Annotated in this window: 276 protein-coding genes, 3 tRNA genes, 1 other RNA gene and 1 pseudogene (1 of these 281 cut by a window edge); 133 read left to right on the top strand and 148 right to left on the bottom strand. The window is 39.1% G+C overall.

Features of this window, described 5'->3' with window-relative positions:
• Positions 1–327 precede the first annotated feature (327 nt).
• A complete protein-coding gene (locus IV512_RS14575) occupies positions 328–738 on the bottom strand; it encodes a response regulator (protein ID WP_209404616.1) in 411 nt (136 codons plus the stop codon).
• A 97-nt stretch (positions 739–835) separates the two neighbouring features.
• Positions 836–2,632, bottom strand: coding sequence for a sensor histidine kinase (locus IV512_RS14570; RefSeq protein ID WP_209404614.1), 1,797 nt, complete (start codon positions 2,630–2,632; stop codon positions 836–838).
• Positions 2,633–3,027: 395 nt separating this feature from the next.
• Between IV512_RS14570 and IV512_RS14565 the strand changes: the two genes are divergently transcribed.
• The 3 genes from IV512_RS14565 to IV512_RS14555 all read left to right on the top strand — a co-directional run bounded on the left by IV512_RS14565 (position 3,028) and on the right by IV512_RS14555 (position 5,284).
• The gene (locus tag IV512_RS14565) at positions 3,028–3,480 is read left to right on the top strand and encodes a DUF1569 domain-containing protein (protein ID WP_209404612.1); all 453 of its coding nucleotides are present in this window, start codon (positions 3,028–3,030) and stop codon (positions 3,478–3,480) included.
• Between the two features lie 186 nt (positions 3,481–3,666).
• On the top strand, positions 3,667–4,392 hold the full coding sequence (locus tag IV512_RS14560; protein ID WP_209404610.1) for an MIP/aquaporin family protein: 726 nt from the start codon (positions 3,667–3,669) through the stop codon (positions 4,390–4,392).
• A 10-nt stretch (positions 4,393–4,402) separates the two neighbouring features.
• Complete coding sequence (locus IV512_RS14555) at positions 4,403–5,284, top strand: alpha/beta hydrolase (RefSeq protein ID WP_209404608.1); 882 nt, start codon at positions 4,403–4,405, stop codon at positions 5,282–5,284.
• A gap of 25 nt (positions 5,285–5,309) precedes the next feature.
• Here IV512_RS14555 and IV512_RS14550 read toward each other — a convergent pair whose 3' ends face one another.
• Positions 5,310–6,587: a mandelate racemase/muconate lactonizing enzyme family protein gene (locus IV512_RS14550; protein ID WP_209404606.1), complete on the bottom strand. Its 1,278-nt coding sequence runs from the start codon at positions 6,585–6,587 to the stop codon at positions 5,310–5,312.
• Between the two features lie 85 nt (positions 6,588–6,672).
• Complete coding sequence (locus tag IV512_RS14545; protein WP_209404605.1) at positions 6,673–7,626, bottom strand: RraA family protein; 954 nt, start codon at positions 7,624–7,626, stop codon at positions 6,673–6,675.
• Positions 7,627–7,776: 150 nt separating this feature from the next.
• Between IV512_RS14545 and IV512_RS14540 the strand changes: the two genes are divergently transcribed.
• From IV512_RS14540 to IV512_RS14530, 3 genes are all read left to right on the top strand, one after another.
• A complete protein-coding gene (locus IV512_RS14540) occupies positions 7,777–8,424 on the top strand; it encodes an SGNH/GDSL hydrolase family protein (RefSeq protein WP_209404603.1) in 648 nt (215 codons plus the stop codon).
• Positions 8,425–8,487: 63 nt separating this feature from the next.
• Positions 8,488–10,104: a family 20 glycosylhydrolase gene (locus IV512_RS14535; RefSeq protein ID WP_209404601.1), complete on the top strand. Its 1,617-nt coding sequence runs from the start codon at positions 8,488–8,490 to the stop codon at positions 10,102–10,104.
• A 19-nt stretch (positions 10,105–10,123) separates the two neighbouring features.
• Positions 10,124–11,050 carry a carbon-nitrogen hydrolase family protein gene (locus IV512_RS14530; RefSeq protein WP_209404600.1) on the top strand — a complete coding sequence of 309 codons (927 nt, stop codon included), beginning with the start codon at positions 10,124–10,126 and terminating at the stop codon, positions 11,048–11,050.
• A 48-nt stretch (positions 11,051–11,098) separates the two neighbouring features.
• Here IV512_RS14530 and IV512_RS14525 read toward each other — a convergent pair whose 3' ends face one another.
• Genes IV512_RS14525 through ruvX form a run of 3 tightly spaced genes read right to left on the bottom strand, consistent with a single transcriptional unit; the run spans position 11,099 to position 12,579 of the window.
• Entirely contained in the window at positions 11,099–11,518 is a 420-nt protein-coding gene (locus IV512_RS14525; RefSeq protein ID WP_100869204.1) for a DUF5606 domain-containing protein, read from the bottom strand.
• 60 nt (positions 11,519–11,578) lie between these two features.
• Complete coding sequence (def, locus tag IV512_RS14520) at positions 11,579–12,169, bottom strand: peptide deformylase (protein WP_209404599.1); 591 nt, start codon at positions 12,167–12,169, stop codon at positions 11,579–11,581.
• The gene (ruvX, locus tag IV512_RS14515) at positions 12,166–12,579 is read right to left on the bottom strand and encodes a Holliday junction resolvase RuvX (RefSeq protein WP_209404597.1); all 414 of its coding nucleotides are present in this window, start codon (positions 12,577–12,579) and stop codon (positions 12,166–12,168) included. Before ruvX ends, def begins: the two co-directional genes overlap by 4 nt.
• 201 nt (positions 12,580–12,780) lie before the next feature.
• Between ruvX and IV512_RS14510 the strand changes: the two genes are divergently transcribed.
• Positions 12,781–13,596 (top strand): 2,3,4,5-tetrahydropyridine-2,6-dicarboxylate N-succinyltransferase, encoded by an 816-nt coding sequence (locus IV512_RS14510; protein ID WP_100869207.1) that lies wholly within the window; start codon positions 12,781–12,783, stop codon positions 13,594–13,596.
• 145 nt (positions 13,597–13,741) lie between these two features.
• The gene (locus tag IV512_RS14505; RefSeq protein WP_209404595.1) at positions 13,742–14,536 is read left to right on the top strand and encodes a glycosyltransferase family 2 protein; all 795 of its coding nucleotides are present in this window, start codon (positions 13,742–13,744) and stop codon (positions 14,534–14,536) included.
• Here the strand turns inward: IV512_RS14505 and IV512_RS14500 are convergent.
• Entirely contained in the window at positions 14,518–15,330 is an 813-nt protein-coding gene (locus IV512_RS14500) for a glycosyltransferase family 2 protein (protein WP_209404593.1), read from the bottom strand. The genes IV512_RS14505 and IV512_RS14500 overlap by 19 nt on opposite strands.
• A gap of 79 nt (positions 15,331–15,409) precedes the next feature.
• Here IV512_RS14500 and IV512_RS14495 point away from each other — a divergent pair, with 79 nt between their 5' ends.
• The 14 genes from IV512_RS14495 to IV512_RS14430 all read left to right on the top strand — a co-directional run bounded on the left by IV512_RS14495 (position 15,410) and on the right by IV512_RS14430 (position 39,691).
• Positions 15,410–16,453, top strand: coding sequence for a glycosyltransferase family 52 (locus IV512_RS14495; RefSeq protein ID WP_209404591.1), 1,044 nt, complete (start codon positions 15,410–15,412; stop codon positions 16,451–16,453).
• Between the two features lie 11 nt (positions 16,454–16,464).
• Positions 16,465–17,637 carry an acylneuraminate cytidylyltransferase gene (locus IV512_RS14490; RefSeq protein WP_209404589.1) on the top strand — a complete coding sequence of 391 codons (1,173 nt, stop codon included), beginning with the start codon at positions 16,465–16,467 and terminating at the stop codon, positions 17,635–17,637.
• Positions 17,627–18,496, top strand: a complete 870-nt coding sequence (locus tag IV512_RS14485; RefSeq protein WP_209404587.1) for an N-acetylneuraminate synthase family protein — start codon at positions 17,627–17,629, stop codon at positions 18,494–18,496. Before IV512_RS14490 ends, IV512_RS14485 begins: the two co-directional genes overlap by 11 nt.
• On the top strand, positions 18,496–19,068 hold the full coding sequence (locus IV512_RS14480; protein ID WP_209404585.1) for an L-threonylcarbamoyladenylate synthase: 573 nt from the start codon (positions 18,496–18,498) through the stop codon (positions 19,066–19,068). The genes IV512_RS14485 and IV512_RS14480 overlap by 1 nt, the downstream gene beginning before the upstream one ends.
• 67 nt (positions 19,069–19,135) lie before the next feature.
• Positions 19,136–20,548, top strand: a complete 1,413-nt coding sequence (locus tag IV512_RS14475) for an HD domain-containing protein (protein ID WP_209404583.1) — start codon at positions 19,136–19,138, stop codon at positions 20,546–20,548.
• Between the two features lie 343 nt (positions 20,549–20,891).
• Positions 20,892–25,943, top strand: a complete 5,052-nt coding sequence (locus IV512_RS14470) for an Ig-like domain-containing protein (protein ID WP_209404581.1) — start codon at positions 20,892–20,894, stop codon at positions 25,941–25,943.
• A 35-nt stretch (positions 25,944–25,978) separates the two neighbouring features.
• Positions 25,979–26,914 (top strand): type IX secretion system membrane protein PorP/SprF, encoded by a 936-nt coding sequence (locus IV512_RS14465; protein WP_209404579.1) that lies wholly within the window; start codon positions 25,979–25,981, stop codon positions 26,912–26,914.
• Positions 26,915–26,923: 9 nt separating this feature from the next.
• Positions 26,924–28,867 carry an OmpA family protein gene (locus IV512_RS14460; protein WP_209404577.1) on the top strand — a complete coding sequence of 648 codons (1,944 nt, stop codon included), beginning with the start codon at positions 26,924–26,926 and terminating at the stop codon, positions 28,865–28,867.
• Positions 28,868–29,118: 251 nt separating this feature from the next.
• Positions 29,119–34,053 carry a gliding motility-associated C-terminal domain-containing protein gene (locus IV512_RS14455; protein WP_209404575.1) on the top strand — a complete coding sequence of 1,645 codons (4,935 nt, stop codon included), beginning with the start codon at positions 29,119–29,121 and terminating at the stop codon, positions 34,051–34,053.
• 11 nt (positions 34,054–34,064) lie between these two features.
• Positions 34,065–35,003: a type IX secretion system membrane protein PorP/SprF gene (locus IV512_RS14450; protein WP_209404573.1), complete on the top strand. Its 939-nt coding sequence runs from the start codon at positions 34,065–34,067 to the stop codon at positions 35,001–35,003.
• 2 nt (positions 35,004–35,005) lie between these two features.
• On the top strand, positions 35,006–36,934 hold the full coding sequence (locus IV512_RS14445) for an OmpA family protein (protein ID WP_209404571.1): 1,929 nt from the start codon (positions 35,006–35,008) through the stop codon (positions 36,932–36,934).
• Positions 36,935–37,014: 80 nt separating this feature from the next.
• Complete coding sequence (locus IV512_RS14440) at positions 37,015–38,052, top strand: heme A synthase (RefSeq protein WP_209404569.1); 1,038 nt, start codon at positions 37,015–37,017, stop codon at positions 38,050–38,052.
• Positions 38,053–38,080: 28 nt separating this feature from the next.
• Positions 38,081–38,575, top strand: a complete 495-nt coding sequence (locus IV512_RS14435; protein ID WP_209404567.1) for a hypothetical protein — start codon at positions 38,081–38,083, stop codon at positions 38,573–38,575.
• A gap of 57 nt (positions 38,576–38,632) precedes the next feature.
• Positions 38,633–39,691 carry a nucleoid-associated protein gene (locus IV512_RS14430; RefSeq protein ID WP_209404565.1) on the top strand — a complete coding sequence of 353 codons (1,059 nt, stop codon included), beginning with the start codon at positions 38,633–38,635 and terminating at the stop codon, positions 39,689–39,691.
• Between the two features lie 19 nt (positions 39,692–39,710).
• Here IV512_RS14430 and IV512_RS14425 read toward each other — a convergent pair whose 3' ends face one another.
• A complete protein-coding gene (locus IV512_RS14425) occupies positions 39,711–40,796 on the bottom strand; it encodes a hypothetical protein (protein WP_100869223.1) in 1,086 nt (361 codons plus the stop codon).
• Between the two features lie 174 nt (positions 40,797–40,970).
• On the opposite strand from IV512_RS14425, the gene IV512_RS14420 reads away from it, so the two are divergent.
• The 5 genes from IV512_RS14420 to uvrB all read left to right on the top strand — a co-directional run bounded on the left by IV512_RS14420 (position 40,971) and on the right by uvrB (position 61,000).
• Complete coding sequence (locus tag IV512_RS14420; protein WP_209404563.1) at positions 40,971–53,693, top strand: T9SS type B sorting domain-containing protein; 12,723 nt, start codon at positions 40,971–40,973, stop codon at positions 53,691–53,693.
• Positions 53,694–53,817: 124 nt separating this feature from the next.
• Entirely contained in the window at positions 53,818–54,720 is a 903-nt protein-coding gene (locus IV512_RS14415; RefSeq protein ID WP_209404561.1) for an ABC transporter ATP-binding protein, read from the top strand.
• A 6-nt stretch (positions 54,721–54,726) separates the two neighbouring features.
• Positions 54,727–55,560, top strand: a complete 834-nt coding sequence (locus IV512_RS14410; protein WP_209404559.1) for an ABC transporter permease — start codon at positions 54,727–54,729, stop codon at positions 55,558–55,560.
• A 166-nt stretch (positions 55,561–55,726) separates the two neighbouring features.
• Positions 55,727–58,951 (top strand): BspA family leucine-rich repeat surface protein, encoded by a 3,225-nt coding sequence (locus tag IV512_RS14405; protein ID WP_209404557.1) that lies wholly within the window; start codon positions 55,727–55,729, stop codon positions 58,949–58,951.
• A gap of 60 nt (positions 58,952–59,011) precedes the next feature.
• The gene (uvrB, locus tag IV512_RS14400) at positions 59,012–61,000 is read left to right on the top strand and encodes an excinuclease ABC subunit UvrB (RefSeq protein ID WP_209404555.1); all 1,989 of its coding nucleotides are present in this window, start codon (positions 59,012–59,014) and stop codon (positions 60,998–61,000) included.
• Between the two features lie 559 nt (positions 61,001–61,559).
• Here the strand turns inward: uvrB and IV512_RS14395 are convergent.
• Both IV512_RS14395 and IV512_RS14390 read right to left on the bottom strand, forming a co-directional pair.
• Positions 61,560–61,985 carry an Hsp20/alpha crystallin family protein gene (locus IV512_RS14395; RefSeq protein ID WP_100869230.1) on the bottom strand — a complete coding sequence of 142 codons (426 nt, stop codon included), beginning with the start codon at positions 61,983–61,985 and terminating at the stop codon, positions 61,560–61,562.
• Positions 61,986–62,163: 178 nt separating this feature from the next.
• Positions 62,164–62,565: a TerB family tellurite resistance protein gene (locus IV512_RS14390; protein ID WP_209404553.1), complete on the bottom strand. Its 402-nt coding sequence runs from the start codon at positions 62,563–62,565 to the stop codon at positions 62,164–62,166.
• Positions 62,566–62,694: 129 nt separating this feature from the next.
• Between IV512_RS14390 and IV512_RS14385 the strand changes: the two genes are divergently transcribed.
• Positions 62,695–63,078: a DUF1456 family protein gene (locus IV512_RS14385; RefSeq protein WP_209404551.1), complete on the top strand. Its 384-nt coding sequence runs from the start codon at positions 62,695–62,697 to the stop codon at positions 63,076–63,078.
• A 44-nt stretch (positions 63,079–63,122) separates the two neighbouring features.
• On the opposite strand, the gene IV512_RS14380 is transcribed toward IV512_RS14385, so the two are convergent.
• The gene (locus IV512_RS14380) at positions 63,123–63,458 is read right to left on the bottom strand and encodes a hypothetical protein (protein WP_209404549.1); all 336 of its coding nucleotides are present in this window, start codon (positions 63,456–63,458) and stop codon (positions 63,123–63,125) included.
• 152 nt (positions 63,459–63,610) lie between these two features.
• Complete coding sequence (locus tag IV512_RS14375; RefSeq protein WP_209404547.1) at positions 63,611–64,072, bottom strand: Lrp/AsnC family transcriptional regulator; 462 nt, start codon at positions 64,070–64,072, stop codon at positions 63,611–63,613.
• A 554-nt stretch (positions 64,073–64,626) separates the two neighbouring features.
• On the opposite strand from IV512_RS14375, the gene IV512_RS14370 reads away from it, so the two are divergent.
• From IV512_RS14370 to IV512_RS14355, 4 genes are all read left to right on the top strand, one after another.
• Positions 64,627–67,572, top strand: coding sequence for a TonB-dependent receptor domain-containing protein (locus tag IV512_RS14370; RefSeq protein WP_209404544.1), 2,946 nt, complete (start codon positions 64,627–64,629; stop codon positions 67,570–67,572).
• Positions 67,573–67,604: 32 nt separating this feature from the next.
• Entirely contained in the window at positions 67,605–68,102 is a 498-nt protein-coding gene (locus IV512_RS14365; RefSeq protein ID WP_209404543.1) for a hypothetical protein, read from the top strand.
• Between the two features lie 36 nt (positions 68,103–68,138).
• On the top strand, positions 68,139–69,326 hold the full coding sequence (locus tag IV512_RS14360) for a histidinol-phosphate transaminase (protein WP_209404541.1): 1,188 nt from the start codon (positions 68,139–68,141) through the stop codon (positions 69,324–69,326).
• 124 nt (positions 69,327–69,450) lie between these two features.
• Positions 69,451–70,605, top strand: coding sequence for a permease (locus tag IV512_RS14355; protein WP_209404540.1), 1,155 nt, complete (start codon positions 69,451–69,453; stop codon positions 70,603–70,605).
• Positions 70,606–70,682: 77 nt separating this feature from the next.
• Here the strand turns inward: IV512_RS14355 and IV512_RS14350 are convergent, their stop codons facing one another.
• The 3 genes from IV512_RS14350 to IV512_RS14340 form a co-directional block, all read right to left on the bottom strand.
• Positions 70,683–71,021: a hypothetical protein gene (locus IV512_RS14350; RefSeq protein WP_100869237.1), complete on the bottom strand. Its 339-nt coding sequence runs from the start codon at positions 71,019–71,021 to the stop codon at positions 70,683–70,685.
• Positions 71,022–71,281: 260 nt separating this feature from the next.
• A complete protein-coding gene (sucC, locus tag IV512_RS14345) occupies positions 71,282–72,475 on the bottom strand; it encodes an ADP-forming succinate--CoA ligase subunit beta (protein WP_209404538.1) in 1,194 nt (397 codons plus the stop codon).
• A 681-nt stretch (positions 72,476–73,156) separates the two neighbouring features.
• A complete protein-coding gene (locus IV512_RS14340) occupies positions 73,157–73,795 on the bottom strand; it encodes an LON peptidase substrate-binding domain-containing protein (RefSeq protein ID WP_209404536.1) in 639 nt (212 codons plus the stop codon).
• A gap of 169 nt (positions 73,796–73,964) precedes the next feature.
• Between IV512_RS14340 and lysA the strand changes: the two genes are divergently transcribed.
• Positions 73,965–75,206 carry a diaminopimelate decarboxylase gene (lysA, locus tag IV512_RS14335; RefSeq protein WP_209404534.1) on the top strand — a complete coding sequence of 414 codons (1,242 nt, stop codon included), beginning with the start codon at positions 73,965–73,967 and terminating at the stop codon, positions 75,204–75,206.
• A gap of 64 nt (positions 75,207–75,270) precedes the next feature.
• Positions 75,271–75,810, top strand: coding sequence for a thioredoxin family protein (locus IV512_RS14330; protein ID WP_371743301.1), 540 nt, complete (start codon positions 75,271–75,273; stop codon positions 75,808–75,810).
• 5 nt (positions 75,811–75,815) lie between these two features.
• Here IV512_RS14330 and IV512_RS14325 read toward each other — a convergent pair whose 3' ends face one another.
• The 11 genes from IV512_RS14325 to IV512_RS14275 form a co-directional block, all read right to left on the bottom strand.
• A complete protein-coding gene (locus IV512_RS14325; RefSeq protein WP_209404532.1) occupies positions 75,816–76,244 on the bottom strand; it encodes a hypothetical protein in 429 nt (142 codons plus the stop codon).
• Between the two features lie 52 nt (positions 76,245–76,296).
• A complete protein-coding gene (guaB, locus tag IV512_RS14320) occupies positions 76,297–77,769 on the bottom strand; it encodes an IMP dehydrogenase (protein ID WP_209404530.1) in 1,473 nt (490 codons plus the stop codon).
• Between the two features lie 162 nt (positions 77,770–77,931).
• Positions 77,932–78,390 carry a heme-binding domain-containing protein gene (locus IV512_RS14315; RefSeq protein WP_209404528.1) on the bottom strand — a complete coding sequence of 153 codons (459 nt, stop codon included), beginning with the start codon at positions 78,388–78,390 and terminating at the stop codon, positions 77,932–77,934.
• Between the two features lie 109 nt (positions 78,391–78,499).
• Entirely contained in the window at positions 78,500–80,971 is a 2,472-nt protein-coding gene (locus IV512_RS14310) for a TonB-dependent receptor domain-containing protein (RefSeq protein ID WP_209404632.1), read from the bottom strand.
• Positions 80,952–82,319, bottom strand: a complete 1,368-nt coding sequence (locus IV512_RS14305; protein WP_209404526.1) for an HTTM domain-containing protein — start codon at positions 82,317–82,319, stop codon at positions 80,952–80,954. The genes IV512_RS14310 and IV512_RS14305 overlap by 20 nt, the downstream gene beginning before the upstream one ends.
• A 3-nt stretch (positions 82,320–82,322) precedes the next feature.
• Entirely contained in the window at positions 82,323–83,456 is a 1,134-nt protein-coding gene (locus tag IV512_RS14300; protein WP_209404524.1) for an imelysin family protein, read from the bottom strand.
• A 116-nt stretch (positions 83,457–83,572) separates the two neighbouring features.
• Complete coding sequence (locus IV512_RS14295) at positions 83,573–84,877, bottom strand: DUF4856 domain-containing protein (RefSeq protein ID WP_245224829.1); 1,305 nt, start codon at positions 84,875–84,877, stop codon at positions 83,573–83,575.
• A 283-nt stretch (positions 84,878–85,160) separates the two neighbouring features.
• On the bottom strand, positions 85,161–85,409 hold the full coding sequence (locus tag IV512_RS14290) for a hypothetical protein (RefSeq protein WP_209404522.1): 249 nt from the start codon (positions 85,407–85,409) through the stop codon (positions 85,161–85,163).
• Positions 85,410–85,602: 193 nt separating this feature from the next.
• Positions 85,603–86,766 (bottom strand): PepSY domain-containing protein, encoded by a 1,164-nt coding sequence (locus IV512_RS14285; protein WP_209404519.1) that lies wholly within the window; start codon positions 86,764–86,766, stop codon positions 85,603–85,605.
• A gap of 75 nt (positions 86,767–86,841) precedes the next feature.
• Positions 86,842–89,274 carry a TonB-dependent receptor gene (locus IV512_RS14280; protein WP_209404517.1) on the bottom strand — a complete coding sequence of 811 codons (2,433 nt, stop codon included), beginning with the start codon at positions 89,272–89,274 and terminating at the stop codon, positions 86,842–86,844.
• A gap of 34 nt (positions 89,275–89,308) precedes the next feature.
• Positions 89,309–89,647, bottom strand: coding sequence for a hypothetical protein (locus IV512_RS14275; RefSeq protein WP_209404516.1), 339 nt, complete (start codon positions 89,645–89,647; stop codon positions 89,309–89,311).
• 211 nt (positions 89,648–89,858) lie between these two features.
• Here IV512_RS14275 and IV512_RS14270 point away from each other — a divergent pair, with 211 nt between their 5' ends.
• Entirely contained in the window at positions 89,859–90,215 is a 357-nt protein-coding gene (locus IV512_RS14270; protein ID WP_209404514.1) for a hypothetical protein, read from the top strand.
• Between the two features lie 19 nt (positions 90,216–90,234).
• Here IV512_RS14270 and IV512_RS14265 read toward each other — a convergent pair whose 3' ends face one another.
• Together IV512_RS14265 and IV512_RS14260 are read right to left on the bottom strand one after the other, a co-directional pair.
• Positions 90,235–91,101 carry a hydroxymethylglutaryl-CoA lyase gene (locus IV512_RS14265; RefSeq protein ID WP_209404512.1) on the bottom strand — a complete coding sequence of 289 codons (867 nt, stop codon included), beginning with the start codon at positions 91,099–91,101 and terminating at the stop codon, positions 90,235–90,237.
• 27 nt (positions 91,102–91,128) lie between these two features.
• Positions 91,129–91,755: a LysE family translocator gene (locus IV512_RS14260; protein ID WP_209404510.1), complete on the bottom strand. Its 627-nt coding sequence runs from the start codon at positions 91,753–91,755 to the stop codon at positions 91,129–91,131.
• 74 nt (positions 91,756–91,829) lie between these two features.
• Here IV512_RS14260 and IV512_RS14255 point away from each other — a divergent pair, with 74 nt between their 5' ends.
• Positions 91,830–92,243 carry a Dabb family protein gene (locus tag IV512_RS14255; RefSeq protein WP_209404508.1) on the top strand — a complete coding sequence of 138 codons (414 nt, stop codon included), beginning with the start codon at positions 91,830–91,832 and terminating at the stop codon, positions 92,241–92,243.
• Between the two features lie 32 nt (positions 92,244–92,275).
• Here the strand turns inward: IV512_RS14255 and IV512_RS14250 are convergent, their stop codons facing one another.
• The 3 genes from IV512_RS14250 to IV512_RS14240 form a co-directional block, all read right to left on the bottom strand.
• Complete coding sequence (locus IV512_RS14250) at positions 92,276–93,313, bottom strand: quinone-dependent dihydroorotate dehydrogenase (RefSeq protein WP_209404506.1); 1,038 nt, start codon at positions 93,311–93,313, stop codon at positions 92,276–92,278.
• Between the two features lie 97 nt (positions 93,314–93,410).
• Positions 93,411–93,848, bottom strand: a complete 438-nt coding sequence (locus IV512_RS14245; protein WP_209404504.1) for a hypothetical protein — start codon at positions 93,846–93,848, stop codon at positions 93,411–93,413.
• A gap of 137 nt (positions 93,849–93,985) precedes the next feature.
• Entirely contained in the window at positions 93,986–96,856 is a 2,871-nt protein-coding gene (locus tag IV512_RS14240; RefSeq protein ID WP_209404502.1) for a TonB-dependent receptor domain-containing protein, read from the bottom strand.
• A 142-nt stretch (positions 96,857–96,998) separates the two neighbouring features.
• On the opposite strand from IV512_RS14240, the gene pepT reads away from it, so the two are divergent.
• Positions 96,999–98,237, top strand: a complete 1,239-nt coding sequence (gene pepT / locus IV512_RS14235) for a peptidase T (RefSeq protein ID WP_209404500.1) — start codon at positions 96,999–97,001, stop codon at positions 98,235–98,237.
• Between the two features lie 27 nt (positions 98,238–98,264).
• Positions 98,265–98,864: a YdeI family protein gene (locus IV512_RS14230; RefSeq protein WP_209404498.1), complete on the top strand. Its 600-nt coding sequence runs from the start codon at positions 98,265–98,267 to the stop codon at positions 98,862–98,864.
• 46 nt (positions 98,865–98,910) lie between these two features.
• Here the strand turns inward: IV512_RS14230 and IV512_RS14225 are convergent, their stop codons facing one another.
• The 4 genes from IV512_RS14225 to nusB all read right to left on the bottom strand — a co-directional run bounded on the left by IV512_RS14225 (position 98,911) and on the right by nusB (position 102,230).
• Positions 98,911–100,260: a Gfo/Idh/MocA family protein gene (locus IV512_RS14225; protein ID WP_209404496.1), complete on the bottom strand. Its 1,350-nt coding sequence runs from the start codon at positions 100,258–100,260 to the stop codon at positions 98,911–98,913.
• Between the two features lie 110 nt (positions 100,261–100,370).
• On the bottom strand, positions 100,371–100,658 hold the full coding sequence (gene yajC, locus IV512_RS14220; RefSeq protein ID WP_100869255.1) for a preprotein translocase subunit YajC: 288 nt from the start codon (positions 100,656–100,658) through the stop codon (positions 100,371–100,373).
• A 22-nt stretch (positions 100,659–100,680) separates the two neighbouring features.
• Positions 100,681–101,154, bottom strand: coding sequence for a DUF1573 domain-containing protein (locus IV512_RS14215; protein WP_100869256.1), 474 nt, complete (start codon positions 101,152–101,154; stop codon positions 100,681–100,683).
• Between the two features lie 128 nt (positions 101,155–101,282).
• On the bottom strand, positions 101,283–102,230 hold the full coding sequence (gene nusB, locus IV512_RS14210) for a transcription antitermination factor NusB (RefSeq protein ID WP_209404494.1): 948 nt from the start codon (positions 102,228–102,230) through the stop codon (positions 101,283–101,285).
• A 321-nt stretch (positions 102,231–102,551) separates the two neighbouring features.
• Here nusB and IV512_RS14205 point away from each other — a divergent pair, with 321 nt between their 5' ends.
• The 3 genes from IV512_RS14205 to IV512_RS14195 all read left to right on the top strand — a co-directional run bounded on the left by IV512_RS14205 (position 102,552) and on the right by IV512_RS14195 (position 107,426).
• Positions 102,552–104,306 (top strand): ABC transporter ATP-binding protein, encoded by a 1,755-nt coding sequence (locus IV512_RS14205; protein ID WP_209404492.1) that lies wholly within the window; start codon positions 102,552–102,554, stop codon positions 104,304–104,306.
• A gap of 72 nt (positions 104,307–104,378) precedes the next feature.
• A complete protein-coding gene (locus tag IV512_RS14200) occupies positions 104,379–104,768 on the top strand; it encodes a PUR family DNA/RNA-binding protein (RefSeq protein ID WP_209404490.1) in 390 nt (129 codons plus the stop codon).
• Between the two features lie 135 nt (positions 104,769–104,903).
• Complete coding sequence (locus tag IV512_RS14195; RefSeq protein ID WP_209404488.1) at positions 104,904–107,426, top strand: M14 family zinc carboxypeptidase; 2,523 nt, start codon at positions 104,904–104,906, stop codon at positions 107,424–107,426.
• 3 nt (positions 107,427–107,429) lie between these two features.
• Here the strand turns inward: IV512_RS14195 and IV512_RS14190 are convergent, their stop codons facing one another.
• Genes IV512_RS14190 through IV512_RS14180 form a run of 3 tightly spaced genes read right to left on the bottom strand, consistent with a single transcriptional unit; the run spans position 107,430 to position 109,731 of the window.
• A complete protein-coding gene (locus IV512_RS14190; protein ID WP_209404486.1) occupies positions 107,430–108,470 on the bottom strand; it encodes a lysophospholipid acyltransferase family protein in 1,041 nt (346 codons plus the stop codon).
• Positions 108,467–109,387: a bile acid:sodium symporter family protein gene (locus IV512_RS14185; protein WP_209404484.1), complete on the bottom strand. Its 921-nt coding sequence runs from the start codon at positions 109,385–109,387 to the stop codon at positions 108,467–108,469. The genes IV512_RS14190 and IV512_RS14185 overlap by 4 nt, the downstream gene beginning before the upstream one ends.
• Positions 109,388–109,392: 5 nt before the next feature.
• Positions 109,393–109,731: a tRNA-binding protein gene (locus tag IV512_RS14180; protein ID WP_209404482.1), complete on the bottom strand. Its 339-nt coding sequence runs from the start codon at positions 109,729–109,731 to the stop codon at positions 109,393–109,395.
• Between the two features lie 104 nt (positions 109,732–109,835).
• Between IV512_RS14180 and IV512_RS14175 the strand changes: the two genes are divergently transcribed.
• Positions 109,836–110,396: a thioredoxin family protein gene (locus IV512_RS14175; protein WP_209404480.1), complete on the top strand. Its 561-nt coding sequence runs from the start codon at positions 109,836–109,838 to the stop codon at positions 110,394–110,396.
• A gap of 6 nt (positions 110,397–110,402) precedes the next feature.
• On the opposite strand, the gene IV512_RS14170 is transcribed toward IV512_RS14175, so the two are convergent.
• The gene (locus tag IV512_RS14170; protein ID WP_209404478.1) at positions 110,403–110,933 is read right to left on the bottom strand and encodes a YfiT family bacillithiol transferase; all 531 of its coding nucleotides are present in this window, start codon (positions 110,931–110,933) and stop codon (positions 110,403–110,405) included.
• A gap of 126 nt (positions 110,934–111,059) precedes the next feature.
• Here IV512_RS14170 and IV512_RS14165 point away from each other — a divergent pair, with 126 nt between their 5' ends.
• From IV512_RS14165 to IV512_RS14145, 5 genes are all read left to right on the top strand, one after another.
• Complete coding sequence (locus IV512_RS14165; RefSeq protein WP_209404476.1) at positions 111,060–111,698, top strand: peroxiredoxin; 639 nt, start codon at positions 111,060–111,062, stop codon at positions 111,696–111,698.
• A 372-nt stretch (positions 111,699–112,070) separates the two neighbouring features.
• Positions 112,071–114,008: a vanadium-dependent haloperoxidase gene (locus IV512_RS14160; protein ID WP_209404474.1), complete on the top strand. Its 1,938-nt coding sequence runs from the start codon at positions 112,071–112,073 to the stop codon at positions 114,006–114,008.
• 159 nt (positions 114,009–114,167) lie between these two features.
• Entirely contained in the window at positions 114,168–115,010 is an 843-nt protein-coding gene (locus IV512_RS14155; protein WP_209404472.1) for a hypothetical protein, read from the top strand.
• A gap of 10 nt (positions 115,011–115,020) precedes the next feature.
• On the top strand, positions 115,021–115,401 hold the full coding sequence (locus tag IV512_RS14150; protein WP_209404470.1) for a hypothetical protein: 381 nt from the start codon (positions 115,021–115,023) through the stop codon (positions 115,399–115,401).
• Positions 115,402–115,531: 130 nt separating this feature from the next.
• Positions 115,532–115,726, top strand: a complete 195-nt coding sequence (locus IV512_RS14145) for a cold-shock protein (protein ID WP_013994176.1) — start codon at positions 115,532–115,534, stop codon at positions 115,724–115,726.
• Between the two features lie 448 nt (positions 115,727–116,174).
• Here the strand turns inward: IV512_RS14145 and IV512_RS14140 are convergent, their stop codons facing one another.
• The 3 genes from IV512_RS14140 to IV512_RS14130 all read right to left on the bottom strand — a co-directional run bounded on the left by IV512_RS14140 (position 116,175) and on the right by IV512_RS14130 (position 119,468).
• Complete coding sequence (locus IV512_RS14140) at positions 116,175–117,107, bottom strand: peptidylprolyl isomerase (RefSeq protein WP_209404468.1); 933 nt, start codon at positions 117,105–117,107, stop codon at positions 116,175–116,177.
• A gap of 82 nt (positions 117,108–117,189) precedes the next feature.
• Positions 117,190–118,587, bottom strand: coding sequence for a M20/M25/M40 family metallo-hydrolase (locus IV512_RS14135; RefSeq protein WP_209404467.1), 1,398 nt, complete (start codon positions 118,585–118,587; stop codon positions 117,190–117,192).
• A complete protein-coding gene (locus IV512_RS14130; protein ID WP_209404465.1) occupies positions 118,587–119,468 on the bottom strand; it encodes a PPK2 family polyphosphate kinase in 882 nt (293 codons plus the stop codon). Before IV512_RS14130 ends, IV512_RS14135 begins: the two co-directional genes overlap by 1 nt.
• Positions 119,469–119,665: 197 nt before the next feature.
• On the opposite strand from IV512_RS14130, the gene IV512_RS14125 reads away from it, so the two are divergent.
• On the top strand, positions 119,666–120,364 hold the full coding sequence (locus tag IV512_RS14125; protein WP_209404463.1) for a hypothetical protein: 699 nt from the start codon (positions 119,666–119,668) through the stop codon (positions 120,362–120,364).
• A gap of 3 nt (positions 120,365–120,367) precedes the next feature.
• On the opposite strand, the gene IV512_RS14120 is transcribed toward IV512_RS14125, so the two are convergent.
• From IV512_RS14120 to IV512_RS14075, 10 genes are all read right to left on the bottom strand, one after another.
• Positions 120,368–121,531 (bottom strand): sigma-54 dependent transcriptional regulator, encoded by a 1,164-nt coding sequence (locus tag IV512_RS14120; protein WP_209404461.1) that lies wholly within the window; start codon positions 121,529–121,531, stop codon positions 120,368–120,370.
• Between the two features lie 125 nt (positions 121,532–121,656).
• Positions 121,657–122,538: a DUF6268 family outer membrane beta-barrel protein gene (locus tag IV512_RS14115; protein ID WP_209404459.1), complete on the bottom strand. Its 882-nt coding sequence runs from the start codon at positions 122,536–122,538 to the stop codon at positions 121,657–121,659.
• On the bottom strand, positions 122,535–123,467 hold the full coding sequence (locus IV512_RS14110) for a mechanosensitive ion channel family protein (RefSeq protein WP_209404457.1): 933 nt from the start codon (positions 123,465–123,467) through the stop codon (positions 122,535–122,537). Before IV512_RS14110 ends, IV512_RS14115 begins: the two co-directional genes overlap by 4 nt.
• 2 nt (positions 123,468–123,469) lie before the next feature.
• Positions 123,470–124,810, bottom strand: coding sequence for an ABC transporter permease (locus tag IV512_RS14105; protein WP_209404455.1), 1,341 nt, complete (start codon positions 124,808–124,810; stop codon positions 123,470–123,472).
• A complete protein-coding gene (locus IV512_RS14100) occupies positions 124,803–125,738 on the bottom strand; it encodes an ABC transporter ATP-binding protein (RefSeq protein WP_209404453.1) in 936 nt (311 codons plus the stop codon). Before IV512_RS14100 ends, IV512_RS14105 begins: the two co-directional genes overlap by 8 nt.
• 227 nt (positions 125,739–125,965) lie before the next feature.
• A complete protein-coding gene (gene dnaJ, locus IV512_RS14095) occupies positions 125,966–127,090 on the bottom strand; it encodes a molecular chaperone DnaJ (RefSeq protein ID WP_100869278.1) in 1,125 nt (374 codons plus the stop codon).
• A gap of 9 nt (positions 127,091–127,099) precedes the next feature.
• Complete coding sequence (locus tag IV512_RS14090; protein WP_209404451.1) at positions 127,100–127,651, bottom strand: nucleotide exchange factor GrpE; 552 nt, start codon at positions 127,649–127,651, stop codon at positions 127,100–127,102.
• 181 nt (positions 127,652–127,832) lie between these two features.
• Positions 127,833–128,795, bottom strand: coding sequence for a TIGR01777 family oxidoreductase (locus IV512_RS14085; protein ID WP_209404449.1), 963 nt, complete (start codon positions 128,793–128,795; stop codon positions 127,833–127,835).
• Positions 128,796–128,919: 124 nt separating this feature from the next.
• Positions 128,920–129,582 (bottom strand): tRNA (5-methylaminomethyl-2-thiouridine)(34)-methyltransferase MnmD, encoded by a 663-nt coding sequence (gene mnmD, locus IV512_RS14080; protein WP_209404447.1) that lies wholly within the window; start codon positions 129,580–129,582, stop codon positions 128,920–128,922.
• An 18-nt stretch (positions 129,583–129,600) separates the two neighbouring features.
• Positions 129,601–130,104 carry a DUF4920 domain-containing protein gene (locus tag IV512_RS14075; protein WP_209404445.1) on the bottom strand — a complete coding sequence of 168 codons (504 nt, stop codon included), beginning with the start codon at positions 130,102–130,104 and terminating at the stop codon, positions 129,601–129,603.
• Positions 130,105–130,209: 105 nt separating this feature from the next.
• Between IV512_RS14075 and IV512_RS14070 the strand changes: the two genes are divergently transcribed.
• Positions 130,210–131,274 (top strand): branched-chain amino acid aminotransferase, encoded by a 1,065-nt coding sequence (locus tag IV512_RS14070; protein ID WP_209404443.1) that lies wholly within the window; start codon positions 130,210–130,212, stop codon positions 131,272–131,274.
• Between the two features lie 94 nt (positions 131,275–131,368).
• On the opposite strand, the gene IV512_RS14065 is transcribed toward IV512_RS14070, so the two are convergent.
• Positions 131,369–131,758, bottom strand: coding sequence for a nucleoside triphosphate pyrophosphohydrolase family protein (locus IV512_RS14065; protein WP_209404441.1), 390 nt, complete (start codon positions 131,756–131,758; stop codon positions 131,369–131,371).
• A gap of 378 nt (positions 131,759–132,136) precedes the next feature.
• Here IV512_RS14065 and IV512_RS14060 point away from each other — a divergent pair, with 378 nt between their 5' ends.
• From IV512_RS14060 to IV512_RS14040, 5 genes are all read left to right on the top strand, one after another.
• Positions 132,137–132,316 carry a hypothetical protein gene (locus tag IV512_RS14060; protein ID WP_209404439.1) on the top strand — a complete coding sequence of 60 codons (180 nt, stop codon included), beginning with the start codon at positions 132,137–132,139 and terminating at the stop codon, positions 132,314–132,316.
• A gap of 135 nt (positions 132,317–132,451) precedes the next feature.
• A complete protein-coding gene (gene crcB / locus IV512_RS14055; RefSeq protein WP_209404437.1) occupies positions 132,452–132,823 on the top strand; it encodes a fluoride efflux transporter CrcB in 372 nt (123 codons plus the stop codon).
• Between the two features lie 291 nt (positions 132,824–133,114).
• Complete coding sequence (locus IV512_RS14050) at positions 133,115–133,453, top strand: P-II family nitrogen regulator (RefSeq protein ID WP_209404435.1); 339 nt, start codon at positions 133,115–133,117, stop codon at positions 133,451–133,453.
• Between the two features lie 26 nt (positions 133,454–133,479).
• Positions 133,480–134,718: an ammonium transporter gene (locus tag IV512_RS14045; RefSeq protein WP_209404433.1), complete on the top strand. Its 1,239-nt coding sequence runs from the start codon at positions 133,480–133,482 to the stop codon at positions 134,716–134,718.
• 160 nt (positions 134,719–134,878) lie between these two features.
• Complete coding sequence (locus tag IV512_RS14040) at positions 134,879–135,958, top strand: porin (protein ID WP_209404431.1); 1,080 nt, start codon at positions 134,879–134,881, stop codon at positions 135,956–135,958.
• A 76-nt stretch (positions 135,959–136,034) separates the two neighbouring features.
• On the opposite strand, the gene IV512_RS14035 is transcribed toward IV512_RS14040, so the two are convergent.
• Entirely contained in the window at positions 136,035–136,679 is a 645-nt protein-coding gene (locus tag IV512_RS14035) for a DUF1684 domain-containing protein (protein WP_209404429.1), read from the bottom strand.
• Positions 136,680–136,902: 223 nt separating this feature from the next.
• On the opposite strand from IV512_RS14035, the gene IV512_RS14030 reads away from it, so the two are divergent.
• Positions 136,903–138,102 (top strand): MFS transporter, encoded by a 1,200-nt coding sequence (locus IV512_RS14030; RefSeq protein ID WP_209404427.1) that lies wholly within the window; start codon positions 136,903–136,905, stop codon positions 138,100–138,102.
• A gap of 18 nt (positions 138,103–138,120) precedes the next feature.
• On the opposite strand, the gene IV512_RS14025 is transcribed toward IV512_RS14030, so the two are convergent.
• Genes IV512_RS14025 through IV512_RS14015 form a run of 3 tightly spaced genes read right to left on the bottom strand, consistent with a single transcriptional unit; the run spans position 138,121 to position 140,893 of the window.
• Positions 138,121–139,533, bottom strand: a complete 1,413-nt coding sequence (locus tag IV512_RS14025) for an alpha/beta hydrolase (protein ID WP_209404425.1) — start codon at positions 139,531–139,533, stop codon at positions 138,121–138,123.
• A gap of 35 nt (positions 139,534–139,568) precedes the next feature.
• Complete coding sequence (locus IV512_RS14020; protein WP_209404423.1) at positions 139,569–140,393, bottom strand: mechanosensitive ion channel family protein; 825 nt, start codon at positions 140,391–140,393, stop codon at positions 139,569–139,571.
• 29 nt (positions 140,394–140,422) lie between these two features.
• The gene (locus IV512_RS14015) at positions 140,423–140,893 is read right to left on the bottom strand and encodes an Lrp/AsnC family transcriptional regulator (protein ID WP_209404421.1); all 471 of its coding nucleotides are present in this window, start codon (positions 140,891–140,893) and stop codon (positions 140,423–140,425) included.
• A gap of 115 nt (positions 140,894–141,008) precedes the next feature.
• Between IV512_RS14015 and IV512_RS14010 the strand changes: the two genes are divergently transcribed.
• The 3 genes from IV512_RS14010 to IV512_RS14000 all read left to right on the top strand — a co-directional run bounded on the left by IV512_RS14010 (position 141,009) and on the right by IV512_RS14000 (position 143,168).
• Entirely contained in the window at positions 141,009–141,410 is a 402-nt protein-coding gene (locus tag IV512_RS14010; protein ID WP_209404419.1) for a hypothetical protein, read from the top strand.
• Between the two features lie 99 nt (positions 141,411–141,509).
• On the top strand, positions 141,510–142,361 hold the full coding sequence (gene purU / locus IV512_RS14005; RefSeq protein WP_209404417.1) for a formyltetrahydrofolate deformylase: 852 nt from the start codon (positions 141,510–141,512) through the stop codon (positions 142,359–142,361).
• 99 nt (positions 142,362–142,460) lie between these two features.
• Complete coding sequence (locus IV512_RS14000) at positions 142,461–143,168, top strand: DUF4197 domain-containing protein (protein ID WP_209404415.1); 708 nt, start codon at positions 142,461–142,463, stop codon at positions 143,166–143,168.
• 201 nt (positions 143,169–143,369) lie between these two features.
• Here the strand turns inward: IV512_RS14000 and IV512_RS13995 are convergent, their stop codons facing one another.
• On the bottom strand, positions 143,370–144,155 hold the full coding sequence (locus IV512_RS13995; protein ID WP_209404413.1) for an alpha/beta fold hydrolase: 786 nt from the start codon (positions 144,153–144,155) through the stop codon (positions 143,370–143,372).
• Positions 144,156–144,522: 367 nt separating this feature from the next.
• Between IV512_RS13995 and IV512_RS13990 the strand changes: the two genes are divergently transcribed.
• Complete coding sequence (locus IV512_RS13990) at positions 144,523–144,720, top strand: hypothetical protein (protein WP_100869297.1); 198 nt, start codon at positions 144,523–144,525, stop codon at positions 144,718–144,720.
• 3 nt (positions 144,721–144,723) lie between these two features.
• Here IV512_RS13990 and pyrF read toward each other — a convergent pair whose 3' ends face one another.
• The 7 genes from pyrF to IV512_RS13955 all read right to left on the bottom strand — a co-directional run bounded on the left by pyrF (position 144,724) and on the right by IV512_RS13955 (position 152,238).
• Positions 144,724–145,545, bottom strand: coding sequence for an orotidine-5'-phosphate decarboxylase (gene pyrF / locus IV512_RS13985; protein WP_209404411.1), 822 nt, complete (start codon positions 145,543–145,545; stop codon positions 144,724–144,726).
• A gap of 41 nt (positions 145,546–145,586) precedes the next feature.
• A complete protein-coding gene (gene prfA, locus IV512_RS13980; RefSeq protein WP_209404409.1) occupies positions 145,587–146,663 on the bottom strand; it encodes a peptide chain release factor 1 in 1,077 nt (358 codons plus the stop codon).
• A 131-nt stretch (positions 146,664–146,794) separates the two neighbouring features.
• Positions 146,795–147,724: an FAD:protein FMN transferase gene (locus IV512_RS13975; RefSeq protein WP_209404407.1), complete on the bottom strand. Its 930-nt coding sequence runs from the start codon at positions 147,722–147,724 to the stop codon at positions 146,795–146,797.
• Between the two features lie 62 nt (positions 147,725–147,786).
• Positions 147,787–148,221, bottom strand: a complete 435-nt coding sequence (locus IV512_RS13970; protein ID WP_209404405.1) for a thioredoxin family protein — start codon at positions 148,219–148,221, stop codon at positions 147,787–147,789.
• A 29-nt stretch (positions 148,222–148,250) separates the two neighbouring features.
• Positions 148,251–148,697 (bottom strand): ubiquinol-cytochrome c reductase iron-sulfur subunit, encoded by a 447-nt coding sequence (locus IV512_RS13965; protein WP_209404403.1) that lies wholly within the window; start codon positions 148,695–148,697, stop codon positions 148,251–148,253.
• Between the two features lie 55 nt (positions 148,698–148,752).
• On the bottom strand, positions 148,753–149,934 hold the full coding sequence (locus IV512_RS13960; RefSeq protein ID WP_209404401.1) for an AIR synthase related protein: 1,182 nt from the start codon (positions 149,932–149,934) through the stop codon (positions 148,753–148,755).
• Positions 149,935–150,051: 117 nt separating this feature from the next.
• Positions 150,052–152,238 carry a glutamine synthetase III gene (locus tag IV512_RS13955; RefSeq protein ID WP_209404399.1) on the bottom strand — a complete coding sequence of 729 codons (2,187 nt, stop codon included), beginning with the start codon at positions 152,236–152,238 and terminating at the stop codon, positions 150,052–150,054.
• 215 nt (positions 152,239–152,453) lie between these two features.
• On the opposite strand from IV512_RS13955, the gene IV512_RS13950 reads away from it, so the two are divergent.
• Positions 152,454–153,470, top strand: coding sequence for a glutamine synthetase beta-grasp domain-containing protein (locus IV512_RS13950; protein WP_209404397.1), 1,017 nt, complete (start codon positions 152,454–152,456; stop codon positions 153,468–153,470).
• Between the two features lie 49 nt (positions 153,471–153,519).
• Here IV512_RS13950 and IV512_RS13945 read toward each other — a convergent pair whose 3' ends face one another.
• Both IV512_RS13945 and IV512_RS13940 read right to left on the bottom strand, forming a co-directional pair.
• Positions 153,520–153,753: a hypothetical protein gene (locus tag IV512_RS13945; protein WP_209404395.1), complete on the bottom strand. Its 234-nt coding sequence runs from the start codon at positions 153,751–153,753 to the stop codon at positions 153,520–153,522.
• 174 nt (positions 153,754–153,927) lie between these two features.
• Positions 153,928–154,869 carry a calcium/sodium antiporter gene (locus tag IV512_RS13940; RefSeq protein WP_209404393.1) on the bottom strand — a complete coding sequence of 314 codons (942 nt, stop codon included), beginning with the start codon at positions 154,867–154,869 and terminating at the stop codon, positions 153,928–153,930.
• A gap of 584 nt (positions 154,870–155,453) precedes the next feature.
• On the opposite strand from IV512_RS13940, the gene IV512_RS13935 reads away from it, so the two are divergent.
• A complete protein-coding gene (locus IV512_RS13935) occupies positions 155,454–155,606 on the top strand; it encodes an SsrA-binding protein (RefSeq protein ID WP_209404391.1) in 153 nt (50 codons plus the stop codon).
• Between the two features lie 27 nt (positions 155,607–155,633).
• Here IV512_RS13935 and IV512_RS13930 read toward each other — a convergent pair whose 3' ends face one another.
• Entirely contained in the window at positions 155,634–156,146 is a 513-nt protein-coding gene (locus IV512_RS13930) for an adenine phosphoribosyltransferase (RefSeq protein WP_209404389.1), read from the bottom strand.
• 61 nt (positions 156,147–156,207) lie between these two features.
• On the opposite strand from IV512_RS13930, the gene IV512_RS13925 reads away from it, so the two are divergent.
• Positions 156,208–156,281, top strand: a tRNA-Arg gene (locus IV512_RS13925).
• A 242-nt stretch (positions 156,282–156,523) separates the two neighbouring features.
• Here the strand turns inward: IV512_RS13925 and IV512_RS13920 are convergent.
• The 9 genes from IV512_RS13920 to IV512_RS13880 form a co-directional block, all read right to left on the bottom strand.
• Positions 156,524–158,455, bottom strand: coding sequence for a glycoside hydrolase family 97 protein (locus tag IV512_RS13920; protein WP_209404387.1), 1,932 nt, complete (start codon positions 158,453–158,455; stop codon positions 156,524–156,526).
• Positions 158,456–158,460: 5 nt separating this feature from the next.
• Entirely contained in the window at positions 158,461–160,050 is a 1,590-nt protein-coding gene (locus IV512_RS13915; protein WP_245224825.1) for a sulfatase, read from the bottom strand.
• Positions 160,051–160,206: 156 nt separating this feature from the next.
• Positions 160,207–161,754, bottom strand: a complete 1,548-nt coding sequence (locus IV512_RS13910; RefSeq protein WP_209404383.1) for a sialate O-acetylesterase — start codon at positions 161,752–161,754, stop codon at positions 160,207–160,209.
• Between the two features lie 24 nt (positions 161,755–161,778).
• Positions 161,779–163,314 carry a glycoside hydrolase gene (locus IV512_RS13905; protein WP_209404381.1) on the bottom strand — a complete coding sequence of 512 codons (1,536 nt, stop codon included), beginning with the start codon at positions 163,312–163,314 and terminating at the stop codon, positions 161,779–161,781.
• A 26-nt stretch (positions 163,315–163,340) separates the two neighbouring features.
• Positions 163,341–164,933: an arylsulfatase gene (locus IV512_RS13900; protein WP_209404379.1), complete on the bottom strand. Its 1,593-nt coding sequence runs from the start codon at positions 164,931–164,933 to the stop codon at positions 163,341–163,343.
• A 20-nt stretch (positions 164,934–164,953) separates the two neighbouring features.
• On the bottom strand, positions 164,954–166,366 hold the full coding sequence (locus IV512_RS13895; protein WP_245224823.1) for an arylsulfatase: 1,413 nt from the start codon (positions 166,364–166,366) through the stop codon (positions 164,954–164,956).
• A gap of 106 nt (positions 166,367–166,472) precedes the next feature.
• Complete coding sequence (locus IV512_RS13890; protein WP_209404375.1) at positions 166,473–167,948, bottom strand: arylsulfatase; 1,476 nt, start codon at positions 167,946–167,948, stop codon at positions 166,473–166,475.
• A gap of 61 nt (positions 167,949–168,009) precedes the next feature.
• The gene (locus IV512_RS13885; RefSeq protein ID WP_209404373.1) at positions 168,010–169,572 is read right to left on the bottom strand and encodes a RagB/SusD family nutrient uptake outer membrane protein; all 1,563 of its coding nucleotides are present in this window, start codon (positions 169,570–169,572) and stop codon (positions 168,010–168,012) included.
• A gap of 13 nt (positions 169,573–169,585) precedes the next feature.
• Positions 169,586–172,633: a TonB-dependent receptor gene (locus IV512_RS13880; RefSeq protein ID WP_209404371.1), complete on the bottom strand. Its 3,048-nt coding sequence runs from the start codon at positions 172,631–172,633 to the stop codon at positions 169,586–169,588.
• A 256-nt stretch (positions 172,634–172,889) separates the two neighbouring features.
• Between IV512_RS13880 and IV512_RS13875 the strand changes: the two genes are divergently transcribed.
• The 3 genes from IV512_RS13875 (at position 172,890) to IV512_RS13865 (ending at position 180,039) form a co-directional block, all read left to right on the top strand.
• Complete coding sequence (locus IV512_RS13875) at positions 172,890–177,002, top strand: ATP-binding protein (protein ID WP_209404369.1); 4,113 nt, start codon at positions 172,890–172,892, stop codon at positions 177,000–177,002.
• A 15-nt stretch (positions 177,003–177,017) separates the two neighbouring features.
• Positions 177,018–178,451 carry a sulfatase gene (locus IV512_RS13870; protein WP_209404367.1) on the top strand — a complete coding sequence of 478 codons (1,434 nt, stop codon included), beginning with the start codon at positions 177,018–177,020 and terminating at the stop codon, positions 178,449–178,451.
• Between the two features lie 82 nt (positions 178,452–178,533).
• Positions 178,534–180,039, top strand: a complete 1,506-nt coding sequence (locus tag IV512_RS13865) for a sulfatase (RefSeq protein WP_209404365.1) — start codon at positions 178,534–178,536, stop codon at positions 180,037–180,039.
• Here IV512_RS13865 and IV512_RS13860 read toward each other — a convergent pair.
• Together IV512_RS13860 and IV512_RS13855 are read right to left on the bottom strand one after the other, a co-directional pair.
• Positions 180,026–181,120, bottom strand: coding sequence for a putative glycoside hydrolase (locus IV512_RS13860; RefSeq protein WP_209404363.1), 1,095 nt, complete (start codon positions 181,118–181,120; stop codon positions 180,026–180,028). The genes IV512_RS13865 and IV512_RS13860 overlap by 14 nt on opposite strands.
• Complete coding sequence (locus IV512_RS13855) at positions 181,107–182,183, bottom strand: carbohydrate-binding family 9-like protein (protein ID WP_209404361.1); 1,077 nt, start codon at positions 182,181–182,183, stop codon at positions 181,107–181,109. The genes IV512_RS13860 and IV512_RS13855 overlap by 14 nt, the downstream gene beginning before the upstream one ends.
• Before the next feature lie 200 nt (positions 182,184–182,383).
• On the opposite strand from IV512_RS13855, the gene IV512_RS13850 reads away from it, so the two are divergent.
• Together IV512_RS13850 and IV512_RS13845 are read left to right on the top strand one after the other, a co-directional pair.
• The gene (locus IV512_RS13850; RefSeq protein ID WP_209404359.1) at positions 182,384–182,941 is read left to right on the top strand and encodes a YeeE/YedE family protein; all 558 of its coding nucleotides are present in this window, start codon (positions 182,384–182,386) and stop codon (positions 182,939–182,941) included.
• Positions 182,942–182,943: 2 nt separating this feature from the next.
• Positions 182,944–183,357 (top strand): DUF6691 family protein, encoded by a 414-nt coding sequence (locus IV512_RS13845; protein WP_209404357.1) that lies wholly within the window; start codon positions 182,944–182,946, stop codon positions 183,355–183,357.
• Between the two features lie 24 nt (positions 183,358–183,381).
• On the opposite strand, the gene IV512_RS13840 is transcribed toward IV512_RS13845, so the two are convergent.
• From IV512_RS13840 to IV512_RS13820, 5 genes are all read right to left on the bottom strand, one after another.
• Positions 183,382–183,657 (bottom strand): ATP-dependent Clp protease adaptor ClpS, encoded by a 276-nt coding sequence (locus IV512_RS13840; protein WP_209404355.1) that lies wholly within the window; start codon positions 183,655–183,657, stop codon positions 183,382–183,384.
• A gap of 31 nt (positions 183,658–183,688) precedes the next feature.
• Complete coding sequence (prmA, locus tag IV512_RS13835; protein ID WP_209404353.1) at positions 183,689–184,525, bottom strand: 50S ribosomal protein L11 methyltransferase; 837 nt, start codon at positions 184,523–184,525, stop codon at positions 183,689–183,691.
• Between the two features lie 72 nt (positions 184,526–184,597).
• On the bottom strand, positions 184,598–185,347 hold the full coding sequence (gene tpiA, locus IV512_RS13830) for a triose-phosphate isomerase (RefSeq protein WP_209404351.1): 750 nt from the start codon (positions 185,345–185,347) through the stop codon (positions 184,598–184,600).
• A 64-nt stretch (positions 185,348–185,411) separates the two neighbouring features.
• A complete protein-coding gene (locus IV512_RS13825; RefSeq protein ID WP_209404349.1) occupies positions 185,412–186,506 on the bottom strand; it encodes a BT_3928 family protein in 1,095 nt (364 codons plus the stop codon).
• A gap of 1 nt (position 186,507) precedes the next feature.
• Positions 186,508–187,056 (bottom strand): DUF1599 domain-containing protein, encoded by a 549-nt coding sequence (locus tag IV512_RS13820; RefSeq protein ID WP_209404347.1) that lies wholly within the window; start codon positions 187,054–187,056, stop codon positions 186,508–186,510.
• A 106-nt stretch (positions 187,057–187,162) separates the two neighbouring features.
• On the opposite strand from IV512_RS13820, the gene folP reads away from it, so the two are divergent.
• Both folP and cdaA read left to right on the top strand, forming a co-directional pair.
• Positions 187,163–187,999: a dihydropteroate synthase gene (gene folP, locus IV512_RS13815; protein ID WP_209404345.1), complete on the top strand. Its 837-nt coding sequence runs from the start codon at positions 187,163–187,165 to the stop codon at positions 187,997–187,999.
• A gap of 20 nt (positions 188,000–188,019) precedes the next feature.
• On the top strand, positions 188,020–188,808 hold the full coding sequence (gene cdaA / locus IV512_RS13810) for a diadenylate cyclase CdaA (protein ID WP_209404343.1): 789 nt from the start codon (positions 188,020–188,022) through the stop codon (positions 188,806–188,808).
• Here cdaA and IV512_RS13805 read toward each other — a convergent pair.
• Both IV512_RS13805 and truA read right to left on the bottom strand, forming a co-directional pair.
• Positions 188,805–190,571: an ABC transporter ATP-binding protein gene (locus tag IV512_RS13805; protein WP_209404341.1), complete on the bottom strand. Its 1,767-nt coding sequence runs from the start codon at positions 190,569–190,571 to the stop codon at positions 188,805–188,807. The genes cdaA and IV512_RS13805 overlap by 4 nt on opposite strands.
• Positions 190,564–191,316: a tRNA pseudouridine(38-40) synthase TruA gene (gene truA, locus IV512_RS13800; protein ID WP_209404339.1), complete on the bottom strand. Its 753-nt coding sequence runs from the start codon at positions 191,314–191,316 to the stop codon at positions 190,564–190,566. The genes IV512_RS13805 and truA overlap by 8 nt, the downstream gene beginning before the upstream one ends.
• Positions 191,317–191,411: 95 nt before the next feature.
• Between truA and IV512_RS13795 the strand changes: the two genes are divergently transcribed.
• Positions 191,412–191,906, top strand: coding sequence for a metallophosphoesterase (locus tag IV512_RS13795; RefSeq protein WP_209404337.1), 495 nt, complete (start codon positions 191,412–191,414; stop codon positions 191,904–191,906).
• A gap of 9 nt (positions 191,907–191,915) precedes the next feature.
• Here the strand turns inward: IV512_RS13795 and IV512_RS19975 are convergent, their stop codons facing one another.
• From IV512_RS19975 to IV512_RS13785, 3 genes are all read right to left on the bottom strand, one after another.
• Positions 191,916–192,047 (bottom strand): hypothetical protein, encoded by a 132-nt coding sequence (locus tag IV512_RS19975; RefSeq protein WP_256439312.1) that lies wholly within the window; start codon positions 192,045–192,047, stop codon positions 191,916–191,918.
• 19 nt (positions 192,048–192,066) lie between these two features.
• Positions 192,067–192,885: an SDR family oxidoreductase gene (locus IV512_RS13790; RefSeq protein ID WP_209404335.1), complete on the bottom strand. Its 819-nt coding sequence runs from the start codon at positions 192,883–192,885 to the stop codon at positions 192,067–192,069.
• Between the two features lie 180 nt (positions 192,886–193,065).
• A complete protein-coding gene (locus IV512_RS13785) occupies positions 193,066–193,476 on the bottom strand; it encodes a DUF4293 domain-containing protein (protein ID WP_209404333.1) in 411 nt (136 codons plus the stop codon).
• 193 nt (positions 193,477–193,669) lie between these two features.
• Between IV512_RS13785 and rho the strand changes: the two genes are divergently transcribed.
• From rho to IV512_RS13755, 6 genes are all read left to right on the top strand, one after another.
• Complete coding sequence (gene rho / locus IV512_RS13780) at positions 193,670–195,304, top strand: transcription termination factor Rho (RefSeq protein ID WP_209404331.1); 1,635 nt, start codon at positions 193,670–193,672, stop codon at positions 195,302–195,304.
• A 231-nt stretch (positions 195,305–195,535) separates the two neighbouring features.
• On the top strand, positions 195,536–196,276 hold the full coding sequence (locus IV512_RS13775) for a hypothetical protein (RefSeq protein ID WP_209404328.1): 741 nt from the start codon (positions 195,536–195,538) through the stop codon (positions 196,274–196,276).
• Between the two features lie 1,207 nt (positions 196,277–197,483).
• Positions 197,484–197,795 (top strand): hypothetical protein, encoded by a 312-nt coding sequence (locus IV512_RS13770; protein ID WP_209404326.1) that lies wholly within the window; start codon positions 197,484–197,486, stop codon positions 197,793–197,795.
• A gap of 244 nt (positions 197,796–198,039) precedes the next feature.
• Entirely contained in the window at positions 198,040–198,840 is an 801-nt protein-coding gene (gene proC, locus IV512_RS13765; RefSeq protein WP_209404324.1) for a pyrroline-5-carboxylate reductase, read from the top strand.
• A 6-nt stretch (positions 198,841–198,846) separates the two neighbouring features.
• Complete coding sequence (proB, locus tag IV512_RS13760; protein WP_209404322.1) at positions 198,847–199,629, top strand: glutamate 5-kinase; 783 nt, start codon at positions 198,847–198,849, stop codon at positions 199,627–199,629.
• Positions 199,630–199,646: 17 nt separating this feature from the next.
• Positions 199,647–200,846: a glutamate-5-semialdehyde dehydrogenase gene (locus tag IV512_RS13755; RefSeq protein ID WP_209404320.1), complete on the top strand. Its 1,200-nt coding sequence runs from the start codon at positions 199,647–199,649 to the stop codon at positions 200,844–200,846.
• Positions 200,847–201,024: 178 nt separating this feature from the next.
• Here the strand turns inward: IV512_RS13755 and rpsT are convergent, their stop codons facing one another.
• The 4 genes from rpsT to proS form a co-directional block, all read right to left on the bottom strand.
• Positions 201,025–201,276: a 30S ribosomal protein S20 gene (rpsT, locus tag IV512_RS13750; RefSeq protein ID WP_100869334.1), complete on the bottom strand. Its 252-nt coding sequence runs from the start codon at positions 201,274–201,276 to the stop codon at positions 201,025–201,027.
• Between the two features lie 60 nt (positions 201,277–201,336).
• Positions 201,337–201,408 (bottom strand) — tRNA-Glu (locus tag IV512_RS13745).
• A gap of 70 nt (positions 201,409–201,478) precedes the next feature.
• Positions 201,479–201,550 (bottom strand) — tRNA-Glu (locus IV512_RS13740).
• A 70-nt stretch (positions 201,551–201,620) separates the two neighbouring features.
• Entirely contained in the window at positions 201,621–203,096 is a 1,476-nt protein-coding gene (gene proS, locus IV512_RS13735) for a proline--tRNA ligase (protein WP_209404318.1), read from the bottom strand.
• Between the two features lie 95 nt (positions 203,097–203,191).
• Here proS and IV512_RS13730 point away from each other — a divergent pair, with 95 nt between their 5' ends.
• Both IV512_RS13730 and IV512_RS13725 read left to right on the top strand, forming a co-directional pair.
• Positions 203,192–204,391, top strand: coding sequence for a hypothetical protein (locus IV512_RS13730; RefSeq protein ID WP_209404316.1), 1,200 nt, complete (start codon positions 203,192–203,194; stop codon positions 204,389–204,391).
• 51 nt (positions 204,392–204,442) lie between these two features.
• Complete coding sequence (locus tag IV512_RS13725) at positions 204,443–205,957, top strand: OmpP1/FadL family transporter (protein ID WP_209404314.1); 1,515 nt, start codon at positions 204,443–204,445, stop codon at positions 205,955–205,957.
• Positions 205,958–206,000: 43 nt separating this feature from the next.
• Here the strand turns inward: IV512_RS13725 and IV512_RS13720 are convergent, their stop codons facing one another.
• Positions 206,001–207,422 (bottom strand): T9SS type B sorting domain-containing protein, encoded by a 1,422-nt coding sequence (locus tag IV512_RS13720; protein ID WP_209404312.1) that lies wholly within the window; start codon positions 207,420–207,422, stop codon positions 206,001–206,003.
• 163 nt (positions 207,423–207,585) lie between these two features.
• A complete protein-coding gene (locus IV512_RS13715) occupies positions 207,586–209,403 on the bottom strand; it encodes a T9SS type B sorting domain-containing protein (protein WP_245224822.1) in 1,818 nt (605 codons plus the stop codon).
• Positions 209,404–209,599: 196 nt separating this feature from the next.
• On the opposite strand from IV512_RS13715, the gene folE reads away from it, so the two are divergent.
• From folE to IV512_RS13680, 7 genes are all read left to right on the top strand, one after another.
• On the top strand, positions 209,600–210,280 hold the full coding sequence (gene folE / locus IV512_RS13710) for a GTP cyclohydrolase I FolE (protein WP_209404310.1): 681 nt from the start codon (positions 209,600–209,602) through the stop codon (positions 210,278–210,280).
• A gap of 16 nt (positions 210,281–210,296) precedes the next feature.
• Positions 210,297–211,778: a cysteine--tRNA ligase gene (cysS, locus tag IV512_RS13705; protein WP_209404308.1), complete on the top strand. Its 1,482-nt coding sequence runs from the start codon at positions 210,297–210,299 to the stop codon at positions 211,776–211,778.
• Positions 211,779–211,828: 50 nt separating this feature from the next.
• Entirely contained in the window at positions 211,829–212,050 is a 222-nt protein-coding gene (gene yidD / locus IV512_RS13700; RefSeq protein WP_100869343.1) for a membrane protein insertion efficiency factor YidD, read from the top strand.
• Positions 212,051–212,177: 127 nt separating this feature from the next.
• Entirely contained in the window at positions 212,178–213,134 is a 957-nt protein-coding gene (lgt, locus tag IV512_RS13695; protein WP_209404306.1) for a prolipoprotein diacylglyceryl transferase, read from the top strand.
• A gap of 47 nt (positions 213,135–213,181) precedes the next feature.
• Complete coding sequence (locus tag IV512_RS13690; RefSeq protein WP_209404304.1) at positions 213,182–213,670, top strand: DUF192 domain-containing protein; 489 nt, start codon at positions 213,182–213,184, stop codon at positions 213,668–213,670.
• Between the two features lie 4 nt (positions 213,671–213,674).
• Positions 213,675–214,196 carry a GNAT family N-acetyltransferase gene (locus tag IV512_RS13685; protein ID WP_209404302.1) on the top strand — a complete coding sequence of 174 codons (522 nt, stop codon included), beginning with the start codon at positions 213,675–213,677 and terminating at the stop codon, positions 214,194–214,196.
• A complete protein-coding gene (locus IV512_RS13680) occupies positions 214,193–215,428 on the top strand; it encodes an ATP-binding cassette domain-containing protein (protein ID WP_209404300.1) in 1,236 nt (411 codons plus the stop codon). The genes IV512_RS13685 and IV512_RS13680 overlap by 4 nt, the downstream gene beginning before the upstream one ends.
• Before the next feature lie 83 nt (positions 215,429–215,511).
• Here the strand turns inward: IV512_RS13680 and secDF are convergent, their stop codons facing one another.
• The 3 genes from secDF to IV512_RS13665 form a co-directional block, all read right to left on the bottom strand.
• A complete protein-coding gene (gene secDF / locus IV512_RS13675; protein ID WP_209404298.1) occupies positions 215,512–218,487 on the bottom strand; it encodes a protein translocase subunit SecDF in 2,976 nt (991 codons plus the stop codon).
• Positions 218,488–218,596: 109 nt separating this feature from the next.
• On the bottom strand, positions 218,597–219,214 hold the full coding sequence (locus tag IV512_RS13670; protein WP_209404296.1) for a hypothetical protein: 618 nt from the start codon (positions 219,212–219,214) through the stop codon (positions 218,597–218,599).
• A gap of 139 nt (positions 219,215–219,353) precedes the next feature.
• Positions 219,354–220,280 (bottom strand): malate dehydrogenase, encoded by a 927-nt coding sequence (locus tag IV512_RS13665; protein WP_209404294.1) that lies wholly within the window; start codon positions 220,278–220,280, stop codon positions 219,354–219,356.
• A gap of 320 nt (positions 220,281–220,600) precedes the next feature.
• On the opposite strand from IV512_RS13665, the gene IV512_RS13660 reads away from it, so the two are divergent.
• Positions 220,601–220,975 carry a hypothetical protein gene (locus IV512_RS13660; RefSeq protein ID WP_209404292.1) on the top strand — a complete coding sequence of 125 codons (375 nt, stop codon included), beginning with the start codon at positions 220,601–220,603 and terminating at the stop codon, positions 220,973–220,975.
• A 76-nt stretch (positions 220,976–221,051) separates the two neighbouring features.
• On the opposite strand, the gene gyrB is transcribed toward IV512_RS13660, so the two are convergent.
• Positions 221,052–223,007, bottom strand: a complete 1,956-nt coding sequence (gene gyrB / locus IV512_RS13655; RefSeq protein ID WP_209404290.1) for a DNA topoisomerase (ATP-hydrolyzing) subunit B — start codon at positions 223,005–223,007, stop codon at positions 221,052–221,054.
• A 264-nt stretch (positions 223,008–223,271) separates the two neighbouring features.
• Complete coding sequence (gene asnB, locus IV512_RS13650; protein ID WP_209404289.1) at positions 223,272–224,942, bottom strand: asparagine synthase B; 1,671 nt, start codon at positions 224,940–224,942, stop codon at positions 223,272–223,274.
• 240 nt (positions 224,943–225,182) lie between these two features.
• Between asnB and IV512_RS13645 the strand changes: the two genes are divergently transcribed.
• Entirely contained in the window at positions 225,183–225,731 is a 549-nt protein-coding gene (locus IV512_RS13645; RefSeq protein WP_209404287.1) for a DUF2911 domain-containing protein, read from the top strand.
• Between the two features lie 139 nt (positions 225,732–225,870).
• On the opposite strand, the pseudogene IV512_RS13635 reads toward IV512_RS13645, so the two are convergent.
• From IV512_RS13635 to IV512_RS13620, 4 genes and pseudogenes are all read right to left on the bottom strand, one after another.
• Positions 225,871–226,404 (bottom strand): annotated as a pseudogene (locus IV512_RS13635) (amidohydrolase family protein).
• Between the two features lie 101 nt (positions 226,405–226,505).
• Positions 226,506–226,730, bottom strand: a complete 225-nt coding sequence (locus IV512_RS13630; RefSeq protein WP_209404281.1) for a hypothetical protein — start codon at positions 226,728–226,730, stop codon at positions 226,506–226,508.
• A gap of 252 nt (positions 226,731–226,982) precedes the next feature.
• Positions 226,983–227,369, bottom strand: a complete 387-nt coding sequence (locus IV512_RS13625) for a hypothetical protein (RefSeq protein WP_209404279.1) — start codon at positions 227,367–227,369, stop codon at positions 226,983–226,985.
• Between the two features lie 95 nt (positions 227,370–227,464).
• Complete coding sequence (locus IV512_RS13620) at positions 227,465–228,229, bottom strand: NYN domain-containing protein (RefSeq protein WP_209404278.1); 765 nt, start codon at positions 228,227–228,229, stop codon at positions 227,465–227,467.
• A gap of 159 nt (positions 228,230–228,388) precedes the next feature.
• Between IV512_RS13620 and IV512_RS13615 the strand changes: the two genes are divergently transcribed.
• The 3 genes from IV512_RS13615 to IV512_RS13605 all read left to right on the top strand — a co-directional run bounded on the left by IV512_RS13615 (position 228,389) and on the right by IV512_RS13605 (position 230,117).
• Positions 228,389–229,033, top strand: coding sequence for a DUF2975 domain-containing protein (locus IV512_RS13615; protein WP_209404276.1), 645 nt, complete (start codon positions 228,389–228,391; stop codon positions 229,031–229,033).
• 9 nt (positions 229,034–229,042) lie between these two features.
• A complete protein-coding gene (locus IV512_RS13610) occupies positions 229,043–229,249 on the top strand; it encodes a helix-turn-helix transcriptional regulator (RefSeq protein WP_209404274.1) in 207 nt (68 codons plus the stop codon).
• Positions 229,250–229,325: 76 nt separating this feature from the next.
• Positions 229,326–230,117, top strand: a complete 792-nt coding sequence (locus tag IV512_RS13605; protein ID WP_209404272.1) for an NIPSNAP family protein — start codon at positions 229,326–229,328, stop codon at positions 230,115–230,117.
• Here the strand turns inward: IV512_RS13605 and IV512_RS13600 are convergent.
• The 4 genes from IV512_RS13600 to IV512_RS13585 all read right to left on the bottom strand — a co-directional run bounded on the left by IV512_RS13600 (position 230,114) and on the right by IV512_RS13585 (position 237,784).
• On the bottom strand, positions 230,114–231,247 hold the full coding sequence (locus IV512_RS13600; protein WP_209404270.1) for an OmpA family protein: 1,134 nt from the start codon (positions 231,245–231,247) through the stop codon (positions 230,114–230,116). The two genes, IV512_RS13605 and IV512_RS13600, sit on opposite strands and share 4 nt — an antisense overlap.
• A gap of 70 nt (positions 231,248–231,317) precedes the next feature.
• Positions 231,318–232,787, bottom strand: a complete 1,470-nt coding sequence (locus tag IV512_RS13595) for a hypothetical protein (RefSeq protein ID WP_209404269.1) — start codon at positions 232,785–232,787, stop codon at positions 231,318–231,320.
• A 130-nt stretch (positions 232,788–232,917) separates the two neighbouring features.
• On the bottom strand, positions 232,918–234,750 hold the full coding sequence (locus IV512_RS13590) for a TonB-dependent receptor (protein WP_371743300.1): 1,833 nt from the start codon (positions 234,748–234,750) through the stop codon (positions 232,918–232,920).
• 10 nt (positions 234,751–234,760) lie between these two features.
• Positions 234,761–237,784, bottom strand: coding sequence for a tetratricopeptide repeat protein (locus IV512_RS13585; RefSeq protein WP_209404267.1), 3,024 nt, complete (start codon positions 237,782–237,784; stop codon positions 234,761–234,763).
• 237 nt (positions 237,785–238,021) lie between these two features.
• Here IV512_RS13585 and IV512_RS13580 point away from each other — a divergent pair, with 237 nt between their 5' ends.
• The 4 genes from IV512_RS13580 (at position 238,022) to ppgK (ending at position 241,857) form a co-directional block, all read left to right on the top strand.
• A complete protein-coding gene (locus tag IV512_RS13580) occupies positions 238,022–238,705 on the top strand; it encodes a cell division ATP-binding protein FtsE (protein ID WP_100869363.1) in 684 nt (227 codons plus the stop codon).
• 18 nt (positions 238,706–238,723) lie between these two features.
• Positions 238,724–239,539, top strand: a complete 816-nt coding sequence (locus tag IV512_RS20070) for an NUDIX domain-containing protein (protein ID WP_209404265.1) — start codon at positions 238,724–238,726, stop codon at positions 239,537–239,539.
• A 1-nt stretch (position 239,540) separates the two neighbouring features.
• Entirely contained in the window at positions 239,541–241,022 is a 1,482-nt protein-coding gene (locus tag IV512_RS13570; RefSeq protein WP_209404263.1) for a sulfatase, read from the top strand.
• 76 nt (positions 241,023–241,098) lie between these two features.
• Positions 241,099–241,857 carry a polyphosphate--glucose phosphotransferase gene (gene ppgK, locus IV512_RS13565; RefSeq protein ID WP_209404261.1) on the top strand — a complete coding sequence of 253 codons (759 nt, stop codon included), beginning with the start codon at positions 241,099–241,101 and terminating at the stop codon, positions 241,855–241,857.
• 2 nt (positions 241,858–241,859) lie between these two features.
• Here ppgK and IV512_RS13560 read toward each other — a convergent pair whose 3' ends face one another.
• From IV512_RS13560 to IV512_RS13545, 4 genes are all read right to left on the bottom strand, one after another.
• Positions 241,860–242,765 (bottom strand): hypothetical protein, encoded by a 906-nt coding sequence (locus tag IV512_RS13560; RefSeq protein ID WP_209404259.1) that lies wholly within the window; start codon positions 242,763–242,765, stop codon positions 241,860–241,862.
• Positions 242,766–242,806: 41 nt separating this feature from the next.
• Complete coding sequence (locus IV512_RS13555; RefSeq protein WP_209404257.1) at positions 242,807–243,595, bottom strand: SDR family oxidoreductase; 789 nt, start codon at positions 243,593–243,595, stop codon at positions 242,807–242,809.
• 195 nt (positions 243,596–243,790) lie between these two features.
• Positions 243,791–245,590: a translational GTPase TypA gene (gene typA / locus IV512_RS13550; protein WP_209404255.1), complete on the bottom strand. Its 1,800-nt coding sequence runs from the start codon at positions 245,588–245,590 to the stop codon at positions 243,791–243,793.
• Between the two features lie 112 nt (positions 245,591–245,702).
• Complete coding sequence (locus IV512_RS13545) at positions 245,703–246,245, bottom strand: hypothetical protein (protein ID WP_209404253.1); 543 nt, start codon at positions 246,243–246,245, stop codon at positions 245,703–245,705.
• Between the two features lie 112 nt (positions 246,246–246,357).
• On the opposite strand from IV512_RS13545, the gene kdsA reads away from it, so the two are divergent.
• From kdsA to IV512_RS13525, 5 genes are all read left to right on the top strand, one after another.
• Entirely contained in the window at positions 246,358–247,185 is an 828-nt protein-coding gene (kdsA, locus tag IV512_RS13540) for a 3-deoxy-8-phosphooctulonate synthase (protein ID WP_209404251.1), read from the top strand.
• A 134-nt stretch (positions 247,186–247,319) separates the two neighbouring features.
• Entirely contained in the window at positions 247,320–249,644 is a 2,325-nt protein-coding gene (locus IV512_RS13535) for a TonB-dependent siderophore receptor (RefSeq protein ID WP_209404249.1), read from the top strand.
• Between the two features lie 73 nt (positions 249,645–249,717).
• Positions 249,718–250,050: a DUF3325 family protein gene (locus IV512_RS20065; protein WP_371743299.1), complete on the top strand. Its 333-nt coding sequence runs from the start codon at positions 249,718–249,720 to the stop codon at positions 250,048–250,050.
• Positions 250,050–250,352: a hypothetical protein gene (locus tag IV512_RS13530; RefSeq protein WP_209404247.1), complete on the top strand. Its 303-nt coding sequence runs from the start codon at positions 250,050–250,052 to the stop codon at positions 250,350–250,352. The genes IV512_RS20065 and IV512_RS13530 overlap by 1 nt, the downstream gene beginning before the upstream one ends.
• Entirely contained in the window at positions 250,349–251,908 is a 1,560-nt protein-coding gene (locus IV512_RS13525) for a PepSY domain-containing protein (protein WP_209404231.1), read from the top strand. The genes IV512_RS13530 and IV512_RS13525 overlap by 4 nt, the downstream gene beginning before the upstream one ends.
• 30 nt (positions 251,909–251,938) lie before the next feature.
• Here the strand turns inward: IV512_RS13525 and IV512_RS13520 are convergent, their stop codons facing one another.
• Positions 251,939–252,367 carry a hypothetical protein gene (locus IV512_RS13520; RefSeq protein WP_209404229.1) on the bottom strand — a complete coding sequence of 143 codons (429 nt, stop codon included), beginning with the start codon at positions 252,365–252,367 and terminating at the stop codon, positions 251,939–251,941.
• A gap of 176 nt (positions 252,368–252,543) precedes the next feature.
• Here IV512_RS13520 and IV512_RS13515 point away from each other — a divergent pair, with 176 nt between their 5' ends.
• Together IV512_RS13515 and IV512_RS13510 are read left to right on the top strand one after the other, a co-directional pair.
• The gene (locus tag IV512_RS13515) at positions 252,544–253,773 is read left to right on the top strand and encodes a mechanosensitive ion channel (protein ID WP_209404227.1); all 1,230 of its coding nucleotides are present in this window, start codon (positions 252,544–252,546) and stop codon (positions 253,771–253,773) included.
• A 121-nt stretch (positions 253,774–253,894) separates the two neighbouring features.
• Complete coding sequence (locus IV512_RS13510) at positions 253,895–255,499, top strand: sulfatase (protein ID WP_209404225.1); 1,605 nt, start codon at positions 253,895–253,897, stop codon at positions 255,497–255,499.
• 54 nt (positions 255,500–255,553) lie between these two features.
• On the opposite strand, the gene IV512_RS13505 is transcribed toward IV512_RS13510, so the two are convergent.
• The 3 genes from IV512_RS13505 to IV512_RS13495 form a co-directional block, all read right to left on the bottom strand.
• Positions 255,554–255,955 carry a DUF1801 domain-containing protein gene (locus IV512_RS13505; RefSeq protein WP_371743298.1) on the bottom strand — a complete coding sequence of 134 codons (402 nt, stop codon included), beginning with the start codon at positions 255,953–255,955 and terminating at the stop codon, positions 255,554–255,556.
• A 180-nt stretch (positions 255,956–256,135) separates the two neighbouring features.
• Complete coding sequence (locus IV512_RS13500) at positions 256,136–257,071, bottom strand: nuclear transport factor 2 family protein (protein ID WP_209404223.1); 936 nt, start codon at positions 257,069–257,071, stop codon at positions 256,136–256,138.
• Positions 257,072–257,107: 36 nt separating this feature from the next.
• Complete coding sequence (locus IV512_RS13495; RefSeq protein WP_209404221.1) at positions 257,108–257,599, bottom strand: ester cyclase; 492 nt, start codon at positions 257,597–257,599, stop codon at positions 257,108–257,110.
• Positions 257,600–257,852: 253 nt separating this feature from the next.
• On the opposite strand from IV512_RS13495, the gene IV512_RS13490 reads away from it, so the two are divergent.
• The 4 genes from IV512_RS13490 to IV512_RS13475 all read left to right on the top strand — a co-directional run bounded on the left by IV512_RS13490 (position 257,853) and on the right by IV512_RS13475 (position 262,767).
• The gene (locus tag IV512_RS13490; protein WP_209404219.1) at positions 257,853–259,814 is read left to right on the top strand and encodes a sensor histidine kinase; all 1,962 of its coding nucleotides are present in this window, start codon (positions 257,853–257,855) and stop codon (positions 259,812–259,814) included.
• Between the two features lie 2 nt (positions 259,815–259,816).
• Positions 259,817–260,551, top strand: a complete 735-nt coding sequence (locus tag IV512_RS13485) for a LytTR family DNA-binding domain-containing protein (RefSeq protein WP_209404217.1) — start codon at positions 259,817–259,819, stop codon at positions 260,549–260,551.
• A 94-nt stretch (positions 260,552–260,645) separates the two neighbouring features.
• A complete protein-coding gene (locus tag IV512_RS13480) occupies positions 260,646–261,566 on the top strand; it encodes a phospholipase A (protein WP_209404215.1) in 921 nt (306 codons plus the stop codon).
• Between the two features lie 79 nt (positions 261,567–261,645).
• Entirely contained in the window at positions 261,646–262,767 is a 1,122-nt protein-coding gene (locus tag IV512_RS13475; protein ID WP_209404213.1) for an Sb-PDE family phosphodiesterase, read from the top strand.
• A 4-nt stretch (positions 262,768–262,771) separates the two neighbouring features.
• Here the strand turns inward: IV512_RS13475 and IV512_RS13470 are convergent, their stop codons facing one another.
• The gene (locus IV512_RS13470) at positions 262,772–263,038 is read right to left on the bottom strand and encodes a hypothetical protein (protein ID WP_209404212.1); all 267 of its coding nucleotides are present in this window, start codon (positions 263,036–263,038) and stop codon (positions 262,772–262,774) included.
• Between the two features lie 273 nt (positions 263,039–263,311).
• Here IV512_RS13470 and IV512_RS13465 point away from each other — a divergent pair, with 273 nt between their 5' ends.
• Positions 263,312–264,703: a sulfatase gene (locus IV512_RS13465; protein WP_209404210.1), complete on the top strand. Its 1,392-nt coding sequence runs from the start codon at positions 263,312–263,314 to the stop codon at positions 264,701–264,703.
• A 710-nt stretch (positions 264,704–265,413) separates the two neighbouring features.
• Here IV512_RS13465 and IV512_RS13460 read toward each other — a convergent pair.
• Positions 265,414–266,619 carry an NAD(P)-dependent oxidoreductase gene (locus IV512_RS13460; protein ID WP_209404208.1) on the bottom strand — a complete coding sequence of 402 codons (1,206 nt, stop codon included), beginning with the start codon at positions 266,617–266,619 and terminating at the stop codon, positions 265,414–265,416.
• A gap of 323 nt (positions 266,620–266,942) precedes the next feature.
• On the opposite strand from IV512_RS13460, the gene ssrA reads away from it, so the two are divergent.
• Positions 266,943–267,342: a transfer-messenger RNA gene (ssrA, locus tag IV512_RS13455) on the top strand.
• A gap of 402 nt (positions 267,343–267,744) precedes the next feature.
• Here the strand turns inward: ssrA and IV512_RS13450 are convergent.
• The 11 genes from IV512_RS13450 to IV512_RS20060 form a co-directional block, all read right to left on the bottom strand.
• Positions 267,745–270,816, bottom strand: coding sequence for a type I restriction endonuclease subunit R (locus IV512_RS13450; protein ID WP_209404206.1), 3,072 nt, complete (start codon positions 270,814–270,816; stop codon positions 267,745–267,747).
• Entirely contained in the window at positions 270,809–273,118 is a 2,310-nt protein-coding gene (locus IV512_RS13445; protein ID WP_209404204.1) for a DUF262 domain-containing protein, read from the bottom strand. Before IV512_RS13445 ends, IV512_RS13450 begins: the two co-directional genes overlap by 8 nt.
• 3 nt (positions 273,119–273,121) lie before the next feature.
• On the bottom strand, positions 273,122–274,930 hold the full coding sequence (locus IV512_RS13440) for a DUF262 domain-containing protein (RefSeq protein WP_209404202.1): 1,809 nt from the start codon (positions 274,928–274,930) through the stop codon (positions 273,122–273,124).
• Positions 274,931–274,932: 2 nt separating this feature from the next.
• On the bottom strand, positions 274,933–276,300 hold the full coding sequence (locus tag IV512_RS13435; RefSeq protein ID WP_209404200.1) for a restriction endonuclease subunit S: 1,368 nt from the start codon (positions 276,298–276,300) through the stop codon (positions 274,933–274,935).
• Entirely contained in the window at positions 276,300–278,705 is a 2,406-nt protein-coding gene (locus IV512_RS13430) for a class I SAM-dependent DNA methyltransferase (RefSeq protein ID WP_209404198.1), read from the bottom strand. Before IV512_RS13430 ends, IV512_RS13435 begins: the two co-directional genes overlap by 1 nt.
• Positions 278,706–278,729: 24 nt before the next feature.
• Complete coding sequence (locus tag IV512_RS13425; protein WP_209404196.1) at positions 278,730–279,287, bottom strand: hypothetical protein; 558 nt, start codon at positions 279,285–279,287, stop codon at positions 278,730–278,732.
• Between the two features lie 164 nt (positions 279,288–279,451).
• Positions 279,452–279,808, bottom strand: a complete 357-nt coding sequence (locus tag IV512_RS13420) for a hypothetical protein (RefSeq protein WP_209404194.1) — start codon at positions 279,806–279,808, stop codon at positions 279,452–279,454.
• Entirely contained in the window at positions 279,805–280,728 is a 924-nt protein-coding gene (locus IV512_RS13415; protein WP_209404192.1) for a hypothetical protein, read from the bottom strand. The genes IV512_RS13420 and IV512_RS13415 overlap by 4 nt, the downstream gene beginning before the upstream one ends.
• 1 nt (position 280,729) lies before the next feature.
• A complete protein-coding gene (locus IV512_RS13410; protein ID WP_209404191.1) occupies positions 280,730–281,995 on the bottom strand; it encodes a beta-carotene 15,15'-monooxygenase in 1,266 nt (421 codons plus the stop codon).
• 3 nt (positions 281,996–281,998) lie between these two features.
• Positions 281,999–282,442 carry a hypothetical protein gene (locus IV512_RS13405; RefSeq protein ID WP_245224820.1) on the bottom strand — a complete coding sequence of 148 codons (444 nt, stop codon included), beginning with the start codon at positions 282,440–282,442 and terminating at the stop codon, positions 281,999–282,001.
• A complete protein-coding gene (locus tag IV512_RS20060) occupies positions 282,420–282,794 on the bottom strand; it encodes a DUF6804 family protein (RefSeq protein WP_371743297.1) in 375 nt (124 codons plus the stop codon). The genes IV512_RS13405 and IV512_RS20060 overlap by 23 nt, the downstream gene beginning before the upstream one ends.
• A 118-nt stretch (positions 282,795–282,912) precedes the next feature.
• Between IV512_RS20060 and IV512_RS13400 the strand changes: the two genes are divergently transcribed.
• Positions 282,913–283,722, top strand: coding sequence for an endonuclease/exonuclease/phosphatase family protein (locus IV512_RS13400; protein WP_209404189.1), 810 nt, complete (start codon positions 282,913–282,915; stop codon positions 283,720–283,722).
• A 35-nt stretch (positions 283,723–283,757) separates the two neighbouring features.
• On the opposite strand, the gene IV512_RS13395 is transcribed toward IV512_RS13400, so the two are convergent.
• The gene (locus IV512_RS13395; protein ID WP_209404187.1) at positions 283,758–283,913 is read right to left on the bottom strand and encodes a hypothetical protein; all 156 of its coding nucleotides are present in this window, start codon (positions 283,911–283,913) and stop codon (positions 283,758–283,760) included.
• A gap of 352 nt (positions 283,914–284,265) precedes the next feature.
• Here IV512_RS13395 and IV512_RS13390 point away from each other — a divergent pair, with 352 nt between their 5' ends.
• The 5 genes from IV512_RS13390 (at position 284,266) to IV512_RS13370 (ending at position 293,293) form a co-directional block, all read left to right on the top strand.
• Positions 284,266–285,033, top strand: a complete 768-nt coding sequence (locus IV512_RS13390; protein WP_209404185.1) for a hypothetical protein — start codon at positions 284,266–284,268, stop codon at positions 285,031–285,033.
• Between the two features lie 333 nt (positions 285,034–285,366).
• A complete protein-coding gene (locus IV512_RS13385; RefSeq protein WP_209404183.1) occupies positions 285,367–285,729 on the top strand; it encodes a hypothetical protein in 363 nt (120 codons plus the stop codon).
• 4 nt (positions 285,730–285,733) lie between these two features.
• On the top strand, positions 285,734–287,371 hold the full coding sequence (locus tag IV512_RS13380) for an FAD-binding protein (protein ID WP_209404181.1): 1,638 nt from the start codon (positions 285,734–285,736) through the stop codon (positions 287,369–287,371).
• A 351-nt stretch (positions 287,372–287,722) separates the two neighbouring features.
• On the top strand, positions 287,723–292,642 hold the full coding sequence (locus tag IV512_RS13375) for a hypothetical protein (RefSeq protein ID WP_209404179.1): 4,920 nt from the start codon (positions 287,723–287,725) through the stop codon (positions 292,640–292,642).
• A gap of 42 nt (positions 292,643–292,684) precedes the next feature.
• Positions 292,685–293,293, top strand: a complete 609-nt coding sequence (locus IV512_RS13370; protein WP_209404177.1) for a matrixin family metalloprotease — start codon at positions 292,685–292,687, stop codon at positions 293,291–293,293.
• 218 nt (positions 293,294–293,511) lie between these two features.
• Here IV512_RS13370 and IV512_RS13365 read toward each other — a convergent pair whose 3' ends face one another.
• Genes IV512_RS13365 through IV512_RS13350 form a run of 4 tightly spaced genes read right to left on the bottom strand, consistent with a single transcriptional unit; the run spans position 293,512 to position 300,096 of the window.
• The gene (locus IV512_RS13365; RefSeq protein WP_209404175.1) at positions 293,512–295,368 is read right to left on the bottom strand and encodes a hypothetical protein; all 1,857 of its coding nucleotides are present in this window, start codon (positions 295,366–295,368) and stop codon (positions 293,512–293,514) included.
• Positions 295,369–295,378: 10 nt separating this feature from the next.
• On the bottom strand, positions 295,379–298,255 hold the full coding sequence (locus IV512_RS13360) for a S8 family serine peptidase (protein ID WP_209404173.1): 2,877 nt from the start codon (positions 298,253–298,255) through the stop codon (positions 295,379–295,381).
• Positions 298,256–298,279: 24 nt separating this feature from the next.
• The gene (locus IV512_RS13355) at positions 298,280–299,299 is read right to left on the bottom strand and encodes a peptidoglycan-binding protein (RefSeq protein WP_209404171.1); all 1,020 of its coding nucleotides are present in this window, start codon (positions 299,297–299,299) and stop codon (positions 298,280–298,282) included.
• A 41-nt stretch (positions 299,300–299,340) separates the two neighbouring features.
• Complete coding sequence (locus IV512_RS13350; RefSeq protein WP_209404169.1) at positions 299,341–300,096, bottom strand: serine protease; 756 nt, start codon at positions 300,094–300,096, stop codon at positions 299,341–299,343.
• 658 nt (positions 300,097–300,754) lie between these two features.
• On the opposite strand from IV512_RS13350, the gene IV512_RS13345 reads away from it, so the two are divergent.
• Together IV512_RS13345 and IV512_RS13340 are read left to right on the top strand one after the other, a co-directional pair.
• Complete coding sequence (locus tag IV512_RS13345; RefSeq protein ID WP_209404167.1) at positions 300,755–302,146, top strand: glycosyltransferase family 39 protein; 1,392 nt, start codon at positions 300,755–300,757, stop codon at positions 302,144–302,146.
• Between the two features lie 66 nt (positions 302,147–302,212).
• Positions 302,213–302,650: a BLUF domain-containing protein gene (locus IV512_RS13340; protein WP_209404165.1), complete on the top strand. Its 438-nt coding sequence runs from the start codon at positions 302,213–302,215 to the stop codon at positions 302,648–302,650.
• Positions 302,651–302,869: 219 nt separating this feature from the next.
• On the opposite strand, the gene IV512_RS13335 is transcribed toward IV512_RS13340, so the two are convergent.
• Positions 302,870–303,331, bottom strand: a complete 462-nt coding sequence (locus tag IV512_RS13335) for an L-rhamnose mutarotase (RefSeq protein ID WP_209404163.1) — start codon at positions 303,329–303,331, stop codon at positions 302,870–302,872.
• Positions 303,332–303,663: 332 nt separating this feature from the next.
• On the opposite strand from IV512_RS13335, the gene IV512_RS13330 reads away from it, so the two are divergent.
• The 4 genes from IV512_RS13330 (at position 303,664) to IV512_RS13315 (ending at position 310,155) form a co-directional block, all read left to right on the top strand.
• Positions 303,664–304,362, top strand: a complete 699-nt coding sequence (locus tag IV512_RS13330) for a DUF2064 domain-containing protein (RefSeq protein ID WP_209404161.1) — start codon at positions 303,664–303,666, stop codon at positions 304,360–304,362.
• A gap of 81 nt (positions 304,363–304,443) precedes the next feature.
• The gene (locus tag IV512_RS13325; protein WP_209404159.1) at positions 304,444–307,662 is read left to right on the top strand and encodes a SusC/RagA family TonB-linked outer membrane protein; all 3,219 of its coding nucleotides are present in this window, start codon (positions 304,444–304,446) and stop codon (positions 307,660–307,662) included.
• Positions 307,663–307,672: 10 nt separating this feature from the next.
• Positions 307,673–309,121 carry a SusD/RagB family nutrient-binding outer membrane lipoprotein gene (locus IV512_RS13320; RefSeq protein ID WP_209404157.1) on the top strand — a complete coding sequence of 483 codons (1,449 nt, stop codon included), beginning with the start codon at positions 307,673–307,675 and terminating at the stop codon, positions 309,119–309,121.
• Between the two features lie 32 nt (positions 309,122–309,153).
• Entirely contained in the window at positions 309,154–310,155 is a 1,002-nt protein-coding gene (locus IV512_RS13315) for a nucleoside hydrolase (protein ID WP_209404155.1), read from the top strand.
• Positions 310,156–310,238: 83 nt separating this feature from the next.
• On the opposite strand, the gene IV512_RS13310 is transcribed toward IV512_RS13315, so the two are convergent.
• The 4 genes from IV512_RS13310 to IV512_RS13295 all read right to left on the bottom strand — a co-directional run bounded on the left by IV512_RS13310 (position 310,239) and on the right by IV512_RS13295 (position 316,596).
• Positions 310,239–311,693, bottom strand: a complete 1,455-nt coding sequence (locus IV512_RS13310; protein WP_209404153.1) for a TolC family protein — start codon at positions 311,691–311,693, stop codon at positions 310,239–310,241.
• Positions 311,683–314,928: an efflux RND transporter permease subunit gene (locus IV512_RS13305; RefSeq protein ID WP_209404151.1), complete on the bottom strand. Its 3,246-nt coding sequence runs from the start codon at positions 314,926–314,928 to the stop codon at positions 311,683–311,685. The genes IV512_RS13310 and IV512_RS13305 overlap by 11 nt, the downstream gene beginning before the upstream one ends.
• A 23-nt stretch (positions 314,929–314,951) precedes the next feature.
• Complete coding sequence (locus IV512_RS13300) at positions 314,952–316,034, bottom strand: efflux RND transporter periplasmic adaptor subunit (protein WP_209404149.1); 1,083 nt, start codon at positions 316,032–316,034, stop codon at positions 314,952–314,954.
• Between the two features lie 136 nt (positions 316,035–316,170).
• A complete protein-coding gene (locus IV512_RS13295; protein ID WP_209404147.1) occupies positions 316,171–316,596 on the bottom strand; it encodes a hypothetical protein in 426 nt (141 codons plus the stop codon).
• A 295-nt stretch (positions 316,597–316,891) separates the two neighbouring features.
• Between IV512_RS13295 and IV512_RS13290 the strand changes: the two genes are divergently transcribed.
• The 3 genes from IV512_RS13290 to IV512_RS13280 are packed head-to-tail and all read left to right on the top strand — an operon-like array spanning position 316,892 to position 322,644.
• Positions 316,892–318,292, top strand: a complete 1,401-nt coding sequence (locus IV512_RS13290) for an efflux transporter outer membrane subunit (RefSeq protein ID WP_209404145.1) — start codon at positions 316,892–316,894, stop codon at positions 318,290–318,292.
• A 15-nt stretch (positions 318,293–318,307) separates the two neighbouring features.
• Entirely contained in the window at positions 318,308–319,501 is a 1,194-nt protein-coding gene (locus IV512_RS13285) for an efflux RND transporter periplasmic adaptor subunit (RefSeq protein ID WP_209404143.1), read from the top strand.
• 14 nt (positions 319,502–319,515) lie between these two features.
• Positions 319,516–322,644, top strand: a complete 3,129-nt coding sequence (locus tag IV512_RS13280; protein WP_209404141.1) for an efflux RND transporter permease subunit — start codon at positions 319,516–319,518, stop codon at positions 322,642–322,644.
• A gap of 72 nt (positions 322,645–322,716) precedes the next feature.
• Here the strand turns inward: IV512_RS13280 and IV512_RS13275 are convergent, their stop codons facing one another.
• The 3 genes from IV512_RS13275 to IV512_RS13265 form a co-directional block, all read right to left on the bottom strand.
• Entirely contained in the window at positions 322,717–323,409 is a 693-nt protein-coding gene (locus IV512_RS13275; RefSeq protein WP_209404139.1) for a head GIN domain-containing protein, read from the bottom strand.
• A gap of 52 nt (positions 323,410–323,461) precedes the next feature.
• A complete protein-coding gene (locus IV512_RS13270) occupies positions 323,462–323,665 on the bottom strand; it encodes a hypothetical protein (protein WP_209404137.1) in 204 nt (67 codons plus the stop codon).
• Positions 323,666–323,788: 123 nt separating this feature from the next.
• Positions 323,789–325,072 carry a DUF2254 domain-containing protein gene (locus IV512_RS13265; protein WP_209404135.1) on the bottom strand — a complete coding sequence of 428 codons (1,284 nt, stop codon included), beginning with the start codon at positions 325,070–325,072 and terminating at the stop codon, positions 323,789–323,791.
• 283 nt (positions 325,073–325,355) lie between these two features.
• On the opposite strand from IV512_RS13265, the gene IV512_RS13260 reads away from it, so the two are divergent.
• Positions 325,356–325,790: a hemerythrin domain-containing protein gene (locus tag IV512_RS13260; RefSeq protein WP_209404133.1), complete on the top strand. Its 435-nt coding sequence runs from the start codon at positions 325,356–325,358 to the stop codon at positions 325,788–325,790.
• An 18-nt stretch (positions 325,791–325,808) separates the two neighbouring features.
• Positions 325,809–326,900 carry a DNA topoisomerase IB gene (locus tag IV512_RS13255; protein WP_209404131.1) on the top strand — a complete coding sequence of 364 codons (1,092 nt, stop codon included), beginning with the start codon at positions 325,809–325,811 and terminating at the stop codon, positions 326,898–326,900.
• Here IV512_RS13255 and IV512_RS13250 read toward each other — a convergent pair whose 3' ends face one another.
• The gene (locus tag IV512_RS13250) at positions 326,901–327,113 is read right to left on the bottom strand and encodes a DUF2945 domain-containing protein (RefSeq protein WP_209404129.1); all 213 of its coding nucleotides are present in this window, start codon (positions 327,111–327,113) and stop codon (positions 326,901–326,903) included.
• A 234-nt stretch (positions 327,114–327,347) separates the two neighbouring features.
• Here IV512_RS13250 and IV512_RS13245 point away from each other — a divergent pair, with 234 nt between their 5' ends.
• The 4 genes from IV512_RS13245 (at position 327,348) to IV512_RS13230 (ending at position 328,903) form a co-directional block, all read left to right on the top strand.
• Positions 327,348–327,794 (top strand): PA2169 family four-helix-bundle protein, encoded by a 447-nt coding sequence (locus tag IV512_RS13245; protein ID WP_209404127.1) that lies wholly within the window; start codon positions 327,348–327,350, stop codon positions 327,792–327,794.
• A gap of 293 nt (positions 327,795–328,087) precedes the next feature.
• Positions 328,088–328,249 (top strand): DUF1328 domain-containing protein, encoded by a 162-nt coding sequence (locus IV512_RS13240; RefSeq protein WP_100869410.1) that lies wholly within the window; start codon positions 328,088–328,090, stop codon positions 328,247–328,249.
• A 46-nt stretch (positions 328,250–328,295) separates the two neighbouring features.
• Positions 328,296–328,487, top strand: a complete 192-nt coding sequence (locus tag IV512_RS13235) for a hypothetical protein (RefSeq protein WP_209404125.1) — start codon at positions 328,296–328,298, stop codon at positions 328,485–328,487.
• A gap of 95 nt (positions 328,488–328,582) precedes the next feature.
• The gene (locus IV512_RS13230) at positions 328,583–328,903 is read left to right on the top strand and encodes a hypothetical protein (protein WP_209404123.1); all 321 of its coding nucleotides are present in this window, start codon (positions 328,583–328,585) and stop codon (positions 328,901–328,903) included.
• A gap of 84 nt (positions 328,904–328,987) precedes the next feature.
• Here IV512_RS13230 and IV512_RS13225 read toward each other — a convergent pair whose 3' ends face one another.
• Positions 328,988–329,227 (bottom strand): Rho termination factor N-terminal domain-containing protein, encoded by a 240-nt coding sequence (locus IV512_RS13225; RefSeq protein ID WP_209404122.1) that lies wholly within the window; start codon positions 329,225–329,227, stop codon positions 328,988–328,990.
• Between the two features lie 92 nt (positions 329,228–329,319).
• Positions 329,320–330,060, bottom strand: coding sequence for an SDR family oxidoreductase (locus IV512_RS13220; protein ID WP_209404120.1), 741 nt, complete (start codon positions 330,058–330,060; stop codon positions 329,320–329,322).
• Between the two features lie 269 nt (positions 330,061–330,329).
• Here IV512_RS13220 and IV512_RS13215 point away from each other — a divergent pair, with 269 nt between their 5' ends.
• The 4 genes from IV512_RS13215 to IV512_RS13200 all read left to right on the top strand — a co-directional run bounded on the left by IV512_RS13215 (position 330,330) and on the right by IV512_RS13200 (position 335,196).
• Positions 330,330–330,881 carry an AraC family transcriptional regulator gene (locus IV512_RS13215; protein WP_209404118.1) on the top strand — a complete coding sequence of 184 codons (552 nt, stop codon included), beginning with the start codon at positions 330,330–330,332 and terminating at the stop codon, positions 330,879–330,881.
• A gap of 12 nt (positions 330,882–330,893) precedes the next feature.
• Positions 330,894–331,340 (top strand): response regulator, encoded by a 447-nt coding sequence (locus IV512_RS13210; RefSeq protein ID WP_209404116.1) that lies wholly within the window; start codon positions 330,894–330,896, stop codon positions 331,338–331,340.
• A gap of 9 nt (positions 331,341–331,349) precedes the next feature.
• Positions 331,350–333,956 carry an ATP-binding protein gene (locus IV512_RS13205; RefSeq protein ID WP_209404114.1) on the top strand — a complete coding sequence of 869 codons (2,607 nt, stop codon included), beginning with the start codon at positions 331,350–331,352 and terminating at the stop codon, positions 333,954–333,956.
• A 208-nt stretch (positions 333,957–334,164) separates the two neighbouring features.
• Entirely contained in the window at positions 334,165–335,196 is a 1,032-nt protein-coding gene (locus IV512_RS13200) for a helix-turn-helix domain-containing protein (protein ID WP_209404112.1), read from the top strand.
• Between the two features lie 81 nt (positions 335,197–335,277).
• Here IV512_RS13200 and IV512_RS13195 read toward each other — a convergent pair whose 3' ends face one another.
• Together IV512_RS13195 and IV512_RS13190 are read right to left on the bottom strand one after the other, a co-directional pair.
• The gene (locus IV512_RS13195; protein ID WP_209404110.1) at positions 335,278–336,372 is read right to left on the bottom strand and encodes a DUF748 domain-containing protein; all 1,095 of its coding nucleotides are present in this window, start codon (positions 336,370–336,372) and stop codon (positions 335,278–335,280) included.
• 26 nt (positions 336,373–336,398) lie between these two features.
• Positions 336,399–337,970: a hypothetical protein gene (locus tag IV512_RS13190; protein WP_209404108.1), complete on the bottom strand. Its 1,572-nt coding sequence runs from the start codon at positions 337,968–337,970 to the stop codon at positions 336,399–336,401.
• A 212-nt stretch (positions 337,971–338,182) separates the two neighbouring features.
• On the opposite strand from IV512_RS13190, the gene IV512_RS13185 reads away from it, so the two are divergent.
• Positions 338,183–338,519: the 5' portion of a hypothetical protein gene (locus tag IV512_RS13185; RefSeq protein WP_209404106.1), read on the top strand. 248 nt of this gene lie beyond the right edge of the window; the window shows 337 of its 585 coding nt (coding positions 1–337); the start codon lies at positions 338,183–338,185; its stop codon lies off the right edge, out of view.

Here is a 338,519-nt window from a genome sequence, read left to right as displayed (position 1 = left end):
AGCATTTAGGGCGCAGTTCAGAGGTGTGAAAAATGTAGAATTCTTCCTATTTAGACTAACAACAATTTTTGCATAAACACAACAATTGTTCCTGATCCGGTAAAATGATAAAGCTACGTGGTATATCGAGATAAATCACTAATAACAAGCAATCTCTGTTCTGGGTATTCAAAACAAATCTAAGCCTTGATATTAATGTTCATTATATTTTGAAGATAAACAAACGACGAACCAAAACTGGTTCTGTCGTTTGCTATACAATTTCCTGATAATTACATCAAAAACTTCAAAAAAGTATTTTGTGTTTAAAGTAAGTTTTTTCTATAACTACCAATGGTTTTCATAAACTTCATTAAGTATTTCTACCAACTTATCTTCCGATACCGGTTTTACAACATACCCCGTAAGTTCGTCAAATTCCTGGGCACGCACTTTATCCCTTTCCCTTTCAGAAGAGGTTACCAAGTAAATATGTACTTTGTCGTTTATCTTATCTTTCAATTCTTTGAATTCCCGTAAGAATCCCCAGCCATCTAAGAATGGCATATTTACGTCCAATAGAATAACCCCTGGCAATTCGGTTTGTTCACTTACGCAGTTGCTTACATAATCGAACGCCTTTTCACCATCAGTGAACGATTTTACGGTTAAATTTTCTGAAATACCATCTATCAGGCGTTCTGTCAAGTAGAGATAAATTTCATCATCGTCTACAAGTAGAATACTAGCTTTTTTCATGTCAGTTGATGTTAGTTGCTAATTACTTCTCTTAAGGTTAAAAACTTGATTGTTAACTAAAAATGTTTAATAATATTACATAATCTTCAGTATTAAGTTAAAAATTTATCTTGAATTTTGTTCCTTTTCCTTCAATACTTTTTGCACTAATGGTGGCTCCTACCTCCTCTAATTGGGTTTTGACCATAAAAAGCCCCATACCCTTACCTGAAATATTTCGATGGAATTTTTTGTACAACTTGAAAAGGTCATCGCCATAGCGTTCCATATTAATTCCCAGACCATTGTCTTCAACATATAGAATTTTTCGATTATTTTCAACTTCACTTCTAAAAACCAAATACGATTCAATTTCAGTATTTCTATATTTTATGGCATTGGAAATTAAATGGCGAATAACACTTTGCAAATGATATTTAGATGAGTTAACCGTTTTCCATTCCTGCAACTCATAAACTATTTTAAAATTACTGAGACCGGTCATTAATTCGGGAAAGTCACCGCGTAGACCTTGAATAAGGGCATATACGTTAATCTCTTGTAATTCAGTATCTTCGTAGTCAACTGCCGTCACGTATTCTTTAATATCTTCTGTAAGACGGCCGATACTATCTGAAAGAATATGAAGCTTGGGCAGAAGCGTTTTAATGTTCTCTTCATTCTCTTCTTTTTTGATGACATCTATTATTAATGACATACTTGTAACCGGTGCCCTTAAATTATGGGATATTAAATAACTAAACTGCTCTAACTGCTCATTTTTAACTCTTAACCGCTGGTTCGTTTTTTTGACTACATCATTTATTGTTTTCAAGCTTTCTTGATTAATCAATAAGGCTTTATTTTTTTCTTCTATTCTGTTGAATAGGTCTCTTTTTTTAGATTGATATTTATTAAAACCATAGGAGATGCCCGACAGAGCAAGTATGGAAAACAGATGCAACACTATAAAGTTTTGATATAGGGGCCATAAGCCAGCACTTATCGCTTCAGGCGGCATTTCTCGAACTACGGCCCATTCGGTTGCCTGGATTATTTTCTTTGGGGCCAAGTAAGCAGCACTTTTATTGAGTTCTCCATTGGTCATAAGTACTTTATGAAGGCTCCAAACCCTACCATCTTCAAAAAAGGTGGTGTCTTTTCTTGAGCGTAGCCCCCTCTCATTCAATTTTTTTAAATTACTATCAAGTGTATCTCCGCTCTTATTCACTTCGAACATCATTGTTTTATCGCCGATACTTGATGCAATAATGTTATGTTCCGAGTCAATAACATATGTATTGCCATCAGGTCTTGTACTTGTGAGTATACCAAGTACATCTTGCATACGAAAATTAATGACGATTAAACCAGTTCTTTGATTTAAAGAATCATATATAGGCCCAACGGTTCGAAGAACAGGTTTATGGGGTTTCTCAATAATGCCATCTTCTCGATTCAAATTTATACGAGATAGGTAAATTTCACCCTTTTTCAAGTTCAATCCTTGTTTGACATATTCGCTGTCAACCTTGTTTTGCAAAGGAGCCAACTCCATTTTTTGACCTAAATTACTTTGATACCTCAGCAATTCTTTTCCTTCCAAATCAATAATTCGAAACTGATCGTAGAAACCAATATTTTTAATGACTTCAATATATGGATGCAGGAAACTCGAGTGCTTATTCTTAGGATCAAATGAAGGCGGATAGACTATAGAAGACCAATAATTAGTATTATGAATCAGATAATGACAAACATCACTTAAGAGATAGGTTTTATTTCTGGAAATAGAGTCTTCTCTTTTTTTTATGGTGGCAATTCTTTCTTCTTTATGCCCCATCAACATTAGTAGGGAAATAACTAATAATGGTATATAAAGTAATAGAAAAATATTGAAATACTTCTTCCACATAAAGTTTTGAACTGCTAAAAGACTACAGTACTATATTGAGAATTTGGGGAGGGGCAGCAAGTAATCAATAATAGAATACTTTTTCTAAAGTACATTTTTTCTCACGATAAAATGTTAATATAAATAAAAATTATAGTGGTATCGAGCACACCTATTAAATAAAATAGTTTATAAGTTAAAACACAGAGTTCAGATGGCATAAAAGCGGTTTTTTCACCTAGAAACCTTTGGTTGCACCCGTATAGCACATCATTCGAATACCACTAGGTAGTAGAAACAAATACTTAAAAAAGTAAAAGAAGACTGGTTATAAATACGCTGTCAACTTGTTCAAATCGATAACAACGACTATTTTTATTATGTCTGATTACTAACTCTTTGGTCAACTTTGTACTATGAAAAACGTATTTAATCTTCAGGTTTCAGAAGAGCTCATTTCAAGAGTGAATTCATTAACCCCAAAAACCCAAAATTTATGGGGCAAAATGAATGTGGCCCAAATGTTGGCCCATTGCAATGTTACTTATGATTTAGTTTATACGGATAAATACCCAAAGCCAAAAGGTTTTAAAAAGTTCATGATAAAGCTGTTTGCCAAAAGAATTGTTACCGGACCAAAACCTTACAAAAAAAATATGCGCACCGCACCTGTTTTTTTAGTAGTAGACGAACGCGATTTTGAAAAGGAAAAAGAATTATTGATCGACCATATTAAAAAAACACAGAAATTAGGTGCAGCGCATTTTGACAATAAAGAATCGCATGCTTTCGGCCCTCTCTCAACCCAAGAGTGGAATGTTTTGTTCTACAAACACCTTGACCACCATTTGCAGCAGTTCGGGGTTTAATTACAGTACTTTAATAGATAATCACAATTTGTGAAAATAAATTTTTACAAATTTCAGGTCGTGTATAACAATTTTCACAGGTTTCTCACCGCTTTTTGAGTTCGGCCTCCAAGTTTTCATTTTATGATTTTCAAGCCACACTAATCTAATTTTCCTATCTTTTATCTCTCAAAACCAACTTAAATCATGACCATTTACATTTTTGAATTTATTGGCACCTGCATGCTCATTCTCTTAGGCAACGGAATTGTAGCTAATCTTGTGCTAAAAGGCACCAAAGGCTCAGATTCCGGTTGGGTCGGTATTTCTATTGCATGGGGTATAGCCGTGTTTGTCGGTGTTTTTGTAAGTGCCGATGTTAGTGGAGCGCATCTCAACCCTGCGGTTACCCTAGGTTTGGCCACAGCAGGTAAATTTGATTGGTCATTGGTTCCAGGCTATATTATAGCTCAAATACTTGGTGCGATGATGGGCAACCTATTGGTATGGCTCAATTATAAAAAGCAATATGATGCCACTGATGATCAAGGTGCTATTCTAGCTACATTTTCAACATCACCCGCTATTCGTAGTCCGTTATGGAATTTAGTTACCGAAATTATAGGCACATTTGCTCTGGTATTTGGAGTTTTTTATATCGCTGGAGGAGCTATTTCAGATGAACCTGTATCTCTAGGGTCTTTAGATGCTTTACCGGTTGCTTTATTGGTCATGGGAATTGGTTTTGGCCTCGGCGGACCAACTGGATATGCCATAAACCCTGCACGAGATCTCGGCCCCCGGCTAATGCACGCTATTTTACCTTTGAAAGGTAAGGGAAGCAGTGATTGGTCTTACGCATGGGTACCAATCGTTGGGCCAATAATCGGAGGTTTCTTGGCAGCACTTGTATACCTACTCATCGGAGTTTAAATTATAACCAATGAAACATTTTATCACACTAATCGCGATTATGACTATAATCACCCCTATTCTTTCACAAGAAATTATCAATATTCCTCATGAAAAGGCAGAAGGTGTAACTTGGGCTACAAAAGAACGCCAATTTCATTCTGAAGTATGGGACACTCAAGTGGTTACCAATGTGTCAAAACCGACTATGCGGGTGTTTAAACCTGAAAACCCAAACGGTACAGCTATCATTATTGCCCCGGGTGGTGGGCTCTACGGTCTTAGTATTGAAAGTGAAGGCAATATGGTGGCCAAATGGTTGAACAATAAAGGTATTACCGCCTTTGTTCTAAAATATAGGCTTGTACCGACAGGTGAAGATGGCACTAAAGAAATAAGTGACGAAGGTGTAAACAACCCTGCTAGAATTGGGGAACGCATTAAACCTATTCTACCTATATCAATTGCAGATGGCCTATCAGCCGTGGCCTATGTACGAGAAAATGCCCAAATGTATGGTGTTGACGTTTCTAAAATAGGTTTTATGGGCTTTTCGGCCGGAGGGGCGGTAACCATGGGCGTTGCCTATTACGCAAATACCATAGACAAACCCGATTTTATCGTGCCCGTTTATCCGTGGACGACGGCATTCCCTGTACAAGATGCTCCAACCGATGCTCCCAAGATGTTGATTGTATGTGCTACTGACGATCCGCTAGGCTTGGCCAAGGGTAGTATTGCACTCTACAATTCATGGCTAAACAAAGGTTACCGTCCTGCATTACACATGTATTCTCAAGGGGGTCACGGATTTGGCATGAAAACCCAGGGGTTACCTTCTGACGATTGGATACAACGCTTCTACGACTGGGCCGTGGTTGAGAATATCGTTTCGACTTCTAAAAAGGACTGATTTTAATTCCTAAAAAATTAAAAGATTATTTGAAAAAAGGTACATTTTTGTCCGCATATTTTTTCATGCCCTCTTCGTTAATTTCTACTCCAATACCTGGTTTCTCCGATAGTTTTATAAAACCATCTTCTACCATTTCTCCGTCATAGGTAACGATTTCTTTATACATGGGATCTTTATGAAAATAAATCTGCCACTCAAGTATCATAAAATTGGGCACCGAGGCACAAACATGACATGAGGCCATTGCTCCTAGAAAAGACGCTACCATATGAGGAGCAAAAGGCACATAATAGAGATTGGCCAAATTAGCGATTCGTTGTGCTTCACCTAGCCCCCCGGCCTTTTGCAGGTCAGGCATGATAATATCGACTGCACCTGTTTCCAAAAGTGGCCTAAACCCATGGGCGAGGTAGTGATTTTCTCCAGCGCATATAGGCGTGCTAGTCGACTCCGTTATTTTTTTGTATGCATCAGTATTTTCAGCAGGTATAGGTTCTTCGAGCCACATCATATTTAAAGGCTCAAGCATCTTTGCGACCTTTTCACCTGTAATTGCATCGTATTTACCATGCATGTCTGCACATATATCGATGTTTGGCCCAACAGCCTCACGAGTAGCTGCCATTTGGTCGTACATACGCTGAATTTCCGCAGGGCCCGCCGTCCAATTATATTTATCATATTTATTAGGATCATTGGCCTGATCCAAATCAAACTTCACCGCCGTAAAGCCCATATCCACGGCTTCTTTGGCACTCGCTGCAAAATCTTCGGGTTTGGGAAGCCTGTTTTGATACAGTGCCGTATCCATATAAACCCTAATCTTGTCCCTGAATTTTCCTCCTAAAAGTTGATATACTGGGAGGTTCAGGGCTTTTCCCGCTAAATCCCACAGGGCAGTCTCGACAGCGGTCAAAACCGCAACGAACATTCCCGATTGTGCACCTTCAAAAAAACCGCTTCTTCGTATGTCTTCAAAAAGTCGATGAACGTTCAACGGGCTCTTTCCTTTTATTCGCTCTCCAAAACTTTTGACCAAATGATAAGTACCAGGGGTCGCGTCAACCCCCTCACCATGACCCACAATATCTTGGTTACTATAAATTTTTACGAAAAGACTATGGCCACCTCGTATGAACCCACATTTGATATCCGTTATCTTTAGATCGGATGGTGCCGACATTTTTGGGGTTCGCTCAATGGCATCTATATATTCTTTTCCATAATTGACCAACGGCAAAGTGGTCAAGGCTGTGGTGGCAACGGCTTTAGATAGAAAGTCTCTTCTTGAATTTTTCATAATCGGACAGTTTAATTGGATGATTCACAATTACTACGTAATCAAACCGAAGAAACCCTAAAAAATAACCGATATTTTTACTTAACTACCAAGTTCTGGTCTTTAACAGCTCTTGAATCTGTTCCTTGGGTACGGGAAGTTCATCAATATGAGCGTTCAACCATTGAGAGAAATCTTTTTCGATTTCATCTGACCAACGGTTATCAATTTCACCGGGGGTATACTTTTGCTCTCTAAGTCTTTGGTGACCGAACATATCGCGAAGCCGAACCACTTCTGAAATTTTGACCACTTTTTCTGCTAAATGGGGCGGAATGAAAATAACACCTCCATCTCGGCCCAAAACTACATCACCCGGAATTACGGTAGCCATACCTATTCGTGTAGGCGTGTTTATGCCTATCAAAGTGGTGTTCAAATCATCATCGGGATTGTTGAGATGGTGAGAAGGGTGATAGGTTCGAAAAAAGGAGGTAAAACCGCCGATTTCTTTAAGACCGTTTATATCACGTATGGCCCCGTCATAGACGATTCCGTTACCTGTTTTCGCATAAATGGAATTTCCCAAATTATCTCCTATGGTGGGTCCATCTACATGTGCACCGAACTGATCTACTACATAAACATCTCCTTTTTGAAGCAAATCAATGGTCCAAGCATTTTGAGATTTTATTCGCCCGTCTTGATTATGCCCTCGATCATCTATAACACGATGTATATCGGGCCTACCTGGCATAAATACAGCTGTAACCGCTCTACCTACAAGCACACTATCAGGGTTAATGGTCTGCCAATCTTCTGCATACTGATACTTAAAATTTTCACCTTTGAGTACTGCCCAAGCTTCTTCTATGGTAACACCTTTCATTCGCTTTAAGATATCGTCCGAAACCTTCGGCCTACCATCTTCGAAACGCTCCCCTTTCCATTCCGGAGTTAAAAAAATAAGTTCTTCTTTACTTATCTGTTGTGCGGTCACGGCAAACACAGATCCTAGAAAAACTGTAAGACAAACGAGTGATTTGAAATAGGGTCTCATAAGAAATAATTTAAGCTGGTTCATATTGATATGGTTGAGCCATTCATTAACGATTCATAGTGAACTTATTACGTATCCCACGGTCGACACCCTAAGAATACTTTGAACAGAGGTAAATAAAAACTAACTTGTAACACTCAAATATACCCTATGAAATACCTTCTTTTTACACTATTATTGCTCATATCTTCTGTTGCCCTAGCTCAAGATGCACAACGATATAAAAATCAAGTCGAGAAAATTGAAATGAAGTATGATTCTATATGGAACCCCGCGAAGGAGACTATTGTTTTTACAGGAAGTTCAAGTGTTCGTATGTGGAAAGACCTTCAAGAGCGTTTCCCCAACCATCAAATCATCAATTCCGGTTTTGGAGGTTCGCAGGCATCTGATCTCCTGTATTTTTCCGATAATCTTATTTTGAAATACAAGCCGAAAAAAGTCTTTATCTACGAAGGTGATAATGATATATCGGCCAATAAACGCCCCAACGAAATCATAAGTACCACACAACAGATAATTAGCCTTATCAAAGAACGTGACCCGTCGACCGAAATAGTTATTATATCGGCCAAACCAAGCATTTCTAGATGGAAATTAAAAGGAAAATACAAAAGACTCAATAGAAAATTCAGAAGGCTAGCCAAAAAAGATGACCTTTTGAACTATGCAGATGTGTGGACACCTATGATGAACGGAAGAAAGTTGCAACAAGATATTTTTATTGAAGACGGCCTTCATATGAATGCAAAAGGCTACGAAATCTGGTTTCAGGTGATGAGAGAATTCATAGAGTAGTAAACCTCTTCAAGTAAGGTTGACCAAAACAAACCCATTATAAATCAAATATTGCAAACCAAAATGAAATCAAACCTAATCAAGAGTCTAATTATATGTTGCGGATTTGTAGCATTTCTATCTTGCGAACCTGAAAAAAAGAAACGGGTTCTGAATCTACCAAAATCAGATTTGGCCATGGAAAATATGATTCCCATGCCTAAAAAAGTAGTTGCCACAGAAAATGCTTTCGCCTTAGATGAGTTTACCGCTATTTACACTTCTGAAAATGCCGACGGGTTTACCGAAGTGGGTGAATTTCTTTCAAAAAAGATAAAAGGCAAAACAGATTTGGATATTCCCGTAAATGTAGAAGAGATTCCGGGCAGAGAGGGTATCATATATATTAACCAATCAGATAGTTTAGAACTAAATGCGCCTGAAGCCTACCAATTATATATCACGGCCGATTCCGTAATTTTGAATTCCAATACGGCCGAAGGTGCTTTTAGGGGTGTTCAAACTTTACGACAGATTATACCCGAAGTAAGTCTTGATACCATTGCCGATTACAAAGTGTGGCCTATACCCACCGGCAAAATTGTAGACAACCCTGTTTTTGAATACCGTGGCAGTATGCTCGATGTGGCACGCCACTTTTTTAGCGTTGAAGATGTAAAAAAGTATATAGACCTTTTAGCTTACTATAAATATAATGTACTTCATCTTCATTTGACCGATGACCAAGGGTGGCGAATTGAAATTAAATCTTGGCCTAAACTTACTGAAATTGGCGGAAGCACTGAGGTCGGTGGCGAATCCGGTGGGTTTTTTACCCAAGAAGAATACACCGATATCGTAAATTATGCGGCAGAACGCTTCATTACGGTAATACCTGAATTTGATATGCCCGGCCACACTAACGCAGCTTCCGTAGCCTACCCCTTTCTAAACGGTAACGGCAAGAAAGTCGAACTGTATGAAGGCACCCATGTGGGTTTTAGCACCTTCGACACCCGAAAAGATACGGTCTACGCATTTATCGACGACGTGGTAAGAGAAATTTCAGCTATAACCCCAGGCCCTTATTTTCACATTGGTGGCGACGAAAGCCATGTTACAAAAAAGAAAGATTATATCTATTTTGTAGAGAAGGTCGAGAAAATCGTTCAAAAATATGGTAAGACCATGATCGGGTGGGATGAGATAGTAACCGCCGATGTTGATTCAAAGTCAATTGCACAATTTTGGTCAAGTAAAGAAAATGCCGATTTGGCGGTTGAAAAAGGAATGAAAATAATCATGTCTCCTGCCAAAAAAGCCTATTTAGATATGCAATATGACTCCCTATCAAAACACGGACTTCATTGGGCTGCTTTTATTCCTACAGACTCTGCATATATTTGGACACCAGAGCAGTACGAAGGCATACCGGTAGAAAACATTCTAGGTATCGAGGCCCCTTTATGGTCTGAAACCGTAAGTAATATTGATGAAGTAGAGTACCTGGCTTTTCCTCGGGCCATCGGTTATTCTGAACTAAGTTGGTCGACCCCTGAGAATCGTGATTGGGAAAGCTACAAGGTACGTTTGGCAAATCAAGCACCTTTCTTGGATAGAATGGATGTAAAATACTACCCATCACCACTTATCGAGTGGAAGAAAAGTAAATACACTTATAAAGAAATTAAAAAAGACTAAGGTATAATTCTTAAGACTAATGAAGGTAAAAGTCGGCTTGGTGCAAGAGAGTCCCGTATTTTTTGACAAGGATAAAACCTTGGATAAAACGGAAGCTTTAGTGCGCCAATACGCCAACGAGGGCTGCCAATTGTTAATGTTTCCGGAATCATTTATTCCGGGCTACCCAAGAGGTTTTGACTTCGGCACTAAAATCGGAAGACGTACGCAACAAGGTCGTGAACTGTATGCGAAATATTATGACAATAGTATTGATGTAGAAGGCCCAGAAATAAAACGCCTGGAAAAACTGGCAAAAACTAATACTGTTTATCTCGTAATTGGTATTACCGAAAAACAAAAGACCAACAATAGTCTCTATTGTTCGATGGTCTATATCTCGCCTACCGATGGGCTGCTGGGCGTACACAGAAAAATAAAACCTACAGGGTCTGAACGTCTTATTTGGGCAGAGGCCGATGGAGAATCTTTAGTCACCTACCAAACTAAAATAGGCAGGTTGGGCGGTCTTATTTGCTGGGAGAACTATATGCCCTTGGCCAGAATGGCCATGTATCAAAAAGGTGTGGAAATATATTTGGCTCCCACAGCGGATTCACGTGATGGGTGGACGGCGACACTGCGTCATATAGCCCTCGAAGGGCGTTGCTTTGTTTTGGGCTGCAACCAATATTTTACTAAAGATATGTACCCTGAAGAATATAAAAAACTTGTGGTTGATGCGTCTGAAGCACTATGCCGTGGTGGAAGTATTATCGTTAATCCATTGGGAGAAGTAATTGCGGGGCCTCTATTCGACAAAGCTGGACTACTTACCGCAGAACTGAATCTTAACGAGCTGACCGAAAGTAAGTTTGATTTTGATGTAATCGGTCATTATTCGCGAAACGATATATTCAAATATCAAGCTATAAACCAGCCTGATACGAGGGCTGAAAAGAACTGAAAACAATTGATCAAAAAAAGAAAAGCCCTCTACCGAGGGCTTTTCTTTTTACTCTTCTTCAGAAGCTCCTTCTTTTTTCTCAGAAAAATCGGTTATTCCGTTCTCGAGCAATATATTATACCATTGAATCACTTTCTTGATATCACTGGCATACACTCTATCTTCATCGTAGTTCGGTAGTATTTCAAAGAAATACTCTTCTAACTTAATCTTTTCTTCTTTATGCCCAATGGAAGTTTTGCCCCCTTTTTCCTTCACCTGTATCTTTAGAAAAACTTCACGAAGTGGTAGTTCTTCATCTAAAGTATAAATAGCAATTTCAGAAAGCACACTAACGTTACTGCGCATACTTACTGTAATGCGTTTCTTGTCTAATAAAGATTCGGCAACAAAACCGTTTCGTGTCTGTGTTACCAATTTATAAAGGCCTGGCTTGCCCCCAATAGATAAAACTTTGTCTAAACTCATATAGAAATTTCCGTTTTAGGAGCGCAAATATTATACTTTTCGGTGGATTACGATAAAAATTTAACGTCCTTTTTTCATGTTAGGAAAACGCATTCGATAATCGACGTTTATCTTTCCTTTAGAAATATTGTTCAGCCGCCCTTTAATCATTCGCTTCTTTAAAGGCGAAAGTTTATCGGTAAAGAGTATGCCCTCAATATGATCATATTCATGCTGAATTACCCTTGCCAAAAGTCCATTATAGGTCTCGGTATGCTCTTTGAAATTTTCGTCGAAATAAGTAATGGTCAATGTATCTTTACGTTTCACATCTTCCCTAACATCGGGTATACTAAGACATCCTTCGTTAAATGCCCATTCTTCACCCCTTTCTTCAGTAATATATGCATTAATAAAAGTCTTCTTAAAACCGTTCAATTGCTTTTGCTCCTCAGGCGAAAGCTCCTCATCATTGGCAAAAGGTGTAGTATCGACCAAAAATAAACGTACAGGCAAACCGATTTGGGGAGCAGCCAAACCGACTCCGCTGGCATTATACATAGTTTCCCACATATTGTCTAGCAAATCGTTAAGCTTTGGGTAATTTTCAGGTATTTCTTTAGCTACTTTACGAAGCACTGGGTCACCATATGCTACAATAGGTAAAATCATTTAATCTTGTTTAAATAGTCTTGTAAAATAATAGTGGCACTAATCTCGTCGACCAAGCCTTTATCTCTGCGCTTTTTTTTCTTCACCCCCCCTGCTATCATGCTCTGCATGGCCAATTTTGAAGTAAACCGCTCATCTTGCCGCTCTATGGGTATTTCGGGATGTAACTTCTGAAGCTTTTCGATAAAGGGAACGATTAGGGCTTCCGATTGTGAGGGAGTGTTGTTCATTTGCTTCGGCTCGCCAATGATGAACTTTTCAACATTCTCAGCAACTACGTAATCCTTCAGAAAATCGAACAATTTTGAAGTTGATACCGTCGTCAAACCAGAAGCGATCAATTGTAATTCATCGGTAACGGCAATTCCTGTTCTTTTCTGTCCAAAATCCAATGCCAACAACCTACCCACGCCAAAATTTTTGGCAAAAATAACTTTTAAAATGTTATAAGCGTAAAATTGAGGCTTGAAATCCTAAATGACCAATTATATTTGCATCGCCTTATGGCCTACAAAAGTAAATATTCAGTTGGGGCTAACTAGAAGAAATATTTCAGATTTTACATTAATCTGATAGCCGAAACAACTATAAACTTAAAATAAACGTGCACTATGACCGAATTAAGAAAGACCATCGAAAATGCTTGGGACAACAGAGAGCTTTTAAAAGAACAAGATACTCAATCTGCCATTCGTCAAGTTATCAACTTGTTAGACCTTGGTGAACTTCGCTGCGCAGAACCTACTGAGAATGGTTGGCAGATAAACGAATGGGTCAAGAAAGGAGTAGTACTTTATTTTCCCATTCAAAAAATGGAAACACTTGAAGCAGGTATTTTCGAATATCACGATAAAATTCCATTGAAAAAAGGATACAAAGAAAAAGGAATCAGAGTGGTACCGCACGCCGTGGCGAGACATGGAGCTTATATATCATCAGGAACTATTTTAATGCCAAGCTACGTAAACATTGGCGCATACGTCGATGAAGGTACCATGGTCGATACTTGGGCAACGGTTGGTAGTTGTGCGCAAATAGGCAAAAATGTACACCTCAGTGGTGGTGTTGGTATCGGAGGGGTATTAGAGCCTTTACAGGCATCTCCGGTTATCATCGAAGACAATGCGTTTATCGGTTCACGATGTATTGTTGTTGAAGGTGTAAAGGTAGAGAAAGAAGCAGTACTCGGTGCGAATGTGGTCCTTACCGCCTCAACGAAAATTATAGATGTTACAGGTGACAGCCCAGTTGAAATGAAAGGTAGGGTTCCTGCTCGCTCAGTTGTTATACCGGGTAGTTATACAAAAAAGTTTGCGGCAGGAGATTTTCAAGTGCCTTGCGCTTTGATCATCGGAACCAGAAAAGAGAGTACTAACAAGAAAACATCATTGAACGATGCCCTACGTGAATACGACGTTGCAGTCTAAAATGTAAGATTTTTTTGATTAAATATAATTTTTTTGTTTTTTAATTGTTATAGTTGAGTAGTATCTTATTTAAGTATGGAAACGCAACCTTTTCTAAACTTTTTAATCTACATATTAGAAGACCACCCAAACCTAAAGCTTAACGATGCCGAAAGAAAGACAAAAAGTATCAGCATTAATCATAACCCACAATGAAATTGGGTATATTGAGAAGTGTATTGAATCAGTAGAGTTTGCCGACGAAATTATTGTTGTAGATTCTTATAGTACCGATGGTACATTCGAATTTTTGAAGGCGCACCCTAAGGTGAAGGTCATTCAACATCCATTCTCGAACTTCACACTTCAAAAATCTTTTACGCTGAAACAAGCAACAAATGATTGGGTATTATTTTTAGATGCAGATGAAGTGGTATCTGAAAAATTGAAGGCTGAAATTACCGAAACGGTCAATAGTGGTACCGACATTTCAGCTTTTTGGTTTTACAGAAAGTTCATGTTTGCCAACAAACCATTAAACTTTAGTGGTTGGCAGACCGATAAAAATTATAGATTGTTCAGAAAAAGTAAGGCAAATTTTTCTGACAAAAAAATAGTACACGAAACCCTTGATGTTATTGGTAAGTCAAGTATTCTAAAAGAAAAACTGACCCATTACTGCTATAAAAGTTTTGAAGATTATAAGTCAAAAATGCTTAAATACGGCAGATTGAAGGCGAAAGAAGATTTTTATCGAGAAAATCGATATAACCTATTATCATTGGTATTTAAACCTCTATGGAAGTTTTTCAACCACTACATCATACGTTTGGGCATATTAGATGGTAAAAAGGGAGTGGTTATTTGTTACCTCAATGCTTTAGGTGACCTTGAAAGATATAGAGAATTGAAAAAACTAGAAAAAAAGAACGAGTTAGCCTACTATTTGGTTATGCCGTGATACGTCCAAACACTTTTATTCTGTTTGACCTCTTTTCTTATCACCTGATTTTTGGCAATCGCTTCGGGCGTTCTATAACCGCGTTCATGATCTAAATGGACACATACCGCACTGTAGCGTAATTGCTTTGATTTAACACCATAGTTAAATAGACGTTCACCAAATTCACGGTCTTCTCCCCCGTACTGCATTCGTTCATCAAAGCCGTTTATATTATATATATCTTTTTTCCAACCTGAAGAATTATGACCGTTCCAGCTCGCATTTGTTGGGGTAAATGTATTAAACAGGGTTGAGATAAAACCTCGGGCTGTAAGCTTGTTGTTCTTAAAAGTTTTTGGTATTCCTTTTTCCTTTAACCATTGAATATTAAAGCAGTTCTGCTTCTCAATGTCTTCCAAAGTAATTATGTTCGAAATGTTCATGGGTAGCATATAATATCCACCAGAAATAAAATAACCAGGTTCTTTATTAATATAATGCACCTGCACAAAATCTTCTCGAGGTATACAGTCACCGTCGGTCATGATAATATATTCTGTACTGCAAGCTTGAACACCTTTGTTCAGTATGCGACATTTTTGAAAGCCGTCATCTTCTTGCCATACATGCTTAATATCATACGATACCTTGTTACGATATTTTTCAATCAATGCTTTGGTTTCTTCCCCTGAACCATCATCAGCAACGATAAGTTCAAAATCTTTATAGGTTTGACAGTTGAAACCCCAAAGAACTTTCTCAAGCCAATCTGGTTTATTGTAAGTACTGACTATGACACTTACCGTGCTCATTAATGATTGATTTAATTTTAACTACTTTTGCAAATGTAGTTTTTTGCGTTCCATCTCCAATACTATTTCATCGAATTATATGAAGCGAACCTATGTAGGCTCCACTATTTATCACATTTATCTGTCGCTTTTGCACATACTGAAAGATGGGTCGAGCAATCAAAATAATAGGGGCGAAAACCTTCTTTTTCTTGTACAAAGCACTCCATTTATAGAGACCCTGATACCCAACCTAAAAGAGAATTTTTTCAGGGATGTGCATATAATTTCTGAGCGCAAGAAACACATCATAGACCTTGGTAAATTCAACTATTCTTTTCGTAGAAAATCTAAGTTACCTCCATATTTAGAGACAAGACATCCTGTTCTAAAAACAGAACATTCGTTCATCTCAAGCTCGAATATTTACTTATGTGACACCGATTCATCTAAAAGTTATTTTCTTTATGAATTCGGTCAAAAAGGTATAAATATGATTGAGGATGGTGCACGAACGTACAGTCAGCGCCATACGCCATTTGAACAATTTTATAAAAACTATCTCACAAAAACGCCAATCGGCGGAGGTTTTGACAAGCAAATCATTACAATTCATGCTCAGTTTCCGAACAGATTACCAAGACCATTGCAAAAAAAAGCAGTTGAGCTTAATATTAAAAAAGAGGTTTCTAAGTTAGATTTCAAAACAAAAGAAGAATTGTTCAATATTTTTTTACCGGATGATACATTCGTCTTGGCAAAAGAAAACAATGCTCTTATTTTAACTCAACCTATTTCAGAAGACAAGGTCATCAATAGTGAAGTAGAAAAAATAGAAATCTATAGAGATATTATCTCAAAAGTACCTCAAAACCTGAACATAGTTTTGAAAACCCACCCTAGAGAAATTACTAAATATAAAGACTATTTTGAAGATGTAACTATTTTACCTGCTCTTTTTCCTATCGAGATACTTGGTCTCAAAGAAGGGTTTTACTTCGAGCAAGGTTACACCTTGTTCTCTACAGCTCTTTCAAATCTTGAAATCGTAAATGAGCGTTTTTTCATGGGTAAAGATTATTTGGATAAATTTACGGTCAAAGCCACCCGAGACCTTATACAAAATATGATAATAGACAGCTAGAAAAAGAAAAAATGTCAAATAAATCAGTAGGATTCATTCCTCTTAGAAAAAACTCAAAAGGTATTCCGGGTAAGAACAAGAAAAAGTTGCTAGGCAGACCTCTTTTCACCTGGGTACTCACAGAAGCTATATTTTCAAAACTCGATGAAGTTTTCGTCTTTACCGACGATAATGATATAATTGATTATATAGCCCAAAATTTTGCATGGTCAAAAAAAGTAAAGACTTTAAAACGTTCACAACAAAATGCATCGGACACTTCTACGACCGAATCTGCCATATTAGAATTCTGTGAACTTATCGACACAGATTTTGATATTTTTTGTCTTCTGCAGGCCACTTCACCTCTTACAAAAAGGAAAGATATAGATGCCGCCTTAGACAAACTGGAAAATGAAAAACTTGATGCCGTTTTGAGTGTTGTAAATACTCATCGATTTATCTGGTCGAAAGATGGTAAACCTTTAAATTACGATTTTGAAAATCGTCCAAGAAGACAAGATTTCGAAGGTCTATTAATAGAAAACGGAGCAGTTTATTGTACTACCAAAAAAGCATTACTTGCGTCTAAAAACCGATTAAGTGGTGATATTGGTGTTGTAGAGATGAATGAAGATACATTGGTCGAAATAGACTCTGAAACTGACTGGTTGGTAATCGAACAACTACTGATCTCAAAATCAAAATCAAACAAGAGTAACAAGAGAATAGATCATTTGGTGCTCGATGTTGATGGGGTATTTACTGATGGTCGGGTCACTTTCAATAGTGAGGGCGAGTTTTCTAAAGTTTTTGATATGCGAGACGGTATGGGTCTAGAAATATTAAGACAGCATGGGGTAAATATAATCGTTATGACATCTGAAAACTCGACCGTGGTGGCTCAACGCATGAAGAAATTAAAAATAGAAGATATTTTTCTTGGTATTAAAGACAAATACTCCCTCATCGAAAAGTTATGTGCCGAAAGAAAAATAACCCCACAAGAAATCGCATACATTGGTGACGATATCAACGATTTGAGCAATATGCTAAGAGCAGGTTGGTCTTTGTGCCCAGCCAATGCTACAAAACCGATTAAGTTTCATGCGGATATAGTACTGAAAAATAATTCCGCAGAGGGTGCCATTAGAGAGGCATCCGAATTTATTATCAACTACAATCTAAGATTTAATGACTTATAAAGAACCCTACGTTATTGCAGAAATTGGTTGCAACCATAAAGGTGATATGCAGACTGCAAAGGAACTTATCAATATGGCCAAAATTTTCGGCAATGCGAATGCTGTTAAATTTCAAAAGCGCAACAATAAAGAATTGCTGACTGAGGAGCAATATAAGGCCCCTCACCCCAACCCTATTAATTCATATGGGAGCACCTATGGTGCACATCGAGAATTTTTAGAGTTTGATGTAGCCCAACACCAAGAATTGAAAAACTATTGTGAAGAAGTAGGCATAACCTACTCTACTTCGGTTTGGGAAACAACCTCTGCAAAAGAAATAGCTGGCTTAAACCCAGATTTCATTAAAATTCCCTCAGCTTGTAATAATAATTATGACATGTTAGGTTGGCTCTGTGATTTTTATCAAGGTGAGATTCATATTTCTACAGGTATGACCACAAAAGATGAAATCGAAAACATTGTGCGTTTTTTTGGTGAAAGGGGTAGAAGCAAAGACTTGGTTGTGTACAACTGTACCTCTGGCTACCCCGTACCATTTAATGATGTTTGTCTCTTAGACATTTTAAAACTGCAAGAGAAATATGGTGAAAAAGTAAAGAGTATTGGTTTCTCGGGCCATCACTTGGGTATTGCTGTTGATGTGGCAGCATACACTTTGGGCGCCCATGTCATAGAACGACATTTTACATTAGACCGAACATGGAAAGGTACAGATCATGCTGCATCTTTAGAACCTATGGGTTTGAGAAAACTCTGTCGTGATCTTAAAGCAACTCATGAAGCACTCACTTACAAACAGAAAGATATTTTAGATATTGAGCGTGTGCAGCGAGAAAAATTGAAATATCAAAAATAATGGCTGTCGATTTCAAGAATGATTTGAACAACTGCATTAAGGTGCTTCAAAACGGCGGACTCATACTTTACCCGACCGATACGGTCTGGGGCATTGGCTGTGACGCCACCAATGAAGAAGCGGTAAAAAAAGTATATCATCTAAAAAATAGAATAGATAGCAAAGCCCTAATATGTTTGGTAGCTAACGATGCTATGCTCGAAAAGCATGTAGATAAAGTTCCTGAGCTTGCCTATGATCTGATTGACCTTTCTACAAAACCTACGACAATTATATATGAGTCTCCCAAAGGGGTTGCCAAGAATTTAGTTGCTGCCGATAATACCTTAGCTATTAGAGTGGCATCTGACAAATTTTGCCAGTACCTTATCAATAAATTCAAAAGACCTATCGTTTCCACTTCTGCAAACCTTTCGGGCTCACCAACACCTAAAAGTTTTTCTGAAATTTCCAATGAGGTTTTAAAAGGTGTTGACTATGTGGTAAATTTGCAGCCCGAACATGAAAATGCGGTACCATCGGCAATCATAAAATTGGGCAATGATGGAACTGTAAAAATTATTCGTAAGTAAAAAAATCAGTTCAAAAGACTAATTAGGGTCTTAATTACGCCTCTGACTAAAGAAAAAACCACATTTTGTGAATCATAAAGAAGCTTTAGAAAACCCTATTTTTAAAATTATTTCTGCAGCCGCCGAAGAATTGGGTGTGTCGTGCTATGTAATCGGTGGCTTTGTGAGAGACCATCTCTTAAAACGTGGAACCTCAAAAGACATTGATGTTGTTGCCGTGGGCAGCGGAATTGAATTGGCTCAAAAAGTAGCTTCATTATTGGATACTAAACCCCAGGTTTCGGTCTTCAAAAACTTTGGTACTGCTATGCTGAAACATAAGGGTATCGAACTTGAGTTTGTTGGTGCACGAAAGGAGAGTTATCATAGAGATAGTAGAAAACCCATTGTAGAAAATGGTAGCTTACAAGATGATCAGAATCGACGTGATTTTACAATTAATGCCCTTGCCCTATCTTTGAACAAAACAAGTTTTGGAACTCTTTTAGACCCTTTCAACGGTATTGATGATTTAGAAAATAAAATCATTAGAACTCCACTCGAACCGGGAATTACCTATTCAGATGATCCGCTCAGAATGATGCGTGCCGTTCGCTTTGCCACCCAATTAGACTTTACTATCGAATTAAAATCGCTGCAAGCGATAACGGCCCACAAAGACCGAATTAAAATCATATCAAAAGAGCGTATTGTTGATGAGCTACACAAAATTATGGTCAGTGCTAAACCTTCAAAAGGTTTAGCACTTTTACATAAAACCGAGCTTCTCTCCTATATTTTACCAGAGCTTACCGCCCTTCAGGGTATCGAAGAAATTGAAGGTCAACGACATAAAGACAATTTTTGGCATACGCTAGAGGTGGTCGATAATATTTCATCAGAAACAGATAACTTATGGCTACGCTGGGCCGCCTTGCTACATGATATTGGCAAAGCTCCTACAAAAAAATTTCACAAGCGAATCGGGTGGACTTTTCACGGTCACGAATTTGTAGGGTCAAAAATGGTCTATAAATTATTTAAGCGCCTTAGAATGCCGCTGAACGAGAAGATGAAATATGTTCAGAAAATGGTCTTAATGAGTTCAAGACCACAGGTACTTTCCGAAGATTTTGTTACAGATTCCGCAGTTCGCCGTTTAGTATATGAAGCGGGTGACCACGTCGACGACTTAATGACTCTTTGTGAGGCGGATATTACCACCAAAAATTCTAAGAAACAGAAAAAATATAAGAGTAACTTCTTGTTGGTACGTCAAAAAATAAAAGAAGTAGAGGAACGTGACCATATTAGAAATTTTCAACCTCCTGTAAGTGGTGAGGAAATTATGAAAACTTTCAACCTGAAACCCTCACGTGAAATAGGCATCATCAAAGACGCCATTAAAGAGGCTATTCTTGAGGGTGAGATTCCCAATGATTACAATGCTGCCAAAAATTTCATGTTAGATAAAGCAAAGGAGTTAGGCCTCATCCCCTAAGTTTAAGTATAACAAAGTACTTATAAAATTCTTACATAGCTCAGATAAAAAAGAGTAACTGAAGTTTTTTTTTGTTAGGTAAGGTAAAGTGGGCGAGTTGTCTTTCAACAGGTAATAAATTATCGAAAACTTTATAGGAGTCTAATTTAGAGACACCTGAAAACCCCTATATTAACTAGACCTAATCGACAAACCACATCTTTCATTAGTTTTACATCAGCTTTTACTTTTCTTCTCAACAAAAGTTCGATTCGAAAAACACCAATATCTATTTTTGATTTATCACCATATCAGGTAATCAATTCTTACTTTTTTTGTAATATTATAAAACAATTTTTTCCCTATGAGAAATAGCTTTAAAAGTAATATGGTCTTAAAATATGCTTTTAAATTCAGGAGATATACCTCTAAATTTTACCGTACCATTTATACTGAACTTAGAAAACACAGTACTTTGAAACACAGTTTAGAAATTTCAAACCCTAAACAAAATCTAACTTTATCTTTGTTGATTGGCTTCTTCTTCTTTATTCAAGGTTTGCAGGCTCAAAACTTTGAAGATATAGCGATAACAGGGGTTATAAGTGGTAATAATACTGATAATGCTTTGTTTAGTGCTACTTCTCCAACTATACCTTCTTTAACATTTGTGAGGGCTCAAAGACTTTCAGGCAATCAAGCAGGCTTTTTTACTCAAAGTGGTGATAATATTGTTTATCGTCATACTAATGATGGTATAGGTCCCCAAAATATACCTGACAACTTCAGTCTAATCCGGTTGAGTTTTTTAGAGGCCGATGGTACGACATTAATACCTGTAAATGATTTTCGATTTGTTATCAATGATATTGATGGCCCCGATAATGAAGGTTTGGCAACAAATTGCGAATCTGGAGTAAGATTTACCGCCACAGAAGTAACTACCAATTTAATAGTGGATGACACGCCACCCGATTTAAGTGCAATAGGTACTGTACAAGAAAGTAATGGCCCTGAAAGCAATGTCATGTTCGAATACAATGATGTTAATTTTGTTGAATATATTAATTACGCAGATGACGGTTTTCTGAAAGTATTTGATTTGAACCAAAACGACTTTGCAATTACCACACCAGGGTTTTCGGTGTGCAGCAAAGATTCAGATGGTGACGGTATCGGTGATGATGTTGATATCGACGACGACGACGACGGCATACTTGATGTAGTAGAATCGAATGGTAACGACCCAAATGGTGATGCCGATGGCGACGGTCTACCCAATTATTTAGATACACAAGACAATAGTGGTGATGGAATACCACAATACGATTCCAATGCCGATGGATCTACAACCGATTATACCGATATAAATTCTGACGGAGTACCTGATATTTATGAAGCCAGTCAAGATGATGATGATCTGCCCAATCATTTAGATTTAGATTCTGATGGAGATGGCATACCTGACAATATCGAAGCTCAGAATGCCACTGGTTATATCGCTCCTTTTGGAATGGATTCCGATCTTGACGGATTGGATGACGCCTATGAGTTCTCTGGTGGCATAAACCCAATCAATACCGATGGTTTACAGGCCAATGCAGATTCTGTTCCTGATTTTATAGATTTAGATAGTGATAACGACGGGGTACCCGACACAGTTGAAGCCTATGATACTGATGGTGATAATGTAGCCGATACGATACCCGCGAACTCAGACACCGATAAAGATGGTATTGATGATAATTTCGATTTGAATGCTAATGGATATACCGATCGGCCCGACGCGGCAACTAATAACGGTCAAACCGCTAGTTCTTTTCCAGATGATGATAATCCAGGCGGCAATCGTGATTGGAGAGATGCTAGAGATACCGATAATGATGGTATTCAAGACCATGAAGACCCAGACGATGATAACGATGGTATTCTTGATTTAGCCGAGCACAACGGCAACGACCCTTTTGGAGATGAAGATGGTGATGGAACTCAAAATTATATCGATAACAAGCAAGATTTTGGTAGTATGGGAGACGGCTCTATTACCGATTATACCGACTCTAACAATGATGGTATTCCTGATGCATATGATTTCGATGATGACGGAATTCCGAATCATTTAGATCTTGATAGTGATAATGATGGTATTCCAGACAACATTGAAGCCCAATCGACATCGGGCTATATTGCACCCAATAACGATGCTGCCTCAAATGGTGGTGTTGATTCCGCTTACAGCGGAGGACTCACTGCAGTAAATACCGACAATGCTGATAATCCTGATTATTTAGACTTGGATTCGGATAATGATGGTGAAACCGACACTACGGAAGCTGGACTATCATTAAATGGAGTTGTAGGTATAAACGGTTTAGATAGTAATAGTGAAACTGTTGATGATTTTTCAGATATAAACGGAAATTTTGACAATACTCAAGAAGATAACTTTCCAGATGCTGATTCAGATGTAGGCGCTGGCGGTGATGTTGATTATAGAGATTTAACCGTGCCGACCATTAATAACCTTTCTACTAATGACAATACCCCAAGTTTAACCGGAACCCATGATTCCGATGCCGTACTTACAGTTATGGTAAATGGTACAAGTTATACCGAAGGGGATGGAAATCTGACCGATAACGGTGATGGAACTTGGGTTCTCAATGTACCGGCTACACTTGGTGAAGGAACTTACGATATTACTGCTTCCTCCAATTTAGGGCCTCTAAACAAGACTGATACCACTACTAATGAACTAGTTATAGATACGACTGCCCCGCTTATCGCAATAGATACGATTGCGGGCGACGACATCATCAACGCACTTGAGGACGATAGTCCCGTTGCCATATCGGGAACCACCGATGCCGAGGACGGACAGATAGTTTCCGTGGTGCTCAACGGTAACACCTATACCGCCACGGTGGCAAGCGGCACCTGGAGCCTTGACGTTCCCCCCGCCGATGCACAGGCACTGGACGACAACGAGACCGTCACCGCGGATGTCAGCGATGCCAGCGGCAACCCCGCCGTACAGGCGACTAGGGATATCGAACATGACGACGTACCTCCTGCCCTGACCATCGATACGATAGCGGGCGACGATATCATCAACGCACTTGAGGACGACAGTCCCGTCACCATATCGGGTACCACCGATGCCGAGGACGGACAGATAGTTTCCGTAGTGCTCAACGGCAACACCTATACCGCCACAGTGGCCACAGGTGCGTGGAGCCTGAACGTTCCGCCGGCCGATGCACAGGCACTGGACGACAACGAGACCGTGACCGCCGATGTCAGCGATGCCAGCGGCAACCCCGCCGTACAGGCGACAAGAAATATCGAACATGACGACGTACCTCCTGCCCTGACCATCGATACGATTGCGGGCGACGATATCATCAACGCACTTGAGGACGACAGCCCCGTTGCCATATCGGGAACCACCGATGCCGAGGACGGACAGATAGTTTCCGTGGTGCTCAACGGCAACACCTATACCGCCACGGTGGCCACAGGCGCGTGGAGCCTGAACGTTCCGCCCGCAGATGCACAGGCACTGGACGACAACGAGACCGTGACCGCCGATGTCAGCGATACCAGCGGCAACCCCGCCGTACAGGCGACTAGGGATATCGAACATGACACGACTCCTCCAATAATCGTAATAGATACACCTATAGAAAATGATGGCTTGATTAATGCCGATGAAGATGGAGATGTAACTATAAGCGGTACGACCGATGCCGAGGACGGACAAGTAGTTACCGTAACCCTATCCGATGGCACAAATAGTATTATCACTACGGCAACGGTAATGGGTAATACATGGACCGCCTCCGATGCTGATATCTCGACCTTGACCAACGGACCCATCACAGTGGATGCTGATGTATCGGACACAGCCGGAAACCCGGCCAATGACCAACAGACCGTAATCTTAGACAATGCTGCGCCAAATGCACCCCAAATTGTAGATTTATCAGATGATTCAGCAGATGATACAGATAACATTACAGCTGACAATACATTAATATTCACCGGAACTGCGGAACCGGACAGTGAGGTGGAGCTTTTCCTTAACGGAACAAGTATAGGTACTATTACTACGGACAATCTGGGTAATTGGAGTTTTGACCATACGAGTACAGTTTTACCTGATGGAGACTATACACTAACGGCAATAACAACAGACGCTGCAGGTAATATCTCACCAACATCCGCAGACTTTGACTTTACCGTTGATACCGAAGAACCAACAGTAGATAGTTTTTCAACGGATGATATTACACCGATTCTAACGGGTCAAAGTGCTCCGAACACCATAGTGAATATCGAAATTGATATCGATGCCGATGGAACGCCAGACGCCACATATGTTGCAACATCAGATGCTTCCGGAAATTGGAATTTAGATATCGAAACGGCTACCCCTGAATCAGGAAGCTTACCAACATTCTCAGACGGTTCTGTACTTGATGTTACCGTCATTGATGTTGCTGGAAATTCAGGTACTGGTACCATAGACATTTCAGTAGACAGCGACAACGATGGCCTGACCGACAATGAAGAAACTGCCTTGGGCACAGACCCCAATAATTCTGATACCGATGGCGATGGAAGAAGTGATGGCCAAGAGGCCAATATTGACAATACCGACCCATTAGATGATTGTAGTTCCATAGATGGCACCCCTCTCACTACAAGCGATTGTGATAGCGACGGACTTACAAATCAAGAAGAAGCTGATTTAGGAACCGATCCTAACAATGCTGATTCCGATGATGATGGATTAAATGATGGAGAGGAAGTAGGTATCGGTACCGATCCCAATAACCCTGACAGTGATGGAGATAATATTACCGATGGTCAAGAAGTGCTGGATGCCACGGATCCGTTGGACGACTGCGATTCTGTCGATGGTACTCCATTAAGCGATAGTGACTGTGATGCCGATGGATTGACCTACAGTGAAGAATTGGCCTTAGGTACTGATCCTGACAATGCCGATACCGATGGGGATCGTATTTCCGATAGCCAAGAGATATCGGATAACACCAACCCGTTAGACGGGTGTAACTCAAAAGGGGGCACACCTCCCGACGGTTTACCCTGCGATATTGAAATTGAGACCGATTTGGTTAGTCCAGAAATCAATGATGGTATCTTTCAAATTACCAATATCGAATCTTTCCCGAACAATACGGTTCGTATATATAACCGATGGGGAGTGTTGGTCTTCGATACAAATGGCTATGACAATGGCAACAATTCATTCAGAGGGCTTTCAACAGGCCGAGCAACAATTAATGTGAATGAAGAGCTTCCTGTCGGGGTGTATTTCTATACTATAGACTACATGATCGACGGAGATGCCAAAGTTAAAAATGGATACCTTTACATTAACAGATAAAAACGAACCCTACTTATATACCCAATAAATATATCATGAAAAAATTCCTATTAACCTTTCTTCTAGTTGCTTCATTCTCGGGCGTAGTGGCACAGCAAGATGCTCAGTACACACAGTACATGTATAACACCATGGCCGTTAATCCCGCTTATGCTGGCTCTAGGGGAGTATTTAGCATCGCAGGCTTACATCGATCTCAATGGATCGGATTGGATGGAGCCCCCAAGACCCAGACCTTAAATTTTCATACACCCGTCTCCGAACGGGTAGGAATCGGATTGTCTATAGTTAACGATGAAATAGGTAACGGAACCAATCAAGAAACCTATTTTGATGGAGTTTTCTCATACACCATACCCCTATCAAGAACCGCCAAACTATCTTTTGGAGTAAAGGCCAGTGCTCATCTTTTGAATGTTGATTTTAATAAATTGGCGAACTATAATAACGAGGCATCTTCAATCGGCTTAAGCAATATAGACCGAAAGTTTTCACCAAATTTCGGAGCAGGAGTCTATTACCATACCGATGATTTTTACCTTGGCCTCTCGGTTCCCAATTTTTTGAAAACTAGACATTTCGACGATTCTTCATCGAGCACCTCATTTTTAGCCGAAGAACGCATGAATTTTTACTTGATTACAGGTTATGTTTTCGATATCCACCCGAGGTGGAAATTCAAACCAGCAGCCCTTTTAAAAGCAGTTAGTGGTGCGCCGTTACAAGCCGATATTTCCGCAAACTTTCTATACAACGATAAGTTTACCCTAGGTGCCGCTTACAGATGGGACGCAGCGGTAAGCGCCCTCTTTGGGTTTCAATTGAGTGACCAGTTCATGGTAGGTTTGGCCTATGACCGTGAAGTAACCGAATTGGGAGGTACTAGATTTAACGATGGATCTTTCGAAATTATGTTGCGATATGAATTCTTGACTCGATATAAGCGAGTGCTTACACCTAGGTTTTTCTAAAAAAATGTCATGATAAAAAAAACAACAATACTTCTCGGCATAACCTTAATTACCTCTTTGACAGCATACTCTCAGTCCAAAAAAGTAGAAAAGGCTGAAAGCGAATTTGATAAATACGCATATCAAAGTGCTATTGAAAGCTATGAAGACCTAGTGGCCGATGGTTTTAATGATGAGGAAATCTTTAAAAACTTAGGTAATGCAAATTACTTGAACGCACAATATGAAGAAGCTTCATCATGGTACAGCAAACTCTTCATGATAGAAAATGCCGAAATAGAAACAGAATACATGTATCGATATGCTCAATCTTTAAAGTCAACCGGGGAGTATACCGCTGCAGATACGTGGATGAAAAAATTTGACTCGGCCCAAGGAGATGATGTGCGGGCTAAAAAATTTGCGAACCAACAAGACTACTTAAATAAAATCGAAAACTTATCAGGGCGGTATGATATACAGAATATATCTATTAACTCTCCCGAATCTGATTTCGCCCCTTCCCTATTCGGAAAAAATCTTGTTTTTTCTACGGCAAGGGATACGGGTACAACTTCTAGAAATATTCATGAGTGGACAAATCGTTCTTTCCTTAATCTGTATAGAGCTGGTATAAATGACAATGGCACTTTTTCATCGGCTTCAAAACTACCAAAGACGATGAATAAGAAAACTCATGAATCGTCAACCAGCTTTACCAAAGATGGCTCCGTTGTCTATTTCACAAGAAATAATTCTCAGAATGGTAAATTCGCTAGAGATGAAAAAGGGGTCAGTCGATTAAAAATTTATCGTGCCGATATTGACGGAGAGGAATGGACAAATATTCAAGAACTTCCATTTAATAGCGACTCCTATTCTACAGCCCACCCTTCTTTGAGCGCTGATGAAACCAAACTTTATTTTGCGTCTGACATGGAGGGCAGCATCGGAGCATCGGATATTTTCGTTGTAGACATTAATGGTGATGGCACCTATGGTTCACCTAAAAATATGGGAGATATAATTAATACGGAGGCTAGAGAAACCTTCCCCTTTATATCACAGAATAATGTGCTCTATTTTGCTTCCGACGGACATCCTGGTTTAGGAGGTCTCGATATTTTTGCAGTTCAAGTAGAGAACGATGAAACATCCGAAGTACTGAATATTGGTAAACCTGTGAACAGCGAACAAGATGATTTCTCCTTTATTATTAATGAAAATTCAGGTATTGGTTTTTTCGCATCGAACCGCGCAGGTGGTCAAGGTGGTGATGATATCTACTCCCTGCAAGAAAATGTTCCTCTTGATTTTAGTTGCAGCACCGTTGTAAGTGGCACAATTAAAGGAGAAGATGGTTTTAATGCACTAAGTGATGCAAGGGTTTCCATTATGAATAGCAAAAATGAAGTCGTTGCTACAACCACTTCTGATGAAAATGGTAATTTTACATTAGATGGAAATTGCGAAGATGGAGAATACAAACTAATTGCCTCAAAATCAGATTACGACGATGTAGAAAAAATGTTCGCTACGGTAAATTCTGGCGATATAAACGATATAAAGATTGTACTCAAAAAATCCATAAAACAAGCTCCGAAGGGCACCAATTTGATTGTTTTCTTAAATTTAAGACCTATCTATTTTGATTTGGACAAAGATATTATCAGACCCGATGCCTCTGATACTATGCAGAAGGTGATAGATTATATGAAGCAATTTGCAACTGTAAAAGTTCAGGTACAGTCACATACTGATTCTAAAGCTAGCACCGCCTACAATAAAAACCTATCGGAAAGGCGAGCTAAGAATACGGTTACCTATCTTGTCGCGAACGGAATTGAAGAATCGCGCATTACAGGAAAAGGATTTGGAGAATCGCAACTAACTAACGATTGTAAATCGAGAGAATCATGCCCTGATGAAAGACATCAAGAAAATCGAAGATCCGAGTTTATTGTCATCGAGTAAAGAACAGAGAAACCGCCTAAAGGCGGTTTTTTTGTTTCCCTACATGGCCTAATAAACTTTCATTTAGTCCATATTATGCTATCTCAAAATTTAACCAATCTACATCTTATTAGGCATATACATCGACTTTTAAGACCTATACAACATATACTTTGCTATACTGTACACGCCCGCTAAATTTACATTACAACGTTGTAAGTATCTATCTGACCTAACCGTTTTATAGAAGGCTTTTAAAAATACATTCCCTATTGGCGAATTGTTTTAGAATTTTTATCGGGGCATTACTGCTTCTGCTAGGCCATTTTGGTTTGGCCCAACAAACTACCCACTGGACCTCTGTTTCGCCATCGGTATGGCAATCCATTACCGACGATGGACTAGTACGGGTAGAATGTAGGGTAACCAGTGGTGTATCAATACTTGGCAACGAGACCATGGGCTGTACCGACGCCTCTACCTATAGCAACCCAGCAGTGTTTGGAAGTCCGTCATTAGAAATCGAAGCCAGTTCGACCACCGACGGCACCCTAGAATTTGTATTCTTTGACGCCGTTACCGGTAATCCCGTACATATCGTAAACCCCGTTCTACATGCCGATAAAGTAGGCACTTTTGAACTGCTCACCATTATACCCCTCTTTGGCGATGCGGCCACGGCCAATTTCAATTTGACCAATGGCACTTGGACAGAGTTAAGCTCTAACGGACCAATTTTTCAATCCACATTAAATCAATTTAATATTGATGATGAAACTTTATTAATTGGAGGTGGTGGAGAATGTGGCAATGGTACCAATACCGGCTCAGGAGGCGGTAGCATGCAACTCAACAATATACTGCAGTCGATAAATATGGATGTAGAGCTAACAGGCGGCTTACTCGGTCTAGCTACGGCTTCAGATGATGTTGAATTCGTTCTTACCAACCTTATTATTGCCGACCCAAAGATTGAGGTGACCAAAACAGCTGTCGAAAACTTCACTGACCCAGTGAGTGTGGGCAATACCATTGATTACGTTATTGAAATCAGTAACACTGGAAATGTAACTATCGATAATATCGCACTATCGGATACCTTCACTGATGCCAACACCAATAATCTATCTCTTACAAGTGACCCCGCATTCTCAAACTCATCATTAGGTTCATCCGAGGGAACACTTTTACTAGGGGAAACAGCAACATATCTCGCAAATTTTGCTTTGAACAGTACTGCTGTGGAGGCCGGGGGAGTTATAAATCAAGTGCAAGCCCTCGGAGACAGTCCGTTTGGTGTTGATGATGTCTTTGACCTATCTGACGATGGCGTCGATACGGATGGAAATATAGAAAATGATCCAACAGAGAGTTTTTTTCCTGTTACCAATGATGACTCTGCCGATGTATGCGAAGTAGGCTCAGTTGATATCTATGTATTAGGTAATGATAACTTCGGAGGTAATGGGCCAGATTCAGGAACTATTTTCGTGGTTACTAATGCAAGTTCAGGTACGGCGACCATAAATGATAATGGTACACCCAATACTCCTACCGATGATTATATTACCTATGCTTCGGCTGCTGGTTTTACAGGCTCCGATAGTTTTACTTATGGAATAAGAGATACCAAGGGATATACCCAACATGCAACAGTAGTTATAACCGAACAACCGAATTCGGATGCAGGTACCGATGGAACGCTCACCATCTGTGAGGGGGAAACAGTGACCGAAGCACAACTGTTCGCGCAACTCGGGGGCACTCCCGATCCGGGCGGAACATGGTCCCCGGCGATGGCAGGGGCGGGAACCTATACCTATACCGTAGCGGCAACAACGCCGTGTACGGTAGACGACACGTCCGAGGTCATAGTCACCCAACAGGATCTGCCCGATGCAGGTACCGATGGGACATTGACCATTTGTGAAGGCCAGACCGTGACCGAAGCACAGCTGTTCGCTCAACTCGGGGGAACTCCCGATACGGGCGGAACATGGTCCCCGACAATGTCAGGTGCGGGAACCTATACCTATACCGTAGCGGCAACGGCACCTTGTACGGTCGAAGACACGTCCGAGGTAACGGTCACCCGACAGGACCTGCCCGATGCAGGTACCGATGGAACGCTCACAATCTGTGAGGGCGAGACCGTGACCGAAGCACAGCTGTTCGCTCAACTCGGGGGCACTCCCGATCCCGGTGGAACATGGTCCCCGGCGATGGCAGGGGCGGGAACCTATACCTACACCGTAACTGTATCATCACCGTGTACGGTAGACGACACGTCCGAGGTAACGGTCACCCGACAGGACCTGCCCGATGCCGGTACCGATGGGACATTGATTATCTGTGAGGGCCAGACCGTGACCGAAGCACAACTTTTCAGTCAACTTGGGGGCACTCCCGATTCCGGAGGAACATGGTCCCCGGCAATGGCGGGCGCGGGAACCTATACCTATACCGTAACTGCATCATCACCATGTATGGTAGACGACACGTCCGAGGTCATAGTCACCCGACAGGACCTGCCCGATGCCGGTACCGATGGGACATTGATTATCTGTGAGGGCCAGACCGTGACCGAAGCACAACTTTTCAGTCAACTCGGGGGCACTCCCGATCCCGGTGGAACATGGTCCCCGGCAATGGCAGGCGCGGGAACCTATACCTACACCGTAGCGGCAACGGCACCGTGTACGGTCGACGACACATCCGAGGTCATAGTTACCCGACAGGACCTGCCCGATGCAGGTACCGATGGGACGCTCACAATCTGTGAAGGCCAAACCATAACCGAAGCACAACTTTTTAGTCAACTTGGGGGCACTCCCGATTCCGGTGGAACATGGTCCCCGGCAATGGCGGGCGCGGGAACCTATACCTATACCGTAACGGCAACGGCACCTTGTACCGTAGACGACACGTCCGAGGTCATAGTTACCCGACAGGACCTGCCCGATGCAGGTACCGATGGGACCTTGATTATTTGTGAGGGGGAAACGGTGACCGAAGCACAACTTTTCAGTCAACTCGGGGGAACTCCCGATCCGGGCGGAACGTGGTCCCCGGCGATGGCGGGCGCCGGAACCTATACCTATACCGTAGCGGCAACGGCACCTTGTACGGTCGACGATACATCCGAGGTCATAGTTACCCGACAGGATTTGCCCGATGCCGGTACCGATGGGACATTGATTATCTGTGAGGGGGAAACAGTGACCGAAGCACAACTGTTCGCGCAACTCGGGGGCTCTCCCGATACGGGCGGAACATGGTCACCGGCGATGGCAGGGGCGGGAACCTATACCTATACCGTAACGGCAACATCGCCATGTACCGTTGACGACACGTCCGAGGTCATAGTCACCCGACAGGACCTGCCCGATGCAGGTACCGATGGGACATTGACCATCTGTGAAGGCCAAACAGTCAACGAAGCACAACTGTTCGCGCAACTCGGGGGCACTCCCGATACGGGCGGAACATGGTCCCCGGCAATGTCAGGTGCGGGAACCTATACCTATACCGTAACGGCAACGGCACCATGTACCGTTGACGACACGTCCGAGGTCATAGTCACCCGACAGGACCTGCCCGATGCAGGTACCGATGGGACATTGATTATCTGTGAAGGCGAGACCGTGACCGAAGCACAGCTTTTCAGTCAACTCGGGGGAACTCCGGATTCCGGTGGAACATGGTCCCCGGCAATGGCAGGTGCCGGAACCTATACCTATACCGTAACTGCATCATCACCATGTACGGTAGACGACACGTCCGAGGTCATAGTCACTCGACAGGACCTGCCCGATGCAGGTACCGATGGGACATTGACCATTTGTGAAGGCCAAACAGTCACCGAAGCACAGCTTTTCAGTCAACTCGGGGGAACTCCCGATACGGGCGGAACATGGTCCCCGACAATGGCAGGGGCGGGAACCTATACCTATACCGTAACGGCATCGGCACCTTGTACCGTAGACGACACGTCCGAGGTCATAGTCACCCGACAGGACCTGCCCGATGCAGGTACCGATGGAACGCTCACAATCTGTGAGGGCGAGACCGTGACCGAAGCACAGCTTTTCAGTCAACTCGGGGGAACTCCCGATACGGGCGGAACATGGTCCCCGGCAATGGCAGGCGCGGGAACCTATACCTATACTATTATAAGTAGTTCTTGTGAAGACGTATTTGCCACCGTGACGGTTACAGAAGAGATCCAACCCAATGCTGGAATGGATGCAACTATAACGATTTGCCCAAATTCTACAGTAACCGAAACACAACTTTTTTCTCTCTTGAATACCAATGACACTCGTGGCATTTGGAGCCCAAACCCTGATGGGGCGGGTGCCGGAATTTATTCATATAGTGTTGCCGGTAATATCTGTAACGGTCCTGATGTGGCAAGGGTTACCGTACTTATATCAAACTTAGATTCTGATGGTGACACTATTCTAGACTGCAATGAAAATGTGGATAGAACGGATCCTTTTAATGATTGTGAGTCGGTTGATGGCAAGCCAATAGCCACGAGCGACTGTGATGAAGATGAACTTACAGAAGAAGAGGAGAACTTATTGGGTACAGACCCTAGGAATCCAGATACCGATGGCGATGGAGTAATTGATGGGTATGAAATTAATGATATTACCGACCCCTTAGACCCTTGTGATTTTCTGTTGGTGAGTCAGACTTTAGAGCCCACGGATGAATGGAAGATGATGGATTGTGATATGGATGGCTTGACCAATGAACAGGAAATCGAAAGGAAAACCGACTTGACCAATCCCGATACTGATGGCGATACCATCAACGACGGACAGGAAGTTAACGATAACACCGACCCGCTTGACGCTTGTGATTCTATTGGTGGAACCGCTCCATCCAATATTTCATGCGAGTTGTTCGTTGAACTAGACCTAGTCAAACCAGGAGATATTCTCAATGGCTCGTTCGAAATCATTAACATAGACCGGTTCCCGGATAATACTGTCGAAATATATAATCGTTGGGGTATTCTAGTGTGGGAGACGACCGGTTACGACAACGAAAACAATGCCTTTGATGGCCTATCGAAAGGCAGAATTACCATTATGGAAAATCAAAAATTACCCTCAGGTGTTTATTTCTATGAGATAAAATATGTATCGGACGGGATGGATAAAGTCAAAAGTGGATACCTATACGTGATGCGCTAAATAAAGCAAAAATGAACAAAACAATTTTTTCGACCTTATTTCTGCTTATGACCATATCATTTGGTTTTGGTCAACAAGACGCGCAATTCACACAATACATGTACAATACACTGACTGTGAACCCTGCCTATGCAGGCTCACGAGAAGTTTTAGGCGTTTCTGTTCTTCACAGATCACAATGGGTCGGACTAGATGGTGCGCCCAGTACACAAACATTTAATATTCAGGGGCCATACAATGACAAAATAGGCCTGGGCTTTTCAATAGTTCACGATGAAATAGGTAATAATACCAATCAAAATACGTATTTCGATATTGCTTTTTCCTATACTGTACCCACATCGGAAAAATACAAACTTTCCTTCGGTTTGATGGCCGGCGGCCATTTGTTAAATGTCGATTTTAATAAATTGAGAAATTACAGCGCCAGTCTTACACCCTCTGTTGAAGACGAATTATACAAACGGTTTTCACCCAATATCGGTGCAGGAATATATTTTCACTCCGATAAGTTCTATATGGGCTTATCAGTTCCCGACTTTTTAGAATCCGAGCATTTTCAGAACCCAGATGATGAGGGTACCGCGATAGCTTCCGAGCGAATGAATATTTATCTGATTTCCGGATATGTTTTCGACCTCAGCCCTTCATTAAAATTTAAACCTGCATACCTCATAAAGGCTATTGCCGGAGCGCCAATTCAGGTAGATTTATCAGCCAATTTTTTAATCAATGAAAAAGTCACCTTGGGGGCGGCTTATCGTTTAGATGCGGCGATAAGCGCCTTGTTCGGTTTTCAAATGGGAAAAAGCTTTATGCTTGGCCTGGCCTATGATCGTGAAATATCTTCTTTGGGCGGTGAACAGTTCAACGGTGGTTCTTTTGAGGTTTTTCTAAGATATGAGTTTATCAAAAACGGTAAAATCGACCTAACCCCTAGATTCTTTTAGAAATGAGTTCTAAGTCAACATATCAACTTCTTCTACTTCTTTTTATTTCTTGGGGCTCTATAGGTTATTCCCAAAGAAAAAAGGAAATTTTAGAGTCGGATAATTTTGACCATTATGCCCACATGCAAGATATTGAATCGTATCCGTCATTACTTAAAAAAGGTTATGACGAGATTACGATTTATAAAAAATTAGGCAATGTCAACTATCACAATGCCAAATATGATGTGGCCACATTCTGGTATGAAAAACTTTTGGAAAATGATGAAGTATCTGTCTCTCCCGATTACCTATATCGTTATGCCCTCTCCCTTAAGTCTATAAAGAGATATGATGAATCTGACAAGTGGATGGAAACTTTCCGAAAAATTAAAGGAAATGATACGAGAGCTAATCTGTATGCCAAAAACTTAGATTATTTAAAGGAAATACAAATACCTAAGGAACAGTATACCATAGAGAACGTGCGAAACCTTAATTCTGAAGAATCTGATTTTGCGCCTTCCTATTTTCTAAACAACTTGGTCTTTACCACTTCACGTGACCTTGAATTACAGAAATACAATAAATTGCCCTATCTAAACCTCTACCAAGCCACTCTATCTTCAGAAGGTAAGCCCATAGAGCAAACCGCTTTTTCAGAAAACCTTAATACCATGGCCAATGAGTCTTCGACCGCGTTCTCAAAAGATGGCAAGACCGTTTATTTTACAAGAAATAATTTCTCTAAAAAATCTTTCAAACGAGATAAAAATGGGGTCAGCAGATTAAAAATCTACAGATCGTATCGAACAGGTGACTTTTGGGGCGAACCCTTCGACATTCCTTTTAATGGTACCGATTACTCCGTGGCCCACCCCTCATTGAACAGCGAGGGCACAAAGCTATATTTTGCTTCTGATATGCCTGGAGGCAAAGGTGCTTCAGATATTTATGTGGTAGATGTTCTATCGGACGGTAGCTTTGGAGAACCTCAAAATTTGGGTTCCCCTATCAATACAGAGGGTAAAGAAACATTTCCGTTTATAACCGAATCAGGCACCCTTTATTTTGCCTCTAACGGCCACCCAGGTCTTGGCGGTTTGGATATTTTTAAAGTAAATCTAACAGATGAGAAAAAGGTTCAGAATTTGGGTAGCCCTATCAACAGTCCTCAAGATGATTTTTCATTGGTCTTGAATCCATCCGAAGAAACAGGTTTTTTTGCATCTAACAGAAAGGGTGGGCAGGGCAATGATGACATCTACAGCCTTAAGCGAAGTGACACTGAATGCTTTACATTTATAGAGGGTAATGCCTTCGATAAAGATTCTGAAGCTCCTTTGGCCGAAACATTGATTGAAGCATTCGATAGCGAAGGTCAAAAGTTAGGAGAAACACTAACCGCATCAGACGGTTCTTATACCATACGGATACCATGTCAAGAAAAGCAATATGAACTTTCAGGTACTAAAGACGGTTATGAAGAAGGAAGTTTGTACATGTTGACGAACAGCGATAAAAAGCAGATTACGGGTACACGTTTAGAACTAGAACAATCGACCAAGGTGGCCGATGTTGGCTCCGATTTAGTTAAAATTCTCAAATTGACCCCCATCTATTTTGACTTGAACAGCTCTTACCTACGTAAAGATGCCTATGCCGAATTAGACAAGGTCGTAGACTACATGAGCAGAAGACCAGACATAAAATTGGCGGTAGGTTCACATACCGATAGCCGCGAAGGAGATGAATATAATCTATGGCTATCAGATCGAAGGGCCAAAAGAACAGTGGCATACATCATCTCAAAAGGTATAGATGCTTCTCGTATCTCTGGTCAAGGTTATGGTGAAACACAACTCTTAAATAGATGCGCCAATAAAATTTGGTGCTCTGAAAGCGAGCATCAACTGAACAGGCGCTCTGAATTTATTGTCATAGAAAAATAAATCATGACTTTGGTCAAGAAATGGCTTTACCCCTGCTAAAATAATTCAAGTAGCCGTATTTTTGCATAGACGAATTAACTATGCAAAAACACTTTAGAAAAGTCGCCAAGATATCTTTAGTTTTGGTATACCTAGTCATTATTGCCGGTGCGGTCGTTAGAATGACCGGAAGTGGAATGGGCTGCCCAGACTGGCCCAAATGCTTTGGACACTACATACCTCCTACCGATGTCTCTGAATTGCAATGGGCACCCGACACCGAAATAGAGAAAGGACAGATTATTATAGTAGACGAAAAACTTTTGGTTGCTACAAAAGATTTTAATACCGTTAAGACATTCAATCATCGAAATTGGGAAGCATACACAAAACACGACTATGCAAAATTCAACGTAGCCCACACTTGGATAGAATATATAAATCGTCTTTTTGGAGCATTGGCCGGTCTAGCTACATTGGCCTTGGCATTGCTCTCGATACCATTGTATAAAAAGAACAAAAAGGTGACCTTTTTATCTTGGTTGGTGGTATTCGCAATGGGTTTTCAGGCATGGTTAGGGGCTACTGTGGTCTATTCGGTTCTTGAGCCCGTAAAAATTACGGTGCATATGGTAATGGCCCTTGTTATTGTGGCTATGCTACTTTATATTCTTCATGCGGCCAAAAACGATTCAAATAGTTACCCTAAATCACACATTAATATTTTACCCTTGGTGACAATAACATTGTTCGTCACCTTGGTTCAAATCGTTTTGGGCACCCAAGTGCGACAATTTGTAGACGACCGCATTGACATTGTTGGTGAGGCAGCTAAAAATCTTTGGTTGACCGGTGTAGATTGGGAGTTTTACCTGCATCGTACCTTTTCTATTATAGTTGTTTTACTGAACGTTTTTCTGGCACAGCGCATCTACCGTCATCAACTTAATTTTAAAAAAATTAACTGGGTATTGTTATTGCTAACCCTTGAAGTTTTTACGGGTATCGCCATGTATTATCTTGATTTCCCTTTCGCTTCGCAGCCACTTCATTTGGTCTTGGCATCACTATTATTTGGTGTTCAGTTTTATTTGGTCTTAGAGGCCATAAGTTCTAGAAAACGATTTAAATCTTTGTAACTTTGCCTCCGCTCAAAAAGCAACGACAATGATTTATAAGATACGTATCATATTAGATGCCCAAGAGGATATATTCCGTGATATTGAAATCGAGGCCAATAATTCTATGGAAGAATTTCACAATTCAATAGCCCAATCTTTTGGTTTTTTAGGAAATGAAATGGCTTCTTTTTATACCTGTGATGAAGAATGGAACCAAGATGAGGAAATTGCTCTTTTCGATATGAGTGAAAATGGTTCTGATGTGCGTTTGATGAACGAAACTTTTTTAGAAGATGTATTGACGAGAGATAACCCTAAGCTAATTTATGTCTATGATTTCTTGAGCATGTGGACATTTTTTGTCGAACTTGCCGATATCGTTGAAAACGAACCGGGTGTATCTTATCCTAATCTTTTGTTCAGTTTTGGCGAATTGCCAGAAACACCACCCGAAAAGAATTTTGAATCAAAGCCCAAGTACGACTTTGACGATACTTTTGAAAACTACGACGACCTCGATTTTGATGAGAACTGGAACTAGTTTTATAATCCGTTCCAGTGAAATTCTAACATAACAAATTAATTACCTACCTGATCTATGATTAACCTCTATCCTACCCAAATTGAAACGATATCACTTCACCGCGTTGGCAACAAAAACAAAAGTGAGGGTATATTTTTGTCTGCCGAACCATTTTCATTAAATGATGAAACCACGGGTTTACTAAAAGAGTATTTCTTTAAACCATTTCGGGAAAAGGAAGAGAACTATTTTAAATTTACGAACGACGTTGATGTAGAGTTCAACGAACTTTTTAAAATAGCCAGCGATATATTCGCCGACCCTGATAGTACCCATCTAAACTCTAAAAGAATCGCTACTCATTTGTTCGAACAATCGAACCACCCGCATATAAAAAGTGGTGAGGTCTATGTGGTCTTTTTGTCAGGCATTATGTTAGACAATCAGAAAACTGATGCTATTGGTATTTTTAAAAGTGAGCTTAAACACGATTTTCTGCAGTTTGAAGAAAAAGGCAGTAATCTAGACATTGTAATTCAGCAGGGCATCAACATCAATAAATTAGACAAGGGGTGCCTTATCTTCAATGCAAATAAAGAGGAAGGTTATAAGATTTTATCGGTTGATAGCAACAGGTACGATGCGAAATATTGGCTAGAGAACTTTTTAGATGTAGAGGCCCTTGCCGATGAGAATTTCTATACCAAGAATTACCTCAAGTTCTGTCAGAATTTCGCAAAAGATGTAGTGTTACCAGCCGAAGATAAGCAACAAGAGGTTCTGTTTATGAACCGTGCAGTAAATCATTTTGCCAAAAATGATGAGTTTGAAGAAACAGGCTTTTTAAACGAGGTGATGGAAAACCCTGAATTAATTCCTGAGTTCAAGCATTATAAAGTAGAAAAAGGGCCGAAATATAGTATTGAAGATGTTTCAAACTTTGATATTGCAAATAAGGCCGTTTCGGATGTTAGAAAGAAAATCAAAAACGTCATTAATCTAGATACCAATATTCAGATAAAGATGGATTTCATTAATCCGGAATCTGCCCAAAAATTTGTGGAAAAAGGTTGGGACGAAGAACGACAGATGTATTACTATTTAGTTTATTTCAACAAAGAAGAAAAAAGCTAAACAATTAGATATTAGAATTTTATAAAATTTTAATATTCTGCTCGATAATCTGTTTCATGCTGACATCTTGGTAATTTCTACGTACAAAATTTAATGCTAAATCAAGTACTTCGCCCATTGTCTTACATTTTTTGAAATTAAGATCCATAGTGAGGTCATAAATTAGCTCTCGTAACATTTCAATATTCTCTGGGGTAGAAATGGTATCTTTTTTAACAATGTTGCGTAACTTCTTGATTCGGTTACCGGAGCTTAGTATTCTTTTGGCCACGATCGATCTTTCTTCAAGCTTGTATTGATCTACCGAATCGCGTAACAATTTGTTTCGAACCAATTCAACCATCTGAAAGTTTTCTTTAAAAAACTGAGGTCGATAGACCTTAAGTTTTCCCTCAAAACATTGTTGATCAAAATCTATGGCACGTATGCGGTATACCACATGGTCAAAATCGTGAACAGGTACTATTACATAGTTATAAGAGCGCATATCGCCCAACAAGCGAATCATACAACGCTCATTGAATTTCACGAATTCTTTAGCCAATTGAGACTTCTCTGATTCGGTGCAGGTAGGCAGCATATCTTTAATGAAAACATCACCTGGTATACCTGCAATATGCTCTTCGATTAGAGTGTCTTTATAGACTAAGAAGTTTAGGTTATATGGCGATAACATGTGCTCTAGCTCAAGCCCGTAAATGCGTGAAGCATCGGTTCTTTTCACGTAAAAATATGTGAAATTATCGTTTAGAATATTTCTGACTTTGATGCGAAATGGTTTTGAATTTCCGAAGGTGCAAAAATCGACTGCATCCACATTCAAATATTGATGAATATAACTACTACCATCAGAGTGCAGAATAGAGTACACTTTTTTCAGCGCACTATCAATTTCTTTTCTATCAAATTCAGAATAATATACCCGAATCCAAAGCGTATCTTCATCATTGGAATCATATACCACGACCGAGCCCGAAAAGCGAAGCAAATCCTCATAAAATATAGGAATCTCAATTTTTCGATTGTAGTGATTTAAATACTCGTCCAACTCCGGAATTACCGGATAAGCTGGTTTCTTTTTTGACATTAATCGCTCTTCAGACATATTCTTTCATTTTTCCTACAAATTCCTACAAACATCTATGGTTTTAAAGTCATAGACTTCAAATCTATAAGTTTTTAAATCAATACAACAAAGATAACCCACTTGGCAACATTTATTTATCTAGGTCGGTAATACATCTTTAATTTGTTGTAGTTGCCAAATCAGACCAAACCAATGATTACCCTACTAAGACCCTATTTGAAAAGCCTATTATTTCTAATCATAGTTTTTTCTAGCCAAATTGCATTTTCTCAATTAAGCGACCTACACTATTTGCCGCCAATGAAGCAGGGGCAAAACAACCAAGGTATTCAGCAACAAGCTATCTATTTATCTACTCCTGAAACAAGCGCGTTTACAGTAAATGCGTACCAAGGCACCTCAAATGCCATTGTAAGAACTTTCAGTATCGATAACCTCAATGCTGGAGTATGGACATTGGGTAATGGCGATAACAACATTACTCTGGTAAATAACAATAATACCGGAGTTGTACTGACCAACAGCGGATTACGATTTGAGTCTCCGAGCGGAAAAAAGTTCTATGTCAACTACAGAGGTAAATCTGGTTCTCAGGCTGCTTCATTGACCGCCAAGGGTAGGCAAGCTATGGGTACTAACTTTAAATGGGGCGGTGTACCCAATAAAGGCAGTCATTCCTCAAAATCGAATACCTTAGGTATTATGGCTACCGAAGACAATACGACCGTAGTTTTGTCTGGGTATGACCCAGGTTGTGAGTTTAGAGTGGGCAACGATAGAGCTGGTATTATTTCAAATTCGCATACCATAACTCTAGACGCAAACGAATCATTCGTATATGAAACCTATATCGGTAATAGTCCAACACAGGCCCATGAAGACGGTTGGATCGGTGCTTCAATAGTATCTACTAAAGATATAGTGATCAGTAACGGTTCTATAAACTTTGGCAGTGAAGATGGGCAAAGCCATAGAGATGCCGGTATCGACCAACCGGTACCGATTAATAAATTAGGTAAAGAATACGTGTTTATCAGAGGTAATGGCAACACCAACGGACTTACCGAATTTCCACTGGTTATTGCAACGGCAGATAACACTCAGGTTTTCGTAAACGGCAGCTCAACACCAGTAGCAACCATAAATAACGGTGAATATTATAAAATACCTAGTTCTTACTACTCTTCGAACACTGTAGGGGCAAACATGTTCGTACAAACCTCAAAAGATGTATATGCCTACCAATCTATGGCAGGTTCGAGCAATTTATACACACAAGGGTTGAATTTTGTGGCTCCCGTTAATTGTTTGTTACCCGATTATCTGGATAATATTCCGGATATTCGAAATATTGCAGGTTCGACGGTAACCGGCGGTCTAACAATTATAGCATCTGTAAATACCACAGATGCCAATATAAAAATATATGAAGATGGAACCGAAATCAGTAAACCACCCTCTAGCCCTGTAGCCGGATCAGCAGATTGGAAAACATTTTACATTCCCAATCTAGATGGAGACATAAGTGTAACATCGACCGGGCCTATGGCTATCGGTTTTTTTGGTTTTAACGGAGCTCAGGGTGTTGCAGGTTATTTTTCCGGTTTTGATACCGTACCTGTTGTAGATCTTGGAATACGCGGTGGTAGTGGATGTTTTGTTGGGTCTGAGATTTTTGAAGCAACGGGTAACTTTGATGCTTACCAGTGGTACGGTGATGGAGAAATGATTCCCGGTGCCAACGGTGAGAGCTTTGCCCCTACCGTCGCCGGCGATTATTTTGTTCGCGGTACCAAAGGGCCCTGTACCTACGACTCCCAGCCAATTTCTGCCTACTATTGTGACCCCGATGTGGTTTTGAACAAAACCGTGGACAAACCGGAAATTAAAGAAGGGGAAAGAGCGACCTTTACAATTAAAGTAAGGAATTTAGGTGTAGGTCCTTTGACTAATCTTCGCATTACAGATAATATTCCTTCTGGACTTACTTTAATAAGTGCCCAGACCATTTCAGGAAGTTGGAGTGGCAACACATGGAATATCGGTACCCTTAACGGTGGGGAAACAGCCTTTTTAAATTTGGAGGTGCAAGCAGATGAAATAGCTATACTGCCTTTACTCAACCTCATCAACACAGCTATTAATTCACAAGACCAAACCGATACCAATATCACCAAAGACAACCCTTCCGCCCGATTGATAGTACATAATGACTTTGACAACGACGGTGTAGTAGATAGTGTCGACTTAGATGATGATAACGATGGAATTTTAGATACGGTCGAGCAAATGTGTATCATTTCCAATGATGTTGTCTTTACCTCACCATCAACTACCGTGCAAGGTGGAAATGCAGTTACCGAGATTTTCACCAATTTCAATGATTTGTGGAGAAGTTCCACTTCTTCCAGAAACCCTTTATTGCCCAACTTGTCACATGAATTATTGGCATTTACCTCTGGAGGAACCACTTTTACCACAGGCGTTTTAGACGATGACATTTATGACTCTAACGGAAATGGGTTATTAGACGGCATAGACACCAATAATGATGGTACTGCGGATATTTCGGCCACAGAATCTAATTGGATGGCCCTATCCCCTTCAAAGAATATTTATAGCGAAGCTACCCTAGAAGCTAGTTTTAATGATGGCGACCCGAACAATGCACAAGGTTTGACCGTTGTAAACGACCCCGCAACAGATCCCTTAAATCCATTATTGACCCACGGACAAAACGGGTTGGACCTTGGAACCGGTATTGCCAACGTTGGTGATACCTGGGTGTACGAAATCGACCCCATCGTTGTAACCAATGTAGGTGATGGAATTCCCGATATTCTATTGACGCAAGTCGCAGACCCCAGTGGCGTAGGCCATACGGTAAGTCTTTATGACGCTACCGGAGCTCCACTAGGTAATGCCGTACGCGTGCAAGCCTCAAGTGGTGGCGCGCTTAATAGCATTGTGGGTTCATATAGATTAGATGTTTACCATGCCAACGGAAGTGTCTTTTTCAATAATACGACCAGAGATTATCGCTTGGCAACCGTTGAGTTATCAGAATTCAATATTCCGGCCGCTAGTCTGAGTGACGTAGCTTACCTGCGATTGCAACTTGGCTCCAATGCCGACGTCGCCTTTTTATCCTATAATACAGCTTCCTTTTCAGGATTTTGTGCCAATTTAGATACCGATATGGATGGCTTTCCTGATCATTTAGATTTGGATAGCGATGGAGACGGATGTAGTGACGCTAATGAATATTATAAAGATAACAATGCCGATGGTGGTGATGGTGGAGAATATGGCACGGGAGTGCCTGTGGTCGACCCTAATGATGGAACCGTAATCGATGCCTCTTACGTTCAAGTGTTTGCCCCAATTATTATTCTTGGCAATACTTCTGAAGATTTAGGAGGAGCCGATATTAACGGTCAAGAACTTAGTCTAGGTCAAACGTTCAACTACGCCATCAGGTTTCAAAACACAGGAGACGATGATGCGACGAATTTCACTATTAGAGATGTACTGCCTACGGGAGTCACCGTTGAAAGTTTTGACTACTCCAACGCTCCCGGAGTTACTGAAAATTACGACCCGGTAAGCCATACGGTCACTTTTACCATTCCCGATAACTTAGTGGAGATAGGCGACCCAGAATATAAAATTGCCATTGAAGTCGCTGTTTCCGGTGACTGTTCAGAATTTGTAGCTGCTTGTGCCTCGCAATTGGAGAACCATGCCTATGCTACCTATCAAGGAATCGTTAATTCCAGTACCTTCTCCGATGAAGATGGCAGTAATCCTGCAGGGGCATGTATTACCGATCAAGAAGTAGCCTCTAACAGTTTGGCCAATGCATTGCAAGATTGCGATGTAGCTAGGTCGGTACTCTTATGTGGTGATTTTGTCACATTAACGGCCGGTGACGGATTCACATCTTACACTTGGGCCATTGACAACAACAATAATGGTCAAATAGACGGCTCCGATACCTTATTGAACGATGGCGATCCTGATTCTGAACCAAGAACAATGGTGGTAACCAGCATTGGTAATTATATCGTAGAAAAAACAGCAGCTTCAGGCTGTGATGACCATATTGAAAGAATTAGGGTCAACCGCTTTGGAGATGTTCAGACCAACCCCATTGTAGATTACTTCAATCAGGTAAATAGTGATTCCAATCCCGATAATGATTTACAGGGGGAAATAGTCACGTGTTCGATTGATGGGGACGAGTTACCAAAAATTTTCCTTTGCGGGTCTAATGATAGCGCCCTTTTACAATTGGGAATTACCGATGCCCAAAGCATTACATGGCAAAAACTAGACGAAACCAGCTGTTCTGACGCTGGTGATGACTGTGCCAACAAAAATGGTACCTGTACTTGGAACAACTTGGTGCAGCAGAACAACTATACGGTTACCGAAAGCGGAAGCTACCGCGTGGTAATTGCTTATGAAAACGGATGTTTTAGTAGGTTCTACTTCAATGTTTTCCAAAACACATTGGATATTGCCTACATCCCTACCGACATCGTTTGTAACACCAATGGTAGTATTCGCATAACCAACCCCACCAGCGGTTATGGTTATCAATTATTCAATGTGACCAATGATGCAATTGAAACTCCTTTTAGCGCGGGGCAGGGTCCAAATTTCGATATTGCCAACAACGGTACTTATAAAGTTCAGGCTACACAACTGAATCCTTCAACAGGAGCACCAATTGCCAATAGTTGTGTTTTTGAAACGGAAGATATTGGTATCCAAAGAAGGGATTATGAGGTGAACCTCAGTAGTACAACTGCCGACTGTGATGAGCAAGGTACCATTAGTGTTCAAGCGCTTAATGTACTTCCAGACTATAGTTATGAGTTATACATTGATGATGGAAGCAATGGAGGAGCAGGCAGTTTTGTGACATCGGAGCTTGTAAAAGCCGATAACACCCATACGTTTACCGGTGTAGTACCTGGCGATTATATTGTTGTTACCTCCACCACTGATGGTTGTACCGACACCCAGACCATAACCGTAAATGAAATTCCTGAATTACGATTAACTGCCAATACTGAAAACCATATCACCTGTAGTGCCGGCGTGGTTAATCTTGCCGTTACTGGAGGAACTACCGGACACCAATACGCTATTTGGAGTAAAAATGGAGTTTTAAATTATGCCGATACGGCCAGTATTCCGGATACCGACTTCGTAGGAAGTACCAATTTCTATTTCGGATATAGAGGAAATCCTGCGACCTACTTCCCTAATGAAGATGGTGAATATGTTTTTGTAGTGAAGGATGATAATGGATGTTTCGCCCTTTCAAACAGCGTTCAAGTTGACGACTTAGGAGCGGTCACTGTTTCCGCCTCACATACCGATATCCTTTGCGCCGATTCCGCCACCTCAACATTGACCATTAATACCACTGGTGGAACTGCACCTTACCAATATAGTTTGGATGGAGGTGTTACCTATCAGAATGAAAACTTTTTCAATAACTTGACTGCCGGAATTTATACGGTGACAGTAAGTGATTCTAGCGGCACTGTAGATAATAGATGTACCGAAAGCATCGAGTATGAAATCACCCAACCTTTCAGGTTAACGGGCTCGGCCACCATTGTGGAGGATGCCTCTTGTGACCCAAGCGGTGCACTAGTGAAAATATTGAACCCTAACGGAGGTCAAGCTCCGTATACATATAGTTTTGACGGAGGTTCCAACTTTATTGCAACGGATAATAGCAGGCTAACCGCAGGCACCTATCAATTGGTACTTAGAGATGCTCTTGGCTGTACTTTTGATATGGAATTGACCGTACCTAGTGAAACCCCGGACCCAAATTTAAATACCACAATTACCTATAATTGTGATGGTACGGGAGAAGTGACCGTTAATACCGACAATGCAACCGACTTCAACTATACATATGAACTTAATACCGTTGCTAACACTCCTGAAGATTCTAATGTTTTCAGCAATGTAGCGGCTGGCACCCATACCATTACCGTCGGATATTCCAGTGCCTTGGGCGCGGAACAAAGTATGTTGTTCTTTGAGAATTTTGGTACAGGAGCCACTACTCAAATTGGTGAAATAGGTACCGGATACTGCTATGAACCACAAAATGGTTCTGAAACGGCCTGTAACTTAGGTCCAGCAGGCATTTTGGTGAGTGGTGAATACACCGTTACCAATTTTGTAACCAACCCCATCTCGGCATGGAGAAGTCCGAACGATCATACCGGGTTGACCAATGGCAGGTTCTTGGCCGTAGACGTTCGTGTGCATGATAATGAAGACGACTCTATCTTATGGAAAAGGGAAAATCTAGAAGTGCTTCCAAATAGACCAATAACGGTAGCTTTCTCCGCCTATAACTTAAGAAGGGTAACTGCTTACGGAAACAACCCAGATGTATTAGTAGAGTTAGTTAATAGCTCAGGAACTGTACTAGGTTCTGGTACCACGGGGGATATTCCTAAAAACACGGATGCCGATAGCTGGTACGACTACAGTTTTACTTTTGATCCGGGTACAAATACCGATGTTAGCGTCATTTTTAAAACCAATTTGAACAGCGCCGATGGCAACGACCTTATTTTAGATGACATACACGCGACGCAAGTACCTGAAGTTTGTGAAAAAACGCAAGATTTGACCGTTGTAGTAGAATCAGGGAAAGAGTTTGAAGTAAGTATTTTGGGTAGCACCTCACCTACTTGTAACGGTGCGAATAATGGAAATATCCGTTTCGAAGTGAACAATTTTGATCCTGCCTTTGGATATGAGTATTCTTTGGATGGAGGTACAAGTTGGATAGCTGAAGCCACTACACCGTTTACAACTCCCTCCACTTTAGGAGACGGAAATTATGGTATTATGGTACGAAAAGTGGACGATAACTCATGCACCGCAATCTCAGCCTCAACCGTTACATTGACATCACCAAATGCGTTAACAGCAGGTTTAATACAAACGGCAGAATTCACTTGTTTCAATACCGGAGCCACTTTAGAGGCCTCCGCTTCCGAAGGTACTCCTAGTTATGAATATCAGCTAGAGTTGACCGATGGTACTATGGTAAGAGCTTTTAGTAATTCACCTCAATTTCTAAATGTTCCTGCCGGTGATTATTTAGTGCGAGTAAGTGACCAGAATAATTGTGAAGTTTTATCTTCTTCACCAGTAACGGTAACGGCGCCGACCCCGGTAGCTTTTGACTTAACGGCAACCCAATGTTATGATGGACTAAGCAATGGTTCCGTAACTGCAACAGTGACCGATGGCAACGGTAATTATACATTTAGAATAAATGCCGGAGCATGGCAAACCCCTACTCCAATTAATAATTTGGCCTATACCTTCAACAATCTATCTGAAGGAACTTACGATATTGAAGTAACGGATCAATACGGTTGTACTTCTGGCATTCAAGTGATAACCATCGCCCCTACTATTGCCCTAAGTGTGACGGCTACGAATGCGAGTGTTTGTGCCGATGGTTCATTGACCGCAAATGCTTCTGGTGGAGATGGAAATTTTGAATACGCTTTTATTCCTTCCGGAAATACAGTCACAGATACCGATTTTTCACCTTCAAATTCTGCTTCTATTCCATTGTCCGATGTTGGAGATTATGACATCTATGTAAGAGATAAAGCCAACGGCACCAACTACTGTGAGCGAATGGAAACCGAAACGGTTCAAGCCAACCCGACACTAGCATTTACTGCCACACCAACAGATGCAGAGTGTTTCGGTGGTACGGGAAGTATCGCAGTTAGTATTACGGGCGGGCTAGCACCATTCGACTACCGATTGGTCGATGTTACCAATGGTACTCCTGACCAAATACAAAATGATGTTGTTAACAATTCGAGAACATACTTCAACCTAGCTCCTAGCACCTACGATATTGTTATTACCGATGAATCGGGATGTTCTGAAACCGTATCGGGTATTGTTGTAGATGAACCAATTGAATTGACTGCTGATGTAGAAGGTAGAACCCCTACCGCGTGTACGGGCGACCCCAACGACTTCGGATTTGACTTTTTAAATTACCCTACCTCCATAGGCACTGTTGAATTTAGTGATGATGGTGGTGCGACTTGGCAGACTTCTGACCAATTTAGAGGGTACTTATCAGGTGATGAAGTAGACCCTTCATTAAGAACTATCGATGGTAGTGGCAATACGGTGTGTCAAACAGACCTACCTAGATTTATCGTTCCCTTTCCTTTAGATGATTTAGACATTACCCTTCTACCCATAATCGTTAACTGTACCGAGTTGCAGGTAAGTGTACGAGGCCAAAACGGGACCGCCCCTTATGAATATACCTATTCGGAAGATCCCGCTAATTTTGATATTGTGAGTCCTGCTCACGGATGGACAACTACATACCCTGCGGGTTCTACACATACTTTCACCAATTTGATTCCCGGTAGAACATATGCTTTCTACGTACGAGATGCCGTAGGTTGTGTAAGACAAAGTAGTGTCAACGTTAATGATATTATAACCAATCCTATGGATATTTCTGCGTCCATTACGCCTACTTGTGATAGTTCTAGTACAGGAATCATTAGATACACCATTGTAGATACCGATGGTAGTACGGAAACTGATATGCAGTGGACACTTTATGATGTGGACGGAAACGTAATTCGCAACAGCCCAGGTGTTATATCTTACGCTAATACTATTGAAATACTGAATCTACCTGCCAATGAATATTATATAGAGGTACAGCAAGTTGATGCAGGCGGTACTCCACAATGTATCAGCGCAAGTGAGAATGAAATTTTAGATGAGCTAGAAGTCATTACAGGAGTGCCACAATCCATTCAGGATATCAGTTGTGAAAATCCGGGACTTATCGAAATAGATAATGTTCAAGGCGGTGGCGGAAACTATTTCTATACCGTTACAGGACCCGGCACTTTTACTACTATCACCGCTTCAGGAGATAATCCAATAGAAATACCTGCCAACTCACCTGCCGGAAATTACAATGTAAGCGTTGAAGACCAATATGGTTGTAGTTATTCATTGGGTTCGGTTAGCATGAATTTCATGGCAGCACCGACTATCGATGATATCAATATCGATAATTGCGATACCAATGCCACAATAACTATCAGCGCAAGTGGAACCGGTACAATTCTTTATTCTTTAGATGGAGGGAGCACCTATCAAAGCAATGGCGGAACTTATAGTACCATACCCGCCGGAAATTACGATGTATTTATTAAAGATGCTTCCGGCTGTACAGCTACTCAAAATATTGACGTTCACCCTACTCTACAGGCTACTGTAGGTTTAGACAAGCAACTAGGCTGTGGTGCCGGTAATGAAGCCGAAATAGCCATTGAAGCAATTGCTGGTTCAGGAATTTATGAATTCGAGATTTTAGATAGTTCGGCAGGTATCAAAGTTGCTCGACAATCTTTAGTTCCTAATCCCTCTAATGTAACCATTGACATCGCAGATACCTATACTGTAAATGTCTATGATATGGGCACTGCATCACCACAATGTAGCAGAAGTTATATTATAGAAGTTCCTTTGGCCATTCAACCAGATTTTACCGCCAACCCGACCGCCGTATCTTGCCCAGGTGCCAATGATGGTCGCATAGAATTAGCTCAGGTGAATAATGGCAACAACCCATTGACTTACACTTTAAACCCTATGCCTGCAGGTGCTAATTGGGATTCGACAACACAGTCATTCATCAACCTACCGGGTGACAATTACACCATTACCGGCTCAGGTCCAAATGGGTGTGAAACAGTTATAAATTCAACGGTAGATGAAAATGCTGTACTTGCATTCGATGTTCCCAATGTGGTTCAATTCGGCTGTTCTAGTGACAATGAAGTGGATAATGCGACTATTTCCATTAACACAGCAAGTATTTCAGGCGGCACAGGCACCTATAATAGATTCGTATTTATCGACGATGCCACCAACAACATACTTCAAGATAGCAACAGCACCAGTTATTTCTATACCGATGTAAATGGTGGCGACGTCATCGTTCGTGTGTATGATAACCAAGGTTGCCCTGCGGAACACGTTGTAACAGTGAATGCTTACGATGCCTTGGTCGATGCCACTATTTCGGTGGACAGAAACATTGATTGTGTCAATAGTGGAGAAGATATCAGTATTGATGTGACCAGCACATTTACTAACTACAGTGGCAATCCGGCCAATTACGAGTTTAGACAGTTGCCTTCGGTTACGTATCAGGTATCGAATCAATTCTTGAACCTTTCTGCCGGAACATACACCTTTGGAATCAGAAATGTAACCACTGGTTGCGAGATCATTAGAAGCCATACGGTGGAAGAGCCCAATACTTTTGATATTACGGTAGAAAAATTATCGGATGTAATTTGCCACGGAGGTGATGGAAGTATTCGTTTAACAGTAGTAGATGCCGTTTATACAGGTGGATTTAGTTATACTATCTTCAATGGCTCAGGTACACCTGTTCAATCGGGAAGTTCTGTTAACGTAGGTCCTACCCCGGCCATTTTGGTACCCGCAGGAAATTATACAGTAGAGGTTACACAAGATGCCTTCCCAGAGTGTACACAAACAAGAAGTTTTAGTATTTCGACCCCGGAAGCTCCACTAGCTCTAGACCCAATTATTACAGAAGAAGTTGGATGTAACAACAATCGCGGAAGTGCCCAAATAGTACCTACTGGTGGCGAGGCACCTTACGACATTGTTATGACCCATAATACTTCCGGAACCAATTACACGGCCAATGATGTACATTCCTTCTTGTTTCAAGGTCTAGGTGCCGGTCAGTACAGCATTCAAATTACGGATGCCTTGGGTTGTGTTGCCAACTTCAATAATGCCTTTGATTTGGTGGTACCAGACCCGATAACCGCTTCCATATCAAATACGGATTTGGTTTGCGAGGGCGATTATGACGCATCGGTAACAGCTTCGGTCAATCCAAGAAATGTAACTGCTAATTATAGATACATCTTGAACAGTTACGATGATATGGCAGGAAGCAATTTGTTAGTGGCATCGGCATCTCAGACAAACAACACGTTCAATAATCTAGTCAGTGGTTTCTATAGCGTTTCCATTTTCGATGATATGGACTGTGAGTTTGAAACTACCATTATTGAAATTGTAGAGCCTACAGACGTCAAAGGTCAATTAACGACCTCTCAAATGATGACATGTCAGAACAATGCAGAATTGTTATTAACAGCATCAGGTGGTACAGCACCTTATATGTGGAGTGTTGACGGTATTAACTTTAATATCATGAACGGTTCTGGTGGTGCCAATACACATCTATTCACCAATGTAACACAGGGTGAGTATCAATACTTTGTGCGCGACAGTTTCAACTGTGTATCTATACTAACCAATTCCGTCAACGTAAATGAGGTAGAAGATTTAACCGCTACAATCGACTTATCTGCAGCCAGAGTGGCTTGTCATGGTGACAATACAGCGGTTATTCATGCCCAAGCGGCTGGAGGCCTAGGAAATTACCAATACGCCCTGTTTAGCGATTCAGGCCTCATCAACGAAGTAAGACCAAATCAAGCAAACGGACTATTCACAGATTTGATTATTGGAGACTATTATCTAAGGGTAGAGAGTGGCGATTGCCAATTTGTTTCCACTAGAATTCAGATTGCAGAACCCACACCATTGGTAGTATCTGCAGATATAAACAACGTTAGTTGTAATGGTGCCGAAGACGGTAGTATCGATATTGATGTTACAGGTGGTGCCGGCACCTATCAATACGCCATTTCACCAAACTTGAATCAGTTCTTCGACGAGAACTTGTTTGATGAACTTGCTCCGGGAGATTATACCATTATTGTACAGGATGCCAATGGTTGTTTCGAAGTCATAGAAGCATCTATTGCTGAGCCGGAAGTACTTGAAGTAAATGCCACTTCAACACCTGAAATTTGTGTGGGTGAAGAAAATGGCACCATAGACCTGACCATATCCGGTGGTACAGCTCCATATAGTACACGCTTGGCAACGGAATCTACTTATATCGAAAATCGAACCTTTTTTGAAAATTTGGCCGGTGGTGATTACATTATTTACGTTCAAGATGCGAACGGCTGTGAAGATAATGTTTTCATTAGTGTCGCTGGCGGTGTCAATTTGAATGCCTTGGTCGAACCGGTTTATGGCTGTAATGGTAATACTCCAAATAACTACATCAACATTATTCTTGAAGATACGAGTATCGAAGACGAGGTGTTGTTCGGTATAGACACGACGGACCCGTCTGAGATGCAGTTAAATCCATTCTTTAGAGATTTACCCCCAGGTAACCATTATGTTGCTATTTCCCATGAAAATGGCTGTATTGCGACACACAGCTTTATTATAGATGACTATGAACCGTTACAAATTGCGGTAACCCAGACCAATATCAATGAAATAACCGCAACGGTCACGGGAGGCAAAGAAGAGTATACAATTTACTTTGGCGATGTTAGCAATGGCGCTGACAATACCTACTTCATCAAAGAAACCGACACTTATTTGGTAACGGTTATTGACGAAAATGGTTGTGAGGCCTCTGCTAGTATTTTTATGGAATTCATAGATATTGAAATCCCTAATTTCTTTACACCGAATGGCGATGGTGCCAACGATATTTGGCAACCTAAAAACATGGAAATCTTCCCTGACATCTACATCAGTATTTATGATAGATATGGAAGAACTGTTTATACTTTCAAGGATAATGAAGATGGTTGGGATGGAATTTACCAAAACAGCAATCTACCATCAGGCGATTACTGGTACATTATCAAACTCAATGGTGAATCTGACACGAGAGAATTCGTAGGTCACTTTTCATTGTACAGATAAACATAGTTAAGTTTATATATTAATAAGGGCAGCATTTTGTAAATGCTGCCTTTTAGTTTTTAAAACTGTAACAAATAAGCTACTTGCTCGTCAAGTAGTCTGTAACCCTTCAAAAACAATTGACTTGAGTACGATTCTTACAGTTAATAACCTGACCAAGAAATTCGGTTACTTGACCGCGGTAAAAAATTTATCGTTTACCATTGAAAAAGGAAATGTTTACGGAATTCTCGGTCCTAACGGAAGCGGAAAGTCAACGACTTTAGGCATAGTTCTCAATGTGGTCAACCGTACAATGGGAGATTTTTTTTGGTTCGATGGCCATACATCTACCCATAATGCCTTGAAAAAGGTAGGTGCTATCATTGAGAGACCCAACTTTTACCCTTATATGACCGCTGTTCAAAATCTTAAACTGGTTTGTAAGATCAAAGAAGTTGAAGAAGATAAGATTGAGGAAAAATTAGAGCTCGTAGGTTTACTAGACCGTAAGAATAGTAAATTTCAGACCTATTCCTTGGGCATGAAACAGCGTCTAGCAATCGCCTCTGCCCTACTCAACGACCCTGAAATATTGATTCTTGACGAACCCACTAACGGGTTAGACCCACAGGGTATTCATCAAATACGACAAATTATAAAGAAAATAGCTGCAGACGGAACTACAATTTTGTTGGCATCTCACCTGCTTGACGAGGTGGAAAAAGTCTGTAGCCATGTAGTGATTCTAAGAAAAGGTGAGAAATTATATTCAGGCCGTGTAGACGGCATGTTGGCTAGCCATGGCTTTTTCGAATTGAAATCGGAAAATACGCTCGGTCTAAGAGTCTATTTAGAGAAACACGCCAGTTTTGGTTCGATAAAAGTGGAGAATGATTTGATAACCGCCATATTGAAAGAAGATATGGATGCCTCTGAACTAAATCAAGCACTCATTGCTGAAGATATCATATTATCCCATCTGGTAAAAAGAAAGGAAAGTCTTGAAGAACAATTCTTGACACTAACCAAAAATCAAGTGAACTAGAAACTTATGACTAGACTTTTACAAATAGAGTTCATCAAGTTATGGAACAATAGAATAAGTAAAATTCTAATTGTATCTTATTTTCTTTTGCTTACTTCGATTGCTTTGGTAGCAGCGATTAAATTTGATATTGGCCCTATAAATTTTCATCTTGCCGACCAAGGCATCTTCAACTTTCCTTATATCTGGCATTTTAACACCTATGTCACTGCCCTTTTCAAACTGTTCTTGGCCATTGTCATCGTTTCGATGATGGCGAACGAGTATAGCAATAAGACCATCAAGCAGAATTTGATTGACGGACTATCAAAAAAAGAATTCATTCTGAGCAAATTTTTAACGGTAGTTTCATTTTCCTTAATATCAACACTATTTGTTTTCATAGTTTCATTGGTTCTAGGTCTTGCCTATTCTGATTTCAACGAAATTTCCATTATATTTTCAGACTTAGAGTTTCTTTTGGCCTTCTTTATAAAATTAGTTGGCTTCTTTTCTTTTTGTCTTTTTTTGGGCATTCTAGTAAAACGGTCCGCCTTTGCTCTCGGATTCTTAATTCTTTGGATGATTATAGAACAAATGCTATTCGGGCTTTTAGGCTGGAAATTCGTCTCTTGGGATACCGCTAAGATGATTAAAAGTCTTTTTCCTCTGCAATCAATGTCCAATTTGATAGAAGAACCTTTTTCACGACTAAATGCCGTTCAATCAGTAGCAGCCCAGATGGGAGAAAAGTTTAATTTTGATTATCAGGTGCACTGGTACGAAATAGCAGTGGTTCTAACTTGGATTGGTCTATTTATTTATCTCTCCTATGCGATATTGAAAAAGCGAGATTTATAGAAGCCACCAAAATATTACAATTCGATTACCAGTACCCAGAACATTCATTTAACACATAAGAAAACAAGGGGCTTTTTACATTGAAACGATAATATTGACCGATTATAGAGTTTTTATAATACTACTTATCCCTACTTCTAAATTAGCTCTCAAACGATAGAGCTATATGAAATTTTCTCCCAACCTATTCTTGGTCATCGGCACTTTCCTCTTGCTATTTTTTAAAGCTAATGGAATAAGCTATGGGCAAACACCCCCAGAAAGACCGTTCATTTCTACTTGGAAGACAAACAACCCGGGTGTTTCCGGTAATAATCAAATTACTATCCCTACTCTTCTTGGGGAGACCTATAATTATACTGTGGACTGGGGAGATGGTTCAATTACCACGGGGCTAACAGGGGATGCAACTCATACCTATCCCTTTCCGGGCACCTACCAAGTTTCCATTACAGGTGATTTTCCTAGAATCTATTTTAAAGAATTGATAAATGACATTTTTACACAAAAGGATGCAGAAAAAATTCTATCCATTAATCAGTGGGGCGATATTGAATGGCATTCCATGGACTCGGCCTTTTCCGGATGTCGTAATTTAGATGTAAAAAGTACCGATACCCCTAACCTAAATTCAGTACAATCCTTGGAACGTATGTTTCAAAGTTGTTCTTCATTAATTGGAACAACTGCTTTTAATAACTGGGACGTAAAGAACGTTAATAATACCAGCTCAATGTTTTTTGGTGCATCATCTTTTAATAGGAACATAGGTAATTGGGATATCTCAAATGTCTATGACATGTCAGGTATGTTCAATTCTGCCCAGTCCTTCAATCAAGACATAAGTAAATGGGATGTTTCCCAAGTTTCTAATATGAGCGGTCTTTTTTATAGTGCGAAGGCTTTCAATCAAGATATAAGTCAATGGAATGTGTCCAATGCGATTGAAATGGGCTATATGTTTTCTTCAGCGACTTCCTTCAATCAACCTATTGGAATATGGGACGTTTCTAATGTAAAAAACATGTCCAACATGTTCTCACAAGCTACATTATTTAATCAGGACATAAGTAATTGGGACGTTTCAAATGTCACCAATATGCATTCAATGTTCGATAGTGCGGAATCATTCAATATGCCTATAGGCAACTGGAATGTTAGTAATGTGAAAATAATGGCATCCATGTTCAGTTCTGCTATAAAATTTAATCAGAATCTTGCTAATTGGGATGTTTCCAGTGTTGAGCAAATGTACTTTATGTTTGCCTTTAGCGAATCGTTTAATCAAGACATTTCGTTATGGGATGTGAGCAACGTTATCTATATGGATTATATGTTTGCCTATACAAAATCATTTAACCAACCTATTGGCGCATGGAAAGTTGATCAAGTAATTTATATGGATTATATGTTCGATAATGCCCTTTCCTTCAATCGTCCATTGGGAGATTGGAACATTGGCAATGTTCACCAATTAGATGGTATGTTCCGTAACTCGGGACTTACCGCAGAAAACTATGACCATACATTAAACGGCTGGAGCAAACTTCCGTTACTTCAAAATGGAGTTACATTTGATGCGGGAACCAGTCAATATTGTAAGTCAGAAGATGCGCGTCAAACAATAATAGACACGTATGGTTGGACCATTAAGGATTCAGGTAAAACCTCGGATTGTCCAGACGAGAATGCCTTTACCACCACATGGAAAACAGATAACCCTGGCACTTCAGCTGATAATCAAATTACAATACCAGCTAACATAAATTATAACTATAATTTTAAGGTAGATTGGGGAGACGGAACTTTTGATATTGATGTTAAAGGACCCATAACACATACCTATGACCAACCAGGGGTTTATACCGTAAAAATAACGGGAGATTTTCCGCATATAGCTTTTGACAATAATGGTGACAAGGAGAAAATCCTCTCCGTTGATCAATGGGGAGCTATTACATGGAAAACTATGAACTCAGCATTTTGGGGATGCTTGAATATGGATGTGTTCGCAACTGATGTTCCTGATTTTTCCAATGTTACAATTGTCAACGGAATGTTTGCCAATTGTACTTCCCTAATTGCAAACAGTTCATTCAATAATTGGCAAATGGGTACCATTATAGAAATGGAGAATATGTTTTCAGGGGCGTCTCAGTTTAACCAACCGATCGATCGATGGGATGTAAGTAAGGTTAAAGATATGACAGGTACGTTTGGTTGGGCAACTTCATTCAATCAACCTATTGAAAATTGGGATGTTTCCAATGTTGAAGAAATGTGGCTTATGTTTTTTGGAGCGGAATCTTTTAATCAAGAAATCGGCAATTGGAACGTAGAAAAAGTAGTGAGTATGGACAGTATGTTTGATTCCGCAATTTCCTTTGACCAAAATTTAGGTAGTTGGAGACCTCTTAAACTAACAAATGCGACCTTAATGTTTAATAGAGCAGGGCTTTCAAGAGAAAATTACGATGCATTACTTATTGGTTGGAATCAAAAACAATTGCAACAAAATGTAAAATTTGATGCTGGATATAGCCAATACTGTGCAGGGGAAATTGCTAGACAGAACATGATAGACACCTATGGTTGGGTTATTTCAGACTCGGGTTCAAAATCTATTGAGATAGACAACTTAGAGATGCAAACAGCTATTGACAGTTATGAGCTTCCACCAATTACAGGAACTAATTTAACCGGAAACGAAAAATATTACACTGGCCCCAATGGTACCGGAGAAGCATATAAAGCAGGGGCTATGCTTAATTATGCTGATTTTGATGAGTTTCCCGTTACCTTATACATTTATGATTCATCGGGGGAAGGAGAACTCATGTGCTCAGGAGAGATGAGTTTTCAGCTTTCAATTAGCTCAGAATGTAATTTACCTGAGGCCGAGACCTTGCCACAGGCGGTAAGTTGTGTCAAATACGTACTTCCTCAACTGAGCACGGGCACCTATTATACCGGACCAAATGCTACAGGACTAAAATTAGAGGCAGGTACATCTATTTATGTCTCACAAACACTTTACATCTACTCTGGCCAAGGTAGTTGTTCTAATGAAAGTAGTTTTAAGGTAACCATAAATCCGGCATTATGTAAAACATCCGTTGACTTATGTCCGGTTACTTTTCCCAATTTCATAACGCCCAATGGTGATGGCAAAAATGATGTCTTTAGAGTATTGAAGAATTCATGTGGTAAATCTGGCGTTTTGAGCATTCTCGATCGGTACGGTAAACTTATATTTCAAACGACCGATCTTATAAATGGTTGGAATGGTGACTTTAGTTCAAACAAATTACCAGAAACCGATTATTGGTATCAATTTAAGGCAGCCGACACCAAGAAAGTTTACAACGGTCATTTTACCCTGTTACGATAACATCCTTTAAATATTGAATTCAAGCTTACACGAACCATAGTTCTTTCGTAATTTTAGGGGATGAAATTCAAAGTAGTATCAGAGTTTAGGCCCACTGGTGATCAGCCATCAGCAATCAAGCAATTATCTGAAGGAATAGAGTCTAATGAACGTTACCAGACCCTGTTGGGTGTTACCGGTTCAGGTAAAACATTTACCGTTGCCAATGTCGTAGCTGGGGTACAAAGGCCCACCCTGGTGTTGGCCCATAATAAAACGTTGGCGGCCCAACTCTATTCTGAATTCAAACAATTCTTTCCTGAGAACGCAGTAGAATATTTTGTTTCCTACTATGATTATTATCAACCGGAAGCATTTATACCTACATCAGGGCTATACATCGAGAAAGATCTTTCTATCAATGAAGATATTGAAAAGCTTAGACTAAGTGCCACTTCCTCCCTGCTTTCAGGCCGACGAGATGTGCTCGTAGTGGCCTCCGTTTCTTGTCTGTATGGTATCGGTAATCCGGTGGAATTTCAGAAAAATGTGATATCCATACAAAAAGACCAAGTAATCGCACGCACCAAGTTTATGCACCAATTGGTACAAAGCCTTTATTCGCGTACTACTGCAGATTTTAGAAATGGTAATTTTAGGGTGAAGGGCGATGTAGTTGATGTTTTCCCCAGTTATGCCGACCATGCCTTCAGAATTCATTTCTTTGGGGATGAGATAGAGGAAATTGAAGCCTTTGATCCCTTTAATAACAATGTTCTTGAAGTTTATGAAAATTTGAACATCTACCCTGCGAACATGTTCGTTACCTCACAAGATGTGCTTCAAAATGCTATTCACCAAATTCAAGATGATTTGGTAGCACAAGTCGACTACTTTAAAGAAACCGGAAAACCATTGGAAGCAAAAAGACTTGAAGAACGTACCAATTTTGATTTGGAAATGATTCGTGAACTGGGTTACTGCTCCGGTATTGAAAACTATTCGCGTTATCTAGACGGTCGTCAGCCCGGTACCCGACCTTTCTGCTTGCTTGATTACTTTCCTGATGATTACTTGATGGTGGTCGATGAGAGCCATGTGACCATACCACAGGTTCACGCTATGTATGGTGGTGACCGATCTCGAAAAGTGAATTTGGTGGACTATGGTTTTAGGCTGCCCGCTGCGATGGATAACCGTCCTCTTAAATTTGAAGAGTTTGAAGCACTTCAAAACCAAGTTATATATGTGAGTGCAACACCCGCTGATTACGAATTACAATTGAGTCAAGGGGTCTATGTAGAACAGGTTATACGACCAACGGGACTTTTGGACCCCATTATAGAAGTGCGACCAAGTCTTAACCAAATAGATGATTTGGTAGAAGAGATTCAACTTCGAGTAGAAAAAGACGAGCGCACCTTGGTAACAACACTGACCAAACGAATGGCGGAAGAATTGGCAAAATATCTTACACGAATCAATGTTCGTTGCCGATATATTCATAGCGACGTCGATACGCTAGAAAGGGTAGAAATCATGCAAGATCTGAGAAAAGGAATATTTGATGTACTCATCGGTGTTAATTTATTACGTGAGGGATTGGATTTACCAGAGGTATCTTTAGTAGCAATCTTAGACGCCGACAAGGAAGGTTTTCTTCGCAACAACAGATCATTGACACAGACCGTAGGAAGAGCGGCAAGACACCTCAACGGTATGGCAATTATGTATGCCGATAAGGTGACCGATAGTATGCAAAAAACCATAGACCAAACCACCTATCGAAGAGAGAAACAAATGGCCTATAATCAAGAGCATAATATTACCCCAAAAGCACTTAATAAAAGTCTGGATAGCGTGCTTGCCAAAAACTCGGTTTCGACCTACCATTTTGAGAAAGAAGAAATGCGTGCCGCCGAACCCGACCTCGATTATTTGACCAAGGAACAACTTGAGAAAATGATTCGTCAAAAAAGGAAAGCCATGGAAAAAGCAGCCAAGGAATTAGACTTTATGCAAGCGGCAAAATTGAGAGATGAAATTAAATTATTACAAGAAAAAGGGTAAATTGTACGAAAAAAGTAATTGTTATAGAATTTACCATTTATATAAACTAAAATATTAGATAATCGCATAGTAAATACTGGTTTGCAATAAATTAATAACAATTTTTAGTCTAATCTAAAAATTGAATTTTACTTAAAAACCTAATTAAAATCTGTTTTGATACAGTACTTCATTAGTCCGCATAAAAAGCAAATATGTAATCTAAAATCTTTCATTAAAATTTAAACTTGTCAAGCCACATACAGTAATTTCTACAATTAATTTACTCCAACCTACAAACTCCATCATCTACTAATCAAAGAAATTAAAGCTTATCAAAATTCCATTTTCCACAAGTTTTAAAACTTTAAAATCCTCTCAAATTATCGATGAAATATCAGATTGAAAAACCATCTTTTTAATCGTAAAGATTTCATGATTTTTTGATATAAAAACACCAAGAATAATCATAAAAAAATGCCCTAAATCTGAAACTCAAATCAGGGCATTTTCCAACTAACCAACTCAACTTAAAAATCTCTTACCTCAACAAATTAAACGAGGTAAAAAGTTCTCTTTCTTACTTCAATTCAATCAACCTTTTTGGTCTTGGCAAAGCTTCTTCTTTTTTAGGAAGTACGAATTTCAACAACCCTTCTGAATAATCAGCTTTAATTTTATCGGTATCAATTGTTTCGGGCAAAGTGAACGACCGCTTAAATGAAGAGAAACCAAACTCTCGACGGGTATAATTTTCTTCTTTCACCTCATCATCATACTTCTTTTCAGATGAGATTGTAAGCACATCATTATCCACTTCAATATTAAAATCCTCTTTTTTTCTTCCTGGCACGGCCAATTCTAACTCAAATTCCTTTTCATTATCCTTGATATTTACTGCAGGAACTGTGGAGTTCAAATTTTCCATACCACCAAACCAATCAGGTTTAAAAATTTCATTCATCAATGATGGAAACGCCAGATTGTTTCTTTTAACTATACTCATAATATTTATATTTTAAGGTTAAAAATCAAATTCACCATAGAAAGGCAAATCATATACCAACCGAAAAATAGTGTCAATATGGCGCTTACTTCTCACAGAACACTGTCACATTGGCGTTTTATTCAGATTTATAGCGGTAATTTGAGAAAATCCCTGTCGAAAACAGGCTTTTGTAAACTTAATTATAGTGAATCTTGAAAATATCGATGAGTACCTTAGGTGGAACAACACCATCAGTATACTGTTTCATTACCGTAAGTACTTGCTGTATAGCACTGGGAGGTAAACCCATTCCTAATCCTATATTATGTAACCGCGTCACCTCAACATCTTCTTGAACCGTATCTACATTCATCAACAGCACCAATCTATGGAACTGCAGAATACGATCGGCCTGCGATTTAGGAACGACATGCTCAGTATCTGAAACAAAAAGAGAATTAAAAGTCTCTCTATCGACACCCAACTGATCGGCTACACCAAGTAAAAAATTGAATTCAATTTCTTTAATCTTGCCATCGACCTTGGCAAATTCGATCATTTCAGAAAGTATACTTAATTTTTCTTTTTGTGTAGGCATGAGAAAAGATTAAAATGTAGTCTAATTCTTATTATTTACTAATTTACAAAAACGGATGATATACCGGTGTTAAATCTATATTCGTATTGAAGTACGTATAATTTGTAATACCTTGCCAAAAAATTAGTTATGACCAATAACGATGTCTTTAAAAAGCTACGCGTCGCCCTAATGTTAAGGGATGACGAAATCGTAGATATTTTAAAACTTGTTGATTTCAATATCAGTAAAAGTGAACTGGGGGCGTTTTTCAGAAAAGAAGACCACCCCAATTTTAGAGAATGTGGAGATCAGATATTACGTAATTTTCTTAACGGACTAGTACTACACCTAAGAGGAACAAAGGAAAACCCCAAGACACCTAGCGAAGTACTCGCAAAGCCTAAGCCCAAACCTATAGAAAAAAGTAGGGAAAGTTTTAAAGATAAGCAACTGAAAAGCATTGACAAAGCGATGCCGAATGTCAAATATAAAAATAAACCCAACCAGAGAAAAGGAAACAAAAAATCCTGACGAGATATTACCAGTCAGGATTTTTCACAGATTATCAATTTATTCTATCCCTTGATAAGCACACCTACCGTATACAGCTTACCTTCTTGATACTCTTTTAAATCAACTTTCTTATAATTCAATTTCGCCTTGACAAAATCTTCTAAGATTTCATCGTCAGCGTCGATGGAAAGAACTACAATTTCTTGCTCATTATTTAAAGTGAACCGAACCTGTGCCCTTAAATCTGTTTCATTGGAAGTAAATGAGTTCTCACTCAACATCTCCGAAATCTGACTTGAAAGACTTTTGACCTTGTTTTTTGGCTTTAGATCGTTCGCAAATACACTTGCGGTCGACAATAACATTGCAACAGCTAATACTAAACTAATTTTTCTCATGACTTTGTTTTTAAATAATTGATGATTTGATGAATTACTTAAAAGACGAAGTGCACAGAATTCTGTTACATCGCACCTATCTTTTTAACATTTATTTCACACTGTCGAAAATTTAAAAACTAGAGTTCTAGAAAACATTCTTAGTCAGAATATTATTCCCCGAAACTGATATGTCGATTCATATTTTCCTCTAACGATATAAACGACTCAATGTCTCTTATACCTTCAATTACCAAAATTGATTCTTGATAAAGCTGTCGATAATGCAAACTATCTTTCGCATGTATTTTTACGAATATATCATACTTACCGGTACTATGATGAATTTTGACCACTTCAGGAACATTGCTCAAAGCGTCGATTACATTTTTATAAAGAGATGCCTCCCTTAAGAACATACCTAAAAAAACCGTCATTTTCCATCCAAGTTTACTATAGTCGATAGACAAGGTAGCTCCTTTGATTACTCCTAAGTTTTTCATTTTTCTGGTACGCATATGTACGGTTCCGGGAGAAATTCCGGCACGTTTAGCGACCTCGGTATAATTCATTTGGGCATCCTCTGAAAGGATCGATAAAATTTTATGGTCTACGGCGTCAAGCTTGTCTTTCATAAATACATTTTTACAGGTCAATCGTCAATTTTCTTTTTGTCAGAATCAACAGATTATCATTTTAAGTCTGCTTTTTCTTCAATTAAAATTGTTAAATACGCGATTTCAGTAAATTTAATTCAAGCTTTTGAAAAAAAGTGTAATAATATGCTAATAAACAACTGTATTTAATGAAAAATGCATTTTTTTTATTTAGTCAAATTTTTGATGTCATAAAAATGATTTTTTCTTTTTTCCTATCGAATTAACAATTAATTAACTCAAGTATAATTTAATACTGTCGATTTATTAAAAAAAACCTGTTAAAAAAATTATACGGTAGATTATCATCAAATAAACCCAATAAACATAGGGTTTCTGAGCGTTTTCACATTTTTTTATATAAAAAACTACCCCTAATATTGTCTTGTTGTTATATCGGTAACACGAGACCAACAAAGTAAAGTATCCGGAACTTTTCTTTCACTTAATTTGACCCCCATGACATTCAATCTATGAATGAGGTGTGGTTGGGCAAATAACAATGTTTAGTATCAACCAAAACCTTGTATTATATGAAGAAAGCTCTATTACTGTCATTCTTATTTCTAACTATCTCCGCAGGGTATGCACAGGAGATAATGATAACCGGGACGGTTGTCGATGACCAAGGAGTAGTTTTACCCGGCAGCGATGTCATCATCAAAGGCACTACTAAAGGTACCACTACAAACTTTGATGGTGAATTTACGATTGACGCACCAGCTGACGCAATTTTGATTTTCTCATCATTGGGTTTTGCGTCAAAGGAAATAAACGTTGATGGCAAAAAACAAATCGATATTATTCTTGTTCCTGCAGCCGAACAATTGTTAGAAACCATTGTCATCGGCTCACGTAGACAGGGACGATCGAAATTAGACACCCCCGTACCTGTAGATGTAATCAACATTTCTCAAGAAGCCATTAACATGCCACAGCAAGACATTTCACAGATGCTAACGGCAGCAGCGCCATCCTTCACTGCTTTTACGAGTGGAGGTGGCGACCTTTCTTCTTTTGTGAGCCAACCTAGTCTAAGGGGGCTCGCCGCTAGCCAAATGCTTGTGCTCGTCAACGGTAAACGAAGGCACACCTCTGCAATTTTGGCCGGCAACCAAACCGGTACCCCAGGCCCTGGTGTAGACATGAGGTTTATTCCCTCGATTGGTGTAGACCGTATAGAAATACTTAGAGATGGGGCGTCAGCACAATATGGTTCCGATGCCATTGCCGGTGTAATAAATATGGTAATGAAAAAGGGTACCGGTGAATTCAAAGGAACTTTGACTGCCGGAGCTTACACCAACAAAATTGGCTATGATGAATCTGCACTTACCCCTGAAGAAAGAGAACTCAATAGGTCTATCGATGGCTGGGACGGGCAGAATTTTCAATTTGACGGTAATTACGGTATTGGGTTTGAAAACGGAGGATACTTTAATGCCTCTATAATGTTGGCCCAGTCGGAAAGGACCATACGACCTACCGTTTTATCACTTGACAGAGCCCCTCTTTATGATAATTTATACCTAACAAATGGCCGAACTACCGTAAACGGAAATCCGATAATAACCAACCCAGAATTAATTGCCGCGCAAGCAAGTGGCGATGCCAACCTAATTAGCTCTCTTCAAACTGTAGAGGGTTTAATGGCCGCAAGAGATATTGAACAAATTGATGTTTCTACCTATTCGGGCCTTCCGGCAAAAACAAATATGAGCTTAGCTTTTAACTTGGAGAGCCCGTTAACCGAAACTTCCGATTTCTATGCTTTTGGCGATATTGGTTATCAGTATTCCGATGCTTATAGCTGCTTTTTCAGAAGAGCTGCTCAATCAGACAGGGCCAGTTATGATTTATTCCCCAATGGTTTTCGCCCACAAATCTATAATGACCAGTATAACATTTCATTGGCAGCCGGCATCACAGGTATGATCGGAGACTATGATTTCGACCTGAGCAATACCTTCGGCACCAACTCTGCACAATATGGAATGTTCAATACTTGGAATGCCAGTATCGGTACAGGTTCGCCGACTGATATGAACCTCGGTACTCATAGTTTTTTACAAAACACCATCAATATGGATGCTTCTCATTTTTATGAAGACGTTCTTTCGGGACTAAACATAGCCTTTGGTGGTGAACTAAGATTCGAAAACTATATTATCGAAGCCGGACAGGAAGAAAGCTGGACAGCTGGAGATGCAGGGGTCATCACCGCGACAGAAGACAACCAATCGTTGATCGGACCGGATGGCTTTCCTCTAGAAGATTTGAATGGAAATCCGTACGTAGACGAACTTGGAAATCCGACAACATTGGAATATGCCGGAGTTAGTCAATTATTGGTTAAAAATTACGCCTTGAACTGCCAGTGTTTCCGAGGATTCGCACCCGAAAACGAAGGCAATAGCTGGAGGTCAGTAATGGCAGCCTATGTGGATATGGAGCTTGACCTGACCGAAGATTTTTTAATGTCAGGTGCGTTAAGGGTAGAAAACTACTCAGATTTTGGTAACGTACTGACCGGTAAATTGGCAGGTCGCTATGCAATCGGAGATAACTTTTCACTTCGAGGCTCTTTCAGTAGCGGATTCAGAGCACCCTCTTTACAAGAATTGAATTACTCGCACAGTTATACATTTTTTATCGATTTAGTGCCCTTTGACGGTACCTTATACCCAAACAATAGTTCTGCAGCCAGTGCTTTGGGCATCGGAGCCTTACAAGAAGAAAGATCTAGAAACTACAGCTTAGGTTTCACTACTAAAATTGGCAAGTTTGACTTAACTGTGGACGCTTACAAAATTGACATTTTCGACAGAATTTTTGAAACCGGAGAATTCGATTCTACCGACGCACCTGTGTTAGACCCAATAATCGGTAGCGGTTTGGCAAGTTTTAGGATCAACGGTGGTGATATAAGTACAAAAGGTATAGAGGCGGTAGTTAATTACAATACTAGATTAGGTGATAGTAAATTAGGTTTTGTTTTGGCAGGTACTTTCAGAGAAAACAAATTCGAAGATGTTAATCTTCCTGATCTCAACACTAACCTTACCGATGAAGAATTAACCGATAACTATGTCAGTCGTTCATTGATCGGTCAGTTCGAAACCGGTACGCCTAGCAGCAAAATTATCGGTACGGTCAACTATTCTATCGGTAAGTTCTCAGCTATGCTCAGAGGTACCAGATACGGGTCTGTACAAACTAGAGACAACAACCTAAGAACTTTAGTACCTGAAGGCATACAAGGCTACGCCGATCAGTACTTTACGCCCGAGTTCACTACCGATATAGGTCTAACTTACGAGTTTACTGATGCCTTAAGCTTAACAATTGGTGGCAACAATATTTTTAACGAGTATCCAGAAATATTAAGATACGAACTACGTGGATTTAATCTTTACTCTCAATACCAACAAGGTTCTGCAGGCGCCTATTATTTTGGAAGACTAACCATTAACTTGTAATTGAAGGTAACAGTAATATTAAAAAGAAGATTATGAAAACATATAGAGCAATTATCTTAATTCTTACGCTAACAATAGGCTTAACCTCTTGTGAACAAGAAAGATTAGAACCTGTATTAACAACTGCAGAAGGCGGTGGCACGCTCAATACATACATGGCGTACACTATCGAATCTACCGACCCTATGGGCTCCAATGTTTATGGCAGGGTGGTCTTTTACAAGACCACTTTAGACCAAACTTTGGTTCAGGTATCATTATACAATACCATTGATGAAATTATGCACCCCGCGATTATTCTTAGCGGTGCCGTCGGTGATGAAACGACCACAATGACAGAATTAGACGACATTGATGGGTCTACCGGCGAATTTTCATCTAGTAAATTCTTTGTGGTTACCGATGAATCATATTATGATTCTTTGGCCGACCTAGATGCCCATATTAATATATATCTGAGTTCTGCAGATGATACCATCGTGGCTTCTGGTGATATAGGCGCTAATGCAGAACCGGTCGAAACAAACTAAAAATTAGAACTTTTTTTAACTTAAATATATAGCACTATGGAAAAATTAAACAGAAGAGCATGGTTGAAGCGAGGCGCTTTAACTGCTGCTGGGGCAATGGTAATGCCTCAGCTTTCATTCGGGGAAACTCCTATGGCCAAATTGAAATTCGATTCACAGGGCAGAACCATTTACAGTCCGTTCTTCAAAGAATTCAACGCAGAATCATTTCCCGAAACCGGCAAGCTATTAGCGAAATTGAACGCGAACGAAAATCCTTATGGTCCATCTCCCATGGCCGTGAAAGCCTTTCAGGGCTCCACCAACCTTGGCAATCGATATGCTTGGAGAGAATTATTTGATTTGATGGACAAAATTGCCATCAAAGAGGGTGTGAAAATAGAAAATATTATGATGGGGCCCGGCTCTTCCGACTTATTGGAAAAAACAGCCATGGTCATGTTTGCAGAAGGGGGCAACGTAGTTTCTGCAGACCCTTCTTATATGTCATTGATTAAAGTAGCTCAGGCAACAGGCGCATCTTGGAAACCCGTACCATTAAAAGAAGACTGGTCTCACGATCTAAAAGCCATGGAGGCCGCTATTGATGACGACACTAAATTGGTCTACATCTGTAACCCCAATAACCCTACCGGTAGCATGACCGATCACGCAGAGTTGGTAGATTTCTGCTCTCGTGTTTCTGAAAAAGTACCCGTATTCGTAGATGAGGCCTATATGGGCTTTCTAGAAGATGGCGACGAGAAGAGTATGGTTTCTCTAGTCGCTGAGGGTAAAGATGTAATCATTGCCCGAACCTTCTCAAAAATTCATGGCATGGCTGGTTTACGAGTAGGTTATATCGCAGCACTAGAATCGACTTTAGATAAGATTCAAGATATTACAAGGGGCGGTATGGGTATTACCTACCCTTCCGTATATGCTGCTAGTGCTAGTATGGACGATGTTGAATTTCAGAACAAATCAAGAAAATTAAATGCCGAATGTAGAGAGTTTGTGTATGCGACCCTAGAGAAAATGGGGTATTCATATGTACCTTCTTCCACTAGTTTTATTTTGTTTCCCATAGAAATGGAAGGAAAGAAATTTCTTGAGAAAATGACTGCTGAGGGTGTAGGTGTGCGCGCGTTTGATATCATGGACAAGAATTGGTGCCGTGTAAGCATGGGCACTATGGAAGAGATGAAAATCTTCGCCTCTGCATTACAAAAAGTGCTCGTTTAAGTTAAGTTAGCCCATTGAGTCGGGTTTGCGTGAAATTGCCTTGATACGCTAAAATCCGACTCTCTATGGGTTATTTCTATTTGCACTTCAAATACAACTCGTACAACTTTAAAACATAAACCTTATGAACTTCGCGCTTCAAAACACCTTAGAACTTGTGCTGATCATAGGTCTTGGTCTGTTACTACAGAAAAAGATAGCCAAGCAAGATCTTAAGGGCGTTAAAACAATAATACTTAGTGTAGCCTTACCTGCCGTAATTTTCGTAGCCTTACTTAAAATCAAACTAGAAAGTTCGCTTTTAATATTTCCTTTACTGGCATTGACCTTTAACCTCATTATGCTGGTATCTTCAAAGTATCTCTTGGGCGCATCGCTACCTAAAGAACAAAAATCGAAGAGAAGAACCATAATGATGTTGCTACCCTCTTTAGCACCCGGTCTTTCCTGTTTTCCCTTTATAGTCGTTTACCTTGGTGACGACTCTTTGGCACTGGCCGCACTTGCAGATGTAGGCAACAAAATTTTCGGGCTTATACTACTTTATATGCTTGCTATGCATTGGTATCATAGACGAGCCTTAAAAGATGCTAAAGCATCAACCTCAAGTAAACTTAAAAGTTTAGCAATGTCACTATTAAAAGAACCTATCAATATGGTCATTATTGTTGGACTGGTTCTGTTGGCGTTGGGATTGAATATGGGATCATTACCTGTATTTTTACAAGGTACCATCGAGAAATTAAAAATTCTGATGACGCCGCTAGTACTCTTATTTATTGGTATGGCAGTACGGATAAAATCAGGTGAATTTGGCGTTATTCTATCTTTATTAGCTAGACGTGCAGGAATCACGTTCTTACTATCTGCGATATTTGTCCTTATATTTCCTGCGTTGACACCCGCCTTAATTCTACTCTTGGTCGTTTTCCCTCAAAGCTCTTGTAGTTTTTGGCCATTTGCCCACATGAGTGCTGTAAGCGCCCTAGAAGAAGGCGATGAACAAAAAAGCCCTACATTTGATATTAATTTTGCAGTTAATATTTTAGCTTGCTCTCTACCTTTTTCGACTATTTTAATAATCGGAATATTCTCCTTTAGCGAATTATTCGTAAACCCATACGTGTTATTGGCTGCCAGTGGCACTATGATAGGACTATCGTTTATACCTGCGATTTTCGCTAAACTAAAAAGCACTAAAGAAAGTGAGATTGAATCGGCCACCTTTGGCGAATATGTCGGTCTGAACACATCGCCACAACCTAGCGAAGATAGTTAGGTGATAGAATGTAGCAAATAAAAAAACCTCTGAAAGAATTGTTTCTTCAGAGGTTTTTCCACTTTAAATTGTAATTTTTACTCTTTCACCTCAATGGGTACTTTGTAAACCACACCTTGCTCAAAAGTACCTTTGGCCAATCTTTGAAAATCGACATTCTTTTTAATGAATTCGCTCAAAGCCGGACTTTCGGTTTCTATGGTAAGAATTCGTAAATAGTTACCTCTATCTACCGCCAAACGAACTTCGGCCTTATGCCCACGTATATCATCAGGAATATTAGGCACATCTAGCATTTTATAAACTTGAGATGCAACTGCTTTTGAAGGCACTACATCTATCTCATAATCGGCTGCTATGGCAAGGCCTGTATTTAACACAAGTGCTGCAATTAATGTATAAAAAATCTTTTTCATCTTTGGGATATTTATTTGGTTTCCATCTAATTATCGTTAAAGATAACACAATAAAAGGTCTCTAAATTACGGTTTTACCAAAATTTAACACCTTATAATATTAATAATTAAAAATAATGTAAAAATCTAACGAAAACGTAGTTTTTCAGTCGTTCTTGACTAAAACGTTTTCGTCCCATTTGAATATTTCAAAATTTTGAATGAAAAAAGGGCAATCTAAACGACTGCCCTTTTTTTATTTATCAATTTTCTGAACGCTTTTACGCCAATACTTCTTTGACTTTATCGGCAGCCTCTTGAAATTGAACCGCTGAATGAACGGCCAATCCTGAATTATCTATAATTTCTTTCGCCAGTTCAGCATTTGTACCCTGTAAACGAACGATGATAGGCACCTTTATGGCATCCCCCATATTCTTATAAGCATCAACAACACCTTGTGCAACTCGATCACATCTTACGATACCTCCAAAAATATTGATCAAAATCGCTTTTACCTCTGGGTCTTTAAGTATGATTCGGAAAGCCTCTTCTACTCTCTTCGCATCAGCCGTACCACCTACATCTAAAAAGTTAGCTGGTTCGCCCCCGGCCATTTTAATAAGATCCATTGTAGCCATTGCCAATCCGGCTCCGTTTACCATACATCCGACATTGCCATCTAAATCAACGTAGTTAAGACCAACTTCACGTGCTTCGACCTCGATTGGGTTTTCTTCGCGCAAATCGCGCATTTCTGCGTACTGTTTTCTACGGAAAAGGGCATTATCATCAATGGATACTTTGGCATCGACTGCCATTATCTTATCGTCGGAAGTCTTTAGTACTGGGTTGATTTCGAACATACTCGAATCACTTTCGACATACGCTTTATATAGTGAGGTAACGAATTTGGTCATTTCTTTGAATGCCGTACCCGATAAGCCTAAATTGAAGGCTATCTTACGTGCTTGAAAAGGCAATAAACCTGTTGCTGGGTCTATCTCTTCCGTAAATATTAAATGAGGTGTGCTCTCGGCAACTTCCTCAATATCCATACCTCCCTCAGTAGAATACATTACCATATTTCTACCTGTTCCCCTATTCAAAAGAACTGACATATAGAACTCGTCAGGTTCATTATCACCTGGGTAGTATACGTCTTCGGCCACTAAAACCTTATGTACCTTTTTACCTTCGGCAGATGTTTGCGGTGTGATAAGATTCATACCGATAATGTTACCTGCCAACTCTTCCACTTCTTTCAGGTTCTTGGCCAACTTAACTCCGCCACCTTTACCTCTACCCCCAGCATGAACTTGGGCCTTGATAACGTGCCATCCGGTGCCAGTCTCGGCAGTCAGTTGTTTGGCAGCCTCTACAGCCTCCTTTGCATTGTGGGCCACGATACCACGCTGAATGCGCACACCAAAACTGGCCAAAATTTCCTTTCCTTGATATTCGTGAAGATTCATATGTAAGGGTATATTTTAGGTTCAGCAGCAAAAATAGGTAACTGCTGGTTGATTTTCCAATTTAGAAGCTGCAAATTCAAAAAAAATATGGAGGTAAAAGGTCCTATGTCAAAGAGACTTTAAAATATCCTCACTGAACACATCGTCACAACTCACCTATCCTAAGGGAAACTGGTATGAAATTCAATTTTATAATAACCGTTTTTGAAATGGATTGCTCAATATGAAAGAATACATCATACTTGAAGTCCCGGCAAAATATTTTCTTGATGAAGTAACACATCTCATAGATGAAGTTATGTTGATCTAAGCATCAAAGAATCAAATCACTATAAATGGTAGAGAAAAAGTTAGTGTTCGGAAAGAATGGTATTGTAAATATTGAAGAGAAAGGAGCAGTACTCTTGAATTATGTTGCAGTTTGCAAATAGAAAAAAGAACTCTTCACACTCACTTGTACCTGTAATGCCAATTAATATACTAGACTAGTTGCGATAACCACTTCAGGACCCTATACAACTACCATAAATAATTTCAAAGAATAATATGTACCAAGGTGGGAAGAAAATTATTACCATGATTGACCTTGAGACTCTTTAAATCTTATAAAGAATGGGCAAGAATATATTTTTCAGATTGTAGTGACGTATTAGTAAAGTTAGAAAGTTAATTCTATAGGTCTCAGATTTCAAAATCCTTGAAATCCAAAGGGTCGAAATTTCTAAAGTCACCGTTCATATCAATAGTTTTTTTGGTTCGGTCGACCTCCGAAAGAACACCTATAGTACTTATGAGATGGGTTTTAATAAATGCCAAGCGTTCACTTTCTTTCGCCATTTGTAACAACTGATATTCTTGCTCGAATGACAGACCCATTTTATGAACTAACACGAAACTATTGAACTTTTCAACCGGTAACGGCGAAAAAGGTACATCCATCAGTTCATAAAGTTCATGTAACCTATCGAGTACTTCTTGCTTTAATTGCGGTTCGGCATCATTTTGATTATCTAAAAACTGAACTTCCCCCCCAGCATACAACTTGTCATCTATTCGATTGTTGAAACTGAGAATGCGAAAAACTTGTCGGGCCACACAGGTAACGTCCATTTCACCACTCTCATAAGTATTTACGATTTCGACCAGCTGCACCTCTGTACCATAAACCATATTATTATGGATGTAAACAGGAATACCAAAGGTGATAGCTTCCTTACGACAATCTTTGATCAATTCTTTATAACGTTCCTCAAAAATATGCAGGGGCACGGTTTCACCGGGGAAGAAGATAGATTGCAATGGAAAAAATGGCAGTTTCATCAGATCAAATTTTCGTCTAAAAATACAACTGAAAAAAATCTTTGGCAAATGTTAATTCAAATCCTTAAATGTTTTAAATATAACATTTTGTTTTATTTTTAAACTCTAAGCCTGATTTCTTGCCCATATCACTAGAAGAGTTTAATTTTGCCTAAAACTGCTAAGTACTATGAACAATGCCGATTTGCTCAAGATAGCAAAAACTTATGGAGATCCGGTTTATGTATATGATTCGGAAAAGATAATTTCTCAATTTCAACGTCTTACCGACGCTTTTAGCACAGTAAAGAAATTGAAACTGAACTACGCCGCGAAGGCGCTTTCGAATATTGCGATACTTAAATTGATGAACAGCTTAGGCAGCGGTCTAGATACCGTTTCTATACAAGAGGTTCAATTAGGTCTTCTGGCCGGTTTCAAGCCCGAATCTATAATTTTTACCCCTAATGGGGTATCGTTGGAAGAAATTGAAGAAGCTTCTAAACTGGGGGTTCGAATAAACATCGACAATCTTTCTATCTTAGAACAATTTGGTAGTAAGCACCCTGATATTCCGGTATGCATTCGCATTAATCCGCACGTAATGGCTGGAGGAAACTCAAAGATATCCGTAGGTCATATCGACTCTAAATTCGGAATCAGTATTCATCAAATTCCACACTTACTGCGCATAGTTGATGTTACCAAAATGAACATTAACGGTATACATATGCATACTGGTAGCGACATCTTAGATATCGATGTATTTCTATATGCATCTGAAATACTATTTGAAACCGCTAAGAACTTCAAAGATCTTGAATTCATCGATTTCGGTAGCGGTTTTAAAGTACCTTATAAAGATGGTGATATAGAAACCAATGTCGAAGAGCTAGGTAAAAAATTAGGTTCTCGATTCAACGAATTTTGTAAAGAATACGGTAGAGAACTGACACTGGCTTTCGAACCCGGTAAGTTTTTGGTCAGTGAAGCCGGTAATTTTTTAGCAAAGGTTAACGTTGTAAAACAAACCACCTCAACGGTCTTTGCCAGTATCGACTCTGGATTCAACCATATGATAAGACCTATGTTTTACGGGTCATCACACCGAATTGTAAATATTTCAAATCCGCAGGGTAGAGAACGCTATTATTCCGTAGTCGGTTATATATGTGAAACCGATACTTTTGCCAGCAATCGAAGGATCAATGAGATTTCTGAAGGAGATATTCTTTGTTTTAAAAATGCGGGCGCCTATTGCTTCACTATGGCCAGCAATTACAATTCTAGATTTAGACCACCTGAAGTACTTTGGCACGAAGGAAAAGCGATTCTGATACGTGAGCGAGAGTCATTTGACGACCTCATCAAACACCAGGTAGATGTTAAAGACCTTTTCGCACCTAAAAAGGAAAAGGCAACTGCAAAATAAAAAGCTATTATTTTTCGTTAGCTTTGGTATAATTGTTGGTCCAATGGTACCAAAGCTAACGAATATGATGAAGACATCTATAACTACCCTATCTCACAGCGCCTTAACATTAATTTTATTTCTTAGCATTATATGTGTTGCCAATGCTCAAGAAGTTGAATGGTTAAGCTGGGATGAGGCTACCGAGTTGGCCACTACAGAAGAAAATCCGAAGAAAATTTTTGTTGATGTTTACACCGACTGGTGTGGCTGGTGCAAAAAAATGGATAAGGATACCTTTCAAAACTCTGAAGTAGCGGCGTATATGACCGACAACTTCTATATGGTAAAATTAGATGGCGAAGGCAAAGAACCCATTGAGTTCAAGGGAAAGACCTATAAATTCGTGCCTTCGGGCAGAAAAGGCTATCACGAATTGGCCGCCGCTCTTTTGCAAGGCAGGTTAAGCTACCCGACCACTATATTTTTAGATGAGCAAATGAATATGCTTTCACCCGTACCCGGATATCAAAAACCAAAACCTTTTCTGAATATTGCACGATATTTCGGTGATAATATTTACAAGGATAAGGATTGGGAAGCCTACTCAGGAAAGGGGAAATAGTATAACTAATTTTTCCGATATATCTGGGCACTACCCTCACCGTTATATGCCAATATCAATGAACTTTTCTCAATGTGGAGGTATACCACACGATTTTCAAATTCACAATCTTTAAACACTAAGTAGCCATCAAGAGTAGACTGTGTTCTTATAGTATCGTTAATTACATAAGCCCCCGTAGTATTCTCTTCTGTAGAAGTGTCATTATAACATAAATTTCCATTTGACTTGAAAGTACCATCCTCAAAAAACTTAATTTGTTTTTCACTATCTACCTTTTCAAAACCACGACTACTTCCATCGCCAGGCCTTCGCTCGACCAAAAGCCATGTGCCCTTTAATTCCGGATTTTCCAAGTCCACTTCATCGTCATTATCCGAACACGAAACAACAAGAAGAAGCAATGAGAAAATAACAGTATTCAGCTTTTTCATAATACTCCTTTATTATTTAGATGTAAGTTCGATAATTAGGTTGCGTTAAAATCTACCTACTATAATTTGGCGACTCTTTGGTGATGGTAACATCATGTGGGTGACTTTCAGCAATACCGCTTGAAGTAATCTTAACGAACTTTCCTTTTTCTTTTAAGTCTTCAATATCTTTCGCTCCACAATAACCCATTCCGGCACGTAATCCACCTATAAACTGGTGAATACTTTCATAAAGTTCACCTTTATACGGTACACGACCCACAATGCCTTCAGGCACCAGTTTTTTGATATCGTCTTCCACATCTTGAAAGTAACGATCCTTGCTGCCCTCTTTCATAGCTTCAACTGATCCCATGCCACGATACGACTTGAATTTTCGGCCTTCATAAATAATCGTTTCCCCGGGAGATTCTTTGGTACCTGCCAGAAGTGATCCTAACATGACCGTATCTGCACCTGCAGCAATCGCTTTAGGGATATCACCTGTATATCTAATACCACCGTCTGCAATTACAGGAACTCCTGTTCCTTTTATGGCCGAAGCGACTTCAAGAACAGCTGAAAATTGTGGAAACCCAACACCGGCAACTACTCTGGTTGTACAGATTGAACCAGGCCCTATACCTACTTTAACAGCATCAGCGCCTGCCTCGACCAAATATTTGGCGGCCTCGGCCGTCGCAATATTCCCTACTATAACTTCAAGATCAGGGAATTTTTTCTTTACTTCTTTCAGTACGTTGACAACCCCCCTAGTATGGCCATGTGCAGTATCGATAACAACTGCATCTACCCCAGCTTCAACCAAGGCTTCTGCCCTATCGACGGCATCGGGCGTTACCCCAATAGCAGCGGCGACACGTAATCGGCCGTATTGATCTTTATTGGCACTTGGCTTTAGGGTCAACTTCGTAATATCCCTAAAAGTTATGAGTCCGACCAACGTATAATCCTTATCCACGACAGGAAGCTTTTCAATCTTATTCTCTTGAAGAATATCTTCAGCTTGCTCCAAGGAAGTTCCTTCACCTACAGTAACCAAGTTCTCAGAGGTCATAACTTCGGAAATAGGCCTTTCATTGTTTTTTTCAAACCGCAGATCACGATTGGTTACAATACCCAAAAGTTTGCCCTGATCATCGACGATAGGAATACCCCCTATACTAAATTCTTTCATGCTAGCCTTCGCATCTTTGACCTTACTGTCTAAGGGCAAAGTAACCGGATCCATAATCATACCACTCTCCGCTCGCTTCACCTTGCGTACTTTCACGGCTTGCTGGTCGATAGTCATATTCTTATGCAACACCCCGATACCCCCTTCTTGGGCAATGGCGATGGCCATTCTTGATTCCGTAACCGTATCCATAGCAGCCGATACAACTGGTACATTGATGGTGATGTTACGAGTAAATTTTGTTTGAATGTTCACTTCTCTAGGAAGCACTTCGGAATAGGAAGGTACTAGCAGTACATCGTCATAAGTAAGACCTTCTCCGAGTATTTTGTTAAGGTGGGCTTGCATAGCAATTAAGGATTTAATTGCGTGCAAATGTAGTGAATTTAATTGGTAATTTGACTTGTATCGAAGACAGCTTTAAGCCTAACAAGAAAAGCTTTCGAAAACCCATCTTGCATGGCCACTACTCCTATGAAAATAAGTATAGTATTATAATATGGCAAGAAGCTATTTATCAGTATACGTTAGATGAGCCTTTCGGGCCCAATCAATCACTGCACTTTTCTGATTTTCGGTCAATGAGCCGCCGTGTAACCATGTATATTCGGTCAATGGCATTTCACCTTCCTCTACCTCTTCGATAAGTTCATCTAACTTATGAGCTTTCTTCTTTTTATCATAAGAATCCCAAGCGGAGACATTAAAGTGTTCATTACCTTCTTCTACATGATTCGAAATCCATAAAGAAATAGGAGATACACTAGCATACCAGGGATATGTTGTCTTATCACTATGACAATCGTAACAGGTGTTTTCAAGAATGGTTAAAACTTCAGAAGAAGGCTTGGTTTCCTTTTCAAAAGAAGCTACGTCCCTTACCTCGGAATTATTCCTTTCCGGACGATAAAATTGTAGGGCTATCAAAACAATCAATAAGAGAATAAAAACCTTTCTATATTTTTTCATGGTTTTACGAAGTTTAGTAATGTTACTAAATGTAGAAAAACATTTTTTGATAACTATACTTCGACTTATTTTCTCTAAAAAATACTTCTTTTAACAGATTAAACTTCAATCACAATTTTAACTGTAGCGTGGTATAAAATGTTCGTGGATCGGCCGGTATAATTCCGGGACCAGGGTAGCCTGTGGCTCTTCTGGTGAAGTAGCTGTTGTTCAAGACGTTGTTGATACCTGCCTCTAACTTCCATTTTTTATAAGTGTATGATAGAGCTAAGTCTAAAATATCATAGGCCGGTATTGCCCCCTCAATACCCCTTTGATTATCGTTGACATCTTGCGGCGCGTTGGTTGCATCGGTGAATTGTTGACCAAAATAAGTGTACTGAAGACTTCCTAGCAAATTATGATAGCCAAAGTTCAAACCGGTTTTCAGATTAACCTCTGGAATAAATTCTACCTTTTTACCCTCTACATTATTTCTCTCGCTTGAGACATATTCAGAAGATGTCAATGCCAGATTTACAAAATAATTTAAGCGTATTTTTTCCATTTCAGGAAGAAAAGTTTCTTTCATACTCCAATCTGCGAAACTTTCAAGACCGTACATAAAAGCGTTTCCAATATTTCCCCTGAATCGAACCAAGCCTCCGGTTTCTATTTCGTTTCCATTTTCATCCACTCTAGTGGCAGCTTTTAAAATTTCACCCAAGCGATTATTATAGTGCAATGCAAAAGCACTCACATCAAAAGATAATATATTTTTGACCCTTCCCCGAACACCAATATCCGCGGTATAGCCGTCCTCATCAGTTATATTCTGGTCCACTTGAAAAGTGGGATTGACAACTCGAATATCGCTAAAGGTTACCGATCGGTAATTCTGCGAAATATTCGCGTACAACTCGGTTTCAGAGTTTATGCCATAAGTGGCACCCAGACCTAAAAGAACAAAAGTACGCTCAAAGGTTCTATTATCTTGAATTTCTTCATTCAACAAAGGATTACCGGCCAAATCTAAACTTACAAACCTGTACGACCCTTCACTTTCGGTTTTTATATGTTCTAGTCTGAAACCTGGTGTAATACTTATTTTCTTGTTGAGATTAAACACGTTTTCGCCAAAAAAAGCCAGGTTCAGATTAGGAAAATCAAACTGAGACTGCCTTTCATAATTAGGATATTCATCATCAGCAAAGCTAAAATCAGCATCAAAGGCCATCGTACCTGAACCCTGCCTTTGGTCATTATATGTCTTGTAAAATTTGGCACCTAAAAGTAAAGCTGATTCCTCTCCCAATAAATCATACCTCGACAAAACTCGGGCTTCCGCCCCCCAATTGGTAAAATTATCGACCAATAATTCCCGTGGTTCTTCTAGGTCATCGGGTTGCGAAACGCGATTAGTTCTGAAGCCCAGCGCTTTTCGTGAAGCATCTAGACCAAAAAGGTTGAAGCTGAAATCTGTTTTAGTGCTGAACCCATGATCTATTCGGAGTGAATAAAGCTTCCAATCGACTTCAAACCAGTTACGCTCACGATTACTAAAATTAGGGTCTTCTAAAAACTGCACATCGGTAAGCCCCCCAGGTTGATGTGCCAAGTATTTTAAAAATGTAGTTTCTAAAGTTACCTTGGTGCGGTCTGAAAATTCATACCCCAAACGGGCAAAATAATTTTTACTGTCAAACTCTGAATTCGGCCTAAAGCCATCGCCTTGTTTGTAATTAAAATAGGTGTAGTAACTGAATTTACCAACTGTGCCCCCTAAACTATTGAAACTGGTAAAAAGATTGTTCGAACCCAGAGTTTGTCTCGTGACCAGTTCAATCTTCTTGTTCGGATCCGGTTTTCGAAACTTAAAATTGATCAAGCCCCCGAATTGGGTACCGTATTGCAAAGAAGCCGCCCCACGAACCACCTGAATTTCTTCTAAAGCTTCTGCCGGGGGAGTGTAATAACTCTCCGGATATCCCAATACATCTGCACTTATATCATAACCGTTCTGTCGCGTATTGAAATTAGCGGTTCGATTGGGGTCGAGACCCCTACCCCCTATATTCAATTGTAACCCTGCATCACCATTATCATATATATTCAGGCCAACGACTTGACCATAGACCTGCCTAGCATTGTTTGCAGCAAGATTACCTGTAATACCATCCAATTGAATTACCTCACTTTTTTTACCAGCGTAGATTGCCGTACCCTCAACTTTTTTCAATTGTTTTAAGGCAAATATTCGCTCACGTCTCTGGGTCAAAACCACCTCAGAAAGTTCTTCTGCCCGTAGCGGTTCCAGCTTAATATTGAGTGTAAATTGCGTATCGAAAGTAAGTTCTTTTTCAAAGACTTCATACTCGAAAGCAAAAACCACTACCGTAAATTTTCCGCCAGAGAGGTGCTTAAACTCAAAAGTTCCATCAGCACCGGTTGTTCTTATTAGTTTTGCTTCTTTGAGGTATATTTCCGCATCTGCCACGGGCCGATCTTCATAACCTGTTACCTTTCCCTTAATGGATACTTGACCCCAGACCGAAGATAGACTGAGCAACAATACTAAAATGCTATAAACCTGTAATCTCATCATTGAAAGGAAGTATCCAATTTTTATGTTGAAATGATTCTTTTTCTTGGGTCAAGTCGATTTTTGAATCGATATACGGAGTACTTAATCTACCGTTGAGACTCACGTAACTATCCACATAAACTGCCACTTTTTTATGCCCGTCTTTTTCAAAATTCTGTTTCAGAAAATGGGCATACTCCAAGATGAAGTCCGGTTGAAAAGCCATTTGTTTTTCCTGAAAAGTGGTCAAGAAATCTGAATTATCTACATAGAACCATTTACCCGATTCTGTATCGACTACTTTGAATTGAGCGTATCCCGATTTTTCTATCAACATTACTCGCCAAGAAAACCGATAACCTTCTTCCGTCCAAAACAATTCATCGGGGTAGGCCAAATAACGAAAGGGGAGACATAGCTGTATCAAGAAAAAAAGCGCTAAAATAGCTGTTTTGAAGGAAAATCTCCTTGTTTTCTTATCCACAAGTACACGAGAGTTATCAAAACGCTGTATTCCTACCTTGAACCATTTATCCAATCTTTTCAATAATTTATGATGGAAGGAAGCATCAAAAAATATCAAGGTGGATACAATCATGATATAAGGAAACATTCCAATAGGGAACAATACCCTGGTCAGTAGGTGAAAAATAACAACGGCTGCAAAGGCGTACGGCCGAGTTCTTTTGTTCAATAGAAAAAAGGGAATGGTCAAATCATAAAGGGCTCCTACCCAACTAAAAAAATAAGGTGTCCAATCTAAATGCATCATATTGCCCAAAAGGGGAATATCAAATTTAGATGGCAACCAAATTTTAAGGGGCATAGCCTCGATTAGCCAATCAGAATTCAATTTTGACAACCCTGCGTATACATACACGATACCCAATAAAAGTTTGATGCTGTTCACCGTCCAAACCGGAATTTTCTGAAATGCATTTTCCGAATTTCTAAGAGCATCTATGGAGTAATAGGCGTTGGCCGGCAGAAATATCATCAAAAATGCCAAAAGGCTCGTAAAGTAATAATGATTGAGGTACGTGGTCTTATCCATTAACTCAATGTACGTGAAACTTAAAAAGAATAGTATACTGGCCAGACGATACCTGTAACCTAAGACCACCATTATGGAGGATATGGCACAGAGCAAAAAAATGAAGTAAGTAAAACTTCCAAGGGGTTTAACCCATTCAAAACCGTAATATGAAAAGAAAAACTTGGGCTGAATGTAGAGTTTATCAACCCAACCGTAAGCCACAAAACGTAGCAGACCCAGCAACATCATTAAACCAAAGAAAATACGAAAGACCGCCAAAGGGGCGGCCTCAACAGCTCTAGTTAAGCAATTTTCTTTGTTCAGGGTCATTTCTTAGTCACCGTCGGCATCTACGAAATCGATGCTAATATTCATGGCAGATACCATATCTACCTTTAAAAGTGGTACTGCCCTTTGCACTTCGTCATATGCTTTCAACATATTGGTCGGCGGAGCATTATTTTCAATTTCAGAACGGAACGAACCCAAAGCCTCTACCCTTGTACGGGCGGCATTCAATTGACCATTAATCAATTCTGCTAGGTCTTCACCTCCTTTCAGGGTATTCAGGGCTTCTAAATAAGAAGCCAAGCTTTCTCCTGACGAAGCTTTTTGAAAATGGTTACCGTTAAAAAAGTTTTGCACACCAGCGAGACCCTCTAAAAATAATTCGTTGGACACATCAGCTTTGTAATAAGCTTCTACATTTCTTGGTAATACCTCACCGGAGAATACGCCCAAGGGAATTCCCATTTTACCGGCCCGCAGGTATTTTTCATAATAAAGAATAAAATCATTTACAAAACGATCGACGGAAGCCGTAGAAGATGCCCCATCATTGTTGACGAAAGTATCTCTATAACCCGCTTTCCACTGTGATATAACTTGAGTTATCAAAGTCTCCATATCGTTGAGCACTACGTCTATATATGAAATCAAACCATCTTTCTCGGTAGTACTGAACTTAGAAACAATGGCCGTATCGTTCTCCCCTAGACCATTGATCAAATAATCTAAAGCAGGGAAACCCTTCGCATCACGATTGGAGGAAAGGGTAAGGTCATACGAACCCGATTGAACAAAACCATCGATTTTTTCGGCATCTACGGGATAAATATTGACATTCAACCGCAGACCTACGGTCTCTGCCGGCCCGATTTCAAATAGTGAAACGTGCTGCCACGTTTTATAAGCAGATAGCCAAGAAGCCCTTAAAGCTGTTAGGTTTGCCTCATTGGAATCGGTTTTAAAAGTTTCAAAAGCAGCTTTCAATGCGCTTAACTCAGCGGTAAAACTTTCATAAGAGGGAATAATGATATTATCGGCCCAGTTCTCTAGCATGGCACCTCTCTCAAAACTCACCGGTGCCGGATCTACATTATCAGAACCGTTATCACCCCCGCCGTTATCAGAACTACATGCTACGAAAAGAGCTGCAAACAGTACTAAGAACCAAACCTTTTTCATTCTTTATGTTTATTTATTCCAAATTAATGCAAAAATAAAAAAAGTGGTCAATTCTTCGACTAGACTGACCACTTTCTTTTATTTCATTTTCATACTGTTAGGCATTCAATCCTAATTTATTCAGCGGCTTGCTCCACTGTAAATTCGAACCTATCAGCAATCGCATTTGAAAGGGCGTCTAAAGTAGCCTCTTGTACATTCCATAATCCGTTTTCGCCATCGTCTAATAAATCGGTCAAGAAGCCATCTACCTCCGATTTGGCAAAATAGGGTTCGCTGGTACCAGCCTTTCTGGTAAACTGTAGGCTGTAGATAAAACCATACCCTTCAGACAAGTCATGAAAAGCACCCCCGAAATCCGGAGTTTCTTGGCTTAAAGCATTCTTGCCTTGTTGTAAATAATGAATCGCACGAATACCTATAACCTCTGATATTTTTTCCTTTATGATTTCAGCCTGAGCATCGCGTACCTCATAGTCCATGGCAACGATGGCAGCTCTACCTAATTTAAAGGCTTGAAAAATTTCGTCGGCAATTCCGGCAAAATCAGTATCACCTTCCACTCGACCGATGTACTTGTTCAGAAAATTATCGGCACCTAAATCGGCATTCGGATCAGCTGAATTGGCATTTAGACCATAAACATAACCATAGGCCTCGTCCCACTTATGCTCCATAGTCGTATAGTTCTTGTCTTCTTCCGTAGTACCTGAATCATTATTGGCTACATTGCTACCTTCATCCAATACGGCCGGGCTCAAATAATTATTCAATGCTTGGTCTACAGTTAGCGCGCCAATTAAACCTTTATTGAACAATTGATTGTACTCCAAACCTTGGGCACTTATATATCGAGTAGACTCCCCGTCGGCAATTTGACCAGCGGTACCGGCCTCTGCGGCTACATTCCAATTAGGAAATACTTCCTCAACCTGAGCAGCGATCCAACCATTAAAATCAGCTCTTATCAAGCCTTGATCGACTGCATTGGAAGAAAAATAGTCTGCGGAAGCCGCTGTTTTACTTGAAATACTTTTATCGGAAGCATTCAAATCGGCATTCTCAAAATCACTCTCACCTTCTTGATGGGCAAACATTGCTTGAATTTGTTCAACTGTGGCAGAAACATCACTGAAGGCCCCAAGAATCTCATCTCCCATTAACAGACGAGTCGTTTGACCTGTAAAACTTACAGTGCTTTCACCATTTCTTTCAAATGAATAACTATCAGGGTTTTCAACACCCGTCTCGCAAGGACCACAATTGCTACCACCACAGTCAATACCTGTTTCGTCACCGTTCATGATTCCATCGTCACAGGTCGCCTCCAGAGGCAAATCATCGCCTCCATTATCATCAGAATCGCATGAGGTAAAGATTAATCCGGCCACGGCCATGAAAGAGAAAGCTAATTTCTTCATTTGTAAGGATATATTTATTTAGACTTTTTTAAAATAACCGTGCAAATCTAACTTAGGAATCTAAATTATCCAAGAACTATATAGATTAAATCTAAATAAAAACTGATATTCAAAGCTTAACTGCCACTTTTATAGCCTTAAACGAGAAAAATTTAGGAGAGATATTTCAATTGATTACAGCAAACGATTTTAATTGGGAAGATATGAGCCGAAACATCATGATTAGCAAAAAAAATCGACCACCTTAATGATGGTCGATAGTTAAGTGTAATGTTATTTGTAATTACGCACTAGCACTCAGAGGCGCCCAATGTGCACATGACATTCCTGGAGCTGCCTTTTGCGGATTGGCACAATCACTGGTTTCATATCTCGCACAGCTAACGCAGTTTTCTTTATCTTTAAGTGCGACTTTCATCTCAAAACTATCGCAAGTGTAACTACTGCCTACTTTTACACCATGAACCTTGCATACGTTGCTTTCTACTAAATTCTCGCAGTTACCACAACTATTTCCTAATCTTATAGACATAACTTCTTTCTTTTTAAATTAAACTTACTCAAAGTTAAAGAGCCACATTCTTAGAAACAATATAAATAACTGATAATCAATTATTTATATTTAGATTGATTTAAAATTGAAGCATACTTTTAGATATTTTACTTCATCTAAAATAGACTTATTCACCAATAATTATCGATATAGACTATTATATTTCAAGATGTTACGAAACTGTACTTGATGCCCATTTGGGTGTCTTTTTTTTGCTTTTATACTTGCGACCATACCATAATAAGGTACCGGTAACCGGCAGACTTGCAATAATCAAACTTGTTAAAAAGGCAATTATTTTACCAATTATACCACCAATAGATCCTATATGTATATCATAATTCATCCGAATCAATTTATCGGCGAACTTGGCATCATCATATTTACCATAAATACCATTAGTCTCGATTTCTTCTAAGGTGTACTGGTCAAAAAATCGATAGTCGTTATCATAATATAAACCCTCACTATGTGCCACTTCTACATAAATGCTTGTTGAATCGGTCGCTGGGTAATGAACCTCGTAATTTAGGGCATTCGGTGAGTCTTTCCTTAGAAGAGGTATCAATCGATCAATAGGTAATACATCTTTTTCAATGGTCTCTGCAGTATTTATATTATTAGGAATATAAAATTCAGCACGCTTTTCACCACCTATCGCCTTATAAAAACCATAATAAAACCAATTAAAAGCCATAACAGATCCCGTAAATGCCAATACTAAAGCCAAGCTATAAACATAGAAACCGACTATGGAATGTAAATCGAAGTTCTTTCGTTTCCATCGCGTACCGGGCTTCCACTTAAATCTAAGTCTTTGCTTTAGGTTTGATTTTTTCTTAGGCCACCATAGTATTAGGCCCGAAACGAGAATAAGCATGAAGAGCAATATCGAAATGGAAACCACTTGTTCCCCTATTTCCGGCGGAAGCCAAAGTCTTACATGTCCTTTTAAAATAAAGGCAAAAAAACCGCTTAAATGGTCTTTTATATGCAATACCTCACCAGAATAAGGGTTGAGGAAAACGCTATAATAAAACTCTGGCTCTATCTCATAGAATATAACTTCGACCGCCTCATCGCGTTTTCCATAAAGTGCACCGTGAATATGTTTCTGAGGGAAAACGGCTTTGGCCAAATCGTGGGCTTCCGTAACAGTAATGAAGCTCTCTTCTTGAGGAGTCACATTATCGTAATCAACATACAACGATTCTATTTCCTCTCTAAATACCCAAAAGCACCCAGTAATACTTACGATAAAAACCACTAGACCGGTAGCAATACCTAAAATTCTATGTATTGTCAAAAGCTTCTTTCGTAACTCTCCTTTTACCATTGATTTAATCTTTCAAGCGTAACTATTGTCGATTTGATGAATAAACACGCATAGATAACCATAATTATCGACCCTCTAAAATCGATAGGTGAAATTAGCATAAAGTGCCCTAGGCATCTGCGGATTAATAGTCGACCAACCTTTATAATATTCTTCGTTCAATGCATTGTCCAATTTAAGGGCAATACGATATTTGGCCGCTTCGTAAAAAACCGAGGCATTGGCTATAGTATACCCAGGCAGGGCAAACTTACCAAGTACGGCACTATCGTAAACCGCTCTTTCACTGGCGCTATTGGCCCCGATACCTAAACCGAATCCTTCGAGGTTACCGGTATGAAAGCGGTAATTCGCCCAAGCATTGAATAAATTTTTCGGCCCAGCGTCAGAAGGCCTTCTTCCCTCCTCTGCGTAAGAACTGAACTCTAAACCTTCGATAACCTCACTGTCGTTATAACTGTAGCCAGCTCTTATGTTCAAGCCTTTTATAGGGTTGGCGTTCACTTCAATCTCGAAGCCCTTACTTCGTACTTCGCCGCCCTGAACTTGACTGAACGGTGTTTCACCAGGTATAACCCTATCCTTTACATTAATGTCATAATAACTGACTACAGAGTTCAATCTTCCATTGAAAAAATTGGTTTTAAAGCCCAATTCTATTTGATTCGCCTGTTCAGGGTCAAAAGTCTGTAAAGTCTGAGCTCCGGCAGACGGGTCACCCACCAATTGCGGGGCTACATTCGTAAAACCGTTTTGATAATTCGCGAATACTGACAGCTTGTTCAAAATGGGTTGGTATAGCAACCCGAATTTAGGGGCAAAAGCTGTTTGATCAAAATCATCTTCGGTGGTGCTTAAATCACCCTCGTTATCAAAGAAATCTAATCGAAGCCCGGCCATTGCAGATAGTGAAGGTGTTATGTTCAATACATCTGAAACATAAGCACTATAAATATGTTTTTTTGATTTTATATTGCTTACCGGCTGATTTTGTAACGCAGCATCAACCGCAGAAGCTGATAGTGAATAGGCATCTTCCTCTACCTCTGCCGTAAAGGGATTGTCTCCATTAGATCCGCCGGAAGGTGTAACATTGCCATAAAACGCATAACCGGTATCGTTATTCGTACTTGTAGCATTATAATAATCGATGCCGAAAACTATTCTATTTCTTAACCCGGCCAACTTAAAATCACCAATGAAGTTCTGTTGAATATCAGTTGTTTGGGTGTTTGAATTTTGCTTGTTAATATAGCGCGTAAACGTATTATCGCCTAAGGTCAAAAAATCAAATAAATAGCTATAATATCCACTTGTAGAGGTAGAACTTTTAGAAAGTATGGTTTGTGATTGCCAAGTATCCGATAGTTTATAATCCATCTCGATACGGTAGTTTTGGGTCGGATTCTCCAAAGTCAAATCATTACTTGTAAACGACAACTTGTTGTTATAACCCAACTCCTCTAAATTTGAAGCTTCTGTAGCGGCGCTTCTATTTAGAAAAAGAAAGGTCGGGTTGGTCTGCTCAGCAGAAGTAATCTCTCCGTAAAACGAAAAGGATAGGCGATCGTTCACCTGATAGGATAATGATGGAGCTACAAAAAAAGACTTTTTGAAGCCCGCATCTTGAAAACTCTGTTGCGTAGAATAAGCAGTATTCAATCTGAAATAGATATTGTTCTTCTTATCCAAAGGAGTATTAAAATCTCCACTTATTTGATTAAATCCGTATGTTCCAGAGGTAAATGAAAGCTCACCACCAAAACCGATATATGGTTTTTTGGTGACTACGTTAATCAAACCACCGTAAGAAGTTACCGCGTTACCGAACAAAGTGGCCGAAGGCCCCTTTACTACTTCAATCCGCTCAATATTGGCCGCATTGATGGTTCCGTTAGTAAGACCGGGAATACCGTTTACCAATTGTGGCTGAACCGAAAATCCGCGTAAGGAATAGTAGCCGGCACCATCACCGCCCCTTCCGGTAGACGTCCATAGTTTTTCGACTCCTACGGCATTTTTGAGCGCATCTTCGAAAGTTGTCGCTACTTGAGATTTAAGTAAATCTGTTGTTATAGTACTATAGACCTGGGTGTTTTCTAAATCTCTTAACGGCATTTTAGAAACATATGCGGTATTCTTTCGTGCGAATTTGTTGATCCGTTCTCCCTCGACCACAACTTCTCTTAAAATCTCATTACCCTCATAGAGGGTGATGCCTCCCAAGTCTACATTGTCGTTACTGTTTACTTCGAAATCGACATTTTTGGTTCTAAACCCAAGATAAGAGATTGATAAGGTGTGCGTACCAGAAGTTATCTGTTTAAGTTCAAATTGACCTTTTTCGTCAGTCTGAACTCCCTTTGAAGAATTCTTGATCAAAACATTAACCCCGAATAAGGGTTCTCCTAAGTTGTCGGTGACAGTGCCTCTTATTGACTGTGCCATCATAGAGGTTAAACTTGCGAAAAGCATCATCGCTATCGCGGCGGCAAGCTTGTTATTCATTCTTAAATTAATTTATAATTGCAAATTGGTTGTGTTAATTAATTTTGTATTTCCTAAGGGTATCATCCATACCCAAGACAAATTGAGTGCCTTTTACCAAGTCCTCCATTTCTTCTAGAATAGGTTCAGTAACTTTTAAGCAAATGTCTACCAATGGGTTGGTGCACCAAATCTTATTGCATTTGCCACCATTACAATTGGCGCACATACATGGTTTATCTGAATCTTGAATGATATTCAAAAAATGTGATAGGTCTGTTTCTGACATGAAGATGCCAATAGTATCTACGATTAACTGTAGTCTACATTCATTGTTCGGGGCATCGAAAACTTTGTAAAAAGCCCCATAATTGTTTCCGTATATAAGCTCCATAAGTACATTGATGATTTTAAAAAAAGCCGGGGACCAAACCTAGAAAGACCCCCGGCCAAACTAACTCAAACTGTAAGATAAATTCGGAAGCTACCTAACATTTTATTTAGAATGATTCCGAATAACAATGCGAATATATAAGTTTATTTTTAATCAATCTAAATAAAGTTATTATTTTTGAGATTGAACATCACAAAATATTTTAGGTTTTATGGATGACATCAATCTTATTTATAACAACAATTTTGGCTTGGCTTTCAAGTATAAAGGCGATAGCTCAAAGCATTGCAATAAAGTACAATTGGTTTTCAGGGATACCGGGCTTTTCGTTTCAAAAGAAGAATTACTTAAATTCTCAAACAATATAAGTCAGAGTGTAAAAAATCACTCGTTGTGTGGTGGTTGTAAAAAGAAAGAAATGTGTCGTTCGATACTCGTAGAATCACATGTACCCCAAATTTCTTTTGCCATGAATTCTGAAGAATTGAACAGTGTAAAAGACCTCGTTGAAGGGACCTTGTTTCAACTCGGCCTAGACAACTATTTAGATTCGTTGTTCAACGATTAATAAAAATATGGCAACACTTTTAGTGATAAACTGAAAACAATTCTGTGGCCTTATTGTAGGCAGCTTCAAAGACCATCCAATTAACTCCAGAATCAGCTTTTTTTGTGGTAAAGTAAGACAACATTTTTTCGGTAGGCATGTTACCGGTCAATTCATCTTTTGCCATAGGGCAACCCCCAAAACCTTGTACCGCACCGTCAAATCTTCGACAGCCTGCATTAAACGCAGCATCTATTTTTTCATGCCATCTTGTAGGCGTCGTATGTAAATGGGCCCCAAACTCTATTTCAGAGTATTTAGGAATCAAATTAGAAAACAGATAGTCGATATTTTCAGGTGTCGAAGTACCTACGGTATCAGACAATGAAAGAATCTTAACGCCCATTGCCGCTAATTTCTCAGTCCACTCTCCAACGATATCAACATCCCAAGGATCACCATACGGGTTACCGAAACCCATAGAAATATAGGTTACCACTTCCTTTCCGCTGCTCTCAGCATTTTCTAAAATTTCCTGTAAAATAGCGACCGACTCGCTAATGGTCTTATGCGTATTACGCATTTGAAAGTTTTCTGAAATAGAAAAAGGATATCCCAAATAATCAATCTCAGGATGCTTACAGGCATCTTTTGCGCCACGAACATTAGCTACTATCGATAGCAACTTGCTATCTGACTTTGAAAGGTCGAGTTGTGAAAGCACTTCTGCCGTATCTACCATTTGAGGTATGGCTTTCGGCGATACAAAGCTGCCAAAATCTATAGTGTCAAACCCACAATTCAATAAAGATTGAATGTATTTTACCTTTTCTTTCGTGGGAATAAAAGCCTTGATGCCTTGCATGGCATCTCTTGGGCATTCTATAATCTTTACCTTGTTCTGCATATAGGGATTACCTACTCAAAATTACCATTATTTATCGGATAACAAGAGGTAAGCAGCAATACCTACAAACACTATAATCTGCAACCATTTGAGGTAGATTCCGATTTTCGAACTTCCTTGCAGAAACTTTGAAATTGCTCCCGAAAGAATAGCAATGGCTCCGAAAATTATCGATGAAACTACGACGAACAATCCGCCTAAGATGTAAAACTGGCTTACCGTACCCAAGGTTTGACTGAAAAGAAACCCGGGAAAAAATGCCAAAAAGAAGATGGTAACTTTCGGGTTTAAGACATTCATGATAAAACCTTGACGAAACAACGACCGCAAGCTTTTCTTGGGTACATTTTCACCTGATAATGCTACAGATGCATCACTTTTATAAACTTGAAACGCCAAAAACAAAAGATATATCGCACCTAACAGTTTGATACCGAAAAACAAGGTTTCGCTTTGTTTGATAATTGCGGACACCCCAAATGCCAACAATGTAGTATGTACCAAACAGCCCGACATAAGACCCGCCATGGTGGCCAAACCATATTTCTTTCCGTTGACCAAGCTCTGCATTAGTACATAGATATTATCGGGACCAGGAGAAATGGCCAAAGCCGATGTAGCAAACATAAAGGCATACAGGGTTTCGTAACTCATGTGTCAAACTTACAAAATACAATTTCCTCTGATGTAAATGTTCTTTTTCATATCTTTCACGAAATTTAAAAATGATGAAGTCAATTCAACTTACCTTAGTTTTTGCATTATTCAGCACTACCCTTTTCGCCACAGAAAAGAACACTACCGAAAACCCAACCTCTAAAATAGTTATGGCCCAAGATAGTTTATTACGTCATGTCGTTCTCTTTAAGTTCAAATCAGGCACCTCTGAAGAGGATATTAAAAAAGTCGAAGAAGCCTTTACTGCCTTACCCTCAAAAATATCACAAATTGTCTCTTACGAATGGGGATTGAACAATAGTCCTGAAGGTCATGATAAGGGTTTTACCCATTGCTTTTTCCTAACTTTTGAGAGTGAAGCAGACCGAGCTATTTACTTACCCCACCCTGATCATAAAGCATTCGGAGCTATTCTAGGTCCACATCTAGATGATGTTCTTGTCGTAGATTATTGGACGAAATAATTTCTGAACTTTTTCTGCGGATGGGCAACTTGTTATGCCCTATCTAAAATGGCTTTGTTGATTTGCTTTATCAACGTCGGCCCTTCATAGATAAAACCGGTATAAAGTTGTACTAGATCAGCACCGGCATCCAACTTATCGAGCGCATCTTGCGCACTATGAATACCGCCCACACCGATGATCGGAAAAGCTTTGTTGCTGTTCTGAGCCAGAAATCGTATAACCTCGGTGCTTCTGTCTGTCAAAGGTTTACCGCTCAAGCCTCCTTTTTCTTGAACTAGATTAGGGGTTGACTGTAATCCTTCTCTTGCAATGGTGGTATTGGTAGCGATAACGCCATCTATTTTTGTGTCGGCAACAATCTTGATAATATCAGTTAACTGCTCGTTAGTTAAATCTGGAGCAATTTTGAGTAGAATAGGTTTTTGTTGCTTGCCATTTTTTTGAGAAAGACTATAGTTTTCCTTCTTGAGCTCATTCAGCAAAGCAGTCAATGGCTCTCTGTCTTGAAGTTCCCTGAGTCCGGGAGTATTTGGCGAGCTGACATTGACCACAAAGTAATCTACATAATGATAAAGGGCATTGAAACAGATCAAGTAGTCATTTACAGCCTCTTCATTTGGCGTAACCTTGTTCTTACCGATGTTACCTCCAATGAGAACTTGGTGTTCTTTCTTCAAACGTTTTACCGCATCTTGTACCCCCGAGTTATTAAAACCCATTCTGTTCACGATAGCTGAGTCTGGCTTTAACCTAAATAACCTTTTCTTCGGATTACCTTCTTGTGGTTTGGGCGTAAGTGTACCTATTTCGACGAATCCGAAACCAAAATTGGAAAGCTCGTTAAAAAGTTTGGCATCTTTATCGAAACCTGCAGCCAACCCAACGGGGTTTTTAAACTTGATCCCGAATACCTCCCGCTCCAAACGGGCATCCTCAAAATTATAGATAGCTCTAAAAATGGAAGAAAAACCTATATTGGATAAAAATCGGACTAACGAGAAGGTGAAATGATGTGCCTTTTCAGCATCCATCAGAAACAAAAAAGGACGAATAAGTATTTTATACATGCCGTGTGCGGTAGTTTCGGCAAAAATACGAACTAAACCCTTGTTTTAGGTCGAAGTGCAAAAATTTATAGACCATAAAATACACGGTGCAAGAAATTTATTCTTCCTTCGATTCGGTTTCATATTCCATAGGATTAGCGAATATGGGTTTTCTTATTGCAGCTTTGCACAACTCTAAATAGCGCTCGTATTGTTTGGCGTTAAAAGCCTCTAAAAGCGATTTATCGGCCTCTATTGAGACTTGTATCAGTTGCGCCTGTAAGGCTTTATATTTATCGCCCATGGTTATCAAATCTTCCTCTTTACTCTGAGGATGCTCAGCCAATAATTTTTCGATTTGATCTTCGAGACTTTTGCTGTTAACCGATAGTTCACCGCGAAGGGCCTCCATAGTTGTTATTTGAGATTCGTTGAGTTGAAACGTTTTTATAATAATTTCTGTGTTTTCACCTCCGATACCCAACAAACAATCTTGCGCACGAACTGATAATGAACCCAAAAGAATAATTGCTATAAACCAAATTTTACCCAACATGATAACTAAGATTAAGATATACTCAATGATTAAACATCAATATTAGCCAAAAATTATGTTCTAAGACTTTTTAAGAAGACATTCAATAAAAAAGACCACCCTAAATGGCGGTCTTTTAATATAGTATAGCATAAAAATTACTTAAGAGTCAGGTTCAATCGAGCGAACAAAAACCTGCCTCCTATACCAAACTGCTGTGCCCTTCGTGACCAATCGAAACGGCCATCGCTACGATTGTTACCTCCATCGCCTAAAACTTCCGCTGCGCGATCCGGATAAATATCAAATAAGTTATTGGCACCCACGGTGAAAGTCAACGCATCGGTAAACTTGTAGCCTAAAGATAAATCGGTGACTACCTTGGTGCCAAATACTTGTTGCCGATCTATGTTAGTTGTAGCTTCGGTAACTTCACCAAAATATACATTACGTAAGAATACGATAAGCTTATCGGAAGTAAGGCTGTTGGAAAGATTAATTTTCGTCCGTGGCACAGCTTCTTCTAAATATACCCTACTGTCTTCCGGAAAGTAAGTATCAACCAGACCAGCATTACGTAGTACATCAGAGGCGTTGATATCCCCAATTTGATTCGTTTTAGAGAAAGTTCCCGCTAAATCAGATTTTAACCTCCAATTATCGCCCAAGGTTGTATTATGCGTCAGAACCACATCTAAGCCTCGAGATTCGGTATTAATGGCGTTAGCGAAAAAAGATGCAGCCGTAGCATTGGCCTGTCTCAATAAATTATCTAATTCGGTACCTGTACCAGGACCTGAAAATTGACCGGTGTATACAACTCGATCGTTGATTTCGACATAATACCCATCAACAGTTATCGTTAGGTTGGCATTGGGAATCTTGGCCGTTAACCCTAAGCTGACACTTTTCGATGTTTCTTCTTTCAGCTGGGGAATTCCTAAAAGTTGAGCAGCTCTACTATTGTTAGCAAATGTACCCACCTCTTGAGGGTCACCATTCTGATCAAATATAGTTGAAGTCGAATTGAAATTGATTTGATGCAACGAAGGTGCCCTGAACCCTGTATTGGCGGCACCACGTATATTCAAATTATCAGAAACTTTATAGCGGGTGGCTAACTTAAAATTGATGGTTGAACCAAAATCACTATAGTTTTCGAAACGTGTTGCAAAACTCGCCAAGAAACGATCGGAGAAATCAGCTTCTAAATCTAAATAACCTGCGATACTATTTCTTCCACGGGACAACTCATTGTTAGGACTAAAACCGGGGAACACCTGAGAACCCCCTGGTCTTGCATTTCCGAAAAAATCTTGAGAGGGTTGTTGCGATGCTAAAGTTATTCGTTGACCAGCAGCCGTATATTGAGCATACGAGGCCTCTTCGCCGGCTTCGATTTCGTAGTTTTCAACGCGGTATTCGGCACCGAAGGCCACATTCAATCCCGACATTACTTCTTCGAAGAAACGTGTAATGTCAAGATTCGAAGTATTCTGGGCAAACGAGAACCCACCAGCATCAAAAAATGTAGGTGATGCATTCTGTAATGATGCATTAAAAGTATTTCCAATGGTATAGAGAAATGAGTTCTTACCATAAGTATTGCTCAAATCGACGTCCCACTCATTAATGTTTCCTTTAATTCCGACCGATAATGAACGGTCTTTTATTGTTGAATTAATTTCGGGCAAGAAGCCATTGATATAGGCCGGTGTATAGGTACGACTTTGATTAGGCAGTCTATAAAAGCCTGCTGAGTTACCAGTTCTAGAACTTATGCCTGCAAAGGAATACACTTCGGTTCCATTATCATCTAAAGGCAGTGAAAAATTTGCAAATAGACGTCCCCCACGTAAAGCAGACTGCCCTACTCTCATGTTGTAATCGCTGCGCTGTTGATTTCTAGCAGCCAGTTCTGATGTGGTTGCATTTTGTGATAAAATCGGTTGTAATTCTTCTTTCGTTGTCGCTCCGTTTAAATCGATGCCAGCCTGGTTTGCATATTGAATAACGTCTGCTACATCATCATCTAAAAGTGCAGCGAGATCATAGCCATCATTGTTCGCAATTCGTTCTACAACATTGTACTGATTGAAGACTTCACCTTCCCATTCTTTCATTCTACTGTAATCTTCACGTACATCAAAATCACCTGACAAGGTAAAATAGCCTCCATTTTCTCCAAGGCCTAGTCCATAACTTGCGGCAACATTCGTCGTTTCACCGTCAACCCCACCTGTCTGTTCATTGGCATTTTTAGAGAAATTCGCCCCGGTCGTAACTGTTGCGCTTAGTTCATTAATAGTTTTGTTCAAAACGATATTGATTACCCCGGCTATTGCATCAGAACCGTATTGGGCAGCGGCACCATCACGGAGTACTTCGATACGCTGAATGGCAGAAGCAGGTATTGCGTTCAAATCGGTACCAACACTACCTCGACCAAACGTTCCGTTCACGTTTATCAATGCAGATGTATGCCTTCTTTTCCCGTTAATAAGTACTAAAACCTGATCGGGGCCTAGACCTCTCAAGGAGGCTGGATCGACATGGTCGGTACCGTCAGAAATAGTTTGGGTATTTGAGGTAAAAGATGGGGCAACATAATTTAATATCTGGTTCAAGTTTACTTGCGGCGCAACACTATTGAGTTCTTTCATATCGATAACATCAACTGGAACAGTACTTTCAGTCGCTGTTCTATTTGGGTTACGTGAGCCAACGATGACTACCTCGGCAAGTGCGACACCAGAACTTAGGGCTATTATCATCTCATCTGCCTCGGCGGTGACTTCTTTTGACTCGAAACCTATATACGAAACAACAAGCGTATCTCCTATTTCGGCATTGATCGAAAAATTGCCATCGAAGTCGGTAGTTGTTCCAGTTGTAGTACCTTTGACTATTACAGAGGCCCCTGGCAAAGGTGCTCCATCGTCATCATTTACAGTTCCGGTAATTTGAGCACTCGCAAGGCTAATAAAGCCAAATGCGAGTATAAAGAATGATAAAAAATGTTTTTTCATAAGAGTTGTTCTTTAAAGTTGAGTTAAAAGCAAGTTAAACAAAAAGTTATGATTTATGTCAGAATCATCTTTATTATAGATTAAGAACTTACGGAAATTATAAGGTTTTAGCTATTTTTTTATATTTAATCAAATTTTTTAAATGAAGCATATCATTAACCGCTTTTTGAAATATGTGACAATTGACACTCAAAGCGACCCCAATTCAAAAACAACCCCCAGCACTGAAAAACAGTGGTATCTAGCAGATTTATTGGCTGAGGAGCTAGAAGAAATAGGCATGACAGACGTTACCATAGATGATAACGCCTATATCATGGCCACCCTGCCCAGTAACATCGAGAATAAAGTGCCCACTATTGGTTTTATATCACATTTTGATACCTCCCCTGATTTTTCCGGTACTGATGTAAATCCGCAGATAATTGAGAATTATGATGGTAAGGATATCGTTCTGAATTCTGAAAAAAACATCATTCTTTCACCCGATTACTTTGAAGATTTAAAGCAATACAAAGGTCAAACCCTAATTACTACAGACGGCACCACTCTTTTAGGGGCTGACGACAAGGCGGGTATTACCGAAATCGTAACGGCGATGGAATATCTAATCAATCACCCTGAAATCAAGCATGGAGATATACGGGTAGGCTTTACCCCTGATGAAGAAATTGGTCGCGGCGCCCACCTTTTCGATGTCGAGAAATTCGGCGCTAGCTGGGCCTATACCATGGATGGTAGCCAAATCGGTGAGTTGGAATATGAAAATTTTAACGCTGCCAGTGCTAAAGTTACGATTACGGGCAAAAGTGTTCACCCAGGGTATGCCAAAAATAAAATGGTAAATGCTATAAGTATTGCCAATGAGTTTATAAGTATTCTGCCTCCTGAAGAAACTCCGCAAAACACCAGTGGTCGAGAAGGTTTCTTTCATGTACACCATTTTAAAGGCGAAATTGAACATGCTGAATTCGAAATGATCATTAGAGATCATGATAAGGGTCTCTTTGAGAAAAGAAAACAATTGATACGCGATATCGCCACTCAACTCAATAAATCTTACAACGACTGTATTTCAATTGATATTAAAGATCAGTACTACAATATGCGCGAAAAGGTAGAGCCTGTTTTTCAAATTGTCGAAATCGCCCAAGCGGCTATGCAAGCGGTTGGTATAAAACCTATAATCAAACCTATTCGAGGTGGCACCGATGGTGCGCAGTTAAGTTATAAGGGGCTGCCTTGCCCTAATATTTTTGCTGGCGGACATAATTTTCATGGAAAATATGAATATATACCGGTTCAGAGTATGCAAAAAGCTACGGAAGTGATAATCAAGATTTGTGAAATCGTAAGTACCGCAAGACCCAAAAGAACATAAGCTCAGATGAATTAAAACCATACCGACATGAAGAAATCGGATAAAGTGGCCAAATATTATGAGGAAGACCATCAGTTTAAAGATGCAATCAGCAAACTCAGAGACCTTGCCCTAAAATCAGAACTTGAGGAGACATTTAAATGGAGCTTTCCCACATACACCATTAACAACAAAAATGTTTTGTCTATCTGTAAGTTTAAAAACCATTTCGGAATTTGGTTTTTCAATGGTGTGTTCTTAAAGGATGAAAAAGGCAGACTAGAAAACGTACAAGAAGGAAAAACCAAGGCGATGCGCCATTGGAAATTTTCTTCCATTGAAGAAATAGACAAAAAAATAGTCATGGCTTATATAAACGAAGCCATTGAAAATCAGAAGAAAGGCATTGAACTTAAACCCGTTAAGAAAAGGGAAACGAGCCCGCCTCAAATTCCAGAATTACTCGCGGAAGCATTGAGCAACAATAAAGCCATAGGAGCCGCTTTCAAAAAAATATCTACTTATAAACAGAAAGAATACGCTGAATATATTTCATCGGCAAAGAGAGAAACCACTAAACTTTCTCGTTTAGATAAAATTTCACCTATGATATTGGCCGGTAAAGGTTTGAATGATGCCTATAAGTAAAAAGCCCCACTTAGCTATGTTAGACAGATGAGGCCTTCATTTTATTTTATAACATAGGCAACTTCCAGCCGTTCTGATAATTTGCTTTTAGAAATTGATTAGCTTCTTCTTGCTTGAATTTATTCGCTGATTCATCCCAATAGATGCGATTACCGGTTTTATACGCGACATTTCCCATATGGGAGACCAAAGCTGCATCGTAACCCACTTTAATGGGTGCATTAAGTTTAGAAGCATCGCGACTTTTAACCGCTTCTATAAAGTTGGCAGTGTGCAAATCTAGTCCGTTCGCATTACCCTTATCTTTATGAATTGCATCCATTTTAGGGATACCGTCTTTACCCCAACCTTGAAACTCTTCTTCCGGTATAACTTCCCAACCGTTTCTATCAACTACTAAAGTCCCGTTATTTCCAATAAATGCGATACCATGATTTCTTCCGTAGTTACCTCCATCGATACCGGTCGCATGCTCCCACAAAATGGAAAAACCATCGTATTCAAAAACCGTCTGTAAGGTATCGGGTGTCTCGGAAGCATCGTTGGGGTAGGCAAATTTTCCGCCCAGTGCCATCACCGATTTCGGAGTAGCCGCTTTCATACCATAAAGCGCATAATCTATGAGGTGAACACCCCAATCGGTCATTAGACCGCCTGCATAATCCCAAAACCAGCGAAAATTAAAATGAAATCGATTAGCGTTGAAAGCTCGTTCTGGGGCCGGGCCTAACCACATTTTGTAGTCAACACCTTCTGGAACAGCAGTATCGGGCACAACGGGTACAGGTTTCATCCACCCTTGATACGCCCAAGCTTTGGCCAACCTTATCTCGCCCAGTTGACCAGAATGTACATAATCTATGGCATCTACAAAATGTGGTTGACTTCTTTGCCACTGCCCTATTTGTACCATTCGGTCACTCGCCCCCACATAGTTCAACATGATGTTAGCCTCTTCTACCGAGTTTGCAATCGGCTTTTCACAATAAACATCTTTACCCGCCTGTAAGGCATCAGTAAGTTGCAAACAATGCCAATGGTCAGGTGTACCTATAATGACCACATCTACATCTTTATTTTCAAGCAATTTTCGATAATCACGGTACCACATTGGTTTTTTGATACCCGCTTTCTCCAAATCGGCGGTTCTAGCCTTTAGCACACTTTCATCTACATCACAAAGTGCAATAACATCAATTTCATTGAGTTTCAACATAGAACTTAGGTCACTAAAACCCATTCCCTTACAACCGATAAGACCTACATTGATTCTATCATTGGGTCCGACACGTTTTCTCATACTCGCCAATAATTCCATAGGAAATAAAAATGCGGCACCTGAGCCTGCTAGGGCAAGAGCGCTTTTTTTGATAAAGTTTCGTCGATTACGGTACATTTAATTTAGTTTAAGTTGAACGGTCAAGATAAGAATTTCAAAAGAAAAACCCGGTCATAAAAAAAGCACCGCTTCTAAAAACGGTGCTTTCTAATCTAACGTAGTCTAGATTATTTTTTTTCGGGAGCGTTAAGTTTTTTGCTCATTTCCATAGAAATGGCAGAACGATCAAACTTCAGCTTACCTGCCATGGTTTCCAAAATACAAGAAAAATCTTTGTCGTTAAGATCCATAATCTTGCCATGAAGTCCACTTTTGGTTATTACCCGATCACCGCGCTTTAAATCCGCAGCGAATTTTTTTTCGTCCTTCTGACGTTTCATTTGTGGGCGTATCATAAAAAAATATGCTACCACAAAAATTAATATCATCGGAAGAAACTGGCCTATATCACCCATATTCTATTCGTTGTATTTATTGTTATTTGGATGTTGGCCCAACCGGAGCTGCACCTTTAGGGTTTACGAACGCTTTGATTCGCAAAAGTTCAGAGCCTTTCTCCGTATTTGCTTTTACCGTAATAGTTTTCGTTACCTGATTTTGACCGGAACCGTTGAACTTTACGACCAACTCACCTACTTCACCAGGAGCAATAGGATCTTTTGGTGGATCGGGTACCGTACAGCCACAAGAACTTGTGGCATCGGTAATTACCAATGGAGCATTACCAGTGTTGGTAAACTTGAATATGGTCTCTTGTGCCGTACCCTGCTCTATAGTACCAAAATCATGCTCTTCTTTTTCAAAAGACATTACTGGCACTTGTTTGCCAGCTTCATCTCTTTCCGCAGCCTCCGCAACGTTATCAGATTTTACTTTACTAGATGCATTTTCTTTACAAGACACAAATGCCAAAATAGAAAACACACTCAAAGTCAAAATTGCTTTTTTCATGGTTGTAATTTTATTTTGCCTACAAAATTAATGAAATAATTTAGATAAGATAATCATTTTACTATCTAAGAAAACTCGGTAACCGAAAGAATAACTTGTCATTACCGAATAACTATAGCCCCTAATTACTACATAAGACCACGGCCCATTTTATTCAACTGACCACTTGATCGATATTCTTTCACCAATTTGTCTAATATTCCGTTTATAAAAATGCTGCTCTTAGGGGTAGAGTATTCCTTAGCAATTTCCAAGGCCTCATTAATGGTTACCTTTTCAGGGATTGACGGAAAATTTAAAAGTTCACAAATAGCCATTTTTAATAATATGGCATCAATATCGGCGATACGGTCTTTATCCCAGTTGGGGGTCTTCCCTTCAATTTCTTTCGCCCATTTGGCATCATTCAATAATGTTTTGTTCAGAAGCTTTTTTGCAAAGCTCATATCATCATCATCTTTTAACAGCCTGGGCAAGAAAAAACTTTGTGGATGACTTTCTTTCGCCTTCTTGAGTAATTTAAGAACAAAAGTGTTGACTATAGGAAAATCATCCACCCATGTCAGCTTATCGTCTTCGAAGTAATCGTAAATTTTCTCATTGGGTGCGATAATATCCTTAAAAAGAGTAATTAGAAAATCTTTATCATCAGCATATTCATTCGTACCTTTTTTCATGTAGGATGAGTATTCATCACTCTCGACCATATCTTTATAAACGAGCCTGACATACTCATCGTTCAAGTACCAATTGTTCAGTTTTCGTTTTTTGAGTTCTGATTTTAAAGCTTCGTTATTAACAAGCTGCAAAAGCAATCTATTGTTCACGAACTTTGCTTGATTAGGAAAGCTGTCGGAATCGGTAGCCAAATATTTTTTCGAAGACAGTTTCAATTGTTCTGAAGCACGTTGGTGCAGTTCAATCATCAAGCTTAAAATCAACAGGTACAGCGTATACATACTATCGATACTGTAGCGCAGAAATTTTTCCTGCTTTTCTAAAGAATCATCTTTCGACTGGGTCAGGGCATAAATACACTGCATTACCTTTACCCTGATGTGCCTACGTGTTAGCATGTTAAAGAACTTTTTGAGTTGGTGTAGAATTCGGCTTTCACAAGGGCAAAAATAGGAATAAAAGCACAAAGCCACCCCTTTCTCAACCCTTAAAAAACAAAAACTTTCGGCCATTGAATTAAAAGCCCATAATCTTCTTAAAATACCCCTAATCTTTAAAAAATTGGTTCTGTTTTTAATCGATTTGATATTTATTGAATGGTTAGGGAGTATTGCTCGCCCAATGCTTCACCTTATATATTTTATAACATTTGTTTTTGGCACAAAGCCCTATCTTTGGCAAATTACTGAAGCTTACGAGTACTCAAGCCAACCTAATACATGAAGGAACTTAAACACCTCAATAAATACTTTAAAAAATACTGGCAGAAGCTCCTCATCGGTCTATTCATTACGATAATAGCTCGAATACTTCAACTGGTTATGCCATCCTACGTCAAGAAATCGATAGCGGTAATCGAAGATTTTATGGCGTCGAACATTACCGAATCTGCAGCACGTGGACTTCTTCTAGAATTCATTCTCATCATAGTCGGGGCAGCCCTTCTATCCGGTGTTTTCACTTTTTTGATGCGTCAAACCCTAATAAACGTATCTCGATATATAGAGTACGATCTTAAAAATGAAGTCTTTGACCACTATCAATTGTTAAGCCTAAATTTCTACAAAAGAAACCGAACGGGAGATTTGATGAACCGGATCAGTGAAGACGTGAGTCAAGTTAGAATGTACGCAGGTCCGGCGCTAATGTATGGCATCAATACGCTAACCCTTTTTGCGTGTATCATACCCATCATGTTCATGACAGCCCCGACTTTGGCCGCCTATACCCTTATACCACTGCCTATACTCTCTGTTCTTATCTATAAAATCAGCAAAATCATTCATCAGCGAAGTACGGTCGTTCAACAATATTTGTCAACCTTGTCGACCTTTACCCAAGAGGTTTTTTCTGGCGTTTCGGTAATAAAAGCCTATGCTTTAGAACCCCAAATCAATAGTGACCTGACCGATTTGGCCATTGAAGGTAAAAATAAGAGTATGGCTTTAGCCAAGGTAAACGCTTGGTTCTTTCCCTTAATGATTTTATTAATCGGAGTCAGTAATATTTTTGTAATCTATATCGGAGGAAAGCAATATTTACGGGGTGAAATCGAATCTTATGGCGTAATTGCCGAGTTTATCATATATGTAAACATGCTGACTTGGCCTGTAGCGATAATCGGGTGGTTGACATCAATTGTACAAAGGGCCGAAGCATCTCAGAAAAGAATCAACGAATTTTTACAGGAAAGTCCAGATATTAAGAATTCGGGCACAATCGACACACCCATAAAAGGTAAAATTGAATTCAAAAATGTTTCGTTTACCTATGAAGATACCGAAATCACTGCTTTAAATAATATTTCATTTACTATAAATGCCGGGGAAACGGTAGCGATTTTAGGAAAAACCGGGTCAGGTAAATCTACGATTCTTGATTTGGTAGCGAGACTTTACGATGTTACCTCTGGCGAGATTTTAATCGACAATGTACCTATCAAAGATTTTGATATTGACCACCTTCGCCAAGCCATAGGGGCCGTACCGCAAGATGCTTTTTTATTTTCCGATTCAATAAAGAGTAATATAAAATTCGGCGATAAAAACGCTACCGAAAAAGAAGTGATTCAGGCCGCAAAGAATGCGGCTGTACACAATAATATCAAAGGTTTCACCAAAGAATATGAAACCGTTCTCGGTGAACGGGGCATTACACTCAGTGGCGGGCAAAAACAACGGGTTTCCATTGCTCGAGCTTTGTTGAAAGACCCAGAGATCTATCTCTTCGACGACTGCCTCTCAGCAGTAGATACCGAAACTGAAGAAGAAATTCTGAATAATTTGAAAAAAGCCTCGCACTTAAAAACCACTCTCATCGTTAGTCATCGTGTTTCTTCAGCAAAAAATGCAAGCAAGGTGTTGGTATTAGATGAGGGCAAACTTTTGCAAGAGGGTACTCACGAGCAATTAAATGGTAAAGAAGGCTATTACAAAGAACTTTACGCCACCCAGTTATTCGAGAAAGAAAATTAGAAAATTGTTGTTGTATTGGCATTTTTTTCACATTTTTGGTAGATTAACTATTAACTAGACACGAAATACGAGATGAGCGAAAAAGATTCAATGGACCAAGAGGAGATTTATTCTAAAGTTTTACGGGCAGGGAGGCGAACTTATTTCTTTGATGTTAGAAGTACCAAAGCGGGGGATTATTATTTGACTATTACCGAAAGTAAAAAATTTACTCACGATGATGGCTCCTTCCATTATAAGAAACACAAAATCTATCTTTACAAAGAAGATTTCACGGCCTTCAGAGAAAATGTCGAAGAAATGATGGATTATATCATTGCAGAAAAAGGTAGCGAAGTGATTTCAGAACGCCATCAGAAAGATTTCAAAAAAGAGGAAGAAGAAGAAGAACAGTTACCCAGTCATAATGGAGAAGCCAAAACGACCGATAGCTTTACCGATGTAAGTTTTGACGATATTTAATATTATTATAAGCATAGCTAAAATGACCCCAAGCGGGTCATTTTTTGTTTGACGACCTTTCTTTTTCTTTTGCGCAAAGAGCTGCTATCACCTATTTGACTAGATTTCTTACATTTATAAGCAAATCTTAAGCCTATGCGCTCGTTACTTTTGGTTCTCATTCTCTCGTTATCTCAGAGTCTAATAGCCCAAACCATTTCCGACCTCAGTTACTATCTTCCAGAGGATGTTACCTACGACTCTAGCATACCCACCCCTAAACAAGTTCTTGGTCATGAAGTTGGCGAATGGCATGTAACCCATGACAAGCTGGTATTCTATATGCAAGAACTGGCAAGAGCCAGTAATCGCCTATCAATAGAAAACCGAGGGGCAACTTTTGAGAATAGACCACTTTTATTACTCACGGCAACTTCAACCGAAAACCACCAGAATATAGAACAAATTCGAAAAGAACATCTGGCGATTACCGAGAACGGTGGAGGCTCGATAAATGTTCAGAAAATGCCTATTGTGGTCTATCAAGGGTTTTCTATTCATGGCAATGAGCCCAGCGGTTCAAATGCTGCCTTGGCCTATGCCTATTATTTAGCTGCCGCTCAAGGGCCCGAAATCGAAGAGTTACTGAAAAATATGGTCATATTACTAGACCCTTCTTTCAACCCTGACGGTCTTCAGCGTTTTGCCTATTGGGCAAACACCAACAAAAGTGTTCAGCTCAACCCTGACAATAATGAGCGGGAGTATCATGAAGTTTGGCCAGGCGCCAGAACAAACCACTATTGGTTCGATATGAATCGAGATTGGTTACCAGTGCAATTACCCGAAAGCCGTGCGCGTATAGAGACCTTTCATTCTTGGATGCCAAACATACTTACTGACCATCATGAAATGGGAACGAACTCTACTTTCTTTTTTCAGCCCGGGGTCTCATCGAGAGTGCATCCGTTAACTCCTAAAAATAATCAGTCTCTTACTGCTGAAATAGGTATTTATCATGCAAAAGCTTTAGATAAAATCGGTTCCCTCTATTATTCCGAAGAGAATTATGATGATTACTTTTATGGTAAGGGTTCAACTTTTCCTGATATTAACGGAAGTATAGGCATTCTGTTCGAACAGGGAAGTTCACGTGGGCATTTGCAAGAATCTGAGAACGGACTGTTAAGCTTTCCTTTCACCATTCGTAATCAGTTTACGACCGCTCTTTCGACCATACAGGCTGCGAAAGAAATGAGAGTGAAAATATTAAAGTACCAACAACAGTTTTTTAAAGAAGTTGGGCTTGAATCTGTAATTGGTCGCTCACGAGCCATACTTTTTGGCGACCAAAAAGATGCTTCTCGAACTTGGCATCTTGCTGAAATACTGCAGAGGCACAAAGTAAAGTTTCATGAACTCAAATATGATTTCAGATACAATGGAAAAGATTACAAAAAGGGCAATAGCTATATCGTACCCTACAGTCAAAAGAATCACCGATTGATTAAAGCGATGTTCGAGAAACGCACCACGTTTACGGATAGTATATTTTATGACATTTCTGCTTGGACGTTGCCGTTGGCGTTTAATATGGATTATACAGAACTTCGTTCTTTACAAAATATGGGTGACGAGGTTAAAACTCTTGCCGAGCCAGAGGGTAAGATTGACGACCAAAGCACTTACGCCTATCTTTTTGAATGGAACGAATATTACACCCCTAAGGCCCTGAACATGATTACCGAAAAAGGTATTCGAGCTAAGGTCGCAAAAGCGCCATTCAATCTAAACGGCACTCAGTATGGTTACGGCACAATTATGATTCCTGCTCAAAACCAAGATCTCGACCCCGAAGAAATCTATGGTTTTCTCAAAAATGTTTCCCAAAAATGCAATCTTAATATCAAATCTGTTAATACCGGACTCGCACGAGGTATCGATTTAGGAAGTAATGACTTTGACCCTATTCTGAGACCGAAAGTGGCTATTTTGGTTGGTAATGGAGTTCGTTCATATGATGCGGGCGAAATTTGGCATTTGTTCGATACTCGTTACAAAATCAAACTGACCAAAATAGATTTAAATTATTTTGACTCTGTTGATTTGAGTAAGTATACCGATATTATAGTACCCAGTATTAGCGGCAAGGCTCTTTCTAAACCTAGAATATCAAAATTGAAAAATTGGGTCAAAGACGGGGGTAGTTTGATAGGTTACCGAAATACGGCGGAGGTTTTTGCGAATAAAGACCTGATAAAACTTGAGTTTAAAAAAGATACCTTGAAAGCCCGAAATATATCTTTTGGTGAGAAAAGAGATTTTCGTGGTGCCCAAGAAACGGGAGGTGCTATTTTCGAAGCCAAATTAGACCTCTCCCACCCAATCAATTATGGTTATCTACATAATAGACTACCATTATTTAGAAATACGAACATCTATATCAAACCTGATAAGAACAGTTATAATAATCCGATTCAGTACACTGCTAATGCGCTCATGAGTGGTTACATATCTGAAGAAAACTTAGAAATGCTTAACAATAGCGTTCCGTTTCAAGTTCAACATCTTGGCAAAGGTCGTGTGATGGTTTTTACCGACAATACCAATTTCAGGGCCTTTTGGTACGGCACCAATAAACTTTTAATGAATGCTATCTTTTTTGGGGAAATGATGTAAACTTCACTTGCTGCCCAGCCTCACAAACGCCCAGTTAAAAACAAAAAGTAATACTATAGTTATTAATGCTACTGTAAAATTAAACAGCAAAGCAACGGCTAGTAATAACAACAAATAATAAACAGGATAGCTTATCATCGCGAAAGCAAAACGCAAGGTCGACATAAATTCAATCTCCCAAACTTTTGGTTTGGCCCAAAAGCGCCATAGAGCGATTACGGGAAAGTTCACAACTGTAAACAGCAACTTTAAAGGACCGATTGAAGTTTTATCTTCTTTTGTATTCAGATTTAAGCCATCTAAACTCTTCTGGGCATTATTAGCTTGTTGTGGATCTAGAAAATCTACACCTGCTCTTTCGAGATGCGTATGAATTTCATCATATCGGTCTTCTTCTTCAATATGAGTCGTTAATCTTTTAAGTCGATATGATACTGCTTCCTTAACCGCTATTGTCGAAGCAGGCTTATCATCTACAGTATATAAATCGTTCACTAAAATGGGTTCGCCATAGTACAAGGATACCTCATCAGGAAAAACCTGGGCTTTCCTATAATTTAAGCCCACAGGAACAATCTTAATATCTTGAGCCCCTTCTTTTTCAATTGCATTAAACAATATTCGGGTAAAGCCTTTACTCAAATTTCGAACCCTTCTCTTAAGATTGTGATTTGCCTCTGGAAACATTACAATAGCATGACCATCTTTGAACAATGTGGCACATTGATCAAAAATGACCTCATTCTTCACCAACGACTTTCGCCCATCACGTATTCTATAGATAGGAATCATCAGCAAAAAGGAAAAAAACCTTTTGAGAACTGGTCTGATAAAAACATCAGATCTGGTAAGAAAGAAAGGCTTTCTGTTGCAATCGACAACAATCAAAAGTACATCCAACAAGGCGTTTTGATGATTGGGCAAAAAAAGCACCGGCCCTTTTTCGGGTACATTTTTTAGGCCATGCACCACAATTTTCCCAAAATAGAGATAAAGCGCAGCCTTTACGTACCTCTTTAATAACTGGTAACCTAAGTTCTTCAAGTCAGTTTTTCCATTTTAATAGGTCTGCCACCCCAATACGCGGCCAACAACAACCCTGAAACTAAATGCCAAATACCCCAAAAAGCAGCCAAGAGGGCCATGCCTCCCATTCCATCAAAAAATGAAAAAATCAACAACAACCCCAAACCTGAATTCTGTATACCCGTCTCCACAGTTATCGATCGAACATCTTCGGAGGACAAACCTATAATTTTTGCAACTGAAAATCCGGTTAAAAAAGCTATAATATTGTGAAGAACCACGAGCCAAAATACATAATAGACATAGTCAAGAAATATTTCTCGATTACTGTATAGAGCTATAAATATCAATATTATGAAAAAAAGTAGTGAAACATTTTTTAATACCCTACCTACTCTAGCGGCCAATTTAGGTCTATAATGATTGGCTAATACGCCCAACACCAAAGGCAAGCCTAATAGTAAAGATACCAGTTTCACCATTTGCAATGGTGATACAGATACTTTTGATAAAATATTGAAAGTCGGTTCGTACAGTCCGCCCCAAAATTGAAGGTTTATCGGTGTCATTACTACCGCCAGTAATGTGGCCACTGCCGTCAAACTTATTGATAGCGCAGTATTACCTCCGGCGATATGTGTTATAAAATTCGAGACATTGCCGCCTGGGCAAGCTGCTACCATAAACATACCCATAGCGAAACTAGGTAAAGGCTCAATGATAAAAACCAATATGAAAGTTAGTATCGGTAAAAATAAAAATTGACACAAGACCCCGGTCGCTATTGATTTCGGATTCTTTAGCAACTGTTTAAAATCATCAATAGAGATTTCTAGAGCAATACCGAACATTACGAAAGCCAATGCAATGTTCAAGACCCATTGCGAATTAGCATCAAAATTGAGAACAACGTTATCTATAAGGGTCTCGTTCAAAACAATCAAGAAATTTTAAGTCCGTTCTCAACTTCGGCCTGAGGTTGTAAAAGAATAACATCTTTACCATCTACAGCGCCCAGAATTAGACATTCACTCATAAAATTTGCAATCTGCTTTTTAGGAAAATTTACTACGGCAACTACCTGTTTACCGACCAACTCCGCCTTATTATACCTAGATGTTATTTGCGCAGAAGATTTACGTATACCTATTTCACCTCCAAAATCAACATGAATCTGATAAGCAGGATTTCTCGCTTTTGGAAAATCGTTCACCTCGATTATGGTTCCTACGCGCATATCGATTTTAGCAAAATCTGACCAGTTAATCTCACCTTGCATAAGCAACTATCATTTAGAAATTAATTTAATTGAACTAAAATAGCACCTAATATAGTAAAGACTGCCCTAATTAGTTTTTAACTTTATCATCAAAAGAATAAAAAATGGCCAATACACCCAGCAACATGCTCCCCTTAGGAACGATGGCTCCCGACTTTGAATTGTTCGATACAGTATCGGAAAAGAAGCTTGGGCTTGAACAACTGAAAGGCGAAAAAGGCACAGTTGTTATGTTTATTTGTAATCATTGTCCGTTCGTAAAACATGTCAACCCTACCTTATCCAACTTGGGCAAAAGGTATCAGGAAAAAGGGATTGGTTTTATCGCTATCTCTAGTAACGATGTTGAGAACTACCCTCTTGATTCACCTGACCTCATGAAACAGACCGCAATCGATGAAGGGTATAGCTTCCCCTACCTTTATGATGAGAGGCAGATAGTGGCTTCAGCCTATGATGCCGCTTGCACCCCTGATTTTTACCTTTTCGATTCAAACTTAAAATTGGTCTATAGGGGGCAACTAGATGATTCTAGGCCCGGTAATGGCAAACCTGTAACCGGTGAAGATTTAAAAAATGCGATGGATGCTGTTCTATCTGGTAGAAAAGTAAGCCCAGATCAGAAACCAAGTATTGGCTGTAATATAAAGTGGTTCAGAAACTAATTTGAATTAGAGCCATCCCTTTCTTTCCATCAGATTTTTGATATGTGCATAATGATGTTCACTATGCCAGGCATATCTGCTAATATTTTCATCGAGTGCTGTTTCGACATGACCTTCAGGGTGTAAAAATTTATTTTTTAATTGGCTATTCGACAAGCCTTTTAATAGATAAACAAGTTTGGCATGCACTGCACTCAGGTGGTTTAACGAAAGTTCTATAGGCGCGGTTCTGGTGTCAAAAAGTTCTGCCCAAGCTTTTTCATCATAAGCCTTAATGACAGGTTTATCTTCGGTCAGCGCCCATTTGAAGCGTATATAACTGTTGTGATGACTATCGGCCATATGATGAATGGTTTGCCTCACCGTCCATCCACCCGGCCGATATGGTGTCTCTAATTGCTCGTTATTCAGATCACCAACCAAATTTTTTAATCGATTTGGCAGGGTTTCCAAAACTTCTATAGAAGCCTTAATATGATCATCAGTTAAAACCTCTGGATTAGTATACCTTCCAATAGGGTATTGTAAGTGTTCCATGTCATTGTTTTTTATAGATTAAAAATAGAAAACTTTAATACATTTTTAACCATAAAACCATGTACAAGACGCATTAATCTACTAATTTTATAGGATAATAATTTCAAACCTAAAAATTTTACATATATGGCAACAATAAGATTGGGCGACAAAGCTCCAGATTTTACAGCTGATAGTTCTATGGGAACAATTAATCTCTATGATTACCTCGGTGATGGATGGGGAATTTTATTTTCACACCCCGCTGATTTCACCCCCGTATGCACCACTGAACTTGGTACTGCGGCTAATTTTAAGGATGAATTCGACAAACGTAATGTAAAAATGATGGCCTTGAGTGTTGACGGTGCTGCCTCACATGCAGAATGGATCAAAGACATCAATGAAGTTCAGAATACTACGGTAAACTTTCCTATCATCGCCGATGAAGATAAGAAGGTATCTAACCTTTACGATATGATCCACCCAAATGCCGATAACAACCTCACGGTACGTTCGGTTTTTATCATTGCACCTGATAAAACGGTGAAATTGATTTTGACCTATCCAGCATCTACCGGTAGAAACTTCTATGAGCTTTTACGCGTAATAGATTCTTTACAGTTGACAGCGTACCATAAAGTAGCTACCCCCGCCAACTGGAAACAAGGTGACAAGGTTGTAGTGAGCCCTTCGATATCAACCGAGGACGCTAAAGGCATTTTCACAAAAGGTGTGGAAGAAGTAAAGCCTTATTTACGTATGACACCGGATCCAACGGCATAAATTATATACTTTATAAGTATGAAACCTCGTGAACTTATCACGGGGTTTTTTTTATACTTTTTTTCATTAAATTTTATCTAAATCTAATAAAAACACAACGTATCTAACTATATATCAACACTTAAAGTTTAACAAACCTTGCCTGATAAATGTAAATTATTTAATAAAATAAAGTCATATATAGTACCATCTACACAAAATTGAGAACGGTACATACATACTTCACGTAATTCATCTACCTCAGATCGTACATTGCCGTGCCTTTCAAAATTTGATAGATAGCTCTCCCGAAAAATTACTACCCCTGTACACTTCCCCGCCATTCAATCATTGCAAAGGGCATTGACATTGTAATCACTTAAAACAAAAGATATGGGCAAGAGAAGAGAAGGTGCTTATTCGGTTAGACAATTAGCAGGTAACACGGCAAAATCAAGAAATCACCCAACACAAGTCTCGAATGGAGATGAACATAAGTTCAGAAGAAAAGGCTTGAAACCCGATGACGAGCACGAGAACAAATCATCGTATATGATGAGTTTTACCAAGGGATTACCACATTGCGAAGAGACAGGACTGGTAGATAACCCTGACGATTTTCAATATTTGGTACGCGGCATAGACAGCGGCGATTTTAGAGACTTTAGGGATACTCCTCTCGGATTTCATGAAAATAAAATGGGAGATACCTGTCCATCACATAAATTGCCATGGAAATCACAAAAAGCTAAAAATGGAAAAGATGGCAAGCCCGTCTCCATAAGAGCATGGGAAAGTCAAAGTGCCGGTCTGTCTTATGATCTTGAAGGGCCAGATGCCCAAGCGTTAACCATGCCGCCGCATCCCGAACTCGGTAGTGCCGAATTAGATGCCGAAATGGCGGAAGTCTATTGCCAGGCGCTATTACGTGATATACCCTTTAATGCTTTGACAGTGGGCGTAACCGGATTGAGAGCGGACGAAAATAAGCAAGAAATATCCACAAAAACCAACCTCAATGCACTTGATACAAAAGAACAACATGTAAAAGATGTCAAAGAACATACCGATAACCTGAACAAGTTAGATTGGTTTAACAGTACAGACAATTTAAAACTATCACCACAAGAAACAGCCAGAAGAAGATGCCTAACCCTAACTCCTGCAAATGCCTTTAGAGGAATAACCTGTGGAGATGATGTCGGCCCATACCTTTCTCAATTCTTACTAGCAGGCAACAATGGCTTACATGGTCAATATTCGACAGCTGACGGATATATTTCTTACGGATCAATAGACATTGACCAACGGGTTGCCATAGCGAAACCAGGAGAAGACCATCTCACCAATTGGGAGGAGTGGCTGGATGCCCAAAACGGAGCTGATTTTAGAGGCTTTGAGTCATACGAAAGTGGTCCTAAGCATAAAAGATTCATGCACACTCCGCGAGATTTAGCCACCTACGTGCATCATGATGCTCTATACGAAGCTTACTTAAATGCCTGTCTCATTCTACTTGCCAAAAAAGTTCCGTTTGATCCGGGCATCCCATTTCAAGAAGCAGACAATAGAGACCATCAACAAGGCTTCGCCCATTTTGGCGGACCCCATATTTTATCGTTGGTGACCGAAGTTGCCACTAGGGCCCTTAAAGCTGTTCGATTTCAAAAATATAACGTCCATCGTCGATGCAGACCCGAAGTAACGGCTGCTCGCCTACATAAATTAGACGCTTTAAAGAACATTTCACCCGAATTGGAAAGAATGTATAAAAACCTTTCCGATGCGGATATACTGTCTAAAGTTTCTGATAGAAATGGCGCCGATAATTACCTGCTACCAATGGCCTTTTGCGAAGGTTCGCCCATGCACCCGGCCTATGGTGCCGGTCACGCAACGGTAGCCGGTGCATGTGTAACCATATTAAAGGCATTTTTTGATCATAAGCATTCATTGGATATCGTTGATATGGAAAAAGTACAGCAAGAAACCAGAGACTTAATTGAAAAAATAAAACCGGGGCACTCTATTCAATCTTGCAACTTGGCCTATATCTCTGTACAAGATGGAAGTAAATTGGATATTGTACCGGTCTTAAATCAAGATTGTGAACTTACAGGTTTAACTGTTGAAGGCGAACTTAATAAACTTGCCTCTAATATATCAATAGGAAGAAATTGGGCCGGAGTACATTATTTCACCGATTATTATGAATCAATTCTAATGGGTGAACAGATCGCAATAGGTATTCTTGAAGAACAAAAACTTACGTACGCAGAAAACTTTTCGATGACACTCTGCAAGTTTAACGGTGAAACGATTCGCATCTAACCAAAAACAGTTCTTAATCAATTACAAATTTATTTCTTGCTTTTCCCTGTTGAGCCATTCGTTTATTAATAATTCTGAATGGCTCAATATTTAAAGTGCACTAATCTAAATTATCAATTAGTACTTAATTATTAACTTGTAGTTAGAAAACGTATTCGAATGGTCTCTGCTAGCAAAGGTTTTTTAGGTATTGTCTTACTTTCTTGGGTAGTTTACGGTTGTGTCGATCTTAAGCATGTCTCCGAATTTTCAGAGACATCTATTGAGGCCATAAGCAGTTATGAATTACTACCCAATACTTTTGAACAAGTTTGTATTCAAGATTGCGAACAAAAGCATATTAGAGACTATAACGTTTATAAAACAGCGTGTGACTGCGCCTTAAACAAAAAAGCAGATAGCATTACAGGATTAATGTACACAGCTTCATTAGAATATTTGACAGGTCTACTGGAAATAAGCAATTCAGATTTGACCCGATATCAAACCGATAATCTTACCTCTACTTTAAGTACAGGCGATTTTGGACCCTTACAGCTCAAAGAGGAAGATGTGAAAGCCTATTCAAAAGTTTCAAAATTGATTCTTAAAGTTTTCACCGATGGTTACCGTAGAAAAAAATTAAAAGAATATATCACCGAAGGTTATGAACCTCTACAGGTTATTCTCCACTTTTTAAAACGAAATATCAATGCCAACCTGAGTGGAAAACTCAATGTACAAAAAAGTAGTATTCAGGCATTTTACTTCGATTTTGTTAGAGATAAATCACTATCCGATTATGAACGTACAAAATTTGCCGAAGACTATTTTAATAGAATTTCAGAGATTGAGATGAATCAAAAAGAACTACAGCTTTTCTCTGAAGTAATCGATGATATAGCTCAAGGTCACAAAGACCTCTATTCTAATCTAGAGAATTTACAAGATGAGAAAATAAAAGGCAAGTTGGCTCGACTACGCTATCGTTTAAAACATGCCATAGCACTCTTTTCATCATAAAATTGAAAAAATGGCAAAGCTCACATCTGAACAATTAAAAATTCTTGCTGATAATATGCTACGCATGGCGAATGCGCTAGGCGACTATAGGTACGAAAACATTGATCAACTCAGCAAAGCGGAAAATGATACCATCAAAGCTTTACATGAGCAAACACTAAATAGCGTAACCGAACTATATACCAAATCTACAGTTTTAAGTATCGATGACGTTCAAGAGAATCTTGAAAGAATAACCATAATTACTGCAAAAACCCAAAAACTATATAAAAGTTTTACAACGGTACAAAACGTAATAGACAGGGCTACCTCAGTATTAAAAATTGCTGCTGCGGTTATCAGTTTAGACACTGAAAAAATTACTGAATCGATAAAAAATCTGTTAACTTAAAGCATTAATTTTCAATTCATTGATTATTTAGACCCCATGAATGGTAAACCGATAAAGATTACTAAAGAAAAGTCTCTCATTTTAAATTATTAACAGTACATTTGCGCTTTAATTAATTTAATTTTTTATTATGAGTAAAGGAACAGTAAAATTCTTCAATGATTCTAAAGGCTATGGCTTTATCACTGAAGATGGTTCAAGCGAAGATCACTTTGTACACATTTCAGGTCTTATCGATGAAATTCGTGAAGGTGATGTTGTAGAATTTGAACTACAACAAGGTAAAAAAGGACTGAACGCGGTGAATGTGAAAGTAGTAGACTAGAACGCATAGACTCTTTTTATACAAGATAGAACCCCAACAATTGTTGGGGTTTTTTGATTCCTACAATTAATTAGTCATATTTTTCATACATTTGTTCACATTTAAACGCAACCCTTTTACACTTATTACATCTAATAGATATTAGATGATAATTTCCCCAAAATCAAATTTTATTGAATATGACTACTTTTTTTGGTATTCTTTTTCTTTTGCTCATCGTGAACATCGTCTTGTTCTTGATTAGCACGGACAGGGCGAAAAAATCGAGACACTAAGTTTGTAACCGATTATTGCACAAGTTTGCTTCTATTGCTCCAATTTTTATTGGTTGCGATTATTTATGCCCCAACCTAATTTTTGAAGCTAACCGTACTTGCCATTTGTCCCAATTAAAAAACCCCGACCATTAGGGTCAGGGCTTTTTCTTAAAATGTTTTAGTTTTTTTCACTATTTGACATTCATCAACTCCACATCAAATAACAATGGTGCATTTGGCGGTATCACACCTCCAGCTCCGGCACTACCATAAGCTAAATCTGAAGGTATAACGAAACGTGCTTTATCACCGACCTTCAAAAGGCTTATACCCTCATCCCATCCAGAAATGACTTGCCCAACACCAAGTTGAAAGTCTATCGGTTGATTTCGTTTATAAGAAGAGTCAAATACCTGACCGCTTAATAACGAGCCTTCATAGTGAACAGAAACAGTATCCCCTTGTTGTGCCTGTTTACCATCACCCTTTTGAATCATTTTATATCTCAAACCACTATCGGTTTTATCAAAACCGGCAGAAACCTCGTCTAGTTCAGCAGCTTGTCTCTTTTTTTCTTCTGCAATTCTCTGTTCTTTAGAACTTTTAAATGTGTTGAAAGCTTCAACGGCATCCCACTTTTCAGCTTCGTCACCAACACGTACTATCTCCAAGGTCTCAATAGCATCACCTTGTGCAATACTATCAACTACATCTTGACCACTCTCAACATGACCGAAAACGCTATGTTTGTTATCTAGCCATGGAGTAGGCACATGGGTTATAAAGAATTGACTTCCGTTGGTTCCTGGGCCAGCATTGGCCATAGAAAGCACCCCAGGTTCAGAGTGATTTAAATCAGGATGAAACTCATCATCGAACTTGTATCCGGCATCTCCGGTACCCGAACCTAAAGGGCAACCGCCCTGTACCATAAAATCAGGAATAACTCTATGAAACTTCAACCCATCATAATAAGGTTCTCCGACAGATTTAATCGTATTCTCCTGTTTACCTTCAGCCAAGGCAACGAAGTTACCTACCGTACCGGGAGTTTTATCATGAGTTAGTTTAACGAGTATTTCCCCTTTGGAAGTATTGAATTTTGCGTAGATTCCGTCTTGCATTTTGTGCTTTTTTTTTAGAGGCACAAATATACTGAATTAGTTTCAAGTGGTTAACCAGATAAACCTCAACAGATCAACCTATTTAGCCTTTTATTTTTTTGGTCGGAAGAACTCCGTATTTATCAAAAAGATAGACCAAGCTCGCCATGCTCGCGGCTCCTAGTTCCAATTCCCTTTTGTTCACATGTTCGAAAGTATCATTTTCGGCATGATGATGTACGAAGTACCTTTGTGAATCAGGGCGAAGCCCTGCCAATACCATCCCTTCTTCTTTTAAAGGACCAATATCGGCACCACTATACCCTTTTACAAAGAGATGTATCAAATAGGGTTCAAATAGATTTTTCCAGCCCCGCACTCTTTCTAAATTCGCTGCTGAGCAATCGAAAGAGAAGCCCCTTGGAGTAAAGCCCCCTGCATCACTTTCCAATGCAAACACATGTTTTTCTTTTTTCTGAAGGGCAACTTCAGCGTACTTATTCCCGCCACGCAAACCGTTTTCTTCATTCATGAACAGAACTACCCTAATCGTTCTTTTTGGTTTATAGCCTGTTCTTTTTAGTAATCTTAAGACATCCATACTTTGTACGCATCCGGCACCATCATCATGCGAGCCATCACCGAGGTCCCAAGAATCTAAATGTCCGCCAACTACCATAATCTCATCTGGGAATTCACTTCCTTTTATTTCTCCCACCACATTGAACGATTCAACATCATCAAATTGCTTACAGCTTTGTTTGAAATAAAATTTTGTTTCAGGATTCAACTTTAATGTAGTGCTCAAAAGTTCGGCCCCGTTCGTGCTAATAGCTGCTGCTGGTATTCTATCGGACACCGCGGTCTCACCATAACTCATCGACCCGGTATGTGGTAAATCGTCTAAACGCAGGTTCATGGAACGAACGACTACACCAACGGCACCGAATTTGGCCGCTGCTTCCGCCCCCGAATATCGCTGATCGACACAACCGGAATATGAACTGTAGGTATCAATCAAGGTAGGGTCCATCGGGCGGTTATAAAAAACGATTTTCCCCTTTATTTTCTCCGAGCCCAATTTTTTTAAATCTTCAATACCCTTCACTTCAATTACATTAGCTTTCAACCCGCCCAATGGCGTTGCTACAGAGCCACCTAGGGCACAAATCGGCACATTGGTCGATAAACCAGGGCTTGTTTCAAAGTATGCAAATTCAGGGGTGCCACGAACCCATTTAGGCACCATGACCGGCTGAAGCCATACCCTATCCAAACCTAACGAGTCTAACTGAGCCTTTGTGTAATCTACGGCCTGTTGCGCTTGCACCGAACCAGAAAGCCTACCCCCAATTTGATTCGACAAATGGTTCAACCAATCATAGGCCTTATCATCGGTTAGGGCCGTTTCATAGATTTCTTTAATTTGCTCGGCATCGTCTGTCTGGGCATGCCCAAGAAAGCTTAGGCACAATAGGGAAAGTAGTATCAATCTCTTCATTATTCTTCGTTTTGCAGCTGATTTTTGTAAGCTTCTAAATTAGCTTTAATTTTTGCTTCAAGCTCTGGCTCGGTTATATCTTTGTATTTTTTTAACTCTTTCAAAAGAATAGTGGCTACACTGAGGCGAGCGGCCTTTTTATTATCAGCAGGTATTACGTACCAGGGTGCATGAGGCTTAGATGTTCTGTTCAGGGCATCTTCATAACAAAATTGATATTCTTTCCATAATTTTCTCTCTTCGAGGTCGCCCGGTGAAAATTTCCAGTTTTTACGTTGCAGAGCCAACCGTCTTAACAATCTCTGACGTTGCTCTTCTTTAGAGAGGTTAAGAAAGAATTTAAAAATTATGGTTCCGTTTTCAGCAATATGTCGTTCAAAATCATTGATTTGATCAAACCTCTTATCCCAAAAATCTTCATTGACATCATCTACTGAATTTACGTTCGGAAGCTGCTCTCCTAAAATGTATTCAGGATGCACCCGCGTTACCAAGACGTTTTCATAGTGTGTACGGTTAAAAACACCAAACTTGCCCCTTGCCGGTAACGCTATGTAATGTCTCCATAAATAATCATGCTTTCTTTCTAACTCCGTTGGCACCTTAAAACTGTGTACCACCACCCCACGAACATTAAAATCTTTGAACACTTCTCTTATGAGGCTGTCTTTACCAGCAGTATCCATTCCTTGTAGACAAACAAGCACGCTATATTTTCCATGGGCGTAAAGGGTATCTTGAAAATCACCCAGCTCTTCCCGAATTTCTCTAAGCCGCTTTTTTAAGTCTTTATCTGAAGCACCGAAGTCCTCATAGGTTGAGCAATCGGCCAATTTTACCCTATCGGTTATCTTGAAAGTATTGATTTTAGATGTATTCATAGGTGGAATATAAATGATTTCATCGTTGAAAGGTAGTAAATGTTAAAAAAAATAACCGTTCAACCGCTTAAGTCACCATCTTATCCAATAAATGGTAAGGTCTGTGTGTTCCATCGAAAAAAATAGTCAGTAAAGTACTGACCTGATTAACTTTACATTGTAAAAACATCCCAAATTTTACAATCGAACATCTTGCCATGAAGCAACTACAAACCTTACTCTTACCCTTTATATTATTAGGATTATTGTCTTCATATAAACCTAATCAATCGTGTGAATATGCTAGCTCAAATGTGGGTTACGTAAAATCTGAAATCGAGAAAGCCGTAGCTATGACCGATTTGCAATTAACTCGTTTTCACACCTATAAAGCAATTAACGCCATCGAAAAATCAAAAAAAGAGCTAGATAGCTGTGGTTGTGAATATGCCATAGACAACATTACCCTAAGTTCAGAGCATTTAAAAATGGCTACCAAAACATCAACTTTGGCAAGCACTGCTATTTTTTTGAACAAAGCACTAAAAGAAACCTCTGATACTTTAACCTCTTTAAAAGAACACAACACCCACAAAAGCTCTTACGGAAACGATGTGCTAGCCCTGAATACCGTTAATCTTACGAACGAAAGTGAGCACGGCAGTTACACCCCACCTACAGAAGAATTGTTAAAGCAAAAAGTTGACTCTTCCTTAGCATCTTATAGAACATCACTTGACAACATAATTTCGACCGTAAATTGTCGCGAAGCACGCGCCTATGCCGACCGTATATTTGAACAATGCGAACAACAGCTTTTAAAATCAAATTTATCAGAAGGCAAAAAATATTACAATCTGAAAACCAAAGAAATAACCGCAGAGGCCATTGAAAAACTTGGCGAGTGCGGCAAATAGGCTTTACTTACTTGCAAAAAGCTTAACATCTTCTTCGGTCACCTCTTTGCCCCCGAGAATAATCAATCGCTCCACCACATTACGTAGTTCTCGAATATTACCCGTCCAGTCATAGCCTTTCAATAACTTGATCGCTTTATCGGAGAATGTTTTGGCACCCACACCCTGTTCTGCTGTGATTTTTTTGGTAAAATGATTAATTAATAATGGAATATCATCACGTCTATCATTAAGTGCAGGAACTTTAATCAGTATTACCGCAAGCCGGTGATAAAGGTCTTCGCGAAACCTATTTTCTTCAATTTCCTTTTTTAGATCCTTATTGGTGGCCGCAACAACCCTTACGTCAACTTTGATATCTTTATCGGTACCTACCCGAGAAATTTTATTCTCTTGTAAAGCACGTAAGACTTTAGCTTGTGCCGAGAGGCTCATATCACCAATTTCATCTAAAAATATGGTGCCCTTGTTGGCCGCCTCGAACTTACCCGCCCGGTCGCGTACCGCAGAGGTAAAGGCCCCTTTAACATGACCGAAGAGCTCACTTTCGATAAGTTCTGAAGGTATGGCCGCACAATTGACCTCAATGAACGGAGCGGCACTCCTTTGGCTTTTTTGATGAACCCAATGAGCAACCAATTCCTTACCTGTGCCGTTAGATCCGGTAATCAAAACTCGGGCCTCGGTCGGCGCCACTTTTTCTATCATATCTTTGATAGCCGATATCTCATCACTATCACCGATCATTTCGTAATTCTTACCAACCTTTTTCTTTAAAATCTTATTTTCTACAACAAGTTCTTTTCTGTCAAGCGCATTTCTTACTGTTGTTAATAAGCGATTTAAATCTGGCGGTTTTGATATGTAATCGAAAGCACCAATTCGCATGGTGTTTACAGCAGTTTCTAAATCTCCATGCCCTGAAATCATTATAAAAGGTATTTCAGGTTTTACTTTTTTAGCGGCCTCAAGCACCTCTACGCCATCCATTTTTGGCATTTTTATATCACAAAGAACCAAATCATAATCATTGTTCTTGATTGCCTCTAGACCTTTTACACCATCTTCAGCTTCCTCTAATTGATATGCATTATTTTCTTCGGAAAGAATTTTAACCAAGACCCTTCGTATAGCTGCTTCATCTTCAACAACCAATATTTTAGACATATATTTTCTTTTTCAGATATTATTGATAAACCTCATGGTAAGATACAAGTACAAACTAATATGAGGAAAGTTTTAACGTTTTTTGGCTTCCGTTTTTTGAAGTGAAAATCATTTCATCATTGAAATTACAAACCAATTCTGAAACCCGTTCTAAAATAAAAGCTAGGGTCATCGTTTAAAGTAAAAATATCATTTCTTTCGTTATCCCTCAACACTCCATCTTGAAAAACGGTATGGCCCATGTAGGCATATAGAAAAGTGCTTTTAGCCAGTTTGTACTGGTAGCCCAAGGTTACCAAAGCTGCAGAAGAAGATACCGAAGATGCAGAAACTGTATTGGGCAGCACTATATTACTTTGCAGGTTTACGTAATAACCATCAAATATGAATTCGCTTTGAAACTGGTGTCTTTCTTTAAAATGGTATTTTAAACCCGTTTTCGGTATACCAACCACGAAACTCCAGTTCGGTCTAAATCGTTCTTCATAATAAATAATCGGCAACGGTATACGCAGGGCCACGGTCGAATTATAGGCAATACCCAAGACCAGCAGCATGGGTTTATCAATATTTTTTTTCTCTTTGAGAAAACCGACCGTGGCATTGACAGAGAAATCACCATTTTCTAATGGGGCTGTCAGCGTAGAGGCCAATCGAGGGGTTACCACACCGATAAAGCGCCAAGAAGGCGCAAACTTATATACAAAAGCCATATTCACATCGAGAATATGAAATTGTTTTAAACCCGCACTACTAAAGGGAAGCTCTTTTTGTAAGTCGTACGCCAACCGATTATATTCACTACCGAAAACCAAGTTGTTAGAATCACCTACGGCAATCGGAAAATTAACCAATAACTTCAACCTTGACAATTGCGCATCAGATTTATTTCTTGGCATCAGCATGTACTCGGCCCTCACCACATCAGGAGTTTGTGCTATACCTAGGTTTACAACCAAAAGAATAGTACTAAAAAAGACGAGAATCGTCTTAAACCTATTTTTCATTCGGACTTTTCGGAATTAGCCACAGAACTGTGTTGAAAGGGTGAGTGTTGAAAAAGATGAACATCACGTTGAGGAAAAGGAATCGTAATATTATTCTCCCTAAATTTCTCATCGATCTTATAACGCATTTCACTTTTAATTCTAGGGTCACTGAAACTATCGGCAATATAGAAGTTCAGTGAAAACATTAATGCTGAGTCTCCAAAATCATCAAACATTACAAAAGGTTTCGGATTTTTCAAAACCCCTTGATGGTCAACGGAAATTTCCTCGAGAATTTTGGTCACAAGCTGAACATCGCTTCCATAGGCGACACCCACTATTATTTTTTCTCTGGTACTTTTATGGTTTTGGGTGTAATTGTATATAATATTGCTGATAAAATGATGGTTGGGAATGATGATTATCTTATCATCTCGGGTAATGGCCCTTGTCGTTCTAAGTTTAATTTCAAAAACCTTTCCGACCTTTCCATCAACATCGATAATATCACCGACATGAAGTGACTTATCGACTATGATTAAAATTCCACCAATAATATCTTGAAAAAGTTCTTGTAGAGCTAGACCCAAACCAACGAACAACGCCGCAGATGCAGTTAGCAGCAAAGTAATATCTATACCGGCCGCGCTCATAGTCAATAAAATGACAATGAGATAAACCACATATCGAATGAACTTAAAAACACTGATGAACTTTAGCCTATCATCATTTTCCATTCGACGGGTAAAAAGCCCCCGCAGCCAGCGCAATACAAATGTTGTGCTTAGTAGAGCTAAGGTCAATATAATCAACAGCCCAATTGTAATTTGAATACGTTGATCGCCTTGACCGTACGAAATACCTATTTGAAGGAAATCTTTTAAGCTTCCCCAAATATCTTTTTCAATTATTTCAACAACCTTATTTGATTCTTCTTGAAACAACATCTTCAGTATTTTAACCACTTGAACAATTCTTTATAAGTGGGTTTTTTACCGTACATTAATATACCTACCCTATAAATTTTGGCTGCCAACCAAACGATACCTATAAAGGTACCGAATAATAACAGTATCGATGTGACCAGTTCCCAAAGGGGTACCCCACCTTCACCAATACCACCGGGCAATCTCATCATCATAACGATGGGAGATGTTAACGGAAACAGTGAAAAGCCAACAGCTATTGGCCCATGAGGATTACTAAAAACGGAAAAGAACCCTACATATATGGCCAACATCAGAGGCATAATAATAGGAAATATGAACTGTTGAGTATCTGTCTCATTATCGACCGCCGCACCTATTGCCGCATAAATCGAACTATAGATTAAATAGCCTAAGAGAAAATAAATCAAAAAGAAAGTAATTAGCATCACCCAAGGAATATTGAACAATTCTTGAGCATAAACTTGCATGGTCTGATCCACGGTAGGCACGGTCGGAGTCATATTAGAACCCATACCAGCTTGTATTTGGTTTCCAGCACTTAAAGCCGAAGGGTCTATATCAAAAAAAGCAAAAACAACAAACAGAAGTATTGATGCCGACACCAACCAAATGGCAAATTGGGTTATGCCCGCCAAAGAGGTACCGATAATCTTGCCCAACATCAACTGAAAAGGTTTTACCGAAGATATGATCACTTCAATAATTCTACTGGTTTTTTCTTCGATTACACTACGCATAACAAAACCACCATAAATGATTATGAACATCATGATCAAATAACCAAATCCGCCCCCGATGAATGCCTTTATTTCGGTGATGCCCTTAATATTGGTCTCACCCTGAAAAGTAGCGGTGTTAATATCAAAATCGGTATCAACAGTTTCAAAATCTGAAGATGATAGCCCTAGATCAAGTAAGCGCTGCTGTCGTAAACGTTGCTGAAATACCCCTTCAATTTTATCGGTTACTGTTGTACTGGGTGCATCTTTGGTATATAAAAACGAGCGTTGGCAAACTTTTTCTAGGCTAATCTCATCTGGTATATATAACAGGCCATAAAAGCCCAACTGTGCCGCTGAGTCTTTGGCTGTCTCTAAAGTTAAATCTGTGAAATTAATGAATGACGTGTTCTCGGTTATCACAAATTCATTAGAAAAATAATCGCTCTCGTTCAGAATACCTATTACACGTTGTTCATTGTCATTTATCTTAGCCAAATAAGCAATAAGCACTACCATACCCACCATTAGAACAGGGCTTAAAAAGGTCATGATTACAAATGACTTATTTCGAACTTTCGCCAGATATTCACGCTTGATTATGAGTAATAACTTATTCATGAAAGCCTTTGTTTTGAACGGTGCGAATAAAAATTTCGCTTGTAGAAGGAATAGTCTCAACAAAGTGATTGACATTTGCTTTTGTAGAAAGATAAGCCAAGACACCGCTTGAATCATTGTTGGGCAATTGCAGAGTAAAGTTAAGTTGATTTTCTTCTGCATCGAATTTCGAAGAACTAATATTGAATTTATCGGCCAGTTCTTTTAGTATCATATCGCCATTTTTTGTAACCAGGCCCACATTAAAAATATTATTTTTATAAGCTTTCTTAATTTCAGATAGCTTACCGTCTAACACTTTTTCCGAGCGATGAATGAGAGCTATGTGTTCACAGAGTTCTTCAACCGATTCCATACGGTGGGTAGAAAAAATAATAGAGGTTCCCTTTTCCTTTAAATTTAAAATTTCATCTTTGATAATATTGGCATTGATAGGGTCGAAACCACTAAAGGGTTCGTCAAAAATCAAGAGCTTGGGTTCGTGTAATATGGTAACGATAAATTGAATTTTCTGAGCCATACCCTTTGAGAGCTCCTGGATCTTTTTATTCCACCAATCACCAATTTCCAGTCGTTCAAACCAGTACTTTAAACGTTTTTTTGCTTCCGCTTTTTCGAGTCCTTTTAGCTGTGCCAAATATAAGGCCTGCTCCCCCACCTTCATGCTTTTGTACAATCCCCTTTCTTCAGGCAGATAACCAATTTGGGCTATGTGAGATGATTTTAGCGGTTGACCGTCAAAGAAAACTTCTCCTTGGTCGGGATAAGTGATTTGGTTGATTATTCGAATCAATGTCGTTTTGCCCGCTCCATTGGGACCTAACAAACCATAAATACTGTTTTTAGGTATTTCTAAGGAAACTTTATTCAAGGCTATATGATCGCCATACCTTTTGGTGACCTCCTTAGCTACCAAAATATTGTTCATGTAAGCAATTTTGTCAAAGATATAGAAAAGAGTTGTCAGTTATCGTTGCAGAGGTTAGCTCATTTTAAGCTTGTAAGTTTAAAGCATGCAAAAAAACCTAAAAAACAAAACCCACCCTTAATCAGATTAAGGATGGGAAAAAAATTGCTATGAAAAAGAAAATTTATATCGGTTTCCCAATATTAAATCAAATATACGTTTTTTATTTAAATCCCAAAGTTTTTGGATTATGAGAACATATCCTTCACTTTTTCGAAGAAAGATTTATCAGATTTCTCAGGTTTTGGCTCAAAATTTTCATTGCCCTGCATTCGCTCAAAGAATTCTTTTTGTTCTTTATTGAGTTCTTTCGGAGTCCAAACATTAACATGTACCAAGAGGTCACCGCTACCGTAACCATTGATGCTCGAAATACCCTTACCTCTCAACCGAAGTATTTTGCCTGATTGAATTCCTGACTCCAGCTTGATTCTCACTTTACCCCCAACCGCATCAATTTCTTTCGAGGTACCTAATACCGCTTCAGAAATACTGATGTACAAATCGTAATGAAGATTATCTCCCTCACGTTTTAATGTACTATGGTCTTCGGTTTCAATAGCTACCAACAGATCCCCTGCAATACCGTTGCCCGGTGCATCGTTACCTTTGCCCGGTACCTTTAACTGCATACCTTCTTCAACACCTGCAGGAATTTTAATAGAAACAGTCTCCTCGACTACCTTAAGACCTTGTGCGTCTGCATCACTAGGTTTCTTATTGATAACTTGACCGCTACCACCACAAGCTGAGCAAGTTGCCGCTGTTTGCATACGTCCCAAAATCGTATTCGTGATTTTGGTTACTTGACCACTACCACCACAAGTAGAACAAGTATTGTAGGTAACGCCATCGGCCTGAAGTTTTCTTCGAACCTTGACTTTTTTTTCTACACCATTGGCTACTTCTTCAAGTGTTAGTTTCACTCGAATACGAAGATTACTGCCTTTGGCCCTTCTCTGACCTCCGCCAAAACCACCAAACCCACTGAAACCTCCACTGCCGCCGAACGCACCACCAAAGATATCACCGAACTGGCTGAAGATATCGTCCATATTCATACCGCCGCCACCTCCAAAGCCGCCGGAGCCATCAAAAGCCGCATGACCAAACTGATCATAGCGTGCCTTTTTGTCTGCGTTGCTTAAAACCTCATAAGCTTCCGCAGCTTTTTTGAACATATCTTCTGCCTTTGAGTCACCAGGGTTTTTATCTGGGTGATACTTCAAGGCCATTTTGCGATATGCTTTTTTTATCTCGGCTGCACTGGCACTTTTACCAACACCTAATATTTCGTAATAATCTTCCTTCATTCCTGTTTTTTAGTTACCAACGACCACTTTCGGATGGCGGATTATTCTTTCGCCCAATTTGAAACCTTTCTCAACAACATCAATGATTTTACCCTTCATTTTTTTGCTGGGAGCTGGTATTTGAGTAATTGCATCATGTACTTCGGCATCAAAAGTATCGCCTTGCTCTACTTTTACCTCTTCCAAACCTTTCGATTTCAATGTTTCACGGAATTTCACCCTTATCAGCTCTATACCCTTGAACATTTCTTTATCGTCTGATTTTGCAAGTTCTTTTAATGCGCGGTCAAAATCGTCCATCACCGGAAGCATTGAGACCATAATCTCTTGCCCGGCGGTCTTGAACATTTCCATTCGCTCTTTTGAAGTTCTTTTCTTGAAATTTTCGAACTCCGCGAACAAGCGTAAAAACTTGTCTTTTTCTTTTGCCAAATCTTCCCTTAACCCATCTTCTACGCTAAGTTCTTCTTGTTCGGCAACTTCATTTTCAGCAGCTTCGGCTTCACCCGTAGCTTCATCCAAGACATCTTCTAAGTCTTCGTTTATATCTTTATCGCTCATAAATGCTTCAATTTTATTTTCAACTCTAAGAATGGGCAAAAGTACTGCCAATTCTTTAAAAATGTCAAAATGTCATTAAAAGTTATGCGTTTTGGAATGGTACAACTTGAAAGAGGAGCAAGACTATTTTATAAGAAAAAAAATCCGCCAATTGGCGGATTTATGTTTTAAATGAATTTTATTAAGAACTGTATTCGTTGCTGTACGAAACCTTCGAAGTTTTCTCTTGCGAAGCATGCTGATAAATTTGCCTTAAAGCCATACAGACATTTGTGTAGTTAAACTGAAAACCCTCTTCTTCTATCTTCTTACTGCTTACCCGTTGACTAGCGAATAATAAATACGACATTTGACCCAAAATCAATTTCATTGCAAAATGCGGTATATTGGGTAAAAACAACGGTCTCTTTAGTGCACTGGCAATTTCTTTGACCAATTTATTATTGTTTACCGGATTGGGCGCAACCCCATTGAAGACCCCTACCAATTGGTTCTCAATTGAAAAGATGAACATTCGGGCTAAGTCTGATACGTGAATCCAAGACTGCCATTGATTGCCACTACCGAAGGCGGCACCTACATAATTTTTAATCGGTTTGGCCATTTCAGGCAAGGCGCCACCGTCTGCAGATAATACCAAGCCAATTCGAATTTTAGTTACATTGAATGGAAAATATAAAAACTTATCGATTTCATGTTCCCAAGTTTCGGCCACTTTACCCAAAAAACTATCATCTACCTCTTGGTTCTCCTCAGTATAGTAATTCGTCAAAGAGTCTGGGTAAATGCCAATTGCAGAAGCTGAAACGAAAGAAGTTATACTATCTGCGCCAAATTCCTTTAAACCCCTGTGCAAAGTTCTAAGCGAATCGATTCTACTCGCAAGTATTCTCTTCTTATTTTTCGGCGTCCACCGTTGTGAAATCGAAGCCCCTGCCAGATTGATAATTGCAGAGACCCCCTCAAAACAATTCAGGTCTATTTTATTAGAACTTGGGTTCCAATAAAAGCCCTTGTAATCATCTTTTGAGGCAATCTTATCTTTACTTGTAGTTAAATAATTTATTGAAATGTCACGAGCATGGCACTGCTTCACAATTTCTCTTCCCACAAGCCCTGTAGCACCTGTAATCAGTATTCTCATGTATCAAATATAGCGCATTGTGGTGTCAAGCAATGTGCTTTTAATTTCGATTTAACACAAACCGCCAAGGCATTGTTAAATTTAAGACATAACTGCCTTTTAATTAACTTTTTATATTGAAAAATTAGTGCTTCACGGCCCTTAACATCTCACGCTTACCTGGCGGCCCCGGTAATCTCTCCACCTCAAAACCTACGGCTTGCATCGCCCTTCGAACACTACCTTTCGCCGCGTAGGTAACGAGTACCCCTTCCAATTTTAATACACCATACATTCTTGAGAAAATATCTTCCGTCCAAAGTTCAGGTTGAACCCTTGCACCAAAAGCATCGAAGTATATCAGGTCATACCTTTCTGCACCATCGATTTCGTTGAAATCAAGCTGTCGCTTGGTCAATCGAAAGTTTTCTGAAATTAGATTATCTCGCTCCCAAGGTGAGTCATGCATCCTTGAAAACAGGTCCTCATAATTTTCTGCTTTTAGTTCAGAAACATAATTGAGTTGTTGCACTTCCTCTACAGAAACAGGAAACTTCTCGACCCCATTATAATTGATCACCAAACTTCTTTTTTCAGCCTCTAAAAAAGTAATGAAAGCATTTAAACCTGTACCGAAACCGATTTCCAATATTGAAAGTTCACGATCAGCAAATAAAGAAAGACCCATTTCAATAAATACGTGATAAGCTTCTTGTATAGCACCATGTTTAGAGTGGTATTGCTCATTCCAATCTGATATTTGTATGGTTTTAGAACCATCGCCCGTGGTAATAATTTTTCGTTTCAATTATAGCTTGAAAAGTGGTTAGTCTAATAATAAAACACCTTCTGCCTCAAACCCAAAAGTGGTCAGCGGTCTGTTTATTTCTTCAATCTCTTCTTTTGATTTGCCCGTGTCTAAGGCATAATGTCTTTGGTCGTCAATGCTCATCTCTTCAACAAACGCGAGCCCACCAACAATTACCTCTTTGCCCGTTATATCTTTTGGTACGAAAAAACCATAATCTTTAAATCGGACCATAGCCTCCTTTCCATGTTCAAGTTGAAGTTTCATCCAACAACCTTTTGCCTTGCAGACATCTACTACCTTAGCTTTAAATTTAGTTTGAACAGTGTCTGCCACCTTCATTTCACGATATCTGTCAGACATCTCTTTAGTAGAATTAAAATTTGAAGAGTCAAACTTTTCGCCAAAACCCTGATAATTCTCAGTTACATTCTTTCCGTTCTGTTCAGGGGCCTCTTTTTTCTCCTCTTTGCAAGCAAAAAACAACACCAAAAACACAAGTAAAATGTTAAATCGTTTCATATCCGATAAAAATTACTGTTGATATGCAAAACTGGTCATTTTTGAATGAAAAATAAAGAACAGGTGCTGATAAAATGGTATTTTTAATCCTTTAAATCAGAAACTATGAATACCATCACGCAAAAAATAAGCATTGAAAAAGTTAAGACCTCAAAAATAGATCAAGTTGATTTTGACAATTTGGCGTTTGGTAGCGTGTTCACCGATCATATGTTGGTGTGCGATTTTAGAAATGGAGCATGGGAAACACCAAAAATAACTCCATATCAGCCGATTAGTCTAGAGCCATCTGCGAAAATTTTCCACTACGGTCAATCCATTTTTGAAGGAATGAAGGCGTATAAGGATACAGCCAACAAAATTTGGTTTTTCAGACCTTTTGACAATCATAAACGTCTGAACATTTCAGCTAATAGAATGGCTATTCCAGAAATTCCGGAAGAATATTTCATGGAAGGCTTAAAGGCATTGGTAGAACTTGAAGAAGCTTGGATTCCTCAAAAAGATGGCAGTTCTTTATATATTCGTCCGTTTATTTTTGCTTCAGGTAAGGGCTTTCATGCTTCACCGGCAGATGAATATAAATTTATTATCTGTCTTGCCCCATCAGGTTCTTATTTCTCAGGAAAAGTGAAAGTATTGATTGAAGAAAAATATTCTCGATCGGCAAATGGTGGTGTTGGGTATGCCAAGGCAGGAGGTAACTATGCGGGGCAGTTCTACCCCACGCAATTGGCCGCCAAAAAAGGGTACAGCCAAGTTATTTGGACGGACGATAACAATCACGAATATATTGAGGAAGCGGGGGCCATGAATATATTTATTCGAATTGACGACACATTAATTACCGGCCCGACAAGTGACCGAATTCTTGATGGCATTACCCGAAAGAGTATTCTTCAGATAGCCGAAGACGAAGGTATTAATACCGAAGTTCGAAAAATAACTGTGAATGAAGTAGTCGAAGCTGCCAAAAACGGTCGCCTCAAAGAGATGTTCGGTGCAGGCACTGCTGCTGTAATTTCACCTATTTCTACATTTGGTCACAGAGATGTCGATTACGATTTACCCGAATTAGAGAAAAGCTATGCGACCCGTCTCAAAAAACGAATTACAGATATTCAGTACAATAGAGCCGAAGATCCGTTTGGGTGGAGACATGGTCTCTAATCGACCTCTTAAGTAATTATTTCAAAAATGCCGACCATTCTGCAGTCGGCATTTTTTTTATTCGAACTTCTTCGCTTGAAAAGAGACAACCCAATTAAGACCGCTCCAATATCTTTAAAATATCGGGTTTGAAATAATTAGGCCCTTTTAAGACTTTGCCATCTTCACGATAGATCGGTTTTCCATCGGCCCCAAGCTTACTCATGTTGCTTCGTTGAATTTCATCGAATACCTCTTCTATCTTGTACTGCATGCCATGTTCTAAAATGGTACCGCACAATATATAAAGCATATCACCCAAAGCATCGGCAACTTCAACTAAATCGTTGTTATTAGCCGCCTCTAGATATTCTTTATTCTCTTCATCCATCAAATTAAAACGGAGCATATTTTTTGCAGCCCCTAAATCAGCTTGAATACTTTCGGAAACACCTAGGCCAAAAGATTTGTGAAATAGTTCGACTGCACTAATTTTACTTTTCATTTTACAGAAGTTTTATTCTACAATAATTGCATTAAAAATATAATCTAAAGCTTAAATTCGCCTAAAATACTCAATATGTTCACGACGGGACAAATCATTTTTGCCGTACTTTTTTTTATAGCTTTCGTTATCGTCATCTATTTCTCCTATAAGAAAGACAAAAAACTTCATGAAAAGAATTACCGAGGTGTTATTTGGGTTGCCTTGTCATTCATAATTTTTATAGGTGTTTTAGTTTTTCTTAAATATTCCTTGAGAAATTAACAACTTCTCACATGTACTCCTAAAAGTTATTCTTGTAGTAGTCTAAAAATTATATTCTACCGTATAACATAACAAATAGAACAATTTTACGTTGTTTATGAAAGGGGCAAACAAATGATGACATTTTTTACCATATTACTAGTCTTGATCGGAGCGAATGCCATCTTCATGGTTTTCAGTTTAAGCGGGGTATCGAACGGAGGCAAGAAAGCACAGGAAGACCTGTCGAACTCTGAATCTTCAAAAATTTATCCTTTACAATCGAATTCTTCGAAACTTAAGAAGGCCGTATAATTCATCCAATCCTATTGCTGTTAACCCGTAATGGGTTAAGATTTTTTGATTTACAGAAATAAAAGTAATAGTCTCCTATTAAAATTTATTAATTAAAGAGCACTCTATAATTGCTTCATTGTGTATTTTGCGTCAATGAAACAATTTCTTCTTGTTTTCTTTGGCGGAGGTATCGGAAGCCTGTTAAGGTTCTTGATATCAAAAAACCTTAACAATTACTCCACCCACTTTTTCTTTGGTACCTTTTTGGCCAATATTGTAGGTTGTTTATTGATAGGTCTAATTTTGGGTCTATCAAGTAAAGGAAATTACTTATCTGAAAACCAGACACTTTTATTGGCTACTGGTTTCTGCGGTGGATTTACCACATTCTCCACTTTTGCTTTTGAAAAACATTCACTACTTACCTCTGGAGACCTGTTTTATTTCTTCATCTATACCATAAGTAGTATTGCCGTTGGCATTGCAGCTATAGCCCTAGGGTTGTGGTTTGCGAAATTGTTATAACTATAACAATAGCTCAACATCTTCGAATAATTTAACAAAAATTCAAGAAAAATACCCTAATCCTTAGCTTTTATCAAAGTTATAGGTTTACACCCCCCCTATTTTCAATTTTCGGTGATTTTTATTGAATTCTGAAAATCAATAATCCATAATATATCACTTCAAATTATGCACCCCCAAAATTTAAGGGGGTATAATTATAATAAATATAAAAATACAATCAAAGACCCCTAAAATTTTAGGGTGTTAATTTTTTTAACATATATTTGACTCGAATTCAATAATCAAATTATGAAACAAATCGAGGCAATTATCAGAAAATCCAAGTTTGATGAAGTCAAAAAAGCACTTCATGAAATCGAGGTCAACTTCTTTAGTTACTGGGATGTAACAGGAGTTGGAAATGAAAAACAAGGTCATGTCTATCGCGGCATTTCTTATAGTACCAGCGATATTCAACGCAGATACCTTTCAATTGTAGTATCGGATGAATTCGTAGAAAAAACGGTCAGTACCATTTTAGAGACCGCCTACACGGGCAATGTAGGTGATGGTAAGGTTTTCGTCTCAGAAATAGTTGAGGCATACCGCATCAGGACAAAAGAATCAGGTCAGGCCGGAATCAACTAAACCACCAACAACTAAAATTTTAAGAAATGGACGCAGGATTATTTACAGCAAACAACGTATGGATGATGTTGGCTACCGCTTTGGTATTCTTCATGCATACCGGTTTCGCCTTTTTGGAAATTGGCTTGACCAGACAAAAAAATACAATCAACATTCTTTTTAAAAACATATTTATAATCACCGTAGGTCTTCTTTTATACTACGCATGGGGTTTTAATATGATGTACCCGGGCTTTGAAGAAGGTTCTTCGGGAATTTTCAAATTCAGTTTAGATAGCTTCGGCATAAGTGCCCCAGAAGGCGGTATGACCCCTGATTACGCAGATGGCGGTTACACTTGGTGGACAGACTTCTTGTTTCAAGGAATGTTTGCCGCAACTGCCGCAACAATTGTTTCAGGTGCCGTTGCAGAACGAATCAAGATCGGTGCTTTCATGATTTTTACCGTAGTTTACGTTGGCCTTGTCTACCCTATAGTAGGTGCTTGGAAATGGGGTGGTGGATTCTTGGATTCTTGGGGATTCTACGATTTCGCAGGTTCAACCTTAGTTCACTCCGTTGGAGGATGGGCCGCATTGGTTGCCGTTTACTTATTAGGTTCTAGAATTGGAAAATTCGATGAAAGCGGAAAACCAAAAGCGATTCCTGGGCATAGCATACCGATGGCAACAGCAGGTGTTTTAATCCTATGGTTAGGCTGGTTTGGCTTTAACGGCGGATCAGTTCTTTCAGCTGACCCAGAATTAACTTCTTTAGTTTTAGTAACAACTAGTTTGGCCGCAGCCGCAGGTGGAATAGGCGCCTTTCTTCTTTCGACCATAATGTACAAAAACCTTGACCTTACCATGTTCTTAAACGGTATTCTAGGTGGCTTGGTAGGTATTACCGCCGGTGCAGATTTAATGTCACCTAACGAAGCAGTGGTAATTGGGTTCTTGGCAGGTTTGATTATCGTACTTGGGGTAGCTCTTATTGACAAATTAAAGCTTGACGATCCCGTTGGTGCCGTTACAGTTCACTTGATCTGTGGTATCTGGGGAACTCTTGCCGTAGGTCTCTTCGGCGATAAAGCTGGCGCTGGTCAGTTCATGACACAATTGTACGGTGTATTGATCGTAGGTGTATTCTGCGTCGTGTGTTCTTTTATAATACTTGGTGCTCTTAAAGCTATAATGGGCTTAAGAGTTACAAAAGAAGAAGAAATCGAAGGTCTTGACATTCACGAGCACGGTATGGATGCATACCCTGATTTCATTAATGACTAACAAAGGGAATACCCCCTAACTCAAATTATACAAAAACGGAGCGTTTGGCAGAACGCTCCGTTTAATAACCCTTTTAACCAAAAGACCTACAATATTATTAAGAATCGGGTCTCTCAATTAAATCATCCCTACTGGGAAACTAACAATTAAAAAATTTCAAATGAAAGCGATTATAAATACAAAGTACTTAAAAAATATATTTTTATTGACTCTACTTTTTTCATCGGCTGCAATATTTGCTCAAGAAGAGGAAGAAGAAGGTTCTAAGTTTTCTTTCAGTGGCTCTATTGATGCCTACTATAGAGCAAATTTGAATGGTGATAATAGTTTTGACGATAGTACTGGTTTACCAGTTACAGCTCCTGGCTCATCTTTCGCCAACCTTCCAGGTTTTGCGCTAGGTATGGCCAACGTTATTGGAGCGTATGAAGGTGAGAAAGTTGGTTTTGTAGCCGATTTGGTTTTTGGCCCAAGAGGTACTGATGCCATCTTTGCATCTCCAATGTATTCCGCTACCGGAAACATCGTAAACCAATTATATGCGTATTGGAATGTTTCCGATGCCGTAACCCTTACCTTTGGTAACTTCAATACATTCTTAGGGTATGAGGTAATTTCTCCTGTAGCAAATTTCAACTACAGTACTTCTTATCTTTTCTCTTACGGACCATTCTCGCACACAGGTTTAAAAGCTGACTTTGCACTATCTGATGACTTTAGTTTAATGTTGGCTGTAATGAACCCAACAGATTTGACAGAATTCAACCCGACCGGTCAATATGCATGGGGTGCTCAATTAGGCTATAGCGGGCAGTACTTGAACCTTTTGATAGACAACGGTTCTTACGAAGTAGATTTCACTGGTGGTTTTGACCTTTCAGATACTTTCTTTCTTGGTTTGAACGCCGCATATTTTGATGGTGATGAAGAAGATGGTGTTGGTAGTTTTGCCGGTGTTGCCGTTTATCCTCAGTTAGCTACTTCTGACAATTTCAGTATCGGACTTAGAGGTGAGTATTTTGCTGAGACAGATTTCTTCGGTGCAGTCGGTGGTAGTGATGCCGATGGTGATGCTAGCGTATTTGCCGTAACCCTAACAGGTAGCGCTACTATTGGAGATTTAATGATTAAGCCAGAATTAAGATTGGATAGTGCTTCAGAAGAAGTATTTATAGATTCTGACGGAATGCCAATGGGAGGTCTTACTTCTTTTGTATTGGCAGCCATCTATTCGTTCTAAACGATTTATATTGATTGAGTGTTTATAGTTTTAAGTTGTATTCAAGCCCTATCTGTGACGGATAGGGCTTTTACATTTAATTAGGCTCGAATGCCTTGACTCCCGCAACTACCTTGGTATTTAGCGTATTGACGCTGGGCACAATAGGGCATGAAAATTTTTTATTATAGGCGCAATATGGATTATATGCGGTATTAAAATCAATTGTAATCGAATCTCCAACAGGAATGGTCAGGTCAATGTACCTACCACCCGTATAGGTACTTTCTCCATTGGTGTCATCGGTAAAAGGCAAAAAAAGATAATCTCTATATTTTTCTTGCTGCATCAACTCTTCATTTTGGTAGATTTCAAGCTGTCTTTCCTCTCCATTTAAGGTAAAATAGGCGATTCCATATACCACTTCTTTCGACTTTCTATCGGTAGTCGTCGGCATCAAAAACGGAAGCGCCTCAGGTGTACGCACAAATTTTGCTTTGATTACGTACGATGTATCGGGCGGAAAGAAATCAAGTGTCTCAAAATTTTTTCGATATCGGTCCGGTAAAGGTGAAGTTTCAGGATCTTTAAACTCTTCGTTCAACTCTTTCTGAAAATCAAAAATGTCTTTTAGAGCATCAGAACTGGACTGAACCACCTTTTCTTGAGCGACATCGTGATATTTCTTTTCCGGTTTACAAGCTAGAACCAACAGCAACACTATAAATATCATTTTCTTCATAAAAACTTATTAGTTGAACATCAAAAATACAACATATCCGATTTTTGTTTAGTTTTGATTATACACAACGACGAGATATGTCAATGCTTTCGATTAATACTAATGTCAAAACCTATACCCAGAACAGGGTCAGGCGTAGCTATTTTTAAATCTTAAAGCATTTTAATATACACAAAGCCTGGCCTAATCGCCAGGCTTTTTTTATTTACCCAACCTTTAAAGCATGAAAAAACTTTACCTGAATTATCTGGCATCTTTTAGCGGACTTTCGAAAGAAGTCTGGTGGCTAGCGCTGATTACGCTTATAAATAGAGCAGGTACAATGGTCATACCTTTTCTATCGCTTTATTTGACCCAGAACTTAAGTTTTACTTTAGAAAATGTGGGAAGTATTATGACCTGCTTTGGTCTTGGTTCATTAGTCGGTGCTTGGTTGGGTGGTAAACTTACCGATTTATATGGGTACTATAAGGTTATGCTCATTAGTCTATTTCTAACCGGAGTTTTATTCATAACTATTCAATTTCTACGTGACTTTTGGCATATATGCTTTGGTATCTTTATCCTTATGGTCGCAGCCGATGCTTTTAGACCGGCCGCTTTTGTTGCACTCAGCGCATATAGTAAGCCAGAAAATAAAACAAGATCGGTTAGCTTGGTTCGTTTGGCTATAAATCTAGGTTTTAGCGCTGGGCCCGCACTTGGGGGCATTCTTATTGCCTCTGTGGGATACGAAGGTCTTTTTTGGGCCGATGGAGGCACTTGTATTATTGCCAGTATATTATTGCTATTGATTTTAAATCCGAAGCGAGCTAAAGTATCTGATGATATTATTATAAAATCATCTCGTTCAGCTTATACTGATTTTCATTATTTGATTTTTATAGTAAGTATGATTTTGTTCAGTTTTGCATTTGTTCAATACTTTTCGACAATCCCCATATTTTACAAAGAAATACATGCACTTGACGAGTTCAAAATTGGGTTGCTTTTAGCCCTGAACGGCTTCACCATATTTGCTTTTGAGATGCCGCTTATCAAGTATATGGAAAACAAACCTTGGTCAAAATTAACACACGTTCTTGTGGGGTTGATTTTGGTCGGATTGAGCTTTTTAGTATTGAACATTTTTAATTGGACCGGCATTCTGCTCATCGGTATGCTCTTAATGACCATTGGCGAGATGATTGCGTTTCCGTTCTCCAACGCCTTTGCCATGGATAGAGCAAAAAAAGGAAATCAAGGAGAATATATGGCCCTTTATACAATAGCCTTTTCTATTTCGCACGTATTCGCCCATAATTCAGGAATGAAATCAATAGCTGAATTCGGCTTCGAAATTACATGGTACGGCATTACCCTAATATGTTTAATGGGCATTCTACTTCTAGCTTATTTAAAAAATGAAATGCAAAAAACGTAACGGGAATTTAGGTGAAGTTTACTCGGGCACCACATCGTATCGGGCATCTTTTAGATACTGCTCAATTATTTCATTGTATTCGGGCATGATTCTAAGTAAAGCAGTATTTTCCAATGAGTACAAGGCATCCCTATCGGTAAAACCCTGCTTCAGCAACTCTTCAAGATAGAAGAGTGCCGCCCCATAATCATCGAGCTTTGCACTGAAAGATATAACTTCTAGATATGCTGCATAATCTCTAGGAGAAATCACGGTCTTCAGCATATATAGGAAGTTTAGCGCTTCATAATCGATGGGTGTTTGATCACGAACAAAATATATGTTATCGTTTATCAAAGCATGAATGTAACTCTCTAAACGATTACCCATCTGTTGCATTAATGGATCACTATTGTTCTTATACTTTTCTAGTTCATCAATTTGGTATTTCCACCAACCTAAATTGTTGTAGTTATAGGTTAGAACGTCTTCCTCTAAGTAATATGAATAATCATCTCTAACAAATTGTTCCTTTAAAAAATTATTATTTTGAATACGTTTTTGATTTTTGAACAATCTACTCTTTCTTAAAATCTTTCTATTTTCTTTAATAGAATCGGTATCCTTAAACGGTCGGTAAACCTCAAGCATTTCATCTAATAGGTTATTCGCCAGTATAGGTTGCTTATCGGTATAAAATTGGTTGACCTGAACTAGGTCTTCTTGGTAATTCGTATTGATTAAGATGGTGTCAATAGCTATGTCGCCCTTAGCCATCGAAGCCATTGTAAAAATATCTAGAGCTTGTGAAAAGTACCTTTTTGGCGGCCATTCATGCTTACCATCAAAAAGTAAAAGTTGATTTGGAAATTTCAACCTATTCAAGGTAGATTCTATCGAAAGTAAGTTGGCATATCTATGGTCTGAATTACCTATAACCCCCACAAAATGATATGGGCTTTTGCTTGAAAGCACCTCTGTATTGGCTATGGATGCGCCAAAAGCGACCACACCTTTGACCCCCTTTATAAAAGTTGGCACTAAAGTAGAAAATCCGCCTCCGCTAGAAAAGCCCCCTACGTAGATTCGCTCTTTATGAATTGGTAAAATTGAAACCACCGTATTGATCACTCTACTGGTCGCGAGAATATTTTTAGACATGGCAACCGTATCTGAAATATGATTCGGGCTTGCTAAAAGATAGCCTTTCTCATCTGCAGCTTGCTTGAACATACTCATAGCCTGCTTACCCTTACCCTCTAAATCAAAGACGAATACAATAGGCCAAGCGCGGCCGTTCTCAAAAGTAGTAGGAAGATAAAGTGAAAACGTTTCTGCTACGGAATCTCTAACAGAGAGGGAATCTATTATTACACCTTTTTTTAAAGTTATCTGCTGTGCAGCGCATGCCGTCACAAAACTTAAGGCGAGAACGGTAAAAAGTTGTTTCATATAATTTAATTCATCAAAAATCTAGCCAATTTAAACTACTCCCCTATTTTACCAATTTCAACACCTTCAGAATATGCTACTTCGACCCCATATTTATTGAAAGCATTTTTTATAGCCTTGTGAGTTTCGAAAGTAACATCCCAAAAGTTGTCAGGTTTAACATAAGGCCGCACTGTCAACTGCACATTATGGGAATCAAAATTAAGTATACCAACTTCCGGTTTTGGATCTTCTAAAATGTTGTCAACCTCGCTCAATGCCTCAAATAAGATTTCTCTAACCTTCGGAAAGCTTTCCTCATAGGGCATGGTAACATCCAACTCTAACCTAATCATACCTTTTTCGGTAAAATTGGTGACTACAGAATCGGTTATCATTGAGTTCGGTATTATTAGAATCTTATTTCCTGGGGTAAGCACATCGGTACTGAAAATACCGATTTCAACCACTCGACCAAATCGATCTTGTACATCTATCCAATCCCCAACCTTAAATGGTTTTAGCGTCAATATCAGAATTCCAGAAGCAAAATTTCCTAAGCTACCCTGCAAAGCCATACCTACGGCAAAAGCAGCTGCCGCAAGTATTGCAAAAAGCCCGGTAAGGTCTGCTCCTAAAACGGTTGCGATTGCGAAAAGCACGGCCCCCTTAAGAATTACGCCCACCGTTGAAGCCAAGAAAGGTGTCAAGGTTTCGGAAAAGCCTGTGCGCTCCAAGCCTTTCTTTAATAACTCTACAAGTTTTTGAACTACTTTGAAACCAATATAAAATATCAAAAGGGCAAGAAATATGCGCGGCAAATAGAACACTACCTTGTCGATTGCAATCTGGGCATACTCATTTATTTTATTCCAATCCATTGAATAAATTTACTAATTAGAATTATGTTCTAAATAGTCGAACCTTGTGAATTTTTACTTATAGGTGCATTTGAAACCACATTAGAGAGTATAATATGTGTTCTGGTCTCCCCATACTGAATCAACTTATCTATGAATTTCTCTAAATGAAATTGGTCATGCAATACTACCTCCATAACAATATTTTCATTTCCTGTAATTCTATAGCAATTAACCACTTCTTTAAATGTTTTAACGATTTCTAGAAATGGTTTCAATTTACCCATGAAAGCCCGTAAAGTTATTATCGCCTTGAGTTGGTGCCCGGTTAGAACATGTGAAACTTTTGTTCTGTACCCCTCAATAATACCTAGGTCTTCCATCTTTTTTACCCGTTCCGCTACCGCAGGGGGCGTAAGCCCCACTTCACGACCAATATTTGCGAAACTTTGTCGAGCATTATCTTGCAGGCATTTGAGTATTTTCCAGTTCAATTCATCGATATTTACTTTCGAAACCATTTTAAATTAATAATTAATATTCAAAAGTGAATATAACAATTTGCTATTGATTATAAAGATAAATTTGAAATTAGCGTGGTAATTTTATAGTTATCAATTGCTATGATAAGAAAAAATGTCTTACGATAACCTAAGCGCACTACCCGTGTATAAAAAAGCCCTTGAGCTCTGCAAAATCAGCAGAGAGATAGCTTCTTATGTTACATTCAATAAAGATTTATTAAAACTCTACCAGTCAAATAGTCTACGTGATAGCATAGCTGATTCTTTAGTGACAGATACTATTCTCATACCTAAAAAGATAGCCCTGGCCGAAACCAGTGGTAAATATTCTGAAAGGCTTAAAAGCGCGGCATACATTAATGTGATGATCAGAAATATCATTTCTTACTGCAATGGCCTTGAAAATGACGGTGTCAAAGAAAAAGAATATTTGAATCTTTTGCGCCAAGAAATCAAAAGTTTTAGAAAGTCTTTTAAAACATGGCGCACTTCTTTTAGAGATGGCTCTCTTTAAAACTAACATTTCAACCTCGCTATATCATATAATCATCATCTAATATTGATTTTGTTGCCGATAAAGTCATAATTTTAGGGTTTTCAAAAATAGATTCGATTGAAAACTACCATACTCATAAATTGCTCCGACCAGACCGGAATCATCAATGCCGTAACAGGATACATTCACAAAAATCAAGGCAACGTAGTTTACCTTGACCAACATGTAGACAAAGAAGCCAACGTATTTTTTATGCGTTTGGAAAGCGATTTCGAAAACGAAGGCTTTGATATAGATGAGTTCAACAAAGGGTTTCAAAAAGAACTGGCCGACAAATACAGAATGAGTTGGAGCATTCATCAGGCCGTTCCAAAACCCAAAATGGCCTTGTTTGTTTCTAAATACAATCACTGCCTCTATGATTTGCTCAGTAGGTTTCATTCCGGTGAGTTGGATGTTGAGATACCGTTCATCATCAGCAACCACAACGACTTACAACCTATAGCCGAGCAATTCGATATACCCTTTCATCATATTCCGGTAAGTAAAGAAACCAAGGGAAGCGCCGAAAATGCACAATTAATTTTACTGAAAGAAAAGGAAATAGACTTTATTGTTCTTGCGCGTTACATGCAAATCGTGAGCCCCAAGATAATTGACAACTACCCTAATAAAATAATCAACATTCACCATTCGTTTTTACCTGCTTTTGCTGGAGCCAAACCTTATCATGCCGCATTCAAAAGAGGGGTTAAAATTATTGGCGCTACGAGTCATTACGTCACCGAAGAGCTTGATGCAGGCCCTATTATCGAGCAAGATGTAACTGCAGTTTCCCATTCTCATAGTATTAAAGATTTTATTGCCAAGGGCAGAGACCTTGAGAAAATCGTTTTGGCCCGGGCGGTAAATCTTCACGTGCGACGAAAGACTATGGTATATAATAACAAAACCGTAATTTTTTCTTAAAAGAAATTTCTACTACAAGATTTGAGTAAAGTATCCGTTTTCTTTGTAGCAAGAAGACAGGGAGAGCTTCGCTGTTTAAATAACTTTAAGTAAAAATCAATGTTAAAGAAAATTGCACTTTGTTTCGTTGTATTTCAGCTTATTTCCTGTAATGAACTACAACAAGTAGTCAATCAACTACCACAGGGCGAAACGGGAATCGGAACTGCTCAAATAGCACAGGGGCTAAGAGAAGCGCTAGATAAAGGTATAGACAAACAAGTAAGCAAACTTACCCAAGAGGACGGATTTCTGAAGAACGAACTGGTGAAAATTGCCCTACCTGAAGAGTTGCAAAAGGTAGACAAGACCCTCAGGGATATTGGCTTAGGTAACTTGGCCGATGAAGGAGTCAAAATATTGAATCGTGCAGCAGAAGATGCAGTGGGCGAGGCGACACCCATCTTTGTAAATGCGGTAAAGGGAATCACTTTTGATGATGCCAAGAGCATTTTACTAGGCAATGACAATGCTGCCACCCAATACCTTACCTCTGCCACTAAAACTGAGCTTTACGGTAAATTCAGCCCGGTAATCAAAAACTCTTTTGAGAAGGTTGGCGCAGATAAGATATGGAGCAATCTTATAAATAAGTATAACAGTATTCCATTAACGAAAAAGGTAAATCCTGATTTGACCGATTACGTTACGCAAGAGGCTTTGAACGGTGTTTACACCATGATTGCCATTGAAGAAAAAGAAATTAGAACTAATGTATCTGCACGGTCATCAGATTTATTGAAGAAGGTTTTTCGATTACAAGATTGAACCAAGAATTAGTTTATAATTTGAACAATAACTTGATTTGTAGCACGTTCAAATAATAGGTTATTACAGTAGTATAAAAAATATTTCGAGTTTGTAAATTTTTGAGTTAGTTAGTTTAAGGAACCGGTGGGAGCACCGGTTTTTTTTTATTTTCAAACTAGTTTTGAATTAGATTGTTGCCGTATCACGAAGGTATTCCGTTTAAGCTCTGAAATCGGAAATATATGAAATCACAAAATCATTAAAAAACTTGGGCTGTTCAACGTTCACCACGTGACCACAGTTCTCGATGGTCAAAAGACTGGCGGTAGTTTGCTTATTTACCATTTTCTTGACCGACGGTAGAAAGAGATAATCTTCACCCCCCATGACATAGAGCGTAGGTATTTGTATATCCGTCCCCCTAAACAAACGCAACAGCGTACTGATCTGGGATCCCATTTTATACCAACGAATAAACTCTTTTTGATACAAACGTTTCGCTTCACGAACAAATAGCAAGCGCGATTCTTTGTGGTTACTATCAGGCATAATAGCAAATGTGAATAGCCTGTACAACCAAATATAGGGTACAAACGATTTGAACATATTACCGAACACCATTAGTAATCGAAATCGCATATCCAAACGAATAATAGCCCCACCCATAACCATACTAACTACTCTTTCAGGATAGCTTTCCGCTATATTCCGAACAAGAACAGTACCCAGAGAAATACCAATAAAATGAGATTTTTTAATTTGAAGATGGTTTATAACCTCTATGATATCTTCGGTCACATAATCGAAGGTATATTTATCGTTAAAGGCATCTTTTAGACCGGGTTTAGAACTACCATGCCCTCTCAAATCAAGCAATAAAACATTAAAGTGATTTCTGAACTCACGAACTTGTTTGTACCAAATGGAAGAGCTACCTCCTGCGCCATGCACAAAGGTGACCCAAACGGACGATTTCCGGTGCGGATATGTAATGTAATTAAGCAAAGTGTTCTCTCGATATTTCCGATTAGGAAACTTTGCAATGTATTAAAACTTTTGATTCAAAAGAGGTTAGAGCTGATAAAAATTTCACTTTCAATATTAAATCAAAAGTTTTGAAAGAGTTTCTGTCTTAGTGGGTTGTCATCTGTTTTCAAAACCCTTTTTTTTTGCCAAAAACCTCTCAATTTCATTTTGAATATAGATTTTAACAAAGAGAAATTATTAACACTATCTTAATATGATTCATAAGTAAACTAGCATTCAATTGTTAAATAAACATCAATTGAACCGAAATTTATCCCAATATGACGAATAACAAAATCCAAATGCAGATTTGCTGCGTATATTTGGGAGAATCATACTATTAATCATGGAAAATCAATATTGTAAAGTAGGCCAAGTCACCCCGATAGCAGCAAACAGAAATGCTATCAACGTGTTAGAGCATCAGTACCAAATCTTCTTAGAAAAAGCTAGCAATTTGGAATATACAGATGCGAAACTTGTAGAATTTTTTGAGCAGAAAGCACAGAAAATAAAAAAGGTATTGGAAAATATGATGAAGTAAAGATTACTTCATCTTTTCTAATATTACCGCCATTTGATTTTGCATCTTCTCGGCCTCTTTTGTTGCGGCTTCTGCAAAATCTTTTTCCTTTGAAGCATAAATAATTCCCCTTGAAGAATTGATCAGCAATCCCACTTGGCTGTTAATTCCGTAGCGGCATACCTCTTCTAGATTGCCCCCTTGAGCCCCAACACCCGGTACCAATAGAAAATTATCTGGCACAATTTGTCTAATTTCTTGTAAGAACTCAGCCTTGGTAGCACCGACCACATACATTAAATTTTCAGAATTCTTATACTCTTTTGATGTCTCGAGAACCTGTTTATAAAGCTCATGACCATTAACTTTAAGTGTCTGAAAATCAAAAGCTCCCTTATTTGAGGTCAGCGCCAAAAGAATAGTATGTTTGCCTTCAAAGTCTAAGAATGGTTCAACCGAATCTCTTCCCATATAAGGTGCGATTGTTAACGAATCGAAATTCAAAGTCTCAAAAAATGCCTTTGCATATCGCGTTGAAGTATTACCGATATCACCTCGCTTAGCATCGGCTATGGTAAATATCTCAGGATAATTTGCATTTAGATAGGCTATTGTCTTTTCTAAAGATTTCCAGCCGTTGATTCCGTAAGCTTCATAAAAAGCTATATTGGGCTTATAAGCTACGCATAAGTGATGGGTAGCATCAATAATCGCTTTGTTAAAAGAAAAAAGAGGGTCTTCTTCTTCTAAAAGAAAAGCAGGTATTTTTTCGAGATCAGTATCTAAACCGATGCAGAGAAAAGATTGTTTTTTATGTATTTGGTCAACTAGTTGCTGAGTGGTCACTATGGTTGCTTAAATGTTATACTATGAAGAGATATTTATACCTAAAAAGTTTCAGAAGCCTCTCGAAGTTTTTCAGTATTCTCTACTAGGCTTAGCTCATCGATAATTTTCTGTACATCGCCATCGATGATATTTTGAAGGTCGTACAATGTAAGACCTATTCTATGGTCGGTAACCCGACCCTGAGGATAGTTATAAGTTCTAATTTTTGCAGAACGATCGCCACTGCTTACCTGTGAATTTCTCTTGGCCGCATCTTCTTCCTGTTTTTTGGCAAGCTCTAAATCGTACAATCTTGAACGCAATACCCTAAAGGCTTTTTCTTTGTTCTTATGCTGCGACTTCTGATCTTGACATTGAGCCACCAAACCAGTCGGAACGTGCGTTAGTCGTACTGCGGAATAGGTAGTGTTCACTGATTGACCACCAGGGCCAGATGAGCAGAAGTAATCTATGCGAACATCTTTCGGGTCAATTTGAACATCAAAATCTTCAGCCTCAGGTAGCACCATAACCGTAGCCGCACTGGTATGAACTCTACCTTGGGTCTCCGTCTGAGGCACACGCTGTACTCGGTGCACACCGGCCTCAAATTTAAGCGTACCATAAACGTCTTTTCCAGTTACCTCGAACTGTATTTCTTTATAACCACCACTGGTACCTTCACTCAAATCGATAACATTGGTTTTCCAACCTTTAGACTCACAATATTTGGTGTACATTCTAAACAGATCGCCCGCAAAAATACTGGCCTCATCTCCACCGGTGCCTGCCCTGATTTCAACTACCACATCTTTGGCATCTTCCGGGTCTTTAGGTATCAGCATAAACTTGATTTCCTCCTCTAAAAGAGGCAAACGCCCCTTGGCCTCATCCATTTGCATTTTGGCCATTTCGACCATCTCTGGATCACTGCCGTCGCCTATGATTTCTTCGGCCTCACTGATATTATCGGTCAACTGCATATATTCATCACGTTTAACTACGAGATCTTTTAAATCTGAATACTCTTTCGTTAGCTCAACATAACGCTTTTGATCGGATATTATATCCGGTTGTATAATAAGATCTGACACCTCATCAAAACGTTGCTTAACAATATTTAATTTATCAATCATATACTTACCCTCAGTTGAACTGCGAATTTACGATAAATTTACACATCTGTAAGTATGTAATATTTGAATCAATGAGTATCGATTTGGATATAAAAATTATGGGTACAAGCAGAAAAAATTTTTGGCAAAAACTAAGGATTTTCTTCTAAGGGAACACCGCTACTCTTGTGAACTTTATTGTCATTGTCTACAAGAACCACTTCTATACCACCAAGTTGATTGATCAAATCTAGACCCTCATCTTTACCTAAAATGAATACGGCAGTTGCCAAAGCATCACAAGTCTCGGCACTTTTAGCGAAAATCGAGACACTATTCACCCCAGTGGTCGGGTAGCCTGTTCTGGGGTCGATGATATGCGAGTATTTTACCCCATCAAGAATGATATGTTTTTCATAATTACCAGAGGTAGCAACGGAAGATTCCACTATTTTCAACCAAGAAAAAATTCGCTCTTTACTCAACGGATTTGCTATACCGATCAACCACTTTTCGCCATTAGACTTAGTTCCCCAAGTTGTGAGGTCTCCTGCAGCATTTATAATACCACCAACTACTTGTTTAGAAATCAATAATTCTTTGGCCTTGTCGGCAGCATATCCTTTACCGATTGCACCAAAAGAAATTTTCATCCCCTTTTTAGCCAGAAAAACACTTTGATCATTCTCATTTAAGACAATATTTCTATAACCTACTTTTGAAATTGAGTTCTCAATTTCAGTTACATTGGGCATAACCTTCATCGACCCATCGAACTTCCAAATACCGTCTAATGAAGCATATGAAATATCAAAGGCGCCATCGGTCAATTCTGAAATCTGTTTTGAACGTTCAATCAAACTGAACAATTCTGAACTGACGACTACAGGTTTTACACCCGCATTTTTGTTTATAAGAGAAGTTTCTGAGTCGGGATCCCAAGCAGATATCAGCTTTTCTATCCGCTTTATTTCTGCGGTAGCCTCATCAATATTGATATAACCAATATCTTCGCTATTTGCGACCACAGTAATATCAAAACGACTACCCATAAGTTCTAATGCCTTATGTACGGTAACCATTTGATCATCTTGAGACCAACAGCTACAACTGACAAAAACAATTAATATGACCAACAAAGACCTCACTTTATAAAAGCATTTAATTTAGATAAATATTCTTTAGGGGAACTATTTGCATAACCGGTTTTACCTAAAACCTCTTCTTTGGCATCGAGTACAATTACTAGGGGAAAATAACCTTTTGGATTATATTTCTCGGCTAACTTTTCATTCTGAACTTGTAACTCAGCAGATAGTCTATTTGCTTTTTTTCTAGGAAAATCAGCTTTGTAAAGCACGTAACTCGCCTTTGCGTAAGTTTTAAACTCTTCAGACTGCCATATTTTTTGGTCAAGCTTGATACATGGTGCACACCAATCGGAACCCGAAAACACCAATATCAAAGGTTTGTTTTGCGCTTTCGATTTTGCAATGGCATCACTATAAGTCTCCTCCCAATTTTGGGAAAAAACGGAAGTGCAGATCAACAAGGTAAAAACTAAAAGAGAATTTCTCATGACTTCAGTTATAGTCAAAACCGTGCCATTTATTCAAATACGCGTAAAATGCTCTCGGAAAGTTCTATATTAAATACCTTTAACGGCCGTGCAGGGCTACCATCTACCTGGTTGATAGGCGAGCCGTCTAGCTCAAATTGCGAACCGTGAACATCACAATAAAAAATGCCACCGTTCTGCGAAACAAATCGTACCTCATCGTAGCCTTGATGACTACAGACCTGACTTGCGGCGACATATTCACCATCTAAATTTTTTGCTACAACCACATCGTTCTTCAAGACATAACCTCCTTCGTTCATCAAACTGGCATTCGCAGAATCGTTTAAGTCTAAAGTAAAGTCGACTCCTGTGGGCACTTCTTTATCACCGCCTTCATCTGTGGTTTCATCTTTTGAGCATCCGTGAAGACAGGGGAAAGAAACCGCAAACGCCGCAGCCGCCCCCATACTTTTCAAAAACTGTTTTCTTTCCATAGCAATACAGATTGGTTATGTTATAAAAACGCAGTATTTGAAGTAATCGTATGTACTAATAAGCGAAGGTGCCGTACTCGCTTTTAATGGTCAAAGATTTACCCTCACCCGATTCAACCCTACCTATTATTTTGGCATCAACTTTAAAGCTTTTTGAAATTCGGATTAAATCTTCTGCTGTACGTTCATCGGTATAAATCTCTAATCGATGTCCGCAATTAAAGACTTGGTACATTTCTTTCCAATCTGTATTAGACTGCTTTTGAATCATATTGAACAAGGGGGGCACTTCAAAAAGATTGTCTTTAATGACGTGCAAGCCATCACCTATAAAATGAAGTATTTTGGTCTGTGCACCTCCACTACAATGAACCATACCATAGATTTCTTTAGAGGAATATCTTTCTAGAATTTTCTTGACTATCGGAGCATAAGTTCTGGTAGGAGAAAGTACCAGTTTACCTGCATCTATAACGACATCTTCAATGGCATCTGTCAATTTAACTGTACCAGAATACACCAAATCATCAGGCACTGAGGCATCAAAACTTTCAGGATATTTTTCTGCAAGATATTTTGAAAAAACATCGTGTCTCGCGGAAGTAAGTCCGTTACTACCCATGCCACCATTATATTCAGTTTCATAACTCGCCTGGCCATATGAGGCAAAACCAACAATCACATTTCCTGAACGAATATTCGCATTATCGATAACCTCACTTTTCTTCATTCGCGCTGTCACCGTCGAGTCGACAATTATAGTACGTACCAAGTCACCTACATCGGCAGTTTCACCACCCGTAGAATGAATTTTAATACCATGTTTCGACAAATCGTCAATTAGTTCTTCGGTACCATTGATAATAGCCGAAATAACCTCTCCAGGAATCAAATTTTTATTTCGCCCAATGGTCGATGAAAGCATAATATGATCGGTAGCCCCTACACATATTAAATCGTCGATATTCATTATTAAGGCATCTTGCGCGATACCTTTCCAGACAGAAAGGTCGCCGGTCTCTTTCCAGTACATATACGCTAATGAAGACTTGGTACCGGCCCCATCGGCATGCATGACCAAACAATAATCTGGATCGTTCGCCAAATAGTCGGGCACTATTTTACAAAAGGCTTTGGGAAAAAGGCCTTTATCAATATTTTTAATGGCATTATGAACATCTTCTTTAGAAGCGGAAACGCCTCTCTTGCTGTATCTCTCGCTGGTTGACGAACTCATGTTTCTTAATGGTTTGCCGCAAAAATAAGGTATTCAATTCATAAAGCTCACCTCATTGAGCAAACTTTATACAGGCAAAATATTAATAACAAGATATCTGTAACAAAGGCTTCTTAATTATTTGATAAAGAGAATTTCTCTATACTTGGTCAAAGGCCACAAACGATCATCGACCAACGTTTCTAACCTATCACAATATTCACGCATATCGTCGAAATACGGCTTTACGTTATCACAGAAAGCTAGAGCTTTTTTATTGGTGTCAGTTTGTTTTTCAGCTTTGGCACTTGCGGTAGACATTGCATCTGTTTTCTTTTTCAGCTCTACAATGTTCTCACCAATTTGTTCAATTATACTTGATGTGGCATCGGAAAGGCTGGTATGTGCCGCCCCATAAATTTCCTTTAACCCCAATACGTTTTGGATCAATAAACTTTGATACTCGACCGCCGCAGGAATAACCTGATTATAGACAAGCTCACTTAATACCCGGCCTTCTATCTGAAGGTGCATGATATATGTTTCCAACTCGACCTCTTGCCTAGCTTTTATCTCCGTTTCACTAAGAACACCGGTAGCCTGAAAGAGGGCTATACTTTCTTTCGATGTTAATATTTGTAGTGCCTGCGGCGTATTTTTATTATTGCTAAGTTTTCTACGTTTGGCCTCTTTCTCCCAAGTATCACTATAACCATCACCGTCAAATCTAATTCGCTTAGATGTCTTGATGTATTCCCTTAGAACATTGAATACGGCTTCATCTTTTTTAAGGCTCTTCTTATCGATTAGCGTATCTACCTCTTTCTTAAAATCTCTGAGCTGTTTAGCGACAATGGTATTAAGAATTGTCATAGGCTTGGCACAATTCGTTTTTGCCCCTACGCCTCGCATTTCAAATTTGTTTCCGGTAAATGCAAAGGGTGAAGTTCTATTACGATCTGTATTGTCTAACAGTATTTCAGGAATCTTGCCTACGACGTTCAACTTGAGTTCCGTTTTTTCTTCTGGGGACAATTTTCCTTTGGTAACCCCCTCCAACTCGTCAAGAACGTTACTTAATTGTGTGCCAATGAATATAGAAAAAATTGCAGGTGGCGCTTCGTTCGCCCCTAACCTATGATCATTACTCGCCGAAGCTATCGAAGAACGCAACAATTCTTCATAATTATCTACGGCCTTGATCGTATTAATAAAAAAGGTAAGAAATTGGAGGTTCTTCATGGGCGTTGAACCCGGACTCAACAGATTAACCCCCGTATCGGTAGTTAACGACCAGTTATTATGCTTTCCCGACCCATTGATGCCGGCAAATGGTTTTTCATGAAACAACACCTTGAAGTTATGCTTGACGGCAATCTTTTCCATAACATCCATCAACAAGAGATTATGGTCTACCGCTAAATTCGCTTCTTCGAAAACCGGAGCCAACTCAAACTGATTGGGTGCAACCTCATTATGCCTGGTTTTCACAGGAATACCCAAGAGCAAGCATTCTTTTTCCAAATCTTTCATAAATGCTATTGCCCGATTAGGTATGACACCGAAATAATGATCATCTAACTGCTGCCCTTTAGCAGCGGCGTTACCTATCAAAGTTCTTCCCGTAAGACTTATATCGGTTCGTGAATTTGCCAATGCCCTATCCACCAAAAAATACTCCTGCTCCCAACCCAAGGTCGCATTAACTTTCGCGACATTCTTATCGAAATATTTTGCTACGCCCGTTGCCGCTTCATCTACTGCGTGCAAAGCTCGAAGCAATGGAGTTTTATTATCTAAGGCCTCACCGGTATATGACACGAATATTGTCGGTATACAGAGTGTCGCACCATAGATAAAAGCGGGGCTTGTAGGATCCCATGCGGTGTAGCCCCTCGCTTCAAAAGTATTTCGAATGCCACCACTGGGAAAGCTTGAAGCATCTGGTTCTTGCTGAACCAATTGTGCACCACCAAATTTCTCTAAAGCCTGACCGCTCGGTAACAAATCAAAGAATGCATCGTGTTTTTCCGCAGTTGCCCCTGTCAGCGGTTGAAACCAATGGGTATAATGGGTAGCCCCCATTGAAATAGCCCAACCTTTCATCGCCTCGGCCACCTGATCTGCAACCTTACGATTGATTTTCGAACCCGAAAAAATAGCATTTCGAACACTCTCCAAAGCGTCTTTGGTAAGACATTGCAGCATGCGGTAATCATTAAAGACATGGGCCGCATAAACATCTGAACTTCTACTTATTGGATCTACTTCTATCGGACTTCTTTTCTGACTCTCTGAAATGGCATCAAATCGTTGTCTTGACATGCTTCGGCGTTTATATTGGGCGCAAAAATAGTGATTAAGGATTTAATAATAAAAGAAGTATTTAATCCATATATTTCAAAATACCCCCGTTAGAAAAGGGGTATCCTGAATTATATTCATTTTTTAGATATTTCCCCCCTGTAAAAATAGGATATCTCATCAAAAAACATATTTTTGTTAGTCTGAAAATTTAAAAAATTTAACTTCCTTTAATTATGAGCAAAACAAAATTGGAGTACATCTGGTTAGATGGATATTTCCCAACGCAGAACATGCGAAGCAAAACCAAAGTCGTTAATGATTTTGGAGGAACCTTGGAAGACTGCCCAATGTGGTCTTTTGACGGAAGTTCAACAAGACAAGCAGAAGGTGGATCTTCAGATTGTTTGTTAAAGCCAGTTGCTATTTATCCTGACCCAGCACGTAAAGATGCTTTTATCGTAATGACAGAGGTCATGAATGCCGACGGTACCCCTCATGTATCAAATGGTAGATCTACCATTGATGATGATGATAATGACTTCTGGTTCGGTTTTGAACAAGAGTATTTTATTATGGACTCGGCGACAGACCTTCCTTTGGGCTTCCCAAGAGGTGGGTACCCAGCTCCACAAGGTATGTACTACTGTTCGGTGGGTGGTAAAAATACACATGGTAGAGAACTCGTAGAAGAACACGCTGATTTGTGTATCGCTGCAGGTCTTAACTTTGAAGGAATCAATCAAGAAGTTGCTTCTGGACAATGGGAATTTCAATTGTTCGCCAAGGGCGCCAAAAAAGCCGGTGATGAAATATGGGTCGCTAGGTATCTTTTAGATAGATTGACCGAGCAATATGGCTACTATATCGAATACCACCCAAAACCATTAGGAAAAGATATGGACTGGAACGGTTCTGGTATGCACGCCAACTTCTCTAACTCTACGCTAAGAACCTGTGGTGATAAAGCAACTTACGAGAAGATTTGTGAAGCTTTCCGTCCAGTAGTTAAGGAACACATAGCCGTATACGGTGAGTTTAACGATCAACGTTTGACCGGTGATCACGAGACAGCTTCTATTAACGACTTTAGCTATGGTATTTCTGACCGAGGAGCTTCAATACGTATACCGATTATTACTGTTGAGCAAGGCTGGAAAGGATGGTTAGAAGACAGAAGACCTGCTTCAAACGGTGATCCTTATAAAATTGCAGGTAGAATCGTTAAAACTGTCAAATCGGCGGACGTTTAATGGTTTTATTTATCATAAATTAATTGTTGAAATAATTAGAGTGCCCCGATCAATGATCGGGGCACTCTTCGTTTAATACCTGATCTTGACTATTAATTTCTGACGCCCAAATCTTTGTAGCAGTTAAGGCTTCTCCGGTGGAATCGACAAATACCCTGCCAGCATCGGCACCATAGAACATATAATCAAAACCATAGCTTAGGGAATAAAAACCCAGAAAGTTTTTGAATAGTAAAAAATCTCTTTTCTCGTAACCTAGTGATGGGAAGACGAAAACCTCCATCCCTATTCGTAATTACGCTCTTAGCTTTACCCATTATTCGAACTGTTACAAATTCGCCAATTTGGCTGTCGTAAACCCTACCCCATAGAAATTCACTTTCTTGGGCAAAGATGTCAAGACAGGCACCGAATAGAAGTGACGGTAAAAAAAAATAACGTACACATTTCAAATTGGTTAAACACCAATGGTAAGGTACACAAAGGCTAGATAAATTGCCAAAAGAATTATACCGTCTCGCCAACCTAATCGCAGCCCTTTGGGAAAGAATACTAAGGGTAATACTAGAAAGGAAATTCCCAGCATCCAGAAAATATCATTCTCGATCAAGCCTTGATCCATAACCGTTATCGGGGTTATAATTGAAGTTATACCCAATACTGCCAAAATGTTGAATACATTCGAACCAACAAGATTACCTAAAGAAATAGCTTTTTCCTTTTTGATAACCGCTATAATAGACGCCGCAAGTTCAGGCACACTTGTACCGACAGATACAACGGTAACACCAATCACCCGTTCACTAACGCCATAACTCTTAGCAAGACCTACTGCGCCATTGATTAAAAATTCCGATCCACCCCATAAGGCAACACCACCCAAACCCAATAAAAGCATGGTCTTATAAAGTGGCAACGGCATATCATCTTCAGGCAGCTCATCTACTACGGCCTGCTTCTGAAATCGCAATAGATATACAAGAAACAAAATCAAAAACACTACCATTATAACTCCCTCATAGAAGGAGAGAACCCCGTCAAAATAGATAAAACCAAAAAATACAAGAGAAGCAAGCATCATTACAGGCCAATCAGTAGTATAGAAACTTTTATTGACATCGATACTGCCCAGAATTACAGTTACACCCAACACCAGACCCAAGTTCGCAATGTTGGAACCTACCACATTGCCCAAGGTTAAATCGGGAAAACCATCCAAAGCCGACTTTATACTTACGATCAATTCAGGAGCCGAAGTAGCAAATGAAACAACGGTCATACCGATCACTATTTTCGGAATATTCAATCGTATGGAAAGTGCAACTGCCGATTTAAGTAGCCAATTGCCCCCGGCAATCAATAGTGTTAGACCGAGAATAATATAAAGAATATTTTGCATGGAATAGTTAATGGCGACAGGAGCAAAGATACTTCAAGAATTACAACTAATGCTCTAGACACTTTCCCAAAAATCTCTTTTCAAATTTATCTTTCAGGAAACGAAATTGGTCAAAAACACAATTCTATGCATGAATTAGCCCTACGTTTTTAAAATATGGCCTCTAACACCCCTTCAAATGTGACAATTCATAACTCTACATGTATTTTAAATACATAAATGAAACACTATTTAAGCAACTTGAAGACAATTTAAAATAAAAAGCATTTAATAACTTACAATATCGTACTCAGTTACAATAAAAAAGCGTCAATCATTAGGACTATACTATTCCATTTATTTATCTTGAAAAGACAATCGATTGAGGAGTACTATTTACTCATCCTTCAAGTGAAGGCTAACCTGAAAACTTTTTGAACCAATGATCACAATTGCTAAAATACTATTGTTATTACTTATATCGATGATCATGATCGTTTTATAACCTTGACCCTTCTATATTGGCCATATATAACAAAAGACCGCCACTAAGGCGGTCTTTTATTACTTGCTTCTAAGTGTTTATATTTGTCTAAACAGCAAAGATGAAAAAAGGTTTTTTTAAAGTTTTAGCAAAATTAAATAAAGTACTCCTCCCTTCTTATAGCCAGAAGGGTTTGAATCTTGCCAAAGCCTCAAAATTGCAAATGGCAATAATTGGTTGGCGTTATTTTGTAACTACAAGAGCGCTGGACTGACCCAAAATCAGAAGTGGAAAAACCTAATCAATAATGTAACAAAGACCGAACTTCGTAATCTATCAGCTTTTCTTTGCCCTTTAAGAAATCAAGTTCAATCAGAAAATTACACTGTACAATTTCACCCCCTAAACGCTCAATCAATTCACAGGCAGCACTAGCAGTACCTCCAGTAGCCAAAACATCATCGTGTACCAGCACTTTTTCTCCCTTTTGAATGGCATCTTTATGTATTTCTAAAGTGTCTGAGCCATATTCCAGCGAATACGTTTGTGCTATTTTTTGAGCTGGTAATTTTCCTGGTTTTCTTATCGGCACAAATCCTGCATTTAATTTGCTTGCCAATAACGGAGCAAAGAAAAACCCACGACTTTCCATACCCACTACTTTATCTATTTTCACATCACCTACAAGATTTAAAAGCGCTTCGATTGCTTCTCGCATGGCTTTCGCATCCTTCAACAATGGGGTAATATCTTTAAAGACAACACCTTCGGATGGAAAATTCATGATATCTCTGACATACAATTTTAAATCCATATTTTTCGTCATCAATTTTGCTGTAAATGTAAAAAGAAATATATTTGCACCCCATAAAAACGGCCTCGTGGCGCAACTGAATAGCGCACTTGATTACGGCTCAAGAGGTTACAGGTTTGAATCCTGTCGAGGTCACTAACAAATCTATAAAGGTTTATTAAAAAGCAAGCTACTACTATAGCTTGCTTTTATTTTTTTAAGAAGTTTAGTTTTCTCCTGTCCATATTCAGCGAAAAGCCACAACGGGATGAAACAGTTTTTCTCAAATCATAAGATAACACACCATCTTAAGAAAAACCCTTGCAAATTAGTGCCTTTGCAAGGGTTTGAAGGTTTTAAACCATTTTTTGGGATTGCTTACAACGGTTTATTATTAATTAGTGCGGCCTTATCCACATACTATGTCCGCCACCGGGAGCCATAACCGCCTTCACCACATCACCTTTGTTTACCTTGCCAGCACGCACTTGGTACGCTTCCGGATTGGTCTTACAGTGGGTTTCCGGCGTATCTTCGTAAAAAGTTATGTCATATTCCAAATCAGAATCCAAAAAGTCTAGTTTAATTTCTAGAGCACCTCCCTTCTGATTATAAACACTACCCACGAACCACTCTTGATCATGACGACGTGCCGTGGTTATATAGGTATCTATTTTTGAATGGACGATGCGGCTTTCATCCCATTTCCCGACAGGCATTTTTTGAATAAACTCGAACAGATCAGACTTTGCTTCATAGACTTCCGGTGCATCGGGAATACATACCAAACCACTATAGATTATAAGGGTTCGAGCCATTTCAGAGGATACCGTAAAGAAATATGAGTTCTTTTCTCGCGGACCTTTCTCTCGTAATCCAGCATTGATTCCGGTCAAATCAAAATTACCATTGTTCATATCCAAAGGACCGGTAATGGCGTTGATCAAGGCCATTTTAATGAACGATTCAGGAGTAAACGCGCGTCGCGAATCTTGTTGTGCATGGCAGTATTCTCGTGTGATGGCATTGGGGTAAGTGCGACTTATTCCCGTAAACGGAACCGGCCCATCGTGAAAATCGATTAACAGCTTATTTTCTGCACTTTTTTGAATGGCCGAACGTGTAAAATCCACATCATTTCCCATAAAACCGTATTTGATTCCCTTCATTTCTAAAGAACGGTAATATTCAAAAAGTTCATCGTCACCGTATTCGCCGTGCCTTCTGTCGTAGTAAAGCATCAGCTTCACTTTTTTATCTTCCGCATAATCAATGACCTCTTGCAGATTGAGCTTATCAGACATCTCAAAATGCCCTTTCGTAACCTCTTTGTACCATGAATCATCTATCAAAAAGTACTCAATACCTTTATCCTCTGCAAAGTCGATAAAGCGTTTATAGCTTTCGGTATTTATACCGTAAACAAAACCATCTGGTGCCGTATATCCGTGAACGCGCCAATCCCAAAGAGTTTTTCCCGGTTTTATCCAATCGGTATTTTTAAGTTGAGAAGGCGTTGCTAAATTCAAGGGTACGGTATTCATTACCAAGTCGCCATGGTCATCACCCAATAGAATTATGCGCCAAGGACTTTTCCAAGCCTCCTCTGACAGCTCTACTCTATTCACTGATACGATTTGGTTTTTCTGCTCGCCGACCTCGAGTTTCATAGATTGAATACCAGTTGCCGAATACAAATCGGATTCTAACAGGGCCACATACGAACCATTTTGTTGTTCGGAAACTAAGGGTACATTTATTTTTCGCTTCTTTTCCTTTTTCTGAAGTGTTTCGTTCAGCTCAGAAAATTCAAGGGGACCCAAAGGTTCGGTTTCACCCATAGGAAAAAAGTACATATCTCCTTCAAACAAGTTATATTCACAATTGAAAAATGCCTCTTTTGGTTTGTCACCTTCCGCTAGAACGAAGCGAAATGCCACCCCATCGTTGTAAGCCCTTGCCATAAGGTTCCCCGGGATGCCATTGATCTCAAGATTTAAATCAAGCTCTCTATAGTAGTCTCGAATATGGCTTTGTTGCCCCCATACGGGTTTCCACGAAGTATCTTTTTCTATTTCAGAGACTTCTAACACGGTAACCTTGGCATCAGGAAATATGCCAAGCGACGAAAGCCTTATCCTTTCTTGGTCTTTCGAACTAATGCTATATTTCAATGAGTGATTAATCAATTCAATATGAACGGATAGATTACCACCTGGCGAAGTGAGCTGGTAATGATTTAATTTCCCTTTGCAAGAGCTAACAGCTATTAAAACTGCAATAAATAGAAACGTTCGAGTCATGACCATAGTGAGTTTTAATTCTTTCATTTTCTTTAATCTAGGGTGGTCATACTGCCCCACCAATCAGCGTTGGGTTTAAAATCTTTAGATAAAATTTCTAATCGTTGTCTTTCAAGGGCAGGCATTTTTTCATATCTCATTTTATGCAGAAAAGCCCGAGCTGCCGATTCACTGTATGCGGGGTCAGGCGTTGCATACTTGGCGCCTACCTCTGTCAAATACCCAAACAGTTCTGTTTCTAATTGTTCGACCTTGTCAAGATTTTCCTTTGACAGATTGGTTGTTTCGCCCAAATCTTTCTTTAAGTCGTATAATTCTTTTCGTCCGTCTTCGTGGTAATAAATAAGTTTAAAATCGCCTCGCCGAATGATTGAAGATGGTTCTCCTCCTTGGTTTCCGTAATGGGGAAAATGCCAAATCAAAGATCGTTCCGGTAGGTTTGCTCCTTTCACAAGTGGAAGCAGGCTTATACCATCTTTATGTTCATCAGGTAGTTTTTCGACCCCTGCCAAGTCTAATAAAGTAGGATAAAAATCAGCGCCGCATACGGGGTAATCAATCTTTTCGCCTCCTTTAGAAAGTCCAGGTACTTTTATGAAATAAGGTTCTCGAATACCACCTTCGAATTGATAGCCCTTACCGGCCCGTAAAGGTTTATTACTGGTAGAAAAATTATCACCTGCTGCTACACCTCCATTATCCGAGGTGAATACAATTATGGTGTTCTTCTCTAGCCCCAATTCATCTAGTGCATTGAGAACTTTACCAACACCCTCGTCCATTTGTTCAACCAAACCTGCATAGACTGGGTTGTCCTGAGTTTGACGAATCGGCAAAAACTTTCCCATTTCATAAGCCGATTCAGCCACACCTTGTTTTACCGCCTTATCACGATATTTTTTCCATTTATCCTGGGAAGTCTGAATGGGAGAATGCACCGCATAAAAAGAGAGAAAGGCAAAAAATGGCTTACCCGTTTTGTGAGGATTATTGTTCTGAATAAAGGCTACGGTTTCCTCTGCCAATCTATGCGAAAGGTTTTCACCATCTTTTTTATTCTCTAAATTCGGATTTTGGTAAGGGGAAAAAAAACCTCCTCGAGGTCCACCGGAAGTCCACCCGCCCACATTAATGTCAAAACCATGATCTTCAGGCCAAGAACCTTTATCCCCTAGATGCCATTTTCCTGCAAAAAATGTTTGATATCCAACCTTTTTCAAGGCTTCGGGAAGTGTTATATACTCATGCCGCAAATGATGGGTATATTCAGCGGGAAGCAGTTTTGTAAACCTATTTCGCTTGCGCCACGCTTCACCTGAAGGGGAACCAATATGGACCGTAATATCATGTCGGGCCGTAAATTTGCCTGTCATAATAGTAGCTCGTGAAGGGCTACAGACCCTACTTGCGGCGTACCCATTGGTAAAGATTGTACCCTCATTGGCAATTCTATCAATATGCGGCGTCTCGTAGAAAGTACTTCCCATGCAGCTCAAATCGGTATAACCCAAATCATCGGCGAGTATAAATAGAATATTGGGGGCATTCGTAGCGCCCATATTTTGGCAGAATACTCCTAGGGTAAAATGTAAAAGAAATAGGAAAAGTAATTTTCTGAACATCATTGTTTCACTTGGTTATTTAGCTCATTATTAAATCTCTCTTATCAACCGGTTAAAAAAATTTCAGTATTTTGAAACCAAACCAAAAAACTACCATTTAGGGTATTACTTTGCCCGTTCCGGTTACCAGAAGTACATCAATAAATTTAATCCTATTTAGAACTCGATATCATTTTCATCTGTTCGGAATGGATATGCCGGCAAGTTGGCTTCGTTGACCAAATTAACTACAGGTTTGCCAGCAAAGGCGTATCGAACATATTTAGGTTTTTTGATATTTCTGGCTTGAAGCGCTACAGAGGTTCCTATAATTTTAGCATTCGCTTTTTTCCAGTTAATCTCATTAGCGGAAATCCAGAAACCTTGAGGACTATTACCATCTGTTGTTTTTAAATATTCGGCATTCTTAAAATGAACGACCAACCTATTATTTTTTATTTCGACATTTTCAAACTTTGGTCCGTCGGCCACAATAGGCTCATTTAAGGTGTACTTTCTTGCTAACAACGCCAGTCGCTGCCCTATGGGCAATTTATCTTTAGGATGAATATTCTTCGCATCTCCTAAATCGATGGTATTGGCAATATTTGCATGGGCTAATTCCAACACTTTCATTTGTGATTCACGCATCCATGCCCAAGAAGGTTCCGTAGGACTTTCGAAATCGATTTTAGGTTTTCGGTGGATGCCTTTTCCATACCCAGGTAACATTACAATCGAAAAGTGCATCTGATCGTTTTGCCATAAATCCCTATAATTTTGAATCCACAACTTTAAAACTTCCCCATATTCCTTCATACCTATCACCCTATGAAACCAATTTTCATCATCAACTTCCGGTACACCCGATAAATATCGGGTATTACGCTCTCCTTGGTACCACACTAAGCCTCTACAGGCATAGGGTGCTATAGGTTTCATCATGGCATTGAACAAAATATTGGGCTGCCGCCTCATGAAAATATCTTCCTTATTAGTCCAACCTTCTTTGCTATTTAAAGCTTTTTTGATTCTTGCTTTCGTTATAGTGTCGGCATCGAAGTCTCGCATCAACTCTTTAAAATAGGGTAGTTCATCTTCCATTTTTCGCGGCATCCAAGCCTCAAGAGATGAACTGCCCCATGAAGTATGTATAATGCCTATAGGTATGTCGGTGACATCTTCCAGAAAATAGGCAAACCCAAAAGCTACGGCACTTTTGGGTGGTACCGCCTGCCAGTTGCCTATAACGTTCTCTTCTTCCTTAAAAGAAACGGTTCTCTTAACCTCAAAACTCCGTATGTTTTTTGTCTCAAGAAGCAAGGCTTCTAATTCTGGTACTTGAGCGGTTGCAAATTGCATGTTGGACTGCCCTGAGCAAATCCATACTTCTCCTACCACCACATCTTTAAAAACTATTTTAGAGCTTCCCATTATGGTCATGACCAAAGACTCTTTGGCAGCTTTTAAAGGAGCTAGTTCAACTTTCCACTTCCCCTCTGAATCACTCGTAGTGAAAGCGGTCTCTCCATTTAATGTTACCGTAATACTCTCATTTGGTTTAGCAGCGCCCCAAACAGGAATTGGCACGTCTCGCTGAAGAACCATATGATCAGAAAATATGGCTGCTGGCTTGAGCTCTTGACCAAGACATATGCTGTAAGTTACAAGTGCCAGCACACTAACAGCAAGTAATTTTATTTTAGATGTATTTTTCTCAAGCATATATTTCTTCTTATAATCTAGCTACTACTCCTTTTGAAAAACCAATGTGGTAATCGAACGAGGATTTAAGGTTATAGCCTTATTCTCGGTCATCTCATTGTTGACCAAACTTAGATTGGTTTTCTTATCGGTTACGAATTTTTCAAAATTCTTCATAGGCATACCATTTATTTTTGGACTTACCTTGATGTGTTCCTTCTTCTGATTGACAAGAACCATGGCAATACTGCCATCTTGATTCTTATAAGCAGAAATAAGCACCCCGTTTTTTAAATTATTTAAACTATTGTTATCAGGATAATGTACTTTTATTCTTTTGGCGTACGGTCTAACAAATCTTGAATAATTGCCGAATCCCCATAGTAGTTTAGAATCGTACATAGCTCCATCAGCCACATTCTTATCATGGTAAATTAGACCATCTTTAAAATCATAGGGACTCATAGCCAGCCACCAATGCCAAGCACTGGCATTGGCAATGGTAAGATCTGCATGAATTAAACGTGCCACATATAGGGCGGTAGCCATACCTAAATCTCTACCTTTACCCTTTATCTCTTCATTATTTTCTAGAATACAATACTCGCTCATCCAATATTCCAATGAGAGATATTTATCAAGCTTCTCCTTTATTTTAAGACGTTCGTTTTTTAATTTTTCGATATCCCACGTAGTGAAATAACTATGCGCAGCTACTTTGGGCGCCAATGATTTTAACTTTCCAATGTAGTGTGGACTATCAGGATTGTAGAACACTTCAATTTGATTGCTTCTGTTGGCGAATTTCTTCTTCCTTCCTGTTAAATAATCTATTGCACCTGCTTCCGTTATCTCTAGTTGGGTGTTCAGCTTTCGCTTCAAGAAAACAGAATCTATCACTTTAGTGGCGCTGGCCAATTCATTATTGTTCCAAGGTGAGCCTTCTTGTCCACCTTTCCACTCCCATTGGGGCTCATTGAACGGGCTTAAATACTTAAATTTAATATCTAGACTATCGCTAAAGTGCTGAACTACATTTGCTAGAAAATTGGCATAATCTCTATAGTTCTCTTTTGGTAAATTAGACTGCAATCCATCAGTTGAATGTGCCCGATTATTTCTAGTTAGTTGAACAGGTGGACTATTAACAAACGCAATAAATTGAGTTACACCCCTAAGCTTAGCGGCTTGTAAAAACCACTGCTGCCCTTGTTGTTTGGTCCAATCATAGGTATCATCATCGTTCAAAAACCCCTCTGCCCTTCTCCACTGATCTTTAATTCCGCTTGTGTCTTGCTTTGCGCTGCCTGCACCTATATTAAAACGCCAAGCGCTGAGGCCTATACCTAAGGGGGAACCAAGTGAATCGGCTTTCATACTGAACAACCAATCTGCCATTTGGGTTCTTTTCTCATTCGGCCAAAGACCTGTAAATTGAGCGGCCCAAGCATCGGAAGCTGCAAAATTGTGTATAGTTTGATATTCTTCAGAGCAATCTACCTCAACCTCTAACACAGTTTCTTGACCAATTACAGATATAGAATCGAATACTAGAAGAATAATTAGAAGTATCTGTTTCATCGACTTGAAGTTTTTTGAATCATCTATTATTCAGCTGAAATTTTCATCACACTACCTTGGTTTGTAAAAAGACCGTTATACAGATCGTTCTCACAAGCCATTAACAATTGTTCTTTTAGGTTCTGCAGTTTTTGCGGATGTTGTTTACTTAAATCATTTTCTTCTTTAAAGTCTTCTGGCAGATAAAACAACTCAAAGAAATTTTCTTTTAAATCTGTTCTTATCTTCCAACCGTCATTAGTTATCAAGGCGGGGCCGGTGTATGACGAGTAAACCACCGTACGGTACTCTTTCTTATGTCTCTTACCGACCAGTTCATCGTAAAAAGAAAGACCATCAACAGTAACTTTTCCTTTAAAGCCAGTTATCTCTACCAATGTCGGCAGCAAATCGTAATTGGCAATGAGTTTATTACTCACGCTACCTCTTTTTAACCTTTTAGGCCACCTTACGATTAACGGCACCTGTATGCCCCCTTGTAAATTACTTCTTTTTAAACCTGCACGCCCCCCATTGCCGTTAAAAACATCACCTGACAAATGACTGTAATACTTGTGCTTTAGATTGTCAAAAAGCTCTCCGGTAGAGCTGTTGGAATATGGCTTTGTAATTCTCCCTTCTTGGGCATAATAAATCTCGTGACCGTTATCAGCAGTAAAAATGATAATGGTATTATCATCTATACCGAGTTGCTTTACTTTGAGCATCAATTGACCTACATTGTCATCTAACATTTTTACCATGGAGGCATATTCCTTTTCGATGGGTGTTAGACGATCATCGTTCACGAAATCTGGGTGTACCTCTGGAATCGCCACCGGACCATGCGGTAATTGCGTTGGAAAATAAAGGAAAAAAGGCTCGTTTTTATTTTTCTCAATAAACTCGAAGGCCTTGTTCATAAACAAGTTTTGAGAATATTGAATCTTTCCCTCCCTATTGTTTCGTTTCTCTCTATTTTCAATGCTCTCAGGTTCGCCAGACTTTCCACAATTGGCCAAAGTGTTTCCCTCTATCGGAACTAAATTTCCATTTTCGAATAAAAAAGGAGGGTAAAAACCATGGGCCCTAACATGATCTAAATAACCATAATAGTAATCCCAACCATGTCTTTTCATTTGCAGGTCGGTAGCTGAAAAGCCCCATTCCAATTTACCTATTTGGCCCGTTCTGTAGCCCGTTTCTTGTGCTATTTGCCCCAAAAAAACCTGGTCTGCAGAAATTGGGGAAAAGGCTTCATCAATTTTCCCCTCAATTTGGTCTTTGTTTAATTCTTGTGTACTTATTTTCTTGTAAATTCCCCCAGGTGTAATCTCAAAGGCTTTCGAGTGACAATCGTGAAGACCTGTAATTAAAGAGGCTCTTGCTGGGGCGCACAACATATTGGAGTAAGCATTGTTAAACCGAACTCCCTCTTCGGCCAATTGATTAATATATGGCGTTTCAATAATTTGCTGTCCCTCATGACCTAACAGACCTATACCAAGGTCATCTGCGTAAATCAAAATGATGTTAGGTCGGTTTCCGGTGTCAGAATCAGTACGTTTTGATTGAGCATAGACCGATAGTGAGAATCCAAAGAGAAGAATGGCAAGAAACTTTACGGCCAATCTGTACATTTTACTACAATTATTTAAAATCAATTAAAATTATAAATTTCAGAAGGGTCGTGGGCTTCTTCGATTATTTTCATTATTTGCGCGACAATTTTTGAATTTTCCTTAGAGACATCAGTTGTCTCACCTTTGTCATTAGCGAGATTATACAATTCTAAAGCCGCATTGGGACCCTTTTTAACATCATACCTTATCCCTTTCCAATCCCCCATTCTAACGGCTTGACGGCCTTTCTTTTCATAGAACTCCCAATACAGGTATTCGTGTTTTTGCTGTAGGTTTTCATTACCTAAAAGTGTTGGAAGCAAAGATATCCCATCAATATCTTTGGGTTTTTCTGTACCAATGATTTCGGCACAAGTAGGTAAAATATCCCAAAAGGCGGAAATATGATCGGTTTTACTACCAGCTTTAATTTTCTTTGGCCAAGAGGCAATCATAGGCACATGAATACCCCCTTCATAAAGGTCTCTCTTGACACCTTTAAATGGACCGTTGCTATTAAAAAATTCGGGATCAGCACCGCCTTCTTTATGTGGGCCATTGTCGGATGTGAAGATTATTAAGGTATTTTCGGCAATTTTAAGCTTTTCGAGTTTTTCCACAATTTCACCCACTTGCTCATCTAAAAGTGTTATCATGGCCGCAAATGCGGCATGTGGGTTTTCTTGTGAAGCATAGGGGCCCTTGCGAAATCTTGGGCCATCATCAACCCCAATATAAGGTGTTTCCGTACCAAACTTACCTCTGAACTTTTTCATATACCTTTCTGGGGCCACGAGCTCAGCATGAGGCAAAATGCTGGGATAATAAAGAAAAAAAGCATTGTCTTTATTGATATCAATAAATTCCATTGCCTTTTTATGAATTAGTTCGGGAGCATATTGACCCATTTTCGTGCCTTTGTTCGCTGTCAGCTCTATTTTACTATCGTTGTCCCAAAGAAAATAGGGATAGTAATTGTGAGCCAAAGACTGGTTATTAAATCCATAGAAACGATCAAAACCCTGCTGCAAGGGATCACCTTCAGAACCGACTTTGCCAAGTCCCCATTTACCAAAGGCCCCAGTGGTGTACCCTTTTGCCTTAAGTATTTCAGCCAAGGTCAAACTTTCATTTGGCAAAGCAATGGCATTATTACCCCTTATTGGGGTGTGCCCCGTGTGTTGCCCTGTCATTAGAACAGACCTCGAGGGCGCACAAACCGTAGACCCCGAGTAATGCTGGGTAAAAATCATTCCCTTCTGGGCTAGTTGATCAATATGGGGTGTGTCAAATTTGGTTTGCCCCAAACAGCTTAAGTCTCCGTAACCTAAATCATCCGCCAAAATGTAAATAACATTGGGGTTATTTGGGTTTTGGTTTCTTTTCTGCCCAAAAGCGCTCAAGTATGTTGAAATTATAAAAACGTATAACAGTATTCTTCTGACCTTCATAGACATTAACATTTACAGTTTTCAATTTTCGTTAGCTTCTTCGATTAAGTACATAGAGGGGCTTACCTAATGCAAGCCCCCATATTAACTAAAACTAACTCACTACTTATTCTATATTCAAGTAAGTACCTTGATTAAAGGTAAATACTTCTGAGGGCGTTCTTGCCTGAGCAAAAAGCTGCTCCATTTCTTTTACCACTTCGGGATGTTCGTTTGCTATGTCATTTTGCTCTGAAATATCTTTAGATAAATCGTACAGCTGTAAAGGAGAGTTTTCAGCATCGAAGACATTATATTTTACGGCTTTCCAGTCTCCTTTACGTATGGCTTGCCTCCCCCCTTTTTCATGAAACTCCCAGTACAAATATTGGTGATTCTTCTGCTCACTTTGATTGCCGAGTAAGGTGGGCAGAAATGAGATACCGTCTATATCTTCCGGTTTCTGTAAGCCTGCTATTTCCGAAAATGTAGGAAATACGTCCCAAAAGGCAGAAATATGATCAGTTTCGGTTCCGGCTTCAACTTTATTGGGCCATTTGGCAATCATCGGTACGCGTATTCCCCCTTCGTACAAATCTCTTTTGGTTCCTCTCAAAGGTCCGTTGCTATCAAAATAATCGGGGTCTGCACCACCTTCGGTATGCGGACCATTATCCGATGTAAAAATAATCAACGTATTATCCGCTAAACCCAGGTCCTCAAGCTTGGAAACAATTTCTCCCACTTGTTGGTCTAGTATATGCACCATGGAAACAAATGCCGCATGTGTTTCTTTTTGCGATTCATAAGGTCCTGTTCTATATTCAGGTCCGTCGTCTACCCCTTGGTAAGCTTTTTCAGGAGGAAATTTACCCCGATACTTTTCCATAACCGACTCTGGAGCTGCCAATTCAGCGTGGGGTATGATAGAGGCCACGTACAGAAAAAATGGATTGTCTTTGTTGTTCTCTATAAAATCCAAAGTTTTTTCATGAATGAGTTCAGGGGCATAGGTGCCCTTACTTTTTCCTTCATTGTTCTTTAAAACCAAGGAATCTGAATTTGACCAAAGGTGCCTTGGATAATAATTATGTCCCAGCCTTTGGCAATTATATCCGAAAAAGGTATCAAAACCCTGATTAATGGGGTCGCCCTCCGAACCCGGAAAACCTAATCCCCATTTACCAAAAGCACCCGTTGTATAACCCGCCTTTTTAATTGCTTCGGCTAGGGTATAGGTATTATCAGGAATAGGGTATTGCCCTTCTGGCATTATCTCTTTATTTCCCCTTACTACCGTATGGCCCGTATGCATACCGGTCAGCAAGGCCGATCTTGAAGGGGCGCACACCGTACTGCCGGAATAATGCTGGGTAAAAAGCATGCCCTCTTTTGCCAATTTATCGATATTGGGCGTACTGAATTTATCTTGACCATAAACACTTAAATCACCATAACCTAAGTCATCTGCCAAAATATAAATGATATTCGGCCGTCTGTTTTGATCTGCGATTTTTTGTGTTGATTCTTCACTTTTGCCCCCATTATTTTTGCAGGAAAGGACCAAACCGCCAAGTAATATGAAATAAAGAAATTGTTTCATGGAATATAAAATAAAACCACGAAACTTATTAAACTGCTTCGTGGTTGTTGTCAATTTAATTTTACCTATAGCCGTTATTCGTAGGGTCCGATTCCAGTAAATTCGGGTTCAACTCCAACTGATTTTGAGGTATCGGTAACAATACGTGGTAAGGTTGAATATTGGCACCGGGATTATTCCACTGCCTATGCTCTACCGATTTAACTATATCGAGTAAAATACCCCAACGTATAAGGTCCATTCTACGGTGGCCTTCAGCGCTCAATTCGAACTTGCGTTCTTCGTACATAGCCTCTCTAAATTCGTCTTGTGACATACCACTCCAGGGTTGGTCAGGCTCAAAAGCTCGTTCTCTCACCTTGTTTACATACGCATAGGCAGCTCCTGGTCCGTTCAACTCATTTTCAGCTTCAGCAGCCAACAAGTAAACATCAGCCAAACGATAAACTATATAATTCTCTGGGTGGTTTCCTCTCAGGGAGTTTTCTTGATCTAAATTCCAGTTCTTTCTAAAATATGGAAACGACAATTTCCAGCCAAGATACTCTGTAACAATGGTGGCATCATATCTTAAATCACCTTCTTGCCAATTTTCACGGAGGGCGAATTCAGGTAAAGGAACCGACCAACCGTAACCGGTCATATCCTCATTTCTAGGCCGTAATACCTGATTCTGAAAATAATCTACACGTTGGTATGTCTGCCCGTTGATAATGGTATCTCCATTTCGGTTAAAAGGCTCGTCTCTAATACGTGGATTATAGTCATCTGTTCTAGTCGTATTTAACGGTCCACCTAAATCGGCCTCAAAATCAACAGCAAAAATATGCTCATCGTTATATTGATTACTTGGGTCCGATTGATCAAAAACAGCAGCATAATCATCTAACAACCTGTGCGGACTTTGATCGATTATGATATCACATTCCGCCTTGGCCTCTGCCCACTCTTCATCAAACAAATGGTATTTTGCCTTTAGGGTGGCGGCCGCCCACTTACTTGCTCTACCTAGATCATTACCGGAATAGGAAGTCGGTAACAAATCGAAGGCTCTAGATAAATCGGCTTTCATGGCGCTTCTAATTTCTTCTTTTGGATGTCTACCTAAAACCGACCTTTCCGGAACTGGCAACTGTTCCGTATAGAAAGGAACATCGCCCCAGAGGTTGGTTAAATGAAAATAGGCCAAAGCCCTCAAAAACAATAGCTCGCCCAAACGTTGGTCTCTTATTGCCTCCGACAAGCTTTCATTACCTTCAATATTGGTAATAAATTCAGTAGTATTATTTACCACCCGATATAGTTGGATCCAAGTTCCGTTACCGTCTGCGGTACCTTCTTGAATCAAATAGTTATGAATGGCCCCGTTTACATCTCTATTCGCCGCTTGAATATCGGCTCCACTCGTATAGTAATCATCGAGGCCCCTTTGTCTGTACAAATTGTTATCATGGTATAATCTGTAGACCCCATTTACGGCCAATTCAGCCTCTTTATCATTGGTAAAAAAGGCATCTGGCGTTATCTCATCCCTTAAATCTTCTTCAAGAAATTCATCACATGAGCATAGAAGTAAAAAGCCCAAAAGAAGCGGGAATAAATTATTTATATATTTAGTTTTCATATCTCTATATTATTTAGAATTCCATTTTTACGCCTAAGGTAATTGTTCTGGCATATGGGTATTGTCCCGATGCAAAGCCTTGGGATACAGAATTTAATCCGTTACCTGCTGTAAAGTTGTTAACTTCTGGGTCTCCAAGTGAAAAATCTGTAAAGAGTAATAAATTGGTACCCGTAGCGTAAACATTTAGACTACTGAAAACATCGCCTAACATTCCAGATTCCAAAGGCACTTTATAATTTAGAGTGGCCGTTTTCAATCTTAAATAAGACCCATCTTCGATATTTAAACTACTGTTTGGGTTAAATAGGCTATTTGAAGGTCCAGCCCTTGGTATATCAGTTGTTTCGTTGACCGCCGGTATAAATCTATTCAAAACAATAGGATCAATGTTCTGCTCTCCTCTACCAAAATAGGCCGTCTGTGTTCTCACGTTGAATATTTCGGCACCGTAGCTACCATGAAAAAATACATCTAAAGAAAGGTTCTTGTAGGTAAAGGTATTTCTGAAACCTCCGTAGAAATCGGGAATCGGACTACCCAGCACTAAAAAATCCTCATCATTTATATTACCATCGCCATTTAAATCTTCGTATCGAGGCCCACCGATAAATGATCGACCTTCTCTACCATCTGCAATAATCTCATCAGCACTTTTGTAGGTACCTAAATAGTTGGCACCAACAAAGGTTGGCAGCGCTTCCCCGACAATCAACCTTGCCGAGTTTCCTCCTTGATTTCCTGTAGATTGCAGTGAGATATACTCTTGGTCATCCAATTCAAGGATTTCACTTTTATTGGAGGAAACACTAATATTCGACTCCCACGTAAAATCTTCATTTTGTACGTTAATCGTATTTAAACCTATTTCAAAACCCCGATTTTCAACGGAGCCTAAATTCTGTAATTGGGTTGTAGAATTGGCACCAACTTGCCCTGATAAGGCTACTGAAAGTAAAAGGTCTTCAGTCGTCTTTTTATAATAATCCGCTTCAAAAGTGATTCTATGGTTTAGAAAGCCTAATTCTAAACCTAAATCCAGCTGTTTGGTTGTTTCCCATGTTAAACCGCTACTAGGCACTTGGCCTACCAAGACGCCATTTACCAATGAGCCATTGAAGACCGTGGTGGTGTTGGCATAAGTCGATATGGAATTATAAGCTGCCACACCTTGTTCACCAACGATACCATAGCTACCTCTTACCTTAAATCTATCGATTACATCCGACTCTTGCATAAAAGCCTCTTCATCAATATTCCAAGCCACACCAACAGATGGGAAGAAGGCATATTTGTTACCTGTTTCAAAAACCGAAGAACCATCGTATCTGCCTACCAATGTGAGCAAATATTTACTTTGATAGCCATAATTGACCCGACCCAAAAACGAGGTCAATGTTCTTTGGCCATAACCTGAACCAACTTTGGCCGTTTCGGAATTACCTAAGGCCAAGTTGTTAAATAGCACTACATCATTAGGAAACTGGTCGGCTTCAGAAAACGTACTTTCATTATTATCTTTTTGCCAGGTAAAACCGCCCAACACCTTAATGGAATGGTCTTCAAGATCCAAACCATAATTTAAGGTGTTTTCGTTCAAAAGACTTTTGGAAAAATTGGTATTGACCCTTCCAAAGCCTCCATTGACCCTTTCTGGTAGGATCCCAGGTAAATAGTTGTTTTCTTTAACATAATTCAACTGAGCACCAAAAGTAGATTTGAAAGATAGGTTCTTTGCCAATTCATATTCAACGTAGGCGTTAGTAATGAGTTGAGTAAATAAATCATGGTCGACACGCAATTGTATATCAGCTTCAGGATTTCTTTCTAACCCTGCACTAATAGGGTTTTCAAACGAGAAGCTTCCATCTTCTAAATAAACAGGACGAATAGGAAGCACATTGGCCACTATACCCCCGTAGTCTACTTTATTATTTTCAACTTTATAATGGGTAATATTGGCTCTGATTCCCGTTTTAAGTCGATCCGAGACCTTTACATCCAGATTAGTCCTGAAGTTTACCCGTTCTAGACCAGAACCTCTTAAAACCCCTTTTTGGTTAAAATAGTTACCCGAAATAAAATAGTTGGCGTTTTCCGAGTTTCCGGTAACCGAAACATCGGTATTTGATATGCCACCGGGCTGTTCAACCAAATCTAACCAATCTGTGGTAGTAGTATTATTAGGATTCAACACCAACGGTAACGAGGTATCTGTGAATCCAAATCCATCTGCACCTGGTACAAATTGATATGATTCATTTTTATAATCTATAAAATCTTGACCTCCTAAAATTTCAATCCTATTGGCCGTTTGTTGTAAACTATAATAGTGGTTGATGGATATCTTGGGTTTCCCGGGCGCCATACCTTTCCCATTTTTGGTGGTGATCAAAACAACTCCAGAGGCCCCTCTTGTTCCATATATCGAAAGAGCGGTAGCGTCTTTCAAAATTTCAATTGATTCAATATCGTTTACGTTAATGGTATTTAGGTCAAAGCCAGTTCCGGCAATAAAACCGTCTACCACATACAGTGGGTCGTTATTACCATTAATTGAGCTATTACCTCGAATTCGAATGGTAGCACCTGATCCTGGTGTACCACTGTTAGAAGTTACTTCAACACCAGTCGCCCTACCTTGAAGGGCTTGGTCTACCCTTGCTACCGGTTGATTTTCAAGTACGTCTGATTTTACCGACGATACGGAGGATACCAAATCTTTTTTGGTGGCCGTACCATAGCCAATAACAACTACCTCATCTAGCTGAGAAACATCTTCTTGCAACACCACGTTAATAGTGGATTCATTACCTATTGAAATGGTCTGGGGCAAAAAGCCCAAATAGGTGAACTCCAACGTTGCTCCCGTAGGTGCTTCTATGGAGTAATTTCCGTCAAAATCTGCAACTGCCCCTTTTGCTGATCCTTTTACCAATACGTTCACACCCGGCAAAGGTTGCCCGGTTTCATCGGTAATGGTACCTGTTACTATTTGTTGCGCTTGAAAAGACCAAGTACTGTACAACATTAACAGTAATACTAATCGTTTTACATTCATAATGGTTTTGTTGATTAATTATGTAATTAGTAGCCCTAGAGTTGAGTTTCTAGGCAATGGTATAAATGTAATCTGTTGATGGAAGTTGAAAATCTCAAATAGGTATACAAATGTTGCAAACACCCGGATAATAACTATCAAGCAAGAATTTGCAACATAATTGCCCTATATTTAAAACAAATCTTACAATGAGGTGTTGTAGTGTAGTTAACATTAAAAGAAGTTCATCTCTAACTTTGTCGATTGCCCCGAAAAAATGAAAGCATTCATTACCTTTTTCTTTTTTTCCCTATGGTTAAGTATAGGAAATAGTCAAAAAATTGATGTGCACCTCAACGAATTACGCGTCGATGGTGGTAGGTTCAATAAAAAAACCAATACCGTTTTTGCCGACCATCTAGGTTTTTTATGGTTAGGGACCGATAGTGGACTTTATAGATATGATGGGCATACCTTATTGGAAAATCAATATGATGTTTTTGACCAAAACTCTATACCCAACAACAGTATCAATTCTATTATTGAAGATGATTTAGGCAACTTATGGATAGGAAGTGAAAGTTATCTTATTAGATACCATAGAGCTACCCACAGCTTTAAAGGGTTCTATAAAAACAATACTACTACAATACTTGGAAAATCTAAGGATGGAACCATTTGGGCCAATCTTAGAAATACCGGTATCATCAAAATAACACCTCATAATGAAATTTCTAAAATTGAATTTCAAACGCAGTTAAATTACCTACAAAAGAATTTTCAATGGACCTATGACCGCGAAATTGATGATTACTGCGAAGACCTATTTGGCAGGCATTGGTTTGCCACACCTCAAGGCATATGGGCCATTGGCTCAGGTAATAAAATTATAAAAACCAGTTTTGACATTCCCACTAGATTTTTATCGCCACTGGATAACAACCATTTTTTAGCCGTTACCGACAAGGGCATATTTCTGCTAGCTTATTATAAGAATAACTTCAAGTTAGCTGTACAACAAAAAATTAATGATGTCGAGGTAGATGTGAACTTCTCTGATTTACGCGCTATTTCAAATGACCTTAAATCAAATAGCACATGGTTGGCCACCCCGTCAAAAATATACACGTTAAACAAAAAAGATAATCAATACCTCTTTAGTTGCATTAATGAAAAAATAGAAAATGATGTAAGTAGGGTCAATGACAACCACATAAACGATCTTGTTATGGATAGTTATAATAATTTATGGATTGCTACTGACCAAGGTGTAAAAATGTATAATAACCGTAATTCGATTTTTGATTATATCAACCTAGGGGTAGGAAGTTCAAATGGTCTTGTGCGATCTATGGTGCTTGATGATGATCAACGACATATCTTCTTATATCTTGAAGATATTGGCTTTTATTCCTATAATATAAGTACTAAAAATCTACAGTTATTGGTAGAATCGAAACAAAACTTCGGAATGGTAAAACACAGTTACCAGCGTAACCAATACCTTATGGGAACAGGCCCCTATTTATTAAAATCAGAGAAGACACAGTCAGGGGAAAATATTAAGATTCAATTTGATACACTTAAAAAGTATAATAAAACAGTTAGAGATATAATTTCTTTAAATTCCAATGAAATATGGGTAGGTCTTTGGGGCGGTGGAGTTGATATCATAAGTTCCGAAAAAAAATTGGCCGAATTTAAAGAAAAGGTCATCGCTTCTTTTAGAGACAAGAATGTATCCGCAATGCATCTTGACAAAAAGCAGAACATCTGGATTGGAACCAGAGGAGATGGGCTATTTAAGATAGACTTGATCAATGAGCAAATACTTGCCTACGCCCCTAAAGAAAATGGGTTGAACTCGAATGCTATCCTTTGCTTTCTTGAAGAAAATGCTCGTTTATGGATTGGAACACGAGGAGGTGGGCTTAACCTTTATGATTATGACTCAAATGTGTTTAAAAACTATGGGAAGAAGGAAGGACTGGCCTCTACTACGGTTGCAGGTATTACCAAAAATGCATCAGGAAATATATGGTTAAGTACAAGGGCGGGAATTTCTCAATTCAATGTAAAAGAAGAGCAATTTGTAAATTTTTCGGTTGAAGATGGGGTGGATGAAAGTCATTTTGTTTTCAATTCATTTACTGCAGACCAATTGGGAAATGCTGTTTTTGGCTGTCCTGGAGGGTTTTACACCGTCAGCACCAGTAGTTTTGAAAAAATTGCCTTAAAACCAAATACTGTAATAACCAATTATACCATATTCAACGGTTTTGATAAATCTGATTCTTTTGAAGAAAATAATCGAGTTAAAATACATAGTGGCAGAGATACTACCTTGACACTAGAATATGACCAAAATAATATTGCTTTTGAATTTTCTTCTCTTGACCTAACTGCACCCAATAAAAATCATTTTGCCTACAAACTCGATGGTGTCAACGATTTTTGGCACTATACAAAAGCCTCCAATCGCAATGCCAATTATAATGACCTACCACCTGGTGAATATACTTTTAATGTTAAAAGCACCAATAACGACGGCATTTGGAACAATCAACCCACAACGATCAACTTTAAGATAAACCCACCCTTTTGGAAAAGCAAACTTGCATACACCTTCTATTTAATCTTATTTGCCCTTCTTAGTTTTATCGCATATACGTTGATAAAGAGATGGTATCGTCTGAAGAAAAAACTGGTGGCCGAAACTGTAAGTAGGGAAAAAGATAATGAAATCAATAGAATGAAAATGGTGTTCTTCACAGATATTTCACATGAACTAAGAACGCCCCTCTCACTTATTCTAGGCACTATTGAGAAAGTGGTAAAAGAGAGAAAGTTCACTCTTGGCCCTGTGACCTCTCAAAGAATATACAATAATACCTTAAGAATGCATCGGCTGATCAATCAGTTGATGGATATTCGCAAATTTGATGAGGGCAAAATAAAATTAAACATCTCGAGAAATAATCTATTAAAGGATGTTGAAATTATTAAAAGTGCTTTCAATGATTTTGCTAGAATTTATGAGATAGATTATCTCTTTTTAACAGAAGAAAAAGAAATTATAGCATGGTATGATGTCGACATCTTAGAAAAAATCTTGTTCAATCTATTGTCAAATGCATTTAAATACACTCAAAAAAATGGCGAAATAGTTGTGACCTTAGAAAGAACGAAAGAATCAAAAGTTCCTTCATATCCTTTTAAAAAATTGAGTTCGAACCTTTTTATAGAGTGTACCGTAAAAGATAATGGCATAGGCATACCAGAAGCTGATTTACCACATATCTTTGATCGTTATTACCAATCTACCAAGCAGTATAGTAATCAAATACCCGGAACCGGAATCGGCATGGAGCTGGTACAAAAACTAGTAGAAAAGCACCATGGGCATATTGAAGTTCGAAGTACCGAGAACGTATTTACAGAGTTCACCTTTTATCTGCCCATCAACAAAAAGACCTATCATAAGAAAGAAAGAGTAGACACCAGAATTCCATTGACCAAAAATTTCATCAAAAACTCTGAATATCAAGTAATCGAAGAAATTTCTCAAGAGTTTGACCAACGTTCAAAAAATAACCAGTCGGCAAAATCCAAAATATTATTGGTCGAGGATAATGATGAATTGAGGCAGATGGTAAAGGATGATCTTTCAAATGATTACGTCATTATTGAAGCGATTAATGGTACAGAAGGGTTTGAAGCCTGTATTAGTCAAAAACCTGACCTCATAATTTGTGACATACTTATGCCCGTGACCGACGGCATAAGCATGCTCAAAATGGTTAAAAGCAATGATGCTACCAAATCTATTCCTGTTTTTATGCTCACCGCCAAGAACTCTGCTGAAACTAAAATAGAATGTTTGAGTTTGGGCGCCGAAGATTATATTGAAAAACCGTTCAGCCTAGAATTTGTAAAGTGGAAGGTTAAGAACTGTTTTGAAACAAGACTAATGTTAAAAGACAGATATAGTAAGGTAGTTACAGGTGCTCCATCAGAAGTTCAATATGAAACAAACGATGAAAAGTTCATTGCCAATCTCGTTAACATAATTGAAAATTATATGGATGATAATTCTTTGAACGTTGAGTTTTTAGCTTCGGAAATAGGAATGAGCAGGGCTAATTTATATAGAAAACTACAAGCTATCAATAATGAGACGCCTGTAAATTTTATAAAAAAAATACGCTTGGAAAGGGCCGCTCAACTTTTAAGAGATAAGAATATATACATCTCTGAAGTAGCGTATATGACTGGCTTCAGCAATCAAAAATACTTTAGCAAATGTTTTCAAAAAGAATATGGAATGAGCCCTAGAAACTATGCAAAAGCACTAGCTGATGATACAGATAAAAATATCTCTACACCTTAAACAAATTACTTACCAATGTTTTTTAATAATTATTTCATTCATCACCTTTTTATATTGACAACCAGTCTACTCATACATGGGCAAGATAATACGGTCGATAATTATGAAAAAAAGAAACCAAATATTGTAATTATAAATATTGATGATCTAGGTTATAAAGATTTGGGTTTTATGGGAAGCACTTACTATGAAACACCCCATATCGATAGGCTTTCAAAAGAAGGGATGTCGTTTAGCAATGCTTATTCGGGTGCTTCAAATTGTGCACCCAGCCGGGCCTGTCTTCTTAGCGGGTTGAATACTCCAAGACATGGTATTTACACTGTTAGCCCTTCTGCAAGAGGCCATATTAAGACTCGAAAACTCATTCCCATAAAAAACAAAGACCATTTGAATGACTCCATTTTCACCCTGCCAAAAATGCTTCGATCTGCAGATTATGTGACTGGTAGTATAGGAAAATGGCATGTGGGAGATAATCCTAAAAAACAAGGCATTCAGTACAATGTTGGGGGGAGTTCGAAAGGCAATCCTGGCATAAATGGTTATTTCTCACCCTACAATATCGACTATATCGAGAATGGGCCTGAAGGTGAATATCTTACAGATAGACTAACCGATGAGGCCATTACATATATTGAAAAATTTAAGGATTCTACCTTTTTTCTCTATTTGCCCTATTACACCGTGCACACTCCTATTATGGGCAAGCAAGAACTTATTGAAAAGTTTAAGTCAAAAAAATCAGAAGAGGGACAGAGTAGGGCTGACTATGCGGCAATGATTTATTCTATGGACCAAAATGTTGGAAGAATATTGAATAAGCTTAAAAAGGAAGGTTTGGAAGAAAATACACTCGTTATTTTCACTTCGGATAATGGTGGAATTAGAGCTATTTCTAGACAAACCCCATTAAGGGCCGGAAAAGGTTCGTATTATGAAGGGGGTATTCGGGTACCACTAATAGTTAAATGGCCCAAAAGGATAAAATCAAATGCGACATCTGACCAGCTTGTAAGCAACCTTGACTTCTACCCAACTCTTCAAAGTATTGTGAAACCCCTACAAAAAGCACCTCTATTAGATGGTATCAATCTTGAAAAGGTACTGTACGATAACGCCAAAATAGAAAGAAATCTCTTTTTCCATTTCCCCATATACCTACAAAAGTATGATGCAAATCAAGACCAAGGCAGAGATCCTTTATTTCGAACCAGGCCAGGTTCCGTTATCATTTCAGGAGAATGGAAACTGCATGAATATTTTGAAGATGGCGGTCTTGAACTGTATAACTTAAGAACTGATATTGGTGAAACCAAAAATTTGACCAACCAAGAACCTAAAATTACCGAACAACTGCATCACGAATTGAAAAATTGGCGAGCTCTGACCAATGCGCCGGTACCAAGCGAAGCCAATGATTTATTTGACCCCGATTACCTTCATTAAAATTGGTAAAACAATACCTACGGTACAGCACAGGATAGTTTTTATTTTTAATGGCTCTATATTTATATAGAATCCGTTCTACATGAAAAATATTATTGTTTCTATTCTGGTGCTAAACATCCTAATCAGTTGTAATACCCCTTCGAAACAATCTTTCAAAGAAAAATCTCCGAACATCATATTTATTTTGGCCGATGACCTTGGCTGGGCCGATTTGCCAGTATATGGCAACGAATTTAATGAAGCCCCAAATCTCGACAAACTAGCTCAACAAGCAATGCGTTTTACCAATGCATACGCGGCCAACCCTGTATGCTCGCCGAGCAGGGCAAGTATTCAAACAGGGTTATACCCTGCAAGAATTGGAATCAATGATTTTTTACCAGGCCATTGGCGACCTCACGAAAAATTAATGGTGCCAATGAATAAAACCCAATATCTTCCCCTAGATTATGAAACTATAGGCGAAGCCCTGAAGCCTTCTGGTTACGCGACTGGTTATTTTGGTAAATGGCACTTGGGCCACACTGAAAAACATCACCCAAAAAATCAAGGCTATGACGAAAGTTTGGTTCATCAGGGTGGACGTTTCTTCAATTTTAACGAGCAAATGCATCCTACGACAGATTTCCCTGATGGCAAAATTCTTTCTGAAGCTTTGACCGATAAAAGCATAGATTTTATTGAGAACAATAAGGACCAACCTTTTTTTCTCTTCTTAGCACATTTCGATGTTCATGTTCAATTGGATGCACATTCAGAACAAATAGAAAAATTTATAAAAAAACCTAAAGCCGATGGCTACCCTTCGAATGCTATTTACGCAGCTATGGTCGAGAACATTGATAAAAGCGTAGGTCGAATCATGAACAAACTTGAGTACCTGAATTTGGCCGACGACACCATCATCATATTCTTTTCCGACAACGGAGGTTTAGTAAGCAGGTTTGATGAAATTCCTTTAATAGCCAAAAATAAATTGCATTATTACGAAGGTGATAGCCTACAATATATAGCTTCTTCGAATCAACCTTTAAGAGCTGAAAAAGGTACTGTTTATGAGGGAGGAATTAAAGAGCCCCTACTTATCAAGTGGCCAAAAAAGGTAACTAAAGGTAGTCAGTCAGACGCCATCGTAAGCAGTATTGACCTTTTCCCTACCATAATAGAAATGGCAACTGGGGAAACTCCAAAAAATCAAACGGTGGACGGGGTTAGCATGGTACCCACGCTAAAGGGTCTTAACCACAACAATGAGAGAGCCGTCTTTTGGCATTACCCAGTCTATCACCATTCTGTTCCGGCAAGCGCTATTAGAAAAGGCGACTGGAAACTGATTCAATTTCTAGACGATGACCGACTTGAACTCTACAACCTCATAAACGACATTGGCGAAAGCCATAATCTTGCTTATGAAGAAAGTGAGAAAGCAGAAGAACTTTTACAACTTCTCAACAATTGGCGAGAAAAAGTCGATGCCGCAATGCCCATCCAAAATCCACATTTTGATAAGGAAAAAAGAAAAGAATGGGGCCGTCACCCAAATTTTGAAGATATGGTCACCGGCACTAGTACTACTCAGCCCTAAAGCCTTTTATTACCCGCCATTGTTCGTCGGTTATCGCAGGGCCATCAAAAAATGATGCTCCTTTCGCCCCGTTATCTTTGACATGACGAATGGCTTGCTCTAGCTCATCTACCGACATCTGAGGCACATATATTCCAGTATGAAGCTCGGTATTTTTTCCTTCGAGATCCTTTACTCCTTGACCAGTAGCGTAACCTACCCAATCAATCTCTTCGTTATAAAAACTGTTGTAAATCATTGGCAGTACTACATCAACATTCCATTTGTCCCAACGTTGACGCACCATATGATCTGCCATCTCAGGATAAGGAAATACGGCAGCGGTCAATATTTTACCATTCTCATGCACAATTTCATAGGCTTCGTCTACAATCGCCTTTACTTTGTTCAACCTAAAGTTTTTCCATTCCATATCGATTGCAGGGTTGTTAGAGTTCCTTGGATTTTTATGATGTTCTTTCTCAAACTCAGAAACACAAACATCGCAATAACAAAAATCATATCTCGGCAGCTCTACATCTTGCTTTAGATTATACTTGGGCAATAAACTAATAGGCAAGAAAATATCGGAATAACGTATGTAATCTAGGTGCACACTGGCAACACCATCAACTTGGGCCAACCCTTTTACCAAACTCAAAATGTGTTCTCGAGATTCTTTTCTTGTCGGGCACAACCATTTGTAGTAGCCCACATAAGGCGGTTCATCATAACAAGATTTACCATCTCTACTTACGGCATACCATTCTGGGTGTTGTTGGGCAATTTTATCTCCCGGTCTATTGACCGTAAACATCCAACCGTGAACTTCGAGGCCATGTTGCGTAGCCAAAGGCGTTAATCTTTTCAAAAGTTTAGGGTCTGCATAGGTGTTGATCAGCACCGCATTTATACCATTGGAGGCATACTTTTCAAATTCCTCTGAAAAAGATTTATCAGTTCGCTTGGCATCGGCGGTAACCCATGTCCAGAATTTAAAATCTTTTGTATCATCCTCATTTTGAGCATTGCCAGACAACACTAGACCTAACACCAATATTATGAAACACCGTACGCTAAAATTTTCTCTACCTATTCTCATAACTACTAAATTCACCATCTTCTTTTATTACTAATAATTTATTAGAGAACGGACTTCTAGCCATTACCGTCCATCCTCCTAAATATTTTTCTACCTCTATGTCAACAACCTCTTTGAGAATCACTTCTTGAGATGATTCCACTTCGTTACTTACTTCATCAAAGTTGTCTCCCGCATGCAGCAATTTTCTATATTGCTTGTATAAATTCCATTTTAGGTATTCATCTTTCGAAATCTGAAAATCGACCTTTTCGCCCACCTTGGTATCAGACACATATAAATAGCCCCAGTGCTCAGGCTCATGCATATTGATTACGCCTTGAGAAGACCAAACCCAATTGTACTCCGGTAAAAACTTACCATGGTCATCTTTTTTTCTGGAATATTTTCCGTTATTCAAATCATGGTCCCAATTGACTCGGGAAAAATTGATACGCCAAAATTCATTTTTAGGTATCCCCTTCGTTTTACTGGCTTCCGTAATCACCCTCCAAGGTATGGCAATCTCAACGGCCCATCCTTTATCGATATCGTTCGAGTCGTTTATAGTACCGTTGACATGTACAGCAGTCTTTAAATTCTGAATATCCCAGCTATCGATTATTTTTCCATGATTACGATAGGGTTTGGTCAAAAAGAGATCCCAAACCGTATTTAAAGCGTTCATTTCAAACTCATAGTAATTGTGCGTATCTCCATCAGGATCGATAAAAATCTCAAAATCGTTGTTATAAAAAATAACGGTATCTCTCTGTTTCAAATTTGCCCACACATGGGGTTCTTCCATTTCAGTAAAAAAATAGAGATTGGTATCATCGTATAGCATTTTCATACGGGTTCTATACTTTGGAGACTTAACACCCTCAATATCGATATAATCGTCACTCCATTCAACCTCTCCCCAAGAGTCTTCATTGGCTTGACCATCAATCTCTATAGAGTCGGTAGTTCTTTGAACTATGTAACTTCTCGGTGGTGATTGTGCCTTGACCAAGAATGCCGAAAGCAGAAATAATAATATTAGAAGACCTTTAGACCAACTCGAAAAGGTATTGGTTTTCATAATTTTTAGTTTGGTTTGGTATGGTTTGGGAGCCAAAAATATACAATTTGACCGATTAGCTCATGTCAAGTATCATTTTTTAGGAATTTCATAAAAAGGAATAACTTTTTCAATTATGCCCGTACATTTATGACCAATGATTGTAACATTTATTACTTACTTATACTCAAGTAAGCTATAAATTTGTATAAATTTCTTCTATGGAACTTATTCTAAAACCATGGCCTTGGTATATATCTGGCCCCCTGATTACCGCAGTAATGGTTTTCTTGGTTTATTTCGGAAAGAATTTCGGAATGTCATCTAACCTACGTACTTTTTGTAGTATAGGTGGCGCCGGAAAATATGCAGATTTCTTTCGTTTTGATTGGAAAGCCCAACGCTGGAATCTCATTGTTGTTCTTGGGGCAATTATTGGAGGGTTTATTGCTGTTCAATTTCTCTCTGACGGCTCAGCTATCGAATTAAACCCTGAAACCATTTCAGACCTAAATCAGTTGGGCTTTCAAGATGTCGGCAGCGCCTTACTACCGGCCGAAATCTACGACTGGCAAAATGTACTTTCCCTTAAAGGCTTACTAATTCTGATAGGAGCAGGATTTTTAGTGGGCTTCGGAACCCGTTATGCCGGGGGCTGCACATCTGGCCATGCCATTACAGGCTTAAGTAACCTACAACTACCTTCTTTAATAGCGGTAATCGGTTTTTTTATCGGCGGACTGATTATGACCCACTTCTTATTACCCCTAATATTTTAAGTATGAAATTTCTCAAATTTTTATTCGTAGGTATTTTTTTCGGAATCGTATTAGTAAAATCGGAAGCTGTTTCATGGTATCGAATTTTCGAGATGTTCAAATTTCAATCTTTTCACATGTATGGTATAATCGGTTCTGCAGTAATACTCGGCGTATTATCGGTATGGCTTCTTAAAAGATTGAAAATAAAAACCACAGAGGGCAAAGAGGTTTATCTACCACCGAAGGACAAAGGTATCGTTCGATATCTTTTGGGAGGTTCAATTTTCGGTTTGGGCTGGGCTTTGGCCGGTGCTTGCCCAGGCCCTATGTATATTCTGTTGGGTACCGGGGTATTCAGTATGTTGATCGTAATTTTCGGCGCTGTGTTGGGCACTTTCGTCTACGGAATTCTCAAACCCCGTTTACCGCATTAGTCAGATAAAAACCGGAATTACATATTAAACAATCTCCGCACTTAGACCAGCTTGCAACAGTTTTCCGCAACGCGGTTCTAAGTCGCTATACTCACCGGTTTTAACCGTACACTTTCCTTTATAATGTACGATTAGTGAGCATTGTTCTGCTTGCTCGGCAGTGTGCTCGCAGGCATCGATTAACGTCTCTATTACATGATCGAAGGTATTTACATCATCATTGAACAGAACTATTTCATTTTGTTTTAATACCTCTTCCTCTAGAAGAAGTTCTTCTGAAATTTTTTCTTTTGTACTCATAGCTATCATTTTCAGGTACGTACATGTCTTTCTAAAATACATATTTTACCGCAACCCAATCATTCCTCTGAATATTTTTTTCAAATTTTAATCCACAGGGGTTACATTTTTCAGATATGATAAAAATATCATCCTGATAGAACCCACTTACAAAAAGTATACCATTCGGGGCAAGATTTTTTGCATAGGTAGGAATATCTTCCAATAGAATATTTCGATTGATATTGGCTATGATTACATCGTAAGTAGTGTTACCCAGCAAGGCAACATCACCCTCAAAAACCTCAACATGATCCACCCCATTTCTCTGCACATTTTCTTTTGCATTTAGATAGCACCAATTGTCGATATCGATAGCATGGATTAGCTTTGCCCCTTTCATTGCCGAAAGAATGGCCAGAACACCGGTACCACAGCCCATATCAAGAACAGACTTACCTTCGAAATCATGCTCAAGTATAAATTGCAGCATCATGTGCGTTGTCTCATGATGCCCCGTACCGAAGCTCATCTTGGGTTCGATGACTATATCATAATCTACATCGGGCTTTTTGTGAAACGGAGCCCTTACCACACATTGTTCACCCACTTGAATGGCATTGAAGTTTTGCTCCCAAGTGGCGTTCCAGTTTTCCTGTTCAATTTCTTTGACCGAATAATGAAAAGAAAACTCTGTATTTTCAAGAATCTCTATGGTATCAATTAGATTTTTAGACCAATCATTCTTTTGAATGTAAGCTAAAAGACCTGTTTCGTTTTCAACGAAACTTTCAAAGCCCGCCTCTCCCAACTCAGCTATCAAAATATCAGATGCCGGCTGCAGAGGCGAAACCGTGAAATTATATTCAATATAAATGGTGTTGCCCATCAGTTAATTTTTCGGAACAAATTTTAGAGAATTGTTCCATAAGATGAAAAGTACTTGAAGCTTTTCTTTAGATTAAATCGATTCGATAATGGCTACGAAATCGTCTGCCACTAGAGAAGCCCCACCTATTAAACCACCATCAACATCGGGTTTACCGAATATTTCTTTTGCATTGGCCGGTTTAACACTACCGCCATAAAGTATAGAAACATTATTGGCTACAGAAGCATCATATGCTTCTGTAATGGTCTTTCTAATAAATGCATGCATTTCTTGTGCTTGCTCAGGAGAAGCGGTCTCACCTGTGCCAATCGCCCAAACCGGTTCGTAAGCCAAAACAATTTTACTCCACGCTGAAGCGTCTAAAGAGAAAAGCGCATTCTTCAATTGAGTCTCGACCACCTTAAAATGGTTTTCAGATTTACGATCTTCCAGCTCTTCGCCAAAGCAAAACATAACTCTCATGTTCTTCTCCAACGCCGCAACAACTTTTTTGGCCAAAATTTCATCCGTTTCACCAAAATAGGCCCTACGCTCAGAATGACCGATAATCACGGTTTCAACGTTGATACCTAAAAGCATGTCTGCTGAAATCTCACCTGTATAGGCACCACTCTCGGCGAAATGCATATTTTGGGCAATTACCTCTATCACCGATGACTCTAAGGTGCGAACGGCCCCAGCCAAGTTAACATAGGTAGGAGCTACCATAACCTCTGCTTGGGTATCTGGCAATTTAGCCGACAGCTCTGTCAACACGGCCTCAGTATCAGCGGAGTTTTTATTCATTTTCCAGTTACCTGCTACTATCTTACTTCTCATTTTCTTTAAATTTAGTGTTTCAGGAAGAATTTAAATTGAAGAATCAGCTATGAAAATTCTGAGATTACAATTCTAAATCTTCCAAATCGTTATAATGTACTTTTTGTTTAATAGTTCCCTTTTCCAAGACCAATACACCCGGGTTAGAGCGTACAATTGTTTTTAAGGTAGTCTCATCGGTAAAGTAAAATTCGAAATCTAATTGATGGTCATTAATCAATTTTCCACTTTGCTCTGTATTCGATGCCGACATGCCTATGACCTTATACCCTTGAGATGCCGCTTCATCTGCCGATTTTTTCAATTCAGAATAAACCTCTTCATTCGTCTTTCTTAAATCGTAGGCTACAACCATGAACAATTTCGGTTCGTTCATTAAAGCGGCAGTGAAATCTTCACCGTTCTGCTCAATTGTAAAATCATGAATCGGAGGTTCGTAGCCCTTCTGCACCTCGGTGGTTTCTACATCTACAAATTCGCCCTCCACTTGCGGGTAATCACCTTGAGTTACGATGACTTTTTCTTCGCCGTTGACGTTAAACTTCCACGCATAATCATGAATGGGTTTAGCGGCATTATCCGGTACGCTCATTCCATCTATAATATTAGCTCCTATTTTATAGGGTCTAAAGTCGATTACAGGCAAGTGATTAAGTACATGGTTACAATATAAAACACAAAATACCAAAGAAAGGGCTATAACCACACGTATGCCCATCGAACTGAAAAGAGGCTTAATAAATTTTTGACCGACAAAAAGTACCACGATTAAAACCAGCAGAATAATATCTTTGGTAAACGATTCCCACGGCGTTAATTTAATGGCATCGCCAAAACAACCGCAATCGGTCACTTTATTAAAATAGGCCGAGTAGAAAGTCAAAAAGGTGAAGCCGATAATCATAAGCAAGAGACTCCAAACTGTAAATTTTACCCGAAAACCGATTAAAAGCATTACCCCCAGAAGAACCTCGAAGACTACTACAAAAATCGATATGGCAAGGGCATAAGGTTCTAAAAAAGGAAGATCTAAAACGCCCTGACTGAAATATTCCTCTAATTTGAACGAGAACCCCACGGGGTCGTTCAATTTTATAAATCCGCTGATAATAAAAAGAACTCCGACTAGAATACGGCTTAGACCAACGAGATATTTCATGCTATTCAGGGCTTTTTTCGTTTAAATGGATCATGGCAAAAACAGAGTAATTGACCATATCTTGATAATTTGCATCGATACCCTCGCTAACCAAGGTCTTACCTTGGTTATCTTCAATCTGTTTTACCCGTAACAACTTCTGTAGAATAAGGTCGGTCAACGAGCTTACACGCATATCGCGCCATGCTTCACCATAGTCATGGTTTTTATTCTCCATGAGCTGCTTGGTAACACTTATATGTTTATCGAACAGTTCCACCGCCTCTTGGGTTTCCATATCTGGTTGCTCGACTATACCTTTCTCAAGTTGAATCAAGGCCATGATCGAGTAATTGATAATTCCGATAAATTCAGATTTTTCACCCTCATCTACCTTTCGTATTTCATTTTTTTGAAGACTACGAATTCGTTGTGCCTTAATGTATATCTGGTCGGTCAATGAAGGTAGTCGCAATATTCTCCATGCACTTCCATAATCCTTCATCTTATTTTGAAATAATTCTCGGCAAATTTTTATTACCTCATCATATTGCTCAGAAGTTTGTGGCATGGATATCGTTTCTAATTTGCGTAAATTTCACACAAAATTTTGAATTGCTCAAAGTTCGTGTTTTAAACTTGGTTATTCAAATGATACCGCCTCAACTTTATACAAAATGACTATCAATTGCAAAGGCAATCTCATAGACCTATCATCCCCAAAAATCATGGGCATTTTAAATATAACGCCCGACTCTTTTTATGATGGGGGAAAGTTTACTAATGTAAAGCTTGTTCTTGAACAAACGGAAAAAATGCTCACCGAAGGAGCTACGTTCATAGATATTGGTGCATATAGTTCACGACCAGGAGCCGATGACGTGCTTGAGGAAGAAGAAATAAGCCGTATTGTACCAGTTGTGGAAGCTTTAATCAAAGAATTTCCTGACGTACTGATATCAATCGACACTTTTAGAAGTAAGGTGGCTTCTCAATGCCTTCAGGCCGGTGCCGCTCTTATTAATGATATTTCAGCTGGTCTCATCGACAAAAACATGCTTTCGGTAATTGCTCGGTATAAAGTACCCTATATTATGATGCACATGAAAGGAACTCCGAAGACTATGCAACAGAATACAGATTATGAGAATATGCTGGTGGATGTTTTAAAATACTTTTCGGAAAGAATTGCCACTGCCACCAATTTGGGCATAGTGGATATAATTATTGATCCCGGATTTGGATTTTCGAAGACAACGGAACAAAATTATGAGCTATTGTCAAAAATAGATTTATTCGCAAATGTGGAACGCCCCTTGCTTATCGGGCTCAGTAGAAAATCGATGATTTACAAAACTCTGAATACCAATGCCGAAAACGCTTTAAACGGCACTACAGCGTTAAATATGCAAGCTCTTATGAAAGGCGCCAATATTTTAAGGGTTCACGACGTTAAAGAAGCACTGGAATGTGTTAAACTTGCAGAACAAATGAAGAGCGAATTAATTTCCTAAATTTACAAAAACACCTCCCATTGGATTTTCTTGATTTTCTGGAATTTAATGTTACCGATTTACTTGATATCTTACTTGTAGCTATTCTACTGTATTATGTCTATAAACTTGTTCGTGGTTCTGCGGCCATCAACATTTTTATCGGTATAGTTATCGTCTGGGGGTTCTGGAAGTTGACCGAGCTTCTCGATATGGAAATGATCAGCAGCTTGGTAGGCGCTTTTATGCAAGTAGGCCTTATCGCCTTGATCATTGTATTTCAACAAGAAATTCGAAAATTTCTTCTGATGATCGGCTCCACCAATTTTTCGAACAAAAGAAGATTTCTCAAACATTTTCGATTTTTACGTGAAGATGGACTCAGCTCTAGCACAGATGTCGAAGCTATTATTTCCGCATGTAGAAAAATGAGTTCTACAAAAACAGGGGCGATCATTGTTATCGAACGAAATAACTCTCTCGACTTTATCAAATCGTCAGGTGATAAAATGTATGCAGAAGTAAACAAACCCATTATTGAGAGTATTTTTTATAAGAACAGTCCCTTACACGATGGGGCGGCCGTGATAGAAGATAATTTTGTGGTCGCTACAAGGGTGATTTTACCTGTTACCAATAAAAGAAATATTCCTTTACGCTTTGGCCTGCGCCACAGGGCCGCAGTTGGTATTTCTGAAAAAACCGATGCTTTGGCGTTGGTAGTCAGCGAAGAGACCGGTAATATATCTTACATTAAGAATGGAGAGTTCACCGATTATAAAGACTTGGATGAATTGACCGAAATAGTTAAAGAAGATCTTATTGACTAAGCAACTTCCTCTTCCATAAATTGAGCTTCGTACAACTTACTGTAATAGCCACTACGCTTTAACAGTTGCTTATGGGTACCGGTTTCAATAATCTTACCGGCATCCATAACGATAATCTTATCGGCTTGTTTAATGGTCGCCAAGCGATGCGCGATTATAATCGAGGTACGGCCTTCGGTAATCTTTTCAGTAGCCCGCTGTATTAATTGTTCGCTATAGGTATCTACAGAAGACGTAGCCTCATCTAACACCAAAATACTTGGGTCGCTCACATAAGCCCTCAAAAATGCCACTAACTGACGCTGACCGCTCGAAAGCATTGTACCCCTTTCTTTGACATTATATTGATATCCTCGAGGTAGGCTCGATATAAACTCATCTACTCCGATTTCTTTGGCGGCTTCTTTAATATGCGCTAAAGTAACGGAGGGGTTTTTCAATGAAATATTATTTTCAATGGTATCGGCGAACAGGAAAACATCTTGTAATACCACGGCAATATGTGAGCGCAAAGATGCCAGTTTAAAGTCTTTGATATCGACACCATCGACCAAAATATTACCGGAGTTAATCTCATAGAAACGGTTCAAAAGATTGATAATCGTAGATTTTCCGGCTCCCGTGGCACCTACTATAGCCACCGTCTCCCCTGCTTTAACCTCAAATGAAATACCATGTAGAACTTCCTCCTCTTCAAGATACCCGAATCGTACATCAGAGAATGTAAGGTCGCCGCGAACATTTTCTTTCTCCACAGAGCCTACATCTTGAATATTGCTTCTCGTATCCAAAATTTTAAAAACCCTATTGGCTGCGACCATTCCCATTTGCAGCGTATTGAACTTATCCGCAATCTGCCTCAACGGCCGAAATAGAATTTCAATATACATGATAAAGGCAAAAATGGTACCTGCTATATCAACACTTATATTGGCCACATTTTGTAGCCCACCATACCATACCACAAGACCAATGGCTACTGACGAGACAATTTCTGCAATGGGAAAGAAAATAGAGTTGTACCAAACCGTTTTAAGCCAAGCGTTTTGATGCTTCTCATTAATTTCCCTAAAATTCTCGCTCTCAATTTTTTCACGAGTAAAGAGCTGAACGATTTTCATGCCCGTAATTCGTTCTTGTACGAATGAGTTTAAATTCGAAACCTCTGCCCGAACATCTATAAAAGCCACTTTCATCGCTTTTTGAAACAAGCGGGTCGCGTAGAGAATAAGCGGGAGTATAGCGAAAACGATTAAAGCAAGCCTCCAGTTCAAATATAGCATCATGGCCGCTGCCGCAAACATTTTAAGTAAATCGGCTACTATCACGAAAAAACCCTGACTAAAAATCTCCCCAATACGCTGCATATCGGCCACGGCCCGGGTCACCAACACACCTAGCGATGAGTTGTCGAAATATTTCATACGAAAGCCAAGCATGTGCTTAAAGAGGTTAATGCGAACATCTTTGATTACAGATTCACCCAACCAGTTGGCATAATAATTAAATAGTAGCTGACTTATTACCTGAGCCAACAAAATAATAAGCATTACAACTGAAAGATTCAACAATTTTTCGCCATCGGGCACCACAATGGCCTCATCAACAATTTTCTGTACGATTAGGGGGCTTATCGCAGCAAAAACCGACAGTAGAATTGCCGCCACAGCAACACCATAGAATGTTAATCTGTATGGACGCGTATGGGCAAGTAAACGTCTGAAAAGTCGAATATCAAAAGCTTTTCCAGAATCTTTATCCATGTTTTTTGGTAATCTTTTCAGGGTATAGAACAGAGGTCAAATATAAACCTTTTGCGGGTACCGATGGGCCCGCCATACTTCGGTCTTTGCTATTTATGACCGTTTTAACATAGGCCACCTCCGATTTGCCCATGCCAACATCTAAAAGCGTACCGACCACGGCGCGCACCATATTTCTTAAAAATCGGTCTGCGGTAATTGTGAAAATCAATTTTTCACCTTCAATAGTCCAAACTGCTTTTTTAATATCACACAAATACGTTTTGACATCAGTATTCGATTTTGAAAAACACTCGAAGTCATTATACTGCATCAAAAGTAAAGCCGCCTCGTTCATCTTTTCAATACTCAGCGGTTGCTTTATATAATGTGCAAAATCGAAATAAAACGGGTTTTTGTCTCGAACCAGCCAATATTCATAAATGCGCTCGGTTGCATCAAATCGTGCATGTGCATCCCCATCAACTTTAAAAATTTTATGTACTGCGATATCTTCGGGAAGAAAGGCGTTCAGACGGTAAATTACATTTTGAATATTTTCTATTTCATCACTTTCAAAATGGGCGAACATTTGTTTGGCATGAACGCCGGTATCTGTTCTTCCTGCACCGACCAAGCTTGTCGGCCGTCGCAAAAAAGTCGAAATAGTTTCTTCTAGCACCTGCTGAACACTTATGGCATTCGGTTGGCGCTGCCACCCATGGTAGTTCTTGCCGAAGTATGAAAACTCAACGAAATATCTCAATGAAAAAAGTTATTTTTGACCCTAAAGATAAAGCATAGTTATGAGTTCGAATTCATTTGCTTCGTTCACTACACTCGTAACAGACTAAACAGCACTTGAAAAAAATACTACTACTTTCTGATACCCACTCCCATATAGATGACGCCATTTTAAAATATGCCCGTCAAGCGGATGAAGTATGGCATGCCGGAGATATTGGGAATCTTCTGGTAACGGACACCCTAAAAAGCCTTAAAACCGTACGCGCGGTCTATGGTAACATCGATGACCATGTAATTCAGAAAGAATTTCCGCTGAACGATCGATTTTTCTGTGAGGGTGTGGAAGTATTAATGACCCATATCGGCGGCTATCCTCCGAAATATAATCCTCGTACGAGAAAAATGGTTGAGGAAAATCCTCCCAAACTATTTATATGTGGCCACTCACACATTCTTAAAGTAATGATGGACAAAAAAAATAACGTACTACACATGAACCCCGGGGCATGTGGTAAACACGGTTTTCACCAAGTTAGAACTATGCTACGTTTCGCCATTGATGGTGAGAACATTAAAGATTTAGAAGTTATAGAACTTGGTAAGCGCTAGACCAATTTTTTAATTGATTACATAACCTAATATCCAGTAAAGTATTATAAACACAACAACAAACCCTATACAGCCGCATTTTCCGCCACCGATTTTTTTTGCACCCCAACCAGCTAAAATAGCCTTTAAAATATTCTTCATATTCAATTTATTTTTCTAATTATCCATTTGTTGTAAAACCTGGGTAGCATGTCATACCCCCATCAACAAAAATAGTAGTTCCGTTGATATATTCAGACTCATCGGAAGCTAGCCAACAGGCAACACTGCCAACATCTTCAGGCACACCTATTCTCTTATAGGGTATTAAATTAAGCATTCCTTCACGCCCTTCCTCAGTACTCCAAACATCTTTGTTTATTTCTGTTTTAACAGCGCCCGGGCCAATACTATTACATCTTATTTTTTTAGGTCCGTATTCTTGGCAAATACTCTGCATCAACATTACCAACGCTCCTTTACTTGCTGCATAATTGGCATGCCCTGCCCACGGAATAACTTCATGAACTGAACTCATATGAATAATCTTTCCTAGAGATTTAGAAACTTCTGGTCGCATACCACGCCTCAAAAATTCACGTATAGACTCTCTCGCACACAGAAATTGGCCCGTAAGATTTACATCTATAACTTTTTGCCAAGCTTCTAATGACATCTCGTGCAAAGCATGGTCGATTTGAATACCTGCATTGGCGACACAAACATCGACTGTACCAAAGTGAGAAATAGTTTTGGCAAACATATCTTGCACCTCTTTTTCTTTGCTTACATCACATTTGAAGGTAATGGCATTACCACATTTAGAATTTTTTGTAATAAAGTCCGCAACCTCTTCAGCCTGTTCTTTACCACTGTGGTAGTTCACTACAATATTGGCACCTTCCATACCCATAGCTTGGGCGACCGCCTTACCTATTCCCGAACTTGAACCAGTTATGATGCAAGTTTGATTTTCCAATCTTCTGTTCGGTTTTTGCATAGCTCACATTTCTTGATTTATAAAAGTAAATCAAAAGACGATGTCAAACGAACCCTTATAGGGTTTGAATCAACATTACCGCCAATAGAATTAAAAAGGAAGGGTTTAAGTAAAAAAGTAATATAAAAAACCCGGGCACTACCCCGGGTTTAACGCACTAATACTACTAAGATGTTAGGTTTAACGCAAACGATCAACAGATTTTACAAGATCCTCATCCTTCTTGATAGCCCTGTTGGCCAGGACCAGAAAAACGATAGAAATTACAGGAATCAGCATCCCAATACCCTTCTCAGAAACCGAAGTATCTCCAGATAAATTTAGCGATCGATAAACGAAAAATCCTAGTAAAAAAAGGTTTAACAACAGGTTCAACCTGTTTATAACGAATTGATTTTTTCTCTTTTTAAATAATAATATGCCAATTAAAGCCAGTACCGCAGAACCATAAAATGCTACAGAAATCAATATTTCGTTCGAAGCATAAACCTCAGCTCCATTTGCATCTGACCATAGGTTCACCCAAAACGGCAAAAGGCCTGAAATTAGTACTACAAATAACAAATAAATGGTCTGTATTCTTTGAATCATCGTAAAAACGCCATAATCAGGCGCAAAAATAAGGGTCTTTTTACAAAAAAGCGATGATGTATTGAAAATAATTTGTAATATTGCTTCGTTATTAGTTATAACACTTACCTTAAGGAACATCTGTTCCGAGTAATACTCACATAACGATACACTTCTTACAATTTACGAAGACTTATAATTTATACCATATTTAATGTTTGAGATTTCAGATTTAAAAGCAAAAAAGCTGCCTGAACTTCAGGAAATTGCCAAAGGACTTAATGTACCCAAATTTAAGACCCTTAAAAAATTGGACTTGGTATACCAGATTCTTGATGTACAAGCTTCAAACCCTAAGGTGGTTGCCGAAGTAGCCGCTACTAAAGATGTAGCTGCCACCAAAACGGAAGAAAAGCCAAAACCGAAGCCAAGAGCACCTCGAAAAAGAACTACGCCAGCGAATAAAAAAGCAGAAACTTCAACACCTTCCGATAGCACCGCCACTGCCCCAACACAATCTGAGCCGGAAAAAAAGGAAATTGAGCCTAAAAAACCCAGACCTAGAGCCCAAAACAACAATAATAACAATTCTAGCCCTGCCAAGAAAGATCAAAAGAACAACCAAGGGCATAAGAATCAGAATAATAAGAATCACAGACATCAAAAAAATACTCACGACAAGAGTAATTTTGACAAAGATCTTAAAAACAGGTATAAAGAGCCAGAATACGAATTCGATAGTATCATAGAAAGTGAAGGTGTTCTTGACATCATGCAAGATGGTTACGGCTTTCTTCGTTCCTCTGATTATAATTATCTTTCTTCACCTGATGACATCTATGTTTCTCAGTCACAAATTAGATTGTTCGGTCTAAAAACCGGCGATACCGTGCTTGGCAACGTTCGGCCACCAAAAGAAGGTGAAAAATATTTTCCATTGATCAAGGTGAACAAAATCAACGGGATCGACCCTCAAGTAGTGCGCGACCGTGTGTCGTTTGAGCATTTGACTCCACTTTTTCCTCAAGAAAAGTTTAATCTTGCCGATAAACAAAGTAACATTTCAACGCGAATTATCGACTTGTTCTCCCCTATTGGTAAAGGTCAAAGAGGAATGATCGTATCGCAACCTAAAACTGGTAAAACCATGCTTTTAAAGGCTGTTGCGAACGCAATTGCAGCCAATCACCCAGAAGTATACCAGATTATCTTATTGATCGATGAGCGACCTGAAGAGGTTACCGACATGCAACGTAACGTTCGAGGTGAAGTGGTAGCTTCAACCTTTGATAAAGAAGCTACGGAACACGTTCGAGTGGCCAATATCGTACTTGAAAAAGCGAAGAGATTGGTTGAATGTGGTCACGATGTAGTTATTCTTTTAGATTCGATCACTCGTTTGGCACGAGCTTACAACACGGTTCAACCTGCATCAGGTAAGGTATTGAGTGGTGGTGTAGATGCAAATGCATTACACAAACCGAAACGTTTCTTCGGTGCTGCTCGTAACATAGAAGGTGGCGGTTCGCTTTCAATCATCGCTACAGCCCTGACCGAGACCGGCTCTAAGATGGACGAGGTTATCTTTGAAGAATTCAAAGGTACAGGTAATATGGAGCTTCAATTGGATCGTAAGATTTCCAACAGAAGAATATTTCCCGCTATCGACCTTACCTCTTCAAGTACACGTAGAGATGATCTTTTATTGGATGAAAATACCATTCAACGTATGTGGATTCTTCGTAAGTACCTTGCAGATATGAATCCTGTCGAAGCGATGGAGTTCATTGAACAGCGGATTAAACAAACGAAAAACAATGAAGAGTTTTTGCTTACGATGAATCAATAGGCAACTAAACTAATAATTACAGAATCCCGAAGTCTATTGATTAAGACTTCGGGATTTTTTTTGCGATAAATTCTTAGAGCTAATTTTCGCATAATCCTATAAATCAAACTATCAAAAATGAATTTTTTCTAAAAAAAGCGAAATATCAGTATTTTCAAATATCTTTATAGAGCAAAAAATTACCCCCGAATTTTGCGTGTTGAAAAAAGTAGAACCTAAATCACTTATGACATGAAAAATTCAAAACCACTTATCTACACTTTTTTATCTTTAAGCCTGCTTTGCATTTTAACTTTAAGTTGCACTGAGCAAAGAGAAGACATCTCAAAGGAAAAAGTTAAAGAACCTGAAGGTATTATAGTCAGCCTGAAGGATGGTAAAGAATTTTATGACACCTACAGCGAAAGACGGGCAAAATTAATCAGAAAGTACGAAAACTCACTGAACAAGCGTACAATAAAAAAAGAGGGAAGCGATGAACCAAACCTAACACAAGATTCTGAATCTGAATCTGATACTATGGTCGGTGATTTCGTACCGACCCGTTATGTAGAATTTGATTATGAAAAACTAAAAGCATACATAAAATTCATTGAACAAGAGGCGGACGGTGCCGAAGTTTCAATTTCAAATTTGCGTATTTATTTAACGAATTACCCTAATAAAGATAAGTTTGAGGATGGCAAACCAATTAAGGAGCCTAGACGCAATAGTGTTATGATGGTACCGACCACCACAAATGGAAAAAAAGATTTTGCATTTTACACGGCCGATGATTCTGAAGATGGCCAAAGAAAAGCTTACCTATTAACCGAAGAGCTTCAAGATACCGGAGAATCAACCGGTGGTAAGCAGAAAACAAAGGCCTCGCTAGCACCAGGTAGCTTCTTAAAGCCCGCTGGACCTCCGCCACCACCGCAAAACCAACAAAGTCTTTATGGTAACGAAGGAGGGCTTCGCCCACCATCTTAGAATGCTCTCCCCTATTTCCGTAAGATTTCAATGAATGGAGCTTTACCTAGATGTGTTTTTAGAGAATTCCTTTGTTCCCATATACGGGGTCACCTTAGTGATAGCGATGGTAAGGTATACAAAGTATTTCGACACTTCTTTAAAATATTTCCCTATTCTATTATTATATACTTTCTTCAATGAGCTATTGGGTGATTTAATTTACAAATATGACACGTTTAGCTTGGCTTTCAATGCACTTTACAATGACTCCTACTTTGTAATATACAATATATACAACATTGTATTCTTTCTTTATTTTCTCTATTTATTCAGAAACTATATTGAAAATAGAAAGTTTAGAAAGTGGGTTAAAATTGCCTGTTATTTATTTTTAGCAATTGCATTAATTAATCCGCTTTTTCAAGATTTTTTTCTAGAGTATCAATACCTAACATTTTTCATCGGTACCATTTTTCTAATTATAACTACTGCTAAGTATTTGTATGAAGATTGGCGTAACAGAAAAGTTGGCTTAAAAACCATGAACATTTTATTCTGGATGGGCTCAGGACTTTTATTCTACCACTTATGCTACCTTCCCATAAAGATTATTCGGTATTATAACGGGATTTTCGGGTTTTCTGAAAATCCACTACTCAGACCAATTCACTTAACATTAATATTAATTATGTATATTTTGTTCATTATAGGTTTTATACGCATGAAAAAGAGACTTATAAGGTAAACGGTAGGCTAATTATATAATTTGCGTTAATTTTCGTTTACAATTAATTATAAACATGAAAACCCCCTTTACCATCTAGGCAGATCTCAGCCCTAACCCCCATTCAAAATGTTAAGATCTGTTTTAGAATATTCCTTTCTTTCAATGTATGGAATAGCTTTAATCGCTTCCATATATCGATATCACAAATATTTCGACACCAAATTAAATTACTTACCTATATTATTTTGCTATACGCTGCTCAACGAGATACTGGGATATCTTACCGCCCATCAACCACAGTTTAGTTTTTTCAGCAATGATACATTTTCATACTACAACCATATAATCTACAATGTTTATAATATCATTTTTTACCTTTATTTTTTCTTGATTTATAGACACTACATAAAATCGAATAAAATTCGAGATTCCATTTCTTTTGCCATACTTTGCTTTTTACTGGTAAGTTTAATTAATCCATTTTTTCAGAATTTCTTATTGAGCAGCCAAACTTTTACTTATGTTGTTGGTGGAGTAATTTTGATTGTATGTATTGGTTTTTACTTGAAAGAGCTATTAAAAAATAAAAGAGTAATTTTTTTTGATAATAATGTTTTAGTTTGGATATCATCGGGCTTACTTGTTTTCTATATTGGCTACCTCCCTATTAAAGTTTCTCGATATATTCATTTCATCAATCAAACCACAGAAGCACCAAACGTTCGACTCGCTCAATATGGTTTAATTATTTTGATGTATCTTTTAATCATTATCGGGTTTATAAAACAAAAAAAGCGTTTATACGATTGATACAATTACTGACAGTATTTCATGCCTTTATTACATGATTCACTTTTAAATCTGCTCAACATATATGCCCCAGTTGAAATCAGCCTCCTTAGAATTACTATAACTATTGCTCTAACGCCTGAAGTATAAGAAATATCTATAGATTTAGCATATCTAAAGCCAAACTCTATAAGACCAATTGGCATTCCGCATGGTTATTGAACTCTAAGAGACGTATATATTTTTTTGAACTTAAAAAAAACAAATGAAAGTACTTGTAATTGGAGCTGGAAATATGGGATTAACCTATGCCGAGGCTATGTCAAAATCTAAGCTTTTAAAAAAGCGTAATGTCATGATTCTTGACAATTCTCCGGAGAAAATCCTCTCCTTAAAAAAGATTTCACATTTTGATGTTTATGAAAATCTCGATGATTGTCTTCCACAGGCTGACCTGATATTCGTTGCAGTTAAGCCATACCATAGTGATGAGCTTTTTAAGAAAATGAAGCCTTCCATCAATCAAGGTCAAATTATCATATCGATAATGGCCGGGGTAACTATACAAACTATGCAAGAATCGCTCGGTATCGATAAAGTTGTTAGGGCGATGCCAAATTTACCTGCCCAAGTAGGTAAAGGAATAACTTCTTTTATACCTTCTACAGCTGTAAGTAGAATTGAGCTATTGACCGTAGAGGATCTTCTTGATACTACGGGCAAATCGATTCAGGTGAGCTCAGAGAACTATATTGATGCCAGTACGGGTATTTCGGGCAGTGGGCCCGCATACGTTTTCTATTTTATGCAGAGTATGATGGAAGCAGCCTTGAAAATGGGCTTCTCCGCTAACGATTCTAAGGTATTGGTCAGCCAAACCTTTGATGGTGCCGTAGAGCTTTTTAATCAATCTGACCTCTCTCCTTCTTCATGGATGAACAAAGTGGCTTCTAAAGGAGGCACGACAAGAGCGGCCTTAGATTCTATGGAAGATAACAATGTTAACGAACTCATTAAAGAAGCCGCTTATGCAGCATTCGATAGAGCTGTAGAACTAGGAAAATAAAAAAGCATGTATAAACAAAGAGTAGTTATAAAAGTAGGTACTAACGTAATGACCAATAAAGACAATAGGATCGTAAGACCTATTCTCAAAAAATTGGTTAAGCAAATCGCTGAACTTTATGAAAATGACATCATGGCCGTTTTGGTCTCGTCTGGATCAGTAATCGCCGGCATGGAGGTTATGGGTGAAAGTCATATTAAAGACAAAGCCCAACGCAGGCAAGTATATTCAGCGATAGGCCAACCTCGTATGATGAGATTATATTATAATATCTTTCGCGATTACGGAATGAAATGTGCTCAGGTTTTGGCCACAAAACGTGATTTCAACCCTGGTGTACACCGTGAAAATATGATCAATTGTTATGAAGGTTTAATGTCTGAGGGTGTTATTCCCATTGCGAATGAAGATGATGCGGTGTCGGTAACCAAAAGCATGTTCTCCGATAACGATGAACTTGCAAGTTTGGTAGCTGAACTTATTCAGGCCGATAAATTGATAATTCTAACGGATATCGACGGACTGTATACCGGTCATCCTGATGATGAAGATACTGAGGTTATTACCAATGTTAGTATTGAAGAAAATGTAGAAAAATACGTAAAAACAGTAAAAAAAGGTGAAGCTGAAGGTCGTGGCGGAATGGGTTCTAAACTCAACATCGCCAAGCAGACCGCTGCCAAAAATATACCTACATTCATTGCCAACGGAAAAAAAGAGAATGTAATTCTTGATATTGTAGCTGGTAAAAATGTAGGAACCAAGGTAGAGGCCGAAAACCTATCATAATTAAAATTTAGAACTATATGAAGTTAATTAATACAGAAACTAAAAATAAAGTTCTAGAGTCAATGATCACAATTTTAGATCAAGACCGGAAACTTATTATAGAAGCGAACAAAAAAGATTGCGATTTATTCAATAAAGAAGATAGGGCAATGTATGATCGACTTGTAGTAAATGAAAAAAAAGTCGACGGCATGATAACTTCCGTAAAAGAGGTGTTACAGCAAGAAGATCCTGTCGGTAAGCTAAAATCGGAACGAAATTTAGAAAACGGGCTAAAAATCATGAATAAGACGGCGCCTTTCGGAACGATCATGATTATCTATGAATCAAGACCTGATGTGACTATTGAAGCCGCAGTTCTAGCATTCAAGGCCAACAATAAAATATTGCTTAAAGGGGGCAAAGAAGCCCTTCACAGTAACAAGATTTTGGAAAAATGTTGGCATAAAGCCTTAGAACAAAATGGATTAAGCACAGATTGGATCCAGTTGTTGCACATGAACCGTACGGAAACTCAAGAATTCTTGAAAAACCCTTCGGAGAAATTAGATTTAATTGTTCCGAGAGGTGGCGAGCGCTTAATCGCCTTTGTCAAAGAGCACGCCAAGTGTGCTGTTCTGGTGAGCGGTAGAGGAAATAATTTTCTTTATGTTGATAAAGATGCTGATTGGCAGAAAAGCCTGAAAGTTATTCTTAATGCAAAAACGCATAAAATCTCTGCTTGCAATGCCCTGGATAAAATTCTTATCGATTCAGCTTTGCCCTCTTATGAAGAAAAGCTTAAAGAACTTGATACTTTTTTATCTGAAAATGGAGTTTCAGTATTAGTTGATAAGGAAACTGGCGCCGTACTTAAAAACGAATCCGTTATTCAAGATGAAGCTATTTGGCACGAAGAATTTTTGGCCATGAAGTGCTGTATAGGTACCGTTCACGGACTAGATGATGCTATAGACAAGATCAACAAGTATTCTGGTGGGCATTCCTCTACTGTTATGACAGATAACAAAGACAATGCCCTTAAATTTATGGAGCAAGTTGATTCTGCTGCTGTTTACCACAATGCTTCTACCCGTTTCACCGACGGGGGTGCTATGGGAGTTGGTGCCGAATTAGCTATCAGTACAGATAAGTTGCACCATAGAGGTCCCTTAGGCTTAGAGCAATTGGTCACGAATAAATATTACGTATTCGGTGATGGTCAAATCAGAAATTAAAAATTTGAGTTGTTCTAAAATAGGTTGACACTCATTAAAATTTTAAAAGAACCATTGAAACTAGTTTCAATGGTTCTTTTGTTATGTATAAAATCAGCCATTTTCATTTTAAGGCCAAAAAAAAGCCCCGATGGCGATACCATCGGGGCTTTTTTTTGAAAACAACAATATAACCTTGTTATAATGCTGCTACATGCTTTGCAAGCTTGCTTTTTAAGTTAGCTGCTTTGTTAGAATGAATGATGTTACGCTTTGCCAATCTGTCGATCATACTAACAACGCTAGGTAATAAAGCCTCAGCATCTTTCTTGTTCTCTTCAGTACGCAATTTCTTGATTGCGTTACGAGTAGTTTTGTGCTGATAACGGTTACGTAAACGAACCGCTTCATTTCTTCTAATTCTTTTTAATGCTGACTTGTGATTTGCCATCTTACTTACTTGTTATAATTTTTTAAAACTCAACTTCGCCAAACCTCTTCGAACTTCTCGTAGCCCGTAGGGGAATCGAACCCCTGTTACCAGGATGAAAACCTGGCGTCCTAACCCCTAGACGAACGGGCCAAAATGTAAATTCTAACATGTTTCGATTAAAACTGATAGAACCCTAATTTCACTATTTTAAAATACTTCGTAGCCCGTAGGGGAATCGAACCCCTGTTACCAGGATGAAAACCTGGCGTCCTAACCCCTAGACGAACGGGCCATTGCTTTGTGCAATTGCGGATGCAAAAATACAATTATTTTTTACTATCACAACAACTGATTATATTTTTTTAATAAGCTTTTGCAAAGAGCACCCTTTTATTTGATGTTTTTCCTGTTATAATACAGCTTCCTTCCTCAATTTTAGCGTCTATTGGCACACATCGAATCGTTGCCTTGGTCTCTTCCTTTATCCTATTTTCGGTCTCTATGGTTCCATCCCAGTGGGCCGAGATAAAACCCCCTTTTTCCTCTAAGACCGATTTGAATTCTTCATATGAATTTACCTCGGTGATATTCGAAGCTTTAAAGTCAAATGCCTTTTGATAAATATTATTTTGAATGTCCTCTAGTAAAAATTCAATTTTGTCCACGACCTCATCCATAGAAACCGTATGCTTCTCCAATGTATCACGTCGTGCCACTTCATAAGTTCCATTGGCCAAATCTCTTTGCCCGATTGCCAAACGTACAGGCACGCCCTTAAGTTCATATTCGTTGAACTTAAAACCTGGCTTATGTGTGTCGCGATTATCATACTTCACTGAAATTCCCTTAGACCGGAGCTCTTTCACCAACAGATTTACTTTTTCAGAAATTGCATCCAATTGCTCAAGTCCTTTATAAATAGGAACTATCACTACTTGAATCGGAGCTAGTTTTGGTGGCAGCACCAAACCATTATCATCACTGTGGGTCATAATCAAGGCTCCCATCAATCTTGTGGATACTCCCCAAGAAGTCGCCCAAACATGTTCTTGTTTACCTTCTTTGTTCGCAAATTTGACATCAAAGGCCTTAGCAAAGTTTTGACCTAAAAAGTGAGAAGTACCCGCCTGTAGAGCCTTACCATCTTGCATCAAGGCTTCAATGCAATAGGTTTCGACAGCGCCTGCAAAGCGCTCACTTTCACTTTTCAACCCCTTAATTACAGGCATAGCCATATGATTTTCCGCAAATTCGGCATACACATTCATCATTTGCTCTGCTTCTTCGATAGCTTCCTTCTCGGTAGCGTGGGCCGTATGCCCTTCTTGCCATAAAAATTCCGCTGTGCGAAGAAAAAGTCGAGTACGCATTTCCCATCGCACCACATTTGCCCATTGATTGATCAATAAAGGTAAATCTCTATATGATTGTATCCATCTGCGATAAGTGTCCCAAATAATTGTTTCCGAAGTAGGTCGCACAATAAGTTCTTCTTCCAGTTTGGCTTCGGGATCAACGATAATTCCGCTTCCGTCATCTGCATTCTTCAATCGGTAATGCGTGACCACGGCACATTCTTTAGCAAAACCTTCGACATGGCTTGCCTCTTTACTTAGATATGACTTAGGAATGAACAAAGGAAAATAGGCATTTTCGTGACCTGTTTCCTTGAACATTTTATCTAGCGCTGCCTGCATTTTCTCCCATATAGCGAAACCATATGGCTTGATTACCATACACCCACGAACCCCTGAATTCTCAGCCAAATCGGCTCCTACTACCAGTTCATTATACCATTTTGAGTAGTCTTCGCTACGCTTGGTCAATTTTTTACCCATTCTCTGTAGTTTGGCACAAAACTTGTGTTTATGTTATCGAAATAATTGGGTAAAACTAGTTATTTTTACTATGTTCAACAATAAAAATTGCACCCATGATATATTCGTTACCCCTTCGGAAATTTCGCCCGCTCACCTTTTTTTCACTCACAGCGCTTTTAATAGCGTCATGTGGTTCGTACCAGTCAGCTTCATACTATGATAATGATGGCATATACTCCAGTGACAATCAAGCAACTGCTGAGAGACCTACGCAACCAAAAACTGAGCCTAAAGAAAAAAGCAGCGATGTTTATTCCAACTATTTTGGTCAACAGGCCGAAATGATCGAAGGTGAGATTTTCACCGATATCGATTCATATTCAAGTACTGTTGAGAACGACAGTATAACCGAGGGTGAGCTAACCGATTATTACGACAATCAAAATGATTATGCAGGTTATGCCGCCTGGGGCGATAACAGCACCGGTGTCAACATTGTAGTTCATGATTACAATTACGGCTGGGCCGGCTGGGGTTGGGGCTCTCCTTTCCTATTCAACAACTGGGGTTGGGGTGGTTACTATGGTGGATGGGGTTTTAGCCCTTGGAGATACGGATATCGCCCATGGGGATGGGGCGGTGGTTATTACGGATACGGATACGCAGGTTATTATGGCTATAATTGGGGCGTTTATGGAACATGGTGCCCTCCTTACGGATACTATAACAGGTTTAACAACTTCAACTACGGTAGAAGAAATTATGCTTACAATAGTGCTCGACGTGGTTATAACACAAATACAATTACCGGAAACAACTCTAATACTGCTCTAGCTTCTAACAACAGAAACCGAGTTTCTTCTCGATATGCGGGTAACACCACAAGAACAGGAGCAAATAGAACGGCAACTTCTCGTAGTTCATCAAATTATAGTAGAAATAATAGTTCTTCGGCATCTAGGCAAACTGTGGGTGTTGACCAAAACAGATTATACCGTACCAGCAGAAGTACGAGGTCTACACCAAGTTACAACAGCTCTTCAAGAAGCTCACAAACTTATAGAAGTACAACGCCAAGAAGCAGCACTTACCGAAGTGGGTCATCTACGTCACGTAGCAATAGCACCACTACACGAAGTTCGACTTCAAGAAGTTCTCAAAGCTATAGAAGTACAGCTCCCCGTTCAAGTAGCTATAGGTCATCTGGTAGCACCAGTAGGTCTTCAAGTTATAGTTCAGGTCGAAGCAGTAGTTCAAGCAGGTCTTCTGGTGGCGCCTCTAGATCAAGCTCTTCAAGTAGCAGAAGAAATTAATGTCTCAAACCATTATAACCTCTATACTCTTATTATTTAAAATCAGAATAAATGAAAAGAATTTTCACTTTCATGGGGCTAATGGCTTGTCTCATTTCGAATGCCCAGAACATCGACGACGTATTACGCTATAGTTCTGAAAATCTTCAGGGAACCGCTCGTTTTCAAGCGATGGGTGGTGCCTTTGGAGCACTTGGCGGCGATATGTCATCGTTAAATATCAATCCAGCAGGAAGCTCGGTTTTCAACAATAACTTGCTTACAGTATCTGCGACCTATTTTCGTCAAAATACAGATTCTGATTATCGGGGCGGTTTGAATAGTGCGAATTCCAATACTTTAGATATTAATCAGGTTGGAGGGGCATTGGTCTTTAAAACTACCGATTCCGGTTCTAAGTGGAAAAAATTCGCCCTAGCTGTAAACTATGATATGGTACAAAATTTTGATGACCTTAACATTTCAGGGGGAATTGGAACAGAAGGCTTGGATAATTATTTCCTGAATTTTGCTGATGGCGTACCATTACAGCCGCTTAAGCTTCAGCAAGGTGAAACCATTGGCAGCGCTTATTTAGATATAGGGGCTACAAATGGGCTGGGTTTTGTTGGGCAACAGGCTTTTCTAGGGTTTCAAGCAGGAATTATTGACCCGGTAATTGATGAAGACGAGAATACGGCATACTTTTCTAATGCAGGTTATACTGATTTAGCTCAAGATTTTCGTCAGACCGTTAGTGGTTACAACAGTAAATTCGTAGTAAACGCTTCAACCCAGTATGGCGATAACTTTCACTTTGGTGCTTCCTTAAATTTCCATACAATAGTATACGAGAGGTTGAACCAATATCGAGAAGATTATTTTACTACCGATAATGATTTACGTTTCGCATCATTTGATAATTTATTACGCACCGACGGCACCGGCTTTTCTATGAGTGTTGGAGCTATTGCAAAATTGAATCAATTTATAAGGTTGGGCGGTAGTTATCAATCTCCCACATGGTATCGACTAAGCGATGCTTATGCACAAGGCATAGATTCGAACTACCCTAACAAAGAGGAGAGTTTTTTCTTTTCTGAATTAAACGATTTCAACCTATTCGATTACCAAATAAAAACTCCTTCTAAACTTACCGGAAGTATTGCTGCGGTTTTCGGGGCAAACGGACTTCTAAGCTTTGATTATTCATACCAAGACATGTCAAATGCAGAGTTGAGACCGACAAGTGATGCAGCCTTTGCCGACGAAAATATTTACATATCAGATGTACTTAGAGGCGTATCATCTTTCAGGGTAGGCGGTGAATATAGAATAAGCCGGGTAAGCCTTAGAGCTGGATATCGTTACAAACAAAGCCCTTATGCCGATAATAACATTGTCGGTGACATCATGGGCATATCCGGAGGTGTTGGATTAAACTTTGGAAGCAGCAAACTTGATTTGGCAATTAACCGTACCGAACAAGATGTGCTACAATATTTTTTCTCAACAGGAATTAATAATCCTGCGGTATTAACGCAAGTAAATACAAATTTCAGCTTAAGTTATACCTTGAATTTCTAAACTGTTATTTAGCGATAACCCAATCTCTCAGGAAGTAAGACCGTTATCTCTTTAGAGAGAAGTTGGCTTTCGTATTTTTTGCTACCAGTATGCCGTCTTCGTCCTGTTGGTATTCAATTCTGAACCAATAATCGGAAGATGGCATTGACTTACCGTTATAAGTTCCATCCCATTCAGAATTAGAATCTAATTGAGCCAATAGTTTCCCGTAGCGATCAAAAACAAAAACGATAGCATTGCTTAACGTTTCAATACCTTTAACATTCCAAGTATCATTAGCACCGTCTGCATTAGGGGTGAAAAATTTAGGATAGCCTAGAACTAAAAATTCTTCTGGCTCAGAAGTTCCACATCCATTTTTATCATTAATTACAATGGTATTAACGCCTGGCGGCACATCGTTGAAAATAGGGTCGTCTTGAAATTCGCCCTCATTGATAGCATATTCATAATCTCCGTCACCATCTACAATAACTTCGACATTATTCATATCAGGATCTAAGGATAGATTGGTATTTAGAAGGTCTACCCTATCCAAAACAGGTACACCATAATAGGTGATAAGAATATCATCGGTAATATGCCCCCCTGCATCGGTGGTAATATCGACAAAATACCTTCCTGAATTCGGACTTGAAACCGAAATTTGGGTTGCTGATGGTCCCGAACCTAATGGCTGGTCAATAGTTCCATCGTCATCAAAATCAACACTCCATGCCACATTTGCGATGTCGGGGCCTGCTGGTGAGTTCAATGCGCTTAATGTGATATCAGGATCACCTTCGCATGCAGTTATATCCAACCCTAAAAATTCATCTCTTAAAGTACAATCAAGTGCCGTATTTTGGTCTGCTTCTACAGAATTACCAGTAAAGGTCAACATAAACTCCTCGGCCTCATCGTCAAAATTTGTATTAAAATTATTAATCAATATATAGTATACTTCACCAGGCAATACATCGAGATATTCATCGTAGGTATTAAGGTTCTGCGTGGTCGAAGGAGCACCTGTTTGACCATCTTCGGGGTTTACGCCTAGCCCCGTAAACCGAGTTGAGTTTACTTCATAATTACAACGTACCGGTTCTACTCGGCCAGTACCTATAGCGGTACAATCAACATCAGGCCCGTAGACCGCAAAATCCCATTCGGCAGTTACTGTACTGGAACCAACAACCGGTAGCGCCTCAATATCGAAACCGACCTGACCTCCAGTACCGGCACGAAAAACGTACCACGATGTATTATTCTCAATATTAGCGTTGCTTACACTTCCTTTTTCCAAACATCCCGTTTCGGTAATAACTTCCAGATCAAAATCATCAATATCGCCTCGACCATCTGCTCGCCCTAAAATAGGAGCATCCGCGCATACCGGAATAGCGGTTCGACAATCAGGAGAATTTTGGGCGTGCATCTCCATTCCAAATAGGATAACGCAGCTTAGAGCTAATAGAAGTCGCATAAAATCTGAGGCTAAGAATAGACTTGTAGATATAACTGTTTAGTGCTTGATTTAGTATGTTTTAGCGGAAGAAACAGACGTTTAATCGATAAAACGTGACCTGAAAGGTTGTATTTCGTCGAATTTAAATTCTTATTAAAAAACGGCCCTATGAGAAAACGGTTTATCGCTTGAGTGCAAAATGATTATTAATGTATTTGGCCGTAACGGTCTGACCATTTACATCGGTATAGGTCAGTTTGAACCAGTAATCCGTTTCCGGCAATGGTTTGCCATTAATAGAACCATCCCACCCTTGGCTAGTAGAATTTAGCTGAGCAAGAAGTTTACCGAAACGGTCATAGATATGAACGATGGGCGATTCTAAAGTTTCGATACCTTCGATATGCCAAAAATCATTGGATCCATCGGAGTTTGGTGTAAAGAACTTCGGAAAACCAACTACTATAACATCTTCACTTACGGCCCCACAGCCATTTGGGTCGTTGACCGTAACCGTATGCAAACCAGGCTGCACCTGATAAAACTTATTCCCTTCTTGATAAGGATGGTCATCTAATTGAAATTCAACGCCCCCTGCATCACCAGTAAAAACAGTTATCGTATTGTTATTCTGAATGTCGTCAATTTGAATATCTACAATTTGGGGTGGCCTTGAGTTCGTAACAGTAATGGTTCTAGAGTCACTACAACTTAACCCTGATTGGGTATTGGTAACTTCCAAAGTATACTTCCCCTCTTGGGCAACTATAATGGTGGGAGTTGTTTCTCCGTTATCCCAAGAATATGAAAAGTTTGAATCAGGTTGGTCTTCGCCTATAGTTACGCCACCATCCTCTTGACACAAATAGATATCCGTAGAAAAATCTAACTCAGGGGTCATTAAGTTGATAAGCTGAAAACTTTGGGACACATCAAAACATTTTGGATTATCGATAGAAGTAACCCTGACATATATAGTTTGAGAACCTGAACCGGCATCATATTCTTTGGGTAAAACATTTTCAGCATTTACGGCGTCAGATTGTGATAGATAATAACTGACCAAAAAATTGTCATTACTCTGACTACCCAAGGCTTCGTCATCTTTCTGTCCGAGATTATACACGTCAAGTCCAGTGCAAGAAGCGTCATCTGAAACTGCATTCGTCACCGGCCTGGTAGAGAAATATACTTGTACATCGCTGTATATATTACCCAAAGCCCTAACCACTTCTACTCGATAGAATGCCGAATTGGTAACTTGCAAAGTGCTATTATTTTCACCAATAATCGGATCGAAACCCGCTCCGGAATCTATAAACCAGTTGTAAGCTATTGCATCAGATGTGACGGCATCTAACACAATATTATCACCCTCACAAGCAGAAATTGGCGGACCTAAAAGATTATTGATAATAGAACAGTCAAGAGCGTCGAAAGGGTTGGTGACAAAAATATGACCTGAAAATTGAATGCTAAATCCAGAATTATTATTACTAAAGTTGTTAATCAGCAAATAATAATCTTCTCCAGGTTCTACTTGCAACCAATCTTCATACTGCACATTCGAATTATTTCCCGAAGGATCTTCCCCTACTCCGACAAAAGCATTTTCATCTTGGTTATCGAAAAAATTACAGCGTACAGGCTCTCCCAAATTATTACAGTCATCTGTTCTGTAAAGTGCAAAATCCCAATCTTCATTGGTATCAATCCCAATGTTAAAGCCTAGCTGGCCCGAAGCGCCTGTTCGAAAACGGTACCATGCTGAATTTGACTCTATAGTTCCTTCAAGGGTCTGCTCTAAACAACCGCTAGTACCCAATCCGTTGAAATCATCTTCACCAAAACCGTTGGTTCCACCATTTACCGGTGTATCGTTACAAATAGGAATCGCATTGACACAATCAGGTGATACCTGCGCTATGACCGACGATATTCCGTAGATCAGCAAAAAAAACAATAGTAGTTTATTTCTATACATTAGTAGGTTCAACATTGGGTAAAGTAAATTTACGGCGCAAGAAACCTTAACACCAATTTATGTTGTGTACTACGGCATAATAGGTCGTAAAGTGCCATATAATGTATATCTTTGCCCCTCGTTTTGGTCAAGTTAGTGTGAAGTTGTAACCTTCTGCTTTTCTGAAGATTGCCACTTTAATATTGATTTGAACGAGAAAAGAATTGAGTAGATGAAAATTGACAGTATTTTGGAAAAGCAATTTGAAGAGATGGGAAACGACCATATTTCCGCATCTGAAGACACCCCTTTACGAAACGATGCATTTGTTTTGACCGATGAGGAAAAAATAGAGCGTATACAGGCAAACATTCGTGAAGTAATGCTAACTCTTGGCCTTGACCTTGATGATGATAGTTTGAAAGGAACCCCGAATCGGGTTGCCAAAATGTATGTAAAAGAAATTTTCGGTGGATTACACCCTGACCGAAAACCGAAATCTTCGACTTTTGACAATAAGTACAAGTATGGGGAGATGTTAGTTGAAAAAAACATCACTCTTTATTCTACCTGTGAGCACCATTTATTGCCCATCGTCGGCAAGGCACATATCGCTTATATCTCCAGCGGAAACGTAGTCGGATTATCAAAGATGAACCGTATCGTTGATTATTACGCCAAACGACCACAAGTTCAAGAGCGCTTGAATATTCAAATCGTTAGAGAACTTCAAAAAGTATTGGAAACCGATGATGTGGCATGCGTTATTGACGCCAAACACCTTTGTGTAAACTCACGCGGAATACGTGATATTGACAGTAGCACGGTTACCGCAGAATACGGGGGCAAATTCAAAGAAGAGTCTGTTCGTCGCGAATTTTTAGATTACATCAACCTAGATACCAACTTCTAATCGCATTTAGATATCAATGCCACTTTACGAAAGCCAGGTTTTAAAAATATACAACTCCCTTACCGGTACTAAAGAAAACTTCAAACCCATTAACGAAGGCCATATAGGCATGTATGTTTGCGGACCAACAGTCTACAGCAACGTGCACTTGGGCAATTGCCGAACCTTTATGTCTTTTGATATGATTTTCAGGTATTTAAAACATTTAGGTTTTAAGGTAAGGTATGTTCGAAATATTACCGATGCCGGGCATTTGGTAGACGATGCTGAAGATGGGGAAGATAAAATCGCGAAAAAAGCACGCTTGGAAAAGCTCGAACCTATGGAGGTCGTTCAACGCTACACCATAGACTTTCACAATATTCTTGAAAAGTTCAATTTTTTACCCCCGAGCATTGAACCGACTGCCACCGGGCACATTATCGAACAGATTGAGATCATTAAAGATATTCTCGAAAAAGGCTATGCCTATGAGGTGAACGGATCGGTCTATTTTGATGTGACCCGATTTAACGAAGACCATGAATATGGTAAGCTAAGCGGAAGAAAACTTGAAGACATGATCGCCAATACGCGTGAGCTAATGGCGCAAGACGATAAAAAGAGTCCGCAAGATTTTGCTCTCTGGAAAAAAGCGGAGCCACAGCACATTATGAGGTGGCCTTCCCCATGGGGAGATGGTTTTCCGGGTTGGCATTTGGAATGTACGGCCATGAGCACAAAATATCTAGGTGAGACCTTTGACATACATGGTGGGGGAATGGATCTTAAGTTTCCGCATCACGAATGTGAAATTGCACAGGCTGAAGCCAGTTATGGCCAGTCTCCCGTAAATTATTGGATGCATGCCAATATGCTGACGATGAACGGCAAAAAAATGGCCAAATCAACAGGCAACAATATTTTGCCGGGTGAAATTTTCACTGGTGAGAACGATATACTCAGTAAGGCTTTTACTCCTTCGGTAGTTCGATTTTTTATGATGCAAGCGCACTACACTAGCATATTAGACTTGAGTAACGATGCGCTTCTGGCTTCAGAAAAAGGATTCAATAGGTTGATGGAGTCCTTCAATTTGCTAAAGGATTTAGATACAGCCGGTACAAGCGATTTTGATGTAGAAGCATGGAAGCAGAAATGCTATGATGCAATGAACGACGATTTCAATACGCCCATTTTAATAGCGCATCTTTTTGACGCGGTTAAGCACATCAACTTAATTAAAGAAGGTAAAGAACAGATATCGGCTACGGACAAAACATCGCTTGAAAATGCTTTGAATGCCTTTATATTTGAAATTCTAGGCCTAGAACAAGGTGCCGCAAACGGAAAAGACACTGAAAAGCTTTCAGGTGTGGTAGAATTATTAATCAATTTACGAAAGGAAGCTCGAGACAATAAAGATTTTGCCACTTCAGATAAAATTCGTGACCAATTGGCCGAGATGGGTATTCAACTGAAAGATGGCAAAGAAGGCACCACTTTTAGCATACAATAAATTGTTCATGATTTATAGGGCAAAAATCCTATTTTTTTAAATTTAAAAAGGTGAAAAAGATTCTGATAGCTCCCTTCATACTTTTGATCAGGTTTTATCAGTTGGTCATTTCACCCTACACCCCGGCTGCCTGTCGATATTCGCCAACTTGTTCTCACTATACTTTAGAAGCTTTAAGAAAACATGGGCTTTTCAAAGGGGGCTGGCTTTCAATCAAACGAATATTCAGCTGCAACCCTTGGGGAGGAAAAGGGTACGACCCCGTACCATGAAATTTATTTTGGCAGAATATTAAATTTAAAAAACTCGAAAAACGACAAATCAAGTTATTACATAAAATTCGAAACTTTACTTAAGCCCTAAGCGAAATTCTTATCTTAGCCCTATAAAATCCAATACATGCACTATTTAGGTATTATCTGGAATCCGAATGAAACCCTCTTCTCTTTAGGTCCGCTCCAAATTAAATATTACAATCTTTTATGGATTACCGCTTTTGGTCTTGGGTGGTTTTTAATGAAGAAGATTTTTACCAATGAGAAAAAAACGGTGGAACAACTCGATTCATTATTCATTCATACCGTTTTGGCAACAATGCTAGGTGCTCGATTGGGTCATGTTTTCTTTTATGATTGGCCTTATTATAAGAATCACTTATTGGAAATTCTTTTGCCCATTAGAGAGAGGGCCCATGGTACACTATTTGGCTTTATCAACGGTTATGAGTTTACGGGCTTTACCGGGCTAGCAAGTCATGGTGCGATTATTGGCGTATTGATCGGCACTTATTTATATGCCAAAAAATACCCTGACATGAAACCTCTTTGGTTATTAGACCGAATGGTAATTCCGTTCGCTATAGGTGCATTTTGTGTTCGATTGGGTAACTTTTTCAACTCTGAAATCAACGGTAAGGTTACCGATGAATCTTTCGTTTTTGCAACGAAGTTCATAAGAGATTCCGACGATTTGCACCCTTCCCAAGCCTTGGGCATTACTAAAGAAAAAACAGTTAACGCAGCATATGATGCCATTGAAAACAATCCACAATTTTCTGAATATTTAGCTCAGATTCCCTACCGGCACCCAGCCCAATTGTACGAAGGTATAGCTTATATCTTTGTTTTTGCAATACTCTATTTTCTCTATTGGAAAACCGACAAAAAGAACAGAACCGGTTATCTGTTCGGCGTATTCTTAGTATTACTGTGGACGATACGTTTCTTTGTTGAGTTCGTAAAGAAAAGCCAAGGCGGTTTTGAAGAGTCGCTAGGCTTACTTTCTACCGGCCAATGGTTGAGTATTCCATTTATTATAATCGGTCTTTATTTCATGTTTAAACCTCAAAAAGGGTAAATAAGAATCGACCCAAAATAGAATTGTTGTCAAGTACAAATATCATTATGAAGCTTCTGAACACACTTCTTACAATTTTCTTTATAGCACTGATTACCTGGTCTTGTAAAGACGAACCAAAAAGAGTCGTTAAAAAAGCAGAAGTCGCTTTTAAGAAAGAAGGTGAACTAAGAATACTTAGGGCCAACTCCGATTCTCTATTGACTAAATTAAATATTGAGATTGCAGATTCGGAGTATGAAACGCAGACAGGCCTAATGTATCGCAGCAGCATGGATGCTAATCAAGGTATGCTTTTCGTTTTTACTGATGTGGCGATGCATTCTTTTTACATGAAAAATACCGAGTTCCCCTTAGATCTCATTTTTATTAAAGAAGACTTGACCATAGGTAGTTTTCAAGAAAATGCACAACCTCTAAATGAATCTAGCCTTTCATCTAAAATACCTGTTCAATACGTTCTTGAAGTAAACTCAGGTCTCGTAGCCCAATGGGGACTTAAAATCGGAGATCGTATCGATTACGAAAAACTTTAATATTTTGACTAGTTTATTGCTGGAAGACCAAGAAACGGAGCGTCTATTGTTTCGAAAAGTGTTGAAATCAGACTTTGAAGACTGGCTTCCGTTTCATGAAGATAAACGCACTTCTCAATATTGGGAAGGTCTACCAGAAAATCCATATTTAGCCTGTCAACAACAGTTTGATCGAATCTTCGAACGTTATGAAAAAGGTTTGGGCGGAATGAACGCACTCATATCAAAAGCTAACAATAAGTTAGTAGGATTAAGCGGCCTTCTGGTTCAAAAGGTAGACCATCAAGAAGAATTGGAAATTGCCTATTCCCTATTACCTACCTACTGGGGTAAAGGTTTTGCCAAGGAAGCTGCACAAAGGTGCAAAGCGTACGTAAGTGAGCAGCAGTTGTCAGAGACAATGATTTCAATCATTCAAATACACAATACACCTTCACAAAAAGTTGCATCATCCTTGGGCATGCACATAGATAATACCACCACCTACAGCAATAACAAAGTTTACATCTATAGAATACATTTATGAGCAAAAAACACTGGGCAATTTTTATTGATAATACATCTAATAAGAATCAGCTTATAGATACCTTACTGCAAGGTAAAGCAGGTTTAAACTTTAATGTATTCAATAATTCTAAAGGTGGATTGTACGCCAAGAAAGTATTAGATAAATATATTGACGAAGAAGACCGACACGACACTAGAATTATTGATACCAACAAAGATCAATCTTTAAAATCAATGTCTAGCGGAGAACAAAAAAAAGCCTTGCTCAACCATTTGCTGAAATCAAATTTAGATTTTCTGATTCTAGATAACCCCTTTGATAATATTGATATTGAAAGCCAAGAAAGGCTACAAAGTTTATTACTTGACGCATCAGAAAAAATAAGTATTGTTCAGCTCATCAGTAGAAAGGTCGACCTTTTACCATTTATCGAAAACTTTGCTTCATTAGAGGATTCAAACCTTATTTTTTACAAAAACAAATCCGAAGCGTTAGAAACCAATTTAAACAGTGTTTTTGATGGTGAGATTCCCCAGCCTGAAAAAAGTTATGAAATTAAAGATGATGTGCTTATTCGCTTAGATGGAGTCGAAGTAAAATATGGAAAAAAGCCTATTCTGAACCATATTCAATGGACTATTAAAAAGGGAGAGTTTTGGGAGTTGCGTGGGAATAATGGTAGTGGAAAAACCACTATATTATCAATGATAACAGGCGATAACCCAAAAGGCTATGGTCAAGAACTTTTTATCTTTGGCCATAAAAAAGGAAGCGGAGAAAGTGTTTGGGAAATCAAAAAACTTATAGGATATTTCACCCCTTCGATTACCGATAAATTTACGGGCTATCATTCTGTAGAGCATATGATTATTTCGGGGCTTACCGATTCTATCGGGCTCTATGTTAGGCCTACCGAAGTACAATTACGCCTAGCCAAAGAATGGCTGAAACTCATTGATCTTTGGGATGTTAAAGACAAATTATTTCATGATTTGACTATGGGTCAAAAACGATTGATAATGTGCGCTAGGGCCATGATCAAACATCCTCCTTTATTGATACTCGATGAACCCACGGCAGGGCTTGATGATGCAAGTGCAATGTTGTTCGTATCCCTTGTTAATAAATTCGCTAAAGAAAGTACGACCACAACGGTATTCGTATCACACAGAAAAGAACCTGGCTTAAAGCCTGATTACATTTACAGGCTTGATATGAGTAAAAACGGTTCAACAGGAAGAGTACTATAACCACCCGCTAACACCTTCTATACAAAGAAAGCCACTTTTAAAGTGGCTTTCTGTAATTTATAATATGAGTTTACTTTCTTCACCTAAGACTCTTCAGCAGGTACTTTTTCACCAGACTTCAGACTCTTGTTCAATGTATCGTACATAACAGGCGTTGCAATGAACAATGATGAGTATGTACCCACGATAATACCGATTATCATTGCGAACATAAAACCTCTCAGCGATTCGCCGCCAAAGACAAATATCGCCAATAATACCACCAATGTTGTCATCGAAGTATTTAAGGTTCTACTTAGCGTACTGTTCAATGCCAAATTGATATTGGCTCCGCCTCTCCATCCTTTCTCTCCGATAATCTCACGAATACGGTCGAATACGACCACGGTATCATTTAGCGAGTAACCAATAACGGTAAGTATAGCCGCAATAAAGGCTTGGTCGATTTCCATGTTAAAAGGCATAATCGTACCGAATAAAGAGAAAATTCCCAATACAATCATAACGTCATGAAAAACAGCTGCAACCGCACCAAGCGAGAATTGCCACTTTTGAAAACGTAAAAGAATATATAAGAAAACAACCGCTAGAGAACCAATAATGGCCAAGAATGCATTATTCTTAATATCATCGGCTATCGTGGGACCTACCTTGGTAGACTGCATAATACCTATTTGATCTTCTTCGCTAATCGATATAAATTCTTGTTTGCTCATACCATCTGGCAGGTATTTTTGCAAAGAAGTATAAAGCTTATCTTGAATCTCGTTATCGACTTCTAACCCTTCGACATCCACTTTATACGGAGTGGTAATCTTAATCTGGTTGTCTTCCCCAAAAGTCTTCACATTGGTACCGCTTCCAAATACATCATTAAGTTCAGAAGCAATTTCAGAAGAATTTACAGGTTGTTCAAATCTAACTTGATACGAACGCCCCCCAACAAAATCAACACCCTCTTGAAGTCCGTTAGTGAGTAAAGAGAATACCCCAATCCCGACCAAAACGGCAGAAAAAATATACGCGAACTTACGCTTCGATAAGAAGTCGATATTTATATTCTGAAAGAGATTTTTGGTAATGCCGGTCGAAAAATCCAATCTTCTTGTCTTACCACTCAAATACCAATCTACTAAAAGTCGGGTAATGAATATTGCAGTAAACAATGAAGTAACAATACCAATAATTAATGTGGTCGCGAAACCTTTAATTGGCCCAGACCCAAAAATAAACAGAATGATTGCCGTTAACCCGGTGGTGATATTCGCATCTAAAATCGAAGAGAGGGCATTACTGAAACCATCGGCGACGGCCTGTGATTTGCCTTTACCTTTTGCTATTTCTTCTTTAATACGTTCAAAAATAAGTACGTTCGCATCCACCGACATACCAATCGTAAGTACAATACCGGCTATACCAGGAAGCGTAAGTACGGCACCTAAACTGGTCAAGACACCAAAAATCAAAAGAATGTTCAAAAGCAATGCGATGTCTGCAAATACCCCAGCTCTACCGTAGTAAAATATCATCCAAATTAACACGAAAGCCATGGCTATCATGAAAGACTTAAAACCGCTATCAATAGCCTCTTGACCCAAAGACGGGCCTACGATGGTCGCTTGAATGATTTCAGCAGATGCCGGTAGTTTACCCGCACGTAAAACGTTAGCAATATCCTTGGTTTCGTTCACGGTAAAATCTCCCGTAATTTCTGAACGCCCTCCAGATATAGGCCCTGAAGAAACTCCAGGTGCAGTATAAACCTTATTATCTAAAACAATAGCAATACCGGTTCTATTATTGTAGGCGTCGCCTGTTAGCTCTTCCCACTCTTTGGCACCCTTGGTGTTCATGGTCATAGAAACCGCGGGCTTACCACCCAAATCAAAATCGTCTCTTGCATCACTGACCACATCTCCACTAATTCTAGGGGTGGCATCACGATTAGATTTAAGTGCAAACAGCTCTACTATTTCAGAATCTTCTGAAGGTCTCTCCCACAAAAACTTCACAAACTGCATGTTTGCCGGTAGTAATCGGCGAATCTCTTTCATCTTTAAGTAAGAACTGATCTCAGCAGTATCTTTTACGGCAGCTACACCAACAGCATAACTAGGTGCACCCAATTGAAATTTATCGAATAACGGGTTGCGCTGACCTGCCAGGTCCAAAGAATCTTGTGAAACATCCGATAATAAAGAATCTAATTCTGACTCTTCTTTAACAGGCTCTTCAACCTCATCGGCTTCAATTAGGGTTTTCAGTTTCTCGTTCGCTTGAAAAAAGAAACCTTGCAGTTCAGGATTATTCGGAACATAGGTTTCCCAAAACTCCAATTGTGCAGTACTGGATAATAAATCTTGTGCTCTGGCTATATCTCTAGCACCGGGCAATTCGACCAAAATACGCCCAGAATTACCTTCACGCTGAATGTTAGGCTGAGTAACACCAAAACCATCGATACGCTCACGCAGTACCTCAAAAGCAGACACAATCGATTCATCTATCTTTCTACGGATGATGGGCTTAACCTCATCATCGCTCATTTGAAAATTGATTTCGTCACTTAAGCTCTTATTGGCAAATATATCAGGCGACGCTAATTTGGTTTCGCCTTTGATATCATCCCAAGCTTCAAAGAAAAGTTCGACATAGGTGTTATCACTATTCTTAGAAGCCGAGTCAGCATCAGCTAGAGCTTTGTTGAAAACAGGGTTTTTAGTATTGTTGGCCAATCCTTTCAAAATATCCTTAACGGAAATCTGTAGAGTTACATTGATACCACCTTTAAGGTCAAGACCCTTATTCAGCTCTTTCTTCTTAGCCTCATTGTAGTTCGTATAACCAAGAATAGAGTTATCACCAATTGAGTCAAGGTATTGTGCTTCTAATGTTTCGCGTTTCGCTATATATCCTTCTTCAGACTCTGAAATGCGGTTTACCGCAAATGCTTCAGCATCATTTTCAGCCTTGTTGGTGATAAAAGTGTAGGATAATTGATAAATACTTACCAGCCCGAACAATAGGGCGAAAAGTTTTATAAGTCCTTTATTTTGCATTTTGCTAGTTATTTAATTTGTGTTGATTACGATTTGTGAAGTTTAAAACCCAAGGCAAATCACATTTGCATAAAGTAATTATGCCCTTAGGGGTATCTTTTAATAGAAATTAGCTATTTCCATATTCATAAGGGCCTGCCCTTACTTCAGGAATGTTTTGTGAAGTTCTGTCAATTGCAAGAGCAATATTTCTATTAATCTTATACGCTAGATCTAGGTTAGCGCTTAGCTCGACGCCTATAGCTTGGTTAATCAGTAGAACTATCGGATTACCAAGTAAATTATCTTTATGCTTTTGAGGGGAAACAAGCGTTCCATTAAAGGTGAAACCACTATCGACTTGTTGATGAAGGTCAGATACGACCAATTTATACTTTTCCGGAAGTTGTTCTTTAGGGTAATCGGAAGGAAACTCTTCTTCATCAGCTAATGTGAACTGATTTTCCTCCGAGAGAAATTTCTTAACGCTATCTGCATCAACGTCACTATAATAACGAATACTTAATTGCTTGGCGTCATTTTCTATGATTTCGATAGCATCGACACCTAAGACTTGGAGCTTCTCGGTAATAACCGCCAAAACCTCATCATGAACAGTTTCAGAAGCTAGTTCTACACCTTCAAATTGTAAAGAAATTTGTTGGTTAGAAGCCTTCTTTTGCTCTTGACTTAAGCCCAATAGGGCTAGAATAATACATAAAGTACTTACGCACCATTTCGCATTCATGCGGCAAATATAAAAAGAAAAATATGCTAGGTAGTATATTTTCTACAATATATGTATCTGAAGCTTATCTCTTCTTACACCAAGAAACCCTTTGTAGTTCAGCTACAAAGGGTTTCTCAAATGTATATAAGTATAAAAATTACAACTCTAAAAGACCATTTGTTTTTGACACACCTTCTGCACTTTCTTGCATTTTCGCTTTTTCGGCATCACTCAGTGGAATATCAACAATTTTCTCGATCCCATCTTTACCCAAAATAACTGGCACACCGATACAAATATCATTTAAATCGTACTCACCTTCAAGAAGTGTAGAGCACGGGAAAATTTTCTTTTGATCGCAAGCTATGGCTTGAACTAAACCAGATACGGCCGCACCAGGTGCATACCATGCACTGGTACCTAAAAGCTTTGTTAGTATAGCACCACCCACTTTAGTATCTTCGGCGACTTGTTGCAATCTATCTTCGCTCAAGAATTCGGAAACCCTAATACTATTTCTTGTCGCATGTGAAGTCAAGGGTACCATACCCACATCACTATGACCGCCGATAACCATACCATCTACATCTGAAATGGGTGCTTCAAGAGCCTCGGCCAAACGGTATTTAAAACGAGCACTATCAAGAGCCCCGCCCATACCTATAATTTTATTTTTTGGCAAGTTAGTGGTCTTATGAACCAAATACGTCATAGTGTCCATAGGATTACTAACAACGATCATGGTCACATTCGGAGAATGCTCGATTAAACTAGCAGAAACAGATTTTACGATACCTGCGTTGATGCCTATCAACTCTTCCCGGGTCATTCCAGGTTTTCTAGGGATTCCAGAAGTAATAACAGCTATATCACTATTGGCCGTTTGCGAATAATCGTTGGTAACCCCTGTAATCTTGGTATCAAAACCATTTAAAGAAGCGGTCTGCATCAAGTCCATCGCCTTGCCTTCTGCATAACCCTCTTTAATATCTAATAAAACTACTTCTGAAGCAAAATTCTTAATGGCAATGTATTCTGCACAACTTGCGCCTACTGCCCCTGCACCTACTACGGTAACTTTCATGTGTACTTATTTAATGATTAGTTAAAAATCCTCTATTTCCCCCGAAAAAACCCAAAAAAAATATGGTTTTAGGGCTGCAAACCCCCATTTTTCAAAGGATTTCAAAAATAAACAATCTTACTATAATAGTATTGTAAAAGGAAGCTAAATACACAAAAAAATAAATTTTGAGAATATCGACGAACTACATCCTTGTTAAAAAAATATGCGGTTTAACGAAGATAAAAGACAATTAGCGTCGTACATCGAATTTTAGCAATACCAATTGAAATATGACCGTTCTAAATTCATTAAACCCCGAATCAAAAAAACCTACAGTAATGAAAAAGCTCTTTTCATTTTTAGCCATAGTGGCGATTATTCTGGTCAGTAACTGCTCCAGAATACCTGAAAACAATGATGAAGTGATTGGCATATGGTCTGATATAGAACTTAAATCATCAAGCTCAACAGCAAAAGAAGAAACTCTAAGACAAGAGTGGATTTTTAATGATGCCTATTTAGGCAGATACCACGAAAAAAATAACGGTACGATTACTTTCAAAACAGACTTTGAATGGAGCGTAGATAATGACACCTACACTCTTTCATACCCTGGCACCGATATGCCTGACCTTATCGTATCTATGAAATCATCGGCAAATGGCGCTACCCTCACCGATGCACAAGGTAATATTTTAGCAGTACGAGAGTAAATTTCACTAGGTTCAAATACGCAAAAAAGCCGCAGTCGTTATGACTACGGCTTTTTATTTTTTCGAAAATATCCGTTTAAACGTCAATATTAGCGTAAACAGCATTCTTCTCGATAAATTCTCTTCTAGGTGGTACTTCATCACCCATTAACATAGAAAATACACGATCTGTCTCAGTAGCATTGTCTATAGTAATTTGACGAAGTGTTCTAAACTCAGGATTCATAGTAGTGTCCCAAAGTTGCTCAGCGTTCATTTCACCAAGACCCTTGTAACGTTGAATACCAACCCCTCCACTATAGCTTTCAGCGATTTCATCTCGCTCTTTATCAGACCATGCATAACGTTTCTTGGTACCCTTCTTAACCAAGTATAAAGGTGGAGTAGCAATATAAACATGACCTCCTTCGATTAGTTCGCGCATATAACGGAAAAAGAAGGTGAGAATCAAAGTTTCAATGTGACTACCATCGACATCGGCATCACACATAATCACCACCTTGTGATATCGAAGCTTTTCTAAGTTCAGAGCCTTACTATCTTCTTCTGTACCAATGGTCACCCCAAGGGCCGTATAGATATTCTTGATCTCTTCATTTTCAAAAACCTTGTGTTGCATCGCTTTCTCGACATTCAAGATTTTTCCTCGTAAAGGTAAAATAGCCTGAAACTTTCTGTCTCGACCCATCTTGGCCGTACCACCTGCCGAATCACCCTCTACCAAAAACACTTCGCATTGTGCAGGATCCTGTTCAGAGCAATCGGAAAGCTTGCCAGGTAGACCGCCGATACTCATCACGGTCTTACGCTGTACCATTTCACGAGCTTTGGTAGCCGCATGACGTGCTTGGGCAGCGAGTATAACCTTTTGTACGATGACCTTGGCATCGTCAGGGTTCTCCTCTAAATAATCGGTCAGCATTTCTGAAACTGCTTGACTTACCGCAGAAGAAACCTCTCGGTTACCTAATTTAGTTTTTGTTTGCCCTTCAAACTGAGGTTCTGCTACTTTTACAGATACAATGGCCGTAAGACCCTCTCTAAAATCATCTCCTTGAACCTCAAATTTCAACTTCTCCAACATTCCGGAGGCATCAGCATATTTCTTGAGCGTAGTGGTCAGACCTCTTCTAAACCCAGATAGATGGGTACCTCCCTCGTGAGTATTGATATTGTTGACGTAAGAATGTAAATTTTCGGTATAACTGGTATTATACACCATCGCGACCTCAACAGGAATACCATTTTTCTCGCCTTCCATAGCGATTACATTCTGGATCAAAGGCTCACGCGTTCCATCTAAGAATTTAACAAACTCGCTGAGGCCTTCATCTGAATAAAAAGTTTCGGATAGAAACTCTCCCTTATCATCTTTCTGCCTCTTGTCAGTTATACTTATAGTCACCCCTTTGTTCAAAAAAGAAAGCTCACGCATTCTATTTGCCAAGGTCTCATAACTATATTCTATTGTTTGCTGAAAAATTTGATCATCAGGATGAAAGGTTACCATTGTACCCCTTTCTTCTGTATCACCAACACTTTTGACAGGATACATCGCCTTACCCCTCTCATATTCCTGTTCCCAAATTTTACCGTCTCTATATACGGTAGCCTTTAGATTATCGGACAAAGCATTGACTACGGAAACCCCAACACCATGGAGTCCACCAGAAACTTTATAGGAGTCTTTATCAAACTTACCACCAGCACCGATTTTGGTCATTACCACCTCAAGGGCAGAAATACCTTCCTTTTTATGCAGATCAACAGGAATACCCCTACCATTGTCACGAGTGGTAATCGAGTTGTCTTCATTTATAATAACACTAATAGCGTCACAATGGCCGCCCATGGCCTCATCTATGGAGTTGTCTACGACCTCGTAGACCAAATGGTGCAAACCTCTCACACCCACATCACCGATATACATCGAGGGGCGCATGCGAACATGTTCCATACCCTCAAGGGCCTGAATACTATCCGCTGAATATTGTTTTTTATTTTCGTCTTTGCTATTCGCTTCTTCGCTCATAAAATTAACAGGTTGTTAGACTTAATTTTTGGCAATCTCGCAAATATACGCAATACCCCATGAAATATAGGGTTTTGACACATTATTAACCTCTAAGTTATCAACAATATTTGTGGAAAATTATCCCTGTAAAGTTTACCTTCTAAATCAACACCAATGCCTCCAAAAGAAAGTAAAGGCAAGTTGGCTTACTCTATCAATTAAACCAACAAACCCTTTCACGAATCGTGAAAGGGTTTGTATAAATATATAGATTAAATTAACTTATTTCTCATAGGCATCGGTATGCACCTTTGCCACGGCCCTACCTGATGGATCGTTCATGTTCTTGAACGCTTCATCCCATTCTAAGGCTATTTGTGTGCTACAGGCCACTGAGGCTTCTTGAGGAACACATAAGGCTGCTGCATCGGAAGGAAAATGAGATTCAAATATAGAACGGTAATAGAACTCTTCTTTTGATGTTGGTGTCTGTAACGGGAAGCGGAACTTGGCATTTGCCAATTGTTCATCGCTAACTTCAGTATTGACCACTTCTTTGAGGGTATCGATCCAACTATAACCCACTCCATCAGAGAATTGCTCTTTTTGCCTCCAGGCCACACTTTCTGGAAGATAGTCTTCGAAAGCCTTTCTGACCACCCATTTTTCCATACGCTCGCCATTGATCATTTTATCTTGTGGGTTGATGCGCATAGCTACATCCATAAATTCTTTATCCAAGAATGGTACGCGACCCTCGATACCCCAAGAAGCCAAAGATTTGTTGGCTCTTAAACAGTCATACATGTGTAATTTACTCAGCTTTCGTACGGTTTCTTCGTGAAACTCTTGGGCATTGGGCGCCTTATGAAAGTAAAGATAACCTCCGAAAAGCTCATCTGCTCCCTCACCTGAAAGCACCATTTTAATACCCATAGATTTGATTACACGAGCCATAAGGTACATAGGAGTAGAAGCTCGTATTGTCGTAATATCATAGGTCTCAAGATTGTAAATCACATCTTTGATGGCATCTAAGCCTTCTTGAATGGTGAACTTGATTTCATGGTGTACGGTTCCGATATGATCCGCCACCTTTTGCGCCGCTGCCAAATCAGGCGAACCCTCCAACCCTACCGAGAAGGAATGCAATTGCGGCCACCAGGCATCTTTAGTGTCGCCAGTCTCAACTCTCTTTTGCGCATATTTCTTGGCAATTGCCGAGGTTACCGAAGAATCCAACCCCCCAGAAAGAAGAACTCCATAAGGCACGTCAGACATTAATTGACGGTGCACTGCTGCTTCTAAAGCATCTTTAATTTCTTGAATGCTGGTTTCGTTGTCCTTTACCGCATCATATTCCATCCAATCTCTAGAATACCATCTTTTGAACTCCCCTTCATCACTATGGTAATAATGCCCTGGAGGAAAAAGTTCAATTTTCGAACAAGTGCCTTCTAAAGCCTTCAATTCCGAAGCTACGTAAAAAGTTCCGTTTTGATCCCATCCGATATACAACGGAATAATACCCATATGGTCTCGAGCGATGAAATAAGTGTCTTTTTCAGCATCATAGATTGTGAAACCAAAAATACCGTTCATCTCATCTAAAAATTCCGGACCCTTTTCTTGGTATAAGGCAAGGATAACTTCACAATCCGATTCCGTTTTAAAGTTATAAGTACCCTCAAACTGTTTTCTAAGTTCTCTGTGATTATAAATTTCACCATTTGCGGCTAAAACAAGCTTTCCATCATCACTGAACAAGGGTTGTTTACCGGAAGCCGGGTCGACAATAGCCAATCGCTCATGAGCTAAAATAGCTTTATCATCGGCATAGATTCCACTCCAATCCGGACCACGATGTCTAACTTTCTTAGACATTTCTAGCAACTGAGGTCTTAGAACATCTGAACTCTCTTTTAAATCAAAGGCACATACAATTCCACACATATCAATCTATATTATTTGTAATTTGAAAGCAAAGATGACCCTAATCTTTCAATTTAAAAACACAATTACTTTATTCATTTCATATTGAAATAAAATACACACTTATTGCATAAAAATATAATTTTTGTTCTTTTATCGGATTAAAAATCGTTCGTTCTGTAAGAAGCATTAATTTTAACGACTCTTTAGCTAAGAATAAATTGAATACTAATTAGTTTTATTGATTACAAATTGACGATTATGAAAAAAGTATCTCTTATTGCATTTATGGCCATTGCCATGATTATTACTACCGAAGCCACAGCTCAAAAATTTAGCGGCTTAGACAAAAGCCCTATGGATATGGCTTCTTACCCAACCGACTACAAAGTGGCGAACAAATCTGTGCGTGTTATCTATAGCAGACCTCAACTTAAAGGAAGGTCTTTATCAGAACTGGCTCCTGCCGGAGAGGTTTGGAGAACAGGTGCAAATGAAGCTCCGGAAATTGAATTTTATACCGACGCAACTGTTGGTGGTAAACCGATAAAAGCTGGAACTTATTCTTTATTCACTATTCCTGGCGAGAGCGAATGGACCGTAGTTCTTAACAAAAAACTGAACCAATGGGGCTCGTATTCATACGATGAAAGTGCAGATGCTTTGAGAGTAAGTGTACCTAGCAAAGCCGATAGCAGCTCTCTTGAAGAGTTTTCTATTGCATTTAAAGAAGTTGAAAATGGCGCTCATATGGTTATGGGATGGGAAAAAACGCGTGTAGCTGTACCCATCACTTTTTCCAAGATGTAAAACTTCCTGAAACCTATAATAAAAAACCGAAGTGATCACTTCGGTTTTTTTTATTCATTACACTCTATTTTAGCTCAATATAGGCCTATCTCGCAATTCCATCAATATAGGTTTCTCTACTTTTATACTAGGTATTTTTTCAAGTTGACACACTCATAATACCTTCATCAAGAATAGCGATATCTTCAGACTCGCCTACCTCAATACTTCCCTTCTCACCTTCTTCAAAATTGGAATAAGCTACCCAAATAGTCACGCCCCTTAAAGCTTCTTCACGAGATAATGCCTCGTTCATTTAAAAACCTCCATCAGGATGCCTTTCTAAATCCTGTCTTGACACAGCTGCGTAAAAAGTTAGAAACGAACTAACTTTCTCCACCGGAAAATCAGTGCCCAAAACCACTAACCCTGCCTTATCTAAAAGCGATTTATAGGCGTAAGCACCCTTGATCCGTTTATCGCCCAATCTATCTTCGATCAAGTACATGTCGCTCGTAGCATGGGTCGGCTGTATCGAGGGTATAATACCCTGTTCAAAAAAATTGAAATCAATTTCATCAATTACCTGAGCGTGTTCAATTTTCCAACGTCTATCGGTTTTTCCTGAAAGTGCATCTTGATAGGGTCTTAAAAAAACCGCATTGGCAGAGTCAGCAATGGCATGTGTATTCATTTGAAAGTCAGAGCGTTATAACTCTCTTGCTAAACTATACATGGTGTTAACAGGCGTGGCCATTGCACCATAATGGTTATACATATTTGAATATTCTTGTTTCACCGCATTTCCTCCAGAAGCGAAAGCGGTATCTTTATATCTATAACCCAACGTACGTTCAACAGCTTCGTCTTTACAGTGCCTTGTTCTATAAAATAATCGACCTCTTTTGTGCAATTGCCGACCATGGCATAATCACGAATAGACAACTCACCTGCTCTTTGCAAGCGATTGATCAACTCAATTGTAGAGCGATCAACACAGGCATCATTGACAATTGTCAATACATCTTTTTTTCGGCATCTTTTAATGTCTCAATACGTGTATTCAAGTTGAGTTCAGGAATTACGGCATCTACCAATTGCATCGAGTTATCGACCAATATTCCGATCAATCCCATAGGTCCAACAATAATTTCGCCACCAGCCACTTTCGTATTCTCATCAAGTCCCTTTCTCGAAAGAACTATTTAAGATATAAAACATCTATCTCAACTAATGAGATACGCAAGTTCTTGAGAATTATTGATGAAAATATTATTGAGGCTTGACGCGATTTCCCTGAATGCTATAGGACCCTTGAGATGATGAACTACTACCTGAAATAGTGTCACCTTCAGCTACAAGCTTAACCGTAACCATAGTACCTTCTATTGATAAATCGAAACTGACCTTGTTACCCTCCACACTTACATTTGAACCTTTGAGAGCACCACCAGCCAATTGCACCTCGATACCATACACGTCATCTTCACTAAATATAGATATGAGTCCTGTGCTATACTCAGGCGGCGCACTGTCAACAGTATATTTCCACACCCCATCGACGTTATTAACTATTTCTTGGGGATTATTGAAACTCTGTAAATTCACCGACACCAATTCTGAAGCCTGTAAGGCGGTATAAGAGGGCAGTAAAATCATCAAGCCTAAAAAAACGAGTACCTACTATTATTTTTCATCTTATAAACAGTTTTATTGTTACTAAAGATAAGTTTTTCTTCCATAAAAAATGAAGCTCATTTTTTAGATCGAGAAGACCTGACATCCTTTATTTTTACATAAATTAACTTTTTACGGCCTTTATTATCTTCACGGCGGTCTACTTCAATTTTATCGATCGAACTGATCAAAGGGGTCAATTTCTGAAAGCCATAATTACGAGAATCGAAATTGGGCTGCTTTTTCTGCAAAAGGCTGCCCACATCACCCAAAAAAGCCCAACCATCATCATCAGCAACATCATCTATTGTTGATGTAATTAGCTTAATATCTTTTGCGGTAATTCTATCTATACTGCTTTTTTCAGTTGTTTTATTCTTGACATCATCAATTGAAACCTCATCATCGCTTTGATTCTTCAAAATCTCAATATATATGAATCGATCACAGGCAACAATAAATGGATTAGGGGTTTTCTTTTCACCAATACCGAAAACCTGCATACCGGCTTCCCGTAAACGTGTAGCCAAGCGTGTAAAGTCACTATCACTACTAACGATACAGAAACCATTGACCTTGCCCGAATACAAAATATCCATAGCATCAATAATCATTGCGGAATCTGTGGCATTTTTTCCTTGGGTATAGCCGTATTGTTGAATGGGGGTAATGGCATTTTCGAGTAGCACATTTTTCCATTTGCCCAAGCGAGGATTCGTCCAATCGCCATAGATACGCTTTATCGTGGGGTTACCGTATTTGGCAATCTCCTCCATCATTTCCTTTACGTAAGCAGAAGGTATATTGTCCCCATCTATAAGTACCGCTAAGTTCAAATCCATATTTTCTTTTGATTTACCGCAATATACGGGGATTTTTTTCAGGGCTACTATTTTACACTTGGCAATCCATCTAATGAATGCGATAACAATTATTTAACAATAATTATTCATTGTTTATCAATAATTTTTTGTTGATTTACAGTTATTAAATAACATACTATGGAAGGGGAAACAAAAGTACACGGCGGACCACTTATTGGCTATCTACTTACAATCTTTAGGATAATATTTTTCCTATTTGCAATATCCATTTTATTTTGGGCCCTGTACAGTTTTTTTGTTTTTGCAACAGATGCACCTGCCCTACACATGGAATTTCCCGTTTTATTCTCTATTGAGAATAGCCTCAAATGGCAAATTCCTCAAAATTTCGAGCCCTCTAACTTATATTTACATAATTCAATAGGATCCATCAGTGCTGATTTTTTACCTAAAAGATTTTTGGCCATTTATAGTTTAATCTCACTAGCAGCAAATTTATGCGCGCTCCTCTCAATAAAATATGTAATTCGAATTCTCGAAGCAGTACGATCGGGCAACTTTTTAATTGTGGATAATGCAAATAGACTACGGAAAATAGCTATCATAGCGATTGCACTTTTTTTGATAGACAAACTGGCCATAACCTATTCTGCTTACTACTTCAGTGATAAATTAGAGTTTAACGATCTTAATTTCACCAGTATAAATATGTTTTCTTTTCAGCACTTAGAATCTGTTTTTGGAGCTCTCTTTCTCTTAATAATCGCGGAAGCTTTTCGTATAGGTGCCCAATTGAAGAAAGAAAATGACCTTACCATATAAATACATCACATGTCGATAATTGTAAACCTTGATGTAATGCTAGCCACTCGAAAAATGTCGTTGACCGAGCTTTCTGAGAAAGTGGGAATTACCATGTCTAATCTTTCCATTTTAAAACAAGGCAAGGCCAAGGCAATTCGGTTTAGCACCCTAGAGGTCATTTGCGAAGTACTCGAATGCCAACCTGGTGATATTTTAGAATACAGACAATATTAGCAAGCTCGTAATTTCAGTTATAGGTTATTTGACTTAACTTCATTAAGTTTGGTACCGTTCAAACCAAAACTCTGATATGAAAAAATTAGCCATACGTAAACCATTTATCTGCTTTTTATTATTGACAACTATTGTACTCAGTTCAAATGCACAAGACCAAAAGCGTGAGTTCTATCAACTTAAAACCTACACGGTCAAAGATGAAAATCAAGAATCTCGAATGGACGCCTACTTAAAAAACGCTTACCTCCCAGCACTGAAAAGAGCAAATATTAGTGATGTTGGAGTTTTCAAATTCAGGCCTAATAACTACCTACTGGCCAATAAAATTTATGTACTTATACCCTTTAAATCGCTAGAGCAATTCTCAAAACTTGATGACATGCTCGCACAAGATAAAACGTATGTTTCAGCAGGTACAGATTATATCAACGCCAAATATGACAATCCACCCTACGAACGGATCAATTCAACCTTGATGCGGGCTTTTACCGAAATGCCACAAATGCGTGCTTCGGCTGTCGAGGGCGAAAAAGAAGACCGGGTTTATGAACTTCGCAGCTATGAATCACCAACAGAAGCTACTTATCAAAATAAGGTAGATATGTTTAATGTTGGCGGAGAAGTTGAGTTATTTGAGTCTTTAGGGTTCAATGCTGTTTTTTATGCGGAAGTCATTTCAGGCGACCGTATGCCCAACTTAATGTATATGACGACTTTTTCTGACATGAAAACTAGAGATGCAAAATGGGAATCCTTTTTTAGTTCTGACAAATGGGACGTTTTAAAGAATGATCCCAAATATCAAAACAATATGAACAAGGCAGATAAATTATTGCTTTACCCTACCGAGTACTCGGCATATTAAAGATTGGTATTTAGACCGGAGGGCTTCGAAATAATAAATTCTACCCTTCGGTTCTGTTGTCTTCCTACTTCCGTTTTGTTACTTGCTATGGGCTTTTCACCGCCATAACCCTGATAGACAACCCTACCTTTATCTAACCCCATTTTAATTAAGTGCTCAGCAACTATTCGAGCACGTTGGGTAGATAGTCTATAATTATAGTCTTTCGAACCTATATTATCGGTATGCCCATTTATGGTAATTCTCGCTTGTTCATTTTGTAACAAATACTCAAAAACCCCCTTTAGTTCTGTTTCAGCTTTCGACGTTATTTTAAATTTATCGAACTTAAAAAGAACGTTTTCGAAAACATGGGTCTTATCAAGCTCAATTTGTAAAGATGTCTTTAAGCCTACTTCTTTCACTGTAGTATTCGTTGGTTGAACTTTGGTCAATTTGAACATATCAACATAATAATAAGCTCCTTGCTTGGCATTTCTTTTGGTCTTAAAAAGTCGAGTGCGCTTATTGCTCTTGAAATTTCCCATTATCAAGTACCGCTCCGTTCCTTTCGCGACAAATTGCGTGTGAACCAATATCCAATCTTGGGTGTCTGAATAAAAATTACTGTAACCGATTTCCATAAAGCTATAATCGTTTTCCTTTTGTTGGTATAATAACTTTTTTGAAAGCACTTTCTTCGTAGTTAAATTGATGGCCTCTTTGGCCAACAACATTCCAAATTCCTTAATGGCAAAATCGGAACGTTCAGCAAGACTGACATAGAAGGAAATTTGATATTTTTCTCCCTTTATCAAAGGGCCATTCAATTCTGCCTGTAGATATTCTCTATAGTCATCTGGCGCGTACAAATAAAGACCTGCGTAGCCGACACCGAAATCAGCTGTTTGAGCACCATTGAAGTTCTCCGGTGTGCCCATCTCCGTACTACAACCATTAAAATAATCGGTCGAACCACCTGTCGGTGTTGACCAATTTTGAACATCTGAATCAAAATTACCTAAGTGTCCAGGACAATTAACGAAGCTTTCAAAACTAGGGTTTTTTATTAAATTTTGCGCGTAGCCTATTTCCGACACAAGAAGTAAAATGAGCAGTTGCACTCTAACAGCTAAAAATGTCCGGAGCATTTTAAAGGGTTTAATCCTCTAAAAATATAAAATATTAGAAAACAGCGAACAAGACCTATTTTGGAACGACTTACAGGGAATCCATATACTCATGGATCAGGTCGACACCTTCATCATGAAGTTTCGTTATGCCAATTAACGGCATTGACGGACCATAGGCAGGCGAAGTCTCGACCCTACTCTTGATATCGTCTTTAAATTCAACAATCAAACTTTCGGTCAAGGCCGTTTCGTACCTAAAGTCAGGGCGACCTTCATTGTTTGAGTTATGTAGCCCACCAGGTTGGTGGCAATGTGCACAGTTGACATCCATATAAGCTCGTGTACGACCTTCTAGAGAAAAAGAAGAATCCGCCCAATCCGGTAAACGCTCAACTTGAGAAAGTTCTGGTGCACCGGCCAACAATTCTTTATCTATAAAATATTGCAATTGATTCTTACCGTTATATGCAAAATTGAGATTACGTGCTTTAGGGCCTATAGGTATAGTAATATCATTCACATTATGGCATTGTGCACAATTAATTGTGAACGGAACTTGATAATTGACAGTTCGGCTTTCGCCTAAATTGTCTATCCAATTCACGGTAACCGTAGGTGCACTGTTTGAAAATACCGCATCGGTCTGGTTTTCGTTCCAAATATAATTGCCCATATTCCAAGAACCCCCGGTCTTTATAAGAAGTCTTGTTTCTATCAGTTTTCGCCCTGCATCAGGATTTCTTTCATCGTTCAGATAATAAAATGTTTTACTGATTACCGTACCATCGGGAAACTGTAAAAGTCCCTCATCGCTATAGGTCATTTGACCACCTTCCGGTAAAGAAATAGTTCTAAACTTATATGCATAGTCAGTATAAAGTTGGGTACTAAGACTGTATTCATGCGAAGTATTATGGGTAATCAAATCTGCCGGGGAGCCTCGAAATATCTGAAGATCCGATAACTTCGGTAAAAACTCGGCCACTACATAGACCGTATCATCTACATACGGGTTAGTATTGGCAGAAACTTCTTCTCCGTTAGTAAATCCGTCAGCATCACAATCAGAATTGGCCCATACACTATTTTGGGCATTATAGCCTTCATAATTCTCGTCTTGAACAGGATCGCAAGGGTTGTCTTTATCCGTACCGTTTGCATCTTCCTGAAAATCGGGCACACCATCACCATCTGAATCCTTCGATTCATTAACAAAGGGATCTGTGTTATCACTTAGCTCCTGAGCATTCGAAATACCATCGGTATCACAATCTGCACCTAACCAAGTAGTATTGTTGACATCATATCCCGTATACCCGGAGCTCGGTTTTGGATCGCAAGGGTTATTTTTGTTCGTACCATTTAAAGTTTCTTGCTCATCGGTTATGCCATCACCATCAGTATCGATATCTGAGGATGGAGATGTTCCGTCATCAGATTTACAGGCCGCAAGAATCAAAACGGCCATAATCAATACAAAACCGCTAAGTTTTTTAATCCAAAGATTTTTGGGAAAGGCGAACGCGGAAAAACTCCTCCTAAAAGAAAATTGCGGCAAATGCAACATAGTTAATAATTATCTTCAATAGCAATTACAACAAAAATAACCAATAGCTAAGAATACCCCTATTGCAATAGACAAGTACCCTTTAAAATCGGTTTATGTGCTTCTCACACTACTAAAATCCCTATAAATCAAATTTATATGTAGCCCCGCCCAAAATCTGTAGCCCTTGTACGGGATAATTGGCCCATCGTTGATAGTTGTTATTGGCTATATTAGCAGCTTTCAGAAAAAAGGAGAGCTGATCGTTCCAACGGTAACCAATATGCGCATTAGCATCAAAGTAAGAATCAAGCTCTATAATTTCAGCAGTAAAGCTTGATGGCACACCCGATGCATTGGCGATAGTTGCCACATCTTCTCGACTACCTACGTAAAAGAGGTTTGCTCCGGCATACCATTTTTCTCCAATTTGATAGTCCATGAAAAGTGAACCTTTAAGTTCTGGAAGATTCCATGCCGGGTTGTCGGTTTCGGTGTTATAATTAAAATATTCCGCATTGACACCTAAAGTAAAATTTCTATTAACATCGACATTCAATTCGCCAAAGACACCAATGGTCTTCATGTCATCGTAGAACACTTCAAAAGAATTACCATAGAAATACCCCTTTTCATCGTCACGTAAAGTGTTCTGCGGGTTTAATTTAAATAGTGGAATACGGTTCTCTGCAGTATAAGAAGCTTTTACATTATAACTCAAATTCGGAAGTAGTTGCCCCTTTAGACCTACATAACCATCATATTGTTTATCGGTTGGTTGAATAGTAAGAGTCGGTGACACATAAGGATTCTCTTCAACAAAGCCATAATATGAATTTTGTTTACGGTCGCCTTCTACCCCACCATATACAATAGCAGTTTCATCAAGTAACCGATAAGACGCTGAAACTGATGGATAGATATAAAAATTGCTATCGCTGTTTTCCATATCTAACCCATACACCAGTTTAACCCCTAAATTAAGGGAATAGTCTTCGCCCGCCATCACAAGGTTTGGACTCAGGCCCACCTGTAGATTGCTATATTTTATACCTGGTACACTGCTCTGATTGTTCAGACTTGAATTTTCAAATTTTCCGTTTACAAAGTCGGCTTCAGCCTTGATTTCAAGCTTTTCTTCCGCAACGGGAAAACCAAGACCTGTTTCAAAAACAGCCCTATTTTCGCCAGATTTAGTAGCGTCCCAAAAACGTCTATAGTTTAATTTTGCATTTTCAAAATAAGAATCCTCCATATTGATATAACCGCCTGCACCGGCCTTAAAATAGTTTTGACGCTCTTCTATCGAGTTGACGATTTCTTCGGTAAAAACACCATCAGGTATGCCATACCAATTATAGAGTTGGTGCTGAGCACTAATATCTGCGCCCCAATCGAAATCGCGGTCTCTTTTAATATAGGCAGCATCCAGTTTTGAGTTTGAATAAATATTATCTAAAGCAACCCCATCTATATCACCCCGAGATGAACTATGATCTAAACCGATGGTATAACCCGACTCACGGTCAATGGTCTTGCTGGTGTAAAATTTGCCCATCACATTGGCAGGGTTACCGCCTCCGCCCGACGCATAAGAATTGTATAAAACCGGTGGAGGTGTTTTCTTTACAGCCGAAGCTTGCCCCTTAGCCGGGGTAAAAGTCGATGCCACCGGAACCGAAAATATATTATATTCAATTTTCTTTTTCTGAAGTACGATTGAATCGTTTAGATTAGGAGTAGACTTGATTTTAAAAGCATCTGAAATCGTTGGGGTATACGCTTTGGTAACCGTTACGGTTTCAGTACCGATATCATCCTTTTCCTCTTCTTCTTGGGCACTTATGGTTTGTGACAAACCCAAAAACAAGAGTATTATAATTTTTATATGTTTGAGCATTGTGTGTTCTTTATTTGACATTTTATTTTCATTAAGGCCCTGAGTCGAGATATCTCCTATTCTTTCTACCGTCATTATGCTCGACTTAATTTTCATTTGTTCTTACCGAAGAATTACTTTGCGCCTCTTTAGCCTTGATAATAGATAGTTCTCCTTTAGCCTCCGTAACCACTTCCGGGAACTGACTGAAATTGGAAACCACACTATCTAAAATATAGGTAGCCTGATAGGCATCACCTAAGGCATAAAAGTTTTTAGCCATGATAATCAGACCTTTTCCACCCCACTCTTTATAGCTCGAGTAGTCTTTAGCCAGTTTTTGTACTGATATATTCGAACCTTCAAAATCTTGCTTCTTGTGCTTAAAGTAAGCATTGTAATAAAGGGCTTCCGCCGCTGTCGAACCAGAAGCTATGGTCAAGACCGTAGCGTAGGCACTTTCTGCCTTTGTCTCATTGCCAGTGGCAACTGCCGATCTTGCAATCATGATATGCGCATCACTCTTTATTCGATTGTCTATGGTCGGGGTAGCCAAGACCTTATCGGCATAGGCAAGGGTCTGGTCATAATTTTTTTGCTCATAATACCCTTTCATAAGGTTCGACTGCGCAAATGTTCGATTCTGTTGAATATCTGCTTGGTTTTCCAGACGTTTTAGATACGGCAAAGCGGAAGTGTAATCATCTTGACCGATATAGATTTCACAAACCCTTGTCAAGGCCTGCTCTGCATATTCGCTACCGGCTTTATCGGCAACAAATTTGTAGTTTGGTAACGCCTTGCCCTTATCACCTTTGGCAAAATAGAGTTGTGCCAAATTAAAATTGGCCTTTACCGCATTCAACCCGTTAGGAAACTGCTCTATATATTTTTCGTATCCACGGATGGCCGCATCTTTTTTACCTTCTAGGTTCTGTTTGTCGGCCGATTCAAATGTAGCATTGTCAAGCTCGGCATCGGTAACCTCTATAAAGTCGACATTCTGTACCCAAGCGGCATATTCATCTACCCTACCTAAATCAACATAAATCAATTTGGCAGTTGACACCGCCTGAATAGCTTCTTGAGTGTTAGGGAAGTTATTCACAACCGCCTTAAACTTGCTCAATGCTTGTTCATTTCTGTTCGCATTATAATGTACAAGCCCTTGTCGCATCATGGCCTGTGGCACCAAAGAGCTGCCCTTATATTCATTGATCATTCGATCATAGGTTTTCAAGCCCTGTTGTTCTTGACCTGCCGAAACCAACGTATTCGCCAATTCAAAAAGGGCATCGTCTTTTAAGGTTGATCTTGGGTATGAAGAAACAAAAGATCTCAACTCTTCAATTTTAGTGTCTCTTCGGTCTACAAAACCATAACTGATCGCTTTTTGAAAAGCGGCATAATCTTTTTCAGGACCAGTTAAGGCCAAAGCCTTGTTGTAAGTTTCAATGGCTGGCCAATACTTGCTGGTCACAAAATAACTATCACCCAATCTCAAATAGCCATCATATAATTTCTGAGTATCTGTAGTACCAGAACCTGTAAAATCGGTGAAATACGAAACAGCATTACCATAGTCTTTCAACTTAAAATATGTATAGGCCAGATTGTAATTCAAGTCTTTAAATTCTTCGGTCGAACTAGCGGAAGGGTTTTGCTGAAACTGAATATAATCGACCAAAGCGGCGTCAAAATTATTCAACAGATATTCCGATTCAGCTTTCCAGTAATTGGCGCGTGCTTTAAAAAGGGAGTTTTCGGCATTATCCAACGATTTTCGAAAATTATCTGCCGCATCTGCATACTCATCGTTCATAAAAAGCTCTATTGCCCGGTAGTACGCCACTTTTTGATAGGTTTCTTTACTGGCATAATTTCTGTTCTTCTCCAACAGTTCCATTGCCCCTTCAAAATTTTTCGAAGTGATATATGAATCTACCAAGAGGTTTTGCATTTCTTCCGTGGCACCATCATTCGGGTACTTCGCCAGATAATCACTTATTACCTTAGGCACGGGTTCATAGGCATTACCTACCTCATAGCTCAAACGTGCATAATTAAGGTTGGCATCTTTTTGAATATCCTCAGAAAAATCCATTTGCGATGCATTTCTAAAAGCATTTAGGGCTTCTTGCTTCTTATCTAACTTCAGATAGCATTCCGCTAGATGGTAATAGGCATTTTGTGACACACTGTTGGTGCCGTCTATAATCTTGTTAAACTGCTGTACCGCATTGGCGTAATCGCCCTGTTTGTAATATGAATATCCTAAGAGATAGAAATCGGTATTGTTCCACTTTCCTCTTTTGCCTTGATAATCTTCTAAATAAGGTATCGCATTGGCATATTGGCCCATATTAAAATAGCTCTCACCAATTATTTTGCTCAGTTCCGATTTTTCTTTACGATCACCTTTGGCCATCTGCTTTTTTGCCAAGGCCAATGCCTCTTCGAACTTACCGAGCTTAAAATTCATATCCGCTTGGTAGTAATCCATTTTTTCTTCCAGAATTTCAGGATCTTGAATTTCATCAAAACGCTGGTTTGCCGTTTCATAATCATCTTGCTGATAGGCAATATAACCCTGATAATATTTGGCCTGAGAACCATAAACTGCAGAACTCTCTACTTTTTGCAAATAACGCTCGGCCTCTTTCTGCTTTCCAGAGGAAAAAAGCGAGTACCCGTAGTTGAAATTGAACTTGTCCATTTCTTGGCGAGATAATACACCTTGATCTACTTTATTGTACCACTTAAGGGCATAAGGATATTTACCGGTTTCAAAATAGTATTCTGCAACATCTACGTAAGCGGAGTTACGCTTCGTTGAAGTCGGGTATTTGGCGACAAAATCTTCCATTAAGCGATCGGCACCCAATTGATTCAAACGTACCGCCGCATTAGCCTCATAATAGGCACTGTTCGACTTGGTTTCTAAATCATCGGAGTTATCCTTTACTTTTGAAAAAATGGTCTGTGCCGCCTGATACTGCTCATTGTGATAAAGCGCAAGGGCATCTTGATATTCTTTTTTGTCGTGGGTATAGATTTTGGTCTCTTGGGATGTTCCAATAGCGACCGTTCCCAAGAAGATGGGAATTAAAACGGTGATTTTTTTCAGCATAGTGTTCTACTAACCTTATTATTAATTTTAATAACGTCGAATATTGTACCAAAGTATATTCAGACAATTAAATAATGCTTAACAAAAGAAAAAGATTTTTGTAAAACAGCCTATTCCGTTACCAATGAACTTATTACTTTTATATCAACAAAAGTCTACCTTCATAAATTCTGCGGCCAAATAAACAGAGTCGCGACATGTTGACAAACTTTTAGCATAAAACGCACTGCCCAAATTATGTCAGAAACCATTTTAGAATTAAAAGATGCCTCAATTTTTCAGAAAGAAAGTCTTGTACTCAACGATGTAAGCCTTGATGTTCAAAAAGGTGAATTTGTTTATTTAATCGGAAAGACCGGTAGCGGAAAAAGTAGTTTCATGAAAACACTTTATGGCGACCTTCCCCTTCGAAATGGCACGGGAAGCATTGTCGGTTTCGACCTTAAAAAATTACGGGAGAAAGACATACCCTATCTCAGGAGAAAAATAGGCATCGTCTTTCAAGATTTTAAATTGTTGCCCGATAGAAACATCAATAATAACCTCTATTTTGTACTAAAGGCGACCGGCTGGAAAGACAGACCTAAAATGAACCAGAAGATTGAAGATGTACTTTCAAAAGTTGGCATGAAGACGAAAGGGTTCAAGTTTCCACATGAACTTTCCGGTGGTGAGCAGCAGCGTGTCGCCATTGCCCGTGCTCTCTTGAACGACCCCGATCTTATTCTGGCAGATGAACCTACAGGAAATTTAGACCCCCAGACCAGTGTAGAAGTTATGAAGGTGCTACAAGAAATACACAAATCGGGCCGCTCGATTCTTATGGCAACGCATGACTATGCACTTATTCTCAAGTACCCCTCGAAAACCCTTAAATGTGACGGAAACAAAATTTTTGAGGTGGTTCAGCGCGCCATATAAAATTCAGCCTGCCAAACTATGATATTTAAAAAGAGAACCTATACGGCAGATAAAAAAGTAAATCCGTTTATAGGCGCTTTACTTTTTCTAATATCCATTGTGCTCATTTTAGTTACTGGGCCACTTGGTTTCGTTTACGGTATTCTTCACACTTTTGTTACTAAAGGAATTCGTGGTATTGGAGAATTTTTCCTTAAAATTGCCATTTCCGTAGACCAGTTGGGCAATGTACTCATGCAACATTTACTTAATGTTCTTTGGATGAAGCGCGGAGGGTATAAATTCGGAAATCGAGACGAGACCATCTCAAGTGCCTTGGGCAGAAATAAAAAATTAGGGACTTTAACTTGGCAAGGAAGGTTGATTGATAAAATATTGGATATTATCGATCCGAACCATTCACTAAATTCTATAGATTATTATATTGAACCTTCCCAAAATATAATTGACAAACTAGCGTGGATCCATATTGTAGATGGAAAAATTCTTGTAGCCCGAAACCGTGGTAGAGATAAGTTTTACATCCCTGGAGGAAAAAGGGAAATAGGCGAATCTGATGCGCAGACACTCTTTCGCGAAATACAGGAAGAATTGAGCGTTGAAATCGAACTTGCAACCATGCAATTTATAGGTATATTCGAAGCTCAAGCCGATAGCCACAAACCGGGAGTTTTGGTTCGAATGACATGTTATTCGGCACTGTATAGAGGTAATCTCGTTCCAGCTTCAGAGATTGAAGAAATGGCTTGGCTAAATTATGACGATAGCGAGAAAGTTTCAGAAGTTGATACCTTAATTTTTGATGTACTCAAAGAAAACGGGAAACTAATTTAATATGTATAAATATCTTTTCACTTTACTGTTTCTCTTCAGTTTTGTAATTGAGCCAGAGCAATCAATAGAAACTAAAGAGCGGCCCAATTTTCTATTTATAGCAGTCGATGATTTGCGCAATGAATTGGGGGTATTTGAAAATTCCCAAGCCATTACCCCACACATGAACGCGCTAGCAAATTCTGGCTCCCTTTTTACACATCATTATGTGCAAGTGCCTACATGCGGGGCTTCACGTCACGCTTTAATAACTGGAATGAGACCGTACAAACCGATTCATCTTAGCAATCGTGCCATTGAAATGGAAATTTCCGGTCAACCGGAGAAAAAATCACCGGAAAGCTTTTTTCATCGGTTTAAGCAAGAAGGTTATCATACCGTCGGAATCGGAAAAATTTCGCATTCGGCAGATGGCCTGGTCTATGGTTACGAAGAAGAACCTTCGAACCAAAGGGAACTGCCCTATAGCTGGAGTGAATTACTTTTTGACCCTGGAAAATGGAAAACAGGATGGAACGCTTTTTTCGCTTATGCCAACGGTGAAAATCGTCAAAGCCTGAATAAGCAGGTTAAACCGTACGAGGCAGGAGAAACCAATGATGAGGGCTACCCTGATGGGCTTACCGCCAATCTTGCCGTTGCAAAACTGAAAGAACTCAAAACTTCAAAAAAACCCTTTTTTATGGGGGTCGGTTTTTTTAAACCACACCTTCCCTTTAATGCACCAAAGAAATATTGGGATCTGTATAAACGAGACAGTATAAAAGTCTCGCAGAATGGTAACATTCCCGAAAACATCAACCTGGCGAGCCTACAAAACAATGGTGAATTCAATCAATATGCCCTCGGGGAAGAAAAGGCACGTTTGAACCAACCCGTTTCAAAAGAATATGCACAAAAGTTGCGTCATGCCTACCTGGCATCCGTTAGTTACGCTGATGCACAAATAGGAAAATTGATCGAAGAACTTAAGACCTTGGGCTTAGATAAGAATACCGTAGTGGTCATCTGGGGCGATCATGGTTGGCATTTGGGCGATCAGCGGGTTTGGGGCAAACACACCCTTTTTGAAAATGCACTCAAAAGCACCCTGATTATAAAGGCCCCCGAACTTGAAAATCAACCAAACCGGATCGATAACATCGTAGAAACGGTTGACCTCTATCCTACTCTTTTAGAGCTAGGTGGTTTATCACGTCAAGAAAATCTTGATGGTGCCAGCTTAGTACCTTTATTGAAGTCGAAATCTTTAAAAGGAAATGATGTCGCCTATAGTTATTACAAAAAGGGAATCTCCTTAAGAACCCCAGAATACCGGTTGACAAAATATTATAGAGATGAAGAGCCGACCGTCGAATTATACGATCATAAAATTGAGAATTTTGAAAATAAAAACTTAGCGAAAGAACGACCCGATATTATTGCACAACTTACACCACTTTTAGAGAAAGGTGATACCGGTCTGTATGATAAAGAGGAATAACAACTATTGCTTGACATAGCTTTCTCTACTATTAAAAGTTTTTGTTATTTTGTCAACCTAAACACAAAATTAAATAATGGAAGTACTGGGTATTGATGTTGGAGGTTCTGGAATTAAAGGTGGTATAGTAAATATCGAATCAGGTAAGATGATATCTGAACGCCATCGCATACCGACCCCAAAATCACGTACTCCCGAGGCAATGGCAGATGTAATCGCTCAAATTGTTTCGCACTTCGATTACAAAGGAAAAGTAGGTTGCGGTTTCCCGACAGTCATAAAAAAAGGGGTCTGCAAATCACCCGGAAATCTAGACCCCAGCTGGTTAGGTGTAAACGTAGAAAAACTGCTGGAAGATAAAACTGGCCTAGACTTTACCGTAGTCAACGACGCCGATATTGCGGGGTACGCCTCAATGAACTATGGTATCGGCAAAGGTGCCGAAGGTCTGGTCATTATGATCACTATAGGCACAGGATTAGGTAGCGGAGCCTTTTTAGATGGTAAATTGATACCTAATTTTGAACTCGGACAAATTCCCTATAAAAAATATAAGAAAATTGAGCTTTGGGCGGCGGGTTCTGCCAAAGAACGTGAAAATTTATCCTATAAAAAATGGGGCAAACGTTTCAACAAGTTTTTGAAGTATGTTGAGCTTATCGTATCACCAGATCTAATTCTTTTGGGTGGTGGGGCCTCCAAAGACTTTGATGAATTCAAAGACTATATAAAAATAGAAACCCCCGTAGTCCCTGCTCAACTGCAGAACCACGCGGGCATCATCGGGGCAGCAGCTGCGGCAATGCACAAACTGCCTATCGAGGAATCTAACTAAATTTAAAGTTCCTCGGCATTTTCGGGCATAGCATAGTAATCTTCGGGCAAATCTTTTATAAAATGCATCTCACTCACTTCAATATCAGTGATATGCTCCCCGGGCCGACCATCGACCGTCCAGTGTGTTTTCAATGATTTAGGCAATAGCACTCCATCAACGTCTATCAATTCACCGACTTCCATAAACTTTTCAGGGTTGTGCCCCCCATCTTTGAAATATTCAGGATAAGAAACAATATATCTGGTGGCCGTAAGTAATTGGTTTTCGGCATCAAACTGTAAGATATAATAATCATCAGGTGCATCGCCGGTGCCAGCATCAAAAGTTGCTTTCACCACATTGTTCGTCTTACCTTGATATTCGGTCTGAGGCAAAAGCTCCAAATTAACACCTTCCCCATCCAATACGAAAGGGTGCCCCATTAAGTAAATGGGGGTCAATGCCCAAAACTTGGTATCGTACACAAAGGCAGTACTGTCTGCGGCTTGAAGCCATGCCTTTTCACCAGTGTACCCAAAACGGGCCGTACTATCACTAACACTGGTATGCTTTGCCCTATTGCTCCAAACATCTACCGTCTGGTAACTGTCACGTGGGGTTTTACCATCTAATGGTATATAATTGAACCGAAAAGCGAGCGAACCGTTACCGAACCAGTTGTCGAGCCCACCGTGAGCTTCCATAGAAGCCCAAATTACTTTTCCGGCATCAGATCCTGACAATCTTTTTTTAGCTTTGGCCACTCTTTTATCGACCCAGCTCTGGGGGATTTTCGAATCAGTTCGTGTGCTGACTTCCTTAGTCTCACTCTTTGACTCCTCTGTTTTATTCTTTTTAGTATTACAACCCGTAATAAAAACGATACTTAACAAGGGGAGCATAATGCTCAGTTTTTTCAACAACATATTTAATTTTAGTTATTTACCCGAAATGTGCTGTAATAAGATTACATGGCTTTATGACTAAGACTTGCATCTCGACGCTCATCATAACTTGATGCAATCTTCTCATCAAACTTTTCAGGACTTTCAAAATTCAACTTACTATCGTTGAGTCGTTGTTGCCCCCCAAAAATTACATGTAATTTTTTATTGATTAAACCCTGAATCGACCTTTCGGCGACAAATTCCGGGGTGTCCATTTCTTTTGCTTGGGAAGTTTTCATCATATCAGTATCCGTAGCAGTAGGATACACGCAGGTAACGGAAATATTGAAGGGTTTCAACTCGCGACGAATGGAATCTGAAAACTGTCGAATTCCCGCTTTGGTGCTACCGTAAACGCCGTAGAACGGCATACCAATGAGGCCTAAGCCAGAAGATACGTTCATAATAGCTGCCTCCTCAGAAATTTTCAAAAGGGGAATACAGTACTTGGTCAAAACCAAAACCGCGGTAAAGTTCACTGCTATCTGGTCATAAAGATCTTCATCGGATATTTCATCTAAAGGCCCTGCGGAAACCACACCGGCATTATTGATAAGAATATCTAGTTGACCCCACTCATCTTGAATTTTAGAGGCCATGTCTCGAAGCACACTTAAATCACCTACATCACCGCGCACCAAAAGAAAGTTAACCGTCTCAAATGTTCGTCGTAGTTCTTTAAGGTTTTCTTTATCTCTACCAATAACAGCTATATCTCGAACTCCATGCTTTACAAGTTCGTCGATCATACACTTACCGATACCTCGTGATCCGCCAGTAATCAGTACCTTTTTATCTTTCAATTGCATATTTATAGAATTAGGGTTCTCTCAAGTAAATCACTATTAATATATACATATTCTAGTGCAAGTCGAACTTTTAAAAAACAGCAAAAAAAAGAATTACGAAGACGCTAATTATCGGGTGTCGATTTTAGGAATTTAATAAGGAATTAACGCTTTAGAAAAAGAAAAAGCCCTGAAAAATTTCAGGGCTTTATAAACTTATGCGATCTTATTGCGCTTTCGGTCTACCTCGGTCAGATATATTTTTCTTAATCGAAGGTGATTAGGTGTTACCTCAACGTATTCATCTTTCTGAATATACTCCAAAGCTTCTTCTAATGAAAACTTGATTGCCGGTACAATCTTAGCTTTATCATCAGCCCCGGAAGAACGTACGTTCGACAGTTTTTTCGTTTTTGTGATATTAATAGTCATATCGTCACCACGCGAATTTTCACCAATAACCTGGCCTTCATAGATGTCTTCACCTGGATCTACAAAAAACTTGCCACGATCTTGAAGTTTATCGATAGAATATGGTATTGCTTTTCCTTTTTCCATAGATACCAACGAACCATTCTGTCTTTGAGGGATATCCCCTTTCATTGGCTGATATTCCAAGAATCGGTGGGCCATAATAGCCTCACCGGCAGTCGCAGTTAAAAGTTGATTACGCAAACCGATGATACCACGAGAAGGAATAATGAACTCACATATCATTCGGTCTCCCTTAGCCTCCATACTGGTCATTTCTCCCTTGCGTATTGACACCATCTCTACAGCTTTACCAGAAACTTCTTCCGGCAAATCGATAGTCAATGCTTCAACAGGCTCACATTTTACACCATCAATTTCTTTGATAATTACCTGTGGCTGACCGATTTGAATTTCATAACCTTCACGACGCATAGTCTCGATCAATACCGAAAGGTGCAATACACCTCGCCCAAACACCAAGAATTTATCGGCACTATCGGTTTCGTTTACTCGAAGCGCCAAGTTTTTTTCAAGTTCACGCTCTAAACGCTCTTTAATATGTCTAGAGGTTACGAATTTACCATCGTTACCGAAGAACGGACTATCGTTAATCGTAAACAACATACTCATTGTTGGCTCATCGATAGCAATGGTCTTCAACCCTTCAGGGTTCTCCAAATCTGCAACCGTATCTCCGATTTCAAACCCTTCGACACCTACCAATGCACAGATGTCACCTGTAGCGACTTCTTGCACCTTTTTACGGCCTAAACCTTCAAATACAAAAAGTTCTTTGATTCTAGATTTTACAATGCTACCATCTCTTTTCACTAAAGAAACCTGCTGACCTTCTTTAAGATGGCCTCTTTGAAGCCTACCAATAGCAATTCTACCCGTAAAAGAAGAGAAATCTAAAGAGGTAATCAACATTTGCGTGTTACCTTCTTCAGGCTTAAAAGTGGGTATATGTTCGATGACCATATCTAACAATGGTTCGATATTTTCAGTCTCTTTTTTCCAATCATCGCTCATCCAGTTGTTTTTGGCAGAACCATAAACAACGGGGAAATCAAGCTGCCATTCTTCGGCGCCCAATTCGAACATAAGGTCAAAAACCTTTTCATGAACCTCTTCAGGAGTACAATTCTCTTTATCGACCTTGTTGACCACTACACAAGGTTTCAAGCCCAAATCAATAGCTTTTTGCAATACAAAACGGGTCTGTGGCATCGGCCCTTCGAAGGCATCGACCAACAGAAGTACACCATCTGCCATATTCAATACACGTTCTACCTCACCACCAAAGTCGGCGTGACCAGGAGTGTCGATAATATTGATCTTGGTATCTTTATAAACTACCGAAACGTTTTTCGAGGTAATCGTAATACCTCGCTCACGCTCTAAATCATTGTTATCAAGAATCAAGTCACCAGTATTCTCGTTCTCACGAAAAAGTTGGCAGTGGTACATGATTTTATCGACCAGGGTTGTCTTGCCGTGGTCAACGTGTGCGATAATCGCGATGTTCTTTGTTGTAGACATAATTTTGTTTTATAAAAGGCCGCTCCTTTTGAGCGCGCAAAGATACTGCTATTTTTTCAGTAGTTACCTAATAGCATGTTATTTTTATGTTGTTGATTTAGAGAGGGTTATTTTATCTGATTTTTTTAACCACCCAACCTAATTTGAGGTCAAGCATGAGTGAAGTGTTCAAATCTGATTCCGTTATAAAAACTCCAGGCCCAAAGGATACATTCCAATAAAAACCTTTGCTTCTTGTCCGCTGAATACCATAGGTCATAGCTACAATATGATTGTATGAATAGTTTAGATAGTAATCTCCTATTAACGGCCTACCAGAGTAAATTTGATTATTTAAGGCAATATAGTTTCCGCTATTGCCTTCAATTTTCTTCATTTTTGAAAGCCGCCTATTAAAGTTAGTAAAATACCGGTATTCAGCTTGAAAACCATAGAACAGGCCAAATTCAGGGTCTTCATTAAAATTAGTGCCACCTCCAGGAATAAGTAGGGCATCAAAATTAAACGTGCTAGTATTACCTACTCCCAATTCATAGGAAATACCAGGAATAAATGCATTTACCTTTAGGAGCCCTTTTTCTACATTTTTACTTGATTGCGCACTAGTACTACAAATAGCACCCATAAAGAGAGCCCGCAACAAAATTCTTTTCATATAATATAAGTTAAATCGAAAAACAACTACCAACAATTGAGCCAATTGTATTCACCAACTTATTTAAATTTTATAGCAAACAGATATATTATCTTTGTACAAATTATCAGCTATGCATCTTGACAAAATTCCCCAAATAAAACATACCGACAGCAACAATTTTTTCTTACTATCAGGCCCTTGCGCCATTGAAGGTGAAGAAATGGCTCTTCGCATTGCAGAGAAAATTGTCAAGGTTACCGATAAGCTTAAAATACCTTATGTTTTTAAAGGAAGTTTTAAAAAAGCGAACCGAAGTCGTGTCGATTCGTTTACTGGTATAGGCGACGAAAAAGCTTTGAAAATTCTCAGAAAAGTTTCGGAAACTTTTCACGTGCCAACGATTACCGATATTCATCAAGAATCTGATGCCGCCATGGCAGCTGAATATGTAGATGTGTTGCAAATTCCCGCTTTTTTGGTACGCCAAACAGATTTGGTCGTTGCCGCCGCCAAAACAGGTAAGGTGGTCAACTTAAAGAAGGGCCAATTTATGTCGCCTGAAAGCATGAAACATGCCGTGACCAAAGTCATCGATTCTGATAATGAACAAGTATGGATTACCGATCGTGGTACCATGTTCGGCTACCAAGATATGGTTGTAGATTTCAGGGGAATACCTACCATGAAGCAATATGCCCCCGTGGTATTAGATGTTACCCATAGTTTACAACAACCCAATCAAGCCTCAGGTGTTACCGGAGGTCGCCCCAAACTTATTAATACAATGGCTCGGGCTGGAATTGCTGCGGGAGTGGACGGTATTTTTATGGAAACCCATTTTGATCCGGCAAATGCAAAAAGTGATGGGGCGAATATGCTTGATTTGAGTCTGCTCGAAAAACTGTTGGGTAATCTTACCGCGCTTAGGCAAACTGTTAATTCACTCTCTCCAATTTAAGCTCCTTTTCCGTCAATCCGGCATCATTCGAAATTTATTTATAATAATTCTAAATAAGTTTCGAGTTTAGTCATTTCCTTTTACATTTGTATTGTTTTTATTTAGACTAAAACCAAATAGACACAATGCAATTTATGAGAAACATACTTTTTACCACATTAGCCCTACTGACATTTATCTATGGAAATGCCCAATCGGGCACGCTACAGGGGAAGGTAGTTGATGCCAATGACGCCCCCCTACCCTACGTAAATGTTATGATTCAAAACAGTTCGAAAGGTACCACTACAGATGAAAATGGCGTCTACTCTTTTTCTTCGGTACCAAGAAAGAAGGTTACCTTATTATTTTCTTCGATTGGAATGTCATCCGAAAAATTAGTAGTTACCCTATCCACCAATGAAACCACTACGGTACCCACTGTAATTCTTAGCGAAAGGTCGGAACAATTGAATGAGGTTGTTGTTGAGGGCCACCAAAATAAATATGTGCAACGTGAACCCTCACAATCGCTCCGGTTAAAAACCGAACTGGCCAAGCTACCACAAAATATTCAGGTTATAGGTTCTAACTTATTAAAAGACCAACAGGTAACTACCATAATGGACGGGTTGACCCGAAATGTAAGTGGGGTCACCATGTTAGAACATTGGGGCCATTTCGCACGACTTAATATGAGAGGCTTTAGGCTTCCCGCTTTTAGAAATGGTATAAATGTTCAAGACTCTTGGGGGCCATTGGCCGAAGATATGAACACTGTGGAACGTATTGAATTCGTTAAAGGACCTGCCGGATTTATGATGGCCGCAGGGGAACCCGGTGGTTTCTACAATGTAGTTACTAAAAAACCTACTGAAGAATTTATAGCAAATGCCTCTTTTTCAACAGGTAGCTTCGATTTCTATAGAGGCACAGTCGATGTCGGTGGAAAACTCACCGAAAACGGAAAGCTTTTGGGTAGATTAAATTTGATGTATCAGACCACTGATAGTCATCGAGGAAACGAAAACGTGACTCGATATGGTATTGCCCCTTCCGTAACCTATAAATATTCTGAAAAGACTTCGATAACCACCGAAATGAATTTGAAACAGGCAGAATCTTATATTGGCTCGGCATATATTTTTGCACCTGCCGATGCAGGCTATGCAAGTTTAGACAGAGATTTTAAATTCACCAACAATGATTATCCGGTAACCGATATTCAAGAGGTGTCTTTCTTCACGAACCTCGATCATAAATTTTCGGAAAATTGGAGCCTTCACGGTCAGCTTGCCTATTTGAGATACGACCAAGTCGGTAATTCAACTTGGCTAATTTCGATGGCCGAAAATGGTGACGCAATTAGATACACATCAAAATGGGATGCCCTTTCAAGAGGCAAATATGCCCAACTTTACATCAATGGCGAATTCAATACCGGAGCGGTGAAACACAAGGTCATGGGTGGTTTTGACTACAGCGACAAAAGCTACTGGGCCGATTTTTCAGAACTTTCGATTGTAGATACCACAACCCCTTTCAATATTTTTAATCCTGTTTATGGGGAGAGTCCTGCCACTAATTTTGATCGTCGTTTTCCCGTTCAGGAAAGAAATGGAGGAACGCCTTATGGTGCTAGTATTTTACGATCTTTCTACGCTCAAGATGAAATCGGTTTTTTAAACGAAAAAATTAGGCTTACCCTAGCCGGTAGATATTCAAACCTCTACACCCTGGGGCAGACAGAATCTGATGACGTACTTACGCCCAGAATAGGTATTAGCGCTGACATTGCACCATCGATCAGTATATATGCACTGTACGATGAGTCTTTTCTTCCGCAAAGCGGATTTAACTCTTCAGGGGAAATATTGAACAACCCGGTAAACGGTAAAGACATAGAAGGTGGTCTAAAAGGAAACTTTTTCGATGGTCGTTTGCGTACATCACTAGGTGTCTACAAAATAAACAAGAATAAGATTTTAGTGGGTGACCCCGCTTTTCCTAACGATAATTTTAGCATCTACTCTGGCGAAATTGAATCTAAGGGTATAGAGTTCGACCTACAGGGAGAACTTACCGATGGGCTCAATTTAATTCTTAACTACGCCAATACCAATGTCGAAGATAAATCGGGGTCACTGGTCGCAGGGCACTCTAAGCATGTGACCAATGGTTGGCTCAATTATCACTTTAGTCCGTACAGTAAATTGAAGGGTTTTGGAGCTTCTTTAGGTTATCAGTACCAAGCGGACCGGTCTACTTGGGCATGGGCGGCCGATGACCAATCTGATTTACCCAATTATTTTAGAATGGATGGGGCGCTTTCTTGGCAGAACGAAAAGTTCAGGGTTCAGTTAAACGTCAATAACATTTTAGATGAATATTTATATGCCGGCGCCAATTATGGAAGTTACCTCTACTGGCAGTCAGAGCCCGGTATTAACGGAAGAATAACCGTAGCATATTCATTTTGACCTTTTTTAAATCTAAGAATAGACGCTTGAAGTAGAAAAGGTTCATGAGGCTATTCTTATCAATAAAATCGTTATGTGGAGTCTCTTGACCATCTTAATTTTCGTTGGTTTCTTTCTTAATTATGTCGCATCCATGAAGATGAAGTTAGATTCCTTTATAGGTTTATATAAAAGGGTTGGTCAGCGACGAGGTTCATTCAAGATGGTAGGCCTTACATTTTTGATTCTAGCACTTGCCATATGTATCAATCAATTGGGTTATGGTTCAGGGGTTTTTATTTATTTCATATTACTTATGACTTTAGGCAGTCTCATTGTTCTTCTGGCTCCACTAAAACTAATTAGGCCCATACCGATATTTATTTTTATAGCCCTAGTAATTATCACCGAAATTCTCTTTCTATAATGCCAGCGAACACTAAATATCTAAACCCTAAAATTGGTAATCGAATAGCTACCATTAGTGCCGCCATATTAGGTGGTTTTATAGTCTCAATATCAGTACATCTAGCTTTGGCTGTTTGGTTAGATAGAGTTGCGGTTATAATTACCAGCACCTTTACGGCCTTTATTTTATGGGTATTGTTAATGATGGTAGCCTTTATGGGTAAAAGCGGATTAAAAACCTGGGGGATCTATCTTTTGGTCAGCATTATTTTTATAGCGCTTACCTATTGGGGGGGTACAGGTAAATTCTTAAATCGATGAAGAGAAGGGTTTATAACATATTGTTCCATACGCATACCGTGAGCGGAATTGTAATTAGTGTAGCGCTTTACGTTATCTTTTTCGCTGGTTCATTTTCTTTTTTTCGTGACGAAATCACCAATTGGGAACGCGGTCACCATATAGAAATCAATGATGCCCTACCCCAAGATATCGATAGTTATATATCACATATCGCCAGTGAAAATGAGTTACAGGGCAGAGAAATAGAAATCTCGCGTTACTATAACGAGCGTAATATAAATGTAAATTTAAGTGCTTCGGCAGATACCCTTAGTACCGAAGAAACTCAACAGCGAACCAATTTCTACTTAGATACCCATAATCTATCAAAATCTACGCATGCCTCGAATTATGGACTGGGAGAGTTCTTGTATAGGTTACACTTTCTGGATCAGATACCCTACCCCTACGGCAGATATCTTTCAGGCTTTGTAGCTCTCTTCTTTTTATTTGCGCTGTTCACCGGTCTTTGGATCCATTGGGATAAAATAGTTAGTAATTTTTACGTATTCAGACCATGGGCAAAAATCAAAACTATTTGGACGGATGCCCATACCGCACTAGGACTCATCGGCTTTCCGTTTCAATTCGTTTATGCAGTTACCGGTGCATTCTTTTTATTAAAGGGTATTCTCATCTTGCCTACGGTAATGGGTGTTTATAATGGTGATCAAAACAGACTTTTTGAGGAATTGGAATATACCCACCCGGTGTTTGAGTATAAATATGAGTCGCTGCAAGTTAGCCCTAACGTAAACGGTTTAATAAAGCAGACTTTATATGAGTGGGAAGACTTTCAGTTAGGCGAAGTTCATATTTTTAATTACGGAGATACCAATATGCATGTAGCCCTAAGTGGTCATTTGAACTACAAAGATAAATTTAACGGCTACGGCTATCGAATCTATCGATTAAGAGATCAAAAGATCATTGACGAACGTATTCCCGAAAAGAACAATAGATATTTAGATGGTGTAAAAAATGTTCTCTTTCGACTGCACTTGGGTGATTATGGGGGTTTAGGTCTACGTATCGTATCGTTTTGGTTAGGGTTGGTTTCTTGTATCGTAATTCTATCAGGTATCATGATATGGCTAGTGGCCAGAAACAAGAAAAATATTACCGAGAAAAAAAGACGTTTTAATTATCAAGTGGCGAATATATACATGGCCATTTGCCTAAGCATGTTTCCTGTTACCGCACTATCTTTTTTAATGGTCAAATTTTTCGAACCTGAGAAAACACTCATATATAAGGTCTATTTTTTCAGTTGGTTGGCCACGAGTATCTTCTTCATGTTGAAAAAGAACATCAATTACACGAATAGATGGAGCTTGATTTCTGGCGGAATCTTAAGCCTATGTGTACCCATAGCCAATGGTTTCAAAACCGGCTTTTGGCCATGGATAAGTTATTCAAAAGGTTATACTGAAATACTTTTTATTGACCTATTATTTCTATTTCTGGGGCTGTTAGCGCTATGGGTAACATTTTTTAAGCTAAAATCTCAACCAGTCTCCCCAAATTTTAAATAGAGAATTCTTGGTAAGTTATCAAAATTGGTATCATAGCTTTTTGTACTTATAAGAACACCCCTCTATACAAATAGGTCCACTTGACGGGGTTAAAATAAAATAATCGTTTTCAAATTCGATAGTATAGGTTATAAAACCATCAGCATTTTTAAATTTCCGGTCAATCTCATCACAGTCATATTTCAAGCTAAGTTCATTCGACTGTATTATAAATCTACCCTCTGAACATGTATCAAACCTATCTGAACTAAAAGTACCATCTTCAAAAAACTCAAACTCCTCACCATTTTCAACATCGACCCAATATTGAGGCCCACCGGCACTTATATATGCTTCGGTGAGTTTCCACTTACCGATCCACCGACTATTACCTTCCAATGGAGTGCCAAGATTTTTATCGCATGCTATGGTAAAACTTAAAAGCACAACTAAAATCACTAAACGAAAATAAAGTCTCATAAGTCATTCCTTTTCTTTAGAGATGCATTACAAAACATTGGGTTGCGCCAGAAAATGGTTATACACTCTATTATTGACCCTATCTATTTAAAAATTGACCTGAACCGTTTTTACTAATGTAAAAGTCCGTAAAATTCTTAGGTTGTGATTATTACAAATCAAATCTTCAAATATTTATGAGAACTCAAATTGAACATTTCGCAAACAACATACTGGAATATATTCCCGGTATTCTAGGTGCCCTTTTAGTATTATTGATCGGTTGGTTAATTGCCAAGGGCATCAAGTCTCTTGTCGTAAGGTTGCTTAGAAAAACCTCTTGGGACGAACGACTCTTTAAAAACAGTGATGTTGGTGACAGCAATGTCTTTATTGCAAACATTTTCTACTACGTTATAATGATTGTCGTCTTATTGATCGTATTAGAAATTCTTGGTGTAGATCAAGTGCTCACACCATTAGAAAACATGTTGAGCGAATTTCTGTCGTTTATACCCAACTTGATAGGTGCAGGCCTGATAGGTTTTGTCGGCTATCTATTAGCCAAATTTGTGGCCAACCTTATCAATATTGGAGGTGGGTTTTTAGATAAACTGGTCGACCGTACTCAATTTAAGGATACCGACAAAATTGTCAACATTCTTAAGAAAGTTGTATTTATTATCATCTTTATTCCCTTTCTGATCCAAGCTTTCAATGCATTGGAGCTCGATGCCATATCTGGTCCCGCTAATAATATTTTAAGTGGATTTATAGAAATGATTGGTGAAATTATAATCGCATCACTCATCTTGGTTATTTTCATTTGGGGAGGCAAATACTTGGCACAGTTTCTTGAAGACCTATTCAAAAGTTTAGGGCTAGACCGCACCGCTGAAAAGATTCAGATACAGAATATGATCGGCGCAGGCCAATCACTTTCTAAAATCGTAGCCAATCTTATTTACTTCTTCTTAGTGTTTTTTGGTATTACCACTGCGGTAGAAATTTTAGGGCTTACGCAGCTGACGGAAACCCTGAACCAAGTACTTGAGGTAACCGGTCAAATATTATTCGGTCTTGTAATCTTGGCGATAGGTAATTACATTTCCGTTATGATTTACAATACTATGACCAAGTCGGAGAGCAATACCTTTATAGCAGGTATTGTTCGTTATGCTTCTTTAGCGCTATTTATTGCCATTGCACTAAGAACTATGGGCATTGCCAATGAAATTGTAGAACTGGCCTTTGGTCTAACATTGGGCGCCATCGCAGTAGTAGTGGCTTTGAGTTACGGACTTGGTGGAAGAGAGGCTGCAGGAGAGCATTTCAAGGAAATCATTCAAAAATTAAAATCAAACTCAAAAGATAACTCGAATACTCCGAATAAAGAGCGTGGCGAATCTGGCCGTTTAGATTTATAAAAGTCACAAATCAACTTTACGATTAAGCCCCTTTTCAGGGGCTTTTTAAGTTTTATAGTTTTCGGGAAATTAAAAAATGATATCTTGTTTCCTCAAACTAACCGAACTTAAAATATAAACCATGAACCTCAAATTTTTAGGGCTGCCCCTTCTCTTTTCTCTCCTTTGGTCGTGCTCCGAAAAACCAACACAAATAGAAGATAAAAAGCGTCCGAACATTGTTTTTATCATGTCAGACGACCATGCCTACCAAGCCATAAGCGCTTACGATGATAAGCTGATTCAGACCCCGAATATCGATAGACTGGCCCATGAGGGAATGTTGTTTACGAATGCCACCGTGACCAACTCTATATGCGCCCCATCTCGGGCTGTAATTCTTACGGGAAAGCACTCGCACCTCAACGGAAAGATTGACAATAGAATGCCTTTCGATACGACCAATGTCACTTTTCCGCAGCTTTTACAGAAGGCTGGCTATCAGACCGCCATGTTCGGAAAATTACATTTCGGAAATAACCCAAAAGGCTTTGACGAGTTTAAAATTTTACCGGGTCAAGGAGATTATTACAACCCTAAATTTATCACACAAAATGGTGATACGACCATTACCGGCTACGTTACTGATATCATCACCGATTTAACATTGGATTGGATGGAAAAAAGACGGGACACCGCCAAGCCCTTTTTATTGATGTACCTACATAAGGCCCCGCACCGTTCTTGGATGCCAGCAGAACGCCACTATCCTGAGTTTACGACAAAATCTTTTCCCCTTCCGGAAACACTTTTCGATAATTACGAAACACGGGGCACAGCTTCACCTACTGCTGAAATGGGTATCCTGAAACACATGCAGGTTTCATACGACTTGAAAGTGCCGGATAGCATAGCCAAAACCTTGGACATTAAAAACTGGAACCAGATAGGCAACCGTATCGGTAGACTTAATCCGGACCAAAAAACAAAATGGGATGCCGTTTACAATCCTATTGCCGAAGATTTCGCTGAGCGTTTTCCAAATATGAGCGATAGTACGCTCACAGTTTGGAAATATCAGCGCTATATGCAAGACTACCTAGGCACCATTGCCGCTGTAGATGAAAATGTGGGTCGCCTACTGAATTACTTAGATAAAAAGAACCTATCTGAAAACACCTTGGTCGTTTACACCTCTGATCAAGGGTTTTATTTAGGGGAACACGGTTGGTTCGACAAGCGTTTTATGTACAATGAGTCGTTCAAAACTCCCTTACTGATTAAATGGCCTAATGTTATCACCCCCAACACTACTGAAAGTGAAATGGTGCAAAACCTCGACTTTGCACAAACTCTTTTGGAAGCCGCAGGTGTAACTTCTCCATTAGATATGCAGGGTGAAAGTTTACTACCTCTTTTAAAGGGTGAGAAAGAAACTTGGGAACGGGATGCCGTTTACTACCATTATTACGAATACCCGGGAGAACACGCTGTAAAAAGACATTATGGTATTGCAACCCAAGAATTTAAGTTGATTCATTTTTATTATGATGTCGATGAATGGGAATTGTACGACCGCCTGAACGACCCGAACGAAACCAAAAATGTGTATGGACAGCCGGAATATGCGGAAACGGTCAAAGAAATGAAGAGCAAACTACAGGAGGTTAGAACCAAATACAAAGATTCAGATGAGCTGAGCAATGGTTATATCGAGCTCTACAAGACAAATGGGTGGATCGAATAAACTGATGTTATAATGAATCAAATATAAAAATCAGAAGCTGACACTACCTGAGAATTATTTGCGTGTATAAAAACCATTCGCTCTGAGTTCATAAGCCTCGGCGATTACCTCTTGTAGCACGTTATCTTCTATTTCTTTTAACGATGAATACCGTAGAGATTTCACCACTTTACGTTTTTCAGTGGTCATTTTATCTAAATGCTTGGTAAGGTGGGCAGAGTTCCAGAAAGCGATATCGACAAACTTGCCTTTATGCGATGCATTTAGGTAGCAGATAGGGCTTTTGCCTACATAAAAACATGGAATTCTCCATTTATACTTCATTTCGACATCTGGTATCACACGCTGAACGGTCATCTGCAAATGCAATAAAATACTTTTGTAGGGCTCGGGTTGATTTAGAATATATTCTTCCGCAGGGTTCAAAATAAATTGATTTGTTTCAAATATAAACATCCCAAGAGTTCAATTTTAGTATAATTCCAATAAACTTTTTCGAGGTAATAAAAAGGGCCCTAACTATAAAATCAGGACCCATCTAAAGTCGGTCAGTTGTGGTATGTAGCTAATTCAAACCATTATTTGACGAGACATTTTTATGAAAGCATGGCAAGAGTCTTAGCTAATCTTTGATTATTATTCCTCTAACAGGGTTCTGTTGAAATAAAGTACTTCACTAGTAATTTTTCCTTCCTCATCAAAACCATCATTGATGTGCATAGGCAGAACGATTTCTTTTTTATCGGCCTTACGAACAAGATGAAAATTCCACCAAGAGAGTACCGACCTCCCATTATCCAACTCATATTCAAGATAATCGGGGTAACCTATCATTTCAACTTCCTTAATTTCAAAATTGTCCAAAAACTCTTGTCTAACCTCTTTTACCTTGTCTTTAGTGTCAGGAGTGTTAAAATCATCATTGATATTAAAAAATCGAGCATCATCACTATAAAAACTGATGGCCTTATCTAAATCTGAATTTTCAAATGCATACACTGCTTTGCGAACGGTATTAATGTTATCATGGTTTATATAAATCGTACCATTTGAACGTTCAGAGAAACTGTTCAGCATTTCGTCAAAAATACTTGGGTTGAAATAGTGAATAATTGTTTTAATTTTTAGGTCTTTGGTCACCAAAACAAGATCATGTGTAGGCGAAGTGAATTTTACACCGGTCTCTTTATGAATACCTTTGAGCAGGTCCCAGGTTTGCACCCATACCTCATCGTCTTTATTATCTTTTTTATATTCAATAGCATCATAATAGGCCCCTGGAAAAACCTCAATGGAGAAATAGTCAAGTTCGTCATTCCAACGATAAGCGTTTTTAACGTAACGTGCTTTATCCGTGCCTTTAGAAGATAAATTTTCGTCAACCCCTCTATACGACTTAAAATCATCGGTCAAGAGACTGGCAAGTTTGGTGGTATCACCGCTTACAAATGCTTCATTAAATTCAACTACCAAGTCTATGGCCGGGTGTTCTGAATAGACCGTACCATTTTTCTTTTGGGCAAAGGTGATGACCGTGGTCATCAAAACGAGTGTAACTATTACTTTTTTCATTTTTAAAGGGTTTAGGTTATTAATTGGTTTAACTGATTATTTTAAAATTGGTGGGATTAAAGTGTAACCGAGCTGTTGTAGAAATTCAAGTTCATTGAAATAAATATCTTCTTGTACGATTTCGCCATCGCCATTAAAATAGACTGTGGCGTACCCAGTGATTTTAATTTTTTTTCCTGTAGCAGGCATTTGTCGAAACGCACCGGTATTCGTTCCTTTAAACGTCCAATGCGTAAAAAGTTGCTTGTTTTTAATTACGGTAGCATCCGTTGCAAATCGAGCATCAGGGAAGCCTATAAAGTAAGTTTTCATAAAAGCTTGCATTTCATTTCGATCGCCAGCTACTCTAATTCCGTTATGGTTACAGAAATAGTTTTTAGCCAGCACATGGGTAAGAGTATCCACATTCTTCTCATTCCATGAAATATCTATGAAGCTTTTAAAGTTTGTCTGTATAATTCTCTGCTGAGAAGTCGAACTATCGGAAGAAGTTTTGTTATCTTCTTTACAAGACAGATGAAGTATCATAAGAAAAGCTAGTATAAGTTCGCATACTTTCATAACCACCTTTTGCGGGCATGTTTTTCAAATTAACCGGAGGAACTTTATACATTAATTTAAAATGAAACTATCGATTTGTTTCATGCCATGGTAAACCCAAAGGACGAATGGCATCATTTACTGTCCCGATACCCATATATATTTACCGAACCAAATTTCATCGGAATGTTGTACATTTAGATACTCGCATAATTTCCCCCGATGTGTAGGAGTCCGAACCATGGGGATAATTTTCCAAAAGACCGTTTTTCTCTTAGCCTTTACCGTCGTAAATGGAGGTTTGTCCTTTTCCCAGAATTTAGAGCTGTACACTGAAAAATCGTACAAAAGAGTGTTCGTCGATACTGATAACTTTGGTGCATCTTATCTCGACATCCTTGAAAACACCTATCCTGAAGTACGTCAAGACTCGATCCGGTTTTCAATGCTAAACGACCTAGCATACTATTGGCATACCAGAAATTTGAGCAAAGCGATGGATTTTACAAAAATCGGTCTCCGCCTAACCGCAAACGGTAAAAATAAATTATGGGAAGGTCGCTTTCAGGTTACCGAAGCTGCAATTTTACTGAGAATGGAAAAGCTAGATGAGGCTGAAAAAATTCTCAAAAGTGCAATGACAAAAGTGCAAGAACAAGATTTGCCTCATCTATACACCCAATTAGGCTACGTTTATGAAAGACGGGGAATTTTAGGAAAAGCTGCGGACTATGCGCTAGAAGCCTTAAAGGTCGGGGAGAAGTTGAGTGATAAACGGGCCATAGCTATGGCCTATAGCGATTTAAGCAACCTCTTTTGGAAACAGGAAAAATATGATGCGGGTCTTGAGTACGGCCTTAAATCATTAGCGCTCTACGAAGAGCGCGGTATCAACGATCTCGATTATGATTTCACTCTCTTTGTAGTGGCCAGCAACTATTTATCATTAGAAGAGCATGAAAAGGCATTGAATTATTTACGACATTCCATTACCATTGGCGAACGCTATGGTTTTTACAATAACCTAAGTGATGCCTACATCGTAATGTTAGAAGTGTACGCCAATCTGAACGAACTTGAAGAGGCAGAAAAGGCCGGCATCAATGCGTTGAAGTATGCAGAATTATTGGATAACAATTTTATGGTCATGCGAAGTTGGTTATCGCTAGGCAAGGTCAAGAACCTACAAGGCCACTATAGTTTGGCCATCGACCATTTAAAACAATCGATTACTACGGCAACTGATAACTTCGGAGATGCTTTTCACTTGAGTATGGCTTATGAAGCACTGGGAAGGGCCTATGCCGGAAATCACCAATACAAAGAAGCCTACAGGGCTTTTGCGCAATATGATACACTCAAAGAAACTGTTTTTACGGCTGAGGCCGATAATAGAATATCGTTACTAAGAACTGAATTTGAAGTAGCGGATAAAGAAAATAAAATCCGCTCTCAAGAAGTCTTTATATCCAAACAACAAACCACTCAAAAGTTAATTATAGTTATAACCGGACTGCTATTTTTACTGCTCTTGCTTGCCTATAAAACCATCCAAAATAAATTTAAGGTCAACAAAATACTGAAAAAGCAAAACGAAGAAAAAGAGTTCTTGCTCAAAGAAATACATCATAGGGTAAAGAACAATCTTGAAATAGTGTCAAGTTTACTATCACTTCAAGCTGCACGTATCGACAATGTAGATATACTGTCGGCCATGAACGAAAGTCAACATAGGGTGCAAAGTATGGGGCTGATACATCAAAAATTATATACGGGTGAAAATTTAGCGGCCGTCGAGATGAAGAGTTATTTTTTAAAGTTGGGCGAATATATCATCGATGCCTACGGAGCTAGTGACCTTGTCGAATTAAATGCAGATATGAAACCGCTCGAACTAGAAGTTGATATGGCCATACCTGTGGGGCTTATTGTTAACGAGCTGTTTACCAATTCTCTAAAATACGCCTTCCCTGATGGAAGAAAGGGTAAAATTACCATCAGTCTTAAAGAGGTAGGTTCTAAACTTAGATTAGATGTGATAGACAATGGTATTGGCAAACCACTTGAGGTTCAGAATAACGGTACGGGGTTCGGTACACAGTTGATAGAACTGCTTACCAAACAGCTTGACGGCAAAATATTGCTAAACGTAAATAAGGGAACAGCAATATCCATTCAATTTCAACTTACTAAAGCTGCATGACCATGCAAGACAAAATTAGAATACTTATAGTGGAAGATGATATGATTATTGCTGCAAATATCTCATTACAGCTTTCCACTTTAGGTTATGAGGTCATAGGTGTCGTTGCTCGAGGTGAAGAAGCTATCGTGTTTGCCGAAAAAAATGCACCTGATATACTGTTGTTAGATATTAACCTTAAAGGAAAAATTGATGGTATTCAAACTGCTAGCGCCATTCAGCAGATTAGAAATACCCCCATTATTTATTTAACCGCCAATGCAGATGAGGCCACCTTTGCCAAAGCGAAAAAAACCAAACCTAAAGCATTTATTACCAAACCCTTTAATAAATTAAATCTGCATAGAACAGTTGAATTGGTCGCTGACCAGTTAAATAGAGAACAGCCCCTTGATCAGACGTCTTTCTCTGAATTGAATGTTATGGATGACCGTATATTTATAAGGCATAACGGGCAGATGCAAAAATTGTTATTTGATAACATTCATTATATAGTGGCCGACCGAAACTATTGTTGTTTAAAAACAAACTCCGGAAGTTTTGTTTTGAGCTACCCCCTTAAGACACTGCAAGAACGCCTGCCAGCTTCCAATTTTATACGGGTTCATCGCTCTTATATTGTAAACATTATGAAGCTTGACTCTATTGCCGACGACCACTTGGTGATCAACAAAAAGTCGGTACCCCTAAGCAAATCATATAAAACGACTTTGTTCAACCGAATACAAACTATTTAAATGCGTTAATTAAAGTTGTCTTAAACAACTTGAGGCTGGGTCTACAAAGTGTATCAAATGTATATTTTTGCAACAAGTAGAAAATTTTACTTGTATGCAGCCAGTACCGAAGAAGCTTGTTTTAAAAGCGTCACTTATAATATTTACACTTCTTACCCTACCAACTTGCGGTCAAGCTCAAGACAATATTGAGAAAGATTGGATTTTTAAGAACAGTAAAAGCCTCTCTGAACTTTGGGAACTTGATGATGCCCACCACCGAGGCACCTTTTTGGTTACCTCTTATAAACCCGTTTATTTTATGGTCGGTAAATTTTCTTCGGATACGAATAAGAACCCTCGCAGCGAGAACCTTGAAAATACCTTACCAGAACCTGTTGACCTCAACGTGGTTGAATCAAAATTTCAACTCAGCCTCAAAACTAAAGTTTTTCATGATGTACTCTGGGGCAGGGCCGATGTATGGGCTGCTTTTTCACAACGGGCATATTGGCAGATTTACAACAAAAAATTATCTAGACCTTTTAGGGAAACCAATTATGAACCAGAGATTATACTGAATTTTCCATTGAACTATTCTTTGTTAGGTTTTGATGGAAAAATGGTCGGCGGGGCTTTTATTCATGAAAGTAACGGAAGGTCGGATCCGATTTCAAGAAGCTGGAACCGTTTGAGCTTTCATGCAGGTCTTGAGCGCGGACCATGGCAAATCATGCTTAAAAATTGGTTTCGATTGGGAGGAAGCAACGACGACAACCCTGAGATTTCAGACTATATAGGCAGAGCCGAAGCTCAGGTAAGCTACGATTTAGGGCGACAGCGTTTTTCTGCCATCGGAAGACACTCCATGAAATTTGGCGCGAAAAGTAGAGGAAGCGTACAGCTGAACTGGACTTTCCCTATTGTCAAAAATTTTAGCGGACATATTCAGGTTTTTGATGGGTATGGTGAAAGTTTAATTGATTACAACCACCGACAGACCACCATCGGGCTTGGGGTTTCGCTGATCAATTAACCATTACTTAACCTGATGGCCATCGATTATACCTTTCAAAATTGGGCATTTTCTTTACATTTGGCAAAAACCAATTACCATGAAAAACCAATTGCTCTCTTTCATTATTATTTTCACCATCTTTAACCTAACTGCTCAAGACCACTCCCACGCAGGTGCACAACCCCTCACCTACCCAAATATAGAAGGCTACAGAACCTTAAAAGTCGATTTGCATATGCATACGGTCTTCTCCGATGGTAATGTCTGGCCGACCATTCGGGTGCAAGAAGCGCTTCGTGAAAATTTAGATGCTATTTCTTTGACCGAACATTTAGAGTATCAACCCCACTCAGAAGATATTCCACACCCTGACCGAAACCGTTCTTATGAGCTGGTCAGGGCGATGAAAGAAGCCGAAGAACATGGCCTTATGATAATTCACGGTTCAGAAATCACCAGGTCAGCCCCGGTAGGTCACAACAATGCGGTTTTTATTCAAGATGCCAATAAATTGCTGGTCGACAAGGCCGAGAAATCTTTCTCAGAGGCGAAAAAACAAAATGCTTTTGTCTTTTGGAACCACCCCGCTTGGTACGCCCAGACCCCGAAAGGCAACCCTATACTCAGCGATTTTCAAAAAAAGCGTATTGAAAAAGGGGAATTACACGGTATCGAAGTCATCAATACCACCGATTACGCCGAAGAATCACTTGCTTTGGCCTTAGAACATAATTTAACGATTATGGGAACCAGCGATATTCACGGACTCATCGATTGGGATTATACCGAGAAAGGCAACCATCGCCCCATTACTTTGGTCTTTGCCAAAGAAAAGAGCCAAGCAAGCTTACAAGAAGCATTGTTCGCAGGTCGAACGGTTGCCGTCTATAACGATTTATTGGTAGGAAAGGAAGAATATCTAAAACCATTAGTAAAGGCCAGTATTGAAATCGTAAAGGCTACCTATATCAACAAGACCCAGATTATGGAGGTAGAACTCAAAAACAACAGTAGTAGCGACCTACTCTTCGAAAATGAGATGGAGTACACTTTCTACAGTAGTTCTCCTGTTTTTGAAATTGAAGCCGGCAAGACCAAAAAACTGATGATCAAAACTTTGGAAGCCAAAGAGAGCATCACCTTACAACTAAAAGCCCTAGGCTGCTATACGGCCCCAAAAATTCACCCGGTAATTGAATGGAATATAGAAGTGAACTAAGCCCTTATATTTTAGTGAATTCTAAAATCGGCTTTGGAAAATCGGCCTCGATCAAACTGTAATATCGGTGTGGTGTGGTGTTCGATATTCCGATACTACGGCCCTCAACGTCAATATCAAATTGAAAGCATGAAAAATCGACTGAAGAATCGGGATCTAAACGGGAAATAAGAAACTTGACAATTTTAGGTCTTAATTTGTATTCTAGCTCGACACAATAATGATGTAAGGTTTCCTCAACTTCATCACCCAAAATCCAGTTGATTGTCATAGTTTTCGTTTTAAGAAGCCATGCAAGATATTTAAAACTTTACATTAAATTTACAATTAATCAATGAAAATTTTACTTTGTAGGTTTTATCGGATAAGTTAATCACCAAATACACCTAACGATTCGCCACTTGAACTATGGGCGTATAAATTATTAAGATTTAATAAGCCGAAAAATTTGATTTACATAACTCTCAACAAATTAGCAACAGTGAAAAACGTCATTATCTTCTTTTTTACCTTTTCTTGTCTACTAACGGGATGTAAAACTGAAATGTCTGAAAAGGAAAAGCCGATGAACGTACTTTTCATCATAGTAGATGATTTGACTACCACGGCACTTTCTTGCTATGGTAACGATTTGAAAATCAGTCCGAATATAGATAAGCTGGCACAAGAAAGTGTGCTTTACACCCGTGCCTATAGCCAATACCCTGTCTGCGGGCCTTCCCGGGCTTCCATGTTATCGGGCTATTATCCCAACGCGACCACCACCTATGGCTATGTGAGCGGCAGGGAAAATATTGGACCGGACAGAAAAATGCTTCCCGAGCTTTTTAAGGAGAACGGATATGTTTCCGCTCGCGTAAGCAAGATTTACCATATGGGCGTACCCGGGGATATTGAAAAAGGAAGTGATGGCAAAGATGACCCTGCTTCATGGAACGAAAAGTTTAATAGCCCTGGGCCCGAATGGAAAGCGAAGGGTGAGGGCGAATTGGTTCAAGGTAACCCTGATGGGGCACTACCTGTGAAAGGCGGAAATGTAATGACCATTGCAAAGGCCGAAGGGGACGATTTAATCCATTCAGATGGAAAAACTGCCAAGAAAGCAGTTGAATTGCTTAAAAAATATAGGGACACCAGCTTTTTTCTTGCCGTAGGATTTGTAAGGCCGCACGTACCTTTTGTAGCACCCAAAACCTATTTTGAGCCTTACCCTTATGAGGGAATGGAGCTCCCCAAAAAGGTGAAAGGTGACTGGGATGACATTCCCGAGCGTGGCATTAATTACGTGACTTCCGTGAACGGCAAAATGAGTTTGGAACAACAGAAAAAGGCTTTATCCGCCTACTATGCTTCCGTATCGTATATGGATGCTCAAGTGGGGAAGGTTTTAGATGCCGTAAAAACCGAGGGCTTAGATGAAAATACTATTGTGATCTTTACCTCAGACCACGGTTTTCATTTAGATGAGCATGATTTTTGGATGAAGGTAAGCTTGCACGAAGAATCTGTACAAGTACCCCTATTGATCAAAGTACCGGGAAAGGAAGCCGCAGTCTGTCATTCGTTCGCCGAATTGATCGACCTATATCCTACCCTTGCCGAGCTGACGCAAATAAAACATTCCCCTACTTTACAGGGGAAATCTTTGGTTAAAAGTTTGAACGATCCCACCAGTGAAGTACGAGATATGGCCTTTTCTGTATCGCAAGGCGGAAAATCGTTTTTACTCAGAAATGACGATTGGGCATTTATTCAATATGATGAGGATGCCGCTTCGGGTATCGAACTTTACGATATGAACAAAGACCCCAAACAGTACACCAATTTGGCTAAAAATCCTGTCTATGGGGATACCGTAGCCTTCTTTCAAACAAAGCTTAAAGAAAAATTGGAAGCCGTACGAACAAATGATTTAGAGATTGAGTATGGAGGTTAGTAGTTAGTAGTTAGTAGTTAGTAGTTAGTAGTTAGTAGTTAGTAGTTAGTAGTTAGTAGTTAGTAGTTAGTAGTTAGTAAAATATAAATTGCTGAATACAAATAATCATATTTTCTACTGGATGTTGTTCGTGAATAGGACGCAACACACACTTGGCCAACCACTTTTTCATCGCCTTGCCATTCATTTATTTGGACAAGCCCATCACGGACAAAGGGAAAATTTCCCATTGAAGCGCGGGAAATGTCGGTCCCCACTTTTGAACATCGTCAGTGGCAGAACGGCCTCATAAAATTGGACGACTAGAACGCAAAGTAAAGGAGCGTTCAAATTATCCGTTTGTGGGGAATTGAAACGAAGTTTCAAGAAGTTAGGAGAATTTAGCGACCGTACGAAGCGTTCCGTCCTAATTTTATGCAGCCTTGAATTTTTGCTTCGTTTTGTTTCAAGACAAAATGAAGGATGAGAAGAATTCAGTTTCCAATAAAACACTAGGCTGATTTATTCTTTTTTCCAATCCACGCTTTTTCATACCCGCAGCGCCAGAAAGCTTTTGCCAGGGCAAAGAGGTTTACCCAACATTACGATAACAGTGGCAAAACGGCCTCATAAAATTGGACGACTAGAACGCAAAGTAAGGGAGCGTTCAAATTATCCGTTTGTGAGGAATTGAAACGAAGTTTCAAGACCTAATAAAGAGAAACCCAAAACTAATTCTTACCCTCTACATAGTCCTGTAAATAAGAAAACCTAGGCGTTAATTTTCCATTTTGGGTCATGCGGCCCCTTTCTAGCACTCCGTCTTTATCTCCGTTGAAAAAAGCGGGAATCACATTTTTTACAAAGGCTTCTCCGAAACCTTCACTGGCATCTTTGGGCAATTCGCAAGGTAAATTATCGACCGCCATAACCGCAATGGCATTCTCGTGCTTGAAATCGACTTCTTTTTCGGTAAGTGGGTCGTAGCCATAAATAGGTTCGGCAATCGTAGAAGGTTTGATTGTGGAGGCCACAGGGCCGTCAATATCACAGCTCACATCAGCCACTACCTTGATTTTAAAATCGGGATGCTTGGCATCTTCTCGAGTATACAGATATGGGGCGCCCTGCCCGTAAAAATGACCTGCGATATAGAAATTGGTCACTTCTGTGAAGCGGTGAAAATTTGATTTATACTCCTGCGGATTAGCAAAAAAATCGGCCTTATTGCCACGTACCCCGTCTTTACGTTTGTTGTACTCCGAGGCATCGATTTGGCAATAAACAGCTTCGTTAAAATCATCTTTAAGGTACTCTGCAACATTTACCTTTTTAAGCCCCATGGCATCGAGCATTTCTTTTGATCCGTTACCTACCCTACCCTTACCGGTCAATAATATTTTGATATTCGGCAGGGTTATTTTTCTAAGCTCGGCAATCAATGCTTTTTGATCGGGCAAAGTTTCTGCCTTAGGCAACTTAAAACTATCATATTTGAGTCCGAATGCCCGAAAACCGTTATAGGCCCCAACGATACCGGCATATCGGCCAAAGGCCACTAACCGTTGCTCGTTTTGGTCGGTGATCACCTCATGGTCGTAGAGTTCGATGTTCTTTTCGAGAACGGCCTGCAACAGGTCACGATTGTACGGTTGCTTTTTGATGGTGTGGGAGAAGAAAAAGTATTTTTTATTCGGAACTAGGTGTTCGATAGGCACTTCTTTCACACCAAGAAGCACATCGCATTCTTCCATCTTTGAGGCGACCTCGATACCTGCATTTTGATAATCGGTATCGGAATAGGTTCTTATAGGCGAGGGTTCTACGATAATTTCGGCCTTCTTGAATTTTTTAACGACTTTTTGGCAGGCTGTGGGAGACAGCACCACACGCCTATCGGGCGGATTTTTACGTTCTTGAATGATTCCGAATTTCATAAACGGGCTTTGGTATAAATTTTGCCTAAATTACTCGGAATTGCGGCAGTGGACAAACTTTTTGCTAGCTTTGCCGTCTTCTTATAAAATTATAAGGGTGGTTGTCTTTTAGAGATTGATTTCAACGAGGCGACCCGCGTTAGGGATAGTAGCGGTTACCCCGCAGGACGAATGCGGCCGAGGAGTAAAAGCGAATAGCCCGACCCTTTTGAGGCTCGACCGAGAAAGGGAAACGCCCATACTGCAATTGCGCTAAGTGCAACGAAGTAGTTCTTTGAAAATAAAATGGGTAACCGGCAGATTATGATTTGCCAGCTCATTATGGGGCCGACTGGTTTTGACAGCGAGACCAATGGCAATGTAAGCATGTCGAGCGCTGGGGTACAGCTCGTTAATATCATACTTCACACTTTTTAATTGGCGAATCTAATTACGCTCTTGCCGCGTAACCTGAATTATAGTAAGGTTATGCCTCGTTCCGACAAGGTCGGAAAGCGAGATGTCTCTGAACAGCCCTTGTTGACGGCGGTTCATCTAGAGGCACCATAAAAGTCAACACAAGGGCAGCGTAGCTTCGGCGTTGCCACCAAAACCTTAAGAAGCTAAGTGTATGTTAGGCCGTTTCCGGTCAGGCATGCATCGAAAATTAATCGGAAACTAAACATGTAGAAAGCTTTGACGTTGCTTGTTTGGACGAGGGTTCGAATCCCTCCGGCTCCACGATCACTCACAACTGCGTTGTGAATAAAAACAGAATAGACCCAACAAGTTTACTTGATTGGGTCTTCTTGTTTTTGGACACCTGTCTTAAAAAGACAGGCAGTTGTATTTGCAGGACTGAAGACTTAGGGAACACCACAGGTAATCCTCCGGCTCCACAAAATAAGCCACCTTTTCGGGTGGCTTTTTTCGTTTCGCCTACAGGGTTCGAAGGCCAGCGCGCCAACTCACCCCTTCGCTAAAAAGGTCTACAAGACCTTTTTTTTAACGCTCGGGCGTCTCCGGCTCCACAATACTTATGAAACCACAGAATGACTTTGCGGTTTTGAGCAATTAACTGAAGACTACAAAGCAGCGAAGTTTTCAAGTGTAAAGTGTTGATTTACAAAAGATATATAAGTTTCATTATATCCCTTCTCTCAGATTACTACCCGCCATTCTCTTCATAGTGTCAAAAAAGGCTCTATAGAAAGTTTCATCTTTTGCATACAAACGATATAAGTCTAGTTCTTGTCTTCGTTGTTGAGACATCACATCATCTAGAATTTTCTTAAAAGCTAAATCTTTGGTTTGTTCATCTGTATTCTCCACTACTTTCGGTTGAAAGTCTGGGTGTGCTTGTATTGATTTCGTTAAGCCAATAAATTTAACTCTTTGGTCTTCTGGCGTAGCATCCCATCCTTGAAACCATCGTTCGTTAAAAGATTGTATTATCATTTCTAAAGGGTCCTTATCAACATCTTGACCGTGCGCTCCTCTTGGGTTAGGGTTTTGTGGGTCTACAGAACTTTCAGAATCATCTAATCCTATTGATTCGTTCAAACGGACACGTTCTAAGCCGTAAGTAGATAAATCTACAGACTCTAACAGCTCATCAAGCGTATCTATGTCTTGATTTTTAATTGGAAGTTTCGGAATCAGGAATTTAAGAATCCAAAAGAGTTTTTCCCAATCTACTATTTGGTACGGCATTATGGCAGCCATTTGACCGTATATTTTAACGAACTGTTTGGCTTTAATTTTAAAATCTGCCTTGTCGTGATCTTCTAGTTCTAACTCCCGTATAAAGCGTTCTGCTGCACGTTCTGTTAATGGACTTAATTCTTGTGCATCTACTTTATTAAAGAACTTTTCATTAAATTCTTCTACTTCCACCCATTCATAGACACCTACATCATCTAAGACATCTTTTAATTCATGCAATATATTTACATCGGTAGCACCGCTTAACGAGGTTGCAGTATAAAAGGGGTCAAAAGAGTTTTTAATATCATCGGTCGAGTTAAAGAAGTCAAGCACGAATAAATCTTCTGTTTTCTTTCCTAATTTGTTAGCAGACCTATTTAAACGTGATAATGCTTGAACAGCAAGAACACCTTGTAGTTTTTTGTCTACGTACATTGCGCTCAATTTTGGTTGGTCAAAGCCGGTTAGATATTTATTGGCAACTACCAAAATTCTATACTCGTCCTCATCAAATTTGTCTTTGGTATCTTTCTCTGAAAAACCGTTCATTTCTGCTTCGGTATATTCTATACCATCTACCATTTTGGTTCCAGAAAAGGCAATGGCAATTTTAAAAGGATTGCCCTTATCCATTAAAATGCGCTGTAAGGCTTTAAAATATCTTATGGCAGATTCTATACTCTGGGTAATGACCATTGCCTTTGCTTTGCCTTTAAGTTTTTTGGTATTAACAACTTTTGGTATAAAATGGTCTAAGATAATTTCGGCTTTGGTATTTATGGTTTGTTGGTGTTGTTCAACAAACGCACGCAATTTTTTTTGCGCCTTCATATTATCAAAAAGAGGATTTTCTTCAATCGACTTTTCTATTTCGTAATAACTTTTTAAAGTTGTGTAATTTGCAAGAACATCTAGAATAAAACCTTCTTCTATAGCCTGTTTCATGGAGTATAAGTGAAAAGGCTTAAAGCTTCCATCTTCCTGTTGTACTCCAAATTTTTCTAGGGTTATGGGTTTTGGGGTTGCAGTAAATGCTAAATAGGATGCGTTGCCTCGCATTTTGCGAGATTCCATGGCTTTTACAATTTTATCTTGCGCATCCAATTCTTCTTCTTCATTAATTTTTTGCCCCATGGCTGTATTCATACTATCATGAGCTGTACCGCTTTGACTACTATGAGCCTCATCTATAATTACGGCAAAACGTTTATCACTTAAATCAGCTATACCATCAATGATAAACGGAAATTTTTGTATGGTTGTGATGATGATTTTTTTTCCTTCCTCTAAACTGGATCTCAATTCTTTTGAAGAAAAAGCTGGAGCGATAATATTTTTAACTTCTGAAAAATCGGCAATATTTTCTCTTATTTGTTTGTCTAACAAACGTCTGTCGGTAACAACTATAACAGAATCAAATAGCGGTTTTTCCAATCCTCTGTTACCAGGGGTATGCTCACTTTCAGGATATGTTTCAATTAATTGATAGGCTGCCCAAGTAATAGAATTAGACTTTCCTGATCCTGCGGAATGTTGTACTAAATAAGTTTGCCCAACACCTTTTTCACTAGCATCTGCAATAATTTTTCTAACCACATCCATTTGATGATATCTGGGAAAGAATAAGGTTTTACTCTGTAAAGGGTCTTTTTTCTTACCATCTAATCTTACAAAATGCTGTACAATATTTGCTAAGCTTTCTCGGGTAAAGACATTGTTCCATAAATAGTTTGTTCTATGCCCTATTTCTCCTTTACTAACTTCTGGGTTGCCCTTACCATGTTTGTTTCCTTTATTGAATGGTAAGAAAAAGGTGTTTTTGCCATTCAACTTTGTGGTCATATATGCGTCATCGGTATCAACAGCAAAGTGAACAATGCAACGAGCAAAGTTTAGTAAGGGTTGTTTGGTGTCTCGCTTATACATGTATTGGTGTTGTCCATGTACTTTGGCATTTTGACCTGTCCAATGATTTTTAAGTTCCATTGTAACTAGTGGCAAGCCATTAATAAATAATACCAAGTCTATTTCTTCTCTTGGGTTGTCTATACTATACCGTAGTTGGCGAGTAACACTAAAACGATTTTGTTCAAACCTATCTTTGATGGTTTTACTACTACTGGCTAATGGTAGTTGATAAAATAAAGTGAAATTTGCATCATCTACTTGCAAACCTTTTTTCAACAAATGCAGAATACCATATTTCTTTACCAGACGATCATAACGATTAAGAATTTTTAATTTCCAATCATTTTGCTTTTGTAGTTTTTCTAATTCTTCTTTTTGCGTGCTTTGTAAAAAGTCCCAAAAGAATTGCTCGTCAATAGCAAAACGTGAATCAAAATTAGATGGCTGTCCAATATAATATCCTTTACCGGTTTGATAAATAGCAGCATCTTCGTTTACTTCATCTACGCCAACACCTTGAACTTTAAGTTCTTCTAGACAAGTACCGGTTAATATTTTCTCTATGGACGCTTCTAAAGCTTGTTCGTTGGTTTGGCTATGCATCTTTATCAATTTTATTATATGCTTCATTAATTGTTGAAAAACTATCAATATAGGTGTTGTGTTCATCAACCAAATCAAATTCAGCTGTTTCACTATCCAGCTCTATTTTAAAATATGTGCTTATAGTTTTAATTTTAATGTATGGTAAGTCATCTTCATTTTTTACTGAAATATATTCAATTCCTTTTTTCTTATTCTTTATATACCAATCGTAAGTATATAATTCAACGTGATATCCTGAAATTCTTGAACTTCCCAAAATATAATAGCCTTCATTAATTTTACGAAGGCATCTTTTTTTAGCATAATCAAGTAACCTTGGGTTTTGAATTAACTTTACTAAATACTCCTGTTTTAATGTTTTTGTTTCTAATTCAATTATCTCATTTAAGCTTGCAATTATATCTAGCTTATTAAAGAGTGAATGGTTGATTATTTTATTTATAAAATCAAGCTTGTTTTTAAAGAATCGTCTCCAGTTTTCATTTCTATTTCTTAGTGTTCCTGATATATTAGCATAAAACACCAAGTTTCGTCCACTTTGAGTAAAACAATTACCTTGTGTTAATAGAGTTCTAATTAAAAGTAAAGACTTGTCGTTAAGTACTTCTTTTGAGAACAAAGCAGAGACTTTTGAGCTTACATTATCAAAAGATTCAACTAATAACTCTTCTTTTTCCAGTAAGTTAAATATGAAACCAATTTGTCCAAAGAAGTATTTATTGTTCTCAGCTACCAATAAACTGTTTTCCCAATTTGAGTCTGCCTTTATTATTTTAGACTTATATATTTCCTCTTCTACTTGAGTAGTAGTAAAAAAATCTATGTCTTTTGCTTTTAAATCTTGGATTACAGCGTAAACAGAATCGTTATTACCGATAGCATCAATTAACTTATCAATAGCTTGTGATGCTTCAACAAACAATTTCGGACTTTCAATTGGCGTATTATAAATTAAGTTTGCAATAACCCTTAACCATTGATAAAAAGCTTCATCTATTCCGCTTCTTTTATTTATGTAATTTAAAATGGCATAATTTAGAGTTATATCCCACCAGGTCATTTTTTCTACATCATCATTATTAAAGATAAATTTAGAAATGGGTTTGCTTATATATTTAGAAATATATTTAGAAGCGGTACTATCTAAAGTTTTTAATGTTGTTAATTCAAAAACATCGAGAATTTGTAAATAATTATTAATTCTAGAAGCAAAGAAATTAGCGTTGTTGAAGTATGGAATTGGGTTAGATTCTGGATTTCTTAAAACACCTATCTCGGTTTTAATTTCATCAAAATTTAGGTTTGGATTGTTATTGCCAAATGCTTTTAAATAATCTCCAAGAAATAGTGTTTTAAAATAGTTTAAGTATTCAATATCTACCGTTGCCTGTTCAATTGGTTTTCTGTCCCAAAAAATATCGTTCCATTTTATATCGAAATTACTCTTCCAATTATTAATTGTAATATTATCGCTACATTCTTTTATTAACCAAGCTTTAAAATTTTCAAAATTGGTAAGTTTCTTACCTCTTGCATTCATTTTTATATACAACTCATCGGTAAGTTCAAAATCGTCTAAATCGAAAAAGTCGAACGTTATTTTGTTATTTTCAGTTAAAGAAACCCAATAATTATCAAACCTTGATTCTGAACCTTTAAAAACTTTGTCTATTTCATCTATTACAGAAAGCATACTAATAACAGTTGGGTCTTTTATCCAATCTGAATAATAATTTTCGTTATTAGAAATCAATTCACTTGCTAACATTTCCGATTTAGAAAAATCAAATAATGTAGTAGTTATTAATTGGCAAAAATCTTTTGCTCCAACTCTAGTAGCGTATGAAAACTTGTTTAAACTATTTAGTTCATCTTTTAGTTTTAGGTATTGTACCAAATACCAATGCACTAAAAACAAAGTGGTTAATCTTTGCTGACCGTCTAATGGAATAAAAGTAATTTTTACTGCTTCTTCTTTGGTTTGTTCTACTAAATTATAATCAATAGCAACCTCTAATTCTAATGCGTACGATTGTATGGTTTTAAGTAGTGCTTTTATGTTTGTCTTGTTTCTTTCAAAAGCACTTAAATTTTCTTTACCTACTAATTTTCCGTAAATGAAATCGAGATGTAAAAAGCTGTCCTCTTTTTCTAAAGCGTTGAAGATATCTTTTACAATCTTTTCTTTTATTGTGGCAGCTGTTTTTCTGCCATAGGTATAATCTCTTTGTATAATTGGTATTTCAATTCTACATTGCTCTATTATTTTCCAAAACGTATTATAAATTCCTTCTTTCATCTGTTATTTATAATAAGGTTCTAATTGCGTTTCTATAAATAACTTGTAGGCGTTCATATCTTCTTTACCAAAAAATGATTTTAAAGTACTTTCTTTATCTGTTGTATAAATTTTTGAAAACACATTCTTTGTACATATAGGTAAATAGACCAGTTTTTCTTCTCCTTTACTATTTACATATTTACCTTCTTGGTCTAGTTTTAGTAACTCTTCTCTCTTTTCTAAAAAAGGTTTATTACCAATTTTACTGTTTGTATTTACATCTAGTAAGGCTAAATTTGAAATACCGTGTAAACCTAAATCTATGGTAATACTTTCTGTTACATCTTCTATATCTTGAATTTGTTCTTTGCTTAACTTAATATCTTTTAGCGTTTTTGAAGTATCTAATGTTGTTACAAAACTTAGTACTTTATCTAGCAATTCAATTATGGCTTTATTGTCAGTTTTGGTATAGTACTCCTTATTAACCTCTAACCATTCTAAAAGATATTTAACTGTTTTAAAATCTCTAGGATTTTGAGGGTTAATATGCTCTACACTCCAATTCTCGTTTTTGAATAAGTTAAAAGGAAATTTATGAGGACCATTGCTGTTGATGTAATACGTAATATTTAAAAGCAGTAATATATCATTACATTGCTTTTTAAAGTTTTCGTAATGCAGGTTTTCTAAATTATAAATTTCAACCTTTTTGTCATCTTTCTTTTTGGTTTTGGAAAATGCTTTTTTTATTTCATTTTCTAAAGCAATTGCAAAATCTACTTTAGATTTATTCTTGCTTAACTCAATAATAGCAGATAGTTTTTTTAATCCACTTACTATTAAAAAACCTACCAAATGATAAACCTTTTTGTTATCGTACCATTCTAAAAGTTTATTGAAGGTTTTCTTAATAGCCTTCCAGTCTAAATCTTCTTCGTCTTTAAATTTGGTTTCGTAAAGCCTGTACGAATATAAGCTGTCGTGCTTTTTTGAATTACGGTTATTCACCAAATCAATGATAAAATCAATACGTGTTGCTGCATTATTGTATTGCTTATTGTCGCAAATAAAAAACCAAAATAAATCGTCATGTAATTTTGTTTCTATTTGATCCCATTCTGTTGCTAGTTCTGTTGCTTTTAACTTGGCAATTTCTTTAGCGTGTTTGTTTTGGGCTTCGAGAATAAATAATGCTTTTATTAACTCAGAACTTGTTAAGGGTATTTTACCTGCATTAAGATTTAAAAAAACTTGTTCTGGTATCAATTGTAATTGGTTATTGGTGTTTGAGATTACTATATCGTACCAAATAATGTTTACGTTATCTTCTAATTTTTCTAGAAAACCATCTCTGTTAATATCTGGGTTTGTATACCATTTATGAATATGAACATAGACTTGAAACAAATGAAAAATATCTACATTATTATAATCTGGAAATTGATCTATAAAATCTTGCCAAGACACATCTTCTAGAATTACTTGATGTAATATGGCTAATTCAGTTTCTAAAAACTTTTTTGTCGCTGGTCTGGTTTGATAAGAAATACTATAAAAATGTTCTTGCTTTAAATAAAAAAGTAATAAATATATACTTGTAATACGTTGTTGCCCATCTATTAACTCAATGGTTTTATCTTCTTGCGTTTTAACAATTACAGGCTGTAAACAATATTTACCATCAATTTCTTTATGGTCGTTTACGTCGTCTAGTAAAGCCGTAATTTCTTTGTCTGTCCATTTGTAACCACGTTGATAGTCTTTAACTACAAAGCTTTTACTCTGTAAATTATGTACAGGTATAAATAAGTTTTTAGTTTCCTCCATCCCTAACATACCTTCACCTTACCAGTTACCACCCCATTTATTAAACTACTCTTATACTCTCTTAACTTGGCAATTTCTTGCTGTTTTAAGCCAATAGCTTCATCAAGTTTAATAGATGATTTTTCTATATATTCTGAGATTTGACTCTGCTCTTCAATTGAGAAAATAGGAACACTAAAATTGTTTATATCAGATTGGAACAGATGAGGTACCCCCATACCATCTTTTTTCTTATCAATAATTCTTTGACAAGTTTCGCTCTTCAAAAAGTAGTTTAAATATTCTGGTAAAAGATTTACACCATTCATTACACGTAAAACAGCAATAGAAGAATTTACAGTACATTTAAAAGGTAAGTCTCTCACTATATTTGAAATTCCTAATGTTGAACCATCTTTTACTAATAGAACATCACCTTTTTGTAGCATAATTTCAGGTGATTCGTAATATCTTCTTTTAGTAATAAAGTATGCACTATTAAAATCAATATCTCTGGTTTTAATATTTGGTGTTGAAAGAAAACCAAAATTACTTTTGTCAACATATTCAGCCGCCTTTAATCCTTTCCAGCCCAATCGAGCCTTGGTGCGAATAATAAATTTAAATTTAACGCAATTCCAATGCTCAGGAATCTCCCCAATCCACTCCACACCAGAATCTTTCAAGGCGACACTATCGTCTAAACCACGTGTTACAGCTTTGTGTATTAAAATTTGTTTGCGTTCTTTAAGTAAGCTTATTTGTTGCTGTTTAATAGCAATAGCGTCCTCTATTTTGGTGGTTTTATCGTTTAAAAACTGTACTATTTGGGTTTGTTCTGAGGAATTAGGAAATGGCAATTTCATCGACCGTAAATCATCTCTAGAAACTTTTAACCTCAAAGTGTTATATTTCCCATCACCTCTATCAATAGCCATTAATCCTTTTCCAAGACTATACAAAACACCTTGAACTATTTTACTTCTAAACAAATATTCATAAAACTTTGAAGTATCAGAATTATTAAGTTCTCCATAGTATGTATAATAAACAGGACTTACACACCCAAAATAGTCGGAAACACCAACTGCTCCAACAATCATATTCATGCTATTAAACACTAAATCACCTTTTTGAGCTAACTTATATTTGGAAAAGTCATCTTTGAATCTGTCTAAATTTGTAGTCTTTTCAGCATATAGAGTAACACCTTTATCAATAGAAAGGGATAAAATCTCTTTAGTTCTGATAGGCGCATTTTTTTCATTACGTTCTGTTAGAATATGTTTAAAGGATTCAATCTTCCAGTGCTCAGGGATTTCTCCTAACCATTCTATTCCAGAATCTCTATAGCTTTCGTAACGCTCTATTTTTGTTTTTGCTTCTATCATTATACCAAGTTTAAAATCTCAGTAATTAAACCATCACTTTGTTTTTCTAAGTCTAGTATATCTTTAGTAACGTCTTCTATGTTACGTAATGGTGTGTGCTTGTAGAAGTATTTGTTAAAGCTAATTTCGTAACCAATTTTGGTGGCGTCTAGGTTTATCCATGCTTCTGGCACGTGTGGTTGTACTTCGCGTTTAAAGTAACTGTGTATGTTGTCTTTAAGTGGTACGTTTTCAGTGTCTCGTAAGTCACTTTCTGTTTCGTAGGTGATGTACTCTCCCTTCTTTAAAGACCTCTCGCCTCTCGACTGCGCTCGAGGTGACATGCTCGAGGTGACATCGTTACTAAAACCATAATACCCAAAGTCGGGTAAGTCTTTTTCTTCGCAATCTAAATGTGCTAAGAGTTTGGTTAATTTATCTCCAGATAGTTTTTCTACTTTTCTAATCACTTTATCTGCTTCGGCATCATACCAACTTACCGCATTTAAAATGGCTTTTTTATCACTGGCACTTATGCTTAGTTTCTGCTTTTTAATTTCGTCATCAACTAACTTTTTAAACTCGTTAAAGTCATTGTATTCCTCTTCATCAATGGCTTTTAGCAAAATAGTTCCTGCTTTTACTAAGTTTAAATGCTTTTGCCATGTTGCAGGCTTGGTCAGTTTTGTTTTATTAGCAGAAGATAAGTTTAACTCGTTTTTTTCGCACCATTCTAACAAATCTTTTTCGTGTTGCTTGGTGTTGGTGTATATACTTTCTCCAAAGGTTTCAAACGCATATTGCATCGGTTCTTGTAAGACTCTGTCGTAACGAAGTGCTTCAATACGCTCTGCTGTAAATTGTGCTTTTAAACGTTTTGGTCTTTCTATAGTGGCTTTATAATACCCAAAATCCGAATTATCAAAAACTTTTGAAGAAATACCTTGCTCACCTACACGTTCTTCAACACTCATGTTTTTATAAGTATTTACGATTTTAGTAATGTGTTTTGGCGAGAACTCGCAGTTTTTGTTTCCTAAGGCTTTACGTAATTTACGGTAAAGTTGTACTGCATCAATCAATTGTACTTTGCCTTTACGGTTGGCAGCTTTGTTGTTGCTTAAAATCCAGATATACGTCGTAATTCCTGTATTATAAAATAGGTTGTTTGGCAATTGCACAATAGCTTCTAACCAATCGTTTTCTATAATGTGTCTACGGATGTTGCTTTCTCCGCCACCGGCATCGCCCGTAAACAGACTACTGCCATTATGTACCGATGCAATACGGGTTCCTGTTTTGCTTTGCGATAAGGGTTTCATTTTAGAAACCATTTCCATTAAAAACAATAATTGCCCATCAGAAGAACGTGGAGTAGCATCCTGTTCTTCTTCTATTCCCCAGTAATTTTTCAGTTTAATCTGAAAACGTGGGTCAATCACATCTCTACCATCCTTAATGTATTTCTGCTCGCTACTCCAAGACTTTCCGTAAGGAGGGTTAGAGAGCATAAAATCGAACGTAGTGCCTGCAAACTCATCGGTAGATAGGGTAGAGCCAACCCTAATGTTTTCGGGATTGTTGCCCTTGATCATCATATCGGACTTACAAATGGCGTAAGTTTCGTCGTTTATTTCTTTACCGTAGAGGTACACATCTCCTATGGCTCTTATTTCTCCTTCTTCATCTTTAATAAAGTTTTGGCTCTCGGTAAGCATTCCTCCAGACCCGCAAGCTGGATCATAAATAGTCATTACCGGTGGTAAGTTGTCTTTAATGGGGTCGAAGATAATGTGGGTCATTAAATCAATCACCTCACGTGGGGTAAAATGCTCTCCAGCTTCTTCGTTATTTTCTTCGTTGAACTTTCTAATGAGTTCTTCAAATACATACCCCATTCCTAAATTAGAAAGTGCCGGTAGTTTTCTGCCGTTCGGGTCTTCTTTTTCAAAAGGGGTAAGGTTAATTTTTGAAGATGTAAACTTTTCCAAAACATCTAAAAGCACATCTTTATTAGCCATGTGAGCAACCTGACTACGCAGTTTAAATTTTTGAATAATCTCTTTTACATTAGGGCTAAATCCGTTTAAGTAATCTTCAAAATTAGCCTGTAGTATTTGTGTACTATTGGTGGCAGTATCTTTTAATTGTTGAAGTGTCCACTTACTGGTATTGTAAAAAACAAAACCAGAGGCTTGGCGCAACCCTGTCTCGTCCCATTCTGTAAAGCCAGCTTCATCTCTTTGAAAAGCAAGCTCTTCTAAAACGGCTTCTTTTGTGGGTTCAAGCAAGGCATCTAAACGACGCAGTACAATCATTGGTAAAATAACATCTCTATACTTGCCGCGTACATATACGTCTCGTAAACAGTCGTCTGCAATAGACCAAATAAAGGATACTAATTTATTGTGGGATGATTTGTTCATTATTGGAATTCTTTATCTGTTTTGTTAATCAACATTTTCAAAAAACTTAGTAGCGTATTTACAGTAGTCAATAATAAGTTCGCTATCAGTTTCGAATTCTTTTCGTTTACCAAGCCAGTTCCTGCATTTTTCTGTTATCTCTTTACCGGCTTTTAATTCGGAATAGGATATACATTTTATGTGTTTTGGGGTTACCAAAACAAACAAGGCATTTTCAAAAGGATATTTGCCATATTTTTCAATATCAGTTTTAGATAATTTACCGCTCTTACGGTATTTTACCTCAATAAAATGGGCTTGTTTATGTTTGAAAACTACAAAATCGGGCATTTGACGTATGTTTTTAACAACATCGCCGCGCACACCTTTGAGTAAGTCTGTTATACCGGGAATGGAGTTTTCCATTCCGTATTTAAAAACTTGAAAATCTAGGGACATAAAAAGTTGTTCTATAATGGTTTCTGCAATACGGCCTTTAATGACTCCAGAAACCCATGGATTTCCGTTTTTCTTATTATAACATTCGGTACATAAACCATTGTTGAATTTGGTGTATTCACCGCAATCAATACAATCTGGCATTTTTATATTAAAATTTTATGGGATAATATCTACTACCAAAATAATAAAAGCATCTTTAAAACGATGATAATTTCATATTCTTAAATAGTGTTCCAACTGTAACATTGTCAATTCTCAGATAATTAGAGTACTAGCAATTTTGTTTTCATATTATAAGGTTCAGTTTAAAAATCCGGAGCACAGTTTAGATTCTCATTATAGGGCTGTATGTATTTCCAAAATGCTTTCCCAGCACTTGTAATATAATTGTACGAGTAGTTTCTTTCTGTAATGGAACTTACTTGGTAAATGTATTTATTATACGAACTTGTAAACTGTACTACGGCAAAATAATAGGTGTTATAACTATCATCGGTTAAATCATAAAAGGTAACCTGTGAAATGGCATCGCTTCCATAACTAGAATATGTGGTACCGTAACTTTCAGATTCAACCCTATTCAACAAATCAGAACAGGAGGTTTGAGCGTAGAAATTACTTTGGGAGGAGAGTAAAATAAAAAATAGAGTGAGCTTTCTCATGGGTTTATAAATTCAAAGATTACTTTTTCAACACTTGATGCCAAGTCAGCATTTTGGATTTTAAATTTCTTAACTCCCATTTCGTTGAACCAATTGGTCCAATAGGCTCTCATCACATCAATAGCATATGGGTTTTTAGGGTTTAAGCTTTCAATACCGATTACTAATACCTCTAAGTCTCCTAAGCCATCATTTGCTTTTATAAAACCATAACCTTTTTCTGTAAGGGTTTCATTCCAATTTGACTTTGAAAAAGGAAGCTTACCCAGTGATTTTGGAGTTAGATACGAGCTTAAGTTGCCCTCTTTCATTTGGCTATTGTCATGGTACATATAGCCATCGGTAAGTACAACCAGAATATTTCTATGACAATTGCTAATTGTGTAATCCTTTACATTATCCTTGAAAAACCTCCATATATCCGATCCCGGAAAGTCTCTGGGATTTTCAGAATCTGCTAAAGCTAGATTATATATCTCTTTAGGTTGGCTCGCGTATAACTCTTCTGTCTCCGAAATTTTTGCTTTAGGCGAATTTTTATCGAACTCTATATGAAGCTTTTCGGCAACACCATTAATGTTGTTATTCGTAGGTTCAGGGTTAAAATAAAGCTGAATTTTATCTTGTAAGAGTATTAATTTTTTTGTCTTTACATGATTGGTAAACGCCTTAGAAATACTTTTAAGATATTCCGTATCTTTTAGAATAGTCTTTGGTTGGGTAATTCTATCGGAAAGATCTAAAAAAACGCTAATGTTTAGGTTGTTTTCTCTGTTCTCTATAATAAAGTTTGGGCAATTGCCATCGGCGTTGGATTTTGAAATAGTGATAGCTTTCTCAATTTTTTTCTTATCTGAGTTGCAAGAAAATGTTATTAGAGCGAATACAGATAGTAGTATCACTTGTATTTTGCTTTTCATATTATAATGTTTTAGTGTACACTTTGTTTTGGTAGTCATCTGTATCCAAATCCAATTTGGTAATATGGGTATCATAAACCTTTCTGCAAGCATTCAAATAATCTTTCGTTTGCTCGGGTCCCAAAACAATTTCCGAAGTAATGCATTCTTGCCATCCTTGTAAATATTCGGAAGACAATGCCTTATAGTTTCTGATAGGTAATATAAAACCGTCAATGATATCCTCTAATTCTGAGCATCTAATCTTGCTTTCACTTATAACTTTTTCTAATGAAAGAATGGTAGCGTTTTGTTTAGCAATAATGTGAAGTTGATTTTTAATATCATTTTCTAAAGAAGCTATATAGTTTTCGATTTTATCTCTATCTGCATGTTCCTTCATCACAATATCAAAAACCAGTCCCCATATGATATAGGAAACAAATCCTGCAAAAATGATAACCCAGAAACTAGGGCTGGTAAACGCAACAGTAATGGAGAATTCTGGGTCTTCAAAGGTCTTATTTAGGTTGTATAGTTTTTCGTCTATTAAATAGGCTAGAAGTGCATCAAAAATAAACGTGGTTATAAATAGAAGAATTACTTTAAAAACATTACCAATGCTTTGTTTGTGCATAAATATGTGAATCAAATAACCCAAACCAAAAAAGACAAAGGGTATGAACAGAATAAAACCTAGTTCCAAAGCTCCGGCATCATAGGCTTCTTGCAAAGCTTTAGGATAAAACATACCCCCAAACAATTCAGTTGATGGGTCAAAAGTTCTAAAAAAGGCAGAGAAGGATGTAGAAATGTAAAATATGAAGATATAAACGGTTAGAAATAGAAGTAGTACAGATCCAATCCAAAACTTAGACGAGGATCTCCTGTCTACGGGAATGCCAAAATCTTGAGGATTTCTTCTAACGCTAACAATATCGGTTTTTAACTTTTCAACTTTATTTTCCTTTTGATTTAGACGTTCTTTTTCACGTTGCAGTTCTTCATCTTTTGTTAATAAGAGCGTCTTCTTTCCCTTTAATTCCGTAACATAGGGTTGTTTAAGTTTTAATTGCTCAATTTCTTCCTTTTTGCAATTGTTCTCAAATTTATGGTAGATAGCATCTAAACTTGCCTGTAGATTTTCAGACCTACCTTGACATGATTTTGAAGTGGAATATCCATCTGCGTGATACGTTTTTCGCTGTTCCTCAAAAGACGGTTGAGTTAAGTTTAGTTCGGGTGTTTTACTTTGTTTGATTTGAGCAATACTTTTTAGAAGTCCCATTTTTTAATTATTTAGTTCAAGTAGAATTGATTCTTTTGTTTTTCCTTCTTTAGCACTCTCAATTAAATAATTTGTGAGAGGTACTATTTTCTCTTCTAGAAATTCAAATTTTCTACAGTACTTTTTTAAAGCATTGTACTCATCATCGGTAACTTTTTCATCTGCCCAAATCATTAAGGCAAAATCATACAAGTATTCAATTCTCTTTTCTAAAGTTTCAGGAATAGTAATGACACCGGAATGTGAAGTTAAAATTTCATCTAGTTGTTCCCTAGAGATGTTCCGCTCACTTGCAAATTGATATAGCAACCTCAGTTCTAAAGGGCTAAAATCATCATCTGTGAGAGCAATTTGGTAGAGTCTTAAAAAATGGCTTTTAATCTCTTCTGATATGGTTGGTTTTTCCATGTTTACATATTTGGTTTTAGAATTTTCTATCTCTACCATAAGATTTGGTAGTTTTCTTACGGGTGTATGGTATGAAGCGTTTGTTATTTTTAATTGTAAATGATTGTATGATGAATAGTAGGGCGGTAAGTATATCTATAGGAATCCAAATTACTTTTTGATAGAGATAAACGGGAAATATGGGATTAAATAGATAGCCTATAAGAGCAAAACAAAGTATCTTAAAAGGGTCCTTATAAAGTTGACTTCCTATCACAATTGCGCCAAGAAAGACCAAAATTCTTAGAAACCTATAATATGAACTTCCTATTGAGAATGTAGCAATCAACAATACTATTGCACATAGGATAGATATGTAACTATTTATATCTTTCTTAAAAACATATTTCATCAGTAAGGTAATTTTGGTTTGATATATCCAAACCTATTACAATTCTATTGACCTACTTTACAGAATCCCGTAATGAACAAAATCTATTTATGTTAATTTCGTTTCGAAATACCATCTTATGCTCAAACCATTCCTTTTATATCTATATATTTTTTTAAGTTTTAGCCTTTTCTCCCAAGAAAAAATCACCCTCATCTCATGGAACATTCAAGATTTTGGACAAAGCAAAAACTCTGATGAACTAGAAGAAATCGCCAATATCTTACGTAATGCAGACATTGTGGCCATACAAGAGGTGGTAGCGGGCTATGGTGGAGCTCAGGCCGTGGCCAAGCTTAGCGACATTTTAAACAGAATGGGCAGCAAATGGGATTATGTAATCAGCAGCCCTACCAACAGCCCCAAATTTGCGGCCGAACGCTATGCTATCATCTGGAAGACCAAACAAATCAAAATCAAAAATAGGGGCGCCTTGGTATCCGCCCTTGAAAAAATGGTGGACAGAGAGCCCTTTTATCTTAATTTTTATGTGGATGACCAAAAATTTTCGGTACTTAATTTTCACTCGAGGCCACATAATAAAAACCCAGAGGATGAAATAAAGGCGATTACCCACTATTTAAATACTTCAACTATAGAACGTCCCTTGATTTTGGCCGGTGATTTTAATGTGGATGAAAAAGAAGCTGTTTTTAATGGACTAAAAGATGTGGGTTTTAAAGCATCGGTCAGTAATAAAAAAACCACTTTAAAAAAGTCTTGTGGCCAAGGTTATCTCTCCCATGCCATTGATAATATTTTTTATTCAGATAAAATAGCATTTCTAAAAAGTGGTACTATCGATTATGTGGGTTCTTGTGAAAACTTGGCAAAGGCTCGAAAATTATCAGACCATCTACCTGTATTTTTAGAATTTGAACTAAAATAAAACGGGCTGTGCATTTTACACAGCCCGTTTTAACTTTAACCTTCTGGGGGTGGTGGCGGTGGATCGCCATCATCACCTTCAGTTGGATGATTACTGTATAACTGATCCGTTTCTGAAACGGTATCGTCCGTACAAGAAAACAAAATTATGTTAAAAACTATGGCCGTAAGGGCTAAAAATATACGCTTCATTTTACCTAATTTTTTGGACATACCGGTGGCTGTCCGAATTATTACTCAGTTCGGCGATTTTAAATCGCGGTTAAAAATGAAGGGACGTCTCCCTAAGATGAGAAGAGAAAAAACCCGCATACAGTCGTTAGAAGCTTACTTCTCAATCAGCGTTTACACTGACCGTATTGCGGATTTTTAACTTGAATGATTTTCTAGAGAGCTAGGCTAGCAAGGCATAGCGGAATCATTCTGCGACAAAGGAAAACAGAGTAGATTTTGATTAGTGGAGAAACGATGGAAAAGAATTTCCGGAAAAAAAATTCCATGGAACTTCCATAATAATTAGTTTTAATGAACAAACCAACTACCTATGTCTCAAGAACTTTTAAAGCTAGCTTTCGAGAAAGCGCGGAAAGAAATTGGCTCAAAAAAAAAGACTCATCTCGCGCGACATCTATCCGATTTATTTCTAGAAAATTATAAGTACCCAATTAATGAGCGAACTTTAAGAGACTACTATAATAAATTAGAGAACAACGATTTTGGAAAGCAAGATGATTTAAAGCCAAAACTGGTTGAGTGCCTGTGTCTATATTTAGGATATAACAACTATGCGGAATTTGTGGGCGATAACCAAAATAAACCCAAATCTGCAGTTGGTAAATTAGGAGGCAAAACGATTAATCAAACAAAACGCAGTAATAGTTTTAAGCCCAAAGCTTTAATGTTTTTAGGTATAGGTGCTGTTTTAATTGTAGCTATTATTGTTTGGAGCAGTACCAAAGAAAATGATACTTCTGAAATACATTTAGAATGTATGACCTGGGCAGATTCCTTATACATTAAATATCCCTGTAACAAAAGACCATATTCCGAAGAAGGAAATAAGATTGTACCTTTTAATGAGCACCTTTACAACAATATGAATAAGGTCACTGTAAGTGCTTCTTACAACTTTTTCAATCAAAAAGAGCAGCCCTTAGTCTGGTATTATAAATTAGATGACAGCCAAGTAGAATTTTATACATCCCCAGGATTGCACCCAGTCCATGGGAAAACCCTAAAAGCGGTTACCAAATATATCATTGAAAAATATGTACCGGTTCATCAACCCAGTAAGAATTCGTTTGCGGAGTAAATCACCCTCCAAATCTTACCATTAAAAAATCGGGTTCAGCCCTGAACCAATCACAATTTGGTAGACCAACGAATCTTTCAACCTCACCCGTGCTTCACCATTGAAAATCACGCTCTTCAAACTATTTTGCTTTCAAGCTGTTTTGGGCAAGAACCTATCATCACACTCATTTACAGCATCTTAAAACACCCCATCCATACAACAATTCCGGTAACACATACAAAAGTTGTTAAACCAACCCTTTTTTGTATTTACATTCATGCCAATCTTCCCCTTTCCGGTTTCATTTAATTTTTGATGAAGCTTAGGTTTCATTGGTTAAATTATTTTAAAATGTACGCGAAGCTTCACAAGACTATCAGGTTGGGGGTTTTTCTCCTTTTCATCATACCCCTACTACAATCTTGCTATACCACCCGTTTCGTCAGCACGCATGGTGTGCCTATGCCCCCTGAAACGATGCAGGGCCAAGATTGGTATCGCGATAAGATGTACGGTGAATATACCGCTGTGGTCAAAACTTCGGTGCTTACAGATGGTATGATGATCAATGTGCCTAAAGACAAATGTGAATCTGGAAAACTGTTTTCGGTTGAATTTAAAGACACCTTTGGGGGCAACCTTTTGTACTTGGTGACTTTTGGAAGCCGTCGAAAAGTGAAGATCAAATATGTATGTATGATTCCTGAAATGTAAAGCCATGGCCAAGACAAGTGAATTATTAATAGGAAAATGGGATACACTGCACGAGAACGGGGTATTCGACGTCAAACGGCAATACATTACCCGTCACGAACCTAAGGCCACTATGCCCAGTAGGCTGATGCGCTATAATGATGGCGCTGAAGAAATTCAACGACTCATCAAAAAATGCGAAACCGATAACGAGGGTTTTCGTGCCTATGGCTCTCGATGGTCTATGTCTAACATCGCGCACCAGGCGGATAATATGCATCAAAACAATTTGATGTACCTAGACCTTGAAATAGAGGAAGGTGATATGCACCCCGATTCTGAATATGAGCATGAGAATATCTTCTTTTTTGAATGTGGAAGTACCATAAAACAAATTTCACAAAAACTGAACGAGTACGGTAAATCTTTAAAGACCACAGGTGCCAGTAACGGGCAGACCATTGCCGGATGCATTTCAACAGGCGTACATGGGTCCGCCTTTGATACGGGTGCGGTACAGGATTATGTAGTCGGACTAAACATTATTACGGGACCGAACGCCTCGGATAATGTCTACCTAGAACGGCACACCAAACCTGGCTTGAACGATGCCTTTGCACACGGCATAAACGCGCGGGTGATTCGAAACGACGAATTGTTCAACGCCGCTTTGGTCGGTTTGGGCAGTTTCGGATTTATTCACGGAGTAGCCTTAGAGGCGGAAGACCTTTTCTTGTTGGATAGGTATGTGAGAAGAATTGATAAAAACTTGGCCCTGTCTCTATCTAAAACTTTGGATTTTACGAATTCGGAATTTAAAATTGACAGTGAAGTAGACGAAAACGGAAGGCCCAGCCGACCGTATCATTACAAAGTCTTTATTAACCCTTATGTAGACGAAAACCAATATGTGATCGAGGCCATGTACAAGAAAAAGTATACCCTAGCCTACCCTGACCCTTTCACTAAAATTGAAAAATCGATTTACAAAGACCTGATTTATTTGCTGATCAAGTTCAGTGAGAAATTCCCGAAAAGTATTCCGTGGTTTATAAAGAGTCTACAGAAAAGTATTCTACCGGAAATTACCAAAGATGAAGAGAAAATTACCGCGACGCTCTATGAAACTTTTTTTGACGCCGGTTACAAAGGTCCTGCCTTTGCCTGCTCTATGGGTGTTGCCATTGAAGATTCTGAAAGAGCATTGAACGCTTTGGTAAAAATGACAAAGGCCCACCCCATACCCGGTATTTTCGCCATGCGCTACGTGAACAGAACTGAGGCAACTTTAGGCTTTACCAAATTTCATAAAACTTGTGTTATCGAAATTGATGGTATTCAATGGGAAAAATCGAAGAAAATTCCCAGTTTAGAAGAATACAGTCGATTTATGATTGAAGCTATGCAGTCCGAAAACATTCCGTTTACGGTACATTGGGGCAAAAGTATGGATTATGCCTTTCCCGATTTAGCCAACCACATGTATGGCAACAATGTAGACCGATGGACGAAATGTAGAAGCTGGTTGCTTTCCGAAAAAATGGCCCAAATATTTTCCAACGACTTTATTAAGACCCTTGGGCTTGAAAAATACCTAAATGTACCTACGGACCTAATAGAATCTTTGGACCGTAACGGCCAACCAAGTAACCCGATTGTTTAAACTCAGGTACTGATTAGAATCATTGGCACTGCCAAAAAAGTGATTGTTTAGGACCTAAGACTGGTTGACCCCATGATTACACGTGCAAACCTATCCTAAAAATTTTAAGGTTGTAACACACTGATTACCAACCATACACATACAGCTACCATTCGTACAAAAGTACTGGAATTTATTAGCACATATAGTAATTTAAGGTTTTACTTACATTCCTCCGCACATATTTATCTAAAAAATATCATTGTTGTTTTTTAGAAGGAACCAAACCTTATCTATTAAGGACGCCGGTTTTGATTTCCCCTTTGGCAAAACCAGAACAAACGAGAGCAATTCTTACTAATCTAACAAGTAATGGCAACCACCCCTAGAAAAAGCTCCCCGGGCCGCATACCTTTTACCGCCCACAAACGCCTGTTTACAATGCTTACCATTGGCCTGATCATTGCCGCTACCTTGGGCGGACTTTATTACCTGCATTACAAAAGCAACCAGCGCTATTTTGAAGAAAGCCGCCTGCGCAGTTTGGATGCCAGTTATAACATCATTCAAAAACAACTGGACAATAAATTACAGGAATATAGTGCTAAGCAAGAAGAAGATGATGATGATGCAAGAGCAGCGGAGGAAAAAGTTAAAAACTGCATTGAGTTAAATAATTTTATAGAGGAAAAGAGCAGCGAAATTGCTGAGAAAGTAAAAAATTTGCTTACGAAAAATGACGAGAACACCATTAAATCATATACCGAGAACTTAGCTAACAATTTCAAAGCGAGAAAATCTCCAGAGGAAATATTTAACAATCTAATGGAAGACATTAGAAAGGATAACTCTAGTCAAAATTTAACAGATACTGATTATATCCAAATTGAAGAGAGTATTACAAACACATACAATACTTATTACCAAATCGAATTAGACCTTAACAAGCAAAGCAAACTCTGGAATCATTTGGATTCTTTACCCATATCCGACTTCTCCCCTTTATTTAACAGGGAATTTGATGATTTTGTGGTGCTTATAAAAGATGCTGAAATGGGCTCTATACGAGCTATAGATGAAGTCATCCAAAAGGCATCTCTAAAAGGAAAAATATCCCTCCCGAATACCCTAGAAAATTCCTCCTCGCTGAAAATGGTAATGGGGGTTTCCATGGGATTTCCAAAAGAGGAGGAAAAATACCAACTCTTTGCTCGTAATTACTCTTATAAAAACAATCTTAACAAGTATATTGATTATGAGTTTACCCTAATTGGCCTGGTAGATTCCTCTCGCTATAATAAGGCCATAAAGCAATTAGATCCATGGATTATCACTTTACTTACTCTTTTTGTTTTGTTATTACTATTTGGTCTCCCCTATTTTAAAATGCTGTTCATTGCCGAAGATGAGCGTGTATATAGCAAAGATGTCATTATTTCCGGTATCTCAATCATCGTCGGGGCACCCATTCTCATGATTGTTTTCCTTTCGCTAATGGTGTACTATTATGATTACAATTTAAAAATCCCTCATCAACTTGAAGAAATAAACCATCATTTCAAGAAGGCTTTTATAAAAGAAAACAAGGAAATTATACAAGCGCTCGATGACATAGACTTGACCAAAGAAAATCAACAGTATAAACATTCGTCTGGTGATAAAAAGCGGGAGACCCCCGTCCTTTTTATAAAACCGAATGAGCCGCAATATCGGCAAGAACTGAAATACGTAATCAAAACAGCCCCAAAAAAGAAGCCAGAGGATGATGATCAAACAAAGAGAAGTGAAGAGGGCCATGTCTTCTTCCATATGATGTTTATAGATGTACCCAAAAATCGTCCGCAAAAAATAAATAACCTTTCAGAAAGGCCTTATTACAAAGCCTTTAAAGACCCTACCAACCATTGGTACAGTCAACCAAAAGATTCCATTATCGCTTATGTTATGCGTCCCGTAGTCTCTATTGATGATCAGTCCGAAGAAGCTATGTACGTTTTGGAAGACAAAAAACAGGCAGGCTTACCCGGGTATAAAATTGGAGGTGCCCAATTGAAATCGCTCCACGGGGCCATTCTACCGATAGGTTTTCAATTTGCCGTATTGGACGATCAAGGGGAGGTTCAGTTTCACTCCGAAAAAGGAAGAGCCACCCTGGAAAATTTTTGGGAGGTAAGCCGTTCCAATGGCAACCTGCAAGCGGCCATATCTTCAAGGGTTATGGCATCAGGTCTTATAGACTACCACGAGCAAGCAAACCTTTACCATATTAGCCCTATTGCAGGCACCAATTTAAGTATGGTCACCCTGTATGATATTAGTCTGTTGAGAACCCGTGTTGCAGAAGCACTCAGCCTTTCTTACATGGCTTTAATCATTGCATTTATTTTATTACTGACCATTACTTTTCTTTCCTTGGTAATTAGAAATCCCAAACTGGGGCTGTATAAGTACGAGCGTTTTCATTTTGAATTTTTAACCCCAAAGAAGAGGTGTAAGAATACCTATATGTGGCTATCCATATTACTATTGATTCTAGCATTTTTAAGCGTAGTTATATGCTCTTTTCTAGAACCGGTCAACGCATACCTGTTTTGCCTCTTGGCTACCCTTTACTCCTACCTTATTGTTTTTTATTCCTTACAAAGAAAAAAACAATCTAAAAGGATAAAATTTAAGGTACGCAATCTATTAATGGGGCTTTCCATCATCTTCATCAACTTTTTTATGTATGAGGCAAGCAGCAATAAGCCCCTATTCTTTATTGCAATGGCCATAGCCCAATGCATTTGCCTGACCGCCCTATTTTTTTCGATCAAAAATGGGCAAGGATTATACAATCCGGTAAAAAGGAAACAGATTGCCTATAAATTATGGATTAGTTTCAAAAAGAAGTTTGCCACTAATATGAGAGTAATCCGTTTAAAAAAGAAGCTGTTTACCAATAAACTATGGATCCGTTTAAAAAAGATACTGTCTAACAATAAGAAACAGTCTAACAAAAACACAGGGTTTCCTTTAAATATGAATTACAAATACGGGTATGCCCTTTTCCTTTTCTGTTGGCTGTTATTGGCCGGTATAGCGCCATCTTTTACAATTTTTCACAATTCATGGGATTTTTGCAATAAAATAGCTTTGCGGACGGACGAATTATTTATGACCCAAGCATATTTGAATAAGAAAACCAGATTAAAAAAAAATCTCCCGCAATTTGATGTAAACAAGAAGTTAACCAATGATTCTCTTTGGAGCGTACCAGCCAAGTACAATGGTGCGTTTGGCAGGTTTAAAAACAACTATGAAGACCATTTAAAAATAGGACAATACCACCAAAAAATAGCCGTGGAGCATTATGAAGGTAAACCTCCTCCTTCATCTAAGGACCATCCCTTTCTGGACAAAATGCAATGGAAGGCACGCCCATTTTACGATGCCCGATTAACGCCCGTCCAGGGAATGGTATACCCCTACGCCAATGACATGTCTTGGACAATTGACCAAGATCATAAGGATCTCTATTTAAAAAGACCCAATAATAATAAGCAGACGGACCAATTATTTTTGGCCCAAGAAAATTTGAAGAAAGAAACTAACATAAAAGCAGATTATCCACAATTTTATAAAAAAAATTATTTCTCCAATGGTTTTATTTGGGACCTAAGAACCATTTACAAAAGTGCATTTAGCAGATTTAAAAACAACTTTGAAGACCATTTAAAAATAGGTCAATACCATCCAAAATTTACTATAGAACAATTTATTGGCGATTCTCCTCCCCCAATGGAGGGCCATCCCTTTCTGGACAAAATACTATGGAAGGCACGCCCCATTTTCGATTCCCGATTAAAGCCCTTCCAGGGCATGGTATACCCTACCGCCAATGACGATTCTTGGATTGTTGACCTAGACCATAAAGACCTTTATTTAAAAACACCCATCAAAAATAAATGGATAAGAAGTATTAAAATTTCAGAAGAAAAAGAACACGAAAAAGGCCTATTTCTATCCCTCTATTTTATAGGGTTTGTGCTTATTTTGGCTGGTTTGTTCTCCCTTATCCTTTTTTTCACCGATCGCTTCTTCGGTTTTAGGTTTAGCCATTTGGAGGCAAGTAATTTTGACACTGATAAGAAGAACGGATATGAAAAGAAGTTCGGAAATATTTTAAAAGAAGAAAATTCCAATGGAGGACTTCTTTTGGTAGGTCCTCCTTTTAGTGGCAAATATGACTTTGCAAAAAAAATATTTAAGGAGGCAAAATATACCAAGGTGGTTACCCTGTCCATGCTTCAGCTAGAGAATACGGTTACCGATTTGGAAATTACCGATATTCTAAAACACCTGTTGGAAGACCAAGAAAAAGATATTTTTGATTGGAAAGAGCAGGAAGGTTTTATTATAAAGCATTTGGAGCACAACATCAAATCTTTCAGTTCCAATCACCTTAAGTTAAGGGTCCTGCTTTTTTTAATATCGCACCACAAACGTATTATTTTAATATCCGAGGTCTATCCCACCCAAATTTTTTCCATGTATGAAAATCCGGCAGCAGATATCAATCTTCCTTGGGGCAGTATAGAAGACGACTTTAATTCGTGGAGAAATATCTTAAGTGCCTTCCCACAAATTTTGATTGGCATAACGAAGGACAAATCCACCCTAAAATTAAGGCTGAGCTCTCGCGAAGAATCTATCGAACTAAACAGTTGGGACGAAGAAATGTTATATGATGAATTGGGCTACAGTAAGTTTCTTCCCACTTTGGCACCCATTGTTGCCACTAGGGCAAAAGACAAGCTTAAAACCAATCATATACGACCCACTTTGGACCACCAAAGAATGATTATGCACACCCAAAACTTAGCGCACGGTTACTACAACGATATTTGGAACAGCCTCCCTACTAGGGAGCGCTATTTGTTATACGATCTGGCCAAGGATGGTTTTATGAATATTAAAAACCGAAACAGCCTTTTCTCCCTCATGAAAAAAGGATTAATCATTTGGGACGATCGACCACGTATTTTCAATGAAAGTTTTAAAAACTTCGTTACCACCTCGGTTTCCTTGAACGAAGCCCTTCGCTTAGAAAGCAAAAACCGAGGAAGCAGCAGTTGGGCCAGTGTACGAATCTTAATATACATTGTAATTATAGTGGTTATTTCTGTGATTGCCCTAGGCAACCAAGAATTGATGGCCAACTTCAAGACTGTGATTGCAGCCTTGGGCGCCTTGGGTGCCATTATACCAACTTTAAGCAAAATGATGGCCTCAGGTGCAAGCAAGCCATAATTGTTTGGAAGACCTTAAATCTTATAGCAAAACAACCATGCCATGAAAAAACAGCAGAATCCCAACAAGCCCCTGGTGTTGTTTCCAAAAAAAAGAGAATCTGAATTTCAATTGCCGAAGAGCGAAAACATTAGGGGAGATATATTCATTTGTGAAACAGATACCCAAACCCTATCGGTTTCCCCTTATGAAATTGTGGTACATGTAAGCAATGGCCAAATTCCACTTTGGGCCAAAAACCAAGAACTGCATTGGTCTTTTGATGAATACGCGCTCCGCAACCACCAACACCCGCAAGAATTTACATCCTATGTTAGAAAGCTAATGCACGAAGCTCTATTAGCTTGGGGAGATGCCGCTCCCATTACGTTTATAGAAACAAAGGACCTTGTAGACTTTCAGATACAGATAGCTCCGGGGGACAATTGTGGCCACAAAGGTTGTGTTCTCGCCAAGGCATTTTTTCCCAATAGCCTTCAAAATAAGCTGATAGTTTTTCCTAAGCTTTTTGAACAGCCCCGGCAAGAGCAATTGGAGACACTAATGCACGAACTGGGCCATATATTTGGGTTACGCCACTATTTTGCCCAAATAAGCGAACGCATATTACCCTCCGTGATTTTGGGGAACACAAAGCCTTGTCCATTATGAACTATGGTAACAAAAGCATTTTAACGAAAGAGGATAAAAGGGACCTAAAACTGCTTTACCAAAAAGCATGGAACCGAGAACTTACATCCATTAACAACACCCCAATTTATTTGGTTAAACCCTTTCATACAGCTGTGGGGACCTAAAGGAATACATGATAAGATGGACTTTTCAAGAGTATATCAGTCTATTTTGAACCGCCTTTTGTTCCTCTAGTTTTAACTTTCCACTGATTCCATGACACCCTTATTATCAGCTGATTTCTCATGCCCATAGTTATTTAAAACAAATTGGCTCATGTTTGTAGAGAGCAATTTTTTTACAAAATCAGCCAATTCTCCTTTGGTCTTCATAAAGGAAAGAGAGTCACTTGCTCCTCCATTTACTCTACGGTATTTTTTAGCCGCCACGGGCAGCCATTTCTTTAAACAGGCCTCTAAATTCTTAAATTCCGTACTGGCACTGCACACTTTTAAAGGTTCTATAAAACCGTCAAAATTGCTTCCTATACATATATAATTTTGAGCCTCATCGTCCCCCTTATCCGTTTTTAAGTTAATTACCGCCAATATATGTACAATATTAAAACAAAGGCTTAAGGGGTGGGTGTACTTCCCCTTGGGTTTCAACCAAGCTTCCTCCGCCCGTAATTGTTCCCTACTGGCATGTTCCATAGTCTTAACGCTGGTATAAGGAAAGTAATGAGTAAAATCCGGAGTGGATATAAACTCACAACTATCTTCCATATCTAACGCTTCAGTAGTGTTTCCCAACAATTCGGCATCCAAGGATAGACCTATCAATCCCCCGCTATTGACAATGGCAATGATATCCTCGTCCATGAGGTTGATGGTCCCCGGGTGAAAAACAAACTCCTGCTTGCTTCCCCCGCCCCAATAACCTGCCACCTTGGGCCGAGCATATATTTTAACCGTTTTAACCCCCTGCTCCAAATGGTTGAGGCATTTACCTGTTTGCAAATTATCTTTCCAACCCTTAATAGAATATCCGGTAACGGCCACATGGGAAGCTATTAAGGGGCTATTTATATTCTTCTCCTTTCGGAAGCGGTACAGATCTTCCCTAGACCTTAGGCTTAAATGTGTAATGTCTATATAAACAGGAGCCTTGTTACCCGCCTTCAATTTATCCTTATCTGCTCCTTTAGTTAGCATATCCGCCTTTTCTACTACCTTCTTACCCAATTCCGTTAGCCCGTTCCCAAAGGGAAAGAAAGAAGGGTGCTTTAACATTTTGGTACCGTAGGCATGGGTTGCCAAGTGCTGTTCCGGTATATGGGTCAACTGTGCCAAGGTAAGGTACAGCACTTCCCCTCCTTTTTCCCTGATCTTATCTACTACGAACTTCAAAGCTTCCGAAGGGCATCTAGAGTGATTTTTCAAAAGGTAGTCAAACCAATCTTGCATTTTAATTGTTTCAACTGATTCCGGTTGCTCACCATTTTGATTACCTGCTATGTTATCACCATCATTTTTATTATTTCTAGAGGCCTTTTCTTCCTGATTATTTTGCTCTTTAGGATTCTTAAGTTCTTCAAAGTCCAAGGCGTTGCCTATTTTTTTAAAGCACAGGTTATAGCCTCCATCAATGGCAAGCAATAGCTTAACCCTTTCGGGTTCTTTGACCTCTAAACCCCTATTTATTAACACTAATTTTTCATCGTGCGATAGCTGAAAGTAATTGTTCAAATTTTCAAGAAATAGTCTTAGATAGCTAACCTTTCCTTCACGTACCCTTTCAAAATAGTCCTTATCAAGTGGGTTCTTCAATGTTGTTTTTAGGATATCCGTCAAATATCCCTTGCTACAAGCCACCCCAAATTCGAATGCACCAACGGCGGCCACCGCATTATGGACCTCTCCCTTTTTCATCTGATCCAAGCTGCCCTGGGATTCCAGCCGTCTAAGTACTTCTTCGTCCGTATAATCTTTAAACTCTTTGGACAGAGGTATGGGTTGGAACCCATCTATCTTGGTTTTTTCCTTAGAAGTGTTCATGACACCACCAAGTTGGTGTTTCCCCAAGGGGTGTAAATGCAGATCACAATATTTCATAACTGTTGTTTTAATAAAAACTTTCAAAATATACTTTTAACAGTCCATCGGAGAGATCTTCATCAAACTGTCCGTGGCTTTCTAATACTCGGTTCATGGGGCGACCCGTCATGGCCGTCACGCTCATTCGGGCCCGTTCGGTAAGACTTTCTTGGGCCGTGGCACTTTCAAAACCAGGTGTAAGCTTTCTACGTGCCGTATTCCATAAAAAATGTACTGTTTCGCGTACGCCCAGATCCCACTCCTTAATATTTTCCTTGCCTTTGTAGGCCTTAACCAGGCCATAATCTTTTACTAACTTAGCTACCTCTTTAAATTTTCTAGTGTCATCTGCTCCCTCCGTAAATTTTAAAATAGGATTTTCCAATAGGGCCTTAATGTTTAAAATTCCGGCTCCAAATCTATTGGTATCCCAATCTTTTTTATTGGCAGTTTCCTTCAGTTTGTATCTAAATAGCTCCACAATCTGCCATGGTTCTTTTACATACTTTAAAACTTCCTGGTTTTTTGCCTTCCATAAGGCGGCGGCAGTGGCTACATGGGGAGTGGCATAACTGGTACCCGAACCAAATACCATTATATCTTCTTTCTTTTTACTTAGAAAAGGAACATAAACATCCTCGCCGGGGGCGGCAATATCCACAGCTGGACCGTACGACGTATGCCGCCATGGCTCATTATTGGGATTGGAAGCGGCTACCGCAATAGTACCGGGGTATACGGCAGGAGCGATTACAGATTCTACCATGTTACCGGCAGCACATACCCAAATTATACCTCTTTCATAAGCTGTTTTGGCAATACTGTAGATCATGGGTCTAGGGTAACTACCCATGCACATAAAAATAACATCGGCCTGGGCATTAATAGCCTGGGAAACGGCATTGAACAAGTTTCTGCCCCTACCGATCAATACTACCGACTTGGATATCCTGTAAGGAATGACCTTTAATAACCTTGTACCTTTGTCCGTCACCGAAATTCCATGGTTTCCATCATTATCTATTTTTCCATTGGCCAAATTCCCCATAACCAAACTAGCGGTACGAGTTCCGTGTCCAGGTTGCCTTAGGATGCCCATACTCATTTCATCGCGGGCATCCTCCCCATCAATAAAATCCTCGTCTTCCAAAAGATTATAGCCATCCAATACTTTTGCATGATCGGTATAACCCGTATCTAACTGAATCACTTTAATATCCTTAACATACTCGTAATCATCTTCCTCCAAAAAGACATTTCTATTTCGCTCCTTTTTCTTCTCTATTTGTTTCTCATGGGCAGACTTTCTTTTTTCCTCCTCGTAATCTTTCTTTTTATCGGCACCTATGGCCACCCTGTTCCAATATCTATATGTCTCATAATCACCTTGGGCAATGGACTCTTTTACCATACTGGCATTGGCCCAACGAATCTTAAAGTCGGTTTCATTGTCTTTCCAATCAGCCGTACCATCGTTTAGGGATTCCAAGCTCTCGTTCCCCGACCACCTTCCGTAATGCCCGGGTTTGATATCCGTAAGCATTTCAAGATCGGGGGTACAGGTATCTATTTGGGGCAGCCCTTCCAATTCGGCCGCAATTTCCCAAGGGTTTTTCTCCGAGGCAATTTCTATGTAATAAAAATCTCGGTGTGCCTTTTCCGTAGACATGGGATACAGGGGTTCACTTAACAACAGACCCGGTACCAAGGTTTCGGCATTTTCCTTCCAATCATCCTGCATTTTCTTTACCTGCGATAATTGAATCTCAAAATACTGGATTTTCTTTTGACTATTTTCTGAACGGTTCATGGAATACAGGTTAGATGATACATTAACTGAACTGCTTGATTGAAGCCTGCCCTCTCCGCCAATTGCGCTAGGGATATTTAAGGAATGATCCAGCCCGGCCAGCAACATCTTCTTATATTTCTCCATATGTTGGGGTACGGGCATACTCTCCAACATGTTTAACAAACTACTTATTCTTATCCCCTCGTTACCCATCCAATCAATCATATTGTCGGGGTCTCCGGGCTGAACAACGGACCCATCTTTTCTGAGCCATTGTCCGTGTCTGTTTTTTCTGGGAACGCCGCTATGGTGCAGTGCCACCACCTCCCCGGTCCCAAGGCCTAGCACCATACTCCCAGAAGAACCCGGGAGCGTATCAGATTCGTAAATCAAAAAATCATCCTTTAAGACCAGCATCCTAATGTCTTTCATTACAATTTTTTTGTAATCACCTTTTGGGTGTTGAACGATTACACAATTTTCCCCATCAATGATCTTTCCCAATTTTTTATCCAACTTCGCTATGGGAAATTTGGTAATGGCATTCCCTTCCCTAGAGGTATTCTCTACGGCCACAATGGTAAAATCCAATCCGCTAAAGGGGTCCACAGCCGTTCTTTTATAGCTGGAGGTTACAAAAAACTCCGTGGGTAGGAGATTAAAACTATCCGATGTACTGGGGTTACCATACTGATCCAATTCATAATTGAACTGGATGGTAGAATTGCCGGCCACCTCGGTTGTTGGTAAAACATGATTGTTGGTAAGCACTAGGTTGGGAGCTATTAAAAATCCTGTGCCATAGCCCGTATTCCCTAATCTGGAATTGGTGGTTATACGGCCCACAGCGTTGGATAACTCTACTATTCTCCGTACAATGCGTATATCCTGAAAATTGGCTTCCCCATTGATTCGTTCCAGAGCCTGAAGCTCAACGGTACCTTCGCGCTCAATTCTATTGTGAAGCCTCTCTTGGTCTACCTGAATTTCCGATAACGCCACCTTTCCTTGTCGCACATTCGTTATATCGGTTTTTATCCGGTCAATATCCGCAATTACGCTAGAGTAATTTCTATGGGCATTTTCAGCTATTTCTCTTAGTTTATCGTTCATGATCTTAAGCTTTACAACAGTTCATTAATTATCAATCAACTCCAAATCCTTGGTATAATTTTGCAGTACGGCTTTGTTCAGTTCATTGGGAGCTCCGATAGACGACTCAGCTTCCAATTCCGAATAATCCAGTTCAAAATTTTGATAAGCGGTATGGAGCCCGTTTAACATTTCTATGAATTCAGGCTGCGGAAAGCAGTCCGTTTTATCGGTTCTCACATTGCAATGTGTCCATATACCCGGTGCTCCATTTTGGGCTTCCTCTTTAATATCAAACCAAGAACTATCGTATATCAGGTTTTTTATGGGGATGTCAAAAATCGTCGCCAAGGTGAGTATCAACCGTTCGCATTCCTTAATTTGTTTATCGGTATATTTTTGAAAATATCGATGCCCTCTCCAAGGTGTGTTCAGCTGACAGACCTCAGATTCGGGCACAACTATTTTCTTGGAGTTACCCTGAAAATAAAACTGACCGTTACTGCTTTTTTTCAAATGCCCTAACGAGCAGATTTCAATGCCTATGGATTTTTGGTTCAACTGCTTATTGTTACTCAATTTGGTGCCCAAATGGTGCGCCCAGAACATCTCGTTAAACGCTCTGTAGGTTACTCCATCGAATAAATAATCACCTTCCAAAGATTTTCTGCCGATAACGAATGAGGTGCCTACCCTGTTTAAGGTTCCGGGTTTATTATCATTTTCCCACCAACCGATGGTATAGTCGGGTCTGTGCAGCCCCGCCGTATGGTGTAAATAAATCGTATCTTTTTCGGTATACTCGTTCATCCACTCATCATCTTCCAAAATATAATCGTTCGTTCCCCAACTGAAATCATAGCCCGAACGCATTAATTTCTCCCATGTATTTTTGCCCACTACCCCATCTACCACGAGGGAGTTGGCTCGTTGAAATTGTCGCACTCTCTCAAAGGTTACATTATCGAAATCGGAAGAAATTGCTACAGGATATCCCGCCCGGTTCAACAGTCTTTTTAAGAATGAAACGGAGGAATCAAAACTACCCTTGCGCAATGTTTTCATGCTTTTACCTTTGAAGTTAAAAACGTGCCATTTCTACAGGTTTACCATTGGGCAACCCCGTCAATGAATTCTTGATACAGGTCTGATGACTTGTTCGGGCAACCTCCATAATTGTGAATGCCTACGCCAATGCACCTGTTTCTCAAAAGCGGACTCCCGCTTTGTCCCCCGAAGGTATCAGCCTGATATAGAAATCGGCCGTTTTCTTTCACCAATGTATCGGACATTTTATATTGAAAAATACCATTATCGCGATCTGCAGGATATCCGCAGATTTCCGCAATATTGGGGTCTTCCAGAACCGGAGTGATGAAGCTGTTGTGGCTTACCGGTTTGTTCAATTTGATCGCTCCCATATCATATCTTGGGGAGGTATCATCTATCCATCCTCGGGTGGCCATCAATTCTATTGCCTCGTATCTTCCGTAGGGTTCAGAATAACCACATTTGCCAGGTATAACAATAATTGAGGTTTTCCATCCGCCTGTACCCTTGTTGTACACGCAATGGCCAGCGGTGTATAAACGGTCACCTGCAACCAACCAACCAGAGCCCACGTAGTTGAGTCCGTTTAGGGCCTTCATGTACAATTTGCAAATCGCCATATATGGCATTTGAAGGGTTGCCAATACTTTTTGGCGCTGGTCAATTCCGCAGACGGATTCGTTCGTTAAATCTTCGTCACGCTCGATCCATGATTGTAGAGTGATTTCTTTCTCGTCTATCGTTTGTTTTTCATCGTTCATTCGGTGAAAAACAAGTTCTTTTTCCCGTTCCGGTGCTAATACTTCTGCCATAGCTATATCTATATGTTTGATGAATTCGATATCGTATGCCCGCCTCCCCGGGCCTCACAAAACAATTTTACAACAGGGCATGGTATTGCCTACAGGCCGTAAATAAAAATCAAAATAGGGTATTGGCATGTATAATATTGCGCTGCGATAAATGTCTTTCAGACAGGGGAAGTTCTTTAATCAAATGCTTTTATCCGCCAGATTGCAACTCAATACCAGCAGGACGCATCACATCAATAAGCCTTAAACTTTGCTTACCTTATCTTATACACTAAAATTACTAACCAACTGAGGTATAGCTAGTTTAAATTGTATAAGTGGTATGAATTTATGTATAAATGACAGATTTATCCTATAAAAAATATACGTAACACCAACGTAAATTAGCTAACCTTGAATTATTGCCAAAGGCTTATGGACTATGGCACCCATTATAAAAATTACCAGACCAGCGCTAGGTACAAACTTCCACTTTATCTATATTTAAGTGCCTACAAAAGCAGTAGCTATGTATGCCTTTATGAATCGAATACATGACTAAGCAAACCAAACTGCTTATTTTGCTATTTTGCATCGTAAAACTTGCCTTGCATTTGGTGGCAGATGGCCATTCCGGATTTCAAGGTGATGAACTCTTACATATTGAAACGGGAAGCACTTGGCTTTCGGTTTTATGGAATTTCCTCCGTTGATTGCCTTAATGGCTTTTTTTCAAAACCTATTTCATTCCGATTCGGTATTTATACATCACATTTTTCCACATGTGGCTTCGTTGCTCATAATGGTTTTTACGGCAAAAACTACTCTTGAGCTCGGCGGAAAGAACAAAGCGGTATTTCTTGTGCTATTGGCTGTTTTAATTGCGCCCAGTTTTTATCGTTCGCAGCAACTTTTTCAACCGGTTGTTTTTAGCCAGTTGTTTTGGGTCTTATCTTTCTATCAACTTGTTCGCTTTGCAAAACACCTCGATAAAACATCGCTGTGCTACCTAACGTTATTCTGCGTTTTGGCATTTTTGAGTAAGTACGATAGTCTATTTTTCTTGTTCGGCCTTTCTTCATTGCTGTTTTTTAAATCGACCCGAACGGCATTGATTCAACATCGCTTCTGGGTAAACCTCATTGTATTTGTCTTGTGTATAATCCCAAATTTTATCTGGCAATTTTCGAATGATTTTCCACTGTTACAGATGATGAACCGGCTGTACGAAACCCAATTAAATCATATTACCCGAACGGATAACCTTATTAATCTATTAGTTGCCATGAACCCGATAGTGAGTTTAGTGCTGCTCGTTCCAGCTCTTATTTACCTCATCAAGTCGAGAAAAAATCAGGTGGTTCAACTACTTTTGGTAGTTATCACATTGTCTTTTGCCCTGCTACTCTACAAAAATGGAAAAGCCTATTACTTCTTCCCCATAATATTGACCATTCTGCCTTTTGGCGGTCTATTTTGGGAAGCGAAGATTGCCAAAAGAAAGTGGCTCATGTACCCTGTTACTACACTTCTTGTTCTGGGTGCTGTCCTGATTCCGTTTGGTATGCCGATCTATAGTTTTGAGCAGTACGTAAATTACGTTTATCCATATGAAGCAAAGACCATAGAAGGCGGAACCCACGGTATCAAATACGACGAGTATTACACGAGAGACAAATGGGAAACTACTATGCAGACCTTATCAACTGTTTACGATAGTTTACCTATAAATGAGAAACGGAACACCCTAATCTGGGGAAAGCATTACGGACAAGCAGGTGCCATTAACCTTTTCGGGCCTGCCTATGGATTGCCACACTCATTTTCTTACCACGGTAGTTTTTACAGTTGGGCACCAGAAGGCCCTATGCCCGAAACCGTAATTGCACTGAGCTACCAAGTAGGCAATTTTTTCGTACCCTATTTTGAGGAAGTTATTTTGGTCAATTCAATTTACAACCCGTATTCATATAATGAAGAAGAACTGTACCAACGCATTTATATCTGTAAAGAGCCAAAACAAGATTTCACGGAATTAAAAGCCTTGTTCAAACACCGAATTTTTGAATAAGCGAAAAAAAGCTTATTTACTGAACATACAATTACCTACCTTAGCATAACACCTAAACCCTATACTATGTACACCTTAACCTATGAATCAAAGGCCAAATCTAACCTGTCAAACGAAGAGATTGAGAACATTCTAGAAACGGCAAGAAACTTCAATTCTCAAAACGGAATTACAGGTTGCCTTATTTTTTATATGGATAAATTCATACAGATTCTAGAAGGCCCGAAAAATACGGTTCAAGAACTTTTCGATAATATCAAAAAAGATAGTCGACACAGTAAAGTAAAAATGTTTTCTGAAGATGAAATTACCGAACGAAATTTTCCTGATTGGGGTATGGCGTACTATCCTATGAATGAAGACTCCACAGGTAGTGCAGAATTTGAACAGTTCAAAAGAAATCTTTTGTTGTTGGCCGACCTTTCTAAACCCACCAATGTGACTTCCATCCTTTTTTGGAAACGTATGAAGTTTCTAATCTCATCACCTCCGGAAAAAGTGTAATTACAATAGGCTAGCTATCAATTGCTTTAGTTATTGCGTCAATTCTATTCGCAAAAGCGCAATTCATACTGCCCTAATTGCTGCAACTTAGCGGTATCATAAGTAGGTTAATTGTTCGTGGGGAACAATTCAAATCTTTAAAATAGGGTGGTTGGGGCCACCCTATTTTCTTTTCTGATAACCACCTTATTCTCAAAGCACAGGGTAGTCACATCTAACTTATTCACCAGCCAATTTAAATATACGCTTCATCTGCACCCATTTTTCACTAGAGGCCGCATTTGGGTCTGAAGCCTGATATTTGCTCATAAATTCTTCCCATTCCGCTTGACGTGACAATTGGGCCAATTTTCCCATTTGAACTTGAAAATCAAAATCGGCCGGTACCGTTAGAATCATGACCAAGAGCGTACCATGTCTGTAAATTTCAGAATCGATGACCCCAACTTCCATCAAACCATCGGTAATCTCTTTCCAAATATTTTCAGATTGATGCCATTTCTCATACTCCGCAATCAAATCGGGGTCATTTTTTAACTGAAGTGTCTGACAGTATCTTCTAACAGGTTTGGGTTGTGGAGCTTGTTTATAGCCATAATCGTGAGAAGCATCTTGCGCCAGGCACAATTCTACCCCGCCCATTGCTATCAAGGCCATTACCATAGTTACTTTCTTGATCATATTTTGAAATTTAAGAATCATAAATATAGTCAATCATTCTCTTGCCGCCTTAACTAAACCCAAGCCCCGCTAATTAGTGCTAAAATTTGATTTAAATAATTCACCCTTAACCTACCGTTGTATTTTCAATTAATAAAATAGGTATTCACTTACTATTTAATAACTTTACCTGACTTTATAAACGTGATTGCGTTAAGAAAATAGATAGTATCTAAATACTTTAGCCTTTTTCTAAACCCTTTTTACATTTTCTCGTAAGTACGCTTAAAGTCATTCGTCAAATAGAGTGCATCTTAAAATTTTAAGATAACAGTACAGGATCAAAACATTGCATGGGGCACAATTACAAAGACACAGCTTTACTTGTATTCTCACTTTCCTCAGAAAGGGAGAGCCGCCGTAAGTCTGTATTTGGCCCTTCTCGTACCTCTGAAAACAAAGTTCTTTTTGATATACTTATTCAGCAAACGCGGGAGTTGGCCGATACAAGCGGTATCGATGTTTTTTGGGTCGATGAAAGCCTGCAACGAGGTATTGATTTCGCTTCAAGATTTTCCAATGCTTTTCAAGATCTTTTCGACAAAGGCTATAATAAGATAGTTTCAGTCGGTAACGATAGCCCTGAACTCACGCCTGCTATTTTACAGGATGCTATTCGCCAATTACAGACCAAAAAACTTGTTTTAGGTCCGTCAAAAGATGGAGGTGTTTATCTTTTGGGAATTCAAAAATCCGCTTTCGATAAGCACAATTTTCAAAATCTACCTTGGGAAACTTCTGCCTTACACTATAAGCTTGTACAGTTTGCCATTAAACAAAACCTTCAATTTTCGACACTGTGCGAACTTGTTGACTTAGATAATTTCAATGATGTTCGTCAGTATTCCAGATTGAAATTTAACATCTTAAGTCGTTACATTCAGTCATTAATTAGAACCAAGCGATCAAGATTTACATCAGCGCATTTCAACTATAAAAGTTCCACACACCTTCTTTCCTGCGGCCTTCGTGCCCCTCCTTCTTTGCATTAAAAATCTCCATCATCCAACCGGTTTCTCTCGAATACCATCGAGATAAACTTCACGTGCATTTACAATTATAATCAATACACTATGAAAATTACTCTTGTAGCTGTCTTACAGCTATGTGTGGTAACGCTATTTGCTCAAAGCAATACGTATACCTCAACTTTGGTCGATGAAAGTGGCCAAACGATTCCCTATGCCGCCATTAGCGAACTAAACACTCAGAACTATACCACCTCCGATGAAAATGGGCGTTTCAACTTAGAAACCGATGCCACTGACTACAGTATTGAAATCAGCTCCATTGGATATATGACCCTAACATTTGAAGTAGTCGACGGGCAATTGCCCCAAGAACTTGTGTTATCCACTTCTCAAGAGGTTTTAGATGAAGTTGTCGTTACCGCTCTGGGTATCGAAAGAGAAAAACAATCTCTGGTTTCGGCCGTGACCACTGTTTCACCGGAGCAGTTGACCACCGTAGCCCAAACGAACCTAGTCAACACCTTGGCGGGCCAAGTTGCCGGGGTACAGGTCACCAACGGTTCAAGTGGCCCGGGTTCGTCTTCGAGAATTATCATTAGGGGCGAAAATTCGTTGAGCGGCAGCAATCAACCTTTATTCGTGGTCGATGGTGTACCTATCAGCAATGAGCAGATAACTAGTGATCTGGTCAATAACGGAGCTTTACAGGAAGTCGATTTTGGCAATGGTAGCTCTGAATTTAGTGCTGATGATATTGCTTCGATCTCGATTTTAAAAGGAGCGGGTTCTGCAGCTCTTTACGGTGCCCGTGCCGCGAACGGCGTAGTGGTTATTACTACGAAAAGGGGCAAGAGGGCAAAAGGGCTTGGTGTAAGCATTAATAGTTCGCTGACCATTGAAACACCGTTGACCCTACCCGATTACCAAAATGAATATGGTGGCGGCTCTAACGGTCAGTATGCCTTTCAAAACGGAATCGGTGCAGGAACCAATGATGGCGGCATCAGCAGTTATGGGCCTCGGCTCGATGAGGGTCTCCTTATTCCTCAATTCGATAGTCCATCAACCGACATCAACGGAAACCCTGTACGCGCCGGTGATGTTATCGCACGTACTTTTCCCGATGGTTCTTTTACCGATATTACCCCGACCCCATGGGTAGCACGACCGAACAATGTGCGCGATTTTTTTGAAACTGGGGTTACCTATCAGAATAACATTGCCATTAGCACAACCGGCGAAAAAGGAAGTAGCCGATTATCATATAGTAATTTACGTAACGAAGGCATTGTACCGAACACCGATTTGAAGAGAGATGGTATAGCCCTGAGTTTAGACCAGAATTTGACCGACAATTTTCGGGTCAATTCATTTGTAAATTACATCAATTCGAGAAGTGGCAACCGACCGAACTTAGGTTATGGCTATGAAAACGTACTTTACGGATTTAACTGGACGGGGCGTCAAACCAATCTCAATTCACTGAAAAACTATTGGCAGGCCGGTCAAGAAGGTAGGCAGCATTACGATTTTAACTACCTCTGGTTGACCAACCCGTATTTAACTTTGAACGAAAACACCAACAGCTTCAACAAAAACCGTGTATTGGGTAATGTGTCGGCTACGTACGATTTTTCAAAAAAATTCAGCTTGAAAGTGCGTACCGGTTTAGATACGTATAACGAAAATCGAGAATTTAGACGCGCCGTTAGTACGAACCAAAACCCTTTCGGCACCTATAGGGAAGATAACATCCGTTTTACGGAAATGAATACGGATGTACTACTTTCGTTCACCGACGAACTCAATGACGATTGGGGCTACTCACTTTCCGCTGGGGCGAACAGGTTCAACCAAAAGATTCATTATGCCTATTCGGAAGCATCTCAGTTGGCACTACCCGAAATATACACGTTGGCCAACTCTCGAGCACCCTTAAAAGGTAATAGTGAAAATTTCGACAAACGGATCAACAGCGTATACGGCACTGCCAACTTCAACTTTAAAGATGAGCTTTACGTTGACCTGACCTACCGTAACGACTGGAGCAGCACCTTACCAGCAGACAATAATTCTTTTGGTTACTATTCGGCCGGTTTGAGCTACGTAGCTTCTAACATGTTCGAATTACCCGAAGCTATCTCCTTCTTAAAATTTCGATTGAGTGCGGCATCCGTAGGTAACGATACCAATCCCTTTCAAAATACACAAACCTTTGACTTCAATGGCAACTACGGACCCAATTTTATGGTGACCAATGCAGCGGTTCTCAAAAACACCAATCTAAAACCCGAACGACTAGACGCTTATGAGGCCGGTATGGCCGCTTGGTTTCTCAACGGTCGCATACAGCTTGACGGTTCTGTATATCAGAATGTGAGTAAAGACCAAATTATTTCGCGGCCTATTTCAAATTCGAGCGGTTTTTCAAGCTTTAACGAAAATGGTGGAAAAATCAGAACCCGTGGCCTTGAGTTATTATTGAGTGCGTCACCGGTAAAAACAGAAGATTTTGTGTGGAATACCTCTATCAACTTCAGCACGTTCAGAAGTATCGTAACCGAACTGCCTGATGGGGTCGACCAATTTGTAACAGCTACCGCTAGTGTTTTTAGTGGCGGTGGTGGTTCGAACACGGTATTTTACATCGCCCGAGAAGATGGTCGGGTCGGCGACATGTACGGCACGGGCTTCGTTCAAATTGATGGTCAAGACCTTTATAGTGCCAACGGGCTTCCGGTACAAGATGGCAATCTACGCCTATTGGGCAACTACAATCCTGATTTTTCGATGGGCTTCAGCAATAGTTTCTCTTATAAGAACTTGGCATTGACCATGCTTTGGGATTGGAGACAGGGCGGCACTATCGTCTCACGTATCAAAGCCTTGGGCAGCACCTCCGGTGTTCTTAAAGAAACATTGGTCGGGCGAGAAAATGGAGTTGTCGGTGAGGGTGTAGTGAACGTGGGCACAACCGAAAATCCGCAATACACACCGAACACAACCTCGGTACCAGCAGGCCAGTTCTATAATAATTTTTTCGACCGAGGCAATGAAGCCAGTGCATTGTACGATGCCTCGTATGTCAAACTACGACAATTAAGCCTTTACTTTACTTTCCCCGAACTTATCGCTAAAAAGCTCAGGGTTCAGAACCTAAAAGTGGGTATCGTGGGTAACAACCTTTTGCTATTTACTGAAAATCCGCATTTCGACCCTGAACTGAATGCTTTACAGGAGCGTAATATTGTCTACGGAGTAGAAGATTTCTCATACCCTTCAACTCGAAGTTTCGGTATGAGTTTAAAAACCAATTTCTAAGATGGGAAAAATGAAAAATATATACTATTTATTTACAGTGTTAATCTGCGCTTATGTCGTCGGTTGTACCGATGATTTTGAAACGATAAATGAGAACCCGAACGCGCCGCAATCGGTTAGTCCAGAGTTTCTATTGACCAACGTTATCGTTTCAGAAATTAATGAGAACACCTATAATCAAGGGCTTCGACTGAACAACTACATGACCCAATTTGTGGCCAGTGTTGAATTTGAACGTATCGACCGATATGAACTTGGGGGCAATAGTGGTTATTGGAATTTGATTTACGGTCTACTTGCCGATTTAGAATCGATGAAAGAACTAGACGGCTACAACGAAGCTTATGATGGGGTCGCTACAATAATGAGAAGCTATCTTTTCTCACAATTGACCGACCTTTGGGGCGATGTACCCTACACGGAAGCCGTGGCCTTTGGCGAACTGAATTTCACTCCGGCCTACGACAGTCAAGAATTCATCTATTCAGATCCTGAAAACGGTATTCTGGCCCAGCTAGAAGATGCAGTAGAACAACTACAAAATACAACCGAAAGTGTTCAAGGCGATGTTTTGTTCGGTAATGACCTCAACAAATGGGTACGATTTTCGAATACGTTGCAGGTGAGATATTTGCTTCGAACCAGTAAAAAAAGCACCGATTTTAGCAAACTTCAAGAATTGGCAGATTCTGCAATGTTGATGCGTTCCAATGAAGACAATGCAGTGCTTCCCTACCTAAGTGCAGCGCCCAACCAATTTCCGTTGTTCAATGCCGCCTTGGGTATTTATCAAGAACTGCGTATGACCGAGACTGTCGATTCCGTTCTCAAACTGTGGGACGATCCCAGAATCGCTGTCTTCTACAAACCCTCCAATGCGAGCGTGAATGCCGGAAACCCGGAATACAAAGGACTTCTCAACGGTCAAAGCCGGGAAACCATTAGTGCCGCCGGTACCGACCTAAACGATATTTCTTTAATGGCGGATACGTTTCGTGCCGTACCGGATGGTGTAGATGCACAACTTATGTTGTATTCAGAACTTCAATTTGCCCTAGCCGAAGCCGTAGAACGGGGTTACATTACCGGTGATGCAGAACAGTATTATCAAAACGGTATTCAGGCCCATTTTGAATATTACAACGCCGAACTTCCGGCCGGATATTTTACTAGAGATGCCATTGCTCTAAATGGAAATCAGGAAGATAACTTACAGAAAATTTTGACCCAAAAATGGCTCAGCCTTTTTATGGTCGGCCACGAGGCCTGGTTCAACATTAGGCGTACAGGCATACCTGCATTAAAACCTGGCCCAGATAACCTTAATAATGGCCAATACCCCTCGCGATACCTTTATCCTGAATCAGAACAGGCCGCCAACAAGGCCAATTACGATGCAGCAATAGCACGAATGGGTGCCGACAATATCAACACCAAGGTTTGGTGGGAAAAGGAATAATCAAAGAACTCATCCAAATTAAATACATGTATATGATAAAGAATATAAGTACTCTGATCGCGGTGATATTTATACTTTCCGCGGGATATGGAAATACGATAAATGATAGCACGGCAACCAAAAAACACGTTTGGATCGATACCGACCTTGCCGTGGGTATGGAAAGGTACGGCCGTGAAGGCTTTAGTGATGTTGATGACGGTTATGCACTTCTACAATTGTTCAAGGCCGATAATATTAAGGTTACAGGAATTAGTGCCGTATTCGGAAACACCCGTATTGACGATGCCTATCGACTTAGTAAAAAAATGGCTTCGGAATATGCACCTTATGAAATACCTGTTTTCAAAGGCGCGGGTGAAAAAATAAATTTGAATAAGGTAGAAACGAACGAGGCGGTAGAAGCAATGGCAGCTGCCTTAAAAAAGCAACCTCAAAGTATCATGGCTATAGGGCCTGCCACCAATGTGGGTATCTTATTGTTACTGCACCCTGAATTAAAATCTCAGATCAAAGAAGTTATTTTGGTGGCCGGTAGGCGTACCCCTACTTCATATTTTGAAATCGGTAACCCGGTTCGCCACGCACCGGATCTCAATTTTGACTTGGACAATGATGCATTTCGTATTCTTCTTGAAAATGAGATCAAAGTAGTTTTATGTCCTTTTGAGATATCGAACAAGGTGTGGTTGACTTCAAAAGACCTTGACCAACTTAAAAATGGTGATAAGGGCAATAACTGGTTATCTGAAAAATCGCGCCCTTGGCTTCAACAGTGGATAGTTGCGGGCGACACTGGCTTTAACCCCTTTGATGTTTTGGCTAGCCATTATTTAATTGCCCCTGAAGATTTGGTCATGGAAGAACTTAATGCACACCTAGAAATACACCCCAACGATATGCGTTTAGGTTCACCGGAGAACAATTATAAACAATACCTGCTCTGCAATAAAGAACACGGAGCCAAGATTATATATTGTTATGATGTTTCGCCCGATTATCATGAAAAATTGATGAAAAGTTTGCTAAAATAAAACTGGACTCCTATTAGTTTAAATTATTAAAATGGTGAAAGGGCAATTGCCCTTTCACCATTTTTTTATCTTACTACCACTCTCTAATTCCATCCTCCACCAAGTGCTCTGTACATATGTACTTTGGCCAACATCTGCTCCTTTTTGGTCTCGACCAGTTCCATTTTAGATTCCAAAGCTTCTCTTTGCGTAAACAAGACTTCGATGTATTCTATTCTCGCAGATTGAAACAAACGTGTCGAAAGATCGATAGACTCTGTTATTGCCTGTACCTGTTCAGTCTTTAAATCGTAGCTTTTTTTGAGGTTTTCTATACTCGAAAGATGATTGGCCACTTCAATATAACCTTGCAATACCATTTTCTCAAACTCATAAACGGCCTGTAATTGTTTGGTATTCGCTGTACTGTATTCGGCTTTGATAGCATTTCTATTGATCAATGGCCCAACTACATCCCCAACTACCGAGTATATCAATGACTCAGGGGTAGATGTCAAAAATTTGGGCTTAAAAGCCCGCAAACCTACACCTGCCCGTATACCAATCGAAGGATAGAAATTGGCCCGTGCCACCTTAACATCCAGTTTGGTAGCTTGCAACTCATACTCCGCTCTTCTAATATCAGGTCTGTTCTGCAAAAGTTGGGAAGGCAATCCGGAAAAAACCGTATCTATTTTTGTAGTTATAAAATCTGCGGAATTTCTAGAAATAGGTTTCGGCGTACTGCCTATCAGAAAATTAAGTCTGTTCTCTGTCTCTACTATTTGCTGCCTTACCTCAAATTTTTGACTTTGGTTCTTTAGCAATTCTGCCTCGAACCTACGAACTGCCAACTCTGTTGTTCTGGCAGCTTGCTTTTGAAGCCTTACCATGCTTAGGGCCCGTTCTTGAATCTCCAAATTCTGCTTTATAATTGCCAATTGATTATCTAAAGCCAAAAGCTCATAATACGCTTCAGAAATTTCAGAAATGAGATTTGTCTGCATAAAATTCTTGCCTTCAACTGTAGCTAAATATTGAAAGACGGCAGCCTTTTTAGAATTTCGAAGTTTTTTCCAAACATCAAGTTCCCATGTGGCCACCAATGCTGCAGAATAATCCGTTAAAGGTTCCGGAAAATTTTCGTCCTCCCTAATATTCAGATTTTTTTCAACAGCGCCGTTTCTAGTATATTCGCCTACCTTTTCGACTTCGCCACCCAACTGCAAATTCACGAAAGGCAGATATTCTCCTTTTCTAACCTTGATTTCATTTTGAGCAACTTCAATTTGCTTCAACATGATGTTCAGCTCTTGATTGTGAAGCATCGCTGTATCAATAAGTGTAATTAAATACGGATCCGAGAAAAATTCTCTCCAATTTAAAGCAGCTATATTGGTACTATCACCCTCACGAACATTTGAATATTTATCGGGAACCGTTCGATTTGCCTGTCGAACTTTCTGAGTAGGCACGCATGAATAAAATAAAAGTGCAGAGAATATACCTATGCCAAGCCTTTTACAAAATTGCATTTGATATCTAAATTTAGTTTTCATCTTTATATCTTTTGGTTAGTTTTTTCAAACGTAGCTTCATTTCTCGAAGAGCAATAGTGGTCTTACTTTCCCCTTCACTAATTCTCATAAACTCTTCAGAAACCGGTTCATCTGATTCGCCTTTGATCAAGCTGCGACCATCTGCCATATTAGCGAATATGTAGTACAGGCCAGGTATGACCAAAACCCCAAAAAGAGTACCCATAAGCATACCTCCCATGGCCGAACCACCAATGGTTCTGTTACCGATGGCCCCGGCCCCGTGTGCGATTACAAGAGGTATTAGCCCAGCTATAAAGGCAAAAGAAGTCATAAGAATAGGCCTGAACCGAACCTTGGCACCTTCTATGGCCGCTTCGAGAATTGTGCTGCCCTGCCTCCTTTTGAGAACGGCGAACTCTACAATCAAAACAGCGTTTTTACCCAAAAGACCTACTAACATGATTAGACCGATCTGAGCATACACGTCATTCGCCAATCCCATGGCCTTAAGCATGAAAAATGAACCCAACACCCCTACGGGCAGCGATAAAATAATCGCTAGAGGTAGCAAGAAACTCTCATATTGGGCCGCAAGAACAAAATACACGAAAACCAATACCACTATAAAAACATACATGGACTCATTGCCCCTTCTAGCTTCGTCATACGACAATCCTTCCCATGCGACATCATAACCTCTCGGCAGCGTTTGCTCAGCCACTTCATTGATCGCATTAATGGCATCACCACTGGTATACCCTTCGGCAGGAAGCCCTCTAATGGCCGCAGAATTGTATAAGTTGTAACGGGTAATCTCATTGGGGCCCAAGCGTTTTTCCATGCTCATAAACGCGGAATAGGGCACCATTTTCCCCGCTTCATTCTTAACGAATAATTTTTTCAGGTCTGTTGGCAAGGCCCTGTATTCCGGGGCGGCCTGGGTATATACCTTAAAAAACCTTCCAAAGCGAATAAAGCCTTGTTCGTAGGTACTCCCGATGAGAACATTAAGGTTTTCCATCGCCTTTCCTATAGTTACTCCCTTTTGCATGGCAATCTTGTTGTTAATTTTAAGATTGTACTGGGGGTAGTTGGCAGAAAAGAAAGTGAAGAGTCCCGATAACTCTTTCCGTTTAGAGAGGTTGTCCATAAATTCATTATTGATTCTTTCAAATTCATGGTAGTCGGTACCATTGGTCTTATCTAGCAATCGCATAGAAAAACCTCCAGAAGAGCCGAAACCTGGTACCGCAGGCGGTTCAAAGTACTCGATAACAGCACCTAGATCTTTTGTCTCCTCTTCGAGTTCTTCCATAATTTCGTGTACGGAATGATGACGCTCTGACCAAGGTTTCAAGTTTATCAAGCATGTACCGGCGTTAGATCCACGCCCTTCGGTCATAATCTCATAACCCGCCAATGAGGAAACCGACTCTACCCCTTCAGTTTCTTCACATATCATTTGCAATTTTCGGGCAACATCGTTGGTGCGCTCTAAGGTAGAGCCGGGCGGTGTTTGAATAATTGCGTAAATCATACCTTGGTCTTCATTGGGTATAAAACCCGAAGGCAATGATTCATTAGTGAAAAATATGGCAATACAAAAAGCCCCTAAAATTCCAAAAGTGAGCAAACGCCTAGCCACAATACGGTTAAGAACCTTGACATATCTTCCGGTGAGTTTTTCAAACCCACGGTTGAACCAGTCAATGAATCGATCAATCAGTAATCTTTTTCTCGGTTTGCCATGATTGTTTTTTAATATTATGGCACACAGCACAGGCGTCAATGTAAGGGCTACAATAGCCGATAGAATAATTGAACCGGCCATGGTAATGGAAAATTGCCGGTAGAAGACGCCCACAGGTCCGGTCATGAAAGCTATAGGTACAAATACCGAAACCATGACCAATGTAATCGCTATAATGGCGCCCCCAATTTCGTTCACTACCAGCTTTACGGCTTCGAACGGACCTAAATGCTTTTCTTCCATTTTAGCATGAACCGCCTCTACTACAACTATTGCATCATCAACCACGATACCAATGGCCAAAACCAAGGCAAAAAGGGTAATTAAATTAATGGAAAGCCCGAAAAGCTGCATTATAAAGAAGGCTCCTATCAAAGAAACTGGAACTGCGATTATCGGAATCAAGGTAGAACGCCAGTCTCCCAAGAACAAAAACACCACTATGGCTACCAAAATAAAAGCATCTCTCAAGGTATGCAGTACTTGCTCGATAGAGGCATTCAAGAAATTGGAAACATCGTAACTGATCTGAAATTCAGAACCTGGGGGTAAATCCGCTTCCAACTCCTTCAACTTTTCCTTTACGGAAGCAATCACATCACTGCCGTTACTTCCAAAAGTCTGTTTTAAAACAATAGATGCCGACGGATGCCCATCTAAGTTAGAGTAGATGTCAAAAAATTCACTACCGAGCTCTACATCCGCAATATCCGATAGCTTCAGAATTTCCCCTTCTTCATTGGCCCGAATTATGATTTCTTTATATTGCTCAGGGTCATCATACCTATCTTGATAAGTAAGTACATATTCAAGTGATTGAGATGTTTTGCCCGAACTTCTGCCTATTCGACCAGGTCGTGCCAATATGCTTTGGTCTTCCATAGCTTCAAGAACTTCTTCTGCCGATACATTATACGCCCGCATTCGGTCAGGTTTTAACCATACCCTCATAGCGTATTTGCGACTGCCCAAAATCTGTGCGCTTGCAATACCATCAATTCTTTGAATCTCCGGCACTATTCTAGTGTAAGCATAGTTGTAAAGAAATTTTTCATCATTGTTATCTTCTTTACTGTACAGATTCACGTACATTAACATACTAGGTTGTACCGGAGTAATGATTACCCCTTCTCGCTGAACTAGCTCGGGCAATAGCGGCATAACTTGATCCACCCTTGTTTTGACCCGAACGACCGCTTCATTAGGGTCGGTGCCCGGTTCAAAGATGACACGCAAAGTACCTTCACCCGCACTAGTGGCATCAGATGCGATATACCTCATACCTTGTACACCATTTATTGATGTTTCTAAAGGAATGAGTGTCGACTTTACCAAAACGTCGGCACTTGAACCTGGGTAAGCAATAAAAATATTGACCGTTGTCGGTGCTATTTGCGGAAACTGGGAAATAGGTAATTTATTGATTGCCAGTAAACCCGTAAAAACGATTATGACCGATATGACAATAGCCAAGACCGGTCTTTCTATAAATTTTTTAAACATATCTATTTAAGATTTAGGTTTAGCTACTCGGCGTACAAAGCCAAATTGGAAATCACCTCTTCAGGCTCAATGAATTCAGTTTCAATTTTCTCATTCTCCCTTACCATTCGTATACCGTCTAGCAGTATTTGGTCAGTTTCGATTAAACCTTTCTCGACTACAAAGAGGTGTGGTAACTCAGCACCAATGGTTATTTCTCGTTGTCTCACGATATTTTCCTCATCTATTACAAAAACATACTTTTTATTCATGACCTCAAAAGTTGCTTTTTGCGGAATTAGCATTGCTCTCGTAAAAGGCACATTCATAAGTATACTACCTGTTTCCCCATGACGAAGAATATTATTGGGATTTTCAAAAGTGGCGCGAAAGGCTATGTTTCCCGTTTCATTATTAAAGTCTGCCTCTATGGTCTCGATTATACCCATTTGGTCAAATACTTTGTTGTTCGCCAATAATAGATTCACTTCTCTGTGATTTTCTTTATCTGTGCTGATGATGTAATCTAGGTATTCCGCTTCCGGCACATTAAAATAGACCCACATTTTGCTATTATCGGATAGTGTGGTCAATAACTCGCCTTCATCTAAAAGACTTCCTTCCCTTACATGTAGATGGTTCATGATTCCATCGAAAGGTGCTCGAACATCGGTAAAGCCCAAATGGGTTTTGGCCAACGATACTTCTGCATTGGCCTTGTCTAAAGTTGCTTTGGCCATGGCCAGTTCATTCTCAGAAACCACATTACCCTCGGCCAATAACTTTGTATTCTTTAATTCTATTTCGGCAATTTTTGCTTCCGCTTCGGCCCTTTCTAAATCAGCTTGATACACATTAGGCATTATGGCGAACATTCTTTGGCCTTTTTTAAGAGATTGCCCCTCATCTACATAGATATTCTTTAAATACCCTCTCTCTAGAGCCCTGACTTCAATATGTCTTATGGAGTTTATTTGGGCAACGTAATCTTTGGTTATAGAGGTATCTTTCAATACCGGTGAGGTCACCATATACTTAGCTGCCTCATGTTTTTTGTTTGTTTTGGGTTCGCAACTGGTGTACAACAATACCACGATGAGACCCATGAACATAGCTAATGTTCTCATAGTCTTAAAATTTTTAAATGTTTGGTTTATGCTAAAATGACTGGTTGACACACGGCGAGTCTAAAAAAAATGAGCTCCCGAGCGCCTTGAATAAGAATTACACGACCAATAAACATTGGTCAAGAATGAGATGATATTAGATTCTGAAGACCTGAAATCTAATGTATTTTCTTAAAGGAGGATTAAGAAGATGGGGAATGTATTTAATTGCAAGTTGTTGCAATCTTTCATGAAGTAGTGCCAAAAAATGGGCATAAAAAAAGACGGTAAGAAAACCGTCTACTGCACTACCAAGAGCATATGATTCATTCTCTGAGTTTTCTTCTTCTTCAGTATCACCAATTTCTCCCAAAATCCTATTATGAGGTATGGGTCTTGATTGATTAGATACTTGAAAAACCGCTGAACCTATTGTTTCGCTAACACCCAAGTCAGCATCTACAATTTGAGTTAAATGATCATAAGTTGTTGGGTTATCAAATGAGTATGCGAAATTTGCCCCGTACCCATTCAAAAGAAGAATACACAGAAAAATAAGATTCTTTCTAAAAGCTGCTTTCATTCGGGCAACAAAATTATAGCATGGTCAAAGAGCCCACAACTAAGCGCTTGTTAAAAACAGTTAAATTATCTTCAGTAGGTCAATATTCTCTATCTATTCAAAAACTATTTTCTAAACAGTTTTTAATCTATACCAACTCTAAATGGCAAAAACTACAATTAAATAGGTTATAGAATTAATCATAACCTCTAACCTTTAAGGTTTTATTAATACTAATATTATCTTAAATCTCCTATTTTAGAAGGTACCATAAAATCAATCGGGCTCGCCAAAGCCCACTAACCTTCCAAATTAGATGAATAGCTCCTTATTTCTAAGGCAACGAACAAAAACGTATGGAGGTATTATACTGCTATTAGCATTATTTTTCTGGGGATGCTCTCCAAAACTTTCCAATGTTAGCCTGCCCATTGATAATATCGAAGAGTTCTCTTATTCGGGAAACGAAGTTATCGAAGATAAATGGTGGATGGCATTTGAAGATGAGCGCCTCAACATCATGATAGACAGTGCCCTTCGCAACAACTTTGACTTAGCGGCCACCTGGCAGCAATTTTTGGCCGCAAAGGCTACCGTTGCCCGCGAAGCTGCCGATAAATGGCCACAAATAGATGCTTCTGCCCAGTCGGCGATCAACTTACCCGAACCCGACTTTGTGGGAGGAGAAAATACGCAACTGGGGCTTTCCGCCAGCTACGAACTTGATATCTGGGGCAGAATACGAACAGCGGTACAAGCTGAAAAATTCAGGGCAGAGGCCAGTCTCTTTGATTATAGGGCCGCTGCCATTTCACTTTCGGCCGAAATAACCTCGACATGGTATCAATTATTGGCTGCTAGAAAACAGCTGGAAATTACCGAAAACCAAATCAAGACCAACGAGAATATTATACGATTAATTCGTTCCCGTTTCGTCGGGGGGCAAATCAGGGCCGTCGATATTCTTCGCCAGGCACAATTGTTAGAGAGTACCAAAGAGCAGCAAATTATATTTCAGACCAATGTAAGTCTGCTTGAAAACCAATTGGCCGTACTTCTGGGCGAGCAACCCCAAAAAGAACTCGCTTACGTTGCAAAAGAATTACCATCAATAAACAAATTACCTCAAGCGGGGCTTCCCTTGGAATTGGTACGAAGAAGACCTGATATTCAGCAATCTTATGCCCTTTTATTAGCTGCTGACCGTGATATGGCTTCTGCTGTACGCAACAAATACCCACGTATTTCACTAGGGGCAAGAGGTCAATTACGTTCGAATAATTTTGAGAACCTATTTGACAATTGGGCCTATTCCCTAGCCGGAAATATATTGGCTCCTCTTTTTTATGGCGGGCAATTTAAGGCCGAGGCCAACCGAACCGAAGCCATAAAGCAACAGCGACTTTTAGAATACGGACAAGCAACTTTGACCGCTTTTCAAGAGGTCGAGAACAGCATGGTTCAAGATGAAATGCAGAAAAAACGAATTGAAAACATAGCCCGTCAATTAGAACTTGCCGAAAAAAGCAATAAGCAACTGAGGGTTGAATTTCTTAACGGCTTTAGTCCGTATCTAGATGTTTTGTTAGGCCTGGATCAAGAGCAACAATTGAGAAGAGATTATGTAAATGCACAATTGCAACAAGTTCAGATTAGAATAGGATTATACAGGGCTTTGGCCGGCGGATTCGAGACCGAAAGAGCTTTAGATAACTGAAAGTAACATCGCTATATGAGTAACAAGAAAATATTATGGATTTGCCTCGCCATTATTGGAGGGGGCATCATCATCACTACGCTCATCTTCTCAACCGAGCCCGAGGCTCAACGAGAGGGTGCAAGTGTTGAGACTGCTATGCTAGTCGATATCATCAAGGTTGAACGGGGCACTTTCGAACCCGTTATCGTCGCGACGGGAACCGTACAACCCGTGGAAGACGTAACCTTGAGTCCACTAGTGTCTGGGCAGATTACCCGACGTGACCCAGCCTTTTCCCCTGGCGGGTTCGTTAAAAAAAATCAAGTACTCATGCAGATAGACCCTTCGGACTATCGCAATACTCTAGAGCTACGAAAAAGTGAACTCATGCAGGCGCAAACTACAATGACCACCGAGATGGGTAGGCAGCAAATTGCCGAACAAGACTTGCAGCTTATTTCAGATGATTCCCTTTTTGGCGGCAGCCCACTTTCAGATAATGAAAAACAATTGGTTTTAAGAAAACCTCAACTCAATGCGGTTAAAGCCAATATTGGAGCGGCGAAATCGGCAGTAAACCAAGCAGAACTTGACTTAGCACGAACTACCATTCGCGCTCCGTTCGATGCCCATATTTTGAGTCAGAACGTTACCAAAGGCTCTCAGGTCGCCCCTGGTGATAATCTAGGGCGCATTGTCGGCACAGATTTCTATTGGGTCACTGCAACCGTACCCGTAAATAAATTACGATGGCTGAGTTTTCCCGAAGGTGAATCGGATAGGGGTGCTTTGGTTCAAATTTCAAATCCTTCCGCATGGTCATCGGGCAAATCTCGTGAAGGCTATTTAGACAAGCAAATCGGCGCCTTGGATAATCAAACTCGATTGGCCAGGGTGTTGGTAAAAGTACCTGATCCATTGGCGACAAAACCGGAAAATAAGAATTCTCCAAAAATGATGATCGGAACTTTTGTCGATGTCAGTATTCAAGCTGACCCCATAGAAAATGTTGTTCGGTTGAACCGTGATTTTATTCGAAGTAATAATACGGTGTGGGTGATGAAAGATGAAAAATTAGAGATACGGGAAGTACAGATTGTTCTTAACGATGATGAATATTCTTATATCAGCGAAGGGCTTGCTGATGACGAACAGGTAGTAATTACCGACCTGAGTACGGTTACGAACGGTATAGGGCTACGTACCGAATCTGCAAGCAGCGAATAAAAAAGAAAGTAAATATGGCCGAACAAGAAAATAAGACATCGAGAAAAGAAGGGGCCATTGCCTATATGGCTCGAAACTCCATTGCTACCAACTTACTTATGTTGGTGTTACTGGGTGGTGGCATTTTCACTATGTACAACATACAGAAAGAGGTATTTCCTGAATTTCAGTTAGATTTTGTAGAGGTTGAAGTTGTTTACCCCGGGGCTTCGCCTGCAGAAGTAGAGCAAGGAGTACTGCAACCTGTTGAAGAAGCCGTGCGCGGCGTTCAAGGTATCAAAGAAATTGTTTCCGAAGCCAGTGAAGGTTCCGCTGAAATAAGTATTGAGTTGGTTGCCGGTACCGAACGAATGAAGGCATTTCAAGATATCGACCAAGCCGTAAATCGAATTCGCACCTTTCCCGATGATATTGAAAGACCCGAGGTTCGGCTACAATCAAGACAACGGGATGTTCTTCAAATCGGACTTTACGGCCAAGCGGATATTTGGACGCTCAGGCAACTGGCCGAACGCCTACGCACCATCCTGTTGAACAATCCGAAGATTACCCAGGTCGAATTAGGCAATGTGCCCGATTACGAAACCCATATCGAGGTGCCACGTAGCAACTTGCAAAAATACAATCTTACGCTTGGGCAGGTAGCCGAAATTATTCGCCAAAGTAGCAATGATGTTCCGGCCGGTGCGGTACAGACCCGAAGTGGTGAAATTCTGTTACGTATGCAAGAACGTAAACAGTGGGCGAAAGAATTCGGTAATATCACCATTGTTTCGTCAGAATCTGGAGCCAAGGTAGCTCTTAAAGATATAGCCACCATTACCGATGGTTTTGAAGAGGTAGGCTTTCACGGTCAGTTTAACCAAGAAAATTATGTTGAACTGCGAATTTTCAGGATCGGTGACCAATCGCCCCTTGAAATTGCCGATGCCGTAGAAAATCTCATGAAAGATTTTCAATTGCCACCTGGTGTAAAATATAGAACCGATAGTAACCGTGCCGCCGACTATAGAGAAAGACTTTCTCTATTGACCGAAAACGGTGTGCTCGCTATCGTAATTGTTTTGATCATACTCACCTTGTTCTTAGAATACCGACTGGCATTTTGGGTCATGATGGGTATGACCGTATCGTTTATTGGTGGTATGATTTTGCTGCCCTTGATAGGTATAAGCGTAAACATGATTTCTATGTTCGGTTTTCTGGTGGTCTTGGGTATCGTAGTCGACGATGCCATTGTGGTCGGTGAAAATGTTTATGAATATAGGCAAAAAGGGTTGAGCCCGATACAGGCAGCCATAGCGGGAACCAAAGATGTCTCATTACCTGTGGTTTTCAGTATTATCACCACTATCATTGCCTTTGTGCCCTTACTGTTTATGCCCGGCGAAACCGGAAAATTTTGGCAGCCCCTACCAGCAGTGGTAATAGTTATTCTTGCCGTCTCTTTATTAGAGGCGCTATTTATTCTACCTTCTCATTTGGGGCATTTAAAAAAGGAGAAGAACAAGAATAAATGGGTAGTGAAATTAGAAGGCTGGCAGCAAGCGTTCGCCAATACTTTCGACCGTTTTGTAGAAAACCGATACCGCCCTTTTTTAGACCTTTGTCTGAGGTACCGTTATATTACCTTAAGTGCTGCCGTGGCATTGTTGTTGGTTGTTGGAGGCTTTGGTTATAGCGGGCATATGGGTATGATCATGATGCCCGAAGTGGCTGCAGATGAAATCGAAGCTGGCGTACGTTTGCCGGTTGGAACGACACCGGACCAAGCTGCCAAGGTAGCTCATGATATTTCACAGTCAACCCAACGTATGTTCGAAGAGCATAACCTTTACGAAGTAGCAGAGGGAATAAAAACCAATGTTAGAGGCCAAAATTTCATAGATGTGGAGATTGTGATGCTACCCCCAGATCAGCGTGACATCACCGCTGCCGAGGTAATAGCCCTATGGCGCGATAATATCGGAGATATTGAAGGGGTTGACCAAATCACCTTTGAGGCCGAGCGTGGCCCTGGTGGGGCGAGACAAGATATTAGTGTAGATCTTAGCCATTCTGATATAGATGTACTTGAAAAAGCAAGTACCGCTTTTGTTGAACGCATGAGAAGTTTTTCGAATACCCGCGATGTTACGGACAACTACAATAAAGGCAAGCTACAATATGACTTTAAATTATTACCGCAAGGGCGTAATTTAGGATTGACTTCGGATGAAGTCGGCCGCCAAGTTCGCGATGCCTTTTTCGGAGCTTTGGCGATGCGCCAACTTCGAGGAATGAATGAAACCGAAGTGCGTGTGAAACTTCCCCTAGAGGAGCGGAAGGATATTAAAAACCTTGAAAATCTTCTTATACGAACTTCGAGCGGGGTTGAAGTACCGCTGATGGATGTAGTAGAAGTCGAACAAAAAGAAGCTTTTACCAGTATTAACCGCAGAGATGGCCGACGGGTAGTAAATGTGGGTATGGATGTGGAACCTGCAAATACCGTGGGACGCGTAATTGCCTCTGTACAAGAGGAAACCTTACCTCAACTGCGGGCCGATTTTCCGGGACTGACATGGACATTCGAAGGGAGCCAGGCCGACATGCGGGAAAGCACAAACACTCTGAAGGCGGGTTTTTCCATCGCTATGCTATTAATTTACGCATTATTGGCCGTTGCCTTTAGCAGTTATATTCAACCACTCATTGTAATGACCGCCATCCCCTTTGGTATCGTAGGTGCCGTGATAGGCCATATTCTTTTAGGTTATGACCTTTCTTTGGTCAGTTTAATGGGGGTAATTGCCCTCTCAGGAGTGGTCGTAAATGATTCACTTATCATGATAGACTATGCCAACAAACGTCGTAAAGAAGGCGACGCCATATACAAATCGATTCATGAAGCGGGTCTCAGAAGGTTTAGGCCTATTATGCTTACCACCATGACCACATTCGGAGGATTGGCACCTATAATTCTTGAATCATCGAGCCAAGCCTTTCACTTGATTCCTATGGCCATCTCATTGGGCTTCGGAATCGTTTTCGCCACTGCAATCATTTTGGTCATCGTACCCTGTCTTTATTTAGCGTTAGAAGATTTGAGGTTGTTGGTCAAAAAAGGGGATACAGTTCAACAAGTGGATGTACTCAGTTAGCCTCATTACAATAGTGAAACAAAAAAACCGGCCCTAAGGCCGGTTTTCTTTCTCAGATATCGGGGGAATTCATTATCTGATTACTATTGAACCTCCAAAAGTTTTATCTTCTTCAACTTGCTCGGGGTTCCCGAAAATTTCAATTGTACCTCCAGCCGTTACGTTAGCTTCAACATATTCTTTTGAATTTACATATGCTTTTCCTCCTGCAAACACAGTAACCTCCGTTTGATCGGCGGTCATCTCTTCTGCATGATATTCACCACCAGAACGTATTGATGCTTCTTGGTTAGGAGCATTACCGGTCACCCAAATTTTTCCACCAGAAATAGCCTTGACATCTAAATTTCTTGTATCAACGCCTGTGCGTATTTGAGCACCCTCTTGCGACCGTAGCTTTACGAACTTATGCTCTAAATTACTTTCAGACGTGATTTTTGAGCCTTCATTGGCATCAATTAAACTTAAATCATCTGTATAATGTAGTTCAACATAAGTTTCGTTTCCATCTAGAAATTCATCTACTTCCATTCTAACTTTAAGAAGTCCGTTATCATTACTGATTTTTACTTCGTCAGCATCATCCCCAGTAATTATCGCTTTATTTTCAGACGATTTTATCAAGGTCAGGTTAATTCTGTCGAACACCTTTAATTCATTAAAAGTATTGAGTACCATAGTTGTTTTTTGTGCTATCGCAGTAACTGAGCACAGTAATAATGCTAGAAAAAAAATTCTAAAATGCTTCATCTTCCAATTATCCATAATCTATTTATTTTTAGAAAATTATTCAAAACTCCGGTGAAAAGGTCGTGGGTTAAGCCTCTGGGCTTCCAAAGAATACAGCTGAAACAATTATACCCAAGACTAAAACTACCAGAAAAGCTATTATAATATAGGTCGCAGTCTTGGTCTTCGTATTTTTCTGCAGAATATAATTATCATGTTGTTCATGTTCTTCTTTAACGAAATCGGTTTTTTCAGAACCTTGTTTCATGTCTATTTCTTGCTTGGTAGCCATATCTTATCTTTTAAAAATTAATAACGCAAGCTATCAATATCTGATACCTCAACTTAGTGCATTCAAAAAAAATAGTATTCTAATTGATAAGAAGATAAATAAATAGTCATGGAGAAACGGTTTCTATTTGTCGAATAAATTTAATAGAACCCTCTTATCATATTCGTTCTCAACATTTCTCTCAACCCCATCTTCAATGGCTTTTAATTCAAGTAGAACCGCATCAACATCTTCTTGCGAAAGATTTTGGTGCTTAGAGATGAAGATTAGTGCATTAACCAATTCGTACATCACCGTACTATCATGTTTGGCATATAGTCTTATAGGTTGAATCAGTATCCGCATAAGTTCTTTCGCAGGTACATGGTTTTTGATGATTATTAAATTTTCTTGTTCAAAAGGCTCTGAACTAATCTTAGGAAACTGCATGAATAGCGCCAATAAACTTCCGAGTTTTGTGACAGCGTCAATAGCAGTTCCGGGATCGTTTATACCGGGTGACATGGCTTTCACCGCTATTTCCATTAATTTTATCATTCCCCCGATACCCTTATCACTTTCATGTCTATCAGAAGATATGGTTAGGCAAAAAATCAGATTTTCTTTCTCTGTATCGGTTAGGCTCTCGCGTACCTTAATTACGGGACTCCCCTGCCAAATATGCTCATTTAGATAAGGTATTATTTCAATCTGATTGTCTTTCTCCTTTAAATCATCATTCATCAAATCAGGATCAAAACCACGAAAATAGCCAGTCTTAGTTGCGTTGAGAACTATCCAGCCTTCCGTATCCACTAGTTGAAGCCCCACCTTTGAGCCCTGGTCTTTTTCAAGTTCTGTATTTAAGAAGTTTTTGCAATGCAAATAAATACTATCTATGATATTATGGATGTGAATTGCACTTGAAATACTGTGGATAAAATAAACAAAGAGACCTATGCAAATTAAGCTAGCAAAAGCTGCTAGCATTGTCGATAGCCCCAAAGCACTTGTTTCAATACCATAAGCCCCTAAAGAAATAAGCACTATGGTACAATATAAAAGGGTACCTATATAAAATGCCAAAATCAGTTGATGCCTTTTATTGGAAATAAGACCCGGCAACAAACGGGGCGAAAAGTTAGAAGAGGCCTGATTTAAGACCACCATTACCATAGTAAAACTAAACACTGTTAGTGAAAGGATACCCCCAATGAAAGTTGAAAGCATAGATCTTGCCGTTTCGTAGTCTTCAATAAGTAAAAAAGGGATTTTTTCTTTTAACGTTTTGATAATTTCAGAACTGTCTAACCTAACAGCTATAATGGCCAAAACAACAGATAAGATTGCGATTACTACGGGGTAGAACGCTATACTCTGAAGCACTTTACGATAAGTGCGCTTTAAAACTTTTAGAATGGTTTTCATTTCTAGTGATAGAGTTGTCGACCAATATTAATTATAACCATAACTTGTAGATGGCCTTTTCATAACAATTATTACCTTATTTAAAATCAGCTTATTGGCTCTTGAAATTTTACAGTCAACCTAATTTCGGATTGAGCAAAAACAAGCCGTATACCTTCTCTATTTTTGAGCCATTGATACAAAGCATTACAATTAGTTTGGTTGGTTGTTAGAGAATGGTTTCGGCGTACTACAGTTGCCGGAGCCATTTTCATCTCTCAAACCCCCTTAAAAATTTGGACTCATGAATATTTTTGAAGCACTAAGAAACGATCATGATATTCAGCGTGATTTGCTGGAGAAGTTGGTAGACACCTCTGGAGACTCTAAGACCAGAGATGAGATTTTCAAAAAGTTAAGAACCGAATTGGAAGTTCACGCAGATGCCGAAGAAAGATATTTCTACAAACCTTTGATAGATAGCGACAAAACTCAAGATAAAGCTAGGCATAGTATTGCCGAACATCATGAAATTGACGAACTTATCGAAAAATTGGAAGAGACCGACTATTCATCATCAGCTTGGTTGAAAATAGCCAAAGATCTACAGGAAAAAGTGGAGCACCATTTAGATGAAGAAGAACATGAGGTATTTCAAATGGCTGGCAAGGTACTATCGGAAAAAAACAAAAAGAGTTTAGCCAAGGACTACGAAGACCACATGGCTAAAGAAAGATAAATAAGATATTCTCCTCAGATGGCCGTAAAAACTATCGATAAAAAACTGTTACAACAGTTGATAGATTCCCCCGAAACGGCTATTGAGCATTTAGATTTAGTATATGTTACCGATAAACAATTATCGATTACCAGAAAAAAACTAAAGGACGATTACACGTACTACTCCCCTACAGGGCCTCTTACCAAAAAACAGCATTTAGAACGTATTAACAAACTAGTAATACCACCTGCTTGGCAAGAAGTACGAATCACTCATTTGCCCAACGGGCATCTACAAGCTATAGGCAAAGACCTTAAGCAACGTAAACAATATCGATACCACAGTTTATGGACAAAAGTTCGTAACCAGACCAAATTCTATCGCATGGGTATGTTCGGTGAAGCCCTTCCCAAAATCAGAAAGCAAGTAGATATTGATATTCAACAAAAGGGATGGCCAAAAAGTAAGGTTATGGCTCTGATCGTAAAACTTATGGAGGAAACCCACATTCGTATTGGTAATGAACAATATGCCCGTCGCAATAAGTCGTACGGATTAACCACCTTGCGCAAAAAACATGTCAATATTTTTAAAGACAATATCAAGTTTCATTTTACCGGCAAAAAGGGTAAGGAACATAATATTACCCTTCGCAATAAAAAACTCATCAACCTTGTGAGCAAATGTGAAGAAATACCAGGCTGGGAACTTTTTAAATTTTATGATTCAAATGGGGAAAAGCAAGATATCGATAGTGATATGGTCAATGAATATATTAGAAGAATTAGTGGTCATTCGTATACTGCCAAAGATTTTAGAACCTGGGCTGCATCCGTGGTATTCTTCGATACTTTGATGGATATTGGCGCCACTATAGATGAAACCGAGAACCATAAAAATATACTTGCCGCTTTTGATGCTGCCGCAAAGGCATTGGGCAATACCAGAAATGTGTGCAGAAAATACTATGTACACCCACTGATCGTAATGTCATATAAAGATGGTGCTCTGACCGAAGTTTTTGAAAAGGCCGATAAATTTGAAAGTGACGATTATTTCACAGCTTCTGAGAAAGCTATTCTAGAGAAAATAAAAAACTTTAATCCACTTACGGCATTGCAGGTATAACTAATCTACACGCTCAACTTCGCTCTCACTTTTTAAGACATAATCGCCGTCATCTTGCTTTATGTAAAGCGCCTTGTTACCCTCTTCTCCTTTTCGAGTAACTTTATTGCCCTTAATCGTTTTTGATATTTCTTCTGCGTAGGATTCTTCCACTTTTCCTTGAGCGGTACCGCTACCCCATTTCCATTTTACTATACTTCCTTCTTTAATCATAACATTATCGATTTTAAGCAAATTCATTAAAAATTACACTAATTACGAACCCTATTCGCTTCGATGTTAGCTTTAAAGCTAATAAGCGCAAAGGCATCAATTCTTTTCGTTATCGAACAAATGAAGCAGACTGACCTCACTTAAATTTGGGTAATTACATGGGTTGGCATACGGCATACCGCCCTTGTTTGATATGTTTAAACTAATGCCGCTAATTCTAATCCACATTAAATTATGACATATACAGAAAAAGTTGGAGAAAAGTTAAACACTTTACTAGAAAGAACTTATGACGCCGAAAGAGGTTTCAAAAAAGCAGCTGAAAATGTTGAGAATGAAAATCTTAAGGGATATTTTCAAAATAAGGCCCAAGAACGATATGATTTCGGACATGAGCTAAAAACAGAAATAAAACAATTTGCTCAAGAAATTGACAAGGGCGATAGTTTTGCCAGTAAGGCTCACCGTTCTTGGATGGATATAAAAAACTTTTTCGCCGCAAACTCAGAAGAGGCAATGTTAGAAGAAGCAATCAAAGGTGAAAAAGCCGCCATCGATGAATATCAAGACGTTCTAGACGAAACGAACTTACCCCCAAGTACTGAGACTTTGCTGACACAGCAGAAAAATAAAATTGCTAGCGGTCTCACGAACATTAAAAAATTGGAAGATATCGCATAAATACAATAAGTATTTTAGTAAAAGCATCGGTAAATACCGATGCTTTTTTTTGGTTTCACCCGAACGAGGTTAATATCCAATGGAATGCAGACACCATGTCAAACCACTATATAACAAGCTATTAACAAACGGTCAATCTCTAAAAAAAGAAGTGAAGAGCACTCTAGATGCATCAATTTTGAATTGGATACGGTCAAACGCAACAACTAGATTTTCGCAATTTTACATCATACCAATAAGGAAAAACCATAGGGGTATACATAAAATTTATATTAACCTAAAACAGATAAATTATGTTACGTTGGACAGTTATTTTCGTCATTTTGGCTATAGTAGCCGCAGTATTCGGTTTTGGTGGTATCGCCGCTGGTGCTGCTAGTATCGCAAAAATACTATTCTTTATATTTCTAGTATTGTTCGTTATCTCCCTATTTATGGGTAGAAAAAAGATATAATCTAACACTTATTTTATACTAATATTAATCTTTAAAATATATTAAAATGAAAAAATCAGCATATTATTTTTTAACCATGTTCGCCCTAGTATTCTCACTAAGTGCTTTTAATAGTTGTAGAGAGGAAAAATCTACTGGAGAAAAAATGGAAGATACCATGGATGAAGTCGGAGATGACATCGAAGAAGGAGCCGAGGATATGAAAGATGAAGTTGAAGATGCCGTTGACGATAACTAGAATAAGTCTAGTTTCGATATAATTATTTTAGTGCAAAACGGATTTTTCAATTTTGAAGAATCCGTTTTGTGATTTTAAACCTTAAAAACAAAATCATGGAAAATTACGCAAAGCATGAAAAAGATATAATTCGAAAGTATGAGGCTAAAGGCTATAGTCAAAATTTTCGCTTCGACTCTGGAAAATTAGTTGACACTGAAAGTAAACAAAGTTATACCCCAAAGCAGATTAAGGTTGTTGAAGAACATCGTTACGAAGGTATGAGTAACCCCTCAGATCTATCGATTCTGTACGTGATAGAAACCACTGACCAAACCAAGGGAATTTTTCTAATGGCCTACGGCCCTAATGCAGATGTCGATACTGCTGAATTCTTTAAAGAAATTCCTAAAGAGAATTTTGTTGAGAACGAATAGCAATCTTTTGATTATCAAAAAAGGGCAGCCAACAAACTTATAATTGTGGGTTGCCCTTTTTTTAACCATATCAGCGGGTCGAACCTAGTTATTACGAAGTGCCGATATCAATTCTTCTTTATTCATTTTAGACCGACCAGGTATGCCAATATCTTTGGCCTGTTGGTAAAGCTCGTCTTTTGAACGCTTTTCATACGGCTTTGCCTTGCCTCCTTTTTTACCCGAATTCTCGGTATTCGCAATACGGGCCGACTTCTCTTGACTATAGCCTTTTTCTCTCAGGGCTTCGTATTGTTCTTCGTTTTTTATACTTGGTCTATCCATAGTACTAATTTTAAAAAACCGCAGCCTAGATATTATAAGTATCAAGTTGCGGCTCTAGGGTGAAATATTAGGTGAAATATTAATTGTTTATTTTATTGCTGCTCAGTAGGCATTATATACACATCGTTAATGTTCGCTCTTTGCGGTTGACTTAACGCATAGCTAATAGCCTCTGCGATATCGTCAGCCTCCAAAGGTGTCATTTTCTTCATTTCTGATAAATTTTCCTTTATATCTTCATCCGTAATGGTATCCATCAGTTCGGTATCAACCAAACCTGGTTCAATTGAAGTAACATTAATACCATATTTTGGAGCTAGTTCTTGACGCAGACCTTCAGAAAACATTTTTACTGCCGCTTTTGTCGCGCAATAAACAGATCCGCCCGGAAAATATCGATGTGCCGCACTGGAAGAAATGTTTATAATGTGACCTGACTTTTGGTCCATCATGGTAGGCAAGACAGCAGCAACGCCGTTCAATACGCCCTTAATATTTACATCGACCATAGTTTCCCATTCATCAGTTTTTAGTTTCTTGATGTACGACAACGGCATGAGACCGGCATTGTTCACAATAGCATCTATTCTTCCAAATTTTGAAAGCGTGTTTTCCGTTAAAGTCTTAAAATCATCCTTCTTGGTCACATCGGCAGTTATAGCCAATGCTACACCACCTTTATCTTCAATCTTTTTTTTGATTTCATTCAATTTTTCTTCTCTTCGAGCCGTAAGTACCACCTTAGCGCCCAAGGCCGCCAATTTCGTTGCGGTCGCTTCGCCTATTCCACTTGATGCACCTGTTATTATCACAACTTTATTTTCCAAATCCATTTAAATAATTTTTATAATTAATAATATTCTAAATTTAAGTTGGGTCGACCCGGCTTGTTAGCTGTTTTACAAATAATATTGATGCCATAATACCTACAAAAAAAGAAGGTACTTAAAGTACAAATCGACCATTTTTTGATTTCGGCCAATTCTATCTATATTCAATAAAAATCAGGGATATCGTTAGACAATTACGTAAAAGTGTCATTAATTCATTGTTTAATATTTCTATCTTTGACAGTTAGGTCTTTGATACTTTATTTTGTCACATGAAATTTCGCCTAAACTACACCCCTAGTGAACTGATTCAAAAGGTGGTAGCTGAACAATTAAATAGGATGGGAGTCTCTTTTTCTTTCAACGAATTAGGGCAACTAGTTCTAGATGGTAAAATTTCTGGCGATATAATGGCGCAAATTACAGAGAGGTTGAGAAAACTTGGCATTACTTTGTCTGAGGCCGGTATGAACAGCATCGTTGGTGATATTAAAAATGCCATCGAAGAATTGGTTTATTCCGAAGACATACGTAAAACTACAATTTCAGTTTATCTGTCAAACAAATTAGGATATTCGTATTCGTACTTATCCAACCTGTTTTCAGAGGAAACGTATACCTCGATTGAGAATTTTATTATATTGCGAAAAATAGAGTATACCAAACGCCTGATTCTCGAAGAAGACATGAGTCTCACCGAGATTGCATATAAATTAGATTATAGTAGTGTTGCCCATTTATCCGGGCAATTTAAAAAAGTAACTGGTTTAACCCCCACAACCTTTTTGAGAATATTACAAAGAAGAAAAACCAAGAACACTTAAAAGAATACCCATATGAGTACTAAACCCATGAAGGTGGTGCTTGTAGACGACGACGAAGACGATAGAATGTTTTTTGCCGATGCCTTACAGGAAATAGAATTGGAAACCGACTTACAAGAATTTCACAACGGACAAGAACTGTTGAATTTTTTAAACGATTCGGATCTCGACCATCCACAACTTATATTCTTGGATTTGAATATGCCCGTTATGAATGGTTTCGAATGTCTGAAAAAAATTCGTACCAACCCAAAATTAAAAGATTTAGTAGTCGCTATTTACTCAACTTCTTCTTCAGAAAGAGATATTGAGGAAACTTTCGTAAATGGCGCTAACATCTATATCAACAAACCCAATAAATTCGAAGAATTAAAAAAGACTATTGCCCAAGTCGTTAAGCGAAATTGGCAGTATGAAGAAAATGAAATGGACAAAACTAATTTTTTGTTCAGAATATAATATATATACATGGCTGACCTAGGCAATGTTGGTAAAACCAAAACGGGCATATTACCCTACGTCTTACTTTTACTACTTGCGGTTATCGTTTTGTTTTACATTTCGTATACTTCTTTCAAGCAAAATTCAGCCCTAAGAAAGTCTACCGAACTTGTATCACAAACTCAGAATACGATCAGTGAAATAAATATGCTTTTCGCAAATTATTCAAGTACTCAAGCCGCAGGCGTGCAGTACTTGATAACGAGCGACAGTACCTATTTAATACCTATCAAAGATTATGTAGAGGAGAGTAATTCTAGTCTTAAAAGGTTAAAATTACTGGTGGGCGATAATAAAAGTCAACTCGCCCGTCTTAAAAGAGTACCCGAATTTAGCCGGCTTCTCTTTGAAGAACTACAATCACTTGAAAAAGAAAATGCCCGATCGATATTACAATCGAAGACCTTAAGAAAGAAAATACATACTATAGATGACTATCGTGATAGTCTAATGGCCATCGAGGAAGCTATGATCGAATCGGAGTATAATATGCTCAAGTCTCGAAAAAATGCTTACGACTCAAATGTAACCCTAACTCCCACACATATTTTATACTCGGCACTTTTCGCATTAGGCATTCTCATGTTCGCTTTTACCAAAATAAATATGGATAGAAAGCAGATGGATACGACCGGGGCTTTTCTACGAAATATTTTGGACAGTACCGACAACACCGTGAATTTTTACGAACCGGTCAGAGATAAAACTCAAAAAATAATCGATTTTACTATTGGTTATACCAATGCAAAAGACAAAAAAGACTTCAACATCAATTCTAAACAAGCCATTGGTAAGAAGTTCACCGAAGTGTTTCCCTTTCTTGGTAATAAAGAGTATGTTGATTTTCTAACAAGTGCCATTGAAGAAAACAAGACCCTTGTTAAAGAAACCGCTTATGACATCGATGGTAAAAAAGTTTGGTTGCATACCACAGCCTCACCACTCAATCACGGCGTGAGTACAACTGTTCGAAATACTACGGTAGAAAAAGAAGCTGAGCAAAAATTGTTGGCCTTGAACACTCAGCTTGAAACACAAAATCATGAACTGGCCCAAACATCCGGTTTTCTCAAAAACTTGGTTTCATCTTTTCAATATATCATAAGTTATTTTCAAGCTATACGTAACGATGATGGTGAAATAATCGATTTTAAAATTATTTACACCAATGAGAAGATAAAGGAGCTTATGGGGCGACCTTCGCATGAGTTCGAGGGTAAGTTGGTTTCCAAAGTGTATCCATTTCTATTTGAAAACGGCAGTTTTGACCTTTATAAGAAAGTAATAGAAACCGGAGATGGTGCGGAAACGGAACAAGAATATGATTTGCCTGGAGGACATTTTGCTTTTTGCAACGAAATAACCAAGCTAGATGACGGTGTTACGGTTCTTTCGCAGGATATTACTTTACGCAAAGCAGCTGAGAATGAATTACGACGATCGAAAGATGCCTTAGAAGTTCAAAACACCATATTAAACGATGCCGAGAGAATAGCGGGAATAGGTAGCTACAATCTAGACATCGACAGTGGCCAAATGGAATATTCTGACAATGCATATCGTCTGTTCGGCTATAAACCCGGAGAATTCGAACCCTCTTTCGACAGGTTTCTTTCATTCTTAAGCCCTGGCGATGCGAAACAGTTAAGGAACAAAGACCTAGAGACCTTAAAGAAAAAAAGCCGAGGTAAGAGCAAATACAAGGTAAAAACGAAAACCGGTAAAACAAAGTATATGTCTTCAATGGCACATTTTTTAGAAAAGGATGGCCGGTCATATATGGTCGGGGTCATTCGTGACATAACCGACAAAACCAAAAATGAACAGAATTTAAAATTAAAGAACAGGGCGCTAAAAAGAACCAATGCCGAACTTGAGTCTTTTAATCGAGTGGCCAGTCATGATCTGCAAGAACCCCTAAGAAAGATTCAAATGTTCATTAGTCGGCTTTCTGATTTCGATAAGAATAATTTGTCTGAAAAAGGGCAAAAATATTTAGATAAAATCGAAGATTCTGCTAATAGAATGCAGTTACTGATCAGAAACCTGCTCTCTTATTCGCGCATCTCGGAAGAAATCAACGAGCCTATAAAGATAAATCTCAACGGAGTTTTCAATAAGGTTCTAGAAGACTTTTCTGAACGGATAGATGAAACCGGGGCGACAATTACCGTTCCTGATTTGCCAGCAGTTCATGGTACTGGTTTTCAATTAGAACAGCTCTTTAGTAACTTAATTTCGAATGCGCTAAAATATAAGAAACATAATGAATCGCCCATTATAAATGTGGCATACGAAATACTGGAACATAAGCAATTGGAATCAGGCTTGAATCTGCCTAAATCAAAATACTTAAGCTTGACCGTTAGTGATAATGGTATTGGTTTCGAACAAGAGCAAAGTCATAAAATATTTGAACTTTTCGAAAGGCTTCACGAAAAACACGCATACACCGGCACCGGCTTAGGTCTCGCTATTTGCAAAAAAATTGTTGAAAACCACCGCGGTCATATTCATGCAACCAGTGAGCCAAATAAAGGTACAACCTTTAACATTTTACTTCCCTACAGTTAACATCTCCTTATTTATCCTCTAAGTTATTTTATGGTAATCTAATTCTTTAAGACGTTCGTTTTAAATGAAATAACTGTCTAATTACATAATTATATAACCGTTTCTAAAAATTGTGTAAGAAACTAAAGCCTCTTATGATACATATTTGCATGTATCACAAAGGTGCATATCTATGTGATGTATTAACAACCACTAAAACAACACAATCATGAGAACGCTTTCACTTCATTCACTTTCATTAGAAAAAAATTTAAATTCGATCAACCTAGTTTTGGGAGGCTCTATTAGCGATGCCGGCAATGAACGTGTTTTACAATTTGACAATGATTTCGGAACAGGCACCATCACAGCCATAACCCTTGAAGGAGGTCTATCTTTCTTACAATATGATGTCTGCTTTAGCGAAGACACTAAAATCACAAATGACCCAACTCCTTCAAACCCCTTATACTTCATGTATTGCCTAAAGGGTCATCTATATCAGAAATTTCAGGATTATCGGGATAAACTGCTTTTAGATGAATTTCAAACGGCAATTATGGGCGGTACAAGCCATATTAATGAACTTTCATTTCCGAGCAATCAGAAAGTCAAACTTTGTATTATCAGTGCGGTCGATACCACTGCTGATGCTGATAGCGCTTTGCCCAGCAGCTTAAAACAGACCATGATGCAGCTATTCTCTCATGGTAAAGAACAAGATAAACCCATCAGATATTTTGGAACTTACAATCTTCGTATCGGAGAGCAATTGGCACAAATAGAAAAAATTAGACAAGAAGGCCTTGTGAAAAAATTACTGGTCGAAGGTATCTTGAACCTTACTTTAGCTATGGAAATTGAGCATTTAAAATCTGACTTGGAGAACGAGCAGAACCCCTCTGGTTCGCTCACCCAATATGAGCTTAAATGCATTAAAGAGGTTTCTAGAAAAATCGAGGAACATCCTGAGATTCAATACAGCATTAAATCCATTTGTTTAGAGTGTGGTCTTTCTGCCAGTAAATTACAAGAAGGCTTTAAACTTTTACACGGCAAAACCGTTTCAGACTTTATAAGAAATGAAAGGTTGAATACCGCTGAAAGGTTGATATCTACTACTGACATGAACATTTCAGAAATTGTTTATACCGTAGGGTTATCAAGTAGAAGTTATTTCTCGAAAATATTTAAGAGAAGATATAACTGTAGCCCCAAAACATATCAAGACAACAAAAAATCATTGGCAGCCTCAGCATAAACAGCACAATGACTATGAAGAAGAGCCGGCTTTGTTTATGAAGCCGGTTTTTTTCTACCTATAACTTAATAAGATAAAACCTTATTGATTTTTGGCATTTTCAGCATCATCAAAATCAACTTCATTATCAACGACACCCTTGTAAGCACTGATCCAAGCGTTCTTCACCAAATTAAAAATCGTTGGCAGCACCTTAGATTTCACTTGATTTAAATCACCCTCAATAGGAACTTTAGTGGCCAATGTATTATTACCTTGATTTTTCAAGATAAACTTGAAGAAGCCTACGAAGCCTTCCCATAACTTCTCAAAAAACTTATCCTCTTTTTCAATTAGTTTAGAATCTCTCAACAAAGGTTTAATATATCCGGTCAAAAAACCATCGGCAATAGCAATTTCACTATATAAATTAAAATCTCCCTCTGCAAAATCAATTCCTGCATAATGATTTGTAAAGTCATTAAAGGCTGTTACAGAAGCATTCTCCAACGAAAAGGAAGCATCCATATCAGGAATTTCTTTAACAAGGTCCATTTTTCCATCCAACGTAACTTTTCCCTCACCTATAGAGGTAGCGGTGGCATGTACGGTAGAAGGTAATTCTCTTTCGGTTCGAACTACATTTCTGAGATTAGTGGCATTAAGGTTAACTTCATTTAAATAAAGGTCTATGGTAGGGTCTGCCGTAAGTTCGACGAAGGCGGCTTTACCATTGATTATTTTCAGATTGTTGATATCGATGGGCACCAAATCGGTAAGTGCTTTTGACCAATCTTCAATATCAGGGTCTGATAGGCTATCGCCCTGTTGATCCTCGAAAACATAAATGAATTCTGGTCTGGTCATTACTATTTCACTTACAATTTTACCCTTGAGAAGTGACTTCCACTCTACCGAAATATCTGTTACACCAAGATTTAGAAACGGCACCTCAGAATCTGCATTGACCTTGTTCAGGTAAAGACTATCGATTACATAAGCTCCTCGCACAAGCGCAATATCAATATCTTTCACTTGACCGTAATACCCCGGAATATCGGCCAAAACGTTATTCACATAGTTCTTGACTATAAAAGGCAAGAGTAACCGAAATGCTACCAACAAAATTATAATGGTTACAGGTACTATATATCGCTTCTTTTTTATTCGCCTACGCTTGTTTATATTTTCCTTCATAATTTACTTGCTTTAGAAGCATTCAACTACTCTTTCTCGCTTTTACCGATCAGGGTATTCACTGTGCCGTCTTGTACATTCAACCATAAATAATTGAAAAATGATTTGGTGGGGTCTCTTTGAACCTCGATGGTACCATATCGAAACCCATCTTCATCGGAATTCGAACCATCATTAATGAACAATTTACCGATGAAAGTCAATAACTTATTGACTCCCAAACGATTTTTCTTGAGTACAGCGAATTCAAAATCTTCGTAATTCATTTTGATATCTCCTGAAGATGAAATAGCATCGCCACTTATAGTAAAATACATTCTATTGATGTTTCCTTTGGCCTTTGCCCTTAAACTAGATTCCAAGTAGCTATTTACACTTTTAGATTTAAAATCTTTGATTACCCCTGAAGCAGTAAAAGCATCATTCTGCTGATTAATGTCGAATGACCAATTTAATTCAATAGGAGCATGATTCATTAAAAGAGCGCTGGCTTTGATTTTGGTTTTCTTTTGGCTATCTGATAAGTTGTCTACATCGGTTATTGTCGCATTCAATTCATCGAAAGAAACTCTACCAGGTGCCACACCTGAAGTGATTAGTTCACTATAAACAAGGTTGCCGTTATCAATGTTAATTTCTGGAATCTCTATATCTATAGGAAGTTCTCGCAGCATTCTACTATACAGACGCTTCTTTTTCAAATCATCGTCAACCAATTTATCTCTATAGATTTCAGCCGTCGGATTTAGAATTCTTCCGCTTCCTGTAGAAACAAATAAAGTGTCTCCCGTAAAACCAATTTCAATGGAATCAACTATAGTCTCCGGTATTTTCAAATCGATATGATCTCGTTCAACACTTATTTTTTTAGAAAGTTCCGATTTGCTGAATTTGGTATTCAAATTCAAATTATTTATTTGTAATCTCCCATTTTCTAGACTTAGGTTGGCTACATTTAGTTCTTCAAAAGTTCCTAGATTAAGATAGAGATCCTTCAACGCAAGATGGTACTCCCCATAAATCACCGGTATTTTTTCTCTAATTTGTGACGGGCCGGTTTCAGCATCATATACCTCGAAATTGATATCTTTTGTATTAAATGTGAGACTATCTTTGTTGTGCAGCGTAAGTTCTCCGTTCTTGACCGTTAATCTTTCTACTTCAATAGTCTTTAGCAAAGAAACTACGCCCCGGCGTTCTTTGTTTTTATTCGATACTACCTTATCTAAATAATGGTGTACCCTTGGTTGATCCAGTTCTAAAACTTCGACTTGAATACGCTCATTCATGAAGAAATGCCAGTAATTTAAGTCGATTAAATTCAACGATCTAAGTTGAATGTTAGAATGTTCAGTTAGAGAGTCTCGATTTTTTAAACGTAGATCAATTTCTTTTAATTCTATACTGCCCGAGAGAATATCGGCATTCAATTGCTGGTAACTCAATTGCACATGTGGAGGTAATTTTCTATTTAAAAAATCACCCACCCAAGATTCCGCCTTAATATGAGCAAATGCTAAACCGGCCACAATTATCAACAATAGCGTTAGAGTAATTATGACTAGAGGATGTTTTGGTATTAATCGGGCATTTGCCATGATTCTACAACTTGATTGTTATAACCTACAATTAGGTTGTTTACAAGCTGATTTCATAACGCTTTCCGATTTATGTTTGACCTGAACGCACTTGGGCCTTTGAAAAAGTTCATATTTCACTATATTGAAAAAAACCGTATAAAAATCAGACTCTGAAAAGTATTTCCCTCATTGTCCCATATCTAATGCGCTATATCTGCATCCTAGTATTTATGACCACTCTCGCACTAAAAGCTCAATATAAAGCCCCAGCATCAATAATTAAGGAGGTAAAAATAGCTCTTGATCATTACCCCGAACTTAACGACACCCCAATCACTTTCAAGTTCAAAAAGAACATAAGTAAATCTACCATGCAGGCACAACCTCATTTTTGGAGCCTTTTTAAATCTTGGAAAAATAGAAAATATGTGATTCTAATCAGCGAACGTATTAAAATATCAGGTAAAACTTTTTTGACTAGAGATATTCCCCAAAATATTATGATTGGCTGGTTAGGTCATGAGTTGGGTCATGTTATGGATTATAGAAATCGTAGCAGCCTTAACC

Origin of the sequence: Pseudozobellia sp. WGM2, assembly GCF_017810075.1 — a bacterium.
GTDB lineage: Bacteria > Bacteroidota > Bacteroidia > Flavobacteriales > Flavobacteriaceae > JADNYK01.
The sequence above is the reverse complement of the archived record's forward strand: the minus strand, read 5'-3'. Positions and strand labels throughout refer to the sequence as shown.

Excerpts from the sequence above, each read along its gene's own strand:
- IV512_RS14575 (WP_209404616.1), bottom strand. The coding sequence starts at position 738 with ATGAAAAAAGCTAGTATTCTACTTGTAGACGATGATGAAATTTATCTC.
- IV512_RS14570 (WP_209404614.1), bottom strand. The coding sequence starts at position 2,632 with ATGTGGAAGAAGTATTTCAATATTTTTCTATTACTTTATATACCATTA.
- IV512_RS14565 (WP_209404612.1), top strand. The coding sequence starts at position 3,028 with ATGAAAAACGTATTTAATCTTCAGGTTTCAGAAGAGCTCATTTCAAGA.
- IV512_RS14560 (WP_209404610.1), top strand. The coding sequence starts at position 3,667 with ATGACCATTTACATTTTTGAATTTATTGGCACCTGCATGCTCATTCTC.
- IV512_RS14555 (WP_209404608.1), top strand. The coding sequence starts at position 4,403 with ATGAAACATTTTATCACACTAATCGCGATTATGACTATAATCACCCCT.
- IV512_RS14550 (WP_209404606.1), bottom strand. The coding sequence starts at position 6,587 with ATGAAAAATTCAAGAAGAGACTTTCTATCTAAAGCCGTTGCCACCACA.
- IV512_RS14545 (WP_209404605.1), bottom strand. The coding sequence starts at position 7,626 with ATGAGACCCTATTTCAAATCACTCGTTTGTCTTACAGTTTTTCTAGGA.
- IV512_RS14540 (WP_209404603.1), top strand. The coding sequence starts at position 7,777 with ATGAAATACCTTCTTTTTACACTATTATTGCTCATATCTTCTGTTGCC.
- IV512_RS14535 (WP_209404601.1), top strand. The coding sequence starts at position 8,488 with ATGAAATCAAACCTAATCAAGAGTCTAATTATATGTTGCGGATTTGTA.
- IV512_RS14530 (WP_209404600.1), top strand. The coding sequence starts at position 10,124 with ATGAAGGTAAAAGTCGGCTTGGTGCAAGAGAGTCCCGTATTTTTTGAC.
- IV512_RS14525 (WP_100869204.1), bottom strand. The coding sequence starts at position 11,518 with ATGAGTTTAGACAAAGTTTTATCTATTGGGGGCAAGCCAGGCCTTTAT.
- def (WP_209404599.1), bottom strand. The coding sequence starts at position 12,169 with ATGATTTTACCTATTGTAGCATATGGTGACCCAGTGCTTCGTAAAGTA.
- IV512_RS14510 (WP_100869207.1), top strand. The coding sequence starts at position 12,781 with ATGACCGAATTAAGAAAGACCATCGAAAATGCTTGGGACAACAGAGAG.
- IV512_RS14505 (WP_209404595.1), top strand. The coding sequence starts at position 13,742 with ATGCCGAAAGAAAGACAAAAAGTATCAGCATTAATCATAACCCACAAT.
- IV512_RS14500 (WP_209404593.1), bottom strand. The coding sequence starts at position 15,330 with ATGAGCACGGTAAGTGTCATAGTCAGTACTTACAATAAACCAGATTGG.
- IV512_RS14495 (WP_209404591.1), top strand. The coding sequence starts at position 15,410 with ATGAAGCGAACCTATGTAGGCTCCACTATTTATCACATTTATCTGTCG.
- IV512_RS14490 (WP_209404589.1), top strand. The coding sequence starts at position 16,465 with ATGTCAAATAAATCAGTAGGATTCATTCCTCTTAGAAAAAACTCAAAA.
- IV512_RS14485 (WP_209404587.1), top strand. The coding sequence starts at position 17,627 with ATGACTTATAAAGAACCCTACGTTATTGCAGAAATTGGTTGCAACCAT.
- IV512_RS14480 (WP_209404585.1), top strand. The coding sequence starts at position 18,496 with ATGGCTGTCGATTTCAAGAATGATTTGAACAACTGCATTAAGGTGCTT.
- IV512_RS14470 (WP_209404581.1), top strand. The coding sequence starts at position 20,892 with ATGAGAAATAGCTTTAAAAGTAATATGGTCTTAAAATATGCTTTTAAA.
- IV512_RS14465 (WP_209404579.1), top strand. The coding sequence starts at position 25,979 with ATGAAAAAATTCCTATTAACCTTTCTTCTAGTTGCTTCATTCTCGGGC.
- IV512_RS14460 (WP_209404577.1), top strand. The coding sequence starts at position 26,924 with ATGATAAAAAAAACAACAATACTTCTCGGCATAACCTTAATTACCTCT.
- IV512_RS14450 (WP_209404573.1), top strand. The coding sequence starts at position 34,065 with ATGAACAAAACAATTTTTTCGACCTTATTTCTGCTTATGACCATATCA.
- IV512_RS14445 (WP_209404571.1), top strand. The coding sequence starts at position 35,006 with ATGAGTTCTAAGTCAACATATCAACTTCTTCTACTTCTTTTTATTTCT.
- IV512_RS14440 (WP_209404569.1), top strand. The coding sequence starts at position 37,015 with ATGCAAAAACACTTTAGAAAAGTCGCCAAGATATCTTTAGTTTTGGTA.
- IV512_RS14435 (WP_209404567.1), top strand. The coding sequence starts at position 38,081 with ATGATTTATAAGATACGTATCATATTAGATGCCCAAGAGGATATATTC.
- IV512_RS14430 (WP_209404565.1), top strand. The coding sequence starts at position 38,633 with ATGATTAACCTCTATCCTACCCAAATTGAAACGATATCACTTCACCGC.
- IV512_RS14425 (WP_100869223.1), bottom strand. The coding sequence starts at position 40,796 with ATGTCTGAAGAGCGATTAATGTCAAAAAAGAAACCAGCTTATCCGGTA.
- IV512_RS14420 (WP_209404563.1), top strand. The coding sequence starts at position 40,971 with ATGATTACCCTACTAAGACCCTATTTGAAAAGCCTATTATTTCTAATC.
- IV512_RS14410 (WP_209404559.1), top strand. The coding sequence starts at position 54,727 with ATGACTAGACTTTTACAAATAGAGTTCATCAAGTTATGGAACAATAGA.
- IV512_RS14405 (WP_209404557.1), top strand. The coding sequence starts at position 55,727 with ATGAAATTTTCTCCCAACCTATTCTTGGTCATCGGCACTTTCCTCTTG.
- uvrB (WP_209404555.1), top strand. The coding sequence starts at position 59,012 with ATGAAATTCAAAGTAGTATCAGAGTTTAGGCCCACTGGTGATCAGCCA.
- IV512_RS14395 (WP_100869230.1), bottom strand. The coding sequence starts at position 61,985 with ATGAGTATAGTTAAAAGAAACAATCTGGCGTTTCCATCATTGATGAAT.
- IV512_RS14390 (WP_209404553.1), bottom strand. The coding sequence starts at position 62,565 with ATGCCTACACAAAAAGAAAAATTAAGTATACTTTCTGAAATGATCGAA.
- IV512_RS14385 (WP_209404551.1), top strand. The coding sequence starts at position 62,695 with ATGACCAATAACGATGTCTTTAAAAAGCTACGCGTCGCCCTAATGTTA.
- IV512_RS14380 (WP_209404549.1), bottom strand. The coding sequence starts at position 63,458 with ATGAGAAAAATTAGTTTAGTATTAGCTGTTGCAATGTTATTGTCGACC.
- IV512_RS14375 (WP_209404547.1), bottom strand. The coding sequence starts at position 64,072 with ATGAAAGACAAGCTTGACGCCGTAGACCATAAAATTTTATCGATCCTT.
- IV512_RS14370 (WP_209404544.1), top strand. The coding sequence starts at position 64,627 with ATGAAGAAAGCTCTATTACTGTCATTCTTATTTCTAACTATCTCCGCA.
- IV512_RS14365 (WP_209404543.1), top strand. The coding sequence starts at position 67,605 with ATGAAAACATATAGAGCAATTATCTTAATTCTTACGCTAACAATAGGC.
- IV512_RS14360 (WP_209404541.1), top strand. The coding sequence starts at position 68,139 with ATGGAAAAATTAAACAGAAGAGCATGGTTGAAGCGAGGCGCTTTAACT.
- IV512_RS14355 (WP_209404540.1), top strand. The coding sequence starts at position 69,451 with ATGAACTTCGCGCTTCAAAACACCTTAGAACTTGTGCTGATCATAGGT.
- IV512_RS14350 (WP_100869237.1), bottom strand. The coding sequence starts at position 71,021 with ATGAAAAAGATTTTTTATACATTAATTGCAGCACTTGTGTTAAATACA.
- sucC (WP_209404538.1), bottom strand. The coding sequence starts at position 72,475 with ATGAATCTTCACGAATATCAAGGAAAGGAAATTTTGGCCAGTTTTGGT.
- IV512_RS14340 (WP_209404536.1), bottom strand. The coding sequence starts at position 73,795 with ATGAAACTGCCATTTTTTCCATTGCAATCTATCTTCTTCCCCGGTGAA.
- lysA (WP_209404534.1), top strand. The coding sequence starts at position 73,965 with ATGAACAATGCCGATTTGCTCAAGATAGCAAAAACTTATGGAGATCCG.
- IV512_RS14330 (WP_371743301.1), top strand. The coding sequence starts at position 75,271 with ATGATGAAGACATCTATAACTACCCTATCTCACAGCGCCTTAACATTA.
- IV512_RS14325 (WP_209404532.1), bottom strand. The coding sequence starts at position 76,244 with ATGAAAAAGCTGAATACTGTTATTTTCTCATTGCTTCTTCTTGTTGTT.
- guaB (WP_209404530.1), bottom strand. The coding sequence starts at position 77,769 with ATGCAAGCCCACCTTAACAAAATACTCGGAGAAGGTCTTACTTATGAC.
- IV512_RS14315 (WP_209404528.1), bottom strand. The coding sequence starts at position 78,390 with ATGAAAAAATATAGAAAGGTTTTTATTCTCTTATTGATTGTTTTGATA.
- IV512_RS14310 (WP_209404632.1), bottom strand. The coding sequence starts at position 80,971 with ATGAGATTACAGGTTTATAGCATTTTAGTATTGTTGCTCAGTCTATCT.
- IV512_RS14305 (WP_209404526.1), bottom strand. The coding sequence starts at position 82,319 with ATGACCCTGAACAAAGAAAATTGCTTAACTAGAGCTGTTGAGGCCGCC.
- IV512_RS14300 (WP_209404524.1), bottom strand. The coding sequence starts at position 83,456 with ATGAAAAAGGTTTGGTTCTTAGTACTGTTTGCAGCTCTTTTCGTAGCA.
- IV512_RS14295 (WP_245224829.1), bottom strand. The coding sequence starts at position 84,877 with ATGAAGAAATTAGCTTTCTCTTTCATGGCCGTGGCCGGATTAATCTTT.
- IV512_RS14290 (WP_209404522.1), bottom strand. The coding sequence starts at position 85,409 with ATGTCTATAAGATTAGGAAATAGTTGTGGTAACTGCGAGAATTTAGTA.
- IV512_RS14285 (WP_209404519.1), bottom strand. The coding sequence starts at position 86,766 with ATGGTAAAAGGAGAGTTACGAAAGAAGCTTTTGACAATACATAGAATT.
- IV512_RS14280 (WP_209404517.1), bottom strand. The coding sequence starts at position 89,274 with ATGAATAACAAGCTTGCCGCCGCGATAGCGATGATGCTTTTCGCAAGT.
- IV512_RS14275 (WP_209404516.1), bottom strand. The coding sequence starts at position 89,647 with ATGGAGCTTATATACGGAAACAATTATGGGGCTTTTTACAAAGTTTTC.
- IV512_RS14270 (WP_209404514.1), top strand. The coding sequence starts at position 89,859 with ATGGATGACATCAATCTTATTTATAACAACAATTTTGGCTTGGCTTTC.
- IV512_RS14265 (WP_209404512.1), bottom strand. The coding sequence starts at position 91,101 with ATGCAGAACAAGGTAAAGATTATAGAATGCCCAAGAGATGCCATGCAA.
- IV512_RS14260 (WP_209404510.1), bottom strand. The coding sequence starts at position 91,755 with ATGAGTTACGAAACCCTGTATGCCTTTATGTTTGCTACATCGGCTTTG.
- IV512_RS14255 (WP_209404508.1), top strand. The coding sequence starts at position 91,830 with ATGAAGTCAATTCAACTTACCTTAGTTTTTGCATTATTCAGCACTACC.
- IV512_RS14250 (WP_209404506.1), bottom strand. The coding sequence starts at position 93,313 with ATGTATAAAATACTTATTCGTCCTTTTTTGTTTCTGATGGATGCTGAA.
- IV512_RS14245 (WP_209404504.1), bottom strand. The coding sequence starts at position 93,848 with ATGTTGGGTAAAATTTGGTTTATAGCAATTATTCTTTTGGGTTCATTA.
- IV512_RS14240 (WP_209404502.1), bottom strand. The coding sequence starts at position 96,856 with ATGAAAAAACATTTTTTATCATTCTTTATACTCGCATTTGGCTTTATT.
- pepT (WP_209404500.1), top strand. The coding sequence starts at position 96,999 with ATGAAGCATATCATTAACCGCTTTTTGAAATATGTGACAATTGACACT.
- IV512_RS14230 (WP_209404498.1), top strand. The coding sequence starts at position 98,265 with ATGAAGAAATCGGATAAAGTGGCCAAATATTATGAGGAAGACCATCAG.
- IV512_RS14225 (WP_209404496.1), bottom strand. The coding sequence starts at position 100,260 with ATGTACCGTAATCGACGAAACTTTATCAAAAAAAGCGCTCTTGCCCTA.
- yajC (WP_100869255.1), bottom strand. The coding sequence starts at position 100,658 with ATGGGTGATATAGGCCAGTTTCTTCCGATGATATTAATTTTTGTGGTA.
- IV512_RS14215 (WP_100869256.1), bottom strand. The coding sequence starts at position 101,154 with ATGAAAAAAGCAATTTTGACTTTGAGTGTGTTTTCTATTTTGGCATTT.
- nusB (WP_209404494.1), bottom strand. The coding sequence starts at position 102,230 with ATGCTAACACGTAGGCACATCAGGGTAAAGGTAATGCAGTGTATTTAT.
- IV512_RS14205 (WP_209404492.1), top strand. The coding sequence starts at position 102,552 with ATGAAGGAACTTAAACACCTCAATAAATACTTTAAAAAATACTGGCAG.
- IV512_RS14200 (WP_209404490.1), top strand. The coding sequence starts at position 104,379 with ATGAGCGAAAAAGATTCAATGGACCAAGAGGAGATTTATTCTAAAGTT.
- IV512_RS14195 (WP_209404488.1), top strand. The coding sequence starts at position 104,904 with ATGCGCTCGTTACTTTTGGTTCTCATTCTCTCGTTATCTCAGAGTCTA.
- IV512_RS14180 (WP_209404482.1), bottom strand. The coding sequence starts at position 109,731 with ATGCAAGGTGAGATTAACTGGTCAGATTTTGCTAAAATCGATATGCGC.
- IV512_RS14175 (WP_209404480.1), top strand. The coding sequence starts at position 109,836 with ATGGCCAATACACCCAGCAACATGCTCCCCTTAGGAACGATGGCTCCC.
- IV512_RS14170 (WP_209404478.1), bottom strand. The coding sequence starts at position 110,933 with ATGGAACACTTACAATACCCTATTGGAAGGTATACTAATCCAGAGGTT.
- IV512_RS14165 (WP_209404476.1), top strand. The coding sequence starts at position 111,060 with ATGGCAACAATAAGATTGGGCGACAAAGCTCCAGATTTTACAGCTGAT.
- IV512_RS14160 (WP_209404474.1), top strand. The coding sequence starts at position 112,071 with ATGGGCAAGAGAAGAGAAGGTGCTTATTCGGTTAGACAATTAGCAGGT.
- IV512_RS14155 (WP_209404472.1), top strand. The coding sequence starts at position 114,168 with ATGGTCTCTGCTAGCAAAGGTTTTTTAGGTATTGTCTTACTTTCTTGG.
- IV512_RS14150 (WP_209404470.1), top strand. The coding sequence starts at position 115,021 with ATGGCAAAGCTCACATCTGAACAATTAAAAATTCTTGCTGATAATATG.
- IV512_RS14145 (WP_013994176.1), top strand. The coding sequence starts at position 115,532 with ATGAGTAAAGGAACAGTAAAATTCTTCAATGATTCTAAAGGCTATGGC.
- IV512_RS14140 (WP_209404468.1), bottom strand. The coding sequence starts at position 117,107 with ATGCAAGACGGAATCTACGCAAAATTCAATACTTCCAAAGGGGAAATA.
- IV512_RS14135 (WP_209404467.1), bottom strand. The coding sequence starts at position 118,587 with ATGAAGAGATTGATACTACTTTCCCTATTGTGCCTAAGCTTTCTTGGG.
- IV512_RS14130 (WP_209404465.1), bottom strand. The coding sequence starts at position 119,468 with ATGAATACATCTAAAATCAATACTTTCAAGATAACCGATAGGGTAAAA.
- IV512_RS14125 (WP_209404463.1), top strand. The coding sequence starts at position 119,666 with ATGAAGCAACTACAAACCTTACTCTTACCCTTTATATTATTAGGATTA.
- IV512_RS14120 (WP_209404461.1), bottom strand. The coding sequence starts at position 121,531 with ATGTCTAAAATATTGGTTGTTGAAGATGAAGCAGCTATACGAAGGGTC.
- IV512_RS14115 (WP_209404459.1), bottom strand. The coding sequence starts at position 122,538 with ATGAAAAATAGGTTTAAGACGATTCTCGTCTTTTTTAGTACTATTCTT.
- IV512_RS14110 (WP_209404457.1), bottom strand. The coding sequence starts at position 123,467 with ATGTTGTTTCAAGAAGAATCAAATAAGGTTGTTGAAATAATTGAAAAA.
- IV512_RS14105 (WP_209404455.1), bottom strand. The coding sequence starts at position 124,810 with ATGAATAAGTTATTACTCATAATCAAGCGTGAATATCTGGCGAAAGTT.
- IV512_RS14100 (WP_209404453.1), bottom strand. The coding sequence starts at position 125,738 with ATGAACAATATTTTGGTAGCTAAGGAGGTCACCAAAAGGTATGGCGAT.
- dnaJ (WP_100869278.1), bottom strand. The coding sequence starts at position 127,090 with ATGAAGGAAGATTATTACGAAATATTAGGTGTTGGTAAAAGTGCCAGT.
- IV512_RS14090 (WP_209404451.1), bottom strand. The coding sequence starts at position 127,651 with ATGAGCGATAAAGATATAAACGAAGACTTAGAAGATGTCTTGGATGAA.
- IV512_RS14085 (WP_209404449.1), bottom strand. The coding sequence starts at position 128,795 with ATGAGAATACTGATTACAGGTGCTACAGGGCTTGTGGGAAGAGAAATT.
- IV512_RS14075 (WP_209404445.1), bottom strand. The coding sequence starts at position 130,104 with ATGAAACGATTTAACATTTTACTTGTGTTTTTGGTGTTGTTTTTTGCT.
- IV512_RS14070 (WP_209404443.1), top strand. The coding sequence starts at position 130,210 with ATGAATACCATCACGCAAAAAATAAGCATTGAAAAAGTTAAGACCTCA.
- IV512_RS14065 (WP_209404441.1), bottom strand. The coding sequence starts at position 131,758 with ATGAAAAGTAAAATTAGTGCAGTCGAACTATTTCACAAATCTTTTGGC.
- IV512_RS14060 (WP_209404439.1), top strand. The coding sequence starts at position 132,137 with ATGATGACATTTTTTACCATATTACTAGTCTTGATCGGAGCGAATGCC.
- crcB (WP_209404437.1), top strand. The coding sequence starts at position 132,452 with ATGAAACAATTTCTTCTTGTTTTCTTTGGCGGAGGTATCGGAAGCCTG.
- IV512_RS14050 (WP_209404435.1), top strand. The coding sequence starts at position 133,115 with ATGAAACAAATCGAGGCAATTATCAGAAAATCCAAGTTTGATGAAGTC.
- IV512_RS14045 (WP_209404433.1), top strand. The coding sequence starts at position 133,480 with ATGGACGCAGGATTATTTACAGCAAACAACGTATGGATGATGTTGGCT.
- IV512_RS14040 (WP_209404431.1), top strand. The coding sequence starts at position 134,879 with ATGAAAGCGATTATAAATACAAAGTACTTAAAAAATATATTTTTATTG.
- IV512_RS14035 (WP_209404429.1), bottom strand. The coding sequence starts at position 136,679 with ATGAAGAAAATGATATTTATAGTGTTGCTGTTGGTTCTAGCTTGTAAA.
- IV512_RS14030 (WP_209404427.1), top strand. The coding sequence starts at position 136,903 with ATGAAAAAACTTTACCTGAATTATCTGGCATCTTTTAGCGGACTTTCG.
- IV512_RS14025 (WP_209404425.1), bottom strand. The coding sequence starts at position 139,533 with ATGAAACAACTTTTTACCGTTCTCGCCTTAAGTTTTGTGACGGCATGC.
- IV512_RS14020 (WP_209404423.1), bottom strand. The coding sequence starts at position 140,393 with ATGGATTGGAATAAAATAAATGAGTATGCCCAGATTGCAATCGACAAG.
- IV512_RS14015 (WP_209404421.1), bottom strand. The coding sequence starts at position 140,893 with ATGGTTTCGAAAGTAAATATCGATGAATTGAACTGGAAAATACTCAAA.
- IV512_RS14010 (WP_209404419.1), top strand. The coding sequence starts at position 141,009 with ATGTCTTACGATAACCTAAGCGCACTACCCGTGTATAAAAAAGCCCTT.
- IV512_RS14000 (WP_209404415.1), top strand. The coding sequence starts at position 142,461 with ATGTTAAAGAAAATTGCACTTTGTTTCGTTGTATTTCAGCTTATTTCC.
- IV512_RS13990 (WP_100869297.1), top strand. The coding sequence starts at position 144,523 with ATGGAAAATCAATATTGTAAAGTAGGCCAAGTCACCCCGATAGCAGCA.
- prfA (WP_209404409.1), bottom strand. The coding sequence starts at position 146,663 with ATGATTGATAAATTAAATATTGTTAAGCAACGTTTTGATGAGGTGTCA.
- IV512_RS13975 (WP_209404407.1), bottom strand. The coding sequence starts at position 147,724 with ATGGTTACCGTACATAAGGCATTAGAACTTATGGGTAGTCGTTTTGAT.
- IV512_RS13970 (WP_209404405.1), bottom strand. The coding sequence starts at position 148,221 with ATGAGAAATTCTCTTTTAGTTTTTACCTTGTTGATCTGCACTTCCGTT.
- IV512_RS13965 (WP_209404403.1), bottom strand. The coding sequence starts at position 148,697 with ATGGAAAGAAAACAGTTTTTGAAAAGTATGGGGGCGGCTGCGGCGTTT.
- IV512_RS13960 (WP_209404401.1), bottom strand. The coding sequence starts at position 149,934 with ATGAGTTCGTCAACCAGCGAGAGATACAGCAAGAGAGGCGTTTCCGCT.
- IV512_RS13955 (WP_209404399.1), bottom strand. The coding sequence starts at position 152,238 with ATGTCAAGACAACGATTTGATGCCATTTCAGAGAGTCAGAAAAGAAGT.
- IV512_RS13950 (WP_209404397.1), top strand. The coding sequence starts at position 152,454 with ATGAGCAAAACAAAATTGGAGTACATCTGGTTAGATGGATATTTCCCA.
- IV512_RS13945 (WP_209404395.1), bottom strand. The coding sequence starts at position 153,753 with ATGGAGGTTTTCGTCTTCCCATCACTAGGTTACGAGAAAAGAGATTTT.
- IV512_RS13940 (WP_209404393.1), bottom strand. The coding sequence starts at position 154,869 with ATGCAAAATATTCTTTATATTATTCTCGGTCTAACACTATTGATTGCC.
- IV512_RS13935 (WP_209404391.1), top strand. The coding sequence starts at position 155,454 with ATGAAAAAAGGTTTTTTTAAAGTTTTAGCAAAATTAAATAAAGTACTC.
- IV512_RS13930 (WP_209404389.1), bottom strand. The coding sequence starts at position 156,146 with ATGGATTTAAAATTGTATGTCAGAGATATCATGAATTTTCCATCCGAA.
- IV512_RS13920 (WP_209404387.1), bottom strand. The coding sequence starts at position 158,455 with ATGAAAGAATTAAAACTCACTATGGTCATGACTCGAACGTTTCTATTT.
- IV512_RS13915 (WP_245224825.1), bottom strand. The coding sequence starts at position 160,050 with ATGTTCAGAAAATTACTTTTCCTATTTCTTTTACATTTTACCCTAGGA.
- IV512_RS13910 (WP_209404383.1), bottom strand. The coding sequence starts at position 161,754 with ATGCTTGAGAAAAATACATCTAAAATAAAATTACTTGCTGTTAGTGTG.
- IV512_RS13905 (WP_209404381.1), bottom strand. The coding sequence starts at position 163,314 with ATGAAACAGATACTTCTAATTATTCTTCTAGTATTCGATTCTATATCT.
- IV512_RS13900 (WP_209404379.1), bottom strand. The coding sequence starts at position 164,933 with ATGTACAGATTGGCCGTAAAGTTTCTTGCCATTCTTCTCTTTGGATTC.
- IV512_RS13895 (WP_245224823.1), bottom strand. The coding sequence starts at position 166,366 with ATGAAGGTCAGAAGAATACTGTTATACGTTTTTATAATTTCAACATAC.
- IV512_RS13890 (WP_209404375.1), bottom strand. The coding sequence starts at position 167,948 with ATGAAACAATTTCTTTATTTCATATTACTTGGCGGTTTGGTCCTTTCC.
- IV512_RS13885 (WP_209404373.1), bottom strand. The coding sequence starts at position 169,572 with ATGAAAACTAAATATATAAATAATTTATTCCCGCTTCTTTTGGGCTTT.
- IV512_RS13880 (WP_209404371.1), bottom strand. The coding sequence starts at position 172,633 with ATGAATGTAAAACGATTAGTATTACTGTTAATGTTGTACAGTACTTGG.
- IV512_RS13875 (WP_209404369.1), top strand. The coding sequence starts at position 172,890 with ATGAAAGCATTCATTACCTTTTTCTTTTTTTCCCTATGGTTAAGTATA.
- IV512_RS13870 (WP_209404367.1), top strand. The coding sequence starts at position 177,018 with ATGTTTTTTAATAATTATTTCATTCATCACCTTTTTATATTGACAACC.
- IV512_RS13865 (WP_209404365.1), top strand. The coding sequence starts at position 178,534 with ATGAAAAATATTATTGTTTCTATTCTGGTGCTAAACATCCTAATCAGT.
- IV512_RS13860 (WP_209404363.1), bottom strand. The coding sequence starts at position 181,120 with ATGAGAATAGGTAGAGAAAATTTTAGCGTACGGTGTTTCATAATATTG.
- IV512_RS13855 (WP_209404361.1), bottom strand. The coding sequence starts at position 182,183 with ATGAAAACCAATACCTTTTCGAGTTGGTCTAAAGGTCTTCTAATATTA.
- IV512_RS13850 (WP_209404359.1), top strand. The coding sequence starts at position 182,384 with ATGGAACTTATTCTAAAACCATGGCCTTGGTATATATCTGGCCCCCTG.
- IV512_RS13845 (WP_209404357.1), top strand. The coding sequence starts at position 182,944 with ATGAAATTTCTCAAATTTTTATTCGTAGGTATTTTTTTCGGAATCGTA.
- IV512_RS13840 (WP_209404355.1), bottom strand. The coding sequence starts at position 183,657 with ATGAGTACAAAAGAAAAAATTTCAGAAGAACTTCTTCTAGAGGAAGAG.
- prmA (WP_209404353.1), bottom strand. The coding sequence starts at position 184,525 with ATGGGCAACACCATTTATATTGAATATAATTTCACGGTTTCGCCTCTG.
- tpiA (WP_209404351.1), bottom strand. The coding sequence starts at position 185,347 with ATGAGAAGTAAGATAGTAGCAGGTAACTGGAAAATGAATAAAAACTCC.
- IV512_RS13825 (WP_209404349.1), bottom strand. The coding sequence starts at position 186,506 with ATGAAATATCTCGTTGGTCTAAGCCGTATTCTAGTCGGAGTTCTTTTT.
- IV512_RS13820 (WP_209404347.1), bottom strand. The coding sequence starts at position 187,056 with ATGCCACAAACTTCTGAGCAATATGATGAGGTAATAAAAATTTGCCGA.
- folP (WP_209404345.1), top strand. The coding sequence starts at position 187,163 with ATGACTATCAATTGCAAAGGCAATCTCATAGACCTATCATCCCCAAAA.
- IV512_RS13805 (WP_209404341.1), bottom strand. The coding sequence starts at position 190,571 with ATGGATAAAGATTCTGGAAAAGCTTTTGATATTCGACTTTTCAGACGT.
- IV512_RS19975 (WP_256439312.1), bottom strand. The coding sequence starts at position 192,047 with ATGAAGAATATTTTAAAGGCTATTTTAGCTGGTTGGGGTGCAAAAAAA.
- IV512_RS13790 (WP_209404335.1), bottom strand. The coding sequence starts at position 192,885 with ATGCAAAAACCGAACAGAAGATTGGAAAATCAAACTTGCATCATAACT.
- IV512_RS13785 (WP_209404333.1), bottom strand. The coding sequence starts at position 193,476 with ATGATTCAAAGAATACAGACCATTTATTTGTTATTTGTAGTACTAATT.
- rho (WP_209404331.1), top strand. The coding sequence starts at position 193,670 with ATGTTTGAGATTTCAGATTTAAAAGCAAAAAAGCTGCCTGAACTTCAG.
- IV512_RS13775 (WP_209404328.1), top strand. The coding sequence starts at position 195,536 with ATGAAAAATTCAAAACCACTTATCTACACTTTTTTATCTTTAAGCCTG.
- proC (WP_209404324.1), top strand. The coding sequence starts at position 198,040 with ATGAAAGTACTTGTAATTGGAGCTGGAAATATGGGATTAACCTATGCC.
- proB (WP_209404322.1), top strand. The coding sequence starts at position 198,847 with ATGTATAAACAAAGAGTAGTTATAAAAGTAGGTACTAACGTAATGACC.
- IV512_RS13755 (WP_209404320.1), top strand. The coding sequence starts at position 199,647 with ATGAAGTTAATTAATACAGAAACTAAAAATAAAGTTCTAGAGTCAATG.
- rpsT (WP_100869334.1), bottom strand. The coding sequence starts at position 201,276 with ATGGCAAATCACAAGTCAGCATTAAAAAGAATTAGAAGAAATGAAGCG.
- proS (WP_209404318.1), bottom strand. The coding sequence starts at position 203,096 with ATGGGTAAAAAATTGACCAAGCGTAGCGAAGACTACTCAAAATGGTAT.
- IV512_RS13730 (WP_209404316.1), top strand. The coding sequence starts at position 203,192 with ATGATATATTCGTTACCCCTTCGGAAATTTCGCCCGCTCACCTTTTTT.
- IV512_RS13725 (WP_209404314.1), top strand. The coding sequence starts at position 204,443 with ATGAAAAGAATTTTCACTTTCATGGGGCTAATGGCTTGTCTCATTTCG.
- IV512_RS13720 (WP_209404312.1), bottom strand. The coding sequence starts at position 207,422 with ATGCGACTTCTATTAGCTCTAAGCTGCGTTATCCTATTTGGAATGGAG.
- IV512_RS13715 (WP_245224822.1), bottom strand. The coding sequence starts at position 209,403 with ATGTTGAACCTACTAATGTATAGAAATAAACTACTATTGTTTTTTTTG.
- folE (WP_209404310.1), top strand. The coding sequence starts at position 209,600 with ATGAAAATTGACAGTATTTTGGAAAAGCAATTTGAAGAGATGGGAAAC.
- cysS (WP_209404308.1), top strand. The coding sequence starts at position 210,297 with ATGCCACTTTACGAAAGCCAGGTTTTAAAAATATACAACTCCCTTACC.
- lgt (WP_209404306.1), top strand. The coding sequence starts at position 212,178 with ATGCACTATTTAGGTATTATCTGGAATCCGAATGAAACCCTCTTCTCT.
- IV512_RS13690 (WP_209404304.1), top strand. The coding sequence starts at position 213,182 with ATGAAGCTTCTGAACACACTTCTTACAATTTTCTTTATAGCACTGATT.
- IV512_RS13680 (WP_209404300.1), top strand. The coding sequence starts at position 214,193 with ATGAGCAAAAAACACTGGGCAATTTTTATTGATAATACATCTAATAAG.
- secDF (WP_209404298.1), bottom strand. The coding sequence starts at position 218,487 with ATGCAAAATAAAGGACTTATAAAACTTTTCGCCCTATTGTTCGGGCTG.
- IV512_RS13670 (WP_209404296.1), bottom strand. The coding sequence starts at position 219,214 with ATGAATGCGAAATGGTGCGTAAGTACTTTATGTATTATTCTAGCCCTA.
- IV512_RS13665 (WP_209404294.1), bottom strand. The coding sequence starts at position 220,280 with ATGAAAGTTACCGTAGTAGGTGCAGGGGCAGTAGGCGCAAGTTGTGCA.
- IV512_RS13660 (WP_209404292.1), top strand. The coding sequence starts at position 220,601 with ATGAAAAAGCTCTTTTCATTTTTAGCCATAGTGGCGATTATTCTGGTC.
- gyrB (WP_209404290.1), bottom strand. The coding sequence starts at position 223,007 with ATGAGCGAAGAAGCGAATAGCAAAGACGAAAATAAAAAACAATATTCA.
- asnB (WP_209404289.1), bottom strand. The coding sequence starts at position 224,942 with ATGTGTGGAATTGTATGTGCCTTTGATTTAAAAGAGAGTTCAGATGTT.
- IV512_RS13645 (WP_209404287.1), top strand. The coding sequence starts at position 225,183 with ATGAAAAAAGTATCTCTTATTGCATTTATGGCCATTGCCATGATTATT.
- IV512_RS13625 (WP_209404279.1), bottom strand. The coding sequence starts at position 227,369 with ATGATTTTACTGCCCTCTTATACCGCCTTACAGGCTTCAGAATTGGTG.
- IV512_RS13620 (WP_209404278.1), bottom strand. The coding sequence starts at position 228,229 with ATGGATTTGAACTTAGCGGTACTTATAGATGGGGACAATATACCTTCT.
- IV512_RS13615 (WP_209404276.1), top strand. The coding sequence starts at position 228,389 with ATGGAAGGGGAAACAAAAGTACACGGCGGACCACTTATTGGCTATCTA.
- IV512_RS13610 (WP_209404274.1), top strand. The coding sequence starts at position 229,043 with ATGTCGATAATTGTAAACCTTGATGTAATGCTAGCCACTCGAAAAATG.
- IV512_RS13605 (WP_209404272.1), top strand. The coding sequence starts at position 229,326 with ATGAAAAAATTAGCCATACGTAAACCATTTATCTGCTTTTTATTATTG.
- IV512_RS13600 (WP_209404270.1), bottom strand. The coding sequence starts at position 231,247 with ATGCTCCGGACATTTTTAGCTGTTAGAGTGCAACTGCTCATTTTACTT.
- IV512_RS13590 (WP_371743300.1), bottom strand. The coding sequence starts at position 234,750 with ATGACGGTAGAAAGAATAGGAGATATCTCGACTCAGGGCCTTAATGAA.
- IV512_RS13585 (WP_209404267.1), bottom strand. The coding sequence starts at position 237,784 with ATGCTGAAAAAAATCACCGTTTTAATTCCCATCTTCTTGGGAACGGTC.
- IV512_RS13580 (WP_100869363.1), top strand. The coding sequence starts at position 238,022 with ATGTCAGAAACCATTTTAGAATTAAAAGATGCCTCAATTTTTCAGAAA.
- IV512_RS20070 (WP_209404265.1), top strand. The coding sequence starts at position 238,724 with ATGATATTTAAAAAGAGAACCTATACGGCAGATAAAAAAGTAAATCCG.
- IV512_RS13570 (WP_209404263.1), top strand. The coding sequence starts at position 239,541 with ATGTATAAATATCTTTTCACTTTACTGTTTCTCTTCAGTTTTGTAATT.
- ppgK (WP_209404261.1), top strand. The coding sequence starts at position 241,099 with ATGGAAGTACTGGGTATTGATGTTGGAGGTTCTGGAATTAAAGGTGGT.
- IV512_RS13560 (WP_209404259.1), bottom strand. The coding sequence starts at position 242,765 with ATGTTGTTGAAAAAACTGAGCATTATGCTCCCCTTGTTAAGTATCGTT.
- IV512_RS13555 (WP_209404257.1), bottom strand. The coding sequence starts at position 243,595 with ATGCAATTGAAAGATAAAAAGGTACTGATTACTGGCGGATCACGAGGT.
- typA (WP_209404255.1), bottom strand. The coding sequence starts at position 245,590 with ATGTCTACAACAAAGAACATCGCGATTATCGCACACGTTGACCACGGC.
- IV512_RS13545 (WP_209404253.1), bottom strand. The coding sequence starts at position 246,245 with ATGAAAAGAATTTTGTTGCGGGCTCTCTTTATGGGTGCTATTTGTAGT.
- kdsA (WP_209404251.1), top strand. The coding sequence starts at position 246,358 with ATGCATCTTGACAAAATTCCCCAAATAAAACATACCGACAGCAACAAT.
- IV512_RS13535 (WP_209404249.1), top strand. The coding sequence starts at position 247,320 with ATGAGAAACATACTTTTTACCACATTAGCCCTACTGACATTTATCTAT.
- IV512_RS20065 (WP_371743299.1), top strand. The coding sequence starts at position 249,718 with ATGTGGAGTCTCTTGACCATCTTAATTTTCGTTGGTTTCTTTCTTAAT.
- IV512_RS13530 (WP_209404247.1), top strand. The coding sequence starts at position 250,050 with ATGCCAGCGAACACTAAATATCTAAACCCTAAAATTGGTAATCGAATA.
- IV512_RS13525 (WP_209404231.1), top strand. The coding sequence starts at position 250,349 with ATGAAGAGAAGGGTTTATAACATATTGTTCCATACGCATACCGTGAGC.
- IV512_RS13520 (WP_209404229.1), bottom strand. The coding sequence starts at position 252,367 with ATGAGACTTTATTTTCGTTTAGTGATTTTAGTTGTGCTTTTAAGTTTT.
- IV512_RS13515 (WP_209404227.1), top strand. The coding sequence starts at position 252,544 with ATGAGAACTCAAATTGAACATTTCGCAAACAACATACTGGAATATATT.
- IV512_RS13510 (WP_209404225.1), top strand. The coding sequence starts at position 253,895 with ATGAACCTCAAATTTTTAGGGCTGCCCCTTCTCTTTTCTCTCCTTTGG.
- IV512_RS13505 (WP_371743298.1), bottom strand. The coding sequence starts at position 255,955 with ATGTTTATATTTGAAACAAATCAATTTATTTTGAACCCTGCGGAAGAA.
- IV512_RS13500 (WP_209404223.1), bottom strand. The coding sequence starts at position 257,071 with ATGAAAAAAGTAATAGTTACACTCGTTTTGATGACCACGGTCATCACC.
- IV512_RS13495 (WP_209404221.1), bottom strand. The coding sequence starts at position 257,599 with ATGATACTTCATCTGTCTTGTAAAGAAGATAACAAAACTTCTTCCGAT.
- IV512_RS13490 (WP_209404219.1), top strand. The coding sequence starts at position 257,853 with ATGGGGATAATTTTCCAAAAGACCGTTTTTCTCTTAGCCTTTACCGTC.
- IV512_RS13485 (WP_209404217.1), top strand. The coding sequence starts at position 259,817 with ATGCAAGACAAAATTAGAATACTTATAGTGGAAGATGATATGATTATT.
- IV512_RS13480 (WP_209404215.1), top strand. The coding sequence starts at position 260,646 with ATGCAGCCAGTACCGAAGAAGCTTGTTTTAAAAGCGTCACTTATAATA.
- IV512_RS13475 (WP_209404213.1), top strand. The coding sequence starts at position 261,646 with ATGAAAAACCAATTGCTCTCTTTCATTATTATTTTCACCATCTTTAAC.
- IV512_RS13470 (WP_209404212.1), bottom strand. The coding sequence starts at position 263,038 with ATGACAATCAACTGGATTTTGGGTGATGAAGTTGAGGAAACCTTACAT.
- IV512_RS13465 (WP_209404210.1), top strand. The coding sequence starts at position 263,312 with ATGTCTGAAAAGGAAAAGCCGATGAACGTACTTTTCATCATAGTAGAT.
- IV512_RS13460 (WP_209404208.1), bottom strand. The coding sequence starts at position 266,619 with ATGAAATTCGGAATCATTCAAGAACGTAAAAATCCGCCCGATAGGCGT.
- IV512_RS13450 (WP_209404206.1), bottom strand. The coding sequence starts at position 270,816 with ATGCATAGCCAAACCAACGAACAAGCTTTAGAAGCGTCCATAGAGAAA.
- IV512_RS13445 (WP_209404204.1), bottom strand. The coding sequence starts at position 273,118 with ATGAAAGAAGGAATTTATAATACGTTTTGGAAAATAATAGAGCAATGT.
- IV512_RS13440 (WP_209404202.1), bottom strand. The coding sequence starts at position 274,930 with ATGGAGGAAACTAAAAACTTATTTATACCTGTACATAATTTACAGAGT.
- IV512_RS13435 (WP_209404200.1), bottom strand. The coding sequence starts at position 276,300 with ATGATAGAAGCAAAAACAAAAATAGAGCGTTACGAAAGCTATAGAGAT.
- IV512_RS13430 (WP_209404198.1), bottom strand. The coding sequence starts at position 278,705 with ATGAACAAATCATCCCACAATAAATTAGTATCCTTTATTTGGTCTATT.
- IV512_RS13425 (WP_209404196.1), bottom strand. The coding sequence starts at position 279,287 with ATGCCAGATTGTATTGATTGCGGTGAATACACCAAATTCAACAATGGT.
- IV512_RS13420 (WP_209404194.1), bottom strand. The coding sequence starts at position 279,808 with ATGAGAAAGCTCACTCTATTTTTTATTTTACTCTCCTCCCAAAGTAAT.
- IV512_RS13415 (WP_209404192.1), bottom strand. The coding sequence starts at position 280,728 with ATGAAAAGCAAAATACAAGTGATACTACTATCTGTATTCGCTCTAATA.
- IV512_RS13410 (WP_209404191.1), bottom strand. The coding sequence starts at position 281,995 with ATGGGACTTCTAAAAAGTATTGCTCAAATCAAACAAAGTAAAACACCC.
- IV512_RS13405 (WP_245224820.1), bottom strand. The coding sequence starts at position 282,442 with ATGGTAGAGATAGAAAATTCTAAAACCAAATATGTAAACATGGAAAAA.
- IV512_RS20060 (WP_371743297.1), bottom strand. The coding sequence starts at position 282,794 with ATGAAATATGTTTTTAAGAAAGATATAAATAGTTACATATCTATCCTA.
- IV512_RS13400 (WP_209404189.1), top strand. The coding sequence starts at position 282,913 with ATGCTCAAACCATTCCTTTTATATCTATATATTTTTTTAAGTTTTAGC.
- IV512_RS13395 (WP_209404187.1), bottom strand. The coding sequence starts at position 283,913 with ATGAAGCGTATATTTTTAGCCCTTACGGCCATAGTTTTTAACATAATT.
- IV512_RS13390 (WP_209404185.1), top strand. The coding sequence starts at position 284,266 with ATGTCTCAAGAACTTTTAAAGCTAGCTTTCGAGAAAGCGCGGAAAGAA.
- IV512_RS13385 (WP_209404183.1), top strand. The coding sequence starts at position 285,367 with ATGTACGCGAAGCTTCACAAGACTATCAGGTTGGGGGTTTTTCTCCTT.
- IV512_RS13380 (WP_209404181.1), top strand. The coding sequence starts at position 285,734 with ATGGCCAAGACAAGTGAATTATTAATAGGAAAATGGGATACACTGCAC.
- IV512_RS13375 (WP_209404179.1), top strand. The coding sequence starts at position 287,723 with ATGGCAACCACCCCTAGAAAAAGCTCCCCGGGCCGCATACCTTTTACC.
- IV512_RS13370 (WP_209404177.1), top strand. The coding sequence starts at position 292,685 with ATGAAAAAACAGCAGAATCCCAACAAGCCCCTGGTGTTGTTTCCAAAA.
- IV512_RS13365 (WP_209404175.1), bottom strand. The coding sequence starts at position 295,368 with ATGAAATATTGTGATCTGCATTTACACCCCTTGGGGAAACACCAACTT.
- IV512_RS13360 (WP_209404173.1), bottom strand. The coding sequence starts at position 298,255 with ATGAACGATAAACTAAGAGAAATAGCTGAAAATGCCCATAGAAATTAC.
- IV512_RS13355 (WP_209404171.1), bottom strand. The coding sequence starts at position 299,299 with ATGAAAACATTGCGCAAGGGTAGTTTTGATTCCTCCGTTTCATTCTTA.
- IV512_RS13350 (WP_209404169.1), bottom strand. The coding sequence starts at position 300,096 with ATGGCAGAAGTATTAGCACCGGAACGGGAAAAAGAACTTGTTTTTCAC.
- IV512_RS13340 (WP_209404165.1), top strand. The coding sequence starts at position 302,213 with ATGTACACCTTAACCTATGAATCAAAGGCCAAATCTAACCTGTCAAAC.
- IV512_RS13335 (WP_209404163.1), bottom strand. The coding sequence starts at position 303,331 with ATGATCAAGAAAGTAACTATGGTAATGGCCTTGATAGCAATGGGCGGG.
- IV512_RS13330 (WP_209404161.1), top strand. The coding sequence starts at position 303,664 with ATGGGGCACAATTACAAAGACACAGCTTTACTTGTATTCTCACTTTCC.
- IV512_RS13325 (WP_209404159.1), top strand. The coding sequence starts at position 304,444 with ATGAAAATTACTCTTGTAGCTGTCTTACAGCTATGTGTGGTAACGCTA.
- IV512_RS13320 (WP_209404157.1), top strand. The coding sequence starts at position 307,673 with ATGAAAAATATATACTATTTATTTACAGTGTTAATCTGCGCTTATGTC.
- IV512_RS13315 (WP_209404155.1), top strand. The coding sequence starts at position 309,154 with ATGATAAAGAATATAAGTACTCTGATCGCGGTGATATTTATACTTTCC.
- IV512_RS13310 (WP_209404153.1), bottom strand. The coding sequence starts at position 311,693 with ATGAAAACTAAATTTAGATATCAAATGCAATTTTGTAAAAGGCTTGGC.
- IV512_RS13305 (WP_209404151.1), bottom strand. The coding sequence starts at position 314,928 with ATGTTTAAAAAATTTATAGAAAGACCGGTCTTGGCTATTGTCATATCG.
- IV512_RS13300 (WP_209404149.1), bottom strand. The coding sequence starts at position 316,034 with ATGAGAACATTAGCTATGTTCATGGGTCTCATCGTGGTATTGTTGTAC.
- IV512_RS13295 (WP_209404147.1), bottom strand. The coding sequence starts at position 316,596 with ATGAAAGCAGCTTTTAGAAAGAATCTTATTTTTCTGTGTATTCTTCTT.
- IV512_RS13290 (WP_209404145.1), top strand. The coding sequence starts at position 316,892 with ATGAATAGCTCCTTATTTCTAAGGCAACGAACAAAAACGTATGGAGGT.
- IV512_RS13285 (WP_209404143.1), top strand. The coding sequence starts at position 318,308 with ATGAGTAACAAGAAAATATTATGGATTTGCCTCGCCATTATTGGAGGG.
- IV512_RS13280 (WP_209404141.1), top strand. The coding sequence starts at position 319,516 with ATGGCCGAACAAGAAAATAAGACATCGAGAAAAGAAGGGGCCATTGCC.
- IV512_RS13275 (WP_209404139.1), bottom strand. The coding sequence starts at position 323,409 with ATGGATAATTGGAAGATGAAGCATTTTAGAATTTTTTTTCTAGCATTA.
- IV512_RS13270 (WP_209404137.1), bottom strand. The coding sequence starts at position 323,665 with ATGGCTACCAAGCAAGAAATAGACATGAAACAAGGTTCTGAAAAAACC.
- IV512_RS13265 (WP_209404135.1), bottom strand. The coding sequence starts at position 325,072 with ATGAAAACCATTCTAAAAGTTTTAAAGCGCACTTATCGTAAAGTGCTT.
- IV512_RS13260 (WP_209404133.1), top strand. The coding sequence starts at position 325,356 with ATGAATATTTTTGAAGCACTAAGAAACGATCATGATATTCAGCGTGAT.
- IV512_RS13255 (WP_209404131.1), top strand. The coding sequence starts at position 325,809 with ATGGCCGTAAAAACTATCGATAAAAAACTGTTACAACAGTTGATAGAT.
- IV512_RS13250 (WP_209404129.1), bottom strand. The coding sequence starts at position 327,113 with ATGATTAAAGAAGGAAGTATAGTAAAATGGAAATGGGGTAGCGGTACC.
- IV512_RS13245 (WP_209404127.1), top strand. The coding sequence starts at position 327,348 with ATGACATATACAGAAAAAGTTGGAGAAAAGTTAAACACTTTACTAGAA.
- IV512_RS13240 (WP_100869410.1), top strand. The coding sequence starts at position 328,088 with ATGTTACGTTGGACAGTTATTTTCGTCATTTTGGCTATAGTAGCCGCA.
- IV512_RS13235 (WP_209404125.1), top strand. The coding sequence starts at position 328,296 with ATGAAAAAATCAGCATATTATTTTTTAACCATGTTCGCCCTAGTATTC.
- IV512_RS13230 (WP_209404123.1), top strand. The coding sequence starts at position 328,583 with ATGGAAAATTACGCAAAGCATGAAAAAGATATAATTCGAAAGTATGAG.
- IV512_RS13225 (WP_209404122.1), bottom strand. The coding sequence starts at position 329,227 with ATGGATAGACCAAGTATAAAAAACGAAGAACAATACGAAGCCCTGAGA.
- IV512_RS13220 (WP_209404120.1), bottom strand. The coding sequence starts at position 330,060 with ATGGATTTGGAAAATAAAGTTGTGATAATAACAGGTGCATCAAGTGGA.
- IV512_RS13215 (WP_209404118.1), top strand. The coding sequence starts at position 330,330 with ATGAAATTTCGCCTAAACTACACCCCTAGTGAACTGATTCAAAAGGTG.
- IV512_RS13210 (WP_209404116.1), top strand. The coding sequence starts at position 330,894 with ATGAGTACTAAACCCATGAAGGTGGTGCTTGTAGACGACGACGAAGAC.
- IV512_RS13205 (WP_209404114.1), top strand. The coding sequence starts at position 331,350 with ATGGCTGACCTAGGCAATGTTGGTAAAACCAAAACGGGCATATTACCC.
- IV512_RS13200 (WP_209404112.1), top strand. The coding sequence starts at position 334,165 with ATGAGAACGCTTTCACTTCATTCACTTTCATTAGAAAAAAATTTAAAT.
- IV512_RS13195 (WP_209404110.1), bottom strand. The coding sequence starts at position 336,372 with ATGAAGGAAAATATAAACAAGCGTAGGCGAATAAAAAAGAAGCGATAT.
- IV512_RS13190 (WP_209404108.1), bottom strand. The coding sequence starts at position 337,970 with ATGGCAAATGCCCGATTAATACCAAAACATCCTCTAGTCATAATTACT.